Origin of the sequence: Knoellia pratensis, assembly GCF_042666395.1 — a bacterium.
Taxonomy (GTDB): Bacteria; Actinomycetota; Actinomycetes; order Actinomycetales; family Dermatophilaceae; genus Knoellia; species Knoellia pratensis.
Window position 1 is genome coordinate 396,884 of the sequence record NZ_JBHTDJ010000004.1, and the last position, 386,116, is coordinate 782,999.

Below are 386,116 nucleotides of genomic sequence, written 5' to 3' on the forward strand. Positions count from 1 at the left end.
GCGGACTCGTTCATCGTCTACTTCGAACGCATCCGTGACGAGCTGCGTGAGGGTCGCTCGCTGGAGAGTGCCGTCGCCACCGGCTGGACCCGTGCCAAGCGCACCATCCTGATCGCTGACGGCGTGAACTTCCTCGCGGCGATCGTGCTCTACCTGCTGGCCAGCTCGAGCGTGCGCGGCTTCGCCTTCACGCTCGGCCTGACCACCCTGATCGACATCCTCATCGTCTTCTTCTTCACCCACCCGGTGGTCACGCTCCTCGCGCGAGTGAAGTTCTTCCGGGGCGGACACCCGATGTCGGGTCTCGACCCCGACAAGCTCGGTGCCGTGAAGAAGACCTCGTATGCCGGCCGTGGCCGGTTCACGACGAACCCGCCCCGCACTGCGGGCGCTGAAGGGAGTGCGTCGTGAACTTCTCTGACCTCGGAAACGACCTCTACACCGGCAAGAAGTCCATCCCGGTCGTCGCCAAGCGCAAGTCGTTCTACCTCGTCTCGATCGTGCTCATGGCCATCGCCATCGCCGGGCTCGGTGTCAACAAGCTGAACCTCGGCCTCGAGTTCAGTGGTGGTTCGGAGTTCCGAGTCACCAGCGAGTCGATTCCCAGTGACTACGAGTTCGTGGCCCGCGATGCGCTTGGTGCCTCGGACGACTCCCAGGGGGTGCGCGTCTCCAAGCTGGGGAACAACACGGTCCGCGTGCAGACCGAGCGCCTTGACGACACCGAGAGCGCGCGGGTGGCCACCGAGTTGGCGAAGACCTTCAAGGTCTCTACCAAGGAGGTCAGCTCGACCTTCATCGGACCGTCCTGGGGTGACTCGGTCACGAAGCAGGCGCTTCGCGCGCTGGTGATCTTCCTCGTGCTCGTGGCGGCTGTGCTGTCGATCTACTTCCGCAACTGGAAGATGGCGCTGGCGGCCCTGCTCGCGCTGGCCCACGACCTCATCATCACCGTCGGCATCTACTCGTTCACCGGGTTCGAGGTCTCACCGGCCACGATGATCGGCTTCCTCACCGTCCTCGGCTACTCGATCTATGACACCGTCGTCGTCTTCGACAAGGTGCGAGAGAACACCAACGAGGCCTTTGCCAACGGGCGACTCACGTTTGGTCAGGCGGCCAACCTCGCGGTCAACCAGACTTTCGTGCGCTCGATCAACACCACGGTCATCGGTATCCTGCCGATCCTCTCGGTTCTTGTCGTCGGCGGGATCTTCCTCGGCCCAGGCACCCTGCTCGACCTCGCGCTGGTGCTCTTCATCGGCATCCTGATCGGCGCCTACTCGTCGATCTTCCTCGCGACGCCGCTCCTCGTGAGCCTGCGCAGCAAGGACGGCGCGGTCGTGGACCTCGACAAGCGGGCTGCCCGCTCACAGGCCAAGCGAGCCAAGGAAGTCGCGGTCCTGGCTCCCACCTCATCCGGCAATGCAGTCATCGAGGACTTCCCCGGAGCAAGCGGTGACGAGTCGCTGGCCTCGACCACCGCGCCCATGGCGCAGGACGAGGAGTCCGCCACGGTCACGGGACGACAGGTGCACAAGTACGCACAGTCCGGCCCCCGCAACCAGCCGAAGCGTCCATCCAAGTCCCGTCGCAAGTAGTCACGTGAGCGCTGTCAGCGACCTCGTCGCCAGTCGACTGCGCGACGTCGCCGATTTCCCGAAGCCGGGCGTGGTGTTCAAGGACATCACCCCGCTTCTGGGGGACGGCGAAGCGTTCGGTGCGGTGATCCGGGAACTTGCGTCACGGCATACCGGCTCCTCGAAAGCGGCACAGCCGGTCGATGCGGTGGCCGGGGTGGAAGCGCGTGGCTTCATCATCGGGGCTGCCCTGGCTCTCGAGCTGGGCGTCGGGTTCATCCCCGTGCGCAAGGCAGGCAAGCTGCCCGGCGAGACGGTGCAACGGACCTACGACCTCGAGTACGGCACGGCGACGATCGAGATCCACGCTGACGCAGTGACACCGGGTCAGCGGGTCCTGCTCGTTGACGACGTCCTCGCCACCGGCGGGACCGCCATCGCGGCCTGGGACCTTCTCGCCGAGTCCGGTGCCGACGTCGTCGGGTTCGAGACGATCGTCGAGCTCGCGTTCCTCGGCGGACGTGAAGCGATGGGGGAGCGTGCCGTCCACGCCCTGCATGTCGTGACCGGCGCGGTGGACGCCTAGACTCCGTTCATGGCAGAGGAAACCACGCCGATTCCGGTGCGTAGCGGGGCATCTGCCTCGAATCGTGCCCGTGCGCGTGCCCGCATCGCCCGTTTCGGTGGTGCGCGTCCCTCGGCCCACCCGGTCCTCGAGCCGCTGCTGACCAGCGTTCGCCTCACGCATCCCAAGGCCGACGTGTCGGTCATCGAGCGGGCCTACGAGGTCGCCGAGCGCGCCCACGACGGGCAGATGCGCAAGAGCGGTGATGCCTACATCACCCACCCGCTGGCCGTGACGACGATTCTCGCCGAGCTCGGCATGACCCCGCCGACCCTGGCTGCCGCCCTGCTCCACGACACCGTCGAGGACACCGACTACCACCTCGATCAGCTCGAGAAGGACTTCGGCGCCGAGATCGCGATGCTCGTCGACGGAGTCACCAAGCTCGACAAGGTCACCTACGGCCAGGCCGCGCAGGCCGAGACGGTGCGCAAGATGGTCGTCGCCATGGCGCGCGACATCCGGGTGCTCGTCATCAAGCTCGCCGACCGGCTGCACAACGCCCGCACCTGGCGCTACGTGTCCAAGGAGTCCGCGCAGCGCAAGGCCCGCGAAACGCTCGAGATCTACGCCCCGCTTGCCCACCGGCTCGGCATGAACACGATCAAGTGGGAGCTCGAGGACCTGTCGTTCCAGACCCTCTACCCCAAGGTCTACGACGAGATCGTGCGCCTCGTGGCCGATCGTGCGCCTGCTCGTGAGGAGTACCTCGCAACGGTGCGCGCCAGCGTCGAGGGTGACCTGCGCGCCGCCAAGCTCAAGGCCACCGTCACCGGGCGACCCAAGCACTACTACTCCGTCTATCAGAAGATGATCGTCGGCGGCCGCGACTTCGACGAGATCTACGACCTCGTCGCCGTCCGGGTCCTCGTCGACACGGTGCGCGACTGCTATGCCGCGCTGGGCGCGATGCATGCCCGGTGGACGCCCGTGCCGGGTCGCTTCAAGGACTACATCGCGACGCCGAAGTTCAACATGTACCAGTCGTTGCACACGACGGTGATCGGTCCGGAGGGCAAGCCCGTCGAGATCCAGATCCGCACGCACACCATGCACCGGCGCGCGGAGTACGGCGTCGCGGCCCACTGGAAGTACAAGGAGAACGACAAGGCGGGCGGCGGTCCGGAAGGTCCGTCGACCAGCAACACCGGCGCCAACGACATGGCGTGGTTGCGCCAGCTCCTCGACTGGCAGAAGGAGACCGCCGACCCGGGAGAGTTCCTGGAGTCCCTGCGTTTCGAGATCAACGCCAGCGAGGTCTACGTCTTCACGCCCAAGGGGCAGCTCGTCGGCCTGCCGGCCAACTCGACGTCCGTCGATTTTGCGTATGCCGTGCACACGGAGGTCGGTCACCACACCATTGGTGCCAAGGTCAACGGCCGTCTGGTTCCGCTGGAGTCCCGTCTGGACAACGGTGACACCGTCGAGGTCCTGACCTCCAAGGCCGACGGGGCGGGTCCCTCACGCGACTGGCTGAACTTCGTGAAGTCCGCGCGCGCCCGCAACAAGATCCGTCACTGGTTCACCCTCGAGCGCCGCGAGGAGATGATCGACAACGGCAAGGAGTCGCTGGCCAAGGCGATGCGCAAGCGCAGCCTTCCGGTGGCGCGTCTGTCGTCCGTGGAGTCGCTCACCGGTGTCGCCGAGGAGTTGCGCCTCCAGGGGATCGACGGCCTCTACGCCGCGATTGGCGAGGGCCATGTCAGCGCACAGCACGTCGTGGCGCGACTCGTGGCTGCCCAGGGCGGTGAGGAGTCGAGCGATGACCTCGCCGAGGTGACGATGCCTCGACCGATCTCCAACCGGCGCCGTCGTGCCGGTGACCCCGGAGTGGTCGTCAAGGGCACATCCGACGTCTGGGTCAAGCTGGCCCGATGTTGCACACCGGTTCCGGGCGACGACATCCTCGGCTTCGTCACGCGCGGCGCCGGTGTCTCGGTGCACCGCCGCGACTGCACCAATGCCTCCTCGCTGCTCAGCCAGGACGACAAGATCATCGAGGTCGAGTGGGCCCCGACGGCCAACAGCATCTTCCTCGTCCAGTTGCAGGTCGAGGCGCTTGACCGATCGGCCCTGCTCTCTGACGTCACCCGCGTGCTCTCCGAGAGCGGGGTCAACATCCTGAGCGCCTCGGTGCACACCTCACGGGACCGCGTGGCGGGCCTCAAGTTCACCTTCGAGATGGGCGACCCCAGCCACCTCGACCACGTCATCCGCAGTGTCCGCGGCATCGCTGGGGTCTTCGACGCCTACCGCATCACCCAGAACTGAGCTGGAGCCCAGCCGCACCCGCACCGCGGCCGTGGCGGCGAGGACGACGACGACACCCGTGGCCACGAGTCCCGGCGTGATCTCCTCACCCAGGAGGAGGGCGGCCCACGCGATGGACATGATCGGCTGCACGAGCTGGACCTGACTCACGCTGGCCATGGGTCCGATGGCCAGCCCGCGGTACCACGCGACGAACCCGAGGAACATGCTGACCAGGCCGAGGTAGGCGAAGGCGAGCCAGTGAACGGCGTCTGCGCGCGGCATACTCCCGTCCGCCGAGACGAGCGTGAGGCCAGTCATCACCGGAGCCGACAGGACGAGGGCCCAGGACACGGTCTGCCAAGCGCCGAGTTCGCGGGCCAGGAGGCCGCCCTCCGCGTAGCCCACGGCTGCTGCGAGGACCGCGAGGAAGAACAGGGCATCGGAAACGTGCACGCCGCCGAGCCCGCCGGCGTGCACCACAGCGAACACGATGGCCGCGACGGTGGCTGCTGCCAACGCCAGCCAGAACCGCAGGGGCGGGCGTTCTCCGGTGCGTAGCACCGCCACCGTGGCTGTTGCGGCCGGCAGCAAGGCGATGACGACGGCGCCATGGCTCGCCGGTGCGGTGGTGAGCGCGTAGGAGGTGAGGAGTGGGAAGCCGATGACGATCCCACTGGCGACGACCGCGAGTCGCAGCCATTGCGCGCCACACGGTCGCGCCTGGCGAGTGAGGACGAGCGCTGTCCCGGCAGCAAGGGAGGCCACGGCGGCCCGCCCGGCCCCGACGAACAGGGGAGGCAGCGACTCGACCGCCAGCCGCGTCAGCGGCATGGTCAAGGAGAAGGCGAGCACTCCGAGCAGTCCCCACAGCAGACCGGCTCGATCGGGGTGAAGAATCGCACTGGGTGATCGGGGGGTAGCGCTACTGTTGCCTGTCATGAATGACGATAGCACCGTGGAGATCATCGAGAGCCTGCGCCGGCTCATCGCGGCGAGCCCAGACGGTAGCCGCCTCCCGTCGACCCGGCAGTTGGTGGCGGAGCACCATGCGAGTCCGGTCACGGTGCAGCGAGCGCTGCGCCTCCTCGCGGCCGAAGGCGTGCTCGAAAGCAGGCCGGGCGTCGGGACGTTCGTGCGTTCGGCGCCGATCGCGAGGGCACACGACTACGGCTGGCAGACGACGACCCTCGGCGCACGGACCACCAGTTCCGCACGGCCACCCGTGGCGTTGACCGAAGCCGCCAACGACATGATCTCGATGCACGGTGGATATCCCGACGGGGAGCTGCTGCCGGACCGTCTGGTTCGGGCGGCTCTTGCCCGGGCTGGCCGCGGGCCGAGTGCGCTGGTCCGTCCACCCGTGGCTGGGCTCCCAGGTCTGCAGACCTGGTTCGCGGCCGAGCTGGCGAGCGCGACCGCGCCCGGGGTCTCGGCCCCGACGGCGGCCGACGTCATCATCGTGCCGGGCAGCCAGACGGGCCTGAGCTCGATCCTGCGTGCCGTAGGTGGGATGGGGCGCCCGGTCGTGATGGAGTCACCGACCTACTGGGGCGCCATCTCTGCCGCCCGCCATGCCGGAGTCACCGTGATCCCTGTCCGTTCGTCGCCGGTCGGGCCGGCGCCGGAAGACGTCGATCGGGTCCTCGCGGAGTCCGGTGCCCGCCTCTTCTACACGCAGCCCACGTGGGCGAACCCGACGGGCGCCCAGTGGTCGCCGGAACGAGCGCGAGACATCCTCGAGGTGGTCCGGGCGCACGGGGCGTTCCTGGTGGAGGACGACTGGGCCCATGACTTTGGCATCGACTCACAGCCCAGGCCGCTGGCAGGGACCGACGACTCGGGCCACGTCATCTACCTGCGCTCGCTCACCAAGAGCATCTCGCCCGCGGTGCGAGTTGCCGCCCTCATTGCTCGCGGCCCAGTGCGCGGTCGCATCCTCGCCGATCACACGGGTGAGTCGATGTACGTCTCCGGTGTGCTCCAGACTGCTGCGCTCGACGTCGTCAGCCAGCCCGGTTGGACGACTCACGGGCGCCGAATCAGGGAGCAACTGCGAGCCCGACGAGACCTGCTGGTGACCGCACTGCGACGCCATGCACCCGAGGCTGTCCTCGACGCGATCCCGTCAGGGGGCCTCAGCCTCTGGGCGAGGCTCCCCGAGGGCCATGACGCCCGCGACGTGGCGGCCCGGTGTCGGGACCTCGGCGTCATGGTTGGTGCAGGCAACGACTGGTTCCCGACGGAGCCCTCTGGGCCACACCTGCGCCTGACCTACTGCGGGCCGGACCCCGGCCGCTATGACGAAGGAGCCCGCCTCCTCGGCGACGTCCTCCGCCAGCCCTGAACTGCCGACTTCGTGCCCCGTACGGACAACTCGCTGGCGCTCGTTGTCCGTACGGGGCACGAAGTCGGAAGGGGGGTCAGGAACCGAACTCGTCGCCGGCGGCCTCGGCCTGCTTGAGCCACACCTGCTGCGACTCGAGCTTGGCGGTGAGGTCCTTGACGGATCTGTCATTGCCGGCGGCGGTGGCCTTGGCCAGGTCCTTTTCGATCGTCTCGATCGAGCTGCGGAGCTGGGTCACCATCGAGTTGGCGCGGGCGGCGACCTCGGGGTTGGAGGACTTCCACTTCTTCTCGTCCTGCTCGCGGACGGTCGTCTCAATGCGGCGGATTGCCTTCTCGGTGCGGTCGATGTCCGCCCGCGGCACCTTGCCCGCCGCGTCCCACTTGTCCTGGACGGTGCGCAACTGCGCCTTGGCCTTCTCGAGGTCGGTCACGGGCAGGATCTGCTCGGCCTCCTTGAGGAGCTCCTCCTTGACGGCGAGGTTGGCCCGGAACTCCTCCTCCTCCGCCGCGGACACTTCGTCCTTGGCGTTGAAGAACGAGTCCTGGGCGGCCTTGAAGCGCTCCCAGAGGGCGTCGTCCTCGGTGCGCGATGCGCGGCCGGCCTGACGCCACTGGTCCATGAGGTTCTTGAACGCGCGCGCCGTCGGACCCCAGTCCTGGCTCGTGGCCAGGGCCTCCGCTTCATGGACGAGTGATTCCTTGGTGCCCTTGGCCTCGGCGCGGGTCGAGTCGAGCTGGGCGAAGTAGGTGCGCCGGCCCTTGTCGAAGTGGTTGCGCGCGTGGCTGAAGCGCTGCCAGAGGGAGTTCTCGGTGGGCTTGTCGAGCTTGGTGCCGGAACGCTGGTGCTGCTTCCACGTGTCGAGCAGCGCGCGCATCCGCTCGCCACTCTGCTTCCACTGCGTCTGGTCGGGGTGCTGACCGGCGATTGCCTCTGCCTCGGCCACGATCGCCTCACGCTCGACCGTCGCGGCGGCGCGTGCCTCGGCGCGGGCGGCCTGCTCGGTCTCGCGCTTGCTGGCCAGCCCGGCCTCGATCGAGGCCACGCTGGCCTCGAGGGCGGCCAGGTCACCGACGACGTGGGCCTCGGCGATGTGGTCCTTGAGGGTGCTGAGTCCGTCGGCCACCTCCTTGGCGGGGACGTCGGGGTTGGCCAGACGCTGAACGAGCAGGTCCGCCGACGATGCGATCTCGTCGTACTTGCGGGCGAAGTACTGGAGGGCGTCGTCGGGCGTTGCGCCGGGGTAGGACCCGACCTCACGCTCCTCGTCGCCGACCTTCACGAACACGTGGCCCTCGTCGTCGACCCTGCCGAACTTGGCGGAGTCGGAGTGCTCGTGCACGACTGCTGCCACAGGAGGCGTCGGACGGGCCGCCATCCTGGAGGCAAGTGCGGCAGGAGATGGCACTGCCGGCTTGGGAGCCGCAGGCGCAGGAGCAGGAGCCTCTTCGACGACCGGAGGTTCCTCGGCGCTGGCAGGAATCTCTTCAGGGGCGGCAGCGGCCTCTTCTACGACGGGAGCTTCCTCGGCGACGGCGGGAGCCTCTTCGAGGGCGGGAGCCTTTTCGGGGGCAGCAGCAGCCTCTTCGACCACTGGAGCCTCTTCGAGGGCGGGAGCCTCTTCGGGGGCAGCAGCAGCCTCTTCGACCACTGGAGCCTCTTCGACAACGGGAGCTTCCTCGGCGGGAGTCTCCTCACCTTCTGTCGGCGGCGTCTCGGCCTGGACCTCCACGGACTCGTCCGCAGGGGTGGTGCTCGTCGTCTCGTCGCTCACGGCTATGCCTTCTTCTCTGTCACTGCAACCCGAAGGATGCTGATGGGTGCCACGGGGGCACCGATGGTCGCGGACTCGCCGCCGGGCTGAACGCCCGCTGCGGCGACCTTGTCGACGATATCCAAACCCTTGGTGATCGTGCCGAAGATCGAGTATCCAGCTGCGTCCGGCAAGCTCGTGTCGCCATTGACGAGGAAGAACTGGCCCCCGTTGCCCTTCACCGGATCCTTCGTCCGCGCCATGGCGAGGGTCCCTCGGGGATATTTCCCGTCCTTGGGCGCGTTCTCCACACCAAACCCGTAGCCCGGTGTGCCTTCGCCCGTCCCGGTGGGGTCGCCGCACTGGAGCAGTTTGAAACTGTCGCCGATGCCGAGCCGCTGGCAGGGGGAGTTGAGCCAGTAGTCGGCGCGAGCCAGCTGGATGAACGACGCGACCGCCTGGGGCGCCTTCGCGCCATCCAGTTCCAGGACGATGTCACCGCAGTTCGTCGTCAGCGTGGCTGTCCAGGTGGCGCCCTTGGCGGTCGCCTTGTCCGGCAGCTCGAGCTTGGCCGACGTGCCCAGCGGCTGGGGAGGCTGTTCACATCCTGCGGCGGTCGTCTGGGCCTTGGCGGGAGTGTCAGGCTTGAGTGCCACGGCCAAACCACCGACCAGCGCGATCACGATCGCGGTCGTCGCCACGATGGCGCCGACGCGCTTGTTGCGCGCGCGCTTTTCGGCGCGAGCAGCTGTCGTCGCCTGCTGCTTCTCCCACCTGCGCCGTGCCCGGTCGCGTTCTTGCTTCTTCGTCACCCGGGAGAGTCTAGGGAGATCGCTCCCGTCAATCGCACTGAGGGGCGACACGGCCGCCGATGTGGCTCTTGTGCGGAACAGCGCAAGCCACAATCTCGTGGAACTTTCTACCAGTCGCGGTGCGCATGGGTCCGTAATAGCGTTTTGAAATCCGGCCGAGAGTCGGCTCGTCCCATGGAAGGAAACATTCATGAACAAGGACACCAAGGCGAAGGTCTACGAGCCTCCGCAGATTCAGAAGGTCGGCACGTTCTCGCGCCTGACCCTGGGTTCGCCTCGTTGGAACGGGGCCGACCGCTACGGCTGGCGCAAGGGCGCCGAGTAGATCAACTCTTTCGTCGAGGCGGCCCGTGCCCTTCACGGGCCGCCTCGCACGACGACAAGGACCAACGTGAGATTCATGCTGCTTCCGGATCGGGAGCTGACCGAAGGCCCTGAGGCGTCGCAGGGCTGGGGCGCACGACGTGTCCTCCACCCCTCAGGCCGTCCGTGGTTGGTTGGTGACTGGGCCAACGATGACCTGGTGGTTGCGAAGGCGCCGCACGGGGCGATCGCCATCATGGGCGTCTCGTCCATCACTTCTGGTCAGCTGGCGGATTGCCTGAACTCACCGTCTCCTCGTCAGCGCCTCGCGACCCTCGCCCGACGCTCCGCCGGCAGCTTCTACGTTCTTGCCTCGGTCAACGGAGCCACGTGGGGGCACGGGACGGCCTCGGGGGTGTGCCAGCTGTTTCACGGCCGACGCAATGACGTGTGCGCCGTCTCGAATTCTGCGTCAATGCTCGCCGAGTTCACGGATTCTCCCCTCTCCACGTCAGGTGTGGCCGCACATTTGCTTGCGCCCTCACCGCCGTGGCCCTTGGATCAACTGACCATTTGGGATGGCGTCACTGCGGTCGACTGCGATGTGGCCGTGACTCTTTCCGCTGGTGGGGAAATCAGGTTCACGCAGTGGTGGTCGGCGCCAGAAGCCGTTCTCGGCGCTCGGGAGGCGGCCAGCCTGCTTGCCGAAGCGATCGAGGATGCGGTTGCTGCGCGGGCCGACCGAGGTTCGTCGTTGAGCTGTGACCTGTCTGGCGGGCTCGACTCCACATCTGTGGCCTTTGCGGCGGCCAGGGCGGACGTCGCACTCACGACCTTCCGAGAAGGGTCGAACGACCCGGCGCACGACGACTGGAGGTGGGCGGAACTTGCCTCCGAGGCGCTTACCGGCCGCCACGTGGTGGTGGACCTGGAGGGGGCACCTGTCGACTTCGACCCAGCTCCACCGAGCGTGTCGGACGCAGACGGTCCTTTCGCGTGGCAACGGGCGCGAGCCGGCATCTCAGCGGCGGCCGTCCGGGCCGCGCAGGCAGGTTCTCGCGATCACCTGACCGGCCACGGTGGGGACGAAGTCTTCGACGTTGGTCCGGCCAACGACCACTCTGCCTTCCAGTCGGGAGCCTTGCGCTACGCCCGACTCTCCACAGCGAGCAGACTGAACCGCCGGTGGACGACCGCCCGACACCTTCGCCTGTTGGCCGACAGGACGAGCTACTCACAGTGGTTGGCCGGGGCAGGCAGCCAGGACCTACGGCAGGATTTGGCTTCGAGTCCACCGGGCACATCCGTCTGGGGCTCGCAGCCGCTGCTGGCACCGTGGATGACCGATGACGCCGAGGACATGGTCCGAACCATGCTGACCAAGACGCCGGACACCCTCGCGCCGCTGTCCCCGTGGCGGGCCCAGCATGCGCTGCTGAGCGGTGCTCGCCAGTGCGGAGCGGCAATGCGACGGTGCGACCAGATCACCCGGGAAGCCGGAGTCAGGTGGCACGCACCGCTCCTCGACGACCGCGTCATCGAGGTCGAGATGGCGACGTCCTTCGAGGCCCGAGTGTCGCCAGGCACCTACAAGCCGACTCTGGTCGCAGCGATGGTGGGCAGGGTTCCGCAAGAACTCCTTGGCAGGCCCTCCAAGGCCGACTTCTCTCGCGACATGTACGTGGCCCTTCGTCACAATCGCGCCGAGATGCTTCGTTGGTGCGACGACTTGCGGCTCGGGAGCCTGGAATTGGTGGACCCGCAAGCGCTCCGAGCCAGCATCCTCGGAAACCATCCAACGCCGCCATCCATGATTCAGCTGTTCACGACCCTGGCAGCCGAAAGTTGGCTCCGGTCCGTCCCGATGCGGGGCCGTGTGTACGAGGGAGCGAAGCCATGACACGACTGCGCGCGAACGTATCCGTGAGTGAAACTGACGAAGGCATGGTCCTGCTGGACGAGGCGTCGGGCGAATACTTCGTCGTCAATGGCGTTGGTGCCATCGTTGTCGCCCGACTCGTCGATGGCGTCAGTGTTCCGGACGTCATCGTGGAACTTCAGAGCGATCACCCCGAATACTCCGGTCAGGTGGAGGCGGACGTCACCGCGTTCGTCGCATCGCTGAAGGCTGCCGGGGTGACGACATGACGACGCCCACGATGTTCGAGGAGCGGGAGCGGGTCTCCCTGGTCGCGCGTCCGCCTGCCCTCCTGGCCGTGGCCATCGCCCGCGCGCTCGGACGCTTTCCACCCCGAACCATCAGGAGGGTCCTGGAGGGCGCTCGGATGGGAGCACGGCCCGCGACCTACGACGAGGCTGCACGAGCACGCGCCAACATTGTGGCTGTGAGTCGGCGGTGTGCAGCCCAGCAATGCGTGCAGCGCTCTCTCGCAACGGCGCTCCTGTGCCGACTCCACGGAGTCTGGCCCACCTGGCACACGGGAGTCAGAATGGAGCCGTTCCTCGCCCACGCGTGGGTCTCGGTCGACGGAGTGCCAGTGGGAGAGCCCGAATCCACGGCCCTGTTCCGTCCCATCATGACCGTTTCGCCGACGACGAGTCGGGAGCCAGGTGAGGAGTGTGCCTGACGAGCGGGTCTCATTGAGTGGTTCCACCGCTTTGTGGAGGTTGACTCAGGGCCACCGGCGCGTCCTCGGCGTGGCCCTGTTGATCGCCCTGGCGTCGAGCGCCGCCGCCCTGGTGCAGCCGTTGGTCGCTCAGGACGTGGTCGACGGATTGTCTGGCTCGATCGGGTCTCCGGGTCCAGTGCTGCTTCTGGCTGTGCTGGTCCTGGTGAGTGCCGTCCTGTCGGGTGCGTCCACCTGGCTCGTGGACCGTGAGGGCGAGCGGATTGTCGAGGACATTCGACGCTCGGTGGGTCGCCACATGGTCGGTGCCACGCTGTCGTCATTGGCGCGGCATGCACCCGGCGACCTGGTCGCCCGAGCAACGGTCGACACCTCGTTGGTCCGTGTCGCGAGCACCCAGGGCTTGGTGCGCGTCGGCAACGGCGCGGTCGGAGCTGTTGGCGCCGTCGCGGTGATGGTGTACCTGGATCGGACCCTGACGATGGTGGCGCTGGGAGTGATGGGAGTGCTGGGCGTCGTGCTGACCCAGATCCTGCCCAAACTAGGCGATGCGGTCACGCGCGCACAGGCCGCTGTCGGCGGCCTCGCCGCCGCGTTGGATCGAACCCTTGCTGGCGCCCGGGCCGTCAAGGCCTTCGGAACCGAGGACGTCGAGCTGGTCAAGCTCGACTCGCACATCAGGGAGGCCCGACTGGCAGGTGAAGAGGCAGCGAGGCACCGAGCGGCCATCGTCGTCACCACCGACCTGGCAGCGCAGTTCGCGTTCGTCGCCGTCCTTGGGACGGGGGGCTGGCTCGCGGCCAAGGGGAGCCTGGAGCTGGGTGCGCTCGTCGGCTTCCTCCTCGCGCTCTTTCACTTCACGGGTCCTCTGGGGTCGCTCATCTCGGGTGTCTCCGACATGCAAGAGGGGATGGGTGCCCTCCAGCGCCTTCGACAGGTTCGACAGCTCGATCAGGAACACCTGATGACGGCGCCGCGGCCGGACTCGGCGTCGCCCGCCGGGGTGGGCGACATGCCCGCCGAGGTGCAGTTCGAGGACGTGGCGTTCCGCTATGACGACGCCAGCGCTCCGTTGCACGACGTGTCGTTCACCGTGCCGGCCGGAGAGATCACCGCTCTCGCGGGCCCGTCAGGTGGAGGCAAGAGCACCCTGATGGACCTCACGATGCGCCTGCGTGAACTGGACTCTGGCGCCATTCGGCTCGGCGGCGTCGACGTCAGGGACCTGTCGCTCGCGGCCCTGCGGAGGCAGATTGGCTGGGTTGACCAGGACGCCACCCTGCTCGACGGAACCATCGCGGACAACGTCCGCATGGGCGCGCACAACGTGTCGGACGTCGAGATCGAGTCGTGCCTGCGACAGGTCAAGTTGAGCCACCTCGTGGACCGCGGTCTTGGGGTGAATGCCCTCGTCGGCCACCGCGGAGCGTCCCTGTCGGGGGGCGAGCGCCAGCGTGTGGCCGTCGCCCGCGCGCTGGTCAGGCGCCCCGCTGTCCTGCTCTTGGACGAGGTGACCTCCCAACTGGATTCCGACAGCGAGGCGGCACTGCGCGACATCCTTGACTCCCTGAGGGGAACCATCACCGTTCTTCTGGTCGCACACCGCCCAGCCACGATTGCGATGGCCGATCACGTCGTCGTCATCTCGGATGGAACTTCGCACTCCCTGCGATCGCCGGAGGCTGTGGACCTCTAAGGTTGGGCCGCGTGTTGACCATCGCCTTCCCCGCAGCAGCCTTCGGGACCAACTGCTACGTCCTTGCCACGGGCGAGGGCGAAGAATGCCTCGTCGTCGACCCCGGGATCGGGATCGAGGAGACGTTGCGCGAGGTCCTCACCCAGCACCGTCTCAAGCCGGCAGCGGTCCTGCTCACCCACGGGCACATCGATCACGTCTACTCGGTGACACCGGTCTGCGGAGGCGACACGGCGGCATACATCCACTCGGATGACCGCTATCGCCTCGCCGACCCACTCGGGTCGGCGAGCGACGGCCTCGTCGGGATGCTCGAGCAGCAGTTCGGACAGAAGGCGACGTGGACCGAGCCGAGCAACGTCATCGAGGTGACCGACCGGGAGTCGTTGACGCTCGCGGGGTTGGACCTCGAGGTGCTGCACGCGCCCGGCCACACCGAGGGTTCGGTCATGTTCGGCTTCGGGCGGATTCCCGACGGAGTTCGTGCTCCTGAGGAGCTCGACCGCACGATGGTGACGGGCGACGTGCTCTTCGCCGGATCCATCGGACGCACCGACCTGCCCGGTGGAAGCGGCGCTGCGATGGAACGCTCGCTGCGCGACGTCGTCCTGCCCCTGCCCGACTCCACCCTCGTGCTCCCCGGCCACGGACCGGCGACGTCCATGCGCCGCGAGCGAAGCACCAACCCCTACCTGCAAGGATTGAACGCGTGAAGGTCACCAAGCTCAGCGGCTTCCCCGAATTCCTCCCGGCCGAACGGATCGTGGAGCAGCACTTCCTCGACGTCATCCGCGAGACCTTCGAGCTGCACGGTTTCACCTCGCTCGAGACCCGCGCCGTCGAGCCCGTCGATCGTCTCGTCGGCAAGGGCGGTGACGCCGACAAGGAGATCTATGCCGTGTCGCGGCTCGCGGACCGCGGCGAGTCATCCGGCAAGGACCCCGAACTCGGCCTGCACTTCGACCTCACCGTGCCCTTCGCGCGATTCGTCCTGGAGAACGCCGGCAAGCTGACCTTCCCCTACCGCCGCTACCAGATCCAACGGGTCTGGCGAGGGGAGCGACCCCAGGAGGGCCGCTACCGCGAGTTCACCCAGGCCGACATCGACGTCGTCGACGTGGGCGAGCTCAGCCCGCACTTCGAGGCCGAGATGCCGCTCGTCGTGGCCGAGGTCTTCAGCAAGCTGCCCATCGGTCGCATGACGATCCAGGTCAACAACCGCAAGATCCCCGAGGGCTTCTATCAGGGAATCGGAATCGGCATCGAGGACATCACAGAGATTCAGCAGACCCTGCGCATCGTCGACAAGCTCGACAAGATCGGACCCGACAAGGTCAAGGTGCTTCTCGTCGACGCCGGCCTCACGGACGAACAGGCCGACCAGTGCCTGGCGCTGGCCGCGATCCGCACCGAGGACCTCTCCTTCGTCGACCAGGTCCGCACGCTGGGTGTTGAGCACCCGACCCTCGATGAGGGCCTCGCCGCCCTGAGCGCCGTCATCCAGAGCGGTCTCGACAACGCGCCCGGCGCGATGGTCGCCGACCTCAAGATCGCCCGCGGCCTCGACTACTACACGGGCACCGTCTACGAGACGCAGCTCGAGGGCTACGAGTCGTGGGGGTCGTTCTGCTCGGGCGGTCGCTACGACGCCCTCGCGAGCGACGGCAGGACGACCTACCCCGGGGTCGGAATTTCCATCGGGGTCTCCCGTCTGCTCGGGCTGCTCATCGGCAAGGGTCTTGTCACGGCCTCCCGTGCCACGCCCGCTGCCGTCCTCATCGCCGTCGTCGAGGAGGAGTCGCGACGCGAGTCCTCCGCCGTCGCCCGGGCGCTGCGGGCCCGCGGCATTGCGTGCGAGGTCGCCCCGAGTGCTGCGAAGTTCGGCAGGCAGATCCGGTATGCCGACCGGCGCGGCATGCCTTTCGTCTGGTTCCCCGGGAGTGGCGACGTCGCGCACCAGGTCAAGGACATTCGATCCGGCGACCAGGTCGACGCCGACCCCGCCACGTGGGCGCCGCCAGCCGAGGACCTCAAGCCGTCCGTGGTGGCCGCAACCCCGAGTCCTTGAGCTCGAGCAGGGCCAGCGCCCGGATGGTCTCGCGATCGCCTCGGCGCCACGCCCCGCTCGGGTCCGGCGACACCTTGGCCAGAGCTGCCATCGGCTGATTGGCCATCGCGCGCAACGCGAAGAGGTCGAGGTCGTCGTCGGCGTCGATGAACTTCTGGGCGGCCGAGGCACGACGGACGAAGCGTCCTCGAGCGAGGGCCCACCAGATCGTGACGATGAGAACCGGCACGAGCGCCGTCGTCCACCCGATGAGGAGCGCCAGTCGTTCGACCGCGCTGATGAGATCTGTGCCGGCCTTCTCGATGTCCGTGCCCGCCCCGGCAGCGGACCGGAACGGTCCGGCGATGCGGTCATCGAGCAGGGGCAAGTTGTCGACGCCGTCGCCCGCGGCGTTGAGCTTCTCTCGGAAGCCGACTCCAGCGCCCTGGAGTTGGCGACCGGGTTCGGCGAGCGCCATCGTCACATCGTGGACGCGGCGACCCACCCACGCCCACAGGGCGATCCAGGCGAGGAGGCCGAGGTCGGCAAGGATCTGGACGAGTCGTCGTCCGGGCAGGTCTGCATAGAGCTTCACGGGACCTAGACTCGCATCGCGGCACACTCACCGCAGCCTTAGGACAAAGGAGTCAGCAGGTGCGCATTGGTATCCCCAGCGAGGTCAAGAACAACGAGTTCCGCGTCGGCATCACGCCGGTCGGTGTTCACGAGCTCGTCAAGCATGGTCACGAGGTGTTCGTCCAGAAGGGCGCCGGCCTCGGATCCACGATCTCCGACGACGAGTACGTCTCGCAGGGCGCACGCATCATCGACACGGCCGACGACGTCTGGGCGCAGGCCGAGATGGTCATGAAGGTCAAGGAGCCCGTCGAGCAGGAGTACCACCGGCTGCGGGAGGACCTCACCCTCTTCACCTACCTCCACCTCGCTGCCGAGGAGCCGCTCACCCGCGAGCTCGTCAAGGCGAAGACGACGGCCATCGCCTACGAGACGGTGCGCCTCTCCAACGGCCTGCTGCCGCTGCTCTACCCGATGTCCGAGGTCGCCGGCTGCCTCGCGCCCCAGGTCGGCGCGCACTCCCTCATGAAGGCCCACGGCGGACGCGGTGTCCTCATGGGCGGTGTCGGCGGTGTCGCCAGTGCCAAGGTCGTCGTCCTGGGTGGGGGAGTGGCCGGTCAGAACGCCGCCAACATCGCCCTCGGAATGGGCGCCGACGTCACCGTCCTCGACACCGACCTCGACAAGCTGCGCATGGTGTTCTGGCGCTGGCAGAACCGCATCAAGCAGCTCGCCAGCTCGACGCTCGCCGTCCAGCAGCAGGTGCTCGAGGCCGACATGGTCATCGGTTCGGTCCTCATCCCGGGGGCCAAGGCACCCAAGCTGGTCACCAACGACATGGTCGCTGCGATGAAGCCGGGCTCGGTTCTCGTTGACATCGCCGTCGACCAGGGTGGCTGCTTCGAGGACACCCGCCCGACCACGCACGCGGACCCGACCTACCAGGTGCACGAGTCGATCTTCTACTGCGTCGCCAACATGCCCGGGGCCGTGCCCAACACGTCGACGTGGGCTCTGACCAACGCCACCCTTCCGTATGCCGTGCGGCTCGCCAACAAGGGTTGGCAGCAGGCGTTGCGGGACGACCATGCGCTGGCCGAGGGCCTCAACACGCACGCCGGCGAGGTCGTCTACGGGCCGGTGGCCGACGCTCACGGACTCGAGCACCGCGACCTCGCCGAGGTGCTCGCCTGACCGCGGTCGACCGCGCCGTGCGGTCCTGGCTGACGCATCTTGACGTCGAGCGGGGTCTGTCGGTCAACACGCTCAAGGCCTACGGGCGCGACCTGGCTCGCTGGACGGCATACCTCGCCGTCATCGGGATAGACGATCCCGCCAAGGTGACCGAGAAGCACGTCAGCGAGTTCTTGGCGCGCCTGCGCGAGGGCGATGAGGACCATCCAGCCCTTGCCGCCAACTCAGCCGCGCGAACGCTCATCTCCGTGAGAGGGCTGCACAAGTTCCTCGCGCTCGAAGGTGACGTCGACGCCGATCCCGCCGCCGCTGTGAGCCCGCCACCCCCGCCATCCCGGTTGCCCAAGGCGATCAGCGTCAGCGAGGTGGAGCGGCTGCTCAACGCTGCGGCGGTGGGCGACACTCCCGCTTCCTTGCGCGACAAGGCGTTGCTCGAGCTGCTCTACGGCACAGGTGCCCGTATCTCGGAGGCCGTGGGTCTCGACATCGACGACGTCGACATGGACGCGGGCATCGTGCGGCTCGAGGGCAAGGGTGGCAAGCAGCGCCTCGTGCCGCTGGGGTCGTACGCCAAAAAGGCGCTCACGGCATACCTCGTTCGCGGTCGTGGCACGTTCTCGACCAAGGGCAAGGGCACGCCCGCGATCTTCCTCAACCAACGCGGTTCGCGGCTCTCGCGGCAGAGCGCCTGGTCGATCCTGCGGGCCGCCGCCACCCGCGCCGATCTCAGTGGGCACCTGTCGCCGCACACCCTGCGCCACTCGTTCGCGACCCACCTGCTCGAGGGCGGAGCGGACGTGCGCGTCGTCCAGGAACTGCTCGGACACGCCTCCGTCACGACGACGCAGGTCTACACGCTCGTCACCGTGCAGCAGCTGCGCGAGGTCTACGCACAAAGCCATCCGCGTGCGCGCTGATAGTGTCGTGGCGATCAGCGGGACGCTGACCGCCTGCACGCCAGTTCCGGGAGAGAGATGGATTCGTCGAACATCGAGGCCGTGGTGACCGAAGTGGATGAGACCACCGGGACCCCGAGCCCCAGCGGACACCTGCCCGGGACCGAGGACGCTGGCCGAGGCCAGATGGGCCCGACCGGGCGCCCGATGCCCGTCTTCCCCGAGCCGCCGCCGCTGGCCAGTCATGGCCCGGCGCGGGTCATCGCCATGTGCAACCAGAAGGGTGGCGTCGGCAAGACGACGACCACCATCAACCTCGGCGCCACACTGGCCGAGTACGGCCGCAAGGTCCTCCTCGTCGACTTCGACCCGCAGGGAGCCCTGTCCGTCGGACTCGGCATCCCGGCCCACCAGCTCGACGTCACCGTCTACAACCTGCTCACCGAGCGGGGTCACGACGTGCGTGACGTCATCGTCAAGACCAAGGTCGAGAACCTCGACGTCATCCCGGCCAACATCGACCTGTCGGCCGCCGAGGTCCAGCTCGTCGGTGAGGTCGCCCGCGAGCAGATCCTCGCCCGGGTGCTGCGCCCGATCCTCGACGACTACGACGTCATCCTCATCGACTGCCAGCCCTCGCTCGGCCTGCTCACGGTCAACGCGCTCACGGCGGCGCACGGTGTGCTCATCCCGCTCGAGTGCGAGTTCTTCGCCATGCGTGGTGTGGCCCTGCTCATCGAGACGATCGAGAAGATCTGCGACCGGCTCAACCCGCGCCTCGAGGTCGACGGCATCCTCGCGACGATGTACGACAGCCGCACCCTGCACTCCAAGGAGGTCGTGGCGAGCGTCGTCGAGCACTTCGACGACCGCGTCTTCCACACGGTCATCAGCCGCACGGTGAAGTTCCCCGACGCCTCGTTGGCTGCCGAGCCCATCACGACCTACGACTCCACCCACAAGGGTGCGAGCGCCTACCGCCAGCTGGCCAGAGAGCTCATCGCCCGTGGCGGAGCAGCCTGACACCATGACCGAGGCCCCCGGCGGAGTCATCACCCGACGGGCAGCCACGACGGCCTTCGAGGTTCACCTCGACGTCTTCTCCGGGCCGTTCGACCTCCTCCTCGGTCTCATCTCCAAGCACAAGCTCGACATCACCGAGATCGCGCTGTCCAAGGTCACCGACGAGTTCATCTCGCACATCAAGGCCGAGCAGGCCAAGGGCGGTGACGTCTGGGACCTGTCGCAGGCCTCGGACTTCCTCCTCGTCGCGGCGACCCTGCTCGACATCAAGGCTGCCCGGCTCCTGCCGCAGACCGGCCCCGAGGACGAGGATGACCTGGCCCTCATCGAGGCGCGAGACCTGCTCTTTGCACGACTCCTCCAGTACCGCGCCTTCAAGGACATCGCCCGCACCTTCGACGAGCGGATGACGACGGCAGGTCGGATGACGGCGCGCCAGGCGGGCATCGAGCCGCAGTTCGCCAAGCTCCTGCCGGAGCTGATCATGACGATCACTCCGGAAGCCCTCGCCATGATCGCGGCGCAGGCCCTGACCCCGAAGATTCCCGACACCGTCGGCCTCGGCCACCTGCACGCGCCGGCAGTCAGCGTCCGCGAGCAGGCGACGATCATCGGCGAACGACTGCGCCGCGAAGGCGTGTCGTCGTTCCGCAGCCTCGTGCGCGACGCCGACAACACGCTCGTCATCGTGGCCCGGTTCCTCGCCCTGCTCGAGCTCTTCCGGGAGTCGTCCATCTCCTTCGAGCAGGCCGAGGCGCTCGGCGAGCTCACGGTCCGCTGGACCGGGCCGATGGAGGGCGACATCGAGGTGGACGACGAGTTCGACGACAGCGCGACCGACGAAGCGCCGCCGGTCCAGGGCGCCCTGCCCGAGCTGGCGACGCCCGAGGACGCAGCACACACCACCGATCAGCGAGAGGCTGACCATGACTGAATCACCCGTGACCGACATCGCCGACGTCGTCGACGCAGACACCGTCGAGGCTGCCGACGAGGGCATCCTGGAGGAGGCCCCCCAGGACCAGTTGGCGTTCGACGTCAACGACTTCCCCGGCGGTCTCAAGAGCGCCATCGAGGCCGTCCTCATGGTGGTCGACGAGCCGGTCACCGAGCTCGACATCGCCTCGGCCCTCGAGATTCCCGTACCCGACGTCGAGACGGCCCTCACCGAACTCGAAGCCGAGTATGCCGCGCAGCTGCGCGGTTTCACCCTGCGCCAGGTGGGTGGCGGCTGGCGCATCTACAGCCGGTCGGACTACGCGGCCGTCGTCAGCAAGTTCATCCTCGCGGGACAGCAGGCCAGGCTCACCCAGGCCTCGCTCGAAACGCTCGCCGTCATCGCCTACCGCCAACCTGTGTCACGCTCACGCGTATCTGCGGTGCGCGGCGTCAACGTCGACGGCGTCATCCGCACCCTTCTCACCCGAGGTCTGATCGAGGAGGTCGGCACCGACGAGGAGTCGACAGCCACCTTCTACGGAACGACCTCCTACTTCCTCGAGCGCCTCGGACTGCAGACGCTCGATGACCTACCTGCCCTAGCCCCTTACCTTCCGGAGGTCGACGTGCTCGACGAGATCGCAGAAAGCGGCCGGGCATGACCCCGCCGCAGAGCCGACGCGGCGGACCCGCGAAAAAGCCTGGCAGTGGTGGCCGTGGCCCCGCTTCTGGCGGTCGCCCCGGTGCTGGTGCCGGTGGCAACGCTGGTGCCGGACGTCCCCGCGGCGTCGGCACGACGAAGAAGAGCCAGCCCACGAACCTGCCCGACCGCCCCAAGGTCCCCAAGATCGACGTCCATGACCCTGACGGCATCCGCCTCCAGAAGCTCCTTGCCTCGGCGGGAGTGGGTTCGCGTCGCGTCTGCGAGCAGATGATCACCGATGGACGGGTCGAGGTCGACGGCCAGATCGTCACCGAGCTCGGTGTCCGCATCAACTCGGAGCAGGTCGTCCACGTCGATGGCGTGCGCGTGACGCTGGACGAGACGCGGGTCTACCTCGCGTTCAACAAGCCGCTCAACGTCGTCACGTCGATGAACGACGACCTCGGTCGGATCGACATCGGTGACTATTTCGGTGACCGCAAGGAACGCCTCTTCCACGTCGGCCGTCTCGACTCGGACACCGAGGGTCTGCTGCTTCTCACCAACGACGGCGACCTGGCTCACCGTCTGCAGCACCCGAAGTACGGCGTGCTCAAGACCTACCTCGCCCAGATCCGCGGGCCCGTTCCGCGCGACCTCGGCAAGAAGCTGCGCGAAGGCATCGAGCTCGAGGACGGTCCGGTCAAGGTCGACTCCTTCCGCGTGGTCGACAGCCAGCCGGGCAAGGCGATCGTCGAGGTGATCCTCCACGAGGGTCGCAAGCACATCGTGCGTCGCATGCTCGCCGAGGCCGGCCACCCCGTCCTCTCGCTCGTGCGCACCCAGATCGGGCCGATTCGTCTCGGCGACACCAAGCCGGGCAAGTTCCGTCGCCTCACCAAGGGTGAGGTCGGAGACCTTCACACCGCGGCGGGGATGTGACGCAGAGCCCGGTCCCGGCGCGCGTGCACATCGTCGGCACAGGGCTCATCGGGACCAGTCTCGGACTCGCGTTGTCGTCTGCCGGTCGCGCCGTGACGCTCGAGGACATCTCGAGCACCAACGCCGCGCTGGCCCGCGATCTCGGTGCGGGGGAGGCGTCCGCGGACGTCGACCCCGACCTCGTCGTCGTCGCCACCCCTCCGGATGTGACGGCATCGTGCGTGGCCACCGCTCTCGAGCGCTGGCCACGCGCGGTCGTGACCGACGTGGCATCGGTCAAGGGAGCCGTGATCGACGGATTGCGTTCTCGCGGAGCCGATCTCACGCGCTTCTGCGGCTCGCACCCCATGGCCGGGCGCGAGCGCAGCGGTGCCGTCGCCGGTCGCCAGGACCTGTTCCACGGGCGTGCCTGGGTCCTCACTCCCACGGAGGAGACGCAGGACTCGGCGTGTCAGATGGTCGCTGACGTCGCCCGGTCGGTCGGTGCCGAAGTCCTCACCCTCGAGCCGGCCGAACACGACGCCGCGGTCGCCTCGGTGTCACACGTCCCGCAGCTCATGGCGAGCCTCGTCGCGGCTCGACTCGAGCACCTGGCCGAGTCCTCGGTCGCCCTCTCGGGCCAGGGGATTCGCGACGTGACCCGGATCGCTGCGAGCGACCCACACCTCTGGACCCAGATCCTGTCGGGCAATGCCTCCGCCGTGCGGGACGTCCTTGGCTCGCTCGCCACCGACCTCGCCGGCGTCATCGCCGCCCTCGACGCGCTCGATGCCGACGATGACGCACCCGGCGCCCGCGGCACCCTCGCCCGGGCCATCGCGGCAGGCAACGCCGGCCACGCACGCATCCCCGGCAAGCACGGAGCTGCCCCCACGGCATACACGACTGTTCGGGTCCTCATCCCCGATGAGCCCGGACAGCTCGGTCGCCTCTTCGCCGACGTCGGCGCGACCGGGACCAACATCGAGGAGTTCCACCTCGACCACGGACTGGGTCAGGCCTTCGGGCTTGCCGAGATCGACGTCGTTCCCGGCGCAGCAGCAGCTCTGGCCGACGGGCTCGAGGAGCGCGGGTGGCGGCTCCACGGCTGAGATCGGCAGTGGCACACGGGCTCTGCGGTTCTGGCCCGAGCGATCGGGGCCTCAACAACGCCTAGGCTGACCGCCATGTCGCGCGACCAGACCCCACTCACCATCGCCATCGACGGGCCCTCGGGCTCGGGCAAGTCGAGCGTCTCCAAGGCCGTGGCTGGACGGCTCGGTGTCGGCTACCTCGACACCGGAGCCATGTATCGCGCCCTCACCTGGTGGTGCCTCGACCAAGGCGTCGAGCTCACCGACGAGGCGGCCGTCGTGGTTGCCGCCGGGGCGATCCCGCTCGAGCTGTCGACCGATCCCGAGGACCAACGGGTGGTCGTGAACGGCACGGACGTCACTGCCGACATCCGCACCACCGCCATCAGTTCCGAGGTCTCGAAGGTCGCCACCAACACCGGGGTCCGCCCGATCCTGCAGCAGGCCCAGCGCGACCGCATGGCCGCGATCGCCGACACCACCGGGGGAGTCGTCGCCGAAGGTCGCGACATCACCACGGTTGTGGCGCCCGACGCCCTGGTGCGCATCCTGCTCACCGCCAGCGAGGAGGCGCGCCTGCGCCGCCGTTCGACCGAGGTCCACGGCACCGCCGACGAAGAAGCCATCGCAGCGACCCGCGACCAGGTGCTGCGCCGCGACCGGGACGACTCTGCGGTCTCACAGTTCACCGTTGCGGCCGACGGCGTGGTCACGGTCGACACGTCCGATCTCGACTTCGACGAGAGCGTCGAGGCTGTCCTCGCCGTCGTCGCATCCCTCGCCGGTCACGCCCAGCCCGACGCCCGGTGACCGGGGCGCCACCACCGCGGTGGCGGGCGACCGTGGGTCGTCACGTCGGCGGTGCGTTGGTGCGATCCCTGTATGCCGCCCAGGCGCACGGAGTCGATCGCGTTCCCCTCGTCGGGCCGGTCATCCTGGCGGCCAACCACACCGGCTATCTGGACGGTGCGGTCGTCTTCGGGTTGGCGCCGCGCCCGGCGCACTTCCTCGTCCTGGCGTCGACCTTCGAACTCGGGGTCGGTCCGCTGTTGCACCTGAGTGGCCAGATCCCGCTCGAGCAGGGCACGGGCGATCGTCGCGCCCTCACCTCTGCACTGGCAGTCCTGCATCGAGGGGGAGTGGTCGGCATCTTCCCCGAGGGTGGTCGGGGACGCGGCGACCTCGAGAAGGCGCAGAAGGGCGTGGCCTGGCTCGCCCTGCATGGGTCCGCTCCGGTCGTGCCCGTCGCCTGTCTCGGGACCCGGGCCACAGGGGACCTCGCGGCGTCGTGGCCGAGGCTTCGCGGCAGGCTCGTGGTCGACTTCGGTGAGCCGGTCTGCGTGACGCAAGCGCGGGTCCCACGCTCTGCGTGGGCCGGCATACCCGGTCGGGTTGCTCTGGAGCGGGCAGCGGAGGAGATCCGAGCTGCGTTGGCCGACCACGTCGCTGCCGCGAGTGCCCGTCACGGCATCGAGCTCCCCGCGGACGTGCCTCCGGACCTCCGGGACTGAGCACCCGGTGATCTGAGGGAGAATGGACCTCATGAACACCCCCAAGACTGACGAGACCGTGGCCGACGACGGGTCGCTGGAGGAGTCCGTCACGCATGCCCTGCGTGCTGGCCTGGAAGACTTCGACCTGAGCGACGAGGACCTCGCGCTCGTCGACCGCGGCGACGCAGACATCGATGACAACCCCTTTGAGGGTGCTGTCCCGGTCGTCGCCGTCGTCGGCCGCCCCAACGTCGGCAAGTCGACCCTCGTCAACCGCATCATCGGGCGCCGCGAGGCTGTCGTCGAGGACGTGCCGGGTGTGACCCGTGACCGCGTGGCCTACGACGCCGAGTGGACCGGAACCAACTTCACCCTCGTCGACACCGGCGGCTGGTCCGTGGACGCCAAGGGCATCCACCTGCGCGTGGCCGAGCAGGCCGAGATCGCCGTCGAGCTCGCCGACGCCGTCCTCTTCGTCGTCGACGCCGTCGTCGGTGCGACCGATGACGACCAGAACGTCGTCAAGCTGCTCCGTCGCTCCGGCAAGCCGGTCATCCTCGTCGCCAACAAGGTGGACGACCAGCGCACCGAGGCCGACGCTGCCGCCCTGTGGAACCTCGGACTCGGTCAGCCGTGGCCCGTGTCGGCGCTGCACGGTCGTGGCAGCGGTGACGTCCTCGACGCCATCCTCGCCGTCCTGCCCGACAAGTCCGCCGTCAGCGCCTACCAGCGCGGTGGCCCCCGTCGCGTCGCCCTGCTCGGCCGCCCCAACGTGGGCAAGTCGTCCATGCTCAACAAACTCGCGGGCTCCGAGCGCGTCGTCGTCGATGACGTCGCCGGCACCACTCGCGACCCGGTCGACGAGTTCATCGAGCTCGGCGGCAAGACCTGGCGCTTCGTCGACACGGCCGGCATCCGCCGCCGCGTCCACCAGACCCGCGGCGCCGACTTCTACGCCTCCCTGCGCACGCAGACCGCCCTCGAGAAGGCCGAGGTCGCTGTCGTCCTCGTCGACGCTTCCGAGGCCATCACCGAGCAGGACGTCCGCGTCATCCAGCAGGTCGTCGACTCCGGCCGTGCGCTGGTCATTGCCTACAACAAGTGGGACCTGACCGACGAGGAGCGACGTCACTACCTCGCGCGTGAGATCGAGCGCGACCTGGTGCAGATCCCGTGGGCCCCTCACGTCAACGTGTCGGCGGCCACCGGTCGTCACATGGATCGTCTCGTGCCCGCGCTCGAGACCTCGTTGGAGTCGTGGGACTACCGCGTCCCCACGGGCCGCCTCAACGCGTTCCTCGGTGAGATCGTCGCCGGTCACCCGCACCCCGTGCGTGGCGGCAAGCAGCCCCGTATCCTCTTCGCAACACAGGCCTCGACGCGGCCGCCGCGGTTCGTGCTCTTCGCCTCCGGGTTCATCGAGGCCGGTTACCGCCGCTTCGTCGAGCGTCGCCTGCGCGAGGAGTTCGGCTTCGAGGGCACGCCCATCGAGGTCTCGGTGCGCGTGCGCGAGAAGCGCTCCCGCCGCTCCTGATCGAGCCCCGCTCGGGTCGCCCGGTGTCTCAGGTGCGCAGGGCCCTGTCGAGGTCACTCAGCAGTTCGGCCGTGCGACTGCGGCCGCGAGGAGCTCGTGGGTAGCGCCTGAGGACGGCGATGACCGTCGTGCTGGCGCGAGTTCGTGCGCGCTCGATCTCTGTGTAGCCGACAGCGTGGTCGTCGCCCGCTACGAGCTCGAACGCTCGAGCGGCGCAGGCGGCGGATCCGAGGATGTGCTTCACCTGCGTGGCCTGGGCCAAGGGATGAAGGTATGCCGCCGCTGCCGCGTGTCCGGAGGCCATGGCCGCCTCCGCCGCGGCAGGGGTGTGGGCCTCGCGTGCGGCGCGGTGCGCACCTGCTGCCAGGACTCTCAGGGCGGCCACTCTCCTGCCGCCGGTCGCAAACGCCAAGGCGCGGTCCAGCGCGAGACGGGGTCGATCGTCCTCGGGATGTTCTGACTCAAACAGGTGCAATGCCGGTTCGGCAGAGGCAGCGGCGTATGCCGCTACCTCACGCAGCTCGTCCAGCGTCAAGGCCGTCGCATCCGTCATCCATCAGACTCTCTCACGATGCGGTGTCCACAATGTCGGCGAAACCGGGTTGCACCGGAGGTCGCCGGCTGCTTGTGTGGCGCGATGCCCGACGAATCAACACAACGACTTCACTTGCATGCGATCGATGTCGCCGAGGGGGAACGCATTCTCGCGCGAACACCCGACGCGACCGATTCCTGGGCGGACGACTTCCCGAGCCAAGGTGACTGTCGTGCTGTGGGCGCCTTCGTTCGAGCTTCCACCAGCCACGGCGATCAGCGGCCCTTCGGCTTCTACCGGATCACTCGGGCCGACGACGCTGTGACCATCGGGGGGATTGGCTTCAAGGGACAGCCCGTCGACGGACGAGTCGAGATCGGATACGGAATCGTTCCCTCGGCTCGCGGACACGGGTATGCCGCTGAGGCAGTGACCGCGCTGGTGGCCCTGGCGGGGGAGAACGGCGTGAGCCTCCTCCTCGCCGACACGGACCTCGACAACGTGGCGTCGCAGATGACCTTGGTCCACGCCGGGTTCAGCCGCATGCGCACCGACGAGGCGCTCCACTTCTACGAGCTCGAGCTGCCTGACGCTTCTGGCTGACCGAGCCCGCTCTGGGTCAGCTGCCTGGTGGACCGTCGGGGGAGACGGCGAGAGGGTGCCTCCGGCTTCCCGGGTGCACCCTCTGACCTGCATCTTCTTCGGTCGGGCTGACAGGATTTGAACCTGCGACCCCTTGACCCCCAGTCAAGTGCGCTACCAAGCTGCGCCACAGCCCGTGGCTTGCTCACACGTTGCCGGGCGAGCGAACGAAACCATATCCCATGGGTGTAGTCCCGACCGAATCGGTTCTGGGTCATGCCAAACGGGGCACTGGTGACGCGTTTGGCATGACCTTGTTCGAGAGCGATCCGGGTCAGAACTCGCGCCGGAGCCGAAGCCGGCTCGGGCGGCCGTCGGGGTCGCCGAGCAACCGCTGCGGAACCTCGAGCACGTGCTTGCTCCATCGCCCCATCTTCGGTGCGGCCAACGCGCGCAACCGTCCCGGCGGGCGCGCGCCCACCATCCCGCCGTCGTGCCACGACTGCAGTGCCGCAGCCGACGCGGCATACGCCTCGAAGAGGCCACGCCCCGACACGCAGTCGTTCATCGCGTCGGCGTGAGCGGCACCGGACAGCGGACGGTCGAGGTGCTCGGCCGCCAGCCTCAGGCGCAGTGAACGCGCATAGGGGGAGTGGTCGAGGCCGGCATCGTCGATGACCAGGGCAGCCAGCTCGGAGTCGTGCGTCCACGAGCGGCGGTTGATGTTGTCCGAGCCGATCGTCGCGTACCAGTCATCGATGACGATGACCTTGGCATGGACGTAGACCGGCCACCCCGAGTGGTTCTCGATGCCGTAGGCCGCGAACCGCCCCGGTGCGGCGGCGGCCAGCTTCTCCACGGCTTCGAGTCGGCCCTCGAACTGCATCCGGGCTCCGACGCCTACGAGGTCCGGTCGAGGGGGAATCACGGCGACGAGATGGAGGTCCTGGTTCGCCGACAACGCATCCGCGAAAGCCGACGTGATGGTTGAGGACCAGAGGTACTGGTCCTCTACGTAGATGAAGTCGCTGGCCTGGGCGATCGCCTTGAGGTGAGCCAGGGCGATCGAGCGTTCACCGGCCGGAGCGAACGGATAGGCCCGACCCCGGTGCAGGTGGGGATAGGTGCGAAGCAACTGCACGACGTGCGTCCCACCCGCGACCGGGGGTGGGGGCGGGGACTGCGGTGGCAGAGGAGTGGCTTCGTGCTTCACCTTGCTGAACGTGTCGCGGATGCGCGAGTGCATGGCCGGTGCGAGCGGGCTCGGGTCCTCCCACCGCTCACGGAACACGGTCTCGACGTCGGCCACTGCGGGCCCGGTGATGGCGCAGTGGACGTCATGCCACCCGGGTCGGGGTCCGTACTCGGGCGCCAGACCCTGCTGCTGCGGATCGCCGAAGTGTGCCGAGTCGTCGCGTCGCGAGTGGGCCACGTCGATGCCACCGACGAACGCGACGTCGCGGGTCGCGTCGTCACGGTGGCGCACGACGACGAACTTCTGGTGGTGGGCGCCCCCACGCCGGACACGCATGTCCAACAACACCTCGGCGTGCTCGTCGTCCTCGTCGGCGAGTCCCTCGGCCACCTTCCGGTTGTCCTCGGCCGAGAAGTCCATCTGCTCCGTGTGCGAGCGCCAGACGAGGGCTCGCACCTGCACGCGCCGGTTCTCGGCGCGGTCGAGAACCGCCAGGATCGCGCTGGCCGGGTCGTCCGTGAGGAGTTGGTCGCCGTCGATGCGCCAGCCCACGAACATGATGACGTCGCCCTCCGTGGTCGCTTCCAGGACCCGGTGCAGCTCGGCGAAATAGGTGGCGCCATCCACGAGTGGGGTGACGACATTGCCCGTCGACCAGGCCGTCTCGCCGGGGTGCGCGTCGTCGATGCGGGTGTGGGAGTTGTCGCGTTCGGTCGAGGTCAGGAGCCAACGGCTCACGTCAGGATTCACGTAGTGATCCCACCATGCGTTCCACGGCCTCCGTGACAATCGCCGGCGAGGTGGCCAGGTTGAACCGCACGAACCCGCGCCCGGTGTCGCCGAAGGACAGGCCGGGCGAGAGTGCGACCCGCCCTCGCTCACGCAGCACGGCGGCCGGATCGTCACCCCAGCCAAGCGCGCGGCAGTCGAGCCAGGCCAAGTAGGTCGCGGCCGGAGCGGCATACCCGATGTCCGGAAGTCGCTCCGCGAGAAGGCGACCCAGCAGCGCGCGGTTGTCATCGATCTCGGCGGTCACCTGCGCAAGCCACTCGCGTCCGTCGGTCCAGGCAGCCACGGCAGCGATCTGGCCGAGATGGCTGGCGCCATGCGTGTGGACCTCGTGGAGCGACAGGTCATCACGGGCATCAGCGCCAGTGACGACGAGGGCCGCCTTCAGTCCGGCGAGGTTCCAGGCCTTCGACGCGGAGAGCAGGCTCACGCCGCGCTCACCACCGGGCACCGACAGGTACGGCGTGAACACCCCCTCGTGAACGATGGGTGCGTGGATCTCGTCGGCGATGACCACGACGCCGTGCCGGTTCGCGATCTCGGCGAGAGTCGCCAACTCGGCCGTCGAGTGGACGGTGCCCGTCGGGTTCTGCGGGTTGCACAGCAGGTATGCCGCCGGCTCACCTCCCGCGGTCACCTCACCGAACGTCCTGTCGAGGACCTCGGGGTCGAGTCGCAGGTCCTCGTCCAGGGGAGCGTCCACAACCCGACGCCCGGCCATGTCGATGAAGTCGAAGAAGGCGTTGTAGACGGGGGACGAGACGATCACGGGCCCGCCGGGAGCGGTGACCAGGCGGACGAGTTCGCTCAGCCCGACCATGACGTCGGTGACGGGAGTGACCCGCGAAGGTGCGATGGTCCACGACCAGGTCTGCGCGGCATACCCGACTGCCGCTTCGACGAAAGCGTGACCGAGCGGGTACCCCGTGTCGCCGCGACGCATCGCGGCGCTGACGGCCTCGACGATGGGTTCGCAGGGGGCCGCGTCCATCTCGGCGACCCACAGCGGGAGGACGTCCGGTGGGTAGAGGCCCCACTTCACGCTCGTGCGGTTCGAGCGCCAGCTCGCGGCATCACCTACGAGGATGCGGGAAGTCATGAACCGACTCTAGACAGGAGCACATAGGCTGCTGCCATGACTGCCGGTGAGAGCGTTCGGGGGACCGACAGCGACCCCGTCGACCGCGTCCTCACGCTGCCCAATGCCCTGTCGGCGCTGCGGTTGCTGGGCGTCCCGCTGTTCATCTGGGCGATCGCCACGAAGCACGACGCGATCGCTCTCGTCATCCTCATGGCGTCGGGCATCACCGACTATCTGGACGGCAAGATCGCGCGCCACTACGGCCTCGTCTCGCGGGTCGGGCAGCTGCTCGACCCCATCGCCGATCGCCTCTACATCGTCACCACCCTCGTCGGTCTGGCGTGGCGCGACATCATCCCGTGGTGGCTCGTCATCGTGCTCTTTGCCCGCGAGGCCTTCATGGGGGTCGTGGTCCTCATCGCCAAGCGCTACGGCTGGACCGGGCTTCCCGTGCACTTCATCGGCAAGGCCGCGACCTTCAACCTGCTCTACTCCTTCCCAGCGCTGCTCATGGCCGACGGTGACGGCTGGCTCGCGGCGTTCATGCGGCCCGTGGGCTGGGGCTTCGCGTGGTGGGGCACAGTCCTCTACTGGGTTGCGGGGATCCTGTATGCCGTCCAGCTGCGCCAGCTCATCGCTCGCCGTGGTGCCCCGTGAGTCCGCAGGTGACGACGCCTCCGCGTCGTCCGGACGCATCGATGACACTCATCACGTCGATGCTGGAGCGGCCACTTGACCCCGGCTACGCGGCTGCGGCTGACCTGCGCGAGAAGGCCGGTCTGCCTCGCGCCACCGGTCTGCGCTCACCGGCCCTCATCGTTTTCGCCGTCATCATCGGCACCCTCGTCGGGATCGCAGCCATCCAGCTGCGCGGAGGCGAGACGACCAAGGAGCGCACCAGAACCAGTCTGATCGAGCGCATCGAGAAGCAGCAGGAAGTCGCGGACGCACGGGCGGTCCAGGCCAGCGCCCTGCGCGCCCAGATCTCCGGCCTCGACGCCGAGACCCTGCGCGACGTCAGCGAGGAACTCGCCCAGAGCGTCGAGCGGCTGTCCCTCGTGGCCGGCGCCGTGCCGGTGCGCGGTCCCGGTTTCGTCGTGACCCTCGACGACGCCCCACGGGCCGACGACGACGGAAGCAACTTCGAACCACGGGCCAACACCAGTGATTCCGAGGGAACGGTCTTCGCGCGAGACCTGCAGATCCTGACGAACAGCCTATGGGAGGCCGGAGCCGAAGCGGTGTCGGTCAACGGTCAGCGACTGACGTCGACGGCCTCGATCCGGTTTGCCGGCCAGGCGATCCTCGTCGACTACCGCCCGCTCAAGCGTCCCTACGTCGTCACGGCCATCGGGGACCCCGGCAAGATGCCGGCCACGTTCGCCGATGGCAATGGCGGCACCTACCTCTCGACCCTCAAGAGCTCGTTCGGCATCAGCGTCGAAACGGCCGTCCGCAAAGAGGTCACGATTCCGGCATCGGCGACGCTGGGGACCAGGGTCGCGACGCCCGCCGATAAGGTCAAGGACTCAGCAACGTCCTCACCCGAAGGAGATTCGTCGTGATCCCCGCCCTGGGACTGGTCTTCGGCATCATCGCCGGCGTCCTCCTGCAGCCCGAGGTTCCCCTGTGGCTGCAGCCCTACCTGCCCATCGCCGTGATCGCGGCGCTCGACGCCGTCTTCGGCGCAGTGCGGGCCGTTCTCGACGGGATCTTCAACGACAAGGTCTTCGTGATCTCGTTCCTGTCCAACGTCGTCGTCGCCGCCTTCATCGTCTTCCTGGGCGACCAGCTCGGTGTGGGCAGTCAGCTCTCGACCGGTGTCGTCGTCGTTCTCGGGGTGCGGATCTTCTCCAACGTGGCTTCCATCCGCCGCCACCTCTTCAACGCGTGATCGGCTCGGCATGACCGACGAGAACCCGAAGGCGGACGAGGCGCAACCCGTGAAAATGGTGCCGAAGGGCACAGCTGCGTCGAAGGGTCCTGATGCCGAGCCGGAGGCTGCGCCCGTGGCGTCATCCCAGGAGGACGCCTCCCGCAAGGCCTGGCACCGGCTCGGACGAGCGGGCCGGCCGCGCCTGACCAAGGCCAATGTCCTGGCCACGCTGCTCGCGCTCGGCCTGGGGTTCGCCATCGCCGCGCAGGTGCACCAGACGTCGATCGAGGGTCTCGAGGACCTGCGAGAGGACGAGCTGATCCGCATCCTCGACACCGTCGACCAGGACGGCAACCGCCTCGCGGAGGAGATCCAGACACTGCAGCTCTCACGCGACCGACTGCAGAGCAGCACCACCAGCCTCAACGAGGCCCAGCGTGCTGCCCAGCAGCGCCTCGACTCCCTGGCGATCATGGCGGGCACTGTGCCGGCCCGCGGTCCAGGCATCGTCCTCACGATCCGCGACCCCGAACACGGAGTCACCGCGCCCTTGTTGCTGGACACCCTGCAGGAGCTGCGCGACGCCGGCGCCGAGGCGATTGAGATCAACAACGTGCGTGTCGTCGCCAACACCTACTTCACCGATGGTGAGGGTGGCATCGCCATTTCGGGTCACCCCGTGAGCTCTCCCTACGTCGTCACGGCCATCGGTGACGGCTCGACGCTCGCCTCCGCCATGGAGATTCCCGGAGGTGTCACGGAGTCGGTGCGCAGCGTGAAGGGCGAGGCGGGCGTCGAGACCAAGGACGAGGTCACGGTGTCCGCGTTGCAGACCGTTTCCGAGCCTCAGTACGCTCGACCCGTACCCAGTCCCACGAAGTCCTGAACGGACCTGAAGGAGCCTCACTGATGAGCGACCTCGAGTACCCGAGCGACCTGCGCTACACCGCCGAGCACGAGTGGGTGCGCACGACCGAAGATGGCGCCGTCCGGATCGGGATCACCTCCTTCGCACAGGACGCCCTCGGGGACGTCGTCTACGTCAGCCTTCCCGCTGTCGGCGACACTGTCGCCGTCGGGGACGCCTGTGGCGAGGTCGAGTCGACCAAGTCCGTGAGCGACCTGTACGCCCCGCTCGCCGGCGAGGTCTGCGCCGTGAACGCCGCCCTGGACGCCTCTCCCGAGCTCGTGAACTCCGACCCCTACGGCGAGGGCTGGATGTATGAGCTCAAGCCGAGCGACGCCGCAGCCGTCGAGGGACTGCTCGACGTCGAGGCCTATCAGCAACAGCTCAGCTGATTCGCAGGTGCGTCCACGGCCAATCACCTGTTCATCCCTTGAGTGGTCATCTAGGGTGAGTGCTTCAGACGACGGGCCGGGTTGGTCACAACCGCCGCCGGTCACACCGCAGACGAGGAGCCGCACTGATGAGTGACGAGAGTCGCGAGACGCCCGAGCGCGAGCCGGAGTCGTCGACGACGATGCGCTTCCGGGCGGTGGAAGGACTCGAGAAGTCCGACATCGTCCACGAGAGCGACCACGTCCTCACCCGTGCCGACCAGGCCACCGTCGAGGCGCTTCGCCCCGGCACCGCCCTGCTCGTCGTCCTTCGGGGCCCCAACACCGGAGCCAGGTTCCTGCTCGATGACGACGTGGTGTCCTCCGGGCGCCACCCCGAGAGCGACATCTTCCTCGATGACGTGACGGTGTCGAGGCAGCACGCGACCTTCGAGCGGGTGCAGGAGCACTTCGTCGTCAAGGATGTGGGCTCGCTCAACGGGACCTACGTCAACCGGGAGCGCATCGACGAGTCGGTGCTCCAGACTGGCGACGAGGTGCAGATCGGTAAGTACCGCCTCGTCTTCTATGCCGCCAAAAAGGCCTGAGCGGCCGTTGACCATCGGGAAGGTCCTCGACGCACTGCGCGAGGAGTTCCCGGAGGTCAGCATCTCCAAGATCAGGTTCCTCGAGGTCGAGGGGCTGGTCGAGCCGGCCCGCACCCCTGCGGGCTACCGCACGTACTCGCCGGCCGACGTCGAGCGCCTGCGTTACGTCCTGCGTTCCCAACGTGATCGGTTCTGGCCGCTCAAGGTCATCCGCGAAGCCCTCGATGCGCTGGACCGCGGTCTCGAACCGGCAGCAGTTGCCGATGCTCGTCCACGCCCGCCCGGTCCCGAGGCCGACCCCGATGTGCCGGCTGCCGAGGGCCTGTTGCCCGAGCGAGCGGTTCGGCTCACCCGCGACGAGCTGACGACCGCGACAGGACTCGATCACACGACCATCTCGTCGCTCGAGGGTTTCGGTGTCCTGCGCGCCGATGACGCGGGTCATTTCTCCGGCGCCGATCTCCAGGCCGCGCACGCGGCCGCTGGTCTCGCGGCATACGGAATTGAAGCCCGTCACCTGCGTCCGTTCCGCACGGCAGCCGACCGCGAGGTCGGCCTCGTCGAGCAGGCCATGAGCACCCGACGGACCGGCGGACGGGCCAAGGACCAGGCCGATGTCGCGCGACTGTGCCTCCAACTGCACGCCGCGCTGGTCAAGGGTGGTCTGGCCCGTCCCTGACGACGTACGGTGGAACGGTGAAGTCACTGGACGTCCTCGGGGTTCGCGTCGAGATGCCGACGAATCAGCCCATCGTTCTGCTGCGCGAGCGGGACGGTAGTCGCTACCTGCCCATCTGGGTGGGCGCCGCCGAGGCTGCCGCGATCGCCTACGCCCAGCAGGGGGTGGTCCCGCCCCGGCCGCTGACGCACGACCTCATCAAGAACCTCCTCGACGACCTGGGGCACACGCTCGTCCGGGTCCGCATCACGAGCCTCGAGGACGGCGTCTTCCACGCCGAGCTCGACATCGACGGCGGCGCAGACGGGGGAGGACTGAGCATTGACTCACGCTCCTCGGATGCCATTGCGCTGGCGCTGCGGTTCGGCGTCGACATCGTCACGACCGAGGACCTCCTCGACCAGGCCGGTGTCGCCATGGCCGAGGAGGAGCAGGAGGAGAACGAAGTCGAGAAGTTCAAGGAGTTCCTCGACCACGTCTCCGCCGACGACTTCGACACGGGAGATCAACCCTCTAGTTGACGGTGAGTGTTACTGATGTTACTCACGACACGCATGAGGTTGGGGTCCAGTGGTAGTTGACCCCGCGTGTTCCGCGCCATACCGTCGCCTCAAGAGAACGACGTCCATGTAGTTACATCGCACCGTGTTGCAGCAGGAGGTTGGCGTGAACGCCATCGAAGAACACCCCAAGGCTCATGTGCCCGTCGCGGCACAGGGGCTGCTGTTCACGGACGACTTGCCCGACCTGGACGAGGAGACCGGCTACCGCGGTCCGACCGCGTGCAAGGCCGCCGGCATCACCTACCGGCAGCTCGACTACTGGGCGCGCACCGCGCTCGTGGAGCCGTCGGTGCGCGGTGCGGCTGGTTCGGGTTCACAGCGCCTCTACGGGTTCCGCGACATCCTCGCTCTCAAGATCGTCAAACGACTGCTCGACACCGGAGTCTCGCTGCAGCAGATCCGCGGTGCCGTCCAGGTGCTGCGTGACCGCGGCGTCGACGACCTCGCGCAGATCACTCTCATGAGCGACGGCGCCTCGGTCTACGAGTGCACGTCCAACGAAGAGGTCATCGACCTCCTCCAGGGCGGACAGGGTGTCTTCGGCATCGCCGTCGGCAAGGTCTGGCGAGAGGTCGAGGGCGACCTGTCGCACCTCCCCAGTGAGCGACTCTCCGACGAGACCCCTGCCGCGCACCCCGATGACGAGCTCAGCGCACGCCGAGCCGCACGTCTCGCCTGACACCCCTCCAACTCACCAGACAGCGCGCGCCCTCAAAGGGCGCGCGCTGTTTGTTACGCTGACGGCGCCGCAAACACCGTGCGGGAGAGTCCTCGGTCCGAAGTTGGAGCCGGGGCGCCGAAGGGGCAAACTCCCCGGAACCTCTCAGGCGCAAAGGACCGCACGGATCAGGCACCTCTGAGACGGCTCACGCCGCGACAGAAGGGGAGGCCCGTGCCCGCCCGTGTGCCAGGAGCCTCACCTTCATGACCGACACCACGATCCACACCAGCGACCTGCCCGCCTTCGCGGAGCGCCACATCGGCCCGAGCGAGGCTGAGGTCGCCGAGATGCTCGCCACGATCGGTCGAGCCAGCCTCGACGAGCTCACCGCGACCGCCGTCCCCGACGCCATCCGCGCCACGCAGGCCATGGACATCGTCCCGGCCGAGTCCGAGCTCGCCGTCGTCAAGGAGCTGCGCGGCCTCGCGGCCCGCAACCAGGTGCTCACCTCGATGATCGGGCTGGGCTACTACGGCACCATCACGCCGGCCGTCATCCAGCGCAACGTCCTCGAGAACCCCGCCTGGTACACGGCATACACGCCCTATCAGCCCGAGATCTCGCAGGGGCGGCTCGAGGCGCTGCTCAACTTCCAGACCGTCGTCGGTGACCTCACCGGGTTGAGCACGGCCGGTGCCTCGCTCCTCGATGAGGCCACGGCCGCGGCTGAGGCGATGACCTTGATGCGTCGCTCCAGCAAGGCTGCGGCTGACTCGGTGCTTCTCGTCGACGAGGCGACCTTCCCGCAGACCCTCGCCGTCATGCGGACCCGAGCGGTCCCGCTGGGCATCGAGATCGTCGTGGCCGACCTGGCCTCGGTCACCACCCGCGACATGCTCGTCGAGGCCGCCGGAGGTCGCGAGGTCTTCGGTGTCCTGGTCCAGTATCCCGACCTCCACGGGCGCCTGCGCAACCACCACGCCCTCGCCGAGGCAGCACACGAGGCGGGCGCGCTCGTCACGGCCGCAGCGGACCTCATGGCTCTCACCCTGGCCACCGCGCCGGGGGAGTGGGGGGCCGACATCGCGGTCGGAACGACGCAGCGTTTCGGTGTGCCAATGGGCTTCGGAGGTCCCCACGCCGGCTACATGTCCGTGCGCGCCGGACTGGAGCGCACGCTGCCCGGCCGCCTCGTCGGGGTCTCCGTCGACGTGACGGGAGCGCCGGCATACCGGCTTGCACTTCAGACGCGTGAGCAGCACATCCGTCGCGAGAAGGCCACGTCCAACATCTGTACAGCGCAGGTCCTCCTTGCCGTCATGGCCAGCATGTATGCCGTCTATCACGGCCCCCGTGGTCTGCGTGCGATCGCGCTGCGGATCCACGCCCACGCCACGACCCTCGCCGACGCCCTGCGTGCGGGTGGTGTCGACGTGGACGGCGAGGCCGGCTTCGACACGCTGTCGATCCGCGTGCCGGGTCGTGCTGACGAGATCGTCGCGGCTGCCTTGGCCGAGGGCTCCAACGTGTGGCGCCACGACGCCGACACAGTGCTCCTCTCTGTCGACGAGACCACTGGCCTCGACGACATCGACAAGGTCTGTCGCGCGTTCGGCGTCAACGCACCGACCAGTGTCGCGATCGCTGAGCCGACCTGGGACGACGCCCTGGTGCGCACGTCCGAGTACCTCACGCACCCGGTCTTCACGAGCCACCACAGCGAGACCTCGATGTTGCGCTACCTGCGTCGCCTCTCGGACCGCGACTTCGCCCTCGACCGCGGGATGATCCCGCTCGGCTCGTGCACCATGAAGCTCAACGCGACGACCGAGATGCTGGCCATCACCTGGCCCGAGTTCGCGAGCCTGCACCCGTTCGCGCCGCTGCCCCAGACCGAGGGCATCCGTCACCTCATCGACGAGCTGTCGCAGTGGCTGTGCGACATCACCGGCTACGACGCCGTCTCCCTCCAGCCCAACGCAGGCTCCCAAGGTGAGTTCGCAGGACTCCTCGCCATCGCGGCATACCACCGCTCGCAGGGCCAGGGTGAGCGCACCGTCTGCCTCATCCCTGCCAGCGCGCACGGCACCAATGCCGCCAGCGCCGTCATGGCCGGCATGAAGGTCGTCGTCGTCAAGACCGACGTCATCACCGGCAACGTCGACATGGACGACCTCAAGGTCAAGGTCGAGGAGCATCGCGACGACCTCGCGGCGATCATGGTGACCTATCCGTCGACCCACGGGGTCTTCGAGGACACGATCACCGACCTGTGCGCGATGGTGCACGACGCCGGTGGCCAGGTCTACGTCGACGGCGCCAACCTCAACGCCCTCGTCGGCCTGGCCCAGCCGGGTCGGTTCGGCGCTGATGTCTCGCACCTCAACCTGCACAAGACGTTCTGCATCCCGCACGGTGGCGGTGGACCCGGCGTCGGTCCGGTGGCCTGTCGGGAGCACCTTGCGCCGTTCCTGCCCAACCACCCGCTCGACCCGGAGGCTGGCCCGGAGACCGGCGTCGGACCGATCTCCGGCGCGCCCTACGGCTCCGCGGGCATCCTGCCGATCTCGTGGGCTTACGTGCGCCTCATGGGTGCCGCGGGTCTGCGCCGCGCGACCGAGGTCGCGGTCCTCAACGCCAACTACGTCGCCGCGCGTCTGCGCGACCACTACCCGGTGCTCTACTCGGGTGAGGGCGGTCTCGTCGCTCACGAGTGCATCCTCGACGTGCGTCCCCTCACCAAGGAGACGGGCGTGAGCGCCGACGACATCGCCAAGCGCCTCATCGACTACGGCTTCCACGCCCCGACGATGTCGTTCCCGGTCGCGGGCACGCTCATGGTCGAGCCCACCGAGAGCGAGGACAAGCTCGAGCTCGATCGCTTCTGCGACGCGATGATCGCGATTCGCAGGGAGATCGACGCCGTGGGCGCCGCCGGCAATTCGGCGACGAGCGTCCTGCGGGGCGCGCCGCACACGGCGATCTCACTCGCCGGTGACTGGGACGTGGACTACAGCCGTCAGGACGCGGCCTTCCCGCCGGGTGTGGACCCACTCGCGAAGTACTGGCCGCCCGTCCGTCGCATCGACGGCGCCTACGGCGACCGCCACCTCGTCTGCTCGTGCCCGCCTCCTGAGGCCTTCGAGGACTGAGCCCTCACCCAAGAGCCGGTCGAGAGGAGAGAACTCGCCGTCTTCCAGGTACTGGAGACGGCGAGTTCTCTCCTCTCGACTGATGGGTGGACGCCGTCAGGCGGCGCTCTCGGCGCCCGGGGTCGAGATGGCGACGGTGCTGCCACTGGCCGTCTTGCGGACGACCAGTTGACTGGTGATGCGGCTGCGGAGCTCGCCCACGTGGGAGACGACACCGACGGCTCGTCCGCCCTCGCGCAGGGAGTCGAGGACGGAGATGACCTGCTCGAGGCTCTCGTCGTCGAGCGTGCCGAAACCTTCATCGACGAACAGGGTGCCGAGGTCGAAGCCGCCGGACTCCTCACGGACGGCATCGGCCAGACCGAGCGCAAGGGCGAGCGAGGCCATGAACGCTTCGCCGCCGGACAGGGTCGAGGTCTCGCGGCTGACGCCGGTCCACTGGTCGAGGACGCGCAGCCCCAGCCCAGAGCGCGCGCCCCGAGCGGCCAGCCGGTCCGTGTGCTCGAGGGTGTAGCGGCCATCTCCCATGATGCGCAGCCGCTCATTGGCGAGTCGCGCCACGGTGTCGAGCCGGGCCGCGAGAACGAACGACGTGAGCCGCATGCGCAGCGTGTTGTTGAGACCGCCACCGGTGAAGGTGTCGGCGAGGTCCTTGATTCGGTGGTGGTGCGTCAACGCGGGACCGGCCGCGTCGAGCCCGGCCATCAGGCTCGATCGCACGGCTGTGAAGGAACGTCGGGCGGTGCTGGCCTCGGTCTGCGCGGACTGCGCCATGAGCAGAGCCGTCCGAGCCTGCTGCGCAGCCGTTGTCAGTTCAGCGAGGTCCGGCGCCGGCGCCGACTCAGCCGCGATGACATCGGTGTCACCGAGGAGTGCCGTCGCAGACGAGCGGGCGCGATCGTGGTCGTGCAGCCGATCGCGGAGTCGATCCAGTGCAGCCGGCGCCAGCATGGCGGCTGAAGCCTCGTCGAGCGAGGCAAAGCCAGCCTCGGTGGCCGCGACCAGCCCGACCTCTGTCGCCGAGGTGAGGCGGGCCTGGGTCTCGTCGCAGCGACGGAGGGCCTCATCCCAGGTCTGAGCGGCAGTCGTCAGCCGGTGATGCGACTCGACAAGGGTGTGGATCGCGGTGAGCGAGTCGCCCTCGCCGGACGTGCGTCTGCTGGCCACGTCAGCGCGAGCAGGGGTGTCGTCGGCGGACAGACAGGGACAGCCGGAGTGGGCCTCGAGGAGGGTGGCCGAGGCTGCAACATCTGCGGCTTCAGCCTGCTGAGCCTGCTCGGACATCGTGGTGGCCCGGGCGAGGGCGTGCTGCGCCGACGTGACCGCGACGTCGAGACGTTGCACCTCGCTGCGTGCGGTCGCGAGGAGCTGCTCAGCCGCTGTCCGCTTCTGGGAGCGTGCCCGCACGGTTGTCCGACGGCTCTCGGCGGCATCGGCTTCGGCGGTGAGGCCGGCAAGGTCGAGGTCGCGTGCGGACTCGGCCTCGAGCACTTTCAGGGCCTCGGCGAGCAAGGCCTGGGCGCTGGCGGCCTCTGCCTCTGACTGTTGGTGCGCTCGGCTCAGGGCCGCGTGCTTCAGACGCGCGTCGTCCAGCGCGGAGGCGCTCACCCGATCGCCCTCTCGGGCCGGTGCCGGGTGATCGTGGGCTCCGCAGACTGGGCAGGACTGTCCGTCGACCAGGCCCTCGGCGAGCTCGGCGGCCATCTGGGCCAGACGCCGCGCCACGACGTCCTGCTCGTGATCACGCGCATCCTGGGCGGCGGTGCGGGCATCAGCCGCATCGGACACCAGGCGCGCCACGGTGACCTCGTCGTCGAGCACGCGTCGGGCCAGTCGGAGCCGATCACGCGCCGCCCCGGCAGCGCCCTCCACGCCCTCCCGGGAGGCCTCGGCCTCGAGGGCGTCGGCAAGCGCGGTCTCAGCCTCGGCGACTCGAGCCGTGACTTCGGCGCGGTGGGCGTCGGCCGTCTCGAGGATCGCCGTCGCGGCGGTGATGGCATCGAGGTGGCCACGTGCCAGGCGGGCGCGTTCTGCCCGCGAAGCCTCGAGTCGGACGAGCTCACGCAAGGTGTCGTCGTGGAGACGAAGGTGCTCGAGCAGTGTTCCCGGGGCGGCGACCTCGGGAGCAGTCGCGAGCACCCGGGCCGACGCAGCGCTCACAGTGACGGTGGCGCGCTCGACTTCGGCGGCCTCGCGAGCGATCGCCGCGACGTGGCCACGCACGGAGGCTGCGCGGCTGGCCCCGTCGTGGGTGAGGCGGGCAGCGGAGATGTCTTCCTGGACGTCATCGAGCTCGGCGAGGGTGACGCGGGCGACCCTGGCCCGTTCCCGGAGAGCCATGGTGCTCCGCGCGCGCTCCGCGTCGGTGGCAGCGGCGCTCTCCGCGACGACAGCAGCATCGAGTGCCACCATCGCCTCGGACACCTGGGAGTCGAGGTCGGTGCCCGTGGCGTCGAGCAGGGCTCGGATGGCGTCGGGCGAGGTGCGGTCCAGGGCTGGCCGGCCATCGAGAGTGCGCTCGTCGACCGCCGGCGCATCGTTGTCGCTGGCTGACGTCTGGACCAGACCGCTGGCGGCGACGACATCCGCGAGGCGGGCCAGATCGGTGTCGATGCCACTGCGCAGGCTGCTGACGGTGGCCTCGCTGGAGCGGCGCTCATCGACGAGCCACTCCTCGACGTCGGCGAACCGGGTGATGTCGAACAGCTTCTCGAGCAGCGCGCGACGGTCGTCGTCCTTGGCCGTGAGGAATGCGGCGAACTCACCCTGGGGCAGCATCGCCACCTTGGCGAACTGCTCCTTGCCCATGCCGAGCACGTCATTGAGAACCTCGGCGGCTTCGTCGTTGCGGGTCGAGACCACGGTCCACGCACTGCTCTGCAGCTCGGAGAGAGTCACCGTTGCCGGAGCCTCGATGGTGCCGGTGCCGCGCTTCTTGGGGCGGGAGTGTGCGGGGGAGCGGTGGATCCTGAATCGTCGTGTGCCACAGGTGAACTCGAGCTCGACTGAAGGAGTCGCAGTGGGGGCGGCATGATCGCTGACGATGCCCCGCTTGTCGCGAAGCCCCGGCACGTCGGCAAACAGAGCGAAGCAGATCGCGTCGAGGAGGCTGGTCTTGCCGGCACCGGTGGGCCCGTGGATCAGGAAGAGCCCGGCTGCGGTCAACGCGTCGAAGTCGACCCCGATCTCGTCGGGGAACGGCCCGAAGGCCGTGGCGCTGAGGTGGTGGATCCTCATGCCGCACCCGAGCTGCGACGGGTTGAGGTGCCGCCCTCACCGTCGCTGGCCGAACGGCGAAGGCGCGCGCCCTCGACGGCCCGGCCCAGCAGGTCCCGTTCTGCCTCGTCTGCGCTGTGACCACCCCGGACACGGGTCAGGAAGTCGCAGCAGACGTCGAGGTCGGAGCGTTCGGTGAGCGACGCGGCATACGCACTCATCGTGGTGACCGAACCGGAAGGTGCGAAGCGCAGGTCGAGGGTGTGGGGGAAGCGGGCGCGCAGGCGCTCCATGGCACCGAGCGGGCGGATCGGGTCGGTGAGCGTCACCTGGCACCAGGCCGACTCGGCGGCGGTGTGCTGGCGCTCGGAAAGCAGGTCGTCCAGCGTGCCCCGGAGCAGCATCAGTGGACGTTCGACCGGTGCCTCGACGAACCGCGTGACGGGCATTTCGCCGCTGAGGTCGACGAGCCACGAGCCCTTGGTGTGACTCGCCTCGCTGAACGACATCGCCACGGGCGAACCGGAGTAGCGGACCGAATCGGACACCTGCTGGCGACCGTGGAGGTGCCCCAGCGCGGCGTAGTCGACTCCGGCAAAGACATCGGGCGGCACGGCCGCGACGCCACCAACCGAGATGTCGCGCTCGGAGTCGCTCGTGGCGCCACCCGTGACGAAGGCGTGGGCCATGACGACCGATCGACGCTCCGCGCCGGCGTCGAGTGAGCTCCGCACCCGCGCCATCGCAGCGCGCAGGGCACCCGCGTGCGTGCGCTCACTCGTGCCCAGCGCACCAGCGGCCAGTGACGGCTCGAGGTAGGGGAGGGGATGCACGGCGACGTCGCCGATGACCACCGGACGGCCGATGTCGTCGATGCTCGTGCGGATGTGCAGCCCCGAGCGCTCGAGCAGGCGGGAGGCGAAACCCAGCCGGATCGCGGAGTCATGGTTGCCGCTGGAGAGCACGACCGTGGCGCCCGCGTCGATGACTCGCTCGACCGCATCGGAGAGCATCGCCACAGTGTCGGGCGCGGGCAGCGCCCGGTCATAGACATCACCCGACACCAGCACGGCGTCGACGGACTCGGAGCGCACGACGTCAACAAGATGATCCAGGAAGGCCGACTGGGCGCCCTGCAGCCCCACCTGGTGGAACGCCCGTCCCAGGTGCCAGTCGGAGGTGTGAATCATGCGCACATCTCGAAGGCTAGGTGGGGGTGCCGACAGCCCTCGTGACCGAAACGCGGATTCGGGCACGTTCCGTTCGCGCGCTGTGCTCGGATGGTGATTGAGTTGGCCCTCCGGGCCGACGTTCGGGCAACAGATCGGGAGGTGAATGGCGTGGGTGCTGAGGTCAGCGCACAGAGCTACACACGCGAGGAGCGGCAGCGCTATCGCGAGAAGGTGCGTCAGAACCTCGACGTGTTCGAACGGATGCTCAGCCAGCACTCCTTCGAGTTCGACCGACCGCTGACGGGGCTCGAGATCGAGCTCAACCTCGTCAACGCGGACTTCGACCCGCACTTCGCCAACGCCGAGGTCCTGCAGGCCATCGCGGATCCGGGCTACCAGACCGAGCTGGCGAAATACAACATCGAGCTCAATGTCCTGCCGAGGCCGCTGCCGGGGGACTCCGCGATCGAGCTCGAGCACGACCTGCGGGAGTCGCTCAACGCCGCCGACGCCAAGGCTCGCGAGGTGGGCTCGCGACTCGTGGCCATCGGCATCCTCCCGACGATCATGCCGGAGCACTACGAGGGGGAGTGGATCAGCGACAACAACCGCTACACCGCTCTCAACGACTCGATCTTCGTGGCTCGCGGCGAGGACATCTTCCTCGACATCACCGGTCCGCAGGGCGAGCGCGTGTCAACCTACTGCGACTCCATCGCGCCGGAGTCGGCCTGCACGAGCGTGCAGCTGCACCTCCAGGTGTCACCCTCCGACTTCGCCGACCACTGGAACGCCGCCCAGGCGATCTCTCCCGTCCAGGTCGCCCTGGCCGCCAACTCACCGTTCTTCTTCGGGAAGCGACTGCACGCGGAGACGCGCATCGAGCTGTTCAAGCAGGCGACCGACACCCGGCCCATCGAACTGAAGAACCAGGGCGTCCGTCCCCGCGTCTTCTTCGGCGAGCGCTGGATCACCTCGATCTTCGACCTCTTCGAGGAGAACTCCCGCTACTTCCCGGCCCTGCTCGCAGAGACCACCGACGAGGACCCCATGGCCAAGCTGGATGCCGGTGAGGCACCAGAACTCGCCGAACTCCGTCTCCACAACGGCACGGTCTATCGCTGGAACCGCCCGATCTACGACATCGTCAAGGGCCGACCCCACCTGCGGGTCGAGAACCGGGTGCTCCCGGCCGGTCCGACCATCGCGGACACCCTTGCCAACGCCGCCTTCTACTACGGCGTGGTGCGCAAGCTGGCGTCCACGGAGCGCCCCGTCTGGACCAAGATGAGCTTCGCCGCGTGCGAGGAGAACTTCCACCGCGGCGCCCGGGACGGCATCGAAGCCCGCCTCTACTGGCCCGGGTTCGGCGAGGTCGGCGCCGACGAGCTCGTCCTGCGACACCTGCTCCCGCTCGCTCACGAGGGTCTCGAGGAGTGGGGCGTCTCGCAGGCCGTTCGTGACCGCTTCCTCGGCATCATCGAGGCGCGCTGTCAGGCCGGCGCCAACGGAGCCACGTGGCAGACCGACGCGGTGCGGCGCTTCGAGGAGCGGGGATCTGACCGTCTCAAGGCCCTGCACCAGATGCTCGAGCTCTACACGGAGCACATGAGCACCAACGAGCCCGTGCACACGTGGCCGCTGCCCTGAAACTCATCCCAAGCTGTTCCAGAGCTTGATGGCGGGTTGCTCGCGTTCGTACTCGAGCACGCTCACCGACCCCGCATCGAGCAAGAGCTTGGCCGCGAATCTCGGCTGCTCCCGCAGGAAGGTCGTCGCAAGGACCCGAAGCGCATGTCCGTGGCCGAACAGGAGCACGTCTCGCGTGGCGAGGACCGGCGCTGCCCGCAGCAGGACGCGCGAGGCCCGCGCCGCGACTTCCTCGACCGTCTCGCCAGGCGTCTCACCCGGCACTACGCCGTGCTCGAACGCGGCCCACTCGTAGCCGACCTCGGCCCGGATCTCCTTGGTCGTCCGGCCCTCGTAGGCGCCGTAGTCCCACTCGACGAGGTTGGGATCGACCTCGGGAGAACCGAACCCGGCGATCTCGGCCGTTCGTCGGGCACGCTGCATCGGTGACGACAGGACGAGTCCGAAGTCAAACCCCGACAGCCTCTCCTGCAGCCTCGAGGCGTCGGCCTCACCCTCAGCGGTCAGCGGGATGTCGGTCGTGCCGGTGTGCTGACCGGACTCGCTCCACTCGGTCTTGCCGTGACGAACGAGGACGATGCGTCCTTCGGGGACTGCGGGTGCACCGGTCATGTGCGCCACTCTGGCAGGATCGGCGTATGCCGCGCCACCTCGCCTTCCTGCGTGCCATCAACCTTGGTGCGCACCACAAGGTGCCCATGGCGGAACTCAGGGAGCGGCTGGCCGGCGCTGGCTTCACCGACGTCGAGACGCACATCCAGACGGGCAACATCGCGCTCACCTCGACGATGCGCTCGGGCGCGAAGGTCGAGCTGGCCATCGAGGACCTTCTGCGCGAGTGGCGAGGCTTCGAGGTCCCGACCATGGTGCGGTCGCCCGCCGAGTTCGGCGAGATGGCCGCCGCGATCGACGCGATGCCCCCACTCATCGACAACAACGCGCGCCGCTACGTGGCCTTCGCCAAGGGCGAGGTGAGCAAGGACGCCCAACGTGCGCTCACGGCATACGCCGACACGCCTGAACGTTCCTGTGTCGTGGGCCGAGACCTCCTTCTCGAGATCGACGGCGACTTCCACACCGCCCGGCTCGCTGGCGCCAAGCTCGAACGGCTCGCCGGCACACCGCTCACGGCGCGCGACATCAAGGTCGTGCGCGCCATCGACGAGAAATGGAGCACCACATGACCGAGTCGGCAACACAGAGCACGACCGCGCCCGAGACCGGTGGCACCGGGCCGGGACACCGCTCGGTCACGTTGACGCGCACCAGCCACGGCGAGTTCGACGTGACCAACTCGCGGGGCGGGACCATCCACATCGGCACGGGTGAGTCCGACGACTTCACGCCGGTCGAGCTCCTGCTCACCGCCATCGCCGGCTGCAGCGCGGTCGACGTCGACTTCATCACGGCAAAGCGCGCCGAGCCGACCGAGTTCACCGTCGTGAGCGAGGGTGTGAAGGCCAAGAGTGCCGAAAAGGGCAACCACATGGAGGACCTTGAGGTGACCTTCCGGGTGCGTTTCCCGCAGGGCCCCGAAGGCGACAAAGCACGCGAGATGCTGCCGCGGTCGATCGCCCAGTCGCGTGACCGCCTGTGCACCGTGTCGCGCACGGTGCAGCTCGGCACGCCCATCACGATGGCCGAGGGCTGAGCGATGGCGCGCTATCTGGACGTCCACCCGGTCGACCCGCAGCCCCGCTCGATCAAGCAGGCCGTCGACACCCTGCGTGAGGGTGGGCTGATCGCCTACCCGACCGACTCCGGTTACGCGCTGGGCGCTGCCCTCGGCAACCAGTCGGCCAAGGACCGCATCCGCGACATCCGCCAGCTCGACGACAAGCACCACTACACGTTGGTGTGCGCCGACTTCGCGCAGCTCGGACACTTCGTCCACGTCGACAACGCGGTGTTCCGGGCGGTCAAGGCGTCGACCCCCGGCCCCTACACGTTCATCCTCCCGGCGACCGGCGAAGTGCCGCGTCGAGTGCTGCACCCCAAGAAGAAGACCGTCGGCGTGCGCATCCCCGAACACCCCGTGGTCCAGGCATTGCTCGCCGAGCTGGGCGAGCCGATGCTGACGTCCACCCTCATCCTTCCCGGCGCCACCGAGCCGATGACCGATGGTTGGCAGGTCAAGGAAGAGCTCGACCACGTCGTCGATGTCGTCATCGACTCGGGGGAGTGCGGGACCGAGCCCACGACCGTCATCGACCTGTCCGGAGATGTCGCCGAAGTGCTCCGGGTGGGCGCTGGCGATCCGAGCCGCTTCGAGGGCTGAGCCGCGATGGGGGCGTTCCCGGACCTCGTCCTGCAGTCGATCACCCGTCATGGCGTGGTGCCCAGTCGCGGGTACGTCACGCTCGGCCACTACGACGCCCTGATCAGCCGCTACCCACCCGAGCCGGAGCGGGCGTTCGTCGTCCACTGGACCCGCTCGGATCGGGACGCCGAGGACCTTTTCGGTGAGCTCACGGCATACCTGCGTGAGTTCGGAGCGCGCAGCGCGGAGTGGTGGTTTCGGGACGACTCGACGCCCGAGGGGCTCGAGGAGCTCGTGCTCGCAGTGGGGGCCACGACGATCGAGGACCAGGTGTGCGTGGCGCGCGCTGTGGATGAGGGCCTTCCCGAGATCGCGCCCGGCGTCCGGGTCACCGTCGTTGACGATGCGGGGGGACTCGACGCGATGGTCGACATCGGCGTCGAGGTTTTTGCCAGTCCGGTCCCGCCGGATCGCGACGAACTCCTGGCCGAGGTGCTCGAGGAGCTGGCGCGCGCGCAAGGGGCGTGGGTCATCGGATGGCTCGACGGTGATCCGGTCGGTCGCGCGCGGGTCGGGTTCGAGTCGAATGTGGCACCGCTCGTCGGGGCAGCGGTGCTGCCGCACGCTCGCCGTCGCGGTGTGTATGCCGCCATGCTCGCCGCCCGCCTCGACCTCGCCGCGATGGCCCGGTGTCACACGGCCGTCACCAAGGCTCGACGCACCCAGTCGCTGCCCGTCCTGCTGCGCGAGGGCTTCGTCCCCATCGGTCACGAACGCGCGCACCTGCTCACGATCCCGGAGTGAACGCGCCCCAGACGGACGTCACCCCCACCGCTTCATGAGCCCCTGGACCGGTGGGGGTGACGACGGCCTGCTCAGGACGAAACGAGCAGGCGCGGCCGCCGGAGCGAGGAACTCCCTGATCTTCGCTCCCGCAGCGAGACCCACCCTAGGAAGGCTGCGGTCAACGCAGGGTTCGGCAAGAGTCAAGAGTTGGTATGCCGGGTCAAGACTTCGTGGCCACCCGCCGGGGTTGCGGTGTCCCGAGTCTTCGTCCCCGGCCGCGGCTATGTTGTCGCGCATGATCAGCGACGTGGTCGAGTTCGAGTTCGCGGGCGAGGTGTGGGAGTGGCGCGGACCGGCGCCGTACCACTTCATCTCGGTTCCTGAGGACCTGTGCGACGAGGTCCGCGAGGCCGGCGAGCTGGTCAGCTACGGCTGGGGGATGGTGCCGGTGACGCTGCGCATCGGTGGCACCGAGTGGACGACGTCGCTGTGGCCGAAGGACGGTGGCTACGTCGTGCCGCTCAAGGACAAGGTGCGGCGCGCAGAGACCGTGGAGCTCGGGGACGTCGTGACAGTGTCGATGGAAATCCAGCTGCGACTGTGAACATCCAGGGCCCCGGGTCGCGTGCCGGCGAACCGCCGCACACCCAGCTGAGCAACGTTGGCCCGGGCGTGGTGGTAGTCCAGTTCCCGTGCCTGTCCCATATCGTTGACGATATGGCTGATCTGACCGAACCGTGCCCCAATTGCGGCCAGTTGATGCGCTGGGAGACTTCGCACGAGCGGTGCGACGGATGCGGCTACATCCGACCCTGCTGCGAAGGCGCGCCTTGCCCGATTCCCTGAGCGGGTCCTTGGCTGATCGGCTGAGCCCGGCTCAGCGAGAGCTCGTGGGGGAGTGGTTGCCAGACGCCGAGTTCGTGCGGGACCACAGCTGGGGCCTGATCGGAACGGTCGTTCTCGAAGCTGTTGTCGGCGGTGACACCGTGATCATCAAGGCGGCCGACGAGAGCGATGGCCACCTCGCACGTGAGTTGCGAGCTCATCGTGAGTGGCTGGGACCGTGGGTTGCCGTGGATCGGGCGCCTCGGATACTCCATGCCGATGACGAGGTCAAAGTTCTTGTCACTCAGTTCTTGCCCGGCGAACTGGTCCAGGACAGGGACGCAGAGCACGAGCCCGATACCTACCGGCAGGCCGGAGCGCTGCTCGAATTGTTGCATGGGCAGCTCGAGGTCGTCGATGAGGGCTACTGGAGGCGGGAGCAACTCAGCGCGCTGGGTTGGCTGGACAAGCCGCACCGCATCGAGGCCGATGTCGAGGTGCGGCTTCGGGACATCGTCAAGTCGTGGCCGACACCGGCCAGCGTCGTCGTGCCAACCCATGGGGACTGGCAGCCGCGCAACTGGGTGATCCACGACGGTGTCGTGTCCGCGATCGACTTCGGACGCGCCGCCCTGCGGCCGGCATACACAGATTTCGCACGGCTGGCTGCGCAACAGTTCCTCCAGGACCCACGCCTCGAAGAGGCGTTCCTCGAGGGGTACGGATCGGATCCGCGCGATCCGCAGGGCTGGCAACGACAGCGGATCCGGGAGGCCGTCGGCACGGCTGTGTGGGCCCACCAGGTGGGCGACGTTGACTTCGAGGCACAGGGTCATCGCATGCTGGCAGCAGCACTCGACGACGAAGGGAAGCTCGCATGACCCCTCAGGATGATGTCGTGGCGACCGATCCGCTTGAGGTCAGTGCCTTGGCCATCAATGTCAACGTTCCGGAAGCGTTGCAGTGGAACGATTCTCGACGGGGCGAGGAGTTCATTCTCTCCACTCTCAACATCCGGCTGCTCCCTGACGGACACGTCGCGGCGAAGGCCTATGGCCGACCCGTGGCCGGTGGAAGAGGCGGCTACACCTCGTTCCGCGTGCCGGATCGTCCCGAACTGGCGGAGCTCATCGATGCCGCGGCAACGCGAGCAAGCGAGCTGTGGTCAGCACACCTGGGGTTGCAGTGATGGGGGCTGGTGCCAAGGCCGACCGTTACACCCACGGTCACGAGTCGGCGACCCTTGCATCACACGGGAAGCGCACTGCTGCAAACTCCTGCGGCTACTTGTTGCCCGTCCTTGCGCCAGGGATGCGCGTCCTCGACGTTGGCTGCGGTCCGGGCACGATCACGCTCGACCTCGCGGCGATCGTGACGCCCGGTGAGGTGGTTGGGATCGAACCCGTCGAGGGCCCACTCGATGCCGCTCGCGAGGAGGCTCTGCGCAGAGGGGATTCTGTGACGCGTTTCGAGCTCGCCGATGTCTGTGCGCTGCCCTATGACGACGACAGCTTCGATGTCGTGCACGCGCATCAGGTGCTGCAACATCTCACTGATCCAGCGCGCGCGTTGAGGGAGATGGCGCGTGTGTGCCGGCGCGGTGGGTGGATTGCGGCACGGGACGCGGACTATGCGGCAATGACCTGGTTCCCCGAGGTTCCGGCGCTGGACGACTGGCGTTCCCTCTATCGCCGGGTCGCCCGGGCCAATGGTGCTGAGCCAGACGCTGCCCGTCGCCTGCGTGGCTGGGCACAGGCTGCCGGGCTCGATGATGCCCAACTCACGTCGAGCGTGTGGACCTATGCCGACGACTCGACGTGTCGATGGTGGGGCGAGAGCCAGGCGGAGCGCTGCACTGGACCGACCTTTGCGGCGCAGGCCGCCGAGCAGGGCGTCAGTGCCGACCAACTCGCTCGGATCGGTGACGGGTGGCGAGCCTGGGGCGCGGCCCCCGACGCCTGGTTCGCGATCCTGCACGGAGAACTGCTCGCGCAGGTGGCCAGAGACGCGTGAGTTCTCGATGCGCTCCGGCTAACCTCGGGGCGTGACGATCCGGCCGGCCACCCTTGACGACCTCGAGGCGATGCGTCGGGTCTGCCTGCTCACGGGGGACAGTGGCCAGGATGCGACGGGCCGATGGTCGAGCGATGGTCTCCTTCCCGACGTGTACCTCGAGCCGTACGTCCGGTACCCGGCTGCGCTGGGCTGGGTGGTGCAGGAGGGGGGCCATGTTGCGGGCTACGTCGTGGGTGTCGCTGACACGGATGACTTTGCCAACTGGTGGCGCCAGTCATGGGTGCCGGAGTTCGTCGGGCGGCACGGAGACACGTCGTCGCGCGACGACGAGATGTGGCTGTTCGACGGTGGGACCCGCCCAGAGCTGATGCTCAGGCTGGTCGCGGCCACGGGGTACCCGGCGCATCTGCACATCGACCTGCTGCCCGAGGCTCAGGGGCGTGGCCTCGGCCGAGAGCTTTTGCGCACCTTCGGCGAGGAGCTGGTCGTTCGTGACGTGGCCGGTGTGCACCTCGGAGTCGGTGAAGACAACGTGGGTGCGGCGGCGTTCTATCGCCGGCTCGGGTTCGACGAGCCCGCCCCCGGCGTCATGTCGTCACCGTCGGCCAGGCTCGCCAGGTCGTGACAGGCGCAGGCAAGGAACAACGAGATGGAGGCTGTGATGCGCAATGAGGTCATGGCCCGGCTGGATGCCTTGGTCGGGTCGTGGAGCACGACGTTGAGCGGTGCCTGGTTCTTGGAACCAGCTGATCTGGAGGTGCCCGGTTCAGCCACCGTCGAGTGGTTGGACCACACCTTCGTGGTGTGCAGGTGGACCATGCAGGGCGATTCTGGTGTGGCCACGAGCGAGCAACTGTTGGTTCTTGGTCGCAGCGACGCGCGTGACGAGTTCACTGCGCTCTATCACGACGAGAGGGGCGTCTGCCGAGTCTTTGCCATGACGTTCGACGGTGCGCAGTGGATCCTCACTCGCGAGGATCCGGACATGTTTCAGCGCTTCATCGCTGAGGTCACACCGGATCGAATCACGGGTCGTTGGGAGGCCTCTGATGACCAGGGGTCCACGTGGCGCAAGGACTTCGATCTCACCTTCGTTCGGAACTGACCGGAGGTTCGCCCGGGAGGCGGACCGATGCGGACAAGCCGCCACCTTCTCGTGGAGCGAGGGTCAGGGTTCCGTCGTGGGCGCGCACGATGCTCTGGACAATCGCCAGACCGAGGCCCACGCCTGCGTGATCGGTGCGGATGCGCTGACTTCCGCGATGGAAGGGCTCGACGATGGTCGACACCAACTGCTTTGAGAGTGCGGCGCCGGTGTTTTCCACCGTGAGGACAGCACGGCCAGACTCGGTTCCAGTCGTGACCCAGATGGTGCCGTCATCAGCCAGGTTGTGGACGATCGCGTTGTGCACCAGGTTCGTCGACAGTTGCAGCAGCAGCGCGTGTGACCCGACGGTGGGGGAGTAGTCGGCGTCGGTCACGATGTCGATGCCGCGCGCCTCGGCCAGGGGGAGCAGTGTCTCCGTTGCCTCTTCGGCCATGAGGGAGAGGTCGACCTGCTCGCGCGTGAACGACCGTTGGTCGGCGCGGCTGAGGAGGAGGAGTGCTTCGGTGAGGTCGATCGCTCGGGTGTTGACGAAGCGGAGGCGTTCGACGAGCTCACCAGCGTCCCGGTTCGGATCGGTCCGCGCCACATCGAGAAGCGTCTGGGAGATTGCGAGTGGGGTGCGCAGTTCGTGCGAGGCGTTGGCCGCGAACCTCTGCTGCTCGAGGATGTGTGCCTCGAGCCGGGCGAGCATCGTGTCGAAGGCGTCGGCGAGCTCCCGGAACTCGTCCTGGGGACCCTCCAACTGGATCCGATGAGCGAGGGATCCGTCGGTGGCCATGCGCGTGGCTCGAGTGATGCGAGACAGGGGAGCGAGCATCCGGCCCGCGAGGACCCAGCCGCCAACCAGGCCGAGCACGAGCAGTGCGGCCATGGCCCAGGCAGCTTTCGGGACGAAGGCGCGCTGGAGGTCGGAGCGATTGGGGATGAACCTCCCCGGTCCGGGTCCCAGGCTCGGTCCCGAGGTCACGTCCGGCACATAGCGCAGGAGGAAGACCCACACCACTGCGAGCAGCAGGCCGCCCGCGACCATGAGGAACCCGGCGTAGCTCAGGGTGAGTTTGAGGCGAACGGTCATCCCGGGTTCTCTATCCACGGTCTGGCTGCTCCGATCCAGTCACAGGCGCAGTGTCCATGCGGTAGCCGACACCGGGCACCGTGCTGATGATCCAGGGTTCGCCGAGGCGTTTGCGCAGCGCCGACACCGTGATGCGTACGGCGTTGGTGAAGGGATCGGCGTTCTCGTCCCAAGCCCGTTCGAGGAGCTGCTCCGCGCTGACGACACCACCTTCGGCCGCGATGAGAACTTCGAGCACGGCGAACTGCTTCCTCGTCAACGCGACGTAGCGTCCGTCGCGAAAGACCTCGCGTCGGAAGGGGTCCAGCCGGACACCGGCGAGCTCTCGCACCGGTGGGCGACTGTGGCCGCGCCTGCGATCGAGAGCCCTCAGTCGAAGGACGAGCTCCTGGAGCTCGAAGGGTTTGGTGAGGTAGTCATCGGCCCCGAGCTCGAAGCCGGAAGCCTTGTCGTCGAGTCGGTCTGCGGCCGTGAGCATGAGAATGGGTATGCCGCTGCCCGACGCGACAATGTGGCTCGCGACCTCGTCGCCGGAAGGCCCCGGGATGTCGCGATCGAGGACTGCAATCTCGTAGGTGTTGATGCTGAGCAGTTCCAGGGCGGCGTGACCGTCAGGTGCGATGTCGGCGGCAATCGCCTCCAACCGGAGCCCGTCGCGGATGGCTTCTGCCATGAGGGGCTCGTCCTCGACGATCAGCACACGCATGCCTGCGATGCTATGACTGTCGCGATATCGCTGACGTATGCAAAACGGCATACGGGCTGGCAACACGCCGCGACCTTGACTGAGCGCGTGACCTACAGCGACGCAGCGCGAACCGTGGACACACGACGCCGGACGGGATTGATCCGGGCCGGCGTCGTGTTGGCCGCCCTCGCCGTGATGGCGGCTGGCCTCGGCCACCATTTGCTCAGGAGCTCGCCTTCGACGTCGGCCGCGCCCCTCATCGTGTCGCCCTCCCGGTCATCGGTGTCGGCGCCCAGTCCACGCATTTCTCGGGGAGTGCAGCAGCCCGCAGGCCTCGGTGCCACGGGCGAGGTGCCCGACGGGGTGACGGTCTTCAACGACAGGGTTGCGGCCGTGACCAAACTCGACCCCGATCTGCTGGCTGCCCTGCGCCGCGCGGCGAAGGATGCCGAGGCTCACGGGCAGGCGCTGGTCGTGAACAGTGGCTGGCGCTCGCCGGAGTACCAGGAGCGGCTCTTGCGTGATGCGATCGCGCAGCACGGCTCGAAAAAGGAGGCGGCTCGGTGGGTCGCGACGCCCAAGACGTCCGCCCACGTGGCGGGGGAGGCGGTGGACCTGGGGCCATCTGCGTCCGCGGCGTGGCTGTCGAGGAATGGCGCCCGCTATGGGCTGTGCCAGATCTACCGGAACGAGCCGTGGCACTTCGAGCTGCGGCCGGACGCCGTTGAGCATGGTTGTCCGCGCATGTATGCCGATCCGACGAAGGATCCGAGGATGCAGGGGTGACAAGGGGGCGCGTGTCGATGCCCCGCTGTCGGACGCGCCTCATCCAGACTTGCCTGCACGTCGAGGTTTGTTGGAGGAAGTTCATGCGGGCCGTTGGGCTGAGCGGTGCCTTGGCGCTGGCCTTTGCACTCTTTGGGACCCGTGTCGCGATCGGGTGGTTCACCAGGCACGGCTTTGGCCAGCCGATTCGCGTCGATGGCCCGACGACCCACCATGTCAAGCGCGGTACGCCGACCATGGGAGGCGTCGTCATCGTGGTCGGCGCGACCGCGGCATACCTGATCGCGACGTTCCTGACGGGGAGTCGCCCGAGTGCCAGCGCGTGGTTGTTGCTTCTCCTGTTCGCGGGGTGCGCAGCGGTCGGCTTCCTCGATGACTTCATCAAGGTCTACCGACAGCACAACCAAGGCCTGCGCAGCGGCCCGAAGATGGCTGGACAGACCTTCGTCGCGCTCGTGTTCGGGATCCTGGCAACCCAGTTCTTCGCCAACGACAGGGGAGTCACCCCGGCTTCGCAGCACCTTTCCACGACGCACGACTGGGGAGTCAAACTGCCCCTGATCGTGGTCCTGCTCGTGATCTGGTTCGTCGTCACCGCGACCTCCAACGGCGCCAACCTCACGGACGGCGCTGACGGGCTGCTCACTGGCATTGGCGCCATGATCTTTGGTGCGTACGCGCTCGTGAACATCTGGCAGAGCAACCAGTTGTGCGGTTCCGCGCGACCGTCGTTGGTGGAGTCGCAGTGCTACCAGGTGCGGGATCCCTTGGACCTTGCGGTCTTCGCCATTGCCATCTCCGGTGCCTGCGCGGGATTCCTGTGGTGGAACGCCAAGCCTGCGCGAATCATCATGGGCGACGTCGGTTCATTGGCCATCGGGGGAGCGCTCGCGGGTCTTGCGATCATGTCCCGCACGGAGCTGCTCATGGCGGTCATCGCCGGGGTCTTCGTCCTCGAAACGATGTCGGTGCTGGTTCAGGTTGGCTACTTCAAGCTCACCAAGCGACTCACCGGTGTCGGGCGCCGGGTTTTCCGGATCGCGCCCATCCATCATCACTTCGAACACCTGGGTTGGGACGAGGTCAACGTCGTCATCCGCTTCTGGGTGATCGCCGGAGTTTTCGTCCTCGCGGGGCTGGGCCTGTTCTACACGGCCTGGCTGATCTGAGTTCTGAAGGCTTCAGGGGATGGCAGGCTCCATGGTGAGCGGCCGGTCCCAGGTCCGCCGATCACCTCGAGGCAGGGCCCGTGGTTCAGAATTGAAAGGCGGCAACCAACTCGCGGATCAGGTTCTCCTCCGCAATCACCGGCCTCGGGCCTGGCGCGTATTCACAGATCGCCGCACCGATGAGACCCGGGACCTCGCGCGCCAAGGCGATAAGACGCTCCGCGGTCACGCCGTGTGGCTCGGAATAGCCGACCGATCTGAAGTCCGCAGGATCCAGCACGTCGAGATCGATGTGTAGGTACACCGGCCCGGCTAGGCCATCGAGGACCCGCTCGAAGTCGGCCACCGCATGTTGACGGAGCCCAGTGCGTGCAAGGTAGGCCAGTTCCGGATCGCCACCGACCCGGCGTCCGGCTAGCCGGACCTGTCGCGGATCGAGCGGTTCGCGTGGCACCAGGGCTGCAGGCCCCTCGCCGAGTAACGTTCGAAGGATCATCGCGTGGAATGATCCTGAGCTCAGCTCCCCCGGAGCATAGACGTCGGGGTGGGCATCGATCCACAACACGGTCAGAGCGTCACCGTACCGAGACCGTGCTGCAGCGATCGGGGCCAGGTCGACGCTGCATTCGCCGCCTATCGTGACGACAGGGCCGCTGATATCTGCCAACGCCCGTTTCGTGGCGGCAAGATTCGCGGCGAGTTCGTTGAGCGCGCGTACCCCGCCCCGCATGTCTCCAGGCGCCTCAGTGATCGCCACCTCCACTTGAGACACACCGCCGACGAAGGCACCGGCGGAACGCGAACCGGCCGAGAGGTTGCGTGCATTTGGTGCGCCCGATCCCTGCCATTGCGGGACGATGAGCACTGTGTAAGCAGACACTGACCTTCCTATCCTTCCTATGCATCCTCGAAGCCCTAGTGAACCTACTTCAGAGCCCTTGAGGCTGCCCGTACTCGACGTCGGCGATGGTCATGTAGGGGCCGTGCAAGACTGCGCGAGCTGTCTGTCGATTCTGTTGTTGTCGGACGCGTCATTCGGGGGCGGCCAGTGCCTGCCCGGTGGTGACGATCGCCTGCGCGGCGATGTCCAGGGGTTCGGTACTGCGCATTGCCCGGCTCAGGACGAAGGCGCCTTCCAGCGCGGCGAGTGTGGCGATCGTGAGTTGGCGGGCCGACTCGGCGGGCAGTCCGAACCGGCCGAAGCTCTCGGTACCGGCGGCGATCCATGCCTCGAACACATCAGCGGTCGCGAGGCGCAGCGGTTCGCTGGTACTGGCGACCTCCAGCGCGACGGTGGCGACGGGGCACGCGTCGGCGTAGTCGCTCTCGCGCAGAGTATGTGCAGCGCCCGCGAAGAAGGTACGGATCCCGGTGGCCAGATCAGGAGCGGGGCCTAGGGCCGCATCGAACAGGTGTACGTACGTGTCGCCGGACCATCGGATCACCTCCGCCCCGAGTTGCTCCTTGCCACCGGGGAAGAAGTGGTAGAGCGAGCCGAACGGCGCGTTGGCCGTCGCGACGATTTGCTTGAGACCCGTGCCGGTATAGCCGTTGCGGCGGAACAGTTCGGCACTGGCCGCCATGATTCGTTGCTTGGTGTCGTTGGGCATGGCCCGTCCTCGAATCCTTGTTGCCGGTGTGGCGGTCCCCGTGTACGTTACATCTCGTTAGAGCGATCTATCATGGCCGACCTGTCGTTCTGGTCCGGCGGCGTGGCCTTCGCGGCGACATTCGCCTTGTTCATCGCCGGAATCGCCCGGGCGGGTGTACGTGACGGGTCGCTGCCGCGCGCCGTCACGTGGACCGGACTGGTGCTCGCCGCCGCCGGACTGCTCTGCCTGCTCGCGCCGGTGGCCGACGGCTTCGGCTACCTACTCCCGGTCGTGCGCTTCGGCGGCACCATCTGGCTAGCGTTCGCCGCCGTCCTCCTGACCCGCACCCGCTCGCTCACCACGAAGATCGACAGAGGCGATGAATGATCGCTCCCGGCTGCCCCACACGCGGCGCCGGGGCGGGGCCATCTCGTGAGGATCGTCGGCGCTGAGCCTCGCACTCACCGGAACCCGCCTCGCCCATCTGGCTGCTCCGCGACGTGTTCGACACTCAGCCGGCTGCGTCGACGAAGAGCGTCGCATCAACCCCTTTCGTGGATCTCGCCGCCGAACAGTTCGGCGGCGACACCGCCCCACCGACCACCCACAATGGAACGGAGATTCCGCAATGAACATGGCACTTTGGATCGCCCAGGGTTTGCTCGCCGCCGCGTTTCTGGCGTCCGGGTACGCGAAGTCCACCCAGACGAAAGAGAAGATGATCGCGACCGGGCAGACCGGCGTCGCGCCGTTCTCCCTTCCTGTCATCAGGGTCGTCGCCGCTCTGGAACTCGCCGCCGCCGTCGGCCTCATCCTGCCGTGGGCGACCGGCATCGCCCCCGTCCTCACCCCGCTCGCCGCAGTCGGCCTCGCGATGGTCATGGTCGGCGCCGCCATCTCACATTGGAGCCTCCGCGAATACAAGCAGGTCTTCGCCATCAACGGCGTCGTCCTGTTGGGATGCCTGTTCGTTGCCGTCGCCAGATTCGCCGACCTGTAGCCAGACGGGTGACCATGTCGACGACGCAGCAGAACCAGGCCTGCGGGGGGGGGGCTTCATCTGATGCAATACGCAGGCAGATACTGGACACCCTGCGTATCAACTCCGGGCGGTAAAAGCACCCCCGATCCGCACTCCACGCGGCTATGAGCCGACGGTTCTCCCACGGGAAAGCGGTAGGGACTGACTCGCCCGACTGATGTACTGGTGTCCCTCGTAAGTTTGCCGAGTTGACGGAGGGGGTCGTCGTGTCGGGCTATGGCGTGCTTGGGCGCAAGAACATGTGTGCCCAGCGCAACAACGAGCGTAGCCAAGCTGTCGACTTGGCCTACGAAACAAGGGAAGCTTTCATCGTTGCCCACGCCGGCGAGATGATGCGATTGCCCCGCATGGCATGGGCGGATGTCCGACGGTTGCGGGCGTATCAGGGGAGTGCGGATGAAGTATCAGATGACATCCGGACTGGTTAACCTTACATAATGTTGATTATCGGCGTAAGAATCCAGCGGTCGTGGAGCCCCAACGAAAGGTAGCGGTGTGTGTCACTGGTCGCGGTAGGTACCCGTCCCATCGGGGGTTATGGTGTTTGTGTTCTGACGTCAACGGGGAACGCGGAAATGAGACAACTGACTGATCGGCAGCGCGTGGTGTACCTCGCGCGCGCAAAGAAGCGACTACGGGACGCACGGGCGATCCTCGCTCGGCTCTCTGAGGAAGGCGCTGGAGACGAGGCGGGCGATGCTCGCGCGCTCCTCAGGCCGTTGGAGCGGATGGACCTCAGCTCACTCTCTGACGAGCACAAGGTTGCGGAGAGCGTCGAGTTGTGAGGTGTCCGGGACCCCGTTCGGCACGACGTCGCGGGTCTTGCTGTGCACACTCACGGCCCAGACCCGTCTCGCCCAAATCCCGTTGCGCCGACTTTGGCGTGCTCCATACGGTGACTGCATGACAGCCCAGCTGCACGCCGTCCGGATCGACGCCCATGACTCGCGACGAGTCGCTGAATTCTGGGGCGGGGTGCTCGGCTGGGACGTCGTCGATGAGCCAGGCGGTGGCGTAGCGGTGATTCGACAGGATGGCGTGGCATACCGCCTCACCGTCCAGCAGACCGACACCCCCAAGCCGGACCAGAATCGGATCCACTTCGACCTGACGAGTGCCTCGCAGGCGGCCATGGACGCCACGATCGTGCGAGCACTGGAACTGGGCGGCCAACACATCGACATCGGACAGACGCCCGACGACGCCCATGTCGTTCTTGCCGACCCCGAAGGCAACGAACTCTGCGTCATCGAGCCCGGTAGCAATTTCCTGGCGGACACCGGCGTGATCGGCGCAGTCAATTGCGACGGCTCGCAGGCCGTCGGCTACTTCTGGAGCAAGGCGCTCGAATGGCCGCTGGTGTGGGACCAGGACGAGGAGACGGCCATCCAGTCCCCCGCTGGCGGCTCCAAGATCACCTGGAGCGGTCCGCCGCTCATGGAGCGCAACGGCCGAGACCGACTCCACCTCGACCTCTCGGTCGCGAGCGACACCGAGCTCGAAGCGGAGGTCGAGCGGCTGACTGTGCTGGGTGCCAGCCGCACCGAGGATCGCTCCGAAACCCCAGGGGCGGTCACCCTGATCGACCCTGACGGCAACGAGTTCCAGGTGCTCGTTCGCGCCTGACTCCCCCGGGCACAAAAAAGGCGCTGACGCCGGAGCTGTCCAAAGGTCTGGAGTTCGATCTCGTGGTCCTGGTCGATCCAGAGACGTTCGGGGACGGTATCGAGGGTGCCGTCGACCGCTACGTCGCCATGACCAGGGCGACTCAGCGGCTCGTCATCCTCACGGGCCGCTGAGTCGACGAGCCACTGAGCCCCTGGGTCGCACATCCGGCAACACCCTCGAGTTCAGGCCTGGTTGATGCGGACGTGGTTGCCGGCGGGGTCGCGGAACGCGCAGTCGCGCACACCCCACGGTTGGTTCGTGGGCTCCTGCGTGACCTCGGCCCCGCTGGCCTGAACCGCGTCGAACGTCTCGTCGAGGTTCGGCGTCGTCAACACGATGGTGGCGTAGGTCCCCTTGGCCATCATTTCGGCGATGGTGCTGCGCTCCTCGTCGGTGATGCCCGGGTCGGCCGCGGGCGGGCTCAGCACGATCGACGGAGCCGTGGTTCCGGCCGGCGCGACCGTGATCCAGCGCATGGTGCCCTGACCAACGTCGGTGAGGACGTCGAAGCCGAGGACGTCGCGATAGAAGGCGAGCGAGGCCTCCGGGTCGGTGTGGGGAAGGAACGTGTGGTGAATGGTGATGTCCATGCCGCAGACGCTAGTTGGGCGTCTCCGGCTGCGCTTCTCGATTCCTGATCGGTCTGGTGACGGCCTTGGTGACGCAGGAAGGCAACTCCCCGGCAGACTCCTCTGCCATCGCGCGATAGGTGCTGGGCGGCATCCCGACGAGCTCGGTGAATCGGGTGCTGAACGTTCCCAGTGACGAGAAGCCCACGGTGAAGCAGACATCGGTGACGCTGAGGTCACCGCGTCGGAAGAGCGCCATGGCCCGTTCGATCCGCCGAGTCATGAGGTAGCTGTAGGGCGACTCGCCGTAGGCAGCCTTGAACGACCGGCTGAGGTGGCCGGACGACATGTGCACGTCCCGTGCCAGGGCGTCGACGTTGAGCGGCAGCGCGAACTCACGGTCCATCCGATCGCGCACGCGCCGGAGCAGCACGAGGTCGCGCAACCTGTCCTCCGACGCCGAATTCCCACTCACACCTGCGATCTTGCTACGGCTGGCGGACTTGGCGCACCCCACTCCCCCATGGTCTCCGACTCGGGTGAGCGCTAGCCTCAGTGGATGGGGACGAGCTTCTCAGCCATCACAGACGACGAATTCCGCTGTGCCGCAGCCCTTTTGGTGGATTTCAACACGGAGTATGACGACCCGTCGCCGGAGCCGACGTGGCTCGCTGGTCACCTTTCAGACCTCGTGCGCGGCGGCGACACGAGTGTCCTGCTCACCGGTGCACCGCCCATCGGCCTGGCGATCCTGAGGTTCCGCACCGCGACGTGGGCGGTCGAGAAGGAGGCGTATCTCGCCGAGTTCTACGTCGCTCCTGCCCAGCGTGGCCATGGCATCGGCCGTCAGTTCCTCACCGAGGTCCTCGAGCATGCCCGTGAGCGCGGAGCCATCTACGTCGACCTGAACACTTCGGAGGACGACGAAGCTGCCCGTCATCTCTACGAGGCCTTCGGCTTCGACTGTCACGAGGGACGTGGCGAGGGCCCGCTCGCCATCTACTACGAACGCGACCTCTGAGTTCTGACCGAACGAATTTGCCTGCCACTCCCCCATGTGAGACCTTCGGATCAGAGCCTTTGATGAGGCTTCCGGACGAGGGGCGCCGTACCCGGCACGCGACAAGACGGCCCACAGGAGTGACTCGTCATGTCGTGGATCGTTCTCGTGCTGTCCGGTGTCCTGGAGGCGGTGTGGGCCACAGCTCTCGGCCGCTCCGAAGGCCTCAGCCGGCTCTGGCCCGCCGTCACCTTCGCCGCCGCTCTCGGGTTGAGCATGGCCGGCCTCGCCTTCGCCATGCGTGACCTTCCGGTCGGGACGGCGTATGCCGTGTGGGTCGGCATTGGTGCCGTCCTCACCGTGGGGTTCGCCATGGTGACCGGGCAGGAGCCCGCTTCGGCCGTGCGCCTCGTCCTCGTCGGCATGATCGTCACGGGTGTCGTGGGTCTCAAGCTGACCCACTGACCCATGCCTGACAGTGCTGGGTCAGCCCGGAGTTCTCAGTGTCTCGATGGCGCACCGGGGCCCATGGGCACGCGCCAGACGACGGTCGCCGGTGAGGAGTGCGGCGCCCCATGCCTCGGCCAGGGCCACGTACACCGCGTCATAGGGCGTGAGACTGTCTCGCAACTCCCAGCAACGAGCCAACAAGGGCCCATGGATCGCGCGCAGCAGCGGGAACTCACCCAAGTCCTCCATGGCGAGAGCCGCCCTGCGATGGCCCAACAGGCCCGCACGATGCTGTCGGCGGAGCACCGAAGCGACCTCAAGGTCGACCAGTTCCGGGGCGGTCAGTTCTTCGTCGCGCAACCGGGCCCGGGCGGCCTCGCCGTGAGGTCCGTCATCTGCGAGAGCGACGACGAGCACGCTGGCATCAACGACGAGCACGGTCCCCCCGGAGAGCCGTGACCGCGTCGGCGAGCGGGAGCGACCCACCAGATCGCTCGCCGACCCTGTCGAGGACCTCGGTGAGCGTGGGCCGGCTGGCCTCCGCGATCAAGCGAGAGCGCAAGTACTCCTGCAACGACTGGTGGGCGGCCGCCGCACGTTGGCGCAGCACCGCGTGGGTGTCCTCAGGCACATCCTTGATCTGAATGCTCGGCATGGCGCCATTATGGCGCCAGTTCTTTGGGTCGGCAATCCACTTCACGGGAAGGCACTCAGCCTCGACGGCGCGACAGCTTCGTCACCTCGACCTCGTAGCGGCTCGCCGCCCCACCCGGTGTGCGGAAGAAGCGCCGCCGCAGGGCACCGGTGGCGTGTACATGGTCGCCGTCGGCCACCCGCTCGGCAGACCGACGCGTGGCAGAGGACCAACACGCCAGGTCAATGGTGTCGACCGGCCCACCCTTCGGCCGGGCCACGACGAGCCGCAACGTCACCAACTGATCACCGCTGGGCAGCTCCCGAAGCTCAGGCTCCCCACTCACTCGACCCGACAGTTCGACAGCGTTGAGCGACGTCTCCGTCGGCTCACCGGTCTTGCTCGCCATGTTGCACTCCCTGTTCACGCCGCACGCGGCACCGATGTCTGGTGCCAGCGTGCGTCGGCGCGCTCAGGGGCCGCCAGCCACGGCGGGTGATCTGTGGACAACGACCCACCGATCACCCGCCTGTGGACAGACTCATCGCCTCACTGGAGCGTCAGTGCGTACACCTCGAAGCGTGGGTCGTTCGGCAGGGTGATCGACTGCAGCTGCTTGCCGCCGTCGGTCGCGCCACCCGCCGCGAACAGCTGCACCGGAGGTCCGTCGACACCCGATCCGCCCTTGATTCGGTGATCCATGGCGATCGCCACCGTGTTGCCGTTGTGACCACTACCAGCGGCCCAGTCCGTCAGCGACACAGGCACATTCGCCACCGAACCATCCGTGTACGTCACGCGCAACGAGGTCGAGACATCTCCGTTGTGCGTGGCTCCGATGAGTCGCAACTGGGACCGAGAGCCGGCCGGAACGAGCAACGTCTGACCCCGAGCCTCGACAAAGTTAGGCGTCGTCCCGAGAGCCGAGGGGACGGCATACGCCACTCCGTCGTGGACCCACGAACCGGCGGCCGGCAGCAGCGCGCCGTCGAAGGCCCAACCGCTCCCGTCGAAGTTGCCCTCGGTGCTGGCTGCCACCGTCGCCGTCCCGTCGTGGTTCCGTTCGGCGCCCAGGTCGACGGCGCACGGCGCCGCAGCCCCGGCACACGACAGCGGCTCCTTGAGAGTCACCTTCAGGGTGCGAACGACATCGGGCACGCCCGGCGCCGAGGCAGTGACGACGACCTCGTGGTCGCCCGCTCCCGCCCCAGCTGGCAGTCCCAAAGTCACCGGCACCGAGGCCGACGCAGGAACACCGTTGCTCTTGAGGACCACGTCGGTGCTGGCCTTCGTGGCCGTCCAACCCTCCGGCACGGCCACGGTCACCCGTGTCGGCAGACTCTTCTGCGCCTGCCCGAGCAGATCAACGACGAACTTGCCCGACGTCGAATCGGTCCCGAGGACAAGCGGATTGGGCCTCACCGTCATGCTGAGACTCACCTTGGACGAACCCTTGGAGGTCGACACGGTCGGCGGGACATCGGACGGACGCGTGCCCCAGGAGCTGGGGGTGTCGCCGACAACGTGCTGGAGCGAACCGCCGGATCGCAGTGCGTCCCAACCGATCCAGCTCTTCGTCGAACGCGACCCGTTGACATTCAGGGACTGCACGTAGCGACGGTCGTCCGAGACACCCGGCGCCGTGATGGTGAGGTGTCCACCTTGTCGTGCGGTGCCGGTCTCCGGGCGGGCCACGGTGATGTCGGTGCGCTCGAACTGCGGTGTGGAGACGACGAAGTAGTTCGCTCCACTCATCGGCGGGTGGATGCCCCAGGAGGACATGACGTACCAGGCCGACATCGTGCCGAGGTCGTCGTTGCCGGTCATCCCGTCCGGTCCGGGATTGAACAGTGTGTATGCCGCCCGCGTCACCGTTGCCGTCTTGGCCGGCTCCCGCACCCACGCATACATGTAGGGCGCGAGGAGGTCGGGCTCGTTGTTCGGGTTGTACGTCGGCTTGGAGTAGTAGGCGTAGGTCGCCTCGATCCAGTCGTTGCGCACCGTCCCCTCGGGGTCGGTCAGCAGCTTGTCGTAGGCGAAGAAGTCGTCGAGCCGCTGCGCTGCCTTGTCCTCGCCACCCAGGAGCTTGACGAGGTCTGCCGGATCCTGCGGCACGAGCCACTGGTACTGGTACGCCCCGCCCTCGTGGAACGCGTGCGACGCCTCCACCGGGTCGTAGGGGTCGAGCCAGCTGCCGTCCTCGAGTCGCGGACGGAAGGTGCCCGTGGTCGCGTCGAAGAGGTTGCGGTAGCTGCGGCCGCGCTCGTCGAACATCGCCGCGTCAGCGGTCTTCCCCAGGCCCTTGGCCATCTGCGCCAGGGACGCGTCAGCAGCCGCATACTCCAGCGTTGCCGACGCGGGGTGGACACAGTCGTTGTCGCCACCGTGGTGCACGCAGTCGGTGCCGAGCTCGAGCCCGAACGGGATGTAGCCGAGCTTCTCGTAGTAGTGCTGCCCACTGCGCCCGTTGAACTGACTGTCGACCGGCGGTCGCTCGGTGGCGTTCTGCCTGAGCAAGGCATAGGCCTCGGTTTCGTGCCCCGCGAGGAAGCCCTTCGACCAGCCCTCGACGAGGAACGGTGTCACGGGGTCGCCGGTCATGATGTTGGTCTCGCTGTTGGCCAGGGCCCACCGTGGCAGCCAGCCGCCCTCACGCCCGATGGCGAGGATCGACAAGTAGGAGTCACGTGCGACATCGGGCTCGAGGATCTCGAGCAACTGGTTCTGCGGCCGATAGGTGTCCCACAGCGAGAAGTTCTGGCGCGCCGTCCACCCGTCGCTGGTGTGCACCTTGCCGTCCCAGCCGAAGTACTTGCCGTCGACGTCCTCGGCGAGGTTGGGGTGGAGCAGCGCGTGGTAGAGCGCGGAGTAGTAGGCCGTGCGTCGAGCCGTCGTCCCACCCGTGATCCGCGCCTTGCCGAGCTGTTCCTCCCAGCGCTGCGTCAGCGCGGTGCGGGTCGCGTCGAAGTCGAACGATGTCCCCGTCTCGGCCGCGAGGTTGGCGCGGGCGCCCGGGACGCCGGTATAGCTCAGCCCGACCTTGAGGGTGCTGGTGGTCGTGCCGGCGGGGAACGTCACCCAGGCACCGTTGCCTCCGCGCTCGGTCGAGGCATCGCGAGCGCCCGGGGTGCGCGTCGAGCCCGTCCACGTTCCGAAGCTCTCGAACGGCGCGTCGAACTGGGCCGAGAAGTAGATCGTGTGCTCGTCCTTGCCGGCACAGAAGTTGCCGTTGTGGATGCGCCCCTCGATCGTGCGGTCACCCACGACGTGAATCTCGGAGTCGAAGACCGTGCTGTTGGCCTTGGCCGTGTTGAAGAGCACGTTGGCCTGCTGGCCCGTCGGGAAGGTGTAGCGCTGCCAACCCGTGCGGTCGGTCGCCGTCAGTTCGGCGTCGATGTCGTACTTCGTGAGCCCCACCCGGTAGTACCCCGGTGTCGCCTCCTCGTCGTCGTGGGTGAAACCGCTCCGGTATGCCGCGGTGTCGGTCGACGTGACCGCTCCCGTGGTCGGCATGACCGGGAGTTCACCGACCACTGGACATCCGACACCCGACAGGTGCGTCTGGCTGAAGCCGTGGATGAAGGACTGTGAATAGTCGTAGCCGCCCTCCCCCCCGGTGTCCGGGCTGACCTGGACCATCCCGAACGGCGCGCTGGCGCCGGGGAACGTGTTGCCGTTGTCCTGGGTGCCGATGAAGGGGTTCACCTCGGACGTGAGCGGTGTGGCCGCCTGCGCGGCGGGCAGCCCTCCCGATCCGGTGCTCGGCGCGGCGATGCCGAGAGCAAGGACGAGGCTGCCGACAAGAGTTGCGGCGGGCCGGGACAGTGTGCGGCGCATTGGATGCTCCTTGTGGGGCGACGGTGATCCACGAGCGGGTGAGGCTTCACCATCTCGGCCGCGCATGAGTGGGTCAATCGGAAGGTCCTGCCTTGTCCACTCAGGTCAGGCGACCGGACAGGTCGAAGGGTCCGCGTGAGGTCGTTGCTCTCGTGGAACACTGCTGACCATGAATGACCGTCTCGAGAACGGCGCACTCGCAGCCCTCCTCGTCCTCACCCTGATCCTCGTGGGCTTCTCGTTGCGCAGCCGGACACCCGAGGCATCCGCCCCTGCGGGTCCGGGGACGTCCGCGTCGCCAACGGCCGGACCGACGCCTTCGAGGTCCGCGCCCTCATCGTCCCCGACCTCATCGTCCGACTCGGTCGTCTTCCTGGGTGACTCCGTGGCGGAGGGCAAGAGCGCGACAGCCCCGGCGAAGCGTTGGACGAGGATCGTCGCGGCCGAGCTGGGCCTCACGGAGGTCAACCTCGGACATGCCCGCACCGGCTACATCAGGATGGGGCCCGAGGGTTCCTGCGGTGAGGCGGCGTGCCCCAACTTCGAAGGGGTCGCGGCCGAGGTGGCCAGGGCCAAGCCCAAGACGATCGTCGTCACCGGCGGCGGAAACGACTCTGGCCTTCCGGCAGACGAGTTCGCCCAAGCCGTGACGGACACCCTGGCCGATCTCAAGAAGGCTGCGCCCGGGGCCACGATCTACGTCGTCAACCCGTGGTGGGACCTGCGCCCCGTGCCGCGCTCACTGACCGAGCAGACGTCGGCTGTCCAAGCCGCTGCGATGAGGGCCGATGTCGTCTACCTCGACACCAAGCAGCCGCTCGTCGACAAGCCAGACCTCATGGTGGCCAGCGGCACCAACCCCAACGACGCTGGTCACGCGATTCTCGCCAAGGCGGTCGCCGACGCCATCACACGGTCGGGCTGACAGGCACGACGCCACCCTCTAGTGTTGACGGGACGACCGCCGGGTACTGCCCGGTCAAGCGCAGGGGGCGCGGTGGACGCGCCCAGAGAGCGAACCTCGATCATGCAACGGAGACGACTGTCGCGAGCCGCGACAGGGTTGGCTGCCACAGCGGCTGCCGTTGCGCTGACCTTTGGCGTCGCGTCAGCCGAGCCGATCCTCCCGCCCATCACCGTGCTGCCGGTCGAGACCACACCGCCCCCACCCCCCGAGACGACGCCTCCACCGCCGCCCGAGACGACGACGCCTCCTCCGGTCACCACGACACCGCCGCCGACCACCAAGCCTCCAGGCTCGACAACACCCCCGGCGCCCCCGACACCGCCCAAGCCCAAGCCGACGACGCCGCGCCTGCCGTGGCAGCCGCCGAATCCGGGCGAGTCCGATGACGGCCCCCGCTCCTTCGACCCGGACACGTTGTTGACCACGGCTGACCTCGCCAAGCAGATCGACGCCGCCGACCAGATCTGGGCCCAGATCACCGCTTCCAACACCGGACTGTCCATCGCGCTCAAGGAGCTGCAAGGTGTGGCAACCCAGTCCAACGCACTCCTGGAGTCGTTGACGGAGGCGCGAGCCGCCGAGCAGGCAGCCACCGACTCCGCAACCCAGGCCAAGATCGAGCTCGGCGTCCTCCAGGGGCGCCTGGCGCGGTCGCGCGCCATCGTGCGCGAGTGGGCCTTCCAGGCCTACGCCGAGGGCGGCACGGGTGGCGAGATGCTCTCGATGCTCGACGCCATGCGCGCCGAAGAAGCCGACGTGGGTGACCCGCTCGGCGACCTCTCCTACCTCACCGACCAGCGCGTTCGAGCCGTCGACGAGGTGCGGACCCTGACCGCCCGCCAGAACCAGCTGACGTCCAGTCGTGCGGCGGCTCAGAAGGCCGCCACCGACGCCGCCGCCAGGATCGTCACCGAGAAGGCCGCCCTCGACGTCCTCGTCAAGTCGCAGCAGGCCAAGCTGACGCTCCTGCAGAAGACGCAGGCCGCCGAGGTCGCCAAGGCCGGCCCGATCGCGGCCTACCTCGTGGGCATCCAGACACCCGAGGCCAAGGCTGCCTACGCGAAGTTGCAGAAGGTCCTCGGGTCGTCGTTGGCCACGGCAGGTGTCGGCAAGCCGTGCAGCACGGCCAGCAACGCCTACCCCAACGGCATGTTCCCTGCGTCGGCGCTCTGCCCCCTGTGGCAGGCCCCCGGAGAGATGCTCTCGCCACGTGCCGCCGCCGCATTCAACGCGATGAGCCAGGCCTACGCCCGGCAGACCGGCAGCCCAATCTGTGTCACCGACTCGTACCGCTCGCTGAGCCAGCAATACATCACCAAGGCCAAGCGTGGACGCTTCGCTGCCCGTCCCGGCACGAGTCGTCACGGCCTTGGCATGGCGCTCGACCTCTGCGGTGGCATCAACAACTTCGGCTCACCCGCCCACATGTGGATGAAGCAGAATGCCCCGCTCTACGGCTGGTTCCACCCGAGTTGGGCAGGTCCCTCCGGTGCCACACCGGAGCCGTGGCACTGGGAGTTCGCAGGCTGAGTAGACATACTCGCCCCACACCCCGGGCGGGTGTGGGAAGGTTCGGCTCATGACGACGCAGTCGGCCGTGGCCGCGACCGGGGACTACACCGAAACAGCCAAATACCAGCGTCCTTGGTACTGGTACGACTGGGCCAACTCGGCGTTCGTGACCACAACGGCGACCGTCCTCTTCGGCCCCTACCTCACGGCGATCGCCACCGAGGCGGCCTGTCCCGGACTGGCCGAAGGCGCCGACTGCAGCACCGACCTCAACGTCCTGGGTCTGCCGATCGACCCGGGGTCGCTGCACCCCTACACCGTCGGGTTGTCGACCTTCGTCGGAGCCGTACTCCTCATCTTCGTGGGCGCCATCGCCGACCGGACCAAGCGACCGGCGCGGCTCATGGCGCTCTTCGCCGGCATCGGATCGGTCGCCGCGTCCCTGATGTTCTTCGTCAAAGGCACCAATTGGCAGCTGGGCGTTCTGCTGCTGATGATCGCGAGCATCGCGCTCGGTGCCTCCCTCGTGGTCTACGACGCGATCCTCGTCCGGATCGCGTCACCGGATGATCGCGACAAGGTCTCCTCGCGTGGATGGGCGCTGGGCTACCTCGGCGGCGGACTGCTGCTCGCGGTCAACTTCCTCATGCTCAGCAACGAGGACACGTTCGGTGGGACAGGGTCGACGGTGCGCCTCAGCATGCTCATGGCCGGACTGTGGTGGGGGCTCTTCACCCTCATCCCCGTCATCGGAATGTGGCAGATGCGCGGTGTCGCACGTCCGGTTGTCGCGGCTCAGGCCGGTGTCGTCGGTGGCACCTTCCGTCAGCTGAAGGACACCTTCAAGCACGTCCGCATGCTGCGTCAGACGATGCTCTTCCTCATCGCCTACATGTTCTTCAACGACGGGATTCAGACCGTCATCGGCCAGTCCAGCCTCTATGGCACCGCCGAGTTGGGCTTCTCCGAGACGACGATGCTCACGCTCTTCCTCATGGTGCAGTTCGTGGCCTTCGGTGGTGCCCTCATCTTCGGCCGCATCGCTCGCACCCAGGGCGCTTGGCGCACGGTCCTGGCGGGTATCTGCATGTGGGTGCTCGTGATCGTGGCGGCCTATTTCGTCCCGGAGCGAGCCACGGGCGCCCTCTTTGGTCTGGGCGTCGGCATCGGCCTCGTCCTGGGTGGCACCCAGGCGTTGAGCCGCTCGATGTACTCCCAACTCGTTCCCCGCGACCGGGAGGCTGAGTTCTTCAGCCTCTACCAAGCGCTGGAGCGCGGCACGAGCTGGTTCGGGGCCGTCATCTTCGGTGTGGTGCACCAACTGACCGATTCCTACCGTCCGGCCATTCTCGCCCTCATCGTCTTCTTCGTCGTCGGTGGCGCGCTCCTGGCCAAGGTCGACATGCGTCGCGGCATCCAAGAGGCCGGCAACGATGTGCCAGCGGTGGTCTAGATCCGCTAGACTGATCTGTCGCGCCGTTAGGGCGTGATTCCGGTCACAGGGGGAGCTGCGCCCAAGCACGGGCGGCAGCGACGTCATCGCTGTTCTCGGAACAACGGCGGTGCCTCAGCCGTTTCATCTGTGACACCCGACGCGGCACCCATCCGTCGGGATCCACGAATTCGTTGGGAGATACCCATGGCAGAACGCAGCCTGCGCGGCAGCCGACTCGGCGCCCTCAGCATGGAGACGGACGAGAACGTCGTCCCGAGCGAGCGTCAGATCACCACGTACCTGTGCCCGCAGGGACACCGCATCGAGCTTCCGTTCTCGATCGAGGCAGAGATTCCCGCCACCTGGGAGTGCCGCTGCGGCGAGGACGCCAAGCTTCAGGGCGGCGGCCCCGAGCCCGAGCCCAAGCCGGTCAAGCCGGCTCGTACCCACTGGGACATGCTGCTCGAGCGTCGCTCCATCCCCGAGCTCGAGGAACTCCTTGAGGAGCGTCTCCTGCTCCTTCGCGCCTCCCGTGGCGAGAAGCCGGGCAAGAAGAAGTCGGCCTGAGGGTCACTCCCCACTCAACGCCGTATGCCGTGTGCCCGTTTGGGCACACGGCATACGTGCGTTCGCGGTCCCATTGCGTGCGCACTGCCGAGCGGGTATGCCGGGTGGCTCAGTCGACGACTTCGCCGCGGATCGTGCCTCGCGCGCCGGGGGACGGCTGACCGTCCGCGCCTGACGGGAAGGGCATCCGCACCAGCACACGGCTCGCAACGAAGGCCTCGAGGATGCGACGCGCGAAAACCCGGGTGAACGAGAGCACGAAGAAGAGCCCGATGATGTCGCTGACGAATCCGGGAAGCAGCAGGAACGCGCCGCCAATGAGGACGAGCACCCCGTCGGCGATCTCCTTGCTGGGCATGCGGCCGGTCTGCGAGGCCTCCCGCAGCGCCTTCCAGGTCCGTGCACCCTCGCGGCGCACGAGCCACGTGCCGAGGACGGTGAGGAGCAAGAGCGCGAGGATCGTCCAGCCCAGGCCGATGGTCTTGCCCACGGCAATGAGGACGGCGATCTCGATGATCGGGGTCAGGATGAGGCCGACCAGGACGAACACGAGCCAACGAGGACGCTTCTGACGGCGCGCATAAGGGGTGGAGCCGATCGGGTGTGTCACAACTTGTGCCAACGAGCGCGGCCCGTCAGCCGTTCCCTCACCTGGTCGACGCGACGCTGCACTCCCCAGACCGTGATCCGGGTCAGGGACTCCCGCACGATGCTCTGGTCCATCTTGGACTCGCCGTGCTCGCGCTCGACGAAGGTGATCGGGACCTCGACGACCACGAGGCCGGCCTGGACGGCCCGACGGGTGAGGTCAACCTGGAAGCAGTAGCCGGCGGACTCGACGCTGGCGAGATCGAGCTGCCGCAGTGCCTCGGACCGGTAGACGCGGTAGCCAGCCGTCGCATCGTTGACCCGCATGCCGAGCACGAGGCGCGTGTAGATGTTGCCGCCCACGCTGAGGACCTTGCGGTGCGCTGGCCAGTTGACGACCTCGCCACCGGGGACCCACCGCGATCCGATGACGAGGTCAGCCTGCTCGGCTGCCTCGAGCATCCGTCGCAGGTCCTCGGGTCGGTGCGATCCGTCCGCATCCATCTCGACGAGCGCGTCGTAGCCGCGATCGAGGGCCCACGCAAAACCGTGGAGGTATGCCGCCCCGAGACCTTCCTTGCCAGCTCGGTGCAGGACGTGGACCTGGTCGTCGGCCTCGGCGAGTTCGTCCGCGAGCGCGCCGGTGCCGTCGGGCGAGTTGTCGTCAAGGACGCAGACGTCGATCTCGGGGACGGCACGCCGAACCCGCCCGACGATTGTCGGGAGGTTCTCGCGCTCGTTGTAGGTCGGGATGAGCACGACAACGCGGTCGAGAGGGGGACGCTCAGTCAACGTGGTCCTTCGTGGGTGGTGCCGAAACAAGTCGCTCGACCCTATCCCGTCGACTGCCCAGGCCAACCGCAACGACGAGAGCGATGAGCGCCACAGTGGCGAGTCGCTCGGGCCACGGGCCGAGCTGGTCCGCCAGGGTGCGATCGCTGCGGATGGCCACGGAGCCGATCCGCTGCTCGGCGGTGAACAGCCCGGTCTTGCCGGTGACGGATCCGTCGGGCGCGATGAAGCCGGACACGCCGACGGTCGACACGTGGGCCACGGAGCGACCGTGCTCGATGGCCCGGATGCGCGAGATCGCGAACTGCTGCTCCGACTCGGCGGTGTAGCCGAACGTCGCGTTGTTGGTCTGGACGAGCAGGAGGCTCGCGTCCTTGCCGGGTTGGGTCACGGAGTCACGCATGAGGTCGTCGTACGCCACTTCGAAGCAGATCGTCGGCAGCGCCCAGTAGGCGCCGGAGGCCGCGTCGACCTGGAAGGCGCCCAGGACCTTGCCCTGCGCGAAGTCCTTGGTGACGAGGTCGACCTTGTCGCTGAAGTTGCGGAAGAAGGAGCGGTAGGGGATGTATTCGGCGAAGGGCACCGGATGGTTCTTGACGTAGCGCCCGGGCTCCCCTCCCCCGGGCTGGTAGAACAGCGAGACGTTGGAGACCTTGGGCGCCGGCTCCTGGAGCACTGCTCCGACGATGACGGGCACGCCGACCGAAGCGACGGCGCGCTGCACCTGAGCTGCGGCGTCAGCGTTGCGGATCGGGTCGATGTCGGAGGCGTTCTCGGGCCATACGACGAGGCTGAGTGGTCCGGGTACCCGCTCGCCCAGGTCCGTCTTCGCCGTCTCCGCCAGGAGTTCCGTCCCCCGCACGTGGTTGTCGAGGACGGCGCGACGCTCGGCATTGAAGTCGAGCCCGGGATGCGGCACGTTGCCCTGCACGAGGCCGACAGTCACCCGCCGCCCGTCGACCGATGGAACGAGCAGGACGCCAATGACGGCAACGAATCCGACCGTCAGCGCGAGCTGAAGGCCCGCAAACCTCCAGTTGTCGCGCATGGCCATGGCTGCCATGAGGAGTTCGGCGCCGACGAGGGCCACGGCGAACGTCACGCCGGGCGCCCCCAGGAACTGCGCCACGTTGGCGAGCGGGCTGTCGGCCTGGCTGAATGCGAGTCGGGCCCAGGGGAATCCACCGAAGGGCGTCGTCCCACGGGCGAGCTCTTGCGCGACCCAGGCGAGCGGGATCACGGCATACACGGCGTCTCCCCACCGCGGACGGAGTCGCTGGCCGACGAACCCGACCACCGCGCACATGACGCCGAAGTACAGCGCCTCGAGGGTGGCCAAGGCCCCCCAGGGCAGCTTGCCGACATAGACCCCGGACCACGACAGGACGGGGACGAAGAACGCCCAGCCGGCCACGACGCCGAGACCGAAACCGCGCCGGGCGCCGACGTCGAGCGTCACGGCTCCGAGGAGCGCTACGGCGGCCGGCGCGAGCCACCAGAGGTTGTGTTCCGGGAAGGCCAGCCACAGCAGGATCCCGGCGAGCATCGCACCGACGAGGCGCACGGCATACGGGATCTTGGGCGGCACGCAGCCACCGTAGGTCACCAACCTCAGCTCGGCGGCACCACCACGACACCGCGGGCCGTCGTGGCGACGATCGGCGGGTCGAGGACGTCGGCGGCGGACTCGCCCCGCTCGGGATTGCCCCGGGTCACGACGCGGACGACGAATTCCATCTCACGGCTACGGGTGCCCACCCGCACGAGGGTGGCCTCGATCTCGATGCAGTCGCCGGCGCGCACGGGAGCGAGGAACTGCACGTCGCTGTAGGACGCAAAGAGCCCCTCGTCACCGTCGGTGACGATGCACATCTCGGTGGCGACGTCACCGAAGGCAGCCAGGGAGTAGGCGCCGTCGACGAGGTTGCCGGCGTAGTGGGCGTGGCTGTAGGGCACGTAGCGACGGTGGAGGACGGTGGTCCCTCGTGGAGACGCAGCGGTGGTGTCATTCATGTCTTCAGGCTCCCTTGGCTTGGCGGTCGGCGTCTCGCTGAGGGACGAGGGCGTGGATGAGATAGCTCGCGACCTCACCGGGTGTCGTGCCGCGGCCGAAGATCCGGTCCACGCCGAGCGAACCGGCCGAACCCTCCTCGAACCGGGGGCCTCCGACGACGAGCAGCGGCACCTTGCCGGCCGGGAAGGCCTCGCGGAAGGCGGCCGACATCGCGGTCGTGTTGTGGATGTGCGCGTCGCGCTGGGTGACGACCTGGCTCACGAGGACGGCGTCGGCCCTGGCCTCGCGGGCGCGCTCGACGAGCTCGGGGATGAGGACCTGGGCGCCAAGGTTCACGACGGTGATCTCGCGGTGGTACTCGAGGCCCTTCTCCCCCGCGAAGCCCTTGATGTTGAGGATCGCGTCGATGCCCACGGTGTGGGCGTCGGTGCCGATGCACGCGCCGACGACGACGAGCTTGCGTCGCAGGTGCTTCTTGATCGCGGTGTTGATCTCCTTGCCGGACAGCAACGGGAACTCGCGCTCGACGACCTCGACGAGGTGCGGTTCGACGAGGTGCTTGACCGACCCGTAGACGACGAAGAAGGTGAACCCGTCGCCGATCGCCTTGCTGTGCACGACGATGGCCGGCTCGATGCCCATCTTGCCGGCGAGCTGGAGGGCGGCGCCCTCCGCGCGCTTGCTGCTGGCCATCGGGAGGGTGAAGGAGACCTGGACCATGCCGTCGCCGGTCTGGTCGCCGTAGGGACGGATGACCGAGGGCGTCGAGTCGGTCGATGCCTCAGGGGTCGGGACCTTGGACACGCTCATCGGGTGGCGCCCGTCTCGAGAAGGGTGATGGCCGGGTTGTCGTAGCCGGCGGCGCGCACGATGACACCGTCGAGCCCCTTGCCAGCCGTTGCGGGGCGCTTCATCTCGCCGAAGGTCCCGTCGGCGATGGCCTCCAGAAGGGGCGCGCGACTGGGCTCGTCGGTGATCTGCTGGAGCAGGTCGATCGCCTCCCCCAGGACGTGGCGGGCCCGCGTCTGGATGAACCCGTCGCGCGGCGGGTGGAAGTCCTCGGTCAGTCCGCCTGCCGCGTTGAGGACGTAGCGGACGTTCTGCAGGGCGATGTCGCGGTCCGAGATCCAGGGCGTGACGACGGCCTCGGTCATCATCCCGACGAGCAGGATCCCCTGTCCGGTGAGAGCGCCGACGAGGTTGAAGAAGCCGTCGAGCAGGTTGCCCTTGAAGACGTCACCGGTCATGTGCTTGGTCGGCGGCATCCACTTCAGCGGCGCGTCCGGGAAGAGGGTCCGGGCGAGGAGCGCGTGGGCCAGCTCCATCCGGAACGAGTCGTGCAGGTCGGGGTTGATCTCGAACGCGTGCCCGAGGCCGAGCTGCCAGTCCTCGAGCCCGGCCTCCTTGGCGAAGTACTCGTTGAGCAGCTGGCTCACGGTCACCGTGTGCGCGGCCTCAACGGCGTCACTCGTCGTGAGGTAGTTGTCCTCACCGGTGTTGATGATGATGCCGGCGCGCGCGTGCACCTGACGCGAAAACCGTTGGTCCACAAAGGTTCTGATCGGGTTGATGTCGCGGAAGAGGATGCCGTACATCGAGTCGTTGAGCATCATGTCGAGCCGCTCCATGCCCGCGAGCGCCGCGATCTCGGGCATGCACAAACCGGACGCGTAGTTGGTCAGTCGGATGTAGCGGCCGACCTCCTTGCTCGTCTCGTCGAGCGCGGCCCGCATGAGCCGGAAGTTCTCCTGGGTGGCGTACGTCCCGGCATACCCCTCGCGGGTTGCGCCCTCGGGGACGTAGTCGAGCAGGCTCTGTCCGGTGGAACGGATGACGGCGATGACGTCGGCGCCCTCGCGCGCGGCCGCCTGCGCCTGCGGGATGTCCTCGTAGATGTCGCCGGTGGCGACGATGAGATAGATCCAGGGCCGCTGCTTCGGGTCACCGTGTCGCTTGATGAGCCGGTCACGTGCGGCGCGTTGCTTGTCAATCGTGCGTATGCCGCCCGCCACCGCTTGTCGGGACTGCTTGGCTGCCGCTGTGGCGACCTTGCCTTCGGGGATGCGGAACTCGACCGAGCGGCTGCTCGCCATCTGGGCCAGCGTCAACAGGTCGGGCGCAGCCCCGCGTCGGAGGGCGTCCCAGACCGGCAGGGTCACGCCGTGTTCGAGGCCCGCGCTCTCGCGGACAGCGTCGACGAGGTGGTTGACCCACGGGACGCGTTCGTGGTCAGCACCGGAGAGTCCGGCGAGGCGCAGCGTGGCGCGCTCGACCGAGACGGTCGTGTGCTTGTTGGCGATGTCGACGACCGGTTTGCCGACCTTGCGGGCGAGGGCGCGGGCACGTCGGACATCGGCTCTGTCGAGCTCGAGCAGCGGGGTCACGCGTGGTCCTCCTGAGTGAGTCGGCCTTCGAACAGGCCTCTGACCGCGGCGTTGCCGCGGATGAGTTCGAGCGCGTATGCCGCGTGCCCGGGGACGTAGCCGTTGCCGACCAGCATGGTCACGTCGGCGGCCAAGCCCTCGGCCCCGAGCGCTGCGGCGGCGAAGTTCGTCGCCATCGAGAAGAAGATGACCGTGCCACCCTCGGACGTCGCGAGGATGGCTGGCTGCTCACACCCGGTGACATCGACACAGACGACGGTGAGGTCGGCCGGACCGCCGACGGTCGCGAGCGCCTCGGTGAGCCCGAGCGGGTTGCGGGCGTCGGCGATGACGACGTGAGTCGCGAGGCCGGTGCCGTCAAGGAGATCGGCCTCGGCCTGGTCGCGCACGACCGCCACCCGGCGCGTGGCGCCGGCATCGGCAGCAGCGACGAGCGAAAGCGAACCGGACTTGCCCGCTCCCCCGAGCACGACAACGGACGGACCGTCGACGGAGGGCGACGTGTCAGCGGAACGAGAGCGGGCGGCATACCCCTTGACTGTCCGGGAGACGAGCGCCGGTGCGCCGCAGACATCCATGACCATCAGCGCAAGCTCGGGCGACAGGTCGTCAGGCAGGGTGGCGGCGATCGAGCGGCCGAAGAGGATCGCGTGACCCTGCGCGGGTACCCGCTCCCCCAGACCGTCCCAGCTCGCCAGGCCGTCCGTGATGGCCAGCGGTGTGAGGGACAGCGACACGAGGGTGGCCACGCGATCGCCGGCGGTGAGTCCCAGCGTCGAGTCGGGACCTACTTCGGCGACCGTGCCGATGAGCATGCCGCCACTGCCGGTGACGGGGTTCTGCATCTTGCCGCGTTCCCCCACGATCGCGAGGACCTCGCTGCGGATGGCGGCACCGTCACCCTCGTGCTTGTCGTGGAGCTGTCGGTAGGACGCAGCATCGAGGTTGAGGGTTTCGATGTCGATGCGGACTTCATCGGGCCAGATCTCAGGGCGGGGATCGAGGACACGCGCGGCCTGAGGCAGCGATTCGCCGACCGGCTCGAGGACTCGATGCACTCCGAACGGGGAGCTTGTCGTGCTCACCTGTGGCGTTCCACGCACGGGAAGTTCTCCTGTCTGACAACACTGGGCAACAAATATTGCGGGATGAAGATGACTTGCGGGTGGTCTGTCCGTATCCTCGCATGCATGACGACAAACATCGAGCAGCCTTACGTCTACCGGCGTCGCGAGCTCGTCGAGCCCGACTGGACCCGTTTCCCCGGGTATCGCCAGGTCACGAAGGACGAATGGGCGAGCGCCCAGTGGCAGCGGGCGCACTGCGTCAAGAACGTTGCCCAGCTGCGCGAGCTCATGGGCGACCTCCTCACGGAGGAGTTCTACGCGGACCTTGAGCGCGACCAGGTCGAGCGGGCCACGATGTCGATGCTCGTCCCCCCGCAGATGATGAACACGATGGTCAGCGAGATGTCGTGGGCCGACGGCTCGATGCCGTCCGCTGGTGCCGCGTTCACGCAGGCGTTCCTCGCCGACCCGGTGCGTCGCTACATGCTTCCCGTCTTCAGCGACCGTCGCTCCGACTGGCCGTCACACCCCTTCGCCGCGCGTGACAGCCTCCACGAGCACGACATGTGGGCGGTCGAGGGCCTGACCCACCGCTACCCCACCAAGGTGCTCGCCGAGATGCTGCCCACGTGCCCGCAGTACTGCGGCCACTGCACGCGCATGGACCTCGTCGGCAACTCGACGGCCCAGATCGTCAAGCTCAAGCTCGCAGGCAAGCCGGTTGACCGCCACGCCGCGATGCTCGACTACCTGCAGCGGACCCCGCAGGTGCGCGACGTCGTTGTCTCCGGGGGCGACGTGGCCAACATGCCGTGGAAGAACCTCGAGGGCTTCCTCGACAAGCTCATGCGGATCGACAACATCAAGGACATCCGCCTCGCGACCAAGGCGCTCATGGGCCTGCCGCAGCACTGGCTGCAGCCGGACGTCGTCGAGGGCGTGGCGCGCGTTTCGGCGCTCGCCCGTTCCCGTGGGGTGTCGCTCGCGATCCACACCCACGTCAACCACGCGCAATCCGTCACTCCCCTGGTCGCTGACGCGTCCAAGGCGATGCTCGAGGCCGGCGTGCGCGACGTCCGCAACCAGGGCGTCCTCATGCGTGGAATCAATGACACGAGCAAGGACCTCCTCGACCTCTGCTTCGCCCTGCAGGACGAAGCCATGATCACGCCGTACTACTTCTACATGTGCGACATGATCCCGTTCTCGGAGCACTGGCGGCTTGCCCTGCACGAGGCGCAGCACCTGCAGCACACGATCATGGGCTACCTCCCCGGGTTCGCGACGCCGCGCATCGTCTGCGATGTCCCGTTCGTCGGCAAACGCTGGGTCCACCAGGTCGACACCTACGACCGGGACAAGGGCATGTCGTTCTGGCGCAAGAACTACCGCACCTCCATCGAGGGCGCGGACGAGCAGGCGCTGTCGCGCGAGTACGTGTACTACGACCCGATCTACACGCTGCCCGAGGTGGGTCAGCAGTGGTGGAACTCCAACACGGATGTCGAGCAGGTGCACGCCGCAGCGCTCGCGGGCGCCGGTGCGAGCCGCGAGGCCTCGGCCCGCGACCTGCTCTGATCAGCTGACATCAAAGGCCTGACCCTCCGCTTGAGGGTCAGGCCTTTGGTGCGTTCAGGACGCTGTCGAGCAACCCGGGAAAGGTCTCGTCGAGCTCCTCGCGGCGCAGTGACACCAGCCGCCCTCGGCCCTGAGGTTCGTTGCGAACGACGCCTGCTTCTCGCAGCACCTTCATCAGGTGCGACTTCGTCGACTTCGGCAGGGCCGGGTTGGTGGCGCCACACTGAGCCATTTCGAGCGGGCCGTCGGCGAGGTCACGGACGATCTGCAGGCGGCTGGGATCGCTCAACGCGAAGAGGACGTCCGTGAGGGCCACGTCCCCCATCGCGGGATGCGGCAGCACCTGGTTTGCGGGCATGGTTCGACAATAGTCGAACCAAATGCTGGACATCGGGAATGCCGGGCGCGAAACCACGGTTCGACAACATTCGAACCGTTGTTTCCGTCCGAGAGGCCCGTCATGAGCGCGACCAGCAGCATCCAGACCCGCGGTGAGGCGACCACCGAGCCGGCGGCGACGCACCCTGAGAGGGCGGGATCCCGCCGACTGGGCCGTGGCCCCGGCTTCGCTCTCGCGCTGACCTCGGTCGTTGCCCTGATGGTCGGTGCGAGCGCGCCGTCGCCTTTCTATCCGGTGTTGCAGGCCGAGCTCGGCTTCTCTGCGGGCACGATGACGACGATCTTCGGGGTCTACGCCCTGGCGTTGCTCGCCACCCTCCTTGTCACCGGGTCGCTTTCCGACCACATCGGCCGTCGACCGGTGCTCGCCGCCGGGTTCGTGGTTCTCGCAGCGAGCATGGTCGGCTTCTGGCACGCCGACAGCGTCACGACGCTCCTCATCTCCCGTGCAGTCCAGGGACTGGCAGCCGGCCTGCTCATGTCGACGATGACCGCAGCAGTGACCGACCTCGAACCGGCATCACGTCCGGGCCTGGCCGCGACGCTCAACAGCGTGACGCCTCTGTTCGGTCTCGCAGCGGGCGCCCTCATTGGCGGCCTGGTGCTTGACTCCTCCCCCGCTTCGGCGCTGACGATCGTGTTCGCCACCCTCACCGTGGTCTACCTCGTCATGGCTCTCGGCGCGCTCGCCCTGCCGGAGACCTCCCCGCGCCACGAGGGGTGGCGGCGATCGCTCCGACCGCGTGTGGGGATCCCCGCGCCCGCCCGTGCGGCCTTCCAGCGCAGCGCTCCGGCTCTCTTCGCCGGCTGGGCCACCGGCGGGCTCTACCTGTCCTTGGGCGCGCCGATCGTCGGCCAGCTCCTCGGCGGACGCAGCCACTTCGTCCAGGGATCTGTGGTCGCCGTGCTCACCGGAACGGGCGCGTTGAGCTCCTACCTCTTCCGCAACCGCACGCCCCGACAGATCACGATCTACGGCACGACGATGCTCGCTCTCGGGACCGCACTGACCCTGATCGCACTGCACGCCGAGTCGCTCACCGGGTTCCTGCTCGCGGCTGTCGTGGCCGGCTCTGGTTTCGGCACGTCGTTCCTCGGCATCATGCGGTCGATCTCGAACACGGTTGGTCCCGACCAACGTGGCGAGCTCTTCTCGAGCGTCTTCGTCGTCAGCTATCTCGCGTTCGGCCTGCCCGCCGTGGCAGCTGGATTCGCCGCCCCCCACTTGGGCCTCGAAACCACAGCCACGATCTACGGAGTCGTCGTCGTGGTGCTTTCCAGCGCGGCCGCCCTCACGCGGATCCTCACCACCAAGGCCTGACGGTCAACCGTTGGCGCTGGGCGCGGCGCGCTCAAATGTGTCACGCGCTCGGTCGACCTCGACCATGTGCAGTTCGGCCCACCGCTTGAGCGGCTTCAGGGTCTCCAACAGGCTGTCGCCGAGCGGCGTCAACTCATAGTCGACGCGCACAGGCACCATGGGGGTCACCGTCCGCGTGACCAGACCGTCGCGCTCGAGGCCGCGCAAGGTCTGGGTCAGCATCTTCTGGCTCACTCCAGCCACCCGTCTGCTGATCTCGGAGTACCTCTGGGGTCCGTCCGCGAGCGCTGTCAGGCTCAGCGTGACCCACTTGTCGGAGATGCGGTCGAGGAGCTGGCGGCTCGGACAGGCCGCGAGGAAGGCGTCGTACTCGACGCGTGCGAGCCGCCGGCGGTCTGCTGCTGTCAGGGTTGCCATCAAGGTTCCTCCGGTGAGTTACGCACCTTCAGGTGCCTACTTCCCAATGGGGAGTGCTTTGTTCAGGGTAGGGGGTGCAAGCACGTCGAGTCGACCCAGAAGAGGTATCCATGAAAGCGCTCGTCTCCCCCGCCCGTCATCAGGTCGGACTGATCGACCTTCCTGCCCCCCGACCCGAACCCGGTGAGGTCCGAGTGCGCGTCCTTGCGGCCAGTCTCAACCCGGTCGATGCCATGGTGCGCGACGGAATGTTCCACGACCTCGGCCACATCACCCACTCACAGCCGCTCGGACTGGGCTGGGACTTGGTCGGCGTCGTGGACGACGTCGGTGAGGAGGAGGTGGGCTGGGCACCGGGCAAGCGGGTGGCCGCCCTGCTCACCGGCCCGGACAAGCGGCTGGGTGCCCTCTCGGAGTTCGTCGTGGTACCGGCAAAGGATCTTGCTGCTGTCCCTGACGGGCTCGACCACGACGTCGCTGCGGCCGTGGGGATGAACGCCGTCACTGCCTCGCAGGCGCTGGACCATCTCGGGCCTGCAGACGGACGAGCCCTCCTCATCACCGGTGCAGCCGGTGGCGTGGGTGGGTATGCCGTCGAGCTTGCGGTGCTCGCCGGCTGGCAGGTCACGGGCCTGGCGCGTCTGCACGACCGCGAGTTCATCGAACGCCCCGGTGCTCGGCTCATCACGCGGCTGCCGGCCGACGAGGGCTTCGACGCGATCCTGGATGCTGCACCGCTTCAGCTCGATGACGACCTGTTCACCACTGGGCTGGCGCCCTCTCTGCGTGACGGTGGGACCCTGGTCAGCGTTCTGGGGGCGCTGCCCCTCCCGACGCTGCCCCTCGGTCGGTCAGCCACTGCCGTGTCGGTCACCAGTGACGCGTCGACACTCGAACGGCTTCTCACCCTGGCCGCAGAGGGCACGCTGACCCCGAGGGTTGCGGGAACGGTGCAGCTCACCGAGTTCGACAAGGCCTTCGTCGGCATGGGCTCGGGCGGACGTGGGCGCTGGGTCCTCCAGCCCAACGGCCCGACTGACTGAGGCGCGGTCGCTCTCGCGGCGAGCGGACCGCATACTCTCGCGTCATGGCACGCAAGGACCGCGGTGGTTCGGTGGGCACCCCGGCGACCGTCGCGCTGGCCAGGGCCGGGATTCCGTATGCCGTCCGCGCCTACGAGCACGACCCCGCGGCCGAGTCCTTCGGACTCGAAGCAGCGCGGGCGCTGGGCGTCGAACCGGCCAGAGTCTTCAAGACGCTCCTCGTCGACACCGGCACCGGGCTGGCCGTGGGTGTGGTGCCCGTGGATCGCACCCTGGACCTCAAGGCGATGGCCGGCGCGCTGGGTGTGAAGAAGGTTGCGATGGCCGATCCCGTTGCGGCAGAGCGCAGTTCGGGCTACGTCGTCGGTGGCATCTCCCCGATCGGACAGAAGCGAGCGCTGTCGACCGTGGTCGATGTGTCGGCGGCCGAGCACGAGACCGTCTTCGTCTCGGGCGGGCGGCGCGGACTCGATCTGGAACTCTCGCCAGCGGACCTCGTCAGCGTGACGGACGCCAGCACGGGACCGATCGCGCGATAGTCAGGACGCCATCCGAAGGTGGTCCGGTAGCTCGCGCACAAGATTGTCGGTCGCGACGTAGGCACCCAGGAGCTCGATGTCGAGCTCGCGACAGAGGTCCACCAGCACCTGGTGGCAGGCGCGGTCGGTGTCGGTGAACAACGCGGAGCCCGGCCGCCCGAGCGCCCCGATGATGGCTGGGGGCCTCGCCTCGGTCAGGAGCAGCCGGAGCGGCACGGCCAGGGCTGACGGGTCGGCCTCCCCCATCTCGGTGATGAGGACGGGCTGGACGATCCGGTGTTCGTCATCGAGCAGGACGACGGCGAAGCATCCGTCGACTCGGTCGAAGGCGCCCACGAAGAGGTCGACGACGTCGGCACGCAGCGTCGGGTCATCGAGTGAGAGGTCGCGCAGGTCCGGGGGCAGGTCGTCAAAGGTCATGCCGGGATCGTGCCGGAGATCGCGACAACGACCGCCGGCTTTTCCACAGGTCGGGCCGGGCTATTCCCAGGGAGTGGAGAGGACGACCGTCGTCTTCGTCGAGACATTGGCCGCGGCGCGAATGCGGGCCAGCAGCTCTTCGAGCTCGAGTGGCGTGGCAACGCGGACCTTGAGGATGTAGTTCATGTCACCTGCGACGGAGTGGCACTCCTCGATGGCGGGAATGTCGCGCAGGTGATCGGGGATGTCGTCCGGCGCTGCCGGGTCGAGCGGGGTGATCGAGATGAACGACGTGATGGCCACGCCGACAGCGGCGTGGTCGACCCGCGCGGTGTAGCCCTTGATGACGCCACGCTTCTCGAGCCGGCGAACGCGCTGGTGCACGGCCGAGGTCGACATGCCGAGTGCGCGTCCGAGGTCGGTGTAGCTCATGCGGCCGTCGGTCGAGAGCTGCTCCACGATCTTGCGGTCAAGGTCCTCCACGTCGCCAACAGTAGTCACACAAGGCACGATGCTCTGTCATGACCACAACACCCGAGACTCGTCGAGCCCCTCGTGGAGCCCTCATCGTCCTCATGGCCCTGGTGGGCCTGTGGGTGGCGTGGGGTCTGTGGTTCGCGTCGGCACCGGACACCAACCCGGGAGGGCAGTGCTCCGGCCTCGGCTTCGGGTGCACCCTCACCCCGCACGATTTCGCTGCTTTCGCGGGCGCGATCGTCGTCGCGCCACTGACGGTCGTCGTGATAGCGGTGACGCTCGTCGTGCGAGTCGTTCGGATCGGACGAGGTTCTCCCCGGACGATGTGGGACGTCCTGCTGGGTGTGCTGCTCCTCCTGGCGGGCGCGGTCTGGCTGATCGGCACCGTCGCTGGCTCGCTGTGAGTCGCAGCGCCCCAACTAGGCTGACCGCCATGACGTCGGAACGCCTGCTCCTGCTCGACTCGGCCTCGCTCTACTTCCGCGCGTTCTTCGGAGTGCCGGACCAGCGGGCCTCGACCGACGAGCCGCCGACCAACGCGCTACGTGGGTTCCTCGACATGATCGCGACGCTCGTCACCGCCCACAAGCCGACGCACCTCGTCGCATGCTGGGACAACGACTGGCGCCCCCAGTTCCGGGTCGACCTCATCCCGAGCTACAAGGCCCACCGCGTGGGTGAGCCCATCGGCTCGGCGCCGAACGCCTTCACCGCAGGCGTTCCTGACCAGACGCACCCAGCCTCTGCCGACACCGCCATCGAAGAGGTGCCCGACGACCTGTCGCCCCAAGTTCCGTTGATCGCAGACGCCTTGGCGGCGCTCGGTCTGGCGAGGCTCGGAGCCGACGGCTTCGAGGCCGACGACGTCATCGGCACCCTCGTCGAGCGGCACCGCGGAACGATGGCCATCGATGTCGTCACCGGAGATCGTGACCTGCTGCAGCTCATCGACGACGCCAACTCGGTACGCGTGCTCTACACCGGCAAAGGCGGTGTGAGAGAACCGGATCAGGGCACCCAGAGCTACCTGCAGGAGAAGTACTCCGTGCCCAACGGTGACGCCTACCTGGACATGTCGATCCTGCGCGGGGACACCAGCGACGGCCTTCCCGGAGTCAAGGGCATCGGTGACAAGACGGCGGCGCAGCTCATCACGGCATACGGATCCTTGGAAGAACTACGGAAGGCGGTCGCCGACGGGGATCCGGCCATCAAGGGTGCCCGCCGGACCAATCTCGAGGCCGCCGCGGCATACCTGGACGTCGCACCCCGCGTCGTGCGCGTTGCTCGCGACGCTCCGGTCGCCGACGTTGACATCGCGCTGCCGACCAAGGTGGCGGACGCGCGCCTGCTGAGTCTGCTGGCCTCGACCTATGGCGTCACGAACCCGATCAACCGAGTTCTCGGGGCGCTCCAGATCCCCTGAGAACCGTCTTCGTGCCCCTGACGGACACACGTCGCTGCGCTCCTCATGTCCGTCAGGGGCACGAAGACGGAAAGGGAGGCGGCTCAGTTGAGGCGGTCCGCAGCCACGACTCCGCGTCTGACTCCGTCGATGGCCTTGCGGGCGGTGCGTCGCAGTTCGGTGTCCGGTGCCGCATCGGCGATCTGACCGAGCAGGTCGACGATCTGCTTGCACCGACGGACGAAGTCGCCGGCCGCCATCTCCTGGCCGCGCAGCACCGCGTCCAGCCGCTCGCCGCTCGCCCAGCGGTGGACCATCCACGCCATGCCGCCGTCCGGGACAGCGGTGACTTCGAGGCCGTGGTCTCCCTCGAGGTCGTCGAGCTCGCTCCACCGTCGCTGCATCTCGGTGATGGCCGCGGCCACCTCGTCGTTGGGCATTCTGGGTGAGGGGTCTGCCTGCTCGTGGCGCGGCTCGTGGACGAGCGTGGACACACACGCCGCCAGGCCCGGCGCGTCGAGGCGCTTCCACACGTCGTGGCGCAGGCACTCGGCGGCGAGCAGGTCGCGCTCGGTGTAGAGGCGTCGCAGCCGCTCGCCCCGCTCGGTGACGACGTCGCCCTCGAGGTAGCCGAGCTGGGTCAGGAGGACGCAGATGCGATCGAAGGTGCGCGCGACCGAGTTGGTGCGGCCCTCGACCTTGCGCTTCAACCCGGACGTCTCGCGCTTGAGCCGGTGCCAACGTTCGGCCCACCGGGCGTGGTCCTCGCGCTCGGGGCACTGGTGACAGGGGTGCGCCTTGAGCTCGGCGCGCAGGTAGGCGATGCGGTCGTTCTCCTGCGCGGCGTCCTGCGCCACCTCCTTGGCCCTCATCGGCGGTGGGTCATGCGGCACGGCGATGCGCATCGTGGTCGCGAGGTCGCGACGCGACTTCGGCGACTTGGGGTTGAAGTTCTTGGGGACGACGATAGATGCCGCCGCAGAGACGGGCACCGGCACGTCGACGAGTGTGAGCCGACGGAACTGTCGATCCTCGGTGACGACACCCGGGCCACTGGGCGCACCCTTGCCGGTTCGGGCGGTTTGCACGACCACGGCCCAGCCGGAGCGACGACCGGCAGGCACCTTGATGATGTCGCCCATCCTGAGGTTCTCGAGGCTGACCGCAGCCTCTGCCTTGCGACCGGCCGAACGCTTGCGCACGCCATCCTTCTCGGCGTCGGCGATGGCCCGCCTCAGGTCGGCGTACTCGCGGAAGTCGCCAAGGTGGCAGTGCATCGACTCGGCGTAGCCCTCGAGGGCCTCGTCGTTGCGCCGGACCTTGGTCGCGAGGCCGACGACCGCACGGTCGGCCTGGAACTGCGCGAAGGACGTCTCCAGGATGTCGCGAGCCACCTGTCGACCGACCTGGGCGACGAGGTTGACCGCCATGTTGTAGGTCGGCTTGAAGCTCGACCGCAGCGGATAGGTGCGGGTCGAGGCCAGGCCCCCCACGGCAAGCGGGTCGAGGCCCCGGCTCCACTGCACGACGGCGTGGCCCTCGATGTCGATGCCGCGTCGGCCCGCGCGACCCGTGAGCTGGGTGTATTCGGCTGGCGTGATGTCCGCGTGGGTCTCGCCGTTGAATTTCACGAGCTTCTCGAGCACGACGGTGCGGGCCGGCATGTTGATGCCCAGGGCCAACGTCTCGGTGGCGAACACCGCGCGGATGCGTCCGGCAGTGAACAGCTCTTCGACGATCTCGCGGAACAACGGCAGCATGCCCGCGTGGTGACAGGCGAACCCGCGTGAGAGTGCCTCGACGAAGTCGTAGTAGCCCAGGATCCCGAGGTCCTCCTCGGCCAATGACCCCATGCGTTCCTCGACGTGCCGTCGGATCTGCTCACCCTCGCGCTGCGGGATGAGTCGGGTGTCGGACGACAGCAGCTGCCCCACGGCGCCCTCACACCCCATGCGACTGAAGATGAACGTGATGGCGGGCAACAGACCGTCTCGGTCGAGCTGGGCGATGACCTCGGCCCGCGTCGCTCCCCCACCCGGGCGAGCGCCCCGCGTGAAGCCACGATCCGCGCGCGCGGTTGGCCCACTGGAGACGGAGACCGTGCCACCCCGTCCGCGGCCGCCTCCGTGGTCGCGACTGTTCGCGCTCCCGCCGCTCCCGCCACTCCGTCCGCGGTCGCGGGGACGCTCGGGTCCACGACCCTTGTCGCGCGTGCTCCCCCGCACCCAGCCGTCGGCGCGTTGCTGCTCGGCGCCTCGGATGGCCTGGACGAGGTCGGGACTGACCCGGGCGCTCGCGCCGTCGGCGTCCGGCTCGGACGTCCCCTCGACGAAGAGGTCGAACATCGAGTTGCCGACGAGCATGTGCTGCCACAAGGGAACGGGCCGGTGCTCGGAGACGACGACGGCATGGTTGCCGCGGACCTCGGCGAGCCAGTCACCGAACTCCTCGGCGTTGCTCACGGTCGCCGACAGCGAGATGACCTGCACCGACTCGGGCAGGTGGATGATGACCTCTTCCCAGACCGCACCGCGGAACCGGTCGGCGAGGTAGTGCACCTCGTCCATGACGACGAAGCCGAGACCCCGCAAGGTGGCGCTGCCGGCATACACCATGTTGCGAAGCACCTCGGTGGTCATGACGACCACGGGAGCCTCGCCGTTGACCGACGAGTCACCGGTGAGCAGGCCGACCTTGTCGACGCCGTGGACGGCCACGAGGTCGTGGTACTTCTGGTTCGACAGGGCCTTGATCGGGGTGGTGTAGAACGCCTTGCGTCCCGTGGCCAGGGCCATGTGCACGGCGAACTCGCCGACGATGGTCTTGCCCGCTCCGGTGGGCGCCGCGACGAGCACCCCCTGACCGCGCTCGACCGCCTCGCACCCCTGCACCTGGAAGTCGTCCAGTGGGAAGTCCAGTGAGGCCACAAAAGAGGTCAGGTGTGAAGTGGACTCAATCAGTGGCCCGCTCATGCTGGTCAGGCTACGTCAGGATCGTGACGGCTCCCGGCACGACCTCGCACTCGAGCGGCAGCGGTGCGAAACGTTCCCCGTCGGCGTACGACACGATGCCCTTGGCCTCGAGCCGCACGTGGCGCCCGCGGATGATCTCGACCGACGGGTGACTGACGTGCTCGCCCTTGAAGACCTTGGGGAAGACGCGCAACAGGGTGGGGATCGAGACCTCGTGGAGGATGAGGACGTCCAGTTGCCCGTCGTCGAACTCGGCGCTGGGGACGACTTTCATACCCCCTCCGTATGCCGGTCCGTTGGCGACCGCGACGAGCATCGCCTTGGTCTCGTGGCGAACTCCGTCCACCTCCACGGCATACGGAATGGGTGTGAAGACACCGAGCTCGCGCAGAATCGCGAGGTTGTAGCGCATCTGCCCCTTGGGCCACAGCCAACCGTTGGCGCGCTCGTTGACGACTGCATCGAAGCCTGCGGCGAGCACGCCGACGAACCAACGCGCATCACCGTGGGGGGTGACGTGCCGGACAGCGTCGATCTGGCGACGGGCCCCGTGAGTGATGCGCTCCACGGACTTGGCCGCGTCACGCACCGGCAGGCCGAGTTCGCGCGCGGTGTCGTTGCCGGTGCCTGCGGCCACGATGCCAAGGGGGATGTCAGTGCCCGCGACGAGGTTGACGCCGAAGTGCACCATGCCGTCACCACCGGCAACCACGATGCAGTCGACGGTGCGATCCGCGATCGCCGTGCGCGCTCGCTCCATGGCGTGGGCACCATCCATGGCCGACAGGTCGACGACCTCGTGGCCCGCAGCCGTCAGCAGCGCCGCCGCTTCACGGCCGATCCGGGCGCCGGTGTTCCTGCCCGCCGTCGGGTTGATGATCAGGCCAAGGCGTTCGAGGCGCCTCTGGCTCACAGTGCTGAGGCCTCGTCGTCGGACGTCTCGAGCCAGTCGGGTCGGCTCTTCGCACGACGGCGGTCGATGAGCCGGGCGACTCCGTAGGCCAGGACGTACAGCAGCATGAGGGGGGCTGCGAGGAGGAACATCGTCATCGGGTCTGCCGTGGGCGTGGCCACCGCGGCGAAGACGAAGATCAGCACGACTGCCACGCGCCACCCGCGGATCATCTTCTGCGCCGAGAGGATGCCCACGGCGTTGAAGGCCACGAGGAAGACCGGGAAGAGGAACCCGCCTCCGAAGACGAGGATGAATCGGGTGACGAACGAGAAGTAGGCCGAGACCTGCTGGATGTTGGACGTCCCTGCCGGCGAGAAGCCGTAGAGCAGCTTGAGCGACTGCGGCAGGACGATGTAGCCCAACCAGCAGCCACCCAGGAAGAGCGGGACGGTCGCCGCGATGAACGCCAGCGAGATCCGCTTCTCCTTCTTCGTCAGCCCCGGAACGATGAAGGCCCACAACTGGTAGAGCCAGATGGGACTCGCGGCGATCACACCCACGAAGACGGACAAGGTGATGAGGTTGGAGAACGCGGAGGTGGCCTCACCGAAGTTGAGTTCGATGGTGCTCTGCGGGTTGGAGTTCTTGTAGTCGTTGAACGGGGCGGAGAGGAAGTTGAAGATCCGCTCGTAGTTCAGCCCTGCTGCGATCGACACCACGAGAACGGATCCAGCGGCGATGAAGATCCGTCGACGGAACTCGCGCAGGTGGTCGCCGAGCGACATCCTGCCTTCGGGGTCGCGCTCACGCCTCTTGGGCAGGTGAGGCCGACCGGGTCTCGCAACTCGGGGCATCGAAGAGAGAGGTCAGACGGTGGTGCCGGACGTGGGCCCGGACTGGTTGTCCGTCCGCGGCGCGTTCTCGTTGATCGGGGACGCGGTGGGAGCCGTCGAAGCCTGGGTCGGCGTGGCGGACTCGCGGCGCACGGTCTCACCCGTCACGGTCTCGGAGGGCTTGTCCTTGCCATCGCTCTTCATCTCGTCGACCTCGGACTTGAAGACACGAGCCGAGCGGCCCAGGCTGCGTGCCGCGTCGGGCAGACGCTTCCAGCCGAAGATGACGATGAGAAGGACGGCGATGATGATGATCTCGGGGGCGCCGATGTTGCGCATGAGGGTGTGCCTTCTTCCAGTGTGAGGTCTGTGGTCAGTCTACGTCGTGGGTCTGTGGCGAGAGCGCTGCGTGGGCCCTCGCGGCTATGCGTTCGCTGAGATCTTGCGGTGAAACGACCACGGCGTGGCCGCCCATCCGCAGAACGAGACGTTCGATCCACGCGGTGTCAGCCGTGCGGAGGGTGATGGTGCGCGAACCGTCCGGGGCATCCTTCGAGGATTCCACCGGGTAGTAGTCGCTCACCCAGAGGGCACCGGGCAGCAGCCGCACCGTCACGAGCAGGTCGTCCTCGGCCGGGCTGAAGATGCTCTCGCCGAGCTCGCGCGGTGCCACGCCTTCGGGTGGTGTCCCGTCCTCGTCGAGGACAGTGAGGTTCTCGACGCGGTCCAGCCGGAACACCCGAATGCCCTCGGCGCGATGGCAGTAGCCCTCGAGATACCAGTGCCCGTCGGCCGCGATGACGCGCATGGGGTCGACGTCGCGCTCGGTCGACTCGTCGCGCCCGGGCACGTGATAGGTCAGGTGGAGGCGACGGTGGTTCTCGACGCCCTCGCGAGCCCCAGCCAGGGTGGCGTCGTCGACCCGCTCCCCCGCCAGGTCCACGGAGACCCGGGCGGCGGCTTCGGCGGCCGTCCCCGACGCAGTCTCGAGCTTGGCCAGGGCCCGCTCGATGGCGTCGCGCTCGGTGAGGCCCGGAACGTCGAGGAGGGTGCGGAGTCCGACGATGAGGGTCACGGCCTCGTCGACGCCGAGACGCAGCGGCCGCGAGATCGTGTCGGCGTTGCCCACGAAGACCCGGCCCTCCTCCCAGTCGGCCTCGATGAGCTCGTCGGGCATCTGGCCGTAGCCACACAGGAAGAGCAGGTTGAGGTCGGACTCGAGTTGCTCGACGGACACGTCCAGCCCGCGTGCTGCCTCCTCCAGCTCGATGCCCTGACGGTTGACGAGCCACGGCACCATCGTCAGCAGCCGGGCGAGGCGGTTGGTCGCGGTCTCGGTCGCCATCAGACGCCCGCCTCGTGGACGGCGAGGGTGGCCCGCAGCTGGGTCTGCACCCGGTCGAGCAGCTCGTCAGGTTCGAGCACCCGCACGTTGTCGGCGTGCCCGGCGATCTCGGCCGCGAAGCCGTCGACGTCGTGGAACTCGATGTTCAGCTGCGACCAGCCGCTGTCGACCTCGGTCGTCGACGTGGCCCGGCGCCGCAGGCTGTGAGCGGCTCCCGGCCGCACGAGCAGGGTGGCCGGACGAGCTTCACCGCGTGGGGCCGAGCGCTCGACCATGATGCGAGCCTCGTGATCGGCCGGGACATTGAAAGAACCAGCAGGACCCGACGTTCGAACCGCGCCGTCGACACGCGAGAGCCGGAACACGCGCGTGTCCTCGCGGTCGAGGTCGTAGGCCGCGAGGTACCAGCGGCCGTTCCACTGCACGAGCGACCACGGCTGCACCTTGCGCACCTGGGGTTCGCCGCGCTCGGGCCGCCGATAGGTGAACGTGATGGGCGTGCGGCTGAGGACGGCGTCCTTGACGGACTCGAACGCGGGCTCGGTCGTCCGGAGCCGCGGCTCGATGCCGATGAGGGCACCCTCGTCGCGCTCGACGCCGGCAGCGCGCAGCTTGCGCAGGGCCTGCGCCGCGGGCCCCGCCATCGACGCCTGGGCCCAGCTCCGGCTGGCCAGGCCGAGAACGGCCAGCTCGTCGGGCTCGAACTCCAGGTCGGGCAGGGCGTAGTCGCGCTGGTGGATCCGGTAGCCGGGCTCGTCCTCGTGGAAGAGGTCGATCTCCTCGGTCGCCAAGGGGACGCCAAGCCCCCGCAGCTCGTCCTTGTCGCGCTCGAACATCCGGTCAAAGGACTCGGTCGACGCGGTCTCGCCGTACTGCGGGACGAGGGCGCGGATCTGCGCCTTCGACAACGGTCGACGCGTGTAGAGGAGCACGAGCACGAGGTTGAGGAGGCGCTCCGTCTTGGCCGCCGGGCCCGTCGCTGCGCTCATGCATCCGACGCTACTCGATAGCCTGCACCTCGTGATGCAGTGGCGCGAGGGCGTAGTCGTCGAAGAGATCCGTGAGTGGCCGGGATCGGTGGAGTATGCCGTGAGGCTGGCTTCCGCTGATGACACCGGTTCCGAGGTGCGTTGCCTCGCCTACACGGCGATGGTCGGGCGCCCCGAGCCGGGGGACCGGGTGATCCTCAACGCCACGGCCCTGCTCAAGGGTTTGGGCACTGGTGGCCTGGCGTTCATCGTGGCCATCCCCGACCGCCTTCCGCAGGACGCTCCCGACTCCCCCGGGCACATCGTCAAGGCGCGCTACACCCCACAGCAGCAGATGTTCCTCGCGGTCGACGAGCAGGACAGCATCCACCACGACGTCCTCATCGACGCGACCTCCCTCGACCTGATGCCCGTCGTCGTCGCCGACCTCCACTCGGCTCTGCCTGCGCTCATCGCCGGGGTCCGGCTCGCGCGGCCGGAGGCTCGGGTCGCCTATGTCATGACCGACGGCGGAGCCCTGCCGATCGCGTTCTCGCGCGCAGTCGCTGGGCTCAAGGAGGCTGGCTGGATCGCGGCGACCCTGACCGTGGGCCAGGCATTTGGCGGAGACTTCGAGGCAGTCTCGCTTCACAGCGGTCTGCTGGCCGCACGCCACGTCGTGGATGCCGACGTCACCATCGTCATCCAGGGCCCGGGAAACGTCGGCACGGGCACGCCGTGGGGCTACTCAGGCGTGGCCGCGGCGGAAGCCCTCCACGCCACCCACGTGCTCGGCGGCACCAGCATCGCGGCGCTGCGCGTCTCGGGAGGCGACCCCCGCCCTCGGCACCGCGGGATCTCGCACCACAGCACGACGGCATACGGAAAGGCTTTGCTCTCCCCCGCGATCCTCCCGGTCCTGGCGGGTGGCGGCGAGCTCGCCGCTCTTGTCCGCAGGCAGGCCATCGACCTCGCCGCACACAGCCGTGCCGACCTCGACGTCGTCGAGATCGGCACGGAAGGTGTGATTGAAGCGCTGCGTCAGAGCCCGGTGAAACTCTCGACGATGGGACGCGGCCTCGAGGAGGACCTCGCTGCGTTCGTCGTCAGCGCCGTCGCGGGTGTCTGCGCGGCCCAGCGGATCAGCGAACGCTGACGAGGTCCACGACGAAGATCAGGCTTTCGCCCGGCTTGATGACGGCGCCAGCGCCGCGGTCACCGTAGGCGAGGTCACTCGGGATGAGCAGGCGACGTCGGCCGCCCTCCTTCATCCCGACGATGCCGTCGTCCCAACCGCGGATGACCTGGCCGACGCCGAGGCGGAAGTCGAGCGGCGCTCCGCGGCCCCAGGAGGCGTCGAACTCCTCGCCGGTCGAGTGGGCGACACCGACGTAGTGCGCCGAGATGGTCGAGCCGACCGTGGCCTCGGCACCGTCGCCGACGGTGATGTCCTCGATGACGAGCTCGGTGGGTGCAGCGTCACCCGGGAAGTCGATCTCGGGCTTGGTGGTGGCGGGGTCAAAACCCATGGAAGGTCCTTCCGGAGAGGTGGTCAGGGCGGGTCGTACGGGGGTCCTGCTCGGTGGTGCGGGTTGTGGTGGATCGTGCTGGTTCCTGCAGGTCAGACGGCGCCGAGGATGTCGACGACGAAGACCATGGTGTCAGTGCCCTTGATGTCGCCCTGGCCCTCCTTGCCGTAGCCGTCGGCCGGCGGGACGACGAGCAGCACGCGGCTGCCGACGGTGTGGCCGACGATGGCCTTGTCCCAGCCGGGCACGACTGCGCCGACACCGATGGGCGTCGGGTAGCCGGGCGAGGAGTCGAAGACCTTGCCGTCACGCCAGAGAGCGCCGGTGTAGGCCACCCGCAAGGTCTGGCCGCTGACGACCTTGTCACCCTTGCCGGTGATGAGCGCCTGGTTGACGAGCGTCGTCGGGGCCGCGGTCTTGGGGATGGTGATGACGGCCGGCTTGCCGAGAGTCGTCTTGGCGGTGGGCAGCCCGGACTTCGGTGCGACGTCGGCGCCTTCGGCCTCCTTGAGCGGGGAGGCGACCTTGACGACGTCGACCACGAAGAGGATCGGGTCCTCTGCCTTGAGCTTGAGGCTCTCGTTGCCCTGCGGGCCGTAGACGGCAGAAGTGGGCGCAGCGATGAGGAGGCGAGCGCCGGGCTTGGCGCCGGGGAGCTGGCTCGTGAAGATCGGCAACATGTTCTTGTCGGTGAGGTCGATACCGAGGTTCTGCTGCTCCTTCCACGTGCTCGTGGCGACCTTGCCGTCGGTGCCGTTGATGATCTGCGCCTTGATCGAGAGCAGGTCGGTCTTGCCGGCGGCCGTGCCCTTGCCCTCGGTGATGACGCGCTTCGTCTCACCGGTCAGCTTGAGCGGCTTGGTCCCGAGCGTGACGGTCGGCTCCTTGGCCGGGTCCGTTCCTTCGACCTTGACCGAGGCGAGTGGGCCGGTGTCAGCCTTCGCGTCCTTGGAGTCGCCGGAGGAGTCGCCGCAGCCGGCGAGGGCCACGACGCCGACGACGAGCGCCACGGCGAGGGGTGCAAAACGGGGGCGGGACACAGTGAACCTCAGATTTCAGCGGTGGCTGGGAAGGGGCCACCATAACCAGTGGACCTGTCCCTTTCCTGAATCCGCTCCCTGAATCACATACCGGCGATGAGCCGCTCGACGCGGGGATCCTCGTTGCGGAACGGGTCCTTGCACAGGACCGTGCGCTGGGCCTGGTCGTTGAGCTTGAGGTGCACCCAGTCGACCGTGAAGTCGCGCCGGTGCTCCTGCGCGGCCCGGATGAAGTCACCGCGCAGCTTGGCCCGGGTCGTGGGCGGAGGTTTGACCTTGGCCTCGAAGATCTCGGGGTCGGTGACCGCTCGCGCCGCCCGGCCGCGGGCCTGAAGGAGGTAGAACAGCCCACGTCGGCGGTTGATGTCGTGGTAGGCGAGGTCGATCTGGGCCAGTCGCGGGTGGTCGAGGTCGAGGCTGTACTTGGTCGCGTAGTCGCCCAGCAGCTTGTGCTTGATGATCCAGTCGATCTCGGTGTCGACGAGTGAGTGGTTGTCGGTCTCGATCGCCTCGAGCGTGCGTTCCCACAGGTCGAGCACCGTCTTGTGATCCGGGTCGCTCGTGCCTTCACGCTGAACGTATGCCGTTGCCGCAGTGAGGTATTCGCGCTGCAGATCGAGCGCACTGAGTTCACGACCGTTGGCCAGACGCACGAGGCGTCGACCTGTCGTGTCATGACTGATCTCGCGGATCGCGCGGATGGGGTTCTCGAGAGTGAGGTCGCGCATGACGACGCCGTCCTCGATCATCCGCAGCACGAGGTCACACGATCCGACCTTGAGCAGGGTCGTCGTCTCGCTCATGTTGGAGTCACCCACGATGACGTGCAGGCGGCGGTAGTGCTCCGCGTCGGCGTGCGGCTCGTCACGGGTGTTGATGATCGGACGACTGCGTGTCGTCGCCGACGACACGCCTTCCCAGATGTGGTCCGCCCGCTGACTCACGGCATACTCCACGCCTTTGGAGGTGCGCACGAGCTTGCCTGCGCCGCAGATGATCTGGCGACTGATGAGGAACGGAAGCAGGGCGTCGGAGAAGACCTGGAAGTCGCCGGCGCGGCCGACGAGGTAGTTCTCGTGGCAGCCGTAGGAGTTGCCGGCGGAGTCGGTGTTGTTCTTGAAGACGTAGATGTCGCCGCGCACGCCGTCCTCGCGCAGGCGCGCCTCCGCGTCGGCGGTCAGCCCCTCGACGACCCGCTCCCCTGCCCGGTCGTGGGCCACGAGCTGCCGCAGGGAGTCGCACTCGGCCGTGGCGTACTCGGGGTGGCTGCCGACGTCGAGATAGAGCCGCGAGCCGTTGGCGAGGAAGACGTTGCTGGAGCGACCCCAGGCCACGACCTTGCGGAAGAGGTAGCGGGCGACCTCGTCGGGCGTGAGGGTGCGTTGCCCCTCGGACGAGGCGGTGATGCCGTACTCGTTCTCGATCCCGAAGATCCGTCGGTCCATGGCGTCACCCTAGTTGCGCCACCCCCGGACGCCGGGACCCGACTCCGGAGGGCGTCCAGCATCCGGAACGTCGGTACCACCATCCGGTACTTAACGGCATGTTTGGTTTCTGACAACTTCGTGTTACCGATGAGAGGACCGTTCCCATGGCCACGCTGCGTCTCGGCGACAACGCCCCCGACTTCACCGCTGAGACCACTGAGGGTGAGATCAGCTTCCACGAGTGGAAGGGCGACGGCTGGGCCGTCCTCTTCAGTCACCCGGCGGACTTCACCCCCGTCTGCACGACCGAGCTCGGGCGTGTCGCCGCGCTCAAGGACGAGTGGGCCAAGCGCGACGCCAAGGTCCTCGCCGTCTCGGTCGACGGGATCGAGGACCACAACGCCTGGAAGAAGGACATCGAGGAGGTCGGCGGTTCGCCCGTGACCTACCCGATCGTCGCCGACAAGGACCGCAAGGTCGCCGAACTCTACGACATGATCCACCCGGGTGAGGGCGACACGTCGAGCGTGCGTTCGGTGTTCCTCATCGACCCCAAGGGCAAGGTGCGTCTCTCGCTCGTCTATCCCAAGAGCGCCGGCCGCAACTTCGACGAGGTCCTGCGCGCCCTCGACGCCCTCCAGGTCAACGACTCCGGTCCCTTCTCCACCCCGGCCGACTGGAAGCCGGGCGAGCGCGTCATCGTCGCGCCGACCGTCTCCACCGAGGACGCGCGCGAGAAGTTCAAGGACGTCGAGGAGATCAAGCCCTACCTGCGCTACGCGGCGGCGCCCACGGCCTGACCCTGACAGCTTTCCCGTATGCCGCGTGGTCCCCTCCCAGGGGCCGCGCGGCATACGTTTGTCCCATGCCTGACGACATCGAGCTCGACATTCCCGCCGACCTGCTTCTGCCCGAGTCCGGAACTGGACCGGGTCTCGTCCTGTTCCAGGAGATCTTCGGGGTGACCGACTACATCCGGTCGCGCGCCCAGGACCTCGCTGACCTCGGCTACGTCGTGCTGGTCCCCCACTTCTACGGACGGCTCGGCGACCCCGTCATCGAGGAGGGTGGCGATGGCCTGCCCCAGGCGATGGGCCTGCTCGAAGAACTCGACTGGCCCGGGGCCGTGGCCGACGGCGTCGCTGCCCTGTCGGCCCTGCGTGACCACCCCGCCGTCTCCGGCGGCGTCGGCCTCCTCGGCTTCTGCTTCGGCGGCGGACTGGCCTACAACGTTGCGGCAGTGGCTGATGCGAAGCCGGACGTCCTGGTCAGCTACTACGGCTCTGCCCTGCCGAGCCTGCTCGGTCTCGCGTCCCGGGTCACGACACCGAGCCTGCACCACTTCGGGGACAGCGACGACTACATCCCGATGGACACGGTCCGCGCGATTGAGCAGGCCGTCAGCGACGGCCACGACGACGTCACCTTTGTGCTGCACCCCGGCGCCGGTCACGCCTTCGACAACCCGTCGCCGATGTTTCACCACGAGGGCGCGTCACGAGAGGCCTGGGTCAAGACGGTTTCGTGGCTCGCAGCCGCACTCCCCACGACCTGACCGAACCGAGCTCCGACTCCGTCTGCGCATGGCAGTGCGTGCGTTCGACCGCAGGGCGGAGCGCGCCGCAACGAGAAGTGTCTACGGGCTACGGCGTCGGCGCGCGCAGCCCCTAGGGCGACTGAGCGCGCATTGCCGTGCGCGCGGAGGCGCGCGGCCATGCGCAAGGAGTCGAGAGCCCCGGAGGGCGGTCTCAGTCGGAGTCGGGGGTTGTCTCGTCGCCGTGTCGCTGCGTCTGCGGGTTGCTGGCCGCCTGACGTGGGCTGTCGTGGTCGACCGGCGGCACGTCGTCCGTCGGGTCGTCCTCGGACAGCAGCTGACCGAGCAGGTCACCGTTGATGCGCCGGAACGTGCGACGTGACCGAGTCCGGTCAAGGACGGCCACCTCGAGAGCGTCCGGCCCCAGCTCGCGATCGGGACCTCCAGCGGGATCATGGGCCAGACCGGCGACGGCAAGCTGCAACGCCTGCGCGAGAGTCAGCCCGGGCTGCCACTGCTCGGTGAGGCGCTCCTCGATCTGGTCGGCGGCGCCCCCCATGGCGACCAGTCCACGCTCGTCCGCGACGGAGCCGTCGTAGGTCAGCCGATAGATCTGGTCACCGTGCACGTCCTGGCCAACCTCTGCCACGACGATCTCGACCTCATAGGGCTTCGACTCCTGGGTGAAGACTGTCCCGAGCGTCTGCGCGTAGGCGTTGGCGAGTCCTCGAGCGGTCACATCGCTGCGGTCGTAGGAGTATCCGCGCAGGTCGGCATACCGAACGCCGGCAACGCGCAGGTTCTCGAACTCGTTGTACTTGCCGACCGCCGCGAAGGCGATGCGGTCATAGATCTCGCCGATCTTGTGCAGGCTGCGTGATCGGTTCTCGGCGACAAAGGCGATGCCGTGGTCGTAGCCGAGGACGACGACCGAGCGACCGCGGGCGATGCCCTTGCGGGCGAAGTCGGCCCGGTCCTTCATGAGCTGCTCGGGCGAGACGTAGAACGGCATACCCGCGGTCATGAGGCACCTCCCCCGCGTCGTCCGCCGGGATTGCCACGGCGGTCGGCGACGATGGCGTCGACCACGGGCGCGACACTGTCGTCGGCCACGAACCGCGCACCGTCCGCGTCGACGAGCGCGACGGTCGGCCAGATGCGTCGACCCACGTCGGGGCCACCGGTCGCCGAGTCGTCGTCAGCCGCGTCCCAGAGAGCCTCGACGGCAATCCGGACGGCCTCATCACTCGTCATGTCGGGGCGGTGGAGCTTCTTGAGCGCGCCGCGGGCAAAGAGTGAACCCGAGCCGATGCTGTGGTGGTCGTGCTCCTCGTAGCACCCGCCGGTGACGTCGTAGGAGAAGATCCGGCCGATCGACTCGTGGTGGTCGAAGCCTGCGAAGACGGGCACGACGCTCAAGCCCTGCATGGCCATTCCGAGGTTGCCGCGGATCATCGAGGCGAGGCGGTTGGCCTTGCCCTCGAGGGACATGAGCGTGCCCTCGATCTTCTCGTAGTGCTCGAGTTCGACCTGGAAAAGGCGGACGAGCTCGATCGCGAGACCAGCCGTCCCAGCGATGCCGACGACGGAGAACTCGTCGGTCGCGAAGACCTTCTCCATGTCGCGGTTGGCGATGATGTTGCCCATTGTCGCCCGGCGGTCACCCGCCATGAGGACCCCGCCCTGGTAGGTGAGCGTGACGATCGTCGTCCCGTGCGGGGCGTCGATCGTCGCTCCCGGCGGCAGGCCGCGTCGTGACGGGATGAGGCTCGGTGCGTGCTCCGCGATGAACTCGGTGAACGAGGCAGAACCCGTCCGCAGGTATGCCCCAGGGAGACGTCCGCTGTCGGGCACGGGGCTCACTGGCCACCCTTCTGGACGAACCCGCGGACGAACTCCTCGGCGTTGGTCTCGAGGACTCCGTCGATCTCGTCGAGGATGTCGTCGATCTCGGTGTCGGACACCTGTGCTGCAGGCGCCGCTGCAGGCTCGGGGGCGTCGTCCGGACCGTCGTCCCGTCGACCTGGCTTGATCTGCTCCTGGCCGGCCATGGGCTCCTCCTCGTATCAAGTGCAGCACCGTCACGGTGCCTGAGGTCCGAGCCTAGTCCGCGGCCTGCTCGACAGTGGCCAAGGACTCCAGGAGCGACCGGATGTCGGACGCCCCTTCGACGAGGTCGCCGACTGCGTCCTTGGTGCCACGCAAGGGTTCGAGAATGGGAATGCGTTGAAGAGAGCGCTCCCCCGGCACCTCGACGACGACCGAGTCCCACGAGGCGGCGACGACCGATTCGGGGAACTTGCGCAGGCACGCCCCACGGAACCAGGCCCGGGTGTCCTCGGGTGCGTTGTCCATCGCGGCTGCAGCCTCGGCCTCGGGCACGAGGACCTCGACGCGCCCGGTCGCCGCAAGCCGATGCGCCAGACCCCGGTCGCTGCGCACGTCGGACCACTGGATGTCGACAGCCTTGAGCCGCGGGTCACCCCAGCCGAGGGAGTCGCGCTCGCGGTAGCCCTCGAGGACCGACAGCTTGGCCACCCAGTCCACCCAGCGACGCGCGTCCATCGGGTCGCCCTCGAGTGCGGTGAGCACCGTGTCCCACCAGTGCAGGACCTCGATGGTCTCGGCGTCGACGTCACTGCCCCACGTGTTGTCGACGTAGCGGGCGGCGAGTTCGTGGAAGGTGCGCAGCAGCTCGACCGGTCGGATCGAGCGACCGTTCGTCAGCTCGATCGTCGATTTCAGGGTCGGGTCATGGCTCACCGCTCGCAGGGTGGGCACGGGCGAACGCACACTGAGGTCCGTCGTGAAGGCGTCGTCCTCGATCATCGCCAGCACGAGCGAGGTCGAGCCCATCTTGACGAGGTTGGCGACGTCGCAGTGGTTGGCGTCCCCGAGGATGACGTGCAGCCGGCGATAGAGGTCGGCAACGGCGTGGGGCTCGTCGCGGGTGTTGATGATGGGGCGCTTCAGGGTGGTCTCGAGCCCGACCTCGGCCTCGAAGAAGTCAGAGCGCTGTGCGATCTGGTAGCCGGTCGCACGCGAGTCGACGCCGATCCCGACCCGACCCGAGCCGGACATCACCTGGCGCACGACGAAGAACGGCGTGAGCTGGGAGATGATCCGTGCGAACGGCGTGCGGCGCGACATGAGGTAGTTCTCGTGGGTGCCGTAGGACGCACCCTTGCCGTCGGTGTTGTTCTTGTAGAGGTTGACGCCCGGCGGCACGGTCGCGAGTCGCTGGACGGCCTCTCGCATGATGAGCTCGCCGGCCTTGTCCCAGACGACCGCGTCGCGCGGGTTGGTCACCTCCGGTGAGGCGTACTCGGGGTGGGCGTGGTCGACGTAGAGACGGGCTCCGTTGGTGAGGACGACGTTGGCCATCGTGGGGTCCTCGATGTCCGTGAGCTGGCTGGCGTGGGCGCTCCCCCGACCCATGTCGAACCCACGGGCGTCGCGCAGAGGCGCCTCGTCGGCGTAGTCCCAGGAAGCCTGCGCGGGACGGACCCCCCGGCTCGCGGCATACGTCGTCACCACGTCCCCGGACAGGACCATGGGGTTGGCCGAGGGCGACCCCGGGACCGAAATGCCGTACTCGGTCTCGATACCCATGACGCGTCGCACTGACATGGATGCAAGGAAACCACGCCGGACGGCGGATGCCCGGCTCGCCCCCCGGCATACTCCTCGCATGCGCTCCTACCGCGGGATGTCCCCCTTGACGACCGCGACCGTCGCCGTCGTCGACCGGATGCGAGTTCCCGTCGAGAACATGAGCGAAGAGCAGCGCCACGAAGCCCGCGCCGCGACCTATCCGGCCAAACGGCTCACCTCCTGGGTCACGGGCAGGGTCGACCCCGCGGTGGGCATCACGTTCGGGACGGCGCCGGCTCGTGACGGCTACGAGATCCCGCTGCGCATCTATCGCCCGCGGGCCATTCGTGACTCCCAGATCGACGTTCCGGTCATCGTCTACTTCCATGGCGGCGGCTGGGTGCTCGGAAACCTCGTGAACTACGACCCGCTCTGCACCCACCTCGCGGCCGAGGTCGGGGCCGTTGTCGTGAGCGTCGACTACCGGTTGGCGCCCGAGCACCCGGCGCCCACAGCCGTCAACGACGCCGTCGACGCGACGACGTGGATCGCGGCACAGTCGGACGTGTTGCGGGCCGATGCGCACCGCCTCGCCGTCTGCGGGGACGCGGCCGGCGGGCACCTCGCGGCCGTGGTCGCCCAGGTCGTCCACGGCAGCGGAGCCGACTGGATCCGTCACCAGGCGCTCATCTATCCGGCCACCGACCTGACCATGCAGTCACCGTCCATCGAGGAGCACGCACACGCCCCCATCCTCACCAAGGCGTCGATCCTCTCCTTCCGTGAGCTGTATGCCGCTGGACTGGATCTCAGCGACCCTGTCCAGTCGCCGTTGTTCGGCGAACTCGTCGGGCTACCGCCCGCGCTGATCCAGACCGCGGACCTCGACCCGATCCGGGATGACGGAATCCGGTATGCCGCCGCCTTGCGTTCCGCAGGCGTCGACGTTCGCCACACGAACTACCTCCGCGTGCCGCACGGATTCGCGAGCTTCCCCGGTGCGTGTGCCGCAGGGGCGCAGCATCGATGGGAACTCGTGAATGAACTCCGCACTCACCTGACCTGACGTCTGGCCTAGGGTCGACCCATGCGCGAGATCGTCGTTTTCTCCGGTAGTGCCCACCAGACCCTCGCCTCCCAGATCTGCGACCAGCTCGGCGTGCCGCTGTCGGGCAGCGAGATCAAGCGCTTCAGCAACGACTGCCTCCAGGCCCAGCTGCTCGCGAACTGCCGCCAGCGCGACGTCTACATCATCCAGCCGCTCGTCCCGCCGACGCAGGAGCACCTCATGGAGCTGCTCCTCATGATCGACGCTGCCCGAGGCGCGTCCGCCGCCCAGATCACCGCGGTCATCCCGCACTACGCCTATGCCCGGTCCGACAAGAAGGACGCGTCGCGCATCTCGCTCGGTGGAAGGCTCGTGGCCGACCTCATCTCGACCGCCGGCGCCCATCGCGTGCTGACGATGAACCTCCACGCGCCTCAGGTGCACGGCTTCTTCTCCGTTCCCGTCGATCACCTCACCGCGCTCGGAGTTCTCGCCGACCACTTCCGGGGAACGGATCTCACCAACTCCGTCGTCATCTCGCCTGACCTCGGCAACGCCAAGGAAGCGACCCAGTTCTCACGCCTGCTCGGCCTGCCGGTTGCGGCCGGCAGCAAGCAGCGGCAGAGCGACGACAAGGTCGTCATCGACTCGATCGTCGGCGACGTCCGAGGCAAGCGCGCCATCGTCCTGGACGACGAGATCGCGACAGGGGGGTCCATCCTCGAGCTCCTCGATCGCCTGGCTGACTTCGGGGTCACCGAGGCCGCCGTCGCGTGCACTCACGGGCTCTTTGCCGGCAAGGCCGTCGAGCGGCTGCGTGGCCACCCGATGGTGAGTCAGATCGTCACGACCGACACGGTGCCTGCACCGAGCGGCTGGCCTGAACTCCAGGTCCGCACCGTCTCGGGGCTCTTCGCGGAGGCGATCACCCGGATCCACGGCGGTGAGTCGGTGAGCATCCTGTTCGACGGAGTCGACCCGACGCACGCGCCACCCCAGGGCTCGCTGTTCGACAAGGTCGGTGGCTGAACCTCGATGAGTCGCCTCGTCGCTCCCCTTCTCGACCTGCTCGCGGTCGTGGTCTTCGCTCTCGTCGGACGGCGCTCCCACGCTCACGGGATCACGTTCGCCGGAGTCCTCGAGACCGCAGCGCCCTTCCTGTGCGGCACCGCCGCGGGCTACCTCGTCGCCTCGATCACCCTGGACGCCTCGCCCCGCACGTGGCGGTTCGGCGTCATCGTCGTGGCGGCCACGGTCGTGGTCGGGATGCTCTTCCGTCGCTTGGCAGCGACCGGCACGGCGCCGTCGTTCATCGTCGTCGCCTCTGTCTTTCTCGCTGTGACGATGCTCGGCTGGCGTCTGGTCGCTGGGTTTGTCGCCTGACGTCACATCCCACCTCGACAACTCCGCGGGCCTGCCGGCAGGGCGCACATCGAAGAAGTGGACAGGCGCAGCGAACTGACATGGCGTAGCTCTTCGCGCTCGGAATTCACATCACCAATGCTCCTCAACGAAGTCTGCCGCTCCATCGCTATTGCTTCCCGACCCGCGTCGTTCACATAGCGCACGAGAATGCGTGTACAAAAGCAGGAATGACGAAAGCCAGGCGTCTTCATTGGTCGCAGATCAGGCAGAACTCGCACCAATAAGAAGCCCGGACGCTCCGGAGATTCGCGTTCATGGGTGATTCGGTCGCACATTCCTCCGAGCAGGTCGGCGCTCATCGGGAACTACACTTCGCGCTCCGAATGAGCCGGGCGTGCCTATGAGCAGTGGCTCATATGGGTCATTCGGGTCACTTTCGCCATGGCCTTTGGCTCGAGCCCGCGTGGGCCCTGAGGGCGCCAATCCTCAGGACATGGGAAAGGCGTGACCCGTTCGCCGCGGACCGGATCCTGCAGAACTGGGTGTCGGTGATGCGTACCGGACGCTCAGAGATACGCGGCGCCGGCGACTCCAGAGGCCGCCGTCGGCAATTGTCTCAAGATTTGGACAGACGAAGGGATCCGAAACAACTTGACGTCGGGAACCTGCTGAGGTATACGTGCAGACTCCCCGGCCGGCCCCGCGGACTGTCCTCACGACAGTCCGCGTCTTCGCATGTGAAGGGCGAAATCGACCCAAGGGCCCGGTACGTGAATCGTCAATCAGGACCGCAGTAACTAGTTACTTAACCCTCGTCAGACGACGCAGAACGAATGGCATCTCGGGTCGAAATCCGCCCCAGGCCGCCTCGCGCACGCAACCCTGGGACGCGCAGGCGGCACCTTTCCAGTACTCTTCCACGAGCCAAGGACGAAAGCATCACCTGATGACTTTCCTGAAGTCCTGTCGTCGAGCATCGGAGTACAGACATCGCCATTTTTCCTGCCTTCTTTCGGCCACACAGCGCGAACCGTTCAGACTTGTCCGTCACCTTGAAGCTCGCTCGCTTCACGCTGACTTCAGCTGCAGCCCTCGCACTCGTGGCAGCAAGCGTGTCCGCACCTTCGCCCGCGTCAGCGGTAGCCAAGATCAAATGTGACGTGGGTCTGCCAAGCCGCGGCGATGTGGCAGTGCACGTTGGCACGGTGGACCCCATCGTGAACCACAACCAGGCCGCGGCGGCTCACCAACATGACTTCTTCGGGGCCAAAAGTTGGCAGGGCACGTTCGGCAACGGTGCCGACTACAACGACGTGAGGGGCTCAGCGACGACGTGCCGCGAGCAGAAGGACACCGCAGCCTATTGGGCACCGTCGCTCGTGTTCACGTCCGGACCGAAAGCCGGCCAGCGCGTACCGCCCGTGCAGTTCACCGCCTATTACCGGGCGTTTGCAAGTCAGTCTTCCGGACAGGGCAGGCCGTTTCCCCCGGACACGCGCCTCGTCGCCACCGACGAGGCCGGCTACGGCCTGACCGGATGGACGTGCGGACAAGCCTCACGACAGGCCGCCGTTCAGGGCGGGGTCGGGTTCATCCCCGACTGCACTGGTGAGGACGGCAGTCCCGGAAACACCCTGACTGCCCACGTCAACTTCCCGTCGTGTTGGAACGGCGTGCTGCCGAACCACACACCGGGGGACGTGGGTGACACCCGCGACAATGCGAACTACGCATACCCCGCCAACAAGACTGCATGCCCGGCTGCGTTCCCCATCGAGATGGTCCAGTTGCGCGAGACGATCCAGTACGCCTATACCGGCAACGGCGCGGACGTGGCACTGACCAGTGACCATGGCATGCGCTCGGGAACCGAGATGCACGTCGACTTCTGGAACACCTGGGATCAGGCCGGTTTCGAGGACATGGTGAGGACCTGCATCACCGTCGCGTCGGCATACAGCGCTGCTCGGTGCGACCCGTGAGCCGATAACCCGGGCATCGCCCCGACGTCCCAGCCTGCTCCCGATGGAGACGCTTGGACTGTGGGTTTCCGGTACGACCCCAGTTGGGGTCCTCGAAAGACGGACCCCAACTGGGTCGCGCTCACCCGGTGACAGCGGAGCGCGACAAGCGTCCTTGGGAGCTTCCGTGCGTCAGGCCACTGGTCTCCGCAACCGCCGGGTTCGTCCCCTGACGTGTCAGAGATATTGACCAGTGTTGGCGATGGTCGAGATCGAGCGGCCGGGTTCGTTGCCTTCCTTGGTCTTGATGAGCGTTCGGATGTAGACGATCCGCTCGCCCTTCTTGCCCGAGATCCGCGCCCAGTCGTCCGGGTTGGTCGTGTTGGGCAGGTCCTCGTTCTCCTTGAACTCGTCCACACAGCTCGCGAGGAGGTGGTCCACGCGCAGGCCGCGGTGACCCGTGGTCAGGAAGTCCTTGATGGCCATCTTCTTGGCCCGGTCGACGATGTTCTGGATCATCGCGCCGCTGTTGAAGTCCTTGAAGTAGAGGACCTCCTTGTCGCCGCCGGCATAGGTCACCTCGAGGAACTCGTTGTCCTCGTCCTCGGCATACATCCGGGTGACGACCGCCTCGGTCATGGCCTCGACCGTGGCCTCGGGCGAGCCACCGTTGACGGCCAGGTCGTCCGCGTGGAGGGGCAGGTCGGGGGTGAGGTACTTGAGGAAGATCTCGGTCGAGGCCTGGGCGTCAGGGCGCTCGATCTTGATCTTCACGTCGAGACGGCCGGGGCGCAGGATGGCCGGGTCGATCATGTCCTCGCGGTTGCTGGCGCCGATGACGATGACGTTCTCCAGGCCTTCAACGCCGTCGATCTCACTGAGGAGCTGCGGGACGATGGTGGTCTCGACATCGCTCGAGACGCCGGACCCACGGGTGCGGAAGAGGCTGTCCATCTCGTCGAAGAAGACCACCACGGGGAAGCCCTCAGAGGACTTCTCGCGAGCGCGCTGGAAGATGAGCCGGATGTGCCGCTCGGTCTCGCCGACATACTTGTTGAGCAGCTCGGGGCCCTTGATGTTGAGGAAGTAGCTCTTGCCCGGCTCGCGCCCCTCCTTCTCGGCGATCTTGCGCGAAAGGGAGGCAGCGACGGCCTTGGCGATCATCGTCTTGCCACAACCGGGAGGGCCGTAGAGGAGCACACCCTTGGGGGCCTTGAGGTGGTGCTCGGTGAAGAGGTCGGGGTGGAGGTAGGGCAGCTCGACTGCGTCACGGATGAGCTCGATCTGGCTCCCGAGCCCACCGATGTCGTCATAGGCGATGTCCGGGACCTCTTCGAGGACGAGGTCCGCAACCTCGGCGCGAGGAATCTGCTCATAGACGAAAGCGCTGCGTGACTCGAGGAGCAGGGCGTCTCCGACGCGCAACCTGACGTCCTTGAGGGACGCGGCCACACGGCATACGCGCTCCTCGTCTGCGCGCGACAGGACGAGAACGCGGCCGTCGTCGAGAATCTCCTTGAGGAGGACGATCTCGCCAGCGCGCTCGAACCCATGCACCGCAACGACATTCATCGCCTCGTTGAGCATGACCTCGCGGCCGACCTCGATCTCGCCGGCCTCGATCGTCGGGCTCACGGCGACGTGCATCTTGCGGCCGCCAGTGAGCACGTCGACCGTCTTGTCCGGGAAGGTCTCGACGACGATGCCGTAGCCGGAAGGCGGCTGCCCCAGGCGGTCGACCTCGGTCTTGAGGGTGACGATCTGTTCGCGGGCGTCGCGCAGGGTGCGCACGAGTCGCTCGTTCTGCGCGGACACGGTGTTGACCTGGGAACGCAGGTCGTTCACGGTGCCTTCAAGACGGCGCGTGGCATCGCGTTCGGACGGAGTGAACTCGGTCATCGGGGCCTCCTCGGCTCTGCTGGCCCCTCAACGCTAACCCGTGACGCTGCGACGGACCTTGCGGACTCGCTTGTCGGACGGAACACGTTCGCCGATGGCTTCGGAGGTCCACTCCTCTGAGGTCGAGCCCGGCAGGCCCTCGACGGGGTTCCCGTCGACGTCGTCAAGGCCCTCGTAGCCCTTGCCGGGGCGGCGTTTGCGCAGGGGCGGGGTGACTCCGGGGGCCAGTCGACGGGTGGTGATGAGGAAGCCGGTGTGGCCGTGCATGCGGTGCTCGGGACGCACTGCCAGTCCCTCGAGGTGCCATCCGCGCACGAGCGACTCCCAGGCGGAGGGTTCGGTCCAGTTGCCGGCGTCGCGCATGGCCTCGGCGACCTTGGACAGCTGGGTGGCGGTGGCGACATAACAGATGAGCACGCCACCGGGCGCGAGGGCTTCGCCGACGACGTCGAGGCACTCCCAGGGGGCGAGCATGTCGAGGACGACGCGGTCGACGGTTCCGGGTTCGACGTTCTGCGGCAGGGCCTCGACGAGATCACCGACCGTGACCGTCCACGCGGGGTGGTCGGTGCCGAAGTAGGTGCGGGCGTTGGCCACCGCGATGGCTGCGAAGTCCTCGCGGCGCTCGAAGGAGTGGACCTTGCCCGACTCCCCCACGGCCCGCAGCAGCGACATGGACAGGGCGCCCGATCCGACACCGGCCTCGACGACGACGGCACCGGGGAAGATGTCGGCGAAGGTGACGATCTGGCCGGCGTCCTTGGGGTAGACGACAGCGGCGCCGCGCGGCATCGACATGACGTAGTCGGACAGCAGGGGCCGCAGCGCGAGGTACTGGAAGCCCGCCGTGTTGCTCACGGTCGAGCCGTCGGGCGAACCGATGAGGTCGTCGTGCTGCAGGTAGCCGCGGTGGGTGTGGAACTGCTTGCCGGGCGCCAGGGTGATGGTGTGGAGCCGCCCCTTGGCGTCGGTGAGCTGCACCCGCTCACCTTCGGCAAAGGGTCCACGTCGAAGGTCCGCACCGGTCGCACTCATGAGGGTGGAGTCTAGTTGGCGCCGATGGCGGCGTTGACCGCCTCGACCGTCACGAGCCCGAGCACGCGGCCGTCCTCCACGGCGACGACGACGCTGCTCGTGGACTGCTGGATCGCGGTGACGACGGCGGTGAGGTCGTCCTGTGGCCTGGTCTCGGCGACCCACCTTTCGGCCTGCACCCTGGCGAGGGCGGATGCGGGCGTGCTGGCCCATCGATCGCGGGGCACGGCCTGGGCATCCTGAGGGAGGACGAGCGCGGTGGGGCGACCCTGTTCGTCGACGACGACGGCAAGGCCTCCCGTGGCCGCGGCAGCCTCGAGCACGTCGCTGCCACGCAGCACGGGAACCGGACGCACCACCTGGGCCACGGTGCCTCGGGCGAGCATCTGCCGGGCCTGGCCGGTGCGGAGGGCGGCCGTGGCTCCCTGCCACATGAAGGCGGCGATGAGGCCGGTCCACGCGATCGAGTAGAAGGACAGGTCGGTCCCCTCGAGGAGCGGCCGCACGATGAACCACAGGATGACGCCGAGGGTCACGAACCGGCCCGTCCAACCCGCAGCGATGAGGCCCGTCTCGCGCTTGCCGGTGATCCTCCACACCAGGGCGTCCACCAGCTGCCCACCATCGAGCGGCAGGCCGGGCAGGAGGTTGAAACCACCGAGCAGCAGGTTGACGAAGGCGACGGCGTAGAGAACCCTCCCCGTGAGGCCGTCCTGCGTCACTGCGTGCGACGCCACCCACGCAATCCCCGACAGGGCGAGGTTGGCCACGGGTCCGACGACCGCGATCAACGCAGCCTTGCCCGGGGTCGACAAACGCGGATCGTATGCCGTGTGCCCACCCCAGAGGTCCGCGACCACTCGGTGGACCGGCAGGCCCGCCGCCCGGGCCGTCACGGCATGGGCACCCTCGTGCACGAGGACGGAGATGAGCAGGGACAGGGCGAAGGCCAGTCCCAGGATGTAGGCGCGAGGTCCCTGATCCGACTCGCCAGAGACCACGATGTAGATGATGACTGCGGCCAGCAGGAGCCAGCTCGCGCCGATCTGGACCGGGACACCCCCGATGCGGGCGATGACGAGGCCGGAGGACCCGGAGGACGGTGTCTCATTGGGTGCGGCCACGCCGCGACCCTACAAGCACGACGGCATACTGGGGCAGGTGACTTCCTCCCCCGCCACAACGTCGCCCGCGGACACCGCGATCGACCACCGTCCGGATGCGACGGCCGATCTCACGGCCGCCCTGACCGAGCGCGTCCTCGTGCTCGACGGTGCGATGGGGACGATGATCCAGCAGGAGGGGCTGTCCGAGGAGGACTATCGCGGCGAGCGGTTCGCGGACTGGTCGAGCGACCTGCGAGGCAACAACGATCTGCTCAGTCTCACGAACCCGACCATCATCGAGGGCATCCACCGCGCCTATCTCCTCGCCGGAGCCGACCTCGTCGAGACCAACACGTTCAACGCGCAGCGCATCTCGCTCGCGGACTACGACATGGCCGACATCGCCTACGAGATGAACCTCGAGGCCGCCCGGCTGGCCCGACGCGCCTGCGATGAGGTGGCCGCCGAGACCGGGCGTCCGCGGTGGGTCATGGGCGCGCTCGGGCCGACGACCCGCACCGCGTCCATCTCCCCCGACGTCAACGACCCGGGTGCCCGCAACGTCAGTTTCGACGAGCTCGTCGAGGCCTATCTCGAACAGGCTCGGGGCCTCGTCGACGGCGGCGCCGACGCCCTCATCATCGAGACGATCTTCGACACCCTCAACGCCAAGGCCGCGATCTTCGCCGTGGAGACGCTCTTCGACGATCTGGGTCGTCGTTGGCCGGTGATCATCTCGGGCACGATCACCGACGCATCGGGACGCACTCTCTCGGGTCAGGTCACCGAGGCTTTCTGGAACTCCGTGCGCCACGCCCGCCCGCTCGTCATCGGACTCAACTGTGCGCTCGGGGCCGATGAGCTGCGCCCCTACGTCGCGGAGCTGTCGCGCATCGCGGGCTGCTTCGTGTCGGCCTATCCGAATGCCGGTCTGCCCAACGCCTTCGGCGAGTACGACGAGACGCCGGACCAGATGGCATCCGTCGTCGGCGAGTTCGCCACCAGCGGTCTCGTCAACATCCTTGGTGGCTGTTGCGGCACGACTCCGGAACACATCGAGGCGATCGCCGCAGCGGCCGCCGAGGGCACCCCGCGCGTGCCCTCGGACGTCCCCGGAGCCCTGCGCCTCAGCGGGCTCGAGCCGCTCACCGTGGACGAGAGCTCGCTGTTCGTCAACGTCGGCGAGCGCACCAACATCACCGGGTCGGCACGCTTCCGCCGCCTCATCAAGGAAGAGGACTACCCCGCGGCCCTCTCCGTCGCTCGTCAGCAGGTCGAGGCCGGCGCCCAGGTCATCGACATCAACATGGACGAGGGGATGATCGACGGCGTCGCCGCGATGGACCGCTTCGTCAAGCTCATCGGCAGCGAGCCCGACATCTGCCGCGTGCCCCTCATGATCGACTCCAGCAAGTGGGAGGTCATCGAGGCCGGTCTCAAGTGCTCCCAGGGCAAGCCGATCGTCAACTCGATCTCGATGAAGGAGGGCGTCGAACCCTTCCTCGAGCATGCCCGCCTCTGCCACAAGTACGGCGCGGCAGTCGTCGTCATGGCCTTTGACGAGGAGGGCCAGGCGGATTCGCTCGAGCGGCGCAAGGTCATCTGTCAGCGCGCCTACGACCTGCTGACGCACGAGGTCGGCATGGACCCGCACGACATCATCTTCGACCCCAACATCTTCGCGGTGGCCACGGGCATCGAGGAGCACGCGGCATACGGAACCGACTTCATCGAAGCGACCCGGTGGATCAAGGAGAACCTTCCCGGAGCACTCGTCTCCGGTGGCGTCTCCAACGTCTCCTTCTCGTTCCGGGGCAACAACCCGGTGCGCGAGGCGATCCACGCGGTCTTCCTCTACAACGCCATCCAGGCCGGCATGGACATGGGCATCGTCAATGCAGGGGCGCTCGTCGTCCTCGATGACGTCGACCCCGAGCTGCGCGAACGCATCGAGGACGTCGTTCTCAACCGACGCCCCGACTCGACCGAGCGGCTCGTCGAGATCGCCGACAAGTTCAACAACACCGGCGAGGCGGCACCCGAGGTCACCGAGGCGGAGTGGCGCGGCCTGCCCATCCGCGAACGCATCACCCACTCCCTCGTCAAGGGCATCGACGACTTCGTGGTCGAGGACACCGAGCTCCTGCGTCAGGAGATCGAGGCGGCCGACGGCAAACCCATCGAGGTGATCGAGGGCCCGCTCATGGACGGGATGGGTGTTGTCGGCGACCTCTTCGGCGCCGGCAAGATGTTCCTGCCCCAGGTCGTGAAGTCAGCGCGCGTGATGAAAAAGGCTGTCGCACACCTGATTCCCTACATCGAGGCCGAGAAGGAGCGCTCCGGCGTCTCCACGCAGAACAGCAAGGGCCTCATCGTCATGGCGACGGTCAAGGGCGACGTCCACGACATCGGCAAGAACATCGTTGGGGTCGTGCTGCAGTGCAACAACTACGACGTCATCGACCTCGGCGTCATGGTGCCGACCCAGAAGATCCTCGACACGGCCAAGGAGAAGGGCGCCGACATCATCGGCCTCTCCGGCCTCATCACCCCCTCGCTCGACGAGATGGTGCGCGTGGCCCAGGAGATGGAGCGCCAGGGGTTCACCATCCCGCTGCTCATCGGTGGCGCGACGACCTCCCGGGCGCACACCGCGGTCAAGGTCGATGGTCAGTACAGCGGCCCCGTCGTCTGGGTCAAGGACGCTTCACGGTCCGTGCCTGTCGCCAGCCAGCTGCTGTCGGAGACCCAACGCGAGCCGCTCCTGCAGACGATCAAGGCCGACTACGACTCCATGCGTGCCCGTCACGCTGCCAAGTCGACCGAACGCCCTCTGGTCTCGATCGACGCGGCCCGCAAGGCGCACACCCCCATCGACTGGACGGCATACCGGCCGGTTCGTCCGCACCTGCTCGCGCAGCAGAGCAAGGACGTGTGGTCGGGGACGACCGACACGAAGTGGCACCGCGCTGCAGCCCAGTTCACCCGGGAGTTCGTCAGCTACCCGATCGAGGAGCTGCGTCGCTACATCGACTGGACGCCGTTCTTCCAGGCGTGGGAGATGAAGGGTCGCTACCCCGACATCCTGTCCAACCCGGCGACCGGCGAGACCGCACGCAAGCTGTTCGAGGACGCCAACACGATGCTCGACAGGATCATCAAGGAGAAGTGGCTCACCGCCAACGGTGTCATCGGCCTCTTCCCCGCGAATGCCGTCGGTGACGACATCGAGGTGTATGCCGATGAGTCCCGTGAGAGCGTCCTCACGACGATCCACGGGTTGCGTCAGCAGGGTCAGCACCGCGAGGGCGTGCCCAACCGGTGCCTGTCCGACTTCATCGCGCCCAAGGAGACCGGGCTGCGGGACTACGTCGGCGGGTTCGCGGTCACAGCCGGGCACGGGACCCACGAGCGGATCATGGCGTTCAAGGAGGAGCTCGACGACTACAGCGCGATCCTCCTGGAGGCTCTGGCTGACCGGTTGGCCGAAGCGTTCGCCGAGCGCATGCACGAGCGCGTCCGTCGCGAGTTCTGGGGACACGCGGGTGACGAGCACCTGTCCAACGACGACCTCATCGGCGAGAAGTACGCCGGTGTCCGTCCCGCCCCCGGCTATCCCGCCTGCCCGGACCACACCGAGAAGGAGACGCTGTTCAAGCTCCTTGATGCGACGGATCGCGCGGGCATCGAGCTGACCGAGTCAATGGCGATGCAGCCCGGTGCTGCGGTGAGCGGTTGGTACTTCTCGCACCCGCAGAGTCAGTACTTCGTCGTCGGTCGTCTCGGCCGCGACCAGGTCGAGGACTACGCCGAGCGCAAGGGCTGGACCTTGGCGCAGGCCGAGCGCTGGCTCGGGCCCAACCTCGGGTACCAGCCCGAGGACTGAGCCGACGCAGGGACCGAGGTCAGGCGTCGACGTCGTCCAGGTGGGCGATGACCCCTTCGAGCAGGCGGGCGAGCTCGCCACGCTCGGCGGCGCTCAGCCCTCCGAGCACATCGCTCTCGACGACGTCGGACTCACGCACGGACTGGGTGAACACCTGCCACCCGACCGGGGTGAGTGAGACCAGGGTTCGGGTGCGGTTGTCCGTGTCCGGTCGCCGCTGGACGTAGCCGCGTTCGGACATCTTGTCGAGCCGGTGGGTCATCGATGAGGGCGCGACGCTCGTGAGTTCGGCGAGCTGGCTCGGGGTGAGGCACTCCTCCCCGGCCTTGGCGAGGGCGGCGACCACAGCCCACTCCCCCTGGGTGAGGTCGAGGTCAGCGAGCTGGCGGGCGTACCACTGGTCGAGCTTCTTCGTCACGCCGTAGACCGCGGTGATGACCCGCTGGACCGACTCCTCGCCGCCTGCCGCGACGTAGGCCGCCACGGCATCACGGTGCTGTTGCGCGGCCGACCGTTGGCGTTTGGGCATAACCGAGTGTCGCATGGCGTTCTTCGTTTGCTAATATTTCGATATCGAACGTTCGACCTCGAACTGTTCGCCTTCGAAACCTCCGGACCATGGTCGGTCCCCTCCTCAACACCTGAAAGGTGTGATTTCGTCATGCGCGCCAAGCTCCTCATCCTCGCGTCGTCCATCGGGATGCTCGGCTGGGGTGCGGTGTTGCCGTACCAATACGCGTATGCCGCTGACACACGCGGGTGGGGCGCTCTCGTCGCCGCTGCGGCCTCGTCCCTCTTCTCCGTCGGCGCGCTGGTCGCCGCACCGGTCGCCGGGCGGCTCAGCGACCGTCTCAACCCCGTCGTCGTCGCGGTGCTCGCCCAGTTGTTGGGTGCCGTGGGGGTGGGCTCCCTCGTGATCGCCGACTCGGCGGCCGCCTTCCTCGGTGGAATGTTCGTCTTCGGACTGGGTCTGACGGCAGCCGTGCCGGCCAAGCAGGTCCTCGTGCTGCGCTGGGTCGACAGCACCGACCGTCGCCGCACCTTCGCCTACAAGTTCACGGGCGAGGCGCTCGGCATGGCGGCTGGTGCCTACGTGGCCGGACACTTGGTCGACCTACGGGCACCCCAGGGCCTGGACGTCGGATTCCTCACTGCCGCAGCAGGATTCGCGATCTCGTCGCTCATCATCGGACTCGCCGGTCGAGGCGCCATCCGCCACCCCGACATCGACGTCTCCGGCGGCCCCGAGGTGGGGTCCCGCAGCCCGATCGAGTCGATGTGGGCCATCTTCGCCACCCCGGCGCTGCGGTGGACCGCAGTGATCACGGTTGCCCTGGCCCTCGGGTTCTACGCCCAGTTCGAGTCGGGCCTGCCGGCCTATGCGTTGACGACCCTCGACGTCGACACGGCCACGGTCGGCACGGCAGCTGCCGTCAACGCCATCGTCATCGTCGTCCTCCAGGTCATCGTCGTTCGCCTCACGGCTCGCCGGAGCGCTCCGACGTTGCTCATGGCCGTCGGTGGGATCTGGGTCCTGTCCTGGCTGGTGCTCTCCTCTGCTCAGTTCGCGCCGGGTGTCGCCTCGGCCCTGTTCGTCACGACGTACGGCATCTTTGCCGTCGGCGAGACGATGTACAGCCCCGTCCTCAGCCCGCTGACCGCTTCCCTCGCACCGCGCGGGATGGTCGGCCAGACCCTGGGCACGTTCGCCGCACTGCAGACGACGTTCTCGGCCCTGGGGCCGCTCGTCGCCGGAGTACTCCTCGGCGCCGGTCTCACGACGGGCTTCCTCGGCCTGCACATCGCGATCAGCGCCCTTGCCGTGTATGCCGCCTGGCGGCTTCGCGTTGCCCTGCGGCGCTCTGACCTCGAACCGGCCGTGGCGCAGGAGACCCGCTCACCGTCGGACGACGCAGTCCTCGCCGCCTGACAGGCCCTCCCTTCCGTTGCGTCTGCGCTTTCGGTCGTTCCAGCGACCACCTGCGCAGACGCAAGGTGAGGTGCGCAGGAGTGTCGGCGCGACGGCATACCGTGTCGTCCATGACTCCCGCACTGTCTCCGAGCCGCGCAGCGGACTTCAAGCAGTGCCCCCTGCTGTTCCGTTTCAGGACGATCGACAAGCTCGACGGTCCGCCCTCTCCGGCAGCCGCTCGCGGAACCCTCGTCCACGAGGTCCTCGAGCACCTCTTCGAGCTGCCGGCTGCGGAGCGCACACCTGAAGCAGCCCTGGCTCTGCTCCAGCCGCGGTGGGCGAGCCTCGTCGAGGAGCGCCCCGAGCTGGCCACGATGATCGAGGACGACGACACCCTGACCGAGGACGGCTGGTTCAAGGCCGCGGGTGCGCTCGTCGAGCGCTGGTTCACCCTGGAGAACCCGCAGCGGCTCGAGCCGGCAGAACGCGAGCTCTACGTCGAGACGGAGGTCGACGGTCTCACCCTCCGGGGTTACGTCGACCGCCTTGACATCGCGCCGGACGGGTCGATGCGCGTCGTCGACTACAAGACCGGTCGATCGCCGCGCGAGGCATTCGAGGGCAAGGCTCTGTTCCAGATGAAGTTCTATGCCCTGGTGCTGTGGCGCCAGCGAGGCGTCATGCCCAAGCTGCTCCAGCTCGTCTACCTGGGCAACGGCGAGGTGGTGCGCTACGAACCCGACGAGCACGACCTGCTCGGGCTCGAGCGCAATGTGCAGGCGGTCTGGCAGGCGATCGTGCGGGCCAGCGAGACGGGCGACTGGCGTCCTCGCGTGTCCAAGCTCTGCGACTGGTGCGACTTCAAGGAGTTCTGCCCCGAGTGGGGTGGCACTCCCCCGCCGCTACCTGCCGACGCCGGTCGACTCGTCCTCGACTCGAGCGTCACCGGCGAGGCGCTCGTCGGCGACGACTGAGACAAGATCCTGCGGGGTGAGACCTCGCAGGCTCGGCAGCTGGACGGCGCCGCGGGTGATCGGCACCGGCACGATGTGCGGGACAGCGATCGTCGGCACTTCAGCGGCAACGGCCGAACGCACGCCGGTCGGCGAGTCCTCGATGGCGATGCAGTCGCGCGCCTCGACGCCGAGCCTGCGCGCGGCTGCGTGGTAGGGCTCCGGGTGCGGCTTGCCGTGCTCGACCTCGTCGCCGGTGATCAACACGGTGAAGGTGCCTTCGGGGAGAGCTTCGACGACCGCAGCCGCCAAGGAGCGCCACGACATCGTGACCAGCGCGTTGGGCACACCGGCTTCGACGAGGGCAGCGAGCAGCTCGCGGGCACCCGGTCGCCACGGAACGTGCTGGCGCACCTGGGCGGTGACGCGCAGGAGGAGCTCCTCGATGATCCGCTCCGGCTCCCAGGTGATCGGTGAGTTGTCGCGGATGAACTCGGCGCTCACCATGAGGTCATTGCCGACGAGCTGGTGGGCGTACTCGTCCGACCAGACGCCCCCGTGCTCCTCGACGATGTCGTGCTCCGCCGCGATCCAGTAGGGCTCGGTGTCGACGAGAGTCCCGTCCATGTCCCAGAGAACTGCCGCAGGCAACGTCATGCGCCGAGTCTACGAATAGGGTGGAGTCGTACCTACGAGGAGGACCCTTGATCGAGCTCGACGACCTGCCTGAAATGGAGAATGCCGTGATGATTCTGGCATTCGAGGGGTGGAACGACGCCGGTGAGGCGGCCAGCGGTGTCATCGAGCACCTGGCCCAGCTCTGGGAAGCCGAGCCGGTGGCAGCGATGGACCCCGAGGACTACTACGACTTCCAGGTCAACCGACCGCGTGTCGTGTCCGAGGGCGGGCAGCGACGCATCAGCTGGCGCACCACCCGCATCCTCGTCGCGACCAACACCTCGATCGGGCGGGACGTGATCCTTGTGCAGGGGGTCGAGCCGTCCTTCCGCTGGCGGGCCTTCGCCATCGAGCTGATGGAGCTGGCGCAGGCCGGCGACGTCACGACCGTGATCACTCTCGGCGCCCTCCTCGCCGACGTCGCCCACACGCGGCCGATCCAGGTCACCGTGAGTTCGGACAGCGAAGACACCCGTCACCGTCATGACCTCGAGGCCAGCACCTATGAGGGCCCGACGGGCATCGTGGGGGTCATCGCCGACGCGGCGATCCAGGTGGGCGTCAGCTCACTCTCGGTGTGGGCGGCCGTGCCGCACTACGCCCACCACACGCCCTCGCCCAAGGCCACGCGCGCGATCGTGTCGCGGCTCGAGGAGCTGCTCGAGGGCCCGATCGACCACGAGGGTCTCGATGACGACGCCCGGGCCTGGGAGAACGGTCTCGACGCACTCGCCTCGGAGGACTCAGAGGTGGCCGAGTACGTCGAGTCGCTCGAGGAGGCCCAGGACACGGCCGAGCTCCCCGAGGCCAGCGGAGACGCCATCGCCAAGGAGTTCGAGCGCTACCTGCGCAAACGCGGCACCGACGACTGACGGCCACTGCCCCCCACGCAGAGGCCCCGTGGCGTTTCTCGGGACGTGCGTCCGACCGTAGGGCTGCGCGCGCTCACAGCGGCAGGAGAGCGGACCCCGGAAGTCGCGCGCAGACCGGAGGGCGGCTAGCGCGTCACGTGCAACGCGAGGGGCCGGTCCGGGTGCCCGCTCCGGTCAGACGCGGATGCCGAGGAGGGCGTCGAGGGCGCGGCCGAGCACGCCGGGAGCTGATTGCTCGTCGCCGCCGACCGCAAGGGTCTGCTCGGCCCAGGCATCGACGGCCGCAATCGCTCGCGGCGCGTGGAGGTCGTCGGCGAGGGCGGCGCGGATGGTCGCCACCGTCTCGTCGGCCGAGAGCGCGGTGTTGACAGACAGGGCCTCACGCCACCGTTCGAGGCGCACCTGGGCCACGGTCAGCAGTTCGGGCGTGTAGTCCCAGTCGGAGCGATAGTGGTGGGCGAGCAGGACGAGGCGGATGGCCATGGGGTCCACGCCGTCCTCGCGCAGCTTGGACACGAGGACGAGGTTGCCGCGCGACTTGCTCATCTTGTGACCGTCAAGACCGACCATGCCGGCGTGGGCGTGGAGCCGGGCGTAGTCCTCGACACCGATGGCGCTGGCCTGGGCGACGGTCATCTCGTGGTGCGGGAAGATCAGGTCCGAACCGCCGCCGTTGACGTCGATCGGGACACCGAGTCGGTCGAGGGCGATGGCTGTGCACTCGACGTGCCAGCCGGGGCGACCGGCAGGAAGGCCGTCGAACTCCCACGAAGGTTCACCGTCCCGAGCAGCGCGCCACAGCAGGGGGTCGAGGACGTCGCGCTTGCCGGGCCGGTCGGGGTCACCGCCGCGCTCGGCGAAGACGGCCAGCATCTGTTCGCGCGTCCAACCGGACACCGAGCCGAAGCCGGAGACGTGCGACAGGTCGACATAGAGGTCGGGCCCCTCGGCGTCGTCGTTGGGCAGCTCGTATGCCGCCCCACTCTCGATCGTGCGTCGCACGAGGTCCGCGATGACGGGCAGGGCCTCGACGACACCGATGTAGTCCTGCGGCGGAATGACCTGAAGCGCCGTCATGTCCTCGCGGTAGAGGTCGGCCTCGGCGACGGCCAGGTCGCGCCAGTGGATGCCGTCACGCTTCGCGCGCTCGAGCAGCGGATCGTCCACGTCGGTGACGTTCTGCGTGTAGTGCACCTCGTGACCGTTGTCGCGCAACACCCGACCCACGAGGTCGAAGGCGACGTAGGTCGCGGCGTGCCCGAGGTGGGTCGCGTCATAGGGGGTGATGCCGCAGACATAGAGCCTGGCAACCGTCCCGGGTGTGACCTCGCGCAACTCACCTGAACTGGTGTCGTGCAGGCGAAGGGCCAGCCCGTTTCCGGGGATGGCGGGCAGGAACGGGGGCGGCCACGAGATCACGGTGGAAGCCTACGGCGCAGGGGTCACATCGCTGGCCACGGGATGGCCGGCCACCCCGGCAGCGGCAGCGGATGCCGCCGGTCCGAGAACAGGTGATCGGCCCGGCCACGCAGGGCGTCGACCTCATCGTGGGTGAGAAGGGCCGAGAGGCGGTGGGTGAGGTCACCCTGCGCCAGGGCATCGCGAACGCGTTCGACACGGGCCACGTCCTCGTCGGCGAGCGCTTCGCCGGCCCATCCCCACAGGACGGTCCGCAGCTTGGGTTCGACCCCGAGGCTCACCCCGTGGTCGACGCCCCAGACGGTGCCGTGGATGCGCAGGAGGTGTCCGCCCTTGCGGTCGGAGTTGTTGATGAGCGCGTCGAAGACGGCTGCGGTGCGCACTCCGGGCTCGATCGCGTGCGCGACGACAACCTCCTCGCCCTCGGGCGTCTCGCCACGCAACACCTCACGCCACCCCTCAGGCACCTCGCCGGGAGCGACGACGTCGACGACCAGATCCGGTGCGGTGTGCGGCTCCCCGACCCACTCTTGCGTGGCCGCCAGACCCCAGGGGCCCTCGTGCAGGACGGTCGGCGGGACCACGCCGAAACCACCGGCTTCGCTGATGAGGTATGCCGCTCGCTCCCTCCCAGCCAACGTCCCGTCTGGGTAGTCCCACAGGGGTCGTTCCAGGGCGACGGGTTTGTGGATGGCGAGCCGTGAGTCCTCGTCGAGGGTCACCCGCACGAGGACGGCACCGTTGGAGGACTCGACGATCCGCCCGAGCGGCTCGACCTCGCCGGACTCGAGCAGCAGCTCGACCTCGGTGACCACGGTCTAGCGCTTGTAGCCGTTGGACCGGGGGCAGATGTGTCCCTCGGGGTCGAGCGGCTGCCCGCAGAAGGGGCACGGCGGGCGACCGGCCTGGACGATTGCCTGGCACCGCTTCGCGAACGCGCGCGCTGTCGTGGGATCGAGCACGACTCTGACCGTGTCGCTCGGGGGCGTCTCCTCCGGGTCGCTGTCGTGGCACTCGATGACGATGGTCGACCGCTGCTCGTCCCACGCCAGACTCACCGTGTCGACGCGGAACTCGTCCTCGATCGGGGTCTCGAGGGCGTCGGTGTCGGTGAGGTGCTCGGCGACGGACGCTGCGCCAGCAAGCCCGCCCATGGTGTCGAGCAGGTCGGAGATCCGGTCCGCGAGGATGCTCACCTGGACCTTCTCGATCGAGACCGAGACGAGCCGGCCTCCCCCGCGTGCCTGCAAGAAGAAGGTGCGGCCGCCTGGAGGGCCGACCGTGCCGGCGACAAAGCGCTCTGGCGGGTCGAAGTCACTGATCGCCATGCGCGCAGACTAACCCGAGAAGCCCCACGGCAGCTCCAGGCGGTGCGCTGCGAGCAGGGCTTCGTCGTGAAGGATGGATCGGGTGACGCCATCGGCGGCGACGATCCCGTCCGAGAGGATGACCGATCGCTCGCACAACTGCAGGGCGAACGCGAGGTCGTGCGTGACCATGAGGACGGTGACGTCGAGCGACTGGATCAGCTCGCCGAGCTCGCGTCTCGACGTGGGGTCGAGGTTGGACGAGGGCTCGTCGAGGACGAGGATTTCGGGCTCCATCGCGAGGACTGTCGCGATGGCGACGCGTCGTCGTTGGCCGTAGGACAAGTGGTGAGGCGCACGGTCGGCGAACTCCAGCATGCCCACGGCCGCGAGTGCAGCGGTGATGCGACGCTCGAGTTCTTCACCCCTCAGCCCGAGGTTGGCCGGGCCGAAGGCGACGTCGTCGTGCACGGTGGGCATGAACAGCTGGTCGTCGGGGTCCTGGAAGACGATGCCGACCCGGCGGCGGATCTCGAGGTGGTTCTCCCGGACGACGGGCAGGCCCGAGACGGTGACGCTGCCCGCACCGGCTTCGAGGATCCCGTTGAGGTGGAGCACGAGCGTCGTCTTGCCGGCGCCGTTGGGTCCGAGCAGGGCGACTCGCTCGCCACGGTGGACGTGCAGATCGACACCAAAGAGTGCCTGGTGACCGTCGGGATAGGCGAAGGCCAGCCCGCGGATGTCGAGGACAGGAGTGCTCATCGGGGTCCCCGCAAAGTATCGGAGAGACGGAGGAACGGAGAACTTTGTGGGGTGATCACGTCAGGTGCACCACGATGAGGGCGATGAGGGCGATGGATGCAGGGACGAGGCCCTGCGACCAGTCACGTCGATGAGCGTGCAGCGGATCGGTCACCGGCATCCGTCCGTTGTAGCCCCGCGACATCATCGCGAGGTGCACGCGTTCTCCGCGCTCATAGCTGCGGATGAAGAGAGCGCCGGCGCTCGTCGCGATGACCGGCCATGAGCGCACCGACCGCGCGGTGAAGGCCCGCGACTCCCTGGCGACCTTCATCCGCTGGGCCTGCGATCCGACGACACCGAGGTATCGCACCATGAACGCGAGGATCTGGACGAGTCGGTCCGGCAGCCGCAGGTGCTGGAGCGCGCGCACGAGGTCGCGACTGGACGTCGTCGTGGCGAACGCGACGGCCATGAGCACGCTCGTCGTCGCAGTGAGCAGCAGGGCGATGCTCGCCTCCACCCCGTCCCGCGACACGGTGAAGGGACCGAGCTCCATCGCTGGACCCGTCGCCACGAAGGGCAGGACGAGCGCGAAGACGACGAAGGGCGTTTCCACGACGAGCCTGGTCGCCACGTGTCGCAGCGGAACCTTCGTCACCATCACCACCGTGGCCGCGACGAGAAGCATCGCCGCCCGTGCGACGTGGGCATCACGCGGCAGCGCCACGACCAACAGCACGAAACTCACCAGACCGACGAGTTTGACGTGCGCCGGCAGCTGGTGGACGACAGAATCTCCCTCGATGTGGAGGTGAGGGCGGAGCTCGGCTCCCATCTCAGTCGTCGTCGCGTGAGCTGCGCCGACGAAGCAGGTGCATGAGCCCGAAGGCGATGACGGCCACGACACCAACCCCGATGAGGCCAGCGAGCCCTCCGGAGAGACGGGCGTTGTCGACCCCCGCAGTGCCGTAGCCAGCCAACGGTGAACCATCGGACGCGTGCTTTCCGGCGGAGTCGAGGAAGCCGAGCCGTTGGGCGACGAACTCCAGACCATCGGGGTGGCCGGACGCCCACAGCGAGACGACACCAGCGAGCAGGAGGCAGATGACCAACCCCGTGACGACGAGGCGGGTGGTCGAGATCTGGTGACGGGGCGCGAGACTCATGCGTGCGCCTCCGTTCGGATCTCGAGCTGCTTGTCCTCGACGAGCCCACGGGCACCGTGCACGAGGTCGGGTCGCGTGGCGATGATGCTGCCGACGGCGAGCAGCGTGATGACGCCCTCCCCGAGGCCGATGACGGTGTGCCAGCCCACCATGGCGGTGACGAGCTCACCGAGCGGGATGGGCGCACGGCCGCCCACGGCATACAAAGCGGTGAAGGCCAGCGCGGCCACAGGGACCGAGACGAAGGCGGCGACACCGGCCAGCGCTGGCACGGCCTTCAGTCCAGCGGCACGTACGACGCGGCGCAAGCCGATGAAGACGAGCCAACCGGTCCAGACACCGATGATCGCCATCAAGGTGATGTTGGTTCCGAGGGCGGTGATGCCGCCGTCGGCAAAGAGCAGGGCCTGCACCGAGAGGACCACGGTCAGGCACAGGGTCGCGGTCCACGGGCCGACCAGCACGGCAGCCAGGATCCCGCCCAGGAGGTGGCCGGAGGTGCCGGCTCCCACCGGGAAGTTGAGCATCTGCGCGGCGAAGACGAAGACGGCCACGAGGCCGGCGAGTGGTGCAGTGCGGTCATCGAGCTCGCGGCGGGCCCGGCTCAGCGCGAGCGAGACACCGGCGACGGCCACGACGGCAGTGCCGATCGACGTGGGTGCGTCGAGGAACCCGTCAGGCACATGCATGCCAAAGCCTCTCGTCCTTGTTGCTCATTGTTCGCAACAACGACTCTAGCCGGTTCCTCCCCCGATGATGGCGTCGCCTGCCGGGACGATTGCTGCGGCCTTCTGGTGGGGGCGCACCGCATCGCCCGAGGAGTTCACGGCCATCACCATCGAGCGCTCCCCGGAACGGCGGATGACCGAGACGGACGCCGGGTCGACGTGCACCCGCTGGAGCCCACCCAGGCCCGCGCCCATGGCATCCGCGATGACCGCCTTGATCGGATCACCATGACTCACGGCCACCCAGACCGCGTCCGGGCCGCGCTCCGCCTCGACCTCCGCGTCGATGCGCTTCACGACGGCGACGATCCGTGCCGCCATCTCGGGAAGGGACTCCGCGGCATACCGGTCGCTGTCCGGGAAACGCGCCGACTCGGGGTCGTCCTGGACGGTGCGCCACAGCGGTTCGGAGGTGAGCTCGGCAATCGGACGACCCGTCCACGCGCCGTAGTGGCACTCCCCCAGGTCTTCGACGATCTCGGCGGTCGCGTCCGGAAGCAGCAGGCCGGCAGTCTCGCGGCAGCGCTGCAGCGGACTCGTGGCAAGGCGGGCGACCTGCGTGCCGGCCTCGGCCAGACGCGCTGCAAGGCGCCCGACGTCAGTGCGCCCACGGTCGGTGAGCCCAACGCCCTCGCTCCATCCCGCGAGGACGGAGTCCGCGTTGGCGGTCGAGTGTCCGTGTCGCACGAGCAGGAGGAGGGCCACGAGCCTCACTGTAGGCAACAATGGCGCGAGTGATCATCGACAAGGCTTTGTATCGGGACGGCAAGCGGGGATCGTGCGGCGATCTGAGCGACGAGCTCGACACCCTGCGTGCAGACGGGTCGAGCACAGACTTCCTGTGGATCGGTCTCAAGGACCCCACGACGGCCGAGCTCGAGCACGTCAATGACGAGCTCGGTCTCGGCTTGCACCCCCTCGCGATCGAGGACGCCGTCTCCGGGAGGCAACGGGCCAAGGTCGAGCTCTATGGTCGCAACGTCTTCGTCGTGCTCAAGACGCTGAGCTACATCGAGGCGACCTCGGACATCGAGACCGGCGAGCTCATGGTCCACGTCGGCCAGCACTTCGTCCTGACCATCCGCCGTGGCGAGCTCAGCCCCTTGGCCGGCGTGCGCAAGGGGCTCGAGGAGGACCCGAGCAAGCTTGCCCTCGGGCCCATGGCGGCCCTGCACGCCGTCATCGACCGCGTCGTCGACCAGTACACCGACATCGACGTCGAGGTCGCGCGCGACGTCGACGAGATCGAGGAAGCAGTCTTCTCCGACGGCCTCGTTTCGTCGGACACGATCTATCGCCTCAAGCGCGAGGTCCTCGAGTTCCGCCGCGCCATCACACCGCTCATCACGCCCCTGCGCATGCTGCACACCAGCCCGCGCTCACCCGTCCCCGATGACGAACTGCGTCTCCTCTTTCGCGACGTCGACGACCACCTGCACTTCGTGGCGGACCGGATCGAGTCGTATGACGGGCTGCTCACCTCGGTCCTCAGCGCCAACCTCGCCAAGATCTCTGTCCAGCAGAACTCCGACATGCGCAAGATCTCGGCCTGGGTGGCCATCGCTGCAGTGCCCACGATGATCGCGGGCGTCTACGGGATGAACTTCGACAACATGCCGGAACTGCAATGGCGCTATGGCTACTTCATCGTTCTCGGCATCATGGTCACGGCCTGCACCGGGATGTTCGCGACCTTCAAGAGGGTCAAGTGGCTGTGATCCAGCCGGCGCCGAGTGCGAGGAACATGAAGGATCCCAGCACGACCCGGTAGGCAATGAACGACATGAGCGAGTTGCTCTGCACGAACTTCAGCAGCCAGGCGATGGACGCATAGGCGACGACGAACGCCACGACGATGCCCGTGATGATCGGGCCGATGCCCAGGGTCTCGAGAGCGTCGAGATTACCGAGGGTCTCGTAGAGTCCTGCCCCCGTCAGTGCCGGGATGGCGAGGAAGAAGGACAGTTCCGTCGAGGTCACCCGGTCGATGCCTCGGATCAGGCCCGCCGAGATGGTCGCACCCGATCGTGAGACACCCGGGATCAGCGAGAAGCACTGCACGAGCCCGATGATCAGACCGTCCTTGATCGTCAGGGCGTCCTCCCCGCGAGCCACACCAGACTTCGCGAGGACGTCGTGCCGTCGCTCGGCGACCCACATCACGGCGCTCCAGGCGATGAGGGCTGCAGCGACGACCCAGAGGTTGCGCAACGGACCAGAGATGAGGTCCTTGAACAGCAGGGCTGCGATCACCACGGGGATGGAGCCGACGATGACGGCCCACGCGAGCTGGTAGTCGTGGTGCTCGCGCGCCTGGGCACTGCGCAGCCCACCGATCCAGGCCAGGAGGAGTCGCAGGATCTTCTTGCCGAAATAGGTGAACGTCGCCGCGATGGCGCCGATCTGGATCAATGCCGTGTATGCCGTGATCGCATCTGCGTCCACCGGCAGGCCGAGGAGTTTCTCGGCGATCGTGAGGTGCCCCGTGGACGAGACCGGGAGGTATTCGGTGAGGCCCTCGACGATGCCGAGGACAACGGACTGGAAATAGCTGAGTTCGACGGTCACGTCGATGGAAGGGATCACGGAGCGGGAACTTCCTCAGGAGTGGACGGGACGAGCTCGGACATGACCCGCAGGGTCTCGAGGCGCTCCTCGATGGTGAAGGCGAACGGTGCTACGCCGAGTGTGGTGACGCCCGCGTCCGCGTAGCGACCGACCCGCTCGCTGAGGCGTTCCGGCGAACCGATGAGCGAGGTGGCGTCGATGAACTCGAACGGCACGGCCTGCGCCGCGTCCCGGTGCTGGCCTGCGAGGAAGAGCTCCTGGACGCGCGCAGCCTCGTCCTCGAAGCCCATGCGACAGGCGAGCTGGTTGTAGAAGTTCTTCTCCTTGGAGCCCATGCCGCCGATGTAGAGAGCGGCGTATGCCGCGACGGCCGCCGCTCCCGCTTCGACATCGTCGGTGAGGACGACCGGCACGGTGGGCACGATGTCGAACCCGTCGAGCGGGTTCTCGTCGGTGCCCTTTCCCGCGGCTCGACGCCCCGTCGCGATCGACTCGACGATGTCGCCGGAGTGCTCGGGCGAGAAGAAGATCGCGAGCCAGCCATCGGCGATCTCGCCGGTGAGCTCGAGGTTCTTGGGGCCGACTGCCGCAAGATAGACCGGCAGGTGCTTCTGGGTGGGAGCGATGGTCAGCTTGAGAGCCTTGCCCGGGCCATCCGGGAGCGGCAACGTGAAGTGCTCGCCGGCATACTCCACCCGCTCGCGGGCCAACGCCTGGCGCACGATCTCGACGTACTCACGCGTGCGTCCCAACGGCTTGGTGAACCGCACACCGTGCCAGCCTTCGCTCACCTGCGGTCCCGAGACGCCGAGGCCGAGGCGAAAACGCCCTCCGGAGAGGTGATCCAGCGTCGCGGCGGTCATCGCCGTCATGGCGGGGGTGCGCGACGGGATCTGCATCACGGCCGAGCCGAGCCCGATCTGCTCGGTCTTCGCGCCGATCCACGCCAGGAAGCTGACCGCGTCGCTGCCATAGGCCTCCGCGACCCAGGCCGAGTCATAGCCGAGTCGGTCGGCTTCGGCCGCGAGGGTGAGCATGTCGTGGCTCGTCGAGAGGCCCATGTAGCCGAGATTCACTCCAAGTCGCATGCCGCCAACCGTAGTGGCGGCGCGCGACCCGACCGTCACCGAGGTTGAGTCAGCGGGGCCGCGTGTCCCCGTTGCGGCTGCCGATCGGCGTTGCTCCGCCGTCGTCGTCGGACTCGTCGGACTCTTCCGACTCGTCGTCGAAGTCCTCGTCGTCGAGCCCCGAGTAGACGCCGTCGTCATCGTCGTCGTCACTGTCGAGGTCGTCGTCACCCTCGTCGTCCTCGTCCTCATCGTCGTCGCTGTCGTCGCCGGTGTAGACGTCAAGGGGCGTCATCTCACCGAAAGCCTCATAGAGCGCGTTGTCGTAGGTCTCGAACGCATCGAGCAGGTCGTCGTAGGCCGCCGCGACCGTCGGGTCGTCCTCACCGCGACGACCGGAGCACGCCTCGAGGTGACGTTCGAAGGCGGAGACGAGGAGGGAAAGGGTGGCACGCGGGTCGGCGCTCATAGTCCAGAACCGTAGCGCCTCGTGAAGCACAATGGGTCGATGGTCGAATACGAGTATCGGGTCCTGTCATTCGGACGCGACACCCGCCGCGGCGACATCCGACGCGCCCTCACGGAGCACGCGGAGTACGGGCACTGGGAGTTGCACCGCACACGCATCTACATCGGTGGTGTGACGCGAGCGTGGCTGCGGCGCAGGATCATTCGCGCACGACGCGCGTCCTGACCATGGCGCGTCCAGGACGCCACCGAGGTCGACAGGCGGTCAGCTGGTCTCGATGAGGCGCTGCAGGACCCTGGTCCCGAAGCGCAGCGACTCGGTGGGGACCCGCTCGTTGATTCCGTGGAACATCGGTGCGAAATCGAGATCTGCCGGGAGCCGCAGCGGAGCAAAGCCGTAGCCCGTGATCCCGAGCAACGACAACGCCTTGTTGTCGGTGCCGCCGGACAGGCAGTAGGGCAACACCTCGGCCTCGGGGTCCTCGGCCTTGAGGGCTGCGACCATGGCCTCGACCAGCGGTCCTTCGAACGGTGAGTCCAGGGCGATGTCGCGGTGCAGCACCTCGATCGTCACGTGCTCGCCGACGAGGTCCTTGACGGTCTGCATGAGGTCCTCCTCGTGGCCCGGGAGGAAGCGACAGTCGACGTTGGCGCTCGCATGCTGCGGGATGACGTTGTGCTTGTAACCAGCGTCGAGCATCGTCACGTTGCTCGTGTCCTGCAGGGTGCCGCGGACGAAGCCCTGGGCGCCGCCGAGGTGCTCGAGCAGCTCCTCGGCGTCCTCGTCGGAATAGCTGACGCCGGTGAGCTCGCTCAGCCCGTCGAGGAGGGTGCGCACGGACGGGATGTATTCCCGGGGCCACTTGTGTGTGGCGAGGCGGCTGATCGCCTCGGCGAGCCGCGCAATGGGGTTCTCGTCATTGGGGACCGAGCCATGGCCAGCGCGCCCGGTCGCGGTGAGCCGGATCCAGGAGATGCCCTTCTCGGCGGTCTGCAGGAGGTAGGCGCGCGTCTCGCCGCCGTCGGCCGTGGGGACGGTGACGCTGTAGCCGCCGACCTCGCTGATCGCCTCGGAGACACCCTCGAAGAGGTCCGGTCGGGTGTCGATGAGGAAGTGGGAGCCCTTGAGGCCCCCGGCCTCCTCGTCGGCGAACATCGCGATGACGAGGTCACGCGGCGGCACGATGCCTTCGCGGGCGATGTGCCGCACGCACGCGATGATCATCGCGTCCATGTCCTTCATGTCGACGGCGCCGCGACCCCAGATGCATCCGTCCTTCTCCAGACCCGAGAAGGGGTCGACCTCCCAGTCCTTGGCATCGGCCGGGACGACATCGAGGTGGCCATGGATGCAGAGGGCTCCGCGCTCGCGATCCTTGCCGGGGATGCGCACGACGACGGAGGCTCGACCCGGGTCCGACTCGATGATCTCGGGGTCGAGGCCGACCTCGCGAAAGAGCTCCGCCACATGGTCCGCAGCAGCCCGCTCCCCCGGCCCGGAACCGTCTCCGTAGTTCGACGTGTCGATGCGGATGAGGTCCTGGCAGATGCCGACGACCTCGTCCTCCGGGCGGCTGTTCGTGGTCTGCGTCATGCCTTCCAGAGTAGGACGCGGAGCCGATTTCTCGATGGGCCGGTATGCCGTGTAAAGTTCCGGCACGTTGCAGACACCGCGTTCTGGGTGCTGCGAACACCCTGTCCGGGTGGCGGAAATGGCAGACGCGCTAGCTTGAGGTGCTAGTCCTCGTATAGAGGGTGGGGGTTCAAGTCCCCCCTCGGACACAGATTGCGCCCCGAGTCCTTGCAGGTCAAGGACTCGGGGCGCTTCTCTTTGCCCTCGCTCAGACCCTCTGTGATACCGCCGTGATACTCCACGTCGCTCACACCTTTCCTTGGATTCTTCGAAGCCGCTGACCGATCGCATCGAGGGCTGCACCCACGGGACGCTTCACGTCGGAGTCCCCGGAGTCGAGGTACCTGTAGGCCGCAGTCGCAGCCGTCCGTACGTCATCGTCCAGCGTGACGCTCACGGCACTGCGGAGTCCCACCATCGCCGGCCCGAAACGCTCAGCTCGAGCCTGATCCAAAGGCTCGTCGAACGACTCCGCCAGCTTGAGAATGGAGAATGACGGCGAATTCGCCAACTTGCGCTGTCGACGAAGTCGCCGCCCATCGTTGGCCACGTCGTCGGCTTCCAGAAGGGCTTGCCGAAGCTCCTCCAAATGCTCGAGCTCGTAAGTCAGCCGGCGGTCGTAGACCGCTTCTGTGCGCGTCGCCTCACGGGCCTCCGCCTGAGCTTTGGTTTCGCGCAGGGTCACTAGGACTTGGCCAAGCAATGTCAGTGCGCCGCCAACTGCCCCGGAGATGACTGTCTGCGCCCACGTCAGATCCGCCATCAGCTGGCTCCTCCCGCCATCAGCGCCGCAAAGGTGGCGGCGGCCTCGGCCTGCATGCCTGGCATCACGTGGGCGTACGTCTCGAGCGTGATCATCACCGAGGCGTGCCCGAGCCGCTCGGATACCACTTTGACCGGGACTCCAGCCCTGAGGAGGAGCGTCGCGTGCGTATGCCGGAGGTCGTGCAGTCGGATCGCAGGCGGTGCCGCATGCGCGAGCGCGCGGCGGCACTGCGCCTGCTTCTCGGTGAACCGAGCCGAGAACCGCTCCGGGTGTTGGTGGGTCGCGTCGAGCGTCCCGAAGATCAGGGCGTCGTCGCGGACGAGGCTCAGGGCGATGCCCGCCCGGGCCAGACGCCATGCGCGCAGCACGTCGAGTGTGCCGGCATCGAGGTCGACGACCCGGGCGCGCTTGCCCTTCGTTGGACCCTCGACGATCGTCTTGCCCTTGCCCTCGATCTGCACAACGCCCACCGAACGGCGAACGCTCAAGGTCGAGTGCTCGAGGTCGAGGTCCCGCCAGCGGAGCGCCAGAAGTTCGCCGCGGCGCATGCCGCTGTATGCCAGGACGTGCCACGCCGGACGGTGCTCGGCCGCCCTGTCGTCGGCCCACCGCAGGAACGCCCCGAGCTCGGCACCAGACCACGGGTGCATCTCCGGCGCCTTCGCCGCCGTGACGGATGGCGGCTTCGCGTCGCCGGCCGCGTTCTTCACGACTAGCCCTTGACGCACGGCATCAGACAGCGCCGCCTTGAGGATGGTGTGGCAATAGCGCACCGTCCGCTTGGACAGACCCTCGCCGCTGCGGTGGTCCTGCCGACCGTCGGTCTCCATCCCGCGGTATGCCGTGGAGATGCGAGCGCCTGTCAGCTGCTGCAGAGGGACCGCCCCGATCCTCGGCTTGAGGTGCAGCCGCACGTTCTTCCGGTAGCTCGCCATCGTCGAGGGCGCGAGCTGCAGTCCGTCGAGCCACTGGTCCAGCCACTCCCCCGTCGTCATCTTGGCCGGAACGACGTGCGTGTGGTCGTCGACCGACGAGAGACGTTGGCGAAGGTCCGTCGCGGCCTCCTTCTTCGTCAGGTACCCGCGCTTGAGGACGACGCCTCGCGAGCCGTCGGGCCTCGTGTGGCTGTACTTGATGAGGTAGCGCTGGCCTGCCTTCGTGGCGTACTCGCTGATGCCGCCCTCGCCAGCCTGGCGTCGCTTGGACCTTGTCGTTGCTGTCATTGGTTCCACCTGCCGGTGATCTCTGGATTGGATTCGAGGTACTGCAGGAGCTTCGGAGTCGCGGAGGCTCCGCGACTCCCCCGCTGAGCGTCATCGGACAGGAACCCGGCTCTACGTGCCTGCCTGACGCGATCGCGAATCGTCTCCGGTGAGAAGTGAAGAGCTTCAGCCACACGGCGTTGGGCCCCTCGACCCTTCGGTAGCTCGCGCAGGTATAGGGCCGCAACGCTCGCCAACTCGTCGTCGCTCAACGGCGGTCGCCCCCTTCGCCTGGGCTGGGGTGCGGCTTCCTTTGGTGATGGTGTGGGCAAGGTGCGCAGCATGAACGCTGTCATTGGGTCGGTCTCGAGCGACCCAGCGGCAGACGCGATGCGCGCAGGCGACAACGCACGAAGTAGATCGGCACTCACTCCCCCGGCGGGAGTGCGGCCGCCGAGCGGTTCAATGCGCACGCTCCGGACCACATAGCGCTGGGTCGCCTTGGCCAAGACCCAGTGAACCGACCAAGGGCCCATGCGCTGCGAGACGACGAGTTCGGCATCGGTCGCCGTCTCCGGAACATCACCCCTCAAGCGTGGCTCCTCACTCAGCGCCCTCTCCATCAGCTCCTGAGGAACAGCGTTCGGGAAGTTCGACAGGGCCAGTCCGATCCGGCGGTCGCGCTCGGCAGGTATCACGCGTTCCCACGGCTTTGGTGCCGAGGTGCGAAGGTCTCCGGGGTCATTCACAGGACCATCTTGAATCAAGCGTCACAATGTGTCAACACTTACGCGTAACAATGTTGTTTAGGCGAGTATCGAGCGCGGTGATTCCTCCCACTAGATTCCTCCATTCTCCCGCGTCAGCATGGTCACATGACGACAACAGCACAGAACGGCGCGGCTCTGGAGCTTGGAGAACGCGCTCGTCTCGCCCGGCGACTACCGTCGCCCGCTCTTCGTCGTGCCATCCGCCTCGAAGCGGGGCTCAGCACAGTCCAGCTCGGCCGCGCCATGGGTGTCACGCGCCAGGCCGTGAGCCAGTGGGAGACCGGAACACGAACCCCGCGCGGTGACCATCTCATCGCATACGTCGCGGTCCTCGACGAACTTCGGCGGGTGGTCGCGTGACTCTCTCGGAACTCCGCACCAGTGACCGGGCCGTCATCACCGTGACGGAGGCCGCTGCACTCCTTGAGGTGGACGAGCGCACCGTGCGCCGCGCCTGTGTCGACGGCCAGCTCCCCCATGTCCGCGTCGGCGTCCGGATCCTCATCCTGCGCCAACAGCTCGTCGATCTGCTCGACACCCCCGCCGCACTCTCGGCACCCCAGACCGAGTCAGCAGGCACGCTGCGGCTCCTCCAAGAAGAACGTGCGTCGTGACCCAGCCCCCCGTCCGCCGAGACAGCGACGGCGCCCCCCGCCAGGGACGCCGACCGCACCTCATCGAGCTTTCAAGGAGCTCAGATTCATGGTCCCTGCCACGCCACTCCGAAGCAACACCCTGACCTTGCCCACCGCTGCACCCACTGCCGTCGGCCGCTGACAGCCGCGGCATCCATCGCCGTCAGTGCTGGGCCGATCTGTCGGCGCCGCAACGGAACTTGCGCGGCGGTCGTCGCATGAGCGCCCGGATCCTCCGTCTTCCCGTCAACCCGCTCGAGGGCCTGAACCACTTTGAGATCGAGGCCATCGCACGCGACGACGACGTTCGCCACAGCCTGCTCGGCGGCTCGCTCCGCATCGAGTGCCGTCACTGCCCGTCGACCTTCAAACGCGACGAGGACGCCGCCTGGCACGCCATGCGAACCAAGCACAGCGTCATGACGACCATGACCACGACCTCTGTTTGGGCGACCCGGGACAACGTCGCCGCCTACACCGAGGCCTCCATCGGACGTCCATGGGGCACCTCGTGAAGTGCCCGGAGAGCTGCCCCATCGCGCCGTCCGCAGTCCAACCCCACTCTCGCGCCGTGCGCGACGCACTCGAGGAGCTCGACGTCATCACCACGGCGCACATTGCCGGCTACGAACTCGGATATGCGCACGGTGTTGCCGCGCACCTCGCCGACGTCCAAGCCGCCGTCACGCATCAAGCCGCCGCCCGGGTCGTCGCAGCCGTCATGGACGCGCCGGAGCGAGATCGCGCCGCCGACAAGGCGGCCGCTGACAAGCGCGCCGCATGGTGGGCCGAGCGCCGTGGCGAGACGGTTCATCGGTTGGGGGCCACCGCGTGAGCGCCGAAGGGCAGGACTTCGACATTGACGCGAGCACCGACGAGGAACTCGCACAGGAGCTGGAGCGACGTCTCGCCTTCAATCGCGAGGTGTCCGACGAGACCCGTCGAATGCGAGTGCGTGAGACCGCTCGCGAGGTCCTCGCCGCCGAGAAGGCTGCGGCCAGCCCAGCCCCGCCCTACGATTCGGGCACCCTGCGCGAAATGCTCGAGCGACCTGCCGACCCACCGCACCGCATTGAAGGACTCATCCCCAGTGCCGCCGGCACTCTCATCGTCGCCCAGCGCAAGACGGGCAAGACGACCCTGGCGCTCAACCTCGCCCGCGCCCTCATCAGCGGCGAGCACTTCCTCGGACGCTTCGCCGTACGCCCCATCCAGGGCATCGTGACGATCCTCAACTATGAGGTCTCAGGCCAAACACTCACCCGCTGGGCCCACGAGCACGGCATCGACCCGGACCGCTGCTACGTCGTGAACCTTCGTGGCGCCCGCAACCCCCTCCTCGTCCCCGCCGAACGCCTCCGCCTCGCGCAAGACCTGAAGGCGCGCGGCACCGAATGCCTCATCGTCGACACCTACAGTCGCGCAGCCGCCAAGGCTGTCACTGAGAAGGGCAACTCGGGACAGGTCAGCGACTGGCTCACCGAGCTCGACTACTTCACCCGGACCGAGGTCGGCGCCCAAGACCTCATCCTCACCACTCACGCCGGATGGTCCGCCGACGCCCGCTCACGCGACTCGTCCGCCCTCGAGGACTGGCCCGACTCCATCATCGTCATGACCAAGAACGAGGACGGCGATCGCTTCCTGAGCGCCATCGGTCGCGACGTCGACCTAGACGAGGACCAGCTCTCTTACGACACCGACACGCGAACGCTGGCGCTCACCGGGAGCGGGTCCCGCAAGCAGTCGCAGGGATCCAAGAAGGCCGAGGGTCTCGCCCTCTACGTTCGGAGGGCAGCCAGCCAGTGCCCCGGGGGATCACGCGCCGACCTCACCCGCCTCATCCGCGGGATGGCCGACGCGCCCACCTTCCAGGACCGCGACATCGCCAAGGCCGCCGAGTACGCCGCAGCACAGGGCTTCCTCACCATCGTCGACAACGGGTCGGGCAAGGCCAAGAACCACTACCCCGCCACCCCGTCCAACCCTGTCCAAACCCCGTCCACGGACGCACCCCTAGACCCCGTCCACCCCGTCTATATGGACGGGGTAGGGGTCGGGGTACCTGAGGCACTCCCTGACCTGGACGGGGTCGAAGAAGAAGAACCGCCTGAACACGACCTCGACCTGGAGGCGTCATGACCTATCAGCCAGACGAGAGCGCGCGCGAAGGCCTCCGCACAAACCGCCAGAACTGCACCCCCCAGGAGACGACATGAGCCCCGCGAACCCCGACCCCATGGTGACTTCTGGCGCCATAGGACCTCATGATGACCGTCAGTGGAAGACGGGCCGTCGTTGCTCGGCGCGGGCGAAGAGCACCGGGAAGCAGTGCCAGCGCGCCCCGATCCGTGGTGGAAGCGTCTGTCTCGTGCATGGCGGCACGGCTCCGCAGGTCCAAGCGTCCGCGGCCCGACGCCTCGAAGTGGAGGAAGTCGAGGCAGAGGTGCGCAACCTCATCGCCTTCGAGTCCTTCGAGGGCGTGACGGATCCGCTCACGGTGCTCTCGGAGCTGGCGGCCCGGGCGCTGGCGACCGAAGATGCCCTCGCCCGCCGGGTCAACGATCTAGCGAGCTCCGACTCGATGCGCTACCGGGCGGCGGGCGCCGGCACGGAGCAGCTGCGGGCTGAGGTGGCGCTGTGGGAGCGGTGGCACACCATCGCGGCTCGGCATGCGGAGACGCTGGCGAAGTTCAACTTCGAGGAGCGCCGGGTCCGTCTCAGCGAGCGGCAGGGCGACCTAGTGGCGGAGGTGCTGAAGGCGATCTTCGCCCGGCTGATCCTCACGCCCGAGCAGCAGTCACTCCTCCCGGTCGTCGTGCCCGAGGAACTGCGGCGGCTGGCGTCGGTCCCTGGCGAGGTCGTGCGATGACTGCCCGCCTGCGGGGTCGGAGTATCACGAGCGGTATCAGCGAAGCGTCGCGTGGCATACCGAGCGTCACTTCCGTGCTCACCGGGGCCTCTGTTCAGGTCGGATTCCATGTCCCCCCTCCCCCCTGGCGGTGGCACGCCCAACCGGCTGCTGGACCACGTCAGCGTTGCCAAGGCCATTTCCGCTTGCGCGACCGTCGTCGTCGAATCGGCTCGCCTGGCGCAGGGCGTTGCGGATCCGGCATCTCGTCGAGCTGTTGCTGCCCCCGCTCACGTGGCAACTCGGACCATTCACTCCGAACACTGTCGGGAATCCTCCCGTACGTTCTCAGCACAGGCGCTGGAGCCAAGTCGCTCAACGGGAACGTGAGGCGCTCACGGTGCCCCCGCCAGGTAGGCGACTCCGTCCACTCGATCTCGACCGCGGCCAGGTGCCACGTTTCCGGGTCGCAGAGAACCTCTAGCATCTGCGTCTCCCCGGGAGAAGCGACGTGCCACACCTCAACCCTGGGCCTCACCCCAACCACACCAGTAGCCGGTCCCCTCAGCCGAGCATGGCAACCGAGCCCAGCCACAACGACTCGGTATGCGGCCGCGTCTCCGGAATTGGCCAGCACCACGGAGGCGTTCGGGGCGATGCCACTATCCAGCGTCCATTCGGACCGCCCTTCGCTCAATGCCCAGTCTGGCTGCCTTCGGTCAGCCCGACGCCAGAGCAGAGCGGCAACCGTCGAGATCCCCGTCGCCAGGGCGGTCGCGATGACCGAGGCCAAGGAGATCGTCTGCCAGTCGATGTCTGCCATAGGCGCCAACGTAGTTGGCCAAGCCGACAGACGCCGACCATGACGATCACACGCGCCGAGGTCGCACCTCCTGAGTTCCTCATCCCTGCCCGCTGCGCCACAGAGTGGGCCGCCCTGTCCGACGCGCTCGTCGGCGCGATGCCGCCGTGTGTCGGCGCTCCTGACGTATGGACCGAGGGCGTCGGCGACGAGTCCGTGAAGGCCGCGTGCTGGTCCTGTCCGGCGCAGGTGGAATGCCTGGCGTATGCCGTGGCCGCAGGTGAACGCTTCGGGATCTGGGGTGGCTTCGGGCCCACTGAGCGGAAGACGTTGGTCGCGGGGAAGGCGTCATGACCGGGCCGCAGCGGCAACGCGCGACGGGTGGTCGTCACCCGGGTGAGCAGCGGTACGCCATGATCGCCCCGTATGCCTCGCAGTGGTTGAAGCTGCAGCTGGCCGAGGGCCGCCAGGTGACACGAGCGACGGCTCGCCAGCATGCGCTATGGCTCCGCTCTCAAGGTGAGGCGATGTTCGCCACCCAGGTGGAGGGGGCGCTGCTGCAGTTGGACCTGTCGGCTGCTGATCACCAGGCGGCGTTCGACCGGACCCGCGCGAGACGCCCGCCGACGACCACTATTTCCGCAGTCGGAAACGGTCAAGCGGAAACGGCGACTGTCGAGCGAGAGTCAGCTCAGGACAACGAACTACCCACTCAGGAGGTGGCGAAGATGCTCGGACTCACACCGCGTCGCGTCGGCCAGATGGTCAGCGACGGAACGCTCTCGGGCCGCAAGGTCGGTGGGGCATGGCTGGTGTCACGCTCCAGCGTTGAGGCGCTCGCGGACACCCGGAGGGCGTCATGAGCGAGATGGGCCGAGAGGTCAGTGAGGCCATCGCTTCTGCGTTCAATCGTGAGCCATCGAAGAGCTCAACCAGTGTCGAGGAGTTCGACCGACAGATGGCTCGGACGTTCGGACGAGAGGCCGACGCTGATGTCGCTCTGCGCGCGGAGCTCGTGGAGGCGGGGTTGACCGAGTCGGGCGCAAGGGGTGTGGTCATGTGGCTTGACGACTTCGGATCAGCGTCTGAGGTCGCAGTGTCCGCCGGTGCAGGCTTCAACGGCGTCCAGCCTGGAAAGGTCGCCTCGCTGACCTATGAGCGAGCAGAGGCTGTGCTTCGGCGACACCGCGGTAGCGGCATCGCCGAAGCCGACGCACCCCTCAGCGAGAGCACCACCAATCTGGACAAGGCTCGAACTGAGCTCGTTGAGGCTCACGGGAAGCGACTCCGGGCGCCGCACTCAGACCACGGCTTCGCGCAGCGCATGGCCGAGGCCCACACGAAGGGTGAGGTCGAAGCGCTGAAGGAGTGGGGCGTGCGGGAGGGCTGGTCTCAGGAGCAGTTGGTCCAACGCATCCGCGAATCCGCCCAAAAGGTGCAGGGCAACTCACCGCGGCAGTCCCGCGAACCCCGGACGACGGTCACCACGGAGGGCACCAAAGCCCCAGCGCGTCGCTCGGTGGTCTCCGAGGCTGAGTTCGACGCAGCGTTCGCCACCGACAAGGCCGTTGCCGAGGCGTTCGGGCGACAGATCAAGGAGAGCTGAGCGATGACGACCACACAGCAGGAGACCCCCGCGTCGACCAACCAGCGGACCGATCTGCAGCTCGCGGTGCAGGAACTCGAGGCACTGCGGGAGCGTGCCAAGCGGGCGGAAGGGATCCGCGACGCGGCATCCCTCGAGGCGACGCAGCTGGAGCGGTCAGCTGGTGCCGACCTGCTGGACTCCGACGACCCTGAGGCAGGCGAGCGGATGGCGGGCCGACTGGCCCAGCTGCGGGCGTCGGTCGAACTGCAGGATCGTGTCGCCACCGAGGCGCACGAGCGTGCTCGTCAGGCGGAAGCCCGTGCCCTGAGGGCCGAGGGCGCCGAAGGCGTGCAGCCGGTCGAGGAAGCCCAGCGTGACCTGGAGAGGTTCGACGCCAAGACGGAGAGGCTGAGGGCCCAGCTCGAGGCGCACACCAAGCACCAGGTGCGGCTCATCTCGCCTGGAGAGGTGGCACGCGAGGAGGCCGGGTTCGGGGGCGGCTCCTACACCTTCGAGAACCCGCCGCGGTGGGCGATGGACGAGGCCCTCAAGTCTCTCGCCCTGCGTCCGGAGCTGGCGCACGCGCTCGCCGACGTGGTGGCCGGCACCCGCGATATTCGTGACGTGCACCAGGAGTACTTCTCGCCGTATCTCGGGGTCGACATCCGCATTCCCCCGGGCTACGTGAAGGCCGGATGGAGCGACCTGCCTCGCCTCGTGCGTGACGGCACGATCACCATCGACGGTCTGAAGCTCCGACCGCCGTCGCCCCCTCGGAACTGGCAGGCGGAGTACAGCGAGCTGGCTCGAGACGTTGCGGTGGCCGAAGCGCGTGCGCGGGGCATCCGGGAGCGGCGTGCCGATCCGGTGGTGCACAAGCGCAACGTGGCGATGGGTGAGGACCTCGACGGCGCGGTGTATACGGCCGAGAAGTTGGGCTCTCAGATGCAGACCCTTAAGGCCGAGGCGCTGCGTGATGGTGTCGAGGTCCGCGAGGACGCCTCGTGAACTTGGGTGCGGGCGTCAACGTCACCTCGCTGGTTACCCATGGCCAGCGCGGACCGAAGGGGGCGCCGACTGGTTTCCCGTCTCCTCCTCGCCCTCTGCGCCCGCACCCCACGTCGAAGGACTGACCGATGACAACCCGCACCGTCACCGCCGTCTATCGCGCCGACGTCGACAAGTTCATCGCGGACACCCTGAGGGCCAAGAATGCCGTCAAGGGATTCGCGACCGAGACTGCCGGAGCGTCGAAGAGCTCGACGGGCGCCGCCAACGACGTCGCTGGGGCCTCGGCAAAGGCCGGTCTCGCCCTCACCGCAGGGCTGGCACTGGCGGGCAAGGCCGCGATCGACTGGGAGTCGTCCTGGGCGGGCGTCACCAAGACCGTCGACGGGTCCGCCTCCCAGATGGCCGAACTCGAGGGCGGACTGCGGGATCTCGCAACGACCCTGCCAGCGACACACACGGAGATCGCTGCTGTCGCTGAGGCTGCCGGTCAGCTCGGTGTTCAGCGTGACTCGATCATCGGCTTCACCGAGACGATGATCGCGATGGGTGAGTCGACAAACCTGTCGGCCGAGGAAGCCGCAACTTCCCTTGCCCAGATCTCGAACGTCATGGGCACGATGGAGCGCGAGGGCACTCCCGGCATAGAACGGCTCGGCTCCACGATTGTTGCCCTTGGCAACGCCGGTGCCTCCACCGAGGCCGACATTGTCGCCATGGCCACCCGCCTGACCGGTGCCGCGAAACTGATCGGTGCGTCCGAGTCCGACGTCCTCGCCCTGGCGAACGCCATGTCATCGGTCGGCATCGAAGCCCAGCTCGGTGGCGGCGTGATGTCCCGCGTCATGCAGGAGATCAACTCCGAGGTCCTCGCCGGCGGCGACAACCTCGCAGGCTTCGCGAAGATCGCAGGCCTGTCTGCGGATGAGTTCTCGGCGAAGTGGAAGTCCGACCCTGTCACCGCGATCGACGCGTTCGTCAAGGGCCTTGGTGGCATCACGGCATCCGGTGGCGATGCTGTTGGTGCCCTCGAAGAGGTCGGCATCAAGGGCACGGAGAACACGTCCGTCCTGACACGACTCGCTGGAGCGTCAGACATCCTGACCGAGTCCATCACCCTTGGTCGCAAGGCGTGGCAGGAGAACACTGCACTGCAGGACGAAGCAGGCAAGCGCTACGAGACCACTGCGTCCCAGATCAAGATCGCGCGCAACAACGCCAAGGACGCCGCGATTGATTTCGGTGCAGTCCTCGCGCCTGCGATCGTCAAGGCATCCGATGCCGTCTCCGGGCTCGCGAAGTTCATGGCCGACCTGCCACCGTCGGCGCAGTCGGGGATCACTGGGGTCGCTGGAATCGGCGCAGCTGGACTGCTGGCCGTTGCTGGTGTGGTCAAGGGCACCAATGCCGTCCTTGGCATGAAGGATTCCCTCGCGCAACTTGGCATCCAGTCCCCCAAGACGGCATCCGCCCTGGGCAAGGTCGGCAAGGCCGCAGGCATCCTCGCCGCACTGCTCGCCGCAGGGACGGTCCTCGACTCCGCGTTCGGCAACGATGGCGAAGGCATCGGCTCCGAGGGTCTGACGAAGGGCATGCTCGGCAACGCCGACGCAGTGCAGGCGTTCAGCGATGAGATCGGCCGGTACCAGGAGAAGTCCGCCGCTGGCTGGTGGAATGTCAACGAGATCAGCGACTACGGTGACGCACTCGATGCGGCGTTCAACCCGTCGAAGCGGCAGCAGGTCGACAACATGGCGGCCGGGTTCGTGGGCCTGTTTGGCATCGCCGACCAGTCTGGGCTCACTCGCGCAGGTGAGGCATTCACGGCGATGGATGCTCAACTCTCCAAGCTGGTGTCGGGAGGCAACGCCGACCGGGCTGCGGCCCAATTCGGCGAACTCGCGAAGTATGCCGAAGCCAACGGCGTCAGCATCGACGAGCTCAAGGCGAAGTTCCCGCAATACGGCGAAGCGCTCGACAAGATCGCCAACGACCAGAAGCTCGCGGGCGACTCGGCCAAGGGGATGGGTAAGGGTGTCGCAGGAACGATCCCGACCGTCGAGGAAGCCGCCGAGGCCGCCGAGGAGTACGCGAAGGCTCTCGACGACGCCAAATCGGCCATCATTTCACTGGGTGGCGGGCTCCGTGCTGAGCAGCAAGCCGTCGCCGACTCTGCCGAGGCGTACAAGGCCGCGCAGGAGTCGGTGAAGGGCACGACCGGCGAGCAGGAGACTGCGCTTCGGAACCTGTCGGCGGCCAATCTTGAGGTCTCGGCTGCGCAATTGGAGATGGGCCGAGGTGCCGGCGAGGTCGGCGCCACGATGCAGGCCAACCGCGACAAGTTCATTGCCACAGCGATCGCGATGGGATACAACGCGACGTACGCCGCGCAGCTCGCCGACGAGTACGGACTCATCCCTGACGAGGTGACGACACTGGTCAAGCAGATCGGAGTCGAGACCGTAGCCCAGAAGGTCACCGACCTGAGTCAGTTCATCAAGAACGATCTGACCGGCAAGACCATCACCATCAAGGAGGCGGGCGCCGACCCGTCGAAGCAGCGGGTACTCCAACTCGACGGTGCGATCTTCGGTCTCAAGGGCAAGACCGTGCCGGTCAAGGAGCTCGGGACGACCGCTTCAGGTGAGCGGATTGTGTTGTTCCAAGGGAAGATCTACCGACTCACGGGCAAGACGGTCACGGTCGCCGCGAACGTGCAGGGCGCCGCGCAGGTCGACAACCTGCACGCGAAGATTGGCAGGCTTCAGAACCGGACTATCACCGTGGCCACCCAGTTCTACAGCTACAACACCGGTGGCGGCCTCGCCGAAGGTGGCGCTGTTCATGGTGCGGGCACGAGCACCTCCGACTCGATCCTCACCCGCCTGTCCAACAACGAGCACGTCCTCACGGCCGCCGAAGTCGCAGCCATGGGCGGGCACGCCGAGGTCTACGCGATGCGTGCCGCGATCCGCGCCGGCAACATCCCAAAGTTCGCTGATGGAGGCGCGGTCATGTCGACGTCGCGGGCGGTGCAGTACGCCGCCCGCCCTGCACCGATGACCCTGTCACCCGTCGTGCAGGTGACAGCGCCGGCAGGTGCCTCGGTCGCGACCGTTGATCCGGCGAGCATTCGGGCCATGGCCCGCGAGGTCGCGACCCAGACAGCGCGGGAGACCGCCGACGCGATTCTGGCGGCACAACGCGGCGCTGCCCTCGCATCGGTCACCACCAGGAAGACCGGCCGATGAGCTACGTTGCGAAGATGGGAAGCCTGACGCTGGAACAGCAGTTCGCGGTGTTGCCCGAGCACCTCCAAGGCGCACTCATCGGCCTCCTCGACGCAGTCTCGAACGCCGGACGATTGGGGCAGCTCGCCGACGCGAACCGGTTCTTGCGCCAGGTCGCCCGCCTCGAGTCAATGCCCGAGCCGGCGAAGGCCCTCATCATGGCGACTTCCTCGGTGGCCACCTCCGTCGTGCTCGACCAACACTCGGCCAAGTTGGAGTGGGCACGGTCTGAGGGATTTACGGGCTTCGACGCGTTTCTTGGCAGCCAGGGGCCACCCGGACGCAAGCAAGTCGCGTGAGCCAGCGGAAGACGCACTGGACGAGCCTCCCGCCGATGAGGCTGATCCAGATCCAGCCGATCAGCCGGAAGAGGATCCGACTCCAACCCTGCTCCACGCCTTGGACGTCATCGTGACGGCGCCTATGGACACGGAGACCGCCATGGCTATCACCACTGCGTCGCTACATGAGGTCCCGGCGGTGGAGTTGGTGATTGCCGTCGCGGGGCTGGCGGATGACCTTCTAGGACGCTGGGCCTTAGCGGAGGGACACGACAAGCAGGCCGCGCGCGACGCATGGGTAGAGATGGTTCGCGACTCGATCTGAAACGCACATAGCCGTCTTTAGTCCGTCACTCTGACGGGGTCGGGACCGCCTCGCGGATCAGCTGCTTCGGCATGCGCGCCTCCTAGGCGAGTGGGACGATGGGTGGCATGAGCGATGTGGAAGAGGTTGAGGGCGTAGCGGACGATGTTTGCGAGCACTGCGGGACCGAGATGGAGCTGGTTCCACTTCGTCCGGAGGTGGATCAGAATGAGGGGACGGCCACGATCTGGAGCGGCTACACGTGCCCCAACCCGGACTGCCCTGGGCATGACACCGACATGGCGAAGTTGACCGAAGGCCAGTCCTGAGTCGTCAAGCGCGCGTGGGTGACGACAGGTCTCGTGCGGGCAGCGAGGCACGGGCCATCGATGCGAAGCGATGACGGTCGTGGGGCCAGACGAGGTCGCCGGGCGGCGGTGAAGGCGTTGTCGGTGGGCGGCCATACTCAGCGCCGTCAGAGACGACCAATGGCGGCCGAAACCGCTGGCATTGAGTCCGCTCGACCGGCATGGTGTCTAGCGTGAAGACCTACACGGTGAACGCCGAGAAGCACGAGGGCTGGTGGATGCTCACCTCGCCCGACGCGCCCGGCGCCGTCTCTCAGGTCCGCGTGCTCAGCCAGGCCGAGGACCACGCACGAGAGGCGATCGCGTTCGTCATGGACGTCGATGAGTCTGACGTTGAGATCAGGTCAGGCAGGGGTATGCCGCGAAAGTAGGCCTCGGGCTCCATGTGTCACCTGCGCGGGGCAGCCCTGCGGGCTCGGTTGGCATCAGCAATCCGGCGGCGGTAGATGTCACTGAGCTGCAGCGTTTCCGCCGCGCCGACCTCGCGCGCCATGGTCCTCAAGAAGCTCCGCCGACGATGCCCACGATCGAAGTAGTCCAGCGCCCGGCCCGACCAGACCAGCGAGGCTGCCACCATGTAGGACCAGGTCTCGATGGCCGAGCCGTCTTTTGGGATGATCCGGAGCTTATGGCGGCCGCCCTCATCATCGGGTGGATCGATCCACTGATCAGCAATCAGCACGTTCGGGTGACTCTCCATGCTCATCGCGCGGTAGATGGCGTAGGCGTCCTTCCCGCCCGGTGCGAGATCTAGGCACAGCTGCTCGAAGTTGCGAGCCGAAGCGTCGCTGTCGCTCTCGAGTCGTTCGCTGGCATCAGCATGGGCGACAGCGGTGGCCCCCTCCTGAAAGACCTCACTCGCAGACTCACGAAACGCCTTGACGAGGGCCACCCTCGACCGGATCTCCTCATTGTTCAAAGCCCTGTACCCATCGGGCGTTTGGGCAATCCACTGCGCTGTGATCGCCATTTCGTAACACACACGAGCGAGAGGGGTGGCGACCAAAGCGGGGCCGACGTCGAGAACGACCAGGTAGGCATCTGCCGTGGCGTGCACGTGAGCACAGTAGGCGTACACCATGGCGAACTGTCCCTCGTTGGTCCGATAGTTCGGCCGCCCCATCCTGAAGGTCGACCTGTCGACCTGAACGTCCTTCCAATTCCTGATCATCGTCTCGATGTGCTGCCGGGAATCGGCCACGACCATCTCCCTCGATTCGCTCGCACCGCCACTCCGGGCGATGTGTCGACGATGCCAGATTCAAAGGACACCGCACGGCACACGAACGCCTCTCCCGTGCGAAGACGGGAGAGGCGTTCGTGTGCCGTGCTAGTCAGGCATCAGGCAAGAGGTCGTGCCACGCCTTGAGGTCCTCACCCCAGATGACGTACTCGGCGTTCGGTCCGAGGCCCTTTCGCTTGGCTCTCAGCGGAGGAGGGAAGCCTGCCGGATCCGTCGCGTGGATCGCCCGACCTTGAGCGTGTAGGCGAGCTTTTCGGGCACACTCATCCAATCAGGCGCGGGACGGGGTGCTCAGGAGAGCCAGTCCGGACGACGCTCCACTATCTGAGTGTCGTTCCTGATGGCGACCTCGGCGCAGTCCGGGCAGTCTCCACGGAGTGCGAGGACGGGTTCAGCGGCGAGCCCTTCCACTATTCCGAAGGGCGGCACCCACATGCGCCCGCATAGGGAGCGCCATAGCCTCGCTCCTTCCTTGATCTCGTAAAGGTGCTCCAACGGGTCTCGTTTGTTCTTCTCGTCGAGCACCTCATCCAAGATGTCCTCGAGCTGAGAGTCGGACAAACCGCCAATGCGCATGGGTGCTGTCGTGGTGACCCGCTCGGCCGGCATGACGCTCATTCCGCAGCAACCTCTCGCAACTCGTCGCGGGCCTGCTCCAGGAGCTCGATGGCCCGGACGATGGCGGAGAGGGCCGACCCGTGGCCAGAGACATGGACCTCGTCGTGCTCGTCGTCGACACCAAGCAGCACTGCGAGCGAGCCGTCGTACCAACGCAGGCCTGGGCGGATCGTCGCGAGGGCGAAGATCAGGCGAGGGTCGCCGGTCATGACGTGGTCGCCGTCGTGGGTCCTATGGGCCCGAGGCCACTGAGTAGCCGAACTCAGGTCGGCGGGCGCTTCTGTTGAGATGATGTGGTTCACGATCGTGCTCCTGTGTGTGAGGTGTTCGGTCTAGGCCTCGCCCGGTGTTCGCGCACCGGTCGGGGCCGTACTTCTATTCGAGTCTCTCGATGTCGAGAGACCTACGTGTCTGAGTTCGGGGCGTCCTCCTCTCGTCGCGGCTTAGTGCCGTGAAGCTTCATGAGGTGGTCGAGGCGACGGCTGATCCGCATCGGGACCGGGCCGTGCTCGCGCAGGACGCGGACAACCCATTCCTCTGGCGCCTCGTGCTTCGGCTGCTTACTCATTCGTAGTTCTCCTCGGTCGGTGTGATCGTCCGCGGCTCGGTATGCCCTGAGGGTTCAGGAAAACCCTGACAGCCCGTGTGCCGTTCGAGGAGCTCGTCGGCGAGGATCGTCACGGCCTCCCGGTACTCGTCCGTGGTGAGGCCGTCCACGAGCAACGCCTCGAGACCGTCGAACTCAGGCAGTCGCGACGAGAGCAGCCCCCAAGCGGTCACGGTTCGATCGAGGCTCTCGGCGGTCATGTCGTTCAGCACGTTCACCGTGACCGCTAGGAGCTCCGCGTGCAGCTCCAAGGCGCGGTAGTGGGCGCGCGCTCGCGGCGTGCGGTCGTCGGCGGCCGTGAGCCTTGGCGCGTACCCCAGGACGATGGCGTCCCATGCCTCGAGGATCGCCTCGAAGGACGGCTGCTCGTCGGGGCCCTTAATCGGGTCCGGTGTGGCCATCAGTTGCCCTCGCCCTGCGTTGCAGCGGTGCGTGCGGGGCGATCCCACGCCTCAGCAGCGCGCTGTGCCTTCTGTCGTGCCTCGGACTTCTCGCGTCGCTGACGCAACTCGTCGAGGTGGGCGTCGCTGTAGCGGTAGTAGCGACCGAGCCGGACGTGAGGGATCACGCCAGAGCGAGACAGATCGATGACCTGCTGTCGTGAGATGTAGAGGATCTCGGCGAGGTGCTCGGGCGTGTAGAACGCTTGGCCGTCGTGGCTGCTCGTGGGGCGAGCCGGTTCCTGCGGAGAGTCGTTCACGATGAGGCCTCCCACCATTCGGATCCCCAGATCATGCTGGGGTGCTCATGGAGCAGCTGACAGGCGATCCGGTCGGCTGCCGTGTAGGTGATCGTGCCAGCGGCTTGGGCCCGATGAGTGGCTCGTTGGGCCCAGACGGGCAGGGAGAGGATCGAGATCCGATGCAGGGCTAGATAGGCCATCAGCGGCCCCGATGGAATGCGCGGTGGCCGGTGCGGGGTACGCGCAGGGCGCTCGATGACGTGGGTGGTGCTCATCAGGCAGCACCCGCCCCATGCTTGATACTCCGCGTGATACTGCCGCCGAGGTATTTCGATGTATGCCGATGCGTACGAGCTTGGCCGAGGGAGCCTCTCCCCCGCACGAACTGGACCCCTGGGGACCCTGCCGGTACCCCGATGTTGCTGGGGATCTGGGAGTTCAAGTCCCCCCTCGGACACAGATTGCGCCCCGAGTCCTTGCAGGTCAGAGACTCGGGGCGCTTCTCTTTTGCCCTCGTGGCGGAACCCGGGTAGCCCGCGGGTACGTCAGGGCGTGCGCTGGCCCACGGATCGTGGTTTGTCCGCATCCTTGAGGACTCCGCGGTTGCGCACGACCATCCCGAAGACGGCAGCGATGGGGAACATCAACACGCCGTACACCGCGGACGGCACCGACATCTGCGCGTTGCCGATGACCGTGAGGGCCATGGCGATGGCGAGGGTGCTGTTGTGGATCCCGATCTCGAATCCGCACGCCACGGCCTGGTCCTCGGTGAGCCCCATTCGACGTGGGACGACGTAGCCGACGGTGAGCGAGATGATGCAGAACACCGCTGCGATGAGGCCGACCTCGGCCAGGTAGGTGGCGATGTTCTCCTTCTCGGTGTACATCGCGCCGACGACGACGAGCAGCAACATCACGGCCGACGCGGTGCGTACCGGACGGTCCATGCGGTTGGCGAACTCGGGCGATCGACGCCGAACGAACATCCCGATGATGACGGGGATGAGGACGATCGCAAAGACCTGAAGGAGCTTGTCGAACTGGAGCCCGATCTTGGACGACTCGTCGACGAAGTGAGCGATGGCCCAGCCACTCACCAGAGGCAGGGTGACGATCGCGATGACCGAGTTGATGGCGGTCAGAGTGATGTTGAGGGCCACGTCACCACGGAACAGGTGGCTGTAGAGGTTGGCTGTCGTGCCACCAGGCGAGGCCGCCAGGATCATGAAACCCACCGCGAGCAGGGGCGCGAGGCCGAACAGCTCGACGAGGCCGAAGGCCACCAGCGGAAGGATCAGCAGCTGGCAGACGAGCGCCATCCCCACTGCCTTGGGGCTCTGCCGCACGCGACGGAAGTCATCAGGGGTCAGCGACAGTCCGAGGCCGAACATGATGACGGCCAGTGGGATCGGCAGCCCGATGGTGAGAAGCGCAGAATCCATGCGCGGACCGTACCGTCACCCGACACTCGTCAGGGCTTGAACGCGTCGGCTGCATCTCCCAGATCGGCCAGCGGGCCCTCGAGTGCAGCCGCCCCGGTCTCGGTGAGCTTGCTCTCCTGCCGGGCCTTGTCGAGCTCGCCCTCGATCTGACCGACGAGGGAGTTCACCGCCGGAGCGTCTCCGTCCCTGACGGCCTTGTTGATGTCTCGAAGCTTGCTCTGAATCGTCTTGGCCACGTCCGAGTCCAGATCGTCCGCAGACAGTCCCCTCACGGCGTCGCTCATGGCCGCAGTGGCGTCCGTGACCGGTGTGGCCGTGTCCGAGGGCGTCGTCGACGGGGTCGTCGAGGGGATCGGCGTCACTGTCTCCTTCACCGTGACGGTCGGGGTCGGGGTGGGAGTGGGAGTCGGCGTCTTCGTCGGAGTGGGCGTCGACGATTGCGTCGAACTGGGCGTCGTGGACTGGGACTGGTTCGGGTTGTCCGGAGTGGTGTCCTCGCGCGTCTGGAGGTACCAGATGCCCGCCGCCGCGAGGGCGACAGCGAGCAGCAGGAGCCAGATCCAGGCTCGCGAGCGGCGCGGCTCAGGTTCCCAGGCCTGTTCGTATGCCGGTTCGTATGCCGGTTCGTTCCACTCTTCCTGACGCGGCACCACTGCGGTCGGCGCCGCAGCGGCCGCCGGACGCAGGACCTCGGTCACTGCGGGCGCCGTGTGGGAGCGCAGCAGCTGCGCGACCTCACTACCGGATTGCGGGCGCAGCGCCGGGTCCTTGGCGAGCAGGGCTGTGATGATCGCGGCGAGGTCAGCGGGGGTGTCCGGTCGGAGGTCGCGCACGTCCGCAGGGACGTCGTGCGCGTGCTTCATGAGGATGGCGACGGGCGTCGGTGCCGTGAACGGCGGCCTGCCGGTCAGCAGCGTGTGGAGGACACAGCCGAGGGCGTAGAGGTCGGCGCGGGCATCCACCCGCTGACCGGTCGCCTGCTCGGGAGCGAGGTACTCGGCGGTCCCGACGATGGTGTCCGTCATCGTCAGCTGGTGGTGGCCCAAGGCCTCGTCGACGAGCTGAGTGATGCCGAAGTCCAACACCTTGACGGTGCCGTCCGCGGCATATGCGATGTTGCCCGGCTTGATGTCACGGTGGACGATCCCGGCGTCGTGGGCGGCCTGCAGCGCTCCGGCCACCTCGTAGCCGATGGTGCGCACCGCGTCGATGGGCAGCGGACCGGAGTCGCGCACCTCCTCGGCGAGGGTCGGTCCCGGGAGGAGCTCCATGACGAGGTATGCCGTGTGCTCCTCGACGCCGGTGTCGTAGACCGTGACGATGTGCGGGTGGTTGAGCATCGCCGTGGCCCGCGCCTCACGGCGGAAGCGTTCACCGGCGTTGTCACTGTCCGGACCCGTGAGGTCGAGCGTCTTGACGGCCACCTCGCGACCGAGCATCTCGTCGTCGGCGCGCCAGACGACAGCCATGCCGCCTCGCCCCAAAGGGGCACCAAGTCGATAGCGACCGCCGAGCAGCCGCCCTTGCGTCGTGCTCATGCATCTCCTCGCGTGGACGTCCGTTCGACCCTAGTCCCTCCCGTAGCCTGTGAACGTGCTGCCCCACATCACTGCGACGAGGTTCGTCACCCCGCTGCGCGAGGGTGGATCTCTCCCCGGGCTCGTCGAAGCCTCCGATGACGGCACCTACGTCGTGAAGTTCCGTGGAGCAGGGCAGGGGCTCAAGGTTCTCGTGGCCGAGGTGATCGTCGGTGAGCTGGCCCGACGGCTCGGCATCCGTGTCCCCGAGATGGCCGTCATCGACATGCCCTCGGCGATCGCGCGCTACGAAGCCGACGAAGAGGTCCAGGACCTCCTCAACGCCAGCCCGGGTGACAACCTGGCCGTCGACTTCCTGCCCGGATCCTTCGGCTACGACGGGTCGCGTCCGCCGAGCGCCGACGAAGCGGCCGACATCGTCTGGCTCGACGCCTTCACCGCCAACGTCGACCGCACCTGGTCCAACCCCAACCTCCTGGTCTGGAACCGGCAGGTGTGGGCCATCGACCACGGCGCCGCGATCTGGTTCCACCACTCGTGGCCCAGCCGCGGCGCCGACGCCAGCCGCTTCGCCGTCCAGCCGTTCGACACGTCCGAACACGTCCTCGGGGACGTCGCCGGGGATCTCGCGGTGGCCCACGCGCGGGCTGCGGCCACCATCACCCCCGAGCTCCTTGCCGAGGTCGTGGGGCTGGTCCCCGACGAGTGGCTCGAGTCGGCACCCGGTCTGGGCGACCCGGAAACGGTGCGCACGGCATACACCGATCACCTCACTCGACGACTCGAGAACGCGAGTTCCTGGTGGGAGGCCGCCCGATGAGCCATCCGTATCAGTACGTCGTCCTCAAGTGCGTACCGCGCGTCGACCGCGGTGAGTGCCTCAACGTCGGCGTCGTGCTCTTCTCGCAGTCAGCAGGCTTCCTCCGGGCGGCCTGCCACGTGGATGCCGAGCGGCTCCGCTGCTTTGCACCCGACCTCGACATCGACTCGGTGACGGACTCGTTGGCCGTCGTCGACGACGTGTGCGCCGGCACGGACGGCGGGGGACGTCCGCGGCTTGCCACGCCCGGCAAGCGCTTCGGCTGGCTCAGTGCGCCCCGCAGCACTGTCATCCAGCCCTCCGGCGTGCACGGAGGGACCGCCGAGGATCCCGCCGCAGAGTTGCAGGCGCTGCTCGAGCGCCTCGTGCGTTGATGTTCGACCTTCGCGTATGCCGCGTGCGGACCTGCAGTGGCACCGCTACGAAGCCCTGCCCGCGCCAATCCCCGTCTACGAACGAGTGGTGATCGACAGCCTCTCGGGCGGCCCGCTGGCCCCGACGACGACCCACGGATTCCGCTAGCCGCTCCCCAGAGAATGGACCCGGCACGTCGTTCTCGCTGGGGCATGCTGTTGGGGCAACATGCGCGAACGGGAACGACATGCGTCAGCGGAAACTGCAGTTCTCGAGGGAAGCCGCCGCGACTCAGCGGGCGCGCAGGGCCCAGGCTGCGACGGCGCCGGCAGCGGCCACGTTCAGTGAGTCCACTCCCCCGGCCATCGGGATCGTCACGAGGATGTCGGCGCCCTCGACTGTGCGTCGGCCCAAGCCGTCGCCCTCGGTGCCGAGAACCAGAGCGAGTCGCTCGGGCTGGTTGGCGGCCAGTTCGTCGAGGCTCACAGCGTCCTCGGAGAGAGCCAGAGCCGCAACGGTGAAACCGCTGTCCCGCAACAGATCCATGCCTCCTGGCCACGGGTCGATGCGTGTCCAGGGAACCTGGAACACCGTCCCCATGGAGACGCGGATGGCGCGGCGATAGAGCGGGTCCGCACACCGAGGCGTCACGAGCACGGCGTCCACGCCGAGTCCGGCTGCACTTCTGAAGATGGCTCCCACATTGGTGTGGTCGACGACATCCTCGATGACCAGGACACGACGCGCGTCAGCGACCACCTCTTCGACCGACTTCAGCTCGGGGCGCTGCATCGACGCCAACGCGCCACGGTGGAGGTGGAAGCCGGTGAAGCCCTCGATGACGTCGTGGTCAGCCACGAAGACGGGTATGCCGTCCTGCTCGGCTTCCGCGACCAGGTCGGAGAGGTCGGTGAGCCACCGCTGCGCCATGAGAAAGGACCGCGGCCGGTGTCCGGCCGCCAGTGCGCGCCGGATGACCTTCTCGGACTCGGCGATGTAGAGGCCGCGTTCGGGTTCGGTCCGGCGGCGAAGCGCCACATCGGTGAGAGCGACGTAGTCGGCGACGCGGGCGTCGTTGGGGTCAGTGATCCGTGTGGGCACGAGGCGAGGCTAGGAGGTGCGCGCGCAGAACACGAATGCGCGCACGAAGTGAGCGACGATCACGAGAACCAGAGCATGCGCACGATCGCGATGACACCGATGACGATGATGACGGCACGCAGGACCTGCGGCGGGAGACGGCGACCGACGCGGGCGCCGAGGACCCCACCCAACAGCGAGCCGGCGGCGATCAGCCCTGCCACACCCCAGTGGACTTCCTCCGGCGCCACGATGATGAAGGTAAGCGCGGCCACGGAGTTGACGATGGTGGCCAGGACGTTCTTGATGCCGTTGAGGCTCTGCAGGCTCTCGCTCGTGAGCGTGGTGAGGACGCCCATGAGGATGACGCCCTGCGCTGCCCCGAAGTAGCCGCCATAGATTGCGCCGGCGAACACGCAGAACGCGAGCAGGGCCGCGCGCCGCCGGCTGTGTTCACCCAGCGCCATGCCTGTCGTCGACTCCCCCCGTCGGGCGGTCGTCCAAGCCGTGAGCCGGGGCCCGAAGGCGACGAGCAGGACGCCGAGCCCGATGAGGACGGGCACGATCGCCTTGAAGGCGGCCGGGTCAAGGACGAGCAGCAGGACAGCCCCGACGATCCCACCCAGGAACGACATCGGCGCCCAGCGCAGGAGGGTGGACCTCGCCCCGCGCAGCTCGTGCCGGTAGCCCCACGATCCCGTGAGGCCACCGGCCACGAGCCCGATGGTGTTGGACACGTTCGCCATCACCGGGGCATAGCCGAAGAAGAGCAGCGTCGGGAACGTCACCAGGGTTCCGGAACCGACGACCGTGTTGATCGTGCCGGCGACAACACCGGCGACAAAGATGAGCGCTGCCTCGGCGGCGCCCACCTCAGCTCTCGCGCGGCGGGGCGGTGTCCGTCGGCGGGGTGGGATCGACCGGCGGGGTGGGATCCACCGGCGGGGTCCGCGGGGGAACGGCGTCCGCGGAGGGCGTCAGCGGCGGCTGCTGCCGAGCCGGAGGCGTGGCGTGGTCCTTGGCCTCACGTGAGGCCTCGCCCGCTTCTCCGCGTGCTTCCGCGAGCGCCTGAGCCGGGTCGGCGAGAACCGTGTCGTCGAACACGGTCTTCAGCTCCTCGGACGGTTCCCACGGCTCGGCGTCGTCGTCCTTGAAACCGCCGCCGCCCTGGTCGCGGCCGAGCATTCCGCCGATGCCCTTGAGGGCGTCGGTGAGCTCGCTCGGGATGATCCACATCTTGTTGGAGTCACCACGGGCAATCTGCGGAAGCACCTGGAGGTACTGGTAGGCGAGGAGCTTCTGGGTCGGCTTGCCCCGGTGGATGGCGTCGAAGACCTGCTGGATGGCGCGGGCCTGACCCTGGGCCTCGAGGACGCGGGCCTGTGCCGAACCCTCGGCGCGCAGGATCTGGCTCTGCTTCTCACCTTCGGCCGTGAGGATGTTGGACTGCTTCGCACCCTCGGCGGTGAGGATGATGGCGCGGCGCTCACGCTCGGCCTTCATCTGCTTCTCCATGGACTCCTGGATCGACATGGGCGGGTCGATCGCCTTGAGCTCGACACGGTTGACACGGATGCCCCACTTGCCGGTGGCCTCGTCGAGGACACCACGCAGCTGCGCGTTGATCTGGTCGCGGCTCGTCAGCGTCTGCTCGAGGTCGAGCGAGCCGATGACGTTGCGGAGCGTGGTGACGGTGAGCTGCTCGATGCCCTGGATGAAGTTGGCGATCTCGTAGACCGCGGACTTGGCGTCGATGACGGAGTAGTAGATGACCGTGTCGATGTTGACGACGAGGTTGTCGCTCGTGATCACCGGCTGCGGCGGGAACGAGACGACCTGCTCACGCAGGTCGATGTTGGCGCGGACCTTGTCGACGAACGGGACAAGGAAATGTATGCCGCCCTCAAGGGTCGCGTGGTAGCGCCCGAGGCGCTCGATGATCAGGGCGGTCTGCTGCGGCACGATCCGAACCGTGCGGACGATGACGATGACTGCGAAGAGCAGCAGCAGGCCCAGGATGATGAGTTGAATCATGAATTCCCCTTGATGATCAGTGGCGGTCGGCGGCGACGATGGCCGTCGCACCGTGGATGGCGATGACACGGGCGTCGTCACCGGGACGCAAGGGCTCCGAACCTTCAGCGACCCGGGCCGACCACGTCTCCCCTGCGAGCTTGATGCGCCCGTCGGTGTCGGTGACGGTCTGGATGACACGGGCCTCACGACCCACGAGGCCGGAGGCCCCGATGGTGTTGTCGTGTTCCCCTTCGGTGAACTTGCGCTTGATGATCGGGCGCACCACGAAGAGCAGCAGCGCAGCAACGAGCACCGCGACGATGACCTGGACCGGGGCGTTGCCGCCGAGTCCGGCGGCGAGACCCCCGGCGAGCGCTCCGCCGGCCAGCATGACGAAGACGAAGTCCACTGTGGCCGCCTCGATTGCGGCCAGGATCAGCGCCACCCCCACCCAGGCAACCCACGGATAATCAGTGAGCCAGTCCATGACACTCCCCTTTCGTGCCGTCACCCTCGACGGCCTCTGTCAGGTCAACGAACCCAAGAAGCACAACGATCCCATGAAGCACAGAACATCCATGGCAAGTGGTCGCAAACGCGTCCCGAACAGCCCGCTCAGCGGGACCACGCGGCATACCGGGAACCACGCTTCTCCAGCTGGAGCGGAAGCCCGAAGGTGGCACTGAGGTTCTCGGCGGTGAGGGTGATCTCGATCGGTCCCTGGGCGACGACCCGGCCCTCGCGCAGGAGAAGGACGTCGGTGAAGTGGGGAGGGATCTCCTCGACGTGGTGCGTGACGAGAATGAGGGCGGGTGCCGTGACGTCACCGGCGATGACGCCGAGGCGCGCCACGAGGTCCTCGCGACCCCCGAGGTCGAGGCCTGCGGCTGGTTCGTCGAGCAGCATGAGCTCGGGATCGGTCATGAGGGCCCTGGCGATCTGCACCCGCTTGCGCTCACCCTCGGACAACGTGCCGTAGGTCCGGTCCACCAGATGCGCGGCACCAAGGGCCGCGAGCAGTTCACCGGCGCGGGCGTGGTCGAGCTGGTCGTAGGTCTCTCGCCAGCGGCCGACGACTCCGTAGGACGCGGTGACGACGACGTCCCCGACCCGCTCGTCGCCCGGGATGCGTTCGGCGAGCGAGGCCGACGCCAACCCGATGCGCGGGCGCAGCTCGAACACGTCGACCGCGCCGAGGACTTCACCGAGGACGCCCGCCACACCACGCGTGGGGTGCATCCGGCCGGAAGCCAGCTGGAGCAGGGTCGTCTTGCCTGCTCCGTTGGGTCCGAGAACGACCCAGCGCTGGCCTTCCTCGACCTCCCAGTCGACTTCGTCGAGCAGTGTCGCGCCCCCGCGGACGACCGTCACGCCCGCCATCGCCAGCACATCACTCATGACGGGAACCCTAGTTGAACGGGGCCTGCCTACGATGACGGCATGCCCGAGCTGCCCGCATCTGTTCGGATCGCGCTGTGGGTCACGTCCGCGTGGGCCACCGGCGAGTCCCTCGAGAGCGCCATCGAAGCGGCCCTGCCCGACATCGACGCAGTGGGATCCGGTATCCACACCCTCGACCTGTGGCACGACCTGGGTGAACGCACGGTTCTCCTGGCTCTGCCCACGAGCGGTGACATCACCAGCCTTCCGACGTGCGGAGGAGAGGCGCGAGACGCTGCGGTGGAGGCCGAGGAGTGCCTCATTGCTCCGGGGCTCGGCGCACTGCTCGTCCCGACGATGTCGACGTTCGGCCCCCCGGGAGGGACCGGAGCGGACACGGGGACGCGACTGGACTGGACGGCATACGACTGCGATCCCGTCCCCACCCACCGGGTCGAGGCACTCGACCCGCGCGAGTCCATCCGGTTGCTCACGACGACAGTTCTCGAGATGACCGAGCAGCTCGATGCGCTCGGTGGTCAGCCCTTTGATGCCGTCTCAGCGCGCGAGGCCCTGCCGCGCCCGGGCACCTGGGCGCTGCCCGACGGACTTCCGGGTCAGGTGTTGCGCGCCATCACGTTTGCCGCGGCCGTCAGCACGGCGGCCGGGGCCGGGCTCGACGGCCCCCAGGACGGGCCGGACGGTTGGACCCAGCAGCGTCGACTCGACCTGCTGCGTGACCTGCGACGCGTGTCCGAACGCGCCCTGGTCGATGCGGCGAACGCTGGCGTCGCCGCCGTGGCTCACCCCAGGACGTCGCGATAGACCGCGAGGGTCTCGTCGCCAATTCGAGCCCAGGAGAACGACTCCACGGCCCGAGTGCGCCCGGCCTGTCCGAACCGAGCGGCCCGCTCGGGGTCTGAGACGGCCGCGTTGAGGGCCGCCGCGAGATCGGCGACGAAACGGTCCGGATCGACCGGGGTGCCTGAACCGTCCTGCACCTGGTCGATGGGGACCAGCCAGCCGGTCTCACCGTCGACGACGACCTCGGGGATGCCCCCAGTCGCCGTGGCGACGACCGGGAGGTCACAGGCCATGGCCTCGAGGTTGACGATGCCCAGCGGTTCGTAGACCGAGGGGCAGACGAACACCGTTGCGGCAGAAAGCAACGCAATGACCTCAGCACGGGGCAGCATCTCGGGCACCCACACGACACCGTCCCGGGTCTTGCGAAGGTCATCGATCAGCTGCTCGACCTCGGCCTTGATTTCGGGCGTGTCCGGCGCGCCTGCGAGGAGCACGATCTGCACCTCGGGCGGGAGCTCGGCAACCGCCCGCAGGAGATAGGGCAGCCCCTTCTGGCGGGTGATTCGCCCGACGAAGATGACGCTCGGTCGATCGGGGTCGACACCGTGGCGGCGAACCGTCTCGGGGTCTTCCGCCCGCTTCCACAACTGGCTGTCGATCCCGTTGTGGACGACTCTCACCTTGGCTGGGTCGATGGACGGATAGCTGCGCAGGACGTCCTTGCGCATGCCGTCACTCACGGCGATGACCGCGGCAGCGCCCTCGTATGCCGTCCGCTCGATCCACGAGGAAAGGCGGTAGCCGCCGCCCAGCTGCTCGGCCTTCCACGGGCGCATCGGCTCGAGGCTGTGGGCACTGACGACGTGCGGCACACCCTCGAGGAGGGAGGCCGTGTGCCCCGCGAAGTTGGCGTACCAGGTGTGCGAGTGCACGAGATCTGTCCCGCCGCACTCGGCCGCGATGGCGAGGTCCACGCCCATCGTCACGAGCGCAGGGTTCGCGCCCGCGAGAGCCGGCAGGTCGGCATACCCCGTTGTTCCCTCCTCGTCACGAGGAGGGCCGAAGGCCCGCACGCGGACGTCGATGTCACCGCGTTCTCGCAGGGCCCGGGTCAGCTCGGCGACGTGCACCCCCGCCCCGCCGTAGATGGTCGGGGGGTACTCCTTGCTGAGGATGTCGACGCGCACGGGACGACCCTAGCGCCGAGTGACGCGAGTTGAGACGCCGATCACATCCCTGGACCCGGTCCACTAGGTTGAGGTCATGGCATACCGCAGCGGTGGACCCAAGGTTCTCGTCATCGTCCTCGCAGGTGGAGAAGGCAAGCGACTCATGCCTCTCACCGCCGACAGGGCCAAGCCGGCCGTGCCGTTCGGCGGCATCTATCGGCTCATCGACTTCGCCCTGAGCAACGTCGTGAACTCCGGCTATCTCAAGATCGTGGTGCTGACGCAGTACAAGTCGCACAGCCTCGACCGACACGTCACCAAGACGTGGCGCATGTCGACGATGCTGGGCAACTATGTCGCCCCGATCCCGGCGCAGCAGCGCGTGGACAAGTCCTGGTACCAGGGCAGCGCGGACGCGATCTTCCAGAGCATGAACACGATCACCGACGAGAAGCCCGACATCGTTGTTGTCGTCGGCGCCGACCACGTCTACCGCATGGACTTCTCGCAGATGGTCGACCAGCACATCGAGTCGGGCGCAGGCGTGACCGTCGCCGCGATCCGTCAGCCGATCGGGATGTCCGACCAGTTCGGCGTCATCGAGGTCGAGGCCGACGACCACACCCGCATCAAGGCCTTCCGCGAGAAGCCCACCGACCCCGATGGACTGCCCGACTCCCCCGACGAGATCCTCGCGTCCATGGGCAACTACGTCTTCGACGCGGATGTGCTGCAGGACGCCGTCACCCGCGACTCCGAAGACCCGGACAGCACCCACGACATGGGTGGCGACCTCGTGCCGGCGCTCGTCAAGCAGGGCGCTGCCTACACCTATGACTTCAAGAAGAACGTCATCCCGGGTGGGACCGACCGTGACAAGGGCTACTGGCGCGACGTGGGGACACTCGACTCCTACTTCGACGCCCACATGGACCTCATCTCGATCCACCCGATCTTCAACCTCTACAACTTCGACTGGCCGCTGTTCACGAGCTATGGCCCCTACCCGCCGGCGAAGTTCGTCCACGGTGCGTCCGGCCGGTTCGGCGAGGCCCTCAACTCGATGGTCTCCCCTGGCGTCATCATCAGCGGGGCCCGCGTCAGCTCGTCGATCGTTTCCCCCGACGTCCGGGTCCACAGCTATTCCGAGGTCGACGACTCCGTCCTCCTCGACGGCGTCGACGTCGGCCGCAACTGCCGGGTGCGTCGGGCCATCATCGACAAGAACGTCCGCCTCCCCGAGAACACCTCGATCGGCTTCGATGCCGAGCACGACCGGGCGCAGGGGTTCACCGTCACCGAGTCCGGCATCACCATCGTCGGCAAGGGAACGGTGCTCAAGTCGTGAGCCGAGCGCGCATCGGCGTACAGATCCAGCCGCAGCACGCGGCATACGCCGACATCCGGCGCACGTGCGCGACTCTCGAGGAGATGGGCGTCGACGTCCTCTTCAACTGGGATCACTTCTACCCGCTCAACGGTGACCCCGACGGAGCGCACTTCGAGTGCTGGTCGATGCTCGCGGCCTGGGCCGAGGCGACCGAGCGCGTCGAGATCGGTGCGCTCGTCACCTGCAACTCCTACCGCAACCCCCAGCTGCTCGCCGACATGGCGCGGACCGTTGACCACATCTCGGCACGCGGCGGCGAAGGCCGGCTGATCCTGGGCATCGGTTCCGGCTGGTTCGAGCGCGACTACGTCGAGTACGGCTACGAATTCGGTTCTGCTGGGGGCCGACTCGACAACCTTGACCGCGACCTGCCGCTCATCAAGGAGCGATGGGGAAGGCTCAACCCGGCACCCACCCGAGCGATTCCCGTGCTCATCGGCGGTGGTGGAGAGCGCAAGACGCTGCGGATCGTCGCGGAGCAGGCCGACATCTGGCACGGCTTCGGCGACCCCGAGACGATCGCGCACAAGCACGCCGTCCTCGACGAGTGGTGCGCCCGCGTCGGTCGCGACCGGTCGACGATCACGCGCTCTGCAGGAGTCAGCCCGACACCGGGCCGGCTTCCTGAGGACGTCAAGGACTACGCCGCTGGGGCGCAGGCCCTGTATGCCGTGGGCACCCGTTTGTTCACCACCGGACTGAGTGGTCCGGACTACGACCTCGGTCCGGTCCGTGATCTGCTCGCGTGGCGTGACGCGGTGAACTCCTAGCCTGTGCCCGTGACCACACAACCGGCCGATGACGAGCAGATGCCCAAGCTCCCGTCCACGCTGCTCGTGACGCTGACGGGCGAGGACCGCCCCGGCGTGACCAGCACGCTGTTCGACGCCATCGCGCCCACCGGCGCTGTCGTCCTCGACCTCGAGCAGGTGGTCGTTCGTGGCCAGCTCACCCTCGCGGTCCTGCTGACCCCCGGAGGCACCGCCAAGGCGCTGCGCGAAGTTGTGGCCGTCGTCGGCGAGCAGCTCGGTCTGACCGTGAGCGTTGCCAAGGGTCGGGGCGACAACCGCCGCCGACCGACCGGTCGCGCGGCCGTGGTGGTCCTGGGGGCGCCCTTGCGAGCCCGTTCCGTGGCGGCCATCTCCCGCTCGGTCGCTGCGCACGGTGCCAACATCGACCGCATCCGGCGCCTCTCGCGCTACCCCGTGACCACGCTCGAGCTCGACGTCAGTGGTGCCGACCTCGACTCGCTGCGACGCGAGCTGGCCCTCGTCGCAGCCCAGGAACAGGTCGACATCGCGGTGTCGCCTGCCGGCCTCGCGCGGCGTGGACGACGACTGGTCGTCATGGATGTCGACTCGACCCTCATCCAGGACGAAGTCATCGAGCTCCTGGCACGGCATGCCGGTCGTGAGGCCGAGGTTGCCGCTGTGACCGAACGGGCCATGGCCGGTGAGCTCGACTTCGCCGAGAGCCTGCACGCTCGCGTCGCGACGCTCGCCGGGCTGGACGTGTCGGTCCTGGACGAGGTGCGAGCCGCCGTGCGCCTCACCCCCGGTGCCCGCACGCTCGTCCGGACCCTCAAGCGTCTCGGCTTCACCGTGGCCCTGGTCTCCGGCGGCTTCATCGAGATCGTCCAGCCCATCGCCGACGAGCTCGGCATCGACCACGCCCGGGCCAACCGGCTCGAGGTCGTTGACGGGCGCCTCACCGGCCGCGTGCTCGGAGCGGTCGTGGACCGGAAGGGCAAGGCGAGCGCCCTGCGCGAGTTCGCCGAGGCCGCCGGGCTCCCCCTCGCACGCACCGTGGCGATCGGAGACGGCGCCAACGACCTCGACATGCTGGGGACGGCCGGACTCGGCATTGCCTTCAACGCCAAGCCCCTTGTGCGTGAGCAGGCTGACACCGCCGTCAACGTGCCCTATCTTGACGCAGTACTCCACCTCCTCGGGATCACCCGGGAGGAGATCGAGGAGGCCGACGACGCTGACGGCACACCGACACCCGCGCCTGCCGTCGAGCACGGCTGACACACCTCCTAGGCTGGTCCAATGCCCCGCTATCCCTCCACCACACCGACGTTGCTCATCATCGGCGGCGCCGAAGACCGCGTCGGCCGGGCAGCCCTGCTGCGTCGGTTCGTTCGCATCAGTGGTGGCCGACGCGCGCGCCTCGTCGTGATCCCGACTGCGTCGTCCTTCCAGGACGAGGTCGTCGCCTCCTACCGTGAGGTGTTCACCCGATTCGGCGTCGAGGACGTCGACGTCGTCAGCCCTCAGTCCCGCCACGAGGCCCACGACCCTCACTCGGTCGCCCTCCTCGACCAGGCGACCGGGATCTTCATGAGCGGCGGCTCGCAACTGCGTCTCTCGCAGTTCTTCCCGGGGACACCTCTGGGCGACGCCCTGCACCGCGCCCACGCCCGTGGGGCCGTGGTCGCGGGCACGTCGGCGGGTGCCTCGATCATGAGCGAGTTCATGATCTCCATGGGTGACGAAGGCATCACGCCGGTGCAGCGGGCAAGCCAGGTCAGTGCCGGCATCGGCCTCCTCAAGGGCGTCATCGTCGACCAGCACTTTGCCCAGCGCTCGCGCTACGGACGCCTGTTGTCCGTCGTGGCCACCTCACCGAGCCTGCTCGGCATCGGGATCGACGAGGACACCGCGATCGAGGTCACCGACGGGTCCCGCTTCACCGTCCATGGCCGCGGGGGTGTCATCGTGATGAACTGTCGCGACGTGACCACCGACGCCCCAGAAGCCCGCCGAGGAGCCCCTCTCCTCATCTCGGGTGCCGTCATTCACACGCTTCCCGCCGGCGCCACCTTCGACCTCATGTCGGCCACGCTCGTGCACTTCGACGAACAGCATGCCGACGTCGACGTCAGCCTCGCCACGGCGAAGTCCTGACCAGCCTCACCCTCAGCACCCTGCACCGCCCCTGCCAGCACCGAGGAGTCCGATGACCGAGGACCGCCCCACCCCCACCGGCCCCGCCGCACCCGAGCTGACGATCGTCGAGTCCCGGATCTATCGCGGCGGCAACATCTGGTCCTACGATCCGGCAATCCACCTCATCGTCGACCTCGGCATCCTGGAGCAGTACCCCACGGACCTCGTCGACGGTTTCACCGACAAGCTCCTCGAGCTGTTGCCCGGACTGGAGAACCACACCTGCTCCCGCGGGGTCAAGGGCGGCTTCATCCAGCGACTTCGCGAGGGCACCTGGCTCGGCCACGTCAGCGAGCACATCGCCCTCCAGCTCCAGCAGGAAGCCGGCCACGACCAGCGCCGCGGCAAGACGCGCATGGTGAAGGGGCACCCCGGCCGCTACAACGTCGTCTACGGCTACACGGACGAAGGCGTGGGAGGGGACGCGGGCAAGCTCGCCGTGCGACTCGTCAACCACCTCGTGGAAGCCGAGGAGGACTTCGCCTTCGACACCGCTCTCGATGCCTTCCTGCGCCGCGCCGAACGGACCGGTTTCGGACCGTCGACGGCCGCGATCCTCGAAGAGGCCGTCAGCCGCGACATCCCCTACATCCGCCTCAACAGCGGCAGCCTCGTCCAGCTCGGTCAGGGAGTCCACGCCCAGCGCATCCGGGCCACGATGACGTCCAAGACGGGCGCGCTCGCCGTCGACATCGCCGGCGACAAGGACATGACGACCAGGCTGTTGGGATCGGCCGGGCTTCCCGTGCCGAAGCAGGAGACCGTGCGCGGTCCCGAGGACGCTGTCGCAGCAGCCCGACGGGTCGGATTCCCCGTCGTGCTCAAGCCGCTCGACGGCAACCACGGCCGCGGGGTGTGCCTCGGCATCACGACCGACGACGAGGTGCGCGAAGCCTTTGTCGTCGCTCGTGGGGAGTCACGACGAGGCAACGTCATCGTGGAGTCCTTCATCACGGGCAAGGACTACCGCTGCCTCATCGTCGGTGGCCGGATGCAGGCCATCGCCGAGCGCGTCCCGGCACACGTCGTCGGCGACGGCGAGCACACCGTCACCCAGCTCGTCGACATCACCAACGCCGACCCGCGTCGTGGAGTGGGCCACGAGAAGGTCCTCACCCGCATCAAGGTCGACCAGACCGCGGAGTCCCTCGTCCGCGACCAGGGCTTCGCGATGGACGACGTCCCGCCCCAGGGAACCATGGTGAAGCTCGCTCTCACCGGCAACATGTCGACGGGTGGCATCTCGGTCGACCGGACCTTCGACGCACACCCGGACAACGTCGAGATCGCCGAGGAGGCAGCCCGCATGGTCGGGCTCGACGTTGCTGGCATCGACTTCATCTGCCCCGACATCGCCTCCCCCGTGAGGGAGACGGGCGGCGCGATCTGTGAGGTGAACGCAGCACCCGGTTTCCGGATGCACACCCACCCCACGGTCGGTGAGCCCCAGTTCATCGCGAAGCCGGTCGTCGACCTGCTCTTCCCGCCCGGCGCACCGTCACGCGTTCCGATCGTCGCGGTCACCGGCACCAACGGCAAGACGACCACGTCGCGCATGATCGCCCACATCATGAAGGGCGTGGGGCGCAAGGTCGGCATGACGTCGACGGACGGCATCGTCGTCGACGAGCGCCTTGTCTTCAAGGCCGACGCCTCGGGGCCCAAGTCCGCCCGCATGGTTCTGCAGAACCCCCGGGTCGACTTCGCGGTGATGGAGGTCGCCCGAGGCGGCATCCTGCGTGAGGGTCTGGGCTACGACCGCAACGACGTCGCCGTCGTGACCAACGTCGCGCCGGATCACTTGGGTATTCGCGGCATCAACACCGTCGAGCAGCTGGCCGACGTCAAGGCCGTCATCGTGGAAGCAGTGCCCCGCAACGGTTTCGCCGTCCTCAACGCCGATGACCCCCTGGTCCGCAAGATGCGCCGCCGCTGCTCCGGATCCATCGTCTGGTTCACCATGTCGGCTCCCGGGTCGGCCGTTCGCGACTTTGTCGACGACCACTGCCGTCGCGGTGGCCGGGCCATCGTGCTGGAGCCGTCCGACAAGGGCGACATGATCGTCATCCGGCACGGGCGCCGCGCCATGCAGCTCGCGTGGACCCACCTCCTGCCCTCCACCTTCGGTGGCACGGCGATGTTCAACGTTGCCAACGCCATGGCCGCCGCCGGAGCGGCGTTTGCCATCGGCACCGGGCTGCACGAGATTCGTCAGGGACTGCGCACCTTCTCGACGAGCTACTACCTCTCCCCCGGCCGTATGAACCAGGTCAACGTCAACAACATTGACGTCATCGTCGACTACTGCCACAACGCTCCCGGCATGAAGGTCCTCGGCGACTTTGTCGAGCGCTACGCCGACGCGAGGGCCGGTTCGAGCGAACTCGGCAAGATCTCGCGACTCGGCGTCATCGCCACTGCGGGCGACCGCCGCGACGAGGACATGCGCGAACTGGGCCACATCGCCGCCCAGCATTTCGACGTCCTCGTGGTCCGGGAGGACGAGCGCCTGCGCGGCCGCAAGCCAGCCGAGACGGCAGGTCTGGTGGCCGAGGGAGCGAAGGCCGCAATGGCCGATGGAGCCCGCTGCCGTCAGGTCGAGATCGTCACCGACGAGCTCTCCGCGGTGCGACACGTCATGGCCCGAGCCAATCCCGGCGACATCGTGGTCGTCTGTGTGGACCAGCACGGCGTCGTCATGAACGAGCTCGAGACCATGACCAAGCAGGCCCAACCGGGAACGCACACCGCCGACTCGCTCGCCGACCCCGACCTCGACCCGACGACCCTGTCGGCGGAGGCCCAGGTCAGCGGCGAGGAAGCCACCGACCAGGACCTCGCCGAGCACGACGCCGATGCCGGCAACGAGTCCGACTTCGACCCCGACGCCGACCAGGACGACCCCACTCAGCCCGGCAGTTGAGCGGTCAGGGAACGACGATCACGGGGACGGGTGAGTGCCTGACGATCTTCGTTGCGCTCGAGCCGAGGAAGAGCCGCTCGACCCGATGCTCACGTGACGACCCCACCACCAACACGTCGTCTCGCTCCCCCCCGATCGAGTCGAGTGCGGCGACCCAGGATCTCCCCGAACCCACGACACTCGTCACCTCGTGGGGCTGCACCCCGGACTCTGGCAACGCCTTCAGGGCCTGGGTCTGCGCAGCATCGGCCTGCTCGAGCCACACCTGCAGCACCTGTTCCTCGGCGGCAGCCCCACCCACTCCCGCGGGATACATCGTGCGACCGCGGACAGCAAAGGTCGCGATCCGCAGGGCGGCACCGGTCTCGTCGCAGATTGCCGCCGTGCGCTCCAACGTGGTCCGTGACGATGCGTCGTCGCGGAACGCGCACGTCACCCGCGCGACCCGCCGGGCCTCACTGTGTAGCAGCCCGCGGGTGGCCATCGCCACCGGCACCGGCGACGTGTGCAACAACCGGCTCGTGGTCGATCCAATGTTGATCTGACCGTGACCGACGTCCGTCCCCGACCCGATGACGATCATCGAGGCCCGGGTCTCCGCCACGAGTCCGAGCAACCCGCTGGACACGGAGCGGGCCGAGATCCATCGGGTGGTCGCGGTCAGTTCCGGACAGATCTCGGCGAGGATCTGCTCCGCCTCTCGGGCAGCTGCGGCACCCCGCTCCGCAGCCCAGCGGGCGAAGTCCCGGTCGGCCGCGCCCGCAACCGGTGTGGGCCACGACGTGGGGACGACGGTCACCACCACCAGACGCAGTCCGGCAGAGCGGCCGAGGGTGGCTGCGAGTTCCAGGCCGGAGCGGTCGTCCACACCGCTGCGGTAGCCCACCAAGAGTGTCACTCCGCGTCCCTCCCCACGACGCCCGCCGCCTCGGTGTCGCGGGCGCCGAGGCGCGAGTGGTGTCGGCCCCAGAAGAAGTAGAACGCCAGGACGATGGCGAGCCAGACACCGAAGATGAGCCAGGTGATGGCGGCCAAGCCATGGAGCACCGTGCCGCAGACGATGATGGTGAGGATCGGGGTCAAGGGGTAGCCGGGCACCTTGAAGGGTCGGTGCAGTTCGGGGCGAGTGCGACGTAGGACGATAACGCCGAGCGCCACCACCGAGAAGGCCATGAGCGTGCCGATCGACACCGTGTCCCACAGATAGTCAGAGGGGACGAAGCCAGCGATCAGGGCCACCACGACGCCCACGAAGATGGTGTTGAAGACCGGTGTCAGCGTCTTCGGGCTCACCTCCGCGAACTTGTCGGGGAGCATTCGGTCGCGACCCATGGCGAAGAGGATGCGGGTCTGCCCGTAGAGCGTCACGAGGGTCACGGAGAAGATGGAGATCACGGCGCCGGCGGCGAGAACCGTTCCGGCGAACGCGTTTCCGGTGATGTTCTCGAGGATCACCGCCAGGCCTGCACTCTGCTGCTGGTCGCTGGAGAACTGTTCGAGGGGCTGCGCCCCGATGCCTGCCAGTGCGACCAAGACGTAGACCGAGATGACGATGACGAGCGCAGCCATGAGGGCGCGGGGCAGGGCCTTCTGCGGGTCCTTGACCTCCTCACCCGCTGTCGAGACAGCATCGAGGCCGATGAACGAGAAGAAGATCGTGCCGGCCGCCGCGCTGATGCCCCCTGCTCCTGAGGCCCAGAAGTTGTCGAAGCGGTCGACCTGGAAGGCGGTGAGACCGATGATGACGAAGAGCACGAGCACCGCCAGCTTGATGAGGACCATGATCGTGTTGGCTCGCGCCGATTCACCGGCACCACGCATGAGCAGCAGAGTGCACAGCACCACCAGGATCACGGCGGGCAGGTTGAGGATCCCGGTGGTGTTCTCCCCATACGGAATCGGGCTGTATGACAGGGCGTCCGGGAACGGCATACCGATGGTCTGTTCCAGGAACTCATTGAGATAGCCGCTCCAGCCGACCGCGACCGCAGAGGCTGAAACGCCGTACTCGAGGAGAACGCACGCCGCGATGATCATCGCGACCAACTCGCCCAGCGCGTGGTAGGCGTAGGAATAGGTCGATCCGCTGACCGGGATGGCGCTGGCCATCTCGGCGTAACACAGTGCCGAGAGACCGGCTGCGACCCCGGCCAGGATGAACGACACGATGACCGCCGGTCCGGCGTCGGGCACAGCCTCCTGGAGGACGAAGAAGATGCCCGTACCGACCGTGGCACCGACGCCGAACATCGTCAGTGCAAACGTCCCGATGGTGCGTTCCAGCTCTGGGCCTGCGTGGTGGTGCTCGGGGTGGTCAGGATCCGTCGCGAGGACGATCGGCTTCCTGCGGGTGAGCTGTTGCGACAACGAGATGGCCATGAGGCACTCCCCAGTTCGGCGGGACAGGCAATTTCAGTGGACGCGAACCCGGACCCACTCGATCCGTTGCGACCGGACCTCCGGAGCTTGGCTCAGTCGCTGGACCGTGCCGCACGGCCCAGCTCCTCGGCGTATGCCGTGAGCGAACGTCGGTAGCGCAGAACGTCTTCGTCCATGCTCCCGTGCGCCACGGCCGCCAGGAGGCTGCCGAGGGCCTCTTCGGACCGACCTGCAGAGTGCAGCGCCAGGGCGCGGAAGCCCGCGATCCCGATCGAGTCGGGACGGTCCTGGGACAGGTCGTCGAGCAACGTGATGGCCTCTGCGTGTTCCCCGGCGTTGCGCAACGATGACGCCATCTGGATGATCGCCCGGTGCCGGAACGGCTCTCGCAGACCGCCACTCAGCGCCTCGCGATAGAGCGCGATGGCCCGCTCGGGCTGGCCGGCGGAGTCAAAGGTCCCGCCGTACTCGTAGGCGATACGAGCGTCGTCGGGATACGCGGCATACAGGGCCGTGCCGGTGACGATGCGCCGTTCGGCATCCTCGTCCTCCCAGAGAGCCGTGATGGCTTCTTCGGCCTCATGCTCACCGCGGGCCAGGATGACCTTGCGTCGGATGCTCGCCGCCGAGTCCGCAACGGCACCGATCTCGGCGAGCCAGTCGTAGATTTCTTCACGTTCCGAGTGGCACATGATCGCGACCACGTCGCCGTCGTGAGCCACCTCGACCAAGGCCTTGAGGCCGGTCAGTTCGGTCTCGAACGAGTCGATGTCGGCAACTCCGGCGCGTCGGAGGCCGACGCGCAGGTGTGCCTCAAGGTTGTCCATGGTTCGGCCGCGCAGGTAGTGCGCCTTGTGGGCAGCGACGATGTGGTCGGCGCGGTGTCCGGCGATCTCGCCGAGGTTCTCGAGGATCTCGTCGGAGCGGTCCCCGCCTGCCCCAAGTCCGAGGTGGATGCGTGAACCGGGCTGGCGCAGGCCCTCGGCGACATCCATGAGCGCTTCCAGCCCGGCCTCGTTGTGGGCGAGGTCGACGACGATGGTGCAGGTGCCGCCCATGCCGCCCATGCCGCCGGGAGCCGTGTAGGTGTTCATGCGTCCCGGGTTGAGCGCGGCGTCGGGTCGGAAGGTGCGCAGACCCTCGATGACTGCGGCCCGGTCGATCCCGAGCGCGAGTGCCGCGGCGGTGGCGGCGAGCACGTTGGCGACGTTGTGACGCGACAGGCCGCTGATCGTCATGGGGACGTCGACGACGGGCACGAGTCGGTCCGGGACACCCGAGTCGGTGATCACCGTGACCCGGTCATCGAGGACGGTGATCGCGCGTCCCCCCAGTCCGAGGGCCTCACGAATGGCCGGCGAGTTCGCGTCCAGCGAGAACACCCATGGCTTGGCGGGTGAGCCGGTGCGCATCGCCCAGACCCTGGGGTCGTCCCCGTTGAGCACGGTCCAGCCGCCGGGGCGCGTCGCCCGGGTGATGATGGCCTTGACCTCGGCCAGTTGGTCGATGGTGTCGACGCCCTGGAGGCCGAGGTGGTCTGCGGTCACGTTCGTCACGACGGACACGTCGTTGTGAGCGACGCCGAGCCCCTTGAGGAGCATGCCGCCGCGGGCCGTCTCCAGGATGCCGATCTCGACACCGGGCGCGCCGAGCACACCACGCGCGCCGGCCGGGCCGGAGAAGTCACCGGGCTCGATCATGGTCCCGTGGTCCACGACACCGTCGGTCGAGCTCCACGCCGTGTGCTTGCCGGACGTCATCGCGATGTGGGCGAGGAGGCGCGTGGTGGAGGTCTTGCCGTTGGTCCCGGTGATGGAGGCCACGGGGATGCGGGGCGTGACGATGCGGGCTGGCGGACCATCGGGCGCCTCACGCACCAACGCAGCCTGCTCGTCGACCACGTCGCGTCCTTCGAGCCACGCCGCAAGAACGGGTGCGACGGACTCACCCAGGGCCTGCGCCGGTCCGCGTCGGCGCCATACGAACGACACCACGACGACCGAGCGGTCCCCACCGGAGCGAGACCTCACACCGAGCCGACCAGTCCCGGAACCCACGGACACGCGGCGCACAGCACGCTCGGCGAGTCGAGCGATGACCCGCTGACGCTGCTCGGTGCCCGGCGACCCCGCCTGGATGGCGCCGAGGCCGGCCGTGCGGGCCACCCGTCGGACGATGTCCTTGTCCGCTTCGAGGTATGCCGTGAGGTCCAACGTGACTTTGACGGCTGGCTTCGGGAAGTAGAGGTTGGGTCCCTCGAGGACCCGGACCTCGGTGGCGGTCACGGCAGGGCTGGTGTGAAGGTCGCTGGTCACCAGCAGAGCCTAATTGGAGCGGGGCGGATCAGAAGCCCATCGCGTGCACGCCGCCGTCGACGTGGACGATCTCGCCCGTCGTCGCCGGGAACCAGTCGGACAGCAGGGCTGCGCAGGCCTTGGCCGCGGGCACTGCATCGTTGACGTCCCAGCCCAAGGGCGCACGCTGACCCCACGACTCCTCGAACGTCTGGAAGCCCGGGATGGACTTGGCGGCCGTCGTGCGAATGGGGCCCGCCGCGACGAGGTTGCACCGCACTCCCTTGGGCCCGAGGTCGCGAGCCAGGTAGCGGTTCGTCGACTCGAAGGCCGCCTTGGCGACGCCCATCCAGTCGTAGACCGGCCACGCAAACTTGGCATCGAACGTGAGCCCGACGACCGATGACCCGGGGGTCATCAGCGGCAGCGCCGCGACGGCGAGGGACTTGAGCGAGTAGGCCGAGGCGTGCATCGCGACGGACACATCGTCGAAGGTCCCCTCGAGGAAGTTGAACGCACCCTGAGGCGCGAACCCGATCGAGTGCAGGACCCCGTCAAGGTGGTCGACGTGCTCACCCAAGCGCTCGGCCAGAGTGTCAAGGTGCTCGGCGTCCGTGACGTCGAGCTCGACGACGGGCGGCGTCGTCGGCAGGCGCTTGGCGATGGTCGTGGTGATCTTCATCGTCCGCCCGAAGGAGGTGAGCACGACCTCGGCGCCCTGCTCCTGCGCCAGCTTGGCGACGTGGAAGGCGATCGAGGAGTCCATGAGGACTCCCGTGATGAGCAGCTTCTTGCCCTCGAGCAGCATCGGCGTCGTTCTCCTTCTGGATGTGGTCTTCAGGGGTGTGGGTGAAGTCTGGTGTCAGTGGCCCATGCCGAGGCCGCCATCGACGGGAATGACCGCGCCGGTGATGTAGCCCGCGTCGTCGGACGCGAGGAAGCGCACGACTGCCGCCACCTCGGCGGGCTGGGCAAAACGACCAGCCGGTATGCCGGCCTTGTAGGACTTCTGCGTGTCGTCCGGCAGCGCTGCGGTCATGTCCGTCTCGATGAACCCCGGCGCCACGACGTTGGCCGTGATGCCACGACCTCCGAGCTCGCGGGTCACCGAGCGGGCGAGGCCGACGAGTCCTGCCTTGCTGGCGGCGTAGTTGGCCTGGCCCGGACCTCCGTAGAGCCCGACGACGCTGGAGATGAGGATGATCCGGCCACCGCGGGCCTTGATCATGCCGGTGCTCGCGCGACGCACGCAGCGGAAGGTTCCGGCAAGGTTGGTGTCGATCACCGCGTCGAAGTCCTCGTCGCTCATGCGCATGAGGAGGCCGTCCTTGGTGATGCCGGCGTTGGCCACGAGCACCTGGACGGGTCCGCCGAAGATCTCCTCCGCCGCGCTGAAGGCCGCGTTGACCGATTCGGTGTCCGTGACATCGCATTTCACGACCGTGAGGCCGTCGGGGGCGTCGCCGCTCCTGCTCGTGACGACAACCGTGTCTCCGGCCTGCGCGAAGGCTGTGGCGATGGCCTGACCGATACCCCTGTTGCCGCCGGTGACAAGGACGTTGCGTGCTGCGCTCATGGCGCACGACGCTAGTGGACTACCGCCCGGTAGCTCGCATCCTCCCGGCCGTGCCGCGCCCTCAGGATGCGGACGTAGAGTGGTGTGGTGAGCACGAACCGGCGAGACGAGCCGACGGTGCAGTCCGTCACGAGTGCACGGTCCGCCGCCAATGACGACATCAACGCGAGGATGAAGCACTACCTCGTGACGATGGGCATCCGCACGGGCTGCTTCGTCCTCGCCTTCGTCACCCAGGGGTGGGTCCGTTGGACCTGCGTTGCCCTGGCTGTCGTCCTGCCCTACGTCGCGGTCGTCTTCGCCAATGCGCGGTCACCTCGCGTGGCCGGTCGGGTCGCTGCCGTCACCCCGCGAGATCCGCACCGCCGTCAGCTCGACCAGTGAGCGGTCTCTTCGGTTCAGAATTGTCGAACCCGCAGGGCGCCCAGATGACCTGCAGCGCGAAGGGCTGTCGCGAGCAGGCGACCTGGGGACTCCTCTGGAACAACCCCAAGCTGCACACGACCGAGCGGCGCAAGGTGTGGCTCGGCTGCGACGAGCACCGCGTCTCCCTGGGCGACTTCCTGTCGATGCGTGGCTTCCTGCGTGAAACCGTCCCGGTCGACGAGATTCCCGCCCACGCAGGCTGACGACCCCTCGCGCGCAGCCAACGTGTCCAATGGGGCCGAGTTGGCGGTGTGGTTCAGCCGCCGATGGCGCTCATGGGGCGGATCGGCTGCACGAAGTCGGCGGTCCCGATGCCGTGGCCCTTGGCCTTGCGCCACATCTCCCCGGTGATGAGGGCTGCGAGCTCGTCGTCGCTCGCGCCGTCCCGCATCGGTGCGCGAAGGTCGGTCTCGCGCTGCGAGAACAGGCAGTTGCGCACCTGCCCGTCCGCTGTCAGCCGAGTGCGGTCACAGGCCCCACAGAAGGGTGCCGTGACGCTCGCGATGATGCCGACCGTGGCCGGTCCCCCGTCGACGAGGAACCGCTCGGCAGGCGCGCTCCCCCGTTCGGCCTCGGGAAGAGGAGTGATCGTGAAGCGTTCGGAGAGTCGGGTCCGGATCTCGTCGGAGCCGATCATGGTGGAGGCGTCCCACCCGTGCTGCGCATCGAGTGGCATCTGCTCGATGAACCGCAACTCGTAGCCGCGCTCGAGACACCACGCGAGGAGGTCTGCCACTGAATGGTCGTTGATCCCGCGCATCGCGACCGCGTTGACCTTGACGGGCACCAGCCCCGCCTCGCGAGCCGCCTCGAGTCCGGCCTCGACGTCCTTCAACCGGTCGCGCCTGGTCAGGTCGGCGAACTCCTTGGGGTCCACCGTGTCCAGGCTGATGTTGACTCGATCGAGGCCCGCGGCGGCGAGTGGACCAGCCAGGCGATCCAACCCGATCCCGTTGGTGGTCATGGCGATGCGAGGCCGTGGCGTGAGCACGGCGATCCGGCCCACGAGATCGGTCAGCGACCGACGCAGCAGCGGTTCACCACCGGTGAGGCGCACCTGCTCGACACCGAGCGCGACGAAGATCGACACGAGCCGGACCAGCTCGTCGTCGGTCAGCATCTCGGGCTTCGCGAGCCAGGGCAGTCCCTCAGCCGGCATGCAGTAGCGGCACCGCAGGTTGCATCGGTCCGTCACCGACACCCGCAGGTCACGTGCCACCCGACCGTGTTGGTCGAGGAGGCGGGCGGTCGTCGGGGCGGTGGACATGCTCTCAGGGTATGCCGGGTAGCGTGCTGAGGGTGTTTCGGCGTCTGTTCACCCCCCGCTGGATGGGTGCTCTCGCCCTCGCCGTGCTCTACGCCGTGCTGGGCTATCACCTGGGCCAATGGCAGTACGGCCGGCACGAATTCAAGGTCGAGCGCAACGCTCTGCTCGACGCCCACTACCGGGCCGATCCGGTCCCCGTCAGTGAGGTCCTCACCACCCGTCCGGTGAACCGTGCGGCGGACGACTGGACCAAGGTCACGGCCAGCGGGACGTATGCCGGTGAGCAGCTTCTCGTGCGCAACCGCCCCAACAACGGCGTCTTCGGCTACGAGGTACTGGCGCCGCTGCGCATGGCGGACGGCACCACCGTCGTGGTCGATCGCGGGTGGGTGGAGAACTCCGCGCGCGGTGCCGCCGTGCTCCCGGACATCCCGGCAGCACCGCAGGGCCAGGTGACCGTCGTGGGCTGGGTCCGTCCTCTCGAGAACACCGACCGCAAGAAGCTGCCCGCGGGTCAGGTGGCGAGCATCAGCCTTCCCGACGTCGAGCGGGCCTGGGAGACGACGGTCCTCGACGGCTATCTCGTCCTGGACTCCGAGGCACTCCCCGGCGGGGCGACCCCAGCGCGCCCGGCTCCCCTCGCCGATCCCGACCGCAGTCTGGGGCCTCACCAGGCGTATGCGTTCCAGTGGTGGCTCTCGATGCCCGTGGGACTGCTGCTCATCTGGCTGGGCCTGCGTCGTGAGCTGCGGGACGAGCAACCGGAACGCCCGAGCAAACCCAAGAAGGTCCGCATCTGGGACGAAGAGGACTACTGACCCAACGGATCAGATGGCGTCGGCGACCACGACGTAGTTGGCGACGCGATGTCCATCGCTGCGATAGCCGAGTTCGTCGTCGCACGTGATGAGGACGATCCGCCGCTTCGAGGTGTTCTGACCCCAGACGTCAGCGTCATGGGTCAGCGTCGACTTGTTCACGACGGCGGCGCGTTTGACGACGTAGGTCCGGGTGACCGAGCCGGAAGTGACGACCACCTTGTCGCCCACGCCGACCGAGGACAGCCGAGCGAAGACGTCGTCATCACCCGACGAGGCGACGTGACCCGCCACCACGGCGGTGCCGACCTTGCCCGGCTGGACCCGGCCATAACCGCGAACCCACATCGCCGTGCCCGCGGGCGGGTTGATCCTGCCCGACGAGCTCACCCCGCCGGAACGCAGCGAGGTGTTCAACCGGATGTCGGGCACGCGCAGGCGCAGACCCGACGTCACGGGCGGCTTCGAGACCCGAGGGGTGGCGGCTTGGGTCGACTTGCGGACAGCCCGCGCGGGCGTGGGGGTGGGCTTGGGTGCTGCCGGACGTGGCCGCGTGGCTGTGGGCGTCGGGCCGGGCGTCATCGTCGAGTCCACCGTTGCGGACCGACTCGGGAGCGAGGGACTCGCACTGGGCGACGCAGACTCCACGGCCGAATGCTCGGCGGCGAGCGGGGCCCCCTCTTCCCTCCCCCGGCCGAGGCCGAGGGAGAGAAGGAGCGCGCCGACAATGATGGCGACGAGGCCCCCGACCTGCAGAGGGCGGCGGGGCATCAGGAGTGGCTGCCCCGGCGACGGGTGGCGGCCGTGGCGGCAGCCGCACCGGCGAGCACGAGGGCGGCGCCACCACCCAGGAGGGCGGGGTTGGGGCCGGACGAGTCAACGAGGTCGGTCTCGACGACCGGACCAGTGGGACCCGACGGCGTCGAGGTGACTGTCACGGTCGAGGTGGGTGTCTTGCTCGGCGTCGGGTTCGCGGGCTCACCGCAGTCCGCCTTGTCCACGTCTTCCAGGGCCACACCCTCACCGTTGGTCATCCAGTTTTCGTGCCAGTTCTGACCGTCGAACGTGACCGTCTCACCGTCGCTCTCACGGACGTACGTGAACGGCGGGATGACGTCGTTGTCGTTCTGGTGGGTGTCGTGCCCCTGCTGCGTGATGGCGGCAGCGTCGATGGTGATGACGACGAACGGGTTCGTCTCGGACCCCGTCGCGTGGCAGATCGTGATGTTCGGGTTCGGGTCTGCGCTGGCTGTGCCGGCGAAGGCGATGCCCGATGCTCCGGCCAGCGCAAGCCCGAAGGCCGCGCTGGTGAGTCGACGAGTTGTGTGCCGTGCCATGTGAGTCCTCCAAAGAATGACCTGGGGGACGCACAAGTCGCGCCTCCCCCCCGCATTCATCGTGTGATGGTCGTCACAAGAATCCGGGGAAACGGCGCAAAGTAGCCCGAAGGGACCGGGCCCTGACATCGAAGGGACGGCGCCACCCGGGTCGGGGTGACTAGGTCCACTAGCTCCGTGGTACTGGAGTGGCCTTGGTGTCGTCAGAGAACTGGGTCGTGTAGAGGTCGCGGTAGAGACCTCCGCGAGCCAAGAGCTCCACGTGGGTGCCGCGTTCGACGATCCGGCCCCGGTCGAGCACGAGGATGACGTCGGCATGGCGGACCGTGGAGAGGCGGTGGGCGATGACGAGCGCCGTGCGGCCCTCGAGGGCAGCGTCGAGAGCCCGTTGCACGGCCACCTCGCTCTCGCTGTCCAGGTGGGCTGTCGCCTCGTCGAGGACGACGAGCCGCGGACCCTTGAGGAGCAGGCGGGCGATCGCGATGCGCTGCTTCTCGCCGCCGCTGAGTCGGTGCCCGCGGTCCCCCACGACCGTGTCGAGCCCCGACGGCAGCCGCTCGACGAGGTCCCAGATGCGGGCGGCGCGCAGCGCCGCCTCGATGTCGGCATCGGTGGCCGACGGGGCGGCATACAGGAGGTTCGTCCGGATCGTGTCGTGGAAGAGATGCGCCTCCTGCGTGACCACGCTGACCGTGTCGCGCAGCGACTCCAGGCTCACCGTGCGCAGGTCGGCACCGTTGATGCGCACGGCACCACTTGTCGGGTCGTACAGGCGCGCCACGAGTGAGGTCAGCGTCGACTTGCCGGCGCCACTGGGTCCGACCAGTGCGACGAGCTGCCCGGGCTCGATCGTCGCATCGATGTCCTCCAGCACGACGTCGCCTGCCTCGCGGTCTCCGCTGGCGGTGGATTCGAGGGAACTCAACGACACCGCATCGGCTGCGGGGTACGAGAAGCCGACGTGGTCGAGATCGAGCCGCACCGGACCGGCCGGCACCACGGTCGCGTCAGGAGCCTCGGCGACGAGAGGCTCGAGGTCGATGATCTCGAAGACCCGCTCGAACGACACGAGCGCGGTCATGACGTCGACCCGCGCGTTGGAGATCGTCGTCAACGGACCGTAGAGCCGGGCCAGGAGAGCGGTGAGGGCGAGGAGTGTCCCGACCGTGAGCGTCCCGTTGACCGCCAGGATGCCGCCGAAGCCGTAGACGAGCGCTGTCGCCAACGCTGCGACCAGAGTGAGGCCGACGAAGAAGATGGAGCGGTTGACCGCGATCTTCACGCCCACGTCCCGGACGCCCTCGGCGCGCTGGGCGTACTCCTGGTTCTCGACCCGGGGGTTGCCGTAGATCTTGACGAGCAGCGCGCCGGCGACGTTGAACCGCTCGGTCATCCGGGTGCCGAGGTCGGCGTTGAGTCCCATCTGGTCGTGGGCGAGGCCGGCCAGGCGACCACCCATGGTGCGTGCCGGGATGAGGAAGAGCGGCACGAGGATGAGCGAGGCCAGGGTGAGCTGCCACGAGAGGAGCCCCATGACACCGATGATGAGGACGAGCGAGACGGCGTTGCTCACCACGCTCGACAGCACCGATGTGAAGGCCTGCTGGGCCCCGATGACGTCGTTGTTGAGGCGAGAGACGAGGGCGCCGGTCTGGGCCCGCGTGAAAAAGGCGATGGGTTGACGCAGCACGTGGGAGAACACCTGGGTGCGCAGGTCCACGATGAGCCCTTCGCCGATGCGGGCCGAGAGCCACCGCGACAGCAGGGTGACCACGGCGCTCACGACAGCGAGGGCAGCGACGAGGAGGGCGAGCCGGATGACGAGGCTCGAGTCCTTGGGGATGATGCCGTCGTCAATGAGGCTCTTGAGGATCAGCGGTGTCGAGACGATGAGCAGGGCGTCCACGACCACCAGGGCCAGGAACGCCACGATGATGCGGCGATAGGGGCGCGCGTAGGACAGGACGCGCCGTGCCGTCCCCGGTGCGAGCTCCTTGGACTTGACGCTTGCGTCCTTGCTCAGGCTCTGGATTGCCTGCCAACCGGCCATGCTCATGGTGTGTGGTCCTCGACCTCGTCGAACGTGTTCATGTGACCGATCCTCGATCCTCAGGTGCGCTTGAGGTCAAACCAGCGCCTGGGCGCCCTCATTCCGAAGACCGCGGTGGCGGCTCCCGTCGACGGTACGGCTCGGCACCGACACGGTGCGCCCGGACCCGTCTCAGGCGAGGTTGACGAGGTCCTTGTAGTCAGGGCCCCACAGGTCCTCGACGCCGTCGGGCAGCAGCAGGATCCGCTCAGGCTCGAGGGCGTCGACCGCGCCCTCGTCGTGCGTCACCAGGACCACGGCACCCTTGTAGGTCTTGAGGGCCCCGAGGATCTCTGCGCGCGATGCCGGGTCGAGGTTGTTCGTGGGCTCGTCGAGGAGCAGCACGTTGGCCGACGACACGACGAGCAGGGCGAGCGACAGACGTGTCTTCTCGCCACCGGAGAGGACCCCAGCGGGCTTGTCGACGTCGTCACCGGTGAAGAGGAACGAACCGAGCGTCTTGCGGACGTCGGTCTCGCCGAGCTCCGGTGCCGCCGACTTCATGTTGTCGAGCACGGACCGATCGACGTCGAGGTTCTCGTGCTCCTGGGCGTAGTAGCCGATCTTGAGGCCATGGCCGGGCTCGACCTGACCGGTGTCGGGGGCATCGACGCCGGCGAGCATGCGCAGCAGCGTGGTCTTGCCTGCACCGTTGAGCCCGAGGACGACGACTCGCGAGCCACGGTCGATCGCGAGGTCGACGTCCGTGAAGATCTCGAGCGAACCGTAGGAACGCGACAGCCCGCTCGCGCGCAGCGGCGTCTTGCCGCACGGCGAGGGGTCGGGGAAGCGTAGTTTGGCCACGCGGTCACTCACGCGCTCGGTCTCGAGGCCCGACAGCAGGCGCTCGGCGCGACGCGCCATGTTCTGGGCAGCAACAGTCTTGGTGGCCTTGGCGCGCATCTTGTCGGCCTGGGCCATGAGGACCCCGGCCTTCTTCTCGGCGTTGGCCCGCTCGCGCTTGCGCCGACGCTCGTCGGTCTCACGCTGCTGGAGGTAGGCCTTCCAGCCGAGGTTGTAGATGTCGAGCTCGGCCCGGTTGGCGTCGAGGTGGAAGACCTTGTTGACGACGGCCTCGAGGAGGTCGACATCGTGCGAGATGACGATGAGCCCACCCTTGTAGCCCTTGAGGTGGTCACGCAGCCAGACGATGGAGTCGGCGTCGAGGTGGTTCGTCGGCTCGTCGAGGAGCAGGGTCTCGGCGCCGGAGAACAGGATGCGGGACAGCTCGATACGCCGACGCTGACCACCGGACAACGTGGCCAGAGTCTGGTCGAGGTGACGCTCCTCGAGCGCCAGGGCGGACGCGATGGAAGCGGCCTCGGACTCCGCGGCATACCCACCGGCAGCGTGGAACTCGCCCTCGAGGCGACCGTAGCGGCGCATCGCCTGCTCGAGCTTCTCCCCCGTCTGCTCGGCCATCGCCACCTCGGCCGCGCGCAGGTCACGAACGATCCGGTCGAGGCCCCGAGCGGACAGGATGCGGTCGCGACCGGTGACGTGGAGGTCACCGGTGCGCGGGTCCTGCGGCAGGTAGCCCACCTCGCCCGTGCTCTGCACCGATCCGGCTGCGGCCTGGCCCGAACCCGCCAGGACCTTGGTCAGCGTGGTCTTGCCGGCACCGTTGCGCCCGACGAGGCCGATCCGGTCACCCGACTGCACTCTGAACGAGACGTTGTCGAGGAGGAGTCGGGATCCCGCGCGCAGCTCGATGGCGGCAGCAGTAAGCACAGGGAAGTCCTTCGTCGGGGGAAAACTGAGTTGGTTCGTGAGGCGCACCGCTGACGCACCGCGGGCCTTTCGACCTTTAGTCTAGGTGGGCCGTGCTCCGCACGGAAAACGCGATACATGGGAGGGCTTGGATGAGCTTCAACGACGACGTCGGTCTCGACACCTCGCAGGTGGAGTCGGGGGGCGGCGGCGGCGCGCCCGGCGGTATCGCCGTGGGTGGCGGCATCGGCGGCATCATCCTGCTCATCATCGGTTTGATCTTCGGAATCGACACGTCCGGCATCCCCACCGACACGAGCGGCAGCAGCCAGGAGCAGGTCGACGGCACGTCCGGGAGCGGTGCCGACTTCGACAAGTGCAAGACCGGGGCCGACGCCAACGCCGACGTGCAGTGTCGGGTCATCGGCACGGTGAACTCGGTCAACGCCTTCTGGGCAGCCGAGCTCCCGCGCTACCAGAAGAAGTGGCAGCCGACCAAGACCGTGCTCTACACGGGCTCGACGCAGTCGCAGTGTGGAACGGCCAGCAACCAGGTCGGTCCGTTCTACTGCCCCTTGGACCAGAAGGTCTACATCGACGCCGACTTCTTCGCGATCCTGACCAAGCAGTTCGGGTCCGACAGTGGCGCGCTCGCACAGGAGTACGTCGTCGCCCACGAGTACGGCCATGCCCTCCAGGACCAGCTCGGCCTCCTCGGTCGCGCCCAGCAGGACCCGCAGGGCCCCAACAGCGGTGGCGTCCGGATCGAGCTCATGGCCGACTGCCTCGCCGGCGTCTGGGCCAAGAACGCGTCGACCACCAACGGTGCCAGCGGCAAGCCCTTCCTCAAGGCGCTCACCGACGCCGACATCAAGAGCGCCCTGTCCGCTGCTTCGGCCGTCGGCGACGACCGGATCCAGGAGAAGACGCAGGGCCAGGTGAGCCCCGAGTCCTGGACCCACGGCTCCGCAGAGGCACGCCAGCGGTGGTTCCTTCAGGGCTACACCAAGGGCGACATCAACTCCTGCAACACGTTCAACGTCGACACGGTCTCGTGACCCGCACCAGACGCAGGCACGTCACCCCGGTGCGGAACACCTACGTCCCGGGGTGAGCCTTGTCCAGCTGCTGCAGCAGGCGGTGTGCGGCGAGCTCGACCTTCTTGTGTCGCCACTCCGAGGCCCGATAGACGCAGGCGATCAGCGCGCTCCGGTGCACCTTGCTGAAGTCGCCGTAGACGAACGCGTGACGCGCCTTCGTCTCGTCGTTGGCGTCGACGGTGAGGCCAAGATGCCACGCCGCGTAGTCGTCCCAGCCGTGTTTGTCGAGGAAGGCGTTCTGGGCGTCGGCATCGGGCTGGACGTCCCCCCAGTCACTGTCGAGGACGACCTTGCCCGACTCGATGAGTTCGCGGCAGTGCTTCACCGCAGCTTGGTTCACGCTGTAGCTGGCCATCTCCCCATCATGGCCCGAACTTGCGCGTCATGGCCGGTCAGGGGCCGTCGTCGATGCGGACCTCGACCGAGCGCGCCCGTCGCAGGACCTCGTCGAGCACGGCCCGTCTCGGGTCGCCGATGTCGTGGAACCCACGCCGCGGCAAGGCTTGCAGGAACGACATTCGGGGATCGTCGAGGACTTCGCCCACCAGGGTCTTGTCCCCTCCCACGACCAAACCCTGGGGAATGCCGGCCGGCACGATCCGCAGGAAGTGTTCCGTCACAGCGCGGACGAGTTCGTCCGCCTGGTTGCCACGTCGTCGCGCGAACCGCTGCTGCGACCACCCGCCGGCCGCCGTGCGTGACTGGACGTGCCGCGTCCCGACCTTGTGCGCGACGAGAGCGGACCCCTCGACGAGCGCCACGGCATACCCACCCCTGCGGATGAGGACCACGGCGAGTGGTGAGTGGTCGAAATGCGCCATCCCGACGATCCGTTGGGGACCGTCGGAATTGGCGGCGTCGAAGCGCTCGCGCCAGGCCGGATACCGCTCGGGCGCGACCTCTACGACACGACTCACGGAGTTCGAGGACTCAGATGTTGAAACCCAGGGCGCGGAGCTGGTCGCGACCGTCGTCGGTGATCTTGTCCGGACCCCACGGCGGCATCCAGACCCAGTTGACGCGGTAGGACGACACGAGCCCCTCGAGGGACTGCTGCGTCTGGTCCTCGATGACGTCCGTCAGCGGGCAGGCCGCGGACGTCAGGGTCATGTCGATGACGGCGTGGTTCTGGCCGTCGACGGTGATGCCGTAGACGAGGCCGAGGTCCACGACGTTGATCCCGAGCTCGGGGTCGACGACGTCGCGCATGGCCTCCTCGACGTCGGCCACGTTGACCGGTGCGTTGGTGGTCTCACTCATGACGTTCCTTCCACGGACTTCGAAACTGGCTGGGGCGTGGTCTGGCGACCACTCTGGTGCAACGCGTCGGTGAACGCCATCCATCCAAGGAGGGCGCACTTGACGCGGGCGGGGTACTTGCCGACTCCGGCGAGGGCGACACCGTCACCGATGACGTCCTCGTCGCCCGGGTCCTCACCCTTGGACGTGAGCATCGCCTTCATCGCCTCGAACGTCACAAGGACCTCGCTCAGCGGGCGACCGATGCTCTCCTCAGCGAGGATTGACGTCGAGGCCATGCTGATCGAGCAGCCCATGGCGTCGTAGGAAATGTCCTCGACAATGGGGTCACTGCCCTCGGCTCCGTCGACGATGTGGAGGCGCATGGTGACCTCGTCGCCGCAGGTCGGGTTGACGTGGTGCACCTCGGCCTCGAACGGCTCGCGCAGCCCGGCGTGCTGCGGGCGCTTCGAGTGCTCGAGGATAAGTTCTTGGAACAGGTCCATCAGCTCGCCACCCCATAGATCTGCGGAACGCGATCGAGCGCCTCAAGGAGGTTGTCGACCTCGTCGAACGTGTTGTATGCCGCGAAGCTGGCTCGCGTCGTGGCCGCCACCTTGAAGCGGCGGTGCAGCGGCCAGGCGCAGTGGTGTCCGACGCGGACGGCGACACCGGACGCGTCGAGCACGTGCCCGACGTCGTGGGCGTGGACACCGTCGACGACGAAGGCGACCGTGCCGCCACGGGACTCGAGGTCGGTCGGGCCGACGACCGTGACCCACGGGCGGGTGGAGAGGCCGGCGAGCAGACGCTCGGTGAGCGCCAGCTCGTGCTGGTGTATGCGATCGATGCCGAGGTCGCTGATGTAGTCGACCGCTGCGGCGAGCCCGATGGCCTGAGCCGTCATGGGCACGCCAGCCTCGAACCGCTGCGGCGGAGGTGCGTAGGTGCTGCCCTCCATGCGGACGGACTCGATCATCGAGCCACCCGTGAGGAACGGCGGCATGACCTCGAGCAGCTCGCTGCGACCCCAGAGGACCCCGATGCCACTTGGCCCGAACATCTTGTGCCCTGAAAAAGCCAGAAGGTCGACATTGAGCCCACCATGCGCCCCGACGTCGATGCCGATGTGGGGCACCGACTGGCAGGCGTCGAGGACGACGAGGGCGCCAACCTCGTGAGCGCGCGTGACGATCTCGTCGAGCGGGTTGACCGTCCCGAGAACGTTCGACGCGTGGACGAGAGCCACGACCTTGGTGTGTTCGTTGATGAGCTCGTCGAGGGTGCTGAGGTCGAGCCGGCCACCGTCAGTGACAGGGATCCAGCGCAGCGCTGCACCCGTGCGCCGGCAGAGTTCCTGCCAGGGCACCAGATTGGCGTGGTGCTCCATCTCGGTGACCAGCACTTCGTCGTCCTCGCCCAACGCGAACCGCTCACTGCCCGGGATGCCCGGGTGCGGGGAGTTCGAGAAGGCGTAGGCCACGAGGTTGAGCGACTCGGTCGCGTTCTTGGTGAAGACGACGTCCTGGGCCTGCGCGCCGATGAACGCCGCGATGCGCTCGCGCGCACCCTCGTATGCCGCGGTCGCCTCTTCCGAGAGCGCGTGCGCCCCGCGGTGTGGTGCGGAGTTCAGACGCTCGTAGAAGTCACGCTCTGCGTCGAGCACCTGGATCGGCTTGTGGGAGGTCGCACCCGAGTCGAGGTAGACGAGCGGTGCACCGTCACGCACGGTGCGCGCGAGGATCGGGAAGTCGGCCCGGATGCGGGCGACTTCCTCATCGGTGAACGGCGTGCTCAGCGGCTCAGGCATGTGAGTCCTTGCTCAGGCGGTGGTGACGGTCACGGGTGCGGTCTGGAAGCGGTCGTAGCCCTCGGCCTCGAGGCGGTCGGCGAGCTCGGATCCACCCTGCTCGGCGATCTTGCCGTCGACGAAGACGTGCACGAAGTCGGGCTTGATGTAGCGCAGGATCCGCGTGTAGTGCGTGATCAGGAGGACGCCCGAACCGGTGGACTCCTTGGCACGGTTGACGCCCTCGGAGACGATGCGCAGGGCGTCGACGTCGAGTCCGGAGTCGGTCTCGTCGAGGATGGCGATCTTGGGCTTGAGGAGCTCCATCTGGAGAATCTCGTGGCGCTTCTTCTCGCCACCGGAGAAGCCTTCGTTGACACCGCGCTCGGAGACGGCCGGGTCCATCTTGAGGTCGGCCATCGACGCCTTGAGCTCCTTGACCCACGTGCGGAGCTTGGGAGCCTCGCCGTCGATCGCGGTCTTGGCGGTGCGCAGGAAGTTGCTCACGGTCACGCCGGGGACCTCGACGGGGTACTGCATCGCGAGGAAGAGTCCGGCGCGGGCGCGCTCGTCGACGCTCATCGCGAGGACGTCCTCACCGTCGAGGGTGACGGTGCCGCTGGTCACGGTGTACTTGGGGTGGCCGGCGATGGAGTAGGCGAGGGTCGACTTGCCCGAGCCGTTGGGGCCCATGATCGCGTGGGTCTCGCCGGAGTTGATGGTCAGGGTGACGCCGCGGAGGATCTCCTTGGTGCCCTGCTCCGTGTCCACGGTGACGTGGAGGTCGGTGATGACAAGGGTGCTCATGTGTCAGTTCTCCTGGGTCTTCAGGGCGACGTAGACGTCATCGCCCTCGATCTTGACGGTGTGGACGGCGATGGGGACGATCGCCGGCGGGCCGGACGGCTGGCCCGTGCGGATGTCGAAGCGCGAGCCGTGGAGCCAGCACTCAAGCGTGCAGCCGTCGAGCTCTCCCTCGGACAGCGAGACGTTGGCGTGGGTGCAGGTGTCATCGACGGCGTGGACGTTGCCGTCCTCGGTGCGGATGATGGCGACCGTGCGGCCCTGGATGTCGGCCGCAGCCGCCCCCACGGTCGGGAGCTCGTCGAGGGCGCAGACCCTGACGAATTCAGACGTCGCCACCGTGGTTTCGGCGACCTCGTTGACCTCACTCACGCGGTGGCCTCCAGCTCGCGGTCGATCGCCTCCATGAGGTGGTTCTCGATCTCGGGAACGCCGATGCGACCGACGATCGAGGCGAAGAAGCCGCGCACGACGAGACGCCGAGCGGTGTCCTCGTCGATGCCGCGCGCCTGCAGGTAGAACAGCTGCTGGTCGTCGAATCGGCCTGTGGCAGAAGCGTGCCCGGCGCCGGCGATCTCGCCGGTCTCGATCTCGAGGTTCGGCACCGAGTCGGCGCGGGCGCCGTCGGTGAGGATGAGGTTGCGGTTGAGCTCGTAGGTGTCGGTGCCCTCGGCGCTGGCGCGGATGAGGACGTCACCGACCCAGACCGTGTGGGCGCTGTCGCCCTGGAGCGCACCCTTGTACTCGACGTTGGACTTGCAGTGCGGCGCCTCGTGGTCGACGAAGAGACGGTGCTCCTGGTGCTGGCCGGCGTCGGCGAAGTAGACGCCGAGAGCTTCGAACGAACCGCCGGGACCGGCATACGACGCATTGGTGTTGAGCCGCACGATGCCGCCACCGAGGGTGACCGCGATGTGGCGGACCTTGGCGTCACGGCCGACGACGACGTCGTGCTGTCCGAGGTGCAGGGCGCTGTCGGCCCACTCCTGGACGGTCACGACGGTGACATCGGCGCCGTCGCCGACGACGACGGAGAGCAGCTCGGAGTACTGGGCGTCGCCCTCGTGGCGCAGGACGATCGTCGCCTTGGCGAACTTGCCGACGCGGATGACGGTGTGCGCGTGGGACAGTCCGCCCTCACCGGTGAGGACGAGGCGCACCGGCTCGGTCAGCTCGGCCTCGGCCGGAATGTCGAGCAGGGTGATCGACTGGGCCTGCGCGGTCGCGATGACGGCGGCGCGGTCGGCGGGCTTGGGCGCACCGCTCCCCTGCCACTCGTCACGCGAGAGCGAGGAGACGGTCACGCCCTCGGGCAGTGACTCCTCGCGGCGCAGCGCCGTGCCGGCCGTCTCGGCGAAGAGCGCCTGAAGACGGTCGACGGGTGTGAAACGCCACTCCTCCTCGCGACCGGACGGGACCGCGAAGTCGGACACGGCATACGAGGTGGTCCGTTCGGCGCGCGACTGGTCGGGCACGAAGGCCTCGGCCGAGTCGGTGTGCGCTTCTGCGGTGGGGACTTTCTGGGCCAACAGGCTCATCCAACGGCCCCTTCCATCTGGAGCTCAATGAGGCGGTTCAGCTCGAGGGCGTACTCCATGGGGAGTTCCTTGGCGATGGGCTCGACAAAGCCGCGCACGATCATCGCCATGGCCTCGGTCTCGGACATGCCTCGGGACATGAGGTAGAACATCTGGTCCTCGGACACCTTGGAGACGGTGGCCTCGTGACCCATCGTCACGTCGTCCTCGCGGATGTCGACGTAGGGGTAGGTGTCGGACCGGCTGATGGTGTCGACGAGCAGGGCGTCGCAGACGACGCTCGACTTCGAGCCGTGCGCGCCCTCCATGATCTGCACGAGACCGCGGTAGGACGTGCGGCCACCGCCACGGGCAACCGACTTCGACACGATCGTCGACGAGGTGTTGGGCGCGGCGTGGACCATCTTGGATCCGGCGTCCTGGTGCTGGCCCTCGCCGGCGAAGGCGACGGAGAGCGTCTCACCCTTGGCGTGCTCGCCCATGAGGAAGACGGCGGGGTACTTCATCGTCACCTTGGAGCCGATGTTGCCGTCGATCCACTCCATCGTCGCGCCCTCGGCGCAGGTCGCGCGCTTGGTGACGAGGTTGTAGACGTTGTTGGACCAGTTCTGGATCGTCGTGTAGCGCACGCGGGCGTTCTTCTTGACGATGATCTCGACGACGGCCGAGTGCAGCGAGTCGGACTGGTAGATCGGCGCGGTGCAGCCCTCGACGTAGTGCACGTAGGAGCCCTCGTCCGCGATGATCAAGGTGCGCTCGAACTGGCCCATGTTCTCGGTGTTGATCCGGAAGTAGGCCTGCAACGGGATGTCGACGTGGACGCCCGGCGGGATGTAGATGAACGAGCCACCAGACCAGACGGCCGTGTTGAGCGCGGCGAACTTGTTGTCACCGGCGGGGATGACGCTCGCGAAGTACTCGCGGAACAGGTCCTCGTGCTCACGCAGGCCCGTGTCGGTGTCGACGAAGATGACGCCCTTCTCCTCCAGGTCCTCACGGATCTGGTGGTAGACGACCTCGGACTCGTACTGGGCCGCGACACCGGAGACGAGGCGCTGCTTCTCGGCCTCGGGGATGCCGAGACGGTCGTACGTGTTCTTGATGTCCTCGGGCAGGTCCTCCCAGGAGGTCGCCTGCTTCTCGGTGGACTTCACGAAGTACTTGATGTTCTGGAAGTCGATGCCGGTGAGGTCACTCCCCCACGTCGGCATGGGCTTCTTGTGGAACAGGCGCAGCGACTTCATGCGGAGGTCTTCCATCCACTGCGGCTCACTCTTGCGTCGCGAGATGTCGAGGACGACCTCGTCGTTGAGTCCCCGTCGGGCGTTGGTGCCAGCGGCGTCGCTGTCCGCCCATCCGAAGTCATAGCGCCCGATGTCTTTGAGACCCGGGTTGAGCTCTTCGATGGTGCTCATCGTGAGGACCCTTCTTTGGTGGGGACGAACGTCGTGCACACGTGATCTCCGTGCGCGAGTGTTGCGAGTCTTTGGACGTGCACGCCGAGCAGGCGTGAGAACGCGTCCGTTTCAGCGTCACAGAACTGTGGAAATTCCCGAGCGGCGTGCTGGACCGGGCAATGACCCTGACACAGCTGTATGCCGGTCAGGGGACTCTGGGAGCCGGGCTCACCCACGGGGCGGGCCGAGGCCGCGAAACCGTCGCGCGTCAGCGCGGCGACGAGGGCGTCGACCCGAGCGGCCGTGTCACTGCCAGCGGCGGCGAGCTCTGCGGCATACCGGACCTCAAGAGCGCCGACCCGCGACTCCGCGAAACGGCGGACGGCCTCGGGGCCGACCTCGGCGGCGAGGAAACGCAGGGTCTCGGTGGCGAGGTGGTCGTAGTCGGACTCCAGGGCCAGGTGACCGCCCTCGCTGAGGACGTAGGACCGGGCGGGACGGCCCCGGCCGCGAGTGGACGACGACGACGTGGACTCGCGCTCGTCGATGAGGCCGGACTCGGTGAGGTTCTCGAGGTGACGGCGCACGGCCGGGACGGTGAGACCCAGTTCGTCGGCCAGGGCCGTGGCGGTCACCGGGCCGTGCTCACTGATGGCCTGAAGGACCCGGTCGCGCGTTCGCGACTCGAGAACCACAGGCACCGCAGTGGAGGCCGGGATATTCACAACGACAATGTTACGTAATTGCGCAACCCCCGTGAAACGAAGGTGAACCTAACCCGGTCAGTAGACCTCGTGCGGCGCGTCGTCGCTGTCCGTCTCCGTGTCGGGCAGGAAGACCGACGGCATCCGCTCACGGCGGGGCGCCACGGCCTCGGCGCCGAGGAACCGCTCTCGCAGCGGAGCCGTGAGAACCCCGAGCGGCGCCTGCAGGATGTAGCCGTAGGCGATGATCAGGCCCGTGAGTCCCGCGTCGAGCACGAGTCCGACGACGATGACCAGCACGCCGAGACCGGTGGTGACCCACCCTGCGCGACCCGTCGGCGCGAGGAGGTTGCGGAAGGAACGGAACCGGATCGAGGTCACCATCAGCACCGCGGGGACGAAGCTCACGATGACCGGCACGATGAGCGAGGCGTCGTAGCCGCCGGCCTTGGGCTGGTTGAGGGCAAAGATCGTCGCCATGACCACGGCCGCAGCTGCTGGGCTCGGCAGCCCGACGAAGTAGCGCTTGTCGGCTGTCGGGTCGACCGTGACGTTGAAGCGCGCGAGTCGGAAGGCAGCGCACCCGAGCCAGAAGAACGCGGCCAGCCAGGAGATCACCGGATAGTCCGGCAGGGCCCACGTGTGCACGAGGATCGCCGGCGCGAAACCGAACGCAATGAGGTCCGCCAGCGAGTCCATCTGCAGTCCGAACGGCGACGTCGCACCGACGAGGCGGGCCACCCCGCCGTCGGCGATGTCCATGATGATCGACACGGCGATGAGGACTGCGGCGAAGGTGAACTCGCCTCGGAACGCCAGGAGCACTGACGACAGTCCACTCATCATGTTGATGATCGTGAAGAGCGTCGGGGCCGTGACCCGCAACCGCTCTCGCTTGCTCAACTGGCGAAGAGAGACGACCTCGGCACCCGTGGGAGAGATGAGCCGCCAGCGGTCGAAACGTCGACGCCGCCCCGCTTCGTCACTCATCGGGGCGCGCCCGACGACGGCCATCGGGCGATGACGGTCTCGCCGGCGACGACGCGCTGTCCGGCGTGGACGAGCAGGCGCACCTCGGGCGGGACGAAGACGTCCATGCGCGAACCGAACTTCATCAGACCGATGCGCTGCCCAGTCGTGACTTCGTCACCCGCGGCTACCCGGGTGACGACCCGCCGGGCCATGAGCCCGACGATCTGACGGAAGTGGACGACCCGGGTGTGTCCGTCCACCTCGCGCTCGACGACGAGGTCGGTGCGCTCGTTGAGATGGGCACTTTCGTGCTTGTATGCCGCGAGCCACTTGCCCTGTCGGTACGTCACGTCCGTGAGACGACCCCCATAGGGCGCCCGGTTGATGTGCACGTCGAAGGCGGACAGGAAGATGCTCACCTGCTGCCACTCCCCCTCGGGAGCCACGCCGTCCAGGCCAGGTCCGGCGTACATGACCTTCCCGTCGGCAGGAGACACGACGGTGTCCGCGTCCAGGGTGGTGTGGCCACCCCCGTCGGCGCGACGGTCGGGGTCGCGGAGGAAAGTGCTGGCGGCACGATCTGGACGACGATCAGGGTCGCGAAAAAACAGAGCGATGGCGGCCGGAAGCAGACCGAGGGCGAGTGCCGCTCCACGCCGTCCGGCGAGGGCCGCCACGAGGGCGGGTACGGCTGCCACGGCTGTTGCCGGTGCGGCCTCGCGGTCGATGGTGACCATGTGACTCCTTGGGTCGAGTGGGGGCCAGCCTAGGATGTGCGCCGTGTCTGCAGTCGAGGTCGTCGGTCTGCGCCGCGATGTCGGCGCGGTGCGTGCCGTCGACGACGCGTCGTGGTCCGCACAGTCTGGCGCAGTCACGGCCGTCCTCGGTCCGAACGGTGCCGGGAAGACGACGACGATGGAGTGTCTCGAGGGTCTGCAGCGGCCGACGGCGGGCACTGCTCGCGTCCTCGGCACGGATCCGTGGCGGGCCCCGGCCGAGCACCGAGCCCGCATCGGCGTGATGCTGCAGGACGGTGGCCTGCCCGTCACGACGAACGCACGACGTCTGCTCCGCCATGTCGCCCGACTGCACCGGTCCCCCGCCGACGTGGAGCGCCTGATGACCCGACTCGACCTCGACCGGGTCGCGGATCGTTCGATCCGACGACTGTCCGGCGGTGAACGCCAACGCGTTGCCCTCGCGGCCGCCCTGGTCGGGCACCCCGACGTGGCCTTCCTCGACGAGCCCACGGCTGGCCTCGACCCTCACGCCCGCCTTGAGGTCTGGGACCTCATCTCGGAAACCGCGCGTGAGTCCGCCGTGGTCGTCACCACCCACTCGTTCGAGGAGGCCGAGCGCATCGCCGACCACGTCGTCATCATGAACGCCGGGCGGGTCGTGGCGCAGGGCTCACTCGCCCAGGTGTGCAAGGGGCGCTCCCTCGAGGAGCGCTACTTCGCCCTGACAGGGGGGGTTCGACGATGAGCGCGCCGACGACCGGCGCCGGTCCGGCGAGGCCCGCGCAGCGCTGGCTCGCCCAGGCGCGATTCGAGACCGCGACCATCCTCAGCCACGGCGAACAGCTCCTCGTCGCACTCGTCCTGCCCGCTCTGGCGCTCGTGGGGCTCGGGCTCACCGACGTCCCTGATCTCGGATCGGGTCGGCGCATCGACATCGCCACCGCGGGAGTGTTCGCGTTGGCGGTCGTGTCGACGGCGTTCACGGGCCAAGCGATCGCCACCGGCTTCGACCGACGTCACGGCGTCCTGCGTTTCCTCGGTGCGAGTCCCCTGGGACGCGAGGGCCTGCTCATCGGCAAGCTCGCGGCGGTCGGCATCGTCATTGTCGTGCAACTCGTCGTGCTCGGCACGATCGCGGCCCTGCTCGGCTGGCGCCCGGAGGTCGCCGGGCTCCCGCCTGCGCTGGTGACGGTCGCGCTCGGTGCGAGCGCGTTCCTGGCGCTCGGGCTGCTGCTCGCCGGGACCGTTCGGGCCGAGGGCGTTCTCGCGCTTGCCAACCTTGCGTGGGTGCTGTTGCTCGGCCTCGGCGTCCTGCTGCCCACCGACCGCCTGCCGGACGCCGTCGCCGGCGTCGCCCGGGTCCTGCCCTCGGGTGCGCTGGGCGACGGCCTCCGCCTCGCTCTCGTCGACGGGCAGTGGCCCCTCGGACAGTGGTTGGTGCTCGCGGTGTGGGCGGCGGCTGCTGGTGCCGCCGCCGCCCGATGGTTCCGCTGGTCCGACTGACCCACCCCAACTGCGACTTCGTGCCCCGGACGGACAGCGAGCGCCAGCGAGCTGTCCGTCCGGGGCACGAAGTCGCCGTCAGGCTGTCAGGCGGGGTTGGTTGCCAGGGCTGGCGTCGACTCGGGCACCAGCTCCTCCTCGTGCTCTGACGGGACTGGTGCCACTGCGGTGCGGCGGGTGCGAAGTACCAGCAGGCCCAGAACCAGGGCGATCCCAACGAACAGGGCCGACGTGTGGAAGGCCGTTGCTGTGCCGGGCACGAACTGGCCCGGGATGGAACCCGAGGCATAGACGCTGACGATGACCGCGAGCCCCACGGCACCGCCGAGCTGTTGCGCCGTCTGGAGCAGGCCGGAGACCGTGCCGGCCAGCGTCCTGTCGACTCCGCCAAGGACGATGACCGACACCGGCATGAACACGAGGGCCGCCGAGGCCCCGTTGAGCACGAGCGGACCCAAAAGGTTCACGGCATACGTGCTTGATTCGGAGATCTGGGCCAGCCACAGGAAGCTCACGACCAGCCCGGCTGCGCCGACCATCACAAGACGTCCGGGCCCGACCCGGGCAACGAGCCGGGCGGCAACGCGTGAGACCGCGAAGATCGCCAGGCTGAGCGGGAGGAAGGCTGCACCCGTCGCGATGGGACTGAACCCGAGCACGCGCTGCAGGTACTGCGTCACGAGGAAGAACGTCGAGAACTGGGCGCCCACGACGAGCATCATCACGACGAGGGCCGCGGCCCGCTGGCCGTTTCGGACCAGTGACAGTGGCAGGAGCGGGGCCACGACGCGGGACTCGGTCCGGACGAAGAGGCCGAGCAGGGCGACACCGAGGACGAACGAGCCGATGGTCGACGGCGCCGTCCAACCGGCGTCGGGCGCGTTGATGAACCCGTACACCAGAGCCACGGCGCCGATCGTCGCGGAGACCGCGCCGACCAGGTCGAAGCGACTCGTCTGCCGCGGCGTCTCGACGACGAAGCGGCGCGCGAGAACGAGGACGGCCAGTCCGATCGGAACGTTGACGAACAGGGTCCAGTGCCAGCTCAGGACATCCGTGAGGAAGCCGCCGAGCAACAGACCGAGGGAGGCACCTGCTGACGACACTGCGGCAAAGAGGGCAAGGCCCCGGTTGCGTGCGCCTTCGTCGGGCGCGCTCGTCGTCACGAGGGCCAGGACACCCGGAGCGGCCAGCGCGGCACCGATTCCCTGAAGGGTGCGGGAGGCGATGAGCCACGTCGGACTGGTCGCGAGTCCGCCGAGCAGGCTCGCAAGGGTGAAGACGGCCAGACCCAGCTCGAAGGTGCGCAGGCGGCCGAGCACGTCGCCGAGGCGGCCGCCGAGGAGCAGAAGGCCACCGAACGCGAGGGTGTAGGCGTTGAGGACCCACGACAGGCCGGCAGCCGTGAAGCCGAGGTCGGTCTGGATCTCCGGGAGGGCGACGTTCACGACGGTGGCGTCGAGGACAAGCATGAGCTGGGCGATCAGGACGATGCTGACGCCGATGGCCGCGCGGCGGACGTCACGCTGTCGGGGAGCGTCCTTCGTGGATTCGGGTGCGGGTGGATTCGTGGTGCTGGTCGACATCAGTTGCCTCGGTCTTCGTGGATCTCGGTTGCGACGGTCTGCTCGGTGTCCGTGTGCGGGATGCGAGCCATCGGCGTGAACGACGTGGCCCGGACGCGGCCCACTCCCCCGGCTCGGGGTGAGAGGGGTGCACGGTGGGTCGTGGCGAGGTGCGACCGGTGGAGGCGCAGGGCCTGCGCGGTCGGATGAAGGGTGGTGTTCATGGGTGCCGGACTCCTCTGTGGCAAATAACGGCGGTACGATTAACGGAGAGCCACTCCGGTTCCGCAACGACCACAATACGGAGACAGTCTCCGTTTTAGCAAGGAGAGTTTCTGTGACACCTGCGGACACTGGCCGCGCGACGCTCGACATGTCGCCGGAACCCGTTGTGGCACAGGGAAACTCGACCGCCTCAGTCGATGCAGAACCGACCGAGGAATCGGCCCGCCCCATGCGGGCAGACGCGCGGCGCAACTACGACAAGATCCTCGCAACGGCCCGTATCGTTTTCACCGAGCGCGGCACCGACAGCTCCCTCGACGAGATCGCCAAGCGCGCAGGAGTCGGTCCCGGCACCCTCTATCGCCACTTCCCCACCCGTGAGGCCCTCGTCGACGCCCTCATGAAGGACTGGACCGATCGAGTGGCCGCCGACGCTGAGGCCGCGATCGCCACCGGACTGCCTGCGCGGCCCACCCTCCTCAACTGGTTCGAACACTTCATCGAGCACATCACCTTGCACCGCGGCCTCGCGAGCAAGATCTGCGCCGCCATGGACGACCCCGCCTCCCCCATGTACCGCAAGTGCCGCGTCATGGGCGACGCCAACCGACGCGTGATCCAGCACCTTGACGAACGTGGCGAACTGCGGGCGGGGATCGACCCGGTCAACGTCATGCGGCTCGTGAGTGGGATCGCCAGCGTCGCGGACATGAGTCCCGATGGCCTGGATGTCCGCCCCATGCTCGAGGTTGTCGTCGACGGGATCGTCCGCGACTGAGCCCGCTCCCCCGCTCCTCTGACCTCGACAACGCAACGCGCCGCCGACCCTGAGGTCGGCGGCGCATCGTCATCCCACCACGTGGTGGGCCGGGGTCAGCAGGTGGCGGAACCCGCGGGCACGGCGATGGCGTCGAACGCGCTCTTCACCGCGATGCAGGTCGGCGAACCCGCGCCGTACAGCTCCTTGGCCGAGGTGATCGCACCCTCACGGGCGGCCATGTAGTCGCTGCGCGACGTGAGCTTCGTCGACAGCGTGCGGTACCAGACCTTTTCGATGTTGGCCCGACCCGCACCGGTCATGGCTGCGGCACTGCCGCAGACCGGGCTGTTGTAGGCGACGCCGTTGACGGTCCTGGCGCCGGAGCCCTCGGAGGCGAGGAAGAACCAGTGGTTGAGCGGACCCGACGAGTAGTGCGGGTCGAGGTTCTTCAGGGTCGAGCTCCAGCAGTCCTTGGACGCACCGTCCTTGCTCGGCTTGTCCATGTAGCGCAGCGGCGTGCCGTTGCCGTTGATGTTGATCTTCTCGCCGATGAGGTAGTCACCCGGGTCCGCTGCCGAGTTCGCGTAGAACTCGACTGCCGTGCCGAAGATGTCGGACGTGGCCTCGTTGAGGCCTCCGGCGTCTCCGCGGTAGGCCAGACCGGCCGTGTTCTCCGTGACGCCGTGGCTCATCTCGTGACCCGCGACGTCGATGGACGTGAGCGGCTTGGTGTTGCCGGCACCATCGCCGTAGGTCATCTGGGTGCCGTCCCAGAACGCGTTGTTGTAGGCGTTGCCGTAGTGGACGCGGCTGCGCGCACCGACTCCGGTGTCCCAGATGCCGTTGCGGCCCTGGACGTTCTTGTAGTAGTCGAACGTCTTCTCGGCGCCGTAGTGCGCGTCGACCGCAGCGGTCTGGCGCGAGCTCGCCGAGCCGTTGCCCCACACGTCGTCCGCGTCGGTGAACTGCGTGCCGGCGCCGGTCGTCCCACCGCCCAGGTCGGTGGTGTAGTTCCCGAACGCGTCCTTGAGCTGGTAGGAGCCGGCCGACAGCGTGGTGCCGAGGGTGACCGTGCCCGAGTACTGCGAGCTGCCCGTTCCCTCGACGATGTCGTCGTAGCGATCGAGCGTCGCGCCGCTCTGGGCGTCGACGATGGTGTGGAGTCGGCTCGGGGTCTGGTCGGCCCTCACGCTTTCGACGACGACGTCGTAGGCCAGACGCGGCCCTGCCCCACCGGCGAGGACGACGAGGCTCGAGGAGTCCTGCCCAGCAGCCTTCGCCACGCCGCGGGCCTGTCCGGGGCTGAGCTTCGGCGAGGTCGCGACCTCGACGGCCTTGGTGGCGTTCCAGCGCACCGCCTTGGTGGCACCGTTCGCAGATCGCTCCACGACGAGGTCACCGCCGATGACCCGCAGACCCTTGAACGTGCGCTCGTAGCGCACGTGCCTGGTGCCGTTGGTGTCGGTCACGACGCTCTTGACCGAGAGCTGTTGGCCGGAGCCGAGGCCAAGGGCCCTGGCAGCGTCCGCGACCTTTGCCTGCTCGGCGCGGGCTGCTGGGGACTGACCCGCGTTGGCGGTGGGGGTGCTCGGGGCGGCCTGGGCCACCGCGAGCGGCGCCGCCACTGCTGTTGCCACGGCGATACCGAATGCGAAACCTGCTGACAGTTTCTTCATGTGATCTCCTTCAGGGAAAAGATGCGCCGGGTGTGGCGCGGTGGTGGCGGCGGGCCCAGGACCGGAGGTACCCCGAGCCCGCCGTCACCGGATCAGGGGCGGCTCAGCTCGTGCTGAGTGCCGTGTCGTCGACGACGAAGGATGTCTGGAGGGAGGAGTCCTCGTTCGTGAGGTACTTCACCGTGATGGTTTTGCCCCTGTATGCCGTGAGGTTGAGGGACTTCTGCGCGTATGCCGCCGTGGCACCGACGTTGGAGTACGTTGCCAGGGTGGTGGTCGTCGAACCGTCGACGACCTGGACCTTCATCGTGTCGTAGACGGTGCTGCCGGACTCGGCCGTGTCGGTGCGCAGCCAGAACGACAGGGTCGCTGCGGTGACGGTCGAGGGGATCGCGACGCTCTGCTCGATCGTCTCGGTCGAGGTTGACCCGTTGCCACCCAGCCATGCCTTCCAGGTGCCAGTGCGTGCCGGACGACCGGTGTTGTTGGTGATCGGGCCGGCGGTGCCGGTCCAGTTCACCGCGCCGGACTCGAAGCCCGGGTTGAGGAGCAGGTTGCCACCGGTGGGCGGCGTCGTCGTCCCGTAGTCCTTGGCCGCGTAGAGCCACAGCATGTGACCGATGAGGTCCACGCCGCGGTCGAGCGACGTCACGTTGATGTTGCTGATCGTGTCGCACGACGAGTGGTAGCACGCGTCGAAGGCGCGGCCAGCAGTACCGCCCCACTTCGTGGCCTGGCTGCTCGACTTGAGGGTCTCGGCGCCACTGAAGATGCCGGCTGTGGCGATGCCGTACGACCGGAAGGCCGCGTGGTCGCTGCGACCCTGCACGTCGATGTACTCCCAGGGAATCCCCTTGGATGTGTACCAGGCCGTGAGCTCGTCGCGCGCGCCATTGCCCACTGCGTTGTCGTCGTAGACGAAGTAGCCCGGGTTGGGCGAGCCGATCATGTCGAAGTTCAGGTAGACCCTGATCTTGTTCTTCTCCGCGGTCGGCAGGCCGTTCATGTAGTACTTCGAGCCCAGGAGGCCGAGTTCCTCGGCGCCCCAGAACCCGACGCGAAGGCGACTCTTCGCACTCTGTCCGCTGGCGGCATACGCCAAGGCAGCCTCGAGAACTCCGGCGCTGCCGGAACCGTTGTCGTTGATGCCGGGGCCGTTCGACACGCTGTCGAGGTGACCGCCGAGCATGACGACGTTGTTGGCATCACCGGCGGGCCACTCTGCGATGAGGTTGGACGAGGTGCCCGCGGAGGTGCTGAAGCTCTGCACGGTCGTCGTGTAGCCGGCGGCGTCGAGCTTGCCCTTCACGTAGTTGATCGAGGCGGTGTAACCGGGCCGCCCGGTGTAGCGGTTGCCGCCGTTCGCCGTGGCGATCGACTGCAGCTGGTTGAGGTGCGCCTGAGTGTTGGCCACCGAGATGTCCGGGCTGGCCGCGACGGCGGTGGCCCCGGTCGTGCGGGCCTGGGTGAGGGGTGCCGCGGCAACGAGCGAGGCTGCGGCGAGCGACGCGACGGCCACCGGGGCAAGGAACTGTCTGAAGTGCGAAGGCATGCGAGATCTCCCTGTGAATGCAGCGAAAGGGACCGGGTCGGCGCTCGCGAGGAGCGCCGACCCGGCCCGGATTCGACTAGCTGGTGGCCAGTGCCGTGTCGTCGACGACGAACGACGTCTGCAGTGAGGAGTCCTCACTCATGAGGAACTTCACCGTGACCGTCTTGCCCTTGTATGCCGCGACGTTGAAGGACTTCTGCGTGTAGGTCGCGTTGGCCCCGACGTTGGAGTACGTCGCCAGGGTCGACGTGGTGGTGCCGTCGACGACCTGGACCTTCATCGTGTCGTAGGCGGTGCTACCGCTCTCGGCGGTGTCGGTGCGCAGCCAGAACGACAGGGTCGCCGCGGTGACGGTCGAGGGGATCGCGACGCTCTGCTCGATCGTCTCGGTCGAGGTCGCCCCGTTGCCACCCAGCCACGCCTTCCAGCTGCCCGTACGTGCCGGACGACCGGTGTTGTTGGTGATCGGGCCGGCGGTGCCGGTCCAGTTCACCGCGCCGGACTCGAAGCCCGGGTTGAGGAGCAGGTTGCCACCGGTGGGCGGCGGCGTGGTGCCACCGCAGGTCTCGGTACCCGCCGGCACCGCGATGGCGGTGAAGGCTGCTTCGACCGACATGCAGGTCTGGCTGGTGGCGCCGTAGAGCTCCTTGGCGGAGGCGATCGCACCGTTGCGGGCGTTGGCGTAGGTGCTGCCAGAGGTGAGCTTCGTCGACAGGGTCCGGTACCAGACCTTCTCGACGTTGCTGCGTCCTGCGCCGGTCACGGCGGCGGCGCCACCACACACGGGGCTGTTGTAGCTGACACCGTTGATGGTCTTGGCGCCCGAGCCCTCGGAGGCCAGGTAGAACCAGTGGTTCAGCGGGCCGGAGGAGTAGTGAGGGTCGAGGCCGCCCAGCGAGGACGACCAGCAGTCCTTGGAGCCGCCGTCCTTGCTCGGCTGGTCCATGTAGCGCAGCGGGGTGCCGTTGCCGTTGATGTTGATCTTCTCGCCGATGAGGTAGTCGCCGACGTCGGTGGCGTTGCTGGCATAGAACTCGACGGCTGTGCCGAAGATGTCCGAGGTGGCCTCGTTGAGGCCGCCGGCATCGCCGCTGTAGTTGAGGTTCGCGGTGTTCTCGGTGACACCGTGGCTCATCTCGTGCGCCGCGACGTCGATCGAGGTGAGCGGCTTGGTGTTGCCCGCACCGTCGCCGTAGGTCATCTGGGTGCCGTCCCAGAACGCATTGTTGTAGGCGTTGCCGTAGTGGACGCGGCTGCGCGCACCGACTCCGGTGTTCCAGATGCCAGCGCGGCCCAGGACCGAGTTGTAGTAGGCGTAGGTCTTCTCGGCGCCGTACTGCGCGTCGACTCCGGCGGTCTGACGGCTCGTCGTCGACCCGTTGCCCCACACGTTGTCGGCGTCGGTGAACTGCGTGCCGGTGCCGGACGTCCCACCGTTGAGGTCGGTCGTGTAGTTGCCGATGGAGTCCTTGAGGAGCCAGGAGCTGCCCGACTGGATCGTGTTGAGCGTGACGGTGCCGGAGTACATCGAGTTGCCCGTGCCGTGCTTGATCTCGTCCCACGACTGCAGGATCGCGCCGGAGTTGGCGTCCACGAGGGTGTGCAGGCGGGTCGGCGTCTGGTCGGCCTTCACCCCTTCGGTGATGACCTCGTAGGCCAGCCGCGGAGCGTCGCCGCCAGCCCAGACGACGAGCTCGCTGTCCTTGGCCTGCGCCGGTGCACTCTTGCGGGCGCTGGTGGTTGCGACGGCTGAGGCGTCAGCAGCGCTCTTCTTCGGCGTCGTCGACGCGACGGCCGCCTTGCCGGAGGCGTTGAACTGCACGTCCTTCTTGGCGCCGCTCTTGGACTTCGCGAGGACGAGGTCCCCACCGATGACGCGCAGGCCCTTGAAGGTGCGGTTGTAGCGCACGTGCTGCGTGCCGTCCTTGTCCGTGAGGACCGAGGTCACGACGAGCTTTTCGTCAGAAGACAGGCCGAGCGCTGCGTGGTCGCCGACCGGGTCGGCCTTGGAGTTCGGGGCCCGGGTCGGCCACGTGGTGTCCGATCCGAGTGCGTGTGCTGCAGGGACGGCCAGGGACAGGGCCAGAGGAAGGGCCAGGGCAGCGGTGACCGCCATGGCTCCAGTTGATCGTCGAATCACGTCGTACCTCTTCTTCTCGTTCGGACCGCACGGGATGACGTGCGATCTCGGGTGGAAGCGTCGTCCCCCTCCGGAGCGGCCTCGGGTGTGCCACGGGCTTCGGCGCGATCCGAACACAACTCGCCGTAGGGGCGTGCGTCAACGAAACTGACCAACCTTTTGCCAAACCCACACTTTTCTCTGCAGTGGCACGACGTTGGTCAAGGCAGGGTCAAGGATTGGTCAAGGGCATGACCCCCGCGACGGTGGGAGTCGCCGGAGATTTCCTCCACCGCCCGCCGCGAGCCCGAGGATGGTGCCACCCAAGGCCCGTGCAGGGAGGTCCCATACCCTGCGTTACGTGAGCACGCTGATCTCCCGGAACCATCACCGCATCCTCTTCGCCAACCTCGTGGCCCAAGTGGGGATCATCGTCTCCGGTGGCCTCGTTCGCCTCACGGGTAGTGGTCTGGGGTGCCCCACCTGGCCCGAATGCGTCCCCGGTTCCTTCACCCCGGTCAAGGAACAGGCCGAGGGCTACCACCGGCTCATCGAGTACGGCAACCGCACCCTCACCAGCGTCCTCACCGTCATCGCCATCCTCGCCGTCGTTGCCGTGTGGCGGTACGCGCCGGTGCGACGCCTCAAGAACGCGGCCGCGACGGTGCTCGGCGGCGTCATCTTCCAGGCCGCACTGGGCGGCGTCACAGTCCTCACCGAGCTCCACCCGGTGACGGTGGCAGCACATTTCCTCGTCTCCGCGGGACTCGTGGCGGCCGCGGCATACCTCTGGTTCGCCCGCAACGAGAGTGACGGGGTGCCCACCCCGCTCGTTCCCGAACTCATCCAGCGGATCGCGTGGCTCACCTGCGGGGTCGGTGCGATCGTGCTGGTCCTCGGCACGGTCGTGACCGGCTCAGGGCCGCACTCGGGCGACGCCGACGCCCCAGCACGCTTCGGCTTCGACCCGCGCACGATCTCCTGGCTGCACGCGGATGCGGTGATGCTCTTCATCGGTCTCGTCGTGGCGGTGTGGCTCGCGACCCGCCTCTCCCCCGCCCCTCCGTCGGTGAGCCAGGCGTGGCGCGTGGTGCTTCTCGTGACTCTCGCCCAGGGACTGATCGGCTACGTCCAGTACCTCACCGACCTGCCCGAGGTCCTCGTCCTGACCCACATGCTGGGTGCGGCGGCGCTCGTTGTGGCCCTCACGAACGGACTGGTCTCCCTGCGAACCGTGGCTTCCCGAGGCGTTGCACAAGAGTAGTTGCACAAGAGTTGTTGTGGGTCTATGGTCGTCGACATGACGAATCCACAGACCCCCGATCGGCGATCCCCTGACGGCGTCCGGACGATCACGGATGCCAAAGCCCTCTCGGCGATGGCCAACGCGTTCCGCTCGCGCATGATGGACGCCCTCAAGGTCGACGGACCCTCCACCGCTTCCGCGCTCGCCGCCCGCACCGGGCAGGCCGTTGGCTCGGCGAGCCACCACCTCAAGGTGCTGAGCGAGGCCGGCCTCGTCGAGGAAGCACCCGAGCTGGCCAAGGACCGTCGCGAACGCTGGTGGCGCCTGGTCGACCCGGGCACGCGGTGGTCGCGCGCCGACTTTGCGTCCGACACCGCTGCCGTCACTGCGGCGTATGCCGCCGAGGCGCTCACCGTGCAGCGGCAGTTCGAGCGCGTCCAGGAATGGAACGCGAACGCGGCCACCGTGCCCGAGTGGGACGACGCGGCTTTCGCCACCCAGAACTGGATGCGCCTCACGCCCTCAGAACTGCGCGAGGTGGCCGAAGAACTCATCGAGGTCCTCATGAGGTGGAGCCGGCGGGATCTCCCTGACGACGGCGCGGAACGCGAATCGGTCTTCGTGTTCTCCCGCGGATTCCCGGCCCAGCCATGACCACCCCCACTGACGTGCTCGCGCCCCAGCCCACGCTGGCCCGCAACCGCAACTTCCGGCTCCTCTGGGTCGGCGAGGGTGTCAGCGTCCTCGGCTCCATGACCACGACCGTGATCTTCCCGCTCATCGCCGTAACCCAGTTCGACGCCGGTCCCTTCTGGATGGGGATCCTCGCTGGCGCCATCTGGCTGCCATGGCTCGTGCTCGGGCTCTTCGCCGGCGCCTGGGTCGACCGTTCGGATCCGCGCCGAGTGATGATGCGGGCCGACCTCGTCGCCGCGGTGGTGGTGTCCACGGTCCCGCTTGCCTGGGCGTTCGAGATCCTCACCCTCCCCCACCTGGTCCTGACCGCGCTGGGACTGGGCTGCTCCACGGTCTTCTTCCGGACGGCATACGCCGCCTTCGTGCCACGCGTGGTGGCGAGCTCGGACCTCGAGCGGGCCAACGCGCGGATCTACGGCACGGAGTCCGCGATGCAGGTCGGCGGTCCCGGCGTGGGCGGGGTTCTTGTGCAGGCGTTTTCGGCAGCGTTCGCGATCGTCATCGACGTCGTGAGCTTTCTCGTCTCCTGGGCCTGCCTGGCGCGCATGCGTCCCGACGACCTCTGCCCGGCACCGGAGAAGCCGGACGCACAGCCCATGCTCCGACAGGTGCGCGAAGGCATCTCGATCGTGGCCCGCGATCCGTACTTCCGGTTCATGACCCTGCTCGGCAGCCTGGGCAACTTCGCGCTCACCGGTTATGGGGCTCTGCTCGTGCTCTTCATGGTGCGCGACCTGGGACTCGCACCAGGATCGGTGGGGCTGGTCCTGGCGTTCGGCTCCATCGGTGGCCTGCTCGGAGCGAGCGTCGCCACACGCACGTCACGATGGCTCGGCAACGCCGGAGCGCTCCGTTGGCTCCAAGTCGTGGGTGGTCCACCGGCCCTGCTCATCGGGTTGGCCTGGCCGGGAACCGGGGCGGCCATGATCGCGCTCGGTTCGTTCTTCGTCGGTCTCGGCGTCGTCGGCGCCAACGTCGTGCGCAGCTCGTTCCGGGCCCGCTACACGCCGCCCGAGCTGTTGGGCAGGACCATGGCCACGTCAGCCGTCCTCAACTTCGGCACGATGCCCCTGGCCGGAGTCATCGCCGGCGGGCTCGGCACCTGGATCGGCGTCCGCGAGACGATCCTGCTCATGGCAGGGGTCCACGCCCTTGGCTCGTTGGCGGTCTTCGTCGGGCCCTATGCACGCGGCCGGGACCTGCCCGATCAACCGATGGCGAGGTGGACCAGCGGGTCGATCGCGACTGCGAGGAAGAGCAACGTCACGTAGGTGATGGAGAAGTGGAAGAGCCGCATCGGCTTGAGGACCTTGGTCGCGGCACCGGTCCTGGCCAGGCGCAGCAATCGATGGGCCTCACCGATGAAGACCGCACCGCTCACGACGGCGGCCACGAGATAGATCCAGCCCATGTCGGCAACCGGGACCAGGGTGAGGGACACCGCCACCATGACCCAGCTGTAGGCGACGATCTGGCGGGCAACCGCAAGGGCGCCGCGCTCGACCGGAAGCATCGGGACGTGAGCGTTGGCGTAGTCGTCCTTGAACGCCATGGACAGCGGCCAGTAGTGCGGCGGGGTCCAGAAGAAGATGACCAGGAAGAGGATGACGGCTGGCCAGCCGACTGATCCGGTGACGGCAGACCAACCGATGAGGGTCGGCATGCAGCCGGCCACACCACCCCAGACGATGTTCTGGGGAGTGCGGCGCTTGAGGATCATCGTGTAGAGCACGGCATACAGAACGATGGCCGCCAGGGACAGCAGGGCCGAAGCGACGTTGACGAACACGACGAACCACACCGTCGACAGCACGGTGAGGGCCACGCCGAAGATCAACCCGGCACGGGGCGTGATCTCGCCGGTCACCATGGGCCGGTTCCTGGTGCGATCCATGAGCGCGTCGATGTCGCGGTCGTAGACACAGTTGAACGTGTTTGCCGCGCCGGCGCTGAGGGTGCCACCGACGAGAGTCGCCACCACGAGCCAGAGGTTCGGGACGCCACGATGCGCGAGGAACATCACGGGAACAGTTGTCACGAGCAGCAGCTCGATGATCCGCGGCTTCGTGAGCGCGACGTAGTTGCCCACCGATCGCTTCCAGCCAGTCGTCGGCAAAGCCGGCGAGGCGGTGCTGATCGGGGCGGTTGCCACGGCGTCCTTCGGGGTAGTTCGCGGTGCGGTGGGGCAGTCAAGTCAAGGCGAGTCTAACCGGGGCTGGACGTGGTCGCTTGCACCGGTGTGCCGCGGTCTAGGGTGGGAATCAAAGGTTTGATCTGCATCACAATCGCTCGACGTCAGAGAGGCTCCACGTGACCACCACCCCGACGAAGGCAGGCCGGTCCAAGACCCGCCGCGCCTCCGCAGCGACCGCCACTCGTTCCACCGAGATCGCCCGCCCCACGGCTCGCAAGGCGAAGTGGAACGACCTCGACGTCAAGGCTGTCGACACGGTTCGCGTCCTCGCCGCCGATGCCGTGCAGAAGGTCGGCAACGGCCACCCTGGCACGGCCATGAGCCTGGCGCCCGCGGCATACCTGCTCTTCCAGAACGTCATGACACACGACCCGTCCGACCCGGCGTGGCTCGGCCGTGACCGGTTCGTCCTCTCGTGTGGCCACTCGAGCCTCACCCAGTACATCCAGCTCTACCTGTCGGGCTACGGCCTCGAGCTGAAGGACCTCAAGGCACTGCGCACCTGGGGCTCACTCACCCCGGGCCACCCCGAGGTCCACCACACGCCCGGCGTCGAGATCACCACGGGCCCGCTCGGCTCCGGTCTCGCGTCCGCCGTCGGCATGGCCATGGCGCAGCGTCGCCAGCGCGGCCTCCTCGACCCCGACGCCAAGCCCGGCCAGAGCCCGTTCGACCACCACGTGTGGGTCATCGCGTCCGACGGCGACCTCATGGAAGGTGTGGCGTCCGAGGCCAGCTCGCTCGCCGGCCACCAGGAGCTCGGCAACCTCACCCTGATCTACGACGCCAACCAGATCTCCATCGAGGACGACACCGACATCTCGTTCTCCGAGGACGTCGCCAAGCGCTACGAGGCCTACGGCTGGGAGGTCGCCGACGTCGACTGGCGCAAGAGCAACGACCCGGCCGGCTCCGCGGACTACGTCGAGGACGTCGACGCCCTGCTCGACGCCCTCACCAAGAGCAAGAAGTCGTCCAAGCCGACGCTCGTGCGCCTGCACACCGTCATCGCCTGGCCCTCGCCCACCAAGAAGGGCACGGGCAAGTCGCACGGGTCCGCACTGGGTGACGAGGAGATCTCCGGTCTCAAGGAGCTGCTCGGCTTCGACCCCAAGAAGACCTTCGAGGTCGACAAGGCCGTCCTCGCCCATGCCCGCAAGGTCAAGGCCCGCGGCAAGGCCGCCCACAAGGCGTGGAACACGACGTATGCCGCGTGGCGCCGCAAGAACAAGGACGCTGCGACCCTGCTCGACCGCCTCGTCGCGGGCGACCTGCCCGACGGTCTCGACGCCGCACTCCCGAGCTTCCCGGCCGACCCCAAGGGCATTGCGACCCGCGCCGCCTCGGGCAAGGTCCTGGGTGCGCTCGCGCCGATCATGCCCGAGTTGTGGGGAGGCTCGGCCGACCTCGCCGAGTCCAACAACACGACGATGGAAGGCGAAGCCTCCTTCATCCCGAAGGCGAAGCAGACCGACGCCTGGAAGGGCGGGCCCTACGGGCGCACCCTGCACTTCGGAATCCGCGAGAACGCCATGGGCATGATCCTCAACGGGATCGCCCTCGAGGGCCTGACCCGCCCCTACGGCGGCACCTTCCTCGTGTTCTCCGACTACATGCGTCCGGCGGTGCGTCTCGCTGCGATCCAACAGCTCCCGGTCACCTACGTCTGGACCCACGACTCCATCGGTCTCGGTGAGGACGGCCCGACCCACCAGCCGATCGAGCACCTCGCGTCGCTGCGGGCCATGCCCGGCCTCGACGTCGTTCGCCCGGCCGACGCCAACGAGACGGCTGCGGCGTGGGGCGCCATCCTGCGCAACGCCGCACCGGCCGCCCTGGCCCTCAGCCGCCAGAACCTGCCCACCATCGACCGGTCGACGCACGCCAAGGCGAGCAACGTCGCCAAGGGTGGCTACGTGCTGATCGATGGCGGCGACGACGGCAAGCAGACCCCCGAGGTCATCCTCGTCGCGACCGGCTCCGAGGTGTCGGTGGCTCTCGAGGCACGCCTCGCCCTCGAGAAGTCCGGTGTCCGCACCCGCGTCGTGTCCATGCCGTGTCGCGAGTGGTTCGACGACCAGACCAAGGCCTACCGCGACAAGGTGCTCCCGCCGGCCATCCGCGCCCGCGTCAGCGTCGAAGCCGGTGTGGCACAGGGCTGGCGAGAGATCGTCGGCGATGCCGGGCGTTCCATCAGCATCGAGCACTTCGGTGCGTCCGCCGACGCCAAGACCCTCTTCACCGAGTTCGGCTTCACCCCCGACGCCGTCGTCAAGGCGGCCAAGGACTCCCTCAAGGCGGCTGCTGCAAGTGCCGGCGTCGCTGGCGCCGTCGAGACCGCGCCACGCAGCCGCAAGGACACCGGAACCGACGTGCCCACCACCAAGAAGCCTGCCCGCAAGAGCGCGGCCAAGGCTGGGAAGTGAGTTCTCATGACTGACAACACCGCCCTCAAGGACCTCGCCGACAACGGCGTCTCCATCTGGCTCGACGACCTGAGCCGCGAACGGCTCACGTCGGGCAAGCTCCAGGAAGTCATCGACACCAAGGGCGTCGTGGGAGTCACGACCAACCCCTCGATCTTCCAGGTGGCCCTGTCCGACGGTGAGAGCTACAGCGAGCAGGTCGCCCAGCTCGCCGCCGACAAGAAGACCCTCGACGAGGCCGTCACCGCCATGACGACCCAGGACGTCCGCGACGCCTGCGACGTCCTCCTCCCCGTCTTCGAGGCGACCGACGGCCTCGACGGGCGCGTCTCCATCGAGGTCGACCCTCGACTCGCTGCCGACACCGAGCAGACGGTGGCGCAGGCGAAGCAGCTGCGCGACCTCGTCGACCGTCCCAACCTCCTCGTCAAGATCCCGGCGACGATCGAGGGGCTCCCCGCGATCACCAAGGTTCTCGCAGAGGGCATCTCGGTCAATGTCACGCTGATCTTCAGCCTCGATCGCTACCGGGCGGTCATGAACGCCTTCCTCACGGGCGTCGAGCAGGCCCGCGAGGCCGGCAAGGACATCAGCACGCTCGAGTCGGTCGCGTCGTTCTTCGTGTCGCGCGTCGACAGCGAGGTCGACAAGCGTCTCGACGCCATCGAGGGCGAGCACGCCGAGACCGCCAAGGGACTCAAGGGCAAGGCCGCCATCGCCAACGCGCGACTGGCCTACCAGGCCTACGAAGAGGTCTTCTCGACCCCGCGCTGGAAGAACCTCGAGGCCGACGGAGCCAAGCCCCAGCGTCCACTGTGGGCGTCCACGGGAGTCAAGGACCCGGCATACCCCGACACGATGTATGTCACTGAGCTCGTCGCCCCGGGCACCGTCAACACGATGCCCGAGAAGACGCTCGACGCGGTCAAGGACCACGGCGAGATCACGGGCAACACGATCGAGGGCACCTACGAGGAGTCCGCTGAGGTTCTCGACGTGCTCGAACGTCTCGGCATCTCCTACTCCGAGGTCACCGCGCTGCTCGAAAAGGAAGGCGTGGACAAGTTCGAGAAGTCGTGGGGAGAGCTGCTCGACGGGCTGCAGTCCGAGCTCGACAAGGCCTCTCGATGAGCAGCCTCGAGATCACCGCCCGCGGCGCCGCCGCTGACGCGATCGCGACCCTCGTCCCCCAGCTCGTGAAGGACGAGGTCGCGAGCAGGCTCTTCGCCAAGGACGCCACCCTGTGGGGCAAGGACGCCGAGGAAGAGGCCTCCAAGCGCCTCTCCTGGGTCAGTCTCCCCCGGTCCTCGCGTCCCCTGCTGGGCGAGATCGCCGCGCTGCGCGAGGAACTGCACGGTGAGGGCGTGTCCCGGATCGTCCTGTGCGGCATGGGCGGGTCCTCGCTGGCGCCCGAGGTCATCTGCGCCACGGCTGGTGTCGACATCGTCGTCCTGGACTCGTCAGCGCCTGACGTCGTCCGTCGCGTCGTCGCCAAGGACCTCGAGAAGACGGCCGTCGTCGTCTCCTCGAAGTCGGGTGCCACCGTCGAGACCGACTCGCAGCGACGTGCGTTCGAGCAGGCGTTCGCCGTCGCCGGCATCGACGCCACCCGCCGCATCATCGTCGTCACCGACCCGGGCAGCCCGCTCGATGGCGAGGCTCGCACCGCAGGCTTTCGCGTCATCAACGCCGACCCCGACGTGGGCGGGCGCTACTCCGCCCTGACCGCGTTCGGCCTCGTGCCATCAGGTCTCGCCGGTGCTGACATCGGCGCCCTCCTCGACGACGCCGAGGCCGTGGCCGACCTGCTCGCCGCCGACGACGAGGGCAACCCTGCACTGCAGCTGGGGGCCGCCATGGCTGGCACCAAGCCCCTGCGCGACAAGCTGGTCCTCGTCGACGCCGGAACCGAGAATGTCGGTTTCGGTGCCTGGGCCGAGCAGCTCATCGCCGAGTCCACTGGCAAGGACGGCACGGGCATCCTCCCGGTCGTCGCCGATGGTGATGCCCCCAAGCACGCGTATGCCGATGCCAATCTCGTGCGCCTCGTCGCCACGGGTGGCGACGAGGACTTCGACGACGACCTCACGACCGATGTGGAAGGCAATCCCCGCCACCCCGACTCGATCGCTGCCGAACAGCCCGGCCCCGGCGACTCCCTCCCCCAGGAGAACGTCGGCGACAGCGGCTCGGTCATCACCGTCGCCGGAACCCTCGGTGCCCAGCTCCTCCTCTGGGAGGTCGCGACGGCGGTTGCAGGTCGACTGCTCGACATCAACCCCTTCGACCAGCCCGACGTGGAGAGCGCCAAGAAGGCTGCGCGCGGTCTGCTCGACCAGGCCGGCACGGCCGCCGAGGAACCGGCGTTCGTCGACGGATCGGTCGAGGTTCGCACTCTCGGGGGTGACTGGCTCGGTGACGCACCGACGCTGCCGGCCGCCGTCGCCGCACTGCTCGGCCAGCTCGACGAGTCGAGCGGCTACGTGGCCGTCATGGCCTACCTCGACCGTGAACAGGACGCCGACCTTGAGCACGTGGCCCGCGCCCTGTTCGACCACACCGGTCGCCCGGTGACCTTCGGATGGGGTCCGCGATTCCTCCACTCCACCGGGCAGTACCACAAGGGTGGACCCGCCAACGGCGTCTTCATCCAGGTCACTGCCGCTCCCGAGGAGGACCTCGCCGTCCCCGGACGCGACTTCACCTTCGGGGAGTTCATCGCGGCCCAGGCCGGTGGCGACGCCCAGGTCCTCGCCGAACACGGCCGCCCCGTCCTCCGCCTTCACCTGACCCAGCACGGCCGCGGCCTGAGTCAGGTGCAGTCGGCCCTCACGACACCAGGAGCTTGATGAGTCCGTCCCGGATCACAGCCACCCACAATCCTCTTCGGGACCCGCGAGACAAGAGGCTCCCCCGCATCGCGGGCCCGTGCAGCCTCGTGCTGTTCGGGGTCACGGGCGACCTCGCCACCAAGAAGCTCATGCCGGCGATCTACGACCTCGCCAACCGCGGTCTGCTCCCCCCGGGCTTCTCGCTCATCGGGTTCGCCCGTCGCGACTGGGCCGACCAGGACTTCGGCAAGATCGTCTACGAGTCGGTCAAGGAACGTTCCCGCACACCGTTTCGTGAGGACGTCTGGCGTTCGCTGAGCGAAGGCATTCGCTTCGTCCCCGGCACGTTCGATGACCCCAAGGCCTTCGACCTGCTCGCCGAGACCGTGCGCGAACTCGACGAACAGCGAGGCACCGGGGGCAACCACGCCTTCTACCTCTCCATCCCGCCGTCGTTCTTCGCGACAGTGTGTGAGCAGCTCAAACGGTCCGGGCTGTCGACGCCCCCCGAGGGTTCCTGGCGGCGCGTCGTCATCGAGAAGCCGTTCGGTCACGACCTCAAGAGCGCCCGCGAGCTCAACGAGATCGTGGCCGAGGTCTTCCCTGCCGACTCGGTCTTCCGGATTGACCACTACCTCGGCAAGGAGACCGTCCAGAACCTCCTGGCCCTGCGCTTCGCCAACCAGATGTTCGAGCCGGTCTGGAACAGCCACTACGTCGACCACGTCCAGATCACGATGGCCGAGGACATCGGCATCGGCGGGCGAGCCGGCTACTACGACGGCATCGGCGCCGCCCGCGACGTCATCCAGAACCACCTCCTGCAGCTGCTCGCCCTCACGGCGATGGAGGAGCCGGTGTCGTTCGATGCCGACCACCTGCGCAGCGAGAAGGAGAAGGTGCTCTCTGCGGTCCGCCTCCCCAAGGACCTGACCAAGGGCACCGCCCGTGGCCAGTACGCCAAGGGCTGGCAGGGCGGAGAAGAGGTCATCTCCTACCTCAAGGAGGAGGGCGTCGGCGCACGTTCCACGACCGAGACGTATGCCGCGGTCAAGCTCGAGGTCGACACCCGCCGTTGGGCGGGCGTCCCGTTCTACCTGCGGACCGGCAAGCGTCTTGGCAAGCGGGTCACCGAGATCGCCGTGGTCTTCAAGAAGGCACCACACCTGCCCTTCGCCGACACCGCGACAGAGGAACTCGGACAGAACGCCGTCGTCATCCGGGTCCAGCCCGATGAAGGTGTGACGATGCGCTTCGGTGCCAAGGTCCCCGGCGCACAGATGGAGGTGCGCGACGTGACGATGGACTTCGGCTACGGCCGGGCCTTCACCGAGAGCTCCCCCGAGGCCTACGAGCGACTCATCCTCGACGTGCTCCTCGGCGAGCCCCCGCTCTTCCCCCGGCACGAGGAGGTCGAGCTCTCGTGGGAGATCCTCGACCCGATCGAACAGTTCTGGGCCAAGACCAAGGGCGGCATCGACCAGTACGAGTCAGGCACCTGGGGCCCCCCGAGCGCTGACGAACTCATGAGCCGTGACGGCCGCGAATGGAGGCTCCCGTGAACACCCCAAACAGTTCTCCGCTCGTGCCTCGCTTCAATACTGATCGGGGACCCCGGTGATCGTCGACCTGCCCAGCACATCGACCGTCGACATCTCCAAGAAGCTGGTTCGGCTTCGCTCCGAGACCGGCTCCATGGCGCTGACGCGTGTGCTCACCCTCGTGGTCGTCGTCGACGAGAACGACGCCGACGCGGCCATCCAGACCGCCAACGACGCCAGTCGTCAGCACCCGTGTCGCATCATCGTCGTCGTCATCGCCAACCGTCGGGGCGCCTCCCGGCTCGATGGCCAGATCCGGATCGGTGGCGACGCCGGCGCGAGCGAGGTCGTGGTCCTGCGGTTGTTCGGACCGCTCGCCTCGCACGGCCGCGCCGTCGTCACCCCACTCCTGCTGGCCGACGCCCCGATCGTCGCCTGGTGGCCGACCGAAGCCCCCAAGGACCCGGGGGCCGACCCCATCGGCGAGATGGCTCAGCGCCGGATCACCGACGTGTCCCGCTCCAATGGAGCACCCAGGGCGCCTCTGGCCCGCCTCGCGGCGGCCTACACCCCCGGTGACACGGACCTGGCCTGGTCACGGATCACCCTGTGGCGGGCCCTGCTCACCGCGGCCCTCGACCAGGCGCCGTTCGAACCGGTCACGGCTGTGACGGTCACCGGCGGCACCGACTCCCCATCCGCGATGTTGCTGGCCGGCTGGTTGTCCAAGCGTCTGCGGTGCCCCGTCACGCTCGTCCCATCGCGCAAGGGCACCGGCATCATCAGCGTCCGACTCGACCGACCCAGCGGGCCACTCGATCTCGTCCGTCCTCAGAACGGCACCACGGCGACGATGTCGCAGGCCGGTCGCCCGGAGCGGACCATCGCACTGCCTCCGCGCAGCGACGCCGAGTGTCTGGCCGACGAGCTGCGCCGGCTCGACCCCGATGAGGTCTACGCGGAGGCGCTGCGGCAGGGGCTCGACGGAGTCAGCCACAGCCGCCGCACGTCCACCGAGGCCCAGCGCGAGGGCATCACCCCCTCGGTGGCCGAGTCACGCCAAGACGCCGCTCGCATCCGACGCGAGTCGAAGGTCAGCACCAGCGCCGCAATGGTGGAGGCCTCGATGCCCGAGAAGACCGACGACCCCACGCAGGTCAAGAAGGCCGCCGCCACCCAGCTCGACAAGGTTCGGGCCAAGCGCAAGAAGTCATCCTGAGAGGACCGACCTCATGACCGGATCCCACGAGATCAACCAGGCGCGCGACGTTGACGTCATCGTGCACCCCGGCAAGCAGGAGCTCAGTGACGCGATCGCGGCGCGACTCCTCACGGCCATCGCCGACGCCCAAGCCGCTCGGGGCGTCGTGCACGTGTCGCTGACCGGAGGCTCGCTCGGCTCTGACCTCTGGACGTCCATGCTTGCCCTTCCCGCGCAGTCGGCCGTCGACTGGTCACGTGTCGAACTGTGGTGGGGCGACGAGCGCTACCTGTCCGCCGGCGACAAGGACCGCAATGATGTCCAGAACGACGCGGCAGGTCTGGCCTCGCTCCCCCTCGACCAGGCCCGCGTCCACCGGGTCCTGGGACCGGAAGCCTCGGACAGTGCGGAAGCCAGCGCCACGGCATACGCAGAGCTGTTGCGTGCCAGCGGCGCGGGTGCCTTCGACGTCATGATCCTCGGCGTCGGTCCCGACGGGCACGTCGCCTCGCTCTTCCCGGGGCACCCGGCCCAACTGAGTGTCGACGCCCTCGCGATCGCGGTGCACGACTCCCCCAAGCCCCCGCCGGACCGGGTCAGCCTGACCTTCGAGGCCCTGCGACGGTCGCGTGAGGTGTGGTTCATCGTGGCCGGCGCCGACAAGGCCGAGGCCGTGGCCAACGGTGTCGCGGGCGCGGATCCCTCCGTGAACTCGGCTGCTCAGGTCAAGGGCGAGCAGCGCACCCTCTGGCTCATCGACGCGGACGCCGCCCAGAACCTCTGAGCACACAGAACGACTTTGTGCCTTCCCGGACAACTCGCTGGAGCTCGCCGTCGGAACCGTCCTTTCGACTTCGTGCCCTTCCCGGACAACTCGCTGGAGCTCGCCGTCCGGGAAGGGCACAAAGTCGAAGGGTGCTACTGGATGAGACCGCGCTCTCGCAGTGACCCGAGCGCCTCGTCAAGGATCGCTTCGCCGTCCTTGTCGGAGCGACGCTCCTTCACGTAGGCGAGGTGCGTCTTGTAGGGCTCGACCTTGGTCGCAGCCGGCGGGTTGTCCTTGTCCTGACCGGCGGGCAGGCCGCAGCGGGGGCAGTCCCAGGTCACGGGTATCTCGAGGTCCAGGTCCTGCGCGAAGCTCGGGCGGGTCTCGTGCCCGTTGGAGCACCAGAACGACAGCTGGATCCGGGGGGCCGACTCGCCGCGCTCGGCCTCACCCATCGGGCCGGCGCCGACGCGGCTGCCGCGGATTGCGCTACCACCAGACATCGACATCGCCTTCTCTCTCGTTCAGGAAGTGATTCTTCAGGTCAGGTTGCGAAACGGTCGAGGACGCCGAGACCGACGATCGCCACGAACCACACGACCGCCACGGCGTACGTGATGCGGTCGAGGTTGCGCTCAGCGACGGAGGAGCCGCCGAGGGACGTCGACATCCCACCGCCGAACATGTCGGAGAGCCCGCCACCCTTGCCCTTGTGCAGGAGGATCAGAAGGGTGAGGAAGAGCCCACCAAGGACCAAGAGGACCTGGAGGCCGATTTTGACCGCTTCCACGGTGCTCCTTCGGTAGTTGACTGTGACTGTCTCGACGCGTGCACGCGTCACCCGACGAGGGCGCGCCGCTACAGGATACCTGTCGCGTCAGCCCGTCTTGAGATGGTCGCGGTAGCGGCAGATCGAGGCGAACTCTGCGGGGTCGATCGAGGCGCCTCCGACAAGAGCGCCATCGACGTCGTCCTGGCTCATGATCGCCGCGACGTTGCCCGACTTCACGGAGCCGCCGTAGAGGATGCGGACGCGGTCGGCGAGGTCGCCGGAGTACAGCTCGGCAAGGGCCGTGCGAATGGCGGCACAGACTTCCTGCGCGTCCTCGGGGGTCGCGACCTCGCCAGTCCCGATGGCCCACACGGGCTCGTAGGCGATGACGATGCTCGCGGCTTTGTCGGCGGGCAGGCCGTCGAGGCCAGCCCGCACCTGGGTCAGGACGTGCTCGACGTGGGTGCCCGCCTGGCGGATCTCGAGGCCCTCACCGACGCAGAAGATCGGGGTCAGGCCGTTCTCGTATGCCGCCGCGACCTTGGCCTTCACCGTCTCGTCCGTCTCGCCGTGGTACTCACGACGCTCGCTGTGTCCGACCGCGACGTAGGTGCAGCCGAGCTTGGCCAGGAAGGCGCCGCTGATCTCGCCGGTGTAGGCACCGTTCTTGTGCTCGGAGAGATCCTGGGCGCCGTACTTGAGGTGCAGGCGATCACCGTCGACGAGCGTCTGCACGCTGCGCAGATCCGTGAACGGTGGCAGCACGGCGACCTCGACGGCGCCATGGTCGTGCTTGGCGTCCTGGAGCGTCCAGTCGAGCTTCTGGACGAGGTGCGTCGCCTGGAGGTGGTCGAGGTTCATCTTCCAGTTGCCCGCCATGAGCGGGACGCGCTGGGTCGAGGTCTTGGCAGCCATGAGTGTCTGTCCGTTCAGGATTCGTCGAGAACAGCGAGGCCGGGGAGGTCCTTGCCCTCGAGGTACTCGAGGCTGGCACCCCCACCGGTGGAGATGTGTCCGAACTGGTCGTCGGTGAAGCCGAGCTGGCGCACGGCTGCAGCCGAGTCGCCGCCACCGACGACCGTGAGTGCGCCGTCAGCGGTGATCTCGACGAGAGCCTTGGCCAGAGCGGCCGTACCCGCTGCGTACGGTTCCATCTCGAAAGCGCCCATGGGCCCGTTCCAGAAGACCGTGCGGCAGTCCGCGAGCTTCTGGGCAAAGAGCTCTGAGGACTTCGGCCCGATGTCGAGCCCCATCCGGTCGGCAGGGATGGCGTCGATGCCCACGACCTCGTGGTCGGCATCGGCCGAGAACTCGGTGGCTGCGATGACGTCCACGGGCAGGACGATCTCGACGCCGCGCTCCTGCGCCTGGTCGAGGTAGCCCTTGACGGCCTCGACCTGGTCCTGCTCGAGCAGGCTCTTGCCGACCTCGTGGCCCTGGGCCTTGAGGAAGGTGAAGACCATCCCACCGCCGATGAGGAGGCGGTCCGCGGTCTGGATGAGGTTGTCGATGACCGCGAGTTTGTCGGACACCTTCGCGCCGCCGAGCACCACGGCATACGGGCGTTCGGGTTCGGTCGTGAGTCGACGCAGGACGGCGACCTCGGTCTCGACGAGACCACCCACGGCCGACGGAAGGAGGCGGGCGACGTCGAAGACGGAGGCCTGCTCCCGGTGCACGACACCGAAGCCGTCCGACACGAACACGTCGGCGAGCGCGGCGAGCTGGCCCGCGAACTCGGCGCGGTCCTCGGCAGTCTTGCCGGTCTCCCCCGCGTTGAAGCGGAGGTTCTCGAGCAGGACGACGTCGCCGTCCGTCGCCCCAGCCACGGCGGCCTGCGCGCTCTCGCCCACAGTGTCGGTCGCGAAGACCACATCGCACCCGAGCAGCTCACCGAGGCGAGCAGCCACTGGTGCCAACGAATACTTGTCCTCCGGCGCACCCTTGGGGCGCCCGAGGTGGGCGCTCACGATGACGCGCGCACCCGCCTCGGACAATGCCTTGATCGTGGGGACCGACGCGATGATGCGCCCGTCGTCCGTGATCGTGGTGCCCTCGAGGGGAACGTTGAGGTCGGACCGGACGAGGACGCGCTTGCCCCGCAGGTCGCCAGTCGAGAGCAGGTCGGCGAGCGACTTCATGTCAGACAACTCCGTGTGTGGTGTTCGGCTCGGGGGTCAGAGCGAAGTGCCGACGAGCGTGACGAGGTCGGCGAGGCGGTTGGAGTAGCCCCACTCGTTGTCGTACCAGCCGACGACCTTGACCTGGTTGCCGATGACCTTGGTCAGGCCCGAGTCGAAGATGCACGACGCCGGGTCCGTCTCGATGTCCTTGGACACGATCGGGTCCTCGGTGTAGACGAGGATGCCCTTGAGCGGACCCTCGGCGGCCTTCTTGATGGCGGCGTTGACCTCTTCGACAGTGGTCTCGCGACCGGCCTCGAAGGTGAGGTCGGTGGCCGAGCCGGTCGCGACCGGCACGCGCAGTGCGTAGCCGTCGAGCTTGCCCTTGAGTTCGGGGAGGACGAGGGCAACCGCCTTGGCGGCACCGGTCGTCGTGGGCACGATGTTGAGCGCGGCGGCCCGGGCGCGACGGAGGTCGCTGTGCGGACCGTCGTGGAGGTTCTGGTCGCCGGTGTAGGCGTGAATGGTCGTCATGAGCCCCTTGACGATGCCGAACTCGTCGTTGAGGACCTTGGCCATCGGCGCGAGGCAGTTCGTCGTGCACGAGGCGTTGGAGATGATCGTGTGGGTCGCTGCGTCGTAGTCGCCGTCGTTGACGCCCATGACGATCGTGACGTCCTCGTTCTTGGCGGGCGCCGAGATGATGACCTTCTTGGCGCCGTTGTCCACGTGGACCTTGGCCTTCACTGCGTCGGTGAAGAAGCCGGTCGACTCGATGACCACATCGGCGCCCAGCTCGCCCCACTTGAGGTTGGCGGGGTCGCGCTCGGCGAAGACCTTGAAGGTCTTGCCGTTCGCGGTGATGTCGGTGTCGGTGGAGGTGACGTCACCGTCGAACCGACCGAGGATCGAGTCGTACTTGAGCAGGTGGGCCAGCGTGGCGTTGTCGGTGAGGTCGTTCACGGCAACGATCTCGATGTCGGCGCCGGACGCGATCACTGCGCGGTAGAAGTTGCGGCCGATGCGGCCAAAGCCATTGATGCCAACGCGGACAGTCACGAGCAGTCTGCCTTCCGAGAGGGAGGGTGCGTGGGGGCGACCACGTCACCGGGGTACGTCGGACAACCCTAGTGCCGCGTCCTGCCGTGCTCCCTCAGAGGTCCGGCGTACGGTCAAGTAACCGTTTCCGCATGCCCGCCTCAGGTGTCGAGCATGTCCGGCGTGAGATCGGCGTCCGTGCCGGGGAGGCCCATGTCCTCGGCCCGCTTGTCGGCCATGGCGAGCAGCCGCCGGATACGACCGGCGACAGCGTCCTTGGTCATCGCCGGTTGGGCGAGCTGGCCGAGCTCCTCGAGCGAGGCCTGCTTGTGCTGGAGACGGAGCTGCCCGGCCTCGCGGAGGTGGTCGGGGATGTCTTCGCCGAGGATCTCCAGCGCGCGGCCGACCCGTGAACCTGCCGCCACCGCTGCACGGGCGGACCGGCGCAGGTTCGCGTCGTCGAAGTTGGCGAGACGGTTGGCCGTGGCCCGAACCTCGCGACGCATGCGCCGTTCCTCCCAGGCGAGCACCGCGTCGTGGGCACCGAGCCGGGTGAGCATCGCGCCGATCGCGTCGCCATCGCGGATCACGACCCGGTCGATGCCGCGCACCTCGCGAGCCTTGGCCTGGATGCCGAGGCGACGGGCAGCCCCCACGAGGGCCAGCGCAGCCTCCGGACCGGGGCAGGTCAGTTCGAGCGCCGAGGAGCGACCGGGCTCTGTGAGCGATCCGTGAGCGATGAACGCCCCGCGCCACGCCGCCTCGGCGTCACAGACCGATCCGGACACGACCTTCGGCGGCAGACCACGCACCGGACGGCCGCGGCCGTCGATGAGCCCGGTCTGTCGCGCCAGTGCCTCGCCGTCCTGGACGACCCGCACGACGTAGCGACTCCCCTTGCGCAGTCCGCCGGCAGCGAGCACGAGCACCTCGGGCGTCTGCCCGTAGAGCTCGTGGATCTCGCGCCGCAACCGACGCGCAGCGTTTGCCGTGTCGAGCTCGGCCTCGACCACGATGCGTCCCCCGATGATGTGCAGCCCGCCCGCGAACCGGAGGGTGGCGGCCACCTCGGACTTGCGGCAGCAGGGCTTGGTCACCTCGTGGCGGCTGAGTTCGTCCTTCACCTTCGCCGTCATTGCCATGCCGGTCATCCTGCCACGCGTCATCAGGGGCGGCGTCCTGAGCCAAGAACGTCCTGCAGTGCCGCGGCCAGACGGAGCCGGTCGTGCTCCTTGGGTGACGTGGAGACGGCGACCCGATGGATGTGCAGCTCGGCGCCAAGGGCGCGGCAGACGGCCGCGAGTTCCGCCTCGTCGTCGACGACGGAGGGGTCGGCGAGCACGGCGTCGAGCCGAATGCCCGGTGCGTGTGCCGCGAACGACTCGAGGTGGTGGATGGCACGGAAGCCCGCGGTCTCGTTGGTCACCATCTCGAGGTTGAGGACGAGCAGTCGCTGGGCACGGGTGACGGCCAATGCTTCGGCGACGTCGGGGACGAGGAGGTGCGGCATCACAGAGGTGAACCATGAGCCGGGGCCGAGGACGACCCAGTCCGCGGCCCGGATGGCCGCGATCGATTCCGGGTATGCCGGTGGGCTGGCCGGGACGAGCCGCAGATCGCGCACCTTGCCCTTGGTCGTGGCCACCTGAGCCTGCCCACGGACCAGGGTCACGGCGTCGGGTTCACGCGGATCGGCGCCCACGACATCGGCCTCGATGTCGAGTGGCACGGATGCCATCGGCAGGACCCGCCCCCGGGCGTTGAGCAGTCGGCCGACGAGCTCGAGGCCGGCGACCGGGTCCTCGTGCAGCTCCCAGAGGGCGACGATCAACAGGTTTCCGAGGGCGTGTCCACCGAGCGGTCCCGTGCCCTCGAAGCGGTGCTGCAGCACGTCGCGCCACGTGTGTCCCCACTCCGTCTCCTCACAGAGCGCAGAGAGCGCCATGCGCAGGTCTCCCGGAGGCAGGACGCCGAACTCACCGCGCAGTCGACCGGAGGACCCGCCGTTGTCGGCGACGGTGACGATCGCCGTGATCTCGTCGGTGACGAAACGCAGAGCGGCAAGGGATGCCGCCAGACCGTGCCCACCACCGAGCGCGGCAACGACCGGGCCACTCACTCGCGCCCCAGGTCACGGTGGACGAGGAAGGTTTCGATGCGGTTCGAACTCAGTCGTTCGGCCAGGGCCTCGGCCATGGCGACCGACCGGTGCTTGCCGCCGGTGCACCCGATGGCGAGTGTGACGTAGCGCCGGCCCTCCGAGTGGTAGCCGCGCGTCACGGGCTCCATGAGGGCGACCACCCGGTCGAGGAACTCACCGGCCTCGGTCTGGCCCAGCACATGGGCGGACACCTCGGGGTCGCGCCCGTCGAGCGATCGCAGCTCGGGCACCCAGAACGGGTTGGGGAGGAAGCGCATGTCGAAGACGAAGTCGGCATCGAGGGGGACGCCGTACTTGAAACCGAACGACAGCAGAGCAAGTCGCAGCGAGGGTCCGTCGCCGGTGCCGAACAGTGGCGCGACCTTGCGGGCGAGCTGGTGCACGTTGAGCCCAGAGGTGTCGACGACGATCTGGGCCCGAGAGCGCAGGTCGCGCAGGATCTCGCGCTCGTGCTGGATGCCGTCGAGGAGTCGACCCTCGCCCTGGAGCGGGTGTGGCCGCCTGACCGACTCGAACCGCCGCACCAGGGCCTCGTCGGTGGCGTCGAGGAAGAGGAGCTGCGGCGTCCACCCCGTGGCCTTGAGGTGCTGGGCGGCGTCCTCGAACTCGGTGAAGAAGTGCTGGCTCCGGACGTCGACGACCGCAGCGATCTTGATCTCGCGACCCTCGGCGCGCGCCTGGTTGCCGAGCTCGGCCATGGACACGAGCAGTTGGGGCGGCAGGTTGTCGACGACGTACCAACCCTGGTCCTCCATGACGTTGGCCGTCGTGGACCGCCCGGCCCCACTCATGCCGGTGACGATGATGAAGTCGGCACCGGTGGCCACGGCGGGCTCCGGAGCGTCGGGGACGGGACTCTCAGGCATTGCTGCCCCTCTCGTCGTCGAGGATCTCGCCGGTCATGAGGTTGACCGTGGGTTCTGCGGGTGCGCCGGTCAGCTCGCGCTGAATCGTTTCTGCCAGCGTAGGACCGATTCCCTTGACTTCACCGAGTTCGTCCAAGGTCGCGGCCCGGATCCGCTTGACCGAGCCGAAGTGCCGCAGCAACGACTTCTGCTTGACGTCCCCGAGGCCGGGTATGCCGTCCAGTGCCGAGTTCGTCATGGCCTTGCTCCGCCGTTGGCGGTGGAACGTGATGGCGAACCGGTGGGCCTCGTCACGCAGCCGCTGCAGCAGGTAGAGACCCTCGCTGGTTCGCGGCAGGACGACCGGGAAGTCCTGACCCGGGACCCACACCTCCTCGAGTCGTTTCGCGAGTCCGACGACCGCGACGTCGACGATGCCGAGGTCCTCGATCGCACGTGCCGCGGCGTTGACCTGCGGCAGACCGCCGTCGACGACGACGAGCTGCGGCGGGTAGGCGAACCGCGTTGGCCTGCCTGTCTCCTCGTCGCGACCCTGCGGCTCGTCACGGTCCTTGAGGTAGCGGCGGAAACGACGCGTCAACACCTCGTGCATCGCGGCGGTGTCATCCGTTGCACCCGTGACCTCGTCACCTCGCACGATGAACCGGCGGTACTCGCCCTTGCGCGCGAGCCCGTCCTCGAAGACCACCATGGATCCGACGACCTGGGTCCCCTGGACGTGGCTGATGTCGTAGCACTCGATTCGCAGCGGCGACTCGTCGAGGGCGAGGAACTCCTGAAGCTGCTGCAGCGCCTGCGACCGTGCGGTGAGGTCGCCGGCACGAGCGACCTTGTGCCGGGCCAGGCTTTGCTTCGCGTTGCGCTCGACCGTCTCCATGAGCGTCTTCTTGTCACCGCGTTGCGGGACGCGCAGGTCGACGCGACTCCCCCGCAGACCGGACAGCCACTGGCCCATCGAGTCGGAGTCGTCGGGCAGCACCGGCACGAGCACCTCGCGCGGCACCGACTCGCCCTCCTCCCCGCCATACAGCTGCTGGAGAAGGTGGCCGACCACTTCGGGAACGGTCTCGAACTCCTTCTCGGCCACCCACCCGCGTTGGCCGCGGATACGCCCGCCACGGACGTGGAAGACCTGGACCGCGACCTCGAGCTCGTCGTCGGCGAGGGCGAACACGTCGGCGTCGGTGCCGTCGCCGAAGACGACGGCCGACTTCTCGAGGACACGCTGGAGGGCACCGATGTCATCACGCAGTCGCGCGGCGGTCTCGAACTCGAGCGCGTCCGACGCGTCCCGCATCTGCCGCTCGAGTCGCTTCATGAACTTCGTGCTCTCCCCGGCCATGAAGTCGCAGAACTCCTCGGCGATCTGCCGGTGGGCCTCGGCGTCGACCCGGCCGACACAGGGCGCTGAGCACTTGTCGATGTAGCCGAGCAGGCAGGGTCGCCCAACCTGGCTGGCCCGCTTGAAGACCCCCGTGGAGCACGTGCGGACCGGGAACACACGCAGGGCCTGGTCGAGGGTCTCGCGGATCGCCCACGCGTGCGCATAGGGCCCGAAGTAGCGAGTGCCCTTGCGTTTGGCCCCGCGCAGCACCTGCGCCCGCGGGAACTCCTCGCCCATCGTCACGGCGAGGTAGGGATAGGACTTGTCGTCGCGGTACTTGACGTTGAAGCGCGGGTCGAACTCCTTGATCCAGGAGTACTCGAGCTGGAGCGCCTCTACCTCGGTCAGGACAGTGGTCCACTCGACGCTCGCGCCGGCCATGACCATGGAGGCTGTGCGCGGGTGCAGCATCCCGACGTCCTGGAAGTAGGACGACAGCCGGGGGCGAAGCGACTTCGCCTTGCCGACATAGATGACCCGCCCGTCCTTGTCCCGGAACCGGTAGACACCCGGATCGGTCGGGATCTCTCCCGGCCGGGGACGGTACGTCGACGGATGAGCCACGCCCCAACCCTAGGTCGCGGCACCGTCAGTCCCGTACGGCACCGCCGTGACCACACGGCATACCCGCAAAGCCACGGACCCGTGTGCGCTGAACTCTCAGGTCACGCTGATGCCGTCGGCCCCGACGGTCACGGACTTCGCCGGCAGGCCGGAGGTGGCCGGGCCGGCCTTCACGTCTCCCGTGGCAATGTCGAACTTGCTGCCGTGGCACGCGCAGTTGATCGTGCCGTCCGCGACACCCGACACGGTGCACCCCTGGTGGGTGCAGACGGCGGAGAAGGCCTTGTACTCACCAGCTGTGGGCTGCGTGATGACGACCTTGGCGGAGTCGAAGATCTTGCCGCCGCCGACCGGGATGTCAGCCTTCTTGGCGAGATCGCCCGCGGCACTGGCCGCGCCCGAAGCCGCCGAGGAGGCTGCGTCCGCGACGTCGTCCGCGCTCGTGCCGCACGCTGTCAGTCCAGCCCCGGCGATGGCCACGGCTCCGACCGCGCGCAAGGCCTCGCGCCTGCCGCAACACGCCATCGGCGCCACGTCGTTCTGGGTCGTTGCGTCGTGGGTGTCCAGTGCTTCTGCCATGGTTCTCAACCTCTCGTCCGGCGCTTGCGTTCATACGGTCCTGCGCCAGTATGCCGATGGTTTCTGTTCCTCACCTGTGAGGATCACACAAGGAATTGTGCAAATTGACCTTGGTAACGACTCGGCACAATCTGCGTCAACGTGCCCGGAAAGGGTGCGTGGCGTGGCTATTGTTCGGGTGCTCGCACACCCGTCGCGAGCTCCTCGGCACCTTGCCGCGGGAGAAGAAGTTTCAGGAGGAAACGTGGCTCAGCGTTCCGTCATGACCATGGGTGCATCGCTGCTGGTGGCCTCACTCGCACTGGCCGGGTGTGGATCCCGCGGCGACGACAACACCGACACCGGCACCACCGGCGGCGACGCCAAGGTCGCCAAGATCGGCGTCATCGCGCCCCTTTCGGGCGACCTGTCCGCTCTCGGCAAGGGCATCCAGCACTCCGTCGAACTTGCCGTCAAGCAGGCCAACGACTCCAAGGCCATCCCCGGCTGGACCCTCGAGGTCGAGGCCGCGGATGACGAGGGCAAGGCAGACGTCGGCAAGAACGCCGCAACCAAGCTTGCTGGGGACGACCAGGTCATCGGCGTCGTCGGCAACCTCAACTCGAGCGTCAGCCAGCAGACCCAGCCGGTCTTCGCTGCCGCCAACATCACCCAGATCTCCCCCGCCAACACCGGCCCCGCGCTGACCCGCGGCGCAGACGGGAACGCGCGTCCCTACAAGACGTTCTTCCGTACCTGCACCACGGACATCGCGCAGGGTGGCTTCGCGGCGAAGTTCCTCATCGACCAGGGCATCAAGACGGTCGCGACGATTCACGACAAGAAGACCTACGGCCAGGGCCTGGTCAACTACTTCACCGAGGCCTACAAGGCTGCGGGTGGCACGGTCGTGGCCGCCGAGACGATCAACCCGGACGAGTCCAACTACGCCCCGGTCGTCTCCAAGGTCGCCCCGTCCAAGCCCGGCGCTGTCTTCTACGGTGGCGAGTACCCGCAGGGTGGACCCCTGTCCAAGCAGATGAAGGCGGGCGGCCTCAACGTCCCCCTCATGGGTGGCGACGGCATCTTCGACCCGAAGTTCATCGAGCTCGCGGGCTCGACGTCCAACAACGACCTCGCCACCTCGGTCGGCGAGCCGACCGACGCCAGCGAGGCCGGCAAGAAGTTCCTTGCTGAGTACGAGGCAGCCAAGTACGCCGAGCCGTCCGCGGCATACGGCGGCTACTCCTACGACGCCGCGAACGCCATCATCAACGCGCTCAAGGTCTCGCTCAAGGACGCCAAGGACGCCAAGGACGCTCGCGCGGCGACGGTCGAAGCGGTCGGCAAGGTCTCGTTCGACGGTGTCACCGGCAAGGTCTCGTTCGACGAGTTCGGCGACACGCTCGTCAAGGTCATCACCGGCTACAAGGTCGACGGCGGCAAGTGGGTCTCGGTCAAGTCAGAGAACGTGAGCTGAACCGACGAAGTCCGACACACGCTGACGTAGTTGCTTCAAGCAGGGGCGGGCACGTGCTCGCCCCTGCTTGAATGTGCCAGCCCCCTATACAGAGAGGTGCCGGTTCTGCGATGACCGAGTTCCTGCAACAGATCGTGAACGGCTTGACCATTGGGTCGCTGTACGCGCTGATCGCCGTCGGCTACACCGTCGTCTACGGCATCGTCCAGCTCATCAACTTCGCCCACGGCGAAGTCTTCATGATCGGCTCCTTCGGCGCCCTTGCCACTTGGTCGGTCCTGTTCAAGGGCCAGACCGGGTTGTGGGTGCTGCCGATCATGCTCATCGGCGCCGTCACCGTCTCCGTGGCCACTGCGGTCATCATGGAGCGCGTCGCCTACCGACCGCTGCGCAACGCGCCCCGCCTTGCGCCCCTCATCACCGCCATCGGCATCTCAGTGTTCCTCCAGGAAGCCGTCCGCCTGTTCTACCCGGGCGCCAAGAGCAAGCTGGTCTTCCCCGACATCGATGTCGTCACCGGATCAGCCCTGTCCATCGGTGGCCTCAGCATCCAGCGGGCAGCGATCTTCACCATCGGCGCGCTGGTCATCTCGGCGATCGTGCTGTGGTTCTTCGTCAACCGCACGCGGCTCGGCCAGGGCATGCAGGCCGTCTCGCAGGACCCTGACACGGCTCAGCTCATGGGCATCAACGTCAACCGCATCATCGTCATCGCGTTCGCCGTCGGTGCGGCGCTCGCGGCGATCGCCGGCGTCGCCCAAGGCCTGCTCAACTCCAACATCGACTTCCGCATGGGCTTCCTTGCCGGACTCAAGGCCTTCACGGCTGCGGTCCTCGGCGGAATCGGCAACATCCAGGGGGCCGTCGTCGGCGGCCTGACGCTGGGCATCGCCGAGTCGATGGCCACCCAGTTCATCCCCGGCCAGTTCGGCGGATCGGCATGGAAGGACGTGTGGGCGTTCGTGCTCCTTATTCTCGTGCTCGTCTTCAGGCCCCAGGGTCTCCTCGGCGCAAGGGTGGTGGACCGCGCATGAGCACCTCGACGACTGACCTCACGCACGACCACGACCACGACGCCGCCAAGCTGCCCCTCCTCGAGCGATTCCCCGGCCGCGGCAGCACCGCCGCCTGGCCGCTCGGCGTCGTCGGCGCCGCCCTGCTCGTCATCGGCTCTCTCCTCTCGTGGAGCCACGACGGGAGCGTCCTCGGCGACCTGTCCGTCGACTTCTATCCCAATGGGCTCCAGATCTCCGCCATCGCGATCGGGGTCGTCGCGCTCCTCTTCCTGCTGGCCCGCCGGGGCCCGCTGAGGGGTCTGGGTGAATGGCTCGACACTGCCGGCGCTGTTCGCGTTCTCGGCGTGGGCGCCGTCGCCTACATGGTGGTGACGCTTGGCTCCATCGCCTACCAGACTGGCGCCATCCTCAACGTCAACCCCGGCGGCTGGATCTGTCTAGTGGGAGCCCTTCTCCTGCTGGCGTCCGGGCTCATGCTCGTGTCCGGCACGCACCGCGACCCCCTCTTCGCCAAGACGTCCTCCTGGCTCGAGATCATCACGATCATCGTGATGATGGCGCTGGTCCTTTTTGGGGCGGCTTACGCCCTGGGTGTCGACGATGCGATGGGCTTCGCGCTCTTCCTGATCTTCGCCGCCTCCGTCGCCTTCGCCCTGGCCAAGGCCGGCGCGTTCACCTGGGTCGGCCTCATTGCCCAGAAGAACCGTCCGGTGCTCATGCTCGGCGCCTTCGCCGTCGCGTTCCTCTTCCCGTTCACCCAGGGCGGGTCCGACGAGAACATGTCGATCGCCACCCAGGTGCTGATCTTCGCGGCCACTGCGCTCGGCCTCAACATCGTCGTCGGGCTCGCGGGACTACTCGACCTCGGCTACATCGCCTTCCTCGGCGCCGGTGCCTACGTGGGTGCCACCCTGTCGACCTCGGCCTTCGCGACGATCGGCTGGAAGCCGCCGTTCATCGTTGTCGTCCTCGTCGGCGCTTGTTTCTCGGCATTGCTCGGGCTCATCATCGGGTCGCCAACGCTTCGGGTGTCCGGTGACTACCTCGCCATCGTGACCCTGGCCTTCGGCGAGATCTTCCGGTTCACCATGGGCAACCTCGACGGCGAGAACGGCCCGGACCTCACCAACGGCCCCAACGGCATCCCCGCCATCCCCGAGCTGAAATTTGGCTCGTTCGACTTCGGGCAGCCACATGAAATCGCCGGGATCACCTTGGGTCGGTTCGCGAACTACTACTTCCTGCTCCTCGTCCTGGCGGCGTTCATCATCCTTGTCTTCACCCGCCTCAACAACAGCCGCATCGGCCGCGGTTGGGTCGCGATCCGTGAGGACGAGAAGGCGGCTGAGGCCATGGGCGTCAACGTCTTCGGTCTCAAGCTGTTCGCGTTCGCCGGTGGTGCTTTCCTCGCCGGCATGGCAGGCACGGTCAAGGCGCACCACGACGTCTCGGTGAGCCCCGACCAGTACATCTTCCTGGAGTCGGCGTTCCTGCTCGCGGCGATCGTCCTCGGCGGCATGGGCACCGTGGCTGGTGTCCTCGTCGGCGCCACGATCCTCAAGCTCCTCCCAGAGAAGCTGCGCGACCTGGCCGACTACCGACTCCTGATCTTCGGACTCGTGCTCGTCCTCATGATGCGCTTCCGTCCGGAGGGCCTCATCGCGAGCCAGCGTCGCAAGCTCGAGTTCCACGAGGACGACGAAGGGCTCGCCGAACGACTCCAAGAAGTCCATCTCGAGGAAGAGGAGGTCAAGGCATGACCATCATCGAGACTCCCCCACCCACCGAGCCCGCAACGGTCGGCGCGCCCATCCTCGAGGCTCGCGGCGTGACCATGCGCTTCGGTGGACTCACGGCTGTCAAGGACGTCGACATGACCGTCCACGAGGGCGAGATCGTTGGCCTCATCGGCCCCAACGGTGCCGGCAAGACGACGTTCTTCAACTGCCTCACGGGGCTCTACAAGCCGACCGAGGGCGTCGTCACGCTGGGCGGCGCCGTCCTTCCACCCAAGCCGCGCGCGGTCGTCATCGCCGGAATGGCCCGCACCTTCCAGAACATCCGGCTCTTCGCCAACATGACGGCGCTCGAGAACGTCATGGTCGGTCGCTACTGCCGCACGAGCTCGATGGCGCTGACCTCGATCCTGCGTGGACCGAAGTTCCGTCGCGAGGAGGCGGCCACCCGTGAACGTGCCCAGGAGCTCCTCGAGTTCGTGGGCCTGGGCAAGTCCTCCGAGCTGCTCGCCCGCAACATGCCCTACGGAGACCAGCGCCGGCTCGAGATCGCTCGTGCCCTCGCCACCGACCCCAAGCTCATCCTTCTGGACGAACCCACGGCCGGCATGAACCCGCAGGAGACCAGGCAGGCGAGCGACCTCATCTTCCGGATCCGCGACAGCGGGCTGGCGGTCGTCGTCATCGAGCACGACATGCGGTTCATCTTCAACCTCTGCGACCGCGTGCTCTGTCTCGTGCGCGGGGAGGTTCTCGTCCAGGGAACGCCGGGCGAGGTTCAGTCCGACCCTCGCGTCATCGATGCCTACATCGGCGGCGGCGACGACGAGGACGACGATGAGGCGCCCAGCCCATCCGCCGAGAAGACGGAGGACCAGCAGTGAGCCCCATGCTCGAGGTCAAGGACCTGGTCGTCGCCTACGGCAAGATCAAGGCAGTCAAGGGCATCAGCTTCAGCGTCGAGGAGGGTGAGGTCGTCACCCTCATCGGCACCAACGGTGCTGGCAAGACGACGACCCTGCGGACCATCTCTGGTCTGCTTCGCCCCGCGAGCGGTTCGATCCGCTTCCAGGGCAAGCGGATTGACGAGACTCCCGCGCACCAGATCGTCACGCTCGGACTGGCGCACTCCCCTGAAGGGCGCCGGATCTTCCCTCGACTCACGGTCGAGCAGAACCTGCTCCTCGGTGCGTTCGCCCGGCGCGACACCGATGTCAAGAAGGACCTGAAGGCGGCATACGACCTCTTCCCGATCCTTGGAGAGCGCAAGGCCCAGGCGGCCGGCACGTTCTCCGGTGGCGAGCAGCAGATGCTTGCCATGGGTCGGGCCATGATGAGCCGCCCCAAACTGCTCATGCTCGACGAGCCGTCGATGGGCCTGTCCCCGCTCATGATGAAGACCGTCATGTCGACGGTGACGACGCTCCAGGAGCAAGGCACGACGATCCTGCTCGTCGAGCAGAACGCCCAGGCCGCGCTCAAGCGAGCCACCAAGGGCTACGTCCTCGAGGTCGGCAAGATCGTCCTCTCGGGCACCGGCTCGGAGTTGCTCCAGAGCGACGACGTCCGCAAGGCCTACCTCGGCGAAGACTGAGGCGAACGGGTCCCACGCGCCGCGTGGGCCTGAGGCGAACGGGTCCCACGCGCCGCGTGGGCCTGAGGCCCACGGGCAGTCGAGAGTGGAAGAAGTCCTGCTTCCCATCACGGGAGGCGGGACTTCTTCCACTCTCGACGGCTTGAGTTGACGGACGGGGTATGCCGCCCGCTCACCTATGCGCTCTTGCGCGGCGCCCGCTTCGTGGCCTTGGTGGCTCGCACGGGCTTGGCCACCGTGGTCGACCGTGCCGAAGTCGCTGCCGTTGTCTCGGTCCGGGTTGCCGCCCGCGCCGCCGCAGTCTTCTTGGGCACAGCGGCCTTCGTGGCCGCGGCCACCTTCTTGGTCGCGGCCCCCTTCTTGGTCGCAACAGCCTTGGTGCCGGTTGCCGCCTTCGCGGTGATCGCCTTGGTGGGAGCCGCCTTCTTGGCAGCAGCCGTCGGACGAGTCGTCGTGCGTGACGTCTTGGCGAGCACTGGCGCGAGGAAGTGACCGGTGTAGCTGTCGGGGTGGCGGGCGACCTGCTCGGGTGTGCCTGTGGCGACGACCGAGCCGCCCTTGTTGCCACCCTCTGGTCCGAGGTCGACGATGTAGTCGGCGCACTTGATGACGTCGAGGTTGTGCTCGATGACGATGACGGTGTTGCCCTTGTCGACGAGACCCTGGAGGACGCCGAGGAGCTTGCGGATGTCCTCGAAGTGCAGGCCAGTCGTGGGTTCGTCGAGGACGTAGATCGTCCGACCGGTCGAGCGCTTCTGCAACTCGGTCGCCAGCTTGACGCGCTGCGCCTCGCCGCCAGAGAGCGTTGGTGCGGGCTGCCCCAGTCGCACGTAGCCCAGACCGACCTCGGTGAGCGTCGTCATGTGACGCGCGATCGCGGGGACGGCCGCGAAGAACTCGGCCGCCTCCTCGATCGGCATGTCGAGGACGTCGGCGATGGTCTTGCCCTTGAAGTGGACTTCGAGCGTCTCGCGGTTGTAGCGGGCGCCGTGGCAGACCTCGCACGGCACGTAGACGTCGGGCAGGAAGTTCATCTCGATCTTGATCGTGCCGTCGCCGGAGCACGCGTCGCAGCGTCCACCCTTGACGTTGAACGAGAAGCGCCCGGGCTGGTAGCCGCGGATCTTGGCCTCGGTCGTCGTCGCGAAGAGCTTGCGGATCGCGTCGAAGACACCGGTGTACGTCGCCGGGTTCGAGCGCGGCGTGCGACCGATCGGGCCCTGGTCGACGTGGACGACCTTGTCGAGGTGTTCGAGCCCGGTGACCGTCTTGTGACGCCCGGGGACGTGCCTCGCGCCGTTGAGCTTGTTGGCGAGCACGTGGTAGAGGATGTCGTTGACCAGCGTCGACTTGCCGGACCCGGACACACCGGTCACGGCGACGAGGTTGCCCAGCGGGAAGCTGGCGGTGACGTCGTGCAGGTTGTGCTCGCGGGCACCGACAACGGTGACCTCGCGGCCCTTCTCCTGCGGACGGCGCACAGCCGGGAGCGGGATCTCGGCGCGACCGGAGAGGTACTTGCCGGTGATCGACGTCGGGTGGGTGAGCAGGTCGGCAACGGTGCCGGAGTGGACCACCTCTCCCCCGTGCTCCCCCGCGCCCGGGCCGATGTCGACGACCCAGTCAGCGGTGGCGATCGTGTCCTCGTCGTGCTCGACGACGATGAGGGTGTTGCCGAGGTCGCGCAGTCGGGTCAGCGTCTCGATGAGCCGGTGGTTGTCGCGCTGGTGCAGGCCGATGCTCGGCTCGTCGAGGACGTAGAGGACGCCCACGAGGCCAGAGCCGATCTGGGTGGCGAGCCGGATGCGTTGTGCTTCACCGCCGGACAACGTGCCGGACGGCCGGTCGAGGCTGAGGTAGTCGAGGCCGACGTCGAGGAGGAAGCCCAGTCGGGCGTTGATCTCCTTGATCACCCGCTCGGCGATCTGCTGCTCACGCACGGTGAAGTCGACTCCCTCGAGGAACCCAGCCGACTCCGAGATGGGCAGCGAGCACACGTCGGCGATGCTTTTGCCGCCGACGAGGACCGCGAGGGACTCGGGCTTGAGTCGGCTGCCGCGACAGGCCGGGCAGGGCACTTCGCGCATGTAGCCCTCGTAGCGCTCTCGGCTCCAGTCGGAGTCGGTCTCGGCATGCCGACGCTTCACGAACGGGATCGCACCCTCGAAGCCGGTCGTGTAGGAGCGCTCACGACCGAAGCGGTTCTTGTACTTGACGTGAACCTTGTGGTTGCGGCCGTGGAGCAGCGACTCCCTGGCCCGCTCGGGCAGGGACCGCCACGGGGCGTCGATGCTGAACTTCAATTCTTCGGACAACGCACCCAGAACCCGTTGGAAGTACTCGGACGCGCCACTGCCCGACGCCCAGGGTGCGATCGCGCCCTCGGCGAGGGACAGGTCATCGTTGGGGACGACGAGCTCGGGGTCGACCTCGAGCTCGGTGCCGATGCCCGTGCACACCGTGCAGGCGCCGAACGGGGAGTTGAAGGAGAAGGAGCGGGGCTCGACCTCGTCCATCGCCAGCGGGTGGTTGTTGGGGCAGGCCATCTTCTCGGAGAAGCGTCTCTCCCGGGGCAGTGCCGCACCCTCCGCGCCCTCGGGGACGTCGACGAACTCGATGAGGACGACCCCTCCGGCGAGGCCGAGCGCGGTCTCGACGGAGTCGGTGAGACGCCGCTTGGACGAGGCGTCGCCACCCTTGGCCACGAGGCGGTCGACGACGACGTCGATGGTGTGCTTGATCTGCTTCTCGAGGATCGGAGGCTCCGCCAGGGAGACCACCTCGCCGTCGACACGAGCACGCGCGAAGCCCTTGGACTGGAGCTCGGCGAAGAGGTCGACGAACTCACCCTTGCGGGCCCGCACGACCGGGGCGAGCACCTGGAAGCGGGTGCGCTCGGGCAGCTCGAGCAGCTGGTCGACGATCTGCTGCGGGCTCTGACGCGTGATCGGCTCGCCACAGGTCGGGCAGTGGGGTCGGCCAGCGCGGGCGAAGAGCAGACGCAGGTAGTCGTAGACCTCGGTGATCGTGCCGACGGTCGAGCGCGGGTTGCGGTTGGTCGACTTCTGGTCGATCGAGACTGCCGGTGACAGCCCCTCGATGAAGTCAACGTCGGGCTTGTCCATCTGCCCGAGGAACTGACGCGCATAGGCCGACAGGGACTCGACGTAGCGGCGCTGCCCCTCGGCGAAGATCGTGTCGAACGCGAGCGAGGACTTGCCGGACCCCGAAAGACCCGTGAAGACGACGAGCGAATCGCGCGGCAGGTCGACCGAGACATCCTTGAGGTTGTGCTCACGCGCACCACGCACGATGAGGCGGTCGTGGGTGGCGCTCCCGGAGCGTCGGGCGGGCGTGGGGGTCACAGCAGAAGTCACGATCCCCATGCTAGGTGTCGCCACCGACAGCCCCGGACCAACGCTCCTCGCGCCATCGTGACCGCCTCTAGAGTGACAAGCGTGAAGGTGCCTTCCGTCCTCGTCGGGCTGGCCGTGGGGTCGAGCCTGGCCCTCGGCGCGTGCACGAGCGATGCACCCGACACCACCGCCCGATCTCCCTCCGCAGCACCCATGGATTGGCAGCGCGTGCCTCTCCCGACCGGGCTGTCAGCGGTCACGCTGGCCGCGACCGACGAGACGGTGCTCGTCGGTGCCTACGGACCTGCCCGCCCCCGGCCGCACCTCCTCTCGGGCACGGGTTCGGGACCCTGGCAGGACGTTCCCCTCACCCCGCGTTCCCCCTACGCCTTCGAGGCCCGCTGGTTCCAGATCATCGCCCGTGACGGCCACATCGACGCGATCGCCGGAGCGCGCGGTGGCGCCCACGGCAACTACCGCTGGACGACGTGGACGGGGACCACCACGGGTGTCGCCGAGCAGGAACAACCGTTCGGTGTCTTCGGCAGCTACGGGGCCGGCGACCTTGCCGGCATGGCGTATGCCGGTGGGTCACCCGTGATTCTCGGCGCCTGGCAGAGCGAACGGACCGGCCTCGACATTGCGACATGGACCCGCACGGGCGCGCGCTGGGCTCGCCAACCGTCGACCGGCACGCCTCTCGGTAGCACCCCAGACGAACTTGCGGGCGCGACCGCCATCACCTCCGGCGGTGACGGCCTGGTCCTCTCGGGCTCACTCACTCGACTCGAGCCCGGCTCCGTCACCGTCGAACCCGCGGTGTGGACGTCGCCGGACGCAGACGGTCCGTGGACCCGCGAGGACCTCCCGCACGCCACACCCGAGAAGGGCAGCGCCCTCGCCGAGGCACACGCCGCCACCTGCACCCCACACCAATGCCTCGTCACGGGCACGGTCGGCGGGCGCTTATTCCTGTGGGAGGTGGGCGGGAACACGACGAGGAACCCGTCCGGCATACCCGACATCGAGGTGACCCAGAACGCGTCGGTCCTCGCACCGATCAGTCTTGAAGGGAAGGACGTGTTCGTCGTGCCGTCGCGCGGCGGCAGCGTGGTCCTGCAGCGCTCGGGTGAGACATGGTCGGTCGGCGACGGGCCCCGTGGCGCACCCGTCTCCGCAGTCCTCCTCGGTGACGAGGTCTGGGTCGTCACCACGGACGCCCATGGCACGGGCACGCTGTGGCGCGCGCGCGTAGCCTGAGGTCGTGACCGATCTCCTTGCCGCCATTGATGATCACACCGCCCGCCTCGTCGCCGACGCCGGTGGCGCCGACGACCTCGCTGCGCCGAGCCTGTGCGAGGGGTGGACTCGCGACCACGTCCTGAACCACATCGCGCGCAATGCCGAGGCCCTGAGCCTGCTCGTGCGTTCGGCCGTCGACGGGACCGGCGAAACCATGTACGCCTCACCGGAACAGCGCGACGTCGACATCGACGCAGGCGTCGGGCGTGGCCGCGACGAACTCGTCACCGAGGTCGCCGAAACCGCCCAGGCTCTCGCTCGCGCGCTGCGCCGTCTGACGGACGAGCATCGAGACATCGTGCTGGAACGCACGCCTGGTGGACCCACCTTCAAGGGCGGGATGCTGACGTTCATGCGGCTGCGCGAGGTCATCTACCACCACGTCGACCTCGACGTCGGATTCGGTTTCGACGACGTGGACGGCGATCTCCAGGTCCTCTTCATCGACAACGAGCTCAAGCGCCAGGACGGCGCGCCCGCCACCCCCTCTCTCACGATCCGGAGCGACGAGGGCGATGTCTGGAGCATCGGCGGTGGCGACGCCGAAGTCGTCGGTTCGCGTGGCGGCATACTCCGCTGGTTGGCTCGTCAGGACCCGTCCGGCGTCCGCAGCGAAACGCTCCCCGAACTCACGGCAGGACTGTGACGATGGCCCAGCAGACGGCATACACCGGCGATGTCGCGCCCGGCGGCCCCACCGACACCCGCGAGCTCGAGCACCTCGTCATCCGCAAGGCCGCGGTGTCGGAGATGTCGAACAACGCCTACCTCCTCACCTGTCGCGCCACCGGTGAGCAGCTCCTCATCGATGCCGCGGACGATCCCGCGAGACTCACCGCCCTCATCCGTCAGGGCACCGGCAGCCTCGAACACATCGTGACGACGCACCAGCACTGGGACCACGTGCGCGCCCTGTCCGACCTCGTCGACGCCTTCCACCCGCGCACCTACGCAGGCCGCGACGACGCCGAGGCCCTGCCCGTCCGCCCCGATGTGCGCCTGGCTCAGGGCGATCGGATCACCGTCGGCCAGTGCGATCTCGATGTCATCCACCTCCGCGGTCACACCCCCGGTTCCGTGGCGCTGGCCTACTCCGACCCCGCAGGACACACGCACCTCTTCACCGGCGACTCACTCTTCCCCGGCGGCGTCGGGGCAACGACGCGCTACGAGTACCAGAGCTTCGACAGTCTCATCGAGGACGTCTCCGTCCGACTCTTCGACGTCTACGGCGACGACACCTGGGTCTACCCGGGCCACGGCGGCGACACCACCCTCGGCGCCGAACGACCGCATCTCGCGGACTGGCGAGAACGCGGCTGGTGAGTCACCGGATGGTGACACTCGCCGTCCCGAGGTCGGGGTCACTCTCGACGGCCACCAGGCCGCGGACGGCGTCGAACTCCTCCTCGGTCACGACGACGACAGGCACCGCAATCGCATAGAGCTCATCCGCCACGATGGCACCGAGCGCGATGATCGCGTCAGGTCTGGCGAGCACGATCGCCGACGGGCCGTGGCCCGATCGGATGAGTTCGGCGAGGACCGACGAGGAACTGCTCGATCCACGTCCACTGCGCATGGCCAGGACGTGACCCGCGACAGAGCGGCCGAGCTGAGGGTGATGGGCATCGACGACGACGCCAGCCGCGTCGGTGCCGCCCCAGAAGGACAGGCCGATGTCGAGCCGGATCACTGTGCCGCCTCCCAGGCCTCGCGTGAGCGGGGTCGCCTCGATCGCGTGGTCAGGCATCGATGACGACCTGTCCTGCAACGGCGGATGCGACGCACTCCGCCAGCGTCGCGAGGACGACCTCGACTCCGATGTTGCCCGGTGCGTAGTGCGCCCACTTCGCGGAGGTGGTCATCGCGACGTGAGCCGACGGCGGGAGGACGGGTGTGACGTAGGTGCAGGTGTCGACGACGAAGCGGAAGCCAGCCCCTTCCACCTGTTCGGCGAGGCCCACTTCTCGCGCCACGGCGAGAATGCCTCGCGACGTGGACACGACCGCGTCGACACCGGGATGGACCCGCCCTCCCGACGCGCCGAGTTCGTCGACGAGCTTCTGGATCTCCGCGAGGGACGCGTGCGGCGTGCCGAGGCTCACCGCGTCGAGTCGCCGTCCCGATGCCGTGCTCAGCGAGCGGCGTACGCGGTCGAGGTCGGCGTCGGAGACCACGGTGACGGGTGCACCGGACCGGGTGCAGGACACGAGGTCCGAGGCCTCCGGCGTGCGACCGACGAGGTGGAACATTCCCACTGACCCCGAGGAGGCGGCCGCCGCACCGAGGGCCTTGAGTGCGTCCTCGGACACGTCCCCGCCTGTGCCGACAAGCGTCGGGACTCCGCCCTCCACGACGTCACCGACGAGATGGCCGAGGACGCCCCACCACATCTCCTCCGTCAACCTGGTTGGGCTCACGGCGGAGAAGTCCACGACCACGGTCCCCCACCGCTCTGCGTCGAGGTGGAGCCCTGCAAGAGGTGCCCGGCCCGTGACGGCCGCGCTGATGTCGAGGAAGTCGCCGTAGCGGTCGGTGCGCGCACCCAGGACCGAGTTGGCAAAGACGATGGCGTTCGACTCGGCCCAGGCCACGTGCTCACCGAGCCCGGGACGAGCCCCCACTTGGTACGGCGCGCACGTCCACGTCGGGCGGGCCCCCAGCCCGCAATAGGTTTCCATGAGCGCCAGACCGCCGGTCAGCACTCCGGGGTGGGTCACGTCCTCGTGAACGGTCCCGGGGTGTAGGAGGTCCAGCGAACCGACATTGAGGGTCGTCGGCACGCGCACCCTCGCATCGAGGTCGAACAGCCGTCGCGCAAAGTCGAGCCCTGCCCGCCCGTGGTAGAGGCAGGAATCGACGTGGGCGCTGCTCACCTCGACGAGCCTTGTGGCACCGCGAACCCGTGCCAGGGAGGTCACGACACGCATCGCGAGCGCAACTCCGTCCCCCGAACCTCCGGCGAGCATGTCCCGCTCGTCGAGGGTGAGATCGAGGCCGGTCATTCTCCGTCGGTGTGGCCGGCCCACACCGATCGGACGTGCCCGATGTGCGTGGCCACGACATCGCGCATGCGGTCGCCGTCCCGGTCCAAGGCGGCCTGGACCATCTCTTGGTGCTCCTCACACAGGGTGATCATGAGACCGGTTCCGGAGAGCTGCTCCAACCCGTAGAGGCGTGAGCGAGACCGCAGGTAGCGCACGACCTGCACGATGTGGTCATTGCCGTGGAGGGCGAGGAAACGCAGGTGGAACTCGGTGTCGGCTTCGATGTAGCGGACGAGATCGCCCTCGGCGGCCGCGCTGCGGATCTCGTCGGCGAGTGGACGCAGGGCCTCCACCTCACCCACCAGGTCACCCTCACACGCCTCCGCGACCATCCCCATGGCGGGGACCTCGATGAGGAGACGCAGCTCCGCCATCGCGTCGAGCTCGGCATCGGAGAGCTCGGTGACGCGGAATCCCTTGTTCCTGACGACCTCGACCATGCCTTCGGAGACGAGGTCCAGCATCGCCTCGCGCACCGGAGTGGCGGACACCCCGAACTGGGCCGCGAGCTTGGGTGCCGAGTAGACCGACCCGGGCCGCATTCGGCCGGAGACGAGCAGGGCTCGCAGGGCATCGCCCACCTGGGCCCGCATGCTGGACTGCTCCTGGTGCTTGGGCAGGTCGAGCTGCGAGAGGTCCCCTGCTGACACCTGGGGTCGGGGCGCCGTCGTCATGGAGTCGTCCTCTCGTCCGGGGCACTCAGCGAAGCACGAAACCGGGGGTCATGGGGTCACGGGTGTCGACGGTGAACTCGCTCGTGCCGGTCCGGTATGCGGTGCCGGTCACCTCGGGCACGACAACGGGCCGCCCATCGACAACCCCATGATCGACCACCCGGGCCAGAAACACGGAACCCACGACGGATTCGTGTCGCAACACCTGTCCCGGCGCGAGCTCTCCGGAGTCGGCGAGCAGCGCAACACGCGCGGCGGTCCCCGAGCCGCAGGGTGAGCGGTCGACCTGACCGTCAGCGAAAATTGTGCAGTTTCGCTGGTGGAGCTGGTCCCCGGAGGCGCCGGGTGCCGTGAAGATCGTCCCGTAGATCCCGGACAGGCGAACGTTGCTTGGGTGGCGTGCTGCGTCGATGGCGTTGAGGCCGTCACGGATCTCGCGACCGATGGCGATGAGAGCGTTGACGTCCGCAGGAACGACGTCGAGACCGACATCGGCAGCCGGGAGGACGGCATACATCGCTCCGCCGAAGGCGATGTCGACGGTGACGGGCCCGCGCGAGGTGGGCACCGTGAGGCCGCGCGCGTGCACCCATGAGGGCACGCTCACGAAGGTGACGTCGGCAACCTCGCCGGCCACGAACCGGACGCGAGCGCGGACCCGTCCGGAGGGCACGTCGATGACGACCTCGGTCTCCCCGTCCTCCCGGCGTTCGACGAGACCGGTGTCGACGGCCCACACCCCGAGGGCGATCGTGCCGTGCCCGCACGCCGTGGAGAAACCGTCCTTGTGCCAGAAGAGAACTCCCAGGTGGGCACCCTCGTCATCGGGTGCAGTGATGAACCCGCCGTACATGTCGGCGTGCCCACGTGGCTCACTGCAGAGGAGTTCTCGGAGCCGCTGGGTCGCTGGGTCGTCGATCGCGGACCCCCGTCGGTCCGCGACGGTGCGACCGCGCAGCTCGGGCAGGGCGTCGGTGACGATGCGGAAGGGCTCGCCACCTGTGTGGTAGTCAACGGTGCGATGGCTCTCCACCGACCTCACTTGCCCAGGTAGGCCGCAACGACCTGCGGGTCGTTGGCCAGGTCGGCAGCCGTTCCGGACAGGGTGACCCGGCCGGAATCAAGGACGTAGCCGCGGTGTGCAACCTTGAGCGCCGCCCGCGCGTTCTGCTCGATGAGAAGCACCGACGCCCCGGCCCGGTTGATCTCGGTGATCGTCTCCATCACCTGTGCAACGACCAGCGGCGCGAGCCCCATGGTCGGCTCGTCGAGCATCAACAGCTGCGGTCCGGCGATCATGGCTCGGCCGATGGCGAGCATCTGCTGTTCCCCGCCGGACAGGGTCCCGCCCTGTTGTCCTCGGCGGTCGGCCAGCCGCGGCAGGAGGTCGTAGACCTGCCGGATCCGGGTGTCGATCAGCGCCTTGTCCCTGATGCTGTAGCCGCCTATCAGGAGGTTCTCGTGCACGGTGAGTCGCGAGAAGATCCGGCGTCCCTCGGGCACGTGGATGAGACCCTTCTCGACGATGGACCACGGCGTGGCCCGGGTGATGTCCCGCCCGAAGGCGGTCACCGTGCCGCGCTGGGCTCGCACGAGACCGGAGATCGTCGCCACTGTCGTCGACTTCCCAGCGCCGTTGTTGCCCAGCAGCGAGACGATCTCGCCTTCTCTGACCGTGAGACTCACCCCGCTGAGGGCCTGGACCTTGCCGTAGGCCACGTCGAGGTCGGCCACCTCAAGGATGTTGTTCATCGCTCCTCCTCCGCGGCAATCTCGTGCGCCTGCTCAGCAGCGATCTGCTCTGCCTCGCTCCGCGCATCCGGATCCTCGGCCCCGAGATAGGCCTCGATGACGGCCGGGTCGGTTCGGATCTGCGCCGGGCTGCCTTCCGCGATCTCCTTGCCGTAGCTGACGACGACGATGCGCTGGGACACCTCCATGACAAGCCCCATGTCGTGCTCGATGAGGACAACGGCCGTCCCGAGGTCGCTGATCCGTCGCAGGAGCGCGAGGAGCTCCTCCTTCTCGCCGTGGTTGAGCCCTGCGGCCGGCTCGTCGAGGAGCAGCATCTGCGGTTCCCGGGCGAGGGCCCGGGCGATCTCCACCCGGCGCTGCTCCCCGTAGGGAAGATTGCGGACCTGGCTCGTGCGGTCGGAACGCACCCCGACGAAGTCCAGCCAGCGGTGCGACTCGTCAGTGGCCTCCTGCTCTGATCGGCGGTAGCGCGGAGTGCGCAAAATTGCGTCGAAGGCGCTCTGCCGCAACCGGACGTGCATCCCGGCGCGGACATTGTCGAGGACCGTGAGGTCGCCGAAGAGCCGGAGGTTCTGGAAGGTCCGGGCGATGCCTGCTGCGGCGATGTTCGCCGGACGGTGCCCGGTGATGTCCTTGCCCCGGAACCGCACCGAACCCGACGTGGGCCGATAGAAGCCAGTGACACAGTTGAAGGCGCTCGTCTTGCCGGCACCGTTGGGCCCGATGACCGACAGGACTTCTCCCTCGTGAACGTCAAAGGTCAGCCCGTCGACGGCTCGCACGCCACCGAAGGCGACATGGAGGTCCCGGCACTCAAGGACGGCAGTCACCGTGCCACCTCCGCGTCCGGGCTCTGCGGTTGCCGAGCGGCGCTCGCCGGCTCCGTCGGGGAGTGCGGCCAGATGCCCTGCGGCCGGAAGAGCATGACCACGATGAGCAGGACGCCAAAGACGAGGTAGCGCCAGTTCTCGGCCCCACGCAGGAGCTCGGGCAGCAGCGAGATCACCAGGGCGCCCACGACAACCCCCGGTGTTGATCCCATCCCGCCGAGGACGACGGCCATCAGGATGAGGGCGGACCAGAGGAAGTTGAAGCTCGGCGGCGAGATTGCGGTCTGATGGACCGCGAACAGGACTCCCGCGAGCCCGCCGAAGATCGCCCCGGTGACGTAGGCAGCGAACTTCACCTTGTAGGTGTGGATGCCCATCGCCTCGGCCGCGTCCTCGTCCTCGCGCACGAAACGCCAAGCGCGTCCGAGGCGACCCCGCCCGAGGCGGGAGGACGCGATGACGGCAAGCGACACGACGATCGCCGTGACCCAGTAGACGACCACGTCGGCGCGGTAGCCGAACTCGCCGAACCCGGGGATGCCGAAGATCCCATTCGGTCCTCCGGTGACGTCGAGGTTGTTCGCGGTGATCCGGATGATCTCGCCGAACCCCAGCGTCACGATCGCGAGGTAGTCGCTCCGAAGGCGCAACGTGGGAGCCCCGATGACGATCCCCCCGACGACGGCCATGAGGACGACGGCGGGGACGGTGGCGATGATCGGCCAGCCGAAGGTCGTCGAGAGCAGCCCGGAGGTATAGGCCCCGATGGCAAAGAAGGCTGCGTATCCGAGATCGAGAAGGCCGCAGTAGCCGACCACAATGTTGAGCCCGACCGCGAGCATGACGAAAATGAGTGCATCCGTGGCGATCCGGAGCGTGTAGGCGTCGGCGTTGACGAAGGGCAGAGAAACGGCGAGGACGACGATGGCGGCCGCGAACCACGGGCTCGAGACGGCCCGCGAGGCGGCGTTCGGGCCGCGACCCTTCGTGGCGGACGCGCGGCCGGCCCCCGCAGGGGCGAGGCCGTTCCCCGCAGGGGCGACATTGGCCGGCTGCTTCTCCTCGACCGCGCGGACGTAGGCGCTCGCCTCATCTGGTGAGTGCCGAGTTCGCGTGGGCTCGCTGGACAGGGACGGGTCGGTCATCACACACGCTCCGTAACTCGCTCACCGAGCAAGCCTGTCGGCTTGACGGTGAGGAAGAGGATGAGAAAGGCGAAGGCGAACACGTCGCGCCACTGGCTGCCGAGCCAGGCCGTGCCGAAGGATTCGAGGAGACCAAGGACGAGCGCACCGAGCACAGCGCCCCGAATGTTGCCGATGCCACCGATCACCGCGGCGGTGAACGCCTTGAGACCGATGATGAACCCCATGAGGAAGTCAATCTTCCCGTAGTAGGCCCCGGCCATGACCCCGGCCGCACCGGCGAGTGCGGAGCCGATGAAGAAGGTCCGCGAGATGACCTGGTCGACGTTCACGCCCATGAGCAGGCAGGCGCGCGGGTCCTGTGAGATGGCGCGCATTGCCCTGCCAGAACGCGTGCGCCGGACGAGGGCGTCGAGGGCGAGCATCAGGGCGACGGCGATCGCCATCATCACGAGCTGGGCATAGGTCACTCGCGCCCCGAGGAAGTCGAACGCGCCGCCTCCAATGGTGACGGGGTACGCCCGGGGGCTGGGCCCGTAGGTCACGGCGACCCCGTACTCGAGGGCGAAGCTCGCCCCAACCGCCGTGATGAGGACCGAGAGCCGTGGGGCGCTGCGCAACGGCCGGTAGGCGACACGCTCGAGGACGAGGCCAACCAGCCCGGTCGCGATCATGGCCAACACCATGACGACGACGAGCGCGACGATGCCGGCCCCGCCTGCGAGCGCGCCCGACCCCACCGTGAGCAGGGTGAACCCGACGAACGCGCCGAGCATGTAGATGTCGCCGTGGGCGAAGTTGAGCAGCTTGATGATCCCGTAGACCATCGAGTAGCCGAGGGCAACGAGCGCATAGAAGGTACCGACGAACAGCCCGTTGAGCACGAGCTGCAGCACGTAGTCCATCTTGCTCCTTCCGTCGAGGGTGTCAGTGGATGCGGGGGTGGCGGCGCCCGGTCACGTGACGGACGCCGCCTGGCCCCACCGGTCAGGAATTGAGGGCGAAATCTGTTCCCTTGACGACGAGGATGTCGAAGCCACCTTCAGCCAGGGTGTGCTCGGGAGTGAACTTGAGCTTCCCGGAGAAGATCTGGAAGCCGTCCATGTCCTCCAGGGCCTTGATGACGTCAGCGCCCTTCGTCGAGCCGTCGGCCTCCTTGACGGCCTGAGCCGCGATCCGGACAGCGTCGTAGGCCTGCGTCGAGTAGGGGCCGGGGTCGCTTCCGAAGGCCTTGGTGTACTTTCCGATCCACTCCGCCCCGCCGGGGATCGTCGACGGGGTCTGGGTCATCGTCGCGAAGACGCCTTGGGCGTTGGCCTCGCCCGCGATCTCGACGAGCTTCTTGTCCACTGCACCGTCGGCGACCATGAGGTCGCCCTTGTACCCGGCGCTGCGCAGCTGCTTGATGAGCAGGCCACCCTCTTGGTAGTAGCCGGTCCAGTAGACGAAGTCCGCCTTCGAGCGCAGGACCGCCGTGACCGTGCCCGAGTAGTCGGACTCGCCCGCCGTCACTGACTGCTTGTTGGCGACGCTGGCGCCCGTTCCCTTGAGGTTGTCAGCCGTCCGGGTGGTGATGTCCTTGGAGTAGGAGGTGTTGTCGTCAAGAAGAGCGACCGCCTTGGCGCCCTTGCTCTTGATGAAGTCGCTCGCGGCCTGTGCCTGCTGCACGCCGGTGCCGTTGACGAGGAAGACGTTGTTGAGCTTGGCCTTGAGGAGGTCGGCGGAGTTTGCCGCAGGGATGAGCATGGGGACGCCGGCCTTGCCGAAGATGCTGAGGGTGGGCAGCGTCGCCGATGAGCAGTACCCACCGACGGAGATGTCCACGCGCGCCGTGACAAGTTTGGCGGCACCGGCAGCAGCCGTCTTCGGGTCACACGCCTCGTCCTCGACGGTGAGAGACAGCTTGCGCCCATCGACGCCGCCAGCGGCGTTGATCTCGTCCACGGCGAGTTGAGCACCGTTCTTCATGTACGGCCCGATCGCCGCAGAGCTGCCGCTGATGGGCGTGAGCATGCCGAGTTTGATGTCGCCCTTCGTGCCCGAGTCGGAGTCGGCGGAGGAACTGCCCTCCTTGAGGCCGCCCCCGCAGGCGCCCAGGGTGAGGGCGATGGACAGGGCGGCCGCACCGACGGCCGCACGACGGTGGAATGTGCTCATGGCAAGATCCCGCTTCCTGGCCGGAGGCCGGCCGGTGATGCGGCCGGGACGGGCGTCCCGGCCGTTCATGTGCGGCGCTGGAGTCTCCGAGGAGTCACACAGCGCTGTGTGACATAGCAGCCAACTTGGCGTTGGGGTGTCCCCGCTCGAGTGGTGGTGAGGGGGGACGGGGCCGGGCACCGGTCGGGTGCCGACCCGGTCTGGGGGCCGGATCGTCAGACGACGAAACCGGCGGGATAGGGATCAGTCGGATCGAGCGTGTACTGGGCCGTGCCTGTGATCCAGGCCCGACCGGTCACCTGCGGGATGATGCCGGGTCGGTCGCCGACCGTCGTTTCCCGCAGGATGCGGCCCACAAAGCGAGAACCGATGAAGGACTCGTTGACGAAGTCCTCCCCCAGCCCGAGCACCCCACGAGCGTGGAGCTGGGCCATCCGTGCGCTGGTCCCCGTGCCGCACGGGGATCGGTCGAACCACCCCGGGTGGATGGCCATGGCGTGCTGCGAGTGCGCGGAAGTGGACGTGGGCGCCTCGAGGTACACGTGGTGGCAGACGTTGATCGCCGGGTTCTCCGGGTGGGTCACGGGGTTCTGCTCGTTGATGGCATCCATGATGGCCAACCCGGCGTCGAGCATCCGCTGGCCCTGCGACCGCTCGAAGGCAATACCCAGGTCATCCAAGGAGACCACGGCATAGAAGTTCCCGCCGTAGGCGATGTCGTAACGGACCTCACCGTGGCCGGGCACCACGACCACCTGGTCCAGGGCGTGTGCATAGGACGCGACGTTCTCCAGGGTGACCGACTCAGCGCGCCCGTCGACAACGGCGACCCTGGCGGTGACGAGCCCGGCCGGCGTGTCGAGGCGAATGACCGTCTCCGGTTCGGTCACCTCGACCATGCCCGTCTCGACGAGCACCGTGGCCACCCCCATCGTCCCGTGTCCGCACATCGGCAGGCACCCGGACACCTCGATGAAGAGGACCCCGAAGTCGGCATCGGGCCGCGTGGGGGGCTGGAGGATGGCGCCACTCATGGCGGCGTGCCCTCGGGGTTCGCGCATGAGGAGGGTTCGGACATGATCGCGCTCGGCGATGAACCGCTCCCGGCGTTCGAACATCGTCGCGCCCGGCAGCACCCCTACACCCCCGACAACCACCCGTGTCGGCATCCCCTCGGTGTGGGAGTCGACGGCGTGAAAGACGACGTTCGAGCGCATGGGGTCACTTCACCCCAGCATCGATGAGCTCCTGGGTCACGCCTCGCACGACCGCGTTCTGCTCGGGGGCAAGGGGCTGGCGCGGCGGGCGGCAGATGCCGCCGCGGCGGCCGATCATGTCCTGGCCGAGCTTGATCGCCTGGACGAACTCGGTCTTGGAGTCCCAGCGCATCACGGGGTGGAGCTGGCGGTAGAGGGGGACGGCAGTCTCAAGATCGCCGGCGAGGGCGGCCTCGTAGAGCGCCAGCGTCGCCTGCGGGAAGACCTGCGGGTAGCCCGCCACCCACCCCTTGGCCCCGGCGATGGCCACCTCGAGCACGGTGTCGTCGGTCCCGATCATGAGGTCGAGACCGGGGGCAAGTTCGGCGATCTCATAGCACCGGCGGACGTCGCCACTGAACTCCTTGACGCCCACGATGAAGCCCTCGGCGTGGATCTTGGCCAGCAGCTGGGGCGTGAGGTCGGTCTTGGTGTCGATGGGGTTGTTGTAGGCCGTGACGGGCAGACCGGCCGAGGCAACGAGCTCGAAGTGCTGGAGGACGGACCGTTCGTCGGTCCGGTAGGCGTTCGGCGGGAGGGCCATGACGGCCTGACAGCCGGCATCCCGGGCGAACTGGGCGTGACGACGAGACTCCCGGCCGCCGTAGGCGCCCACTCCCGGCATGACGGTGAAACCCTCGGGAGCATTGGCGACGGCGGTCACGACGACCTGGTCGCGCTCCTCGGTCGTGAGGGACTGGTACTCCCCCAGCGACCCGTTCGGAGCGACACCGTGAAGGCCCTGCTCTGCGAGCCATGCGACGTTGTCGCCGTAGGCCGCGTAGTCGACCTCCAGGTCGTCCGTGAACTGCAGACTCGTTGCGACGAGCACACCGTGCCACGGCTTGCGGCTCTCGGTCTGGGACATGCGGGCCTCCTGGCCGGTCGAACGTCAGGTTGTGTGGAACGAGAGTAGAACGGAATGGACCATCAGTGCAATATTACATTGCACTGGATCTCGAAGGCTGGCCGTCGGGAGGATCATTCGTCGTCGGCGCAGCCAAGGTCCCGAGCAATACGGGGGCGGCGACGAGGCGCTCGGCCGCCACCGCGGGGTCCGCCACACCCGGAACGGAGCCGCGGGCCAGGCACTCGATCGCGAACCCGCAGATCCTCCCCTGGCACCAACCCATGCCGGCCCTGGTGAGCTGCTTGACCTGGCGTCCGTCGCGAGCGCCAGCGTCGACGACGTCAGCGACGGCCCCGGCTGTGACCTCCTCGCACCGGCACACCGTCGTGCCCGAGTCGAGCCACGACGCCCAGCCGGATGGCACCGGGTGCGCCATTCGCATCGCCCGGGCGAAGGCCCGGTGGCGTGTCACCGCTCGGCGCACTCGGCGCAGCTCCCCTTCCGAGGACGTGCTGCGTGAGCCCACGTCGCGCAGCAGTCCCTCGGCGGCGAGTCGACCCTCGAGCGCGGCCAGAACGGCTCCCCCGACCCCACAGGTTTCACCGGCGGCAAGGACTCCCGACACCGACGTCCGCTGCCACTCGTCCACGGCCACCACGCAGTTGCCGTCCTCCGAGCTCGCGAGCTGGCACCCCAACGTCACGGCAAGGTCAAGCTGCGGAGTGAACCCCCAACCCACCCCCACAGCGTCGACGACGATCTGCCTCTGCGTCCCTTCGACGACGACACCCGTACGGTCGAGCCGCGCCACGGTGACCGCCTCGACCCGGTCGTCTCCGTGAGCGGCCACGACGGCCGAACGCACGTGGACAGGGATCCGATGCTTCAGGAGGGACGCGGCATACCCGGCACCTTCGACAGCCTTCCCGGGGAGTCGGGCGAGCGAGGTGGCGTGGCTCAACCACCGCCTCGGGTCGTTGGCCTCGTGCACCCCGACCACTCGAGCCTTCGCGTCCGCGAGGCCGACAGCCACAGGAAGAAGGAACGGCCCCGTTCCGGCAACGACCACGCGCCGGCCGCCTGCGACGCCACTGCCCTTGAGCAGTGCCTGAAGACCACCTGCAGTGAACACACCCGGCAGGTCCCAACCAGGGAAGGGCAGTTGAAGGTCATGTGCGCCCGTGGCCACGAGGAGCCGACGTCCTCGCACGACCACGGCCTGCTCCTCCCCCACCCGACGGCGGTCGACGAGGTGGAGTTCCACACCCTCATCGACGACGGCTGCGGTCCAGGCGTGGTGGCCGAGACGGAGGACGAGGCGTCCGGAGGCGGCATGCCTCTCGAGGTTCGCGACCAGGCGTCGGTATGCCGTGAGGTCGTGGTGGAAGCGTTCGGTGCCCGAGATCTCGGAGCCCGAAGGAGGATGTCGCCAGAACTGGCCGCCAAGCGCGTGACCGGAGTCGACGAGGGCGACCGTCAGGCCGCCGGTCGCCGCAATGTCGGCAGCAGTGAGCCCTGCTGGCCCCGCGCCAAGGACCACAAGGTCGACCAGGCCGGCGGGCCGGTCGGTGGGCCGGTCAGCGGACATGTCCGGTGCCGTCCTGGGTCGTCACAGCGAGGCCGCGCTCAGCAAGGACGAGGCACGCGCGTTCGTTGGGCCGTGCCCCGACGGTGACGAGGCAGTCGAAGCAGACGCCGATGCCACAAAAGAGCCCCCGTGGAGCGCCGTTGCCGCGGGTCGTTCGCCACGACGGTCTCCCGTCAGCAACGAGTGCGGCCCCGACGGTCTGTCCCGCGACGAAGACGATCTCGGTTCCGTCAAAGGTGAAGCTCGCCGAGCTCATGACGCCTCCATGTCAGTGCCCAGCAGGCGCTCGGGCAGGAAGGGGGCAGGGTCGACGCCTGCCACGGCCAGCGGGTCGCGGCCCGTGAGGTGCGCCGCAATCAGATCGCCGGTGGCCGGCGCCAGGCCGATTCCGGCGCCCTCGTGCCCGCAGGCGTGGAAGAGGCCGGGCACTCGCGGATCCGGGCCTATGACCGGCTGGTGGTCGGGACAGTATGGACGGAAGCCCCGGTAGACGCGGAGCAACTGGACCCCGGCCAGGAAGGGAAAGAGTGCCACGGCCTGGGCGGCGAGCCGCTGAACGGTTGACGGACTCATCGACGCGTCGAAACCGACGCGTTCGCGGCTCGCGCCAATGAGGATGGTCCCGGCCCGGGTCGCCTCGACGACGCAGGAGGTCTCAAGTCCCTCGCTCGACGCCGCGACGTTGGCGACATAGTCGGCGGAGTACACCTTGTGGCGCACTGAGGGAGGCAGCGGCTCAGTGACGAGGACAAAGCCCTTTCGCGGCAGGACGGGCACGGGACCGCCGAGCCTCCTCCCGACCTCTCCGCCCCAGGTCCCGGCACAGTTGACCACGGCGTCGGCGTCGATGACCTCACCCGAGGTCGTCACCACACCCTTGATCGCGCCACGTGTGTCTGACCGTGCGGACAGGACGTCCGTCCCGGGGCGGTACTCGGCACCTCGCCGCGCTGCGTCCGCGAGAACGGCAACCGTGGCGAGGACCGGCTGGACCTGGGCGTCTTGCGGGTACCACTGCCCACCGACCGCACCGGGAGTGATGAGCGGCTCGACCTCGACGGGACGGGCCACATCCTCGACGATGACGCCGCACCTTCGCTGCTCGTCGGCAAACCGGGCCAGGGTGCCGAGAACCGGCACGGACGTGGCGACGACGAGCCCACCCTTGGACTCCAGCTCGAGCGCCTCCCGGCCCAGCTCGTCACCGAGGTCATCCCACCGACGCCGACTCCTCAGTGCGAGGTCGAGCTCGGGCCCCGGCGGTTTGTCCGAGACGAGGACGTTGCCCTCCCCGCGGCTCGTCGTGCCGGATCCGGCCTGGTCGCGGTCCAGGACGACGACGTCACAACCCGCGACAATGGCAGCCCGGGCGACGCAGGCGCCAATGATCCCGGCGCCGACCACGACAACCCTCACCGGAGCTCTCCTCGCATAGTGCAATGTTACATGGCACTGTTACCCTCGAGTCCTCAGACCCGCAACTCTTGGAGCCTGTCATGAACCTCACCGGAGCGACCCTTCTCCGTGGCCGCTGGACGCCGGGCACTGGTCCGGCCTTCCACGCCGTCGACCCCGCAACCGGGGCGGCACTGCCCGGTGCATTCCATGACTCCGGTCCTGAGCAGGTCGAAGACGCCTGCCTGGCCGCGTCGCAGGCCGCGCCGGCATACCGGGCACTGCCTCGCGAGGTGCGCGCGCAATTCCTCGAGGCGGTCGCCGACGAGATCGACGCCCTCGGAGACAGCCTCACCGAGCGCGTCGTCGCCGAGACGGCCCTGTCGCCGGCTCGGGCCACGGGTGAGCGCGGCCGGACGATCGGGCAGCTGCGTCTGTTCGCCGGCGTCGTGCGCGATGGCGACTTCCTCGGTCGGCGCCACGACCCCGCCCTCCCTGATCGCGCGCCCCTGCCCCGCTCGGATCTGCGGCTCGTCCACGTCCCCGTCGGCCCGGTCGCGGTCTTCGGCGCAAGCAACTTCCCGCTCGCCTTCTCGGTCGCCGGCGGCGACACCGCCTCGGCGCTCGCAGCCGGTTGCCCCGTGATCGTCAAGGCCCATCCCGCCCACCCCGGCGTTTCCGAGCTCGTTGCCGGGGCCGTGCAGCGGGCGGCCGAGAAGAGCGGCGTGCCCGAGGGTGTCTTCGCGCTCGTACACGGCGGCGCGGAGGTCGGTCAGGCCCTCGTCGCCGACCCGCGGGTCCGTGCCGTGGGCTTCACCGGGTCCCGGCGCGCTGGACTCGCGCTCGTCCACGCCGCGCAAGGTCGCGACGTTCCCGTTCCCGTCTACGCCGAGATGTCGTCGGTCAACCCGGTCGTCATCCTCCCCGGGGCCCTCGAGACACCCAGCCAGCTCGCCGCTGAATACGCCGAATCGCTGACGAAGGATGCCGGCCAGTACTGCACGAACCCCGGCCTCGTCTTCGTCCCCGAGGGGGCAGCCGGAGACCAGTTCGTCACGTCCTCGGTTCGCGCGCTGTCGGAGGTGCCCCCGCAGGCGATGCTCACGACGGCGATCGCCGAGGCGTGCGCCGTGGGCGTCGACGCGTGGCGCGAGATCGACGGCGTCGAGGCGCTGACGACCGGCTCACTCACAGGGGCGAGCGCCACGCCGTCTCTCGTTTCGACCGACCTCGAGGTCTTCCGCCGCGAGGCCGACCTGTCGGCCGAAGTTTTTGGCCCGGCTGGTCTTGTCGTGCGATACCCGTCCGTGGACGTCCTTCTCGAGGCGCTCGCCGAGATCGAGGGGCAACTGACCGCCACCGTTCATGGCGCCGAGAGCGACCACGACACCGCGCGGTTGTTGCTCGACGTCCTCGAGGATCGAGCCGGCCGCCTTCTCTGGGGCGGCTGGCCGACCGGTGTCGAGGTCGCTTCGGCGATGGTCCACGGCGGCCCGTGGCCGGCGACCTCCGCACCGGCGACCACCTCCGTCGGCACCCTCGCGATCGCCCGCTTCCTCCGTCCGGTCAGCTACCAGAACGTTCCCGAGGAGCTCCTGCCGGTCGAGTTACGCTGACGCGTGCCCAGAGTCTCCGCGGTCCCAGCGCCCGCCCTCGTCCTCTGTGGCATCTTCTCGGTTCAGTTCGGCGCGACGCTCGCGGCGCTCCTCGTCCCTCGCATCGGGGCAGGTGGCTCGGTCCTGCTGCGACTCCTCCTGGCCGCCGTGATCATGGTCGTCGTCGCCCGCCCTTCTCTGCGCGGGCATTCCCGCGGTGCGCGCACGACAGTCCTCACGTTCGGACTCATCCTCGGCGCAATGAACTTCTTCTTCTACAGTTCGCTCGCGTACCTGCCCATCGGTGTCGCCGTGACGGTGGAGTTCATCGGTCCGCTCGCCCTGGCGGCCGTCCTCTCGCGGCGCTCCGGGGATGCCGTCGCCGTGCTCTGCGCCGGGGCAGGTGTCGTCCTCGTGTCACGCGCTCTCGAAGTCCCGCTCGCCGACCTCGAATGGCGCGGGCTGGGACTGGGGCTGCTCACCGGAGTCTGCTGGGCGGCATACATCGTCTTCTCACGCCGAACCGGAGCCGACTTCCCCCAGCTCCAGGGGCTCGCCATCGCACTGTGCATCGCCAGCGTCGTCGTCCTGCCCGTCGGCGTGGGTTCGGTGCCCGAATGGGACCGTGTGGTGCTCATCCAGGGACTCGGGATCGCGGTGCTCTCGTCCGTGATTCCCTACTCCCTCGAGCTCGTCGCGCTGCGCAGGCTGTCATCGAAGGTCTTCGGGATCCTGCTCTCACTCGAACCCGCCGTGGCAGCCCTCGCCGGCTTCCTCGTCCTGCGCCAGAGCCTCAGCGTCCAGCAACTGCTCGGGATGGCTCTCGTCGTGCTCGCCTCCGCGATCGTCCTCGGGACGGGAGCGCGCAAGGACCCCGCCGAATCGACGGGGTCCTAGACGTTTTCGAGCGGCGTATGCCGTGTGTGCGGCTCAGGCGTTGATCTCCGCCTTGGCGTCGCGCTTGGTCTTCCAGAGGCTGGCCACCGTCGTGACACCGAGGATGACGACGATCGCGCCAAGCGAGACCGCGATCGGGATCTCCGGGACCTTGATGTGCTCGCCACCGTTGATGAACGGCAGCTCGTTCTCGTGGAGCGCGTGCAGGATCAGCTTGACGCCGATGAAGGCCAGCAGCACCGAGAGACCCAGGCTGAGGTAGACGAGCTTCTGCAACAGGCCACCCAGCAGGAAGTACAGCTGGCGCAGACCCATCAGGGCGAAGAGGTTGGCCGTGAGGACGAGGTACGGCTCCTTGGTGAGGCCGTAGATCGCCGGAATCGAGTCGAGTGCGAAGAGCAGGTCGGTCGTACCAAGGGCCAGGACGACGATGAAGAGGGGCGTGACGACGCGCTTCGCGTTCTCCTTGGAGAACAGCTTGCTGCTCCACTCCTTGGTCGACGGGAGCGTGTTCTCGACCCACTTCATGAAGCGGTTCTCTTCGTACTCCTCGTCGTCGCTCTCACCCTCCGTCGCGAGCTTGATCGCGGTGTAGATGAGGAAGGCGCCGAAGATGTAGAAGACCCACGAGAAGTTGTTGATCGCGGCCGCGCCCAGCCAGATGAAGATTCCGCGCAGGACGATCGCGATGATGATGCCCCACATGAGGGCGGTCTGCTGGAACTTCTCGGGGACGGCGAACTTCGCCATGATCAGCAGGAAGATGAAGAGATTGTCGACCGACAAGGAGTACTCGGTGAGCCACCCCGCATAGAACTCACCGGCCAGCTGGCTGCCGTGGCTCACCCAGACCCAGACACCGAACAGGACAGCGGCGCCCACATAGAACGAGAGGGCCATGACGAGCTCTTTGGTGGCCGGGCGGTGCGGATTCCTGGCAATCATGATCACGTCGAAGAGCAGGACCGCGACGGCGATCCCGATCGTGAGGAGCCACTGCCACGTGGCGACGTTCATGGACGGTGTCGCCGCAGTGAGGGTTGTGAGGGAATGCAACGCGGACAACCTTTCGAGGGTTGGGGACATGGCCCGGAGGTCTCTCCCGCCCGTGAAGGCTGGACCGGCTCCCCGGGCTCGCGCTGAGGCGAGCCGTGATGACGAGGAAACCGCGCTGGGGATACTCCCCTCCGCTGGTCAGAATTCTCTCATGGCTTCGCACATGAGATGAATCCTGACCACCGGAGTGGGCCCGCCCTCCGCACCACGCGGCACTCATGGCTTCGCACATGAGATGAATCCTGACCACCGGAGTGGGCCCGCCCTCCGCACCACGCGGCACTCATGGCTTCGCACATGAGATGAATCCTGACCACCGGAGTGGGCCCGCCCTCCGCTGGTCATCCTCAGAAGGGTGGGTCCTCGCTGATCGGTTCACGAGCGGGTCCCTGAGAGGTGGCTGCGAGGTCCAGCGTGAGGACATCAGCGGGGTGCCACCACGTCACAGCGGCCTGGCCCGGTCGGGCCGTGGGAGCCATGCACCCGAGGGTGGAGCCGCGGTGAGTGGTTTCGAGGGCGCGCCAGAGGTGGTCCTCGAACACGGTCGGGATGGCGCCGAGGTCGCGCAGTTGGGTACGGACGATGTCGTCGAACGCGCGCGCGACAGAGCCTTCGTTGCTTTCCGACGTGGCTGACCCGACGGGGACGGTGACGCGGTCGAGGTGGTTGATCGGATAGGTCGTGGTGACCCTGCCCGTGGGGTCGGTCCAGTGCACGATCCCGTCGGGGTCGAGTCGGACCTTCCAGCCCCGACGTTGCTTGACCCCGTGATGGCGCCGGCACAGACACATGAGGTTGATCGGGATGGTTTCGCCGATCGGCCAGGCGATGACGTGGTCCTGGTCGGTCTTGCTCGCGGGAACCAGACAGTTCGGGAACCGGCACCGCCCATCGCGCAACCGCACCAGGCGAGCCATGTCGGTGGGGACGACGTACTTGTCGCTGCGCCGGGCGGCGTCCTTGCGTACCAACCGCGCCAACGAGGCGGGCACGACCCCCCTGATGATCGCGCCCGTGTCAGGGTGGCAGGTCAACGACGTTGACGGCACCACCGTCACACCACGCGCTGCGGCGAGCCGGACCACGTCGAGCAACGTCGGTTGCGTCGAACCCAACCCACCGACCTCCGTCAACCGACTCGCAGCCTTGGTCTCGGCGGCTGGCGTGGCGTGCTTGGCCGCCGCGGTGGACATGTTCGCGCTGGCAGGCGGGGGCGCGGTGGCCGCGGTGGTGTCCTGCTCGCTGCCTGCCGGTTCAGTGGTGTCGTCCGGGACGGTGCCATGCAGGTGAACCGTGATGTCCGCCTGCTGCAACACCAACTGGGCGAGCGCGTCGGCGCGGGCCTGGTCGACTTTCAGGGACGAATCCGCGGCCTTCAACTGCTGGGCGAGTGCTTCACGGCCTGCCACATCGGCAACGACACCTCCACCGGCAGGTCGGCCGCCCAATGGTCGGTACCCAACGTCGCTGGAGAACGCCGCACCGACCGTCCCTCGCGCGCTTCGGCCGCTTCCTTCTCGACCAGGTCGGGGTGAGCCCGCGCGACCATTCGCCGCACCCGACCCCGCAGCGGGCCAGCGGTCTCGTGCCATCCACGATCACGCGCCACATAGTGCTCGAACAGGGCATCCACGATGTCCTCAGCGCCACCCGCGCCATCGCCCTGGTAGTGGCTCTGGGTTTGGTTCTGGTTCTGGTCGTGGTCGTGGTCATCGGGCGCGTCGCCAGCCGTGTCGCCAGCCGTGTCGCCAGCCGTGTCGGCGGCCGCGCGGTCGCTCTTGGGGTCGGAGGCAGCCTCCGGCGTGGTGTCGTGGTGGGTCGTGGCGTCATCGGTGTCCTTGGGGATGATCTCGACCTCGGTGGTCACCACCCTGGCCCGCCACGGATCCAGGTCACCCGACAACATCGCCCCCACCAGGCGCGGGGTCCTGCTCACTTGGTGCACCGCCAACTCGACCAACGTCGAAGCTGCCTGCGCACTGATCCCCAACACCGGCGCGCTCAGCCCGGGCGCATCCAACGACAGGTGACCCAACCCGCGGTGCTGCTCGGCCCAGGCACCGTGCACATCGACGTTTGTCCTCCACCGCGGCCAGGTGCGCGACGGCAACGGTCTGCACGCCCGCCATGGTGTTGCTCGTGCGGTGCACCGCCTCGACGACGGACACCAGCTGCTCGCGTGACAGTTCGGTCAGGTTGGCCTCGCGCAGCGCCTCGACCATCGAGGCCGTGGCGGCCTTCAAGGTGGCGAATGCAGTGTCGAGTTCCATGCCTCGATTCTACCCGAACAGGGTTTCGATGGTAACCTATCCACAGGTGAATTCGGTTCTGCTGTAAGCGAATTCGCCATCTTTGACCAAAAGGACGCACGAGTCCGAAAGCCCTTGAACAGTCCACCACGAGGCACCGACAGCCCACCACGCGCCGGCAAGGATCGAACGTCAACAACCACGCCGAGGCGAGCGGGCGGCATAGGGTGCGTGGGTGCTCACTCGGAGGTTGGTCATTGCCGCGGCTGCCGCCCTTCCCCTCGCGGCGTGTGACCTGCCAGGACCCGATTCGACCACCGATGGAGATGCCCCGATGCGGATCACCTATGGCAGCGACCCGAGTCAGTTCGGGGAGCTGACCATGCCCACTGGCACGAGCAAAGGTGTCGTCGTGGTCATCCATGGCGGGTTCTGGAAGTCGGCCTACGACCTCGACCTCGGTCGTCCCCTCGCCACATCGCTGGCCGAGCACGGCTGGACGGCGTGGAACATCGAGTACCGCCGGGTGGGCGACGGTGGCGGCACTCCCTCCACGTTTGACGACGTCCACGCGGCCATCGACAAGCTCGCCGACATCACGGACGTCGACACGAGCACGACGCTCACCCTGGGACATTCGGCCGGCGGACACCTCGCCGTGTGGGCTGCGGGACGTCAGCTCCAGACGCCGTGGCGGGACGCCAAAATTCCTGTGACCGGGGCGCTCTCCCAAGCTGGAGTCCTCGGCCTGAGGGCAGCGCACGACGAGAACCTCGGCGGCGGGGCGGTCGAGGCACTACTCGGACATGCACCCACCGACGCGGACATCGCCTACGACCCGCAGCAGCAGCTCCCGCTCGACGTGCCGGTCCGCTGCATCCACGGCCGCGCGGACGACATCGTCCCACCGAGCCAGTCCCTCGCCTACGTCACCGCTGCAACGACCGCCGGTGCGGACGCCTCGGTGGTCGAGGTCGAAGGCGACCATTTCGTCGTCATCGACCCGGACTCAGAGGCGTGGGTGCGCCAACTCGAGCTACTCAACCAGCTCGCAGCACGCTGACTGCGGAGCACAATTAGTTCATCGGACAAACAGAACTGATCTTCAGGCGGTGAAGAGGTCTCCCTGCCCCTTGACAGAAGCGTCAAGAATTAGGACAGTGACCGAACCAATAACCCACCGTCGGACAAGGAAGTTCGCATGGTCCTCTTGCTCAGAACCTCAGCTGTCGCGCTCACGGCAGCCCTGGCCGCCACCGCCATCAGCGCCGCCGCAGGCCCCACCGCCGCCGCCGCCGACCCCGTCTTCACCGTGAACGTCGGCGCCAAGGGAGGCTGGACGACACCCGACGACACCCCCGCCGGAATGTACCTCGACAAGGACGGCACCTTCTGGTTCCAGCAGGCGCACGCCCTCTACGGCCCGAACGATGGGCGGACCTGGTCCTTCTTCTCCGGCACCAACATCGACACCGCCACCAAGTCGAGCATCAGCACCTCCGTCAACCCCGCCAACACCAATGACAGCAACGGCGACACCACGTGGCGGTGCAACAACAGCCCCACAGGCCTCGAGTCCACCTATGCGCCCAGCGGGTCCGGCTACTCGCAGCGCAACTACTGCGACCTCGCTGGCGTGTGGGTCGATCCCGACACCGGCAACTGGCACGGCCTCGTGCACAACGAGTTCACGCCGCAACCGTTCAGTGATGGGCTGCACTACGACTCCATCGACAACGCCGTGTCCACCGACCAGGGCAAGACCTGGACCATCAAGGAACACGTCATCACGTCGCCCTACAGCACCAAGCGTGGCGACACGACGGCATTCCCACAGCAGACCTATGACTACGGCGACGGGGACCCTCGACTGTTCGTCGACACCGCGTCGGGCTATTTCTACGTCTACTACGGCTCACGCATCGTCGACAAGGGCGGCAGCTGGAAAGCCTTCTACTCCCACGTCGCACGGGCGCCGATCTCCGGCAAGCTGGCCAAGGGTTCTTGGCAGAAGTGGTATGGCGGCGCTTGGTCGCAGGCCGGGGTGGGCGGAAGGGAGAGCAACCTCGTGCCGGTGACGACCACCAACACAACCGGCTACACGCCGACCGCCAAGGAGTACAACCCGGCCAACCCGGGCACGACCGCTCAGCAGGTGGCTGCGGGCACGACACCGGCGACCTCACCCCTGTTCGTCATGGACATCACCTGGAATGCTCACCTCGGCCTGTACATCGGTGAACCCCAGAACGTCGACCAGAGCGGCAACGCCCCTCAGGAGTTCTACGCCACCGACAACCTCACCACCCAGAAGTGGAAACTCATCGGCACCACGGGCGCGGCCTACCGGACCGCGTCCTGGTACCGGTGGTTCGTCGACTCGGTCAACAAGACGAGCTCAGGCATCGTCGGCAAGGACTTCCGCATCTACTGCTCCTTCGGCTGCTCCGGCGGGACGTCGAGCGAGTACGTCAACCTCTCCATCGACACGACCGCTCCTGCCTCCCCCGTCGACACGACGAAGGCATACCGCATCGCGGCGGGCGGACGACTGCTGGCGCAGGAGACCGCAACCAGCGCGACCACCTCGGTCGCGACTGACAACGGTCGAGCCACCTGGGCATTCGCGGCCAACGGCGACGGGTCCTACCGCATCTCGAACACCACGAGCGGTGGCCTCCTCGGCGTGGCGTCGACCTCGTCGACCTCCAGGGCCTGGGGGACCAGGCCCACGGTCACCGCTGCCCCCGCAGGTGGCCCGGCAGTCGGCCAGCAGTGGTGGGTCATCCCTGGCGCGTCCTCCAGTGACGGCACCGTGAGCGGCAGCTACCGCATCGTCAACCGCTACAGCGGGCTGGTCATCGGTCTGTCCTCGTTGACCGCACGACTCGCCGAAACAACTCCTGCCCGCTTCTGGAACGACACCAGCGGCAGCTCCGTCGGCTCCGGGCGCACGGGCGCGGAGCAGACGTTGTCCCTCACTGCGGTCGGGACGTCGGGCCCACCGAGCCTGGCCGGTACCCGCACGCTGGTCAGCGGTGGCAAGGCACTGGACAACCCGGACCACAGCACGACACCCGGTAGGCAGCTGATCACCTGGACGGCGACGTCCGGTGCGAACCAGAAGTGGCAGTTCGTGGCCAACGCCGACGGTTCCTACACCGTCACCAACGTTGAGTCCGGACTCTGCATGGATGTGGACGGAGGATCGCTGTCCGCCGGAGCCCGGATCATCCAGTGGACCTGCACGGGCAGTGCCAACCAGAAGTGGAACGCGCAACTGCAGGCCGACGGCACCCACACGGTCAAGTCAGCCTCGAGCGGGCTCCTCGTCACCACGACGTCAAGTTCCGACGGGGCGCTCGTGACCCAACAGGCCGACTCCGGATCAGCGCTCCAGCGGTGGACGATCTCCTGACCTGACCTGGCTCCAGACTCCCGGGATGCGGCACCCCTTCGTGTTCCCGGGTTCGCCAGCGACCGAGCCGGCTCGCGCCCCACCAGCGCGCGGGTCGGCTCGGTCGTTCATCGACATGGACTCGAGCGCCCGGACGCGTCACCCGGAGTTGCTGGGCGAGCGGGCCGGCCGCTGACTGCGGGGCAGCTTGGCGACGACAAGGTCGTAGGACGTGTCGATCGCCTCGCGCAGGGCCTCGTCCGGGATCGCACCACCGATCGCCAGGGTGTTCCAGCCGTGCCGCCCGATGTAGGGCGACACACTCGCGTCGTCGGGGAACTCGGCAATCCACTCGTCGGCCTCTGCCCGCGAACCGAGCTTGGCGCCGACACGAGCACCGTCCGGCCCCCCGCTGCCGAGGAAGGCGAAGATCTTGTCGCCGACCTTCGCGACGTTGTCGCCCTCCCACGGCTGGTCAGCCCAGGCGCCGGGCTTCGCCAGTGCGTAGGCGCTCACTTCTTCAGGGGTCACGCGCTCTCCCCGGTCAGGCCCGATCCGGCGTCACTCGACGCGCGCGTCACTTCGTGGCCTCGCTCATCTGGCGCAGCTCCTTCTTGAGGTCGCCGACCTCGTCACGCAGTCGGGCAGCCAGCTCGAAGTGGAGGTCAGCTGCTGCCTTGTGCATCTGGGTTGTGAGCTCCTGGATGAGGTTGGCCAGGTCGCCGGCAGCGATGTTCTCGAGCCGTCCCGCACCGACCGTCATGGCGTCAGCAGCCAGCGCACCACGACCACCGCGTCCGCCGTCGCTCTTGCCACGCGACCGGGCACGACCAGACCCCAGCAACTCTTCGGTGTCGGCGTCCTCCCGCTCGAGCATGTCGGTGATGTCCGCGATCCGCTTGCGGAGCGGCTGCGGGTCGACACCTCGCTCGAGGTTGTAGGCCACCTGCTTCTCGCGCCGTCGGCTCGTCTCGTCGACGGCCTGTTGCATCGAGGGAGTCACCTTGTCGGCATACATGTGGACCTGGCCGGACACGTTGCGGGCGGCGCGACCAATGGTCTGGATCAGCGAGCGCGCCGATCGCAGGAAGCCCTCCTTGTCGGCGTCGAGGATCGACACCAAGGAGACCTCGGGGAGGTCGAGACCTTCACGGAGCAGGTTGATGCCGACGAGGACGTCGTACTCGCCCAGCCGCAGCTCACGCAGGAGTTCGACGCGTCGCAACGTGTCGATGTCCGAGTGGAGATAGCGAACCCGCACCCCCTTGTCCAACAGGTAGTCGGTGAGGTCCTCTGCCATCTTCTTCGTCAGCGTCGTGACGAGCACGCGCTCGTTCTTGGCGGCTCGCAGGTTGATCTCGTGGAGCAGGTCGTCAATCTGGCCCTTGGTCGGCTTGAGCACGATCTCGGGGTCGATGAGGCCGGTCGGCCGGATGATCTGCTCGACGATGCCGTCGGCCTGCGCCGTCTCGTAGTTGCCGGGCGTCGCCGAAAGATAGACCGTCTGACCGATGCGCTCGAGGAACTCCTCCCACTTGAGCGGCCGGTTGTCCATGGCCGAGGGCAGCCGGAAGCCGTGGTCGACGAGGGTCCGCTTGCGCGACGCGTCACCTTCGTACATCGCACCGATCTGCGGCACGGTCACGTGCGACTCGTCCAGGACGAGGAGGAAGTCCTCCGGGAAGTAGTCGAGCAGACAGTTCGGCGCGGTCCCCGCGGTGCGACCGTCGAGGTGCATCGAGTAGTTCTCGATCCCCGAGCACGACCCGACCTGACGCATCATCTCGATGTCGTAGGTGGTGCGCATGCGCAGCCGCTGGGCCTCGAGCAGCTTGCCCTGGCTCTCGAACGTCCTGAGCTGCTCCTCGAGCTCGTGCTCGATCCCCGCGATCGCTCGCTCCATGCGCTCCGGACCCGCGATGTAGTGCGAGGCGGGAAAGACGTACATCTCCTGCTCGTCGCGCACGATCTCGCCGGTGAGCGGGTGCAGCGTGTAGATCTTGTCGACCTCGTCGCCGAAGAACTCGATGCGCACGGCGAGCTCTTCGTACATCGGGATGATCTCGACCGTGTCGCCGCGCACCCGGAACGTCCCGCGGGTGAAGGCCAGGTCGTTGCGCGTGTACTGCATCTGCACGAAGCGTCGCAGCAGGTCGTCGCGGTCGAGCTCGTCACCGACGCGCAGCTGCACCATCTTGTCGACGTACTCCTGCGGCGTCCCGAGGCCGTAGATGCACGACACCGACGCGACCACGATGACGTCACGCCGGGTGAGCAGCGAGTTGGTCGCCGAGTGCCGCAGGCGTTCGACCTCGTCGTTGATGGACGAGTCCTTCTCGATGTAGGTGTCGGTCTGCGGGACGTAGGCCTCGGGCTGGAAGTAGTCGTAGTAGCTCACGAAGTACTCGACGGCGTTGTTGGGCAACAGTTCCCGGAACTCGTTGGCGAGCTGGGCCGCGAGGGTCTTGTTGGGCGCCATGACCAGGGTCGGTCGCTGCACCTGCTCGACGAGCCATGCCGTCGTCGCGGACTTGCCCGTGCCGGTGGCGCCGAGCAGCACAACGTTCTGCTGCCCTGCGTTGATCCGTTCGGTCAGGTCCTTGATCGCCGCGGGCTGGTCGCCGGCAGGCTCGAAGTCGGACACGACCTGGAACGGTGCAACGGTGCGCTTCAAGTCTGTGGTGGGACGCATGCGTCCACGGTATGCCGTGCCACTGACAGCCAGCGGTCGTGTGACCGCAACTGTCGCGTATGCCGTGTGCCCACCTCCGTCACACGACGTCCCGTCGTGCGCGACGATGGACCCGTGACCACGACGCTGCCCTCCCCTCGCACCCCTGACCCGCGCACTGCCCCGACCCTTCGGTGGGGAGTCCTCGGACCCGGCTACATCGCCCGAGAGAGTGTCACGGCCCTGCGCGCCGAGACCGACCAGGTGATCCAGGCGGCCGCGTCGCGCGACCTGACCCGAGCGCAGGGTTTCGCGGACGAGTTCGGTGCGCACACGGCATACGGGTCCTATGAAGAGCTGGTCAACGACCCCGACGTGGACATCGTCTACATCGCGACGCCCCACTCGGAGCACCACACCCAGGCACTGCTCGCGATCAACGCAGGCAAGCACGTCCTCGTCGAGAAGGCGTTCGCGCGCAACGCCGCCGAGGCTCGCGACATCCTCGACACCGCAAATGCACAGGGGCTGCTCGCGATGGAGGCCATGTGGACCCGCTTCCTCCCGGGCATTGACGTCGTCCGGCAGTGCCTCGAGAACGGCCTGCTCGGTGAGGTCGAGAACGTCTTCGCCGACCACGGCCAGCCCCTCTACCCGGGTGGCCCGCAGCGGTTGTCCGACCCCGCCCTCGCCGGCGGCGCCCTCCTCGACCTCGGGATCTACCCGACGTCCTTCGCGAGCTTCGCTCTCGGCGGCATCGACACGGTCACGTCGACCGGACGCCTCACCGATGAGGGCGTCGACGCCGAGGAGACCATCCTCGTCACCGGCGCCAACGGCGGCCGCGGCCTGCTGCACGCGACGATGACCTCGCGCACGCCCACCACGGCCAGCATCAACGGCACCGCCGGCCGACTGGAGCTCGGCGATCCGGCCAACCCCGCCAGCAGCTGGTATGCCCCCTCACGCGTTCGGTTCGTGTCACGCGACGCCCGTACCGACATCTCCTGGGAGCCGGGGAGTCGCACCCATGGTCTGCACTTCGAGTTCTGCGAGGCGGCCCGCTGCGTCGACGCCGGACTCACCGAGAGCCCGCTCCTGCCCGCCGCCGAGACCCTGCGGATCATGGAGGTCCTCGACGAGGTCCGTGCCCAGGTGGGAGTCACCTACCCGGGCGAGTGACCCGTCACGCGCTCGTGGACGGAGTCGAACCACGGCTCCTTGGCGTCGGCATACTTGTCGGTCGTGAGCCGCTGGGCGAGCAGGCTCATCTTGAGCGCGGCGTACTCCTCACGCGCCTGCGTGTCGGTGCGCAGCCAGTCGCGGAAGTCCAGGGCCCAGCGGTAGCCCGATCCGTCGACCTCGCGCACGTGGACGTGAACGACTCGGCCGGGATCGGTGCTGCCGTGGAAGCGCTTGGGCCACTCGGTGCCGTCCTTGCCATTGTCCCTCGTGCTGTCGGGTACCCGCGGGAAACCGCTGTGCCCCAAAGCTTCCACGAAGTCCGGCGCGTCGGCATCGGCGAGTGAGCGCACCCCGATCTGCAGATCGATGACGTCCTTGGCGACGAGGCCGGGGACTGCCGTCGAGCCAATGTGATCGACGGTGACGGCCCGATCCCCCAGCGCCCGCTCGATGCGAGCGATGAGTCGCGCGGCCTCGGCTGGCCAGTCGTCGTTCGGCTCGCTGAGCGTGAGTGCGTCGGGACGACGAGCGCGTATGCCGTGAATCAGGTTCTCGTTGAACGGTTCCAGCCGCTCGGCCCAGAGTTTGCGGACCTGGGCTTCAAGGTGCTCGCGGGTGCCATTGTTGTCGAGCCAGATGTCGGCGGCGGCACACCGAGCCTCGTCATCGGCCTGGGCGTCGATGCGGGACTGGGCGTCCTCGGCAGTCATGCCACGGTCACGCACGAGTCGAGCCAGGCGCTCCTCCTCGGCCACGCCGACGACGATGACGAGGTGGTAGTCGGCACCCATGTGCTTCTCGACGATGAGTGGCATGTCGTGGACGACGACGGTCTCTGCGGGCACGGCGCTCATGAGCTCGGCAGTGCGCTTCCAGATCGCCGGGTGGGTGATGCCTTCGAGGTCAGCGAGTGCGCCGGAGTCGGTGAAGACGACGCGCCCCAGCGCCGGCCGGTCCAGCCCGCCGTCCGTGCCGAACACAGCGTCACCGAAACGTTCACGGATGGCCGTGAGGGCCGGCATACCCGGTTCGACGACCTCGCGGGCCACGGCGTCGGCGTCGATGACGACGGCACCCAGCTCCGCCAAGAGTTTCGCGACCGTCGACTTGCCCGACCCGATTCCGCCAGTGAGACCCACACGCAACATGGGCACAAGGTACCGGGCCGTCGCGTGTCAGTTCCCCATGCGGGAAGGGAAACCGCCAGTGGCGACCGGCCCCCAGTGCGTCGGTGTGATGCGCAGCAGCGACTTGTCCTGGGCGCGCATGGCCTCGCGGTACTCGTCCCAGTCGGGGTGTTCTCCCGAGATGCACCGGAAGTAGTCCACGAGTCCGTCGGCTGCCTCCGGCATGTCGATGACCTCGCAGTCACCATCGACCTGGACCCAGGCACCGTCGAAGTCGTCCGAGAGCACGAGCACGCTGACCCGTGACTCACGACGGGCGTTGTGGGTCTTGGCTCGCTCCGGGTAGGTCGAGATCACGATGCGGCCCTGCTCATCGACACCGCCCGTGACCGGTGACGCCTGCGGACTTCCGTCCCGCCGGACGGTCATGAGGACCATGTGGTGGCGCGGCCGGACGAAGTCCAGGAGCCCGTCGAGGTCGGTGGTCGTGTTCGTCGCGATGGTGCGTGCCATGAGTCCACTGTGGCACGCGCAGTCAGCACCCAGCCTTGGTGTAGCGGCACAGCTGCGGCACGACGTGTTCGACGGCAGGTCGAGCCTCTGCGATGAGACGAGCATTGATGGTCTTTTCGAGTATGCCGTGGCTACCGACCTGGGAAACCGCCACACCCGATCCAGTCCGCACGGCCAGAAACACCGACTCCCCCATGTACATGACCTGACCGTCCCGATACACCTGGGCGGCTTGGCCCACGGCCATCCCCTCCCCCCAGTCTCCGTTCAGCGACTGGACGACGCCACGTTGGGATCCGCGGCTGTCGACTTCGCAGCCGCGCGCGATGTCGCGCACATCGCCCATGTATGCAACTGCATCGCCCGCAGACGGGAAGACCAAGAGCGCCTCTGAAGCACCGTCACCCTCAGCAAGCGACCGAATGGTTCGGGTCTCGACGACTCCGTGAACCTCTGCAAGGTCCGGCTCTGGGTTGCCGTCCACCCTGCACGGCTGCGGCAAGGCCTCGGCCTTGACCCAGCCAGCGTCGCCCTCATGCAGAAGCGTCACCGGCTTGAGCGTGACGGACCTCGATGGGCTGGATGACGGCGAAGAGGTGGAGGGCGGGCGGGTGCTCGTGCCCCCGGTGATCCTCGGCGAAGGAGTGGTCGTCGCGACAGGTGACTTCGTGCTCGTCGCGGTCGGGGTGATCTCGGACTGCGTCGTGGTGGGAGTCGGTGTCGCAGGCAGGGCCGTCTCGGGGCCGAGTTGGTCGCTGATCACGAACGCTCCACCGCCGATGGCCACCACCGCAGCAGCGGCCGCGATCCCGGTCATCCGCCGCTGGCGACGACGACGGAAGCGCCCCTGGTGGATGAGGTGTTCGCCAAACCCGGACTGTGCCGGTGACGGCTCGACGCTCCTGAGCCGGGCGCGGAGCTCGTCCTCGCTGATCGGGCTCATGACAACCTTCCTTCTCCCACGCGCTGCGTTCCGAGGCGGGCGAGCGCTCGGGAGCACGTGGACTTCACTGTTCCGACGGAGATGTCGAGCTCTTCGGCGACCTGGCGTTCGCTGAGGTCGAGGAAGTAGCGCAGGACGACGATTGTGCGTTCACGATCGGACAGCCCTGCGAGCTCGTGGACGATCGAGTCCCGGTGGTCGACGGTCGCGTATCCGCGCGATGCCGCCGCGCTCACATGGTCGTCGCCGATGTCCCCGACCACGGGTTCGAGGTGACGACGCCGCCACCGGTCGGTGTTGAGGTTGACCAGAATCCTGCGCGTGTAGGAGTACGCGCCCTGGGGCCGCACCTTCCCCCAGTTCAGGTACGTCCGGATGAACGCCTCTTGGAGCAGGTCCTCAGCGGTGGCCCGGTTGCCCGTGAGCAGCACCGCCACACGCGACAACCTCGGTTGCGCACCCTCGACGAAGGCGGTGAAATCCGCGTCCGCCCTCTCCGATGTCTTCACATCGCCCCCCATCATGTGGTCCCCGCTGTCCCCTGTCACCCATCCCTACGAGTCAGCGCCTTCCTCGGTTGAGTGTCGCTGAAGAATCGTCGAAACACGTCCGGACAGGCCGAAGGCCCGGCTCCCCTAAGGGGAACCGGGCCTTCGGTGGTGCGTCACGGCATACGCAGGGTATGCCGTTCGGCTCAGTTTCCGGTGAGCTTCTCGCGCAGTGCGGCGAGGGCCTCGTCGGAGGCGAGGGTGCCCTCGTTGGCCGGCGGTGCGGCCGGACGCGAGTCCGCGTTGTCGTCGTCCGAGTCGGACGACGAGGCGGAGGACGAGTCGCTGCTGTAGGACGTGGCGCTGTCGCCACCGGCAGCGGCTTCGGCGTCGGCCTTGGCGGCTTCCTCGACCTGGGTGCGGTGCGACTCCCAGCGAGCGTGCGCCTCGGCGTACTGCTTCTCCCAGACCTCACGCTGCTTCTCGTAGCCCTCGAGCCACTCGTTGGTCTCGGAGTCGAAGCCCTCGGGGTACTTGTAGGCACCCGCCTCGTCGTACTCGGCTGCCATGCCGTAGAGGGTGGGGTCGAACTCGGTGAGTCCGGCGCCGTCCTCGTTGGCCTGCTTGAGCGACAGCGAGATGCGACGACGCTCGAGGTCGATGTCGATGACCTTGACGAAGATGTCGGCACCGACGGTGACGACCTGCTCCGGCAGCTCCACGTGGCGCTCGGCCAGCTCGGAGATGTGCACGAGGCCCTCGATGCCGTCCTCGACACGCACGAACGAGCCGAACGGGACGAGCTTGGTGACCTTACCGGGCACGACCTGACCGATGGCGTGCGTGCGAGCGAAGTGCTGCCACGGGTCCTCCTGCGTCGCCTTCAGCGACAGGGAGACACGCTCACGGTCCATGTCGACATCGAGCACCTCGACGGTGACCTCGTCGCCAACCTCGACGACCTCGGACGGGTGGTCGATGTGCTTCCAGGACAGCTCCGAGACGTGGACGAGACCGTCGACGCCGCCGAGGTCCACGAACGCACCGAAGTTGACGATGGAGGACACGACGCCCGTGCGGACCTGGCCCTTCTGGAGCTCCTTGAGGAAGGTCGTGCGGACCTCGCTCTGGGTCTGCTCGAGCCACGCACGACGCGACAGGACCACGTTGTTGCGGTTCTTGTCGAGCTCGATGATCTTGGCCTCGATCTCCTTGCCGACGTACGGCTGGAGGTCGCGGACACGACGCATCTCGACGAGGGAGGCGGGGAGGAAGCCGCGCAGGCCGATGTCGAGGATGAGTCCACCCTTGACGACCTCGATGACGGTGCCAGTGACGACGCCGTCCTCTTCCTTGACCTTCTCGATGGTGCCCCAGGCACGCTCGTACTGAGCGCGCTTCTTGGACAGGATGAGGCGGCCTTCCTTGTCCTCCTTCTGGAGAACGAGGGCTTCGACCTCGTCGCCGACCTTGACGACCTCGTTGGGGTCAATGTCGTGCTTGATCGACAGCTCACGCGAGGGGATGACACCCTCGGTCTTGTAGCCGATGTCGAGCAGAACCTCGTCGCGGTCAACCTTGACGATGATGCCTTCGACGATGTCGCCGTCGTTGAAGTGCTTGATCGTCGCGTCGATGGCGGCGAGAAGGTCTTCCTCAGAGCCGATGTCGTTGATGGCGATCTGAGGGGCGGTCGTTTCGACCGTGCTGGCAGTCATGTAGTAGGAACTCCGATGTGGACAGATGGATGTGGGTTGGTACTGGTGCCGTTCGACGCGCTTTCAAGCCCTTGCGGGCAGGCAAGAACACACACGAATGCTCGCTCACCTTACCGAGGTTGTCCGTGAGCGGTCAAAGCGGGGTATGCCGGTGAGCGACGACGTTGGTCGGCGCACCGCTGACACGGGCGAGACCCATTCCGCGAACCGGGCCTGGTGGGACGGCGAAGCTGCGGAGTACTACGCCGAACACGGTGCATTTCTGGGTGACGACGAGTTCGTCTGGGGGCCCGAGGGGTGGACCGAGGAGATGCTGGATCTGCTCCGGGCCTCGTCAGGTCAGCGAATCCTCGAGATCGGTGCCGGCGCAGGTCAGTGCGCCCGGTGGTTGATGCGCCACCACGAGGTCGAGGTGGTCGCCAGCGACCTGTCCGCCGGAATGCTCCGCGTGGGCCTCGAGGTGAGCGAACGGACCGGAGTCGCTCCCCCGCTTCTGCAGTGCGACGGACTGGCGCTGCCCTTTGGCGACGCATCGTTCGACACCGTCTTCACGGCATACGGTGTCGTGCCGTTCGTCGCCGACAGTTCGGCCGTCATGGCCGAAGTGGCGCGTGTGCTGCGTCCCGGCGGCCGGTTCGTCTTCTCCACGACCCACCCGATCCGATGGGCCTTCGCGGACGACCCGACCGAGGCGGGGCTCACGGCGCGGCTGAGCTACTTCGACCGGACGCCGTACGTGGAGTCCGACGACTCCGGGCGCGCCACGTATGTCGAGCACCACCGGACGATGGGCGACCGCATCCGCGAGATCGTCGCGGGCGGGCTGGTCCTCGAGGACGTCGTCGAGCCCGAATGGCCGCAGGACAACACGTCATCCTGGGGTGGGTGGTCCCCCACCCGCGGGGCGGTCATCCCTGGAACGGCAATCTTCGTCTGCCGCCGACCCTGACTCCGTTCCCACCAACGACGGGCGATGTGGGCCTGCCACTCGGCGTAAGTCGGCAGTAGGCCGGAAGCACGTGCCTCGCTGAGACTGACCGCGCCGGCTTCCTTGGGCGACAGGGTGATGCCGAGGTCTGCAGGAATCGGCAACTCGATCTCCTCCCAATGACGGCCCCAGGCAGCACCTCGAGAAGTTCGTCCTCGGCAGATCACCAACGTCCTCGACGGCGTTCGTCGCAAGCTCTACGGCGATGGCCTCAACGTGCGCGACTGGATGCACGTGGACGACCACAACAGCGCCGTCTGGACGATCATCGACTGCGGACGCATCGGCGAGACCTAACTCAGGGGCGCCGACGGTGAGGTGGACAACAAGACCGTGGTGTCTGCTGCCTCGACTGTCCTGCCAGAGGGTGGTCGGGCGGAAACCAGACCGCTGCCACACGACGAAGGACCCCATCGCTCGTGAGCAACGGGGTCCTTCGTCGCGTGATCCTCAGCTCAACGCTGCTTGAGGTCCGAGCGGCTCGTCGTCTCGCCGTCATCACCGAAGACGTCCAAGTTGCTGCTCTCGGCGTAGCCGCCGTCGCCATCAGAGCGATCGCCCTGGACCAAAGGCGCGCCCCCGCCCTCAGCGCGGCGTGCACTGTTCCACAGGAAGAAGCCCGCAGCGGCCGAAAGCAGACCCAGTAGGCCGGCGATCAGGGGGAGCTTGCCGACGAGACCGAGTTTGGAATCGTTGGCCTTTGCGTCCTTGATGTTGGCCGCCACAGTCTCGTCCGTGAAGCCGAAGTCAAGGTCGAGGACAGTGGTGCCGTTGTCAAGCTTGCGGACCTGTTGCTCGGTTTGCTTCTGGATTGCTCCCGTACGCGGGTCGATGTACATCGTCTTGGTCGAGGAGTAGGTGCCCTGGATGTTGTTCGCGATCTCGGCGGGCTCGTCACTTACTTCGGTGACGAACTTGAAGGTGTTCCAGCCGTTGACCTTCTCTTCACCCTCGAAGTTGGCGTCGATCGCGCGACCGAGGAGTCCGTCCCAGAACGGGTACGTCTTCTTCTCGACACCGAACGGGAACTTGTTGACCAGTCCGTCGTGCGGGGTGGCGTCGCCGATGTACTTCTCGTCGTTGACGGCCATACCGGTCTTGCGGTTGGTGGCGAACCGGTCGGTCGTCGCCGTCACGAGACGCTTCTCCGGGTCGGAATCGTCCACGCAATCGGGTGAGTCGCCGTTCGGGTCCTTGATGAGGCAGGTGAACGTGTCGAAGACGACGACGTCACCGTCCGACTTTGCGCCGTCGGCCACAGTGTGACTCAGAGCCTTCACGGGGGCGCCATCGCCCGTGGGGAGAACGGCGGCCTGCCCGGAGAGGCGGGTGTTTGAGTCCGTGTCGAGAGGGGTCTTCTTCACCTGTCCGGGGATGTAGAACAAAGCCAGCAACGCCGTCATGACGAGGAAGCCGGCGAGGCCCATCAAGACCAGACCGATGATTCTGCGCATCTGCGGGACACCTTTGTCTCAAGTGGAGCACGGAACGAACGGACGCGACCCTACCAGTGAGTATGCGGGTCCTCACGGATTTCGGGAGCGTGACACGGCTCTCCCTTACAGTGCGCACATGGCCGTGCGATCGACCCACACCTCCCCACCGGGTGCCGTGACTCTGATTCCGGCACTGGATGGGCTCCGCGCGGTCGCGGCCGTCATGGTCGTCCTCACCCACGCGGCATACCTCACCGGGTTCGGTGTGACCGGCGGCCTCATGGGTCGACTGTGGTCACGAGGAGACTTTGGTGTCGGGATCTTCTTTGCCCTCTCAGGCTTTCTGCTGCATCGCGCTCTCGTGGCCCACCGCGTCGACGGCCGCGCGATCGCCGGCTACGCCCTCCGCCGCGCCGCGCGCGTCCTCCCTGCCTACTGGGTGGCACTCGCCGCCGTTGTGGTGTTCGCGAATCCCCCGGTGCGTGACTGGGCCCTTCACGCGGGAGGGCTGCAGATCTACGTGTCTGATGCGTGGATCTCGTCCTTCGGACAGTCGTGGAGCCTGGCGACCGAAATCTCCTTCTACGCCGCGCTCCCTCTGGTGGTCATCGCCCTGAGGCCACTGCGTCGACGTGGCCCAGCGCTACCACTCCTCGTCCTCACGGTCTCGGCAGTCGCCCTGACCCTCCTGTCAGGAATCGGGTCCGGCGAGGTGTTCGGCCAAGACATCCTCGTCCACCTCTGGCTCCACGCCCGCGCCCCTCAATTCCTCGTCGGCATGATCTGCGCCGAGGCACTGACCGTGCCGGGCCACCCCCTTGCGCGTCTCCCGCGCCGATGGGGATCTGACGTCGTTCTGTGCCTCGCGATAGCCGGAGGCGCGTTCCTTTTCGCCACCACCCCAGTCGCCGGAGCACTCACGCTGGACCCGGCGACCTCGAGTCAGATCATCGTGCGCACGGCGCTGTGCAGCGTCGTCGCTCTCGCCCTGTTGTTGCCGCTGACCCAGGGTCGCGCGAACGCCTACAGCGCGGCGCTGTCCCGACCGCCCATGCGCTGGTTGGGCGTCGTGAGCTACGGCGTCTTCCTGTGGCACCTGCCCGTATTCACCGCGCTGTATGCCGTCACCGGCCTCCCCGCCTTTTCAGGTGGGCTGGCTCCCTTGCTTGCTGTCGGCATCCCCATCACACTTCTGTTGTCGGACCTGAGTCACCGCTGGATCGAAGTGCCGTCCTCACGCCTCGCCGGGCGGATTCTTGCGCGTCAGCGCAAGAACGAACGCCGCCAGGACCAGCAGCCGAACCGTTCCCTCCACGGCTGAGCTGCCCACGACCCCGGGGGCGAACCAAGCCTGGACGAGAGCTGCACTGAGACCGAGACCGACAACGACGCACAGGCAGGCCCGAGGTGGAAGCCTCGCAGAGCTTGCAACACCGGTTGCCACCGCGACCACGACGACTCCAACGGGGCCCGCGAGCAGGCAACCCACGAGCACCGCGAGCAGCATCGGAAGCCACGATCGCGTGATCGTTCCATCGTGAATCAGCCGGCTCCGGCGTCGCCCGCGGTCCGGCCAGAGTGCGAGCACGACGACCCCGAGAGCCAAGAGACCCCCGACGAGCAGGCCCCACCGGTAGGGACGATCAGGAGCGAACTCGATCATCACGTGCCCCGACAAACCAGCCGGGATGACGAATCCTTGCCTTCGCCCGTCCACCACCTGTCGCTGCAACAGTGTGTGGCCGATGTGGGCATGCCAGCCGTCATTCGCGTTCTCGGCCATCACCAGCACTCGCTTCTGGGCGCCTGGCTGGACGTCAGCGCGGAGCAAGGTGGGCGTCACTCGCTCGTGCAGGACGACCCCAGGCGCGGTTGCCGGCTTCTCCTTGAACGGCGCGATGACAGCCGTCCCGGGTGCGAGCCCTCGCCACGGCGCGAGATCGATGCGGTGCGTGGGGACATTCGAGAGCGTCACCGGTTCGCAGGCCTCCCACGTGAACTCCTCGAGCCCAAAAAGGGCAGCGCGAGTGCCCTTCGCCGATGTCGCCACCACGCGTCCATCCACCGTGACTCGAGGGCCACTCCCACACGCGCCACTGAACTGATCAGCAGGAGGATCGAAGGGGTGACCGATGAGCTCGACTTCTTCGAGTTCGAGAGAGCCCATGCCAGGGCGGCCCTGCCCGGGCACGCTCACGAACGTCAGGGTGATGCGCCGACCGGTAGTGGGTGGGATCGTGAGCACACCATGCTCTGGGAGGCGACGAGTGACCTCGTGTCCGTCCACGTCGATGACAACAGCCGGAGCAGCCTTCGCTGCCCAGTCCCTTCGCGCCTGAACCCGAATGCCTTCGAATGTCGTCGGCTTGTCCAGAGAGAGTGTCACGGAAGGCGACTCGTCGCTCGGGGACGGACTCCAGGCAGTGCGTTTGTCCGAATCCACGATCCCCATCGGCAGCCCGGCTGCTGCATATCCGCGTTGGCTGCTCGCTGCCACCGTGACACCCGGGACACGTGTCAACTCCGCAGGGGGTCGCAGCGGATTGAGTTCCATGGTCCCGCCCAGCTTGCGGATCCCGGGGGTCAATCCGACAACCTCACGCACCATGGGGCCGGTGGACTCGGGGTCAACCAGTATTCCGGCGAAGCACGTGAACTGACGGAGAAGGATCGAACAACCGTCTCTGCCGGTCAGACCGGCGCCGAGCACCGCGGTGTCAGCGGTCGAGTTCTCCACTTGCGGCGTCCGAACCAGCTCCGTCGGTTCAACCCCAGGCAAAGCAACCTCGGAGAGCCCGGTCACCACAGCGCTTGGCTCGCCAGCCGTGGTGTCGCGGATTCGCACGCTGATCTCGCTCGTCGAACCAAGCGGCAGGGGAATCGTCGTCGGTCCCGACTCGGTGAGGCGGCTCTCGACGGAACCACGGTCAGTGGTCACTGTCACGTCCGTCGCGACACCGAGGCCCTGGCCAAATCGAACCCTGTCCGCGTACGGCCGAACGGTGATCTGGCGCAGGTCGGTAGGCTCCTTCAACCCGATCGTGAGCTCCGGGGCCGGGTCCCCGATGGTTGCCCACGACGTCGTCGGGTTGCCGTCCAGGGCGGCATAGGGACGATGCGCTGGTTGCAGCCCTGCAATCGAGTAGTCGTCGGCGATCGAGGAAGACGCGCTCACCGTGCGAATGCCCTCGTAGTCGATCACGGATCGGCGGTTCGCTTCGGGCCACGGGAGATAGTCCGGGGCGCCTCGTGCGGCCTGTTCTTGGAGGCCGCTGCTGACGTCCTGGCCACGCTCCGCGCCGAACCACCTGGTCCGCGCACGGAAACCGTCCGTGACCACCTCTCTCGTGGGAACCAGGTACTCGGTGCGATCTCCATCGAAGATCACCGGACGTCCGTCCAGGCCGGCCTCATCGAGTCGGGCCAAATCCTCCGTGGCGCCCGTTGCCCCCACGACCTGGTCGCTTTCCCACAGTGCCAACTCCGGAGCAACCGGGCCACCGAGGCTGTAGACCTCGATGGGAAAGACCCGCTCACCCGTAGCATCTAGCCAGCTCTGGCCAAATCCCCTGGTGAAAGAGATGTCTGGCGTGTTGAGGAGTGCCGAGCGCGCGAGCGCAACCGGTGGTTGCCCGGCGTCCGAGGCGTTGAGGTCGTTGCGCAACACGAGATGGCGGGCACCAGCAGCCCTGAGCATCGAGGCTGCCCCTCCCAGGGACCGGCCGGTCTGCAGCCTCTGCTCAACCTCGTCGAGGAGGCGAATCGTTCCAGCTGGAGCCAGCGGAACGGCGTCTCGCACGGCATACGCGGCTGTGGTCAGCGCCCGCAACGGCTCATCCATTGTGCGTCCCCACACGTATTCACCGAAGCTGGAGGCCGGGACGATGAGAGCTCGTTCGTCCTCCTGCTGCTCCAGCCAATTTCCAAGGTCGCGCCATTGGGGTGCCATCTCGACGAAGGTTCCTCTGGGCGCGATCGCTCCCCCGAATCCGGGCGACGCAGCGCCAACGACGAGGAGGAGTGAGGCGGTGAGCAGCGCACCCCTCTGCCACTCGACGCGCGGCCTCCACACCGCAATCCGCGCAAGGAGATGGGCCAGACCGACTGCCAAGGGCAGCCGAACAAGCAGGTCTGCCTTGTGGACGTTCCGCAGCGGGGAGAGCGGCCCGTCCAACGCGTTCTGCACCAGGTCGTTCACCGGAGAGGCGAAAGGGCCCTCGTGCGGCAGCGAGATGACCAGTACGCCGGTAGTGAGGCACACAACGAGAAACGCTCGGTGCGGAAGGCGCTTCGTCGCCAGACCAGTGAGACCCAGGACCATGACCGCAGTCGTCAGGACGATGGCCGTACGCGAGGAGACGAGCTGGTAGCCAGCCGGCCACCAGGCACCCGCAGCCGTGGCCAGATGGCCCAGCCAATGAGTCGTCCCGCGCAAGACGTCAAGCATCGTGATCTGGGACGTGACGGTCTGCGAGTTCTCGATCCAGTCGAGGAACGGTGGTGAGTGCTGGCCCAGGACGAGTAGCGGAACGAGCCACCAGCTCGTGGCAGCAAGCACCAGGAAGCCCCAGATCCACGTGATCGACTGTCTCCACCAAGCCGACCTGGTGAGCAGCCAGATAGCCGACGGAAGGATCGCAAAGGCTGTGGCGGTGGCATTGACTCCGCCACAACACAAGATGGCAAGGGCACTGAGGGCCGCACCTTTGCGCGTGCCGAGACGGCCTCGTTCCACGAGGACAAGCGGCCACAGGATTGCCGGGGCAAGGAGTTGCGGCTGCGCTTCCGAGGAAAGTCCACCGATGGTGCTCAATACTCGCGGGGCAAGCACATAGGCGAGCGCGGCGATGATGTTCACGCGTGGGGTGCCCACTCCGAGGGCCCGAAGGAGGCCGATCGTCGCCACGAATCCGGCCGTGAGCAACGTGGCCCACCACAGTCGCTGAACCACCCAGACCGGGAGGAATTCCGACCCGATGCTGAAGAACGGACCCATCGGGAACAGGTAACCGTACGCCTGGTTCTGCAGTCCTCCCCACGTGACTTGGGGATCCCAGAGGTGAAGAGCTCCCTGCAAGAATCCCCAGGGATCCACGTAGAGGTCGTTCTTGGTGTCCTCAGAGATCTGGCCCGGTCTCACCGACCATGCAACTGCCCAGACGACGAAGAGCCCCGCGAGACTCGCGGGGTCAATGGTTCGCCAGCGCCTCACCGGCGACGAAGAACCAGCATGAGGTTCCAGCTGAGCACCTCACGGAGTCCTGGCACCCTGAGCAGGGGGTCTGCCCAATCGGGGTGATATCGCGGAGCAGCCTCGATCAACTCAGCATCGTGCTGGGACTTGGCCCACCGCAATCCGCGTGCCGCCGACGCGGCATACATCGTCTCACCGAAGCGGTTCTTGGGCTCGTGCCCGTTCTTGCGTTGGTATCGCCGGCGCGCGTACTGACCGCCGAGGAGATGCCAGGGCGAGGTCTCGTGCCCACCCCAAGGCGACGCCCACACCGTGTAGGAAATGAACAGGAGCCCCCCTGGTCTGACCACTCGCAACATCTCATCCGCAACGGCATCAGGCTCGGTGACGTGCTCCATCACATTGTTGGACATCACGATGTCGGCGAATCCGTCCGGGAAGGGAAGCTGTTCACCGCGACCGACCACAGCACCGTTGTCGGGCCCAGGGCTCATGGACTCACGCTCAAGGTCAACGGCGAGATACCGGGCACCATGGTCGACGAACCGACGACCGAACTGCTCCTGGCCCGCCCCGACATCGAGGACGGTGCGTCCCCCGAGTGGCTCGTGACGCGTGATGAGCGCGATGGTGTCGTTGGCGACGTCGGTGTAGAAGCGCTCGGGGTCCGTCTGCTCCAGGAGGAACGAGCGGAAGAGCCGTGCCGACCTTGCTACTGTTCGGTACCTATTGGTCGGCGGACGTCGCATGACGGGAATCTAACCATCCTGCCTGCTGGAACGTTGTAACGGCTGAAAACGCGGTTCTACTCGAGGTGAACTTTTCGTGGCCCTACGCATCCTGCTGCTCAACTGGCGCGACATGGATCATCCGGAGGCCGGAGGCGCGGAGAAGTACCTCGTCACCGTCGCGGAGGGACTCGCTGCGCGGGGCCACGAGGTCATCTTCCGCACTGCGGCCTACCCGGGGGCGGTGCAGGAGGAGGTCGTGCGAGGAGTGCGATACATCCGCAAGGGTGGGCGCTTGGGGATCTACCCACGAGCACTTGCAGCGAATCTCCTTCGTCGCTACGACGCGGACGTCGTTGTTGATGTCCAGAACGGTATGCCGTTTCTCAGCCCGCTGACTCGCCACCGCCCCGTCGTGAACCTGGTCCACCACGTCCACAAGGAACAGTGGCCCGTCGTGTTCGGGCCCCGCCTGTCACGTGCCGGATGGTGGCTCGAGTCCCGCCTCGCCCCGATCGTGTATCGCAACACCGACTACGTCGCCGTCAGTGATTCGACACGCGCCGAACTGAGCGGACTTGGTGTCGACGCCAACCGGATCCAAGTGATCCACAACGGAACCGACGCGACGCCCCTTGACGCAGAACCTCGATCGAACCAACCGTCGATGATCGTCCTCGGCCGTCTGGTCCCGCAGAAACGAATCGAGTTCGCCCTGGAGGCGCTGGCTCAGCTCGTGGGCGAGATGCCGACCCTGACGCTCGACGTCGTGGGCTCGGGCTGGTGGGAATCGCACTTGCTCGAGCGTGTCGCCGAACTGGGCATCGATCAACACGTGACGTTCCATGGCCACGTCTCCGAGGCAGAGAAGCACCAACTTCTTGCGAGGGCATGGGTGCACGCATTGCCGAGCCTCAAGGAGGGTTGGGGCCTGGTCGTCGTCGAGGCAGGCATCCACGGCACGCCAACAGTGGCGTTCAGCGAGGCCGGTGGGCCAACGAACTCCATCGTGCACGGTCGAACCGGCTTGCTCGTCGACCACGGCTCGGAGGCATTCACCCAGGCTGTGCGCTCGCTCCTCGTGGATGACGACCTCAGAGACCGCATGAGCGGCGAGGTCACGACGTGGGTGTCCCAGTTCCACTGGGACGAAACCGTGGCCAAGTGGGAGCAGGCGCTCCTCAGATCAGCCGGCTCACGGTAGGCCCGAGGACGACAGCGAGACCGACCCCCAATCGGGGGCCGGTCTCGTCCTGACCTCGGGAAACTAGGCCCGGGTCACGGGGCGTCGTAGAAGACGACCTGCTCGCTTTTGGCAGCAGAGTTCGCGCTCGGGGTCACGGCGGAGACACCACCGACGACGGCAACGAGAGCGAGCACGGCGCCAGTGATCAAGGAGGCGACGGCACCAAGGGAAGTCATCATGGGCGCGAGCGTAGCAGACTGGCCGGTAACTTCCGTCGCATCCACGCCACGAGCAAACCTGTGATGCTCACAACAAATGTCGTCACGGTGAGGGCCCAACCAAGTGCCCCCCACCGACCGACCTCTGGGGTCTCACGACCGTGGCCAAGATCGACGACGAGGAGGCGCGGGTCATCCACGATCACCCTGCCAGCAGCTCGAACTGACCCCTCGTCGACATCAAGACCAGCGCCCAACTCCGCCGCGATGTAGCGCACACCGGCCGACGCGAGCGCATCCACCGGCGACCCACCTCGCTCGAGCTCTGCGGAGACTGCGGCAGCCCGCGGGTTCTCGCCGGCAACCGTGCCGCCACGCAGCCGCAACGAGTCATCGAAGAGCACACGATGGTCGATGATCCTGGGAGCCAGCGTGAGCGAGACCCTGTCGCCGTTCCAGTCGTAGCGCCGGTATTGCTGCCACGGCAGCAAGCCGACCTCCCCCGCAGGCTGGGCCGACAGCCGTGCAGCTGCCTCTCGATATCCCTCGGGGACCGGCTCCGCGTCGAGCCTGCCTCCGACCCCCCACAGCAATTGCGGGGACAGCAGGATGACGAGGCCGATGACGCCCGCCGCCGCTGGCCCTGCCACCGACGCGCACATCGGCCGCAAGCGTTCGATGATGAGCCCAGCGCCGACGGCAAGTGCGATCACCCACAGCGCAAGGAACTTCTGGCTGTCGCGGAGCACGCCCCCACCCGGGATCTGGGTGACCATCCAGGTCCACAGGTCTCGCGTCATGGGCATGGCGCTCAGAGCGACGACCAGCGCCCCGCCGACGATTGGCACGAGGACCCGCCATTGCCGCGCCCGAAGCACCTCAAGGACGAAGGCGACGATCGCCACCGCCGCCAGCATCGCCGCGAGCACGGCGATGAGCAGGAGACTGCGTTGCGCGGGGTGTGAGGCGGTGTTCCAGAATCCGCCGCCGCTGACGAAGGAGCCCCACAGCCCCAGCGGTGTGTCCGCCACGGGTGCGAACGCGTCGACACTGCCCGGATCGACGGAGACGCCGGCACCCCATGCGGGTAGCACCCACCCGGCCGACACCCCAACGGCGACAGCCGTGGTGAGAACCAATGAGCCGCAGGATCGACGTGGGGCCCGCCCGATCCCCGCCAGGAGGACAGCGAACATTGCCGACGCGGCCAGCGCCACCGTGTTCACTCCCCCGACTCCAGCGACACAGAGGGCGAGGACCAAGGCGCCGCGTCGACCCGAGCCATCGACAACCCGTAGGGCTGCACGAACGGCCCACGGCAGGACGGCATACCCCAAGAGCACAGTCCATTGACCCACGACGAGACGCTCGGAGACAAAGGGGTTCCAGACCGCTGCCAGTGCGACGGTTGAGGTCGCCAACATCCCAGAGTCCGGGCGAATCTGGCGTAACAGAGCTGCCCCACCCAGAGAGGCCAGAACCAGGATTGCCCCGAGAATGAGCTTCTGGGCCACCGCTGGTGTGACCAACCAGCCCAGAAGCCAGGCAACCGCGTCACTGGGCACGGCGCGAGGTGCCGGCGTGCCCGAGCCCGTGGCGAATGGCGTGAGACGACGATCCGGGGACCACACCAAGTCATATGACTGAACGAGCCCTCGCCCCAGGACCGGGCCAAGGATGAGGGCCGCGGAGACGACTGAGAGACCCAGCGGTACAAGACGTGATGACGCCCCCCACTCCCGTCGCAAGACAGCGGCCGCACGTCCGAGAGGGCCACGTCGGGGAGGGCCGGTTGCCGCAGTCCCGGCCGTCGTCATCTCCACCCGATTTTCATCCTGGGTGAACCTATCAGCGGCCCGCCTCGACCAGAGGGACATCGAAGAGCCCACGCGGGTCTGGCTTCGCCGCTCTCCTCCCTTCCGCACTCCACTCCACAGCCGAGTTCCCTACCCGTGTCGCAGGACTCCCGCACCCCCCGTGACCTCGGTCTGAACTCAAGGCCCTGCAGCCCTTGCTCATGTACGGTGACCGGCGTGTCCCAACACCGTGTGTCGCCCACACTGCCACGACGAGACAGCGCCCTGGATGGGCTGCGCGGTCTGGCCATTGTCCTCGTGGTCCTCTCGCACGGCTGGACCGTCTACCCGTTCGACGACATCGCGAAGATCGCACCCTTCGATGCTCTGCTCCTCGCAGGGAATGTCGCCGTCACGCTGTTCTTGGTGATCAGCGGCTATCTCGTCACTCGCAGCATGCTGATGGCACGAGACGCCCACGGCGCGTCGGGTCCATGGCGCACGTTCCTGCGCCGGTTCCTTCGGATCTCGGCATCGGTTGCCGTTCTGCTTCTGGCCGTGGGGGTGATGTCCGAGACCGACACAACCGACACCGCCCCGCGGGACGCAACACAGAAATCGATCTTGCATGTAGCAACCTATACATGGAACTGGTTCGTTCGGGCTCACGCCCTCGAAGCGCGGGGCGATCTGGGACCTCTCTGGTATCTGAGCGTGGAGATGCAGTTCTACGTGGTCCTTGCCCTTGTGGTGGCGCTATGGGGGGCGCGGCGCCGGGAGTTGGGTCTGGCCCTGTTGATTCTCCTACCCTTGGTCACCTGGTGGCGTTGGCACAACTACGACGCGGAGGGCTGGTACAGCTCACTGTTGCGCACGAGCACGCGTATCGACGGACTCCTATGGGGAGCCTTGGTGGCGCTTCTCGTGCCGTACCTGCAAGCGACCACAAAACTGTTGCCGCGGTTGCGAAGACGCGCCGCAGCCCTTCTCGGCGCATCCTCGCTCGTCATCGTTGGCATCGTGATGTCCAGTTCTCGCTTCGACATCGGCGACTACATGAAACTTCAGGGGCTGATCATGGCGATGGCGGTGGCACTGTTTGTCGCCGCGAATCACTTCGTGGAGCCCACAACCCTGATCGTTCGAGCCCTCTCTTGGGGACCGCTGCGCGTGCTGGGTTCGGTGTCGTTGACGATCTACGTCTGGCACTCCCCCCTCCTTTGGGCCGTTGCCCGCCACACAACGGACTGGAGCAACGTGACCCGCACCATGGTCGCGCTGGCTCTGCTGGTGCTCGTCACCGTGGTGACCCATCGCTTGATCGATCGTCCGGTTCAGCGATGGACGTCGCACATAGGAAGGCAGGCGCCTCGCGAGGAGGGCGCCCATGTTGTCAAGCACCCCTCGTCGACAACGAACCCAAACTAGGGACAAACCACGAAGGTCCGGAGTTCAGCGACACTTTTGCGCCGAACCCGGGCCTTCTCCGTCCGTCCGCCTCTCACTTCTTGGGGCGACGCAACTTGTTCACGCGCTCGAGAATGCCACTTACCTGGTCATCCGAGATCCCGAGCTTGCGCTTGGCCCGGTCGTAGAGGTCAACGGCACTTCGGTCGATGGCAATGGCAGCACGCTTGATGCCCGTCTCTTCGGGCCGCGCCCGGTAGTTGGTCGCCTTCCTCACCGGGCTGGCCTCCTCGGTGAAGTAGTAGAGCGCCATCGAACAACGGGCCACATCCTCCGGGCAGTTCAGGGCATCCGGGTGTCCGTGGAAGCTGTCAGCCGTGGTGGTGAAGACGAGCATGCGGTTGCCCGCAGGCTGAACCCTCGCCTGAGCGGCGGTCATCTCCGTATCCCACAGTTCGAGCTGGCCGCCCCACTCCTCGCGCCACTCCTCGTTGAGATAGAGCAGGATGTTCACGCGACGGCTCCAGTTCTCCTTGACATGGTGCGTCGTGAAGTCGGCGTGCACGTTGAGGTGTCCACCACGCAGCGTTTGGTGAAGTCCCCCACCATCCATGCTCCAGTCCGGCAGGAGGTTCGTGATCCCCGTGAGCTCCTCGAGGAACCCCAGGAAAGCAGGCGACACGAACTCCCTTGCCACCGCGTTGAGGGTAGGACCCCACGTGTCCGGTTGCGTGTTGCCGTACTTCGTCTCGTTGACGTGCAGGTATCCCTTCCAGAAGGGATCCCCCATCGGAGGAAATTCCTTGGCGGCCCGGGTGAAGGCGTCCCCGTACAGAACGTCGTCCACGACGATGTGCGGGAAGGGGCGAGCAGACCGATACGCGTCGGCAAGCTCCGGAAGGCGCGACTTCAGGCTCTGCAGGTCTACGAGAGTGGCGTCGGTCATGCCGCGGAGTATGCCAGAACGGGGCCCTTCGTCGTTACCGTTGGGTAGGATCTTCCACGCCCCCGCAGAGCGAGACAGTCGGACTTGCCCAGGGCAGCACCGAGAGGGATGACATTGACGTCAGTATTGGGGCAGCCCGCCGAGCCCGCGAAGCCGCGGATCGGCGTTCTTGTGGTCGCATACAACGCGGCGACCACGTTGCGGCAAACCCTCGACCGAATCCCCGCCGCGTTCCGCGATCAGCTCGACCACGTCCTGGTCTGTGACGACGCCAGTCAGGACGAGACCTACCAGGTCGGGCTGGAATACAAATCCGGCTCGACGCTCCCTCTCACGGTCATCAAGCACGTTGAGAACCTGCGTTACGGCGGGAACCAAAAGTTCGGTTACCGCTGGGCCATACAAGAGGGGCTCGATATCGTCGTGATGCTGCACGGCGACGGGCAGTACGCCCCCGAGGTTATGGAGGAGCTCGTCTCACCGCTCGTGAGCGGAGAGGCCGACGTGGTCATGGGTTCTCGGATGATGGAACGAGGATCAGCCCTCAAGGGAGGGATGCCCGTATACAAGTACATGGGGAACCGGATCCTCACGCGCTTCCAGAACGCCATGACAGGCGCCTCCCTCACCGAATGGCACAGCGGATACCGGGCCTACCGCACCGACGCCCTTCGCGATGTTCCCTTCGCCGAGTACTCGAATGACTTCGACTTCGACACCGAGATCATCCTCGGGATGCTCGCGGCCCGGAAGCGGATCATCGAGGTCCCCATCCCGACCTACTACGGCGACGAAATCTGCTACGTCAACGGCTTGGCGTATGCGCGTGATGTCGCCATAGACGTCACACGTCACCGTGCTCGGCAGATGGGCTTCGGGCGTTCCGGAGGCGGTATCGACACCCAGGCCTACGAGGTCAAGCACAGTCCCCACTCGTCGCACGGACAACTCCTCGACTGGTTGACCTCGATGCCCGCTTCAACCGTGCTCGACGTGGGCTGCTCCGATGGGCACTTCGCGGGCCTTGTCAGGTCGATGGGACACCATGTCGTCGGTGTCGACCTGGTCAAGCACGACGGGGTCGGAGAACGCGTGGACTCCTTCGTCGAGGCAGACCTCAATGCCGGTCTTCCCGACGAGGCCGGGTCCGGATATGGCGTCATCGTTGCCGGTGACGTGCTCGAACACGTCATCGATCCCGATGCGTTGATGGCCGACATGAAGTCGCGTCTCGCCGACGACGGAACCATCCTCGTCAGTGTTCCCAACTTTGGCCACTGGTACCCGCGACTGCGAACTGCCTCGGGCACGTTCGATTACGACCAGCGCGGCCCCTTGGACCGCGGGCACGTACGCTTCTTCACCCGCCGAAGTTTCGAGAAGCTCATCGCCAACGCTGGACTTCGGGTTGTTGAGCGCCGCACCGTGGGTTCACCCCTTGACGTCCTCGAACGGGGAGCCAGTCCGGTCGTGGGGCGCGCAGCAAAGATCGCATCAGCAGTTGATCGGGCCGCGGTCAAGGCGCGACCGACGTTCTTCGGCTACCAGTTCTTGTACAAGCTGGAGCGCGTTTGAGTCTGGCGCCGCAGCAAGGCGGGATGCGTCCAGGTGCGCTGCCGCGACGCATCCTCGGCTCAACCGCAGCGGGGCTGGTTCTCGGGGGGCTTCCGTTCTTCCTGATCCTCCTGAACTTCCGCACGGACCCGCTTCGCACGTCCGTTCCCCGGCGGTTCGCGTCGAACTTCTTCGACCTGCAGGCCACGGCCTTCCTCAACGGAAGGCTGTCCATTCCGAACGGATCACTCGGCATCGAGGGCTTCGTCATTGACGGCAAGACCTACATGTATTTCCCGCCTTTCCCCGCCCTGTTGCGCGTACCCGTGCAAATGCTCACGCACGAATGGGATGGGCGCCTGACCTTGATCTCCATGGCCCTTGCCTGGGTCGTTCTGGCCGTGGTGACAAGTCGCCTCGTGTGGCTGGTACGAAGCTGTCTTCGCCCCGAAGAGGAGGTGAGCCGGCGCGATGCCGTCATGGGTGCGACATTGATCGCGGCGGCCACGGGGGGCACCGTCCTCACTTTTGATGCGGCCCTGCCGTGGGTCTACCACGAGGTCTACATGTGGGCGACGGCCCTCGCGGTGGGCTCGGCGTACTGGCTCCTGCGAGTGGCGCTCGATCCAACCCGCAACTCGATCCTCTGGCTCGGCGGCTTCACCCTGGCCACGGCGCTGACGCGCACCCCCGGGGGCTTGGCCATGAGCGGTGCCACCATCGCACTCGCCGGTTGGCTGGCGTGGCGCCAGGGCAGGATCCGGAGCCGACGACGGCTCGCCATTCCGGTGTCCGTCCTCGCGGCCGGAGCCGTTCCTGCCCTGACCTCAGTGGCCTACAACTGGGTGAAGTTCGGCCACCCCTACCTCTTCCCGCTCGAGTCCCAGATCTGGACGCAGGTCAACGCCCATCGACGTCAGGCCCTGGAAGTCAACGGCGGCACCATCACCGGGCCGCAGTTCTTCGAAACCACGTTGATCAACTACTTCCGACCCGACGGCATTCGGTTCGTGGACTACTTCCCATACATCACGCTGCCGGCTGAGCCCGCCCGTGCCTACGGCGGCGCGTTCCTCGACCAGAGCTATCGCACAGGAAGCGTGACCGCGTTCATGCCACTCCTGATCCTGCTCAGCCTGGCCGCGCTCGCTGTTCTTGTCCGCCGGCAGGCGTCTCCCCAGATCGCGGCACTCCGGTGGCCAGCTGTCGGAACCGTGGTCATCGGAGGTGCGGTCCTCGGATACGGGTACCTCGCGAACCGGTACACGAGCGACTTCGTCCCCGGGCTCATCGTCATGGGGACCATCGGATTGTGGGGCGTCACCTCCTGGCGATGGCCTCAGGCAGGAGTGTTGCGGTGGCTGTTGCCAGCGACGATGGTCGGCCTGAGCGCCTTCAGCCTTGTGGCGCAGATGGCCACAGGGTCCCTCGTGGCAGCCCAGACCGCACGTGGGGACCAACTCGTGACCTACCTGTCGTTGCAAGAGCGCCTGAGCGGAGGCCTGGGGTCGCCGGTGGACAAACTCACCTCACGCTCCGATGACATGCCCGAAGGCGGATCCGCGGACGACCTGCACATCATCGGTGACTGCGAGGGGCTCTACGTGAACTCCGGAGACCAGTACGAACCGTGGAACCTGGTCGAGCAACGAGACATGACCGTCGAGGTCACCCCGACCTTCGTCAGGTACAAGCCGGGGACCTATCGGATCTTTCATCAGTCCGGCGTCGAGGATCGCTACGTGTCACTGGAGTTCGACAAGGGGATTCCTCAGGTGAGGGTGGTCATCGAGGACGAGGACGGCGATTTCTACTCCCCTTGGTTCGAGGTGGCTCGCGGGCGCAAGATCCGGGTGACGGCCCACACCGAACCGGACGTCTTCGACACGCGGATCCGGGTCAATGACGGCGACCAGTACGACCTCCACCTGCCGGTCGCCGAGTGGAACAAGGACTGGTACAACGAGCTCACCCGACTCACCTTCATGTCGACCCATGACGACGGGAGTACCGATCACATCCGGGTGGCCAACCGGTGGGGTCAGGTCCCTCCCCTGTGTGACCGTCTCGCCGACAACGCCTCAAGCCTTCCAGTTCGGTGATCGGTCACGAACGCGTGATGACTCCTCGCTCACGGTCGATCTCAGGTTGGGGAGCCGTCGGCGCAGGCACGCTGCTCGCCAATGTCATCGCCTACACACTGTTCCTCGTCCTCAATCGCGAACTTGCAGCTGACGACCTCGGGGCCGTTGCCTCACTGCTCAATCTCGTCATCATCGCGGGGGTAGCAGCCTTGTCGACGCAGCTGGTCAGTGCCTGGCGGGTCGCCCTCGACCGCCCGGACGCCCACGCCGCAGCCCTGCGCACGGGCGCGATAGTCGGACTCATCATGAGTGGAACGGTCGCCGTGGTCTCCCCCGTGCTCGTGCCCCTTCTTCACCTCGACGGCCCGCTGCCCGTCCTCCTCGTCGCCGCCTCGATGCTGCCGACCTGTGTCACAGCCGGAGTGCAGGGCAGCCTCCAAGGGTCCGAACGTTTCGTCGCTCTGGGGATCGTCTATGCAATGACATCCATCATCCGCACTGCGGGAGGCGCGTTCGCGGCGTGGGCCGGCTGGGGGGTCACCGGCGTAATGGCTCTCACCACCGTGGCGGCATGGTTCATGGCTTTCGTCGCGGTCCTGCTCGTGCGCGACCATGTGGGTCGCGCCCTCCACGCCGACGTCCCCACGCAGGTGCGCCGGGTTCTTGGTGGCATGGCGGGGACCTCGGCCCTGCTCGTCGCCTCCACGATCGACACCCCCGTGGCCCGGCACGTCCTCTCGGGTGCTGATTCCGGCGCGTATGCCGTCCTCAGCCTTTTCGCGAAGGCTACCTTCTGGGGTCCGGCCTTCCTTGCGACCGTGTTGTTCCCACACATGTCCCGGGCGAAGGGGTTGCGGCCGTTGTTCGTTGCCCTCGGTGGGACCGCGGCCATCGTCGGGGTCGGCGTCGCGGTCTCCGCCCTCCTGTCAGGTCCGCTCGTCCGCATCGTCGGAGGGCCGGCATACACGCATCTCGCAGACCTGGTGCCGGCTTTCACCGCTCTCGGGGGCGCCTGGGCCCTCTCCCAGGTCCTCGTCTTCTGGGGTGCGGCCCGCGGGCGACACGTCGTGGGCTACCTGGTCTGGGGAGCAGTCGGGCTGGCGACCCTCGTCGTCGAGCTGTGGCGCCACGACAGTGTCGCCGAGGTTGCGACGACCTTCCTCGTCGCCTCCGTGCTCGTGACCGTCATCGGGACCGCCGTCAGCCTCCCCCGCCGCCCCAAGGACCCTGCCCGCCGTTGACGCCGGGCGGGCCGTCGTCACCGGACCCGAGTTCCATGCCGGGTACGACGGCTGCGCCAATGGCGACTCCAGCGATGAGCGCTAGGAAGACACCGATGAACGGGCGGTTCGGCGACGGGATGAGCTGCCATGCTGCGGCCGTCGTGAGCAGCAGGAGCACGAGCCACACCATGCCCGCGTTCCCCGGCGACATCCCCGACGTCGGGCCCCTGCGCAGGGTGATGACCAGCGTGATCGCCACGAAGCCGAAGATCGCGGCGGTCAGAATCATGGACGGACTGATGGTGCGCTCGTTGTTGTAGCGCCACAGCGACGCGACGAAACTCACGACCAGCGTCAGGGCGCCGATGGCGATGTTGATGATGCGGGCAATTCTCACGGCCCACTCCGTCCGTCGAGCGGCACCAGTGACCAGGTCCACCACGCATGCCGATGACCGCAGGCTACGACCGCCGGCGCAGCTCGGACCCACGAACGCCGATCTTCGCCGTCCCACTCGGGACGAGCGATGGCTCGGTCAGTGGGCGGCGTCGTGCCAGCTGTGGCCCAGGCCGACGCTGACGTCGAGCGGGACGTCCATCTCGATGGCCCGCCCCATCTCGGTGCGCACCAACGCCTCGACGTCGTCGCGTTCGCCCTGGGCAACCTCGAGCACGAGCTCGTCGTGCACCTGGAGCAGCATCCGTGACTTCGCCCCCGACTCACGCAGGGCGCCATCGACGCCCTTCATCGCGAGCTTGATGATGTCGGCAGCAGAGCCCTGGATGGGCGCGTTCAGCGCCATCCGCTCGGCACCTTCGCGGCGCTGTCGGTTGTCGCTCGTGAGATCGGGCAGGTAGCGACGGCGGCCGAGCATGGTCGCGGTGTAGCCGGTCGCACGGGCTTCCCCCACGACCTCGCGCAGGTAGTCACGCACGCCACCGAAGCGCGCGAAGTACTCGTCCATGAGTCCCTGCGCCTCCCCCGTCGAGATGGACAGCTGCTTGGACAGCCCGAACGCGGAGAGGCCATAGGCGAGGCCGTAGCTCATCGCCTTGACCTTGCTGCGCATCTCGGCCGTGACGTCCTCGGGCTCCACGCCGAAGACCCGCGCACCGACGAAGCGGTGGAGGTCCTCACCCGTCCGGAACGCCTCGATGAGCCCCTCATCACCGGAGAGGTGCGCCATGATCCGCATCTCGATCTGGCTGTAGTCGGCCGACATCAGCGACTCATAGCCGCCACCCACGACGAAGACCTCGCGGATGCGGCGCCCGGCCTCCGTGCGGATCGGCACGTTCTGGAGGTTGGGATCGGTCGAGCTGAGGCGACCCGTGGCGGCGATCGTCTGGATGTAGGTCGTGTGGATCCGCTGGTCCTCGGCCACCGCCTTGATGAGTCCCTCGACCGTCACGCGCAGGCGCATCGCGTCGCGGTGACGGAGCATCGCTTCGAGGAACGGGTGCTCGGTCTTGGCGTAGAGGTCGGTCAGCGCGTCCGCGTCGGTCGTGTAGCCGGTCTTGGTCTTGCGCGTCTTGGGCAGACCGAGCGTCTCGAAGAGGACGGTCTGCAGCTGCTTGGGCGAGCCGAGGTTGATCTCGTCACCGCCGATGGCGTCATAGGCGTCGAGCTGGGCCTCGCGCACCTTCGCGTCGAAGTCGGCCTCGAGAGCGCTGAGCGCGTCGGTGTCGACGGCGATCCCGGTGCGCTCCATCGCGCCCAGGATGTCGACGAGCGGCAGCTCGATGTCGCGCAGCAGCTCGGTCCCGCCGGTCGCCTCGAGCTGTTCACTCAGCGGCACCGACAAGTCGAGCACCGCGCGGGCCCGCACCATCGCGTCCTGACCGACGGTGCCATCGTCCGTTCCGAAGTCGAGAAGGCCCTGTCCGCCCGCGTGCTCCTTTGCCTTGAGCTCGCGCCCCAGGTGACGGACCACGAGATCGGCAAGGTCGAAGCTTCGCTGGTCGGGCTTGACCAGATAAGCGGCAAGGGCGGTGTCCATCGTGACCCCGCGCAACGGCATACCCCTCGTTTGCAAGGCATGCATCGGTCCCTTGGCGTCGTGCAGGATCTTGGGACGCGCAGCGTCCGCCAGCCAGTCGGCGAGCGCCTTCTCGCCGCTCTCGTCGAGTTCGGTGACATCGATGTATGCCGCCGCGTCACCTGCCGTTGCCAGGCCCACCGCCGCGACGTCGCCGGTTCCGCGCCCCCAGGTGCCGACGACGTGAAGGCCGGTCGGCTCAGTCGTCGCATGCTCGTCGAGCCACGCCTTGACCTCGGCCGAGGACAGGACCGACGCGTCGAGGTCGAAACCACCCTCGGCCTCATCGGGGGCGGCGTCGAAGGTCTCGAAGAGGCGTTCGCGCAGGACGCGGAACTCAAGGCCGTCGAAGACCTTGTGGACCTCTTCGCGGTCCCACGTCGCTCGCTCGAGGTCGGAGATGGTCACGGGCAGGGTCAGGTCACGCACCAGCTGGTTGAGGCGACGGTTGCGCAGGACGCCGTTGAGGTGCTCGCGCAGCGACTCCCCCGCCTTGCCCTTGATCTCGTCGGCGTGCGCGACAACGCCTTGCAGGTCTCCATAGAGGCCGAGCCACTTGGCGGCCGTCTTGGGTCCGACACCGGGGACACCCGGCAGGTTGTCGCTCGTCTCACCCACGAGGGCGGCGAGGTCGCTGTAGCGCTCGGGTGCGACGAGGTACTTCTCCTCGACGGCCTTGGGGTCCATCCGCCACACGTCGGAGACCCCGCGCACGGGATAGATCAACGAGACGTTCTTTGTGACGAGCTGGAAGGCGTCGCGGTCCCCCGTGACGATGACGACCTCCATGCCCTCGGCCTCGGCCATCGTCGTCAACGTGGCGATGACGTCGTCGGCCTCGAATCCGTCGATCTGGACGTGCTTGATCCGCAGCGCATCGAGCACCTCGCGGACCAGCGCGACCTGCCCCTGGAACTCGCTCGGGGTGGCCGACCGGGTCGCCTTGTAGTCGGCGTACTCCTCGGAGCGGAACGTCTTGCGCGACACGTCGAACGCGACGGCGACGTGTGTGGGGTTCTCGTCACGCAGCACGTTGATGAGCATCGACGTGAAGCCGTAGACGCCGTTGGTGTGCTGACCCGTGCTCGTCGAGAAGTTCTCCACCGGAAGGGCGAAGAACGCGCGATAGGCAAGGGAATGACCGTCAAGAACAAGGAGGCGACTCACGCGTGGCAGCCTATGGCCAACCCCCGACACCAGTGAAGGCGACCACTCATGAGCAACGAACACGACAGCACCGCCCCAGACCTCATGCCGTTCGTCGAGCAGATGGCGGCCCTCAATCCGACCTCACTCCTGCACAGGATGGGCATCGAGGTCACCGAGGCCACGATGGAGCGCGTCGTGGCGACGATGCCCGTCGAGGGCAACACCCAGCCCTACGGTCTGCTCCACGGTGGCGCGTCGGTCGTGCTCGCCGAGACCCTCGGATCCATCGGCGCGGCGCTCCACGCAGGCAAGGACCGGATCGTCGTGGGGACGGACATCAACGCGACCCACCACCGCGCAGCCCGTAGCGGACTCGTCACCGGCGTCGCCACCCCCATCAACGTGGGCAACACCTTGAGCGCGTGGGAGGTTGTCGTCACCGACGAGGACGGCAAGAGGGTCTGCACGTCACGCCTGACCTGCCTCGTCCGTCAGGCACCGCCCGGCGCCTGAACGCACTGGTTGGTGTCAGCTGGGACTTCGTGCGGGTCTCTCAGCTGGCGCGGGAAGCCATCGAGCGCAGCGACCTGCGGCGCCGGATGAGCTGGTCCACCGTGGCGTTGACGACGCTGCCCTGAGGGGCGAGTCGGCGCCGCAGGTGGCTCGTGCCGACGACGCGGCGCACCAGGACCGATGAGAAGCCGAGCCGGGCAAAGAAACGGTGGGCCTCACGGCTCTGCGTCGGGACGTTGCTGACGACGACCTCCGACCCGGCTCGTTCGGCCAACGACGTGACCGCCGACAGCAGGGCCCGGGCCACGCCGTGGCGTCGCGCGCTCGGGTCGACAAAGAGGAGTTCGATGGCGATCTCGGGCTCCGGCTGGAGCCCGAACGGGTTCTCCGTCGTCACGACATAACCGACCGGTCGGCCATCAATGCGCGCCACGTGGGCGTAGACATCAGGGCGCCCGAGTGCGAGCTCGAGACGCCCGTCGTTCGCGAACCGCGTCGCCACCTCGAGGGGGACCCCGGCATCGATCTTGGATGCCAACCACAGGCCGACGAACTCTCGCAGCTCGTCCCGTGGGACGGCTGTGACCTCGACCATGCTGCGCACCATCGGCGCCTCCTCGACCTCACAGCCCCCTGCGCGGTTGACGTCCCGACCCTACGGGTCCGTAGCCACTCACGGTAGGTCTTGGGCAAGATCGCTTTCAACCACCGTAGAGTCACCGCCGTGGATCCCTCGTTTCCCGGGCTCGGGACCGTCATCAACGTCGCCACCGTCGTCGTCGGCGCACTGCTGGGTATGGCTGTGGGACACCGCTTCCCGGTCCGCACCCGCTCCGTCGTCACCGACTGTCTCGGTCTCACGACGCTGCTCATGGCCGGACTGTCGGTCGTGAGCGTCACCGACCGCGCCCTGTCGGATGCGACGGGCAGCGGAGCCCCGGTCCTCATCGTTCTGGGCTCGCTCCTCATCGGCTCGATCGCCGGATCGCTGCTGCGCATCGGCGACCGGCTCGAGTCCCTCGCCGGTGTCGTGGAGGCCTGGTTCGCGCGCCGCTCCCCCGCCCTGGCCGACGTCGACGACGTGGATCCGGTCGATGGCGCGACTCACGGGACGACGGCCCGCGAGAAGTTCATCGAGGGCTGGCTGGGTGCGTCGCTGCTGTTCTGCGTCGGGCCACTGACGATCCTCGGGGCGCTCTCCGACGGCTTGGGGCGCGGCATCGACCAGTTGCTGCTGAAGTCCGTCCTCGACGGCTTCGCGGCTCTCGCCTTCGCGTCGACGTTCGGCATTGGCGTGCTGCTCTCCGCCGTGTCGGTCGCCGTCGTCCAGGGGGCGTTGACGGTTGTCGGCGTCCTGCTCGGTTCAGTCCTCCCCGAGCCGCACATCCTGGCCCTCACGGCCACCGGCGGGCTGATGCTCGCGGGGATCGGCCTGCGCCTGCTGCGCATCAAGGACGTGCCCGTGGCGGACATGCTGCCCGCGTTGATCGTGGCGCCGCTTCTCACCCAGCTGGTCATCACCCTGGGGTGAGACACGACGTATGCCGGCCGGCCGGCATACGCGATCGTCGCACCGGAGGTGCGTCAGGCCTTTTCCATGCCTGCCACGACGGCGTCGGAGACCTCTTTCATGCCCATGCGACGGTCCATCGCGGTCTTCTGGATCCAACGGAAGGCCTCGGACTCGGTGATCTTGAGCTTGGCCATGAGCACGCCCTTGGCGCGGTCGACAGACTTGCGGGTCTCGAGGCGCTCACCGAGGTCGGCGACCTCGGACTCGAGGGTCTTGAGCTCACCCCAGCGGGAGAGCGCGATGTCGATGGCCGGGACGACGTCGGTCGCCGTGAAGGGCTTGACGATGTAGGCCATGACACCGGCGTCACGGGCGCGCTCGACGAGCTCGGTCTGGCTGAAGGCGGTGAGCATGACGACGGGGCAGATGCGCTCCTTGCCGATCTGCTCGGCCGCGGTGATCCCATCCATGACGGGCATCTTGACGTCCATCATGACGAGGTCAGGACGTAGCGAGGTGGCCATCTCGACAGCCTGCTCACCGTTGCTGGCCTGCCCGACCACCTCGTAGCCGGCCTCACCGAGCATCTCGGCCAGGTCGAGCCTGATGATCGCCTCGTCCTCGGCAACGAGGATCCGCTTGGCGGCGCGAGGGCTCTCGGGCGCCGCGGGGGGTTCGGGGGTCGCTGTGCTCACGGGGTCAGCCTAGGGGACAGGAACCGGTCGGCCGCGCGCGACCGACGTCACCATGGTGCCGAGGGCGGGACTTGAACCCGCACGCCCTTTCGAGCAAAGCATTTTGAGTGCTCCGTGTCTGCCATTCCACCACCCCGGCGGGCGTGCGGAACCATTCTAACGGCGGTCGTCGGGGCTGCGTGCGCAGCCCCGACGGCGCTCACTTCTGTGTCGCGCCGGCCACGTCCTCGTAGGCCGGTGCGACCCTGTTCTTGGCGTCGCCGATGCGGTGGACACGCAAGGCGTTGGTGGAGCCCGGGATGCCGGGGGGCGAGCCCGCGACGATGACGACCAAGTCGCCCTCGTGCGCCTTGCCACACCCGAGGAGCTCCTCATCGACCTGCATGGCGAACTGGTCGGTGTGACGCGCCTCGGGAGTGAGGAAGGTTTCGACTCCCCAGGTGAGGGCGAGCTGCGAGCGAGTCCACTGGAACGGCGTGAACGCGAGCATGGGGATGCGCGGTCGCACGCGGGCCAGGCGGCGAGCCGAGTCGCCACTCACGGTGAAGCAGATGAGGAACTTGCAGCCCAGGAGCTCGCCGATCTCGGCCGCAGCAGCCGTCACCGCACCACCCTTGGTGCGCGGCTTGGTGTCGAGGGGCTTGATGCGGCCGAGTCCGTGCTCCTCGGTGTTCTCGATGATGCGGGCCATGGTGGTGACTGCCTCGATCGGGTGTGCACCCACACTCGTCTCACCGGACAGCATGAGGGCGTCGGCGCCGTCGAGGACCGCGTTGGCGGCGTCTGAGGCCTCGGCGCGGGTGGGTCGGCTGTTGGTGATCATCGACTCGAGGACCTGAGTCGCAACGATGACCGGCTTGGCCTGCCGCCGGGCGAGCTCACAGGCCCGCTTCTGGACGAGGGGCACGGTTTCGAGGGGCATCTCGACACCAAGGTCGCCGCGGGCGACCATCAGTCCGTCGAAGGCACGCACGATCTCGTCGAGGTTGTCGACGGCCTGTGGCTTCTCGATCTTGGCGATGACGGGGATCCGGATGCCCATCTCGTCCATGATCCGGTGCACCGGCTCGATGTCGGCGGCGCTGCGCACGAAGGAGAGGGCGATCATGTCGACCCGGATGCCGAGGGCCCAGCGCAGGTCCTCCTCGTCCTTCTCGGACAGGGCCGGGACGCTCATGGCGGCACCGGGAACGTTGATGCCCTTGTTGTTGCTGAGCACCCCACCCTCGACGACCTCGCAGATGATGTCGGTGTCGGTGGACTCGATCACGGTGAGCGCGAGCTTGCCGTCGTCGATGAGGATCGAATCGCCCGCGGAGACATCTCCCGGCAGACCGGCATACGTCGTGCCGACCTCGTCCTTGGTGCCCTCGACGTCGCGGTTGGTGATGGTGAACCGGGCGCCGTTCTCGAGCATGACGGAGCCGTCCTTGAAACGACCCGTCCGGATCTTGGGGCCCTGCAGGTCAGCCAGGATGCCCACAGCGTGACCCAGCTCGTCGCTCGCGCGACGCACGTCCATGTAGACCTTGGCGTGGTCCTCGAGGTCACCGTGGGAGAGGTTGAACCGGGCTACATCCATTCCCGCTCTGACCAGCTCGCGGAGCTGTTCGGGAGAGGATGTGGCAGGACCCAGGGTGCAGACGATCTTGGCGCGGCGCATGGTCGTCAGCCTATCTGCGAGAACGGTTGCGCCGTGATCGGGGTCACACAGTGAGAGGACGGTCTGTCGGGTTGACCGGACGCGGCAGGCGCGACGGCTTTCCCGACAGCCAGGCATCGACGTGGTGGGCGGCTGCGCGGCCCTCGGCGATGGCCCAGACGATGAGTGACTGACCGCGACCGGCGTCCCCGGCGACGAAGACTCCGGGGACTGAGGACATGTAGTCGGCGCCGCGACGCACGTTGGAACGCTCGTCGAGCTCGACACCCAGTTGGGCCACGAGGGTCTCGGTCTGCGGGCCGAGGAACCCCATGGCGAGCAGCACGAGCTGGGCCGGCAGGACCTTCTCGGTGTCCTCGACCGGCTCGAAGCCGTTCTCGCCACGACGGACCTCGTGCACCCGCAGGCCACTGACGCGGCCCTGGTCGTCGGAGACGACCTCCTGGGTGCTGACGGCATACAGGCGCTCGCCGCCCTCCTCGTGGGCCGAAGCCACCCGGAAGGTCATGGGGTAGGTCGGCCACGGCTGACCCGGGGCCCGCTCCTCCCCCGGCTGCGGCATGATCTCGAGGCTCGTGACGGACTTGGCGCCCTGACGGTGCGAGGTGCCGATGCAGTCGGCTCCGGTGTCTCCACCACCGATGACGATGACGTCCTTGCCCTCGGCAGTGACCTGACCGTCGACGGTCTCGCCGAGGGAGACGCGGTTCGCGGGCGGGAGGAAGTCCATGGCCTGGAGGACGCCGCTGGCCTCGTGGCGCCCCGGGACGTCGAGGTCGCGCGGCACGGTGGCGCCCATGGCGATGACGACGGCGTCGTAGCGCGCACGCAACTGCTCCCAGGTGACATCGGCACCGACGTCGACAGAGCTGCGGAAACGCGTGCCCTCGGCCTGCATCTGCTGGAGGCGACGGTCGACGACCGACTTCTCCATCTTGAACTCGGGGATGCCGTAGCGGAGCAGACCACCGGGGCGGTCGGCCCGCTCGTAGACCGCGACGGTGTGACCGGCGCGGGTGAGCTGCTGCGCGGCAGCCAGACCTGCCGGACCGGAACCGACCACGGCGACGGTCTTGCCGGACAGCCTCTCCGGCGGACGGGGAGCGACTCCCCCATCGGCGAAAGCCTTCTCGATCGTGGTGACCTCGACCTGCTTGATGGTCACAGCGGGCTGGTTGATACCCAGCACGCAGGCGGTCTCGCAGGGCGCCGGGCAGAGGCGCCCGGTGAACTCGGGGAAGTTGTTGGTCGCGTGGAGACGCTCGATCGCGGAGCGCCAGTCACCCTTCCAGGCGAGGTCGTTCCACTCGGGGATGAGGTTGCCGAGCGGACAGCCGCTGTGACAGAACGGGATGCCGCAGTCCATGCAGCGACCGGCCTGACGCTGGAGCTGGCCCAGCTCCTGCTCCTCGTAGACCTCGCGCCAGTCCATGATGCGCACGGGCACGGGACGACGAGCCGGGAGCTCACGCTCGCGGTTCTTGAGAAAGCCTTGGGGGTCAGCCACGGGAAGCCTCCATGATGCGGTCCCAGACCTCAGCGCCTTCGAGGTCGAGGCCTTCGGCCTCGGCAATGGCGCGCACGTCGAGGACTCGCTGGTAGTCGCGGGGAAGGACGAGGGAGAAGCGCTGACGCGCGGCCTGCCAGTCCTCGAGCAGGTGGGTGGCCACGGCCGAACCGGTGTGGCTGCGATGACGTTCGAGCAGGTCACGTACGACCTCGACGTCGCTGTCCCGCAGGGGAGAGACGTCGACGAGTTCGCCGTTGACGCGCGAGGCGTCGAGATCGAGGACATAGGCGACACCACCGGACATGCCGGCCGCGACGTTGCGTCCGGTCGATCCGAGGATGAGCACCGTGCCACCGGTCATGTATTCGAGGCCGTGGTCGCCCACGCCCTCCACGACAGCGGTGATGCCGGAGTTGCGCACGCAGAACCGCTCGCCGACACGTCCGCGCAGGAAGATCTCGCCGGAGGTCGCGCCGTAGCCGATGACGTTGCCGGCGATGACGTTGTCCTCGGCCGTGAGCGGCGAGGTCGGGTCGGGTGCAACGACGATGCGCCCGCCCGACAGGCCCTTGCCGACGTAGTCGTTGGCGTCACCGACGAGACGCAGCGTCACACCCTTGGGGACGAACGCGCCGAAGCTCTGACCGGCCGACCCACGCAGGGTGATGTCGATGGTGTCGTCGGGCAGCCCGTTGGAGTGGACCCGGGTCACCTCGTGACCCAGCATCGTGCCGACGGTGCGGTTGACGTTGCGCACCGCCACGGTGCCCGTCACCGGGGTGCCGTCATCGATGGCCTCCCGCGCGATGGCGATGAGCTGGTGGTCCAGGGCCTTCTCGAGCCCGTGGTCCTGACTGATCGTGTGCCGTGTGGCAGAGCCGTCGGGGCTCTCGACCTCGGCCAGGATCGGCGAGAGGTCGAGTCCGGCGGCCTTCCAGTGGGCCACGGCCTTGCTCGTGTCGAGCGCGGTGATCTGGCCGATCGCCTCGTCGATGCTGCGGAAGCCCAGCGATGCGAGGTGCTCGCGAACCTCCTCGGCGATGTACTCGAAGAAGGTCTCGACGAACTCCGGCTTGCCTGAGTAGCGCGAACGCAGCTCGGGGTTCTGGGTGGCGATGCCGACCGGACAGGTGTCGAGGTGGCAGACCCGCATGAGGATGCAGCCGCTCACGACGAGGGGCGCGGTCGCGAAACCGAACTCCTCGGCGCCGAGCAGCGCAGCGATGACGACGTCACGCCCGGTCTTGATCTGACCGTCGACCTGGACGACGATCCGGTCGCGCAGGCCGTTGAGCACGAGGGTCTGCTGGGTCTCGGCGAGGCCGAGCTCCCAGGGTCCGCCCGCGTGCTTGAGCGAGGTGAGGGGCGAGGCGCCCGTGCCACCGTCGTGCCCGGAGATGAGCACCACGTCGGCGTGGGCCTTGGAGACACCCGCCGCAACGGTGCCGACGCCGATCTCGGAGACCAGCTTCACGTGGATGCGGGCCTGCGGGTTGGCGTTCTTGAGGTCGTGGATCAGCTGCGCGAGGTCTTCGATCGAGTAGATGTCGTGGTGCGGCGGCGGGCTGATGAGGCCGACGCCGGGCGTGCTGTGACGCGTGCGGGCCACCCACGGGTAGACCTTGGGTCCGGGCAGCTGGCCGCCCTCACCGGGCTTGGCACCCTGCGCCATCTTGATCTGGATGTCGTCGGCGTGGGTGAGGTAGGCCGAGGTGACACCGAAGCGGCCCGAAGCCACCTGCTTGATGGCAGAGCGGCGCTCGGGGTCGAGGAGGCGCTCGAGGTCCTCGCCGCCCTCACCGGTGTTGGAGCGACCACCTAGGCGGTTCATCGCGACCGCCATGGTCTCGTGAGCCTCCTTGCTGATCGACCCATAGCTCATGGCACCGGTGCTGAAGCGCTTGACGATCTCGCTGATGGGCTCGACCTCGTCGATCGAGATCGGCTCCCGCTCTGCCCTGCCACCGAGCTCGAAGAGCCCACGCAGCGTCATGAGTCGTTCGGACTGGTCGTCGATGCGCGCGGTGTACTGCTTGAAGATGTCGTAGCGACGCTCGCGCGTGGCGTGCTGCAGGCGGAAGACCGTGTCCGGGTCGAAGAGGTGCGGCTCGCCTTCGCGACGCCACTGGTACTCACCTCCGACGCGCAGCTTGCGGTGGGAGAGGATCACCCCGTCAGTCGGGTATGCCGAGTCGTGCCGTGCCGCCGTCTCTGCGGCAATGACGTCGAGACCGATACCGCCGAGCTGCGACACCGTGCCGGTGAAGTACTCGTCGACGAGCTCCTGCGAGAGGCCGAGGGCCTCGAAGACCTGGGCTCCTCGGTAGGACGCCACGGTGGAGATGCCCATCTTGGACATGACCTTGAGGATGCCCTTGCCAAGCGCCTTGATGAGGTTCTTGACGGCCTGCTCCGCAGTGACGCCGGTGACGGCACCCGTGCGGACCATGTCCTCGACGGTCTCCATCGCCAGGTAGGGGTTGATCGCGGCCGCGCCGAAGCCGACGAGCAGCGCGACGTGGTGCACCTCGCGGACGTCACCAGCCTCGACGAGAAGGCCGACCATGTTGCGGGTCTTCTCACGGATGAGGTGGTGGTGCACGGCTGAGGTGAGGAGCAGCGACGGAATCGGTGCGTGGTCACGGTCGGAGTCACGGTCGGAGAGCACGACGAACCGGGCACCGCGGGCGATGGCCTCGCTGACCTCGGTGAAGATCTCCGCCAGGCGACTGCGCAGGGCGGCTTCGCCCTCGTCGACCTTGTAGGTGCCGCGGACGACGTGGGTGGCGTAGCCGGGCAGGTCGCCGTCGGCGTTGATGTGGACGATCTTGGAGAGCTCGTCGTTGTCGATGACCGGGAAGGACAGCACGACCTGGCGGGCGTGCACCGGAGTGGCCTCGAGCATGTTGCCCTCGGGACCGATGACCGTGCCGAGCGAGGTGACGAGCTCCTCGCGGATCGCGTCCAGCGGCGGGTTCGTCACCTGCGCGAAGAGCTGGGTGAAGTAGTCGAAGAGCAGGCGCGGCTTGTCCGACAGGACCGCGACGGGCGTGTCGGTGCCCATGGAGCCCAAGGCCTCGCCACCGGTGCGAGCCATGGGCGCGAGGAGGATCTTGAGCTCCTCCTCCGTGTAGCCGAAGGTGCGCTGACGACGGGCCACGGAGGCAGCCGTGTGAATGATGTGCTCGCGCTCGGGCAGGTCCTCCAGCGAGAGCAGGCCGGCGTGCAGCCACTCCTCGTAGGGGTTCTCGGCAGCCAGCGCGGACTTGACCTCGTCATCGCTGACGATGCGCCCGGCGGCCGTGTCGATGAGGAACATGCGACCCGGCTGGAGCCGGCCGCGCTTGACGACCTTCTCGGGCGGCAGGTCAAGGACCCCGGCCTCGGAGGCCAGGACGACGAGCCCGTCCTCGGTGACCCAGTAGCGACCGGGACGCAGGCCGTTGCGGTCGAGGACCGCACCGATGAGCGTGCCGTCGGTGAACGCGACGCAGGCGGGACCGTCCCAGGGCTCCATGAACGTCGAGTGGAACTCGTAGAACGCGCGACGGGCCGGGTCCATCTCGGCGTGGTTCTCCCACGCCTCCGGGATCATCATGAGGACGGCGTGCGGCAGGGACCGACCACCGAGGTGGATCAGCTCGAGGACCTCGTCGAAGCTGGCCGAGTCCGAGGCGTCGGGCGTGCAGATCGGGAACAGCCGGTTGAGGTCGCCGCTGAAGGTCTCGGACACGAGCTGGCTCTCGCGGGCTCGCATCCAGTTGCGGTTGCCCTTGACGGTGTTGATCTCACCGTTGTGCGCCATGAGGCGGTAGGGGTGGGCCAGCGGCCAGCTCGGGAAGGTGTTGGTGGAGAAGCGGGAGTGGACCAGGGCCAGCTCGCTCGCGAAGCGCTCGTCGGACAGGTCGGGGAAGAACGGCTCGAGCTGACCAGTGGTCAGCATGCCCTTGTAGACGATGGTGCGGGCCGACAGCGACGGGAAGTAGACCTCCACCTCGCGCTCGGCACGCTTGCGCAGGCAGAAGGCGAGGCGGTCGAGCTCGATGCCCGAAACACCGCCGTCGGGAGCCGCGACGAAGACCTGGCGGAAGACCGGCATACAGGCCCGCGCAGCCTCCCCGACGAGGTCGGGGGTGACGGGCACGTCACGCCAGGCAAGGACCTCGAGGCCCTCCTCTGACGCGATCTGGCCGATCCGCTGCTCGGCAGCGGAACGCTCGGACTCGTCCTGGGGCAGGTAGGCCATGCCCGCGGCATACGCGCCTGCGGCCGGAAGCTCGACGTCGAGAACGGCACGGAAGAAGGCATCGGGCAGCTGGGTGAGGATGCCCGCACCGTCACCGACGAGCGGGTCGGCGCCGGTGGCGCCACGGTGGTCAAGATTGCGCAGCGCCGTGAGGGCGTGCTCGACGATGTCGTGGCCAGCCGTGCCTCGCATGGTCGCCACCATGGCAACGCCACAAGCGTCGTGCTCGTGGTCGCGCCGGTAGAGACCGGTGTCGGCCGGGTGGGCGGAGAAGCGCGTCGGAGACACGTCGGGTCACCGTCCTCAGGGAGTCGGGGCCGGGCTCGCGAGAACGCGAGGATCAGGGCACGGAAAGGTCATCGGACGCGGACAGCGGTGGCCACGTTTCGACGGATGCTATCCCACGGGCGTCTTGCAATGCGAGCGGAGGTATCTCACATCGTGGACGGTTGAGGTGTGGCCTCGGCCTTGGTCCGCGCCCGACGACCCGTGTGGACCACGATCGCGACGCCGATGAGGAAGACCACGATGCTCGTCCAGACGTTGAGGCGCTGGCCCCAGATGAGCTCGGCCTCGTCGGTGCGCATCTTCTCGATGATGATCCGACCGACGGGGTAGCCCGCGATGTAGAGCCCGAAGAGCTGTCCGGGTGCCAGAGACCGGCGACGCTCGATGAGCAGCAGCGCCACGGCCAGGAGCATGACGAAGATGGCTTCGTAGAGGAACGTCGGGTGATAGACGCCCTGCACGATGGCGTCGCCATTGGCGTCAGTGACGGCCCGGCCCGCCGACGCGTCCCACTTGTGGATCTCGAGGCCCCAGGGCAGGTCCGTCGGTCCGCCGTAGAGCTCGTTGTTGAACCAGTTGCCCCAGCGGCCGATGCCCTGGGCAACCGCGATGCCCGGTGCCGCAGCGTCCGCGAAGTCGAGATATCTCACACCGACCCGGCGACAACCGAACCACGCCCCGAGCGCACCGAGAGCCACGGCTCCCCAGATGCCAAGCCCGCCCTCCCAGATCTTGAGCGCGTCGATGGGGTGCCCGTCCTTGCCCCAGTAGGGGCCGGGCGTGGTGATGACGTGATAGAGCCGACCGCCGATGATGCCGGACACGACGGCGTATGCCGCGACGTCCAGTGCCTGCCCCGGCTCACCTCCGCGGTCGCGGAGTCGGCGATCCGTCGCCCACACGGCGACGACGATGCCGAGTAGGATGCACAGGGCGTAGCCACGGATCGGCAAGGGGCCGAGATGGAGGACACCCGCGGTGGGGCTCGGCATGCTCGCCGGGAACATCACTTGGTGGCCGCTTCGATGGCAGCGACGAGGCCGGCGACGTCGCCGATCTGGCGGAGGTCGAGCGTCTGACCGGCGAGCGCGATGCTTGGAGTCCCCGTGATTCCGGCCTTGTTCGACGCGTCCTCGGTCGACTGGACGTACTTGGTGTACTTCTTCTCGTCGACACAGGTCGTCCAGGTGTCCAGCGCGCTGCCGGTGATCCCCGCCTTCTCGGCGAAGGCCTTGGTCTGAGCCCGGGTCCAGCCCTGACCCTCGGTCGCGGGCATGTTCGCGTAGACGTCGTCGTGGAAGGCCTGGAACTTGCCGGCGTCGGCAGCACACATCGCGGCGTTCCCCATCGTCAGCGAATGGGTCGTGCCGGTGTTGCCGTCGATGATCGTCTTGAGGTGGTACACGAGCTTGATCTTGCCCTGTTGGGCGAGGTCGGAGATGGTGCTCCCCATGATCCGCTCGAAGTCAGCGCACGCCGGGCACTGGAAATCCTCGTAGACATCGAGCGTGGGTGCACCGGCAACGAGGGTGACGTCCTTGTTGGCCACGAAGCCCTCGCCCATGGCTCCCGCGTTCGCCGGGACCGCCGTGCTCGTGCCCACCCGGTCCTGCTTCTTGCCCTGGGCGATGACCACTCCCCCGACGACCGCGATGATCGCGACGACGACGACCACTGCGGCGACGATGATCTTGCTGACGCCGGCGCCGCTGTCCTTTCGGGCCGCCTCGATCTTCGCCTGGCGCGCACTGGCCGGGCCTGTCATCTTCTTCGCCATGGTGCTCGGCTCCTTGGGCAACGGGTGGTGGGGACGGAGGTGTCAGTTGGGCTGTTCTGTCGAGCCGAACAGCGCGCGTTCGAGGGCCAGCGGGGACCTCGGACGCCACGCGAGCCACAGACCGCACGCGAGCAGTCCGATGTCCTCGAGGATGCGCGGCAGGTAGGACGTCTCGGCGGCGCTCACCGTGCCGCCACCGCCGAAGCAGCCGCAGTCGATGGTCAGTCCGCGAGCCCACGCCTGGGCGATCCCGATGATGAACGCGACGAGCAGGAGGGAGGTGATGATCGCCGAGGCCCGAGTGAACAGGCCGACGACGAGCAACAGCCCGAGGATGATCTCCACGATGGGCAGGGCATAGCCGACGTAGGCCGCGAGCTCGTGCGGGAGGACCTGGTAGGCCTGCGTGGCCGTTGCCAGGGCTTCGGGGGTGGTGACCTTGAGGGCACCGGCGACGAGGAAGACTGAGCCGAGGACGAGACGGGCGATCAGCCCGAGGCCGTCCGCGACACGAGTGCTCACCTCGCTCCTTCCCTCACTCCCCTGGCCAGATCAGTCGTCAACTCGCGCAACGCGTCGAGGCGGGCCCCGAGTTCCCCGTCACCGCTGAGAGTCCTGACGAAGGCAGTGCCGACGATGACGCCGTCGGCGTAGTGGGCGAGCTCTGCGGCCTGGTCACCGTTGGAGACACCGAGGCCGACACAGACGGGGAGGTCGGTCACGGACTTGGTCCGGTCGACGAGGTCACGAGCCGAGGAACCGACGCTGGTGCGCTCACCCGTGACGCCCATCGTCGAGGCGGCGTAGACGAATCCACGGCAGGCATCCGTGACCCGGGACAGTCGCTCGGGCGTGGAGCTCGGCGCGACGAGGAAGACCCGGTCCAGGCCCTCTCGCTCGCTGGCAGCGATCCACTCCTGCGCCTCGTCGGGGATGAGGTCAGGGGTGATGAGGCCGGCGCCGCCAGCGGCAGCCAGTTCTGCGGCATACCGATCGACTCCGCGACGAAGGATGAGGTTCCAGTAGCTCATGACGAGCGCGGGGGCGCCGGCAGCGCGGACCGCCTGCGTCGCGCGGAACCCGTCGGCCACGTGGGAGCCACCACTCAGAGCGACCTCGACGGCGTGCTGGATGACGGGGCCGTCCATGAGCGGATCGGAGTACGGGAGACCGACTTCGACGATGTCGACGCCGCACTCGACCATCGCCACCATGGCGCGGATCGAGCCCTCGACGTCCGGGAAACCGACCGGGAGGTAGCCGATGAGAGCCGCGCGCCCCTCTGCCTTGCACTGCGCGAGGACGTCACTCACGCCGAGGTTCGGGCTCACAGCTGGGTCCGTCCGTCGCCGGTGGCGCCCGGGTCGTCGGACTCACCCGACGGGACGATCTCGTCCTCGACGACGTCGTCGACGAGACCGAACCACTCGGCGGCGGTGTGCATGTCCTTGTCGCCACGTCCCGACAGGTTCACGAGAATCGTCGCGTTCGGCCCGAGCTCACGCCCGAGGACCATGGCGCCCGCCAGCGCGTGCGCCGACTCGAGCGCCGGGATGATGCCCTCGGTGCGACAGAGGAGCCCGAAGGCCTCCATGGCCTGGTCGTCGGTGGCGTAGACGTATTCGGCGCGACCCGTGTCGCGAAGGAAGGAGTGCTCGGGCCCGACGCTCGGGTAGTCGAGACCGGCCGAGATCGAGTGCGACTCGACCGTCTGACCGTCCTCGTCCTGCATGAGATAGCTCATCGCTCCGTGGAGGACTCCGGGCACCGCGGTCGCGAATCGGGCCGCGTGACGGCCTTCGAGGCCCTCGCCACCGGCCTCGACGCCGACGAGCCGGACGCCCTCGTCCTCGATGAAACGGTGGAAGATGCCCATCGCGTTGGACCCTCCACCAACGCACGCCACGACCGCGTCGGGCAGTCGACCGGTGAGCTCGAGCACCTGCTCGCGCGCCTCGACTCCGATGATGCGGTGGAAGTCGCGCACCATCTCGGGGAACGGGTGCGGGCCGGTCACCGTGCCGATGAGGTAGTGGGTGTCCTCGACGTTGGTGACCCAGTCGCGCAGGGCCTCGTTGATCGCGTCCTTGAGCGTCGCGCTGCCGTGCTCGACGGCGACGACCTCGGCACCGAGCATGCGCATCCGTGCGACGTTGAGCGCCTGGCGCTCGGTGTCGACCTTGCCCATGTAGACCCGGCACTCGAGGCCCATGAGGGCGGCTGCTGTCGCGGTGGCGACGCCATGCTGGCCGGCGCCGGTCTCGGCGATGACGCGCGTCTTGCCCATGCGCTTGGTGAGCAGGGCCTGGGCGATGACGTTGTTGATCTTGTGCGAGCCGGTGTGGTTGAGGTCCTCGCGCTTGAGGATCACCCGGGCGCCGCCGGCGTGGGCGGCGAACCGCGGCACCTCGGTGATGATGCTCGGCCGGCCGGTGTAGGTGCGGTGCAGGTGCTCGAGCTCGGCCTGGAACGTCGGGTCCTGCATCGCCGTCAGACGTGCCTCGTCGAGCTGCTCGAGCGCAGGGATGAGGGCCTCGGGGACGTAGCGTCCGCCGAACTCGCCGAAGCGTCCGGCGGTCATGCGCGACTCCCGGCGCCGGCCGCGATGATGTCGCGCACGGTCGTGGCTGGGTCCGTTCCTCGCACGAGGGTCTCGCCGACGAGGACCGCCTGAGCACCCTGCGCGGCATACATGGCTGCATCCTCTGCGCCCCGGATACCGGACTCGGCCACGGTCACGATTCCCGGAGGGATGAGGGGCACAAGACGCGAGAACGTGTCGGGGTGGATCTCGAAAGTCTTGAGGTTGCGGGCGTTGACCCCGATGACCCGCGCGCCGGCGTCAACCGCGCGCTGCGTCTCACCCTCGTCGTGGACCTCGACGAGCGCAGTCATGCCGAGATCCTGGGCGAGCGTGTGCATGCGCACCAACTCGTCGTCAGTCAACGACGCGACGATGAGCAGGATGATGTCCGCGCCGTGCGCACGGGCCTCCCAGAGCTGGTAGTCCGTGACCATGAAGTCCTTGCGCAGCACCGGGATCGAGACCGCGGCACGCACCGCATCCAGGTCGTCGAGGCTGCCGCCAAAGCGTCGCTGCTCAGTGAGGACGCTGATGGCCGTTGCCCCGGCATCGGCGTAGGTGCGCGCCAGCGACGCGGGGTCAGGGATGTCGGCGAGGGCTCCCTTGCTGGGGCTGGCCCGCTTGACCTCGGCGATGAGAGAAAGGCCGTCGGCCCGCAGTCGCTCCTCGGCGTCAATGGCACCGGGAATCTGCGAGATCGCTCGCTCGAGGTCATCAAGGCTGACCCGCTCGGCCCGGACGGCGAGGTCTTCACGCACACCGGCGACGATGGCGTCGAGCACGGTGGTCATCGGCGCCGGCTCAGGAGAGGTTGGTGTCGCTGCGCGCGACGTCGCCGTTGATGCCGTAGCCCGCGAGGGCCAGCACCTTGCCCGCGACGAGGCCCACGATCACGAGCACGACGCCACCCACGAAGAGCGGCACATTGGGGAAGATCATCGCGATGGCCATGATGGCGGAGGCGACCAGCACGGTGCCCACCATGACCCAGGCCGCCACGCTGTTGCCGTGGTTGTCGTCGTCGCCGTGCTCAGACATGAATGCCTCCCGAAAAAGATGTGAGTTCGCGCGACATTGTGTCAGGTTCGCGGTGTCTGACCGACATCGGTGGGGTCCTCCCCGGCGGTGAGCTGGTCCCAGTCGCTCTCCGGCGCGCGGCCCGGTGCCTCGTAGCGGGACGACAGGCCGGGGGCCACGCGCCGGACCCGGGTCAGCCCGGCCAGAGCCAGCCCGGCCACGACGAATCCGAGCAGGGCGACCCAGGGCCAGGCGTTGACGGTCGAGTGGGTCTCGAGGGAACCGGTGCGACCAGCCGCGGCCGCAGCGATCGGCCCGAGGACCGAACCCGGATCGAGGAGGACCCGAGCGATGCTGGCGATACCGCCCACCACGGCGAGAGCGGTGAGGACCAGCGCGACGATGCGGGCACGAGGTCCGGCGGTGGCCGACGCCACGGCACCCGCGACAACGACGAGAGCCAGGGCAACGACTCCCCCGGCGGCCTCCGCCCCAGTCGCATGCACCGTGGTGGCGCCCAGGACGACGTCGTCGACGGATCCCGTGAGCCACGTGCGTGAAGCAACCACGACGACGAGGAACGCCCCGAGGATCACGAGGAGGACGAGGACGCCGCGACTCCTGAGCGCGTTCACGTCACTCTCCTCAGGGCCGAAGCGGTTGCGACGGCACGCAGCACCGCGGTCGCCTTGGCGATGCACTCGTTGTGCTCGTTGCGTGGGACGGAGTCGGCGACGATGCCCGCGCCCGCCTGGACGTGCGCGGTGCCGCCGTCGATGAGGGCCGTGCGGATGGCGATGGCCATGTCAAGGTCTCCGTGGAAGTCGAGGTAGCCCACGACGCCGCCGTAGACGCCACGTCGCGAGGGTTCGTAGCCCTCGATCAGCGCGAGCGCGCGTGGCTTGGGTGCACCCGAGAGCGTGCCCGCGGGGAACGTCGACACGAGGACGTCATAGGCCCGCACGCCGGCGCGCAACTCGCCCACCACGGTGGACTCGAGGTGCATCACGTGGCTGTAGCGGCGCACGTCCATGAACTCGACGACGTCGACGGTGCCGGGCTGGCACACCCGTCCGAGGTCGTTGCGGCCCAGGTCGACGAGCATGACGTGTTCGGAGCGCTCCTTGGGGTCGGCGAGGAGGTCCTCGGCCAGGCGCACGTCGTCCTCGGGTGACTTGCCGCGAGGGCGCGACCCGGCGATGGGGTGCGTGATGGCCTGCGTGCCCGTCACCTTGACGAGCGCCTCCGGCGAGCTGCCGACGACGTCGTATGCCGTGCCGTCCGGTCGCGTGAACCGGAAGAGGTACATGTAGGGGCTGGGGTTGCCCGCACGAAGCGCGCGGTAGACGTCCAGTGCATCAGCGGGGCACGGTATCGAGAAGCGCTGTGAGAGAACGACCTGGAACACCTCGCCAGCGCGGATGTCCTCCTTGGCGTTCGCGACAATCTGCTCGTACTCGTCGCGCGTGAGGTTCGTCGTGACTGTCCCGAGCGCCTCGTCGACAACGGCGGTCTCGACGAGGGACACCGTGCTCTCGGCGCTGGCGCCCAGCGCGCGGGTCATGGTGTCGAGCCGGGCGACGGCGTCGGCCCAGGCGTCCTCGACGCGCTCGTCGGTGGCGTCGTAGTTCACGGCGTTGGCGATGAGCAGGACCGAGCCGTCGGTGTGGTCGAGGACGGCCAGGTCGGTGGCGAGCATCATGGCGATCTCAGGGATGTGCAGGACGTCGGGAGTCGTGGCCGGCACCTTCTCCCAGCGGCGCACGGCGTCGTAGGAAATCATCCCGACCATCCCACCCGTGAGGGGTGGCAGCCCGGGGATCGGGTCGGTCGCGAGGGCAGCAACGGTGTCGCGCAACGCTTCCGTGGCAAGTCCCGTGGTCGGCACGCCAACCGGCGGTTCGCCGATCCAGTGCGCCTCGCCGTCCTTCTCGGTCAATGTGGCCCGGCTTGCGACGCCGACGATCGAGTAGCGCGACCACACTCCGCCGTGCTCCGCCGACTCGAGCAGGAAGGTGCCGGGACGGTTCTGGGCGAGCTTGCGATAGAGACCGACCGGCGTCTCGGCGTCGGCCATGAGGCGGCGGACCACGGGGATGACCCGTCGGCTCTCGGCGAGCACGGAGAAGACGTCGAGCGAGGGCCAGGTGGCACCAAAGCTCAGATCGGGTGAGGGCTGCGGCTGGTCACTCGTGCTCACTGGCCGACCTCCCCGACGACGACCTCGAGGGCGCCGGCGTCGAAGCACGTGCGGTCCCCCGTGTGGCAGGCCGCACCGATCTGCTCCACCCGCACGAGCAGGGCGTCTCCGTCGCAGTCGAGCGCGACGGACTTCACGTATTGGGCATGGCCCGACGTGTCGCCCTTGCGCCAGTACTCCTGCCGGCTGCGCGACCAGAACGTCACGCGCCCCTCGCTCAGGGTGCGGCGCACGGCCTCGACGTCCATCCAACCGAGCATGAGCACCTCACCGGTGTCGTGCTGCTGGATGATCGCGGCGACGAGGCCTGCGTCATCGAAGCTCAGGCGGTCGGAGACAGCGTGGTCGAGATCAGGCACGTCCGCCATTGTGCCGCGCGGGTCATGTGGCGCGAGGATGGGTCCATGACGGAACCCTCGATCAGCATCGCACGCAGGGAGCGTCTCGACCTGTGCGAGACCTTCGAGTCCGTCGGACCCGATGCCCCCACACTCTGTATGCCGTGGACCACCCGGGAGCTGGCGGCGCACCTCGTGATCCGGGAGGGTCGCCCGGACCTGGCCTCGGGCATCTGGGTGCCCTTCCTTGCGGACCGGACAGAGCGTGAGCAGGCCAAGGTGGCCGCCCAGCCGTGGCCCGCCCTCATCGAGGCCGTGCGCTCGGGTCCGCCGAGCTGGCACCCGGCCCAGCTGGCCCTCATCGACAACGCCGTGAACCTCGCCGAGATGGTCATCCACCACGAGGACGTCCTGCGTGGCGACGGGACACCGGGACCACGTCGTGAGCCCAGCGCCCACCTCGAGGCCGCCGCATGGGCGCTCCTGTCCCGTATGGGACGGCTCCTCTTCCGCAAGGTGCCCGTTGGTGTCGAACTGCACGCACCCGGCCGCGGCGCGCTCACGGTCCGGGGTGGCGACGCGACCGTCCACGTGTCGGGAGCACCGCTGGAACTGTTGCTCACGGCATACGGGCGTCGTCAGGTCGCACAGATCGACCTCACGGGCGACGACGCAGCCATCACGCGCTTCGAAACGGCCCGCTTCGGGCTCTGATCAGCGGACGGGGTGCCCGTCGGCGCGCAACGCGTCCTTGACCTGCCCGATGGTGAGGTCGCCGAAGTGGAAGACACTCGCGGCAAGCACCGCATCGGCCCCGGCGCGCACGGCCGGCGCGAAGTGCTCGACAGCCCCAGCGCCACCACTGGCAATGACGGGGATCGTCACCTCGCGACGGACCCGGGCGATGAGATCGAGGTCGAAACCGGCCTTGGTGCCGTCGGCATCCATCGAGTTGAGCAGGATCTCGCCGGCGCCGAGCTCGGCCGCACGCACGCACCACTCGATGGCATCGAGCCCGGTGCCAGTGCGACCACCATGCGTGGTGACCTCGACGTCGTCGCTGACCGTGCCGTCGTCGTTGCGACGTCGTCGCACATCGGCCGAGAGCACGAGGACCTGCGAACCGAAGCGGTCGGCGGTCTCGGCGATGAGTACGGGGCGGGCGATGGCGGCGGTGTTGACGCCCACCTTGTCGGCGCCGCTGCGCAGGAGCCGGTCGACGTCATCGACGGTGCGCACTCCCCCGCCGACGGTCAGCGGAATGAAGACCTGCTCCGCCGTGCGTCGCACGACGTCATAGGTCGTGGCGCGGTCACCGCTGCTCGCGGTGACGTCGAGGAAGGTGAGCTCGTCGGCGCCCTGCTCGCCGTAGGAGCGCGCGAGCTCGACGGGATCGCCGGCGTCGCGCAGGTTCTCGAAGTTCACGCCCTTGACGACGCGCCCGGCATCGACGTCGAGGCACGGGATGACACGGATGGCGACGCTCACGTGGGCAGGTTATCCGGCAGGGGATGATGCGGGGTATGCCGTCCGCCTCCGATCTGCCAGCCCGCGTCGCCGCGCGGTCCCGCATCGAGGCGCGCATCCGCACGGACCGCTTGTCCGGGCGGCTCGTGTTCATCGTCCAGTGCGGGGTTGGGGCGGCCCTCGCGTGGTGGCTGGCGAAGGACGTCTTCCACCACCCCTTGCCCTTCTTCGCCCCGGTGACGGCGATCATCTCGCTCGGACTCTCCTACGGGCAGCGCGTTCGGCGGGCCGTCGAGGTGATGATCGGGGTCGCCATCGGGGTGCTCATCGGCGACATCTTCGCCCACCTGTTCGGCAGCGGGATCCTGCAGCTGCTCGTGGTGATCATGCTCGCCATGACCATCGCGTCACTCTTCGGGGCGGGCCTGCTCATCACGATCCAGGCGGGCGTGCAGGCGGCCATCATCACAACCCTCGTGGCGGCGCCCGGACAGGCGTTCACGCGCTGGCTCGACGCCGTCATCGGTGGCAGTGTCGCGCTCGTCATCAGCGCGCTGGTCCCGGCGACCGGGCTGCATCGACCACGCCAGAAGGCCGCCCGCGTCGTGGAGGAGATCGCGGCCATCCTGCGTGAGACGGCCGAGGTCATTCGCAGCCACGACACGGCCCTCGCCGCACGCACCCTCGAGCGAGCACGCGCCTCCGAGTCGATGCTCGTGGAGCTCCAGTCCCTTGCCTCAGAGGGTGTCGCGGTGGTGCGGCTCTCTCCTTTCCGCCGACGCCACCTTCCCGGGGTGCAGGCCATCGCCGACCTGCTCGAACCCCTCGACCGGAGCATTCGCAACCTGCGGGTCCTGGTCCGGCGGGCCTCGGTCGGGACGCGGCGTCACGAAGTCGTCCCACCGGCATACGTCGCTCTCATCGATGACCTCGCGCGGTCGTGCGACGACATCGCTCGCGAGCTGCACGAACGCCACGAACCCGTGTCGGCTCGGGCGGGCCTGCGCCGACTGGGTGAGCGCAGCGCCGCCATCGACCCGGCCTCGGGGCTGTCGGGCGAGGTGATCCGTGCGCAGGTCCGGTCGATGGTCGTCGACCTCCTCGTCCTCACCGGTGTGCCCCTCGACGAAACCGGGGGCTACGTGCCCGTCTCGGCTCGCACGACCGATGGCGACGACGAGGGTGACTCGACACCGACCTAGGGTTGCCCGTGTGGCGAGTGATGCAGTGAGCGACGTGGACCACCTCACGACAGAGGTGCAACGACTCGTCGCCGACCGTGGCCCGCGCTGCGGCGACGTCACCATCGTCGCGGTCGACGGACCGAGCGGATCCGGCAAGACCACCCTCGCGGCCGACCTCGGGCGCGACCTCGATGCCCTCGTCCTCCATGTCGACGACATGCACCAGGGCTGGACCGGGCTGCTCTCGAGCGTCGAACTCGCGCGCGCCTCCCTGGTGGATGCCTGGTCGCAGGGCGAGCCAGCGAGCCACCCCACGTGGGACTGGGATGACGACCGCCGCGGCGCCGATGAGGCTGTGCCCCAGGCGAATCTCGTCGTGCTCGAAGGTGTCGGTGCCTTTGCCATCGCGGGTGACTCGGCTGCGGTCACAGTGTGGGTGGAGGCGCCCACTGAACAGCGCCACGACCGTGCCATCGCCCGCGACGGGGAGGTCTTCGCGTCCCACTGGGACCTGTGGGCAGACCAGGAACGACAGCTGTATGCCGTCTCGCCCGGCCGCGATGATGCGGACGTCCGACTCGACACGGGCGCGCCCTGGGTGGACAGCGGCCCGGCCGCGGAGGAGGGGGGTCCGTCGCTCGCCCTCGTCGTCATCGGAGTCGTCGCCGTCTCCCTGAGCATGCGCACGCTCATGACTTCACTGCCACCCCTGCTGCCGCAGATCCGTGAGGACCTCGGCCTCAGCTCCCTGTGGCTGGGCGTACTCACCACGCTCCCCGTGCTCTGCATGGGCCTGCTCGCACCTGCGGCGGCACGCCTGGGGCTGCGCCTCGGCGTGGTCCGATGCATCTCCCTGGCCATGGTCGCCGTGGCTGCCGGCAACCTCGTGCGCGGGTTTGGCAACGAGGTCGTCGTGCTCTATCTCGGCACGCTGTGTGCCGGCGCAGGGATCGCCCTCGCCGGGACGCTGCTGCCGGGCATGGTCAAGGACTTCTTCCCCTCCGGCCGCGCAGGCCTCGCCACCGGGCTCCAGATGATCGCCATGATGGGCGGCGCCGGGGTGGCGGCCGGAGTCTCAGTCCCCCTGGCCGATGCTCTGGGCGACTGGGAGCTGTCCCTCGGCTTCTGGGGGCTCGTCGCGCTCCTCGGCATGGTCTTCTGGCTGCCCGTCGATCTCGCCGTGCACCGCGGCGGAGACCACGACCAGCACCCCGCCGGCACCGGCCACCGGTTGCCGTGGCGCAGCACGACGGCCTGGCTCGTCGCGGCCTTCCTCGCCGTCCAGTCGTGGCAGTTCTACTCGACTCTCGCGTGGCTCTCCCCCACATACGTCGGACACGGCTGGGACGCCCACGACGCTGGACTCCTGCTGTCGGTCTTCACCGGCGCGCAGCTCGTCTCCGGTCTCGTCGGCCCGGCCATCACCGACCGGGTGGGTGACTGGCGGATCCCGCTCGTCGGCGCCGGGCTGTGCGGTTTGGCTGGTCAAGCGGGCGTGTGGGCTGCTCCTGAGGCCGCGCCGTGGGTGTGGGCCCTGCTGCTCGGCGCTGCCCAGGGAGCATCCTTCGCGATCGGTGTCGTCCTGCTCGTCCGGTATGCCGTGTCGCCGGCTGCCGCCGCCCGTTTCACCGCGATGGCCTTCCTCGTGTCCTACACGGTGGCGTCGATGGGTCCGACCACGATGGGTGCGGTGCGCGACCTCACCGGGGGCTACTCGGCGATCTGGCTCGTGCTGGCGTGCCTGATGGTCGTCCAACTGGGCGCAGGCCTGGCCCTCAACCCCAAACGCGAACCCGTCCGCTGACCAGATCGTGCGGTCTGGCCGTTCGGTCCCGCGTCTGCCCGGCGCCTCGATAGGTGTTCGCTTGCATCGATAACCCATAGGTGTGCAGCCGAACACCAATCGGCTATCGACCCGAACCACACCCACACCGCGCGCGGGGTGGCTCTTCGCTCCGCGTCAAAGGCGGGTGCGGGACTGCGCGACGAGGTCGGCGAGGCGCTGGGCCTCGGCGCGTGCCGAGTCTCCATCGGCGCGCTGGATCGCCATCACCGCAACGGACTCCGTGTCCTTGAGATGCAGGGTGGCCCACGGGTCGCCCTCGTCAAAGGTCACGTCCGCGACCTCGTCCCAGGCAATGTGTCGGCGACCGACAAGATTGTGGATCGACAGTCCCGATTCGTCGGGAATCGCTGCGATGACTGCCCACCGCAGGAGCACCCCGGCGAGGGAGAGTCCGAGGACGGCCATCATGATGCGGTCGGCAACGACCCAGTCGCCACCAGCATCCGGACCGGCCACGAGCAGGGCGAGAACCGTGAAGAGCACGACGGACAGGACCGCCATGACGATCGCCATGAGCCGACCCCGACGTGATCGGAACGGCGCCCGCGAGAGGGAGGCCGACTGGGCGTCGGTCACAGGCGGCACGCCGCGATGTCGGTGACGAGGATGGCTCGGGCGCCGAGCTCCCAGAGCTCGTCCATGACCTGGTTGGTGACCGACCTCGGGACCATGGCGCGCACGGCCTTCCAGTCCGGGTTCTGCAGGTTCGAGACCGTCGGCGACTCGAGGCCGGGTGTGATCGCGCACGCGTCATCGACGAGCGCGGCCGGGACGTCGTAGTCGAGCATCACGTAGTGACGAGCCGTGACGACACCGAGCATGCGCCGGTGCAGCACCTCGATGCCCGAGTCCTCGTGACTGCCGTCGCGGCGGATGAGCACGGCCTCACTGCGCAGGATCGGGTCGCCGAAGACCTCCAGGCCCTGGCTGCGCAAGGTGGCACCCGTCTCCACCACATCCGCGATGACGTCAGCGACACCGAGGGTGATCGCGGTCTCGACGGCACCGTCGAGGCGCACGACCTCCGCCTGAACACCGTGCTCGGCGAGGTGCTTCTCGACGAGACCCTGGTAGCTCGTGGCCACCCTGCGCCCCGCGATGTCCGCGACGGCGGACACGGTTCCGGGCTGGCCGGCATACCGGAAGGTCGAACCACCGAACCCGAGCGCCATCACCTCGGTAGCGGCACTGCCGGAGTCGAGGAGCAGGTCGCGACCGGTGATGCCGCAGTCCACGGTGCCGGAGCCGACATAGACGGCGATGTCGCGCGGGCGGAGATAGAAGAGCTCGACGCCGTTGGCCTCGTCGTTGACGACGAGTTCCTTGGAATCGCGACGCGTGCGGTAGCCCGCTTCGCGCAGCATCTCGGCGGCGGGGTCAGCGAGAGAACCCTTGTTGGGAACGGCAATGCGCAGCATGAGGGGCTCGTGTCTCAGAGGTGGGTGTAGACGTCGTCGAGGGTCAGACCCTTGGCGACCATGAGGACCTGCAGGTGGTAGAGCAGCTGGGAGATCTCCTCAGCCGCGCGCTCATCGCTCTCGTGCTCGGCGGCCATCCAGACTTCGGCGGCCTCCTCGACGATCTTCTTGCCGATGGCATGCACGCCCGCGTCGAGCTCCGCGACGGTGCCCGATCCCTCCGGACGGGTCGCGGCCTTGTCGGTGAGCTCGGCGAACAGCGCGTCGAAGGTCTTCACGCGTCAATCGTACGAGGGGCCAGGTCGCGCAAGGTCACGGCGGTGGCCACGGCGGCCTGGGCAGCCTCCGCGCCCTTGTCCTCGCTCGACCCCGGCAGGCCGGCTCGCGCCAGCGCCTGCTCGGCGGTGTCGCAGGTGAGGACACCGAAACCGATGGGGACACCGGTGCGGATGCTCACGTCGGTGAGGCCATGGGTGACCCCACTGCAGACGTAGTCGAAGTGCGGTGTGCCGCCACGGATGACGACCCCGAGCGCGACGAGAGCGTCGTACTCCCGCGAGAGTCGTGCGCAGGCCACGGACAACTCGACGGTGCCGGGAACGCGGATCACCGGGACGTCAGGAAGGCCGGCCTCGGCAAGCGCGGCAACTGCTCCGGCGACGAGACCGTCCATCACGGCCTTGTGCCAGGACGCAGCGACGATGGCGACCCGCAAGCCGGTCCCGTTGGGGAGGACCTCCGGCGCCCCGGCCTTCATGCGCTGGCCTCGGAGGAGTCGAGGGAGTCGAGGACGAGGTCGTGTCCGAGACGGTCGCGCTTGGTGCGCAGGTACGCCGCGTTCGTCGCGACGGGAGCGACCTGGAGTCGCTCGATCGTCGCGACGTCAATGCCCGCGGACACGACGGCCGCGACCTTGTCCGGGTTGTTGGTGAGCAGCCGGACGGTGCTCACGCCGAGGTCGTGGAGGATCGCCGCCGCCGCCGAATAGTCGCGTGCGTCGATCGGCAGACCCAGCTCCTCCTGTGCGGTGACGGTGTCAGCGCCGGTGTCCTGCACGGCATACGCCGCGATCTTGTCGGCAAGGCCGACACCCCGACCCTCGTGTCCACGCACGTAGACGACGACGCCGCCCTCGCGACCCACGCGGCACTGGGCGCGACGCAGCTGCGGGCCGCAGTCGCAGCGCGCCGAACCGAAGACGTCGCCGGTCAGGCACTCGCTGTGGAGTCGGGTGAGGACGGAGCCGTCGCCGAGGCCCAAGGGGCTGACGAGCGCGAGGTGCTCGTCGCCCGTGAGCGTGTCGCGATAGGCGTGCACCGTGAAGACTCCGTCAACCGTCGGCAGCGTCGTCGTCGCGTGGCGGACGACGCGGTCGTGGCGTTGACGGTGGGCCACCAACTGTTCGATGGTGATCACCGGAAGGTCGTGCTCGGCGCCGAGGTCGAGGACTGCGGGAAGGCGCATCATCGTGCCGTCGTCGTGGGTCAGCTCGGCGATCGCTCCGACCGGCTCCAGACCTGCAAGCCGGCACAGGTCGACGGCCGCCTCGGTGTGGCCGCGACGGGCGAGCACTCCACCGTCGCGTGCCCGCAGCGGGACGACGTGACCGGGGCGGATGAAGCTGGCCGCAGTGGCAGTTGGCGATGAGAGCAGACGCACCGTGTGGGCGCGGTCCGCCGCGCTGATGCCCGTCGTGACGCCTTCGGCTGCGTCGACGGTGATCGTGTATGCCGTCCGCAACCGGTCCGCGTTCTCCCTCACCATGAGTGGGAGGTTCAGTCGGTCGGCGACATCGTCGGGCATCGGGGCGCAGACGTAGCCCGACGAGTGGCGGATGGTCCACGCCATCCACTCGTCCGTAAGGGTCTGGGCCGCCAGAATCACGTCACCCTCGTTCTCGCGGTCCTCGTCGTCGGTCACGAGCACCGGCCGACCGGCACGCAGGGCCTCGAGGGCGCCCTCGATCGTGGAGAGGCGGGTCATGAGTGCACCTCTGCCAGCTCACGTTCGGGGTCGCGCTCCTCGCGAGAGGCCTTGAGCCACACCGTGAAGCCGTAGAGCACCAGGGCGCCGTAAACGGCATACAGGACCGCGGACGGATAGAACTTCGAGTGCCACAGCAGCGGCACGCCGACGAGGTCCACCGCGATCCACATGAGCCAGAAGTCGTTCCAGCCGCGGGCCATCGCATAGGTCGCGAGCATGGAGCCGACGAAGATCCACGCGTCGCACCAGAAGTACCAGCGAGGGGCCGGCCATTCGGCTCCAATCGTTGCGAAGATCCACTGTCCGACGAGGACTCCGCCGCCCCAGACGCCAACGTAGGCCGCCCGCTCACGGACCGTCGCCCAACGCGGGGTCACGGCCGGCGAGTCGGCCCCGCGGTTCTTGCGGTGCTGCTGCCAGAGCCACCAGCCATAGATGCTCGTGATGATGAAGAAGACCTGGCGGCCGGCCTGGCCGTAGAGCGTCTGGTGCTGCGGATTGGCGAAGGCCACCCCGAAGAACACCGTGAAGAGCAGGGCGTTGCCGATGATGCCGGCTGGCCAGGCCCAGACGCGGCGACGCATGCCACCGATCGCGGAGGCGAACCCGAAGACGTTGCCCACGATCTCGCGCCACAGGATGTGCGAGCTGCCGATCGTCAGTTGGGCCTCGAAGAGGTGCTCGAGCCAGTTCATGCGGAAACCTCCAAGGTGGGGCGGGCGGTGGGAGTCGCGGACTCAGTGGGGCGGGCGGTGGGAGTGGCGGCGAGGAGACGCTCGACGTACTTCGCGAGGACGTCGACCTCGAGGTTGACGGTGTCCCCGACGGCCCGGTGACCGAGCGTGGTGAGAGCGAGGGTGGTCGGGATGAGCGAGACGCTGAAGGTGTCCTCCGTGACGGCCGAGACCGTGAGGCTGACGCCGTCGACCGTGATCGATCCCTTCTCGACGACATAGCGAGCCAGGTCCGCGGGCAACGTGAACGTCACGACCTCCCAGCGGTCACCCGGGACACGCTCGAGGACCGTGGCGGTGCCGTCGACGTGCCCCTGGACGATGTGACCCCCGAAGCGGCTCGTGGCGGCCATCGCGCGCTCGAGGTTGACCGGTGCTCCGACCTCCAGAGCGCCAAGACCACTGCGGGACAGGGTTTCTGCCATGACGTCGACGGTGAACCAGCCCGCGTCGACGTCGTGCTCCACCACGGTGAGACAGACACCGTTGACGGCGATGGAGGCCCCGTGGACGGCGTCGCTCGTGACGAGCGGACCGCGCAGGGTGAGGCGTGCTGACTCCTCCCCCAGGTCGACGCGGTCGACCTGACCGAACTCTTCGACGATGCCAGTGAACATCAGCGGGACTCCTCGAGGATGGTGGTGATGCGGACGTCGTGCCCGATGATCCGGGTGTCGGTGGGCTCCAGTCGCAGCGCGTCGGCCATGGTCGTGATGCCCAGGTCGCTCACGGACTGGCGCCCTCGGCCCAGGAGCACGGGCGCGATGTAGGCGACGATCTCGTCGACGAGCCCGTCGGCCATGAAGGCGGCAGCCACGGTGGGGCCCCCCTCGAGCCAGACGTGGTGGATCTCGCGCTCGGCGAGGAAGGCCAGGACCTCACGGGGGTGTCGCGTTCGCAGGTGCGCCGTCTCGGCCGAGTCGTCGAACACTCGCGCGTCCACAGGCAGGTCGCGCAATCCCATGACCACCCTCAGCGGCTGGTGGTCGTGCAGGGTGCCGTCGGGGTGGCGCGCGGTGAGCCGCGGGTTGTCGATGAGGGCCGTCCCGGTGCCGACGACGATGGCGCCGCATCGGGCGCGTTGGTCGTGGACATCCTGACGGGACTCGGGGCCGGTGATCCACTGGCTCGTCCCGTCGGCCGCTGCGCTGCGACCATCGAGAGTGGTCGCGAGCTTCCACGTCACCCAGGGCCGGCCGGTGCGGATGCGGTGCAGCCAGCTGCGGTTGAGCCTCTCGGCCTCGCGCTCGAGGAGCCCGCCCTCGATTGGGACACCGTTCGTCTCCAGCCAGGCGGCCCCACCGCCGGCCGAAGGATTGGGGTCGCTCACGGCATACACGACACGTGAAACTCCCGCGGCAGCCAGGGCGCGTGCACACGGCTCGGTGCGCCCCGTGTGGTTGCAGGGCTCGAGCGTGACATATGCCGTGCAGCCGGCCGCGCGATCACCTGCGGCTTCGAGGGCGGCGGCTTCGGCGTGCGGCGTGCCCGCCCCGAGGTGCCAGCCCTCCGCGACGAGAAGCCCGTGGGGGTCGACCAGGACGCAGCCGACGCGTGGGTTGGCGTCGGGCTCGGGTCCATTGGTCGCGACCACGAGCGCGCGGAGCATCCAGTGCTCGTGCGTGTCGGTCGTGCCGTGATCCTGCATTCGTCCTGCCCTCGTGCTCGAGACCTGGTGGTCGAGCTCCGGGGGACGTTGCAGCGGGTACCGTCGACGCATGACGCCGGACGGCGCGACCCCGAAAGGTCTCGCTGTCGCGTGCTGCCTACCATCCGGACTTTAACCGTCGGTCTGGGAGTTCCACCCAGTCAACCGACCGCTGGCTGCGGTCGGGTCGCGGACTGTCACCGCCGGTTCGGAATTGCACCGACCCCGGAGCACGTCAGTGACCAGTATGCCGCACACCACCCCCGCCACCGAAGTTCTGTCCACCGTGACATCGCCCACGACGCACGGGCTCAGGGGAAGGTCACGCCGAAGACGTCGAGCAGCCCGGGGGCGGCGTCGAGGTCGAGGCGCGCCCCCTTGAGGCGGTTGTCCCGCGGGTCGAGCGCGAGTCCGCGGGTGCCCCGCAGGTCGGTGTCGCGCAGGTCGGTGCCCACGAACCGCGCGCCCGACAGCTCCGAGCCTCCGAAGTCGACTCGGCGCAGGTCGGCGTCGGTGAAGTCGACGTCGGTGAGGACGCAGTCGCGAAAGACGAAGGCCGTGAGGTCGAGTCCGGCGAAGGTCGTCCCGTCGAGGCGGCAGCGTTGGAACCGCAGCGGCTGCGCGAGGAGCGAACCCGCTCCTGTCACCGTCCAGTTGACCGCGAGCATCTTGCAGCCGACAAACGTGCACTCGACGAATCGGGTGTCCGTCAGGGCCGTCATCGAGAAGTTGCAGCTCGTGAAGGTGCAGTCCTCGAAGACGCAGTCGAGCAACGTGGCACCCTCCCAGCTGAGCCCGTTCAGCTCCTCGCCGACAAGCTCGCGCCCCCGCAGGGTTTCCCCGGCAGCAAGCGAGTCCAGTGCGTGATCGGCCACGATCAGTGGGCGTGCGACGCTGCGAGAGAACGCAGCTCATCGATGGCGACCGCAGCCGACTCCGCGCCATAGACCGCTGACCCGGCCACGAAGACGTCCGCCCCGGCCTCGGCACACTGCTCGATGGTCTTGGCCGACACTCCCCCGTCGACCTGGATCCAGATCTCCCCACCGCGCTGCTCGACTGCCTTGCGCACCTCGGTCACCTTGGCCATCTGGTCGGCCATGAACGACTGGCCGCCGAAGCCGGGCTCCACGGTCATCACGAGCACCATGTCGAGCTCGGGCAGCAGGTCCGCGTAGGGCGCCCACGGTGTTCCGGGCTTGATCGCCATGCCGGCGCGTGCCCCGGCGGAGCGCAGGGCACGCGCAAGGGTCTGCGGGTCCCGCGCGGCCTCGATGTGGAACGTCACCGACTGCGCGCCGGCCTCGGCATAGGCGGGCGCCCACCGGTCCGGGTCCTCGATCATGAGGTGGCAGTCGAGCGGGATCGGCGACACCTTGAGCAGCGACTCGACGATCGGAAGCCCGAGGGTGAGGTTGGGGACGAAGTGGTTGTCCATGACGTCGACGTGCGCCCAGTCGGCGTTCGAGATCGCGTCGAGCTCGGACTGGAGATTGGCGAAGTCGGCGGAGAGGATCGACGGTGAGATCTGCACGCGAGCAGCCTACGGGTGAGTCGGCAGTGGGCCCGAGGACCCTCAGGCCTTCTTGCGCAGCAGCGTGAAGAACATCGCGTCGGTCCCGTGGACATGCGGCCACAGCTGCACCGAGGGCCCGTCACCGAGGTCATGCAGGACGTCACCGGAGGCGTCGCGGAAGAACTCGCGGGCATCGACCACCTCGATGTCGTCGCGCTTCTTGAGCACGTCGCGCACCACGAAGGTCGTCTCGGCCGGGTGCGGGCTGCACGTGGCGTACCCGACGAGCCCACCCGGTGCGACGGCGTCGAGGGCGCTCCGGAGCAGGTCGCGCTGGAGCGGGCCGAGCTGGACGAGGTCGCTCGGCTGACGACGCCACCGGGCTTCGGGCCGCCGACGCAGCGCGCCGAGTCCCGTGCACGGGGCATCGACGAGAACGCGTCCGTATGCCGCAGGCTCGGCTTCGCCGACCTCGCGGCCGTCCGTGGTGCGCACCTCGATGCGTCGCCCTGCGGCCTGGGCCAGGGCGATGACGGGTTCGAGGGTGCTGCGGACGAGGTCGGCGCGGTGGTCACTGATCTCCACGGCGACGAGGTCTGCCCCGGCGTCGACGGCGAGCGCGCCGAGGACGCCACTCTTGCCACCGGGTCCAGCACAGAGGTCGAGCCAGCGGTTGGGGACGTCCGAGCCCACGGGAGCCATGGCGAGTGCAGCAGCCAGGAGCTGTGACCCCTCGTCCTGCACGGCGGCACGTCGGTCACGGATCGCCCCGATGGCACCGGGCTCGCCGTGCTCGAGGACGGCTCCGAACGGCGAGGTCGCGCTGGCCGTGGCACCGGCCTCGACGAGCTCTTCAACCGTCGCGAGGCCGGGGCGGGCCACGAGGCTGACCTTCGCCGGGATGTTGTCGCTGTCGAGCAGCTCACGCAGTTCGCCGTCAACGGTCTCTGCGGTGGCACGACCACCCGTCAGGAGGGCGCCACGCATCGCACTGACGACCCACTCGGGGTGGGAGTACTCCACGGCGAGCGCTGCCGTCGAACCACCCTCGGGCACAACCTCGGTCACCCACTCGTCACGGGTGCGTTCGCTGACCCGACGCATCACGGCATTGACGAAGCCGCTGGCCCCGGCGCCGCTCACGGTGCGAGCCAGACCGACGGTTTGGTCGGCCGCGGCGTGCGTCGGCACCCGCATGCCGAGCAGCTGGTGGGCGCCGAGCCGCAGGACGTCGAGGACACCGCTGTCGATCTTGGACGTCGATCGGTCGGCCGCCCGCTCGATCACGGCGTCATAGAAGCCCTGCATCCGCAAGGTCCCGAAGGCGAGCTCGGTCGCGAAGGCCGCGTCGCGCGAGTCGAGACGGTGTCGACGGATGATCGCCGGGAACTCGAGGTTGGCGTAGGCGCCGTCGTCGACGGCCCGCAGGAGCGTGTATGCCGCGAGCCGCGCCGGTTCGGCGTGCTTGGCCCGCTCGCTCGGCCTCTGCAGGGAGCGCTGGCTTCCACGTGGGCCTGAACGACCCTGGGGGCGTCGGGGCTGGGAGGAGTCGTGTTCGGGCATCAGGTCAGCGTAGTGGCGCGACCGAGCGACTCACCCACGTCGATGCGCACGCCTCGGGCCCAGTCAGCGGCCGGCATGGGCTTCTTGCCCTGCGGGCGCACCTCACCGAGAGTCACCACCCCAGACGCCGTGCCGACATGGACAGCCTTCTTGGTGGCGTGAACCTCGCCCGGCGCCAAGGTTTGCGACCCCTCGCGTGTCTCGAGCGCGTCCGCACCCGCAGTCAGCACGGGCCCCATCCCCAGTCGCTCACCCCGGAAGGTCGTCCAGGCACCCGGCGCCGGTGTGCACCCACGGATGTGACGACTCACGGCATACGCAGGCGTTGTCCACGAAATCTCGGCATCGGCGGTCGTGAGCTTCGCGGCGTGCGAGACGCCTTCGGCGGGTTGGGGCACCGCGTGGAGGTCACCGCCCTCGAGACCGTCCATCGTGGCGACGAGCAGGCCGGCGCCCGCGTGGGCGAGTCGGTCGAGAAGCACTCCGGACGTGTCGTCGGGGCGGATCGTCTCGGTCATGAGTCCGAGGACGGGCCCGGTGTCGAGACCTTCCTCGATCACGAACGTCGTGGCGCCGGTGGCTTCGTCGCCGGCCATGATGGCGCGCTGCACGGGCGCCGCCCCGCGCCATGCCGGGAGCACCGAGAAGTGGAGGTTGATCCAGCCATGGGTCGGGATGGCGAGGATGTCGCGCGGCAGGAGCGCTCCGTAGGCAACGACGGGACATGCGTCGGGCGCGATCTCACGCAGTCGTGCCTGGAACTCCGGGTCGCGCGGTGACACGGGAGTGAGCACGTCGATCCCGCGCTCGACGGCCACGGCCTTCACCGGCGAGGGGTGCAGGGTGCGGCCTCGGCCGGCCCGGGCGTCCGGTCGCGTGAGCACCGCAACGACCTCGTGCGGTGAGGCAAGCAGGGCCTCGAGGGCGGGCACGGAGGTCTCGGGGGTGCCGGCGAAGACCAGCCTCATCGGATGCAGCTCTGGCTCGTCACGCAGTCAGTCTACGAAGGGTCGCGAGGGTCGAGCCTCGCGGTCACGGGCGCCGTGTCCTTGCGCGCTGAGCGACGGGCCCGCATCGCCGCCACCTCGGCCGCGAGCGCGGGGCCGTCGGACAGCGGCGCGCTGAGCACCATGCGCTCGCTCTCGGCGTCCACGGGCAAGGGGCCAAGGACCCGCACCAACTCCCCGAGCCGCATCTCGGCCACGGCGGCCTGGAGCGCTGGCCGGGCACCGGTCAGCGTCGCCACGCGTGCCGTCGGCGGCAGCGACAATTCGAGCCGCTCGGCCAGCTCGCGATCCGCGAACCACGCCGGGTCCCAGCGCACGAGCGCCTCGATGGCAGGCACCGTCGTGTGCGTCGGCACCCCGGCGAGGACAGCGACTCCCCCCTCGGCCGCACCACGGGTCAGCGAGACGGCGTTCATCCATCGCCGCAAGGACTCCTCGGCCGCGTCGAGCGATGGCCGGTCGAGCAGCGCCCACGCGTCAAGAAGCAGGCAAGCTGCATACCCGCCGTCGGCAACAGGCTCTGCTCCCGGCGTCGAGATGACGAGTCGCGGCTTGGCATCGACGTGATCGATGACGGCTCCCGCACCCGAGGTCGCCACGGGCACGCCGGGAAAGGCCCGGCCCAGTTCCTCTGCGGTTCTGCGCGCGCCCACGACGGACGACCGCAACCGTGGTGAGCCGCAGTGTGAGCACTCGAATCGGGTCTCGACGGCGCCGCACCACCGACAGGTGGGCGGCTGGCCAGGACCCGCGAGACCCAACGGACCGGCGCAGACACCGCAGCGTGCGGGGCGTCGGCAGTCCTGGCACGACAGCGACGGCAGGTAGCCGCGCCGAGGCACCTGGACGAGCACGGGTCCGCGAGCGAGCGCCTCCTTGGCGACCTGCCACGCCATCGAGGGCAGGTGCGCCCTGGCGGCCGCCGGATCCCGGGCGAGGTCGGCCCCTTCACCCGCGACTCGCACCCGAGCCACGACCTTGCGCAGCGCGGACCGATCGACGTCGAGGCCGACGAACACACCCTCGGCGCACCACTGGGCCAGCGCCGCACTGCGGGTGAATCCAGCGCTGAGGAGCGCAGCCCCCTCGAGCTCGGCACGGATCCGGGCGACCTGCCGCACCTGCGGATAGGGGGCGCGCTGCTCGTCGTGGAGGTCGTCGCCGTCGTCCCACCACGCCACGAGGCCGAGGTCACGCACCGGGGCGAACGCCGCCGCCCGGTTGCCCACCACCACGCGCACGTGACCGCGAACAATCTTGAGGTATGCCGTGTAGCGGGCCTGCGGCCCTTGGTCTGCGGTGAGCCGGACATGGTGCCCCTTGCCGAGACGTTCGGTGAGAGCGGCCTCGACCCGGGCGACGTCGCGCGCGTCGGGGACGACGATGATGCTGCCTCGTTCACCGGCGAGCGCGGCCGCAGCGGCATCGGCGAGCAACCGCGGCCAGTCCTCCCCAGCGTTCGTTGACGGGGCGGCAAGCACGGACGCCGCCGGAGCCTCCCCCTGGGTGACCCGGGAAAGGAAAGCCGGCCCGACGGCATACCGACTCCATGCGCAGGACACGGAATCCGGCACTTCTTCGACCTCAGGTGCGCCGAGCGCAAGGGCTTTTTCGGCGGCTGCATGGCGAGGCGGCACGGCAAGCCGGAGGACGTCACCCACGGCTCCGCCGTAGCGTCGGGCCACCGCCTGTGCTGTGGCGAGCACCGAAGGGGTGAGCACGGCCTCGGGTGAGACGACGCGTCGGATGAGGGCGAGGCGACCCTCGTGTTCGGGCTCGGCCGTGCGCGCGATGACGAATCCATCGAGGTCCTGGCCAGCGAAACGCACCTTGACCCGCACCCCCGGCACGACGTCGCCAGCCATGGCATCGGGGACGAGGTACTCGAAGGGGCGGTCCAGGTGCGCTAGCCCCGTGTCGACGAGCACGGAGGCCACCGGGTCGACGTCGGCGATGGCCTCTCCGCTGGTCTTGGGCCTGGGTCGAGTGCGGGCAGCGGGCTGGATGAGCTCCAGCTGCGTCCCCTCACCCGGCTCGGTCATGTCCCGAAACTAGACGATGCGTCCGACGCTCCTGATCAGCCGGGGCTGTTGGCGTCCGGCTGCTGCCTGCGCAGACTGATCGCGGCGCCTGACGCGGTGCCGATGAAGATCAGCCCTCCAACCACGGGAAAGTCGCCGGTCCACCACCACACAGCACAAAAGAGCAGAGCCATACTCAGAACAATCAACGCGATGCCAAGCTCGTACCGCCAACGCAACTGGCCAACCCAGCTCCGAAAGTTGTTGATCGGCGTCATCGGTTGGGGGACCCACTCGGCGGTGCGAGGGGGCGCCACCAAGCGGCGTTCCTCATCCACCAGGGCGTCCGCCTCCCGAGCGGCCACACCGCCCCGACGCCACAATGTCGGCTCGATCCGGACGCTCCAGCCGTCCGTGGAGACGATCTCCCGGGCTCCGTCCGGGTACGCCATCACAGCCTCGACGTCGTTGCGTGCGATCCCGGCCCACTCCGCTCGTCGGCCCAACGCAATCCCGGAGTCGCCGATCACCAGGCGGTCACGGATGGCCGGAAAGTTGCGAGAGCGGTAGGACGAGCCAGCGAAGGCTACGGCGCGCGTGGGCATGAGCTGACGAGGCATCTGGTCGGCCCAAGCGGCTTCGCCGTCCACTCCCAGGAGCAGAGTGTTGTGCATCTCCTGCGCTACGCGCCGCACTGCGTCGGCGTCGACCACCAGCAGCTCTTCGCGAACCGCCTCGGCCGATTGCGGCTCACGCCCTCTGAGGTGATCCGACGCCGCCCGGTAGGCAACCATCAGAGCGTTGTAGGGATCGTCGTTGGCCTGCCGGGCCTGGGCAACAAGGTCGGGAACGACAGCGCTCAGGGCATCAGAGGTTGCGACCCTCGACATGATCTCGAGGGTCTTGTCGACCACATTGCTCAACAGCGGGGCACTGACATCCGAGCCGGCAAAGACGACCGCGGTATCCGCATCAACCGCTTCGTACACGGACCAGGGTGCATACGCCGCGCCGTCCCGCCCACGGAATTCGTCATGCATGAGTTTGTGTAGGGCCGGGCCGAGGAACGTTGCCGCAGTTGACCTCGCGACGACGCCAGACGTAGTGATCCCCTGCCTGGTGACGTACATCTTCGGGAGATCGGCTTGGGCTTCGCACGGGTCCGCCGCAGGAATGGATCGCAACGGACCCTCTGGCAGGTTCAATGCGAGACCTGCGGGCGGTGGTCCATCGAGCAGGAGGGCCGCATTGCCCGACGTGAACCATTCCGAGGCGAGGAGGCGCACGTCTTCCTCGGAGACCCGGGCGAGTCCCGGTTCCGCATAACCCGCGAGACCCGGCCCTCGGGCGCCATAGCGATTCAGCATGGCCTGTCGCACGTCGCTCGACCCGCGCATCGCAGCCTCGGCCTTGAGCACCGAACTCTCACGCGACAACTCAGCCAGGTCGGGCGCAGCAATCCAGCGCGTCAGGTCACCCACGAAGTCCACCACGGCATCGCGCGGGCCGTGAGCGTCGAACTGGGTCATGAGGAGCGACACGGACCCGTTGACCTGCAGGGCTCCCTTGGCACGGTCGTGCAGCGCAACGTGCTCCAGCAGGTGGGTGACTCCCGCTGTGGCCAGCGTCTCGTCGACGATTCCCCGCCGAAAGATGAGCGATGCCGTCAGGGTCGGTCGACCGGCGTCCACCCAGAAGGTGCGGACGCCGCTGAGTACGTCCGAGTGCAGTGCGACCACTGAGAAATGCCTCCCCTTGCCGCCTCCCGCAGGCGGTCGGCAAAAACTAGCCCGAACTGTTGGGTTGTGCCAGAGAGTCTCACAACGCCCATCGCTGGTCGCGTCAGACGCTGTGGCCGCTGCCGAGGTGCTCGAGGAGCAACGCGGTCGTCTCGTCAGGTCGCTCAAGGGCCGGGAGGTGTCCGGCCCACGCGAGTTCGACGAAGAAGGAGCTCTCGATCTCGCGCCCGAGAAGGGCCCCGATCTCGCGGAAGTGAGCGGTGTCGTGCGCTCCCACGAAGATCACGGTGGGGACGAACAGGGCCGTTGGGTCGACGGTCACGCGCTCCGGCTGTGGCGGCGGGTCCAGCTTGTCCGCCGCGAGCTGGACCTCGAAGGCGCGACGCTGCATCCGTGCAAGGTCTGCGCGTGCCTCGTCCGTGGCCTCCGGGCCACACCAGGTGTCGACGTTGAGCGCGACGGCACCATCGACGTCGCCAGCCTCGAGCAGCTCGTCCTCGCGCTCGCTGAACTCGATGATCACCGGATCGGCGACCTCGAGTCCCCGGTAGGCCGGGCACAACAGGGCGAGCGACCGGACGCGCTGCGGGTGCTGCGCGGCGAACTCGAGAGCGACACGACCGCCGAAGGAGGAACCGACGATCACGGCCTGATCGATGCCGAGGTCGTCGAGGAGGTGAAGGACGTCGTCGGCATCGCCATAGCGCCCACCCGGCAGCGGCGTGCCACCGAAACCGCGCAGGTCGGGTGCAATGACCCGGTGGGCAGCGGCGAGGCCGGGAATGATGCCGGCCCACATGCCTCGATCGGCGACGCCCGCATGGAGGAGGACGACCGCGGCCCCGCTGCCCTCGTCGTCGTGCGCGAGGAGTAGCGGGGCCGAGCCGTCGTTGCTCAGTGTCTTCAGCCCTTGACCGCGCGCTGGAGGTCCTCGACGCGGTCGAGACGCTCCCACGTGAACGGGTTGTTGTAGCCGTGGGCCTGCGTGCGACCGAAGTGGCCATAGGCCGCCGTCGGCTTGTAGATGGGGCGGAGGAGGTCGAGCGCGTCGAGGATCGCTGCCGGACGCAGGTCGAAGACGGACAGGATCGCGTCCTGGATCTTGTCGGCCGGAGCGGTCTCGGTGCCGAACGTCTCGACGTAGATCCCCACGGGCTGCGCCTTGCCGATGGCATAGGCCACCTGGACCTCGCAGCGACGGGCGAGGCCCGCGGCGACGACGTTCTTGGCGACCCAGCGCGTGGCGTAGGCGGCCGAGCGGTCGACCTTGGACGGGTCCTTGCCCGAGAAGGCGCCACCACCGTGGCGGGCCATGCCGCCGTAGGTGTCGACGATGATCTTGCGACCGGTGAGGCCGGCGTCGCCCATTGGGCCACCGATGACGAACGTGCCCGTCGGGTTGATCAGCGAGCGGTAGTCGGACGTGTCGAGATCGGTGCCGTGCTCGGCGAGTTCGGCGAGCACCGGTGCGATGACGTGCTTCTCGATGTCGGGGCTGAGCAGACCGTCGAGCGAGATGCCCTCGGCGTGCTGCGTGGAGAGGACGACGGTGTCGAGCCTGACGGCCCGGTCACCGTCGTAGCTGATCGTCACCTGCGTCTTGCCGTCCGGGCGGAGGTAGGCCAGCTCCTCGCTCTTGCGGACCGCGGTGAGGCGCTCGGCCAGACGGTGGGCGAGGTAGATCGGGAGCGGCATGAGCTCGGCGGTGTCGTCGCAGGCGTAGCCGAACATGAGGCCCTGGTCGCCGGCGCCCTGCTTGTCGAGCGGGTCGATTCCGCCGGTGCGGCTCTCGTAGGCCGTGTCAACACCCTGGGCGATGTCGGGGCTCTGCTGTCCGATGGAGACCTCGACGCCACAGGAAGCGCCGTCGAAGCCCTTGGTCGACGAGTCGTAGCCGATGCCCAGGACCGTGTCGCGCACGATCTTGGGGATCTCGACGTAGGCCTCCGTGGTCACCTCGCCGGCGACGTGGACGAGACCAGTCGTCACCATCGTCTCGACGGCGACGCGGGCCCCGGGGTCCTGCGCCAGCATGGCGTCGAGGATCGAGTCGGAGATCTGGTCACAGATCTTGTCGGGGTGACCCTCGGTGACGGACTCGGACGTGAACAGGCGTGCAGCCACCCGGGGGTACTCCTTCAGTGCGGGAACGGTTCATCGCGCCGACACGGCGCGAGACCGCCAAATCTACCCGTCCGCATGACCCGTGGGGGTGTCGCCCACCACATGGGAGGTGATGCGTCACACGAGGGGTCGTCCTGGAGCCGCAGGACGACCCGCAAGGTGCCAGAATGTCCGCGTGAACGACCGGCCGGAGCCCATGGCCCCCGCGAGTTCGCCCGGACCCACGAACACGTCGGCGGCGAGCTCGGCCTCAGGCAACCCCCTCGATCTCCTCGCCCGGGCCCAGATGCTCGCCGATCAGGTGCGCGGCGAGTCGATCCGTGAGGTGGCCGAGGCCCGTCGTGACGCCGCGCAGGTGCGGGCCCGCACCGCGGACGCCCTGTCCGAACTCGAGAACGTCGAGGCCAACCTCGCCGCTGCCCGCGCCGAAGCCGACTCGGTCATCGAGGCAGCACGCCAGGAAGCACAGTCTCTCCTCGCCGACGCGTCCGACCAGGCCAACCTCGTGCGCGCCCGCTCGTCCAAGACGGCCGACGAGGCCCTGTCGACCGCCGAGGAGGACGCCGCGGCGCGTCTGTCCGAGGCCGAGCGCCGGGCCCGCGACATCGTCGAGACGGCGGAGCGTTCAAGCCGAGAGCTCCTCGACCGGACTGCTGCGGACGTTGCCGCCGCTCGCTCGGCGTGGGAGGCCGACCGGGCTGGCGCGGAGCTCGAGATCTCCCGTGTGCGCGAGCTGGCCGAAGGCGAGGCAGCAACGCTTCGCAGCGAAACGGAGGCGTATGCCGCAGCGCACCGTGACGATGCCGAGCGTCACGTGAGTGCCCGCCTGGCCGAGATCGATCGCCTCACCAGGGATGCCTCGAGCGAGCGCGAGCAGGTCCTCCAGCAGGCCCGCGACGATGCTGCCGCACACCTCGAGCAGGCCCGCGACGAGGCCGACGGTGTCGTGGAGTCGGCTCAGACCCACTTGGCGTGGGCGCAGGCCACGGTTCGCGACATCCTCGACAAAACCGAGCGTGAGACCTCCTCCCAGAAGCGCGAACACCACCAGACCCTGGCCGAGCGCGCCAAGCAGAGCCGGAACCGAGCAGCGAACCTCCTCGCCTCCGCGACGGCCCGGTCCACCGACCTGGGCGCCGAGGCCGAGGCGGAGTCGAACCGGACGCGCGCGCAGGCCACGTCCGTCCTCGAGGAGGCCCGGGCGGATGCCGCGCGCACCCTCGAGGACGCTCGCCGCGAGGCCGACCGGATCACGCAGGCCGCCCGCGAACGTGCCGCGGAGGCGGAGGCGCGGGCCGAACGCCGTCTCGGCGAGGCCGAGCGCGGCGCGCAGCTCGTGCGCCAGAGCACCGCCGACGACATCGAAGCGTTCCAACGCCAGGCCCACGAGCAGCACCGTGCCTCCCGTGCCGAGATCCTGCGGATCACCGAGGAGGCGCAACGTCGCTCCGACGAGATCCGCGCCGAGGCACAGGACAACGTCACCCGCGCCCGCGCGGAGGTGGCCGTCCTGGCTGCCCGCCGCGACGCCATCACGACTCAACTGGGCGACCTCAGCGGAGTCATCGACGCCTTGGCCGTCGCCGACTTCCCCTCCCCGGCACCCACCGACGAAGACCCCCTGCCACTGCCCACCCAGCACAGCAATCAGCACCAGGAGCACTGATGAGCACGCCCCAGTTCCCGACGATCTTCCGTGGCTACGACCCCATCCAGGTCGACCGTCACCTCGCCTCGATCGGTGACACGGTCGACGCGGCCCGCCAGGAGGTCGCTCAGATCACCGTCGAGCTGACCAAGGCCAAGCAGCACAACGCGGAGCTCGCCGCCAGCCTCAAGGAGCACAAGGCCCTCGTGACCTCGCTCGAGGCCAAGGAGGCGCAGGTTTCCTCCCCGACGTTCGCCCACCTCGGCGAGCGCATCGGGAGCATGCTCGGTCTGGCCGACGAGGAAGCCACCTCGATCCGTGCCGCCGCCACCGCGGAGGCAGACAAGCACCGCCGCCTGGCGGACGAGTCCTCGGCATCGGTGCGCGCTGAGGCCGACCGCTACGCCGAAGAGGTCCGCTCCCGCGCCGAGGTCGAAGCCTCCGAGGTCGTCGCCAAGGCGAAACAGCAGGCGGCCGCCCTGCTCGACGACGCCGGCCGCGAGGCGTCGGCTCGACGCGAGGAGGCCGAGGCCCACTTCGAGAACCAGCGAGCTCGTGCGGCCGCGGCCGCCGCCGACTTCGAGGGCACCCTGCAGGAGCGGCGCGAACGGGCGACCAGCGAGTTCACCCTCGCGCAGAGCAGCCATGAGGACCGCCTGCGCGAGCTCCAGGAGCGCACCGACCAGCTCGCCAAGGAGTCCGAGGAGGAGCACAGGTCCCGCTCCGCCGAGGCTGTCTCCATCCTCGACCAGGCCAAGGCCGAGGCGTCCGCCTTGGTCACGACCGCCAAGGAGCAGGCCGAGCGCATCAGGCGTGACTCCGAGCGCGAGCTCGCAGCCGCCACGGCTCGACGCGACAGCATCACCGCCCAGCTCAGCAACGTCCGCAACATGCTCGGCACCCTCGGTGGCGCTTCCTCCATCGGCCAGGCCGACCTCGCCGAGGTCGCAGCCCCCGAAGCCGCACCCCGGGCCGAGGACGAGGCCCCGCCCGAAGCCGAACCGCAGGCCCGGGCAGAGGTCGAAGCGGAGGCAGCCACTGAGGTCGAGGCGCCCGATGAGGCTGAGGTTGAGGCGCAGCCCGAGTCCAAGCCGAAGGCGAACGCGAAGACCCGCTGAACCAGTCGAGGTAGCACGAAACGCCGTGGGGAGCTTCTGCCCACGGCGTTTCGTGCTACCTCAACGTGCCCTACCTCGACCCGGTGAGGTCTCGCTCCTGACTCAGAGCAGGGTGGCGACGACGTCCCAGACGGCGTCGGAGACGGCAGCCTTGGTGGCGGGACCGACCTCGACGCTCTCATCGCTCCCGCGTTGCAGGACGGTGACGGTGTTGTCATCGGAGCCGAACGTCTTGCCCTCGCCCACCTCGTTGACGACCAGCACGTCGCACCCCTTGCGCTCGAGCTTCGAGCGCGCGTGGTGCAGGACGGAGCCGTTGTCATCGCCGGTCTCGGCGGCGAAGCCCACGATGACCGGGGTCGCCGACCCACCCCGGGTCTGCACCAGCTCGGCGAGGATGTCGGGGTTGCGCACGAGCGTGATCGTCGGGGCGGAGTCGTCCGCGCTGCCGTCGACATGGGCCTCGTGCGTCTTCTTGATCTTGGACGGCACGTAGTTCGCCGGTCGGAAGTCCGCCACCGCCGCGGCCATGACCACCACGTCGCTGTGTGCAGCAGCTTGGAGGATCGCCTCACGCATCTGCAGGGCGGTCTCCACCGGGACGACGTCGATGCCCGGGAGGTCCGCAGCAGCGGAGGTCACCAGGGTCACCCGGGCGCCACGCTCGGCGGCAGCGACTGCGAGGGCATGGCCCTGCTTGCCGGAGCTGCGGTTGCCGAGATAGCGCACCGGGTCCAGCGGCTCGCGGGTGCCGCCGGCACTCACGACGACGCGACGACCGCTGAGGTCTCCCCGCCGGTGCCCCGGCACCCCTCCCGCAGCGTCTGCGGATGTGGTCGTTCTAGCCGCCGAATCCGCAGACGCAACGGCGCGGGAAGCGGCGGCGGAGCGGGCGAGCTCACGCTCGCACACGGCATACAGGTCCTCGGGTTCCGGAAGGCGTCCGGGACCGGTGTCCTTGCCGGTGAGGCGCCCACTCGCGGGCGGCACGATGTGCACGCCGCGTTCGGTGAGCGTCGAGACGTTGGCCTGCGTCGCGGGGTGGTCCCACATCTCGGTGTGCATGGCGGGGGCCATGACGACGGGACAGCGCGCGGTGAGCAGGACGTTGGTGAGCAGGTCGTCGGCCTGACCGGTCGCGGCCCTGGCCAGCAGGTCAGCGGTGGCCGGCGCAACGATCACGAGGTCGGCTTCCTGGCCGAGGCGCACGTGCGGCACCTCGTGGACGCTGGACCACACGTCGGTACTCACGGGCTTGCCGGAGAGCGCCGCCCACGTGGGAGCGCCAACGAACTTCAGGGCAGCCCCCGTCGGCACGACGGTGACGTCGTGACCCGCCTCAGTGAGGAGGCGCAGGAGCGAACAGGCCTTGTATGCCGCTATGCCGCCCGCCACACCGAGGACGACCCGCACGGTTGGCTCAGTCCTCGATCTTCTCTGAGGTCAGCAGGCTGCCGTTGATCTCACGCAGGGCGATGGAGAGGGGCTTCTCGTGGACCTCGGCGTCGACGAGCGGGCCGACGTACTCGAGCAGGCCGTCCTGGAGCTGCGCGTAGTAGGCGTTGATCTGGCGCGCGCGCTTGGCCGAGTAGAGGACCAAGGAGTACTTGGAGTCGGCGTGCGTGAGGAGCTCGTCGATCGGCGGGTTGGTGATGCCGATGGGGTTGGCCTTGGTGCCTGACACGGAATCAGTCTCGTTTCGTCTGGTGGGGGGTGCGCATCAATGATACGAGTTCGTTCGCCACACGCCGAACGTCGTCGTTCACGAGCGTCACATCGAACTCTTCAGCGGCGGCGAGTTCGGCCCTGGCCGTGGTCAGCCGGACCTCTCGCTCCTCCTGCGACTCGGTGCCTCGCCCGACCAGCCGGCGGACCAGCTCGTCCCAGCTCGGGGGTTCGAGGAACACGAAAAGGGCGTCGGGCATGGTCTCGCGGACCTGTCGTGCGCCCTGGAGGTCGATCTCGAGGAGCGCGGGTCGACCTTCGGCGATGGCCGCCTCGACCGGACCGCGGGGGGTGCCGTACTGCGCCCGACCGTGGACCGTGGCGAACTCGAGGAACTCGCCGTGGTCGACCATGCGGCCGAACTCCTCGTTGGACACGAAGTGGTAGTGGCGCCCGTCGACCTCGGTGGGCCGGGGCTTGCGCGTCGTGGCCGAGACGGAAAGCCACACGTCAGGGTGGTGCTCGCGAACGTATGCCGCGACAGTGCCCTTGCCGACTGCGGTCGGCCCGGCGAGGACCGTGAGCCTGGAGGTGCCGGTCACGCCTTGTCGAAGCGCGTGAGGAGGGCAGAGATCTGGTTCTGGCCGAGGCCGCGCACTCGGCGACTCTCGCTGATACCGATGTCCTCCATGAGGGCCTTGGCCTTGACCCGACCGACGCCTGGCATCGACTCGAGCAGCGCGGACACCCGCATCTTGCCGATCACGTCGTTCGACTTCCCTTCGCTGATGACCTCTTTGAGGTCGCCTTGGGCGTACTTGAGGCGGTTCTTGACGGCGGCCCGCTCGCGTCGAGCCTGCGCTGCCTTGTCCAGCGCGGCAGCGCGTTGCTCGGGGGTCAGTGGCGGGAGTGCCATGGCGGATGTCCTCCGTGTGAATCCTTGTCGACGCTGCTTCTCAACGTCTCCGGGCGATTCAATCACGTCTGGAGGGGTGGGCCCGGACTGGAGGGAGCAGGTTCACAGGACCCCGAGGCACCCTCCACCTCAGGACAGCAGGGCCGCGACGCCCTCATTGGTCCGGGCAGCCTGAGCCCGCAGAGCCGCGACGTCCGGACCTGCGGAGAGGACCTCGCGGCTGCTCGCCGGCAGGACATTGTGCAGCGCGTCGCCGAAGACTCGCTTGAGATCGTCGGAGGTGCCGCCCTGCGCGCCGACACCCGGCGCGAGCAGTGGACCGTTGACCGACGCGAGGTCCAGACCGAGGTCCTGGACGGCTGCGCCGACCGTGGCGCCGATGACGAGTCCGGTGCTGCCCAGGTCGCCGGCCGCGAGCGCAACGGCGTTCTCGCCGGCGGCTCCTCGCACCATGGACTCGGCGACGCTGAGGTCGTCGCGTCGGGCGTGCTGGACGGTCTGCCCCTCGGGATTGGACGTCAGGGCGAGCACGAAGACGCCGCGTCCGTTGCTCGCCGCCTCATCCAGCGCCGGACGCAGGGACTCAAAACCGAGGTAGGGGCTCACGGTGAGCGCATCGGCAGGTGCCACTGCGGAACTGCCGAGGTATGCCGCGGCATACGCCGACATCGTCGACCCGATGTCGCCGCGCTTGGCGTCCAGGATGACGACCGTGCCTGCGGCACGCAGGTCGCGGATCGCGTCCTCGAGGACGGCGATCCCACCGGAGCCGAACACCTCGAAGAAGGCGGACTGCGGCTTGACGACGCCAACGTGGCCACCGAAGGCGTCGACGCAGGCCCGGGTGAAGGTGCGCAGCCCGTCGACGTCGTAGGTCAGCCCCCAGGACTCGACCAAAGCCTGATGCGGGTCGATGCCGGCGCACAGGGGGCCGAACTGCTCGGTGGCGGCTCGCAGCCGCTGCCCGAAGGTCTGCTGCGTTGTTTGCGTCGGTGTGGTCATGGGATCACCATCCTGTCGTGTGCGACCCCGACGAGCTCGGTGATGCGGGCGACGCCGTGGGACTCGGCGAGCGCCTCGAGCTCGGTGAGGACGCGCTGGGGTGCGGTCGGGTCGTTGAAGGTCGCGGTGCCCACCTGGATGCCAGTGGCTCCGGCGGCGATGAGCTCGAGGGCGTCGCGACCGGTGCGCACTCCCCCGACCCCGATGAGCGGCACGGTCTGGAATCGTCCGTCTCGCATGGCTGCGGTGACCTGCCACAGGGCGCGGACGGCCACAGGCCGGATCGAGGGCCCGGAGAGGCCACCGGTGATGCCTCCGAGCTGCGGTCGCAGGCGGTCGGTGTCGATGACCATGCCGAGCAGGGTGTTGATCATCGTGAGCCCGGTGGCGCCGGACTTCACGGCGGCGTCGGCGATCGAGACGATGTCGGTCACGTCGGGCGTGAGCTTGGCGAAGATCGGCACGTCTCGTGGGAGTTGCTCCCGGACGAGCGCAATGACCTTGCCCGAAGCCAGCGGGTCGCACGCGAACACGAGGCCCCTGTTGGCGACGTTGGGGCAGGAGATGTTGACCTCGACCCCGACGACGCAGTCGAACGCGTCGCTGGCAGCGAGCACCTGGGCCACATCGGCGAACTCCCCCGCCGTGTTGCCCGCGATGGACACGAGCACGCGAGCACCGACGGACTTCAGCCAGGGCAGGTCCTTGGCGACGAACGCGCGGATGCCCGGCCCCTGCAGCCCGATGGAGTTGAGCATGCCGGAGCTCGTCTCGGCCATGCGGGGGGTGCCGCGGCCCGAGCGCGCATCCATCATCACGGTCTTGGTGACGAACGCCCCGAGCCTGGAGACGTCAAAGAATCGGTGCAGCTCGCGCCCGTTGGCGGCGCAGCCGGACGCGGTCATCACCGGGTTGGGCAGGGTCCGACCGGTGAAGGTCACGGACATGTCGACGGCCATCAGTGACCTCCCACTCTCGGTGCCCCGACGGCGTCTTCGGGGACACCACACACGCCGTCGTGGAAGGCCTCCCAGCGGATGCGGTCGCCCCGGAAGACAGGCCCCTCGACGCACGAGCGGACCATCGACGTGACGCCGTTCTTGTCGCGGACCGGCATGACGCAGGTCATGCAGACGCCGATGCCGCAGGCCATCGACTCCTCGACAGCAACCTGGGCCACCGCGCCGTGCTCGGCGGCCACGCGGGTCACGGATTGGAGCATGCCCATCGGTCCACACGCATAGGCCACGGGGGCACCGGTGCGCCGGAACACGTCTGGCAGAACGTCGCTCACCCAGCCGCGCTGCCCAGCGGAGCCGTCGTCGGTCGTGACCGTGACTCCGTCGGCCGCTCGTCGTGCCTCGACGACACCGAAGAGCCGGTCCTCCGACGCGGCACCGAGCACCATCTCGACGGTGCAGCCGCGCTCGCGCAGGACCTCGGCCAGCCAGAAGAGCGGCGCCGACCCGTAACCGCCACCGACCAGCACGCAGGGCACCGGCTCGGTGGGCAAGGGGAAGGGTCGTCCCAGCGGGGCCACGACGTCGACGGCGTCGTGCGCGCGCAACCCGGTGAGCCACTCGGTGCCGGCGCCCTTGGCTGCGATGACGAGATCAAGCGTGCCGCCGTAGGTGCCGGACGGGCTCACCTTGTGGATCGAGAACGAGCGCCGCAGCAGGTTGCCCGTCGTGGGGCCACCCACCGCCAGTGCCGCGAACTGCCCCGGTCGTGCCAGCTCCGCGACACCTGGCGCGACGATGGTCAGGTGGTGGTAGGCCCCGACCCGACGGGTCGCAATGACCTCGCCCTGCACCTGGACGACACCGCTTGCGCTGCCCGCGTATCCCGTGCTCACTTGTCGGCCACCTGCATGAGGTCGAGGTGGCGCGCGTGCTCCTGGAGCGAGGTGACCGTGAGGTCCCCACGCCGCAGGGCCTCGATGGCCTGGACCGCGGCAGCGAACTCCTGGACGGTCGTGATGAGCGGGACGTCGGCGGTGTTGGCCGCGGCCCGGATGGCGTAGCCGTCGGCCCGAGCGCTCTGACCAGTGGGCGTGTTGATCACCATGGCGATCTCGCCCTGGAGGATGAGCTCGCCGATCGTGCGCGTGTCGCTGGCCTCGGCGTCGCCCTCCCGCTCGGTGATCTTGCGAATGACCTTGGCGGGAATTCCGTTGCGCCGCAGCACATCCGTCGTGCCGGACGTCGCCACGATGTCGAAGCCCAGGTCGACGAGCCGGTTGACCGGGAAGAGCATCGCGCGCTTGTCTCGGTTGGCGACGGAGACGAAGACCGTGCCGCTGTCGGGCAGACCTCCGTAGGCCGCGAGCTGGCTCTTGCCGAACGCTCGGCCGAACGTCGTGTCGATGCCCATGACCTCACCGGTCGAGCGCATCTCCGGCCCGAGGAGGCTGTCGACCATCGAGCCGTCGGCCTGGCGGAACCGGTGGAAGGGCAGCACGGCCTCCTTGACCGAGATGGGGGCGTGCGGCGGCAGGTTGCCACCGTCACCACTCGGCGGGAGGACTCCCTCGGTGCGCAGCTGGGCAATGGTTGCGCCGAGCATGATGCGACTCGCCGCGTTGGCCAGCGCAACCCCGGTGGCCTTGGCGACGAACGGCACGGTCCGCGACGCCCGCGGGTTGGCCTCGAGGACGTAGAGGATGTCCTGCGCCAGCGCGAACTGGACGTTCATCAGGCCGATGACGCCGATCCCCTGGGCCAGCTTGAGCGTGCTCTCGCGCACGAGCTCGATCTCCGCGTTGCCGAGGGTCGCGGGCGGGAGGGTGCAGGCGCTGTCGCCCGAGTGGATGCCGGCCTCCTCGATGTGCTCCATGACTCCCCCGAGATACATCTCGGTGCCGTCGTAGAGGATGTCGACGTCGATCTCGATGGCGTCGTCGAGGAAGCGGTCGACGAGCACCGGGTGCTCGGGCGAGGCCGTCGTGGCGCGCTCGACGTAGGTCACGAGCGTGTCGTCGTCGTAGACGATCTCCATGCCCCGGCCGCCGAGGACGTAGGACGGTCGCACAAGGACCGGGTAGCCGATGTCCCGCGCCACGGCGAGCGCTTCAGAAGCGGAGTATGCCGTCCCGTGCTTGGGCGCTGGCAGCTTCGCCTCTGCGAGGACTCGCCCGAAGGCACCGCGGTCCTCGGCGAGGTCGATCGCCTCGGGTGAGGTGCCCACGATGGGCACTCCCGCGTCCTTGAGGGCGCGCGCCAGGCCGAGGGGCGTCTGGCCACCGAGCTGCACGATGACGCCCGCGATCGGGCCGGCCTGCTTCTCTGCGTGGTAGACCTCCAGCACGTCCTCGAGGGTCAGCGGTTCGAAGTAGAGACGGCTGCTCGTGTCGTAGTCGGTCGAGACCGTCTCGGGGTTGCAGTTGATCATCACGGTGTCGTAGCCGGCGTCGCGCAGGGCGAAGCTCGCGTGGACACAGGAGTAGTCGAACTCGACGCCCTGACCGATCCGGTTGGGACCGGAGCCGAGGATGATGACGGCCTCCCGCTCCCGCGGCGCCACCTCGGTCTCCTCGTCGTAGGAGCTGTAGTAGTAGGGCGTCTGGGCGTCGAACTCGGCCGCGCAGGTGTCGACGGTCTTGAAGACCGGACGCACCCCGAGGGCGTGACGGACACCGCGAACGACACTCTCCGGCATACGCCGAAGTTCGCTCAGTTGCGCGTCGCTGAAGCCGTGGCGCTTGGCCAGCCGCAGCAGCTTCGGCGTCAGCTCAGGAGCGTCGCCGATCTCGCGCGCGATGTCGTTGATGAGCTCGAACTGGTCGAGGAACCAGGGGTCGATCCCGGTCGCCTCGTGGGTCTCCTCGACGGTGGCGCCGCCGCGCATGGCCTGCTGGACCGTGACGATCCGGCCATCCGTGGGACGGGCCGCGATCCTGAGCAGCTCCAGCGCCTCGTCACGACTCGGGGTCTCGCCGCGCCAGTGGAAGGAAGAGCCCTTCTGCTCGACGGAGCGCAGGGCCTTCTGCATGGCCTCGGTGAAGTTGCGACCGATCGACATGGCCTCACCGACCGACTTCATCGTGGTCGTGAGGGTGTCGTCGGCGGCGGGGAACTTCTCGAAGGCAAAGCGAGGCACCTTGACGACGACGTAGTCGAGGCTCGGCTCGAAGCTCGCCGGCGTCTCCTGGGTGATGTCGTTGGGGACCTCGTCGAGCGTGTAGCCGATCGCCATCTTGGCGGCGATCTTGGCGATCGGGAAGCCGGTCGCCTTGGAGGCCAACGCCGAGGAACGCGAGACGCGCGGGTTCATCTCGATGACGATGATCCGGCCGTCGAGTGGGTTGATCGCGAACTGGATGTTGCAGCCACCGGTGTCGACCCCGACCTCGCGGATGATCGCGATGCCGACGTCGCGCAGCCGCTGGTACTCACGGTCGGTGAGGGTGAGGGCCGGGGCGACCGTGATCGAGTCGCCGGTGTGCACACCCATGGGGTCGAGGTTCTCGATGGAGCAGACGACCACGACGTTGTCCTTGTGGTCGCGCATCACCTCGAGCTCGTACTCCTTCCAGCCGGTGATCGACTCCTCGAGGAGGACCTCGGTCGTCGGGCTGGCCTGCAGACCGGCACCGGCCATGCGGCGCAGCTCGGTCTCGTCGTGCGCGAATCCGGAACCGAGGCCACCCATGGTGAAGGAGGGGCGGACCACCATCGGGTAGCCGAGCTCCTCGGCCGCCGCGAGACAGTCATCCATCGTGTGGGCGATGACCGAGCGCGCGCTCTCGGCGCCACACCGCTCGACGACACCCTTGAAGAGCTGGCGGTCCTCGCCGAGCTGGATCGCCTCGACGTTGGCCCCGATGAGCGGGCAGTTGTACTTCTCGAGGACACCGTTCTCGTGCAACGCAATCGCGCAGTTGAGGGCGGTTTGGCCACCGAGGGTCGCGAGCACCGCGTCGGGGCGCTCCTTCTCGATGATCTTCTCGACGACCTCGGGGGTGATCGGCTCGATGTAGGTCGCGTCGGCGAACTCCGGGTCGGTCATGATCGTCGCCGGGTTGGAGTTCACGAGGATGACGCGCACGCCCTCCTCTCGCAGGACGCGGCACGCCTGGGTGCCGGAGTAGTCGAACTCGCAGGCCTGCCCGATGACGATCGGGCCGGACCCGATGACAAGGACGCTCTTGATGTCGTCACGCTTCGGCATGTCAGGCGTTCACCTTCTGGTTCGAGTTGAGCAAGTCGACAAACCGGTCGAACAGGTATGCCGCGTCGTGCGGTCCCGCTGCTGCTTCCGGGTGGTACTGGACCGAGAACGCCCGCAGCACACCGGAGTTCGCGTCGTGGAGCTCGAGACCCTCGACGACGTCGTCGTTGAGGCAGATGTGCGAGACGCGGGCCTCGCCGAACTCGGTCGCGGTCTCCTTGTCGATGGGTGCATCCACCGCGAAGCCGTGGTTGTGTGCGGTCACCTCGACCTTGCCGGTCGTGCGGTCCATGACCGGCTGGTTGATGCCGCGATGGCCGTACTTGAGCTTGAAGGTGCCGAAGCCCAGTGCGCGCCCGAGCAACTGGTTGCCGAAGCAGATCCCGAAGAACGGGATGCCTGCGCCGAGCACCTCGCGCAGGACACCGACCTCGTGGTCAGCGGTGGAGGGGTCACCGGGACCGTTGCTGAAGAAGACCCCGTCGAGGCCGTCGATCGCCGTGATGTCGCTGAACGTCGATGTCGCGGGCAGGACGTGGACCTCGATGCCCCGCTCGGACATGCGCTGCGGGGTCATGGCCTTGATGCCGAGGTCGATGGCGGCGACGGTGAAGCGCTTCTCCCCCACGGCGCGCACGACGTAGGCCTCGTCGGTGCTGACCTCCTGGGCGAGCGAGGCGCCAGCCATCTCGGGCGCGGCGGTGACGCGCTCGAGGAGCTGAGCCGACGGCATACGCGCGTCGTCTCCGGAGAAGATGCCGACCCGCATCGCGCCACGCTCACGCAGGTGCCGCGTGAGGGCGCGGGTGTCGATGTCGCAGATGCCCACCACGCCCTGGGCCACGAGCTCGTCCTCGAGGGATCGCTGCGAGCGCCAGTTGGACGGGCGCAGAGCGGGGTCACGCACGACGTAGCCGGACACCCAGATGCGCGAGGACTCGTCATCCTCGTCGTTCCAACCTGTGTTGCCGATGTGCGGGGCCGTCATGACGACGACCTGGCGGTGGTAGCTCGGGTCCGTGAGCGTCTCCTGGTAGCCGGTCATCGCGGTGCAGAACACGGCCTCACCGACGGTCTCGCCGCGGCTGCCGTAGGAGCGTCCGCTGAAGGTGCGCCCGTCCTCGAGGACGAGCACTGCAGGTTCACGCATGTGGAGTGGGGTTGTCATTCGGATACTCCTTGGCGAGCCGTGACCCTGCCGCGCAGGATCGTCGTGTGGACGGCACCGGTGAAGCTCATGCCGTGCCATGGATTGTTGCGGGACAACGATTTTGAGGTTGAGGCGTCCACCGTCTGGTGTGCCTCGGTGTCGACGAGGACGAGGTTGGCGGGGGCGCCCACCTCGAGGCTTCGACCGTGCTCGGACAGACCCGCGATGCGTGCGGGCGCTGTCGACATGCGGTCCGACAGAGCGGCGAGGTCGAGTGCTCCGCTGCGCACCATCGTGTCGTGCACGACGGCGAAGGCCGTCTCGAGACCGAGCATGCCGAACGCCGCATCGACGAAGGCGTGCTCCTTGTCGTGACGGGCGTGGGGTGCGTGGTCGGTGGCGACCGCGTCGATGGTGCCGTCGACCAGCGCGGCGCGTAGGACCTCGACGTCCTCGGCGGGTCGCAGCGGCGGGTTGACCTTGAACGTAGGGTCGTAGCCGCTCACGAGGTCCTCGGTGAGGAGCAGGTGGTGGGGCGTGACCTCGGCCGTGAGATCGATGCCGCGAGCCTTGGCCCAGCGAACGACCTCGACCCCCTCGGCCGTCGTCACGTGGGCCACGTGAATCCGCGACCCCGTGTGCTGGGCCAGTTGGGCGTCGCGGGCGATGATGCTCGACTCGGCGACGGCGGGCCAGCCCGGCAGGCCGAGACGGCCGCTGAGCTCGCCCTCGTGGCAGCAGGCGCTCGACCCGGCGAGGTCAGGGTCCTGGCTGTGCTGGCTCACGACACCACCGAAGGCCCGGACGTACTCGAGGGCCCGGCGCATGACGCGCGCGTCGTGGACGCAGCGCCCGTCGTCGGAGAAGACACGGACGTTGGCTCGCGAGCGGTGCATGAGGGCGAGCTCGGCCAGCTCCTCACCCTCGAGGGCCTTGGTCACGGCACCGATCGGCTGCACGTCCACGAGCCCGGCCGCGCGCCCGAGGTCGAAGACCCGCTCAGCCGCCTCGGCCGTGTCCGTGACCGGACTGGTGTTGGCCATGGCGAGCACCGCAGTGAACCCACCGGCGGCCGCTGCGGCCGCGCCCGTCGCGATCGTCTCGGCGTCCTCGCGTCCCGGTTCACGCAGGTGCGTGTGGAGGTCGACGAAGCCGGGCAGTAGGGCCAGCCCGTCCGCGTCGATGGTCTCGACTCCTTGGGGCACGTCCAGGCCCTTGCCGATCCCGGCGATCTGGCCCTCGAGAACAAGGACGTCCTTGGCCTCGCCCCCGAGGAGGACGGCCCCCGTGATGTGCAGGTTCGTCATGCTGCGCTCCCCTCGGCGATGGGCCCGACCTCGGTGGGCGTGTCTTCCCCAGCGAGCAAGTGATAGAGAACGCTCATCCGCACGGCCACACCGGCGCTCACCTGGTCAAGGACCAGACTCTGGGCGGCGTCAGCGGCGTCGGCGCTGATCTCGAGCCCTCGGTTCATCGGGCCGGGGTGGCAGATGACGAGGTCCGGGTTCGAATCGGTGAGGCGATTGAGGCGGTCACGGGTGAGGCCATAGCCGACGGTGTACTCGCGGGCCGTCGGGAAGTAGCCGCCACTCATGCGTTCCTTCTGGACGCGCAGCATCATCAGCGCGTCGATCGGGCGTGAGGCTTCTCCGCGGAGAACGGCGTCGAGGTCGTGGTTGAGAGTGAATCCCTCTCGCGTGGCCCAGGTCGTGATGCCGCTCGGCATGAGCGTCGGGGGCGCGACCACGGTGACATCGGCGCCGAGCCGGCGCAACGAGATGATGTTGGAGCGGAAGACGCGGGAGTGGGTGAGGTCGCCGACGATCGCGATGTGCTTGCCGTCGAGGGAGCCGAGTCGGTGCTCCATCGTGTAGGCGTCGAGCAGGGCTTGCGTCGGGTGCTCGTGGGTGCCGTCGCCGGCGTTGATGACATGCGCGTCAACCCAACCCGCCACCTGGTGGCAGGCGCCGGACGCACCGTGGCGGATGACCATGGCGTCAACACCCATGGCGTCGATCGTGCGCACGGTGTCGCGCAGGGACTCGCCCTTGGAGGCCGACGATCCCTTGCCCGTGATGTTGATGGTGTCGGCACTCATCCACTTGCCCGCGATCTCGAACGAGCTGCGGGTGCGGGTGGAGTCCTCGAAGAAGAGGTTGATGATCGTGCGGCCGCGCAGGGTCGGGATCTTCTTGACCTCGCGCTTTTGCACGTCGTGCATCTGGGTCGCCGTGTCGAGGATGGTCCGGATGCCCCGGGCGTCCAGGTCGGCCATCGAGAGGAGGTGGCGCGGCATACGCGTCTGCGTCTTCGGTTCGGTCATCGGGCACCTCCGGTGATGGTCACGCTGTCGGCCTCATCGAAATCGGCGAGACGCACGCGCACCTTCTCGGTCTGGGCGGTGGGGAGGTTCTTGCCGACGTGGTCGGCGCGAATCGGGAGTTCGCGGTGACCGCGGTCGACGAGCACGGCGAGACGCACCGCGGCCGGTCGGCCGTGGTCGGCGAGCGCGTCGAGAGCGGCCCGAACGGTGCGGCCGCTGTAGAGGACGTCATCGACGAGGACCACGGTCTTGCCGTCCACTCCGCCTTCGGGGATCGCCGTCGGCAGTGGTGCCCTGGTGGGCTGGCGACGCAGGTCGTCGCGGTACATCGTCACGTCGAGGCTGCCCACGGGGATCTCGCTGCCCTCGAACTCGGCGATGATCGCGGCGAGGCGGTGGGCGAGCGGCACGCCGCGAGACGGGATCCCGAGCAGGACGAGGCCATCGGCGCCCTTGTTGGCCTCGAGGATCTCGTGGGCGATGCGACGCAACGCCCGGGAGATGTCGGGTGCTCCGAGGACCGTCCTCCCGTCATTCGCGGGGTCGGTCTCACTCGAGGAGCTCTGGGACTTCTCTAAACTCTGGGAACTCTGGGGCACAGCGGCGTCAGGACACATCAGTGTCGTGACCTCCTTCCCTGCCTCACTGGACAGGTCGTTAAAGGATGTCGGTCGCCTCACTGTAGCGACTCGACCCGTCCTCCCCCAAAGCACCCCCTCCACTGTCTGGGTCATGAGATGACATAACGCATTGCTATGCCTGCCCCAACACCATGTGATGTACTGGGTTCACGTTCCCAGCCGAAGGAGGCCCCGTGCACCCGCAGACGCTCACGACACCCACCTCCGGCAACACGTGTGCCACGCGCGTTCAGACGGACCCCAATCGGGCGTCCCTGTTCCCGCCGCGTGACGCGGACGCGGAGACCTACCGCGCCTGGCTCGCCCGGGCGGCCTGGCCCGAGGTCGTCTTCGGCGCCCGGATCCCGGTCGCCGTCCCTCGCTGAGCGGCGCTCAGGCTGACGCGAACTCAGTGGGCGCCCCTGCACCATCGAACCGGAACTTTCCGGGCCTTCGCGCCTTGTCGGGCGTGGCACCCGTGGCCACAGTGGACGTCATGAGCGAGACCACTCCGACCCTCCTCGGCGCCGACACCGAAGCCCTGCGCCGCCTACGCACCCAGTTGGACACCGTCGGCGAGCAGTTGCGACGCCAGGGCGCCACCACGACCCAGCAGATCCAGTCGCTGGGGTGGGCCGGACGCGACCAGCAGACGTTTCTCGACATGTGGAGCGGTCAGTACCACCCGGCACTCCTGCGCGCGGCCGACGCCCTGACCACAGCGGCCGGCACGATCGAGGGGCAAGCGGCCGACCAGGACCGCGTCAGCGGTGGTCCGGGTGGATCCGACGGCGGCACTGCAGCCGCCACCGCCGCGACCGGGGCCCTCGGTGCCGCCGCCGCAGCAACTGGCCAGGCGGGTAGGGCTGGAACGCAGACCGCCGGTGGCGGCCTGGGCAGCCTGAGCCGACGCCATGAGTCCAACGGAGACCCGGGCACGGTTTCCCACGGCCGCGGCGACCGAGGCGGCGTCTCGTACGGCACCTATCAACTCTCATCGACGATGGGTTCCGCAGGCGAGTTCAGGACGTGGCTGCGACGCGAGCACCCCGACCTTGCCGCACGATTGGGCACTGCCGCTCCGGGGTCGGCAGCCTTCAGCCAGGCGTGGCGCAACATCGCGGCGGCGGACGGTGCGCAGTGGGGGCAGATCCAGCACGACTACATCCAGTACAGCCACTACGACCCGCAGGTGACCGCTGTCGAGCGGGCGCTCCCGGGCATCAACCTCGAGGGGCGCGACCCGGTCGTGCGCGACGTCCTCTGGTCCACAGCGGTCCAGCACCGGGGCGCCACCGACAACATCTTCACGCGGGCCGTGGCCGGGCGCGACATCACGACGATGAGCGACGCCGACCTCGTCCGCGCGGTCTACGACGAACGCGGACGGAACAACGGGGCGGCCTACTTCAGCAGGAGCTCCGTGGCATGGCAGGTCGGCAACGCCCGCAGATTCCGTGAAGAGAAGGCCGAAGCCCTGGAACGCCTCGGCCTCTGATCAGGTCTTCGCCGACCGTCGAGGCCTCTTGGACGGTCGGACGACGAGCACGGGACACGGCGCGTACTGCTGCACGCGCTGAGCCGTGCTGCCGAGCAGGACCGTTTCACTGATCCCTCGCGAGCCGCTGACCACGACCACCAGGCCTGCGCCCAACTGAGTGGCCGTCTTGATGATCTCGTTGGCCGGCGAGCCGCTGCGAGTCCTTTGTGGACCTTGGATCCCCAGCCCTCGAACACCTCGGCCACGACATCGATCGCGGCTTCGGCCTCCGCCCCGAAGGACGCTCCCTCGCCAGCCGCCTTCACCTTGCTCGCCGAGCCCAGCTCGTTGGAGAAGGACACGGCGGCAAGCGGCCGCACCACCGCCAGCACGGAGATGTCCGTGACCTTCGTGGCGTCGAGCACCGTGGTGGCAAACCGTGCCGCCGTGAGGGACTGCTTCGAGGCATCGGTCGCGATGATGACGTGCATGTCGTCGCGCTCCGTTCGTCAGGTTGGGTCCTGACAGGTCTGCTGAGTCGATGTCGGCCTGGTCACCGCGTTGGTCGGGACGCCCGAAGAGCACCTCGGCGGCGAACAACATGCCGCCGAGGGAGTGACCTGGCCTCGACCTGACCGGCCCTCAGGGCTGTGACCTGCGGCAACGCAGGGGTGTGCCGAAGCGGACAGGTCACGACCCCGCGTCAGGAAGCCCGATCGAGCGTGACGACGCGGACACCGCCGGCGAGGTCCTCCTGGGCGACCGGAGGGAAGCGGGCGTGCGTGAAGTCCCCTGCAAACAGCGGGATCCCGGAACCAATGACCGACGGGTTGACCTTGAGGACGAGGCGGTCGATCTCGGGCAGCAGGGCGCGGGCGAGAGTGCCGCCTCCGACGAGCCAGATGTCGAGACCGTCCTCGGCCTTGAGCTCCCGCACGCGAGCCACCGGGTCGGCCGACACGATCTCGACGGGCAGGTCGTCGCGCTCCGCGAGCGACGTGGAGACCACGAGGTGGCGAAGGTGCGGATAGGCGTCGTCGAGGCCGGCGGCCAGGCCCAGGTCATAGGAGCCCCGCCCCTCGATGACCGTGTCGAAGTGCCGACCCTCCCCCGCAATCGCCATCGCATCGCGCGCCGGCCCGGGCAGCGTCTCGGGATGGTTCGCCACGATGAACTCGATGAGATCAGGCGTGATCGGGAAGAACTCCGCCCCACTCGGGTCACCCCCGTCCGGTCCGGCGATGAATCCGTCGAGCGTGACAGCGACGTAGTAGACGAGTTTGCGCATGCGCCCGATCCTGTCAGGCCGTCTCCCACGGGTTGATGACAGCAATCCCCGTGCCCTCGAAATCCTTGACGTTGCGGGTCACGAGCGGCACGTCGTGCCTGCGACACGCGGCGGCAATCCACGCATCGGGCACGTCGATCGGGCGTCCGTGGCGACGCCGAGACGCCCTGATCTCAGCGAAGTAGGGGGCGGTCCGAGGGTCTACCCCCAGGACCCGACCGTCATAGGTCATGAGCAGGGAGTCGACCTGCTCCTGAACCGCGTCACGTCTGCGCCCTGCAGGCATCCGAAAGACTCCCTCGAGCAACTCCGCAACGGTCATCACCGTGATGTGACTCAGGCGCCAAGGCATTGATTCCAGCCACGCCAGCACGTTGCCATCCGGCTCAGGTCGCATCGTCTCCGACACGACGTTGGTATCGAGGATGATCACGTGAAGTCGGGGACGCGATGGTCACTCAAATCCTCACGTGGAGGAAGATCCAGTTCGACGCCACCAGTCCTACGGCGGAACTCGGCCATGACCGCACCCAGCGAGACGTCATCGCCCGCCGAGTCAGACACGGCCTCATCGAGAATCGCCCGCACCTCGGCCTCCATGGAGCGCCCATTCCTTGCAGCCCGCACCTGCAGTCGGTGCTTGACGTCCTCGTCGACCTTGCGGATTGTCAGTGTGCTCATCGCCATCACCCCACATCTTCAGTCACGGATATGACAGCAATGCTAGCACTCACGCACCATCGCGACCCGGCGTCCGAGACGCATCAGCCCGATGCCCTCCTCGGTCTCGCGCAGCGGCGCCATCCACTCCGGTTCGACCTCCAGTTCGACGAAGCCGTTCCGCGCATAGAAGGGCCCGTTCCACGGCACGTCCGCAAAGGTGCGCAGGGTGACCGCGCACCCACCGCGGGAGGCGACCTCACGGCATACGCCATCGAGCAGAGCCGACCCGAGACCACGGCGACCGTGCGCAGGCTCGACCGCGAGCTGTTCAAGATGCCAGCCACCGCCCAGCTCGAGGACGTGCGCAAACCCCACCAGCGGCTCCCCCACGACCAGCAGAAACCCAGGCTCGGCCGCGCGTTCCTCCCCCGACGGCGGCGGCGGCCAGTCGAGCTCGCCGAACACCGTCTCGAACAAAGCGTCCCCCAACGCCTCGACGGCCGCCAACCTCGGGAGGTCAGCGGCCGTCGCGGGTCGAACGAGCATCGTCAGGCCAGGGTCGGCTTGACCTCGGCGAGGCGGGCGAGCAGGCCGTTGACGAACTTCGGGGAGTCGTCGGTGGACAGCTCGGTCGCAATCGCCACGGCCTCGCTGATCGCCACACCCTCTGGCACCTCACCGAAGAGCACCTCGAAGGCGCCCACGCGCAGGATCGCGCGGTCGACGGCGGGCATGCGCTCGACGGACCAGCCCTGTGAATACGTGGCGAGCAGGTCGTTGATCTGCGACCAGTTGTCGACGACGCCCGTGACCAGGTTGGCCGTGAACTCGTTGAGCGGAGCGTCGGTCACCGGAGTGGCGAGGCGCTCCTTGAGGAGCTCGGTGGCGTTGACCTGACGCTGCTCGGCCTCGAAGAGCAGGTCGATGGCGCGGCGGCGCGACTTCGTGCGGGCACCCATGAGTGGAGCGTCCGCCGATCAGTTGACTCGGCCGAGGTAGGACCCGTCGCGCGTGTCCACCTTGACCTTGTCGCCGGTGTTGAGGAAGAGGGGGACGCCGATCTCGGCGCCGGTCTCGAGGGTCGCCGGCTTGGTGCCACCGGTGGAGCGGTCGCCCTGCAGGCCGGGCTCGGTGTACTGGATCTCGAGGACGACCGACGCGGGCAGCTCGATGAAGAGGACGACACCGTCGTGACGCGCGACGATCGCGTCCTGGTTCTCGAGCATGTACTTGGCGGCGTCACCGACGACGGCGGGCGTCACGGTGATCTGGTCGAACGTGTCGCCGTCCATGAACACGTAGTCCGTGCCGTCGTGGTAGAGGTAGTTCATGTTGCGCTTGTCCACGTTGGCCGTGTCGACCTTGGTGCCGGCGTTGAACGTCTTGTCGACGACCTTGCCCGAGAGCACGTGCTTGAGCTTGGTCCGCACGAAGGCCGGGCCCTTGCCGGGCTTGACGTGCTGGAACTCGATGACGGTCCACAGCTGACCCTCAAGGTTGAGGACGAGGCCGTTCTTGAGTTCGTTCGTGGATGCCACGTGAGTTCACTTTCGATGAGGTTGACAAGGATCCGGTATGCCGCGTGCCCATGGCACGCAGGAGCGTCACGGAAGTCTGGGGATGAGATCGTCGGCGAGTCTATCCGCCGGGACAGCGGGTCCCCGAATCCGCGCGGCCTCAGAGGAACTGCGACGGGTCGAACTCGCTGATCGGGATGACGCGGATGCGCGGCAGCGGCGAGGTGAACGCCTTGACGTCGTACTCGAGGTCGAAGGTCTCGAGCCCGTCGGCCTCCAGGGCGGTGAAGCCACTGTTGCGGAACTCGCGAAAAGCCATGACTCCGACGCGACGGTCGTCTTCGAGCAGTCCCTCGATCTCCTCGAGGAAGTCCCCGTCATGGCTGACGAGCATGACGTCGGCGTCGCGGTCACGGATGGCGCGCAGCGTCTTCTGGATGGCAACGTCGACCACCTTGACGTCGGCGTCACCAGACAGGGGAACCGGCGTGAACCCGAGGGCGTTGAGCGCCTGGATGAACGACATCGGCATGCTCGTCGTCGCGTTGAGGAAGAACAGTCCCTTGACGTCCTGGTCCCACGTGTCGCGGGCGAAGGAGAGAAGCCGGTCCCAGCGCGGTCGCTCGTCGGGCTGTGGGCGCCGACCCAGGATCGAGGTGCCGAGGGTGGCGTCGATGTTCTCGCCGTCGACGAGGACGTACGTGATGACGGCGTCACCACTGTTCTCTGGCGGGGACGACGTGTGCGGGGCTGCCATGCGTTGGAGTGTAGGCCCGGCGCTGGGTCAGACTCCGATCGTGAGGTTCGCGACGTAGCCGCTGTTCGCGTCACCGGCCACGGTGGCGAGCTGGTGAATTCCGCCGTCATCACCGAAGACCATGTCCGAGGTCAGGCTCGTCTGCGACAGATTGCTGGCGCTCTGCTCGTAGCCGGAGGTCGCGTAGACCGTCTTGCACACCGCTTCGGGGAGGGCAATCTGTGACGTCTTGACGATCTGGCCACTGCTTGTCGCTTCCGCGGTGGACTTGTAGACCTCGAAGTGGATGTGCGGCCAACGACCGCTGTATGCCGCGGGGAAGATGGTCCTGAACGTCGCCGTCCCGTTGGCGTTGGTCGGTTGCACCCCGCGCAGGTAGTTCTCGTTCTCGACGCCCTGCGAGTACAGGGAGTAGTTGCCGTCCCGGTCGCAGTGCCAGAGATAGACGGCCACGCCCTCCATCGCGGCATACCCGTTCGTGCTGTCGGCGACGGTGAGGTTGATCGTGAGCGGAACGCCTTCGGCCTTCGTCGTCGACGTGCCGAAGGAGCTCGTGATGTCGGAGCGGATGATGCCGGCGTCGTCGAGGACGTTGGCCCCGTTGCTGCCATCGCCCGGGTAGGGGCCACCGGTCTCGTCGGGCACCTCGGTGGTCACCGTGGACGAGGCGGTGGTCGTCGATGCCGTGGTCGACGCTGACGCTGTGCTGCTCGAGGAGGCGGTCGACCCGGACGAGCCCGTGGTGGCGTCGGCACACCCGGCCAGGGCGAGCAGGCCGGCCCCGCCGAAGAGGCCGAGAGCCCGGCGTCGGTCGAGCACGGTGGCGACGTCGAACTCGAGGCCGCGGTCGTGGTTCGGGTGGGGCTGCGTGGGGTTTCGTCGTTCGCTCATGGGTTCACTGTGGCGACGGCGCCCAGCCGCACACCATGACTGCGCTGTGCGGTTGCTATGAACGACCGCCATCCCATCTGCTCTGGCGACCTCCCTGCGCAACGGCCTGCAGCACGGCAGACTGCGAGACATGAAAGCGAAGGCGCTCATCGGTGCAACCGTCGTCGGTCTCGCAGGGGTCGCCGTTCGTGACCTCACCCAGAAGAAGCACTCGCTCAAACGCAACTTTCCGGTCGTCGCGCACGCCCGCTACTTCCTCGAGAAGATCGGGCCCGAGCTGCGGCAGTACATCATCACGAACAACGACGAGGAGCGGCCGTTCTCGCGAGACCAGCGCTCGTGGGTCTATGCCAGCAGCAAGCTCGAGAACAACTACGTCGGCTTCGGCACCGACAACGACATCGAGCACCTCGAGAACTACCCGATCATCAAGCACCGCACGTTCTCCGCGTCGCCGCCGTCGACCGCCGTCGCCCACGGACATGACGACGCCGTCTCACTGCCTTCTGCCAAGGTCTTGGGCGGACCTCGCGGCCGCAAGCACGCGTTCCGGCCCACGTCCGTCGTCAACGTCTCGGCCATGAGCTTCGGATCCCTGTCCGGCAACGCGATCGAGGCCCTCAACCGCGGCGTGGCCCTCGCAGGCGCGATGCACAACACCGGTGAGGGCGGTCTCTCCGACCACCACCGCAAGGGTGGCGACCTCATCCTCCAGATCGGCACCGCCTACTTCGGCTGCCGCGACGACCAGGGCCGCTTCGACCTCGGCCGCCTCAAGGACCTCGTCCAGAGCGCTCCGGTCAGAGCCATCGAGGTCAAGCTGAGCCAGGGCGCCAAGCCCGGTCTGGGCGGAGTCCTACCGGCCGCGAAGATCACCAAGGAGATCAGCCGGATCCGCGGCATACCCATGGGTGAGGACTGTGTCAGCCCGTCGCGGCACGCCGAGTTCGACAGCGTCGACAGCATGCTCGACTGGGTCGAGCTCATCGCCGGCGAGACCGGCCTGCCCGTCGGCATCAAGTCGGCCGTCGGCGAGATGGACTTCTGGACCGAGCTGGCACGGCAGATGTCGGGTCGCACCCGCGGAGTCGACTTCATCACCGTCGACGGAGGAGAGGGCGGCACCGGCGCTGCTCCCCTGATCTTCAGTGACTCCGTCGCTCTGCCGTTCCGGATCGGGTTCGCGCGGGTCTACTCGACCTTTGCGCGGGCGGGGCTCACCGACGACGTCACCTTCATCGGCAGCGGCAAGCTCGGCCTGCCCGACAACGCGCTCGTGGCCTTCGCGCTCGGCGTCGACATGGTCAACGTGGCGCGGGAGTCGATGATGTCGCTGGGTTGCATCCAGGCCCAGAAGTGCCACACCGACAGGTGCCCCACGGGTGTGGCGACCCAGGACCCGTGGCTCGCCCACGGACTCGACCCCACCCTGAAGTCCGTGCGCCTGTCCAACTACCTGCAGACGTTGCGGCGTGACCTGCTCAAGGTGTCGGAGGCGTGCGGTGTCCCCCACCCGGGTCTCATCGATGCCGACGCGATCGAGATCCTCGACGGCAACCGGTCAGGGATACCGCTGCGCGAGGTCTACGGCTACGAGCCGGGCTGGGGTGCACTCGGGCCGGATCTGGCTCGCGAGATCACCGCCATCATGTGGCCGGAGCGCGACCGCGACACCGAGGCTCCCGAGTCCGCGACCGCCACGACCTGACCTCGGCGCTCCGCGGGGCTACCTTTCGATGATGAGCTCTGTCGAGGTGGACGGACTGACCATTGCCTACGAGCGTGTCGGTCGAGGGCACCCTCTGGTCCTTGTCCATGGCGCGGCCGACGACAGCCGCATCTGGCACCCACAGCTCGCCGCGCTGGCTGACGAGTTCACGGTGTCGCGTGGGACGAGCCCGGCGCCGGGCGGTCCAGCGACCTGCCGAAGGAGTGGACCCTCGAGGGCTTCGCGGACGCACTCGCGGCGCTGATCGAGTCCCTGCAGCTCGGGCCCGCCCATGTCGCCGGGATGTCATGGGGCGGGACGGTTGCCCTCGAGCTGTACCGCCGTCACCCCGGGCTCGTCGCAACCCTGATCATGATCGACACCTACGCCGGCTGGAAGGGGTCGCTACCCGCCGACGAGGTCCGGGCGCGAGTGGCCGGCACCCGCCGCATGCTCGCCGCACCTTCCGCGGAGTTCGATCCCACCCTTCCCGGACTTTTCGCCGGAGACCCGCCGGCGGACCACGTGCGGCTGCTCGCTGCCATCGCCGCCGACGTCCGTCCCGCCACCCTGGAGCGGGAGCTGGCGATCATGGCCGAGACCGACCTGAGTGAGCTGCTCCCTCACGTCGCCGTTCCCACCCTGCTGCTCTGGGGCGACGCGGACACCCGCTCGCCGCTGACCGTGGCGCGCCAGTTCGAGGCGGCCATCCCGGACGCAACGCTCGTCGTCATCCAGGGGGCGGGCCACCTGAGCAGCCTCGAGCGGCCCGAGCAGGTCAACGCTGCCGTGCGCGAGTTCTGCCGGGCTCACGCGCCGCACGCGAGGTGATCTGGCCCGCCCGGACGCCGGACCGTCCCTCCCCCCGTGGAGGTGGACGCTGACGATGGTTTGATCGACCCATGCGCATCTTCTTCACCGGTGGCAGCGGCAAGGCCGGCAAGCACGTCGCGACGCACCTCGCCCAGCTCGGCCACCAGGTCACCAACGCCGACCTCGTCCCTCTCGAACACCCGTCGGTCACCGACCTGAGGGTCGACCTCACGGACATCGGCGAGACGTACTCCGCACTCGCAGGGCTGGCGAGGATGGACGAGCTGGAGCTGGGGAGCAAGCCCGCCTACGACGCCGTCGTCCACTTCGCCGCGGTACCCGCGATCCTGCTCGCCCCTGATGCGAAGACCTATGCGACCAACGTGCTCAGCACCTACAACGTGCTCGAGGCCGCGACCCGGTTGGGCATCCGCAAGATCGTGTTCGCGTCGTCCGAGACGACCTACGGCGTCTGCTTCGCCCAGGGCGAGCGCCGTCCGCAGTACGTGCCGGTGGACGAGGAGCACCCCACCGTGCCCGAGGACTCCTATGCGATGTCCAAGGTGGCGGGCGAGGTGACGGCGCGCTCGTTCCAGGCACGCACCGGCGCCGACATCTACGGCCTGCGGATCAACAACGTCATCGAGCCGCACGAGTACGCCGACCTGTTCCCAGACTTCCTCACCGACCCGTCACTGAGGCGACGCAACATCTTCGCCTACATCGACACCCGCGATCTCGGTCAGATGGTGCAGCGCTGTCTCGAGGCCGACGGGCTCGGCTACGAGGTGTTCAACGTGGCCAACGCCGACATGTCCGTCGCGGCGACGAGCCAGGAGGTCCGGGACCGCTTCTACGACGGGGTCGAGGTGACGCGGGAGATGGCTCGGGACGAGACGTTCTACTCGATCGACAAGGCGCGCCGACTCCTTGGCTACGAGCCGCAGCACTCCTGGCGTGACGTCCTGCCCGATCCCCGAGCCAGCACCTGACCGGCGCGCAGACCAACGCGCGGGCAGACGAACGCGGCGAAAACACGCCTCTGTTCGGACCGTTCGTCGACGAACGGATCCCGGCGTGTCCGGACGGAATCGTGCTTTCCTGTCCTATGAGATCCCGCGTGTTGAGCCTGAACTGGGAGTACCGCCATGGCTGTTGAACCCCTCGCTCACTTCGACACTGGCGGGGAACTTCCCGCCGTCGTGATGGTCCACGGGATGACCTTCTCGAAGGAGACGTGGGACCCGATCGTTGACCGGCTCAGGGACCGGTTCCGTTGTCTGTCCGTGGACCTTCCCGGGCACGGTGAATCCACCGGGTCAGGTGCCGACCCGATGTTGGTGATCGAACGGATCCATGCCACGGTGGTCGAGAACGGGGTTGTCAATCCCGTTGTGGTCGGGCATTCAGCCGGGGCGCTCCACGCGACAGGCTATGGATTTGCCCATGAAAGCTCCGGGGTGGTGAATGTGGACCAGTCCCTGCGCGTGGGACCGTTCGCTGGCTTCGTACAGACCTTGGCGACAGCGCTCAGCGGTCGCGACTTCGACGTCACCTTTGAACCTTTTGCGGTCAGCATCGGTGTCGGGAGGCTGCCCGAGCCTGAGCGGGAGCGGGTCCTCACAACCCAACGCATTGATCAGCAACTCGTGCTCGACTACTGGTTCAAGCCCCTGACCGAGAGGCCAGCCGTCCTCCAAGCCGAGATTGACGCGATGCTCGACGGCGTCAAGGTTCCGTACCTCTGGCTTGCGGGAGGACTTGTCGAGACCGCCGACCGCGAGCATCTTCTGGCCCACGTCGCTCAGGCGCAGATCGAGACCTGGTCCGAGCTGGGCCACATGGCGCACCTTGCTGAACCTGACAGGTTCGTCACTCGCCTTTCACAATTCGTCACAAGCGCGGTGAACCCAGACACCTGAGTCTGGGGGGGTGCGGGCCCGGTCGTTGCGCAGCACCCTCGGTCGCCCGTACGGACGTACCACTTGGGGGCTGAGAGCCCAATCTCGTCGCCGGTCAGGGGGTCCATCGAAAGCAGGTCGGCGGGTCACCCAGAGACGGCGGCGTATGCCGTGTGGAGCTGTTCTTCCGTCGGCCCTTCCAGCCGGACGGGGCGGGCGATGTCCTCCAGGACGACGAACCTCAGCATCGACCCACGGGTCTTCTTGTCGCGACGCATGGCCGTCTCGAGCTCGGCCCAGCGGCCGGACGGGTAGGACGTCGGGAGCCCGACCGAGGTCAGGACCTCACGGTGGCGCTCGACGACGTCACGAGCGAGCACGCCTGCGGCACAGGCAAGTTCGGCCGCGAAGATCATGCCGATGGACACCGCCTCGCCGTGGCGACGGCGGTAGTGCTCGACGTGCTCGATGGCGTGGCCGAAGGTGTGCCCGTAGTTGAGGATCTCGCGCAGCGAGGACTCCTTGAGGTCCTTGCTCACGACGTCGGCCTTGACCCTGATCGCCCGTTCGATGAGCTCGAGGGTGTGCGCGCCCTCGGGGCGGGTCGCCGCCTCGGGGTCGTCGGCGACGAGGTCGAGGATGACCGGATCGACGATGAAGCCGGCCTTGATGATCTCGGCCAGCCCGGCGACGTAGTCCTCACGCGGCAGCGAGCGCAGGACGTCGACGTCGCAGAGCACCGCACGCGGCGGGTGGAACGAACCGACGAGGTTCTTGCCCTCGGCCGTGTTGATGCCGGTCTTGCCTCCGACCGCGGCGTCGACCATACCGAGCAGGGTCGTCGGCACCTGGATCACGGGCACACCGCGCAGCCACGTGGCGGCAACGAACCCGGCGAGGTCGGTCACCGTGCCACCACCGACGCCGACGACGACGTCGGTCCGGGTGAACCCGTGGTGACCGAGCAGCGCCCAGAGGTCCGCGGCGACCACAGCGGTCTTGGCGTCTTCGGCATCAGGTACGCCTGCGGCATACGCCTCAATGCCGCTGTCCCGCAGGGACGCCGTGACCCTCTCGCCGAGGGTGCGCATGGAGTCCGGGTGCACGACCAGGGCGCGTTGCACACCCTCATCGATGACGTCGGCGACCCGCTTCGAGCAGCCGGACTCGATGACGACGTCGTAGTCGTCGCCGACCGAGACGACGCTCATCGCGCTGCCCGCAGGTGCTCGGCGATCTCGCTGACGATGTCGGCCACGGGGCGGCCTGCCGTGACGATGCGATGGGTTGCCACCCGCTCGTAGGTCGGTCTGCGATCGTTCATGAGCTTGGTCCACGAGGCCCGCGGATTGATGACGAGCAGAGGCCGGCTGCCGTCGAAGCCAACGCGCTTGGCGGCATCGGCGATGGTGACATCCAGGAAGACGACGAGGTGGCCCGCTAGGACCGTCTGGGTCTCGGCATCCATGGGCGCGCCGCCGCCAAGGGCCACGACTCCGCGTTCGGCAGTGACCGCGCGAGCCACCTCGGCCCGCTCCAGAGCCCGGAAGGCCGGCTCGCCCTCGAGGACGAAGATGTCGGAGATCGAGCAACCCTGGTCGGCCTCGATGGCGGCGTCGGTGTCGTGGAACGGCACGTCGAGGTGGGCCGCGAGCGCCTCACCGATCGTCGTCTTGCCCGCGCCGGGCGGACCGATGAGGACGGCGACGGGACGCTGGCTCACCACGAGCGCATCGTCTCGGCGATGGACGCCAGGTATGCCGCGTGGTTGCGTCGCGTCTCGTCGACCGAGTCCCCGCCGAACTTCTCGAGGCAGGCCTCCGCCAGGACGAGGGCGACCATGGCCTCGGCGACGACGCCGGCAGCGGGCACGGCGGAGACGTCGGAGCGCTGGTGGATCGCCTTGGCCTCCGCCTCCCCCGTCGTGTCGATCGTGTCGAGGGCGCGGGGAACGGTGGAGATCGGCTTCATCGCGGCACGCACCCGCAGGACGTCGCCGGTCGACATGCCACCCTCCGTGCCACCGGCTCGGCCGGTGCGCCGCTGGATCGTGCCGGAGGCGTCGCGCTCCATCTCGTCGTGGGCTGCCGAGCCGCGGCGGGCGGCAGTGCGGAAGCCGTCTCCGACCTCGACGCCCTTGATCGCCTGGATGCCCATGAGTGCACCCGCGAGGCGGCTGTCGAGCCGTCGGTCCCAGTGGACGTGCGAGCCCAGTCCCGGAGGAAGTCCGTAGGCGAGGACCTCGACGACACCGCCGAGGGTGTCGCCGTCCTTCTTGGCGGCTTCGACCTCGGCGACCATCGCAGCCGAGCCGGCAACGTCGAGAGTGCGCACGGGGTTGGCGTCGATCTCGGCGACCTGGTCGGGGCTCGGCAGCGGTGCATCCTCGGCAACTCCTGCCGGCCCCATGGACACGGTGTGCGAGACGAGACGGATGCCGTAGGCCTGCTCGAGGAAGCGCGCGGCCACCTCGCCGAGTGCGACCCGGGCAGCGGTCTCGCGGGCCGAGGCACGCTCGAGCACCGGGCGGGCGTCGTCGAAGCCGTACTTCTGCATCCCGACGAGGTCGGCGTGACCGGGACGCGGACGGGTCAGCGGCTTGTTGCGCGCGACCTCCTTGTCGGCGTTGACGTCGTTCGACGCGGCGTAGGCCTCGTCCGACACCGGGTCGGCCGACATGACCGTCTCCCACTTGGGCCACTCGGTGTTGCCGATGCGGATCGCGACCGGCGAACCCATGGTCAGGCCGTGGCGCACCCCACCGAGGAACTCGACCTCGTCCTGCTCGAACTTCATCCGGGCGCCGCGGCCGTAGCCGAGGCGGCGCCGGGCAAGTGCGTCGGCAAGGTCTTTGCGAGTCACCTCGACGCCAGCAGGAAGGCCTTCGATCGTGGCAAGGAGGGCAGGGCCGTGAGACTCACCTGCGGTCAACCAACGGAGCATGGCCCGATCCTCCCACGCTGCCACGCGGGGACTGTTGCCGTGGTCGAAGCGTGGTCGGGGCGTCGCAGGGCCCGAGGGCGAGCCCCTCGCTAGTCTCGGCGCATGACGACGACACCTCCCACTGACGCAGCCACGACGTTCGCGAGCTCCGCCCGGATGCTGGTCGGCGCCATCATGAGCGCGCTGGTCTTCTTCGGCATCGCGCTCTCCTTCGCGCTGGGCACGGAGGCGACTCCCCCGACCTGGGTTCCGCTGGCCCAGCTCGCCGCCGGCATCGGCGTCCACTTCCTCGTGGAGACGATCGGCTACCGAGCCGAACCCCTCGATCCGGGCATGAGCGAGGGTGACGCCGCTGTTGTTGCGCGCACCCGTTGGCAGAGCTCCATGATGGTTCGGATGGCTCTCATCGAGGCCATCGCCATCCTTTCGCTCGTGGCTGCCTTCGTGATCGACGCAGGCGTGTGGACCTACGTCGGGGGCGCTCTCGTGTCGCTGGCGCTCATGGCGATCCACGTCTGGCCGGGGTCGCGCTCGGTCTCCAGGACCGCTGACGCCCTCGAGGCCCGCGGACAGGCGTCGTTCCTGCGCGAGTCCTTCGGCCTGCCTCCTGCTGGACCCATCCAGCAGGCCTAGCCCGAAGCAGCGCGGCGACTCTCTTCGACGCGACCCCTTGACAGGAAACCATATGGTTTCCTATTGTGGAGTCGTGGACCTCATCTTCCGAGCACTCGCCGACCCGACCCGCCGGGCCCTGCTTGATGCGTTGTTCGCACAGGACGGCCAGTCCTTGGTTGCCCTCACCGCCGACTTCGACATGACCAGGATCGGCGTCGCCAAACACCTCGCCCTGCTCGAGGAGGCCGGGCTCGTCGTCAGCCGGCGCCAGGGCCGGGAAAAGCTCCATTTCCTCAATCCGGTCGGCATTCGTGCGATCCACGACCGGTGGGTCAGCAAGTACACCGAGCCCTGGGCCGCCGGCCTCCTCGGGCTGCGCGATGAGTTGGAAGGACAGGACATGAGCACGAGCAAGGTCTTCGAGATCTACATCCGCACCACGCCGGAACGACTGTGGGAGGCCATCACAGACCCCGACACCAGACGGCGCTTCCACTTCGGTAGCACCATCGCGTCGGACTGGACCCAGGGCTCGTCCTACGCGCTCACCCACGACGGTGTCGACGGTCCACTGGTCGATGGCGAGAACCTCAGGGTCGAGGCACCCCGGCTCCTCGTCCAGAGCTTCCACGCGCACTGGGATGACGCAGCCGACTCGGCGGGAACCTCCCGGGTCACGTGGGAGATCGAGCCCGTCGGCGACTCGTGTCGCCTGACCGTGGTCCACGACCAGCTCCCCGAAGGCGTCGACGAGGCGATCTACGGCGGCTGGCCCATGCTGCTGTCGGGGCTCAAGACCTGGCTCGAGACCGGCACCGAACTCACCACTCCCGGCTCACAGATGTACGGCTGAGCCACACCGCATCCGCACCCCGACCCACACCACATCCCGAGGAGCACGACATGACCACTCTCGACAAGACGTTCACCGCCACCCTCGAAACGAGCGCCGCCGACGGAGGTTGGACCTACCTCGTCACCGATTGGAGCGCCGACTTCTTCGGCACCCGCGGCCTGGTCAAGGTGGCCGGCACCGTTGACGACCACCCGTTTCGCGCTTCCTTCATGGCCCTCGGCGATGGCACCCACAAACTCGCCCTCAACATGGCGACCCGCACTGCGATCGGCAAGGGCACCGGCGACACGGTCTCGATCCACCTCACCGAACGCCTCGACGGTGTTGCCGCCACGGGGGTGCACGCGTGATGTTCAGCGACGTCAGGGCCGTTGCGGTCGGCGTCCATGACACCGACGCCGCGATCACCTTTTTCACAGAGCAGCTCGGCTTCGAGGTGCGGATGGACGTCCCGTTGAGCGAGTCAATGCGCTGGGTGGAGGTCGCCCCGAGTGGCTCTTCCACGTCGGTCGCGTTGCTTTCGAGCAGCGGTCCGCCCGTTGGCATCGACACGGGCATCCGGTTCGTCGTCGACGACGCGGCCGCGACCCACGCCGGTTTGAGCGCTGCCGGAGTCCGGGTCGACGAGCTCATCCTGTCCGACTACGCACCGCCGATGTTCGACTTCACCGACCCCGACGGAAATGTCTACTACGCAAGCGAAGTCGCGGGCTGACCAGGGTCACCACCGCACCATCCAGACGTCGACCGGGTCCTCGCGTTCGAACACGAAGCCCTGCCGTTCGTAGAGACGGCGAGCAGGGCTCCCTGCAAGGCATTGAGTCGGAACGGGCGCCCGTCGGTGGGAGTCGGCAGGGCCCACTGCAGCACCGCCCACCCAACCCACGGCCCTGATCGTCCGTGTGCAGGTAGAAGTGCTCGATCCACGTCTCTTTCGCCTCCGGGCGAACGGCAATCAGGCCGACGTCGGCTCCGTCCACCGCGATGACCTGGGCGACCTCCGGCGTGAACCCGCCCAGGAACGCGGGCGAACCCGCGTCGGGTCACATCGCCCGAGACGCTCGAGATCGGGCCGCATCACCTCGGCTCGGAGCTCAGCAACCCACGAGGCGTCACTCGCGACTGCGGGACGAAGGACGAAGTCGCTCACTGACCGACGAGCCCCGCGAGAACCTGCTCTGTCCACGCCAGGGCCACGAAGACTCCGCCACACATGAACGGCCCGAAGGCCATTGCGGATTTGCGACCCGCACGCCCGGTGAGCAGCAAAACCACCGCACCCACACCGCCGAGGACGAACGCGGCCAGGGTCCCGACGACGACGTGCCCCACCGAGAACCACCCGAGCAGCAGGCCGATGGTGGGTGCGAGCTGCACGTCCCCACCGCCAAACCCTCCACCGGGCAGGAAAGCGAAGAGGACGTAGAGCAGGGTCAGCACGATGCAGCAGATCGCCGCGGCCAAGAGCCGGTCCCACTCCCCCGTTGCGATCGTCGGCGGGACGAGCAGCAGAGCAAACGCTGGCAGCGCCGGGCGGGTGAGTCCCACCGGGAGCCGGTGGACGTCGATGTCGATCCAGACGAGACACACGCTCAGCCAGGCAAAGAGCAGGTATGCCGGCAGCGCGGCATACGCGGCCGTGTCACCGACCGTCTGGGCCAGGACGAGAACGAGTGCACCAAGCAACGGTGCCACCCACCAGGACGGCGGGGTCGCGTGACTCGCCTCGTCCTCGGGGATGCGGTAGCCGCCCGTGGACAGCTGTCGCCCGGTGACGTGACCCACGGCGATCCCGCCGACGATGAGGAGGGCGGTCGCGAGCAGGGGCACTGGCTGGCTGTCCATCAGCTGCTGTCTGCCTCAAGCACGGCGGCGAACATGGCGCCCACTGGACCGGGTCTCCCGGTCATCAGCTCGACCTGGGCAGCTGCCTGATAGACGAGCATGTCGAGACCGGAGACGATCTCGGCCCCGTGGTCGCGGGCGGCGCGAGCCAAGGGGGTGGGCCAGTCGGCGTAGACGACGTCGAGGAGGGTGCTGCCCGCGAACGCTGCGCCGGACGCGTCCACCGCGCTCGCTGCGGCGGCACTGCCAGCCTGCGGGAGCGTTGAGATCACCAATGGACGGGTGTCGTCGGCCCATCGCTCCAAGGGGACGTGCACGGCCCTGACGTTGTGCCGGGCAAGGAGCGCAAGGACGTCGGCAGCGGCCGAAGCATTGCGGGCGGCAACGACCACGTCGTGCACCCCGAGCTCGCTGAGCGCCAGAGCCGCGGACCGGCTCGTGGCTCCCGATCCGAGGATGGTGGCACGGCCGTCGTGTTCGACGTGCTCGACCGCGCGCACGATGCCGACGACGTCGGTGTTGTGGCCATCCCACTGTCCGTCACTGCGTCGCACCAGCGTATTGATCGCACCCGCATCTCGAGCCACGGCGGTCACGGTGGCGGCGACCTCGAACGCGGCCTCCTTGAGCGGCATCGTCAGGCTCAGTCCGCGCCAGGTCTCGTCGAGCCCGGCCACGACACCAGCCAACTCATCGGCGACGACCTCACGACGTCCGTACGTCCACTCGGAAAGGCCGAGTGCGGCATACGCCGCGGTGTGAAGGGCGGGTGAGAGCGAGTGCGAGACGGGCGACCCCAGGACGCCCGCTCTCACCGCCCGCAGTCCTTCGGATTGGCCTTGCAGTACGCATTGAGCTCCCGGACGTTGGCATTGTGCTCGGCCAGGGTCACGCCGTACTTGGTCTCGCCGGTGATGGGGTTGACCGCGACGAAGAAGAACCACGGCCCGTCGGCCGGCTTGGCCGCCGCATCGATCGAGGCCCGACCCGGGTTGCTGATCGGCCCCGGCGGCAGGCCCGGGTGGATGCGGGTGTTGTAGGGGTTCGACTCGTCCTCGAGTTCGGCCTGGCTCGGGAAGAGCGAACGCCGCTTCGCGCCATAGGACACAGCCGCGTCGGACTGGAGGAGTCCATAACTGGGCAGCCCCTCCGTCTCGATCCGGTTGAGGAAGACCCGGGCAATCTTGGGACGGTCCTCGTCGAGCTTGGCCTCGGCCTCCACGAGGGAGGCAAGGGTCAGGACCTTCTCACGGTCGGCGTCGACCACACCTGCCGCGTCGAGGGTCTTGATGGTCAGCGCCACCATGGCCTTGAGCTGTTCGGCTGCGGGAGTGCTCTTGTCGAACTCGTAGGTCGACGGGAAGAGGTAGCCCTCGACGTTGCCCTTGGCCGACGCCGGCAGGCCGATCGCCTCGGGGTTCTTGGCGGCCTGGGTGTACTGCGCCACCGGCACACCTGTGGCCTTGCTGAGCAGTGCGTAGACCTCCGTGGCCCACAGACCCTCGCGGATCGTGACCCCGCCGCCCTTGCGGCTGGCCGGATTGGTCAGCATGGTGAAGGCATCGATCGCCTTCATGCCCTTCTTGAGGGTGTAGGTCCCGGCCTGGATCTTGGCGCTCTGCTCCGGATCCGCTGCCGAGGCGTCGAGGTATGCCGTGCGGGTCTTGACCACGCCCGCCGCCTTGAGCGTGGACGCGATCGTCTCCCCGCTGTCACCAGCCTTGATGCTGACGTCGACGTCACCTGCGCCCGGGCCCGGGAAGTCCTCTGCCTCGTTGGAGCCTCCGCCGACGATCGACGACACGAGGGGCTTGAGCAGGGTGAAGGCGGTGACGGACGCGACGCCCACGAGGACCACGGCAACGATCAACGCGATCGTGCGACGCCCACGGCTGCGCTTGCGGCGCTGGTGGCGACGACGGCGCGGTTCATCGGGCGCGGGCTCTCCGAAGATCGTCGTGTCAAGGTGGTTCTGGCTCACCGTGGTCCGTCCTTCGTCTTCGGCCTGCGCCGTTTGTGCCTCACTGGCTCACCCGGTGGGCGGCCCGAACTGCGTTCCTCATCCAGTGCGGCTTGAAGGATGAGAACGGCCGCCGCCTGGTCGACGACTGCACGCTGCCGACGTCCGGCGACACCACTGTCGCGCAAGGCTCTGTGGGCACTGACACTCGTGAGTCGTTCGTCAACCAGACGGACGCCCACGGGAGCAACCCGGCGAGCCAACTCCGCAGCATACTTGCGGGCGGCTTGCGCGCTTGGACCTTCGTCGCCCGAAAGTGAGCGAGGCAGGCCGACGATGACCTCGAGGGCCTCCCGTTCGGTGCTCAGCGCGACGATTTCGGCGATGTCGTCGCTGGGCGTCTCGGCGTCGGGCCAGATGCGGGTGAGCGTGGCGTGCGGTGTCGCGAGCATGCCCGAGGGGTCGCTGAGGGCCACGCCGACACGCACCGTGCCGACGTCCACCCCCAGACGAACCCCGGGGCGGACGCTCAACCGACCAGCTCCCCTACGCGCCACTCGACGGCGTTGATGGCCTCGCCGGACTTCGAGATGTCCTGGCCACCGCCCTGGGCGATGTCGTCCTTGCCGCCGCCGCCGCCACCCAGGGTCTGGGCGGCGATGCGCACGAGCTCACCGGCCTTGATGCCCTTGTCGCGGGCGGCCTGGTTGGTGGCGATGACGACGACCGGCCGTCCCTTGGCGCCACCGGTCACGGCAACCACCGACGGTCCTGCGTCGCCGAGCTTCTGGCGAGCGTCGAGAACCATGGCGCGGACGTCGTCCGCACCGGCTTCGCCGCCAGCGTCGTGTCCGACGAACCGGACTCCACCGACGTCCTTGGCGTTGTCGCTGAGGGATCCGGCCGCCGCGAGCACGGCCTGCTTGCGGGTGCGCTCGAGCTCTCGCTCGGCGTCCTTGAGTCGCGTCACCATGGCACCGATGCGCTCGGTGAGCTCACCGGGCTGGGCGCCGACGAGGCCGGTCAGCTCGGCGACGATGGCGCGCTCCCGAGCGAGGTAGCGCAGGGCGTCGATGCCGACGAAGGCCTCGACGCGCCGGACTCCGGAGCCGATGGAGGACTCCCCAGTCACCGTGATGGCACCGACCTGCGAGGAGTGACCGACGTGGGTTCCACCGCAGAGCTCGCGCGACCAGGGGCCACCGATCTCGACGACGCGCACGTCCTCGCCATAGGTTTCACCGAAGAGCGCGAGCGCCCCGGCTTCACGGGCCTGGGCGAGCGACATCCACTGTGCCGAGACGGGCAGGTCCTTGCGCACCGCAAGGTTGGCGACCTCCTCGATCTCGCTGCGGGTCTGCGGCGAGAGTGCCTGTCCCCACGCGAAGTCGAGACGGAGATAGCCGGGCTTGTTGTAGGAGCCGGACTGCAGCGCCGACGGGCCCAGCACCTGGCGGAGCGCGGCGTGGATGACGTGGGTGCCGGAGTGGGCCTGGCACGCGGAGAGGCGCCACTCGGGGTCCACCTCGGCGAGCACGCCTGCACCCGCGCGAAGCGGCCCGTGGACGACCTCGACGGTGTGGGCGATGAGGCCCTTGACCGGACGCTGCACGTCCATGACCTTGAGGTGGACGCCGTCGGCCGTGATGACGCCCTCGTCGGCGACCTGACCACCGGACTCGGCATAGAAGGGGGTGCGGTCGAGGACGACCTGGCCCTGCTGGCCGGGCTCGATCTCCTCGACTCGGTTGCCGTCGACGACCAGACCGATGACCTTGGCCTCGCTCGTCAGCTCCTGCCACGCGCGGAAGTCGGTCTCGCCGGAGGAGCGCAGCTCCTTCCACACCTCGGTGTTGGCGTGGCCGGACTTCTTGGACTTGGCGTCGGCCTTGGCGCGGTTGCGCTGCTCGAGCATGAGGCGGGTGAAGCCCTCACGGTCGACGGAGAGGCCGTGCTCCTCCGCCATCTCGAGGGTGAGGTCGATCGGGAAGCCGTAGGTGTCGTGGAGCTGGAAGGCCTGGTCACCGGCCAGCGTCGTGCCACCGGACTCCTTCGTCCTGGACACCGCGGTGTCCAGGATCGTCGTCCCGGAGGCGAGCGTGCGTCGGAAAGCCTCCTCCTCGGCATACGCGATCTTGCTGATCCGGTCGAAGCCGGTCTCGAGCTCGGGGTAGGACTGCTTCATCCGCTCCATCGAGACGGGGAGCAGGTGTGGCAGGGCCGGGTCGTCATACCCGAGGAGGCGCATCGAGCGCACGGCCCGTCGCAACATCCGGCGCAGGACGTAGCCACGGCCTTCGTTCCCAGGAGTGACGCCATCGCCGATGAGCATGAGTGAGGACCGGATGTGGTCGGCGACGACTCGCAGGCGGACGTCGTCGGGGTGTGATCCCTGGGCGGAGTGGCCCGAGTTGGCGCCATAGGACTTGCCGGTCATCTCCGCGGCCTTGGCGAGGACGGGGTAGACCTCGTCGATCTCGTAGAGATTGTCGACGCCCTGCAGGACCGAGGCGATGCGCTCGAGGCCCATGCCGGTGTCGATGTTCTGCGCCGGGAGCGGGCCCTCGATGACGAAGTCGTCCTTGGCACGGACTTCCGAGAGCTCCTCCTGCATGAAGACGAGGTTCCAGATCTCCATGTAGCGGTCCTCGTCCACCGCCGGGCCACCCTCGACGCCGTACTCCTCGCCGCGGTCGTAGAAGATCTCGCTGCACGGGCCGCCGGGGCCGGGGACACCCATGTGCCAGTAGTTGTCGAGCTTGCCGCGGCGCACGATGCGGTCGAGCGGGATCGAGGTGTACTCGGCCCACAGGCGCTCGGCCTCGTCGTCGTCCTCGTAGACCGTCGCCCACAGGCGGTCGGGGTCGAGGCCGTAGCCACCCTCGTCCTGCGAGGTGGTGAGGAGCTGCCACGCGAAGCGGATGGCGTCCTTCTTGAAGTAGTCCCCGAAGGAGAAGTTGCCGTTCATCTGGAAGAACGTGCCGTGACGCGAGGTCTTGCCGACCTCCTCGATGTCACCGGTGCGGACGCACTTCTGGACGCTCGTGGCGCGCTCCCACGGCGGCGTCTCCTGGCCTGAGAAGTAGGGCTTGAACGGCACCATGCCGGCGTTGACGAACAGCAGGTTGGGGTCGTCGTGGATGAGCGGCGCGGAGGGCACCACCGTGTGGCCGTTCTTCTCGAAGAAGGCAAGCCAGCGGCGCCGGATCTCAGCGGTTTCCATGTGGGCAGTCCTGGAGGTTGAAAGGCATCGGGTCGAGTGCGTCGGGCCCGGGTGGGGCACCGGTGAATCCTACGGGTCGCACCTCCACCAGCGCCCCCGCGTTCCTCGCCACGGGGCTTCGGTCCTCAACGGCGGGAGATACACCGCGTTGGTGAGGACCGGGTGTCAGCGCCCGCCGAGGCGTTCCTTGAGCCAGGTCCAACGCTCCTGCAGCCGCGCCTCGAAGCCGCGATCGGTCGGCTGGTAGTAGTCCGTCTTGCCGTGCAGGTCGTCCGGGAGGTACTGCTGGCGCGCGACCCCGTCGGCCTCGTCGTGCGCATAGACGTAGCCGTCACCGTGTCCGAGACGGGTCGCCCCCGCATACCCGCTTCCGCGAAGGTGAGGGGGCACGGCCCCGCCACGTCCACCACGGATGTCGGCGATGGCGGCGTTGATCCCGGCATACGCAGCGTTGCTCTTGGGGGCGAGCGTGTTGTGAACAACCGCCTGCGCCAAGATGATTCGCGCTTCTGGCATACCGACCTGCGCAACCGCGTGCATCGCGGCGACGGCTGTCTGGAGGGCGGTCGGGTCACCCATGCCGACATCCTCGCTGGCCGAGATGACGATGCGCCGGGCGATGAAACGCGGGTCCTCGCCCGCCTCCAGCTGGCGGGCGAGATAGTGCAGCGCAGCGTCGACGTCGGAACCGCGCATCGACTTGATGAACGCGGACGCGACGTCGTAGTGCTGGTCACCGGTCTTGTCGTAGCGCACCGACGCCTGGGCAACGGCCTGCTCCGCGTGGGCAAGGATGATCTCGATCGGGGACTCGTCGGATCGTCCGGCAGGTGCGTCGTCGAGAGCCACGCCCGCGGCAGCCTCGAGCGACGTGAGCGCCCGCCGGGCGTCACCACCGGAGATGCGCACGAGGTGCTCGCGCGCTTCCTTCGACAATGCGTATGCCGCGTCGAGACCGCGCGCGTCGCTCACCGCCGAGTCGAGCACCTCGGTGACCTGCGCGTCGTCGAGCGAGGTGAGGGTGATGAGCATCGAGCGAGAGAGCAGGGGTGCGATGACGGAGAAGGACGGATTCTCCGTCGTGGCTGCGACGAGGATGACCTGACGGGTCTCGACGCCGGGCAGCAGCGCGTCCTGCTGCGCCTTGGTGAACCGGTGGATCTCGTCGAGGAAGAGCACCGTCTGCCGGTCGTAGAGGTCCCGGTTGCGCGCAGCCGCCTCCATCACGGCGCGCACGTCCTTGACGCCGGCGGTGACGGCCGACAGTTCGACGAACTCGCGGTTCGCCGCAGTGGCGACGAGGTGCGCCAGGGTCGTCTTGCCCGTTCCGGGGGGACCCCAGAGGATTGCGCTCAAGGAGCCAGCGGTGCCTGCCGAGCCTTCGATCAGCCGACGCAGGGGGCTCCCGGAGCGCAGGACAGCGTCCTGGCCCCTGACCTCGTCGATCGAGGCAGGACGCATCCGGACAGCGAGAGGAGGCAAGGTCGTGGAGCCGGTCCCCTCAGCTGAGGCGAAGAGGTCGTCGGGGGGCGGCACCCGAGAAGACTAACGCGCAGGTCAGACATGTGATGCAGGTCACACCAACCTCTCGTTCAGCCTGCAACGAATTCCGTGCATAGGGTCAGGAGACCCTCTGGCTCCTTCTCGAAAGGTGAACCATGACCAACGCTCCCTTGACGACACCGACCTCGCCGACGCTGCACCACGAGGACACGGGCGGTGACGGCCGACCGGTCGTCCTCATCCACGGATGGCCCCTGTCCGGCGCGTCGTGGAAGGACACCATCCCGGCGCTCACCGACGCCGGGCTCCGTGTCATCACCTACGACCGCCGCGGGTTCGGGCACTCCGCTCCGGCTGCGGACGGCCGCTACGACTACGACGCCCTGACCGCCGACCTCGCCGGGCTCATCGAGCAGCTCGACCTGCGCGACGTCTCGCTCGTCGGGTTCTCCATGGGCGGTGGCGAGGTCGCCCGCTACGTGGGTACGCACGGCGAGGAGCGCCTGCACAGCATCGCCTTCGCCTCCGCGATCCCACCGTGGCTCCTCAAGAGCGACGACAACCCGGACGGTGGCCTCCCCCGGGCCGAGGCCGAGAAGATGCAGGCCGGCCTGAGTGCTGACCGCGAGGGTTTCCTGGACGAGTTCACCAGGAACTTCTTCAGCGCTGGCGGCGAGCTCAAGGTGACCGAGGCGCAGCGCGCCGAGGCCGTCGCGATCGCCGCCCAGGCCGACCTCGACGCGGCTGTGACCTGCATCGGTTCCTGGCTCGAGGACTTCACGGGCGACCTCGCCAAGGTCACCGTGCCGACCCTGGTCATCCACGGCGACTCCGACGCCATCGTGCCGATCCAGGCCTCCGGTCAGCGCACCCACGCGCAGGTTGCGGGCAGCGAGCTCGTCACCATCAAGGACGGCCCGCACGGCATCAACGCCAGCCACGCCGAGGCGTTCAACGCGGCGCTGGTGCGGTTCCTCACCGCGTGACCCGAGCTCACCGCGACGTCGAGCGTCTCCCGTCGAGGGAGGCGCTCGTCGTCGCGAGCGCAGGCCACCCGGTCGTCCGCTTCGACACCGGCGCCGGCCTGCTCCTGCCGGCCATCGGCCTGACCGGGACGTCGGCGGTCGCTTGGGCCCAGACGTGGACGGACGGACGCAGGGGCGTGCAGGTGCTGGGCGAGCGCGACGAGGTGGCGGCGCTTCTCGCGGCTCCGCAGTTCCCGGAGTGGTTCGCGCGGCACGACCCGGTGCACGTCACTGCCCCCCGCGAGATCTATCCGGTTGTCGATGATGCGCTCCCCGTCCGAGGCGGGAACACATGGGACTGGATGTGGACCGACACTCCCCCGCCGACGCTCCCCGCCGAGACCCGCGTCGAACAGATCCGGGACGACGAGCACGACGCCCTCGTCACCTTCCTGCGCACCCACAACCCCGAGACCCACGCTGCACCGTTCAGTCGCCCACAGCAGCAGTGGGTCGTGGTGCGCGACGACTCCGGCAGCATCATCGGCTGTGGGTGCGACGAGCCGGGCAACGCCGCGGTCCCGCTGCTCGGTGGCATCACCGTCGAACCCACGCGTCGGGGTGAGGGGCTGGGAGCCGCGATCACGGCATACCTGACTCGCGAAGCGATCGAACGCACGGGTGCGTCGTCACTGGGAGTCTTCGAGGACAACGCGCACGCGCGCACCCTGTATGAGCGCCTCGGCTACGTCGTCGGCCTGGCCGCACGCACGCGGTTCGTGGTGCGTCCGAACTGAGCGTCAGGACTGGGTGGCGCGCACCTTGTCGAGACGGGCAGTGAGCGACTCGACACGGTGCGAGTTGCCGTGCAGGTTGATGTAGCGCGGCCCGAAGACGGCGAGCAGGGCATCGTCGAGCCGACGCACGGCTCCCGCCGGGTAGCGGTAGTCCATCCGCTCGTTGATGCCCTGGGCGTCGATCGACCCGAGCAGTCCGCCGAGCTCGTCGAGCGAGGTGATGCCGAGCTCGAGCAGCAGGCCCGAGATCCACGAGTAGTGGTCGGTACGCGACCAGCCAGCCTCCTGGAACTGCGCGGACAGGAAGGCGGCCAGGTCAGTGCCGCTGATGCGCGGGTCGTCGTCGGCGATCCCGGTGTCGACACCGCCCACGCTCGCCTGCAGGCGGTCACGGATGGCCGTGAACTCACGGTCGGCGAGCTCCAAAAGCCCTGCGGCAAGGGTGAATCGGCGGTCCAGGTCCGGGACGTCTGCCGCAGGGACCGAGCCCTTGTAGCGGACGTCGTGCTCGAACTCGGCCCACGCGTGCTGCAGGATCGTGCGCACCTGGACGGACGCCGAGCGTCCCCGAAGATGCGCGTATGCCGGGTCGCTCTCGTTCTCGTCGAGGGTCACCAGGAGGTGCCGGCTGGCGTAGCCGAACCGACCCTCGCTCGCTGTCTCCTGACCGAGGTCGCGGTCATCGAGGACGCTGAACTCACCCGACAGCAGGTCGGCGACAGCGGCCACGTCACCGTGCAGGTAGGTGACGACGCGGACGCCGATCTGGTCGGTGATCTCGGTGAGCGGGTCCGTGTAGAGCGGCTCACCGTTGACGAATCGGGCCGCCTTGCCTGCGAACGACCCCACGCTCTTGGCGCGCCCGGTCACACTGACGTAGTTGATGCCGGCGTCGTCGAGCATGGCCGTGATCATCGCGGCGAAGTCGTCAGCGACCGTACGCAATTCCGGCTGCTGGGCGGCATACGCCTTGATCGCCAAGCGCACGACGTCGCCGTCGGCTGAGTCGGACGTCGTGGTCACGCTGGCCACCCCAGAGCGGCCCGCAGCCCGGCGACGCCGGAGGTCGGGTCGTGGTGCACGGCCCGGATGCCGACCTGGCGTGCGGCCTCGACGTTGGCCTCGACGTCGTCGACGAAGCCCACCTGCTCGGCCGCAACGTCGAGCTGCTCGAGCACGCGCTCGAAGTAGGCGAGCTCGGGCTTCCTCGCTCCGAGGTCACACGAGTAGAACGAGCGCGCGAAGACGTCGTCGTAGCCGAACACCCGGCGCAGGTAGTCCTTGCGATGGTCCTGCTGGTTGGTCGCCAGGACACAGGTGACTCCGGACGCCGCGACCTGCTGGACGAGGAGCACGGCCTCGTCGTCGCCGTCGACCTGTTCCCAGAGCTCGAGCAGGTCATCGACGCTCGCCGTGGCCTCTGGCCAGTCAACGAGAACGTGCGCCAGGACATCGCGGAAGGGCGCCTCCCCGCGCAGGGCTGGAACCTCGGCGGCAAAGACTGCCTCGGCGAAACCCGGGCCACCCCAGGCGTCGAGCCGCGAAACCCACTCGTGCCTCGGGTGCTGGATGACACCGTCGGCGTCCCACAGCAGGACGCTGACCGGTCGCGCCGGATCGAGGGGCCGGTCGACCACGATGTCGATGTCGGCGCGGAGGGTCATGTCAGGCTTGCTCCGGCTTCGACTCGGGCGCTCGCTCAGGCGTGACCTCAGACTTGGCCTCACCCTTGGGCTCGGGCCTGGCGTCGACCCCGGCTTCCTTGCGCTGCTCCGGTGTGATCGGCGCAGGCGCAGCGGTCAGCGGGTCATAGCCGCCACCGGACTTGGGGAACGCGATGACGTCGCGGATCGACTCGGTGCCGGCGAGCAGCGACACGATGCGGTCCCACCCGAACGCGATGCCGCCGTGCGGCGGGGCGCCGAAGGCGAAGGCGTCGAGGAGGAAGCCGAACTTCTCCTGAGCCTCCTCGTCCGAGAGGCCCATGACCTTGAAGACACGCTCCTGGATGTCACGACGGTGGATTCGGATCGAGCCGCCACCGATCTCGTTGCCGTTGCACACCATGTCGTAGGCATAGGCGAGCGCCGGGCCCGGGTCGGAGTCGAACGACTCCATGAACTCGGCCTTGGGCGAGGTGAAGGCGTGGTGGACGGCCGTCCACGCTCCTGCACCGACGGCGACGTCACCGGCGGCGACAGCCTCGGAGGCCGGCTCGAAGAGTGGCGCGTCCAGCACCCAGAGGAAGCTCCAGGCACTCTCGTCGATGAGCTCACAGCGCTTGCCGATCTCGAGACGGGCAGCGCCCAGGAGGGCGCGCGAGGACTTCGTGGCACCGGCGGCGAAGAAGACGCAGTCGCCGGGCTGGGCGCCGACGTGGGCAGCCAGGCCGGTCTTCTCGTCATCGGACAGGTTCTTGGCGACCGGTCCTCCCAGCTCACCGTCGTCATTCACCAGCACATAGGCCAGACCCTTGGCACCGCGGCTCTTGGCCCAGTCCTGCCAGGCGTCGAGCTGTTTGCGCGGTTGCGACGCGCCCCCGGGCATGACGACGGCGCCGACGTACTCGGCCTGGAACACGCGGAACGGCGTCTGGCTGAAGTAGTCGGTGCACTCGACGAGCTCGTTGCCGAAGCGCAGGTCGGGCTTGTCCGAACCGAAGCGACGCATGGCGTCGGCATAGGTCAGCTGCTCGAAGGGGACGTCGAGGTCGACGTCGATGAGCTTCCAGACGGCCTTGGCGATGGCCTCACCGAGCTCGAGGACATCGGTCTGCTCGACGAACGACATCTCGATGTCGAGCTGGGTGAACTCGGGCTGGCGGTCGGCACGGAAGTCCTCGTCGCGATAGCAGCGGGCGATCTGGTAGTAGCGCTCCATGCCGGCGACCATGAGCAGCTGCTTGAACAGCTGCGGGCTCTGCGGCAGGGCGTACCAGGAGCCGGGGGCCAGTCGCGCGGGCACGAGGAAGTCGCGTGCGCCCTCGGGCGTGGAACGCGTCAGGGTCGGCGTCTCGATCTCGACGAAGTCGCGGCCCTCGAGCACGCGGCGCGCGGCAGCGTTGACCTTGGAACGCAGTCGCAGCGCGGTGCCGGCCGAGGACTTGCCCGGGCGGCGCAGGTCGAGGTAGCGGTGCTTGAGGCGGGCCTCTTCACCGACGGTGACGCGCTCGTCGATCTGGAACGGCAGCGGCGCACTCGGCGCGAGCACCTCGATGGCGCTCGCCACGACCTCGACGGCCCCGGTGGGCAACTCGGCGTTGACGTTGGCCTCACTGCGCGCGACGACCTCGCCGGTCACCTTGATGCAGAACTCGGCGCGCAGGTCGTGAGCAGCACCGGTGAGGACCTCGTCACGCGCGACCACCTGGACCACACCACTGGCATCACGCAGGTCGATGAAGGCAACGCCCCCGTGATCGCGACGCTTGGCCACCCAGCCGGTGAGCGTGACGGTCTGGTCGGTGTGGTCGGCGCGCAGAGTGCCGGCCTCATGGGTGCGGAGCACGAGGGGTCCTGTCGATTCGGGGGTGATGAACCCCGTCATCCTACGGAGTTGCCCCCACGCCACACGAACCGCATTTCCGGTATGCCGTGCGGTCCCTTCACGACGAAGGGCTCCGGCGATCACGCGAGGCGGATCACTCGCTCGGCTCGACGCCGTCCCGATAGAACCAGCGACCGGCCCGACGCACGAACGTGCTGCGCTCACGCAGCGCGCCGGACTGCCGCGAGCGACCCTCACCGGAGCGCCAGTGCGCGGCGAACTCCACGACGCCTTCGACGTCATCCCCGGACGAGCCGAGGATCTCGAGGCCCACCCATGCGAATGAACCGTCAGGGCTCACGTCCGTGGGTCGGGTCGCGGGATGCCACGTGCGGAAGAGGTGGTCACCATCACCGACGGCGTATGCCGTGTAGCGCGATCGCATGACCGTCACCGGAGTCGGTGGCCAGGTCTCCCCCGCCAGGAACGGGCCACAGCAGGAAGACAGGGAGGCTCCGGAGGGCTGCCCTCCGCACGGGCACGGTTGGTCGCCCGAGGCGGTGATCACGCGCGCTCCACGCCACCCGGGCCCTGCGGCCATGGGGTGTCGTGGGGTCGAAGGGAGTCCCAGTTCCGCTGTCGCGCAACGTGAGCAGCGAGAACGGCGGAGACGAGGATGCCGTTCTGGACACGGCCCTCGAGCACGGCTTCCACAGCGTCGTCGAGCGCAACCCAGGCCAGCGGCATACCGTGCTCTTCGGCCTCGCGAACGTGACGTCCGGACTCGGGGCCGCGCGAGACACCGCGCGCGAGGAAGACCCGGATGGCTTCGTCGAGACCGCCCGGCGACGGGCGCAGGTCGACGAGGACGTCGAAGCGGCCGGCGACGAGGTCGGCCTCCTCGTGCAGCTCGCGGGCCGCGGCCACCCAGGGTGGCTCGCCCTCGACGTCGAGCAGACCCGCCGGGATCTCCCACTCGCGGGTGCGGATGGGGTGGCGGTACTGCTGGATGAGGCAGATGCGCCCGTCGTCGTCGAGGGCGACCACGGCGACGGCCCCGGGGTGCTGGACGTACTCACGCACGTGCAGGCCGGCGTCTGCGAGGTCGACCTCGTCCCGCACGACGTCCCACACCCGGCCCTCTACGAGGACCTCTGTGTGGCGTACCGGACGAGGGTCGAACTCGTCGGCGAACGGGTCCGCGCTCACACGGCCTCGGCGTCGGCGCTCACCTTGGGACGCTCGACCTCGACGAGACGCGCGGCGCGCTGCTCTTGGATGGCGGCGCCGATGAGCCCGGCGAAGAGCGGGTGGGCCCGCGTCGGGCGCGACTTGAACTCCGGGTGCGCCTGCGTCGCGACGTAATAGGGGTGCTCGTCACGGGCCAGCTCGACGAACTCCACGAGGCCGAGCTCGGGGTGCGTCCCGGAGATGACGAGACCCGCTTCCTCGATCTGCGCCCGGTAGGACTCGTTCACCTCGTAGCGGTGACGGTGGCGCTCGTCGGCGCTCAGGGCGCCGTAGACCTCTGCGACAACCGAACCCGCGCGCAGGTCGGCGCGCTGGGAACCCAGTCGCATCGTCCCGCCCAGGTCACCGGCGCCCTCGACGAACGCCTTCTGCTCCTCGATGGTCGCGATGACCGGAGCCGGCGTCTCGGGGTCGAACTCGGTCGAGCTGGCACCGTCGATGCCGGCAACGTTGCGGGCGTACTCAATGACCATGCACTGCAGCCCGAGGCAGATGCCGAGCGTCGGGACGCGGTGGGTCCGTGCCCAGGTCAGCGCTCCGAGCTTGCCCTCGATGCCACGCACACCGAAACCGCCGGGGACGAGGACGGCGTCCACGCCGCCGAGGGACTTCTGCGCCCCGGCCTCGGTCTGGCACTCGTCGCTCGCGACCCAACGGATCTTGACCTTGGCGTCGTGGTGGAAGCCACCGGCACGCAGGGCCTCGGTGACGGAGAGATAGGCGTCGGGCAGGTCGATGTACTTGCCGACGAGGGCGACCTCGACCTGGTGCTCGGGGTTGTGGACGCGACCGAGCAGGCGGTCCCAGTCGGTCCAGTCGACGTCCCGGAAGGTCAGCCCGAGGCGACGGATGACGTAGGCGTCGAGTCCCTCACGGTGCAACACCTTGGGGATGTCGTAGATGCTCGGAGCGTCGACACAGGCAGCAACGCCTTCGGTGTCGACGTCGCACATGAGCGAGATCTTGCGCTTGATCGGCTCGGGGATCTCCCGATCGGCGCGCAGGACAAGGGCATCGGGCTGGATGCCGACCTGGCGCAGCGCGGCAACGGAGTGCTGCGTCGGCTTGGTCTTGAGCTCACCGCTGGGGGCGAGATAGGGCACGAGCGAGACGTGGAGGAAGAAGACCTTGTCGCGACCGAGGTCGTGACGGACCTGACGGGCCGCCTCGAGGAAGGGCAGCGACTCGATGTCGCCGACGGTTCCGCCGATCTCGGTGATGATGACGTCGGGCGCCTCGGCGTCGTCGACGTCGGGAGCGCCGGCCGCCTGGGCGCGCATGCGCTCCTTGATCTCGTTGGTGATGTGCGGGATGACCTGGACGGTGTCGCCGAGGTACTCACCGCGCCGCTCCTTGGCAATGACCTTGTTGTAGACCTGACCGGTCGTGACGTTGGCCTTGCCGATGAGGTTGCGGTCGAGGAAGCGCTCGTAGTGCCCCACATCGAGGTCGGTCTCGGCACCGTCATCGGTGACGAAGACCTCGCCGTGCTGGAACGGGTTCATCGTTCCGGGGTCCACGTTGAGATAGGGGTCGAGCTTCTGCATCGTCACGCGCAAACCGCGTGCCCTGAGCAGGAATCCGAGGCTGGATGCCGTGAGGCCCTTGCCGAGCGAAGAGGCGACGCCTCCGGTCACGAAGATCTGTTTCGTCTGAGCCACCACGGGCTTCAACAATACGTCATCGCAGCCATCGCGCTCACCACGACGCACACGCAGACGCAGCGGAGCGGAGCGATGCCTTGCAGGCCATCCGGACGTCCACCACGCCCGCACGCCGTCTCAAACGGGTCGACACCAAGCCGGAGCCGTGGGCTCAGCGAACGGTACGCGACCTGAGACAGGACGCGCTATCACGCACGATCCGCACAGCGCGCGAAACTTGCTGTTCATGGCGAGTTCTCGCCACCGAGTGGCGTGCTGCTGCCCTTCGTCCTAATTTGGCGATACACGAAGCCGATGGCTTCAATTAGGAGGGGATCACGAAGTGTTCAAAGCAATTACACGCGTTGCGGCCACAGCGGTCATCGCGACGGGAGTCAGTATGGGTGGCGCCGCCATTGCGTCCGCAGCCCCCTGTCCTGCGGGCTACATGTGCGGTTGGGGCGACCGCGACTACCTCACCAGCGGGAGTCAGGCTGCCAACGTCAAGGCCTATGAATGCCAGTACGATCTCGCGTTCCTCAACTACTCAGGAACCACGCGTCGATCTCAGGACGACATCACTTCTGTCTACAACAATGGGAACAGCAACAACGGGTACTACTACACAGCCGCCGGATACGGTGGCACCCCGATGCTCGTTTCCCGTGGGACCGGCAAGCCTGAACTAAATGTGTCGAACTCAGGAATGAACGACAAGATCAGCTCATTCAAGTTCACCAGCGCGTCCAACACCTGCCACTGATGGAATCTTGGCTGATGCGGTGTCGGGAGACGCTTGTTTTCGTCTGCGCCCTGTTGGCCCTGGTCGCGTGCTCGCCTGGTTCATCAAACCAGGCGAGCGCGCCCGCCGCACCTGAGGTGTCCACGCACGCTGCGGGGCAAACTCCCATCGCAGCGCCGACGCAGGGGGGTTGGCTGACCGACTGGGAGTTGCCTCTTTCTCGTCAATGGCCGAAGATCCACGCCGAGGCGAATCTCATCGCCGAAGATGTCTTTATCGCAAGATGCCGTGGCCTCACACCGGCCCCGGCCGATGCACGTAGAGCGTTCTTGGCGCGCCTTGATCACGGCGACACTTGGAACAGCGACCTCCGTCGCATCTTTACGGAAGCAATTGCGCAACGGCATGGATACCGGGTCAGTGGGACCTTCTCCTCCGAGGCGCCAAACCCCTTCACTCCCCCTAAGCCGGCGCCACCCGATTGGCTCAAATGTTTCGACAAACTGCGGCACGAGATCCCATTGCCGCCGTATGACGGGACCTTTCAGAGCATTCAAGCAACAGCCTTCTCGGCTGCCCAGCGAGAGCCGGCAGTCTCGCAAGCGGTTCAACGATGGAGAACCTGCTTTTCGAGAGCAACTAGGACCACCCCTGCCTCGGACCCCTTCGAAATGCCGACCAAGGAAATGAGAGACAAGTTCAGCATTCCCTCTTCCCTAGGAGGGAGGCCCGGCCCAGGGGAAATAGGGCTTGCGCGTGCAGACGCTTCTTGTCAGAGGGCTTCAGGATTCGCTCGCGCACTCTTCGATGCAGAGTCGGCTGCCCAGAACGACCTCATCGCGCGTGACGCGGACGAGATCGAGGCAGAAGTCAAGGCGTTCAAGAAATACGACGAAGTCATGCGACGTATCGCAATGGGCGACTGACTCCCTCAACGCTCAACATCTTGGTCAAGGCCGCCCAATCGGCCATACCAGTCCCGCCATCGCCGGGCCGTCGTCTCGCTGTCGGCCCACTCGGCCGCTCTGGCTCGGCCGGCCGCCGCGGCCGACTCACGGGCCTTCGGGTCGCTCAGGAGACCCCTCACGGCTGAACCCACCGCGAAGGCATCTCCGACCGGCACGAGCTCTCCGACACCCTCCACGAGGTCCCGCAGACCGCCCGTGTCCGTGGACACCACGGGGACGCCTGCAGCCATGGCTTCCTGGACGACGAGGGCCCGTGCCTCCCAGGTGCTCGTGAGCACGAAGACCTCTGCGGCCCGCAGCCACGTCGCCGGATCGCTCTGTGGTCCGACGAAGTGCACCGGCGCACCCTCCTCGCGAACCCGTGTCTGCAACCTGGCCAGCAGATCGGGGTCGCCATCACCCACGACGACCCATGTGGACGTGATGCCCACCACGGAGGCGGCGTCGATGATGGTGTCCAGATCCTTTTGGGGCGCGACGCGGGCGATGGTCAGAACCATCGGCCCCTCCCCCACAACTCCGTTCGCCTGCAACAGTTCTGCTCTGCGCGCGGCACGCGTCGCGCGATCAAGAGGATCCGCAGCCAGCAGGTCCGGCACGCGCGGTGACGGGACGGGCGCGAGCACCGGTTCACGCGCTCCGTGCCGTTGCGCCTCGAGCACGAGGTCGCTGCTCGCGCCCGTTGACAGGGCTGCTCGCCCGGCCACGAAGCGTTGGAGGAGGCGGGACGACAGCTTGCGCTTCCACCCACCGGCGAGCACCGCATTGTGCTGGCTCACGATGACGGGCACCCGCGTCCCCGCAGCAGCCAGGACGGCGACCAGCCCGGCCTGGTGTCCGTGGGCGTGGACCACGTCGGACGAGCGCGCCAGACGACGCAGGCGCAGGAGGTTGCGTACGGATCCGGGCGTGGGGCCGGAGGGCCACCAGCGCCGCGCGTCGACCAGACCGAAACGTTCTGCGGTGATGGAGTCCGTCACCACCGTGACCTGGTCGCCCAGGGCGCGGAGGTGATCGCTCAGATCCACGGCGTGGGTGCCGATCCCCCCGGTGCTGCGGCCGATCACCTGGACGACGCGCATCAGGGGCTCATCTCACGCTCGTCGTGCCGGCACGTGGGAACGGAGGTCATGACCGGTTCTCACCCCGACGGCGACGTCCACGATCGCGCAGCGCCCGCATGCCTTCACGGTCGGCCACACCCATGACCGCGAGATGCACACCCATCGTCACGACGGCGACGACGAGTCCCGCCAGGAGCGAGCCGAGGAGCCCGTCCCAGGTGACCACCCGCTCGACGGTGTCGCCGACCGCGATGGCCACGGCAACGGCCACGATCGCGGAGGCAGCCGTTCGACCGCTGCCTGCGAGAGCCGTGGCTCCCCAGGACCGGTGCACCAGGAAGGCGAGCGCGATGGCCGAGACGGTCATCCCACAGGTCGAGGCGATGCCGAGTATCCCCAGGGTCGTGCCGGCGTCCGAGCCCTCGGGAAGGGTCGCCAGGGGCAGCAGCCCGGCCATGACCCAGCCGACGGCCACGGCCAGGGCTGCGTGGATCGGACGACCGCGCACATAGAGCGCTCGGGTGAGCAGGGCAGCCACGCTGAAGCCGACGAGCCCGGGTGCATAGGCGGCCAGGGCTCCGGGGAGCGCTTCGAGAGCCTCCCGCCCCGGGCCTCCCGACCCGCGGTCCAGAGAGAGGAAGAAGCGGCCCACGGGGCGGGAAGCGGTGATGAGGACGGCCGCTGCGCCGGACGTCAGCAGCAGGATGCCGCGGATGCCGCGCGCGAGAGTCCCCGCGGCCGCCGAGTCGTCGGACTCCCCGCCACTGGCGCTCTCCGCGTGGGCCATCGCAGGGAAGGCGGCCGTGGCGATCGGAACGGCGAGAACGGCATACGGCAGGAGGTAGACCGCCTGGACGTAGGCGTAGATGTTGACCACGCCATTGTCGATGGTTCGTGGGGCGTGCGTGAGCCACAGGGTCATGAACACTGCGCCCTGCTGCGCCGCCAGGGCGACAACCCCTGCTCCCGCCAGCCCCGCCGCTCGGCGACCCAGGTTGCCCGGGAACGACAGGGTCGGTCGCAGCTGAATCCCCGCCCTCACTGCCGGAACGAACAAGGGAACGCTGAGGACCAGAACCCCGAGGGTCGTGCCTCCGGCGAGGATCCACACGGCGTCCGAGGGCACCGCGTCCGCGCCGACACGTCCACTGACCCGCTGCCCGTAGGCCACGTAGGCAGCCATCACCACAACGCTGGACATCAGTGGCGCCAGGGCCGCGGCGAGGAAGCGCCGGTGCGCCTGGAGCATGCCGGCGAGCACGACACCGATGCCGTAGAGCGCGACCTGGGGGGCGAAGATGCGCAGCATCGTCGCCCCGAGGTCCACGGCGCCGGGCTCTTTGCCGTCATCGAGGAGAAGCTCACTGAGCCACGGCGCTGCCACGAACACGATCGCGGCGAAGGGCACCAGGACGACGACGGCCCAGGTCAGGAGCGCCGATCCGGCGCGGTCGGCGTCCTCGCGTCGGCCCATGCCGAGCTGGCCCGCCACGAGGGGGACAGCGATGGCCGCGAGCGCGCCACCAGCGGCCACCTCGTAGACGACGTTGGGCAGGGTGTTGATCGTTTGGTAGGTGTCGCCGACCGGGGTCGTGCCCACGGTGCCCGAGAAGACGAACGTGCGGGCCACACCGGCAAGTCGCGCCAGCAGGGTCGCGACGGCGACGACGAGCGCAGCCCGGGCCAGCGACTGGCCCACGGACCCGGTCGTCACGGGCGACCCCAGGAGTCGATCTGTCGCAGGACCGGGTTGCCCTCGATGACCTTGCTGAAGGAGACCTTCTCGGACAGGACAGTGAGTCCGGCGGTCAGCGCCAGGAGGACGAGACGACCTCGCAAACCGGTGCGCTCCACGAGAGCAAGTCCCACCATGGCCCCAGCCGCGTTGGCGCCCGTGTCGCCGAGCATCGACTCGCCCCGAAGGTCACTCGGGAGCGTGCCCGCCGCCGCACCGAGGGCTGCGGCTGCGGTGGCTGCACCGTGGCCGCCCAGCGGCAGGAGCAAGGGGACAGCGCCGAGGGACACGACCTTGAGGGTGCGTCCTGGCCGAAGGTCGAAGAGGTTGGCGAGGTTGGCCGACCCCGCGATGGCCGCACCCCCGATGAGGGTGGTGAGCAGGCGGCGGTCCGTGTCCCGGTCGGTGAGCACCGAAGCAGCCAGCCCGGTGGCCGCGAGTCCCACGATCTTGATCGCCCCCGTCGTCACCTCACCGCGGGTCAGCGCGCCGAGGTGGCCCTTGAGTCCCTTGCTCGAGGCGTCACCTGCGAGGTCGTCGAGGGCGCCGAAGGCTCCCCCGCCCAAACTGGCCACGATGCCTGCGGCGCAGGGCGCGCCCGCCGCAGCGGCACCGGCAGCCGCGGCAACGGCATACACAGGTCCCTCGAGGAGCGTGACGGCGCGCCCCGCGTGGTTCGTGCGGTCCCAGCGAGCCTGAACGTGCGCGGGGACGTGGCGACGAGCGAGCATCGCCCCACCTGCCGCTGCGGCCGCCACGAGGGCGCCCACGAGCGGTCTTCGCCTCATGGCGCCGGGATCGGCGGGTAGCCGGCAGAGACGCCGTCGCCAAGGCCGTACTGTCCGACTCCCCCGGTCAGCTGCTGCACGAGGGCGTAGACCACGCTGACCTGTCCGAGCGACAGGCTCACGTCGTCGACGGTGGAGAGCGATCGGGCGGTTGACGCATCGCTGCGCGCGGCACGCACCACGGAGGCTGCACCGGTGAAGCCGGTCACGCCGACGTCCTCGGTGAGGACTGCTCCCTTGCCCGCACGGTCGAGTGCGGCGGAGAGGGAGACCAGACGCGCGGCGTGGCGATCGCGTTCGGCCACGACGTCACCCTTGATCGGAGCGGCCACGATGACTGCTGTGCTGGCCCGCACCAGGTCCGCCGTCTCGACGTCGATGAGCTTGGCGCCGGTCAGCGCGTCGAGCGCAGCCCTGCTGGCGTCGTTGGCGGCTGCTGCATCGGCAGCCACGAGCGAGGTGGCGAGCACGGCGTCGAGTGGGCCGGCGCCGGGCTCAGCGGCTTCGGGCAGCCCTAGGGCGCTGCGCTGCTCGGTCGCCAGCTGGGACTGTTGCGCGCTCGCCTCGGCGTCCTTGGGAACCCAGTCCTCCTTGACCGTGGTGCGCGACACGACGGCAGCCCCCGACGCCGCAAGGGTCTCGGTCACGGCCTTGACGTCCTCGGCATCGGCGTCCGGCAGGATCACCAGTGCAACCTTGGCGTCCTTGAGGGTGCCACCCACGAGGCGGGCACGCGCCTCCTGCGTGAAGTCGTCGCGCGTCACCCCGGCCTTGCGAGCTGCCTCGAGCTCGGTCCGCAAGGTGGCACGGTCCTCGCGGAGCTGGGTGACCTCTTGGGTGAGGGTGTCGCCGATCTGTCCCTGGAGGGGGCCCGCGCCGAGCACGATCCCGACGGCGAGCGCCATGAAGATCGAGATGATCGAGACGAGGTGATAGCGGAAGTCGATCACGTGAAGATTCCTCCGAGTGCGGACCAGAGATCGTCGAGGCGGGCGCCCAGCACTTGAAGGAAAACCCTGCCTCCGGGCGTGGCCCAGAGTGCGGCAGCGAGAGCGAGCAGACCGACAAGAACCATGAGGAGGAGCGAGGCCCCCGAGATGCGGGAGCGATAGAGACGGCTGACGCCCTTGGCGTCGATGAGCTTGCCGCCGACGCGCAGCCGGGTGAGGAACGTGCTCGCCATGCCCGATCGGCCCTTGTCGAGGAATTCGATGAGGGTCGCGTGGGTGCCGACGGCGACGATGAGCTGTGCGCCCTTGTCGTCGGCCAGCAGCATGGCGACGTCCTCGCTCGTCCCGGTGGCGGGGAAGACGACCGGCTCGACACCCAGGTCGCGAACCCGCTCCAGGCCGGGTGCGCGGCCGTCTCGGTAGGCGTGGACGACGACCTCTGCTCCACACCGGAGCGTGGCGTCCGACACGGAGTCCATGTCGCCGACGATGAGGTCCGGCTTGAGGCGCGCCTCGACGATGGCGTCGGCGCCACCGTCGACTCCGATGAGGATCGGCTTGTACTCGCGGATGTAGGACCGAAGCATCTTCAGGTCCTCCTTGTAGTGGTATCCGCGGACGACGATGAGGACGTGGCGCCCGTCGAGGTTGGTGCGGATGTCCGGGACACCGACACCGTCGAGGAGCAGGGCGCGCTCCTGCTTGAGGTACTCCATCGTGTTGGCAGCGAAGGCCTCGAGCTGGACGTTGAGTCCGGCCCGCGCTTCGGCCATCGAGGCCGTCACGGACGTGTCGTCGAGAGCCTGACCGCTGGCGATCACCGTGTCGCCAGCCATGAGGTTGTTGCCGTCGAGGTGGATCAGGGTGCCGTCCGTGAGCTCCATCGCGTCGTCGCCGACGGCGTCGAGGAGCGGAATGCCCGCGGCGAGGAGGATCTCAGGACCCAGGTTGGGATAGCGCCCCGAGATCGACGTCGCGGCGTTGACGACCGCGACGGGTCGGCACGCGACCAGTGCCTCGGCGCTCACCCGGTCGATGTCGACGTGGTTGATGACGGCGATGTCGCCTGCCCTGAGGCGCTTGGTCAGGTCCTTGGTGCGAGGGTCCACACGCGCAGGCCCACTGACTCCGGCGGGACCGGGGTCGCGTTCGCGGCGGAGGCGGGTCGTGAAGGGCATCCAGCACATCGTGCCACGCTGGATGGTCGCGGCCGCAGAGGGCGCGGCCGCTCAGACGTCGGCGCCCTGCCCGAGCCCCGCGAGCAGGTCGCGTGCGTGCTCGAGCGCGGCCACGCCCACCCCGCCGGCCATCATCCGGGCGAGCTCGCTGACACGTTCCTCCCCCGTCACACGACGGACCCCACTGCGGGTCACTTGCCCGTCATCGGCCTTGGACACGACGAGATGGTGGTCGGCGTGCGCAGCCACCTGGGCCAGGTGGGTGACCACGATGACCTGTGCGGTGCGCGCGAGCGCGGCCAGCCGGGCCCCGACATCGAGGGCGGCTCGCCCGCCGACGCCCGAGTCGACCTCGTCGAAGACGAAGGTCGGCACCGAGCTCGTGGTGTCGGACGTTGCCGTGGCCACCTCGATCGCCAGCATCACGCGCGAGAGCTCACCACCGGAGGCCGCCTTGCTGACGCTGCGTGGGGTGCTCCCGACGTTCGCAGCCAGCCCGATCTCGACGTCATCGCCACCGTGAGGACCGAGCCGCGCCGACTCCTCGACGCCGATGACCACCGTGGCCGACCCCATGGCGAGGTGCGCCAGCTCCTCGCTGATGCGTGCCGACAGGGTCTTGGCGGCCTTGCGCCGGGCAGTCGAGAGCTTCTTGGCGGCAGCCGTTCGTTGGGCTTCGAGTTCACCCACCGCGCGCTCGAGCTCGCCGATCCGGTCATCGTCGCTCTCGAGCTCCACGACGCGTCGAGACGCGGCTGCGCTCCACGCGATGACGTCGTCAATCGTCTCGCCATAACTGCGGGTGAGGTCGGTGAGCTGTGCCCGCCGTTGCTGGACGAACTCGAGTCGCCCAGGGTCAAGGTCGACATCAGCGACGTAGCTGGACAGGTCGGACGCCAGGTCGGTGACGAGGTGGGTGACCTCGTTGAGCCGGCTCTCGAGGTCGGCGAGCGCTGGATCGTTGGCGCTCACCTGACTCATGGATGACCTGGCCGAAGCCATGGCACCCATCACGCCACCGTCCGCACCGCCGGAGGCATCGTCGTCACCGACGAGGAGCAGATGTGCTTCGCTCGAACCGCGCCGCAGCTCCTCGGCGTGCGCGAGTCGCTCGTCCTCGATGCGCAGGTCGGCGTCCTCGCCCGCGAGCGGTTCCACCTCGGCAATGCGCTCCAGACCCCGGTGCAGCAGGTCCAGTTCCTGGGCGCGTTCGCGCGCGGCAGCGCGCAGTGACTCGAGTTCTGTCAGAGCTGATGCGTGTGCGGCATACACCTCGTTGTATGCCGTCCGCGCAGTTCCCAGCGGACCGCCACCGAACGCGTCGAGCAGTTCGCGGTGCTCCTCCGGTCGGCGCAGGCGCCACTGATCTGCCTGGCCGTGGACGGCCACGAGGTGTTCGCCCAGCTCGGCGAGGACGCCGACCGGCGCGCTGCGTCCACCGACGTGGGCGCGCGAACGGCCTTCGGTCTGGACCGTGCGGACGAGGACGAGGGTGTCGTCGACCTCTCCCCCGGCCTCGGTGGCGCGCAGGGACGCGGGGTGGTCGGCTGCGACCTCGAAGACGCCCTCGACGACAGCCCGGTCGGCGCCCTCGCGCACGAGCCCGGCGTCGGAGCGCGCGCCAAGGAGCAACCCGAGGCTGGTCACCACCATGGTCTTGCCGGCCCCGGTCTCACCGGTGAGCACGGTCAGCCCCGGCCCGAACTCGATGATCGACTCATCGATGATGCCGAGGTCCTGGATCCTGATTTCCTGTAGCACTGGGTCTGGTCAGCCCGTCTCGGGTCCGGACTCGTTCGCCCGGCGAGCAGCGCCACGCCATCCGTGGACCGACAGGTCGAACTTCTCGACGAGCCGATCGGTGAACGGGGACGCCGCAAATCTGGCCAAGCGCACCGGGTCGGGGCTGCGGTGGACCTGGATGCGTGCACCGGGCGGCAGGTCGATGGCTCGACGCCCGTCACACCAGACGACACCAGAACCCTGGGTCCGGGCCACGACCTCGACGGCGAGCTGGCTGTCCGGGCCGACCACGACGGGCCGAGCGAAGAGGGCATGGGCGCTGATGGGCACGAGCAGCATCGCCTCGACATCGGGCCACACGACAGGTCCACCAGCAGAGAAGGCATAGGCAGTGGAGCCGGTAGGCGTCGCCATGACGACCCCGTCGCAGCCCCACGTCGACAAGGGGCGACCGTCGATCTCGACGGTGAGCTCGATCATCCGCTCCCGCGAAGCCTTCTCGACCGTCACCTCGTTGAGCGCCCAGCTCTCGAAGACCGTCTCTCCGTCGTGGATCGCGACGACCTCAAGGGTCATGCGCTCCTCGACCGTGTAGTTCCTCGAGACGATGCGCTCGACGGTGACGTCGAGGTCGTCGCGCTCCACCTCGGCGAGGAAGCCCACGTGGCCGAAGTTCACCCCGAGCAATGGGACTCCCGAACCTCGCGAGACCTCGGCGGCGCGCAGGATCGAGCCGTCGCCACCGAGGATGCAGACGAGCTCGCAGTCGCGGGTCGGGTCGGCGGGATCGGCGCTGATGAGGTCGGGCGCTCCCTCGAGAGGGGTGCCCTTCATCTCGTCGCTGATGACCGCAACGGACACGCCGGCCGCGGTGAGGCGTTTGACGACACCCAGGGCGTGGTCATGCACCTCGGGGCGGTTGGGGTGAAGCACGAGGAGGATCCGTCGTGACTCGCTCACGCTCGAACCTCCTTGCTCAGCTCGCGGACTGCGGCGGCCACCGCACCGGGGTCCATCGTGCCTGAGACCCCTGACCGGGCCCACAAGAGGTACTCGGTGTTGCCCTCTCCACCATGGATCGGGCTGCGCATGAGGCCTTGGATGCCGAGGTTGGCAGCCTGCGCCGCGGCCACGACGTCCTTGAGTGCCTGCCGACGGTGACGCGGGTCGATGACGATGCCGTTCTTGCTCAGTCGGCCGCGCCCCACCTCGAACTGCGGCTTGATGAGGAGGACGACATCGGCGCCGGGGTTGGTCAGCCGGGCGATGGGCTCCAGGACGAGGGTCAGCGAGATGAAGGACAGGTCACCGACGACGAGGTCGAAGGTGCCGAGGTCGTCAGGTCCCACGTCACGGATCGAGGTGCCGCTGCGCTCGGTGACTCGCGGGTCAGCCTGCAGCTCGGCGACGAGCTGGTCCCGGCCCACGTCGAGCGCGACCACGTGGCTGGCGCCGCGGGCGAGCAACACCTGGGTGAACCCACCGGTGGAGGCTCCGACGTCGAGACAGGTGCGCCCGGACGGGTTGAGCCCGGCCGACTCCCAGGTCGTCAGGGCATGGTCGAGCTTGTGGGCAGCACGGCCCACCCACCGCGGACCGTCCGAGGAGACCTCGATCGGGCTCGCGTCATCTGCAGGGGTGGCCGCCTTGCGCGCGACCTTCCCCTCCACCGTGACGAGCCCGGCTTCGATGAGCTCCCTCGCTTCCCCACGGGAACGAGCGAGCCCACGTCGCACGAGCTCGGCGTCGAGCCGAGCGATGTCAGCCTCCGAGGTCGCTGAGCCGACCCTGCAGGGTGCGCTGCACCTGCTCGCCGCGCTCGATCTGCGCGTCGAGGTCGTCGACGGGTGCGTCGGCGAGGTCACGCAGGGAGGCGTCGATGACGAGGTCACCCGTCTCGGGCGCACCCCCGTTGCCAGCCTCGGGTGGCGGTGGCGACACGGGTTCGGGCTCGGGCTCGGGTTCTGGCTGAGCCACAGCCTCTGGCTGCGGCCCAGCACCGTCCGACTCGACCGGAGCGGACTCGGGCACGTCCTCGTCACTGACGAGGTCGTCGAGATCAGTCGCCTCGAACGGGTCCGACTCGGGCTCCTGCGAGAACTGTTCGCTCACGCGCCGCCCGCCGTGGTCGGCGTCGTCGCGGTGGCCTTCTTCGCGGGCGTCGACTTCTTGGCGGCCGGGGCCGACTTCTTCACCGTCGATGTCTTCTTGGCCGGAGCCTTCTTGGCCGGAGCCTTCGTCGCGGTCGTGGCCGTGGTGCTCGTCTTCTTCGCGGCGGGGGCCTTCTTCGCCGGGGCTTTTTTCACTGCGGTCTTCTTCACGGCCGTCTTCTTCGCCGGAGCCTTCTTCGCGGGCGTGGCGGCCGGGGCCGACTTCTTCACCGTCGACGCCTTCTTGGCAGGGGTTTTCGTGGCGGACTTCTTCAGCGCCGAACGCGCCGGACGCCGACTCGGTGCCGTGGCCGTGGCCGGCTTGGCGGCGGCAGCCGTGTCGGTCGCCGCGTCGCCAACGAGCATGGCTGCGCTGGTGGCTGCACCGGAAGTGGCCTTGGAGGAGCGACCAGCGATCGTCGAGGCGAGCTCCTCGACCTGGCTGCGCAGCGACTGGACGGTGTCGGTGACGGTGGACAGCTCCTGCTGCAGGCTGCCGACGTCGATGCGACCGACGGCCTTGTCGACCTCCGAGCGGACGAGGGACACGAGGTTCTTGCGGTTCGTGTTGGCTGCGGCGACGAGGTCATCGGCCAGCTTGCTCGCCTGCTTCGTGACCTTCTTGGGCGACAGGTCGCCGTTGGTCAGGGCAACGAGCTCGGCGGCGGCCTCCTTGGCTGCGCCCTTCGTCATCTCGCCCAGCCCGGAGGCGAGCTCGACATATCCCTGGATCGACCGCTTGGCCATGGTTCCTCCTGTGGTTCGTGGTGGTTCCCGCCCACGCTACTCGGAGCGACGTGCTCAGGGCGGGCCCGTCAGTCACCCAGCGCGGCGAGTTCTGCCGGCAGTGCCCGAACGACACCCGGCTCGGCTTCAGCGTTGTCACGGATCTCCCACTCGGCGCGCAACAGTTGGGACGTCGCCTCGACCTCGCCCACCTCGGCCAGGAGCGCACGCAGATCGCGGGCAACCCAGGTCGGGCGCGACTGTGGCGCAGCATCGAGGGCATCCCTGACGCCGTGCACTCCCGTCAGGACCAGCAGTGAGTCCATCCCCGCATGGTGGGCACCTTCAATGTCGGTCTCGAGCCGATCACCAATGGCGAGAACGCGATTCGGCAGAACTCCCAGGCGTTCGGCACACATCAGGTAGAGCGGCTCGTCAGGCTTTCCCGCGACCAAATCCGGCCCGCGCCCGACAGCCGCGCCCACGGCCAGCACCAGCGCACCGTTGCCCGGTGCGTACCCGTCGGCGGTGGGAAGCGTGTGATCCGTATTGGTCGCCATCCACAGCGCTCCGCGCTGCACCGCGTAAGCCGCCTGCGCCAGATCCGCTGCGCTCACGTCCGGTCCGTACCCCTGCACGACGGCAGCCGGCTCGTCATCAACCGACGTGACGGGCACGAAACCGCTCTCGCGCAAGGCTTCTGCCACACCTGCGCCACCGATGGCGAGAACGGCAGCACCTGGCTCGAGGTGTCGGGTCAGGACCCAGGCAGCCGCCTGACTGCTCGTCGCCACCGAGTCATCAGTGATGTCGAGCCCCAGTCGGCGCAGGTGATCAGCGACCTCGCGCGGAGGACGTGACGCGTTGTTCGTCGCGAACTGGATCGGGACGCCGATGGCCGACAAGGCCTCCACGGCATGAGGCACCGCAGGGTCACCGCGGTAGACGACTCCGTCCAGGTCGCAGACGATCGCGTCGTAACCATCGACGAGCCTCACTCGTCGCCCTCGTCCTCCTCGTCAGCACCGCCGAGCAGGTCGGTCGTGCTGACTCCGTCGAGCTCTTCGAGACGCTCGACCGCGTCGGTCTCGAACTCCACGTCGGCGTCGGCCGCCTTCTCGAACCAGTCACGCGCTTCGTCCACGCGACCGAGCCCGAGCAGCGTGTCGGCGTAGGCGTACTTGAGTCGTGGTTGGTTGCCCTTCTTGAGCTCAGGGATCTGCAGGGCGACGAGGGCGGCGTCGGTCTGGCCGAGGTCCCGACGAATACCGCCGATGACGATCGCCAACTCGACGCGCTCTTCCTTCGGAAGCCGCTTGGCCTCCGGAGACTGGGCCAGGTCCAGCGCACGCTCATGACGTCCGAGACCGCGTTCGCAGTCGACCATGAGCGGAAGCAGGTGGTCGGAGCCACTGATCCGACGCACGGTGCGGAACTCACTGAGAGCACGGGCGAAGTCGCCCGAGCGGTACGCCACCATGCCCAAGGCCTCCCGGGCGGCCGGAACCCGGCCGGCGCGGCGCACTGCCGTCTCGGCGTGGGCCATGGCGTTCTCGATCTCGTCCGCTTCGAGCAGGGCGGCGACCATCACCAGGTGCTGCGCGACGCCCTCGGCGTTCTCCTTGCTCAGGGTGCGGAGCTGCTGGTGCACCGAACGGTCGAGCTCGTTGCCGGTGACACCATCGGGAATGCGGGGTTCCGGGCGACGAGGGGTCTTGGGCGCGAGGCGCGGTCCGCCCCGCTGCTCGCGGTCACGCTCAGCGCCACCACGGGTGGGCCGCCCGGTGTCGCGGCGGTCGTCACTGCTGGCTCCGCGCGATCCGCGGTCATCCCGGCGACCGGCAGTCGATCCGTCACGACGGTCATCGCGACCGCGGTCGGGACGATCAGCTCCACGAGGTCCACGACCACTGGCGTCACGACCTCGAGTGCCGGCGTCGCGGTCGAACCCGCCTCGACGTGGTTCGTCGCGGGCGCCGTCTCGGCGCGGTCCACGGTTCTCGTCGGTCATGAATACCCTCCAGGGCAGGTCAGGCGGCCAGGGGCCGCATCGAGCACGAGCAGTCTATGGGGGTGGCGCGTGACGAGACACAGATGTGTCTCCATCGAAGGCACTCAGGCCCGCAAATGAGAAATGGCCCGCCATAGAGGCGAGCCATTTCTGAATGTTTGTCCGGCTGCGTCCTACTCTCCCACACCGTCACCAGTGCAGTACCATCGGC

383 protein-coding genes, 3 tRNA genes, 4 pseudogenes and 3 riboswitches (1 of these 393 only partly in view) are annotated in these 386,116 nt (G+C 68.0%); of the genes and pseudogenes, 158 read left to right on the forward strand and 232 right to left on the reverse strand.

The window, feature by feature from the left end; all coding sequences use genetic code 11:
• The 4 genes in view from secD to ACFQRE_RS18045 are tightly spaced (at most 9 nt apart) and all read left to right on the forward strand, a layout consistent with a single transcriptional unit that may run on beyond the window.
• Positions 1–411, forward strand: partial view of a protein translocase subunit SecD gene (gene secD / locus ACFQRE_RS18030; protein ID WP_380125094.1) — the final stretch only. The gene continues 1,413 nt to the left of window position 1, outside the view; the window shows 411 of its 1,824 coding nt (coding positions 1,414–1,824); its start codon lies beyond the left edge, outside the window; its stop codon occupies positions 409–411.
• On the forward strand, positions 408–1,601 hold the full coding sequence (secF, locus tag ACFQRE_RS18035; protein WP_380125097.1) for a protein translocase subunit SecF: 1,194 nt from the start codon (positions 408–410) through the stop codon (positions 1,599–1,601). Before secD ends, secF begins: the two co-directional genes overlap by 4 nt.
• Before the next feature lie 4 nt (positions 1,602–1,605).
• Positions 1,606–2,166 (forward strand): adenine phosphoribosyltransferase, encoded by a 561-nt coding sequence (locus tag ACFQRE_RS18040; RefSeq protein ID WP_380125099.1) that lies wholly within the window; start codon positions 1,606–1,608, stop codon positions 2,164–2,166.
• 9 nt (positions 2,167–2,175) lie between these two features.
• Positions 2,176–4,476 carry a RelA/SpoT family protein gene (locus tag ACFQRE_RS18045; protein ID WP_380125101.1) on the forward strand — a complete coding sequence of 767 codons (2,301 nt, stop codon included), beginning with the start codon at positions 2,176–2,178 and terminating at the stop codon, positions 4,474–4,476.
• Positions 4,477–4,485: 9 nt separating this feature from the next.
• Here the strand turns inward: ACFQRE_RS18045 and ACFQRE_RS18050 are convergent.
• Positions 4,486–5,397 (reverse strand): annotated as a pseudogene (locus tag ACFQRE_RS18050) (DMT family transporter); the annotation flags it as partial.
• On the opposite strand from ACFQRE_RS18050, the gene ACFQRE_RS18055 reads away from it, so the two are divergent.
• Positions 5,396–6,802, forward strand: coding sequence for an aminotransferase-like domain-containing protein (locus ACFQRE_RS18055; RefSeq protein WP_380125103.1), 1,407 nt, complete (start codon positions 5,396–5,398; stop codon positions 6,800–6,802). The pseudogene ACFQRE_RS18050 and the gene ACFQRE_RS18055 sit on opposite strands and share 2 nt — an antisense overlap.
• Before the next feature lie 76 nt (positions 6,803–6,878).
• Here ACFQRE_RS18055 and ACFQRE_RS18060 read toward each other — a convergent pair whose 3' ends face one another.
• The gene (locus tag ACFQRE_RS18060; protein WP_380125105.1) at positions 6,879–8,576 is read right to left on the reverse strand and encodes a DUF349 domain-containing protein; all 1,698 of its coding nucleotides are present in this window, start codon (positions 8,574–8,576) and stop codon (positions 6,879–6,881) included.
• Between the two features lie 2 nt (positions 8,577–8,578).
• Positions 8,579–9,367, reverse strand: coding sequence for a peptidylprolyl isomerase (locus tag ACFQRE_RS18065; RefSeq protein WP_380125107.1), 789 nt, complete (start codon positions 9,365–9,367; stop codon positions 8,579–8,581).
• Between the two features lie 190 nt (positions 9,368–9,557).
• Here ACFQRE_RS18065 and ACFQRE_RS18070 point away from each other — a divergent pair, with 190 nt between their 5' ends.
• The 7 genes from ACFQRE_RS18070 (at position 9,558) to hisS (ending at position 16,022) form a co-directional block, all read left to right on the forward strand.
• A complete protein-coding gene (locus ACFQRE_RS18070; protein ID WP_380125109.1) occupies positions 9,558–9,692 on the forward strand; it encodes a lasso RiPP family leader peptide-containing protein in 135 nt (44 codons plus the stop codon).
• A gap of 588 nt (positions 9,693–10,280) precedes the next feature.
• Entirely contained in the window at positions 10,281–11,570 is a 1,290-nt protein-coding gene (locus tag ACFQRE_RS18075; RefSeq protein ID WP_380125111.1) for an asparagine synthase-related protein, read from the forward strand.
• A gap of 23 nt (positions 11,571–11,593) precedes the next feature.
• Positions 11,594–11,818 carry a PqqD family peptide modification chaperone gene (locus ACFQRE_RS18080; protein ID WP_380125113.1) on the forward strand — a complete coding sequence of 75 codons (225 nt, stop codon included), beginning with the start codon at positions 11,594–11,596 and terminating at the stop codon, positions 11,816–11,818.
• An 11-nt stretch (positions 11,819–11,829) separates the two neighbouring features.
• Entirely contained in the window at positions 11,830–12,258 is a 429-nt protein-coding gene (locus ACFQRE_RS18085; protein WP_380125857.1) for a lasso peptide biosynthesis B2 protein, read from the forward strand.
• 70 nt (positions 12,259–12,328) lie between these two features.
• On the forward strand, positions 12,329–13,954 hold the full coding sequence (locus ACFQRE_RS18090) for an ABC transporter ATP-binding protein (RefSeq protein ID WP_380125115.1): 1,626 nt from the start codon (positions 12,329–12,331) through the stop codon (positions 13,952–13,954).
• An 11-nt stretch (positions 13,955–13,965) separates the two neighbouring features.
• The gene (locus ACFQRE_RS18095; protein WP_380125117.1) at positions 13,966–14,667 is read left to right on the forward strand and encodes an MBL fold metallo-hydrolase; all 702 of its coding nucleotides are present in this window, start codon (positions 13,966–13,968) and stop codon (positions 14,665–14,667) included.
• A complete protein-coding gene (gene hisS / locus ACFQRE_RS18100) occupies positions 14,664–16,022 on the forward strand; it encodes a histidine--tRNA ligase (protein WP_380125119.1) in 1,359 nt (452 codons plus the stop codon). The genes ACFQRE_RS18095 and hisS overlap by 4 nt, the downstream gene beginning before the upstream one ends.
• Here the strand turns inward: hisS and ACFQRE_RS18105 are convergent.
• Positions 15,985–16,596: a hypothetical protein gene (locus ACFQRE_RS18105; RefSeq protein WP_380125121.1), complete on the reverse strand. Its 612-nt coding sequence runs from the start codon at positions 16,594–16,596 to the stop codon at positions 15,985–15,987. The genes hisS and ACFQRE_RS18105 overlap by 38 nt on opposite strands.
• 59 nt (positions 16,597–16,655) lie before the next feature.
• Here ACFQRE_RS18105 and ald point away from each other — a divergent pair, with 59 nt between their 5' ends.
• The 10 genes from ald to der all read left to right on the forward strand — a co-directional run bounded on the left by ald (position 16,656) and on the right by der (position 26,314).
• Entirely contained in the window at positions 16,656–17,771 is a 1,116-nt protein-coding gene (gene ald, locus ACFQRE_RS18110; protein ID WP_380125123.1) for an alanine dehydrogenase, read from the forward strand.
• Positions 17,772–17,788: 17 nt separating this feature from the next.
• The gene (gene xerD, locus ACFQRE_RS18115) at positions 17,789–18,688 is read left to right on the forward strand and encodes a site-specific tyrosine recombinase XerD (protein WP_380125126.1); all 900 of its coding nucleotides are present in this window, start codon (positions 17,789–17,791) and stop codon (positions 18,686–18,688) included.
• A gap of 165 nt (positions 18,689–18,853) precedes the next feature.
• On the forward strand, positions 18,854–19,690 hold the full coding sequence (locus tag ACFQRE_RS18120; RefSeq protein ID WP_380125859.1) for a ParA family protein: 837 nt from the start codon (positions 18,854–18,856) through the stop codon (positions 19,688–19,690).
• Positions 19,691–19,694: 4 nt separating this feature from the next.
• Positions 19,695–20,624 (forward strand): segregation and condensation protein A, encoded by a 930-nt coding sequence (locus ACFQRE_RS18125; RefSeq protein ID WP_380125128.1) that lies wholly within the window; start codon positions 19,695–19,697, stop codon positions 20,622–20,624.
• Complete coding sequence (scpB, locus tag ACFQRE_RS18130) at positions 20,617–21,291, forward strand: SMC-Scp complex subunit ScpB (protein ID WP_380125130.1); 675 nt, start codon at positions 20,617–20,619, stop codon at positions 21,289–21,291. Before ACFQRE_RS18125 ends, scpB begins: the two co-directional genes overlap by 8 nt.
• A complete protein-coding gene (locus ACFQRE_RS18135; protein ID WP_380125133.1) occupies positions 21,288–22,214 on the forward strand; it encodes a pseudouridine synthase in 927 nt (308 codons plus the stop codon). The genes scpB and ACFQRE_RS18135 overlap by 4 nt, the downstream gene beginning before the upstream one ends.
• Complete coding sequence (locus ACFQRE_RS18140) at positions 22,211–23,305, forward strand: prephenate dehydrogenase (RefSeq protein WP_380125135.1); 1,095 nt, start codon at positions 22,211–22,213, stop codon at positions 23,303–23,305. Before ACFQRE_RS18135 ends, ACFQRE_RS18140 begins: the two co-directional genes overlap by 4 nt.
• Positions 23,306–23,380: 75 nt before the next feature.
• A complete protein-coding gene (gene cmk, locus ACFQRE_RS18145; protein ID WP_380125137.1) occupies positions 23,381–24,097 on the forward strand; it encodes a (d)CMP kinase in 717 nt (238 codons plus the stop codon).
• 32 nt (positions 24,098–24,129) lie between these two features.
• The gene (locus ACFQRE_RS18150) at positions 24,130–24,798 is read left to right on the forward strand and encodes a lysophospholipid acyltransferase family protein (protein ID WP_380125139.1); all 669 of its coding nucleotides are present in this window, start codon (positions 24,130–24,132) and stop codon (positions 24,796–24,798) included.
• A gap of 31 nt (positions 24,799–24,829) precedes the next feature.
• Positions 24,830–26,314, forward strand: a complete 1,485-nt coding sequence (gene der, locus ACFQRE_RS18155; RefSeq protein ID WP_380125141.1) for a ribosome biogenesis GTPase Der — start codon at positions 24,830–24,832, stop codon at positions 26,312–26,314.
• Between the two features lie 28 nt (positions 26,315–26,342).
• Here the strand turns inward: der and ACFQRE_RS18160 are convergent, their stop codons facing one another.
• Entirely contained in the window at positions 26,343–26,867 is a 525-nt protein-coding gene (locus ACFQRE_RS18160) for a putative immunity protein (RefSeq protein ID WP_380125143.1), read from the reverse strand.
• An 84-nt stretch (positions 26,868–26,951) separates the two neighbouring features.
• Here ACFQRE_RS18160 and ACFQRE_RS18165 point away from each other — a divergent pair, with 84 nt between their 5' ends.
• Positions 26,952–27,452 carry a GNAT family N-acetyltransferase gene (locus ACFQRE_RS18165; RefSeq protein ID WP_380125145.1) on the forward strand — a complete coding sequence of 167 codons (501 nt, stop codon included), beginning with the start codon at positions 26,952–26,954 and terminating at the stop codon, positions 27,450–27,452.
• Between the two features lie 102 nt (positions 27,453–27,554).
• Here ACFQRE_RS18165 and ACFQRE_RS18170 read toward each other — a convergent pair.
• From ACFQRE_RS18170 to ACFQRE_RS18180, 3 genes are all read right to left on the reverse strand, one after another.
• Positions 27,555–27,628 (reverse strand) — tRNA-Pro (locus ACFQRE_RS18170).
• A gap of 137 nt (positions 27,629–27,765) precedes the next feature.
• Positions 27,766–29,364 carry a phospholipase D family protein gene (locus ACFQRE_RS18175; RefSeq protein ID WP_380125147.1) on the reverse strand — a complete coding sequence of 533 codons (1,599 nt, stop codon included), beginning with the start codon at positions 29,362–29,364 and terminating at the stop codon, positions 27,766–27,768.
• A 1-nt stretch (position 29,365) separates the two neighbouring features.
• Positions 29,366–30,514, reverse strand: coding sequence for a MalY/PatB family protein (locus tag ACFQRE_RS18180; RefSeq protein WP_380125149.1), 1,149 nt, complete (start codon positions 30,512–30,514; stop codon positions 29,366–29,368).
• A gap of 36 nt (positions 30,515–30,550) precedes the next feature.
• Between ACFQRE_RS18180 and ACFQRE_RS18185 the strand changes: the two genes are divergently transcribed.
• The 10 genes from ACFQRE_RS18185 (at position 30,551) to gcvP (ending at position 39,313) form a co-directional block, all read left to right on the forward strand.
• Positions 30,551–31,153, forward strand: coding sequence for a CDP-alcohol phosphatidyltransferase family protein (locus ACFQRE_RS18185; protein ID WP_380125151.1), 603 nt, complete (start codon positions 30,551–30,553; stop codon positions 31,151–31,153).
• Positions 31,154–31,194: 41 nt separating this feature from the next.
• Positions 31,195–32,061 (forward strand): DUF881 domain-containing protein, encoded by an 867-nt coding sequence (locus tag ACFQRE_RS18190; protein WP_380125153.1) that lies wholly within the window; start codon positions 31,195–31,197, stop codon positions 32,059–32,061.
• Positions 32,058–32,390: a small basic family protein gene (locus ACFQRE_RS18195; RefSeq protein WP_380125155.1), complete on the forward strand. Its 333-nt coding sequence runs from the start codon at positions 32,058–32,060 to the stop codon at positions 32,388–32,390. The genes ACFQRE_RS18190 and ACFQRE_RS18195 overlap by 4 nt, the downstream gene beginning before the upstream one ends.
• Positions 32,391–32,400: 10 nt before the next feature.
• Positions 32,401–33,258: a DUF881 domain-containing protein gene (locus tag ACFQRE_RS18200; RefSeq protein ID WP_380125157.1), complete on the forward strand. Its 858-nt coding sequence runs from the start codon at positions 32,401–32,403 to the stop codon at positions 33,256–33,258.
• Between the two features lie 23 nt (positions 33,259–33,281).
• Positions 33,282–33,671, forward strand: a complete 390-nt coding sequence (gene gcvH, locus ACFQRE_RS18205) for a glycine cleavage system protein GcvH (RefSeq protein ID WP_380125159.1) — start codon at positions 33,282–33,284, stop codon at positions 33,669–33,671.
• A gap of 128 nt (positions 33,672–33,799) precedes the next feature.
• Complete coding sequence (locus ACFQRE_RS18210; protein WP_380125161.1) at positions 33,800–34,258, forward strand: FHA domain-containing protein; 459 nt, start codon at positions 33,800–33,802, stop codon at positions 34,256–34,258.
• 7 nt (positions 34,259–34,265) lie between these two features.
• Positions 34,266–34,937: a transcriptional regulator FtsR gene (gene ftsR, locus ACFQRE_RS18215; protein ID WP_380125163.1), complete on the forward strand. Its 672-nt coding sequence runs from the start codon at positions 34,266–34,268 to the stop codon at positions 34,935–34,937.
• A gap of 17 nt (positions 34,938–34,954) precedes the next feature.
• On the forward strand, positions 34,955–35,458 hold the full coding sequence (locus tag ACFQRE_RS18220) for a bifunctional nuclease family protein (protein WP_380125165.1): 504 nt from the start codon (positions 34,955–34,957) through the stop codon (positions 35,456–35,458).
• Between the two features lie 145 nt (positions 35,459–35,603).
• Positions 35,604–36,179: a MerR family transcriptional regulator gene (locus ACFQRE_RS18225; RefSeq protein ID WP_380125168.1), complete on the forward strand. Its 576-nt coding sequence runs from the start codon at positions 35,604–35,606 to the stop codon at positions 36,177–36,179.
• A gap of 71 nt (positions 36,180–36,250) precedes the next feature.
• A riboswitch (glycine riboswitch) is annotated at positions 36,251–36,350 on the forward strand.
• Positions 36,351–36,424: 74 nt separating this feature from the next.
• Positions 36,425–39,313, forward strand: a complete 2,889-nt coding sequence (gcvP, locus tag ACFQRE_RS18230) for an aminomethyl-transferring glycine dehydrogenase (protein WP_380125170.1) — start codon at positions 36,425–36,427, stop codon at positions 39,311–39,313.
• A gap of 96 nt (positions 39,314–39,409) precedes the next feature.
• On the opposite strand, the gene ACFQRE_RS18235 is transcribed toward gcvP, so the two are convergent.
• Both ACFQRE_RS18235 and ACFQRE_RS18240 read right to left on the reverse strand, forming a co-directional pair.
• Positions 39,410–42,550 carry an AAA family ATPase gene (locus ACFQRE_RS18235; RefSeq protein WP_380125172.1) on the reverse strand — a complete coding sequence of 1,047 codons (3,141 nt, stop codon included), beginning with the start codon at positions 42,548–42,550 and terminating at the stop codon, positions 39,410–39,412.
• Entirely contained in the window at positions 42,547–43,719 is a 1,173-nt protein-coding gene (locus ACFQRE_RS18240; RefSeq protein WP_380125174.1) for an exonuclease SbcCD subunit D, read from the reverse strand. The genes ACFQRE_RS18235 and ACFQRE_RS18240 overlap by 4 nt, the downstream gene beginning before the upstream one ends.
• A gap of 150 nt (positions 43,720–43,869) precedes the next feature.
• Here ACFQRE_RS18240 and ACFQRE_RS18245 point away from each other — a divergent pair, with 150 nt between their 5' ends.
• Entirely contained in the window at positions 43,870–45,351 is a 1,482-nt protein-coding gene (locus ACFQRE_RS18245; RefSeq protein WP_380125176.1) for a glutamate-cysteine ligase family protein, read from the forward strand.
• A gap of 3 nt (positions 45,352–45,354) precedes the next feature.
• On the opposite strand, the gene ACFQRE_RS18250 is transcribed toward ACFQRE_RS18245, so the two are convergent.
• Positions 45,355–45,963 (reverse strand): histidine phosphatase family protein, encoded by a 609-nt coding sequence (locus tag ACFQRE_RS18250; protein WP_380125178.1) that lies wholly within the window; start codon positions 45,961–45,963, stop codon positions 45,355–45,357.
• Between the two features lie 26 nt (positions 45,964–45,989).
• On the opposite strand from ACFQRE_RS18250, the gene ACFQRE_RS18255 reads away from it, so the two are divergent.
• The 10 genes from ACFQRE_RS18255 to ACFQRE_RS18300 all read left to right on the forward strand — a co-directional run bounded on the left by ACFQRE_RS18255 (position 45,990) and on the right by ACFQRE_RS18300 (position 52,343).
• Entirely contained in the window at positions 45,990–46,535 is a 546-nt protein-coding gene (locus tag ACFQRE_RS18255) for a DUF1697 domain-containing protein (protein WP_380125180.1), read from the forward strand.
• The gene (locus ACFQRE_RS18260; protein WP_380125182.1) at positions 46,532–47,002 is read left to right on the forward strand and encodes an OsmC family protein; all 471 of its coding nucleotides are present in this window, start codon (positions 46,532–46,534) and stop codon (positions 47,000–47,002) included. The genes ACFQRE_RS18255 and ACFQRE_RS18260 overlap by 4 nt, the downstream gene beginning before the upstream one ends.
• Before the next feature lie 3 nt (positions 47,003–47,005).
• Positions 47,006–47,629, forward strand: coding sequence for an L-threonylcarbamoyladenylate synthase (locus ACFQRE_RS18265; protein ID WP_380125184.1), 624 nt, complete (start codon positions 47,006–47,008; stop codon positions 47,627–47,629).
• Positions 47,630–47,635: 6 nt separating this feature from the next.
• Positions 47,636–48,415: a GNAT family N-acetyltransferase gene (locus ACFQRE_RS18270; RefSeq protein ID WP_380125186.1), complete on the forward strand. Its 780-nt coding sequence runs from the start codon at positions 47,636–47,638 to the stop codon at positions 48,413–48,415.
• Positions 48,416–48,692: 277 nt separating this feature from the next.
• Positions 48,693–49,001 carry a DUF1905 domain-containing protein gene (locus ACFQRE_RS18275; protein ID WP_380125189.1) on the forward strand — a complete coding sequence of 103 codons (309 nt, stop codon included), beginning with the start codon at positions 48,693–48,695 and terminating at the stop codon, positions 48,999–49,001.
• Positions 49,002–49,227: 226 nt separating this feature from the next.
• Entirely contained in the window at positions 49,228–50,103 is an 876-nt protein-coding gene (locus ACFQRE_RS18280) for a phosphotransferase (RefSeq protein ID WP_380125191.1), read from the forward strand.
• Positions 50,100–50,411, forward strand: coding sequence for a hypothetical protein (locus ACFQRE_RS18285; protein WP_380125193.1), 312 nt, complete (start codon positions 50,100–50,102; stop codon positions 50,409–50,411). Before ACFQRE_RS18280 ends, ACFQRE_RS18285 begins: the two co-directional genes overlap by 4 nt.
• A 122-nt stretch (positions 50,412–50,533) precedes the next feature.
• Entirely contained in the window at positions 50,534–51,235 is a 702-nt protein-coding gene (locus tag ACFQRE_RS18290; RefSeq protein WP_380125861.1) for a methyltransferase domain-containing protein, read from the forward strand.
• 31 nt (positions 51,236–51,266) lie between these two features.
• The gene (locus ACFQRE_RS18295; protein ID WP_380125195.1) at positions 51,267–51,863 is read left to right on the forward strand and encodes a GNAT family N-acetyltransferase; all 597 of its coding nucleotides are present in this window, start codon (positions 51,267–51,269) and stop codon (positions 51,861–51,863) included.
• Between the two features lie 24 nt (positions 51,864–51,887).
• The gene (locus ACFQRE_RS18300; RefSeq protein ID WP_380125197.1) at positions 51,888–52,343 is read left to right on the forward strand and encodes a hypothetical protein; all 456 of its coding nucleotides are present in this window, start codon (positions 51,888–51,890) and stop codon (positions 52,341–52,343) included.
• Here ACFQRE_RS18300 and ACFQRE_RS18305 read toward each other — a convergent pair.
• Together ACFQRE_RS18305 and ACFQRE_RS18310 are read right to left on the reverse strand one after the other, a co-directional pair.
• Positions 52,324–53,421: an ATP-binding protein gene (locus tag ACFQRE_RS18305; RefSeq protein WP_380125199.1), complete on the reverse strand. Its 1,098-nt coding sequence runs from the start codon at positions 53,419–53,421 to the stop codon at positions 52,324–52,326. The genes ACFQRE_RS18300 and ACFQRE_RS18305 overlap by 20 nt on opposite strands.
• Positions 53,422–53,431: 10 nt before the next feature.
• Positions 53,432–54,127: a response regulator transcription factor gene (locus ACFQRE_RS18310; protein ID WP_380125201.1), complete on the reverse strand. Its 696-nt coding sequence runs from the start codon at positions 54,125–54,127 to the stop codon at positions 53,432–53,434.
• Positions 54,128–54,214: 87 nt separating this feature from the next.
• Between ACFQRE_RS18310 and ACFQRE_RS18315 the strand changes: the two genes are divergently transcribed.
• Positions 54,215–54,895: a M15 family metallopeptidase gene (locus ACFQRE_RS18315; RefSeq protein WP_380125203.1), complete on the forward strand. Its 681-nt coding sequence runs from the start codon at positions 54,215–54,217 to the stop codon at positions 54,893–54,895.
• 83 nt (positions 54,896–54,978) lie between these two features.
• Positions 54,979–56,064 carry a phospho-N-acetylmuramoyl-pentapeptide-transferase gene (gene mraY, locus ACFQRE_RS18320; RefSeq protein ID WP_380125205.1) on the forward strand — a complete coding sequence of 362 codons (1,086 nt, stop codon included), beginning with the start codon at positions 54,979–54,981 and terminating at the stop codon, positions 56,062–56,064.
• Between the two features lie 85 nt (positions 56,065–56,149).
• Here the strand turns inward: mraY and ACFQRE_RS18325 are convergent, their stop codons facing one another.
• Positions 56,150–56,929, reverse strand: coding sequence for an arginase family protein (locus tag ACFQRE_RS18325; protein WP_380125207.1), 780 nt, complete (start codon positions 56,927–56,929; stop codon positions 56,150–56,152).
• Positions 56,930–57,095: 166 nt separating this feature from the next.
• A complete protein-coding gene (locus ACFQRE_RS18330; protein ID WP_380125209.1) occupies positions 57,096–57,674 on the reverse strand; it encodes a TetR/AcrR family transcriptional regulator in 579 nt (192 codons plus the stop codon).
• A 72-nt stretch (positions 57,675–57,746) separates the two neighbouring features.
• Here ACFQRE_RS18330 and ACFQRE_RS18335 point away from each other — a divergent pair, with 72 nt between their 5' ends.
• The 4 genes and pseudogenes from ACFQRE_RS18335 to ACFQRE_RS18350 form a co-directional block, all read left to right on the forward strand.
• Positions 57,747–58,043: a hypothetical protein gene (locus tag ACFQRE_RS18335; RefSeq protein WP_380125211.1), complete on the forward strand. Its 297-nt coding sequence runs from the start codon at positions 57,747–57,749 to the stop codon at positions 58,041–58,043.
• Between the two features lie 241 nt (positions 58,044–58,284).
• On the forward strand, positions 58,285–58,656 hold the full coding sequence (locus ACFQRE_RS18340) for a DoxX family protein (RefSeq protein WP_380125213.1): 372 nt from the start codon (positions 58,285–58,287) through the stop codon (positions 58,654–58,656).
• Positions 58,657–59,601: 945 nt separating this feature from the next.
• Positions 59,602–60,324, forward strand: coding sequence for a VOC family protein (locus ACFQRE_RS18345; RefSeq protein WP_380125215.1), 723 nt, complete (start codon positions 59,602–59,604; stop codon positions 60,322–60,324).
• Between the two features lie 17 nt (positions 60,325–60,341).
• Positions 60,342–60,497, forward strand: a pseudogene (locus ACFQRE_RS18350) (ATP-binding domain-containing protein); the annotation flags it as partial.
• A 51-nt stretch (positions 60,498–60,548) separates the two neighbouring features.
• Here ACFQRE_RS18350 and ACFQRE_RS18355 read toward each other — a convergent pair.
• Both ACFQRE_RS18355 and ACFQRE_RS18360 read right to left on the reverse strand, forming a co-directional pair.
• A complete protein-coding gene (locus ACFQRE_RS18355) occupies positions 60,549–60,956 on the reverse strand; it encodes a VOC family protein (protein WP_380125217.1) in 408 nt (135 codons plus the stop codon).
• 10 nt (positions 60,957–60,966) lie between these two features.
• Entirely contained in the window at positions 60,967–61,410 is a 444-nt protein-coding gene (locus tag ACFQRE_RS18360; protein ID WP_380125219.1) for a helix-turn-helix transcriptional regulator, read from the reverse strand.
• Between the two features lie 84 nt (positions 61,411–61,494).
• Between ACFQRE_RS18360 and ACFQRE_RS18365 the strand changes: the two genes are divergently transcribed.
• Together ACFQRE_RS18365 and ACFQRE_RS18370 are read left to right on the forward strand one after the other, a co-directional pair.
• Positions 61,495–61,956: a GNAT family N-acetyltransferase gene (locus ACFQRE_RS18365; protein WP_380125221.1), complete on the forward strand. Its 462-nt coding sequence runs from the start codon at positions 61,495–61,497 to the stop codon at positions 61,954–61,956.
• 50 nt (positions 61,957–62,006) lie between these two features.
• A riboswitch (guanidine-III (ykkC-III) riboswitch) is annotated at positions 62,007–62,072 on the forward strand.
• Positions 62,073–62,085: 13 nt separating this feature from the next.
• A complete protein-coding gene (locus tag ACFQRE_RS18370) occupies positions 62,086–62,400 on the forward strand; it encodes a DMT family transporter (RefSeq protein ID WP_380125223.1) in 315 nt (104 codons plus the stop codon).
• Positions 62,401–62,421: 21 nt separating this feature from the next.
• Here ACFQRE_RS18370 and ACFQRE_RS18375 read toward each other — a convergent pair whose 3' ends face one another.
• From ACFQRE_RS18375 to ACFQRE_RS18390, 4 genes are all read right to left on the reverse strand, one after another.
• Complete coding sequence (locus ACFQRE_RS18375; protein ID WP_380125225.1) at positions 62,422–62,823, reverse strand: type II toxin-antitoxin system VapC family toxin; 402 nt, start codon at positions 62,821–62,823, stop codon at positions 62,422–62,424.
• Positions 62,810–63,040 carry a FitA-like ribbon-helix-helix domain-containing protein gene (locus ACFQRE_RS18380; protein ID WP_380125227.1) on the reverse strand — a complete coding sequence of 77 codons (231 nt, stop codon included), beginning with the start codon at positions 63,038–63,040 and terminating at the stop codon, positions 62,810–62,812. Before ACFQRE_RS18380 ends, ACFQRE_RS18375 begins: the two co-directional genes overlap by 14 nt.
• A gap of 55 nt (positions 63,041–63,095) precedes the next feature.
• A complete protein-coding gene (locus ACFQRE_RS18385) occupies positions 63,096–63,428 on the reverse strand; it encodes a single-stranded DNA-binding protein (protein ID WP_380125229.1) in 333 nt (110 codons plus the stop codon).
• A gap of 140 nt (positions 63,429–63,568) precedes the next feature.
• The gene (locus ACFQRE_RS18390; protein ID WP_380125231.1) at positions 63,569–66,856 is read right to left on the reverse strand and encodes a GH92 family glycosyl hydrolase; all 3,288 of its coding nucleotides are present in this window, start codon (positions 66,854–66,856) and stop codon (positions 63,569–63,571) included.
• 169 nt (positions 66,857–67,025) lie between these two features.
• Between ACFQRE_RS18390 and ACFQRE_RS18395 the strand changes: the two genes are divergently transcribed.
• The 4 genes from ACFQRE_RS18395 to ACFQRE_RS18410 all read left to right on the forward strand — a co-directional run bounded on the left by ACFQRE_RS18395 (position 67,026) and on the right by ACFQRE_RS18410 (position 71,337).
• The gene (locus ACFQRE_RS18395) at positions 67,026–67,781 is read left to right on the forward strand and encodes an SGNH/GDSL hydrolase family protein (RefSeq protein WP_380125233.1); all 756 of its coding nucleotides are present in this window, start codon (positions 67,026–67,028) and stop codon (positions 67,779–67,781) included.
• Positions 67,782–67,919: 138 nt separating this feature from the next.
• Complete coding sequence (locus ACFQRE_RS18400) at positions 67,920–69,353, forward strand: D-alanyl-D-alanine carboxypeptidase family protein (RefSeq protein ID WP_380125235.1); 1,434 nt, start codon at positions 67,920–67,922, stop codon at positions 69,351–69,353.
• A gap of 49 nt (positions 69,354–69,402) precedes the next feature.
• A complete protein-coding gene (locus ACFQRE_RS18405; protein WP_380125237.1) occupies positions 69,403–70,788 on the forward strand; it encodes an MFS transporter in 1,386 nt (461 codons plus the stop codon).
• Between the two features lie 186 nt (positions 70,789–70,974).
• Positions 70,975–71,337 carry an RNA polymerase-binding protein RbpA gene (locus ACFQRE_RS18410; RefSeq protein WP_380125239.1) on the forward strand — a complete coding sequence of 121 codons (363 nt, stop codon included), beginning with the start codon at positions 70,975–70,977 and terminating at the stop codon, positions 71,335–71,337.
• Positions 71,338–71,446: 109 nt separating this feature from the next.
• On the opposite strand, the gene ACFQRE_RS18415 is transcribed toward ACFQRE_RS18410, so the two are convergent.
• Genes ACFQRE_RS18415 through kdd form a run of 7 tightly spaced genes read right to left on the reverse strand, consistent with a single transcriptional unit; the run spans position 71,447 to position 78,200 of the window.
• A complete protein-coding gene (locus ACFQRE_RS18415; RefSeq protein ID WP_380125241.1) occupies positions 71,447–71,887 on the reverse strand; it encodes an FxsA family protein in 441 nt (146 codons plus the stop codon).
• Positions 71,888–71,943: 56 nt separating this feature from the next.
• Positions 71,944–72,717: a polyprenol monophosphomannose synthase gene (locus ACFQRE_RS18420; RefSeq protein WP_380125243.1), complete on the reverse strand. Its 774-nt coding sequence runs from the start codon at positions 72,715–72,717 to the stop codon at positions 71,944–71,946.
• A complete protein-coding gene (gene lnt, locus ACFQRE_RS18425; RefSeq protein ID WP_380125245.1) occupies positions 72,710–74,305 on the reverse strand; it encodes an apolipoprotein N-acyltransferase in 1,596 nt (531 codons plus the stop codon). Before lnt ends, ACFQRE_RS18420 begins: the two co-directional genes overlap by 8 nt.
• 23 nt (positions 74,306–74,328) lie before the next feature.
• Positions 74,329–74,730 carry a 3-aminobutyryl-CoA ammonia lyase gene (kal, locus tag ACFQRE_RS18430; protein ID WP_380125247.1) on the reverse strand — a complete coding sequence of 134 codons (402 nt, stop codon included), beginning with the start codon at positions 74,728–74,730 and terminating at the stop codon, positions 74,329–74,331.
• A 4-nt stretch (positions 74,731–74,734) separates the two neighbouring features.
• Complete coding sequence (kamE, locus tag ACFQRE_RS18435) at positions 74,735–75,541, reverse strand: lysine 5,6-aminomutase subunit beta (protein WP_380125249.1); 807 nt, start codon at positions 75,539–75,541, stop codon at positions 74,735–74,737.
• Entirely contained in the window at positions 75,538–77,115 is a 1,578-nt protein-coding gene (kamD, locus tag ACFQRE_RS18440) for a lysine 5,6-aminomutase subunit alpha (protein ID WP_380125251.1), read from the reverse strand. Before kamD ends, kamE begins: the two co-directional genes overlap by 4 nt.
• Entirely contained in the window at positions 77,112–78,200 is a 1,089-nt protein-coding gene (kdd, locus tag ACFQRE_RS18445) for an L-erythro-3,5-diaminohexanoate dehydrogenase (RefSeq protein ID WP_380125253.1), read from the reverse strand. The genes kamD and kdd overlap by 4 nt, the downstream gene beginning before the upstream one ends.
• Before the next feature lie 105 nt (positions 78,201–78,305).
• Here kdd and ACFQRE_RS18450 point away from each other — a divergent pair, with 105 nt between their 5' ends.
• Positions 78,306–79,760: a KamA family radical SAM protein gene (locus ACFQRE_RS18450; RefSeq protein ID WP_380125255.1), complete on the forward strand. Its 1,455-nt coding sequence runs from the start codon at positions 78,306–78,308 to the stop codon at positions 79,758–79,760.
• A gap of 37 nt (positions 79,761–79,797) precedes the next feature.
• Here the strand turns inward: ACFQRE_RS18450 and ACFQRE_RS18455 are convergent, their stop codons facing one another.
• Positions 79,798–80,118, reverse strand: a complete 321-nt coding sequence (locus tag ACFQRE_RS18455) for an ArsR/SmtB family transcription factor (RefSeq protein WP_380125257.1) — start codon at positions 80,116–80,118, stop codon at positions 79,798–79,800.
• 102 nt (positions 80,119–80,220) lie between these two features.
• On the opposite strand from ACFQRE_RS18455, the gene ACFQRE_RS18460 reads away from it, so the two are divergent.
• A complete protein-coding gene (locus tag ACFQRE_RS18460) occupies positions 80,221–81,480 on the forward strand; it encodes an MFS transporter (protein WP_380125260.1) in 1,260 nt (419 codons plus the stop codon).
• A gap of 3 nt (positions 81,481–81,483) precedes the next feature.
• Here the strand turns inward: ACFQRE_RS18460 and ACFQRE_RS18465 are convergent, their stop codons facing one another.
• Positions 81,484–81,897, reverse strand: a complete 414-nt coding sequence (locus ACFQRE_RS18465) for a winged helix-turn-helix transcriptional regulator (RefSeq protein ID WP_380125262.1) — start codon at positions 81,895–81,897, stop codon at positions 81,484–81,486.
• 110 nt (positions 81,898–82,007) lie between these two features.
• On the opposite strand from ACFQRE_RS18465, the gene ACFQRE_RS18470 reads away from it, so the two are divergent.
• Both ACFQRE_RS18470 and ybaK read left to right on the forward strand, forming a co-directional pair.
• Positions 82,008–82,940 (forward strand): NADP-dependent oxidoreductase, encoded by a 933-nt coding sequence (locus ACFQRE_RS18470; RefSeq protein ID WP_380125264.1) that lies wholly within the window; start codon positions 82,008–82,010, stop codon positions 82,938–82,940.
• Between the two features lie 44 nt (positions 82,941–82,984).
• Positions 82,985–83,479: a Cys-tRNA(Pro) deacylase gene (gene ybaK, locus ACFQRE_RS18475; RefSeq protein ID WP_380125266.1), complete on the forward strand. Its 495-nt coding sequence runs from the start codon at positions 82,985–82,987 to the stop codon at positions 83,477–83,479.
• Here the strand turns inward: ybaK and ACFQRE_RS18480 are convergent, their stop codons facing one another.
• Together ACFQRE_RS18480 and ACFQRE_RS18485 are read right to left on the reverse strand one after the other, a co-directional pair.
• The gene (locus ACFQRE_RS18480; RefSeq protein ID WP_380125268.1) at positions 83,480–83,899 is read right to left on the reverse strand and encodes a hypothetical protein; all 420 of its coding nucleotides are present in this window, start codon (positions 83,897–83,899) and stop codon (positions 83,480–83,482) included.
• 60 nt (positions 83,900–83,959) lie between these two features.
• The gene (locus tag ACFQRE_RS18485) at positions 83,960–84,382 is read right to left on the reverse strand and encodes an Lrp/AsnC family transcriptional regulator (RefSeq protein WP_009774887.1); all 423 of its coding nucleotides are present in this window, start codon (positions 84,380–84,382) and stop codon (positions 83,960–83,962) included.
• 38 nt (positions 84,383–84,420) lie between these two features.
• Here ACFQRE_RS18485 and ACFQRE_RS18490 point away from each other — a divergent pair, with 38 nt between their 5' ends.
• Together ACFQRE_RS18490 and ACFQRE_RS18495 are read left to right on the forward strand one after the other, a co-directional pair.
• Positions 84,421–84,780, forward strand: coding sequence for a hypothetical protein (locus ACFQRE_RS18490; protein ID WP_380125271.1), 360 nt, complete (start codon positions 84,421–84,423; stop codon positions 84,778–84,780).
• Positions 84,781–84,809: 29 nt separating this feature from the next.
• On the forward strand, positions 84,810–85,802 hold the full coding sequence (locus tag ACFQRE_RS18495; protein WP_380125273.1) for a 5'-3' exonuclease: 993 nt from the start codon (positions 84,810–84,812) through the stop codon (positions 85,800–85,802).
• 83 nt (positions 85,803–85,885) lie between these two features.
• On the opposite strand, the gene ACFQRE_RS18500 is transcribed toward ACFQRE_RS18495, so the two are convergent.
• The 6 genes from ACFQRE_RS18500 to ACFQRE_RS18525 are packed head-to-tail and all read right to left on the reverse strand — an operon-like array spanning position 85,886 to position 92,815.
• Positions 85,886–88,753 carry a DEAD/DEAH box helicase gene (locus ACFQRE_RS18500; protein ID WP_380125275.1) on the reverse strand — a complete coding sequence of 956 codons (2,868 nt, stop codon included), beginning with the start codon at positions 88,751–88,753 and terminating at the stop codon, positions 85,886–85,888.
• A gap of 10 nt (positions 88,754–88,763) precedes the next feature.
• Positions 88,764–89,666 carry a diacylglycerol/lipid kinase family protein gene (locus tag ACFQRE_RS18505; RefSeq protein ID WP_380125277.1) on the reverse strand — a complete coding sequence of 301 codons (903 nt, stop codon included), beginning with the start codon at positions 89,664–89,666 and terminating at the stop codon, positions 88,764–88,766.
• Positions 89,663–90,502: a twin-arginine translocase subunit TatC gene (tatC, locus tag ACFQRE_RS18510; RefSeq protein WP_380125279.1), complete on the reverse strand. Its 840-nt coding sequence runs from the start codon at positions 90,500–90,502 to the stop codon at positions 89,663–89,665. Before tatC ends, ACFQRE_RS18505 begins: the two co-directional genes overlap by 4 nt.
• 12 nt (positions 90,503–90,514) lie before the next feature.
• A complete protein-coding gene (gene tatA, locus ACFQRE_RS18515; RefSeq protein ID WP_380125281.1) occupies positions 90,515–90,820 on the reverse strand; it encodes a Sec-independent protein translocase subunit TatA in 306 nt (101 codons plus the stop codon).
• A gap of 34 nt (positions 90,821–90,854) precedes the next feature.
• Positions 90,855–91,826, reverse strand: a complete 972-nt coding sequence (locus ACFQRE_RS18520) for a helix-turn-helix transcriptional regulator (RefSeq protein ID WP_380125283.1) — start codon at positions 91,824–91,826, stop codon at positions 90,855–90,857.
• A complete protein-coding gene (locus ACFQRE_RS18525) occupies positions 91,826–92,815 on the reverse strand; it encodes a helix-turn-helix transcriptional regulator (RefSeq protein WP_380125285.1) in 990 nt (329 codons plus the stop codon). Before ACFQRE_RS18525 ends, ACFQRE_RS18520 begins: the two co-directional genes overlap by 1 nt.
• Positions 92,816–92,846: 31 nt before the next feature.
• Here ACFQRE_RS18525 and ACFQRE_RS18530 point away from each other — a divergent pair, with 31 nt between their 5' ends.
• The gene (locus tag ACFQRE_RS18530; protein WP_380125287.1) at positions 92,847–93,950 is read left to right on the forward strand and encodes a DUF3866 family protein; all 1,104 of its coding nucleotides are present in this window, start codon (positions 92,847–92,849) and stop codon (positions 93,948–93,950) included.
• On the opposite strand, the gene ACFQRE_RS18535 is transcribed toward ACFQRE_RS18530, so the two are convergent.
• The 3 genes from ACFQRE_RS18535 to pafA form a co-directional block, all read right to left on the reverse strand.
• Positions 93,937–94,323 carry an FKBP-type peptidyl-prolyl cis-trans isomerase gene (locus ACFQRE_RS18535; protein ID WP_380125289.1) on the reverse strand — a complete coding sequence of 129 codons (387 nt, stop codon included), beginning with the start codon at positions 94,321–94,323 and terminating at the stop codon, positions 93,937–93,939. The two genes, ACFQRE_RS18530 and ACFQRE_RS18535, sit on opposite strands and share 14 nt — an antisense overlap.
• Positions 94,324–94,415: 92 nt before the next feature.
• Positions 94,416–95,363, reverse strand: a complete 948-nt coding sequence (locus ACFQRE_RS18540; protein WP_380125291.1) for an FKBP-type peptidyl-prolyl cis-trans isomerase — start codon at positions 95,361–95,363, stop codon at positions 94,416–94,418.
• Positions 95,364–95,446: 83 nt separating this feature from the next.
• Positions 95,447–96,808, reverse strand: a complete 1,362-nt coding sequence (gene pafA, locus ACFQRE_RS18545; RefSeq protein WP_380125293.1) for a Pup--protein ligase — start codon at positions 96,806–96,808, stop codon at positions 95,447–95,449.
• 146 nt (positions 96,809–96,954) lie between these two features.
• Between pafA and ACFQRE_RS18550 the strand changes: the two genes are divergently transcribed.
• Positions 96,955–97,590, forward strand: a complete 636-nt coding sequence (locus ACFQRE_RS18550) for a peroxiredoxin (protein WP_380125295.1) — start codon at positions 96,955–96,957, stop codon at positions 97,588–97,590.
• Between the two features lie 65 nt (positions 97,591–97,655).
• Positions 97,656–98,345 (forward strand): dienelactone hydrolase family protein, encoded by a 690-nt coding sequence (locus ACFQRE_RS18555; RefSeq protein ID WP_380125297.1) that lies wholly within the window; start codon positions 97,656–97,658, stop codon positions 98,343–98,345.
• 193 nt (positions 98,346–98,538) lie between these two features.
• Here the strand turns inward: ACFQRE_RS18555 and prcA are convergent, their stop codons facing one another.
• From prcA to dop, 4 genes are read right to left on the reverse strand one after another with little or no spacing between them, the layout of a single operon-like run.
• Positions 98,539–99,348 carry a proteasome subunit alpha gene (gene prcA, locus ACFQRE_RS18560; RefSeq protein WP_380125299.1) on the reverse strand — a complete coding sequence of 270 codons (810 nt, stop codon included), beginning with the start codon at positions 99,346–99,348 and terminating at the stop codon, positions 98,539–98,541.
• A complete protein-coding gene (gene prcB, locus ACFQRE_RS18565; protein WP_380125301.1) occupies positions 99,345–100,187 on the reverse strand; it encodes a proteasome subunit beta in 843 nt (280 codons plus the stop codon). Before prcB ends, prcA begins: the two co-directional genes overlap by 4 nt.
• Positions 100,184–100,375 carry a ubiquitin-like protein Pup gene (locus tag ACFQRE_RS18570; RefSeq protein WP_009774904.1) on the reverse strand — a complete coding sequence of 64 codons (192 nt, stop codon included), beginning with the start codon at positions 100,373–100,375 and terminating at the stop codon, positions 100,184–100,186. The genes prcB and ACFQRE_RS18570 overlap by 4 nt, the downstream gene beginning before the upstream one ends.
• A gap of 52 nt (positions 100,376–100,427) precedes the next feature.
• On the reverse strand, positions 100,428–101,954 hold the full coding sequence (dop, locus tag ACFQRE_RS18575; RefSeq protein ID WP_380125304.1) for a depupylase/deamidase Dop: 1,527 nt from the start codon (positions 101,952–101,954) through the stop codon (positions 100,428–100,430).
• 61 nt (positions 101,955–102,015) lie between these two features.
• Here dop and ACFQRE_RS18580 point away from each other — a divergent pair, with 61 nt between their 5' ends.
• The 4 genes from ACFQRE_RS18580 (at position 102,016) to ACFQRE_RS18595 (ending at position 106,313) form a co-directional block, all read left to right on the forward strand.
• Complete coding sequence (locus tag ACFQRE_RS18580; protein ID WP_380125306.1) at positions 102,016–102,984, forward strand: alpha/beta hydrolase; 969 nt, start codon at positions 102,016–102,018, stop codon at positions 102,982–102,984.
• 21 nt (positions 102,985–103,005) lie between these two features.
• Positions 103,006–103,995, forward strand: a complete 990-nt coding sequence (locus ACFQRE_RS18585; protein ID WP_380125308.1) for a ribose-phosphate diphosphokinase — start codon at positions 103,006–103,008, stop codon at positions 103,993–103,995.
• A 6-nt stretch (positions 103,996–104,001) separates the two neighbouring features.
• Entirely contained in the window at positions 104,002–104,349 is a 348-nt protein-coding gene (locus tag ACFQRE_RS18590) for a DUF3054 domain-containing protein (RefSeq protein WP_380125310.1), read from the forward strand.
• Between the two features lie 1,187 nt (positions 104,350–105,536).
• Entirely contained in the window at positions 105,537–106,313 is a 777-nt protein-coding gene (locus ACFQRE_RS18595) for a DUF1996 domain-containing protein (RefSeq protein WP_380125312.1), read from the forward strand.
• A 216-nt stretch (positions 106,314–106,529) separates the two neighbouring features.
• Here ACFQRE_RS18595 and arc read toward each other — a convergent pair whose 3' ends face one another.
• Genes arc through ACFQRE_RS18610 form a run of 3 tightly spaced genes read right to left on the reverse strand, consistent with a single transcriptional unit; the run spans position 106,530 to position 110,350 of the window.
• Positions 106,530–108,191, reverse strand: coding sequence for a proteasome ATPase (gene arc / locus ACFQRE_RS18600; RefSeq protein WP_380125314.1), 1,662 nt, complete (start codon positions 108,189–108,191; stop codon positions 106,530–106,532).
• Between the two features lie 33 nt (positions 108,192–108,224).
• Entirely contained in the window at positions 108,225–109,226 is a 1,002-nt protein-coding gene (locus ACFQRE_RS18605) for a tRNA (adenine-N1)-methyltransferase (protein ID WP_380125316.1), read from the reverse strand.
• Positions 109,227–109,237: 11 nt separating this feature from the next.
• On the reverse strand, positions 109,238–110,350 hold the full coding sequence (locus ACFQRE_RS18610) for a site-2 protease family protein (RefSeq protein ID WP_380125318.1): 1,113 nt from the start codon (positions 110,348–110,350) through the stop codon (positions 109,238–109,240).
• A 37-nt stretch (positions 110,351–110,387) separates the two neighbouring features.
• On the opposite strand from ACFQRE_RS18610, the gene metH reads away from it, so the two are divergent.
• Positions 110,388–114,218: a methionine synthase gene (metH, locus tag ACFQRE_RS18615; protein WP_449274552.1), complete on the forward strand. Its 3,831-nt coding sequence runs from the start codon at positions 110,388–110,390 to the stop codon at positions 114,216–114,218.
• Positions 114,219–114,237: 19 nt separating this feature from the next.
• Here the strand turns inward: metH and ACFQRE_RS18620 are convergent, their stop codons facing one another.
• Positions 114,238–114,762, reverse strand: a complete 525-nt coding sequence (locus ACFQRE_RS18620) for a MarR family winged helix-turn-helix transcriptional regulator (RefSeq protein ID WP_380125320.1) — start codon at positions 114,760–114,762, stop codon at positions 114,238–114,240.
• Positions 114,763–114,879: 117 nt separating this feature from the next.
• Here ACFQRE_RS18620 and ACFQRE_RS18625 point away from each other — a divergent pair, with 117 nt between their 5' ends.
• Both ACFQRE_RS18625 and ACFQRE_RS18630 read left to right on the forward strand, forming a co-directional pair.
• Positions 114,880–116,148 (forward strand): MFS transporter, encoded by a 1,269-nt coding sequence (locus tag ACFQRE_RS18625; protein ID WP_380125322.1) that lies wholly within the window; start codon positions 114,880–114,882, stop codon positions 116,146–116,148.
• A gap of 110 nt (positions 116,149–116,258) precedes the next feature.
• A complete protein-coding gene (locus ACFQRE_RS18630) occupies positions 116,259–117,104 on the forward strand; it encodes a RecB family exonuclease (protein WP_380125324.1) in 846 nt (281 codons plus the stop codon).
• Here the strand turns inward: ACFQRE_RS18630 and ACFQRE_RS18635 are convergent.
• The gene (locus ACFQRE_RS18635) at positions 117,033–117,740 is read right to left on the reverse strand and encodes an HAD family hydrolase (protein ID WP_380125326.1); all 708 of its coding nucleotides are present in this window, start codon (positions 117,738–117,740) and stop codon (positions 117,033–117,035) included. The two genes, ACFQRE_RS18630 and ACFQRE_RS18635, sit on opposite strands and share 72 nt — an antisense overlap.
• Before the next feature lie 47 nt (positions 117,741–117,787).
• On the opposite strand from ACFQRE_RS18635, the gene ACFQRE_RS18640 reads away from it, so the two are divergent.
• Positions 117,788–118,633 (forward strand): PAC2 family protein, encoded by an 846-nt coding sequence (locus tag ACFQRE_RS18640; protein ID WP_380125328.1) that lies wholly within the window; start codon positions 117,788–117,790, stop codon positions 118,631–118,633.
• Positions 118,634–118,807: 174 nt separating this feature from the next.
• Here ACFQRE_RS18640 and mshC read toward each other — a convergent pair whose 3' ends face one another.
• Genes mshC through ACFQRE_RS18680 form a run of 8 tightly spaced genes read right to left on the reverse strand, consistent with a single transcriptional unit; the run spans position 118,808 to position 124,702 of the window.
• A complete protein-coding gene (gene mshC, locus ACFQRE_RS18645) occupies positions 118,808–120,052 on the reverse strand; it encodes a cysteine--1-D-myo-inosityl 2-amino-2-deoxy-alpha-D-glucopyranoside ligase (protein WP_380125330.1) in 1,245 nt (414 codons plus the stop codon).
• Between the two features lie 23 nt (positions 120,053–120,075).
• On the reverse strand, positions 120,076–120,867 hold the full coding sequence (locus tag ACFQRE_RS18650; RefSeq protein WP_380125332.1) for an SCO1664 family protein: 792 nt from the start codon (positions 120,865–120,867) through the stop codon (positions 120,076–120,078).
• A gap of 3 nt (positions 120,868–120,870) precedes the next feature.
• A complete protein-coding gene (locus ACFQRE_RS18655; protein WP_380125334.1) occupies positions 120,871–121,380 on the reverse strand; it encodes a DUF3090 domain-containing protein in 510 nt (169 codons plus the stop codon).
• A gap of 9 nt (positions 121,381–121,389) precedes the next feature.
• Positions 121,390–122,121 (reverse strand): energy-coupling factor ABC transporter ATP-binding protein, encoded by a 732-nt coding sequence (locus ACFQRE_RS18660; protein WP_380125336.1) that lies wholly within the window; start codon positions 122,119–122,121, stop codon positions 121,390–121,392.
• A gap of 55 nt (positions 122,122–122,176) precedes the next feature.
• Positions 122,177–122,938 (reverse strand): cobalt ECF transporter T component CbiQ, encoded by a 762-nt coding sequence (gene cbiQ / locus ACFQRE_RS18665; RefSeq protein WP_380125338.1) that lies wholly within the window; start codon positions 122,936–122,938, stop codon positions 122,177–122,179.
• A gap of 1 nt (position 122,939) precedes the next feature.
• A complete protein-coding gene (locus tag ACFQRE_RS18670) occupies positions 122,940–123,269 on the reverse strand; it encodes a PDGLE domain-containing protein (RefSeq protein ID WP_380125340.1) in 330 nt (109 codons plus the stop codon).
• Entirely contained in the window at positions 123,266–123,958 is a 693-nt protein-coding gene (locus tag ACFQRE_RS18675) for an energy-coupling factor ABC transporter permease (RefSeq protein WP_380125342.1), read from the reverse strand. The genes ACFQRE_RS18670 and ACFQRE_RS18675 overlap by 4 nt, the downstream gene beginning before the upstream one ends.
• A 45-nt stretch (positions 123,959–124,003) precedes the next feature.
• Positions 124,004–124,702, reverse strand: coding sequence for an MSMEG_4193 family putative phosphomutase (locus ACFQRE_RS18680; protein ID WP_380125344.1), 699 nt, complete (start codon positions 124,700–124,702; stop codon positions 124,004–124,006).
• A gap of 20 nt (positions 124,703–124,722) precedes the next feature.
• Between ACFQRE_RS18680 and ACFQRE_RS18685 the strand changes: the two genes are divergently transcribed.
• On the forward strand, positions 124,723–125,715 hold the full coding sequence (locus ACFQRE_RS18685) for a magnesium and cobalt transport protein CorA (RefSeq protein ID WP_380125346.1): 993 nt from the start codon (positions 124,723–124,725) through the stop codon (positions 125,713–125,715).
• On the opposite strand, the gene ACFQRE_RS18690 is transcribed toward ACFQRE_RS18685, so the two are convergent.
• The 3 genes from ACFQRE_RS18690 to ACFQRE_RS18700 are packed head-to-tail and all read right to left on the reverse strand — an operon-like array spanning position 125,702 to position 128,101.
• Positions 125,702–126,583: an undecaprenyl-diphosphate phosphatase gene (locus ACFQRE_RS18690; RefSeq protein ID WP_380125348.1), complete on the reverse strand. Its 882-nt coding sequence runs from the start codon at positions 126,581–126,583 to the stop codon at positions 125,702–125,704. The genes ACFQRE_RS18685 and ACFQRE_RS18690 overlap by 14 nt on opposite strands.
• Positions 126,580–127,653: an LLM class F420-dependent oxidoreductase gene (locus ACFQRE_RS18695; RefSeq protein ID WP_380125350.1), complete on the reverse strand. Its 1,074-nt coding sequence runs from the start codon at positions 127,651–127,653 to the stop codon at positions 126,580–126,582. The genes ACFQRE_RS18690 and ACFQRE_RS18695 overlap by 4 nt, the downstream gene beginning before the upstream one ends.
• A 49-nt stretch (positions 127,654–127,702) precedes the next feature.
• A complete protein-coding gene (locus tag ACFQRE_RS18700) occupies positions 127,703–128,101 on the reverse strand; it encodes a hypothetical protein (protein ID WP_380125352.1) in 399 nt (132 codons plus the stop codon).
• 39 nt (positions 128,102–128,140) lie between these two features.
• On the opposite strand from ACFQRE_RS18700, the gene ACFQRE_RS18705 reads away from it, so the two are divergent.
• Positions 128,141–128,326: a DUF5703 family protein gene (locus ACFQRE_RS18705; protein WP_380125354.1), complete on the forward strand. Its 186-nt coding sequence runs from the start codon at positions 128,141–128,143 to the stop codon at positions 128,324–128,326.
• A 39-nt stretch (positions 128,327–128,365) separates the two neighbouring features.
• Here ACFQRE_RS18705 and ACFQRE_RS18710 read toward each other — a convergent pair whose 3' ends face one another.
• A complete protein-coding gene (locus tag ACFQRE_RS18710) occupies positions 128,366–129,694 on the reverse strand; it encodes a M20/M25/M40 family metallo-hydrolase (protein WP_380125356.1) in 1,329 nt (442 codons plus the stop codon).
• Positions 129,695–129,797: 103 nt separating this feature from the next.
• Between ACFQRE_RS18710 and ACFQRE_RS18715 the strand changes: the two genes are divergently transcribed.
• Positions 129,798–129,882 (forward strand) — tRNA-Leu (locus ACFQRE_RS18715).
• Positions 129,883–129,980: 98 nt separating this feature from the next.
• Here the strand turns inward: ACFQRE_RS18715 and ACFQRE_RS18720 are convergent.
• Together ACFQRE_RS18720 and ACFQRE_RS18725 are read right to left on the reverse strand one after the other, a co-directional pair.
• Entirely contained in the window at positions 129,981–130,496 is a 516-nt protein-coding gene (locus ACFQRE_RS18720) for a hypothetical protein (RefSeq protein ID WP_380125358.1), read from the reverse strand.
• Positions 130,496–131,722 (reverse strand): tyrosine-type recombinase/integrase, encoded by a 1,227-nt coding sequence (locus ACFQRE_RS18725; RefSeq protein WP_380125360.1) that lies wholly within the window; start codon positions 131,720–131,722, stop codon positions 130,496–130,498. Before ACFQRE_RS18725 ends, ACFQRE_RS18720 begins: the two co-directional genes overlap by 1 nt.
• A gap of 854 nt (positions 131,723–132,576) precedes the next feature.
• Here ACFQRE_RS18725 and ACFQRE_RS18730 point away from each other — a divergent pair.
• The 16 genes from ACFQRE_RS18730 (at position 132,577) to ACFQRE_RS18805 (ending at position 143,969) form a co-directional block, all read left to right on the forward strand.
• Complete coding sequence (locus tag ACFQRE_RS18730; RefSeq protein ID WP_380125362.1) at positions 132,577–132,831, forward strand: helix-turn-helix domain-containing protein; 255 nt, start codon at positions 132,577–132,579, stop codon at positions 132,829–132,831.
• On the forward strand, positions 132,828–133,085 hold the full coding sequence (locus tag ACFQRE_RS18735) for a helix-turn-helix domain-containing protein (protein WP_380125364.1): 258 nt from the start codon (positions 132,828–132,830) through the stop codon (positions 133,083–133,085). The genes ACFQRE_RS18730 and ACFQRE_RS18735 overlap by 4 nt, the downstream gene beginning before the upstream one ends.
• Before the next feature lie 84 nt (positions 133,086–133,169).
• Positions 133,170–133,328, forward strand: coding sequence for a DUF6011 domain-containing protein (locus ACFQRE_RS18740; protein WP_380125865.1), 159 nt, complete (start codon positions 133,170–133,172; stop codon positions 133,326–133,328).
• Entirely contained in the window at positions 133,325–133,621 is a 297-nt protein-coding gene (locus ACFQRE_RS18745; protein WP_380125366.1) for a hypothetical protein, read from the forward strand. Before ACFQRE_RS18740 ends, ACFQRE_RS18745 begins: the two co-directional genes overlap by 4 nt.
• A gap of 56 nt (positions 133,622–133,677) precedes the next feature.
• The gene (locus ACFQRE_RS18750; RefSeq protein WP_380125368.1) at positions 133,678–133,941 is read left to right on the forward strand and encodes a hypothetical protein; all 264 of its coding nucleotides are present in this window, start codon (positions 133,678–133,680) and stop codon (positions 133,939–133,941) included.
• Entirely contained in the window at positions 133,938–135,248 is a 1,311-nt protein-coding gene (locus ACFQRE_RS18755; RefSeq protein WP_380125370.1) for an AAA family ATPase, read from the forward strand. The genes ACFQRE_RS18750 and ACFQRE_RS18755 overlap by 4 nt, the downstream gene beginning before the upstream one ends.
• 73 nt (positions 135,249–135,321) lie before the next feature.
• Complete coding sequence (locus tag ACFQRE_RS18760) at positions 135,322–135,978, forward strand: hypothetical protein (RefSeq protein ID WP_380125372.1); 657 nt, start codon at positions 135,322–135,324, stop codon at positions 135,976–135,978.
• An 841-nt stretch (positions 135,979–136,819) separates the two neighbouring features.
• Complete coding sequence (locus ACFQRE_RS18765; protein WP_380125374.1) at positions 136,820–137,113, forward strand: WhiB family transcriptional regulator; 294 nt, start codon at positions 136,820–136,822, stop codon at positions 137,111–137,113.
• The gene (locus ACFQRE_RS18770) at positions 137,110–137,622 is read left to right on the forward strand and encodes a helix-turn-helix domain-containing protein (protein ID WP_380125376.1); all 513 of its coding nucleotides are present in this window, start codon (positions 137,110–137,112) and stop codon (positions 137,620–137,622) included. Before ACFQRE_RS18765 ends, ACFQRE_RS18770 begins: the two co-directional genes overlap by 4 nt.
• Positions 137,619–138,365, forward strand: a complete 747-nt coding sequence (locus tag ACFQRE_RS18775; RefSeq protein ID WP_380125378.1) for a hypothetical protein — start codon at positions 137,619–137,621, stop codon at positions 138,363–138,365. Before ACFQRE_RS18770 ends, ACFQRE_RS18775 begins: the two co-directional genes overlap by 4 nt.
• Positions 138,366–138,368: 3 nt before the next feature.
• Positions 138,369–139,355 carry a hypothetical protein gene (locus ACFQRE_RS18780; protein WP_380125380.1) on the forward strand — a complete coding sequence of 329 codons (987 nt, stop codon included), beginning with the start codon at positions 138,369–138,371 and terminating at the stop codon, positions 139,353–139,355.
• 128 nt (positions 139,356–139,483) lie between these two features.
• A complete protein-coding gene (locus tag ACFQRE_RS18785) occupies positions 139,484–142,606 on the forward strand; it encodes a phage tail tape measure protein (RefSeq protein WP_380125382.1) in 3,123 nt (1,040 codons plus the stop codon).
• 14 nt (positions 142,607–142,620) lie between these two features.
• On the forward strand, positions 142,621–142,944 hold the full coding sequence (locus tag ACFQRE_RS18790; RefSeq protein WP_380125384.1) for a hypothetical protein: 324 nt from the start codon (positions 142,621–142,623) through the stop codon (positions 142,942–142,944).
• Positions 142,945–143,086: 142 nt separating this feature from the next.
• Positions 143,087–143,251: a hypothetical protein gene (locus ACFQRE_RS18795; protein ID WP_380125386.1), complete on the forward strand. Its 165-nt coding sequence runs from the start codon at positions 143,087–143,089 to the stop codon at positions 143,249–143,251.
• Positions 143,252–143,358: 107 nt separating this feature from the next.
• Positions 143,359–143,559 (forward strand): hypothetical protein, encoded by a 201-nt coding sequence (locus ACFQRE_RS18800; RefSeq protein ID WP_380125388.1) that lies wholly within the window; start codon positions 143,359–143,361, stop codon positions 143,557–143,559.
• Between the two features lie 212 nt (positions 143,560–143,771).
• Positions 143,772–143,969, forward strand: a complete 198-nt coding sequence (locus tag ACFQRE_RS18805; RefSeq protein WP_380125390.1) for a type II toxin-antitoxin system HicB family antitoxin — start codon at positions 143,772–143,774, stop codon at positions 143,967–143,969.
• Positions 143,970–143,986: 17 nt separating this feature from the next.
• Here the strand turns inward: ACFQRE_RS18805 and ACFQRE_RS18810 are convergent, their stop codons facing one another.
• From ACFQRE_RS18810 to ACFQRE_RS18850, 9 genes are all read right to left on the reverse strand, one after another.
• A complete protein-coding gene (locus ACFQRE_RS18810; protein WP_380125392.1) occupies positions 143,987–144,799 on the reverse strand; it encodes a DUF5677 domain-containing protein in 813 nt (270 codons plus the stop codon).
• A gap of 333 nt (positions 144,800–145,132) precedes the next feature.
• Entirely contained in the window at positions 145,133–145,459 is a 327-nt protein-coding gene (locus ACFQRE_RS18815) for a hypothetical protein (RefSeq protein WP_380125394.1), read from the reverse strand.
• Positions 145,456–145,668 (reverse strand): hypothetical protein, encoded by a 213-nt coding sequence (locus tag ACFQRE_RS18820; protein ID WP_380125396.1) that lies wholly within the window; start codon positions 145,666–145,668, stop codon positions 145,456–145,458. The genes ACFQRE_RS18815 and ACFQRE_RS18820 overlap by 4 nt, the downstream gene beginning before the upstream one ends.
• A 194-nt stretch (positions 145,669–145,862) precedes the next feature.
• The gene (locus ACFQRE_RS18825) at positions 145,863–146,027 is read right to left on the reverse strand and encodes a hypothetical protein (RefSeq protein ID WP_380125398.1); all 165 of its coding nucleotides are present in this window, start codon (positions 146,025–146,027) and stop codon (positions 145,863–145,865) included.
• A complete protein-coding gene (locus ACFQRE_RS18830; protein ID WP_380125400.1) occupies positions 146,024–146,467 on the reverse strand; it encodes a hypothetical protein in 444 nt (147 codons plus the stop codon). The genes ACFQRE_RS18825 and ACFQRE_RS18830 overlap by 4 nt, the downstream gene beginning before the upstream one ends.
• On the reverse strand, positions 146,467–146,766 hold the full coding sequence (locus ACFQRE_RS18835; protein ID WP_380125402.1) for a helix-turn-helix domain-containing protein: 300 nt from the start codon (positions 146,764–146,766) through the stop codon (positions 146,467–146,469). Before ACFQRE_RS18835 ends, ACFQRE_RS18830 begins: the two co-directional genes overlap by 1 nt.
• Positions 146,763–147,023, reverse strand: a complete 261-nt coding sequence (locus tag ACFQRE_RS18840; RefSeq protein ID WP_380125404.1) for a hypothetical protein — start codon at positions 147,021–147,023, stop codon at positions 146,763–146,765. Before ACFQRE_RS18840 ends, ACFQRE_RS18835 begins: the two co-directional genes overlap by 4 nt.
• Before the next feature lie 270 nt (positions 147,024–147,293).
• Positions 147,294–148,193 carry a bile acid:sodium symporter family protein gene (locus tag ACFQRE_RS18845; protein WP_380125406.1) on the reverse strand — a complete coding sequence of 300 codons (900 nt, stop codon included), beginning with the start codon at positions 148,191–148,193 and terminating at the stop codon, positions 147,294–147,296.
• A gap of 29 nt (positions 148,194–148,222) precedes the next feature.
• Complete coding sequence (locus ACFQRE_RS18850) at positions 148,223–149,731, reverse strand: serine/threonine-protein kinase (protein WP_380125408.1); 1,509 nt, start codon at positions 149,729–149,731, stop codon at positions 148,223–148,225.
• Between the two features lie 55 nt (positions 149,732–149,786).
• Between ACFQRE_RS18850 and ACFQRE_RS18855 the strand changes: the two genes are divergently transcribed.
• The 3 genes from ACFQRE_RS18855 to ACFQRE_RS18865 are packed head-to-tail and all read left to right on the forward strand — an operon-like array spanning position 149,787 to position 151,073.
• Positions 149,787–150,551 carry a HipA family kinase gene (locus ACFQRE_RS18855; RefSeq protein WP_380125410.1) on the forward strand — a complete coding sequence of 255 codons (765 nt, stop codon included), beginning with the start codon at positions 149,787–149,789 and terminating at the stop codon, positions 150,549–150,551.
• Entirely contained in the window at positions 150,548–150,925 is a 378-nt protein-coding gene (locus ACFQRE_RS18860; protein ID WP_380125412.1) for a DUF3037 domain-containing protein, read from the forward strand. The genes ACFQRE_RS18855 and ACFQRE_RS18860 overlap by 4 nt, the downstream gene beginning before the upstream one ends.
• 16 nt (positions 150,926–150,941) lie before the next feature.
• The gene (locus ACFQRE_RS18865; protein WP_380125414.1) at positions 150,942–151,073 is read left to right on the forward strand and encodes a hypothetical protein; all 132 of its coding nucleotides are present in this window, start codon (positions 150,942–150,944) and stop codon (positions 151,071–151,073) included.
• Between the two features lie 123 nt (positions 151,074–151,196).
• Here the strand turns inward: ACFQRE_RS18865 and ACFQRE_RS18870 are convergent, their stop codons facing one another.
• From ACFQRE_RS18870 to ACFQRE_RS18890, 5 genes are all read right to left on the reverse strand, one after another.
• Positions 151,197–152,006: a TrmH family RNA methyltransferase gene (locus tag ACFQRE_RS18870; protein ID WP_380125416.1), complete on the reverse strand. Its 810-nt coding sequence runs from the start codon at positions 152,004–152,006 to the stop codon at positions 151,197–151,199.
• 59 nt (positions 152,007–152,065) lie between these two features.
• Positions 152,066–152,857 (reverse strand): sulfite exporter TauE/SafE family protein, encoded by a 792-nt coding sequence (locus ACFQRE_RS18875; RefSeq protein ID WP_380125418.1) that lies wholly within the window; start codon positions 152,855–152,857, stop codon positions 152,066–152,068.
• Between the two features lies 1 nt (position 152,858).
• Positions 152,859–154,019 (reverse strand): SPFH domain-containing protein, encoded by a 1,161-nt coding sequence (locus ACFQRE_RS18880; protein ID WP_380125420.1) that lies wholly within the window; start codon positions 154,017–154,019, stop codon positions 152,859–152,861.
• A gap of 16 nt (positions 154,020–154,035) precedes the next feature.
• Complete coding sequence (locus ACFQRE_RS18885; RefSeq protein ID WP_380125422.1) at positions 154,036–154,488, reverse strand: NfeD family protein; 453 nt, start codon at positions 154,486–154,488, stop codon at positions 154,036–154,038.
• 128 nt (positions 154,489–154,616) lie between these two features.
• Positions 154,617–155,399 carry an ABC transporter ATP-binding protein gene (locus ACFQRE_RS18890; protein ID WP_380125424.1) on the reverse strand — a complete coding sequence of 261 codons (783 nt, stop codon included), beginning with the start codon at positions 155,397–155,399 and terminating at the stop codon, positions 154,617–154,619.
• 42 nt (positions 155,400–155,441) lie between these two features.
• On the opposite strand from ACFQRE_RS18890, the gene ACFQRE_RS18895 reads away from it, so the two are divergent.
• On the forward strand, positions 155,442–156,206 hold the full coding sequence (locus tag ACFQRE_RS18895; RefSeq protein WP_380125426.1) for a hypothetical protein: 765 nt from the start codon (positions 155,442–155,444) through the stop codon (positions 156,204–156,206).
• Here ACFQRE_RS18895 and glgA read toward each other — a convergent pair.
• The gene (gene glgA, locus ACFQRE_RS18900; RefSeq protein ID WP_380125428.1) at positions 156,185–157,375 is read right to left on the reverse strand and encodes a glycogen synthase; all 1,191 of its coding nucleotides are present in this window, start codon (positions 157,373–157,375) and stop codon (positions 156,185–156,187) included. The two genes, ACFQRE_RS18895 and glgA, sit on opposite strands and share 22 nt — an antisense overlap.
• Positions 157,376–157,451: 76 nt before the next feature.
• Between glgA and glgC the strand changes: the two genes are divergently transcribed.
• From glgC to cphA, 5 genes are read left to right on the forward strand one after another with little or no spacing between them, the layout of a single operon-like run.
• Positions 157,452–158,705, forward strand: coding sequence for a glucose-1-phosphate adenylyltransferase (gene glgC, locus ACFQRE_RS18905; protein WP_380125430.1), 1,254 nt, complete (start codon positions 157,452–157,454; stop codon positions 158,703–158,705).
• Positions 158,702–159,517 carry an LLM class F420-dependent oxidoreductase gene (locus ACFQRE_RS18910; protein WP_380125432.1) on the forward strand — a complete coding sequence of 272 codons (816 nt, stop codon included), beginning with the start codon at positions 158,702–158,704 and terminating at the stop codon, positions 159,515–159,517. The genes glgC and ACFQRE_RS18910 overlap by 4 nt, the downstream gene beginning before the upstream one ends.
• Before the next feature lie 9 nt (positions 159,518–159,526).
• Positions 159,527–160,777: a phosphoserine phosphatase SerB gene (serB, locus tag ACFQRE_RS18915; RefSeq protein WP_380125433.1), complete on the forward strand. Its 1,251-nt coding sequence runs from the start codon at positions 159,527–159,529 to the stop codon at positions 160,775–160,777.
• A 21-nt stretch (positions 160,778–160,798) separates the two neighbouring features.
• Positions 160,799–161,656 carry a cyanophycinase gene (locus ACFQRE_RS18920; protein WP_380125434.1) on the forward strand — a complete coding sequence of 286 codons (858 nt, stop codon included), beginning with the start codon at positions 160,799–160,801 and terminating at the stop codon, positions 161,654–161,656.
• Between the two features lie 52 nt (positions 161,657–161,708).
• Positions 161,709–164,621, forward strand: coding sequence for a cyanophycin synthetase (gene cphA, locus ACFQRE_RS18925; protein ID WP_380125435.1), 2,913 nt, complete (start codon positions 161,709–161,711; stop codon positions 164,619–164,621).
• 4 nt (positions 164,622–164,625) lie between these two features.
• On the opposite strand, the gene ACFQRE_RS18930 is transcribed toward cphA, so the two are convergent.
• The 5 genes from ACFQRE_RS18930 to fabG form a co-directional block, all read right to left on the reverse strand.
• Positions 164,626–165,519, reverse strand: a complete 894-nt coding sequence (locus ACFQRE_RS18930) for a universal stress protein (protein WP_380125437.1) — start codon at positions 165,517–165,519, stop codon at positions 164,626–164,628.
• Entirely contained in the window at positions 165,516–167,000 is a 1,485-nt protein-coding gene (locus ACFQRE_RS18935; protein ID WP_380125439.1) for an APC family permease, read from the reverse strand. The genes ACFQRE_RS18930 and ACFQRE_RS18935 overlap by 4 nt, the downstream gene beginning before the upstream one ends.
• Positions 167,001–167,092: 92 nt before the next feature.
• Positions 167,093–169,315 carry a tetratricopeptide repeat protein gene (locus tag ACFQRE_RS18940; RefSeq protein ID WP_380125441.1) on the reverse strand — a complete coding sequence of 741 codons (2,223 nt, stop codon included), beginning with the start codon at positions 169,313–169,315 and terminating at the stop codon, positions 167,093–167,095.
• Between the two features lie 28 nt (positions 169,316–169,343).
• A complete protein-coding gene (gene fabI, locus ACFQRE_RS18945; protein ID WP_380125443.1) occupies positions 169,344–170,102 on the reverse strand; it encodes an enoyl-ACP reductase FabI in 759 nt (252 codons plus the stop codon).
• 54 nt (positions 170,103–170,156) lie between these two features.
• Positions 170,157–170,870 carry a beta-ketoacyl-ACP reductase gene (gene fabG / locus ACFQRE_RS18950; protein ID WP_380125445.1) on the reverse strand — a complete coding sequence of 238 codons (714 nt, stop codon included), beginning with the start codon at positions 170,868–170,870 and terminating at the stop codon, positions 170,157–170,159.
• A gap of 87 nt (positions 170,871–170,957) precedes the next feature.
• Between fabG and ACFQRE_RS18955 the strand changes: the two genes are divergently transcribed.
• The gene (locus tag ACFQRE_RS18955; RefSeq protein ID WP_380125447.1) at positions 170,958–171,254 is read left to right on the forward strand and encodes a DUF3099 domain-containing protein; all 297 of its coding nucleotides are present in this window, start codon (positions 170,958–170,960) and stop codon (positions 171,252–171,254) included.
• Positions 171,255–171,298: 44 nt separating this feature from the next.
• Positions 171,299–171,499, forward strand: coding sequence for a hypothetical protein (locus ACFQRE_RS18960; protein WP_380125449.1), 201 nt, complete (start codon positions 171,299–171,301; stop codon positions 171,497–171,499).
• A gap of 53 nt (positions 171,500–171,552) precedes the next feature.
• Here the strand turns inward: ACFQRE_RS18960 and moaA are convergent, their stop codons facing one another.
• Positions 171,553–172,563 (reverse strand): GTP 3',8-cyclase MoaA, encoded by a 1,011-nt coding sequence (gene moaA, locus ACFQRE_RS18965; RefSeq protein WP_380125451.1) that lies wholly within the window; start codon positions 172,561–172,563, stop codon positions 171,553–171,555.
• 32 nt (positions 172,564–172,595) lie between these two features.
• On the opposite strand from moaA, the gene ACFQRE_RS18970 reads away from it, so the two are divergent.
• A complete protein-coding gene (locus tag ACFQRE_RS18970; RefSeq protein WP_380125453.1) occupies positions 172,596–173,381 on the forward strand; it encodes an SURF1 family cytochrome oxidase biogenesis protein in 786 nt (261 codons plus the stop codon).
• A 9-nt stretch (positions 173,382–173,390) separates the two neighbouring features.
• On the opposite strand, the gene ACFQRE_RS18975 is transcribed toward ACFQRE_RS18970, so the two are convergent.
• The 4 genes from ACFQRE_RS18975 to ACFQRE_RS18990 all read right to left on the reverse strand — a co-directional run bounded on the left by ACFQRE_RS18975 (position 173,391) and on the right by ACFQRE_RS18990 (position 178,538).
• Positions 173,391–174,152, reverse strand: coding sequence for a class F sortase (locus tag ACFQRE_RS18975; protein ID WP_380125455.1), 762 nt, complete (start codon positions 174,150–174,152; stop codon positions 173,391–173,393).
• Positions 174,152–174,718, reverse strand: coding sequence for a hypothetical protein (locus ACFQRE_RS18980; protein ID WP_380125457.1), 567 nt, complete (start codon positions 174,716–174,718; stop codon positions 174,152–174,154). Before ACFQRE_RS18980 ends, ACFQRE_RS18975 begins: the two co-directional genes overlap by 1 nt.
• A 169-nt stretch (positions 174,719–174,887) precedes the next feature.
• The gene (locus tag ACFQRE_RS18985; RefSeq protein ID WP_380125459.1) at positions 174,888–176,774 is read right to left on the reverse strand and encodes an ABC transporter ATP-binding protein; all 1,887 of its coding nucleotides are present in this window, start codon (positions 176,772–176,774) and stop codon (positions 174,888–174,890) included.
• A gap of 165 nt (positions 176,775–176,939) precedes the next feature.
• Positions 176,940–178,538 (reverse strand): ABC-F family ATP-binding cassette domain-containing protein, encoded by a 1,599-nt coding sequence (locus ACFQRE_RS18990; RefSeq protein ID WP_380125461.1) that lies wholly within the window; start codon positions 178,536–178,538, stop codon positions 176,940–176,942.
• A gap of 131 nt (positions 178,539–178,669) precedes the next feature.
• Between ACFQRE_RS18990 and ypfJ the strand changes: the two genes are divergently transcribed.
• The gene (gene ypfJ / locus ACFQRE_RS18995; protein WP_380125463.1) at positions 178,670–179,575 is read left to right on the forward strand and encodes a KPN_02809 family neutral zinc metallopeptidase; all 906 of its coding nucleotides are present in this window, start codon (positions 178,670–178,672) and stop codon (positions 179,573–179,575) included.
• Between the two features lie 40 nt (positions 179,576–179,615).
• Here the strand turns inward: ypfJ and ACFQRE_RS19000 are convergent, their stop codons facing one another.
• The 12 genes from ACFQRE_RS19000 to ACFQRE_RS19055 are packed head-to-tail and all read right to left on the reverse strand — an operon-like array spanning position 179,616 to position 188,797.
• A complete protein-coding gene (locus tag ACFQRE_RS19000; RefSeq protein WP_380125465.1) occupies positions 179,616–179,972 on the reverse strand; it encodes a hypothetical protein in 357 nt (118 codons plus the stop codon).
• A gap of 37 nt (positions 179,973–180,009) precedes the next feature.
• The gene (locus tag ACFQRE_RS19005) at positions 180,010–180,534 is read right to left on the reverse strand and encodes an acVLRF1 family peptidyl-tRNA hydrolase (RefSeq protein WP_380125467.1); all 525 of its coding nucleotides are present in this window, start codon (positions 180,532–180,534) and stop codon (positions 180,010–180,012) included.
• A gap of 13 nt (positions 180,535–180,547) precedes the next feature.
• A complete protein-coding gene (locus tag ACFQRE_RS19010; protein ID WP_009774977.1) occupies positions 180,548–180,877 on the reverse strand; it encodes a metal-sulfur cluster assembly factor in 330 nt (109 codons plus the stop codon).
• Positions 180,874–181,362 (reverse strand): Fe-S cluster assembly sulfur transfer protein SufU, encoded by a 489-nt coding sequence (gene sufU / locus ACFQRE_RS19015; RefSeq protein WP_380125470.1) that lies wholly within the window; start codon positions 181,360–181,362, stop codon positions 180,874–180,876. The genes ACFQRE_RS19010 and sufU overlap by 4 nt, the downstream gene beginning before the upstream one ends.
• Positions 181,362–182,666, reverse strand: coding sequence for a cysteine desulfurase (locus tag ACFQRE_RS19020; protein ID WP_380125472.1), 1,305 nt, complete (start codon positions 182,664–182,666; stop codon positions 181,362–181,364). The genes sufU and ACFQRE_RS19020 overlap by 1 nt, the downstream gene beginning before the upstream one ends.
• Positions 182,667–182,678: 12 nt before the next feature.
• Positions 182,679–183,452 (reverse strand): Fe-S cluster assembly ATPase SufC, encoded by a 774-nt coding sequence (gene sufC / locus ACFQRE_RS19025; RefSeq protein WP_380125474.1) that lies wholly within the window; start codon positions 183,450–183,452, stop codon positions 182,679–182,681.
• A gap of 3 nt (positions 183,453–183,455) precedes the next feature.
• Positions 183,456–183,821: a non-heme iron oxygenase ferredoxin subunit gene (locus tag ACFQRE_RS19030; protein ID WP_380125476.1), complete on the reverse strand. Its 366-nt coding sequence runs from the start codon at positions 183,819–183,821 to the stop codon at positions 183,456–183,458.
• Positions 183,818–184,987, reverse strand: coding sequence for a Fe-S cluster assembly protein SufD (gene sufD, locus ACFQRE_RS19035; protein WP_380125479.1), 1,170 nt, complete (start codon positions 184,985–184,987; stop codon positions 183,818–183,820). The genes ACFQRE_RS19030 and sufD overlap by 4 nt, the downstream gene beginning before the upstream one ends.
• Positions 184,984–186,402, reverse strand: a complete 1,419-nt coding sequence (sufB, locus tag ACFQRE_RS19040; protein ID WP_380125481.1) for a Fe-S cluster assembly protein SufB — start codon at positions 186,400–186,402, stop codon at positions 184,984–184,986. The genes sufD and sufB overlap by 4 nt, the downstream gene beginning before the upstream one ends.
• A complete protein-coding gene (locus tag ACFQRE_RS19045) occupies positions 186,399–187,109 on the reverse strand; it encodes a helix-turn-helix transcriptional regulator (RefSeq protein WP_380125483.1) in 711 nt (236 codons plus the stop codon). Before ACFQRE_RS19045 ends, sufB begins: the two co-directional genes overlap by 4 nt.
• Before the next feature lie 57 nt (positions 187,110–187,166).
• Complete coding sequence (gene pssA / locus ACFQRE_RS19050) at positions 187,167–188,078, reverse strand: CDP-diacylglycerol--serine O-phosphatidyltransferase (protein WP_380125485.1); 912 nt, start codon at positions 188,076–188,078, stop codon at positions 187,167–187,169.
• Entirely contained in the window at positions 188,075–188,797 is a 723-nt protein-coding gene (locus ACFQRE_RS19055; RefSeq protein WP_380125487.1) for a phosphatidylserine decarboxylase, read from the reverse strand. Before ACFQRE_RS19055 ends, pssA begins: the two co-directional genes overlap by 4 nt.
• A gap of 34 nt (positions 188,798–188,831) precedes the next feature.
• Here ACFQRE_RS19055 and ACFQRE_RS19060 point away from each other — a divergent pair, with 34 nt between their 5' ends.
• Both ACFQRE_RS19060 and ACFQRE_RS19065 read left to right on the forward strand, forming a co-directional pair.
• A complete protein-coding gene (locus ACFQRE_RS19060; protein ID WP_380125489.1) occupies positions 188,832–189,545 on the forward strand; it encodes an ABC transporter ATP-binding protein in 714 nt (237 codons plus the stop codon).
• A complete protein-coding gene (locus ACFQRE_RS19065) occupies positions 189,542–190,303 on the forward strand; it encodes an ABC transporter permease (RefSeq protein WP_380125491.1) in 762 nt (253 codons plus the stop codon). Before ACFQRE_RS19060 ends, ACFQRE_RS19065 begins: the two co-directional genes overlap by 4 nt.
• Before the next feature lie 86 nt (positions 190,304–190,389).
• On the opposite strand, the gene ACFQRE_RS19070 is transcribed toward ACFQRE_RS19065, so the two are convergent.
• Together ACFQRE_RS19070 and ACFQRE_RS19075 are read right to left on the reverse strand one after the other, a co-directional pair.
• Positions 190,390–191,889: an MFS transporter gene (locus ACFQRE_RS19070; RefSeq protein WP_380125493.1), complete on the reverse strand. Its 1,500-nt coding sequence runs from the start codon at positions 191,887–191,889 to the stop codon at positions 190,390–190,392.
• On the reverse strand, positions 191,889–192,092 hold the full coding sequence (locus ACFQRE_RS19075) for a hypothetical protein (protein ID WP_380125495.1): 204 nt from the start codon (positions 192,090–192,092) through the stop codon (positions 191,889–191,891). The genes ACFQRE_RS19070 and ACFQRE_RS19075 overlap by 1 nt, the downstream gene beginning before the upstream one ends.
• A gap of 113 nt (positions 192,093–192,205) precedes the next feature.
• Between ACFQRE_RS19075 and ACFQRE_RS19080 the strand changes: the two genes are divergently transcribed.
• On the forward strand, positions 192,206–192,871 hold the full coding sequence (locus ACFQRE_RS19080; protein WP_380125497.1) for a TetR/AcrR family transcriptional regulator: 666 nt from the start codon (positions 192,206–192,208) through the stop codon (positions 192,869–192,871).
• 95 nt (positions 192,872–192,966) lie between these two features.
• Here ACFQRE_RS19080 and ACFQRE_RS19085 read toward each other — a convergent pair whose 3' ends face one another.
• The 3 genes from ACFQRE_RS19085 to ACFQRE_RS19095 form a co-directional block, all read right to left on the reverse strand.
• Positions 192,967–194,529, reverse strand: coding sequence for a M4 family metallopeptidase (locus tag ACFQRE_RS19085; protein WP_380125499.1), 1,563 nt, complete (start codon positions 194,527–194,529; stop codon positions 192,967–192,969).
• A 103-nt stretch (positions 194,530–194,632) separates the two neighbouring features.
• Positions 194,633–196,081, reverse strand: coding sequence for a M20/M25/M40 family metallo-hydrolase (locus ACFQRE_RS19090; protein ID WP_380125501.1), 1,449 nt, complete (start codon positions 196,079–196,081; stop codon positions 194,633–194,635).
• A gap of 76 nt (positions 196,082–196,157) precedes the next feature.
• Positions 196,158–198,197: a M4 family metallopeptidase gene (locus ACFQRE_RS19095; protein ID WP_380125503.1), complete on the reverse strand. Its 2,040-nt coding sequence runs from the start codon at positions 198,195–198,197 to the stop codon at positions 196,158–196,160.
• Between the two features lie 364 nt (positions 198,198–198,561).
• On the opposite strand from ACFQRE_RS19095, the gene ACFQRE_RS19100 reads away from it, so the two are divergent.
• From ACFQRE_RS19100 to ACFQRE_RS19110, 3 genes are read left to right on the forward strand one after another with little or no spacing between them, the layout of a single operon-like run.
• The gene (locus tag ACFQRE_RS19100; protein WP_380125505.1) at positions 198,562–199,464 is read left to right on the forward strand and encodes a COX15/CtaA family protein; all 903 of its coding nucleotides are present in this window, start codon (positions 198,562–198,564) and stop codon (positions 199,462–199,464) included.
• A gap of 36 nt (positions 199,465–199,500) precedes the next feature.
• Entirely contained in the window at positions 199,501–200,100 is a 600-nt protein-coding gene (locus tag ACFQRE_RS19105; protein WP_380125507.1) for an ArsR/SmtB family transcription factor, read from the forward strand.
• Positions 200,097–201,413, forward strand: a complete 1,317-nt coding sequence (locus ACFQRE_RS19110; protein ID WP_380125509.1) for an MFS transporter — start codon at positions 200,097–200,099, stop codon at positions 201,411–201,413. The genes ACFQRE_RS19105 and ACFQRE_RS19110 overlap by 4 nt, the downstream gene beginning before the upstream one ends.
• On the opposite strand, the gene ACFQRE_RS19115 is transcribed toward ACFQRE_RS19110, so the two are convergent.
• On the reverse strand, positions 201,350–202,279 hold the full coding sequence (locus ACFQRE_RS19115; RefSeq protein ID WP_380125867.1) for a heme o synthase: 930 nt from the start codon (positions 202,277–202,279) through the stop codon (positions 201,350–201,352). The genes ACFQRE_RS19110 and ACFQRE_RS19115 overlap by 64 nt on opposite strands.
• 173 nt (positions 202,280–202,452) lie before the next feature.
• On the opposite strand from ACFQRE_RS19115, the gene tkt reads away from it, so the two are divergent.
• Genes tkt through pgl form a run of 6 tightly spaced genes read left to right on the forward strand, consistent with a single transcriptional unit; the run spans position 202,453 to position 211,119 of the window.
• Positions 202,453–204,762 carry a transketolase gene (gene tkt / locus ACFQRE_RS19120; RefSeq protein WP_380125511.1) on the forward strand — a complete coding sequence of 770 codons (2,310 nt, stop codon included), beginning with the start codon at positions 202,453–202,455 and terminating at the stop codon, positions 204,760–204,762.
• Between the two features lie 6 nt (positions 204,763–204,768).
• Positions 204,769–205,893 carry a transaldolase gene (gene tal, locus ACFQRE_RS19125; RefSeq protein WP_380125513.1) on the forward strand — a complete coding sequence of 375 codons (1,125 nt, stop codon included), beginning with the start codon at positions 204,769–204,771 and terminating at the stop codon, positions 205,891–205,893.
• Complete coding sequence (locus ACFQRE_RS19130; protein WP_380125515.1) at positions 205,890–207,611, forward strand: glucose-6-phosphate isomerase; 1,722 nt, start codon at positions 205,890–205,892, stop codon at positions 207,609–207,611. The genes tal and ACFQRE_RS19130 overlap by 4 nt, the downstream gene beginning before the upstream one ends.
• The gene (gene zwf, locus ACFQRE_RS19135) at positions 207,611–209,155 is read left to right on the forward strand and encodes a glucose-6-phosphate dehydrogenase (protein WP_380125517.1); all 1,545 of its coding nucleotides are present in this window, start codon (positions 207,611–207,613) and stop codon (positions 209,153–209,155) included. Before ACFQRE_RS19130 ends, zwf begins: the two co-directional genes overlap by 1 nt.
• A gap of 55 nt (positions 209,156–209,210) precedes the next feature.
• Positions 209,211–210,353: a glucose-6-phosphate dehydrogenase assembly protein OpcA gene (locus ACFQRE_RS19140; RefSeq protein WP_380125519.1), complete on the forward strand. Its 1,143-nt coding sequence runs from the start codon at positions 209,211–209,213 to the stop codon at positions 210,351–210,353.
• A gap of 13 nt (positions 210,354–210,366) precedes the next feature.
• Positions 210,367–211,119 carry a 6-phosphogluconolactonase gene (gene pgl / locus ACFQRE_RS19145; protein ID WP_380125520.1) on the forward strand — a complete coding sequence of 251 codons (753 nt, stop codon included), beginning with the start codon at positions 210,367–210,369 and terminating at the stop codon, positions 211,117–211,119.
• Positions 211,120–211,253: 134 nt separating this feature from the next.
• Here pgl and ACFQRE_RS19150 read toward each other — a convergent pair whose 3' ends face one another.
• From ACFQRE_RS19150 to ACFQRE_RS19195, 10 genes are all read right to left on the reverse strand, one after another.
• Positions 211,254–211,604: an RNA polymerase-binding protein RbpA gene (locus ACFQRE_RS19150; RefSeq protein WP_380125522.1), complete on the reverse strand. Its 351-nt coding sequence runs from the start codon at positions 211,602–211,604 to the stop codon at positions 211,254–211,256.
• Between the two features lie 41 nt (positions 211,605–211,645).
• The gene (gene secG, locus ACFQRE_RS19155) at positions 211,646–211,891 is read right to left on the reverse strand and encodes a preprotein translocase subunit SecG (protein ID WP_380125524.1); all 246 of its coding nucleotides are present in this window, start codon (positions 211,889–211,891) and stop codon (positions 211,646–211,648) included.
• A gap of 87 nt (positions 211,892–211,978) precedes the next feature.
• Positions 211,979–212,788 (reverse strand): triose-phosphate isomerase, encoded by an 810-nt coding sequence (gene tpiA, locus ACFQRE_RS19160; RefSeq protein ID WP_380125526.1) that lies wholly within the window; start codon positions 212,786–212,788, stop codon positions 211,979–211,981.
• Positions 212,789–212,802: 14 nt separating this feature from the next.
• A complete protein-coding gene (locus tag ACFQRE_RS19165) occupies positions 212,803–214,014 on the reverse strand; it encodes a phosphoglycerate kinase (protein ID WP_380125528.1) in 1,212 nt (403 codons plus the stop codon).
• 36 nt (positions 214,015–214,050) lie between these two features.
• Entirely contained in the window at positions 214,051–215,055 is a 1,005-nt protein-coding gene (gene gap / locus ACFQRE_RS19170) for a type I glyceraldehyde-3-phosphate dehydrogenase (protein ID WP_380125530.1), read from the reverse strand.
• 140 nt (positions 215,056–215,195) lie between these two features.
• Positions 215,196–216,176 carry a DNA-binding protein WhiA gene (gene whiA, locus ACFQRE_RS19175; protein WP_380125532.1) on the reverse strand — a complete coding sequence of 327 codons (981 nt, stop codon included), beginning with the start codon at positions 216,174–216,176 and terminating at the stop codon, positions 215,196–215,198.
• A 23-nt stretch (positions 216,177–216,199) separates the two neighbouring features.
• A complete protein-coding gene (locus tag ACFQRE_RS19180; protein ID WP_380125534.1) occupies positions 216,200–217,153 on the reverse strand; it encodes a gluconeogenesis factor YvcK family protein in 954 nt (317 codons plus the stop codon).
• The gene (gene rapZ, locus ACFQRE_RS19185; protein ID WP_380125536.1) at positions 217,150–218,061 is read right to left on the reverse strand and encodes an RNase adapter RapZ; all 912 of its coding nucleotides are present in this window, start codon (positions 218,059–218,061) and stop codon (positions 217,150–217,152) included. Before rapZ ends, ACFQRE_RS19180 begins: the two co-directional genes overlap by 4 nt.
• Positions 218,054–220,009, reverse strand: coding sequence for an excinuclease ABC subunit UvrC (uvrC, locus tag ACFQRE_RS19190; protein WP_380125538.1), 1,956 nt, complete (start codon positions 220,007–220,009; stop codon positions 218,054–218,056). The genes rapZ and uvrC overlap by 8 nt, the downstream gene beginning before the upstream one ends.
• 96 nt (positions 220,010–220,105) lie before the next feature.
• Positions 220,106–220,588 (reverse strand): Rieske (2Fe-2S) protein, encoded by a 483-nt coding sequence (locus ACFQRE_RS19195; protein ID WP_380125540.1) that lies wholly within the window; start codon positions 220,586–220,588, stop codon positions 220,106–220,108.
• Between the two features lie 244 nt (positions 220,589–220,832).
• On the opposite strand from ACFQRE_RS19195, the gene ACFQRE_RS19200 reads away from it, so the two are divergent.
• The 5 genes from ACFQRE_RS19200 (at position 220,833) to ACFQRE_RS19220 (ending at position 226,393) form a co-directional block, all read left to right on the forward strand.
• Positions 220,833–222,047 (forward strand): branched-chain amino acid ABC transporter substrate-binding protein, encoded by a 1,215-nt coding sequence (locus tag ACFQRE_RS19200; protein WP_380125542.1) that lies wholly within the window; start codon positions 220,833–220,835, stop codon positions 222,045–222,047.
• A 110-nt stretch (positions 222,048–222,157) separates the two neighbouring features.
• The gene (locus ACFQRE_RS19205; protein ID WP_380125544.1) at positions 222,158–223,081 is read left to right on the forward strand and encodes a branched-chain amino acid ABC transporter permease; all 924 of its coding nucleotides are present in this window, start codon (positions 222,158–222,160) and stop codon (positions 223,079–223,081) included.
• On the forward strand, positions 223,078–224,823 hold the full coding sequence (locus ACFQRE_RS19210; RefSeq protein WP_380125546.1) for a branched-chain amino acid ABC transporter permease: 1,746 nt from the start codon (positions 223,078–223,080) through the stop codon (positions 224,821–224,823). Before ACFQRE_RS19205 ends, ACFQRE_RS19210 begins: the two co-directional genes overlap by 4 nt.
• Entirely contained in the window at positions 224,820–225,683 is an 864-nt protein-coding gene (locus ACFQRE_RS19215; protein ID WP_380125548.1) for an ABC transporter ATP-binding protein, read from the forward strand. The genes ACFQRE_RS19210 and ACFQRE_RS19215 overlap by 4 nt, the downstream gene beginning before the upstream one ends.
• A 5-nt stretch (positions 225,684–225,688) precedes the next feature.
• Entirely contained in the window at positions 225,689–226,393 is a 705-nt protein-coding gene (locus tag ACFQRE_RS19220; protein WP_449274553.1) for an ABC transporter ATP-binding protein, read from the forward strand.
• 176 nt (positions 226,394–226,569) lie between these two features.
• Here the strand turns inward: ACFQRE_RS19220 and uvrA are convergent, their stop codons facing one another.
• Positions 226,570–229,779 carry an excinuclease ABC subunit UvrA gene (uvrA, locus tag ACFQRE_RS19225; RefSeq protein WP_380125552.1) on the reverse strand — a complete coding sequence of 1,070 codons (3,210 nt, stop codon included), beginning with the start codon at positions 229,777–229,779 and terminating at the stop codon, positions 226,570–226,572.
• Between the two features lie 72 nt (positions 229,780–229,851).
• Here uvrA and ACFQRE_RS19230 point away from each other — a divergent pair, with 72 nt between their 5' ends.
• Genes ACFQRE_RS19230 through ACFQRE_RS19240 form a run of 3 tightly spaced genes read left to right on the forward strand, consistent with a single transcriptional unit; the run spans position 229,852 to position 232,377 of the window.
• Positions 229,852–231,009 (forward strand): hypothetical protein, encoded by a 1,158-nt coding sequence (locus ACFQRE_RS19230; protein WP_380125554.1) that lies wholly within the window; start codon positions 229,852–229,854, stop codon positions 231,007–231,009.
• Between the two features lie 4 nt (positions 231,010–231,013).
• Entirely contained in the window at positions 231,014–231,697 is a 684-nt protein-coding gene (locus ACFQRE_RS19235) for a maleylpyruvate isomerase family mycothiol-dependent enzyme (RefSeq protein WP_380125556.1), read from the forward strand.
• Positions 231,698–231,699: 2 nt separating this feature from the next.
• Positions 231,700–232,377: an MBL fold metallo-hydrolase gene (locus tag ACFQRE_RS19240; protein WP_380125558.1), complete on the forward strand. Its 678-nt coding sequence runs from the start codon at positions 231,700–231,702 to the stop codon at positions 232,375–232,377.
• 1 nt (position 232,378) lies between these two features.
• Here ACFQRE_RS19240 and ACFQRE_RS19245 read toward each other — a convergent pair whose 3' ends face one another.
• The 14 genes from ACFQRE_RS19245 to ACFQRE_RS19310 form a co-directional block, all read right to left on the reverse strand.
• Positions 232,379–232,804, reverse strand: coding sequence for an aconitase X swivel domain-containing protein (locus tag ACFQRE_RS19245; protein WP_380125560.1), 426 nt, complete (start codon positions 232,802–232,804; stop codon positions 232,379–232,381).
• Positions 232,797–234,059, reverse strand: coding sequence for an aconitase X (locus tag ACFQRE_RS19250; RefSeq protein ID WP_380125562.1), 1,263 nt, complete (start codon positions 234,057–234,059; stop codon positions 232,797–232,799). The genes ACFQRE_RS19245 and ACFQRE_RS19250 overlap by 8 nt, the downstream gene beginning before the upstream one ends.
• Complete coding sequence (locus tag ACFQRE_RS19255; protein ID WP_380125564.1) at positions 234,056–234,775, reverse strand: GntR family transcriptional regulator; 720 nt, start codon at positions 234,773–234,775, stop codon at positions 234,056–234,058. The genes ACFQRE_RS19250 and ACFQRE_RS19255 overlap by 4 nt, the downstream gene beginning before the upstream one ends.
• Positions 234,776–234,800: 25 nt before the next feature.
• Positions 234,801–235,808: a proline racemase family protein gene (locus tag ACFQRE_RS19260; RefSeq protein WP_380125566.1), complete on the reverse strand. Its 1,008-nt coding sequence runs from the start codon at positions 235,806–235,808 to the stop codon at positions 234,801–234,803.
• A 5-nt stretch (positions 235,809–235,813) separates the two neighbouring features.
• Positions 235,814–236,527 carry an ABC transporter ATP-binding protein gene (locus ACFQRE_RS19265; RefSeq protein ID WP_380125568.1) on the reverse strand — a complete coding sequence of 238 codons (714 nt, stop codon included), beginning with the start codon at positions 236,525–236,527 and terminating at the stop codon, positions 235,814–235,816.
• Positions 236,524–237,360: an ABC transporter ATP-binding protein gene (locus ACFQRE_RS19270; RefSeq protein ID WP_380125570.1), complete on the reverse strand. Its 837-nt coding sequence runs from the start codon at positions 237,358–237,360 to the stop codon at positions 236,524–236,526. Before ACFQRE_RS19270 ends, ACFQRE_RS19265 begins: the two co-directional genes overlap by 4 nt.
• Positions 237,357–238,505, reverse strand: a complete 1,149-nt coding sequence (locus ACFQRE_RS19275; protein ID WP_380125572.1) for a branched-chain amino acid ABC transporter permease — start codon at positions 238,503–238,505, stop codon at positions 237,357–237,359. Before ACFQRE_RS19275 ends, ACFQRE_RS19270 begins: the two co-directional genes overlap by 4 nt.
• Positions 238,505–239,410, reverse strand: coding sequence for a branched-chain amino acid ABC transporter permease (locus ACFQRE_RS19280; protein ID WP_380125574.1), 906 nt, complete (start codon positions 239,408–239,410; stop codon positions 238,505–238,507). Before ACFQRE_RS19280 ends, ACFQRE_RS19275 begins: the two co-directional genes overlap by 1 nt.
• Positions 239,411–239,492: 82 nt before the next feature.
• A complete protein-coding gene (locus ACFQRE_RS19285) occupies positions 239,493–240,662 on the reverse strand; it encodes a branched-chain amino acid ABC transporter substrate-binding protein (protein ID WP_380125576.1) in 1,170 nt (389 codons plus the stop codon).
• A gap of 215 nt (positions 240,663–240,877) precedes the next feature.
• Entirely contained in the window at positions 240,878–241,879 is a 1,002-nt protein-coding gene (locus ACFQRE_RS19290; protein WP_380125578.1) for a proline racemase family protein, read from the reverse strand.
• A gap of 4 nt (positions 241,880–241,883) precedes the next feature.
• Positions 241,884–242,786, reverse strand: coding sequence for a dihydrodipicolinate synthase family protein (locus tag ACFQRE_RS19295; RefSeq protein WP_380125580.1), 903 nt, complete (start codon positions 242,784–242,786; stop codon positions 241,884–241,886).
• A gap of 73 nt (positions 242,787–242,859) precedes the next feature.
• Complete coding sequence (locus ACFQRE_RS19300) at positions 242,860–244,356, reverse strand: FAD-dependent oxidoreductase (protein WP_380125582.1); 1,497 nt, start codon at positions 244,354–244,356, stop codon at positions 242,860–242,862.
• Positions 244,346–244,612: a (2Fe-2S)-binding protein gene (locus ACFQRE_RS19305; protein WP_380125584.1), complete on the reverse strand. Its 267-nt coding sequence runs from the start codon at positions 244,610–244,612 to the stop codon at positions 244,346–244,348. The genes ACFQRE_RS19300 and ACFQRE_RS19305 overlap by 11 nt, the downstream gene beginning before the upstream one ends.
• Positions 244,609–245,772 (reverse strand): NAD(P)/FAD-dependent oxidoreductase, encoded by a 1,164-nt coding sequence (locus ACFQRE_RS19310; RefSeq protein WP_380125586.1) that lies wholly within the window; start codon positions 245,770–245,772, stop codon positions 244,609–244,611. Before ACFQRE_RS19310 ends, ACFQRE_RS19305 begins: the two co-directional genes overlap by 4 nt.
• Before the next feature lie 80 nt (positions 245,773–245,852).
• Between ACFQRE_RS19310 and ACFQRE_RS19315 the strand changes: the two genes are divergently transcribed.
• Together ACFQRE_RS19315 and ACFQRE_RS19320 are read left to right on the forward strand one after the other, a co-directional pair.
• Entirely contained in the window at positions 245,853–247,367 is a 1,515-nt protein-coding gene (locus tag ACFQRE_RS19315; protein WP_380125588.1) for an aldehyde dehydrogenase (NADP(+)), read from the forward strand.
• 3 nt (positions 247,368–247,370) lie between these two features.
• Positions 247,371–248,243, forward strand: coding sequence for an EamA family transporter (locus tag ACFQRE_RS19320; protein ID WP_380125590.1), 873 nt, complete (start codon positions 247,371–247,373; stop codon positions 248,241–248,243).
• 33 nt (positions 248,244–248,276) lie between these two features.
• Here the strand turns inward: ACFQRE_RS19320 and ACFQRE_RS19325 are convergent, their stop codons facing one another.
• The 4 genes from ACFQRE_RS19325 to ACFQRE_RS19340 all read right to left on the reverse strand — a co-directional run bounded on the left by ACFQRE_RS19325 (position 248,277) and on the right by ACFQRE_RS19340 (position 251,569).
• Positions 248,277–249,260, reverse strand: a complete 984-nt coding sequence (locus tag ACFQRE_RS19325) for a TerC family protein (protein ID WP_380125869.1) — start codon at positions 249,258–249,260, stop codon at positions 248,277–248,279.
• 386 nt (positions 249,261–249,646) lie between these two features.
• Positions 249,647–250,708 carry an HNH endonuclease signature motif containing protein gene (locus ACFQRE_RS19330; protein WP_380125592.1) on the reverse strand — a complete coding sequence of 354 codons (1,062 nt, stop codon included), beginning with the start codon at positions 250,706–250,708 and terminating at the stop codon, positions 249,647–249,649.
• Positions 250,675–251,235 (reverse strand): hypothetical protein, encoded by a 561-nt coding sequence (locus ACFQRE_RS19335; protein ID WP_380125594.1) that lies wholly within the window; start codon positions 251,233–251,235, stop codon positions 250,675–250,677. The genes ACFQRE_RS19330 and ACFQRE_RS19335 overlap by 34 nt, the downstream gene beginning before the upstream one ends.
• Entirely contained in the window at positions 251,192–251,569 is a 378-nt protein-coding gene (locus ACFQRE_RS19340; protein ID WP_380125596.1) for a hypothetical protein, read from the reverse strand. The genes ACFQRE_RS19335 and ACFQRE_RS19340 overlap by 44 nt, the downstream gene beginning before the upstream one ends.
• A gap of 214 nt (positions 251,570–251,783) precedes the next feature.
• On the opposite strand from ACFQRE_RS19340, the gene ACFQRE_RS19345 reads away from it, so the two are divergent.
• Together ACFQRE_RS19345 and ACFQRE_RS19350 are read left to right on the forward strand one after the other, a co-directional pair.
• On the forward strand, positions 251,784–252,611 hold the full coding sequence (locus ACFQRE_RS19345) for an alpha/beta hydrolase family protein (protein ID WP_380125598.1): 828 nt from the start codon (positions 251,784–251,786) through the stop codon (positions 252,609–252,611).
• A 138-nt stretch (positions 252,612–252,749) separates the two neighbouring features.
• On the forward strand, positions 252,750–254,966 hold the full coding sequence (locus tag ACFQRE_RS19350) for an RICIN domain-containing protein (protein WP_380125600.1): 2,217 nt from the start codon (positions 252,750–252,752) through the stop codon (positions 254,964–254,966).
• Between the two features lie 138 nt (positions 254,967–255,104).
• Here the strand turns inward: ACFQRE_RS19350 and ACFQRE_RS19355 are convergent, their stop codons facing one another.
• Positions 255,105–255,476: an MmcQ/YjbR family DNA-binding protein gene (locus ACFQRE_RS19355; RefSeq protein ID WP_380125602.1), complete on the reverse strand. Its 372-nt coding sequence runs from the start codon at positions 255,474–255,476 to the stop codon at positions 255,105–255,107.
• 46 nt (positions 255,477–255,522) lie between these two features.
• On the reverse strand, positions 255,523–257,637 hold the full coding sequence (gene uvrB, locus ACFQRE_RS19360) for an excinuclease ABC subunit UvrB (protein WP_380125604.1): 2,115 nt from the start codon (positions 257,635–257,637) through the stop codon (positions 255,523–255,525).
• A gap of 114 nt (positions 257,638–257,751) precedes the next feature.
• Here uvrB and ACFQRE_RS19365 point away from each other — a divergent pair, with 114 nt between their 5' ends.
• Complete coding sequence (locus ACFQRE_RS19365) at positions 257,752–258,798, forward strand: Gfo/Idh/MocA family protein (protein WP_380125606.1); 1,047 nt, start codon at positions 257,752–257,754, stop codon at positions 258,796–258,798.
• On the opposite strand, the gene coaE is transcribed toward ACFQRE_RS19365, so the two are convergent.
• From coaE to rpsA, 5 genes are all read right to left on the reverse strand, one after another.
• The gene (gene coaE / locus ACFQRE_RS19370) at positions 258,783–259,949 is read right to left on the reverse strand and encodes a dephospho-CoA kinase (protein WP_380125608.1); all 1,167 of its coding nucleotides are present in this window, start codon (positions 259,947–259,949) and stop codon (positions 258,783–258,785) included. The genes ACFQRE_RS19365 and coaE overlap by 16 nt on opposite strands.
• Positions 259,950–259,976: 27 nt before the next feature.
• Positions 259,977–260,441, reverse strand: a complete 465-nt coding sequence (locus ACFQRE_RS19375) for a PPOX class F420-dependent oxidoreductase (RefSeq protein WP_380125610.1) — start codon at positions 260,439–260,441, stop codon at positions 259,977–259,979.
• A 22-nt stretch (positions 260,442–260,463) separates the two neighbouring features.
• On the reverse strand, positions 260,464–261,384 hold the full coding sequence (locus ACFQRE_RS19380) for a hypothetical protein (protein WP_380125612.1): 921 nt from the start codon (positions 261,382–261,384) through the stop codon (positions 260,464–260,466).
• Positions 261,381–261,908 carry a SigE family RNA polymerase sigma factor gene (locus ACFQRE_RS19385; RefSeq protein WP_380125614.1) on the reverse strand — a complete coding sequence of 176 codons (528 nt, stop codon included), beginning with the start codon at positions 261,906–261,908 and terminating at the stop codon, positions 261,381–261,383. Before ACFQRE_RS19385 ends, ACFQRE_RS19380 begins: the two co-directional genes overlap by 4 nt.
• Positions 261,909–262,078: 170 nt before the next feature.
• On the reverse strand, positions 262,079–263,590 hold the full coding sequence (rpsA, locus tag ACFQRE_RS19390; RefSeq protein ID WP_380125616.1) for a 30S ribosomal protein S1: 1,512 nt from the start codon (positions 263,588–263,590) through the stop codon (positions 262,079–262,081).
• A gap of 145 nt (positions 263,591–263,735) precedes the next feature.
• On the opposite strand from rpsA, the gene ACFQRE_RS19395 reads away from it, so the two are divergent.
• Both ACFQRE_RS19395 and ACFQRE_RS19400 read left to right on the forward strand, forming a co-directional pair.
• Entirely contained in the window at positions 263,736–264,539 is an 804-nt protein-coding gene (locus tag ACFQRE_RS19395; protein ID WP_380125871.1) for a class I SAM-dependent methyltransferase, read from the forward strand.
• 157 nt (positions 264,540–264,696) lie between these two features.
• Positions 264,697–264,872: pseudogene (locus tag ACFQRE_RS19400) on the forward strand (NAD-dependent epimerase/dehydratase family protein); the annotation flags it as partial.
• A 161-nt stretch (positions 264,873–265,033) separates the two neighbouring features.
• Here the strand turns inward: ACFQRE_RS19400 and ACFQRE_RS19405 are convergent.
• Positions 265,034–266,032 carry a DUF3068 domain-containing protein gene (locus tag ACFQRE_RS19405; RefSeq protein ID WP_380125618.1) on the reverse strand — a complete coding sequence of 333 codons (999 nt, stop codon included), beginning with the start codon at positions 266,030–266,032 and terminating at the stop codon, positions 265,034–265,036.
• 118 nt (positions 266,033–266,150) lie between these two features.
• Between ACFQRE_RS19405 and ACFQRE_RS19410 the strand changes: the two genes are divergently transcribed.
• Complete coding sequence (locus ACFQRE_RS19410; RefSeq protein ID WP_380125620.1) at positions 266,151–267,335, forward strand: acyltransferase family protein; 1,185 nt, start codon at positions 266,151–266,153, stop codon at positions 267,333–267,335.
• On the opposite strand, the gene ACFQRE_RS19415 is transcribed toward ACFQRE_RS19410, so the two are convergent.
• Together ACFQRE_RS19415 and ACFQRE_RS19420 are read right to left on the reverse strand one after the other, a co-directional pair.
• Entirely contained in the window at positions 267,249–271,226 is a 3,978-nt protein-coding gene (locus tag ACFQRE_RS19415) for an alpha-(1->3)-arabinofuranosyltransferase domain-containing protein (RefSeq protein ID WP_380125622.1), read from the reverse strand. The two genes, ACFQRE_RS19410 and ACFQRE_RS19415, sit on opposite strands and share 87 nt — an antisense overlap.
• Positions 271,223–271,957: a class I SAM-dependent methyltransferase gene (locus ACFQRE_RS19420; protein ID WP_380125624.1), complete on the reverse strand. Its 735-nt coding sequence runs from the start codon at positions 271,955–271,957 to the stop codon at positions 271,223–271,225. Before ACFQRE_RS19420 ends, ACFQRE_RS19415 begins: the two co-directional genes overlap by 4 nt.
• 76 nt (positions 271,958–272,033) lie before the next feature.
• Here ACFQRE_RS19420 and ACFQRE_RS19425 point away from each other — a divergent pair, with 76 nt between their 5' ends.
• Complete coding sequence (locus tag ACFQRE_RS19425; RefSeq protein WP_380125626.1) at positions 272,034–273,140, forward strand: glycosyltransferase family 4 protein; 1,107 nt, start codon at positions 272,034–272,036, stop codon at positions 273,138–273,140.
• Positions 273,141–273,214: 74 nt separating this feature from the next.
• Here ACFQRE_RS19425 and ACFQRE_RS19430 read toward each other — a convergent pair whose 3' ends face one another.
• The gene (locus tag ACFQRE_RS19430; protein ID WP_380125628.1) at positions 273,215–273,361 is read right to left on the reverse strand and encodes a hypothetical protein; all 147 of its coding nucleotides are present in this window, start codon (positions 273,359–273,361) and stop codon (positions 273,215–273,217) included.
• The gene (locus ACFQRE_RS19435; RefSeq protein ID WP_380125630.1) at positions 273,358–274,761 is read right to left on the reverse strand and encodes a hypothetical protein; all 1,404 of its coding nucleotides are present in this window, start codon (positions 274,759–274,761) and stop codon (positions 273,358–273,360) included. The genes ACFQRE_RS19430 and ACFQRE_RS19435 overlap by 4 nt, the downstream gene beginning before the upstream one ends.
• A gap of 612 nt (positions 274,762–275,373) precedes the next feature.
• Between ACFQRE_RS19435 and ACFQRE_RS19440 the strand changes: the two genes are divergently transcribed.
• A complete protein-coding gene (locus ACFQRE_RS19440) occupies positions 275,374–276,564 on the forward strand; it encodes an acyltransferase family protein (protein ID WP_380125632.1) in 1,191 nt (396 codons plus the stop codon).
• Positions 276,565–276,637: 73 nt separating this feature from the next.
• On the opposite strand, the gene ACFQRE_RS19445 is transcribed toward ACFQRE_RS19440, so the two are convergent.
• A complete protein-coding gene (locus ACFQRE_RS19445; RefSeq protein WP_380125634.1) occupies positions 276,638–277,489 on the reverse strand; it encodes a 2OG-Fe(II) oxygenase in 852 nt (283 codons plus the stop codon).
• A gap of 108 nt (positions 277,490–277,597) precedes the next feature.
• On the opposite strand from ACFQRE_RS19445, the gene ACFQRE_RS19450 reads away from it, so the two are divergent.
• Genes ACFQRE_RS19450 through ACFQRE_RS19460 form a run of 3 tightly spaced genes read left to right on the forward strand, consistent with a single transcriptional unit; the run spans position 277,598 to position 282,368 of the window.
• Positions 277,598–279,064 carry a bifunctional glycosyltransferase/class I SAM-dependent methyltransferase gene (locus ACFQRE_RS19450; RefSeq protein ID WP_380125636.1) on the forward strand — a complete coding sequence of 489 codons (1,467 nt, stop codon included), beginning with the start codon at positions 277,598–277,600 and terminating at the stop codon, positions 279,062–279,064.
• 23 nt (positions 279,065–279,087) lie between these two features.
• Entirely contained in the window at positions 279,088–281,145 is a 2,058-nt protein-coding gene (locus tag ACFQRE_RS19455; protein WP_380125638.1) for a hypothetical protein, read from the forward strand.
• A gap of 17 nt (positions 281,146–281,162) precedes the next feature.
• The gene (locus tag ACFQRE_RS19460) at positions 281,163–282,368 is read left to right on the forward strand and encodes a hypothetical protein (protein ID WP_380125640.1); all 1,206 of its coding nucleotides are present in this window, start codon (positions 281,163–281,165) and stop codon (positions 282,366–282,368) included.
• On the opposite strand, the gene ACFQRE_RS19465 is transcribed toward ACFQRE_RS19460, so the two are convergent.
• Both ACFQRE_RS19465 and polA read right to left on the reverse strand, forming a co-directional pair.
• Positions 282,328–282,747 (reverse strand): hypothetical protein, encoded by a 420-nt coding sequence (locus tag ACFQRE_RS19465; RefSeq protein WP_380125642.1) that lies wholly within the window; start codon positions 282,745–282,747, stop codon positions 282,328–282,330. The genes ACFQRE_RS19460 and ACFQRE_RS19465 overlap by 41 nt on opposite strands.
• 138 nt (positions 282,748–282,885) lie before the next feature.
• Positions 282,886–285,555, reverse strand: a complete 2,670-nt coding sequence (gene polA, locus ACFQRE_RS19470) for a DNA polymerase I (protein ID WP_380125644.1) — start codon at positions 285,553–285,555, stop codon at positions 282,886–282,888.
• A gap of 48 nt (positions 285,556–285,603) precedes the next feature.
• On the opposite strand from polA, the gene ACFQRE_RS19475 reads away from it, so the two are divergent.
• Positions 285,604–286,050 (forward strand): hotdog fold thioesterase, encoded by a 447-nt coding sequence (locus ACFQRE_RS19475; protein WP_380125646.1) that lies wholly within the window; start codon positions 285,604–285,606, stop codon positions 286,048–286,050.
• A gap of 40 nt (positions 286,051–286,090) precedes the next feature.
• Here the strand turns inward: ACFQRE_RS19475 and ACFQRE_RS19480 are convergent, their stop codons facing one another.
• Positions 286,091–286,657 (reverse strand): GNAT family N-acetyltransferase, encoded by a 567-nt coding sequence (locus ACFQRE_RS19480; RefSeq protein ID WP_380125648.1) that lies wholly within the window; start codon positions 286,655–286,657, stop codon positions 286,091–286,093.
• Positions 286,658–286,774: 117 nt separating this feature from the next.
• Between ACFQRE_RS19480 and ACFQRE_RS19485 the strand changes: the two genes are divergently transcribed.
• Entirely contained in the window at positions 286,775–287,581 is an 807-nt protein-coding gene (locus ACFQRE_RS19485; RefSeq protein WP_380125650.1) for a DUF554 domain-containing protein, read from the forward strand.
• A gap of 53 nt (positions 287,582–287,634) precedes the next feature.
• Here ACFQRE_RS19485 and ACFQRE_RS19490 read toward each other — a convergent pair whose 3' ends face one another.
• From ACFQRE_RS19490 to hisI, 15 genes are all read right to left on the reverse strand, one after another.
• Positions 287,635–288,258 (reverse strand): ANTAR domain-containing response regulator, encoded by a 624-nt coding sequence (locus ACFQRE_RS19490; RefSeq protein ID WP_380125652.1) that lies wholly within the window; start codon positions 288,256–288,258, stop codon positions 287,635–287,637.
• Positions 288,259–288,311: 53 nt separating this feature from the next.
• A tRNA-Leu gene (locus ACFQRE_RS19495) sits at positions 288,312–288,397 on the reverse strand.
• Between the two features lie 60 nt (positions 288,398–288,457).
• Positions 288,458–289,921, reverse strand: a complete 1,464-nt coding sequence (pyk, locus tag ACFQRE_RS19500; protein WP_380125654.1) for a pyruvate kinase — start codon at positions 289,919–289,921, stop codon at positions 288,458–288,460.
• A 43-nt stretch (positions 289,922–289,964) separates the two neighbouring features.
• The gene (locus ACFQRE_RS19505; protein WP_380125656.1) at positions 289,965–291,428 is read right to left on the reverse strand and encodes a glutamate synthase subunit beta; all 1,464 of its coding nucleotides are present in this window, start codon (positions 291,426–291,428) and stop codon (positions 289,965–289,967) included.
• The gene (gene gltB, locus ACFQRE_RS19510; protein ID WP_380125658.1) at positions 291,421–295,965 is read right to left on the reverse strand and encodes a glutamate synthase large subunit; all 4,545 of its coding nucleotides are present in this window, start codon (positions 295,963–295,965) and stop codon (positions 291,421–291,423) included. The genes ACFQRE_RS19505 and gltB overlap by 8 nt, the downstream gene beginning before the upstream one ends.
• Before the next feature lie 146 nt (positions 295,966–296,111).
• A complete protein-coding gene (lgt, locus tag ACFQRE_RS19515; RefSeq protein ID WP_380125660.1) occupies positions 296,112–296,972 on the reverse strand; it encodes a prolipoprotein diacylglyceryl transferase in 861 nt (286 codons plus the stop codon).
• On the reverse strand, positions 296,972–297,742 hold the full coding sequence (locus tag ACFQRE_RS19520; protein WP_380125662.1) for a DsbA family protein: 771 nt from the start codon (positions 297,740–297,742) through the stop codon (positions 296,972–296,974). The genes lgt and ACFQRE_RS19520 overlap by 1 nt, the downstream gene beginning before the upstream one ends.
• A 42-nt stretch (positions 297,743–297,784) precedes the next feature.
• Positions 297,785–298,264 carry a MauE/DoxX family redox-associated membrane protein gene (locus ACFQRE_RS19525; RefSeq protein WP_380125664.1) on the reverse strand — a complete coding sequence of 160 codons (480 nt, stop codon included), beginning with the start codon at positions 298,262–298,264 and terminating at the stop codon, positions 297,785–297,787.
• Positions 298,261–299,073, reverse strand: coding sequence for a tryptophan synthase subunit alpha (gene trpA, locus ACFQRE_RS19530; RefSeq protein ID WP_380125666.1), 813 nt, complete (start codon positions 299,071–299,073; stop codon positions 298,261–298,263). The genes ACFQRE_RS19525 and trpA overlap by 4 nt, the downstream gene beginning before the upstream one ends.
• Complete coding sequence (trpB, locus tag ACFQRE_RS19535; RefSeq protein WP_380125668.1) at positions 299,070–300,323, reverse strand: tryptophan synthase subunit beta; 1,254 nt, start codon at positions 300,321–300,323, stop codon at positions 299,070–299,072. Before trpB ends, trpA begins: the two co-directional genes overlap by 4 nt.
• Complete coding sequence (gene trpC / locus ACFQRE_RS19540; protein WP_380125670.1) at positions 300,320–301,117, reverse strand: indole-3-glycerol phosphate synthase TrpC; 798 nt, start codon at positions 301,115–301,117, stop codon at positions 300,320–300,322. Before trpC ends, trpB begins: the two co-directional genes overlap by 4 nt.
• A 10-nt stretch (positions 301,118–301,127) precedes the next feature.
• Entirely contained in the window at positions 301,128–301,364 is a 237-nt protein-coding gene (locus tag ACFQRE_RS19545) for an HGxxPAAW family protein (protein WP_380125672.1), read from the reverse strand.
• A gap of 41 nt (positions 301,365–301,405) precedes the next feature.
• Positions 301,406–301,978 carry a Trp biosynthesis-associated membrane protein gene (locus ACFQRE_RS19550; protein ID WP_380125674.1) on the reverse strand — a complete coding sequence of 191 codons (573 nt, stop codon included), beginning with the start codon at positions 301,976–301,978 and terminating at the stop codon, positions 301,406–301,408.
• Positions 301,975–303,543, reverse strand: a complete 1,569-nt coding sequence (locus tag ACFQRE_RS19555) for an anthranilate synthase component I (RefSeq protein ID WP_380125676.1) — start codon at positions 303,541–303,543, stop codon at positions 301,975–301,977. The genes ACFQRE_RS19550 and ACFQRE_RS19555 overlap by 4 nt, the downstream gene beginning before the upstream one ends.
• Positions 303,540–303,911 (reverse strand): phosphoribosyl-AMP cyclohydrolase, encoded by a 372-nt coding sequence (hisI, locus tag ACFQRE_RS19560; RefSeq protein ID WP_380125678.1) that lies wholly within the window; start codon positions 303,909–303,911, stop codon positions 303,540–303,542. The genes ACFQRE_RS19555 and hisI overlap by 4 nt, the downstream gene beginning before the upstream one ends.
• A 36-nt stretch (positions 303,912–303,947) precedes the next feature.
• Here hisI and ACFQRE_RS19565 point away from each other — a divergent pair, with 36 nt between their 5' ends.
• The gene (locus ACFQRE_RS19565) at positions 303,948–304,595 is read left to right on the forward strand and encodes a TIGR03085 family metal-binding protein (RefSeq protein ID WP_380125680.1); all 648 of its coding nucleotides are present in this window, start codon (positions 303,948–303,950) and stop codon (positions 304,593–304,595) included.
• Here ACFQRE_RS19565 and hisF read toward each other — a convergent pair whose 3' ends face one another.
• The gene (hisF, locus tag ACFQRE_RS19570; protein ID WP_380125682.1) at positions 304,596–305,369 is read right to left on the reverse strand and encodes an imidazole glycerol phosphate synthase subunit HisF; all 774 of its coding nucleotides are present in this window, start codon (positions 305,367–305,369) and stop codon (positions 304,596–304,598) included.
• Positions 305,370–305,404: 35 nt separating this feature from the next.
• Between hisF and ACFQRE_RS19575 the strand changes: the two genes are divergently transcribed.
• Together ACFQRE_RS19575 and ACFQRE_RS19580 are read left to right on the forward strand one after the other, a co-directional pair.
• Positions 305,405–306,550 carry an FUSC family protein gene (locus ACFQRE_RS19575; protein ID WP_380125684.1) on the forward strand — a complete coding sequence of 382 codons (1,146 nt, stop codon included), beginning with the start codon at positions 305,405–305,407 and terminating at the stop codon, positions 306,548–306,550.
• Between the two features lie 10 nt (positions 306,551–306,560).
• A complete protein-coding gene (locus tag ACFQRE_RS19580; protein ID WP_380125686.1) occupies positions 306,561–308,336 on the forward strand; it encodes an MFS transporter in 1,776 nt (591 codons plus the stop codon).
• 156 nt (positions 308,337–308,492) lie between these two features.
• Here ACFQRE_RS19580 and ACFQRE_RS19585 read toward each other — a convergent pair whose 3' ends face one another.
• From ACFQRE_RS19585 to metK, 16 genes are all read right to left on the reverse strand, one after another.
• Positions 308,493–308,891 carry a PH domain-containing protein gene (locus ACFQRE_RS19585; protein ID WP_380125688.1) on the reverse strand — a complete coding sequence of 133 codons (399 nt, stop codon included), beginning with the start codon at positions 308,889–308,891 and terminating at the stop codon, positions 308,493–308,495.
• Between the two features lie 59 nt (positions 308,892–308,950).
• Complete coding sequence (gene hisG, locus ACFQRE_RS19590) at positions 308,951–309,796, reverse strand: ATP phosphoribosyltransferase (RefSeq protein WP_380125690.1); 846 nt, start codon at positions 309,794–309,796, stop codon at positions 308,951–308,953.
• Between the two features lie 14 nt (positions 309,797–309,810).
• On the reverse strand, positions 309,811–310,074 hold the full coding sequence (locus ACFQRE_RS19595) for a phosphoribosyl-ATP diphosphatase (RefSeq protein ID WP_009775091.1): 264 nt from the start codon (positions 310,072–310,074) through the stop codon (positions 309,811–309,813).
• Entirely contained in the window at positions 310,071–310,553 is a 483-nt protein-coding gene (gene ribH / locus ACFQRE_RS19600; RefSeq protein ID WP_380125693.1) for a 6,7-dimethyl-8-ribityllumazine synthase, read from the reverse strand. The genes ACFQRE_RS19595 and ribH overlap by 4 nt, the downstream gene beginning before the upstream one ends.
• On the reverse strand, positions 310,550–311,779 hold the full coding sequence (gene ribB / locus ACFQRE_RS19605) for a 3,4-dihydroxy-2-butanone-4-phosphate synthase (protein ID WP_380125695.1): 1,230 nt from the start codon (positions 311,777–311,779) through the stop codon (positions 310,550–310,552). Before ribB ends, ribH begins: the two co-directional genes overlap by 4 nt.
• The gene (gene pnuC / locus ACFQRE_RS19610; protein ID WP_380125697.1) at positions 311,776–312,477 is read right to left on the reverse strand and encodes a nicotinamide riboside transporter PnuC; all 702 of its coding nucleotides are present in this window, start codon (positions 312,475–312,477) and stop codon (positions 311,776–311,778) included. The genes ribB and pnuC overlap by 4 nt, the downstream gene beginning before the upstream one ends.
• Positions 312,474–313,133, reverse strand: a complete 660-nt coding sequence (locus ACFQRE_RS19615; protein WP_380125699.1) for a riboflavin synthase — start codon at positions 313,131–313,133, stop codon at positions 312,474–312,476. Before ACFQRE_RS19615 ends, pnuC begins: the two co-directional genes overlap by 4 nt.
• On the reverse strand, positions 313,133–314,164 hold the full coding sequence (gene ribD / locus ACFQRE_RS19620) for a bifunctional diaminohydroxyphosphoribosylaminopyrimidine deaminase/5-amino-6-(5-phosphoribosylamino)uracil reductase RibD (RefSeq protein ID WP_380125701.1): 1,032 nt from the start codon (positions 314,162–314,164) through the stop codon (positions 313,133–313,135). Before ribD ends, ACFQRE_RS19615 begins: the two co-directional genes overlap by 1 nt.
• A 108-nt stretch (positions 314,165–314,272) precedes the next feature.
• Positions 314,273–314,401: riboswitch (FMN riboswitch) on the reverse strand.
• 74 nt (positions 314,402–314,475) lie between these two features.
• Positions 314,476–315,039: a pentapeptide repeat-containing protein gene (locus ACFQRE_RS19625; protein WP_380125703.1), complete on the reverse strand. Its 564-nt coding sequence runs from the start codon at positions 315,037–315,039 to the stop codon at positions 314,476–314,478.
• A 2-nt stretch (positions 315,040–315,041) separates the two neighbouring features.
• Complete coding sequence (gene rpe / locus ACFQRE_RS19630) at positions 315,042–315,698, reverse strand: ribulose-phosphate 3-epimerase (protein WP_380125705.1); 657 nt, start codon at positions 315,696–315,698, stop codon at positions 315,042–315,044.
• A gap of 42 nt (positions 315,699–315,740) precedes the next feature.
• Positions 315,741–317,243 carry an RsmB/NOP family class I SAM-dependent RNA methyltransferase gene (locus ACFQRE_RS19635; RefSeq protein WP_380125707.1) on the reverse strand — a complete coding sequence of 501 codons (1,503 nt, stop codon included), beginning with the start codon at positions 317,241–317,243 and terminating at the stop codon, positions 315,741–315,743.
• A complete protein-coding gene (fmt, locus tag ACFQRE_RS19640; RefSeq protein WP_380125709.1) occupies positions 317,243–318,211 on the reverse strand; it encodes a methionyl-tRNA formyltransferase in 969 nt (322 codons plus the stop codon). Before fmt ends, ACFQRE_RS19635 begins: the two co-directional genes overlap by 1 nt.
• A 32-nt stretch (positions 318,212–318,243) precedes the next feature.
• Positions 318,244–320,292 (reverse strand): primosomal protein N' family DNA-binding protein, encoded by a 2,049-nt coding sequence (locus ACFQRE_RS19645; protein ID WP_380125711.1) that lies wholly within the window; start codon positions 320,290–320,292, stop codon positions 318,244–318,246.
• 35 nt (positions 320,293–320,327) lie between these two features.
• Positions 320,328–321,800, reverse strand: a complete 1,473-nt coding sequence (locus tag ACFQRE_RS19650; RefSeq protein ID WP_380125713.1) for a hypothetical protein — start codon at positions 321,798–321,800, stop codon at positions 320,328–320,330.
• Between the two features lie 313 nt (positions 321,801–322,113).
• Positions 322,114–322,965 carry an alpha/beta fold hydrolase gene (locus tag ACFQRE_RS19655; protein WP_380125715.1) on the reverse strand — a complete coding sequence of 284 codons (852 nt, stop codon included), beginning with the start codon at positions 322,963–322,965 and terminating at the stop codon, positions 322,114–322,116.
• Positions 322,914–324,134, reverse strand: coding sequence for a methionine adenosyltransferase (metK, locus tag ACFQRE_RS19660; protein ID WP_380125717.1), 1,221 nt, complete (start codon positions 324,132–324,134; stop codon positions 322,914–322,916). The genes ACFQRE_RS19655 and metK overlap by 52 nt, the downstream gene beginning before the upstream one ends.
• A gap of 175 nt (positions 324,135–324,309) precedes the next feature.
• On the opposite strand from metK, the gene ACFQRE_RS19665 reads away from it, so the two are divergent.
• Together ACFQRE_RS19665 and ACFQRE_RS19670 are read left to right on the forward strand one after the other, a co-directional pair.
• Positions 324,310–325,800: a hypothetical protein gene (locus ACFQRE_RS19665; RefSeq protein WP_380125719.1), complete on the forward strand. Its 1,491-nt coding sequence runs from the start codon at positions 324,310–324,312 to the stop codon at positions 325,798–325,800.
• Positions 325,800–326,900 carry a hypothetical protein gene (locus ACFQRE_RS19670; protein ID WP_380125721.1) on the forward strand — a complete coding sequence of 367 codons (1,101 nt, stop codon included), beginning with the start codon at positions 325,800–325,802 and terminating at the stop codon, positions 326,898–326,900. Before ACFQRE_RS19665 ends, ACFQRE_RS19670 begins: the two co-directional genes overlap by 1 nt.
• 102 nt (positions 326,901–327,002) lie before the next feature.
• Here the strand turns inward: ACFQRE_RS19670 and ACFQRE_RS19675 are convergent, their stop codons facing one another.
• From ACFQRE_RS19675 to pyrR, 12 genes are all read right to left on the reverse strand, one after another.
• Complete coding sequence (locus tag ACFQRE_RS19675; RefSeq protein WP_380125723.1) at positions 327,003–328,313, reverse strand: bifunctional phosphopantothenoylcysteine decarboxylase/phosphopantothenate synthase; 1,311 nt, start codon at positions 328,311–328,313, stop codon at positions 327,003–327,005.
• A gap of 7 nt (positions 328,314–328,320) precedes the next feature.
• Entirely contained in the window at positions 328,321–328,584 is a 264-nt protein-coding gene (gene rpoZ, locus ACFQRE_RS19680) for a DNA-directed RNA polymerase subunit omega (RefSeq protein WP_380125725.1), read from the reverse strand.
• A gap of 4 nt (positions 328,585–328,588) precedes the next feature.
• Positions 328,589–329,167, reverse strand: a complete 579-nt coding sequence (gmk, locus tag ACFQRE_RS19685; protein ID WP_380125727.1) for a guanylate kinase — start codon at positions 329,165–329,167, stop codon at positions 328,589–328,591.
• Entirely contained in the window at positions 329,164–329,481 is a 318-nt protein-coding gene (mihF, locus tag ACFQRE_RS19690; protein ID WP_380125729.1) for an integration host factor, actinobacterial type, read from the reverse strand. The genes gmk and mihF overlap by 4 nt, the downstream gene beginning before the upstream one ends.
• A 129-nt stretch (positions 329,482–329,610) precedes the next feature.
• Positions 329,611–330,483, reverse strand: coding sequence for an orotidine-5'-phosphate decarboxylase (gene pyrF, locus ACFQRE_RS19695; protein ID WP_380125731.1), 873 nt, complete (start codon positions 330,481–330,483; stop codon positions 329,611–329,613).
• Positions 330,480–331,442, reverse strand: coding sequence for a dihydroorotate dehydrogenase (locus ACFQRE_RS19700; RefSeq protein WP_380125733.1), 963 nt, complete (start codon positions 331,440–331,442; stop codon positions 330,480–330,482). Before ACFQRE_RS19700 ends, pyrF begins: the two co-directional genes overlap by 4 nt.
• On the reverse strand, positions 331,442–332,338 hold the full coding sequence (locus ACFQRE_RS19705; protein ID WP_380125735.1) for a dihydroorotate dehydrogenase electron transfer subunit: 897 nt from the start codon (positions 332,336–332,338) through the stop codon (positions 331,442–331,444). Before ACFQRE_RS19705 ends, ACFQRE_RS19700 begins: the two co-directional genes overlap by 1 nt.
• Complete coding sequence (gene carB, locus ACFQRE_RS19710) at positions 332,335–335,652, reverse strand: carbamoyl-phosphate synthase large subunit (RefSeq protein ID WP_380125737.1); 3,318 nt, start codon at positions 335,650–335,652, stop codon at positions 332,335–332,337. The genes ACFQRE_RS19705 and carB overlap by 4 nt, the downstream gene beginning before the upstream one ends.
• A gap of 1 nt (position 335,653) precedes the next feature.
• Positions 335,654–336,820 carry a glutamine-hydrolyzing carbamoyl-phosphate synthase small subunit gene (gene carA / locus ACFQRE_RS19715; RefSeq protein ID WP_380125739.1) on the reverse strand — a complete coding sequence of 389 codons (1,167 nt, stop codon included), beginning with the start codon at positions 336,818–336,820 and terminating at the stop codon, positions 335,654–335,656.
• Positions 336,817–338,109, reverse strand: a complete 1,293-nt coding sequence (locus ACFQRE_RS19720; RefSeq protein WP_380125741.1) for a dihydroorotase — start codon at positions 338,107–338,109, stop codon at positions 336,817–336,819. Before ACFQRE_RS19720 ends, carA begins: the two co-directional genes overlap by 4 nt.
• On the reverse strand, positions 338,106–339,098 hold the full coding sequence (locus ACFQRE_RS19725) for an aspartate carbamoyltransferase catalytic subunit (protein WP_380125873.1): 993 nt from the start codon (positions 339,096–339,098) through the stop codon (positions 338,106–338,108). The genes ACFQRE_RS19720 and ACFQRE_RS19725 overlap by 4 nt, the downstream gene beginning before the upstream one ends.
• A 23-nt stretch (positions 339,099–339,121) precedes the next feature.
• A complete protein-coding gene (gene pyrR / locus ACFQRE_RS19730; RefSeq protein WP_380125743.1) occupies positions 339,122–339,742 on the reverse strand; it encodes a bifunctional pyr operon transcriptional regulator/uracil phosphoribosyltransferase PyrR in 621 nt (206 codons plus the stop codon).
• Between the two features lie 197 nt (positions 339,743–339,939).
• Between pyrR and ACFQRE_RS19735 the strand changes: the two genes are divergently transcribed.
• Together ACFQRE_RS19735 and ACFQRE_RS19740 are read left to right on the forward strand one after the other, a co-directional pair.
• A complete protein-coding gene (locus ACFQRE_RS19735; protein WP_380125745.1) occupies positions 339,940–340,131 on the forward strand; it encodes a hypothetical protein in 192 nt (63 codons plus the stop codon).
• Positions 340,132–340,241: 110 nt separating this feature from the next.
• Positions 340,242–341,243 carry a VgrG-related protein gene (locus tag ACFQRE_RS19740; RefSeq protein ID WP_380125747.1) on the forward strand — a complete coding sequence of 334 codons (1,002 nt, stop codon included), beginning with the start codon at positions 340,242–340,244 and terminating at the stop codon, positions 341,241–341,243.
• On the opposite strand, the gene ACFQRE_RS19745 is transcribed toward ACFQRE_RS19740, so the two are convergent.
• The 9 genes from ACFQRE_RS19745 to ACFQRE_RS19785 form a co-directional block, all read right to left on the reverse strand.
• Positions 341,244–341,828, reverse strand: a complete 585-nt coding sequence (locus ACFQRE_RS19745; protein WP_380125749.1) for a universal stress protein — start codon at positions 341,826–341,828, stop codon at positions 341,244–341,246.
• 100 nt (positions 341,829–341,928) lie between these two features.
• Positions 341,929–342,513 carry a dihydrofolate reductase family protein gene (locus tag ACFQRE_RS19750; RefSeq protein WP_380125750.1) on the reverse strand — a complete coding sequence of 195 codons (585 nt, stop codon included), beginning with the start codon at positions 342,511–342,513 and terminating at the stop codon, positions 341,929–341,931.
• Positions 342,514–342,526: 13 nt separating this feature from the next.
• On the reverse strand, positions 342,527–342,946 hold the full coding sequence (locus ACFQRE_RS19755; protein ID WP_380125752.1) for a type II toxin-antitoxin system VapC family toxin: 420 nt from the start codon (positions 342,944–342,946) through the stop codon (positions 342,527–342,529).
• The gene (locus ACFQRE_RS19760) at positions 342,943–343,194 is read right to left on the reverse strand and encodes a FitA-like ribbon-helix-helix domain-containing protein (RefSeq protein ID WP_380125754.1); all 252 of its coding nucleotides are present in this window, start codon (positions 343,192–343,194) and stop codon (positions 342,943–342,945) included. Before ACFQRE_RS19760 ends, ACFQRE_RS19755 begins: the two co-directional genes overlap by 4 nt.
• A gap of 42 nt (positions 343,195–343,236) precedes the next feature.
• Positions 343,237–343,722, reverse strand: a complete 486-nt coding sequence (locus tag ACFQRE_RS19765) for a GNAT family N-acetyltransferase (RefSeq protein ID WP_380125756.1) — start codon at positions 343,720–343,722, stop codon at positions 343,237–343,239.
• Between the two features lie 2 nt (positions 343,723–343,724).
• Positions 343,725–344,135, reverse strand: coding sequence for a transcription antitermination factor NusB (gene nusB, locus ACFQRE_RS19770; protein ID WP_380125758.1), 411 nt, complete (start codon positions 344,133–344,135; stop codon positions 343,725–343,727).
• Between the two features lie 18 nt (positions 344,136–344,153).
• Positions 344,154–344,714 (reverse strand): elongation factor P, encoded by a 561-nt coding sequence (gene efp, locus ACFQRE_RS19775; protein WP_380125760.1) that lies wholly within the window; start codon positions 344,712–344,714, stop codon positions 344,154–344,156.
• Positions 344,715–344,853: 139 nt separating this feature from the next.
• The gene (locus ACFQRE_RS19780; RefSeq protein ID WP_380125762.1) at positions 344,854–345,450 is read right to left on the reverse strand and encodes an NYN domain-containing protein; all 597 of its coding nucleotides are present in this window, start codon (positions 345,448–345,450) and stop codon (positions 344,854–344,856) included.
• A 27-nt stretch (positions 345,451–345,477) separates the two neighbouring features.
• The gene (locus ACFQRE_RS19785) at positions 345,478–346,341 is read right to left on the reverse strand and encodes an intradiol ring-cleavage dioxygenase (protein WP_380125764.1); all 864 of its coding nucleotides are present in this window, start codon (positions 346,339–346,341) and stop codon (positions 345,478–345,480) included.
• Between the two features lie 130 nt (positions 346,342–346,471).
• Here ACFQRE_RS19785 and ACFQRE_RS19790 point away from each other — a divergent pair, with 130 nt between their 5' ends.
• From ACFQRE_RS19790 to ACFQRE_RS19805, 4 genes and pseudogenes are all read left to right on the forward strand, one after another.
• Complete coding sequence (locus ACFQRE_RS19790) at positions 346,472–348,049, forward strand: FMN-binding glutamate synthase family protein (protein WP_380125766.1); 1,578 nt, start codon at positions 346,472–346,474, stop codon at positions 348,047–348,049.
• A gap of 180 nt (positions 348,050–348,229) precedes the next feature.
• Positions 348,230–348,880, forward strand: a pseudogene (locus ACFQRE_RS19795) (alpha/beta fold hydrolase); the annotation flags it as partial.
• Between the two features lie 71 nt (positions 348,881–348,951).
• Positions 348,952–349,854 (forward strand): NAD-dependent epimerase/dehydratase family protein, encoded by a 903-nt coding sequence (locus ACFQRE_RS19800; protein WP_380125768.1) that lies wholly within the window; start codon positions 348,952–348,954, stop codon positions 349,852–349,854.
• A gap of 156 nt (positions 349,855–350,010) precedes the next feature.
• Positions 350,011–350,784, forward strand: coding sequence for an alpha/beta fold hydrolase (locus ACFQRE_RS19805; RefSeq protein ID WP_380125770.1), 774 nt, complete (start codon positions 350,011–350,013; stop codon positions 350,782–350,784).
• Positions 350,785–350,909: 125 nt separating this feature from the next.
• On the opposite strand, the gene aroB is transcribed toward ACFQRE_RS19805, so the two are convergent.
• The 3 genes from aroB to aroC are packed head-to-tail and all read right to left on the reverse strand — an operon-like array spanning position 350,910 to position 353,706.
• Positions 350,910–351,974, reverse strand: coding sequence for a 3-dehydroquinate synthase (gene aroB, locus ACFQRE_RS19810; protein ID WP_380125772.1), 1,065 nt, complete (start codon positions 351,972–351,974; stop codon positions 350,910–350,912).
• Complete coding sequence (locus tag ACFQRE_RS19815) at positions 351,971–352,489, reverse strand: shikimate kinase (RefSeq protein ID WP_380125774.1); 519 nt, start codon at positions 352,487–352,489, stop codon at positions 351,971–351,973. The genes aroB and ACFQRE_RS19815 overlap by 4 nt, the downstream gene beginning before the upstream one ends.
• A complete protein-coding gene (aroC, locus tag ACFQRE_RS19820) occupies positions 352,483–353,706 on the reverse strand; it encodes a chorismate synthase (protein ID WP_380125776.1) in 1,224 nt (407 codons plus the stop codon). Before aroC ends, ACFQRE_RS19815 begins: the two co-directional genes overlap by 7 nt.
• Before the next feature lie 102 nt (positions 353,707–353,808).
• On the opposite strand from aroC, the gene ACFQRE_RS19825 reads away from it, so the two are divergent.
• The 4 genes from ACFQRE_RS19825 to ACFQRE_RS19840 all read left to right on the forward strand — a co-directional run bounded on the left by ACFQRE_RS19825 (position 353,809) and on the right by ACFQRE_RS19840 (position 355,892).
• Positions 353,809–354,339 (forward strand): hypothetical protein, encoded by a 531-nt coding sequence (locus tag ACFQRE_RS19825; protein WP_380125778.1) that lies wholly within the window; start codon positions 353,809–353,811, stop codon positions 354,337–354,339.
• Between the two features lie 73 nt (positions 354,340–354,412).
• The gene (locus ACFQRE_RS19830) at positions 354,413–355,174 is read left to right on the forward strand and encodes an ArsR/SmtB family transcription factor (RefSeq protein ID WP_380125780.1); all 762 of its coding nucleotides are present in this window, start codon (positions 354,413–354,415) and stop codon (positions 355,172–355,174) included.
• 50 nt (positions 355,175–355,224) lie between these two features.
• Positions 355,225–355,527, forward strand: a complete 303-nt coding sequence (locus ACFQRE_RS19835) for a DUF1905 domain-containing protein (RefSeq protein WP_380125782.1) — start codon at positions 355,225–355,227, stop codon at positions 355,525–355,527.
• Positions 355,527–355,892 (forward strand): VOC family protein, encoded by a 366-nt coding sequence (locus ACFQRE_RS19840; protein WP_380125875.1) that lies wholly within the window; start codon positions 355,527–355,529, stop codon positions 355,890–355,892. Before ACFQRE_RS19835 ends, ACFQRE_RS19840 begins: the two co-directional genes overlap by 1 nt.
• Before the next feature lie 431 nt (positions 355,893–356,323).
• Here the strand turns inward: ACFQRE_RS19840 and ACFQRE_RS19845 are convergent, their stop codons facing one another.
• The 6 genes from ACFQRE_RS19845 to ACFQRE_RS19870 all read right to left on the reverse strand — a co-directional run bounded on the left by ACFQRE_RS19845 (position 356,324) and on the right by ACFQRE_RS19870 (position 363,741).
• Positions 356,324–357,022, reverse strand: coding sequence for a prepilin peptidase (locus ACFQRE_RS19845; RefSeq protein ID WP_380125784.1), 699 nt, complete (start codon positions 357,020–357,022; stop codon positions 356,324–356,326).
• On the reverse strand, positions 357,022–357,837 hold the full coding sequence (locus ACFQRE_RS19850; protein WP_380125786.1) for a shikimate dehydrogenase: 816 nt from the start codon (positions 357,835–357,837) through the stop codon (positions 357,022–357,024). Before ACFQRE_RS19850 ends, ACFQRE_RS19845 begins: the two co-directional genes overlap by 1 nt.
• Positions 357,834–359,003: an endolytic transglycosylase MltG gene (mltG, locus tag ACFQRE_RS19855; protein WP_380125788.1), complete on the reverse strand. Its 1,170-nt coding sequence runs from the start codon at positions 359,001–359,003 to the stop codon at positions 357,834–357,836. The genes ACFQRE_RS19850 and mltG overlap by 4 nt, the downstream gene beginning before the upstream one ends.
• A complete protein-coding gene (ruvX, locus tag ACFQRE_RS19860; RefSeq protein ID WP_380125790.1) occupies positions 359,000–359,515 on the reverse strand; it encodes a Holliday junction resolvase RuvX in 516 nt (171 codons plus the stop codon). Before ruvX ends, mltG begins: the two co-directional genes overlap by 4 nt.
• A complete protein-coding gene (gene alaS, locus ACFQRE_RS19865; RefSeq protein WP_380125792.1) occupies positions 359,512–362,205 on the reverse strand; it encodes an alanine--tRNA ligase in 2,694 nt (897 codons plus the stop codon). Before alaS ends, ruvX begins: the two co-directional genes overlap by 4 nt.
• A gap of 165 nt (positions 362,206–362,370) precedes the next feature.
• Positions 362,371–363,741 carry a replication-associated recombination protein A gene (locus ACFQRE_RS19870; RefSeq protein ID WP_380125794.1) on the reverse strand — a complete coding sequence of 457 codons (1,371 nt, stop codon included), beginning with the start codon at positions 363,739–363,741 and terminating at the stop codon, positions 362,371–362,373.
• A 122-nt stretch (positions 363,742–363,863) separates the two neighbouring features.
• On the opposite strand from ACFQRE_RS19870, the gene ACFQRE_RS19875 reads away from it, so the two are divergent.
• Together ACFQRE_RS19875 and ACFQRE_RS19880 are read left to right on the forward strand one after the other, a co-directional pair.
• Positions 363,864–364,694 carry an alpha/beta fold hydrolase gene (locus tag ACFQRE_RS19875; RefSeq protein ID WP_380125796.1) on the forward strand — a complete coding sequence of 277 codons (831 nt, stop codon included), beginning with the start codon at positions 363,864–363,866 and terminating at the stop codon, positions 364,692–364,694.
• Positions 364,691–365,470, forward strand: a complete 780-nt coding sequence (locus tag ACFQRE_RS19880; protein WP_380125798.1) for a GNAT family N-acetyltransferase — start codon at positions 364,691–364,693, stop codon at positions 365,468–365,470. Before ACFQRE_RS19875 ends, ACFQRE_RS19880 begins: the two co-directional genes overlap by 4 nt.
• Positions 365,471–365,473: 3 nt before the next feature.
• On the opposite strand, the gene ACFQRE_RS19885 is transcribed toward ACFQRE_RS19880, so the two are convergent.
• The 6 genes from ACFQRE_RS19885 to ACFQRE_RS19910 all read right to left on the reverse strand — a co-directional run bounded on the left by ACFQRE_RS19885 (position 365,474) and on the right by ACFQRE_RS19910 (position 371,871).
• A complete protein-coding gene (locus ACFQRE_RS19885) occupies positions 365,474–366,493 on the reverse strand; it encodes a GTP pyrophosphokinase (protein ID WP_380125800.1) in 1,020 nt (339 codons plus the stop codon).
• Positions 366,490–367,134: an HAD family hydrolase gene (locus tag ACFQRE_RS19890; protein ID WP_380125802.1), complete on the reverse strand. Its 645-nt coding sequence runs from the start codon at positions 367,132–367,134 to the stop codon at positions 366,490–366,492. The genes ACFQRE_RS19885 and ACFQRE_RS19890 overlap by 4 nt, the downstream gene beginning before the upstream one ends.
• A 1-nt stretch (position 367,135) precedes the next feature.
• Positions 367,136–368,977: an aspartate--tRNA ligase gene (aspS, locus tag ACFQRE_RS19895; RefSeq protein ID WP_380125804.1), complete on the reverse strand. Its 1,842-nt coding sequence runs from the start codon at positions 368,975–368,977 to the stop codon at positions 367,136–367,138.
• Positions 368,978–369,110: 133 nt separating this feature from the next.
• Positions 369,111–369,557, reverse strand: coding sequence for a YchJ family protein (locus ACFQRE_RS19900; protein ID WP_380125806.1), 447 nt, complete (start codon positions 369,555–369,557; stop codon positions 369,111–369,113).
• Positions 369,521–370,165, reverse strand: a complete 645-nt coding sequence (locus tag ACFQRE_RS19905; protein ID WP_380125808.1) for an NUDIX domain-containing protein — start codon at positions 370,163–370,165, stop codon at positions 369,521–369,523. The genes ACFQRE_RS19900 and ACFQRE_RS19905 overlap by 37 nt, the downstream gene beginning before the upstream one ends.
• Positions 370,162–371,871, reverse strand: a complete 1,710-nt coding sequence (locus ACFQRE_RS19910; protein ID WP_380125810.1) for a CTP synthase — start codon at positions 371,869–371,871, stop codon at positions 370,162–370,164. The genes ACFQRE_RS19905 and ACFQRE_RS19910 overlap by 4 nt, the downstream gene beginning before the upstream one ends.
• 322 nt (positions 371,872–372,193) lie before the next feature.
• Here ACFQRE_RS19910 and ACFQRE_RS19915 point away from each other — a divergent pair, with 322 nt between their 5' ends.
• Entirely contained in the window at positions 372,194–372,613 is a 420-nt protein-coding gene (locus ACFQRE_RS19915) for a peptidase inhibitor family I36 protein (protein WP_380125812.1), read from the forward strand.
• 910 nt (positions 372,614–373,523) lie between these two features.
• Here ACFQRE_RS19915 and ACFQRE_RS19920 read toward each other — a convergent pair.
• From ACFQRE_RS19920 to ACFQRE_RS19975, 12 genes are all read right to left on the reverse strand, one after another.
• Positions 373,524–374,642, reverse strand: a complete 1,119-nt coding sequence (locus ACFQRE_RS19920; RefSeq protein WP_380125813.1) for a glycosyltransferase family 4 protein — start codon at positions 374,640–374,642, stop codon at positions 373,524–373,526.
• Between the two features lie 46 nt (positions 374,643–374,688).
• On the reverse strand, positions 374,689–376,338 hold the full coding sequence (gene murJ, locus ACFQRE_RS19925; protein ID WP_380125815.1) for a murein biosynthesis integral membrane protein MurJ: 1,650 nt from the start codon (positions 376,336–376,338) through the stop codon (positions 374,689–374,691).
• Positions 376,335–377,147, reverse strand: a complete 813-nt coding sequence (locus ACFQRE_RS19930) for a hypothetical protein (RefSeq protein ID WP_380125817.1) — start codon at positions 377,145–377,147, stop codon at positions 376,335–376,337. Before ACFQRE_RS19930 ends, murJ begins: the two co-directional genes overlap by 4 nt.
• A complete protein-coding gene (locus ACFQRE_RS19935; protein ID WP_380125819.1) occupies positions 377,144–378,097 on the reverse strand; it encodes a copper transporter in 954 nt (317 codons plus the stop codon). The genes ACFQRE_RS19930 and ACFQRE_RS19935 overlap by 4 nt, the downstream gene beginning before the upstream one ends.
• A complete protein-coding gene (gene steA, locus ACFQRE_RS19940; RefSeq protein ID WP_380125821.1) occupies positions 378,094–379,275 on the reverse strand; it encodes a putative cytokinetic ring protein SteA in 1,182 nt (393 codons plus the stop codon). Before steA ends, ACFQRE_RS19935 begins: the two co-directional genes overlap by 4 nt.
• Positions 379,276–379,326: 51 nt before the next feature.
• Complete coding sequence (gene recN / locus ACFQRE_RS19945) at positions 379,327–381,036, reverse strand: DNA repair protein RecN (protein ID WP_380125823.1); 1,710 nt, start codon at positions 381,034–381,036, stop codon at positions 379,327–379,329.
• A 9-nt stretch (positions 381,037–381,045) separates the two neighbouring features.
• Complete coding sequence (locus tag ACFQRE_RS19950) at positions 381,046–381,978, reverse strand: NAD kinase (protein WP_380125825.1); 933 nt, start codon at positions 381,976–381,978, stop codon at positions 381,046–381,048.
• Positions 381,975–382,778: a TlyA family RNA methyltransferase gene (locus tag ACFQRE_RS19955; protein WP_380125877.1), complete on the reverse strand. Its 804-nt coding sequence runs from the start codon at positions 382,776–382,778 to the stop codon at positions 381,975–381,977. The genes ACFQRE_RS19950 and ACFQRE_RS19955 overlap by 4 nt, the downstream gene beginning before the upstream one ends.
• Position 382,779: 1 nt before the next feature.
• Positions 382,780–383,130: a hypothetical protein gene (locus ACFQRE_RS19960; RefSeq protein WP_380125827.1), complete on the reverse strand. Its 351-nt coding sequence runs from the start codon at positions 383,128–383,130 to the stop codon at positions 382,780–382,782.
• Complete coding sequence (locus ACFQRE_RS19965; RefSeq protein ID WP_380125829.1) at positions 383,127–383,915, reverse strand: hypothetical protein; 789 nt, start codon at positions 383,913–383,915, stop codon at positions 383,127–383,129. Before ACFQRE_RS19965 ends, ACFQRE_RS19960 begins: the two co-directional genes overlap by 4 nt.
• 68 nt (positions 383,916–383,983) lie before the next feature.
• A complete protein-coding gene (locus ACFQRE_RS19970; RefSeq protein ID WP_380125831.1) occupies positions 383,984–384,892 on the reverse strand; it encodes an HAD-IIA family hydrolase in 909 nt (302 codons plus the stop codon).
• Positions 384,889–385,905 (reverse strand): tetratricopeptide repeat protein, encoded by a 1,017-nt coding sequence (locus ACFQRE_RS19975; protein WP_380125833.1) that lies wholly within the window; start codon positions 385,903–385,905, stop codon positions 384,889–384,891. The genes ACFQRE_RS19970 and ACFQRE_RS19975 overlap by 4 nt, the downstream gene beginning before the upstream one ends.
• Positions 385,906–386,116 lie beyond the last annotated feature (211 nt).

Bases quoted from the DNA above. Each gene is read 5' to 3' on its own strand.
- whiA (WP_380125532.1), bottom strand. From the start codon at position 216,176: ATGGCAATGACGGCGAAGGTGAAGGACGAACTCAGCCGCCACGAGGTG.
- ACFQRE_RS19280 (WP_380125574.1), bottom strand. From the start codon at position 239,410: ATGGACTACGTGCTGCAGCTCGTGCTCAACGGGCTGTTCGTCGGTACC.
- ACFQRE_RS19245 (WP_380125560.1), bottom strand. From the start codon at position 232,804: ATGCCTGACCACGCGATCGAGGCGACCCCGCTCACGCGAGGCCTGGGA.
- sufC (WP_380125474.1), bottom strand. From the start codon at position 183,452: ATGAGCACCCTTGTCATCACCGACCTCCACGTCACCGTGGACACGGAG.
- ACFQRE_RS18255 (WP_380125180.1), top strand. From the start codon at position 45,990: ATGCCGCGCCACCTCGCCTTCCTGCGTGCCATCAACCTTGGTGCGCAC.
- trpC (WP_380125670.1), bottom strand. From the start codon at position 301,117: ATGACCACCGTGCTCGACGCCATCGTCGCCGGTGTGCGTGAAGACCTC.
- rpsA (WP_380125616.1), bottom strand. From the start codon at position 263,590: ATGACTGCCAGCACGGTCGAAACGACCGCCCCTCAGATCGCCATCAAC.
- ACFQRE_RS18455 (WP_380125257.1), bottom strand. From the start codon at position 80,118: ATGCCCGCAAACCAGGTGCTGCCGCATCCCGCGATGGGGGACGTGGCC.
- ACFQRE_RS18845 (WP_380125406.1), bottom strand. From the start codon at position 148,193: ATGGATTCTGCGCTTCTCACCATCGGGCTGCCGATCCCACTGGCCGTC.
- coaE (WP_380125608.1), bottom strand. From the start codon at position 259,949: ATGTTGCGTGTGGGTCTCACTGGCGGAATCGGGTCGGGCAAGTCGACG.
- ACFQRE_RS19645 (WP_380125711.1), bottom strand. From the start codon at position 320,292: ATGACCGAGCCGGGTGAGGGGACGCAGCTGGAGCTCATCCAGCCCGCT.
- ACFQRE_RS18555 (WP_380125297.1), top strand. From the start codon at position 97,656: ATGCCTGACGACATCGAGCTCGACATTCCCGCCGACCTGCTTCTGCCC.
- ACFQRE_RS19565 (WP_380125680.1), top strand. From the start codon at position 303,948: ATGACGGAACCCTCGATCAGCATCGCACGCAGGGAGCGTCTCGACCTG.
- ACFQRE_RS18590 (WP_380125310.1), top strand. From the start codon at position 104,002: ATGAGTCGCCTCGTCGCTCCCCTTCTCGACCTGCTCGCGGTCGTGGTC.
- ACFQRE_RS18310 (WP_380125201.1), bottom strand. From the start codon at position 54,127: ATGCGTGTGCTGATCGTCGAGGACGAGCCCCTCATGGCAGAAGCCATC.
- ACFQRE_RS19255 (WP_380125564.1), bottom strand. From the start codon at position 234,775: ATGACGACGGCGCCCCGACCCCAGGTGTCAGCAGGGGACCTCTCGCAG.
- pssA (WP_380125485.1), bottom strand. From the start codon at position 188,078: ATGAGTGACGAAGCGGGGCGGCGTCGACGTTTCGACCGCTGGCGGCTC.
- ACFQRE_RS19790 (WP_380125766.1), top strand. From the start codon at position 346,472: ATGAAAGCGAAGGCGCTCATCGGTGCAACCGTCGTCGGTCTCGCAGGG.
- ACFQRE_RS19475 (WP_380125646.1), top strand. From the start codon at position 285,604: ATGAGCAACGAACACGACAGCACCGCCCCAGACCTCATGCCGTTCGTC.
- ACFQRE_RS18190 (WP_380125153.1), top strand. From the start codon at position 31,195: ATGACACTCATCACGTCGATGCTGGAGCGGCCACTTGACCCCGGCTAC.
- ACFQRE_RS19410 (WP_380125620.1), top strand. From the start codon at position 266,151: ATGGCCGTGCGATCGACCCACACCTCCCCACCGGGTGCCGTGACTCTG.
- ACFQRE_RS19670 (WP_380125721.1), top strand. From the start codon at position 325,800: ATGAGCACGCCCCAGTTCCCGACGATCTTCCGTGGCTACGACCCCATC.
- ACFQRE_RS19240 (WP_380125558.1), top strand. From the start codon at position 231,700: ATGGCCCAGCAGACGGCATACACCGGCGATGTCGCGCCCGGCGGCCCC.
- sufD (WP_380125479.1), bottom strand. From the start codon at position 184,987: ATGAGCCTGTTGGCCCAGAAAGTCCCCACCGCAGAAGCGCACACCGAC.
- ACFQRE_RS18365 (WP_380125221.1), top strand. From the start codon at position 61,495: ATGGGGACGAGCTTCTCAGCCATCACAGACGACGAATTCCGCTGTGCC.
- ACFQRE_RS18460 (WP_380125260.1), top strand. From the start codon at position 80,221: ATGAGCGCGACCAGCAGCATCCAGACCCGCGGTGAGGCGACCACCGAG.
- ACFQRE_RS18525 (WP_380125285.1), bottom strand. From the start codon at position 92,815: ATGAGCGCAGCGACGGGCCCGGCGGCCAAGACGGAGCGCCTCCTCAAC.
- ACFQRE_RS18655 (WP_380125334.1), bottom strand. From the start codon at position 121,380: ATGGCGATCAGTGACTTCGACCCGCCAGAGCGCTTTGTCGCCGGCACG.
- ACFQRE_RS18580 (WP_380125306.1), top strand. From the start codon at position 102,016: ATGCGCTCCTACCGCGGGATGTCCCCCTTGACGACCGCGACCGTCGCC.
- ACFQRE_RS18405 (WP_380125237.1), top strand. From the start codon at position 69,403: ATGACGACGCAGTCGGCCGTGGCCGCGACCGGGGACTACACCGAAACA.
- ACFQRE_RS19000 (WP_380125465.1), bottom strand. From the start codon at position 179,972: ATGGCCAGCTACAGCGTGAACCAAGCTGCGGTGAAGCACTGCCGCGAA.
- ACFQRE_RS18535 (WP_380125289.1), bottom strand. From the start codon at position 94,323: ATGGGTTTTGACCCCGCCACCACCAAGCCCGAGATCGACTTCCCGGGT.
- ACFQRE_RS19890 (WP_380125802.1), bottom strand. From the start codon at position 367,134: ATGACCCTCCGCGCCGACATCGACATCGTGGTCGACCGGCCCCTCGAT.
- ACFQRE_RS18745 (WP_380125366.1), top strand. From the start codon at position 133,325: ATGAGCGCCCGGATCCTCCGTCTTCCCGTCAACCCGCTCGAGGGCCTG.
- ribD (WP_380125701.1), bottom strand. From the start codon at position 314,164: ATGCAGGATCACGGCACGACCGACACGCACGAGCACTGGATGCTCCGC.
- carB (WP_380125737.1), bottom strand. From the start codon at position 335,652: ATGCCGAAGCGTGACGACATCAAGAGCGTCCTTGTCATCGGGTCCGGC.
- dop (WP_380125304.1), bottom strand. From the start codon at position 101,954: ATGTCAGTGCGACGCGTCATGGGTATCGAGACCGAGTACGGCATTTCG.
- ACFQRE_RS18985 (WP_380125459.1), bottom strand. From the start codon at position 176,774: ATGAGCATGGCCGGTTGGCAGGCAATCCAGAGCCTGAGCAAGGACGCA.
- ACFQRE_RS19420 (WP_380125624.1), bottom strand. From the start codon at position 271,957: ATGCGACGTCCGCCGACCAATAGGTACCGAACAGTAGCAAGGTCGGCA.
- ACFQRE_RS19285 (WP_380125576.1), bottom strand. From the start codon at position 240,662: ATGAGCACATTCCACCGTCGTGCGGCCGTCGGTGCGGCCGCCCTGTCC.
- cbiQ (WP_380125338.1), bottom strand. From the start codon at position 122,938: ATGGGAGCCGAGCTCCGCCCTCACCTCCACATCGAGGGAGATTCTGTC.
- ACFQRE_RS18960 (WP_380125449.1), top strand. From the start codon at position 171,299: ATGACCTGCAGCGCGAAGGGCTGTCGCGAGCAGGCGACCTGGGGACTC.
- ACFQRE_RS19975 (WP_380125833.1), bottom strand. From the start codon at position 385,905: ATGACCGACGAGAACCGTGGACCGCGCCGAGACGGCGCCCGCGACGAA.
- ACFQRE_RS18720 (WP_380125358.1), bottom strand. From the start codon at position 130,496: ATGGCGGATCTGACGTGGGCGCAGACAGTCATCTCCGGGGCAGTTGGC.
- gcvP (WP_380125170.1), top strand. From the start codon at position 36,425: ATGACCGACACCACGATCCACACCAGCGACCTGCCCGCCTTCGCGGAG.
- ACFQRE_RS18570 (WP_009774904.1), bottom strand. From the start codon at position 100,375: ATGGCCGGCCAGGAGCAGATCAAGCCAGGTCGACGGGACGACGGTCCG.
- fmt (WP_380125709.1), bottom strand. From the start codon at position 318,211: ATGAGGCTGGTCTTCGCCGGCACCCCCGAGACCTCCGTGCCCGCCCTC.
- ACFQRE_RS19340 (WP_380125596.1), bottom strand. From the start codon at position 251,569: ATGGAACTCGACACTGCATTCGCCACCTTGAAGGCCGCCACGGCCTCG.
- ACFQRE_RS18450 (WP_380125255.1), top strand. From the start codon at position 78,306: ATGACGACAAACATCGAGCAGCCTTACGTCTACCGGCGTCGCGAGCTC.
- pnuC (WP_380125697.1), bottom strand. From the start codon at position 312,477: ATGAACTGGCTCGAGCACCTCTTCGAGGCCCAACTGACGATCGGCAGC.
- ACFQRE_RS18850 (WP_380125408.1), bottom strand. From the start codon at position 149,731: ATGAGCACGACGCAAGGGCGGCTGCTCGGCGGTCGCTATCGACTTGGT.
- ACFQRE_RS18705 (WP_380125354.1), top strand. From the start codon at position 128,141: ATGGTCGAATACGAGTATCGGGTCCTGTCATTCGGACGCGACACCCGC.
- ACFQRE_RS19900 (WP_380125806.1), bottom strand. From the start codon at position 369,557: ATGGCCGCAGGGCCCGGGTGGCGTGGAGCGCGCGTGATCACCGCCTCG.
- tal (WP_380125513.1), top strand. From the start codon at position 204,769: ATGACTGACAACACCGCCCTCAAGGACCTCGCCGACAACGGCGTCTCC.
- ACFQRE_RS19020 (WP_380125472.1), bottom strand. From the start codon at position 182,666: ATGCCTGAGCCGCTGAGCACGCCGTTCACCGATGAGGAAGTCGCCCGC.
- ACFQRE_RS19295 (WP_380125580.1), bottom strand. From the start codon at position 242,786: ATGTCCCAGACCGAGAGCCGCAAGCCGTGGCACGGTGTGCTCGTCGCA.
- ACFQRE_RS18710 (WP_380125356.1), bottom strand. From the start codon at position 129,694: ATGACGCAGACCACGAACAGCCGCCCGGAGGACGAGGTCGTCGGCATC.
- ACFQRE_RS19875 (WP_380125796.1), top strand. From the start codon at position 363,864: ATGACCAACGCTCCCTTGACGACACCGACCTCGCCGACGCTGCACCAC.
- ACFQRE_RS18770 (WP_380125376.1), top strand. From the start codon at position 137,110: ATGACCGGGCCGCAGCGGCAACGCGCGACGGGTGGTCGTCACCCGGGT.
- ACFQRE_RS18880 (WP_380125420.1), bottom strand. From the start codon at position 154,019: ATGATTCAACTCATCATCCTGGGCCTGCTGCTGCTCTTCGCAGTCATC.
- pyrR (WP_380125743.1), bottom strand. From the start codon at position 339,742: ATGTGTCCTGACGCCGCTGTGCCCCAGAGTTCCCAGAGTTTAGAGAAG.
- ACFQRE_RS18490 (WP_380125271.1), top strand. From the start codon at position 84,421: ATGACCACAACACCCGAGACTCGTCGAGCCCCTCGTGGAGCCCTCATC.
- ACFQRE_RS18385 (WP_380125229.1), bottom strand. From the start codon at position 63,428: ATGGCGAGCAAGACCGGTGAGCCGACGGAGACGTCGCTCAACGCTGTC.
- ACFQRE_RS19650 (WP_380125713.1), bottom strand. From the start codon at position 321,800: ATGACCCAGTTCGACGCTCACGGCCCGCGCGATGCCGTGGTGGACTTC.
- uvrA (WP_380125552.1), bottom strand. From the start codon at position 229,779: ATGGGGATCGTGACTTCTGCTGTGACCCCCACGCCCGCCCGACGCTCC.
- ACFQRE_RS19825 (WP_380125778.1), top strand. From the start codon at position 353,809: ATGACGACGACACCTCCCACTGACGCAGCCACGACGTTCGCGAGCTCC.
- ACFQRE_RS19060 (WP_380125489.1), top strand. From the start codon at position 188,832: ATGTGCGCCGTGTCTGCAGTCGAGGTCGTCGGTCTGCGCCGCGATGTC.
- ACFQRE_RS19380 (WP_380125612.1), bottom strand. From the start codon at position 261,384: ATGAGCCCGATCAGCGAGGACGAGCTCCGCGCCCGGCTCAGGAGCGTC.
- ybaK (WP_380125266.1), top strand. From the start codon at position 82,985: ATGGCACGCAAGGACCGCGGTGGTTCGGTGGGCACCCCGGCGACCGTC.
- ACFQRE_RS19740 (WP_380125747.1), top strand. From the start codon at position 340,242: ATGAGCGAGACCACTCCGACCCTCCTCGGCGCCGACACCGAAGCCCTG.
- ACFQRE_RS18760 (WP_380125372.1), top strand. From the start codon at position 135,322: ATGAGCCCCGCGAACCCCGACCCCATGGTGACTTCTGGCGCCATAGGA.
- ACFQRE_RS18775 (WP_380125378.1), top strand. From the start codon at position 137,619: ATGAGCGAGATGGGCCGAGAGGTCAGTGAGGCCATCGCTTCTGCGTTC.
- ACFQRE_RS19075 (WP_380125495.1), bottom strand. From the start codon at position 192,092: ATGAACACCACCCTTCATCCGACCGCGCAGGCCCTGCGCCTCCACCGG.
- ACFQRE_RS19290 (WP_380125578.1), bottom strand. From the start codon at position 241,879: ATGCGCTCGAACGTCGTCTTTCACGCCGTCGACTCCCACACCGAGGGG.
- ACFQRE_RS18765 (WP_380125374.1), top strand. From the start codon at position 136,820: ATGACGATCACACGCGCCGAGGTCGCACCTCCTGAGTTCCTCATCCCT.
- hisG (WP_380125690.1), bottom strand. From the start codon at position 309,796: ATGCTGCGCATTGCCGTTCCCAACAAGGGTTCTCTCGCTGACCCCGCC.
- ACFQRE_RS19840 (WP_380125875.1), top strand. From the start codon at position 355,527: ATGTTCAGCGACGTCAGGGCCGTTGCGGTCGGCGTCCATGACACCGAC.
- ACFQRE_RS19765 (WP_380125756.1), bottom strand. From the start codon at position 343,722: ATGCTCGTTCGACCCGCGACGGCCGCTGACCTCCCGAGGTTGGCGGCC.
- ACFQRE_RS18125 (WP_380125128.1), top strand. From the start codon at position 19,695: ATGACCGAGGCCCCCGGCGGAGTCATCACCCGACGGGCAGCCACGACG.
- pafA (WP_380125293.1), bottom strand. From the start codon at position 96,808: ATGGACCGACGGATCTTCGGGATCGAGAACGAGTACGGCATCACCGCC.
- ACFQRE_RS18160 (WP_380125143.1), bottom strand. From the start codon at position 26,867: ATGACGGATGCGACGGCCTTGACGCTGGACGAGCTGCGTGAGGTAGCG.
- ACFQRE_RS18300 (WP_380125197.1), top strand. From the start codon at position 51,888: ATGGAGGCTGTGATGCGCAATGAGGTCATGGCCCGGCTGGATGCCTTG.
- ACFQRE_RS18840 (WP_380125404.1), bottom strand. From the start codon at position 147,023: ATGAGCACCACCCACGTCATCGAGCGCCCTGCGCGTACCCCGCACCGG.
- ACFQRE_RS19205 (WP_380125544.1), top strand. From the start codon at position 222,158: ATGACCGAGTTCCTGCAACAGATCGTGAACGGCTTGACCATTGGGTCG.
- ACFQRE_RS18825 (WP_380125398.1), bottom strand. From the start codon at position 146,027: ATGAGTAAGCAGCCGAAGCACGAGGCGCCAGAGGAATGGGTTGTCCGC.
- ACFQRE_RS18800 (WP_380125388.1), top strand. From the start codon at position 143,359: ATGAGCGATGTGGAAGAGGTTGAGGGCGTAGCGGACGATGTTTGCGAG.
- kal (WP_380125247.1), bottom strand. From the start codon at position 74,730: ATGAATGACACCACCGCTGCGTCTCCACGAGGGACCACCGTCCTCCAC.
- ACFQRE_RS18500 (WP_380125275.1), bottom strand. From the start codon at position 88,753: ATGAGCGGGCCACTGATTGAGTCCACTTCACACCTGACCTCTTTTGTG.
- nusB (WP_380125758.1), bottom strand. From the start codon at position 344,135: ATGGGTGCCCGCACGAAGTCGCGCCGCCGCGCCATCGACCTGCTCTTC.
- ACFQRE_RS19845 (WP_380125784.1), bottom strand. From the start codon at position 357,022: ATGGACAGCCAGCCAGTGCCCCTGCTCGCGACCGCCCTCCTCATCGTC.
- ACFQRE_RS19445 (WP_380125634.1), bottom strand. From the start codon at position 277,489: ATGACCGACGCCACTCTCGTAGACCTGCAGAGCCTGAAGTCGCGCCTT.
- ACFQRE_RS18335 (WP_380125211.1), top strand. From the start codon at position 57,747: ATGGCCGACCTGTCGTTCTGGTCCGGCGGCGTGGCCTTCGCGGCGACA.
- pyk (WP_380125654.1), bottom strand. From the start codon at position 289,921: ATGCGCCGCGCCAAGATCGTCTGCACCCTGGGTCCTGCCACATCCTCT.
- ACFQRE_RS19375 (WP_380125610.1), bottom strand. From the start codon at position 260,441: ATGGCACGCACCATCGCGACGAACACGACCACCGACCTCGACGGGCTC.
- ACFQRE_RS19315 (WP_380125588.1), top strand. From the start codon at position 245,853: ATGAACCTCACCGGAGCGACCCTTCTCCGTGGCCGCTGGACGCCGGGC.
- ACFQRE_RS18235 (WP_380125172.1), bottom strand. From the start codon at position 42,550: ATGAGGATCCACCACCTCAGCGCCACGGCCTTCGGGCCGTTCCCCGAC.
- ACFQRE_RS18695 (WP_380125350.1), bottom strand. From the start codon at position 127,653: ATGCGACTTGGAGTGAATCTCGGCTACATGGGCCTCTCGACGAGCCAC.
- ACFQRE_RS19760 (WP_380125754.1), bottom strand. From the start codon at position 343,194: ATGAGCACACTGACAATCCGCAAGGTCGACGAGGACGTCAAGCACCGA.
- ACFQRE_RS19010 (WP_009774977.1), bottom strand. From the start codon at position 180,877: ATGAGTGAGACCACCAACGCACCGGTCAACGTGGCCGACGTCGAGGAG.
- ACFQRE_RS19265 (WP_380125568.1), bottom strand. From the start codon at position 236,527: ATGAACAACATCCTTGAGGTGGCCGACCTCGACGTGGCCTACGGCAAG.
- tpiA (WP_380125526.1), bottom strand. From the start codon at position 212,788: ATGGCTGCCAAGACCTCGACCCAGCGCGTCCCGCTCATGGCGGGCAAC.
- ACFQRE_RS19395 (WP_380125871.1), top strand. From the start codon at position 263,736: ATGCCGGTGAGCGACGACGTTGGTCGGCGCACCGCTGACACGGGCGAG.
- ACFQRE_RS18085 (WP_380125857.1), top strand. From the start codon at position 11,830: ATGTTCGAGGAGCGGGAGCGGGTCTCCCTGGTCGCGCGTCCGCCTGCC.
- trpB (WP_380125668.1), bottom strand. From the start codon at position 300,323: ATGACCGCCGGACGCTTCGGCGAGTTCGGCGGACGCTACGTCCCCGAG.
- ACFQRE_RS18340 (WP_380125213.1), top strand. From the start codon at position 58,285: ATGAACATGGCACTTTGGATCGCCCAGGGTTTGCTCGCCGCCGCGTTT.
- ACFQRE_RS19165 (WP_380125528.1), bottom strand. From the start codon at position 214,014: ATGAAGTCGCTCGCCGACCTGCTCTCGACTGGCGACCTGCGGGGCAAG.
- ACFQRE_RS18120 (WP_380125859.1), top strand. From the start codon at position 18,854: ATGGGCCCGACCGGGCGCCCGATGCCCGTCTTCCCCGAGCCGCCGCCG.
- ACFQRE_RS18675 (WP_380125342.1), bottom strand. From the start codon at position 123,958: ATGCATGTGCCTGACGGGTTCCTCGACGCACCCACGTCGATCGGCACT.
- ACFQRE_RS18780 (WP_380125380.1), top strand. From the start codon at position 138,369: ATGACGACCACACAGCAGGAGACCCCCGCGTCGACCAACCAGCGGACC.
- ACFQRE_RS19305 (WP_380125584.1), bottom strand. From the start codon at position 244,612: ATGAGCTCGGCGAGCTTCACCTTTGACGGAACCGAGATCGTCTTCGTC.
- fabG (WP_380125445.1), bottom strand. From the start codon at position 170,870: ATGAGCGCAGCACGCAACGTCCTTGTCACCGGCGGCAACAGGGGTATC.
- ACFQRE_RS19110 (WP_380125509.1), top strand. From the start codon at position 200,097: ATGACCACCCCCACTGACGTGCTCGCGCCCCAGCCCACGCTGGCCCGC.
- ACFQRE_RS18685 (WP_380125346.1), top strand. From the start codon at position 124,723: ATGGCGCGAGTGATCATCGACAAGGCTTTGTATCGGGACGGCAAGCGG.
- ACFQRE_RS19405 (WP_380125618.1), bottom strand. From the start codon at position 266,032: ATGCGCAGAATCATCGGTCTGGTCTTGATGGGCCTCGCCGGCTTCCTC.
- ACFQRE_RS18865 (WP_380125414.1), top strand. From the start codon at position 150,942: ATGCCGCGTGCGGACCTGCAGTGGCACCGCTACGAAGCCCTGCCCGCG.
- ACFQRE_RS18605 (WP_380125316.1), bottom strand. From the start codon at position 109,226: ATGAGTGCGACCGGTGCGGACCTTCGACGTGGACCCTTTGCCGAAGGT.
- ACFQRE_RS19350 (WP_380125600.1), top strand. From the start codon at position 252,750: ATGGTCCTCTTGCTCAGAACCTCAGCTGTCGCGCTCACGGCAGCCCTG.
- ACFQRE_RS18045 (WP_380125101.1), top strand. From the start codon at position 2,176: ATGGCAGAGGAAACCACGCCGATTCCGGTGCGTAGCGGGGCATCTGCC.
- ACFQRE_RS18885 (WP_380125422.1), bottom strand. From the start codon at position 154,488: ATGGACTGGCTCACTGATTATCCGTGGGTTGCCTGGGTGGGGGTGGCG.
- zwf (WP_380125517.1), top strand. From the start codon at position 207,611: ATGAGTCCGTCCCGGATCACAGCCACCCACAATCCTCTTCGGGACCCG.
- ACFQRE_RS19835 (WP_380125782.1), top strand. From the start codon at position 355,225: ATGACCACTCTCGACAAGACGTTCACCGCCACCCTCGAAACGAGCGCC.
- hisI (WP_380125678.1), bottom strand. From the start codon at position 303,911: ATGGCGGACGTGCCTGATCTCGACCACGCTGTCTCCGACCGCCTGAGC.
- ACFQRE_RS19965 (WP_380125829.1), bottom strand. From the start codon at position 383,915: ATGGCCAAGCGGTCGATCCAGGGATATGTCGAGCTCGCCTCCGGGCTG.
- ACFQRE_RS18470 (WP_380125264.1), top strand. From the start codon at position 82,008: ATGAAAGCGCTCGTCTCCCCCGCCCGTCATCAGGTCGGACTGATCGAC.
- kamE (WP_380125249.1), bottom strand. From the start codon at position 75,541: ATGAGCGTGTCCAAGGTCCCGACCCCTGAGGCATCGACCGACTCGACG.
- glgC (WP_380125430.1), top strand. From the start codon at position 157,452: ATGGCATACCGCAGCGGTGGACCCAAGGTTCTCGTCATCGTCCTCGCA.
- ACFQRE_RS19325 (WP_380125869.1), bottom strand. From the start codon at position 249,260: ATGAACGTCGCCACGTGGCAGTGGCTCCTCACGATCGGGATCGCCGTC.
- ACFQRE_RS18055 (WP_380125103.1), top strand. From the start codon at position 5,396: ATGAATGACGATAGCACCGTGGAGATCATCGAGAGCCTGCGCCGGCTC.
- ACFQRE_RS19275 (WP_380125572.1), bottom strand. From the start codon at position 238,505: ATGACCGACCCGTCCCTGTCCAGCGAGCCCACGCGAACTCGGCACTCA.
- ACFQRE_RS18290 (WP_380125861.1), top strand. From the start codon at position 50,534: ATGCGCGTCCTCGACGTTGGCTGCGGTCCGGGCACGATCACGCTCGAC.
- ACFQRE_RS19220 (WP_449274553.1), top strand. From the start codon at position 225,689: ATGCTCGAGGTCAAGGACCTGGTCGTCGCCTACGGCAAGATCAAGGCA.
- fabI (WP_380125443.1), bottom strand. From the start codon at position 170,102: ATGCTGCTCGAGGGCAAGAAGCTGCTCATCACGGGAGTCCTCATGGAC.
- ACFQRE_RS19720 (WP_380125741.1), bottom strand. From the start codon at position 338,109: ATGACGAACCTGCACATCACGGGGGCCGTCCTCCTCGGGGGCGAGGCC.
- mraY (WP_380125205.1), top strand. From the start codon at position 54,979: ATGCGGGCCGTTGGGCTGAGCGGTGCCTTGGCGCTGGCCTTTGCACTC.
- ypfJ (WP_380125463.1), top strand. From the start codon at position 178,670: ATGAGCTTCAACGACGACGTCGGTCTCGACACCTCGCAGGTGGAGTCG.
- ACFQRE_RS18165 (WP_380125145.1), top strand. From the start codon at position 26,952: ATGCCCGACGAATCAACACAACGACTTCACTTGCATGCGATCGATGTC.
- alaS (WP_380125792.1), bottom strand. From the start codon at position 362,205: ATGGAAACCGCTGAGATCCGGCGCCGCTGGCTTGCCTTCTTCGAGAAG.
- ACFQRE_RS18180 (WP_380125149.1), bottom strand. From the start codon at position 30,514: ATGACTTCCCGCATCCTCGTAGGTGATGCCGCGAGCTGGCGCTCGAAC.
- ACFQRE_RS19460 (WP_380125640.1), top strand. From the start codon at position 281,163: ATGACTCCTCGCTCACGGTCGATCTCAGGTTGGGGAGCCGTCGGCGCA.
- ACFQRE_RS19450 (WP_380125636.1), top strand. From the start codon at position 277,598: ATGACATTGACGTCAGTATTGGGGCAGCCCGCCGAGCCCGCGAAGCCG.
- tatC (WP_380125279.1), bottom strand. From the start codon at position 90,502: ATGCCCCGAGTTGCGAGACCCGGTCGGCCTCACCTGCCCAAGAGGCGT.
- moaA (WP_380125451.1), bottom strand. From the start codon at position 172,563: ATGTCCACCGCCCCGACGACCGCCCGCCTCCTCGACCAACACGGTCGG.
- ACFQRE_RS18410 (WP_380125239.1), top strand. From the start codon at position 70,975: ATGGCAGAACGCAGCCTGCGCGGCAGCCGACTCGGCGCCCTCAGCATG.
- ACFQRE_RS18495 (WP_380125273.1), top strand. From the start codon at position 84,810: ATGACGTCGGAACGCCTGCTCCTGCTCGACTCGGCCTCGCTCTACTTC.
- ACFQRE_RS18815 (WP_380125394.1), bottom strand. From the start codon at position 145,459: ATGAGCGTCATGCCGGCCGAGCGGGTCACCACGACAGCACCCATGCGC.
- ACFQRE_RS18860 (WP_380125412.1), top strand. From the start codon at position 150,548: ATGAGCCATCCGTATCAGTACGTCGTCCTCAAGTGCGTACCGCGCGTC.
- ACFQRE_RS19210 (WP_380125546.1), top strand. From the start codon at position 223,078: ATGAGCACCTCGACGACTGACCTCACGCACGACCACGACCACGACGCC.
- ACFQRE_RS18070 (WP_380125109.1), top strand. From the start codon at position 9,558: ATGAACAAGGACACCAAGGCGAAGGTCTACGAGCCTCCGCAGATTCAG.
- ACFQRE_RS19090 (WP_380125501.1), bottom strand. From the start codon at position 196,081: ATGCCTTCGCACTTCAGACAGTTCCTTGCCCCGGTGGCCGTCGCGTCG.
- rapZ (WP_380125536.1), bottom strand. From the start codon at position 218,061: ATGCCTGAGAGTCCCGTCCCCGACGCTCCGGAGCCCGCCGTGGCCACC.
- steA (WP_380125821.1), bottom strand. From the start codon at position 379,275: ATGCCCTTCACGACCCGCCTCCGCCGCGAACGCGACCCCGGTCCCGCC.
- ACFQRE_RS18890 (WP_380125424.1), bottom strand. From the start codon at position 155,399: ATGAGTGATGTGCTGGCGATGGCGGGCGTGACGGTCGTCCGCGGGGGC.
- cmk (WP_380125137.1), top strand. From the start codon at position 23,381: ATGTCGCGCGACCAGACCCCACTCACCATCGCCATCGACGGGCCCTCG.
- ACFQRE_RS18830 (WP_380125400.1), bottom strand. From the start codon at position 146,467: ATGGCCACACCGGACCCGATTAAGGGCCCCGACGAGCAGCCGTCCTTC.
- ACFQRE_RS19745 (WP_380125749.1), bottom strand. From the start codon at position 341,828: ATGTTGTTCGCCGCCGAGGTGCTCTTCGGGCGTCCCGACCAACGCGGT.
- aroB (WP_380125772.1), bottom strand. From the start codon at position 351,974: ATGAGCGTCGTCTCGGTCGGCGACGACTACGACGTCGTCATCGAGTCC.
- ACFQRE_RS19070 (WP_380125493.1), bottom strand. From the start codon at position 191,889: ATGTCGACCAGCACCACGAATCCACCCGCACCCGAATCCACGAAGGAC.
- ACFQRE_RS19085 (WP_380125499.1), bottom strand. From the start codon at position 194,529: ATGAAGAAACTGTCAGCAGGTTTCGCATTCGGTATCGCCGTGGCAACA.
- ACFQRE_RS19585 (WP_380125688.1), bottom strand. From the start codon at position 308,891: ATGGCGATCGTCATGGCGGTCCTGTCCGTCGTGCTCTTCACGGTTCTC.
- ACFQRE_RS18270 (WP_380125186.1), top strand. From the start codon at position 47,636: ATGGGGGCGTTCCCGGACCTCGTCCTGCAGTCGATCACCCGTCATGGC.
- ACFQRE_RS19095 (WP_380125503.1), bottom strand. From the start codon at position 198,197: ATGGCGGTCACCGCTGCCCTGGCCCTTCCTCTGGCCCTGTCCCTGGCC.
- ACFQRE_RS19150 (WP_380125522.1), bottom strand. From the start codon at position 211,604: ATGTCTGGTGGTAGCGCAATCCGCGGCAGCCGCGTCGGCGCCGGCCCG.
- der (WP_380125141.1), top strand. From the start codon at position 24,830: ATGAACACCCCCAAGACTGACGAGACCGTGGCCGACGACGGGTCGCTG.
- ACFQRE_RS19635 (WP_380125707.1), bottom strand. From the start codon at position 317,243: ATGCCCGAACACGACTCCTCCCAGCCCCGACGCCCCCAGGGTCGTTCA.
- ACFQRE_RS19055 (WP_380125487.1), bottom strand. From the start codon at position 188,797: ATGGTCACCATCGACCGCGAGGCCGCACCGGCAACAGCCGTGGCAGCC.
- ACFQRE_RS19615 (WP_380125699.1), bottom strand. From the start codon at position 313,133: ATGTTCACTGGCATCGTCGAAGAGTTCGGTCAGGTCGACCGCGTCGAC.
- ACFQRE_RS18240 (WP_380125174.1), bottom strand. From the start codon at position 43,719: ATGATTCACACCTCCGACTGGCACCTGGGACGGGCGTTCCACCAGGTG.
- mihF (WP_380125729.1), bottom strand. From the start codon at position 329,481: ATGGCACTCCCGCCACTGACCCCCGAGCAACGCGCTGCCGCGCTGGAC.
- gcvH (WP_380125159.1), top strand. From the start codon at position 33,282: ATGAGCGACCTCGAGTACCCGAGCGACCTGCGCTACACCGCCGAGCAC.
- ACFQRE_RS18700 (WP_380125352.1), bottom strand. From the start codon at position 128,101: ATGAGCGCCGACCCGCGTGCCACCCTTTCCCTCCTCGTCTCCGCCTTC.
- ACFQRE_RS19215 (WP_380125548.1), top strand. From the start codon at position 224,820: ATGACCATCATCGAGACTCCCCCACCCACCGAGCCCGCAACGGTCGGC.
- ACFQRE_RS19455 (WP_380125638.1), top strand. From the start codon at position 279,088: ATGCGTCCAGGTGCGCTGCCGCGACGCATCCTCGGCTCAACCGCAGCG.
- ACFQRE_RS18550 (WP_380125295.1), top strand. From the start codon at position 96,955: ATGGCCACGCTGCGTCTCGGCGACAACGCCCCCGACTTCACCGCTGAG.
- ACFQRE_RS18980 (WP_380125457.1), bottom strand. From the start codon at position 174,718: ATGGCACGGCACACAACTCGTCGACTCACCAGCGCGGCCTTCGGGCTT.
- ACFQRE_RS18625 (WP_380125322.1), top strand. From the start codon at position 114,880: ATGCGCGCCAAGCTCCTCATCCTCGCGTCGTCCATCGGGATGCTCGGC.
- ACFQRE_RS19385 (WP_380125614.1), bottom strand. From the start codon at position 261,908: ATGATGGGGGGCGATGTGAAGACATCGGAGAGGGCGGACGCGGATTTC.
- ACFQRE_RS18935 (WP_380125439.1), bottom strand. From the start codon at position 167,000: ATGGCCATCTCGTTGTCGCAACAGCTCACCCGCAGGAAGCCGATCGTC.
- ACFQRE_RS18480 (WP_380125268.1), bottom strand. From the start codon at position 83,899: ATGACCTTTGACGACCTGCCCCCGGACCTGCGCGACCTCTCACTCGAT.
- tatA (WP_380125281.1), bottom strand. From the start codon at position 90,820: ATGCGCAACATCGGCGCCCCCGAGATCATCATCATCGCCGTCCTTCTC.
- ACFQRE_RS18630 (WP_380125324.1), top strand. From the start codon at position 116,259: ATGACTCCCGCACTGTCTCCGAGCCGCGCAGCGGACTTCAAGCAGTGC.
- ACFQRE_RS19430 (WP_380125628.1), bottom strand. From the start codon at position 273,361: ATGATGACTTCCCTTGGTGCCGTCGCCTCCTTGATCACTGGCGCCGTG.
- ACFQRE_RS18730 (WP_380125362.1), top strand. From the start codon at position 132,577: ATGACGACAACAGCACAGAACGGCGCGGCTCTGGAGCTTGGAGAACGC.
- sufB (WP_380125481.1), bottom strand. From the start codon at position 186,402: ATGAGCACCATCGAAGAGCTCAACCCGGGTCTCAAAGACATCGGGCGC.
- ACFQRE_RS19105 (WP_380125507.1), top strand. From the start codon at position 199,501: ATGACGAATCCACAGACCCCCGATCGGCGATCCCCTGACGGCGTCCGG.
- ACFQRE_RS18200 (WP_380125157.1), top strand. From the start codon at position 32,401: ATGACCGACGAGAACCCGAAGGCGGACGAGGCGCAACCCGTGAAAATG.
- ACFQRE_RS19920 (WP_380125813.1), bottom strand. From the start codon at position 374,642: ATGCGCGTCGTCCAGGTGATCGGCCGCAGCACCGGGGGGATCGGCACC.
- prcA (WP_380125299.1), bottom strand. From the start codon at position 99,348: ATGACCGCGGGTATGCCGTTCTACGTCTCGCCCGAGCAGCTCATGAAG.
- ACFQRE_RS18585 (WP_380125308.1), top strand. From the start codon at position 103,006: ATGCGCGAGATCGTCGTTTTCTCCGGTAGTGCCCACCAGACCCTCGCC.
- ACFQRE_RS19785 (WP_380125764.1), bottom strand. From the start codon at position 346,341: ATGAGCGAACGACGAAACCCCACGCAGCCCCACCCGAACCACGACCGC.
- ACFQRE_RS18265 (WP_380125184.1), top strand. From the start codon at position 47,006: ATGGCGCGCTATCTGGACGTCCACCCGGTCGACCCGCAGCCCCGCTCG.
- sufU (WP_380125470.1), bottom strand. From the start codon at position 181,362: ATGGACCTGTTCCAAGAACTTATCCTCGAGCACTCGAAGCGCCCGCAG.
- ACFQRE_RS18305 (WP_380125199.1), bottom strand. From the start codon at position 53,421: ATGACCGTTCGCCTCAAACTCACCCTGAGCTACGCCGGGTTCCTCATG.
- ACFQRE_RS19250 (WP_380125562.1), bottom strand. From the start codon at position 234,059: ATGACCGGCCTCGATCTCACCCTCGACGAGCGGGACATGCTCGCCGGA.
- ACFQRE_RS18345 (WP_380125215.1), top strand. From the start codon at position 59,602: ATGACAGCCCAGCTGCACGCCGTCCGGATCGACGCCCATGACTCGCGA.
- ACFQRE_RS18785 (WP_380125382.1), top strand. From the start codon at position 139,484: ATGACAACCCGCACCGTCACCGCCGTCTATCGCGCCGACGTCGACAAG.
- ACFQRE_RS19805 (WP_380125770.1), top strand. From the start codon at position 350,011: ATGGCTGTTGAACCCCTCGCTCACTTCGACACTGGCGGGGAACTTCCC.
- ACFQRE_RS18380 (WP_380125227.1), bottom strand. From the start codon at position 63,040: ATGCCGAGCATTCAGATCAAGGATGTGCCTGAGGACACCCACGCGGTG.
- pgl (WP_380125520.1), top strand. From the start codon at position 210,367: ATGACCGGATCCCACGAGATCAACCAGGCGCGCGACGTTGACGTCATC.
- ACFQRE_RS18355 (WP_380125217.1), bottom strand. From the start codon at position 60,956: ATGGACATCACCATTCACCACACGTTCCTTCCCCACACCGACCCGGAG.
- aroC (WP_380125776.1), bottom strand. From the start codon at position 353,706: ATGCTCCGTTGGTTGACCGCAGGTGAGTCTCACGGCCCTGCCCTCCTT.
- cphA (WP_380125435.1), top strand. From the start codon at position 161,709: ATGACCGAGGACCGCCCCACCCCCACCGGCCCCGCCGCACCCGAGCTG.
- ACFQRE_RS19930 (WP_380125817.1), bottom strand. From the start codon at position 377,147: ATGAGGCGAAGACCGCTCGTGGGCGCCCTCGTGGCGGCCGCAGCGGCA.
- ACFQRE_RS18465 (WP_380125262.1), bottom strand. From the start codon at position 81,897: ATGGCAACCCTGACAGCAGCAGACCGCCGGCGGCTCGCACGCGTCGAG.
- ACFQRE_RS18795 (WP_380125386.1), top strand. From the start codon at position 143,087: ATGGCTATCACCACTGCGTCGCTACATGAGGTCCCGGCGGTGGAGTTG.
- ACFQRE_RS18135 (WP_380125133.1), top strand. From the start codon at position 21,288: ATGACCCCGCCGCAGAGCCGACGCGGCGGACCCGCGAAAAAGCCTGGC.
- ACFQRE_RS19195 (WP_380125540.1), bottom strand. From the start codon at position 220,588: ATGGCAGAAGCACTGGACACCCACGACGCAACGACCCAGAACGACGTG.
- ACFQRE_RS18330 (WP_380125209.1), bottom strand. From the start codon at position 57,674: ATGCCCAACGACACCAAGCAACGAATCATGGCGGCCAGTGCCGAACTG.
- ACFQRE_RS18895 (WP_380125426.1), top strand. From the start codon at position 155,442: ATGCCCGAGCTGCCCGCATCTGTTCGGATCGCGCTGTGGGTCACGTCC.
- ACFQRE_RS18635 (WP_380125326.1), bottom strand. From the start codon at position 117,740: ATGACGTTGCCTGCGGCAGTTCTCTGGGACATGGACGGGACTCTCGTC.
- ACFQRE_RS18920 (WP_380125434.1), top strand. From the start codon at position 160,799: ATGCCCCGCTATCCCTCCACCACACCGACGTTGCTCATCATCGGCGGC.
- ACFQRE_RS19065 (WP_380125491.1), top strand. From the start codon at position 189,542: ATGAGCGCGCCGACGACCGGCGCCGGTCCGGCGAGGCCCGCGCAGCGC.
- ACFQRE_RS18670 (WP_380125340.1), bottom strand. From the start codon at position 123,269: ATGAGTCTCGCGCCCCGTCACCAGATCTCGACCACCCGCCTCGTCGTC.
- arc (WP_380125314.1), bottom strand. From the start codon at position 108,191: ATGACCGAGTTCACTCCGTCCGAACGCGATGCCACGCGCCGTCTTGAA.
- carA (WP_380125739.1), bottom strand. From the start codon at position 336,820: ATGACAACCCCACTCCACATGCGTGAACCTGCAGTGCTCGTCCTCGAG.
- ACFQRE_RS18790 (WP_380125384.1), top strand. From the start codon at position 142,621: ATGGGAAGCCTGACGCTGGAACAGCAGTTCGCGGTGTTGCCCGAGCAC.
- ACFQRE_RS18285 (WP_380125193.1), top strand. From the start codon at position 50,100: ATGACCCCTCAGGATGATGTCGTGGCGACCGATCCGCTTGAGGTCAGT.
- lgt (WP_380125660.1), bottom strand. From the start codon at position 296,972: ATGTTCCCGGCGAGCATGCCGAGCCCCACCGCGGGTGTCCTCCATCTC.
- ACFQRE_RS18975 (WP_380125455.1), bottom strand. From the start codon at position 174,152: ATGCCCCGCCGCCCTCTGCAGGTCGGGGGCCTCGTCGCCATCATTGTC.
- ACFQRE_RS19725 (WP_380125873.1), bottom strand. From the start codon at position 339,098: ATGCCGCGCCACCTCCTCTCGATGGCCGACCTGGACGCCCGGGGCATC.
- ACFQRE_RS19480 (WP_380125648.1), bottom strand. From the start codon at position 286,657: ATGGTGCGCAGCATGGTCGAGGTCACAGCCGTCCCACGGGACGAGCTG.
- ribB (WP_380125695.1), bottom strand. From the start codon at position 311,779: ATGACCCGCCTCTCCACGATCGAGGGCGCCCTCGAGGCCCTGCGTGCC.
- ACFQRE_RS18390 (WP_380125231.1), bottom strand. From the start codon at position 66,856: ATGCGCCGCACACTGTCCCGGCCCGCCGCAACTCTTGTCGGCAGCCTC.
- ACFQRE_RS19780 (WP_380125762.1), bottom strand. From the start codon at position 345,450: ATGGCAGCCCCGCACACGTCGTCCCCGCCAGAGAACAGTGGTGACGCC.
- ACFQRE_RS18725 (WP_380125360.1), bottom strand. From the start codon at position 131,722: ATGACAGCAACGACAAGGTCCAAGCGACGCCAGGCTGGCGAGGGCGGC.
- ACFQRE_RS18395 (WP_380125233.1), top strand. From the start codon at position 67,026: ATGAATGACCGTCTCGAGAACGGCGCACTCGCAGCCCTCCTCGTCCTC.
- ACFQRE_RS18260 (WP_380125182.1), top strand. From the start codon at position 46,532: ATGACCGAGTCGGCAACACAGAGCACGACCGCGCCCGAGACCGGTGGC.
- ACFQRE_RS19800 (WP_380125768.1), top strand. From the start codon at position 348,952: ATGCGCATCTTCTTCACCGGTGGCAGCGGCAAGGCCGGCAAGCACGTC.
- ACFQRE_RS18660 (WP_380125336.1), bottom strand. From the start codon at position 122,121: ATGAGCACTCCTGTCCTCGACATCCGCGGGCTGGCCTTCGCCTATCCC.
- ribH (WP_380125693.1), bottom strand. From the start codon at position 310,553: ATGAAGGCCGGGGCGCCGGAGGTCCTCCCCAACGGGACCGGCTTGCGG.
- ACFQRE_RS19520 (WP_380125662.1), bottom strand. From the start codon at position 297,742: ATGGCGAAGAAGATGACAGGCCCGGCCAGTGCGCGCCAGGCGAAGATC.
- ACFQRE_RS19575 (WP_380125684.1), top strand. From the start codon at position 305,405: ATGCCGTCCGCCTCCGATCTGCCAGCCCGCGTCGCCGCGCGGTCCCGC.
- ACFQRE_RS19545 (WP_380125672.1), bottom strand. From the start codon at position 301,364: ATGTCTGAGCACGGCGACGACGACAACCACGGCAACAGCGTGGCGGCC.
- ACFQRE_RS18370 (WP_380125223.1), top strand. From the start codon at position 62,086: ATGTCGTGGATCGTTCTCGTGCTGTCCGGTGTCCTGGAGGCGGTGTGG.
- pyrF (WP_380125731.1), bottom strand. From the start codon at position 330,483: ATGACCACACCGACGCAAACAACGCAGCAGACCTTCGGGCAGCGGCTG.
- uvrB (WP_380125604.1), bottom strand. From the start codon at position 257,637: ATGCGTCCCACCACAGACTTGAAGCGCACCGTTGCACCGTTCCAGGTC.
- ACFQRE_RS19300 (WP_380125582.1), bottom strand. From the start codon at position 244,356: ATGTCCGCTGACCGGCCCACCGACCGGCCCGCCGGCCTGGTCGACCTT.
- ACFQRE_RS18520 (WP_380125283.1), bottom strand. From the start codon at position 91,826: ATGGCGACCGAGACCGCGACCAACCGCCTCGCCCGGCTGCTGACGATG.
- ACFQRE_RS19750 (WP_380125750.1), bottom strand. From the start codon at position 342,513: ATGCGCAAACTCGTCTACTACGTCGCTGTCACGCTCGACGGATTCATC.
- ACFQRE_RS18620 (WP_380125320.1), bottom strand. From the start codon at position 114,762: ATGCGACACTCGGTTATGCCCAAACGCCAACGGTCGGCCGCGCAACAG.
- ACFQRE_RS19130 (WP_380125515.1), top strand. From the start codon at position 205,890: ATGAGCAGCCTCGAGATCACCGCCCGCGGCGCCGCCGCTGACGCGATC.
- ACFQRE_RS18250 (WP_380125178.1), bottom strand. From the start codon at position 45,963: ATGACCGGTGCACCCGCAGTCCCCGAAGGACGCATCGTCCTCGTTCGT.
- scpB (WP_380125130.1), top strand. From the start codon at position 20,617: ATGACTGAATCACCCGTGACCGACATCGCCGACGTCGTCGACGCAGAC.
- ACFQRE_RS19700 (WP_380125733.1), bottom strand. From the start codon at position 331,442: ATGGCCGTCGACATGTCCGTGACCTTCACCGGTCGGACCCTGCCCAAC.
- ACFQRE_RS18210 (WP_380125161.1), top strand. From the start codon at position 33,800: ATGAGTGACGAGAGTCGCGAGACGCCCGAGCGCGAGCCGGAGTCGTCG.
- ACFQRE_RS18185 (WP_380125151.1), top strand. From the start codon at position 30,551: ATGACTGCCGGTGAGAGCGTTCGGGGGACCGACAGCGACCCCGTCGAC.
- ACFQRE_RS18820 (WP_380125396.1), bottom strand. From the start codon at position 145,668: ATGACCGGCGACCCTCGCCTGATCTTCGCCCTCGCGACGATCCGCCCA.
- ACFQRE_RS18275 (WP_380125189.1), top strand. From the start codon at position 48,693: ATGATCAGCGACGTGGTCGAGTTCGAGTTCGCGGGCGAGGTGTGGGAG.